We start from the raw sequence: 452,444 nt of genomic DNA, 5'->3' as shown, positions 1-452,444 counted from the left end.
TGTAGCACATCGCCGCCGCGGTGTTCTCGTCGAAGGTTTTCCACTCGAACTTGCCGTCGGATGCCGCGATCCAATCCTCATAGGCGACCGCGCTCTTCAGCGTGGTCTGCGGCATGTGCGCCTTGTCGGTCAGCACCACGTAGCGCTCGACGCTCGGCAGCTGGCCTGCGATCTTCTCCAGCACCGGAACGAAGGTGAGGTCGGTGATGACGATGCGGTCCTGGGCGTGGTTGACGATCCAGGCGATCTGTTCCGGAAACAGGCGCGGATTGACCGTATGGCAGATCGCGCCGATCCCCATGATGCCGTACCAGACCTCGAGGTGGCGCCAGGTGTTCCAGGCGATGGTGGCGACGCGGTCGCCGAGCTTGATGCCGTCACGTTCCAGGCTCTGCGAGACCTTCAGTGCGCGGGCATGGATCTGGGCGTAGGTGGTGCGATGAATCGGGCCTTCGACCGACCGCGTCACGACTTCCTGTGTGCCGTGATATTTGGCGGCGTGCTCAATAATCTTGTGACACAGCAAGGGCCAATCTTGCATCAAACCAAGCATACGCGAATCCCTCCTCGATCCTCACACATGATCCGCCGGCATCTTGGACGGCCGGCAGTAAAATCATGGAACTGACATGAACTTTAGCGCGGAGAAAGCAAGCCGAAAATGGCCTGTTGGCGCGTTTCGTCGCGGGGGCGCGGCAATGGTTACCGCCGCCGCCGTGCTGCTTTGCCTTGGCATGCAAGCAGGCCCCGCCGAGGCCGCCCGCCGCGCGCCCAGCTTTCCGTGGGACGATCTGTTCGGCACCCGGCCGCAAAGGCCGCACAAGGCAGCCCGCCGCTCAGCGGTGCCGCTGCCGAAGCCACGCCCGGCTGAGGCGCCGGCGGCAGCTCACGCGCCGGCGGCGAACGAGCCCGAGCCGCCCGCGGCCGGGACGCAGTCTCCGGCCGCACCTGCCGAAGCGGCCAGGCCCAGCGAGACGGCCAAGCCCGCTGATGCCGCCAAGCCGGCCGAGCCCGCCGCGCCGCAGCTTTCGGCCTGCCGGCAGGCGCTGACCGAGGAGATCGCGATCGCCCCGAGCATTCCGGATATCCACGGCGCCGGGGGCTGCGGCGGCGAGGATCTGGTGCGGCTCGAGGCGATCGTGCTGGCGGACAAGCGCAAGGTCGCGGTCAAGCCCGCCGCGATCCTCCGCTGCAAGATGGCTGCTGCGGTCGCCGACTGGGTCCGCACCGATATCGCGCCGCTCGCGCAGAACCTCGGGGGCGGGATCAGCAATCTCGACAATTTCGACTCGTTCGAATGCCGCGGCCGCAATCGGGTCGCCGGAGCGCAGCTCTCCGAGCATGGCCGCGCCAATGCGCTCGACGTCCGCGCGCTCGGTCTCGCCAACGGCAAGTCGATCTCGCTGACCGACCGCAGCGTGCCGCGGACCTTGCGCGAGACCGTGCGGCATTCGGTCTGCGCCCGCTTCTCCACAGTGCTCGGCCCGGGCTCGGACTGGTACCACGAGGATCACATCCATCTCGACCTGATCGAGCGTCGTAACAATTACCGGATCTGCCAGTGGAACGTGGACGACCCGCTGCCGCAGGTCGCGCCGCTGTTGCCGGCCGAGCGCCCCGAAGAGGCACCGCCGCGCGAGGTCGCCGCCAAATCCGACGCGCCGAAAGCGGACACATCCAAAGCTGACCACGGCAAGTCTGGCACCGGCAAGCCGGACGCCACAAAATCAGATGATGCGGCCGCGCCCGACCGCAGCGCCGAGACCAAACCGCAGCCAACAAAAAAGCGCCGGCAAAGCCGGCGCTTTTGATCGCGATTGCGATTGGATCAGTAGGTCGTGCCGCCGCCGCCCTGCAGCGCCATCTGCGGCTTGTAGGGCGAGTCGCCGTGCTTCGGCTCCAGCACCACGACGATGGTACCGAGCTTGACGCGGTTGTAGAGGTCGATGACGTCCTCGTTGGTCATGCGGATGCAGCCCGAGGAGATCGATGCGCCGATATATTCCGGCTGGTTGGTGCCGTGGATGCGGAACAGCGTGTCCTTGCCGCCCGAATAGAGATACATCGCGCGCGAGCCCATCGGATTGTCGGGGCCCGGGGCCACGAAGGTCGGGACGCCAAGGCGCGAGATTTCGCCGGGGGTCGGGTGCCAGGCCGGCCATTCGGTCATGCTGCCGACCTTGGCGATGCCGGACCATGCCATGGCTTCCTCGCCGACGGTGATGCCGTAGCGGATCGCCTTGCCGTCGTTCAGCACGTAATAGAGGTAATGGTTGTCGGAATCGACCACGATCGAGCCGGGGGCTTCCTTGCGGTGGTACTCGACGATGGCGCGGCGGAACGGTTCAGCGACCGGCGTCTTGACGTAGGTGGTCTTGGCCAGGAGTTCCTTGTCACGCGGCTTGAAGTTCGCGGTGTTGGTTGCCTCATAGGTTGTGGCCTGCATGCAGCCCGACAACATCAGGCCCGCGGCCAGGATCCCGAGGGTAACTTTGAGCGACGACATGATTACATTCCAATCGAAAATCCGCGCACGAAAGCGCCACTATTACGCCCCAAACGCCACGATTCCATTAGCGGCATTATTGCCGAAACGTGCCATTATTCCCAGAGTCTAGATGCCTTTCCCGCATCGCGGGACGCTGTCTGTGGCTTTTTTGCCGCAACTGTTCTGGTGCCGGGTTGGTTTTTGTGCAAACAGGCAACGGTCGACGAGTCGGCGTCACGTCGCTGCCGCCTGGCCGCCACAAGTATGGATGCCCGGTTAATACCCCGGTCATGAAGCGCCCCCCAGAATCGCGCTAAGTCGGCGGGTCCTGCCAGCCTTGTTTCGTGGAGTTCGTGATGCTGTCGGTGTTCGTTCCGTCCGAGTTTTCGCTCAAGAAGGCCACGGCGACCGACCTCGGCGCGCTGCCCGAGGGAGCGGTCTGGGTCGATCTGGTGAATCCGACCGTTGAGGAGGACCGGGCGGTCGAGAAGCTCGCGGGGATCGCGGTGCCGACCCGGGAAGACATGCAGGAGATCGAGATCTCCAGCCGCCTCTATATCGAGAACAGCGCGCGCTACATGACCGCGACGCTGATGTGCCAGTCCGACACCGACATGCCGCGCACCACGGCGGTGACCTTCATCCTCACCGGTCATCGGCTGGTGACGGTGCGCTACGACCTGCCGAAGCCGTTCGCGCTGGTCGAGAACAAGCTGGCGCGCGCCTGTTCCCCCAGCATCACCGGGGAGCAGGTGCTGATGGAACTGCTGGACGCGGTGATCGACCGTTGCGCCGACATTCTGGAGCGCTGCGGGGCCGATATCGACCAGGTGTCCCACGACATCTTCGAGCCGGAGAGCGAGCGCCACGGCCACGCCAAGCAATATTCGCAGATTCTGATCGCGATCGGCCGCAAGGGCGACCTGACCTCGAAGGTTCGCGAAAGCCTGGTCTCGATCGGCCGCCTCGTCACCTTCCTCTCCGCGGTGGTCGAGGGCGTGAAATGGTCCAAGGACATGCGCGAGCAGCTCAAGACCATGCAGCGTGACGTGGCCTCACTGACCGACCACGCCTCCTATCTCTCCAACAAGATCACCTTCGTGCTCGACGCCATGCTCGGCGTGGTCAATCTGGAACAGAACAACATCATCAAGCTGTTCTCGGTGATGGCGGTGGTCTTGATGCCGCCGACGCTGATCGCCTCGATCTACGGCATGAATTTCAAGGTGATGCCGGAACTCGAATGGGCGCACGGCTATCCGTATGCACTGGTGCTGATGCTGATCGCGGCGATCGTGCCGTACTGGATCTTCAAGTGGAAGAAGTGGCTGTAGGGTACCGAACACGTTAGGGAAAAGAGTTAACGGTGGACCATATTTCTCTTCCAAATGTGTGATTTTCCACCCACCTTTGTGGTAGTGTCGAGTGATGAAAAAGAAGGTCACTGACTTATCTGCGGCTGACTTAGGCAGCTTAGCCGAAGAAGCTTGGAAAGTGGCAGCGCAGCAAGCGCTGGCCTCGGGTTTGCCCGTAACCGGCTCCAGAGATGGTCGTCGAATCCGATACTATCCGGATGGACATATCGAGGATTTGGGACCAGTCGCCGAGCTTCCACGGGAAGATGGCATTTCAACTCCCAGCAAGTCCGGGCGGTCGGTGGCATAGAGGTTCTTGCGGGGTGGCATTTGGACGAGCCCTTTTTGCTGATGATTGCTGGGCCGAATGGCTCGGGCAAAACGACATTGATTCGGCACCTCCTCCGAAAAGGCATTGACCTAGGTGAGTACATCAACCCTGATGATATTGCGGCCGAGCTACAGGGCTCGCCTGATGAGCGCACCCGAAGCGCTCAAGCAATTGCGGATCAACGTAGAGATGAGTGCATAAAGGGACGCCTTAGCTTTAGTTTTGAGACAGTCATGTCTCACCCCTCCAAAATAGAAGTCTTGGTGAGAGCAAAAGAGGCTGGTTATCGTGTATTGCTTTACTTTATAGGCACCGACGATCCGCGGACGAATATTGATCGTGTTGCGCTCCGTGTTTCCCAGGGCGGGCACAACGTTCCTAATGAGAAAATAGTCAACCGCTGGCAGCGAACGATGCTATTGCTCCAGCAGGCGATCCGGTCCTCAGATCAATCGTATGTATTCGACAACAGCATTGCTGGGACCGTCGACGTCGTTCCGAGGTTGGTGTTTCGTCGGGACGCCTCTCGATCTGGACATCTGCCGCAAAGCGAAATGATTGGTCGTCCCCCGTTGTGGGTACAGCACTATGTTTTGGGACCTTTGGGCACGGATTTTTTTGGCAGCTAGTGGACCAAGCATTTGGTAAAGCTGAGCTAGAGATCGCGAAGCGGCGAAATGGGCCGACGGGTACAGTTGAGGTGTACTTCAACGGTGGCAATGGCTCGTTTTCGGACCTTGTGAGCATTCCAACCTAGTTAGCGTCACGAAGCGATTGAGTTCCATGCTGAGAGCTGCTGTCCGGTTCCACGCGTCGCGTTTTGGGACGCGCTTCCTGCCTTATTTCCTCTGCTAAAATTTGAGCGTTGCGCTGAACGTTTGGGCGAAACTTGTCTGCGATAACGCCCGCCTCGAAGCCGGAGGACAGCAATGGTTGAGAAGATCATAACGCCACGGCGTAACGTCATCGACTTTGCGCGCTATCAACAGGACCGCGCAGCAGGCAAGGTGCAGGCGATCTCGCCGAGACTTTGCCGTTACTGTGGCGCTGCGTTGCTGGATGGCGAGGACGAAGACGAATGCTCCAGCGCGCTGAACGACGTCGCGCTGCGGCAGCCCGAGAAGAAGTCGCGTCGGTTCTACGCAGACTAGAGGCCGAAGCCTCGGAGGCAGAAGCCTCGCTTGCGTTGTTACGCCTGCAAGTGAAGCAATCCCAATGACGGCCGCGGCGGCGGCCGGGATCGCCTCAAAACTTCCTTCCCCGAAATACGGCTCTTCCCAGCGTCAGACGTGCTGACCACCGTTGATGTGGATCTCCGCACCGTTCACGTAAGAGCTGGTCTCCGTGCAGAGAACGTAGATGATCTTGGCGACCTCGTCCGGCGTGCCGAGGCGGTGCATCGGGATCTGCTGGTCGACGATCTTCTCGGTGCCCGGCGACAGGATCGAGGTATCGATCTCGCCCGGCGCGATCGCGTTGACGCGGACGCCGACGCGGCCGAAGTCCGATGCCATCTCGCGCGTCAGCGCCGCGAGCGCGGCCTTCGACGTCGCGTAGGCCGCGCCGGCAAACGGATGCACGCGCGAGCCGGCGATCGAGGTGACGTTCACCACCGCGCCCTTGGCGTGCTTCAACTCCTCGATCAGCCCGCGCGCGATCATGATCGGTGCGAAGAAGTTGACGTGGAAAACGTGGGTCCAGGTCTCGATGTCGGTGTCCATGGTGCCGAGCCGGCCGCCGCCCGCAGCCTTCGGCGAGATCGCGGCGTTGTTGACCAGCGCGTGCAGTTCATCGTTCTCGAGCCGCCTGCGGATCTCGGAGATCGCGCGCACGGTGTCGTCATGGCTGCCGAGGTCGACCTCGATGTGGTCTTCCGGCCCGGCGCCCCAGGGGCAGACCTCGGGAAACGCATGCCGCGACAGGGTGATGACGCGCCAGCCGGCGGACGAGAACCGGATCGCGGTGGCATGGCCGATGCCGCGGCTTGCGCCGGTCAGAAGCAGCGTGCGCCGCGGCGCATTGGATGGGTGGGGCATCGACGGTTTCTTTCGTTTTCGTCATGCGCGGCGGCGTGCCGGGCATCCACGCCTTCGAACGACTTGGGATGACTTGGGATCAAGACGTCGCTGGCCGGGTCATCTTACACGAAGATGCGCTTCGCGCTTTCGCCCGGCCATGACGGTCGCAGCTTTCAGGGATAGAGCCGCACCTTCGACCAGGCGCTGCCGGCGCCGTCGCGGCGGAATTCGATGCGGTCGTGCAGGCGGTACGGGCGGTCGTGCCAGAACTCGAAGCGCTGCGGCGTGATCCGCCAGCCGCTCCAGCCCGGCGGCCGCGGCACCTCGCCGATGACGTATTTCGCACCGGTCTTGGCGATCGCCTGCTCGAATGCGAAGCGGCTCTCCAGCGGCTGCGACTGCTTGCTGGCCCAGGCGCCGATCTGCGCCTGCTTCGGCCTGGTGGCGAAATAGGCGTCGGCCTCGGCATCGGTCACCGGCGTGACCGGCCCGCGGATGCGCACCTGGCGGCGCAGCGATTTCCAGTGGAAGAGTAAAGCTGCCTTGGGATTTGCGGCCAATTCGCGGCCCTTGGCGCTCGCAATGTGGCTGTAGAACACGAAGCCGTCGGCATCGAAGCCCTTCATCAGCACCATCCGCACGTCGGGCAGGCCGTCGGGATCGACGGTCGCAAGCGCCATCGCGTTCGGATCGTTCGGCTCGGACTTGATCGCCTCCGCAAACCATTCGGCGAACAGGGCGAACGGCTCCTCCGCCGCGGTGAAATCACCCGATGTTAACGGTGTCGGGTGTTTGATGGAGGTCGTGTCGGTCATGTCAGGAGTCCCGATTTGCATCCGCCCGCGTCTGAAAGCGCGTTACTAGCCCTATATAGGGCATGGGGGCGCGTTGGCCTATCGGCGATCCACCCCGCAGGCGCGGTGGTGACATTGATCCTGATCGGCGTCGGCGCAAGCGGTTGCAGCTTGTCGCGCAGCGACGCCTTCGCCAAGCTCGACGACAAGGATGTGACGGGCTCGATCAGGCCGACCCAGATCAATGCGGTGATGCCGACCGACAGCGATCTCGCCTTCGCCCGCAATGCCGCCTCCGACGTGCTGACCAAGGGCGACAAGGATTCCAGCCAGCCCTGGGAAAATCCTGAAACCGGCGCGCGTGGCTCGGTGACGCCGCTGGCCCAGGCCTATTCGGGCGAGGACGGCAAGACGTGCCGGGATTTCCTTGCCAGCTACGTCAACGGAGCCACCGAGAGCTGGCTGCAGGGCGCCGCATGCAAGGCTGGACAAGGGCGGTGGGAAATCCATAGCCTGAAGCCCTGGAGAAAATCCTGAGAATTCCGGCGAAGCCGGACTAGTTGCAAAAATGCCACTGAGCCCCCACATCAAGGTAAAGTGGGCCCGGACGGGTTCCCGGCCAGGACTGATTTTTCCCGTGAAGGAGACGTGACGGATGCGCGACCCCTATGAGGTCTTGGGGGTGCAGCGGAGCGCCAGCGCTGCGACGATCAAGAGCGCCTATCGCAAGCTCGCCAAGAAGCATCACCCTGATAACAACAAGAACGACCCGAAGGCGGCGGCCCGCTTTGCGGAGATCAACACGGCCAACGAGATCGTCGGCGACGAGGACAAGCGCAAGCAGTTCGACCGCGGCGAGATCGATGCCGAAGGCAAGCCGCGCTTCCAGGGTTTCCCTGGCGGCAGCGGTGCCGGCGGCCGTGCCGGTCCGGGCGGCTTCGAGTACAGTTTCCGCTCCGGGCCCGGCGGCGGCATGGGCGGCGGCAGCTTCGAGGACATCCTCAACAGCATGTTTGGCAATGCGGCTCGCGGAGGCGGCGGCCGCGCGGGCCGGGCCAGTCCGTTCGAGTTTGACGGCGGCGGGGTCGGCGTCGACCTCGATCTTTCGGTCGCTATGACGGTGTCGCTGGAGGAATCGGTCAGGGGCGGCGACAAGCGCGTCCGCCTGCCGACCGGCCGCGAGCTCAACGTCAAGATTCCGCCCGGGGTTGCTGCGGGTCAGCAGATCCGGCTGAAGGGGCAGGGCGAGACCGCGCAAGGCCATCCGCCCGGCGATCTCCTGATCACGATCTCGGTCGCGCCGCACCCGTTCTTCAAGGTCGACGGCAACGACCTCAGGATCGACCTGCCCATCACCCTCTACGAGGCGGTGCTGGGCGGCAAGGTCCGCGTGCCGACGCTCGGCAGCGCGGTCGAACTGTCGATCCCGAAGAACACCTCGAGCGGCCGTACCTTCCGCCTCAAGGCCAAGGGGCTGTCGAAGGCGGGCGCGACCGGCGACCTCTATGTCACGACCCGCATCATCCTTCCCGACGGGAACGATGCCGAGCTTGAGGCATTGATGCAGACATGGCGGGATCAAAAACCCTACAATCCGCGTAGCGATCTCGGCTGACCGCCGATAATGCGCCCCAAAAGACGCGAAGACGCGAAACTGCACTACCCCGGGCTCTATCGGGGTAGACGCGGGCATCGTGAGCGCGTCACAAAGGATGACGGGCCGTCCGAGGTCTGCGGCGTGCAGATCGGATGACGGAAAGGAGTGCGGCCTCGAGAGGGGGACCAGCGCGGTACACAAAACCCCAATCGAGGCCGCGTGCGCCGATCGGCGGATCGGGCGCGGATCATCTTCGCGTGAGCATCCGGTGCGATAATGAGACGCGTCGATGACGCGAATCGAAGTTTTCGATGTCGGAATTGGGACGCTGAGTGAGGCTGGATTCACTTGCTCGAAATGACGCAATTTCGACGGCCTGATCTTCCGTAAAATTACGGAAGATCACCCGCCGCTCTTCTCCATCTGATCGTAGACGGCCTGCGCGACCTGGGTCAGGCGCGTGCGATCGGTGCCGCCGCTGACGACATAGGCGACGCCCCGATCGGCCCAGAACAGCGCGCCGTCGCTGCCCTGCACGGCGTAGCGCATCTGGGTCGCCTCGGTCTTCACCTTGGCGGTGTAGACCGTGAACCGCTCACCCGACGTGCTCTCATACATCAGGAACGACGCCGGGCCGCTCGGTCCGGGCAGCAGGCGGCCGCCGACCAGCTTCAGCCCGGTCAGCTCCGGCGCGCGGACGTCCCAGCCGCAGCGCTTGGTCAGCCATTGCTGCAGGTGGTCGCGCTCGCTGCCGGGCACCTCGACGGGATGCCGGACCTCGACCACGTAGAGCCGATGCGCATCGAGTGCATCGACCGTGAAGCTCTGGAATGCCGACGGCGTCGCCGCCGCTCCGCGCGCGATCCAGCCGGCGCCGCCACCGGCGACGAAGGCCATGACCGTCGCCGCCACCGCGCCATAGACCCAGCGGCGCGGCTGGCGCACCAGCCGCTCGAGTTCGAGCCGTTTCGGCACCGCCTCGTCCAGCACGGTGTCGTAGCGTGCATGCAGTGTCTCGGCCATCGCACGCCATGACTGCACCCGCGCCGCGTCGTCGGGATGCGCGGCAAGCCACGCCTCGACATCGCCGCGGCGTTCGGCTGGCAGCTCGTTGTCGACGTAAGCGTGCAACTCGTCTTCGGTGACGGGAATGTTCGGGTCGGTCATATCAGTCGTCTCTGCCAAATCTTGTTCGAAAATCGTTCATGCATAACGCCGGCCATCGCGCACATTATCATTTCACGCGCCGGAGCGCCGGGCGCTGGCCCTCGATCGAGGCCCGGACATGGGCGCGGGCGCGGGCGAGGCGGGACATCACCGTGCCGATCGGCACGCCCTGGATATCGGCGACCTCGCGGTAGCTCATGCCCTCCAGCATGACGAGCAGCAGCACCGAGCGTTGTTCCTCGACCAGCGTCGACAGCGCGCGTTCGATGTCGCGTCCCTCGGCCTCGGTGCCGCTGGCGTCGGCATTGTTATCGAGCAGCGGCACGAACGCCGGCCGCCGCGCCAGCGAGCGCCGGCGGTTCTTGTTCAGATTGGTCAGGATCGTGTAGAGCCAGCTCCTGACGTCGCCGCCGAGAAACAGCCGCTCCGAGCGCAGCGCCCGCACCAGCGTGTCCTGCACCAGATCGTCGGCGATATCCGTGTCACGCGCCAGCGCGCGCGCATAGCGACGCAGCGCCGGTATCATGGCTTCGACACTTTGACGAAACGCGGTCATGCATCCCAGTCTTCGATGGTCTCGGCGATAGCCGCCTTGTCCAACATAACACCCTGGCGGCGTGGCTATTCCGTCTGCGCCGATCTGCGCGCATACCGCCCAAGCTGCGGCCGATTTGGGCTTGTCGCCAGCCGAAGTGCTGGTGTACCTCCGAGCCGAAAAAATTCGAAGCGTGGAAGCCTTGAGGCGGCCGACCTCTCGCGCAGCAGGGACCAGCCGTTACGGGAATGCCGGTACCGACGATCTATTACATCCGCCACGGCGAGACCGCGTGGAACGCCGAAGGGCGGCTCCAGGGCGTGCAGGACATCGCCCTCAATGAGCGCGGTCGCGCCCAGGCCGCGCATGCCGGGCGCATCCTCGGCGATCTCCTCGCGCGCGACCGCCGTGACAAGGCGACGCTGCCGTTCGTCGCAAGCCCGCTGATCCGGGCGCGTGCCACCATGGAGCTGGTGCGCGCCGAGCTCGGCCTGCCGCCGGGCGACTACGCGCTCGACGCGCGGCTGCGCGAGATCGGCTACGGGACGTGGGAGGGCTCGACCTTGGCGCAGGCGCAGGCTGCGGACCCCGCGCTGTATGCCCGCCGCCTGGCCGAGAAGTGGACGGTGTCGCCGTCCGGCGGCGAGAGCTATGTCGACGTGCAGGTGCGGATGACCGACTGGTACCGCTCGGTGACGTCGGACACGGTCGCGGTCGCCCATGGCGGTACGGCGCGGGCGCTGATGGTGGCGCTCGGCTTCGAGACGCCGGCCTCGGCCGCCGAACTCTATATCGAGCAGGGGGCGGTCTACGTATTCGGTGAGCAGGGGCTGCGGAAGCATAGTTAACTCGCACTGTCATTCCGGGGCACGAAGCGAACCTCAGGGGCGCAATTGCGCCCCGTGGAATCTCGAGATTCCGGGTTCGATGCTCCGCATCGCCCCGGAATGACAGCTTGGCTGTTTGACCCCGCTGCCTCTGCGCGTTACGACACGCCATGTCCTTCAATACTTTCGGTCATATGTTCCGCGTCACGACCTTCGGCGAGAGCCATGGGGTCGCGATCGGCTGCGTCGTGGACGGCTGCCCGCCGCTGATCCCCCTGACCGCGGAGGAGATCCAGCACGACCTCGACCGCCGCCGCCCGGGCCAGTCGCGCTTCACTACCCAGCGCCAGGAGCCGGATGCGGTGAAGATCCTGTCCGGCGTGATGGCGCATCCGGAGAGCGGCGCGCAGGTGACGACCGGTACGCCGATCGCGCTGCTGATCGAGAACACCGATCAGCGTTCGAAGGATTATTCCGAGATCAAGGACAAGTTCCGGCCCGGCCATGCCGACTTCACCTATGAAGCGAAATATGGCCTGCGCGACTATCGCGGCGGCGGCCGCTCCTCCGCGCGCGAGACCGCGACCCGCGTCGCGGCCGGTGCGATCGCGCGCAAGGTGCTGCCCGAGGTGAAGGTGCGCGGCGCGCTGGTGCAGATGGGACCGCACAAGATCGATCGCGAGAAGTGGGACTGGGACGAGATTGCGAACAACCCGTTCTTCTGTCCCGACAAGGACAAGGCGGCGTTCTTCGAAAGCTATCTCGACGGCATCAGGAAAAGCGGCTCCTCGATCGGCGCCGTCATCGAGGTCGTCGCCGAGGGCGTGCCGGCCGGGCTCGGCGCGCCGATTTACGCCAAACTCGACAGCGACCTGGCGGCGGCGATGATGAGCATCAACGCGGTCAAGGGCGTCGAGATCGGCGCCGGCTTCGGCGCCGCCGAATTGTCGGGCGAGGAGAACGCCGACGAGATGCGGACCGGCAACAACGGAACGCGTTTCCTGTCCAACCATGCCGGCGGCGTCCTCGGCGGCATCTCGACCGGGCAGCCGGTGGTGGTGCGCTTTGCGGTCAAGCCGACGTCCTCGATCCTGACCACGCGCCGGACCGTGGACCGCAAGGGCGCGGATACCGACATCCTGACCAAGGGCCGCCACGACCCCTGCGTCGGCATCCGGGCGGTACCGGTCGGCGAGGCCATGATGGCCTGCGTGCTGGCCGATCATTTTCTGCGCGACCGCGGGCAGACCGGGCGCTGATCCCTTATATAGTGGCGGTCGCCAGACCGCCCTGGGGGAATGCCATGAACGCGTCGGAGCTTCGGGACATCATCGAATGGATGATCGGCGGCGCGCGGTCGGCGCCGACCCCGCCGCAGATGATGGCGGAATGCTGCGAGCGCCTGGTGCGGGCCGGCCTGCCGCTGTGGCGCATCGGCGTCTTCGTGCGCACGCTGCATCCGGAGATCTATGGCCGCCATTTCTTCTGGAAGCCCGGCGCCGAGGTCGAAACCGGCACCGTCGATCACAACATCCTGGACTCCCCGGAATTTGCCGTCAGCCCGCTGTCGACCGTGTTCAGGCAGGGTGTTGAAGTACGCGCGCGGCTCGACGATCCCGCAAGCGCCCGGTTTCCGATCGTCGTGGACCTGCAGGCCGAAGGCGTCACCGACTACATCGCCGTGCCGCTGGTCTATACCGACGGCTTCGTCAATGCCTCGAGCTGGACCACTAGGCAGCCGGGTGGCTTCACCGAGGAGCAGCTCGATGCGATCCGGTCGATCACCGTGCCATTGGCGCGCTATATCGAGATCATCACCCTGCGCCGCACCGCCTCGCTCTTGCTCGACACCTATGTCGGCAACCGTGCCGGCGAGCGCATCATGGGCGGCCAGATCCGGCGCGGCCATGCCGATACGATGGATGCCGCGATCTGGCTGTCGGACCTGCGCGGCTTCACCGCGCTGTCGGACCGCTTGCCGGCCGAGACGGTGGTGGAAATCCTCAACCTCTACTTCGATTGCCAGGTCACCGCGATCCGCGACCATGGCGGCGAGGTGCTCAAATTCATGGGCGACGGCCTGCTCGCGGTGTTCCCGGTCGACGAATATCTCGGCGACGAGGTGCAGGTCTGCTCACGGGTGCTGGAAGCTGCGCGCGCGTCCCGCGCCGGCGTCGAGGCGCTGCAATTCGCCAATGGCGATGCCGTCGAACGCTTCCGTTTCGGCCTCGCGCTGCATCTCGGGCGCGTGCTCTACGGCAATATTGGCGGTGGCAACCGGCTCGACTTCACCTGCATCGGTCCGGCGGTCAATCTCGCCGCGCGGCTGGAGAAGATCGCCGGCCGTCTTGGCCGCACCGTGGTGGCCTCGGAGCGCTTCGCCGGCATCAGCGACGGCGGCTGGAGCGATCTCGGTGAGTTTCCTATCGCTGGATTTGCCAAGGCCGAACGGGTCTACGGCCTGTACGACGAGGCGCCGGTCGCTGCTGCGAGCTAAAGCATGATCCGGAAAAGTGCGAAGCGGTTTTCCGAAAAGCTCATGCTCAAACAAAGAGCTAAGGCGCGATGACGATTCAACCTAATCTCATCGCGCCTTAGCCGCCGCGGGCGTAAGACTGCTTCAGGCCGAAGGTCAGGATCGACAGCGTGATCCACAGCCGCAGCATGGCGAAGCCGAAGATGAAGACGACGTAGACCAGGTTCTTGAGCGGCTGGCCCACCGTCGCGGTCTGCCAGAAGTGCCAGATCGCGGTGCGGACAAGCTCCTGACCGTAGCCCAGCGCGACGTTGATCGCACCGAGCACCAGCACCGCGGCGCCGAGCCACAGCGCATGCCGGCCCAGATCCTTGACGGCGGCAAACAGTGCGACACGGCCGCCATTGCCTTCCGCATTGACGATGATCAAGAGCACTAGCGCTGCGATCGCCGCACTCCAGAACCGGCCGAGATCGGAGTCCTGATCGAAGGCCATGCCGTCGAGGCCCCACATCAAATGCGGAGCAAACGACGTGAAGCCGACCGCGGCGGTGCCGACTGATGCCACGATCATCACGAGCATGATCCGCCACAGGATCGACGCCGACAGTCTGGTCTGCTCGGCCAGGGTCCATTCGCCGAGCGACGATTGGCCTCCGGCAGCCTGGATCGAGTCCCGCGCTGTCGCGAAGAAGGCGAGCAGCACGCAGATGTCGGCCAGCACCAGCGCGGGCAGCGTCAGGCCGGGCCTGCCGAAACCGACGATCCGCAGCGCCGCCGCCATGACGAGCCAGGGCAGAGCGGGCAGGGGGCGAAACGGCCCGAACGAGGTTTCTGGGCGGGTCTTCCGCAGTGAGAGCTGTTGGCGCAGTGCGACGGACATGCCGCGTTCATGCCATGCGATCCCTAAAGCACCGGTCGCCGCGATCGCTAAAATTCGCGGCAAGGCCTGTGGCAATCTGGCGCTGGCGCGCTATTCCTCGGGCTCGGTGGTGAACAGCAGCGGATAGCCCTTGGCGCGGCCGGCGTCGGTGGCGCGCGTCGCCTTGGTCTCGGCGACGTCCCTGGTGAAGACAGCGACGACGCAGACGCCGCGCTGGTGCGCCGTCAGCATCACCTTGTAGGCTTGGTCGTCGGTCATGCGGAATTCACCCTTCAGCACGGTGACGACGAATTCGCGCGGCGTGTAGTCGTCGTTGACCAGGATCACCTTGTGCAGGCGCGGCCGCTCGACCTTGGTCTTCGTCCTGGTTTTCGGCTTGACGACGGTATCTGGCATCGCACTCCCTCGCGATTGCCCCGTAAGAATACCGTCTTCAGGCGCGCCTTGGAACCGTTCGATTTGCACGGCGTCATTGCGGCAACGGCACGGCGCGCGTTGCCGCATTCGAGACAAACGAAGTTTGACTTGAGTGTGGACGTCTAACCTGAATGTGAAGGACAGCTGATATCTGCGCTTTTCGCCGCCTGAATTGCGTGTCACCATGACACTCATACGACGGGAGGGCCGCAATGCGCTGGTATGTCTCGATCGGAGCGGTGCTTGTCGCGGGCATGTTGGCCTGCGGCGATGTGGCCGGTGTTGCCGCGCCCGGCCCGGGAACCCAACCCGGCCATCGCCTGGCTGAAAAGGAATCCACACCGAGCGTCGACATCGAGTTGATCATCGCGGTCGACGTTTCCTATTCGATGGACATGGACGAGCTCGCGATCCAGCGCGAGGGCTATGCGCAGGCGATCGTCTCCAAGGATTTCCTGCAGGCGCTGAAGGCCGGTCCGAACGGCAAGATCTCGATCACCTATTTCGAATGGGCCGCCTCCAACGATCAGAAGATCATCATCCCCTGGCGGGTGATCGACGGCCCTGAATCCGCCGATGCGGTCGCCGCCGAGATCATGAAGACGCCGGTGCGCCGCGCCTCGCGCACCTCGATCTCCGGCGCGATCTATTTCGCGATCCCGATGTTCGACGAGAATCCGCATCGCGGGCTGCGCCGCGTGATCGATATTTCCGGCGACGGGCCCAACAACAACGGCACGCCGATCACGCCCGCGCGCGATGCGGCGCTCGACAAGGGCATCGTCATCAACGGTCTGCCGATCATGGTGAAGGAACCGTCCTACTCGACGATGGATATCGAGAATCTCGACTATTACTACGAGGACTGCGTGATCGGCGGACCGGGCTCCTTCGTGGTGACGATCAAGGATCGTGAGAAGTTCAAGGAGGCGATCCGCACCAAGCTGCTGCTCGAAGTTGCCGGCCGCACCCCCGAGCGCCCCATCATGCGGACCGCCGAGAAGGAGCCGCGGGTCAATTGCCTGATCGGCGAGAAGATCTGGCAGGACCGCTGGGGGCGGTAGCGATCATGTGGACCTCGTAGGATGGGTAGAGCGCAGCGAAACCCATCAATTCATGTCTGTGGCGCGAATGATGGGTTTCGCTGCGCTCTACCCATCCTACGGTTCTAACTCGCCCTACAGATCTTCTGGAGCTCACTCTCTATCGCGCGCAGCATCTGCAACGCGGCGGCATGCTCGGTCGCACCGATCTGCCGCCAGACCTCTGCGGCGCGGCCAGCAAGGCCGCGAACCGTCACCGGAAAATTCGCGGCCTGCGCCAGTGCGCTCTTTTCGTTGATCAGATATTGCCCGTTCAGCGCAAACAGCACCTGTGCGAGGCAGGCCAGCGCGCGATAGGCGCAGCCGGCGACATGCGTGCCGTCGCCGCGCGGCAGAGCAAGCTCTGCATTCTCGATGCTGAACAGGACTTCCCATTGAAAGCGCCGGATCAGCGCATCGCGCAGGGCCGGCGGGTAGGGCACAGTCCTCGCCTTCAGCGCCGCGACGAGGCCGTCGGGATCGTGCAGCGCACGGCACAGCGCGACCTCGCCCATCCAGATCGCCGAGCAGAAGCCGTGCGGATGGCCCGGCTGGTAGTGCATGCTGATCTCGCCGTTCCGGCAAGCATCGATGACAGCAGAGACCTGATCGGTGCTGCGGTAGAGCAGGTCGACCTTGCGGCCGCCGATCGTGAGCCAGGCACCGCCGACGATCCACGGTCCCCATTCGCCGACCGGCGTGACATGCGCAGCGGCGGGGTCGTCGACCAGACCCGTTACAGCTTCGCGCAGCCGATCGATATCCGGCGCGGCGCCATCCCGATAGTAGAGGCCGATATCGGTGTCGGAGGTGTCATGCGCCGTGCCGCGCGCCCGCGAGCCGCCGAGTACGATGGCGGCGACGCCCGATACGGCGGCGATAACGGGGATGATGCGTGCGAGCAGCGGATCGTCGGACATGGAGCGCAGACTATAGCGAGACTGCCCGCGCTCAGCGATAGCCGCTCCGTCCTGTCAGCGCGCGAACCGCGCCACCAGCTCGACATGCGCCGTGTGGCGGAACTGATCGACCGGTGTGACGGCTGCGATCTTGTAGCCGCCGTCGATCAGGATTTTCGCGTCGCGCGCAAACGTCGCGGCGTTGCAGGACACCGCGACGATCACCGGCACCTTGCTCGCCGCCAGCTGGGTGACCTGCGCCTGCGCGCCCTGGCGGGGCGGGTCGAACACGACGGCGTCATAGTCGCGCAACTCCTGCGGCATCAGGGGACGGCGGAACAGGTCGCGCGCCTCGGCCTTGAGTGGCTTCAGCCCCGGCGTCGATTGCGCGGCCTTCTGCAGCGCCGTGATGGCGCCGGCATCGCTATCGAAGGCTGCGATCCGCGCCTTCTCCGCGAGGCGCATCGCGAACGGACCGACGCCGCAAAACAGGTCGGCGATATGCTTGGCGCGTCCGCAGTGCTCGCGAACCAGCGCGGCCAGTGTCTCCTCGCCCTGGACGGTCGCCTGCAGGAACGAGCCGGGCGGCAGCACGACCTTCGCCTTTCCGATCGCGATCTCGGGAGAGGCACGCTGCAGCACCAGCTCTCCGTGGCGTGTCAGCCGCGCTAGCCGGTGCTTCTCCGCGACGCGCGACAAAGTGGTGATCAGGCTGGTCGGCAGCGCGCCGGAGCCGCGCACGTCGATGTCGAGTCCGTTGACGGTTGCGGTCACCTGGATGTCGAGCGGCTTGCCGATCGCGATCAGCGGCTCGGCGGTGGCCCAGGCCGCCTCGAGCGCGCCGTCGAGCGCAGGATCGAGGATCGGGCAGCGATCGACAGGGATGATGTCGTGCGAACCTGCCGCGGCGTAGCCGACCTTGAGGACGTCATGGGTGCCCATGCGCCCGTGCAGCGTGATGCGGCGACGGCCCGCGCCATGGGCATCGATCAGCGCTGCGACGTCCGCCGCAATCTTCGCCTGCGCCAGCGTCTCGACCACGATGTTGCGCTTCCAGGCGTGGTAGGGCGCATCGTTCCAGTGCTGGATCGCGCAGCCGCCGCAGACGCCGAAATGCGGACAGAACGGCGCGATGCGCTCGGGGCTTTCCTGCGCGACCCGCAGCAACCGCCGCCGGTCGGGATGGTTGCCCGGGACGTCGTCGACCTCGACCGTTTCGCCGGCCAGCGCATAAGGCACAAAGATCGATTGCGATCCCTCGATCGCGACGCCGTCGCCGCGGTGGCCGACATGGTCGATGGTAAGAAGCTCAGCCACGGCGCGCGCCGAGGAAGAATTCGATATTGCCGTCGCCGCCCGAGATCGATGACGGGAACACCTGAATGTCGGTGCAGCCCTGCGAGGCGGCAAAGGCGGCGATATCGTCGCAGATCTCCTGGTGCACCATCGCGTTGCGGATCACGCCGCGCTTGGAGTGTTTGCGCGCCGCCTCGAATTGCGGCTTGATCAGCGCCAAGAGATGCATCGGGGCGGCCGCCAGCGACAGCGCAACCGGCAGCACCAGCTTCAGCGAGATGAAGCTGACGTCGATCACCACGATGTCGGGCCGCGCCGGCAGGCGCTTGCCCTCGAAACTCCTGATGTCGGTCGCCTCCATGGAGACGATTTTCGGATGCCCCTGCAGCGAGGGATGCAGCTGGCCGTGGCCGACATCGATGGCGAACACGAGGCTCGCGCCATTGGCGAGCAGCACTTCGGTGAAGCCGCCGGTCGAGGCGCCGACATCGAGGCAGACATGGCCCTCGACGTCGATCGGATAGTGCTCGAGCGCGCCGGCGAGCTTGACGCCGCCGCGCGAGACATAGGGATGCGCCGGCTCGGCCGAGAGGGCCGCGCCCGGTGCGACGATCTCGGACGCCTTCGCGATCTGCCTGCCGTCGGCGGTGACGAGGCCGGCGTCGATGGCGGCGCGCGCTCGCGCCCGGCTTTCGAACAGGCCGCGTTCCACCAGCAGCACGTCGATGCGTTTGCCGGCGGATGCGTCGTTGTCGTTGTCGCCCGCTCTGGTCACTTCGCCGCCTGCCGGCGCTGCGCGGCAGCGAGCCGCACGCAGGCCTCGAAGGAGGTGAGGTCGTGCCATAGGTCGGCCGACGGCTCGCGCGGGGTCACCAGCGGGCTGCCGTGCAGGTCGAGCGCGTGCATCATCATCAGATTGTCCGGCAATCCAAACTCTTCCACCGTCAGCCCCTCCGCATCGATCAGGCGTCCGTCGGATGCCGGCACGACCTGGCTGAGCCGCGCCACGCGATTGGCGTAGGACGTGGGATCGTTGGAATAGGCGAGGCACAATTTGCCGCGTCCCGCCATGTAGCCGAGTTCGTAAACCGTGCCTGCGTCGGCACTGGGGCCGCGAAACGGCGTCAAGTTGGCGATGATGGCATCGGCAGACTCCATCATCGCCTCGTTGCTCTTGAAGATGGTGAGCGAGACGCCGGCGGCGGTGGGATCGATGCTGTTGTCGAGCGGATACAGCCCGGTCAGCCCGTGATAGGCGCAAACCTCCGCCTTGCGGCGGCCGATCTCCACGGCATCCGGCAGGAACACGTCAGGACCTGCCAGATAGATCTTCATGGACTTGCCGGGGCTGGTGCGTTTTCGAGCGACAACCTGGAGCTTCGGTTCTGATTTCAATCAGAACCGAAAATGCTCCAGTGAGCGCCGCCCGTCACGATCAGGCGAGCTTGACGGTCTCGGCCTTGTAGTCCTTGCCGAGGGTTTCGAACACCTTGGCAACGATGCTCTTGGCGTCGAGACCGGCGCGGGCATACATCGCCGCCGGCGTGTCGTGGTCGAGGAACACGTCGGGCAGGATCATCGAGCGGAACTTGAGCATGCCGCTGTCGAGCATGGCGTTGTCCGACAGGAACTGCATGACATGCGAGCCGAAGCCGCCGATCGAGCCTTCCTCGATCGTGATCAGGATCTCGTGGTCGCGGGCGAGCTTCATGATCATCTCTTCGTCGAGCGGCTTCATGAAGCGCGCGTCGGCGATCGTGGCGGAAAGGCCGTGGGCGGCGAGCTCGTCGGCCGCCTTCTCGCACTCGGCGAGACGGGTGCCGAACGACAGCAGCGCGACCTTCTTGCCCTCGCGGATGATGCGGCCCTTGCCGACTTCGAGGGCAACGCCGACTTCCGGCATCTCGATGCCGCGGCCTTCGCCGCGCGGATAGCGCAGCGCGCTCGGACGATCGTTGATCGCAACCTGCGTCGCCACCATGTGGACCAGTTCCGCCTCATCGGCGGCGGCCATGATCACCATGTTCGGCAGACAGCCGAGATAAGCATTGTCGAACGAACCCGCGTGCGTCGCGCCGTCGGCGCCGACCAGGCCGGCGCGGTCGATCGCGAAGCGGACCGGAAGGCTCTGGATCGCGACGTCATGGACCACTTGGTCATAGCCGCGCTGCAGGAAGGTCGAGTAGATCGCGCAGAACGGCTTGTAGCCTTCGGTGGCGAGGCCGGCGGCGAAGGTCACCGCGTGCTGCTCGGCAATGCCGACGTCGAAGGTGCGGTCCGGGAACGCCTTATTGAAGATGTCAACGCCGGTGCCTGACGGCATCGCCGCGGTGATGGCGACGATCTTGTCGTCCTTCTCGGCTTCCTTGACGAGGCTCTGGCCGAACACGTTCTGGTAGGCCGGCGCATTCGGCTTGGCCTTGGCCTGGGTGCCGGTCGCGACGTCGAACTTGACCACGGCGTGGTACTTGTCGGCGGAGGCTTCGGCCGGGCCGTAGCCCTTGCCCTTCTGGGTCACGACGTGAACCAGGATCGGGCCGGTCTCCATGTCGCGGACGTTCTTCAGCACCGGCAGCAGATGGTCGAGATTGTGACCGTCGATCGGGCCGACATAGTAGAAGCCGAGTTCCTCGAACAGCGTGCCGCCGTCCATCATGAAGCCGCGGGAATATTCCTCGACGCGGTTGGCGCGGTTGGCGAGGATCTTCGGCAGGCGCTTGTTGATCTGCTTGGCGGCCTCGCGCAGCGAGCGGTAGGTCTTGCCGGAGTAGAGGCGCGACAGATAGGCGCTCATCGCGCCGACGGGCGGCGCGATCGACATGTCGTTGTCGTTAAGGATCACGATCAGGCGCGAGTTCATCGCGCCGGCGTTGTTCATCGCCTCATAGGCCATGCCCGCCGACATCGCGCCGTCACCGATCACGGCGATAACGTTGTTCTTGCCGCCGGAGAGATCGCGCGCCACGGCCATGCCGAGGCCGGCCGAAATCGAGGTCGAGGAGTGCGCGGCGCCGAACGGATCGTAGTCGCTCTCGGTGCGCTTGGTGAAGCCGGAGAGGCCGCCGCCGGTGCGTAGCGTGCGGATGCGGTCGCGGCGTCCGGTCAGGATCTTGTGCGGGTAGGCCTGGTGGCCGACGTCCCAGATCAGGCGGTCGCGGGGGGTGTCGAAGATGTAGTGGATGGCGGTGGTCAGTTCGACCACGCCGAGGCCGGCGCCGAAATGGCCGCCGGTCACCGACACCGCGTCGATGGTTTCCTGGCGCAGCTCGTCGGCAACCTGCTGCACCTGCTCGACCTTCAGCTTGCGCAGGTCATCCGGCGTGTGAATAGTGTCAAGAAGCGGCGTCTTACTAAATGTGGTCACAGCGAATTTCCAATTTTTGCCTGTCGGAACGAACCGCCCGACGCGAGATGGGATGGCGCGCACACCGCGCAGCGAATGCCAGACACTGGGTGCCGCCCCGGCAGGCCGGTGCCTGGTTGTAAGCCTAGATTCACTCCGGATTGGACCACGTGATATGCATCACCTTGGTCGCTCTTCACCCGTCCCGGTTCAGTTTTGTCGAACCATTTGAGATGCATGCCGCCCGAAAAGTCGGGCTGCCCGCCACTCTCAAATGCCCATAGAACTGGAAGCATTACACCAAAGCCGCCGCCAAAGCCAACCCGATAGGGGCCGCAAGGTTCCTATGCGGCGCGCCGAAAAACCTAGTCTTTTCAATAGTCGGGTGGGAGCTGGGTTCCAATTCGCCTAATTTGGCGGCAGCCGGCCGGGCCGGCTCGGCCTGATTCGCAGCCGTACCCGACCCCGCGGGTAGCCCCGGAGGTTTACGGGTGGCTGGAAATGCACAGCAACAATTGCCCGCCGTGGCGGACATCGCGCCGCACGATCGACGTGGTCGGTAGCGCTACTGCACGTCGAGCGGCTCGGTGCCGGTCGGCTGGCCCGAGGCGTCGGTGGTGATCTTGTCGACGCGGGCTTCGGCCTGACGCAGCAATTCCTCGCAGCGCCGCTTCAGCGCCTCGCCGCGCTCGTAGATCGCGACCGATTCCTCAAGCGGGACCTTGCCGTCCTCGAGCCGCTTGACGATCGATTCGAGTTCCTCGATCGCGCGTTCAAAGGAGAGCTTCTTCACGTCGGCTTGGGTATTCTCGGCCATTCTTGCGTTCCCGATTGCGTGGATCAGATCGCAACCTGATCTTGTCGTCCAAACATGACCTGTCGCAGGCCATGCTCGCCCCGGCGCAGAATCAATCGAATTTTTGCGGGCGTATTGTGGCGGGGATTTACCCGTCCATCAATGCGGTGACGTGAGATGCCACCGACTCTTTCAGGCCCTGCAGGTCGTAGCCGCCTTCCAGGACGGAGACGACGCGGCCGCCGGCGCTCTTGTCGGCGAGATCCATCAGCTTGCGCGTGACCCAGCCGAAATCCTCGCCCGTCAGGTTGATCGAGGCCAAGGGATCGCGGTGATGCGCGTCGAAGCCCGCCGAAATGACGATAAGTTCGGGGGAGAACTTCTCCAGCTGCGGCAGGATCAGGTTCTCGAAAGCGGAGCGGAACTTGGCGCCGCCGTCGCCGGGCGCCAGCGGCGCGTTGACGACAGTGTCGTGCTCGCCACGCTCGCCGGCGGCCCCAGTGCCGGGGAACAGCGGCATCTGGTGCGTCGAGCAATACATCACGGTCGGGTCGGCCCAGAAGATATCCTGCGTGCCGTTGCCGTGATGGACGTCGAAATCGATGATTGCGGCGCGCTTGATGCCGTATTTGCGCTGCGCGTGGCGGGCAGCGATCGCGGCATTGTCGAAGAAGCAGAAGCCCATCGGCGTCGATTTCTCGGCGTGGTGACCGGGCGGGCGCACCGCGACGAACGCGTTTTGATGCTTGCCCTCCATCACCGCATCGGCGGCGGCCACCGCGCCGCCGACGCCGCGCATCACCGCTTCCCAGGTGCCCGGCGACATCGAGGTGTCGCCGTCGATATAGATCATGCCGGAGGTCGGCGCGATGTGGCGGAGTTCGCCGACATAGTGCTCACCGTGACAGAGCAGCACGGTGTCGAGGTCGCCTTCCGGCGCGGAATCGCGCACCAGCGCCTTGAAGCGATCCTCGCCGAGCACCTCGGCGACCGCCCGCAGCCGGTCGGGGCGTTCGGGATGTCCGGGAGGGGTCAGGTGGTCGAGACAGGCGGAATGCGTCAGAAGCAGTGTCATGCAGATTCCCGGCGCAATCGATGCGCGTGCGAGGACGCATGATCCGGAAAAGTGCGCGGCGGTTTTCCGACCAAGATCATGCAAGAGCAGGCCCTAATCTAGGCCGTTAGCGGCGTTCCGGAAAGGGCCGACATCATCCCTGTTCGCGTCCTTCCAAAGCCGGGGTGTTTTCCGCGTCATTGCCAGCGGAGCGAAGCAATCCATGCCGTCGCATGCTCGGAGACAATGGATTGGTTCGCTCCGTTCGTAATGACGTGAGGAGCTGCGTACGCCACCCCTAGACCTCGCTCAATTGATCCGCTCGATCCGCTTGCCTGCCGTTGGGCCTACCGGGCTGTTGGCCTTGAAGTAGGCATAGAGCGCATCGACGTCGTAGATGCCGAACTGCTGCGCGGTTCCTTGCTTGAATACCGTGAAGCCGTCGCCGCCCTCGGCGAGATAATTGTTCACGGTGACGCGGTAGCTCGCGTCCGGGTCGATCGGCTTGCCGTCCAGCGACATCCGTGCGGCAATGATGCGCGCGCCATCGGGCTTGCTCGCATCCCACGCATAGGAGAACCCCTTCGAGACCTGGAGGGCGCGCGGCCGCTTCGGATCGGCCCATTGCTGCTCCAGTGCGTCCTTGAGCTGCTTGCCGGTCAGCGTCATCGTCACCAGCTGGTTGCGGAACGGCTGGCTTGCAAAGATATCGGCATAGGTCACCGCGCCGTCCTCGCGCTTGACGATGTCGGTGCGCACGCCGCCGGGATTGGTGAAGGCGATCACCGCGCCGCCATTCGGTTCAGCGCTGGTCGCAAGCAGCTGTGCATCGGCGACGATGTCGCCGAGCGGGCTCTCGCCGGTTTCGGCAGGTGTACGCGACAGCGTTTCGGTGACCGAGCCTGCCGCGCGGCTCGCGATCGGCGCGGCCAGCCGGTCGTAGGATTCCAGCAGCGCGCTCTGCTCGGGATCTTTGGCCGTGCCGGCGATCCGCACGATGGTGTTGGCGGCCCTGGCGCTGATCACGTCATGGCTGTTCGGATCAAGCTGAAGATCGATCGCGGTGACCAGGGTGCCGTATTTGTCGCCGGAGGTGACGAGCCGTCCGTCGATCTCGCAGACATAGGCCTGGTGGGTGTGGCCGGAGACCACGACGTCGACCGCGCGATCGAACTTCTTGACGATGTCGACGATCGGCCCGGAGATCCCTGGACATTCATTATAGTCGCCGGTCGGAAAGCCGCCTTCGTGGATCAGCACCACGATCGCCTCGACGCCCTTCGCCTTCAGCTCGGGGACCAGCGCATTGACGGTCTCGGCCTCGTCGCGGAAATCGAGGCTCGCGACGCCGGCCGGCGACACCAGGTTCGGGGTGTTCTTCAGCGTCAGCCCGATGAAGGCCACTGCAATGCCGTCGAATTGCTTGATCTCGTAGGGCGGAAATACCGGCTTGCCGGTCGCCTTCTCGATCGTGGAGGCGGCGAGATAGCGGAATTTGGCTCCTGTGAACGGGTGCGGCCCCTGGCATTTGTCGATCGGATGGCAGCCGCCATTCTGCATCCGCAGCAGCTCGTCCTTGCCCTCGTCGAATTCGTGATTGCCGACCGAGGAGATCGCAAGCCCCATCAGCGAGAGCGACTCGATGGTCGGCTCGTCATGAAACATCGCCGACAGGAACGGGCTCGCGCCGATCAGGTCGCCGGCCGCGACGAAGATGTTGTTCTTGTGGCCCTCGCGCAGCTGCTTGACGACGGTGGCCATCCGCTCGGCGCCGCCGGCGGGCTCCATGATCTTTTTGGTCGCGTCAGCGGCGTCGGTGATGCGGATGCCGCCCGGCGGCGGCCGCAGATAGCCGTGGAAATCGTTGATCGCGAGAATGCGCAGGCTCACCGGCTCCGCGGCCTGCGCCGGACAGGGGCTTGCTGCGGCCAGTCCGAACGCGCAAAGCGCGGCGAGAGGGGAAAGGCGGGACTGTCTCATGACCTGTCCATGGAGCACGGGATCATGGCGCCGCGCCACTACAATTTTGCGACGCTTCGTTTCAATCCTTCGGGCGAGCCATGAATGCCTTGAACGCCTCGACTGCTTCCTCGGAGCGCATCCGTTCGCTGAACAGATGGTTCTCCTGCTCGATGCGGCGGGTGACGTCCTCCGGCGGCAGCCGGATCAGGCGCCGCGAGATCGCCACCGCCTCGGCCGGCAGCGCGCAGATCTCGCGCGCCACCTTGTGCGCCTCCACCTCGGCATGTCCCGGCGCCACCACGGTATTGACGAAGCCGGCGACGCGGGCGTCGTCGGCCGACATGGTGCGGCCCATCACCAGCATCGCGAAGGCACGCTGGTGACCCATCATGCGCGGCATCAACAGGCTCGAGGCGCCTTCCGGCACGAGGCCGAAATTCGAGAACGGCGTCGAGAACAGCGCGGTCTTGCTGGCGAGCACATAGTCGCAGTGAAACAGCATGGTGGTGCCGATGCCCATCGCGACGCCGTCGACGGCGGCGATGATCGGCTTCACATTGTGGGCCAGCGAATACAGGAATTTGACGAGGTCAGAGGCCGGCGGCGTCTCACCGGTCGAGGTGCCCTGCGCGAGCAGGTCCTCGATGTCGTTGCCCGCGGTGAACACGCCGGAGCCGCCGGTGATGATCAGGCAGCGGATCTTCGGATTGTTCTGCGCCTTGTCGATCGCGTCGCTGATCGCGCGAAACATCTCCTGGGTGATCGCGTTCTTCTTCTCGGGCCTGCGCAGCCGGATCACGCGCGTGGCGGCTTCGTCGGTCACTATGACATGCGCGGTCATCGAGCGGTCCCAGGGTCGGCCGGCATCGTCGCCGGCGGAGGTCGTACCCGTTATCCTACATGATCCGGTGCAAGCCCCAAGAGCTCCAGCGTGTTCCGGGCCGCTTTTCCCTGTGGGCGAGCATGAGAACGGCGCAATGCAGATAAATCTTGCGATTCCGGGCAGGGGACGTTGGTCGTAGGCGCGGAGGCGCACGGCGATGCTGCCTTCCGCCCGCGCCACGATGGCGCCGATGCTGCCCGCCCGCCGCGCCCGTAGCGCTCGCGACGAGTTTAACTTCCCCGCGAGAAACATTCCGCTGTTCGCAGCATTCCCCCTTTGCTGACAGGCCGAGCAGACCTCGACACGTCGTTGTCGTGGTTCCGCGTCCGGCTGACTTGAGGAGAGCAGCGGCATGCAGATCTCCGGACGTTTGGAACTATCGCGGCGCCATCTGTTGATTGTTGGAGCCGCCTCGCTTGCGGCGTCGTCGATCGCGACGCCTCCGCCTGCGGCCGCCCAATCTGCCCCGACCGGAGCGCCCGTGATGACGAGAGTATCCTTTGACGTGAACGGCGAAACCCACCAGCTCGAGCTCGACACCAGGACCACGCTGCTCGATGCCCTGCGCGAGCACCTGCATCTGACCGGCACCAAGAAGGGCTGCGACCACGGCCAATGCGGCGCCTGCACGGTGATTGTCGACGGCCGGCGGATCAATTCCTGCCTGACGCTCGCCGTGATGCATCAGGGCGACGAGATCACGACGATCGAGGGGCTCGGCACGCCGGACGGGCTGCATCCGCTGCAGGCGGCATTCGTCGAGCATGATGGCTATCAGTGCGGCTATTGCACGCCCGGCCAGATCTGCTCGGCGGTCGCCGTGCTTGCCGAGGTCAAGGCCGGCATCCCGAGCCATGTCACGGCGGATCTGAATGCGCCGCTGCGACTGACCAATGCCGAGCTCCGCGAGCGCATGAGCGGCAACATCTGCCGCTGTGGCGCCTATTCCAACATCGCCGAGGCGATCAGCGAGGTCGCCGGGAGGAGCGCATGAGATCATTCAGCTATGAGCGGGCCGCCTCGCCGGGCGCGGCGGCCGCAGCCGCCGCCGGGACCGCGAACGCCAAGTTCATCGCTGGCGGCACCAATCTGCTCGACCTGATGAAGCTCGAGATCGAGACGCCGGCGCATCTGATCGACGTCAACGATCTGGCGCTCGACCGCATCGAGGAGACCGCGGACGGCGGCTTGCGGATCGGCGCGCTGGTGCGCAACACCGATCTCGCCGCCGATATCCGCGTGCGGCGCGACTACGGCGTGTTGTCGCGCGCGCTGCTCGCCGGCGCTTCCGGCCAGTTGCGCAACAAGGCGACAACCGCCGGCAATCTGCTGCAGCGGACGCGCTGTCCCTATTTTTACGACACCAATCTGCCCTGCAATAAGCGCAAGCCCGGCAGCGGCTGCGCCGCGATCGGCGGCTTCAGCCGCCAGCATGCGGTGGTCGGTGTGAGCGACGCCTGCATCGCGACCCATCCGAGCGACATGGCGGTGGCGATGCGCGCGCTCGACGCCGTCGTCGAGACGGTGCGGCCCGACGGCACCACGCGCAGCATCCCGATCGCCGAGCTGCATCGTCTGCCCGGCGACAGCCCCGAGATCGAAACCAGCCTGGAGCCGGGCGAGCTGATCACCGCGGTGGTGCTGCCGAAACCGGTCGGCGGCGCGCAGGCCTATCGCAAGGTGCGCGACCGCGCCTCTTATGCCTTTGCGCTGGTCTCGGTTGCTGCGATCGTGCAGCGCGACGGCACCGGCCGCGTCGCGCTTGGCGGCGTGGCGCACAAGCCGTGGCGCGTCGAGGCGGCGGAGGCGGAATTGCCCGACGGCGCCAAGGCCGTCGCCGCGCGCCTGTTCGCCGATGCCAAGCCGACCAAGGACAATGCGTACAAGCTGCCGCTCGCCGAGCGAACGCTGGCGGCGGTGCTGCGCGAGGCCAGGGCTTGAGATCCAGGGCTTAAGAAGAGGGCCTGACATCATGCGATTTGAACATCCTGCTACCTTCAGTCCGATCGACCAGCTCAAGGTGATCGGCCACCCGACCAGCCGGATCGACGGGCCGCTGAAGACCACCGGCACCGCGCCTTACGCCTATGAGCGGCACGACGTCGTGGCCAACCAGGCCTATGGCTACGTGGTCGGTTCGGCGATCGGCAAGGGGCGGATCGGTTCGATCGATCTCGAGGCGGCCAAGGCTGCGCCGGGCGTGCTCGCCATCGTCACAGCGGACAATGCCGGCAAGCTTGGCAAAGGAGAGCGCAATGCGGCGCCGCTGCTCGGCGGGCCGGAGATCGCACATTATCACCAGGCCGTCGCCGTCGTCGTCGCCGGGACCTTCGAGCAGGCGCGGGCCGCGGCGCAACTGGTCCGGATCGACTACGTCAAGGGCGACGGCAAGTTCGATCTCGCCGCGGAGCGGGACAAGGGCGTCACGCCGCACCCATCATTCGGCGGCCCGGCCGATACCGCCGTCGGCGATTTCGCCGCCGCCTTCGCTGGTGCGCCCGTGCAGCTCGATGCCACCTACACCACGCCCGATCAGGGCCACGCGATGATGGAGCCGCATGCTTCGATCGCGGCCTGGGACGGCGACAAGCTCACGGTTTGGACTTCCAACCAGATGATCGCCTGGGGCGCTGAGGATATGGCGAAGACGCTTGGCATCGCCAAGGAGAATGTCCGTCTGGTGTCGCCCTATATCGGCGGCGGCTTCGGCGGCAAGCTGTTCCTGCGCGCCGAGGTGCTGCTCGCCGCGCTCGGCGCCCGCGCGGCCGGCCGGCCGGTCAAGATCGCGCTGCAACGTCCGCTGATGTTCAACAACACGACACACCGTCCGGCGACGATCCAGCGCATCCGCATCGGCGCCGAGCGCGACGGCAAGATCACGGCGATCGGCCACGAAAGCTGGTCTGGCAACGTCAAGGACGGCGAGCCCGAGATGGCGGTGAGCCAGACGCGGCTGCTTTATGCCGGCGCCAGCCGGATGACGGCGACGCGGCTTGCGGCGCTCGATCTGCCGGAGGGCAATGCGATGCGCGCGCCCGGAGAAGCCTCCGGCATGATGGCGCTCGAGATCGCGATCGACGAACTCGCCGAGAAGCTCGGCATCGACCCGGTCGTGCTGCGCATCAGCAACGACACCCAGGTCGACCCCGAGCATCCGGAGCGGCACTTTTCGCAGCGGCAACTGGTGCAGTGCCTGAGCGATGGCGCGGCGCGGTTCGGTTGGGACAAGCGCAATCCGAAACCCGGCGCCGTCCGTGACGGGCGCTGGCTGGTGGGAATGGGCGTCGCCGCGGCGTTCCGCAACAATCTCGTGACCAAGTCGGCGGCACGCGTTCGTCTCGACCAGAACGGCATCGTGACCGTCGAGACCGACATGACCGACATCGGCACCGGCTCCTACACCATCATCGCGCAGACCGCGGCCGAGATGATGGGCGTGCCGCTCGAGAAGGTCGCGGTGCGGCTCGGCGATTCCGACTTCCCGGTGTCCTGCGGCTCGGGCGGGCAGTGGGGCGGCAACAATTCCACCGCCGGCGTCTATGCCGCCTGCACCAAGCTGCGCGAGGCCATTACGCAGAAGCTCGGCTTCAATTCCGAGGAGGCGGTTTTTGCCGACGGCGTGGTCCGCTCCGGCAATCGCAGCGTGCCGCTGGCGCAGGCCGCCGGCGGCGGCGACCTCGTGGCGGAGGATGCCATCGAATACGGCGATCTCGCGAAAACCTACCAGCAGTCGACCTTCGGCGCGCATTTCGTCGAGGTCGGCGTCGACGCCGACACGGCTGAAATCCGGGTGCGGCGGATGCTTGCGGTCTGCGCGGCGGGCCGCATCCTCAATCCGAAGGCGGCGCGCAGCCAAGTGATCGGCGCGATGACCATGGGTGTCGGCGCGGCGCTGATGGAAGATCTCGTCGTCGACAGGCGTCATGGCCTGTTCATCAATCACGACCTTGCTGCCTATGAGGTGCCGGTCCATGCCGACATCCCGCATCAGGAGATGATCTTCCTCGACGAGATCGATCCGATCTCATCGCCGATGAAGGCCAAGGGCGTCGCCGAACTCGGCATCTGCGGCGTCGCCGCCGCGGTCGCCAATGCGGTCCACAATGCGACCGGCGTGCGGGTGCGCGACTATCCGATCACGCTCGACAAGTTGCTGGCAGGGATGCCGGAGCCGGCGTAGCGCGGGACGCTTCACCTCGCCCCGCAAGCGGGTGAAGAACGGGGAGAGGGAGCACAGCGGAGTCGGGGGCGCTGTTCTACCTAAACGCTCTAACCGCGACCGACGAACGAGCCGATGCCCCGGCCGATCGCGGCGCCGTGCTGAAACAGCGCGCCGAGGTGATCGCCGGGCACCGACATCGCATCGAGGCCGTTCTCCGCGGCGAAGCGCTGCATCGGCGCATGCGGCCCGTCGTCCTGTCCGTTCCAAAGCAGCACCGGCACGCGCGAGGACAGCACCGCGTCCTTGGCGCCATCGACCTGTCCGAGCGCATTGAAGCAGGCGCGCACGCCGCCTTCGAGATCCGGCGTCACCCATTCGGCGAGCTCCGGCACCGTGCGGCGGGCAAAGGTAATGAAGGCACCATAGGTCAGCGGGCCGGCGTTGCCGCGCGGCAGTCCGGTGAGAAAGTCCCAGCCGCCGATCGCCAGCGACGCCAGCCGTGCCGGGAAAAACCGGGCGACACCGACCGCGACCCAGCCGCCCATCGAATGTCCCACCACGTGGGCGCGCTCGTCGCCGAGATCGTCGATCACGGCGACGATGTCGCCGGCACGCTGCGCCTGATTATAGAGCGCCGGATCGGCGGGCTTGTCGCTCAGGCCATGTCCGAGCGAATCGACGCAGACGACGCGAAAGCGATCGGCAAGCGCGTCGACCACGCCGCATTGTTTCCAGCTCGCGGCGTCGAGCAAGAGACCGTGCTGCAGCACGATCAGCGGCCCGGATCCCTCGACGGTGTAATGGATACGCTGGCCCCGGTGATTGGCGAATGGCATCGGATAGAGTTCCCCACGTTTTACCAGAGGTGAGCGTGGAGGCGCCGGGTTTCAAGACCTCGTTCCGGATCAGGAATCGCATCGCCGATGGCGGGCGGAACCATCAGCCGCCCCACACGGTGGCTTCGCTCCAGCCGAGATCCCTGAACTCGGCTGCCCGGAGCGGGGCTTCGCCGGCGGCGAAGAATTCGTCGAGCTGCGGCGGCTTCACCGTGGTCTCCGAGAGCATCGCATGGGCCTGGCCGCGATGATGAATCTGGTGCTGGAACAGATGCATCAAGAGGCGGTCGCGCCGCTCGGTCTGCACGCTCGTGTCGCGATTGATCTTCACCACATCATCGAGCCGCTCAGCCGTCAGCGCATCGCAGTGCACGATCAGCTGCTGATCGATCGCGCGCTGGGCGTCTTTCAGCGCGGCGACTGACGGGTAGGGCACCTCGTTGGCCCACGCCTTCGGCCCGAGCCAGCCGCCCTCGAGCGCATCAATGTAGAAGAGATCGATGACATGAATGTGGTTGAGCGTCGCCTGCAGGCTCGGGAAGAACCCGGTCCGCGCGGCGGCGAACTCCGCCTGGCTGAGACCGGCGCAGGCCGTGAGCAGGCGGTGATTGGCCCAGGCATTATTGTACGCAAAAGCGCGAAAGGTCTGAACGAGGCCTGCTTGCATATCGGTCCTCACTGGATTGACTGTTTCAGGCAGGTGCACCGGCCGACCCGCGACAGTGATCGTGGTGCTTGCGTTGGTGACTTGATCCTCGCATAGCTAATCCATCGTGGTGCACTTCATCCGAAGGCGGGAGCAGATGCAACTGGCAAAGAACGTGATCGACGTCGGCCTTTCCTTCAACGATCTCGAACCGATGCTGCGGTTCTGGCAGCAGGAGGCCGGACTTCGCTTCGATCATGTGCAGCCGATCCGCCGCGGGCAGAAGCAGTACCGGCACGACGCGCAAGGTTCGGTCATCAAGCTCAACCATCATGTCGAGCCGCTGCCGGATGCGGCGCCGAGCGGCTATCGCGAACTGATCATTGCGCGCGCGGGCGTCGACGCACCGCAACGCATGGCCGACCCCGACGGCAACAGCGTTTGCCTGGTTGCGCCCGGACATGACGGCATCACCCAGATCGCCGTCACGATGGCGGTGCGCGACCTTGCCGCGCATCGCAGGTTCTACGGCGACATCCTCGGCTTCACCGAGCAGTCATGGTCTGATGGTCCGGCGTTTCGCCTCGGCGACAGTCTGATCCTGCTCAGGGAAGATCGCGCCGCAACCATCGATCCGGTTCGGGGTGCGCGCGGCTGGCGCTACATCACGCTGCAGGTCGCCGACATCGACGCCGTGCATGACGAGTTGCGCGCCAAGGGCGTGCGGGAAGGCCTTGCGCCGGTGACGCTCGGCGAGGTCGCGCGGATCTCCATGATCCTCGATCCCGATGGCAACTGGATCGAACTGTCCCGCCGCGCATCGATCGTTGGAAGCCTGTCCAACCGCTAGGCAGCAAATTTTCTGGCCGCCCGGTCGGCACCGATGATATGATTCTGCGAATGCATCCAATTTGATGATCGCTTTATGCAGTCGATTTTCGGGCCGCGGCGGGTTCATCGATCGATTTTGCCAACGGCTATCGGCTCGGCTTGCCTGCTGCTGTTCGTCCCCGTCGCAAACGCCCAACCTCCCGGCAATCCAGCGGTAACGCCCTCCGCGCAGCGCGCAGAGCTGGCGCAGGCACAAACATCGCAAACGGAAACGTCTCGTCCGGATACCAACGCCGCAGTGCGCAACGCTGAGGCCGCCGATCGATCGGCGTCCGATCAGCAATCGTCATCTGTTCCGTCGCCGGCGCCGACACCTTTGCGTCCAAAGCTCGATGGGCCGCAGCAGTACTGCAAGGCGTTGGAGGAGGCTGCTTTAGAGAACGGCTTGCCGCCGGATTTCTTCGTCCGGCTGATCTGGCAGGAAAGCAATTTCGATCCCAACTCGGTCAGTTCGGCCGGTGCCCAGGGGATCGCCCAGTTCATGCCCGGTACTGCGCGGTGGCGCGGTCTGGCCGACCCGTTCGAGCCATTGCCTGCCTTGCAGGAATCCGCGCGCTGGCTCCGCGAACTGCGCGCGCAGTTCGGCAATCTCGGCCTTGCGGCGGCCGCCTATAATGGTGGCCCGCGGCGCGTTCAGGATTGGTTGGCGGGGCGTGGAAACCTGCCGGGCGAAACGCGCGCCTATGTCAGGATCATCACCGGCAAGTCCGCCGAGGAATGGGCGCAGGGTTCGCTTGAGGATCGGGTCCACACCGACGCGCCCATGGCCTGCGGTGACATCGTGCGCGGCATGCTCGTTCGGGCGCTTCCCGCGGACCCAAGAGAGTCCGTGACAATCGCGCAGCAAGCTGCGTGGGGGCCCTGGGGACTTCAATTGGCCGGCGGCCCGTCGCAATCGCGCGTACTCGCCGACTACCAGCAACTTCAGAAACGATTTGCATCCGTGCTCGGCGATCGCGCACCGCTCGTTCTGAGATCGCGCATGGCCGGGCCAGGCTCGGCCACCTGGTATCTGCTCCGGGTCGCCGAGACGACCCGTGAGCGAGCTAACCAGCTGTGCGCCCGGTTGGAGGCAGTCGGCGGTCGCTGCCTGGTGTTTCGCAACTAGGTGGCACACGTTGCAGGTCGCAGCGATCGACGGCGTGGTCAGCGCTAATTGGCGACAGAGCCCTCAACTGCAAATGTGTGGTACCTCGCGTATTTCTCGCCGACGGCCCGAACCTGCACGTAGGCCGGATCGTGTCGCCAGGCCCAAAGCGCCTCCATGCTCGGATACATGTAGACGACGACGCGCTTGGGTGGATCTCCATCGACGGCAACGACCTGCGACCCGGTTGCCGCCGCGCCGGCAGCCGCAATCAACTTGCCGCCATGTGCCCTGATGATCTCCTTCGCCTTCGGGAGATATTCCCTGGCATAGCCATCGGGATCGGTGACCTCGATTTGGCCGATCAAATAGGCGGGCGGCCTGGCTTCGCCATGCAGCGCTTCGCTGCCAAGAGCGCCGATAGCGGTACAACTCAACATGACCAGAGCCATCTTGCCTCCAGAATTCATGGGAGCCTCCTCCGGTGCCGTGCCTGTGCGGCAAGCCGCAGCCTGACAGGACTCTTCACGAGGCTTCGAAATACGTCCAATACATATATTTTCTCGAACCTTATGCTCGAATGGTATAAGCGGGCATGAACCTTCAACAGGCCCTCACGTTCTTGACGGTGGCCGAGCTCGGCACCGTCTCAAAGGCCGCATTGCGGTTGCGTGTCGCGCAACCCGCCCTGTCCAGGCAAATCATCGGTCTCGAACGGGAGCTCGGCTTGCAGCTCTTCGACCGCGTCGGGCGCCGGCTTCTATTGACTGGCGAAGGCGAGCAGTTGATTGCGGGCTGCCGTCTGCTGCTCAACAGCGTCAATTCGCTGAAAGAGCAGGCTCAGCTGCTTCGCCAAGGAGATACCGGGGTCTTGAGGATCGCCGGCTCGCCGCAACACATCGAGAGCGTGCTGTCAGATTTTCTCCACCGGTACGCGGAGCGATATCCCGGGGTCGAGATCAGGATCAGGGAGGGGACGGGCAGCGAGATATTGGCGATGCTGGAACGCGGGGAAGTTCACCTCGGCCAAAATTTGCTGCACGCCGTCAGACTGAACGAGCAGCACTTCGGCAGCCTTCCGCTTGGATCCGTACAGTTACTGGCTGCTTGTCATCCGTCGATGCCGCTTGGTCCCCGTTGCACAATCGAGATCGCTGACCTCGCCGAACTTCCGTTGCTGCTGCTGGACAGCGGGTTCGGATTTCGGCGTGCTTTCGATGCGGCAAGCCGTATGGCGGGGCTGAAACCGAAGATCACGTTCGAGAGTCGCAGTCCGCACACCTTGCTGGCACTGGCCGAGGCGGGGCACGGCGTCGCGATCGTTCCCTCCCAGCTTCAGTGCTGGCGCTACGAATTAAGGATTGTTGGTCTCACGCACAGGCGCCGCGTGTTGCAGGAGCCTCTGACCATCTCATGGGACAAGCGGCGTCCGTTGCCTCGTTTCGCGACCGATTACTGTGCAATGCTGGCAGCGCATATGCGGGAGACGTTTCCGATCACGCGCCCGACGGAACCGGCAGCGGCAAAAGCAAGTGTTCAGACGCGCGCCAAGCGAGTTCCACGCAAGGCGAAAAGTTCGGGCGGTTGAATATCGCGATTTGCGTCCGCGTCACCGATCACCGAGTTGCGCGGCGGCGCAAGCCCTTACGTGAAACATGGTTCGGTTTATCGGAACGGCAGCTCGGTGAAGCTCCGCTCGCCCCGATCGACGGCGCTTCCGAGCTTGCCCTAGCGGATTAAGTGTGTATGCTTGCAGCGTTCGATTTGCCGTTGTGCCTTGTTGAATGGTCAAAGCGGCCCTTTTCCAAAGAACATCGTCGGTTGAAGGATGATGCGGAACCAAGCGCGAATTCACGTGCGTCCGCTTTGGAGAAGACAAATGCCTACAGGTACTGTGAAGTGGTTCAACGGCCAGAAGGGCTTCGGTTTCATTCAGCCCGATGATGGCACGAATGACGTGTTCGTTCACATCAGCGCTGTCGAGCGGGCCGGACTTGGCGGTCTCGCCGAGGGCCAGAAGCTGTCGTTCGAACTCAAGGTCGACAAGATGCGTGGCAAGACCAGCGCCGAAGATCTTCGGCTGGCTTGAATCGATCTGTTATTCCACGGATGTACTGGGATGACAGCCGCGGCCCGCTCGATCCTCTGATGGGTTGAGCGGGTCTCGCTGCTTTTCAAAGGGCTCATTCGCTCATGGCCAAGAAGCCGGAAGAACTCTCTGCCGAGCGCCTGGCCAAGGCCCAACGTCAGCGGCTTGCCGCCGAGGCCGGTGCGCAGGCAATCGCTGAAGTCGAGCGCGATGCGATCGCCGTGCGCAAGAACATGGTGCGTCTGCGGGCTCTCCGTGAAGCGCGTGACGCCGAGGCGGCCGCCGCGCAGGCTGGCTCTGCACCCGCTGGCACGGCATCTGTGGCTGCCAAGAGAACCAAACGGGTCAAGCGCATCGTGCGTTAAGCCGCGCAATCACGCATGTCGAGTCCGTCGCTGATACGTTGCTGAAGCGGACCTGTTGTTTCGCGGCCTCGGCCGCCAGTTCAGGCCGCGAAGCCAGGCCGTGGCCCGAACTATTTGGGACGATCGGCTTCCTTCCTGTTCGCCGCCTTCAGTCTGATCCTGATGTAGTCAGTGATATCGCCGGCCGCATCACGCAGATCCTGTTCCGTCAGGCCTTGCTGTCCCGCCATCTCGATGCACCGGCGCGCCAACTCGGCAACGTCCTGCGAGGCACCCGGCGTTCCATATTGCTCGGCAGCGTGGACGCTGTTTTCAATCCAGAAATCAAGGAACTCTCTCGCTTTTGCGGTCATGACTCACCCGGACGGCTCGCGCGCCACTGTCCTCACCGGCCACATTCCCCGGTCTTCGCAGGAACAATCGAGAGCCGGGGTAAATTACCATGCCGATGACGCGCTATTATTTCGATCTTCGTGACGGCGGCGGCCTGGCGATCGACGAAGAGGGCATGGAGATGTCCAACTTCGGTGCGGTTCAGGAGGAGGCTGCGCGCGCCTTGGCCGACGTCATTCGGGATTCCTTTCGCGGTCACAATTTCCATCAGATTGCCATCGAGGTCCGGGACGGCGACGGGCCCGTGCTTGAGGTGGCTATCGCTTGGCGCAGTTGCCGGCTGGATTCTTGAGTTTGGCTGCGCAGCGCGGCAGTTAGCACCTTGTGATACCCAGACTGAGACTGACCTGAAACAGCGGCCCTTCGTCCGTCCGGACCTCAAACGCCAGCAGCCTGTGTTTATCCAAAGGCAGGTTCTCCTTGGCTATGCTGAGCAATGACTGCATCGCTTCGTGCGCGGCAGTTTCCTCGTCGCGTAGCTCGATGCCCTGTTTGTCGGCATAGAGTTGCTCGCCGTTGCGGATATCGAAATAGAAGCGGGTTGCCATCTTCGGCTCCCTTTGGTGGCGGGAGCTGCCCAGGCTCTCAGGTGCCGGCGCTCAACAGTCGTCCGGCAGCGCCGTACTCTGCGCCTGTTGGAGCGAATTTGCTACTCGGCAACGATGGAGATTTTTGGGGAACCGCTTTTCGCGTTCGCGGTCAAGCCGCCATCGCCGTTCAGCCATGATCTCGCCGTGGCTGAACCGTCGGATATAATTCTCACGGTCTGCGATTGTGTCTTGCATAGCTGAGATGAGTGCATAACTGTACTAGATCGACTGGCCTTGAGCCTTGTAGATCGGTCCCAGGACCTTTTTCCAAAGACATCGTCGGATGAAAGCGAGGACGCGTGCTTGTAGCACCGCGGCTGAAGCTTCCGCGACGTTGTCGGTCGGCTGCCGTTCCACGGATGTACTGGAATGGCAGTGCGGCCCGCTCTGTCATTGATAGAGCGGGCTCTGGTCTTGTTCATTCAAAGTGCGTTGTACCGCGAGAGAGGTGATCCGTTGCAAGTTCTTGTCAGGGACAACAACATCGACCAGGCGCTTCGAGTTCTAAAGAAGAGGTTGCAGCGCGAGGGCGTCTTTAGAGAGATGAAGCGCCGCAGATCGTTCGAAAAGCCATCGGAAAAAAGGGCTCGAGAGAAATCCGAGGCCGTGCGGCGAGCCCGCAAGCTTGCCCGCAAGCAAGCGATACGGGATGGATTGATCGCGGCGCCTCCGCGGAAACCCAAATTCCCGGCGTCCAAACCTTCGGCGCCAAGGCAATCACCACAATCGCCACAGCAAGCAGGCAGCACACGGGAGACCTAGCCCGTACCGATCCTGCTGGAAGGATCGTGCAAGATGACGCAGCGATCTTATCGAGGCAACGGATGCCTCCAGGAACGTCTCTCCGATGAGATCTGTCGTCGGCGAGCCGTGGATCGGGATATTCGGTCGAGGCACGACGATCAACGGCGACGTGCGCAGAACTTGGCCGGCACGGCCATCAACGCAATGGCAGATCATTCCGCCAGCCAGTTCGATCAGGCCGCGCGCAAGCGTGACTTGCTCGACGGCCCGGAGGAATTTCGCGCGTTTCGCGCGGATCGCTGACGAAACGTATGATTCGGCGGTAGGCGCAAAACTCGATGCCGTCCCGGGCAAGCGAAGCGCGACCCGGGACCCATAACCACAAGTGCCGATTGGTTTGCAACGCTGGAGCCACAGCTCGTTTCAAAACGGAAGGCTGTGGTTATGGGTCCCTGCTTTCGCAGGGACGACAGTTGTGATGCGGCACGTCATGTGCATCAAACGAGCGAGGAGGGCCTTTGGCGAGCACAGCGCTTTGGGCCCTCTGACCTCGCAATGACGGTGGAAGGTATCTTATCCCGCCAGCACCGCATCCGCGCCGGTCACCGCCTCGGCGCTTTCGGTCACGGTCTTTTCCAGCGACGGCGCCTGCACGGCGATGTTCTCGGCGAAGAAGCGCGCCAGCGCGACATAGCGCTGCGGCTCGGCTTCGCCGTTCGCCTTGGCGGCCAGCGCTTCGCCGGCGAGCATGCAGCCGCCGAGCGTTGCGGCGAACAGCCGCAGATAGGGCGTTGCGCCGGCCAGTGCCTCGTTCGGCGCCGAGGCGAGGCGCTCGAGCAGCCATTTGCTGGTGCGCTCCAGCGCGGCGTGCGCGTCGCGCAGCTTGGCGCCCGTGGTGCCGAACGCCGGATCGTTGGAGGTCTCGACCTGCTTGATGACGGCAGCGAGCTCGTCCAGCAGCGCCCAGACCGAGGCGCCGCCATTGGCGCCGAGCTTGCGGGTGACGAGGTCGATCGACTGGATGCCGTTGGTGCCCTCGTAGATCGAGGTGATGCGGGCGTCGCGATAATGCTGCGCGGCGCCGGTCTCCTCGATGAAGCCCATGCCGCCGTGGATCTGCACGCCGAGATAGGCGACCTCGTTGCCGATGTCGGTGGAGAAGGCCTTGGCGATCGGGGTCAGCAGCGCGCCGCGGGCCGCGGCCTCGGCGCGCACCTTGGCGTCCCTGGCGCGCACCGAAACGTCGAGCGCGACCGCGGTGGCGTAGCAGATCGTGCGCGCCGCCGCCGTCATGCTGCGCATCTGCATCAGCATGCGCTTGACGTCGGGATGCACGATGATCGGATCCATCCCGTCGCCCTTGTGGCCGATCGCCTTGCCTTGCCTTCGCTCCTGCGCATAGGCCAGCGCCTGCTGATAGGCGCGGTCGGCAATGCCGACGCCTTCGAGGCCGACGCCGAGGCGGGCCTGGTTCATCATCGTGAACATGCAGCGCATGCCCTGGTTTTCCTCGCCGATCAGATAACCGATCGCGCCGCCCTTATCGCCCATCGTCATGGTGCAGGTCGGCGAGGCGTGCATGCCGAGCTTGTGCTCGACGCCGCTGGCATGGATGTCGTTGCGCTCGCCGAGCGAGCCGTCGGCATTGACCAGGAATTTCGGAACCAGGAATAGCGAGATTCCCTTGGTGCCCGAGGGGGCATCGGGCAATCGCGCAAGCACGAAATGCACGATGTTGTCGGTCATGTCGTGCTCGCCATAGGTGATGAAGATCTTGGTGCCCTTGATGCGGTAGGTGCCGTCGGGGGCGCGTTCGGCGCGGGTGCGCAGCGCGCCGACGTCGGAGCCGGCATTGGGCTCGGTGAGCTGCATCGTGCCGGTCCACTCGCCGGTGACCAGCTTCTCGAGATAGGTCTTCTTCAGCTCGGCGCTGCCATGGGCATCGAGCGCCTCGATTGCCGACAGCGTCAGCAGCGGGCAGAGGCCGAAGGCGACGTTCGACGCGCTCCAGATCTCGGTGCAGGCGGCGTTGACCGCGAGCGGCAGGCCCTGGCCGCCGAACGCCTCCGGCCCCGACACCGCGTTCCAGCCCGCGGCGGTCCAGCGCTGGTAGGCGTCGGGCCAGCCCGGCGCCGTCGTCACCTTGCCGTTGTCGAGCTTGATGCCATGCTCGTCGCCGACACGATTCAGCGGCGCCAGCACGTCGGAGGCGAACTTGCCGGCTTCTTCTAGCACCGCAGCGGTGATGTCGCCGTCGAAATCGCCGTAATGGCCGGCCTCCACGGCGGCAGCGAGCCCCGCACCGTGATTGAGGGACAGCAAGATATCGTTGATCGGCGCACGGTAGGTCATGGCGTTACTCCCGACGAGGCGTTTGCAAATTGTCATCCCATGAAACCGGCGCCCTCTCAACAGTCCGAACGGACATCGCACGGTCTGTTTCGGCCACCGCGGCGTCGCCTTATAATAAGAGTACCGTCATCATCCTGCGGCTTTCGTGCCTTTTCGATCGCCGCCCTGTTGAAATGGCGGGACTCACCCTATAGACCGACGTGGCCTTCGATCGGCGCGTTGGGGCGTAGCCAAGCGGTAAGGCAGCGGATTTTGATTCCGCCATTCGGAGGTTCGATCCCTCCCGCCCCAGCCAGAGGTAACGCGCTGATTTTGTTGCGAAAATTGCCTTGCCCAAGGCGGAATTTCTCGCGCATTTGGAAATTCCGTTTGCCTCCCATTTGGAAATTCTGTGCTGGTTTCGTTTTTGGTCGAAGGCAGATGAAGGTCGTCGCGCGTTGAACGTCGCTCAATTTATAAAAATATTGAGCGGATGAACCCTGTCTGCGGGTTGTAAAGTTCCGATCGCAGCCGTTGACATCGCGTCCGGATCGACGGTTGCACACGCCGCCGCCTTTTGCAGCTTCCAACGAAGCGCGAAGTCTATCCTTGAGATCGGACGCTGGTCTTAGAAATTGCGGAGGTCTGCGTTTCGTCTCGAGGTGATGCTGCTCCATCAGCATGCTGATCGAGTTCCTTCTGCGCCAAGAGATGTGCATGCCGCTTACGGGTCGCAGCCAACGCTCGCATCATCGTTTCCTTGGCATAACCGCGATAGGCCTGTGCGGTCTTGTGGCCCGAGAGTGCGCGACCCTGGCCCTCCGTCAGTTCGGCTTCCTCGAGTTCGGTCATGCCGCCGTGTCGACAGGCATCAAGCGTGAACAGCTTTGACACGCCGTCGATCTTCTTGCGCATCTGCTGCACCACTTTTTCCATGCCAGGGTAGGACCACACCTTGGCATCGCCTTTGCGTTCACCCTTTTGGATCCGGCGCATGATCATCGGGACGCCAAGCTTGGGCAGATGGCCCAAAATATCCTCCGCCTCGGCGTAAAACTTGACGGTCTCTCCATCGAGAGTCTCTTCGAGCGGATGCCAGACCAACGCCTTGTTCTTGTGATGCTCGATGCGCACCGCGTGTGGCCAGTTCTTGCTGCGATAGTCGGGCCAAGTCAAAAACCCGGCTACCACGTTCTCAGGCCGTTGCAGCCATTCAAAGCAAATCACCGCGACGGCCGCGGGTTCAGGCCGCCCTTCTTTGATGCAGCCCCATGCAAATTTATAGACCTCCTCTCGAGTGATCGCGTGCTTCTTGGTCTTGGTACGGCTCTTGAGGGTGAAATCGTCCCAGGGGTTCGGGTGCTTCTTATCGAACAACTCTGGGTGCAGCCGACGCATGATTCGCCACACCTTTCGGCAGAGGCCGACGACCTTTTCTCCCTGCCGCAGTCTGATGCCGTTCGGGCCGTTGATGATTTTGTCGTAGATTTTATCGGCGGCTCGTGGCGTAACTTCCATGATCTGTCGTTCGCCGATCCGCCGTCCGCTTTTACCGACCGTGTCGCAGATCATTTGCATGATCCGTTCGTAGTCTGGGCGCGACCGAGCTGAGACCTTCTCAGTATACGCCTTCTCCGTCTTGTATTGTCGGAATAGCCAATCGATCGTGCCATAGCGCGCGATCTTCCCCTGGTCGCCCGGCTGCCCTCTGCGGTGGTTGTTCCATTCATCGAACAAGGCATTGAGGGTGGCAGCGCGTCCGCCTTTGCCATCGCCGCCGCATGCGGTTTCGTAGCTTGTCCCAAGTGGCTCATTCGCCATCTCGCAGCCGAGCTTCCTGTAATGTGTGGGGATGCGGAAGTAGAATGCGGTCGATCCGCGGGCAAGCCGCCGTATCTCCACGAAGCGTGGAAGTGGGCGCTCCAACGTCACAAATCCTCGGCGAGGTCGCCCGGCACGATGTCCGGCGCAATAGCTCGGTCCAGATCGTCTCTCAACCACAGCTGACGCCTCCCTTCTTTCACACGTGGTTGAGGATACTCCTTACCGACTCGTTTGAGAAAGGCCTCGACAGTCAATTCTCCGCAGTACCCTGCTGCGATTGCAGCAGACATACGGCGCGGCCAAGAACCCGCTGGAATTATGGCAGGACGTGTCATCGGATGATGGCGTGAGCTGCTGAAATCGGTTCTTTGCTGGTGCTGCCCATCATGATGATCGCCAGTAGGATTGAAACTGCGACGGCAACCGGATCGAAGAGGAGCGTAGTGCCGCGCCTGAAAAGGACACCTCGGACCTACGTGCCTCCGATGCTAGAGCGCGCCGTGGGAAGGCCGGGGGCAGGAAGTGACCTGCCGACGTAGCAGAGAGTGAGGCGGGAGGGGGCCGACACGGAGCTCGGAGAAATTGGTAAAGAGGGCAGTGGGCCGGAGTCCTACGCGCGGAGGCAGTCCGCCCAGAAAACCTGGACGTATTCACTGGCGCAACTCGCAAACCTGCGGCGAACAAGACAGAAGGAGGCGATACACGCCACCTGTCGCTTTGCTAGTTCCTTTGGTTTATCTGCCATTTGCGCAGATATTGCCAAATCCAAGCAGAGGTGTAGAGTTCTAGCGATTTTCAACACGCTTAAATTTGACGCCGCCGCTATTGCGGTATCGTAATTTTTTTATGGGGGTTCACATGTTCGATCCCGCGACCACCGCGCTATTGCGCGCCGTCCTAGATGAGGTTTGCGAAAGCGTTTCCCGGAGCGAGACCGGCGCCCGTACCCATGTGGCCTCGAAAATCCTGGAAGCCGCGACCAAAGGGGACATCTCTCCGGATCACCTCAAGCAGATCGGGCGCCACGCTCTCTCGCAGGCGCCGACGATGTGGCGATGACCGGAGGCGGGGGGAATTTCCAGGTCACGGTGCTAAAGGTCCTGGTGAGCTATCCGGATGGATTTGCCGCGATGGCCGATCTCAAGCGCGACGTGGCGATCCTGGCGACTAGCGGCCGGGACTGGGTCGAGCGCACAAAGCGCCCGGCTGCGCGTGTACCGGACCTCGACATCTTTTGGCAAGGTCTCGTCGAGCGCGAAAACGGCGGCTGGAAGATCACCGTCAAGGGACGGACAGTGCTGGAGTTCATGGAGGCGTGCCCGCCGTCGAGCCACCAACGGGGACAGTGCTATCTGAGAACAGGGATGCGCCCATACCACCGCTTCCGCAGCCAGCCGAGCGCGCTAGGCGACGACGCGAACGTCGCGAGCGGCGTCGTGAAGCTCGAGAACGGGCGCGAGCTAATGCCTCCTAATCCTGCGGACGCGTGGCCTCCGTCGAAGGAGGGGGGCCGAATCCAGGCGTAGTCCATAGAAGCGACGAGGCAGAGCAGCAGCTCCAAGCCCCGAAGATCGCGATGGTCCTGAACTCTTAATCTGCCGGTCCCAGGTTCGAGCCCTGGTGCGCCCACCATACAAATAAGACCTTAGCGAGAGAAACCGTTTGAGAAGGCCGAACTAAAACAAACGGTGTTCTTGGCGGTCGGTCGGCGAGTCCACTCTCGGCATTGCGATCTTGTTTACTCCTCCCAGCGGACGCGAAGCCGAGTCGAAGGCGGCCAGACAGAACCGGTTCCTCAATGTGTATCCGGGTCAGAGCCGCCCAATGTCCCACTTCTGTTCGATGTCATCGACGACGCATTGGGGCAGCTGCGCCACGCTGGCATCGAAATAGTGCTTGAAGTCGACGTGCACCCTCATGTTGTCCGGCCAATAGGCCGCCATGCGGTCGTAGAGGAGAGCCGATCCTGTCGAATCGAGGAGCTAAAAGTGGCGAAGAAGGCAAAGAAGATGGCTACGAAGAAGAAACTCTGCGTCGCGAATACACAAAGGCTGACGTGAAAGAGCTGCGCGCTCATTCGAAAGCGAAGACGCCCGTTGCAAAAATCGCGAAGCTCACAAAGCGCTCCGAAGGCTCACTCCGCCAAAAGGCGCTCAAGCTTGGAATCCGGCTCGGTCACCAGCGCTAGAGGCGGCTCTATGACGCTCTTCAATAGAGTGTTCTCGACCAGGACGCTGCTGCAAATCATCTGCGTTCTTGTTGCTTAAGTTGTCGAGTGCTCATTATGGCTTCAGCTGAGCAACCGCAGTTGGCGGTTGACTAGAGGAACAGCCTGGAACGCTGAGCAGAAAAGAAGCCCATCTACTGGCGAGCTATCATGCGGCGTTCAAGCGGATCGAATTTACCCTCTCAAGGCTGAAACAGGGGTTCGATTCCCCTAGGGAGCGCCATATCATGTTCCGCCTCCAATCATTTCAATAGCTTATTCCGCGTTTGTAAGTTTCGAACGCGCGCGTTTGTAAGTGGTGCGTTCTGCATCCGTCCGCTGATCGGCAATGCGCTTAGGCGCGGCTACCTGCGCCTCCCGCATCTTCGCCGCGCCGGAGTCCGCAAGTAGCTTTTTGTTTGCCTCTTCAGTGTAGCGCTGCACTTCGGCGAGCGTCCTATGTCCACTGAACGCCATCAATTCGTGCGTGGTGTTCCGGGCCTCGGCGCGACGCCGCAAACCACTCTTCTTTAGACCGTGCAGGCGGCAGTTGTCCGGTAGTCCGGCGGCTTTCACCCATCCGGCAAAGTCGTTCCCGAGCCCTTTCTTCGAGCGGGGCCTGCCATATTCAGTGCAGAGGTAGGTCAGGGGCAGCAATCCATTGACGGCTTGCAGCCTCGGCATCGCGTCAATCGCCGCTGCTAACTCATTGGATATCGGAAATGTCCACGTCGGCGCTGCCGTGCGTACGTTCGATGCGAACGCGGCGATTGCCCTCGCGGTCTACATAGCAATGCTGCGGCCCGAGCCGCACTACCTCGCCGCGACGGCTCACCGTCTCCAGCGCGAATTCAAGGACGAGACGCTGTTGCGTACCAAGCTTCCAATGCTTCCGGTAAGTCGAAATCTGATCGTCGGTCCAAGTCCAATGGCCTTTCGACTTTGGCAGCTTCACCGGGGCGATGCTTTCGGCCGGATTCTTCCTGATCATGGTGGGACGGCATGGGCGAGCAGGTGTTTGATGGCTTTCAGCCACGACCGGCGTGACGACAGCGAGCTGATTTCGCCCATGATCTTGATCAGATGAGGCTCACCCAGCATTCGTACGCGCTTGGCACCGTGCTTCAGCCTGAATTTTTCTATGATCCGCTTTCGCGCGTCGCGCGTGTCTTCAGCCAGAGCCGTCCAGTCCGTCGATCGATAATACGAAACGACCAACGCGTCGATCGTGCCCGGCGTCGTGCGCTTTTCGCCAATCTCAACGCCCTTTCGATCGGGCAACTCCGCCAGCGCCATTTGGTACGCGGACATAAACTCTCCGAGTACAATGCCCCCGGGAGCGGTTCGCCTTCATTCCGGGCGCGCGGAAGTAGTATCGGACCTTGCTGCCCGGACGCTTCTTGTTGCGAAACCCGTTCACAAACTTCGGTAGTTTATATCTTCGATCATCGTCGAAAACTTCATCCCATTCATTGTCGGTGCGCGTCGGTGTTGCGCTGCTGTTCCGACTCTCCCCGACCGTTGTGATCGTCATCCGGTCCGGCTCGATCTCGATCTTGACGATCACACCGGCATCCTTGGCTGCGCGCAGAGCGCGGGTGAGGAGTCTGTACGTGCTCTGCGCGCGCGGCATCCTCGCATCATCTCTCCCCCCAACCCGCCGAATGATTCCTCGGGACCTACGCCCGTTCCTTCGTCTTCCTACCGGTGCGACGCGTGGCTGCGATCTGGCGGTAAGTCTCGATGTCGGTGATCCATTTTCTGTAGGCTTCCGTATCCGGCGGACCGGGCGTCAATGACTTCGGCAGGCTGACGCCCGCCTTCCTCGCGGCGGCCCTAAGCTGTCGCTCGACTAGATCGAGCGGAAATGGGAAAGGCACCATCTCGCCTCCACCCATCTCGTTGATGACATCTTCGCATGGTCCGACTGCGGCCTTGATTAAGGTTTTGTCGGGGTTGGTGGCGATCACGAAGCAAATGCCCTCGCTATAGACAGTGCGCCCTCGGGCCCGCTCCGCTCGCGCTAGACCGTCCAACCAGCCGCGCCAATGCTCGCGAACCAGTGCAGCCGAGCGCTTCATGTCGATCTTGATGTAATTCGAAATAAGAACAGTCAGCGCGACGGCGAACATGTCGAGTTCGCCGTATTGATTGTGCAACAGAGGCTTGGACAATCCAAACGCCAGCGCCACCTCGTCGCGCCATGCGCGCTGGGTCCACGCATTGCTGTCGGTATCGAACACGCTCAAGAGTCGAACGCCAGACTTTGAATTTGCATTTCGGCCTCTCCCAAGATAAATTATATTCGTATAACGCAGATATCGAGTCCGTTATGTGGGCTAGCAGGCGAAAAGGCAGCCAACATGAAAGGAAGGAGGCGGTGACTAACCTACAGCCTCTGCCAGACATCGAGGGTCTTGAAGATGCGATCAGCGAGGCCGACAGCCTGCTGGCTGACCCCAACCTGACGGATGGTCAACGCGATCACGTCGCTAAGCTTAGCGCAAAAGCGCGAATGATCCTGGAAGAGGCGACTGGCCATCGTCATCGCTGCCCCTACTGCTACGGCAAGGGAACGATTGAGCGCCCGCCGCTGAAAAACGACAAGGACGTAATCACCCCATTGTCGGATGAATTTCCGTCGATGCTGCCGTGTCCAGTTTGTCACGCGACCGGCTGAGTGGCGGACGAAGTCAGCGGCGCGACATGGCCGGGCGCGAGGTCGTGATCTCGCGCCTTGAAGGCGAGCCGCGACCGGTGGGCGCAAATGCTGCGTTGCGACCGTCGGATGAGCGTTTGCCCCCGTGTACAACCGGGCCGTCGTGCTCGGCTGAGCTTCACACCGAATGAGTTCTGGATGGACCTGTGAGGGACTAGGTCTTAAGTATGTGCCAACGCTCACGTCTGACGGTGTTCCCCCCTCTGGTAGTGTATGATAAAAGATTCTCGGAAAAGGCGCATTCCCAGCGCTGGAGGGGCAGCAGAATTGAGCGATTCTCAGGTTGCGGCCATGACGAGGCTGTTCTCTTCGGCCGTGTTCCGTGAGATGGCGAAGCGGGGCCGCTCGGCACTGTTCGCCCGCTTGTTGGGGCAGATCGAGCAATGGCCGAGTGAGGGGGAAGTCACCGTCGGCGACGCCTTTGATTCCGCATTCCGTGTCCTAAAGACGATCGGCCTGCGCGACGAGTACATCTACAGGGCAGCCCTGACTCAGAAGGTCCTCATGGGGAAGCACTCGCTGAAGACAGCGTGCATGCTCAACGAATTTCGCGCGGCGTCTTGTAAGGCTGATTTGGTGATCCTGAATGGGACCGCCACGGTGTACGAAATCAAATCCGAGCGGGACTCGCTGGATCGTCTTGCGAACCAGATCGGCAACTACAAAAAGGTCTTCGCGAAGATTTATGTGATTGCCGCCGAAGGGCACGTGCAGAAAGTCCTTCAAACCGTGCCCAAGGACGTTGGCGTATTGAGCTTGTCCCGGCGCTATCAGATATCGACCGTGCGTGAAGCGTCAGATCGTTCTCGACGGGTTGACCCGGTGGCCGTCTTCGAATCTCTTCGATCAGTCGAAGCGCGATCTGTACTCGCCGATCTTGGTGTTACAGTCCCCGATCTCCCCAACACGAAGTTGCATAGCGTAATGCGCCAATTTTTCAGCGGGCTCGACCCGCAAAAGGTTCATACCTCGATGGTTAAAGTCCTAAAGCGCTCGCGCGATTTGGCGCCTCTCAGCGATCTTGTGGAAAGACTGCCAGCGTCGCTACATGCTGCAGCGTTGTCCACCAGTGTGAGGCGTGGAGATCATGAGCGATTGGTTCAGGCCGTCCAAACGCCGCTTCGTGCTGCAATGGCGTGGGCCTAACCGCGATGTATCATCCTTACTTTCGAGGCAAGCAATTTGAGTTGATTGCCATTCGAGAGACGGCGCCTCTGCTCGCCTCTCGGAGCTTCGTTCCGATCATTGAGCCCGTGAAGGAGTCCTTGGGCAATCTTGAGCGTACCCTCAAGGCAATCTGCGATGCCGATGGGCGCGCGATCGTGATTGTGAATCCGCACCACGGCGATCACAGCGAAGATGGTATCGACATCTCAGAACTGCTTCGCAATGAGTTTCGTGGGCAACGGGATAGGATTTCTGCGGGCATATTGCTCAAGAAGGACATGCCCGTCGAGCAAGCGTTGGAAATTTATTTCGAGCATGAACATCAGAACACAACGTTCGTGCACGCGGGCTTTACGGACGCGAAGGGGCTTGCGGAGAGATTGGGCAGAAATCTCTCGCGAACTCGCAACGTTTTCTTCGAGGCGCATTGTGGGCGGCTCTATCGAAAGCACTTTCAGGGTAGTGCAGCCCGAATTCTCTTAAGAGACGGCTTTATTCGTCGTCGCAACGCAGATCAGCCTCGATTGGAGTTGTTCTCCGATCTGCACGTGACGTTCCAAGAAGAAGGCATGGACGGGTTCGGGGATTTTCAAATTGTAGGCGACGACTACACCGAGAGCGGCGGCCCCGCTTATGCCGTCGCGATCCATCTGACATTCATCGATCCTAAGCAGGACGACGTGATGTTTATTTATCATTTTGTTTCGAAGAGGAAGGACACGCCGACGGACCCGGCCGGCAAGTTTGCCGAAGCACTCGACAAATTGATCCAGATGCTCGATTCCGGTCAATCGAAGCTGCACGAGTCCAGCGCAATCGCGGAGTTTCGCGAACTCCATACCCTCGGCCACTTCCCCGGCCTCGGGTATGTGAAGAAGCTTTCGCTGAAGCATCATATCGAAACGCTCGGCGACTTCTTTGAGTGATGCTGCCATGCCGGATCGGTGCTGCGCGCATTGTTTTGACGACCGTGGACTGCGAAAGGATATCATTCCATCGCTTCGACCCTCCCGTGGGAATTGCCAGTTTTGTTACGCCATCGACGTTGACTTGGTTGAGCCACGGCAACTCGCGCCATATTTCGAACTTTTGACGAGCATCTACGAACCCGACGACGGGGGAAGGCTGCTGGTCGAGTGGATGAAGGATGACTGGCAGCTATTTCCACGCATGGACATTGCGCACTCGAAGGAATTGTTGGGGGAAATTCTCGACGACGGAGAGATCGTCAGAAAGCTCTTCTCGCCTTCCGCGACCTACCACAGTGAGGCGCTCATCGGCTGGGAAGCCCTTCGCGATGAGATGATGTACAAGAACCGATGGTTCTTGGATCAGGTGATCGATACGGATCGGCTGGAAAATCTTCTTGTTCACTTGCCAGCAGATGACTTGCCGATACAGTGGCACCGCGCGCGCATCCGCACTTCTGATACGATGTACACAATAGACCAGATGGGGGCGCCACCTAAGCGTTTGGCCACACACGGGCGCGCAAATCCGCCCGGCATTCCCTATCTTTATCTTGGTTCTCTGCCAGAGACCGCCGTGGCCGAGATACGCCCGCACACCGGAGAGGTCGCGTGCGTCGCGGATTTCATAGTTTCGGGTAAACTGAACGCGATCGATTTAAGAAATCCGCGCAAATTGGTTTCGCCGTTCTTGCTTGCAGAAGCTGGCGCGATCGGTCAACTGAGAGCCGACATTCCCTTTTTGGAGCGCTTGGGTGACGAGTTGACGCGACCGGTGCTCCCCCAGGGTGCGGCGATCGATTACATTCCCAGCCAATATCTTTGCGAGTTCATCAAGAAGAGCGGCTACGACGGCGTCATATACCGCAGTTCCGTCAGTGACGGTATTAACTTGGCTCTGTTCGATCCTAGCAAAGCTGTTCCGGGTGTCGTCGCTGCTTATGATGTCACGCGGGTAGCGGTCGAGGTTAGAGCATCCGTGTAAATCGCGATCCGGATGGAAGGCTATGGCGGCCCGGCGCAGCCCTCGCCCACGATCCGGCAATGCATCAACGGCGGGTTAAGCTGGCTGGAAGTGCGGTGCCATCGCTGCGACACCAAGGGCGAGTCTGCCGCTGGACGCCATCCGCCGCCCGCGCGACACGCCGCTATGGAAGCTCGAAGCCTCGCTAAAATGCCGCAACTGCCGCCATGGCCCATATGCCCCGCCAGTGCACATGATTAGGCTCACCGAAGAGCGGTCGATCACGGCCTATAAGTGGGTGCACCCCAACGAACAAGATCGGTGAGCGACGACCGGATCATTGGACCGGCTGCGGGTCGGGGAATTTCCAGTTGCCGTCCAGTATTTCGGCGCGAGGTCGATAGAGCCGCACCCAATAATTCCAACCGGGTGTGGTCGGAAGACAGTTCGGAACCTTGCCGTCGCAACCTCCCATCTGAACCGTGACGGCACCATCGGCGTCTTTCTTTGCCGTGGTGTTGTTCAGTGAGTAAGCGTTGTACGGATTCGGCTCCATGTATCCTTTTGCATTGTACATCGTGATGGACCAGAAGCCATCAACCGGCACGTCCTTGACCTTGAGGCGGTAGACGGCGTTGCCGTCATTCTTTGGAGGGGCAACTGTGAGGTATATGGCATCTTTCTCCGGGTTGCCGCCCCAGCCCGTTGCAGCGCCAACAAGATGGCGCACAGGATCAACCTGCTCTCGCGAACCAAACATTCGTTTGCTGTCGGGAATCGTCTGAGCGAGTTGCAGTAGGGCGTCGCGAACCCTTTTCTGACTTTCTGAGTCCCAGTTCGCAATTTCAAGCTTTCCAGAGCCCGCTTGCTTGATCTGGATAGCGTCTTGCAGCGCGTGAACCCTCTTTATGTCGTCAGGGTCATCCGGATTGACTAAACTAACTGTATACGTCGGGGTCTTTGCACGTCAACGTGCATGGATGAGAGGTGCTGGTAGTGACGTAGGTGCTGGTCCCAGCGGTTGCGGTCGCCGTGCGGGGGTAGTCAATGGGGGGCACGCCGGAGTTCGCAACACGCTGAGGTGCTGCGACAATGATCGATTCGCCGCGCGCTGTGATGTGCAGTTCGTGCCCAAGCTGCGATAGAGGATGAGATCGTGCTGGCGGTGATGAGACCACTGTATAAATGGGTGAACCCGAGCGAGGAAGATCGGTGAGCGTACAGTTGCGACCTTATTGACCAATTGGTGGCATTTGCCCGAAATACACGCGAGAGGAAGTCGGGGCAGAATTGGGCAGATGCTGAAAAGATTGATTGCGGCGACGGTGCTCGGATGGGCGCCCAGCGTTTCCTGCGCACAACCGATTTTGCTGACCTGTACGGGCACCTTGGTTCAATTCGCTCCGCAGCGAATTGAGGGCAATGTTGCACCGACATCGGTCACCATCGATCTCGAAGGAAAGACGGCTCGCGTGTTGGGCGGGACCTATGAGATCACCTCAATCAAGGAAAACGAACTGGTGCTGTCCGGCTCGTCTTCGGAGATGATGTTCTTCGGAACGGTGGACCGCACTGCGGGCACGATCAGCATCATGGCGATGCGGCCAGAGGAGCGCGCCAAGCTGAACAATGGCATGTCGGGCAAGATGTCCATAACAATCAATCTGAACTGCACCCCTGCGAAAAAGATGTTCTAAGGCCCGCAACAATATCAGATTCCTGAAGGCACAACGTGCGCCGACACTCAGACAGTTTCCCTCTCGTTCTCGCGGCGGGCGCACTCGCCATCGCTGGTCTGATCAAGAGTGTTTATGAGGATGCGGCGAAGGCATATGTGCTCGCAAAACTCACACAATGGGGCGTCGGTTCGCAAGCTGCTTCACTGCTGAGCGGCCTCACCGAGATCGCGCCAGCCGTGACCGGGGGCGGCATTATCGTTTGGAGCCTCTACCACTACATTAGAAACGACTTTGACAGGGCTGACCTTGTCATCGTGAAGCAGTTGGAGACACCTGACGGCGACTTCGGCCATTACACCGCCTATTTGAAGGTTCGGAACACCAGCCCGACCAAGAAACTGAATAACTGCCGGTGTGAGATCATCGAACTGCGACACGCTGATGGTGAGATCATTTGCAATCATGTTGGCCTCCGCACTCGCAACCAAGCCAACAAATCCACGCAGGGCCGGTTCAACCTAGATCAAGGCGCCGAGAAGTACGTTCCCCTGTTCAATATCGATCAGTCGTGTGATGATGATGGTGCATTCAAAGTGGTGAGTGCCGATGATCTGGAAATTCACCTAGAGCACGGCATCTACGTCGCTCAAGTGCGCGCGTATGGCGACTCAGGAGTCGCCGATGAAGTGACGGTGCGATTAAACACCAGCAATTGCCGTTTCGAGATCGTTCGCGATTTGCAATCCGCTTGAAGGCGAGCGTGCCGCACCTTGGCTTGTCTTATGCCGCGTCCACGCAGGGCACGCCGTCGGTGATGAGCAGATACAGCCGCGTGCCGCCCGCGCGGTGACAGAGCATGTGCGCTTTCGAGCAGCCGCACGGCGCGCTGCCGGGCGCGTACCAGAAAATCTGGCGATCCGCGTCGGTGTCGAACAGGAAATAGCCCTTGGATGTGTTGCCCGTGCAATGCGCCACGCGGTGACCGAAGAATGGTCCCTCTTGGTTTCCGTCGCCATGGCTGTGCCGCTCGCCACATTTTCGCTGCCACCGCCCGGCCATCGCATGCGCTCTCAGCGCGGCGGCGATCCAGTTCCTGATCGACGATGTCGATGCGGAAGAGTTGTTCGGCTGGGCCTACGAAGCCGATTGCGCCGCCAACGCGTATTCGCTGCCCTTGTTCCGATCGCCTTTGCGTTCCTCCTTCCACGCATGCATCGCCTCTTCAACGGCTTTCGGCGAAAGCAATTTCACTTCGATCTTGGCGGACGCATCTTCGAGCAGAACGTCCAGGTCAAAGGTACGGGTATGCTCGCAGGTGCCCGCTGATGTGCGTTCGCGCATGCAGCGCGAGGTGCACCGCTACGCGAAGACTGAGCGATTCGCATATGGCCATTACAGACCCCGCACCTGAGCACGCCGGCAAGTGGATGCTCATTATTGCGCGGGATCACGGCGCGACGCCGCGGCTTGCCAGTCGGCCCGAACATATGCATGGCTCGCGCGCTGCGAAGCTTGTGCGATCGATCCCAGAGCGCTTGCTGAATGATCCGCAGCTCGGGCTTTTTGACTAAGATATGACGTTCTTCTGGATTGCGCCGCCTCTGTTTCTTCTGCGGCTCCGGGTTGAGAACTCTCGAGCGAACGTTCCAATGTATCTCACCAATATTATAGATCGTTGCCGATAATGCCGCGACCATGCCGACCGCCTGTGATGCACTGATGATTTCAGGTCGTGCGCCCCGCCTTATTCTTGTGACGGGTTGCCCCTGGTGAGGGAATGCCTTCGCGGGTTAAAGCAGTAGCGATACTTCGGGTCGAGCGGCCCGCCGCATATTCGGTGAAGATGCGGCGCACAATCTTCGCTTCGTTCTCATCGATCGTGCGCTCGCCCGACGCGCCGGGCGGCCGATAACCATAGGCGTATGAGCCTGGAATTCTTCCGGTGGCAACAGCGTTGTCATGGCCGCGCCGAACCTTCTCGGCGAGCTGCGGCTTGTAGATCGTATTGTAGAGACTTGCGATACTGATGTCGGTGGCAGTCGCGTAGACGCCCTTCTGATCCATCAGCTCAACGCCATTGAATTTGAAAACCTGCTTGAGACGCTGGATGGTTGCGGGATCACGCGACAAGCGATCGAAATGCTCGACGACGACCACGTCGAAGTCATGGTTTCGCACACCCTTGAGCAGGAGCCTTCCCGTGTATCTTCCGTAAGGCCAGATTTTGCGGCGTCCACAAACTCCCCGATGACATCGAGGTTGTTGCGCAACGCGACCTTTCGGCACAGCAATAGCTGGCCGTCAATCGAGGTCGCCTTTTGCATGTCGCTGGAATAACGGGCGGATAGTACGGCCGTTTTCTTGGATGACGCTGTCGTCATGCGGGTCCTCTATCGGCTGTCCCGAGCCGTCATTTTCATCCCGCGCGATCTGACGTCCGATGGCGCGCGCGAGCTCATACCAGATTTCCTCATTGTCGGGATTATCCCAGCTCTGAGGGTGGAAGGCGTCAAGCGGTCGAATGATCGCCCATTGTCGTCGGGACGATCGGATGCGGGTACGCATTTGCAAACTCGCCAGCAGAGACTAACGTAAACTTCTGCACTGCGCTACGGCCCAGGCCGTAGTGATTGCTCGCAGCGCTCATGCTGACTTCGGCAGTGTCGAATGAAAATGAAACTTTTCAGGTATCCAAGCGCCCGAGAGGGCCTTCTTGGCGAAGAGGCGCGTGGCCGGGAGCACCTTTGCCAAACAAAGCGGAGTAAAAATACTTGCGCGTGACGGCGACGTAAGTCTGTTACCGGTCTCTCTCGTTCCAGAGGCGTGCGGGGTGCGCAGGCTCACACCGCGAGACGATGCGCCTTCCCCTTCCATTGGAGCGCCGCGGGCTCCCAATGGACGAATGGTCGATGCCAGGTATGGTCGCCAAATCAGCAAATTGAGCTCTTTGAGCGAAAACGGTATTATCGCGTTCTGACTCGCCATCAGAGAGCGAGGAGCAAGACGGGTAATCGGTGCCCCCAGACTTAGGCAGAAACGCGATATTTACCCCCGGCGGACCCAGCGACGGTACGCCCGTTGGGGATGCCGAGCGCGAGGCGATCGCATCTCTAGGTGGGTACACCTATCAGGTCGCGGCGGCGGCGCTTGCTTGGCTCGACCTTCCCGATGGCGCTCGCCTTTATCTGGAAGTAGCCGAAGATTACGCAACGCTTGCGGAACAAGTGCTTAGCGCAGTGCAGGTAAAAGACACCGCCGGCAGCGGGTCCGTCACCCTCAATTCAGAGAACGTGCGCGACGCGGTGAATGCGTTTGTGGGTCTGGTGGCCAGCAATCCGGGACGGCAAGTTCTGTTTCGCTATTTCACTACGTCGGCGATCGGAACGGAGCGTAAGATTGAAGACCGTCCCGGCGGCCAGCCCGGCCTGGTATATTGGCGTAAAGCCGCCGCGGGCGCCGATATCGCGCCTTTGAAAGCGATATTGCTTTCGGACAACTACTCTGAAGTTGTCCATAAGTTTGTTGGAGCGCGCGACGACACGGCGCTAAGACGAGATCTGTTGCAAAAAATTCATTGGGATTGCGGCAAGCCGGATCTCGCTGCCGTAACCATGGAGCTGCTGGAACGACTGGTCGTTCTTGGCCGAGATCGCTTTCAATTGGCGGCTCCTGAGGCACGTCGGCTGGCCGATATCGTTATGGTTCATGTGCTGAGGAAAAGCGTCCTCAAGAAAAGCGATGATCGTGTCCTGACGCGCGCAGAGCTTTACGCGGTGATCGATGAAGCAACACGCGTTTCGATGCCGCGTAGTAGCGTGGACGCGATGGCGCGACTGGCATCAAGCCTGTCGAGTGCTTTTGCCGGCACTGGTTCAGCTTTCGCCGTTGATCAGGTTGGCTGGATCGTATCAGGCCAGGATCTCGCTGCGCCGCGTGGGGTGATCGCGCGCCATGCGTTGCAGCAAAAGGCGCTTGATACGCTGACCAGCTGTGGGGCATTGGTGCTTGTTGGTGCCAGTGGTTTAGGAAAATCGCTTATTGCACGGAATGTTGCGCACGCTCGCGACGTTGACTTCACCTTGATTGATCTCCGTGATCTCGAAGCCGACGAGATGCGAAAACGCCTTGATTATTTTTTCGGGCGAATCGGGGCGTCGTTATCACAAGTCACAATCTTCGAAGATCTCAATCACCTCGAAGACCCCGGTGTTTCGCTCTCCTTCGGGCGGGTTATGGCGGCATTGGGGCGCCGTGACCGCACGGCAGTTGTCACTTGCTATCGGAAGCCGACCGTCAGCTCACTGAGCAAAGTCGGGCTCGATCCGGCTGCGATCGCAGATGTTCCTTACTTCTCGGAAGAGGAAACGAGGCAGGTGGTCCGCGAGAACGGCGGCGATCCGAACGTATGGGGTAATGTCGCTCATGCTGCCGGAGGCTTTGGGCATCCGCAGTTGGTGCATGCGTTTGCTGTCGGCATGGCGGTGCGCAACTGGCCCGCAAGCGACCTTCGGGAACTCGTTTCCCGTGGTCTTTCTTCCGACGATATCGAGGCCGCCAGGGAGGCCGCGCGGCGGCAGTTGGCTGCGCAGCTGCCGGAGCCCGCGCGCCGCCTTCTCTATCGCCTCAGCCTTGTAACCAATCGCTTCGACCGCCCACTTGCCCTCCGTATTGCCTCGCTGCCGCCTCCGGTGCCAAGCGCTGGCGATCATCTTGATATGCTGGTTGGTCCCTGGATCGAAGCGGCTGGTGATCATCGTTATCGCGTTTCGCCCTTGGCAGGTCAGTCCGGGCACAATTCGTTGACTGGCAACGAACAGCAGGAGATCCACGCGGCGATTGCATCGCACATGTTGCAACAGGGCCAATTGAATGTATCGGATGCAAATGCCGCCTTCCTTCACGCGCTAGCTGGACAATTCGAGCCGGGCCTCAGCGCATTAAGCCGAAATGTCATCACGTCGAGAGATGCGCCGCGCGCCCTCTTGGCCGAACATTTCTTCGCCTTACGTGTCATACGAACCGATCGGCCGATTTATCCCAGGAATCCCACGCTCTCGATCCTCTTGCGGATGGCGCAATTCCGGTTGGCCGCGGCGTCAGGTGATGGTGATGAGATCCGATCCACGGTCGGAGCGATGCTTGAAGAGGTGAAGGCTGCAGCGAATATTGAGGGCGGAACGCGATTCGTGTCGCTGATGTACTCGATGGTTCTCAATACGATGGGGATCGCAAACCATCTTCCAAACTGGTTCGAGTTGTTAAGGCAATTCCGTGCTGCCGTCGAAAACGATGCCGAGATGCAGCACCTGAAGAATAGGATGGAAGGCGACACGGACGGAAAGCCCGTCAACTTCTATGGCGCGCTCTTCTCCGTAGGTGCCACCGGCCTATCGAGCGTGGAAAGGCTCGAAGAGGTCGTCAATGGCCTCATGAGGGTCGATGATAACGAGCGGCGGATGTGGCTGGCGGGTTACGAACAGGAACAGCTCGGCTTTAGCACGTTCGTCAACGGTCCGTGGGCGGCTGAGCACAAGCGAGACGCGGTGAATGCCCAAGATGCGGCGGAGCGTTTCCGGCGGATGGCTGCGGCGTCAAGAGATTGGGGGCTTCGAGCTCTCACGGTGCAATTTCACGTCGCGCGCGCGGTGATGCTGGATGAGTACGGCCGTGCCAAGCAGGCAGCCTTAGCGGCTCTGGACGAAGCCGAGGCCGCGTTGGGCCCCGATATTGCTCTCGATCGGGCTCGCGCGAAAATCTATTGGCGCGACGATAAGTTCGCCGATGCGCTCGAGATCTGGCGGCGTATCGCCGATCGGCTTCCGAAGGAGAGCGCGGTTGAGCGAGCGTTTTCCCTGCGGGAGGCGGCGATCAACGCCGCGAAGGCCGGCGATTGGGAGCAATCTGAACAGTGGTTTCTGGAGGCGGAAAGCAGTGCCGCGGCAAGTGAACTGGACGGGATGGAGTCCATGTCGATTGGACTCGCCGCCGATGCGGGGGTGGCGGCCTTCCACGCGGGCTCGCCTGCGCGCGCTCTTACCAGTCTGGCAAGAGCGCTTCAGAGCTTGGGCCATCTGGACCCGAACCGGTCGCTGAAGGCAGCCTATTGTCATCGGGTGGTGCGCCACGCGGTCCTCTGGCTGCAAACGCAGATTGAAAGGCGTGAGGCCCTCATTGACGGTGAGCCGATCCAGATGATGCCGGGTACCTGCAGCAATCCAGAGCCGCCGGATGCGACGGCCTTGCCGCTCGGCCCCATCGATATGGCGTGGTACCTGTTGGCCCAGGCGGAAATCGTGTCGGACGTGGATGTTGGCATCTATGCGTCGTTGCGCAATCGGCTGAAGGACGGCCCGATACCCGTGCTTGAGGTCGGTGTTCGCAACCATCTGATGACGAGGGATGTTGAAAGACAGGATGCGGCCGGACTTGCCGATCATCTCGTGGGTTTCCTTGAGGGGTTAGCATTTACGAAGGCCGGCGGAGAGGCCTTGCGGACTAGTTGGGATGTCTTCGCGCCTCCGCGTGGCGAACTGCCCGCCTTGCCGCAGGATGAGACTACACTGGCTTGGGCGGATACTGTTGCCAGTGACTGCATTCTTGCGTTTGGAATGCTAGCCGCATTGTCCGGTCATGGAGATGCCATCACGGCCTTGGAAAAAGCACTTCTGTCCAAACTGGGCTTACGCTATGCAGGAAAAGCCACGCTAGAGAAGTGTCTCACTGACTCCGGTGCGCCAATCGAACTGGACGAAGCCGTAGCTGGTCTCTTGCGCGAAATAAAGGGGCGGGCACATATCGAGCCTCAAGATGTGTGGGGAATAGGTCTCCGGTTTTTCGAGAAGGCGAGGCAATCAAATTTCAAGAAGCACTTGGTTCCCAAGATCGCGGGATGGCTGCGCGCTGCCACACAGCGCATTATTGATGAGGAAAGCTTTCGCCTCACGCGCCCGAGGCAGGCTATTCCAGAATTAGAAGCTGTGCTGGCAAACAAACAGGATGACGAGGCATTTGTAGCCGCGCTTCTCATCACGCTGTCGGATGCCGTCGGAAGTGCGCTGGGCTCAACCTACCGGTCAGAACTCAAGCATATTGCAGACGGTAATTCGGCAGCCAAAGAATCTAACTGACAATCGTCGCTTGGTGAGTAACGCTGATGCTTGTTATTGAGAACAAGTTCATTGGTGACTTCAAGGTTGGGCGGGTGAGCCGCTCGAACATGACCGAATTGGTGAGGGCCGCCTAGTCGTTCGGATTGACGTCGTGTCGGCGCCAGGCTTCCAGAAATTGGCGGAGTGCGACGGCATCTTCATCGCTCCCGTTGCGTGCGTCGAGTTCTTCGACGCGACTGCGAAACGCCGCGAGGTCGAGCACAAGGTCGAGCGAGCGGACGCCCGCGCGCGTATGGCGCTTGGCGACGACGTCGCCTAAGCCGGCCATGCCCATACCCTGGCTCCACGAGTAGGTCGTAAATGCGCGCGCGAAAACAATGATGGCGGTATCCGACTTGAATTGCTGCGCGGTCCAGGCTTTGACTTCGGCCCCATCATCCTTTGCGACATCGCGCCAGACAAAGAGCATATGCGCTAACCGCCGGCTCTTCAGCAGTTCGCCCGACTGAGCGGCGGCTTGGATGTGCTGGAAGGTGAGCGCTTGGAGCACTTCGGCGTCGGCCTCGGTCGTGAGGCAGCGTTCCTCGGCCTCGCGCGGTTTGTTGTCGTATGGATGATAATCGCGATAGGCGGATCCCGCGAAGTCCGCAAGCCAGTTAAGGCTGGCACCCGCGCAGGCTGCGACGAACAGCGCTGACCGTGTGGCAAGGTCAAAGCGCTCCAGCGTCAGCACGCGCAGCAGCCAATGGATGCGCAGCTGATTATCGCCGATACTAAACCCACCCGCTTCATCAGTCTTAACGTCAAGTTCATCCGCGAGGGCGAACACGGCAGAAAGGAGTGGACCGACGTCTCGATCGGCGACTTCGGCCGCATGCAGCTGAAGCGCTTCCAAGAGGAGGGCGGCCTTGGTTTTTCCATCCTTCCGCTCGGTCGCAAGCGCGCTGCGAAGCCGGTTCTGAACAAATGCCTGATCGCTCGCAAGGGCGATGACGCTTCGGATTTTTTCGCGGGGTAAGACGCCATCGCCGAGGGAAAACCGGAAGTAAGCATCGAAGTGATCTTGCGCACACACGCGCCGTTCCCGCGCCCACTCAGTGGCTGAGTGCTCGCCGTAGTGAAGATTGCCCCAGACGCTCTCCAGACGCGGAAAGAGCCGCATCAAGGCACGGCGGAGCCGCTCTCGATCTCTTTCCCTGATGCTCCCCAGCAGGAGTTTTTCCATCGGAGCGGCTTCCTCCCGCCCGGAGCCGCCCATGCGGTCGCCGGTGCCGCAGAGTTCGTCCTTATGCCCGCGAAGCGCCCGGTACACATCGCCGCGAAGCAAGCGTAGAACTTCGAGCGCCACGAAATCCGCGCAATCGACTTCGGCCCCGATGGCAGGCCAGGTGACATTCAGCGCGTTCATCAATCGGACAAGGTCGCGCGGGGTCCGTATCTCGGGAGCGATCACTTCGTAGAAAATGTTCATGAAGCGCTTGAGCTTGTCTTCCGGCGGCGTGCCGCAGAGCGCGTCAACCTGGCGGAGCAATTCCTGGTTCAGATCGAAGGCCTGCGGTTGGGACAGATCGAAACCGGCTTGAATGATCTTTTCAAGATAATGCGGGCCTTCCGAGGGAAAGCGTTTGGCAACGATGGCTTCGGCGAGTCGAAGACCAGAAGGTAGACGACGTTGGGCAAGCGTCCCACGGACTTGACCAGCCGAAAGATCAGCAAAGCTTCATCGGGCGCGAGCCGGTCGATGTCATCGATCACGATCAGAAAGCGTGTCTTCTGCGCGGCAAGGGCGGCGGCGAGTTCAGCGTGCAGCTTCTCGACCGTGTCTTCAGTGTGAATGAGATCGGCCATCCAGCTGAACGACGCTTCGGCGGCTTTGCCCGCGCCCTTGTAACCGGCGAGGTCTGCGGCGGCACCGACGATCGAGCCCGCACCCAGCAGATGTGCGCCGATCTTCGGCAGCGCTTTCTTGAAACGTTCACCAAGCGATGGACCGAGACCGGCATAAAGCTCGCGGAAAAACGCCAGGGCCAGCGCTTCCTCACCTCGAAACCACCAGCAGGCAAAATTGAGAATTTTGATCTCGTCGGCCGCGACCGGCTCCTTAAGGTGGTGCTCGATGAGATTGACAGCGCTACTTTTGCCGGAGCCCCACGGCCCGTTGAGTGCGATGACCGTGCCTTCCGGTGCTTTGATCTTGCGGATGGCTGCGGCGAGCGCTTGCGCGAACGGATCCATGCCAAACCGGTCTTCATCCGGCAGCGTGATCGGCTTATCGTTCGGGGAGGAGTCTTGTGCGGTCATGGTCGATCAATTCGGCGTTCGGCGCGCAAGCGCGTGCGTGGGCAACATGAATCCCGATGTGCCTCTTCATACTTTACCCGACACGTCGATGACGATCACAGCAATGCGCTTGCGCATATCTTGCGGGATGAGATCGATCAGCATCTGCTCCATTTCCGCTGCCGTTTGGGGGCGGTTTCGGCCGCCGGGTGGCGCGGGTATCGGGCTCGGTCTCTTGTCCCCGAACCAGAAGACCCCGTAAACGCCAAAGCCCTTGGCCTCCGGATCGGGCGTATAAAACCGCTCGAGCTGCCCCTCGATCGCCGTCCAGACCTCCGCATGATAATCGCGCTTCAGCTCGCAGAGAATTTTGACCGACGGAACCGTGACGGAGATGTCCGCCCGTTTTTCGGCGACCATATGCCCTTCCGGCTCAACGGTGATCCCGAGCGGCTGCAGCGATGGGCGCATGAGATCAACGAGGTGATCCCGGCAAGCTTCCTCGGGTCGCGGGGCCGACGGGCGTGCATGCTTATCTAGATTCCAGAAGCCCTTGAAGATATCGGTGTTGGTGCGTGCGATGCGATGTTTTAGGTCATGGAGATGCGCGAACAGAAGCGCATGCAGATCGGCGGCGGTGGCCGGGCGCCCCTTCTCCAGCGCTGCGATGGTTTCGCGCCAGTCGGGCCGGTCGTATTCGGCGTCTCTGCGGCGCTGGCGCTGGTTGGCGAGCGCGTGGAGGAGATGAGGCCGATAGGAAGCAAGCGCGCTATTGGCGGTCAGGCGTTCCAGGGCCTCAGTTGCCGCGCGGCTGGGAGAAGCAGAAAGGGTGCTGCTGAGATTGCGGATCCATTGCGCGGCGTCCCAGGGATTATGATCGCCGCTCCAGCCGTCCGAAGGGAATGGGGCTTCCGGATAAAGACTTCCGGCGAGGGCCGTGAGAAATTCCAATATGGCCAATGACGTGTGCGACGATTGCGCGTCGTCGGCAAATCCTGATTTATCGCGGAGATCGAAGATGAACCCCGGTTGAACACTGGCGCGCTGCGTGACGGCGATTTCGAATTCGGAAGGAGAAAGAACATACGCGGTGGCGAGCCAAAGATCGCGCTGGCGTTCGCTCAACGCCGTGCCCGCAAGGAGGCTCCGGGCTAAGGCAAGCATGCGGGCATGGGCCGCCGGCCTTTTAGCCGCGGCGTTTAGCAATTCATCGACACGATACGGATCCGCGTTGGGAAATTCGCGCAAAAGATCGAGCACGATATCGATGCGATTGGGCTCGAAAGCGGCATCGGTCAACAACTCGTGGACGCCGTCCGCAATCTGCTCGTTGCGCGAAAGCCGGAGGCGCGCCGCGGCAAGGTAGGCTTCCTTCGCGAGATCAGGCCGGTGCTCCGTCACCGCCCTGCGCCAAGGCTGAGCGCTTGACCGGCTTGCGTCCTCCTCATTCTTGGGCACGGGACTGGTGAGGTCGAAGACCAGCATGCCCTTCAGAAAATCATCCGAAAGTCCGGCAAGCCCTTGGCCGGTGGAGCAGCGCTCGTTGAGCCCGGCGGTCAAGGCGTACCACCAATCGGAACGCTTGTGGTCCGCAGTGAGCGCCATCACATCCGCAAAACTCGGAAGGTCGTTGCGCGATAAGGATGCTATCAGGGCCTCAAGCGCCGCTTCGCGCCGCTCCTCGCCGAACCACGCTGCAAGTCGCGCGTGTGGTGTGGCGTTTCGCTCGGTATCGTTGTACAGCGCGAAATAGATCCTGCCGAGGTGTGCAAGCCAGCCCGCATGAGCGCCGCTCCGTATCAGGGCCGCATCTTGATCGAAGTCCTGCCGCTGCTTGTCCCGCGCGGCGCTTGGGTCGCGATTGCGCTTTGGGAGCCGTGAAAGATATTTGTCCGGAAGGCTTGTGACGATGGCCTTGGCGCGGGCGTCCGCCAGGCGCGCCTCGGTGTCGGCAAGCGACCAGAGGCGCGTAAATACATCCTCGGCATGCGGCTGCGTCGCGTGAATGCAAAGGGCAAGCGCGAACTCGAAAAGGAGAAGCTGGCGGTCACTGCCTGCATCAGCCGCGCCGAGTTCCTCCATCAGCAGATCGAGCAGGGCGTCGGTGCCGATCTCAAACAAGATGGCTTCACGGAATGTGTTGAACGCGTACCAGCGCTGTTCATCGACCGGCACGGTGCGGAAGAAATGGCGCGCGATCTCGGCTAGTCGCTCGGGCGTGGTTTGCATCGCGGCGCGTAATCCGCGCGCGCGGCCTTCGCCATCCTTGAACGCGGCGCGCTTTCTCAACCAGCGGAGCGCGCGTTCGGGATTGACAGTGCCGGGGGCCTCCCAAGCGCGAACAAGAAGATGGGCATAGAGCGAGGCAACTTCCCAGCGGCGGCGATCAAACCCGCCACTCTCGCGGTCGGGGAAGTCAATTCCGTCCAGGATGGTTGGCAGGTCGGTGAGCGGCAGATGATCGTGCAGAGCCCAGAGCGTTCCCGTGCCGGCTATATCGCCACTTTCAAAGCAGTCATTGACCAGGGCGATGACGTCAGTAGCACCATACGGATCGCCGTAAAGCGCAAGCAGCGCTTCGACCCGAAGACGGATATCGTTCACGCTCTTGCCAAGCTGCCCATAGGCATTGCGCAGAGCCGTCTTGCCTGCGGGCCCCAGGCGTACCAGCGCGGCGAGCGCGTGTGTCCGCTCGGCGTAAGGTGATGCTTGCCGCCCCACCACGGCTTCGAGATCGGGCAGCATCTCCGGCAGCGGCGTTCCCAGCGCGAGCGCATCCAGCACCACGGAGCGAATTCCAAAGCTCGAAGCAGGATTCTTGAGAATGGCTTGGAACTCGCCCACCATGTCTTTCCGCGCGAGTCCGCCGATGGCTTTGGCCTGCCAGTTGCCCGACCGAAACCATGGATTTTCGTTCGACAGCCGGTCGAGCGCCCGGATGAGGCACGCGCAGGCGGAAGGCGATAAGGAAGCTGCATCGCCGTACGTCAAAATACCATAGGGGTCCGTCTCGATCAGGTCGTTTGCGCGTTCGGGCAAATGAATTGCGAGCCATGCATGAAGACCGCGCAGTTCGGATGCCGGATTTCCATCGACGCCCATGAGCGCCGTGACCCGGCCGAACGGGAGCCCCTGGCGAACGCGTCCGGCGAGGAATTCGGCGGCAAGAAATTCGGCGGTGGTGCGGTGCGCGTAATCGACGGTCTCAGGTTCGGACCCGGCATCGAAGATCCGCCGGCCAAGTGCGGCCTGCACCCGTTCCGGCGGAAAAAACGTCACCGTGCGATAGCCCGGAATTTGTTCGGTGCCTTCCTGATCGGTGAGACTGACGGCATCCACATCGCTGATCAGGCGGGCGGCGCAGACACCGCCAGCCGCGGGCCGCAAATCGGCTACCGAGAACGAGCCGCTGCCGGAACGCGCGCGCTCCTTGTCGAACTCCTGCAGCATGAGCTCGGTCGACAGCTCGAAAAGTTCTTTGCGCGTTGCGGGCCAGCTTCCGGTCTGGACGGCGCGCCGCAGCATGATGAGATTTTGTGGGTTCGCCAGGAAGTCATCGAGGTTTCGCTCGGTCGCTTCGGTCAGGAATGCCTCTGCCGCGGCGGGGTCGAGACCCTCCGCCGCCAGCACGGCCAGCTGCTCATCGCGGGAAAGACTTTGGAGCAAGAGAACCGGTGGCTCGCCTTGCTGCTCGAAATACGGTTGAAATCCGGCGAGGTCGCTCTCGCCCAGCCAGTCGGCTACGCGGCACGAGATCCTGACCTTGCCGGGATTCGCCGCGAAGAGTTTCTCGACTATCTCATCGACGGTGTCGCGGTCGGCGCGCCCCGCGCGTTTTTCGTCGAGGCCATCGATGAACAGCGCCTGGCCGCGAAGGCGATCGGCGGGAAGGCTCAAAAACGCGCGTGCCTTCAAAAACCGTCCGCCTTCACGCTCGGCCGCCTGCTTAAAGACATGCGTTTTGCCTGCGCCGGGATCGCCAAGCAGAACGAGGTTCGGACTGGCCGCAAAGTCGGTGAAGGGCCGGGCGTCGGCATCCTGCGGCCGGTCGGATTTGAGGTTGAGTTGACGAACGATACGGGTCATGGCGGGATCATGCGGCTGCAAGGACGGTCGACTCGCCCAACGAGGTCTGTGAGCTTACCATTTCTGAAGATTAGATGCTTCTCTCCGGACGACCGGAGCATCCCAATCGGGAAACACCGCTGGCATACAGGGCAGATTGCCCGCCGCGTCACGCGGAAGAATGCTTTGATCGCGTCCTGATCGGCGGTGATGCTGTAGCATGCACATGCTATTGCAGGTAATCCTTCTTCAGCCGGTTCAAATCGCCGGCGGCGACTTTGAGTTGGGCCGTGGATGGCGGCGTGTCGTCATGCGGGCCGGGCGTCACGTAGCCATAGGCGGCGTTGAGTTTGCCTTTGTGGGAGGGGTCCTGCGTCAGAAGTGCGAGGGCTTTGGCGCTGAAATCGCCATAGGCTTTGCCGTCATAGTCCGTGATGGACGCCATCGCATCGCCATTGGCGTGACGCGATTTGACGATGAGCTCCTTGCAGAAGCGCTCGATAATCCGTCGTAGCCGCGTGGCGCCTTCTTTGCGTTGGTCGCTGTCTTGCGAATTGATGAAAGGGCGTGCTTGCGCAAGCATGGTCGCGAGCGCATCGCCCTGGTCGCGGATCTCGCTTCCGGCAACGGGGTTTTCGCGCACGATCTGGAACTGAGTGGCACCGCGGTGTTCCCAGCGATGGCCAATGTCCTTCCAGCTCTTATGATCCTGCGTGATGACGATGACCTGCAGGCCGGCATCCAGCAATGCCTCGATGACGGAGGAGGCAAAGTTCGGCCGGAAATCATCGTCGCTGGTGAGAACGGGGTCATCCAGCACGACGAAGCCCGCCCCGCCATCAATGGCGCGCGCGAGAAAGAGCGATAAGCCCAGACAGTGGAGCTGCGATTGGCTGAACACCGCAACGGCGTCGCGAAGCTTGATGTCGCTGCGGTCCTCCTTGGCGCTGAGCCCCACTTTGACGTCGACCGTTCGCCGCGTCTTGGCGCCCCGGCGTTGTACCCCGCTGAAGAAGGTCGGCTCGCCTGGGCGAAGTCTCTCCCACCAAGCGAGGACATTGGCGCTAAGATCGGTGAATTTCTCGTCGGCGACCTTACCGCTGGCTGCGTCGATCTCACGCAGCGCTTTTTCAAGCGTCTTGACCGTTTGTTGATGCTGCTGGAGCGCATCAAGCGCCTGCAGGGCGCCCGCGGAATCGCGCGCGAGGGCAATCAGCTCTTCCCAGCCGCTGGTGCGGCTGCTTTGGTCGACCGCCGACTTTACCCCTGCACTGATGGCATCGATGGCTGCCGTGTAAACCGACGCGGCTGTTTCAAGCTGAGGAAAATGATCTCCGGCCTCTTCCATGCCGTGCAGAAGTTCAGCGCCCTCGTCCCACGTCGCGATATTCTTGACGGCGGCCTCGATCCTGCTTCGCAGGGCTGCGATGCGATCACTATACCGCTTCGCCGTGCGCCAAAGCGCACGCGAGGCCGCGGCCCAACGGCGCGTGCCTTCGACATCATTGGATAAGGCTTCGACGCGCTTGACGGTAAAACCGCGCGTTCGCCTTTCGGCTGCAGTGATCGTTATGAACCGCGGCAACGCTGCAAAGGCGGCGCTGCTTAAGGCGGACAATGCGGCGTCCGTTGCCCGTAAGGCGGCGAGCGCCGCCTTCTCGGCGGCCTGATAGGCTTCGTTGGCGTTGAGTTGTTCGCGCAGGAAATTGACACGTTCCGGCGTCAGCGTGCTTGCGGCGCCGCACAGGGGACAGTCCATAGGTTCCGAACACGTATGGACCGCAGGGATGGAGAGCGCGCTCTCAAAAAGGGCGACGAGCCGCTGTGTTTCGCCGGAGGTTGCGGCCTTCTCGCGCGCAAACGCGGTCAAGGTATCCGCAAGGTTCGCGGTCGGATCAGTCCATGGCGCGAGCGGCTTGCGGCCGAAGAGATCTATCGGAAACGCCTGGGCGCGCCGTGCGGTGAGTTCTGATTCAAGCTGGTCGATGCGCTCGCTCAAGCTCGCCTTGGCAGAAACGCCGATCGCGGTGAGGATCGCTTGCAGTGCGCCCGCGAGAGCCCGTTCGATCGCCGGCTTTGTCTTCGCGTTGCGGATCGTCTTCAATGGCGCGGTCAGCTCGGCGATGCTCTCCAAGGCGGACAGGTTTTTGATTTCCGCGCTCGAGGGCGCCGAAAGTTCGGCAGGAAGCATCGCGACCGCGGCCCGGAAGTCTTCGAGGTCTTGCGTGTCCAGCACGGCGCGAAAATAAGCGGCGCGGTCGGTCGGTGATGCCGTGAAGACGTAACCAAGCGTGTGTTGCGCAAGGACCGGCGCCCGCAAAGGCGGAAGAAGAAGGCGTAAGCCAAGGCGCGTCTCGACATCGGCTTCCGTGCAAGGCGCGCCGTCGATCTCAAGCGTACTGACGCATGACGTGCTGCCGTCGTAATCAGCGGTGAGCGTCCGGCGGAGCCGGCGGCAGACGCCATCAGGACAAACGAGATGCGCTTCAACGAACACCGCAACCGTATCGGGTATGTGGGCGTTGCGGAGCGCACGCGAAAATTCGTCTTTGGCGCTGGCCAGCAGTTCGCGCCGCGCAATGTGGCCGGTCAGGAGAAACTCGATCGCTTCTGCGAGGCTGGTTTTGCCCTGGCTGTTGCCGCCCCACAGAGCCACCACGGAATCCGGCAGCGTGAAGGACTGTGGGCTCGCGCCGAAACCGCGGAAGCCCTGGAGATCAATCCGTTGGATGCGATGCTTCATCTTGGCTCTGTTTCTTTGAAGCATGATCTTGAACGGCCGACAGCATACGTGCCTTCGCTTGCTCACGAGGACCGTTGCGCCATGCATCAAGCAGAGCGGCGGCCAGCGTATCGGGCTGCAAGTGACTTTGCAGTCGGCCGAGATTCGTGAGATCCGGCGGCGGAGGGGTTGCTGGAGGTTCAGTCGGCCCTGACATGGCTTGCTCTTTTCGAGGCGGGAGGGAGAAAGGGAACAACCGTAGGGCGAAGGCTCGCAAGACAAAAATGACGGTCGGAACGAGATCTCCCTATATACCCAAAGATTCTACGGCCATTGAATTTAGTTAACGAAATCAAAGGCGTAAGGATCGGCTGACTCCTGTCGTCCGAAGAATGTTCGTTATTTGTTCTCACGGCTCGTTTGTCGGAACACTCGCTATGTCTCGTGCTGGTTCCCGCTCCTTATCACGCTACGACGCGACTCCCGCGCGCCGCAACTCGTCTATCGGCGCGATCGACCCAGCTATCGATCCAGATCGAAATTACTTTCAGCCGTTGGATGCGTTTCCAGCACTGCCCCAGTCAAAAGACCAAGGAAGAGCCTTAGCAGCCAGTGCCGTCCGATTGGCTAAGGCTTCAGCTCGTGGTTAGCGGCGCATCCGCAGTTCGGCGATGTCGTGCAACGGACCCAGCTCCAGATCGATGAACCCGGACGCCGCCTTGCCGAAGCCCGCGAAGAGAAAGCGATATTCTCTTCGATACCCGATGCGCGGGTGATTCGTTCTGTGAGTACCGGGGATTGAACCGGGTATTGGCGGAGGGAGGCAATCGCCGTATATTCGTCTGGCAAATCCGTCCGCCCACAGGCCCAGCGGCGGAGGATGCGTTTGGCTAAGGGGGTGCGCTACGCCCATCCTTTGGCTACCGGGAACGCTCCCGGATCACGATTGTCCTGGTACCAGCGCGTGGTACCGCGTGCAGTAGGGCCTCGGCTGCACAAGGGATGATCCCAACGAACTTTCCGTGTTTGGCACGGTACGTGGGATTATTCCTATGAAGACAATCGGCTGGGCCGCAATCATCTACACAGTTCACGACGCTTACACCTTCGGCGCGTTTTGCCTGCTTATCGCTGGCGAGATCGGTGCCGCATATCTGCGTAAGCCGGCTCGCCGGCATGCAACGAATATTAAGAATCGCGCCTTAAGCCGATGTTTACTTTGAGCGGCTAATCTCAGGGTGCCGAACCAGCTTTCTCTTTCAATTTCAGAGGCCTCGGTGAGCACATCAAACCGGAATGTCCAAAAGTTGGACGTACTGTTTCTGGACATGGAGCGTACAAATGTTGGGAATTGAACTGCCTCAGTGGCGCAAGCGTCACCGCCTCACCCAGGACGGACTGCGGATGGAGCTGGGGATCGGCTCACGCCAGACCATCATCACCTGGGAAAAATCGGACAAGCCTCTGCCCCGGATGGTGGAGCTCGCACTCCTCGCCCTAGAGCATTTGCCTGAGAACCGAAAGGTAGACGGATTCCGGTACGCCACTCCCGATTACCCCGAGCAGCGGGCACGGCCCACGTTCTGATGAAAACACTCGGTTGGGCAGCGATCATTTATAACGTCCACGACGCGCTGACGTTTTGCGCCGTGTTGCTGCTCATCGTCGGAGAATGCACCGCCACGTACATCGCCCACCGCAAGCCTAAGCGGAGGTAGCCGTTCTGGCTTTTTTGTCCGCGGCTACCTTGGCATCAGTTGCGACCACGATGTGACTTCCGCAGGAATACAGGGCGCTGGTCACCATTTGAGTATCGTTCATATCCCGGATGGATTGCTTCTGCCGTTCATTTTCTGTGAGAGCGAGGTACGCTTCCCGCGCAGCGTCACACCTGATTTGGATTTCCTTGTCGTCGAGCGAGTGCGCCAGCTCATTTCGGACCCAAGAGCAGAGCGTGAGTAGCTGCCACATCGGTTGGCCGACCTCGGCGGGATCGAGGCGCTTGCATTCCTTGATCTTGTCCGACGTGAAGAAATAGCGCTTGGGGTCTTTGCCGTAGGCTTCCAGTAGTTCGATCATAAACCGCTCGACGGTGATTTGCGCCTTCACAACCCCCAGGATCATTTCATCGGTTCGTTTTACTTTCTCTGTGAACCGCTCGTGGGCCTCTTTGAAAAGCCGGTCGCGTTCGTTCGGCTCAGGATCGTCGAGAACGACCCATTGAAACTCGTCCATCACTCCCTCCCTGGTTGAAAGGACCCATGACATAATTCGGGGGGTAGTTCACCGTCTTTGCGGTCGGCGCGTCCCATGCGCAAATCCTGACAAAGCGCGGGGTCTATACGCATAGTGTCGGGCCGGCCATGAAGAAGGTACACGTAGGATCAGAGGTAAAGCTCCCGAAAGGCGGATGTCTTTTTATAACGGACGAATTTCTCGACCTCCCGGACTGGCGCCATCCGCGCCGATTTGACCCTCTGCACGACTCCTTCAACCCTCTCGCGGATCTCGACTACGCCAAGGCGTGCTCGACCTTTGACATCTTTGATGCGCTATTTGTCGGCGGCCCGGCCACCCAAGCCATCGACTTGGCTCGGATCAGATCCGCCCGCGCGAAGTCCCGCTCGGGCAGCGCGTAAAATCCTGATGCTTCGGTGTTTCTTGCTCGACAAGTCGCTGGAGCCTGCAGCAGTCACGGACGGTTCTACCCAGAATCTAGTCGAGGCACCGTTCCGGCAGATCGCCGATCTTCACTCGATGGTTCAACCCTCCGGTGGAGACGACGTAGCCCATCACGCCGTCCTTCGATTTGACGAAGGCCAACGTAGATTGCCCACAGGCGAACGAGATCTGTCCAGATGCGATTTCCAGCGCGGTGCTTTCTCCGGCGTAGCAATGGAGCGTGATCGGGCGTTCCGTGACCTCGATCTCCAGTGCGTAAGTGAATGTGATATCCTTCACTTGGAAGCGCTGGCCGAGAGCGTCGATGACGTAGAAGCCCTCCATCGGTGCAACGATTTGACCGTTAAGGGTCTGGCGGATGTTCCGATTGCGGGCCTCCGGGGGCAATTTGTCCATGATGAGGGATTGAATACCTTCGCCGGTGTAGGGCGTGCCGTCAGGAGTATAGACCGTGGATGGATTCGCGACCTTTTGCTCGCTTTCCATCACGCGAACGCGACCCTCGATCGCGGTGAAGTTGTGGAACAAGCCGACGATTGTGACGGTGCGAATCCACTCAAAGGATTCCGCCTCAGCTAACTCCATGCACGTCAGGTTCAGTGCTTTGGCCTTGGCGCGGGCCGTGCTCGTAAAGCCGTTGGCGGCAACTACGATTCCGTGGTGAATTCCAGTCTTTTCGCACTTTTTGGCGAAGGCCTCAATCTGAGGAACTCCTACCTTTCGCCCTTGGTCCCTGCACTCAATGGCGGTCAGATTCGGCCCGTGATGGGTACGACGGATAATCACCACGTCATGTTCACGAAGCCGACCGGTGTCCTTGTCGGGCAACCTTAAAGAGGAAGCGACGGCAACTCCGTCCTGGTGCGCGAACATACGCTCCAAGATGGCGACGAGATTATGGAATCGCTGACCAGGTCGTTCAAGAGAGACGATTTCTTTCACGGCGCAGATCGTACCCCTCAAATTACAGAAGTTTCTCGAAATTACGGCCGCTTTGCCGGAAGTGGCGCAACTGGTACTGGGCTTGGCGCGACGCCTGCGGCGGGGCTCGAAGGTGGAGGCGTTGCATCGTATAAGGTGTGCACACCGGCGACAACGAGAGCGATGACCAACACCGCATACACAACAAGCAGTACGCCGCGGGTCTCACGATAGTTTTTCATCGCTTGTTCGATCGGCGTTTCCGCGATTTCTTCCCGCTCGCGAACCGAGATGTAGTTATAAAGGCTCTGCATCCAGCTCCGCCGGGAAGAAGCCTGGCTTTCGAAAAACGCCCCATTGATCCGCCACTGTAACGCGAACGACAAACCGACGAATATTGCGGCAGCAAAAATAGAATAGGGACGAGATCAGAGGACCAGGGGTCTTGGCCGCGTCACCCAGGATCTTCAATATGAAAGGCGCCGCCGAGACGATGATGGCGCTGGTTCTGCGCGGCCTCCCTGCTTTCCGCGCACGGACGATTGCATCGACGACCGGCACAAAGAAGCAGAGCGACTTACCCGAGCCAGTTCCGGTCGTGACCACATAACTCTGGCCGGCCCGAGCCTTTGCGATCGACTGCGCCTGATGGCGGTGAAACTGTAGGGGTGTCGCCCCAAACCGGAATATTTTCCCGGTCGCTTCGTCGAGATCGCCCGAGGCGACGAGAGCGTCGACGGTCGGGCCCCTAAGGTATTGAGGGTTGAGGGACAGAAGCGCGTCTGGCCAGAACCGCCCCGCATCGTACTTGCGATCGACCTCGGATTTTAGATCGTCAGATCGAATGGTGCTGAATGACCGCGAGAAACGGGCATAGGAGCCAATAAGGCGATGGTCAAATTCGAACGCCTTCATTGCCCCCCGGACAAGCTATCTTTTCCGCCAAACGCTCACCAATTCGGTGAATAAAGTCAATTAAACAACCGTCGGATCAAATCGACCGAACCGGCTTGCCGGCCTGGTCCGGGAACGGCAGAACGCTTTCCCGCCCATGGAAAATGCGGGCATTATCGTCCCTCGGCATCGACGATCCCAGTGAGCGAAGCCGTCTCGCTCTGGGCGGCACGGCAGAGAGCACCGGCAGGTGAAATTTCGTAGCACTTTCCCTGTTGCCGCCGATCCACCGCAGGACGGCCCCGTCTTGACGCTGCATTGGCCATGTATCGTTCTGTACGGCCAATTTGCCGACCACTTCAAGAATTTCGTACCCTTGCCCTCCCTCTTGCCGTGAAGATCCGGATTGTCCTGTTGCGCGACGGACGCATAGAAGGCGTCCATGTCGATGTGGATGATCTTACGCTGGCGGCTCGGGGAAGCTGCCCGGTCGTCATCGTCGTCGATGGTCACGCCGCTAGCCCGGCCGTGTCTTCCTTGACGCCGCGGGCGACGATCCGGAGCGTTCCGTCGGCAAGCGGCCGCTGCAGCTTCAGGGCCTCGTCCAGAGGGGCCGTCATCCAGGTCTCGACTTCGTCCGGCGTCGTCAGGATCACCGGCATCGCCTTGGGGTGAATGGCGCCGACCTCTGCGTTCGGCAGCGTTGTGAGGAACGCGAAGAGGTCGTTGGTCGTCTCTCCTTCCTTGACCTTCCGGACAGACGTCCAGTTGGTCCAGATGCCGGCGAAGCAGGCAAGGGGACGGCTCTCGTCGAGCGCGAACCAGATGTCGCCGCCCTTGGCCTTGTTGAACTCGCTGAACGAGTTGAATGGCACCACACAGCGATTTTCGACGCCGAGCCAGCGGACCCAATGTTTGCTCTTGACGTTGCGGATGTTGGTCATGCCGCCGTCCGGCTCCATGCGCAGCAATTCCTTGAAATCCACTGCGTTGCCCTTGGCCTGCAGCTTTTCGGCTCGTTTCTTCGTGGCGTCCATCAGCGCCTTCGACGACGACGGCATCCCCCATCGCGCCGTAGCGAGTTCGCGGCCCTCGGCCCCGTTGCGCACGATCGGCGCCTTGTAATCGGGAAAAACCCCGGCATTGGCGCCAGATTTCCAACGTATCGGTTCACGACGCGGAACAGCGCGCTGATCGCGGCTTGGTTGGTCGTGATCGAATAAAGATTGCACATCGGTCAGGATTCGGTTCGAGGGTGGCGCGGCTGCCACGTCAACTGTAGCAGAGTCGCGGATGGACGCCGGCCCGCCTTGGTGGGCGGGTGCTTCATCGCCGCGAGATCCACGTCGCTCGGCGTCTTGCAGCGCGCGCACCTGATCTCCAGCCAAGGGAAGCCTCCGTTCATGGCCTGATCGATTGTCGGCGACGGATCGATCGGTTCGCCATCACTCCACATCCGCTCGTTCCAGCTGCAGCCTGTCGGCTTGCTGGATCATCGCCTCGCCTTTGGCCCGCATCTCCGCCGATTGGGTAGCCAGGATGTTAGCCATCGCGCGTGCCTTGCCGAGCTCTTTCGCCAGAGCCTTGCGATCGCCGCCCGACAGGGGCGTCGGGTGATACTTCGGGGCCATCCAGACATCCAGGCGCAAAGCGATCCGATCGGCAAATCCAGAGCGACACCTAGGGCGTCTCGAACGCTGGCCAGCACCCGTCTTCTTCATGCCTGCCGGTGCGCTGCTGGCAGGTGTTGTCGAGCAACCGCTGCGCCACGTCCTTCCAGACTGCGTTGGCGCCATACAAGCGGACGGCATCGGCCGTCTGGATTTCCACGGTCCGCTCGCAGCGGCGGCAGGAGACGCGCAGGACGTGGGCCTTAATTTCCGAAAGGCGTCGCTGTCGGGCCTGGGCCACGGTCGCGCCGGCTCGAGGGTCTTTGAGGACCGCTTCCCAATATTCGGCCGGGAGCGGGGCATCTGGACCCGCAGCGGACGGCGCTCGTCTACGGTCGGCTTCAGCGGCCAGTTTTTCCATCTGTTTCGGGGTCGGCATGCGCCAGCTCGCGGGTCGGTCGGTCATGCCGAACTAGAACATAACAAGAACAAATGTCGAGTCCGACTAGGTAGCTGGAGGAAAAATCCTCCCCTCGGACGTGTCGCGATGTCGGAACCAAGCCGCGTCGTTCGTCTTGAATCCGGTAATAGTATCGGAGTTCCCCGGCATGGCCCCCCGCGCTAACTGGAAAGGCTTCCTGCGTCTTTCCCTCGTCACCTGTCCGGTCGCGCTCTATCCAGCCACCTCGGAATCCGAAAAGGTCTCGTTCAACCAGCTGAACCGAAAGACCGGCCATCGGATCAAGTACGCCAAGGTCGACGCCGACACCGGCGAGGAAGTCGACAACGAGGACATCGTCAAGGGCTACAAGGTTGATACCGATACCTTCATCGAGGTGACCAAGGAGGAGCTTGAGAACGTCGCGTTGGAATCGACGCGAACCATCGAGATCGACGAGTTCGTCGACCGCAGCGAAATCGATCCGCGATATCTCATTCGCCCCTACTACCTGCGTCCCGACGGTAAAGTCGGGCACGATGCTTTCGCCGTCATTCGGGAAACCATCCGCGAGATGAACAAGGTTGCAATCGGCCGCGTGGTGCTGACCAATCGCGAGCACATCATCGCGCTCGAGCCTCTCGACAAGGGGCTGATGGGCACGCTGCTGCGTTACCCCTACGAAGTCCGTTCGGCTGATGAGTATTTCGACGATATCCAGGATGTCAAAGTTACCAAGGACATGCTCGATCTCGCCAAGCACATCGTCAATCAGAAGGCGGGCCATTTCGAGCCGGACAAGTTCGAAGACCAGTACGAGACTGCGCTCATCGATCTCATCAACCAGAAGCGCGCCGGCAAACCCATCACTGCGAAAGCGCGTCCCCGAGGTGAGAACGTCGTGGACCTGATGGACGCGCTGCGTAAGAGCATCGGAAGAGACGCAGCGGCCGCGACGGAGGCACCGAAGAAGCCAGCCAAGAAGCCACGCAAGGCGGCGGCTGGGCAGAAGGAAATGCTGATGCCGATTACCGGCAGGAAAGCGGCAAAGGAGGGCGCCGCGAAAAAGCCGGCCGCAAAGCCGCAGCGAAAGTCGGCTTAGGTGTCGTGAAGCATCCGGTGACGCCGGACGGACACTAATTCGTGGTTCGCGGCAGGCTCTGGCGGATGGCAAATCCCAATCTCGACGGGGTCAAGCGAGATCATCTCGTCGGCCGTCTAATGGCGGCCGGACGGGCGGTGCGCGACGCCAGGAAGGCGGCCGACCGCGAGGCCGAAGTAACGGCGCATAGGACCGTAGACGAGGCTAAGCAGGCGCTCGGCGAGCGCGGTCCGGTATGGTGGGACGACGGCTCGCCGGCTCTCGATTGCTCTGCAAAGTAGGAGCGATATGGCTGCGGTGAAAAAGACTTCCGGGAGATCGACCTTGAGCGCGGGCATTCTCGCATACCGCAAGGGCGCTCGTGGGCTCGAGGTACTGCTGGTTCATCCTGGCGGTCCGTTCTGGCGCAACAAGGATGATGGCGCCTGGTCCATTCCTAAGGGCGAAATCGATCCCAATGATGCTCCGGAGAACGTCGCTCGACGCGAATTTGCCGAAGAACTCGGCCCAAGCGCGTCAATTGGTTCACTCCAGGCGCTGGGGCAAGTCCGGCAGCGAGGAGGCAAGCGCGTCATCGCATTCGCCGGTGAGGGCCACTTTGATCCGGCAGCGCTAACCAGCAATACCTTCGATATCGAATGGCCGCCCCGAAGCCGTCGACGGCAGAGCTTTCCCGAAGTCGACCGCGCGGAATGGTTTGATATCGAGCTCGCGCGGACCAACATGCTGTCCGCTCAGGTAGAGTTCCTCGATCGTCTTTTGGCAATCGCGATTGAGAGCGCCGGGAAATAATGTTCAGGATTGGAATCATTTCGGACACGCACGGCCTGTTGAGGCCCGAGGCGGAACGAGGCCTGACGGGCGTCGATCACATCATCCATGCCGGCGACATCGGGCGCCCCGAGATCGTCGACGCGCTTCGCCGGATCGCGCCAGTCACGGCCATTCGTGGAAACGTGGATGGTGGCCAGTGGGCTCGCGACTACCCCGACACGAACCTTGTGCGCCTGGCGGGAAAGTCGATCTACGTTCTGCACGACTTGAAGACGCTGAAGGCCGATCCCGGTGGCGGCATCGACGTCATCGTCTCCGGGCATTCCCACGTGCCGAAGATCGACACGGTCGGTCGCATTCTCTACCTGAATCCCGGCAGCGCGGGACCTCGGCGTTTCAAGCTGCCGATCACGTTTGCGACGCTCGAACTCACGCCTGACGGCATGCGACCGGAAATCCACGACCTTGGAGGCGACTGTGTGCCCACTGCGGAGGGCCGGAGGAGGCGAGTGCGTCAATCCTTCCGATTGCCGGGTTACGCCCCCGGGGGAAGCGCTATTTGCGCGGACGTTCTCGCTCGCGGACGACCTCCTTCGCCCGCTTGTCGGACCTGAGCCCACGGTAGACGGGCTGGCGCAGTTCGCCCTTACTCGTCCACTCCGCAAATTTGACCTCGGCAACCAACGAGGGTTTGACCCAGGTCGTGGCGGCCTCGTCCTTCACTTTGGCAGGGAAGGGTGATTTAGCGGTCGTCAGCTTCACGAGCTTGGCATGGAGGTCTTCCAGGACCTTGTGGCTGATGCCAGTGCCGACATGTCCGATGTAGCGCCATGCGTCGTCTTCCCGCACGGCGAGGACCAGGGCGCCGAAGTATGGCCTGGTGCGCTTGGGCGCCGTGAAGCCCGCGATCACCACTTCCTGCCGCTTTGCTGTCTTGATCTTCAGCCAATCCGCCGTCCGGCTTCCGGAGGCATAGGCGCTGTCGGCGCGCTTCGCCATGATGCCTTCCAGACCCTTCCGCTCGGCCTCGGTGAAAAATTTCGTACCGTTCGCTTTGCGGTGACGGCTGAAGGCGATCAGCCGGTGACGCGGCAAAATCGCTTTCAGCCGCTCCTTGCGCTCGAGAAGAGGCTGTTTGCGCAAGTCAATTGCGTTCTGAAACATGAGATCGAAGGCGCAATACAGGAGCTTCGCTTCATGGCGCAGCGCGTTCTGCAGCAGCTGGAAATGCGAAACGCCGTCCTTTCCGATTGCCACGAGCTCGCCATCGATCACGGCGTCGCCCTTCACGCCCTCCAGCGCTTTGGCGACCTCGATATAGCTGCGGCTGATGATCTTGCCGTTGCGGCTGTAGAGCGCAACCTTACCCCGGCGGATTTCCGCGATCATCCGGAAGCCATCGTACTTATCCTCGAAAACCCAGTCGGGGTCGTCGAACGGCGCGTCGGTGAGCGTCGCCAGCATCGGCTGTAGGCGTTTGGGGAGGGTCGACGTCCGGCTCATTTAAGGGCCAATCCTTCAGAGCGTGTTGCGTAATGCTCGGACGGCACCTTCTCGCTTGAGGTGGCCGGGGCCGGTCCGATGAAGCCGGGGAAAAGCGCCTCAACACCGATAGCCGGCTTTTTACGCTGAAACGCCACTGAAGAACTCCACGCTGCAGCCAATTCAAATTGGCACAGTTCGAATCGTTCCGGAACCTGCGAATCCCTGTCGCGTTTGCTTCGATGTCACAGCAGGGACTACCGATGGCGGTAGCGAAGAAGAGCAAGACGGCGCGCGGACGAAAACAGGACCGGGCGCGGGTGGCTGGTGGGCGAACTACGAAGTGCAGCACGAGGCAAAGAAGACTGGAAAGTCGGCGCCCGCGGTGAAAAAAGCAGTCAAGAAGGTCGCCAATTCGCGCAAGCGTGTAGAGAAACGGCTGGGCCGCTGAGTCGGAGAAGGGTCGGCGTCGGGGCTAGCGCCGGTCCTCCTCGTCAGGGAGGCATTCTGGGCAGGTATCACCAATCGAGTCCAGCACGTCGCGAACCGCGGCCTCCGCTGCTTGACGGGATACGCCATCCGGCAGGTCTCGACGGGCGATATCGAAGGCCCGCTCTCGGGCATGCGGATCAGCGCGGTCCTGTATCCAACCGTGCTCCTCGCACTCGCGGATGGCGCCGGCTTCGTTCAGCACGTTGATCGCCCAACCGCGCAGGGTGCGGATCGCCGGCCGTCTCTGCTTGGTCATCAGCATTGAAAGGTTCTCCCACGCTGAGACGAATCGTTTAGCCCCGCAGACGTTCCCCATCGCTAACACACGACTGGGATTCTGGAGTGGGATCTCGTGGTCCGTCGAAGGCCGAATTTTCCGCGCGGCCGCGGCTTCGATCCCTCGCGCCAGAGCTTTGGTGCTCCTCGCCCAGGGCACTCAGGCTCGCCTGCGGCGATCGCTATCACTGCCCCGTTCCCGGGTGCCGTTGAACCGGTCTCGTCGCTGCACTCGGACCTGCGTGCCCCTTCGGATCGCTATGCTCACGCTCTCCGGGTGCCATTTTCCGTTGAGGCGATGCGCCCATGGGCACACGTCTGATCGGGCCTGGGTCCCAGGTAGATGGCGCTAGAGGCTGAAAGTAAGAGTGCAGGCTGGGCTTTTTCGTGGCGGGTTACAAGCTGCGAGAGAGGCTCGTGGCGCCCGTCGCGGAGACCCGCGATGTCGAACCCTACTGCTTGCGCGCGCGTCGCCCAAAACCGGGCGAACCTCTATACCGAAATCACCGACAGGATTATTGCCGAGCTTGATGCCGGACGCGTTCCCTGGGTTCAGCCCTGGGTACGGCCGCCGCGAAAGCGCCGTTGGCTATGCCAAAAAATGCGTCGACCAACCGACAATACAGCGGCGTTAACATACTCTGGGGCGCCGTGATTGAACGCGGATTTGCCGGTCAAAGTTGGCTCACCTTCCGTCAGGCGCTCTCGCTTGGCGGCCACGTTCGAAAAAGGGAGCGCGGCACCACTGTTGTCTACGCGGATCGTTTCGTACCACGAAAAGCGACGCGCCGCCGAGACCGGCGAAGATGCGCAAGCAATTCCATTCCTCAAACGATTTACCGTTTCCCAAGACAACAATTAGGCTTGTTGTCACGCGGTCCGAGCCGCCGCATGGGAACTGGCGTCAACGATTCCTACGACCGTTGCCGGCATCGCCGCCGTGCTCCAGTACGCGAACGAGATGGAAGATGAGGGCGACGAGTGGCCCGACACCGACACCATTGGCCCGGATGGCTGGCATTACCAACTGAAGCAGATGATCGCCCGTGCGGCAGTCAACTTAGGAGCAGTATAAAGGTCCCAGAAAAAGACGCCGCCGGTCTCACAAATACACGCCCGGCGGCGTTTTCTTCCTGAACTGGGACACTGAAATCCCCAGCCTCAAGTGTGCTGCACGACCAATGCCACAGGGGAATGTTGACACCAGCAACAAGTGGCAGCGCCCGGGTTCAATTCAATGCTTCCGTGGTTTCAGTTGCCCAACCCCGACTGCGGGAGATTGAAATGCGGCCGCGATGCGCCAGCGTCGGGGCAATTCTCATTTGCGGGCGACGCTGCAGCCGACCTAGCGAGGCATCATAACTGCTACCGCTTTTGCTACCCAACCAAACAAAACAGGGTGGCACAGTAACGTGTCGCCCTTTCGTTTTGTCCTGATTTTTCAGTACTAAGCCGAACGCGCCGACACTGGGGGGGACGGGGGGCCAGAATTTCAAGACCGGTGCCTTAAACCACTCGGCCACCCTTCCAAACCAACAATTTCAAGCGGTTAGCGGCAGGTTCGGAGAGAACGAACCGCGAAATTGGCACCGATTGATACCCTAACGCGCCAGCGCCGCGTTGATCGCCGCCGCGTTGCCGTCGTCGTCGTTCCTAAATAAGTGGGCGTAGACACGCAAGGTGATGTCCGGCTTGGCGAAGTCGACGACCTCGCCCCAATCGAGCCTAATATCTACACTCGGCCGATCTTGCCGCAAGCGATGACTTCAGGTGCGCCGAGATGTCGTACCAACCCAATCCGGCAGGTCGGCGAGCTTCAGCCGGCCATTGTGATGGTGGCAGGCGACGTAGATGACCAGCAACCGTCTTTAAGCCGGCGTTGCGGTTAATGGGACCCGGTCCGGAAGCGGAGGAAGTGAGCGGGCTTGCGGCGCTAGGGGCATGCCTCGATCATCGCGCCGATCGCGTGCCGAGTGAATCCGCTAGGCATTGGCCGGCCGATCACCAGTGATCGGTCAATCTTCAGTTCTGTTGTTGTTGGGGCCTAAGCGCCTTAATATTTCGTCGACGGAAGAGCGAAGACCCCGAATCTCCTCGGCCAGTCCGGCGTTCGGTTTTTCCGACTCCGCTTTTGCCAACTGCAGCTGACTCGCTAGATTTCTGGCATCTTGAACAGCGGCGTCCAAAGCTGTGTGCAGCGATGATCCTTCCTGTGTTCGGGATCGTTCATCCTGACGCGCTCTTTCTAGTTGTTCATTCCCGAACACGTAGAAAACAAGCAGCGCAACACAGATCAGAATGGGTGGCGCTAGCACAAAGATAACATCGCCGGTGGGGCTGCTCATGGCTCGTACCTCAACAGCCAAAGCCTGCCGATTGCCCAGCAACCAAATCCAGACACGGCCACGACAAATACAAATAAGGAAACCAGGCCTTTATCGATCATAGTTTTCTGTGAGGTATTCAGAACGATTGCAAAAATCGGCGTAAACACACCCGTGGTGATCATGCCTATGCCAACACCGTTGCAGAATGCGGCGATCAACTTTCTCAGCTCATTCCGCACTGCTTTGTCACTAATCATTTACGCCTCCAAAATTGTGGCGATCAACGTCGTCGCGGAGGCCCTCATGCAATGTCCCCCGGCTATCATCGAGGCCACTATCCGTTCGGCGTGAATTTGCCCGAAACTATCGTCTTGCCGTCGCTTGTAGGCTCAACCGAATATTCGGACGAGAAATCAAACGTCCGGCTTTCGCCAATCATGACATAGAGCACTGCAGCACAAGTCACACCTTTGCCGATGGTACCGCGCTCGCGGAACGAATCCGCGTCAAATGTGAGCGGGGTTCGCGCCAAGAGAGAACGCCAGCCACATAGGAAAGCGCCACGATCACCTTTGTAGAGCCGTCCATAAGAATATCCCTTAAAAGTAAGGGCGTAGCGTACCGCAACCTAGGCGAGCGGGGAAGCTAGGTGAGGCCGTCTGCCGGTCCGGGTTTCTACGGTGGACAACCCTCGACGAGCGTCACCCTTGCTGCCCAAATATTTGGGGCGGCTCAGCATTTTTGCTCTCCAGCGGAATTCCGCGCCGCGCGGAGCAACGCAAATGGCTGTTTCTCGGAAGTCGCTATCGGAAGACACCGCACAACGAGTTCTTTGACGCTCTTCGGGCGGGGCGCACGCTCATTTGCGGCGGCAAGATTGGTCATCCTCGTCGATCTCATTGGTCGAGTGTCGAAGAGGCATGATCAAAACGCTCGCGATTCTACGCGTCAGGGAATGCCTGCGAGATTTGGTCGCGCTTCTCGGAAACTGGCATCGCGAAGGGGGCGGCGGAGCGATCTTGGCAAGAGTGCCAGCCAAAGTGGTGCCCCCGTTGTGCCCCATCGTTTCCAGGGCACACTCCGAGGGAATTGATACGTTAAGCCATTGAATTTAAATGAATAATGGTGGACGCACAAGGGATCGAACCTTGGACCTCTCCCGTGTGAAGGGAACGCTCTCCCGCTGAGCTATGCGTCCGGGATGTGACGTGCCAAAGGCCGCTGGTCGGCGGCCGGTCGATTAAGGCGCTTCGTCAGAGCGTGCGATTTACGAAGTGCCGGGTAGGGGTGTCAAGCCAAACCCTGCGGGAATCAGGCGCCTTGCTGGCGGGCGCGGGAGGCGTGTGACTGCAGCGCCCGGATGCGCTCGGCGAGCGTGCCGCCGCCCTCGGGTAACCCGCTGCCCGGCGAGACGCCGTTGGCGGGCTTGGCAGCCGCCTTGGCCGGCACCGTCGGCTCCGCCGCCAGCATGGCCTCGATCGCCGAATTCGGGCCCTCGAGTTGGATCGCGAGCTTGGCCACCTCGGCGGCAATGTCGTTGATGCGCTCGCGCAACAGCGCATTCTCCATCCGCTCGGTCGCCCAGGAGCTCTCGGCCTGCTGCTGGATTGCGTTGATGTCGCGCTGCAGCTTGCCGCGCTCGTCGCTGACGGTGCGCAGCTGCTCCTCGACTTGAGCCTTCTCCTGCCGCAGCTTGTCGAGCGCGGAGGATTTGCCGCCGCCCGCTGCCGCGATCTCCTCGCGCAGCTCCTGCACGGTCCGCTCGGCGGCGGCGTTGGCCTGCTTCAACTGGCCGTTCTCGAATTCGCGCTCGGCAAGCAGCTTGCCCTGGGTCGCAAGCCGCGTCTCGAGGTCGTTGACCCGGTTGCCGAGCATCTCGGCTTCCTTGACCTGGGCGACGAGCTGGCGGTCGAGATCGGTGACGCGCTGGCTCAGATTCTCGACCCGGCCGCGCGCGTCGGTGAGATCGCGCGTTGCAGTTTCCGATTGATTGCGCTCCTGGGCGAGACGGGCTTCGGTTGCCGCGAATTCCCTGGCGGCATCGCCGACCCGGTTCTTCAGCTCCTCGACCTGGGTCCGCACCGCGACCAGTTCGATCTGGCGGCTGTCGGCGGTCATCGCGCGGTCGTTGAGCTCGGCGTTGATCTTGCCGAGCTCGCCCTGCTTGTCGGTCAGCGCCTGCTGGGCGTTGCGCAACAGCTCGGTCTTGGCCGAGAACTCTTCCTCGGTGGCGCGAAGCTGATCCTTCATCGCCTTTTCGCGCGCTTCCAGCGCGAAGATCGCGGCGTTCTTCTCGCCGAGCTCGATCTTCATGCGGTTGATCGCATCGGTCTTCTTGCCGAGTTCGGCGAGCTGGCTCGTGGTCTTGCTCTTGAGCTGGTCGACGCTCATCTCGAGCCGGCGAGCCGACATGGCGAATTCGGCGCGGAGCTGGTCCTTGTCGGCCTGGATCTCGGCCATCGACAGCGGGGTGGCCGCCTCCATGCGGCGCGTGGTCAGCCGCACCGCCCGGTTGTGCACCAGCGGAACGATCATCAGGCCGCACAGCATCGAGATCAGGAAACCGATCGCCGCGTACATGATCGGCTCGATCATGAAGGGTCACTCCAAGAAAAGAAGGAATTTGTTAATCACAATGCCATGGCGGGCCGGCCAAAGGCCAGCCCGATTGCCGCGTTAACCTGAATTGCTAACCGTGCCGGAGCGCCGGCCTCATCGCCCGATCAGGGCTGCGACCTCGCGCTTCGTTCCGATTGAATCGGATCGAGGCTCCAGATTCTGTCCTGACGCGTCTTCTTGATGCGAACCGGCGTCCGCTCGGCTGGAAACGCCCTAGAACGGGTTCCAGGTCGCGCGCGGGGTGAATTTGAGATAGCCGACGCTGGCGCCGAGCCGCAAGCCGATGCCCGAGCGAATCGGGACCAGCACGATGTTATTGGCGGTCAGCGCCGTCATGCCGAAGCCGCCGACGATATAGGCCGAGCCGTCGATGCCGACGAAGCGCTGATAGATCGCCTGGGTCGAAGGCAGGTTGTAGACCAGCGTCATGGTCCTCGCGCCGTCGCCGCCCCAGTCGAAGCCGACCGAGGGACCCTGCCAGTAGACCCTGAGGTCGCCGGCGTTCTTGGTGTAGAGCGTGCCTTCGCCATAGCGCAGCCCGGCCACGAAGGCGCCGGAGCCTTCCTCGCCGAGCACATAACCATTGGGCAGGCCCCACTGGCTGACGGCGCGCTCGATGACCGAGGCGAGTCCGCGCGAGACATTGCCGAAGAACTTGTGTCCGGCATTGACCAATTCGTCGGGCCCGTAAGTATACGGGGTCGGCTCACGCTGTGGCGGCGGATATTGCGGTGGCGGGCCCTGCTGCGCGGACGCCCCTGCGCTCCAGCACATCAGCGCGGCAAACGCGACCGCGGCAAGGCGTGATGCGAAAGTCATTAAGAACCCCTGCTATCGAAATCCGGGCGCTGCCCTTTAACCTGATGCCAACAGGCACGGCTCTAGGTTGCGCCCGGTGTCCCCTCGACTCGGATGTTATCGGTATCAACTATGACGGCACAACGGCAGGAAAGATATGGATCGTGCCGGGGGATGGCGTTTTTCGGCCTGTTGGCGGGCATTTTGGCGGCCATCTGGCCGTCCTTGCCTGTTCAGGCCACCACAACCGAGCGCGTGGTGACGAACCGCTACTCCGGATTGGCGATCGAGGGATTCGATCCCGTCGCCTATTTCACCGATGCCGCCGCCACCCAGGGGCGGCCGGAATTCGAGGCCGCGGAGAACGGCGTGGTCTGGCGTTTCCGCAACGAGGGCAACCGCGCTTCGTTCGTGGCGCATCCCGAAATCTATGGCCCGCAATTCGGCGGTTACGATCCGACCGATCTGGTGCGGGGCGTCACCTGCGCGGGCAATCCGCGATTCTGGGCCGTCGTCGGGAACAGGCTTTATCTGTTCAACCGGGAACGCAGCCGTGACGCGTTCGCCGCCGATCCCGCGCGCTTTTTGAAGGAAGCCGCGGCGCGTTGGCCGGAGCTGGAAGACAATCTCGCGCAGTGATCACGGCGCCGCGGCCGGGTCGCCCCAGGCGATGAATTCCGGCACCAGGAAGTCTTCGCGGCCGAGCCCGAAATGCAATGGGCTTCCCTTCGAATCGGTGACCTTGCCGCCGGCCGCTACGACGACCGCGTGACCTGCCGCAACATCCCACTCCGATGTCGGCGACAGGCGGGGATAGATATCGACTTCGCCCTCGGCGACACGGCCGAATTTGACCGCCGAGCCCAGCACGGCGCGGACCGCGTTGCCGCGCGCGTCGATGAAGGCTTCGGTGCGCGCATCGCCATGCGAGCGGCTCACTGCCACCGTCCATGGCGCGCCGCGCGGCGGGCAGGGACGGGTCTTGATCGGCACCGCCTGCGAAACCGCGCCGCCCTGCAGCGTCAGTCGCTCCGCACCCTTGCCGACGATGCCGCGCCAGATCAGCCCGAGCGCCGGTGCGCCGACGATGCCGAGCAGCGGCACGCCTTGCGTGACCAGCGCCACATTAACGGTGAATTCATTGCGGCCGGCAACGAACTCCTTGGTGCCGTCGAGCGGATCGATCAGGAAGAAACTGTCTTTGTAGGGCGGCGTCGCCAGATGGACGCGCTCCTCGGACAGCAGCGACACCTGCGGCGCGAGCCGCGTCAGCCCTTCGACGATGATGTGGTCGGCGGCGAGATCGGCCTCGGTGACCGGCGACCCATCGTCCTTGCCGGCAACATTCATCGTCGAACGATTGACCGCAAGAATCGCGTCGCCGGCGCGGATCACCAGTTCGGTCAGTGATTCGAGCAGCGTCGCGGCGGCCTCGCAGCCGATCAGGGACGGCTTTGCCTTATTCATGTGCGGGTCTCATGTCAGCGGGTCGCATATCCTGTTTGTGTTCCCTGAGATCATGATGCGATGACGGAGCATCGCATCATGATCTCATCTCCTTGTTTGAGCATGATCTTTTCGGAAAACCGGTTTCCACTTTTCCGGATCATGCTTTATCAGTCCCGCCGCAAGCTGGCAGCATCCGTCTGCGCGGTGTATCAAGCCGACAGGCATGCGTGATTCGCACTCCTCGGTCGGCGTGCGGCTTTCCAGGAAACAATTGATGTCTGGCACTTCGTCTCCCGGTCCCGCTCCCGATGCGCTCGAACTCGCGGCGCTCTTGTGCTCGCGGGTCTGTCACGATCTCATCAGTCCGGTCGGCGCGATCGTCAATGGGCTTGAGGTCCTTGACGACAATCCCAAGCCCGAAGACCGCGACTTCGCGCTCGATCTGATTCGCAAGAGCGCCAAGACCGCTTCGGCGCGGTTGCAGTTCTGCCGGCTGGCGTTCGGCGCGGCCGGTTCCTCCGGCGCGCAGATCGATCTCGGCGATGCCCAGAACATGGCGAAGGGGCATATCGAGGACGGCAAGGTGACGCTGACCTGGAATTTGCCGCGGCTGCTCCTGCCCAAGAACCGGGTCAAGCTGCTCTTGAACATGCTGGTCATCGCGCAGCAGACGATCCCGCGTGGCGGCACGCTCACGATCGATCCGGTCGGCGAAGGCGAGGCGATGAGCTTCCGCATCACGGCTGCGGGCCTCAATGCGCGCGTGCCGCAGAACATCGTCGATCTTCTGAATGCGACCTCGCCGAACACGGTCGATGCGCATGCGGTGCAACCGCACTACACCCGCCTGCTGGCGGAAGCCTGCGGGCTGAAGGTGACGCTCGCGCTCGACGGCGACAAGGTTATCATTGCCGCGTCCTGACCGCGGCCGTGCCGATATCATTAATCAAAGGTTACGACCGGCCGCGCGATTCGATCGCGCGGCCTTATCTCTTTGTTGATCCCGTTCCTTTCCATTTGCTCAACCAAACTTAAACGCTTTGCGGAGAAGCTGACCTGAGTTCCGTCAGGCGCGTCGATGTTGCGCGCCGCTGCGTTTTCGGCGTTTTTCGAAGGTTGGTTTCATGGACGATCTGTTGCGCGAGTTCCTGACGGAGAGCAGCGAGAGCCTGGATACGGTCGACAACCAGCTGGTGCAGTTCGAGCAGGATCCGAACAACGCGAAGATCCTGGATAACATCTTCCGGCTTGTGCACACCATCAAGGGCACCTGCGGCTTCCTCGGGCTGCCGCGGCTCGAGGCGCTGGCGCATGCCGGCGAGACCTTGATGGGCAAATTCCGCGACGGCATGCCGGTGAAGGCGGAAGCCGTGACGCTGATCCTGTCCTCGATCGACCGCATCAAGGAGATCCTCGGCGGCCTCGAGGCAACCGAGGCCGAGCCCGAGGGCAACGACCGCGATCTGATCGATCAGCTGGAAGCGATGGTCGAGCACGGCATGGCGGCGATGTCCGATTCGACGCAGTCGATATCGTCAGGCTCGACGCAGTCGATGGCGGTTGCTGCTGATGAAGATGTGCCTGTCGTTGAAGCCCCGTCGGTGCAGGCGGCAATGACCGAAGGCGCGCTGGTGGTGCAGACGCTGGAGCGTCCGCTGCGTCCGGGCGAGGTCTCGCTCGACGAGCTCGAGCGCGCCTTCCGCGAGACCGAGACCGAAGTCGCCGCACCGGCGCCGGCCGCGAAGCCTGCCGCTGCGGCTCCCGCCGCCGAGCCGGCCGAGGCTGTGAAGAAGCCGGCCCGCAAGGCGGCCGCTGAGGACGTCCAGGAAGGCGACAAGATCGCCAACCAGTCGATCCGGGTCAATGTCGACACCCTCGAACACCTCATGACCATGGTCTCCGAGCTGGTGCTGACCCGCAACCAGCTGCTGGAGATCTCCCGCCGCAACGAGGACACCGAGTTCAAGGTGCCCTTGCAGCGGCTCTCCAACGTCACCGCCGAGCTGCAGGAAGGCGTCATGAAGACGCGCATGCAGCCGATCGGCAATGCCTGGCAGAAGCTGCCGCGCATCGTCCGCGATCTCTCCGGCGAGCTCGGCAAGCAGATCGAGCTCGAGATGCACGGTGCCGACACCGAGCTCGACCGCCAGGTGCTCGACCTGATCAAGGATCCGCTGACGCACATGGTGCGCAACTCCGCCGATCACGGGCTCGAGACCACCGCCGAGCGCCTCGCAGCCGGCAAGCCGGAACAGGGCACCATTCGCCTCTCCGCCTACCACGAAGGCGGCCACATCATCATCTGCATCGCCGACAATGGCCGCGGGCTCAACACCGAGCGGATCAAGGCCAAGGCGCTCCAAAACGGTCTCGTCACCGAGGCCGAGCTCGAGAAGATGACCGAGGCCCAGATCCACAAGTTCATCTTCGCGCCGGGCTTCTCGACCGCCGCGCAAGTGACTTCGGTGTCCGGCCGCGGCGTCGGCATGGACGTGGTGCGCACCAATATCGACCAGATCGGCGGCACCATCGACATCAAGAGCGTGGCCGGCGAGGGCGCCTCGGTCACCATCAAGATCCCGCTGACCTTGGCGATCGTCTCCGCTTTGATCGTGGAAGCCGGCGGCGACCGCTTTGCGATTCCTCAATTGTCTGTCGTCGAGCTGGTGCGGGCCCGCGCCAACTCCGAGCACCGCATCGAGCGGATCAAGGACACCGCAGTGCTGCGCCTGCGCAACAAGCTGCTGCCGCTGATCCACCTCAAGAAGCTCTTGAAGATCGACGACGGCGCGACGACCACGGATGCCGAGAATGGCTTCATCGTGGTCACTCAGGTGGGCAGCCAGACCTTCGGCATCGTGGTCGACGGCGTGTTCCACACCGAGGAGATCGTGGTCAAGCCGATGTCGACCAAGCTGCGGCACATCGACATGTTCTCCGGCAACACCATCCTTGGCGATGGCGCCGTCATCATGATCATCGACCCCAACGGGATTGCAAAAGCCCTCGGCGCGTCCGGCTCCTCGGCCCATGACCTCGCCGACGACAATGCGAACGCCCACGCCGCAAGCGGCGAGCAGCTGACCTCGCTGCTGGTGTTCCGCGCCGGCTCCTCGCAGCCCAAGGCGGTGCCGCTCGGCCTCGTCACCCGGCTGGAGGAGATCGCAACCGACAAGATCGAGCTCTCGAACGGCCGCTACATGGTGCAGTACCGCGAGCAGCTGATGCCGCTGGTGCAGATGGCCGGCGTCGAGGTGCAGTCGCAGGGCTCGCAGCCGATCCTGGTGTTCGCCGACGACGGCCGCTCGATGGGGCTCGTGGTCGACGAGATCATCGACATCGTCGAGGAGCGGCTCAACATCGAGGTCGCGGGTTCGCAGGACGGCATTTTGGGCTCGGCCGTGATCAAGGGCCAGGCCACCGAGGTGATCGACGTCGGCCACTTCCTGCCGATGGCGTTCGCCGACTGGTTCTCGCGCAAGGAGATGCGGCCGTCGGCCTCGGCGCAGTCGGTGCTGCTGGTCGATGACAGTGCCTTCTTCCGCAACATGCTGGCGCCGGTCTTGAAGGCCGCCGGCTACAAGGTCAGGACCGCGGGCGGCGCGCAGGAAGGGCTCGCCGCGCTGCGTTCGGGACAGAGCTTCGACGTCGTGCTGACCGACATCGAGATGCCCGAGATGAACGGCTTTGAGTTCGCCGAGAACATCCGAAGCGACCACAATCTGAACCAGCTGCCGATCATCGCGCTGTCGGCGATGGTGTCGCCGGCGGCGATCGAGCGCGGCCGGCAGGCCGGCTTCCACGACTATGTCGCCAAGTTTGATCGTCCCGGGCTGATCGCGGCGCTGAAAGAGCAGACCGCCGAACTGCGCCGCGCGGCTTGAGGGGAGAGAGCATGATCCGGAAAAGTGTGAAGCGGTTTTCCGATCGGATCATGCTCAAACAAAGGGTTCATTGATGACCAGCAAGAGCGAGACCAGTGAAGGCGCGATGGCCGAATACGTCACCGCCGTGATCGGCGGGCAGCTGTTCGGCCTGCCGATCTCGCGGGTGCAGGACGTGTTCATGCCGGAGCGGCTGACGCGGGTGCCGCTGGCCTCCAGCGAGATCGCCGGCGTGCTCAATCTGCGCGGCCGTATCGTCACCGTGGTCGACATGCGCGCCCGGCTCGGGCTGCCGAAGGCCGACGACGGTAAGCCTCCGATGGCGGTCGGCGTCGACCAGCGCGGCGAATCCTACGGCCTGTTGATCGACCAGATCGGCGAAGTGCTGCGGCTCTCCGAAAACAGCCGCGAGGACAATCCGGTCAACCTCGATCCCCGCATGGCCAAGCTCGCCGGCGGCGTCCACCGCCTCGACGGCCAGCTCATGGTCGTCCTCGATATCGATCGCGTGCTCGAACTGGTGCCCGACGCCAAAGCGGCGTGAACAGGGCCGCCCGAACTGAAGAACTGAAACATCCCACCGGGGATGAGGAAGTAGAGGTCGCAGATGAGAACCTGTCTTGTTGTCGATGACTCAAGCGTCATTCGCAAGGTCGCCCGCCGCATTCTGGAAGGGCTCGATTTCCAGATCGTCGAGGCCGAGGACGGCGCCAAGGCGCTCGAGGCCTGCAAGCGCGCGATGCCGGAAGCGGTGCTGCTCGACTGGAACATGCCGGTCATGGACGGCTACGAGTTTCTCGGCAATCTCCGCCGCATGCCCGGCGGCGATCAGCCCAAGGTCGTGTTCTGCACCACCGAGAATGACGTCGCGCATATCGCACGCGCGCTGCATGCCGGTGCCAACGAATACATCATGAAGCCGTTCGACCGGGACATCGTCACCGCGAAGTTCCAGGAAGTCGGACTCATTTAGAGCATGATCCGGAAAAATGGGAACCGGTTTTCCGAGAAGATCATGCTGACTTAGATTCTTCGTTCGATCCGGCGGCAGAAGCCTTCGGCTCAACGGTTGTTGTGCGTCGTGTTGCGTCGCTGGTGAAGTCATGAGTGTTGCGTTGACAAGTACTGCGGTCCCGACATCGACCCGTTCCGACAAGGTGCGGGTGATGGTGGTCGACGATTCCGTGGTGATCCGCGGGATGATCTCGCGCTGGATCGGCGCCGAGCCCGACATGGAAGTCGTCGCCTCGCTGCGCACCGGCCTCGACGCCGTCAACCAGCTCGAACGCATCAACCCCGATGTCGCGGTGCTCGATATCGAGATGCCCGACCTCGACGGCATCTCGGCGCTGCCGCAGCTGCTGGCGAAGAAGCGCGATCTCGTCGTCATCATGGCCTCCACGCTGACCCGCCGCAACGCGGAGATCAGCCTGAAGGCTCTCTCGCTCGGTGCGTCCGACTACATTCCGAAACCGGAAAGCACGCGCGAGGCCACCGCCGCGGAAACCTTCCGCCACGACCTGATCCAGAAGATCCGTCATCTCGGCGCCAAGGCGCGGCGCAACCCGCTGCACTCGATGGCAAGCCCGCCGCTTGCGCCCGGTCATGACAGGCCGCGTCCGCTGGCGCCCGCTGCTGCGCACACAGCGCCGGCCCAGGCCACGCGCCGTTCGTTCGGCCTGCTGCCGCCCAAGGTGCTGCTGATCGGCTCGTCGACCGGCGGCCCGCAGGCGCTGATGACGCTGGTCGCCGAGATCGGCCCGGTGATCGATCGCTTCCCGGTGCTGATCACCCAGCACATGCCGCCGACCTTCACGACCATTCTCGCCGAGCATCTGGCGCGCACCAGCAAGCGGCCGGCGCATGAGGGGATCGACGGCGAGAGCATCAAGCCGGGCCAGATCTATCTGGCGCCCGGCGGGCGCCACATGCGCGTCGCCCGCCACGGCGTCGATGCCACGATCGCGCTCGACGACGGGCCGCCGGTCAATTTCTGCAAGCCCGCGGTGGATCCGATGTTCACCTCCGCGATCGATGTCTGGCAGGGCAGCATCATGTCGGTGATCCTGACCGGCATGGGCTCCGACGGCATGCGCGGCGGCAAGGACATCGTCGCCGCCGGCGGCAGCGTGATCGCCCAGGACGAAGCGACCAGCGTGGTGTGGGGCATGCCCGGTGCTGCGGTCAATGCCGGCATCTGCGCCGCGGTGCTGCCGCTCAATCAGATCGCACCGAAGCTTGTTCGGGTATTTGCGGGAGACCGTTCGTGACGCCGCTGGACTACGAGTATCTGCGTAAGCTGCTGAAAGACCGTTCCGGCCTCGATCTCTCCGCCGACAAGCAATATCTCGTCGAGAGCCGCCTGTTGCCCTTGGCGCGCCGGTCGAACCTCGCCGGGATTCCCGAGCTGGTGCAGCGGATGAAGGGTGGCGCGGAGCTGCTGACATCCGAGGTGGTCGAAGCGATGACCACCAACGAGACCTTCTTCTTTCGCGACAAGATCCCGTTCGACCATCTGAAGGAAGCGGTGCTGCCCGCGCTCGCGCAGACGCGCGCGGCGCGCCGCAGCTTGCGCATCTGGTGCGCGGCGTCGTCGACCGGGCAGGAGCCGTATTCGATCGCGATGCTGCTGAAGGAGATGACTGCGCTGTTTGCCGGCTGGCGGATCGAGATCATCGCCACCGACCTGTCGCAGGCGGTGCTCGAAAAGGCGAAGGCCGGCTTGTTCAGCCAGTTCGAGGTGCAGCGCGGCCTGCCGATCCAGCTGCTGGTCAAGTATTTCGTGCAGAAGGGCGAGCTCTGGCAGCTCAACGCCGATATCCGCGGCATGGTGCAGCACCGCCAGCTCAATCTGTTGCAGGACCTGTCGCATCTCGGCACCTTCGACGTGATCTTCTGCCGCAATGTGCTGATCTATTTCGATCAGCAGACCAAGGCCGGTATCTTCGGCAAGGTGTCCCGGATGCTCGAGCCCGACGGCGTGCTGGCGCTTGGCGCGGCGGAATCCGTGGTCGGCATCACCAACCTGTTCAGGCCATATCCCGACCGGCGCGGGCTCTATCAGCCAAACACTGCGCCAGTCGCGCGCGCCGGCGCCGCGCTGCATGTGCTGAAGGCGGTTGCGTCCGCTGCGCGGTGAGACGAGACATCTCGCTTTAACCCCGTCACCCTGAGGAGCCGCGAAGCGGCGTCTCGAAGGGTCGACGGCCACCAGCGGGGCTTCGAGGCTCGCAAGCGCTCGCACCTCAGGATGACGGCGACAGAGCCGCGTTCTTTCAACGTTCATGAACTACAAAATCGCGTGCGGCAGGAAGCGCGAGGTGTTGCCGGTGATCGGATTCTCGTCTTCCCGAATCGAGAGTCCGCAGGGCGTGCCGTCCACCAGCCAGCTGCCGAGCACCGGATACTGCCCGGAAAAATTCGGCAGCGGCGCCAGCGCCTGGCGGATGAAACCTTCGGCGCCGTAGGGGCCTTGCTCGGCGACCAGCGTGACGCCGGCGCTGACCAGCTCGACATTGGCGCCCTCGCGTGAATAGATCGGCTTGCGCACGAACGAGGTGCCGAGCTGGGCGGCCTGCGGGTCGTCCTCGAAATAGGCCGGCAGCAGATTGGGGTGGTTCGGGAACATCTCCCAGAGCAGCGGCAGGATGCCCTTGTTGGAGAGGATCGCCTTCCACGGCGGCTCGATCCATTGCGTCGGCGCCGTCGCGAGGTTCTTGCCGAACGCGTCGTGGAACATCCACTCCCACGGATAGAGCTTGAACGCGAGCGCGATCGGGCGTTCGTCGAGGTCGACGAACTGACCGTCGTCGCGCAGTCCGATCTCCTCGATGTCGAGCAGCGTGGTCTTCAGCCCGGCCTGCGCCGCGGTGTCCTCGAGATAGGCGAGCGTGCCGGCGTCCTCGGGATTTCCGGTCAGTCCGGTGAGATGCAGCGGGTGGGTCGCGCCGATCCTCTTCCAGGCCTCGATCAGCCGGTCGTGGATCGAGTTGAACTGGTCGGCGCGCTTCGGGATGATGTTGCGTTGGATCGCCTGTTCGAGCCAGGTCCATTGAAACACCGCGGCCTCGAAGATCGAGGTCGGCGTATCGGCATTGTATTCGAGCAGCCTGGCCGGGCCGCGGCCGTCGAAGGTGAGATCGAGCCGGCCGTACAGGCTCGGATTCCTGCGGCGCCAGCTTGCCGCGATCAGATCCCAGTACGCCTCCGGTATCTTCAGCCGGCGCAGATAGCGTTCATCCCTGACCGCGCGTCCGGCGAGCTCGAGACACATCGCGTCGATCTCGCCGGTCGGCGCCTCGATCGCGCGCTCGATCTCGTCCAGCGTGAAGGCGTAATAGGCGCGCTCGTCCCAGTACCGTTCGCCGTCGATGGTGTGGAAGGTGAAGCCGGCGTTCTCGGCAGTCGTCCGCCAATCGTCGCGTTCGGGACATGCGATGCGTTGCATGAGGGGAAACCGCGTTCGCTCGTCAGCCTGGTGTCAGCTTCCGCCATGCGACGGATCGTCGTCGCCGTAGCGGGCGATGGTGCGCGGCGCGCCGCCGAAGCCGCCGGAGGGCGACCGTTCCGCCGATTTTCCCTTCCTTCCGTGTCCTGCATGGTGGTGGCTGCGGGCATGGCTTGGCGTCAGGCCGATCGACGCCGCGCCGATCGCGATACTTCCCATCAATTTCAGCCATACCCGGCGCGAGCGTTTCATGAACGCAATCCCTGCCTTGCCGTCTGCGGAGCCATGGCGAGTTTCCATCAGCTGCGTTCGCCGGGCAAGCGAAAGCGCGATGACACGGCGATGACACGGCAACATGCATCAGCTGCCGCTGAAGCCGAAAGCATGCGCGAATGAACCGAAGCCGCCGCGGCTTACCGACGAGCTAGACGACGAGCTCGAGGAAGAGGAGGTGCCGCTCGACGACGAGCTGCCGCTGTAGAAGCTGCTGCGCGACGAGCCGCTGCTGCCGCCCGATCCGGACGATGAGCTGCGCGTTGTGCAGTCGACGCCGGGTTGTGGCGGGACCGGTGTGACGACGCCCGGTGCGGTGACGCCCGGCGGCGTCGGCGGCACCGGCTGGCAATTCGGCCGCGGCATCAGCGCGTAGGCGCTGCCGCCGACCGCGAGCGTTCCCATCAAGAGCAGCGCGACGTGGTTGGTGCGCTTGGATGGCGCATCCGGCCGCGGCGGCGTCGGCACCGCCGGCACGACCGGTCGCCGTTTGCCGAAGTCCGGGTTCGGTTTGCGCGCCATGGTGGCTCAACGGCTCAGTAGATCATGCAGGCCGCGTTCAGCGCGCCTGCGGCCAGCGAGGACAGCCCGAGCCAGATCGCCGGCGCCATTTCGCCGGAGGCGATCCGCCCCGACAGGTTCGGCACCGGGATCTTCACGATGTAATAGACGATGATCTGCACGATCAGCGCGATGATGCTCCAGATCAGGCAGTCCACCACATTGGCGGAGTGGGCGATCGCGCTGACCACCGGCAGCACGAAGCCGAGCAGGCTTAAGCCCAGCGCAATCGCTGCCGCCGGATCGTTGTCGCGGATCAGCTGGAATTCGTCATGCGGCGTGACGCGTGTGTAGACGAAGAGGTAGGCGACCACGGCGATCAGCGCCGTGCAGAAATAGACCAGGAACGCCGGCAGGCCGGCGAGGGATTGCAGGATCATGTCGGGGCGGTCCGGGAGTTCGTCGGGATTCGCGCGAGGCAGGATTGCACGTTCCCTTGGTCGGCGCATGCCGAGAGCCGGTTCAATCCCAAACAAAAACCCCGCCATTTGCGGCGGGGTTCAGGTCGAAAGGAGCGAACCTTGCGGTTCTCTGCGGGCCCGGAAGGTCAGGCGGGAATGCGCTCGTCGGCCTCGTGCGGCTCGCGCAGCACGTAGCCGCGGCCCCACACGGTCTCGATGAAGTTGCGGCCTTCGGAGGCGTTGGCGAGCTTCTTGCGGAGCTTGCAGATGAAGACGTCGATGATCTTCAGCTCCGGCTCGTCCATGCCGCCGTAGAGATGGTTGAGGAACATTTCCTTGGTGAGGGTGGTGCCCTTGCGGAGCGAGAGCAGCTCCAGCATCTGGTATTCCTTGCCGGTCAGGTGCACGCGCTGGCCGCCGACCTCGACCGTCTTGGTGTCGAGATTGACCACGAGATCGCCGGTCTGGATGACCGACTGGGCGTGACCCTTGGAGCGGCGCACGATCGCGTGGATGCGGGCGACCAGCTCGTCCTTGTGGAAGGGCTTGGTCATGTAGTCGTCGGCGCCGACGCCGAGACCCTTGACCTTATCCTCGATGCCGGCGAGGCCGGAGAGGATCAGAATGGGAGTTTTGATCTTCGACACCCGCAGCTGCTTGAGCACGTCGTAGCCGGACATGTCGGGCAGGTTGAGGTCGAGAAGGATGATGTCGTAGTCGTAAAGCTTGCCGAGATCGACGCCCTCTTCGCCGAGGTCCGTCGTGTAGACGTTGAAACTCTCGGACTTGAGCATCAATTCGATCGACTGCGCGACGGCGCTGTCATCTTCAATCAGCAAAACGCGCATGCCAGTCCCCTATAGTCGCCGCTCCGGGCGTCAGGTCGGCCGCACTTGCGGCACTCACAAAACGCCTTTGAACAACTGATTCGGATCCTGACGAGATATGGTTAACAAAAACTGATTCCTCCGCGCAAGCTCTAACCGTGCAATTTTTGTCGAATCGCCCTAAGATATTGCGTAGAAGAAGCTTTTCCTAACCGCGTCCGTTCAGTTTCCACATTAAGAGACGGGCCTAACCGACTCTCGCGACTCGCCCTTCTTCTGATGGGCAAGCGACCTCAGTCACCAAAGACAGTGACGCAATGATTAATGATGCGGGTAAACACGAAGTTAAGCGGCCGGAGCAAAAAAGCGGAAACTTAAGGTTTTCGCAATGAAGGCGCTCGCGGAGCAGATCGGCGACATCGACGGCGTCAATATTTATGGCCGCGTGGTCGGCGTCCGCGGGCTGATGGTCGAGATCGCGGGCCCCATTCACGCGATGTCGGTCGGCGCCCGCATCGTGATCGACGTCGGCGCGGGCCGCTTCATCCCCGCCGAGGTGATCGGCTTCTCCGGCGAGAACGCGGTGGTGATGCCGTTCGGCGGGCTCGATGGCGTGAGGCGCGGTTGCCGCGCGGTGATCGCCAATGCGGCGAGCCAGGTGCGGCCGGCGCCGGCCTGGCTCGGCCGCGTCGTCAACGCGATGGGCGAGCCAATCGACGGCAAGGGCCCGCTGGTGCAGGGCGCCTCGCCGATGTCCTACCGCAACTCGCCGCCGCCGGCGCATTCGCGCAAGCGGGTCGGCCCGCCGCTCGATCTCGGCGTGCGCGGTCTCAATACGTTCCTGACCTGCTGCCGCGGCCAGCGGCTCGGCATCTTCGCCGGCTCCGGCGTCGGCAAGTCGGTGCTGCTGTCGATGCTGGCGCGCAACGTCGATGCCGCGATCTCGGTGATCGGGCTGATCGGCGAACGCGGCCGCGAGGTGCAGGAATTCCTCCAGGAGGATCTCGGCGAGGAGGGGCTGGCGCGCTCGGTCGTGGTGGTCGCGACCTCGGACGAGCCGGCGCTGATGCGGCGCCAGGCGGCGTATCTGACGCTCGCCATCGCGGAATATTTCCGCGACGAGGACCAGGATGTGCTGTGCCTGATGGATTCGGTGACGCGCTTTGCGATGGCGCAGCGCGAGATCGGCCTCTCGGCGGGCGAGCCGCCGACCGCCAAGGGCTACACGCCGACCGTGTTCACCGAACTGCCGAAGCTGCTCGAGCGGGCAGGGCCGGGCACCGGCGACGGCACCATCACCGCGATTTTCACCGTGCTGGTCGACGGCGACGATCACAATGAGCCGATCGCGGACGCGGTGCGCGGCATCCTCGACGGCCATATCGTGATGCAGCGGGCGATCGCCGAGCGCGGCCGCTATCCCGCGGTCAATATCCTCAAGTCGGTGTCGCGCACCATGCCGCGGTCGGCCGACCCCAACTTCCTGCCTTACATCAACAAGGCGCGGCAGGTGATGGCGACCTATGCCGACATGGAGGAATTGATCCGGCTCGGGGCCTACCGGCCGGGTTCCAGCGCGGAGGTCGACGAGGCGATCCGGCTGCATGAGCCGCTCGAGGCCTACCTGCGCCAGGCCAAGGACGAGTCCACCAGCCTTCCCGACGGCTACCGGCAACTGGCTCAAATCCTGTCGGGTTTGGAAACGGAACGCTAACTTTGTCAGGCCATCATCGCCGGCACACCATAGCTATGCCGGCGGGGCCCAGCGGGGAGCCGGCTCTGTCCCGCGTTCAGATTTGGGACTTCTGGGGAGTATGAGTCGATGAAGTCACGTGAAACGCTGATCCGCCTGAAGAAATTTCAGGTCGACGAAAAGCGCCGTCGGGTTACCCAGATCGAAGGCATGATCGCCGACTTCCAGCGCATGTCGGTCGAGCTCGAGCGCGAGATCCAGACCGAGCAGGAGCGCGCCGGGATCAACGACCCCACGCACTTCGCCTATCCGACCTATGCCAAGGCCGCGATCCAGCGCCGCGAGAACCTGACCCGTTCGGCCGACGAACTGCGCGCCCAGCTCGACGACGCCAAGGCGCTGCTGTCGGAGGCATTCGAGGAATTGAAGAAGGTCGAGCTGCTCGACGAGCGCGACCAGGCGCGCGAACGCGCGGAGGAGAGCGCTCGCGAACAAGCCGACATGGATTCGATCGGCCTGATGCGGGCTCGTCTCGGCGTCATCGCCTGAACCCTCTCTCCCTCCGCTGACCAGATTGAGAGCCCGGGCCGATCGCCCGGGCTTTTTGCTGGGCGCTGTCCACAAGCCGCCGGCCTGCCGACCACTTGTTAGCCCCTTGGCGGATCGTGGTGTCCCAAAATATGCTACCACCGGTCAGGACGGGATGATCGGCAGCACGGTGGCAATGACGCGATGGGGGATCGGGGCTTGGAGGGCGCAAGATGCTGACGCCGGCTGAGCTGGTCTGGCTGATCGCCGCCGTCGCCAAGGGGGATGAGGCAGCCTTCGAGCGGCTGTACGCCGCGACCCGCGCGAAACTCTTCGGCGTCGTGCTCCGTATCTTGCGGCGACAGGACCTCGCCGAGGAGGTCATTCAGGAGGCTTACGTCAAGATCTGGAACAGCGCCGGGCAGTTCAACCCAGCCCTGTCGTCCCCGATCACGTGGATGACGTCGATCGCGCGCAACCGCGCCATCGACGTGGTGCGCAAGCGCGGCGAGGCCTCGCTGGAGGAAGAGCCGGCGGCGATGGAGGTCGCAGCCGACCAGCCCGATCCGCTGGCGCGACGGGAGATGACGGAAGAGTTGAAGCGATTGCTGGAGTGCGTCGGTCGTCTGGAGCCGGATCGTCAGAAGCTCGTGCTGCTCGCCTATTACAACGGCTGGAGCCGCGAGCAACTCGCCGCAAAGTTCGAGACGCCGGTGAACACGGTGAAGACCTGGCTGCGCCGCAGCCTGATGGATATCCGGGAGTGTCTTGGACTCTGATTGATGGCCTATAGCGAAGACCATATCGCGCTCGCCGCGGAATATGCGCTCGGTACGCTCGATGCCGAGGAGCGCGCGCAGGTCGAGACCATGATGGCCGTCGACAGCGAGTTCGCAGCGCTGGTGCAGGCCTGGCAGTTCAGGCTCGGGCCGCTGAATCAGATGGTCGGCCTGGTCGAGCCGCGTCCGGTGGTCTGGGACAACATCAAGGCGGCGATCGGCCCCACGAGCGCGCCGCAGGCGCCGCTGGTGCTGCCCGAGACGCCGGCCACGACGATGACGCCGCCGCCTTCGCCAGTCACAGACGATCCCGAATTCGGCTCGGCGTTCGATCCGGAGCCTGCGCAGTCGCCCGAGCCCCGGAGGCTGCCCGAGGCCCGACCGCCGCGGGTCATCTTCGACGAGCGCAACGTGACCGCGCTGACGGGCCGCGTGAAGCGCTGGCGCGGTATCGCGTCGGCCGCGACCGCGATCGCGGCCGCGCTGCTGGTGACGCTCGGCCTGCAGATCTACAAGCCCGACGCTCTGCCGAATGCGATCCGGCCGAAGCCGCGCATCCAGACCGTCGAAGTGAAGACGCCGGCGCCGGCATTGACGCCGTCCGCGCAGTATGTCGCGCTGCTGCAGGGGCAGAATGGCGGGCCGGCCTTCATCATGACCATCGACGGCGCCACCAAGAATTTTACCGTCCGCAAGGTCGGCGCCCCGTCGGAGCCCGGCAAGAGTTTCGAGCTCTGGCTGATCTCCGACAAGCTGCCGCAGCCGCGCTCGCTCGGCGTGATCGGCGCCGATGATTTCACCGCGCGGCCGGTGCTGTCGGGCTACGATTCCGACGTGATCAACGGCGCCACCTATGCGGTGACCGTCGAGCAGGCCGGCGGTTCACCGAACGGCCAGCCGACCTCGGCGCCGATCTTCACCGGCAAGCTGATCGAGACCGTGCCGGGCGCGTCGGCTTCGCCGCCGCGATAGGCCAGCCGCCCATCGTCAGAGGTTGCCGATGGTGGCCGTCCGTCATTGCGAGCGCAGCGAAGCAATCCATGCTTCCGAGCGAGCGGTGACAGTGGATTGCTTCGCTTCGCTCGCAATGACGTGGATAAGACGTCGCGTCGGCCACCCGCACAAAAAAGAAAACGCCCGTGGGGAGCGGGCGTTTTCGATAGTCAACTTGGGGGTAGTTGGGGGTCTTAAATATCCACGCAGCGACTTTGGGGGGCTGTAAAGAACACTACGTGAATTCGTGAAACTCTCCTGTTAGCGGACCAGCGAGTTGCTGGAGCTGGTGATCGCGACGGGCTTGCCGGCCTTCATGACCCGCGCCGTCTGCGTGTATCCCTCATCCGACGAATTATGTGCCGCGATGCCGAAACCCGCGACCAGGATACCGGCGAACAACGCCACGACCACAATCTTCAGGTGCGTCATACGATCGGCGCTGTAGATCGAGTGGTTCATGGAAGTCTCCTGCCGCCTTCCTGCTCTCAGTAAATCTGTCGGTTCGGTCTGTTGTCCGGTTCAACGTCTCGTGCCCCGCTAACGTAGGATTTGCCGATTCCGTTCCCTAGAGGCCATCACAAGGCCGTGATGAGACGTGATCGGGCGCGATCAAAAATGACCCTTTTGGTAATCCAAAGTGCATTAAAGCTATTTAATATCAGTGTCTTGGGATTGTGCTGGGATGCTGCATCCCAGATAGGGCCGTTCCGGACCTGTCTGCATAAATCAGTTGCCTGTGGCGAGAAAGCACAGACGAAAACCCAAGTGATTTGCGGCCGCTAGCGCGTTTTCGTGCGAGCTGGACGCCCGTCCCGCGTGCAGAAAACGCTCCGGAACAACAGGCTCTAGACGCTGCCGACCGTCTTCAGCCGGGCCCTGGGATGGATCTCGGCTTGCGACAGGACGGTGGTCTGCGAGCGGAACCGTTCCACCAGTGAGCGAACGAACGGCCGGATCGCGGCCGACGTCACCAGGACCGGCGCCTCGCCCTCGCGCGCCGCCTGCTCGAAGGCGTTGCGCACGGCGGTCATGAACTCCGACAGTTTCGAGGGCTGCATCGCCAGGCTGCGGTCGTCGCCGGTGCCTACGATCGATTCCGCAAACGCCTGCTCCCAGCGCGCCGACAGCGCGATCAGCGGCAAATAGCCGTTCGGCGAGGTGTTTTGCGCGCAGATCTGGCGGGCCAGCCGGGCACGGACGTGCTCGACCATGGTGGCCGGATTGCGCGAGAACGCCAGCGCATCGGCGATGCCTTCGAGGATGGTCGAGAGATCGCGGATCGAGATGCGCTCGGCGAGCAGCAATTGCAGCACGCGCTGGATGCCCGACACCGTGACCTGGCCCGGCACGATGTCCTTGATCAGCTCGCCTTGCTCCTTCGGCAGGTCCTTCAAGAGCTTCTGCACCTCGCCGTAGGACAACAGGTCCGCCATGTTGGTCTTGAGCAGCTCGGTCAGATGCGTCGACAGCACCGTGGCGGCGTCGACCACGGTGTAGCCCTTCAGCGCGGCCTCTTCCTTCAGGCCGGCGTCGACCCAGGTCGCCGGCAGGCCGAAGGTCGGCTCGATGGTGTGGATGCCGGGCAGTTGCACCTGGTTGCCGGCCGGGTCCATGACCATGAACTGGCTCGGCCAGATCTTGCCGGTGCCGGCGTCGACTTCCTTGATCTTGATGACGTAGCTGTTGGCTTCGAGCTGGACGTTGTCGAGGATGCGCACCGCCGGCATCACGAAACCCATCTCGATGGCCAGTGAGCGGCGCAGCGCCTTGATCTGCTCGGTCAGGCGGTCGGTGCCGTCGGGGCCGTTGACCAGCGGCAGCAGCGCGTAGCCGAGCTCGATCTTGAGGTCGTCGATCTTGAGCGCGGCGGCGATCGGCTCCTCCGCGGCCGCAGCGGCGGCGGCCGCGGCTGCAGCAGGGGCGGCGGCGGCTGCCGTTTCGGCCGCCTTCGCAGCCCGCTTCTGCTTGCGTGCGTTCCAGGCTAGCACCGCGGCGCCGGAGCCCAGCGCCAGGAACGGCAGCGTCGGAATGCCCGGCAGCAGCGCCAGCACCAGCATCACGCCGGCCGACATGCCGAGCGCCTGCGGATAGCCGGAGAGCTGGCGCATCAGCGCCTTGTCGGCGGCGCCGGTGATGCCGGCCTTGGAGACCAGGAGGCCGGCGGCGGTCGACACGATCAGCGCGGGCACCTGGGTGACGAGGCCGTCGCCGACCGTCAGCACGGTGTAGGTGCGGGCGGCTTCGCTGAAGGAGAGGCCCTGCTGGGCGACGCCGATGATGATGCCGCCGACGATGTTGATGCCGACGATCAAAAGACCGGCGATGGCATCGCCGCGGACGAATTTCGAGGCACCGTCCATGGCGCCGAAGAAACCGCTCTCGTCTTCCAGCGCCTTGCGGCGCTCCTTGGCGGCCTTCTCGTCGATCAGGCCGGCGGAGAGGTCGGCGTCGATCGCCATCTGCTTGCCGGGCATCGAGTCCAGCTGGAAGCGTGCGGCGACTTCGGCGATGCGGCCCGAACCTTTGGTGATGACCACGAAGTTCACGATCACCAGGATCGCGAACACGATGATGCCGATCACGAAGTTGCCGCCCATCACGAAGTTGCCGAACGCCTCGATGACGTGGCCGGCGGCCGCCGTGCCCTCATGGCCGTGGCTCAGGATCAGCCGGGTCGAGGCCATGTTCAGCGACAGCCGCAGCATGGTCGAGATCAGCAGGATGGTCGGAAACGACGAGAATTCCAGCGGCGCCTGGATGAACAGCGAGGTCATCAGGATCAGGATCGAGACCGTGATCGAGACCGCCAGGAAAAGGTCGAGCACGATCGAGGGCAGCGGCAGGATCAGCACCACCAGGATGGTGAGGACGCCGATCGCCAGCGCGATATCGCCGCGCTTCAGGATGTCGCCGATCTCGCCGAGGCTCGGCAATCCGCTCTTGCCTGCCGTGCCCTGACCCGCCGTGACGTCGACCATGGTAGCCGCTCTCCCCCGCGACTGGCGGCTGCGGCCGCCAAGCGTCTGCGCGACGGCCGCAGGGCCGCCGTTCCGAAAGTGAGGCACCGCGCTGGCGTTCACGGGGATCTCCGCCCGTTAGACGCGTTCGACGACACTCGACTTCACTCGGCAATTCTTGCCGGGTGTATGGTTAGCAAAGGGTTAATAAGGGCTTTCGCGCGACCGCACGGGTCGTCGCAGGCGCCGGCAGGGGGATTCGCGGCCGGAAGCAGGGGTGAGAGGGCCTCGTGGTCAAGATGCGCCGCCCTCACCATGAGGGTCCAGACCAGGATTTTGCCCCGCAACAACGCGTCATCCTGATGAGGAGCCCGCCAAAGGCGGGCGTCTCGAAGGATGGCCACGGATGAGGCCGCAGGCCTTGCGGCCTCTATCTGAGCGCACCGAGCACGACGCCCGATGCGGCGATGATGCCGAGCGTGATGACACTGGCGCGCCACAAGAACTGCTGCCGGGCGGCGCGCCGGTCATGAAAGGCCAGCCAGTCGTGGACAAAGCCCGCGGGGATGTCGAACACCACCGCCGACTTGTTGCGACGGTGCGTTTCATGCTCGCAGTACATCGTCCGGACCGTCGGCACGCCCAGCCGCTCGAGCTCGCAGTGCCACTCCCAGGCATGCTTGCCGTTGGTCCAGCGATTTTCAAAGGGGATCACGTGTGATTCCATGACGAGCCTCCTGGCCCACCCTTGAACCTCACGCGACAAGTCTAGCCGATTTCATGGGCTGGCGCGAGATTGACGCCGCACCGGGGCTCGTGCCCGTGCGGCGCGATGGCGGTAACTCGTCCGGGCGCCATGGAGCTGTCCCCGGCGGCCCTGCGCCGGGTCCACCCGGCGGTGCAGAGGCCCGCTTTAGGCGGGCTCAGTCCAACTGCGCCAATGCGTCGGTTGAACATGGACGTGGTCATTTGAACCAACGACCCAGTCGGCGCCGTCCTTGTGGCAGGGGAACACGAGCGCATGGACCATTCCATCATAGTCCAGGACACAGACTTCGAGATCCCGGTCTGCTGGCGCAGTTGAAACGGGTAGCCATTCTGCGGGCAAGGTATGCATGATGTACCTCCGATGAAATGCATGCGGTTCTCTCGGTGCGACGGCCGGGGGCGTGGGGCATCTGGCTTGACGCCAGCACGCGAGCGTCTGTCGCTCGTCAGTTCCGTCACAAGCGGCGCTGCCGGCCTGCGACGCACAATCCACCGTCCGAACGATCTTGGCACGGATGACGATTGGCAAGTGTGAACCAGCTCGCACTGCTTTCAATCTTCTTCGACAGGATGATCGCCGTCGCGCGATCGATATTCCTACACGTCCGGACACCTTCTCAAGTCGTATGCACGAGCACGATCAGTCCCGCCACAATCAACGCGGCGCCGGCGGCATAGCTGAGGCGGTGGCCGACCGGGAGCAGCTTCTCGCAGGCGACGTAGACGGTGATGCCGACGATCCAGAGCAGGTTCATCACGCCGCCGACGAACAGCAATGCCATCAGGAACCAGCAGCAGCCGAGGCAATAAAGGCCGTGCCGCAGCCCCATGCGCAGCGCACCGGCCGTGCCCGGTCGCCAGTGCCGGCTCAGGAACAGCACCGGGCTCTGGCAGTAGCGCAGGCAGGCGCGCTTGAGCGGCGTGAACTGGTAGAGCCCGGCCAGCAGCAGGACGCCGCTGGCGAGCGTCGCGCTGGTAGCAGCCATCGCCATCGACAAGAGGCCGGCGAGGTCGAGTTGCCATTGCGCCAGCGTCGCGGCGAGGCTAAAGCCGGCCCAGATCGCGAGATAGCCGCACAGGAAGATCCAGGCCTCAGCGAAGGGAGAGGGCGTTGCCGATTGCTTGCGCTTCAGGGCGGCGAACAGCAGCACCATCGGCGCGACGCTCGAGATCATCATGGCGACCATCATCGTCAACCACATGACGAACACCAGCACGGCATAGGAAGGCGTCCATGGCGTCGGATCCATCGGCATATCAGCCATGCTCATGTCGATGCCGGCGCCGGCCAGGAGATAGGCCCAGGCCAGCGCCATCACCGCGGCGATGCCGCCTGCAAAGATCAGGCGGTCATGCCGCAGGACGTTTTCGAGCGCCGATGTCTCGCTCATGTTGGGATCCCAGCAGCCGAACGGCCGAACCGCGCCCGGCTGTGTCAGGCCGCGACGCCGTCCGGCGTCTGCACGACGTTGGCGAGCGAACTGTGCGAGCCCTTGGTCTCGTACTTGATCGCCCCCGTCGAGCGGATGTTGGAGGAGGCCACCTCGGCCCCCCTGTGCTCGAACCCCTCCGGCATCACGACCTGGATGCGATGCGGCGTGCCGGTGACAGGATTCTTGATCGGCTCGACCTCGGTCTCCAGCACGCCCTTAGCGACGAGCTTGGCGACGCGCCCGTTCTTGTCGAAGGAGAACTCGATCGGCACGAACACCGGATCATGGATCTTGGTCACGATCAGGCTGAAGATCTGGAACAGCGTGCCTTCGGCCGAATTCTTGCCGGACAGGATGTTGAACAGCGCTTCGCGCTGTTCCGCCGTGGCGCGCTCGTCGATGATCGGCTGCATCTGCCCGTTGCCCTCGTGAAGCGCGCCGGGAAAGTCGACGGTTGCCGCGAACACCAGGCCGTCGAGCTTGGTGCTGCCGAAATGCCCCTTGGTGATCCGCATGCCGACCATGCCTTTGCAGGAACCATGCGTCGGCAGCGCATTGAAATCGCAGGGGCAGCCAAATGCACAATTGCAGTTCTTGATCCATTCGCCTTCGAGACGCCAGTCAGAAGCCATGGCAAACCTCCATATGACTGTCGGTGATCAATGCAGGCGCTTCAGAATGCCTTCCGCTTCAAAAAAACCGGATCAGTTCAAGTAGGCCGGGATCATAGCAGCAACCGGTCCGGCGGTACAGGAAGCGCTGACGCCCGATCGCCCAAACATCGCCGCGGCGGCGCACGGAGGCGCCGATCGGGGAGGGAGGACGGACCGGGATTGAACGTCCCAGCCTCGACGTCAGACGAAATACCGAGCAAGTCGCTTCGTGTCGGGGGATTCCATGACAAGCCAAGGAGACCGTGCGGCGGCAACGACCGGCAAACCCTGGATTGGTGGTTTCGGGGCTGTCGCGGCTGTCACCCTTTCCGTCGCGACGGGTGCTGCCGCAAAGCCTCCGGGCCAGGACGCCGCCATGATGCGCATGCTGGCGTGCGACGGCGAAGGCGTCAGGATGGAGGTCTATCTACCGCTATCGGTTGCATTGGCAGGCCAAGGCCTGCGCGCCGGCCAGACGGTGATCGGCTACTACGCGCTCGACCTGACCGAGGCCAACAAGGGCAAGCCGCTTGAGCCGGTTCGCGTCACGATGAGCGCGGACAAGAAGACGGTGACCGTCGACCAGTACACAAGGGGACTGCCGCCGACACAGATTCCGGTGGGCGGGGGCACGGTCGATTTCGATCAGCGGTTTGCGAAACGCGCCGAATGCGGCCCGTTCCAGTCGCAGGACCCGAACTTCGGGAATTGATGCGACGCTAGCCGCGCGCGAATCCGCCGCGGAGCGTGCCGTTTCAAGGGGCGGCGTCCCCTTGCTGGCGCATGCCTAATCTCTCGGCAATGTGGCTTGACCCGGAGGCAAATGCCGACGAAGTTCCGCCTGCCGTGGTAATTTCTTCTGAATTTTCCCCTGAAGTCGCTACGTTCATTCCCGACTCGCGCCGGGCGTGGCTGCGCCTTGTCGTGGCCGTGGTGATCGGCTCGCTCGGCAGCGTCGGCATGTGGTCGGTCGTGGTGGCGCTGCCGGCGGTGCAGACCGACTTCGGCGCGACCCGCGGAACGGCCTCGCTCGCCTTCACCATGGTGATGCTCGGCTTCGGCCTCGGCCAGGTCGTGACCGGCAAGATCAGCGACCGCTACGGCATCGTCGCGGCGATCGGCGCCGGGATCGGCATCCTCGGCCTCGGCTATGTCGGCGCCGGCTACGCGCCGTCGATCTGGGCCTTCATCCTACTGCATTTTGCCATCGGTCTGTCGTCGGCGGCGACCTTCGGCCCGTTGATGGCGGAGGCGTCGCACTGGTTCGAGCGCTACCGCGGCCTCGCGGTCGCGATCGCTGCGAGCGGCAATTACGTCGGCGGTACGGTGTGGCCGCCGCTGGTCAATTTCGGCATGCAGAGTGTCGGCTGGCGCACCACCCATATTGCAATCGGCATCTTCACCGCGATCTCGATGCTGCTCGCACTCATGGTGCTGCGCGTGTTGATGGGCGCAGCGACCAGGCGCAGCCATGGCAACGCGGCACCACCGCGGGTCGACCTCAAGCTTTCCACCAACGCGCTGACCGCGATCCTGTCGCTGGCGTCGATTTCCTGCTGCGTGGCGATGTCGATGCCGCAGGTCCATATCGTCGCCTATTGCGGCGATCTCGGCTACGGCGTGGCGCGCGGCGCCGAGATGCTGTCGCTGATGCTCGGCTTCGGCATCATCAGCCGGATCGGCTCCGGCTTCCTCGCCGACCGGATCGGCGGCATCCGCACCCTGCTGATCGGCTCGATCGCGCAAGGCGCGGCGCTGTTGTTCTATCTGTTCTTCGACAGCCTGACCTCGCTCTACATCATCTCGGCGATGTTCGGCCTGTTCCAGGGCGGCATCGTGCCGAGCTACGCGATCATCGTGCGCGAGGCGATGCCGGCGTCGGAGGCCGCGACGCGGATCGGCATCGTGATCTTCGCCTCGGTGTTCGGTATGTCCTTTGGCGGCTGGATTTCGGGCGTGATCTTCGACGCCACCGGCTCCTATGCCGCCGCCTTCGCCAACGGCCTCGCCTGGAACCTGCTCAATGTCAGCATCATTCTGCTGCTCATGATGCGCTCGCGGCAGCGGGTGGCGCTGGCGTAATTCTCGATCACACCGCCTGGCCGGCCTTGAGTAATGAGCAGCCGGTGATCTTCAGGCTGCCGTCGGCCTGCCGCTCCAGCGTGTAGAGCGCCTCCCACGCCTCGCCATTGGCGTCGACGATATGGACGCGCTGTGCGATCCGGCCGCCGTCGCTGCGCGCCTCGCCGAACTCGAAGCTCCTGTGCCGATAGACCGGCGCGTATTGGTTCTGCACCATCGACATGAAGATGTCGGCTTGCGGAAAGATCTGCCGGATCGCCGGCGCGGCATGCGAATAGGCCGCCGCGGCGTCGTCGCGGCCGAACGCCTGCTCCTGCGCGCGGATCACGGCCTGCGCGGCGCCGACGTCGTCGGCCGCTGCGGGAGCGAGCGAGCCGAGCAGAATAGCGACGAACATCAGGATGATGCGCATGCGGTGGCACCGTCGACAGTCGACCTTCCAGCCGCCGCAAGGCTACTCCCGCACGACCACGGCGGCAACGGAGCAGGCGCATTCGGCGGCTGGCTCCGAACGGCCACGCAGCGCGATGTCAGTTGACGCGCCGATGGTGCCGCAGCGCCTCGGCAGTCGGGCATCCGGCGTGCCGCGCATGACGCGTTGCGAATGGCTGCTCGATGGTGACGATCTGGCAACCGTATTGCGCCGAAACCTCGGCGATGACGTTCGACACCGCGTCGTCGATGCGCGAGCCGGGCAGATGCGCGACGATCAGGTCGCCGATGCTGAGCCGCTTGCGGACGCGCAGGTCGTTGTCGATGCGGTAACTGAACAGGGCATGGATCACGCCGCGGCGATCGCGAATCGCGATCAGCCCGGTCTCGGGCGAGCTGCCGCGGCAGCGCCGGCGCACGAACCGCAGCCACTGATCCGTGGTAATACTGGCATCATGCATGAACACCAGCGGATAGGCCACGATCGCATGCTGATGGTCGATCGGAAGTGCCTGGAATTGCTCGTTCATCGCCGGATTCCCCGATGATGGCGAAACTGCTGGGGAAAGCGCGGCGCAGCATTGATCTGCATCAATGCCGCCGGCGGTTGATCCAGATCAAATCGGGGTTGATAGTGCCACGCACCTAACCAAGCGGACACCCGAAGCCATGAGCATTGCCGAGCCACTGCAGGATTCCTGTGCAGGCGCGACGCGTTCCGACTGCAGGCACGGCCGCGCCACGAATGGTTGCGAGGACTGCAAGGTCAGGCTGTTCAGCGTCTGCGCTGCGCTGGAGCCGTCCGAACTCGAGGAGCTCGACCGGATCAGCCAGGCAAAGCAGGTTCCGGCACGAACGACGCTGTTCGAGCAGAGTGCGCTGGCGGGCAGCGTGTTCAATGTCACCGACGGGGTCGTGCGGCTCTACAAATCATTGCCCGACGGCCGCCGCCAGATCGTGGGTTTCGCGCTGCCGGGCGACTTCCTCGGACTTGCGCTTCAGGACCGCTACGGCGTCACCGCGGAGGCGGTCAACGACGTCGCGGTTTGCCGTTTCGTGCGATCGGCGTTCCTCGCCTATGTCGACGGCAAGCCGCATCTGTTGCGCCGCCTGCATGAGTTCGCGGGGCACGAGTTGAGCCTGGCGCAGGACCAGATGTTGCTGCTCGGACGGCGCAGTGCCGAGGAAAAGATCGCTGCATTCTTGCTCCACATGCAGACGCGATACGCCCGGATCGGAAGCGTGTCCGTTACCGTGCCGCTGCCGATGAGCCGGCAGGACATCGCCGACTATCTCGGTCTCACCATCGAGACGGTGAGCCGCACGCTGACCCGCCTTGCGCGCGAGAAGGTGGTGTTGATCGTGCCCGATGGCGTGCGGCTGCTCGACCTCGAACGGCTCAAGCTGAGCGGCGCGAGCTGACGCTGCGGCGTCGGCTTTTGATCCAGCACAAGGCGATGCGCGCGCAGGCGCGCTAGGTCTCTCCATCACATGCAGGAGACGACCCATGCCTCTCGACACCATCCTCGTCATGATCGCGGTCACCGCGATGTTCGCCACCATTGCCGCCGTTATTGCGTGGGGCGACCGGCAGACGCGCGATCTGTGATACTGTCGTGTGATCAGAGCCATTCCGGTCCGATTGAATCGGAACGGGTCTCTGGATCGTTGTCTTGACGCGTTTTCGTCACGCGAACCGGTATCCACTTCGCCTGAAGACGCTCTATCTGATCGAGCCCTTGAAATTATCGATGTCCGGCGAGGGACGGGCGGGAAACAGCCGCGCGGTCGAGGAATTGTCAAGCCGGCGCTTGCACTTCGCTTCGTCGGCGTCCTTGTTCTCGGTGCCATCTTTGTTCGAGTAGCGCTTCTTCGCGAACAGATCGTCCTGCCGGTTGACGATCAGCATGGCGTGGTCGCGCTCGAGCGTGTCCGGGTTCTTGCGCTGCTCGTCGGAGCGGAACGTGCCGCCGACGATCTTGCCCGTCATCTCGTAGTCGCAGCCGGCCTTCCAGTCGCCCTGGTCCCACTTCCATCCCGTCGCCTTCAAGGTACCGTTGCTCTCGGTGGTGATCTTGATGATGGCGTTATGGGCGAGCCAGATGCCCGCAAGTCCGCTGCGCTTGTCGTCAAAGCCTTCGAGCAGCGCCAGGCGTTCGCGCTGCAATTCGTCGACGTGGTCGCGGGCATCGACGGTGAAGTGAACCTGGGAGCTCTGCTTGTTCCAGGCCGGGTGCAGGAATTCGGGATATTGCTGCGCCTGGCTCTTCACCCAGTTGCGCTGGTCGTCGATCAGCGCGCGCCGCGTCGCTTCGTCGAGGTGCGGCTGCAACGCCTTCCAGGCGCGGTTCAGCCGCCGGTCGTTGTCGGCCAGATCAGGGTCGGCGCAGATTTCCTCGTCGGTCGCCGTCTCCGGCCTGGTGCAGTCGAAGGTCGGGACGACGAAGGCGGTGTCCGCCCGGTCGGATGCCGTATCCTTGCCGGCGGCAAAATAGCTGCCGGTGACCTGCCACATCGACGAGCAGTCGACGAAGCCGTCCCACTCCTCGTCGTCGATGCTGCCGACGATCCGCAAGGTCTCGCCCTGGCGGCGGAGTTTGACTGACGGCGGCCTGGCGGGAGCGGCCGCAGCGTCGGCTTTCGGCTTGTCGGCCGCCGTGTCCGTATTGATCGCCACGGTGCCGGCGAGCCAGCCACTCCCCGCAGGCTTCAGGTCGGCGGTGAGCTTGCAGCTTCGCCTGCGGTCGCCGCCATAGTCGCCGCGCAGATCGGCGGCGAGGCGATAGGCGCCGCCGCCGGCAGGCGTCAGCGTGATGTTGCCGAAAGCGTTGACCCAGTTGCCGGCGAAGCCGGGACGGCCGGATGCCATTCCCTCAAGCGCGGCGGCGCGGCGGCGCAGGGCTTGCGCAAAGCTCTCCTTCAATTCGTCCGCGTCGCTATCGGCCAGCACCTCGGCGGCGTCGATGATCATCTCGTTGAACCAGGCCTGGTCGCGCTTCAAGAGCGGCTTGATGTTCGCAGGTATCTTGCCGAGCGCCACGTCGAACGCCCGGTCGATCTGCGTCACCAGCCTTTCGGTGCCGGCCTTCCTGCAGTCCGCGATCTTGATCGTGCCGTCGCCGCCATCGCCGCACAGCCTGATCGCGGTCGGCCCGCTGCTTGATGCCCGCAGATCATCGTCCAACGCAACGGACGGGCCGGATGCAAGGACCGCGATGGCCGCGACGGCGGCCGCAAACCGTGGAGAGCAAGGCATCGACGTCACCCGCACGGCCGCGCCATGCGGCCCCTGCGGCTTGGGTCGCCCGCCGCGCGCGCCGGGTTCAAAATGTCGGCGGCGTGCAGGCCGAAATCACCTCGCATGGCTTGGCGCCGATGCAGCGGAAGCGGTGCGGGCGGCGGCTTTCGAAGTAATAGGCGTCGCCGGCGTTGAGCACCCGCCGCTCGTCGTCGACCGTGACCTCGAGCCGGCCCGAGACCACGATGCCGCCTTCCTCGCCCTCATGCACCAGCGGCACCCGGCCGGTGTCGCTGCCGGGCTCGTAGCGCTCTTTCAGGATTTGCAACGCCCGGCCGAACAGGCTGTCGCCGATTTGCAGATAGGAGATCGGCTTCTTGCCGATCTCGGTCAGCTCGTCGGCGCGATAGAACGCCTTGCGCGGCCGCTCCGGCTCGATCGCGAAGAATTCGGCAAGCCCCATCGGGATCCCGTCGAGGATGCGCTTCAGGGCGCCGACCGACGGGTTCATCTGGTTGGATTCGATCAGCGAAATCGTCGAATTGGTCACGCCGGAGCGCTTGGCGAGTTCGCGCTGCGACAGCTTGTGCCGCGCGCGGATGAATCGAAGCCGACCGCCGATGTCGACGCTCATGGCAGTCCCCTTGGCAAATCTTTGTTGCAGGTGTTGCGGATCGAACAAATCTTGGCAGACCGCCTCAACAAGATCAATGGCTTGCGCTGCGGCAGAAAAGGACTTGTTGAGTGCCTGGAAGAGTGGTCCGACTAGCATCAGTCAGCAATGGAGCGCCGCCGTGACCGTTCATCAGATTCCGAACACCATCAAGACCGACTCGTTTTGGATGCCGTTCACGGCCAACCGGCAGTTCAAGAAGGCGCCGCGGCTGTTCTCCTCCGCCAAGGGCATGTACTACACCTCGGTCGACGGCCGGCAGGTGATCGACGGCTCAGCCGGCCTGTGGTGCGTCAACGCCGGCCACGGCCGCCCGCAGATCGCGGCCGCGGTCGAGCGGCAGTTGTCGACGCTGGATTTCGCGCCCTCGTTCAACATGGGCCACCCGCTGGCGTTCGATTTCGCCGAGCGGCTCGCCGAGATCGCCCCGAAGGGGCTGGATCGCGTCTTCTTCACCAATTCGGGCTCTGAATCGGTCGATACCGCGCTGAAGATCGCGCTGGCCTATCATCGTGCCGCCGGCCAGCCGAGCCGCACCCGCTTGATCGGCCGCGAGCGCGGCTATCACGGCGTCGGCTTTGGCGGCATGTCGGTCGGCGGCATGGTCGCCAACCGCCGCCAGTTCGCGACCCATCTGCCCGGCGTCGACCACATCCGTCATACCCACGATCTCGCCCGCAACGCCTTCGCCAAGGATCAGCCGGAGCACGGCGCCGAGCTCGCCGACGATGTCGAGCGGATGGTGGCGCTGCATGGCGCCGACACCATCGCGGCGGTGATCGTCGAGCCGGTGCCGGGTTCGACCGCGGTGCTGCCGGCGCCGAAGGGCTATCTGCAGCGCCTGCGCGAGCTCTGCACCAAGCACGGCATCCTGCTGATCTTCGACGAGGTCATCACCGGCTTCGGCCGCCTCGGCACCCCGTTCGCCGCCAACTTCTACGGCGTGACGCCCGACATGATGACGACCGCGAAGGGTATCACCAACGGCACCGTGCCGTGCGGCGCGGTGTTCACCAGCCGTCAGATCCACGACGGGCTGATGGTCGGCCCGGACAACGCCATGGAGCTGTTCCACGGCTACACCTATTCGGCGCATCCGGTGGCCTGCGCGGCGGGTCTTGCCACGCTCGACATCTACAAGGACGAAGCTCTGCTGACCCGCGGCGCCTCGCTCGCCGACTACTGGCGCGATGCCCTGCATTCGCTGAAGGGCCTACCGAACGTGGTCGACATCCGCAACCAGGGCCTGATGGGTGCGGTCGAAGTCGCGCCGCGCGATGGTGTCGTCGGCGCGCGCGGCTACGACATCATGGTCGATTGCTTCAACCGCGGCCTCTACTTCCGCATGAGCGGCGACTCGCTAGCGTTGTCGCCGCCTTTGATCGTTGAGAAGTCGCACATCGACGACATCGTCTCGATCCTCGGCGACTCCATCAAGCGCGTGGCCTGATAATTGCTAGCTAGATATTAGCTAGCTCTACAAATTGCTGTCGCCGTTGCGAAGCAGAGTGGTTTCGCAGCGGCGATTGCGTTTTCGCTGCAGGATGTGAGGAAAAGTGAAGGTCCTTGTTCTCGGCAGTGGCGTGATCGGCGTCACCTCTGCCTATTACCTTGCACGCGCAGGCCACGAGGTGACGGTGATCGACCGTCAGCCGAAGCCCGCGCTGGAAACCTCCTTTGCCAATGCCGGCGAAGTGTCGCCCGGATACTCATCGCCGTGGGCCGGCCCCGGCGTGCCGGTCAAGGCGGTGAAGTGGCTGTTGATGAAGCACGGCCCGCTGGTGATCCGCCCCAAGCTCGATCCCGTGATGTGGCTCTGGCTCTTGAAGATGCTGCGCAACTGCACGACTGCGCGCTACGCGGTGAACAAGAGCCGGATGATCCCGATCGCGGAATACAGCCGCGACTGCCTGCAGGCGCTGCGCACCGAGATCGGCATCCGCTATGACGAGCGTGCGCGCGGCACGCTGCAGCTGTTTCGCGAGCAGGCCCAGCTCGATCACACCGGCGACGACATCGCGGTGCTGAAGCAGTACGGCGTGCCGTTCGAGGTGCTCGGCCGCGAGGGCTGCATCGCCGCCGAGCCCGCGCTGGCCGGCGTGAAGGAAAAGTTCGCCGGCGGGCTGCGGCTGCCGCATGATGAGACCGGCGACTGCCACATGTTCACGCAGGCCCTGGCGCTGGAAGCCGAGAAGCTCGGCGTTCGCTTCAACTTCAATGTCGGCATCGACGGACTGAATGCGGACGCGACCCGGATCACCGGCGTCGCGACCAGCGCCGGGATGATGACGGCGGACGCCTATGTGCTGGCGCTCGGCAGCTATTCGCCGATCCTGCTGCGGCCGCTCGGCATCTCGCTGCCGGTCTATCCGGTTAAGGGCTACTCGATCACCGTGCCGATCAGGGACGCGTCCGGCGCGCCTGAATCGACCGTGATGGACGAGAGCTACAAGGTCGCGATCACCCGGCTCGGCGATCGCATCCGGGTCGGCGGCACCGCCGAGATCTCGGGCTATTCGACCAAGCTCTACGCCGCGCGGCGCGCGACGCTGGATCATTCGCTGACCGACCTGTTTCCGCGCGGCGGCGACCTTCCCAGGGCCACCTTCTGGTGCGGGCTGCGCCCGATGACGCCGGACGGCCCGCCGGTGATCGGCGCCACGCGCTTTGCCAATCTGCACCTCAACACCGGTCATGGCACGCTCGGCTGGACCATGGCCTGCGGCTCGGGCCGGGTGCTGGCGGACATGCTCTCGGGGAAGAAGCCCGAGATCGACACCAAGGAGCTGTCGATCAAGCGCTACGATGTCAGGTTCGGGTAAGCCGCATCGCTGTACGCGAGTTGCTGGCGCAAGATGAGTTTATTTTGAGTCGAGCAACGGGCTCCGCTTCACCTCGCCCCGCGCGCGGGGAGAGGTCGGAACGCATCGTTAGATGCGTTCCGGGTGAGGGGGAATCTCCGCAAACGCGGCTGTCGCCGAATACGCTGAGAAGTCCCCTCACCCCAACCCTCTCCCCGTAAGAACGGGGAGAGGGAGCGCAGCACCGTCGCGGCTGCGATTTTGCCCCAATCTCGTCACGCACTATTCGGCGGCGTTCTTCACGGGCGGTTCGACATCGTCGTCGCGCTTCGTTGCCGTCCAGCTCGACAGCGCATTCGAGAACCGGTCGAGATAGAGATACACGAGTGAACAGCGTGAGCGCCTGGCTCACGATCAGGCCGCCGACCATCGCATAGCCGAGCGGTTGGCGGATTTCCGATCCCGTTCCGGTGCCCAGCATCAGCGGGACGCCGCCGAGCAGCGCCGCCATCGTCGTCATCATGATCGGGCGGAAGCGCAGCAGGGCCGCTTTCCGGATCGATTCACGCGGCGACCGATGCTCCTCGCGTTCGGCGGCGATCGCGAAGTCGACCATCATGATGCCGTTCTTCTTCACGATCCCGATCAGGAGGATGATGCCGATCAGCGCGATCAGGCTGAAATCGAACCCGAACGCCATCAGGATCGCCAGCGCGCCGACCCCGGCCGATGGCAGCGTGGACAGGATCGTGAGCGGATGGATGTAGCTCTCATAGAGCACGCCGAGGATCAGGTAGACCACGACCAGCGCGGCCAGGATCAGCAGCGACACCGAGCTCAGTGACTGCTGGAAGGCCTGGGCGGTGCCCTGGAAACTCGAGCTGAGCGTGGCTGGAGCACCGAGATCGGCGACGGCGTTCTGGATCGCATCGGTGGCCTGGCCGAGCGCCACCCCTTGCGCGAGGTTGAAGCTGATCGTGGTCGCAGGAAACTGTCCCTGGTGCGCGATCGCGAGCGGGCGCACCGGAATAGTGGTCCACTTGCAGAACACGGAGAGCGGCACCTCGTCCCCCGTGGTCGACGACTTGATGTAGAGCTTGTTGAGCGTGTCGAGCTTGCCCTGCAATTCGGGGAGGATCTCCAGGATGACGTGATAGCTGTTGAGCTGGGTGAAGTATTGGGTCACCTGGCGCTGGCCGAACGCGTCGTACAGCGTGTCGTCGATCAATTGCGGCTGGATACCGAAGCGCGACGCGGTGTCGCGATCGATGGTCAGCGTCAGCTCGTTCCCTCGGTCTGCTGGTCGGTGGCGACGTCGCGCAGTTCCGGTAGCGTCTTCATCCTGGCCAGAATCTTCGGCGCCCATTCGTTCAGCTCGTCGAGCTTTGCATCCTGCAGCGTGTATTCGAACTGCGTCCGCGTGGCGCGGCCGCCCAGCCGGACGTCCTGGGACGCCTGCATGTAGAGACGTGCTCCCTCGACCGCCTCGAGCTTCGGCCGCAGCCGCGCGATGATCTGCTGCGCATTCGCGTCGCGCTCCTCGCGCGGCTTCAGCGTGATGTACATGCGACCCGAATTCAGCGCGGTGCCGCCGCCGCCGATGAACTCGGCCATGCTCTCCACCGCGGGATCGGCCCGAACGATCCTGCTGAGTTCTTCCTGGTGCCGCTCCATGTCGGCGAAAGAGATATCCTGGGCCATCTCCGACACCGCGTTCAGGAAGCCATTGTCCTGTTGCGGGAAGAATCCCTTCGGAATGATCAGGAACAGATAGACCGACAGTGCGACCGTCGCGAAGAAGATGCAGAGCGTGGTCCGGCTCCAGCTCAGCGCCCGATCAAGCCCTCGCTCATAGGCATGCAGCATCCTGTCGAATGCCGCCTCGCTCCATTGGTAGAGCCGGCCGTGCCTCGTCTCGCCATGCGCGCGCAGGAAGCGCGATGCCATCATCGGCGTCAGCGTCAGCGACACCACCAGGGAGACGAAGATCGCCATCGCCAGGGTCACCGCGAATTCGCGGAACAGTCGGCCGATCACGCCACCCATCAGCAGCAGCGGGATCAGCACCGCGATCAACGAGATACTGATGGACAGGATGGTAAACCCGATCTCGCCGGCGCCCTGCAATGCTGCGGCGAGCGGCCGCGCGCCCTGCTCGACGTATCGCGCTTTTCCAGCATCACGATGGCATCGTCGACCACGAAGCCGACGGCGATCGTCAGTGCCATCAGCGAAAGGTTGTCGAGCGTGTAGCCGAACACCCACATCAGCGCGCAGGCGCCGAGCAGCGCGAGCGGCACGGTCACGGCGGGAATCACCGTCGCCCAGAAGCTGCGCAGGAACAGGAAGATTACCATGACGACCAGAACGATGGTGATGAGCAGCGTGATCTGCACGTCCTCGACCGCGGCGCGGATCGTCAATGTCCGGTCGCTGATGATCTTGATCTTGATGGCGGGCGGAATCGCGGCGACGAGCCTTGGAAGCTGCTCCTTGATCCTGTCGACCGTTCCGATGACGTTGGCGCCGGGTTGCTTGAAGATGACGAGGAACGCGCCGCGTTTGCCGTCCGCCCAGGCGACCCGCTTCATGTCCTCCGACCCGGCGACGGCCTGGCCGATGTCGCGAATCCGCAACGGGCCGCCGTTGCGGTAGGCGATGATCACGTCATTCCAGTCCTTGGCATCCAGCAACTGATCGTTGGCGTAGATCGTGTAGGCACGGCTCGTGCCGTCGATGTTGCCCTTCGGACTGTCGACCGTCGTGATCGCGATCTGGCCGCGGATATCTTCCAGCGAGAGCCCCTTGGCGACCAGCTTGGCGGGATCGATCTGCACGCGGATCGAAGGCTTCTGCTGCCCGCCGATGAACACCTGGGCGACGCCCGAGATCTGACTGATCTGCTGCCCGAGCTGGGCGTCGACCGCGTCGCTCACGGTGATGAGGGGCAGGGTGTCCGAGGTCGCCGACAGCAGCAGGATCGGCGAGTCCGCCGGGTTGACCTTGCGATAGGTCGGCGGCGTCGGCAGGTTCTTGGGCAACTGGCCACCTGCGGCATTGATCGCCGCCTGGATGTCATTGGCGGCGCCGTCGATGCTGCGGTTCAGATCGAACTGAATGGTGACTGCGGTCGACCCGAGCGAACTCGTCGAGGTCATCTGGGCAAAGCCCGGAATCTGCGCGAATTGCCGCTCCAGCGGCTGCGCGACGGAGGACGCCATGGTTTCGGGCTGGCGCCGGGCAGGCTTGCGGAAATCTGGATGGTCGGAAAATCGACCTGCGGCAGCGGCGCGACCGGCAACAGGGGATAGGCGACCATTCCGACGAACAGAATGCCGGCCATCAGCAGCGAGGTGCCGATCGGGTAGCGGATAAACCGAGATGAGAAGCTCTCGTTCATTTCTGCGATCCAAATGAACGGCAGGCGCATCTTTTCCCGAAGGTCGGGAGTCGTCCTCGAAAGCTCGAGCGCGAACGCGCGTTTTCCTCGCCATGGCCAATCGGCAGATCGCGGAGCTGCCTCCGCGTCTACCTGTTTTTTGCCAGCATAATCATTCCGGGGCATGCCGCGCGAATGGAAACGTCGGATCGCACATTCGACGTTCGTTCAATGGCCGGAATTCGCGTGCCGTTATCGCCGTTTGGGAAGCGTCAAAAATGTCGCTGGCGCAGAATATATCGTGGGACGACATATTATTGCGCGCGCGGTTGGCTCGACGCCACGAGGGGGCGTTATGATTGTTCAGCCGCGGCTTGTCCAATGCAACTTGCTCGTGCAGCGGTCCTAGGCGATGTCGAACTCGTCCTGCATCCTGGTCACGATGTCGCGAAGTTCTTTTTCCTTCGCCTCGTCCAGGGCGGTCTCGCGGGTGCCGCCGAGATCCCAGCTCGGCGTATAGCCCTTGAGCCGGATCAGCTTCAGGCCAGTGACACCGGATCGTCTTTCCAGCTCGGCCGTGATCTCGTGCTGCATTTGAAGCGTCTTCATCGCGCACCTCCGGGAACGCTATTCCGCTCAACAGGACAGCCAGCATCATGTTCCTCGCGAGCCCGCGCCGGATGTGTGTCCCGCCGTGCAGGAACGTGCGCCTTGCGGTCCACGTTGCTTCCGGTCGAACCAGGAAAGGACCTCACATGAAGAAACTGGCAACGATCGGATTGGCTGCGGCCGTGATGCTGTCGACATCGCTCGCCTTCGCGCAGGGTGGCGGCGCCGGTGGCGGATCGGCCGGCGGTGCGAGTGCAGGCGCGGGGACCGGAAGCTCCGGCACAGGAACCGGCACCGGCGGCACCACCGGGATGGGAACCGGCTCGGGAATGAGCAATCCGCCCGGCAGCACGACCGGGAACATGAACAACCCAGGCACCTCGACGCCGAACTACTGGACCGACCCAAACAACAATTCCGCGACCGGGACCGGGACTTCAAACCTTCCCGGCAACAACAGCGGAACGCGGACCAATCCGCGATGATCGCGAAAGCCTCGCCTCAGCGCGGGGTTTTTCATTACGGTGGCGTTCGGCGACGAAAGAGCCCGGCGCGATGGCCGGGCTGGATCGCGAATATGAACAGATATGTATGTACCAGGCTTGGCAATGCGACGATCTAACCGAATGCCAACCTGATCGTCTGTGCACTTTAGCACACTTGCGCGGCCACCGTGCTCAGCGACCGCAGCCATCGCATCCGGCGCGGGCTTATGCGGCTCATATGCCGTAGAGCCCGCGGCGCTCTCGAATTCATATCCCGCCCTGAAGATATTGAGCCCGACGCAGACGCTCTCGCGTGCAGGCCAGACCGTTGAGGTTCGGCCGCGAGCGCGGCAGCGAACCGAAAGGTGATGTCATGTCTTCGCTTCAGATTGCTATCGGCGACCGGATCATCGAGCCGATGATCGCGCTTGCCGGCTGCACGACGCAACAGCACATCGTCGTGGCCGGCACGAGGAGCATGGAATTGATGTTCGAGCTGCAGCGGCGCGGCTACGCGCGCGCGGCGGCGTCGGGCAATTGCGGCCGCCCCGCCGGTCAGTACGACGTTGCGCTGGTCGATTGGCGGCGGCGCACGCTTCTCTCGCTCGAGCCGGCGCTGGACTGGTTGACGAATGTCCTTAGCGCCCGTGCGGTGCTGGTGGTGTGGGTCGATGCCCAGAAGCCCTCGGCCAACCAAAGCCTGCGGGCGTCGCTGGAGCGGCGCGGCTTCGTCGTCGAGCAGGGCATCGTGCATCAGTACGGCTGCGCGCTGTCGGCACGGAGGTCGCAAGCCCATCCGCTGCAGCTTGCGGCCTGACGCGCTGAACGCGGCTTATCGCGAGGGGAAATCACCATGTCCAAGGTGCGACGCGCCGTGATCCGCGAATGGATGTTGCTGGCGCGCGAGAAACGGCAATCCAGCGAGCAGGCGGCCGCCTTTGCAACGGCGTCGCTGCAGCGGCACGACCTGCCGCGCAGCAGCCGTCGAACACCGCATGAAATCATCATGCGGTGGCTGCGGCCACGCACCGGACGTCCTTGAGCGGTGGCCGCCGCCATCGTGGGGCGGGCGGCAATCAACAGCAGAGCGATCGATGCGTGCCCATGAGTTTGAGCTGCTCCCGCATGCGCCTCGCGGCGCGGAGGATCTTGTTGCCGAAATCGCGAGGTCAACGTCCGACGCTGCGGCCCGCAGCGCCGCGGCGCTCGCGCTGGTGTATTGCGACATCATCGCGGGCGAGGGACCCACGGTGGCCGGCCGGGCGCATTTCTCGCGAACGATCGACGCCGCCGACGCCGCGCTATGTGCGCGCATCCTCTGTGCCGCCGGTCGCGCCGGACATTCGGTCAGTCGCGCCGAAGCCGACGCGGGTTTTTGCGATCGATGCGGTCGGGAGCGAACGGGTCGATGACGGACGTTTCGACGACCTGCTTGCCAAGGCGGTGCTGCATCATCTGATGGGCGCCGCCGGCACAACCATTCCCGGCCGCGAGCAGGCGCTGGCCCGCGACAATCCGCTGGATGACTGGGGGGCGGCGATCGTGCTGGCTGCGGAACCGCGATCCTGGCTCGCCGGTCATCTTGACTGGATGAAGCCGTCATCCCCGGCCGCGCGCACCATCGATGCGGTGCTTCATGTCAATCCGGCAGGACCCCGGCTGCCGCTCGGCATCCTCTTCAACATGGAGGCCTGAACAAGCATAGCCCGTTGAGCCAACGGGTCGCGCGACGGCCCGCCGATGACAGGCTCCGCGACATCCGGGGCAGTCGGTCCCGCATGTCGCTGCGCGCATGCGGGCTACGATGGGTAAGGTCAGCGCGACGGCTTTGGGTTGGCTTTCTTCGCAGGCTTTGCCGTTGTGCCGACCGGCTGCACCCGCAAGCCGTCCACGAATACGTCCAACAGCCGGAGCGCAGTGGTCTGCCAGCCGGACTGGTCGTGCATGTAGCACATGCCGATCAGCGCCCGCAGCACGTCCTCGGCGCTGATGTCGCCACGGATCGCACCGGCCGCGAACGCGCGCGCGAGCAGGGTGCCGATCGCCCTGGTCAGGCGGTCGAACGAATAGGCGTGCAGCTCGGTCGAGCCGTGAGCGACCAGCGCCAGTGCTGCGACCATGCCCTTCTTGGTGGCGACGAATTCCACGTTAGCGCGTAGCCAGCGCCGCAGCGCCTCGACCGGCTCGGGCGCGCATTGCAGTTGTTCGGCCAGATCGCCGAGCTGCTCGACCTCGCGGCGGTAGACCGCCTCATAGAGCGCTTCGCGCGTTGGGAAGTGGCGATAGAGCGTGCCGATGCCGACGCCGGCATGGCGCGCCACCGCCTCGAGACTCGCCTCGCTGCCGCCGGCCGAGAACACGGCCTTGGCCGCTTCCAGCACGCGCTCGCGATTGCGCACCGCGTCGGCGCGGGGCTTGCGTGCAATTTCTGGTGATCGAGCGGCCATCGCTTTTTCTTTTCACCCTCCCTTGTAAACGGAGGATGCCTCCGTATATGGCGACCAGCACCGGGCCTGACAAGGCGCGCCGATCCTGCATCGGCGGCCACGGGCTTCCGTTGCCTCGATTCAAACCGACCATACACGGATCGGAGCCCTGCATGAATCTCCCACTCAGCCTCACTATCAACGGTGTCCGCCGGGAAATTGCCCTCGACGACCCCCGCGTAACCCTGCTCGACCTGTTGCGCGAGCGGCTCGACCTCACCGGTACCAAGAAGGGATGCGACCGCGGCCAGTGCGGCGCGTGCACCGTCCTGGTCGACGGCCGCCGCATCAATTCCTGCCTCGCGCTTGCCGTCAGCCATGACGGCGCCGAGATCACAACCATCGAAGGCGTCGCGCGCGGCGACCAGCTGCATCCGGTGCAGGCCGCTTTCATCGCCCATGACGGCTTCCAGTGCGGCTTCTGCACGCCGGGCCAGATCATGAGCGGCATCGGCCTGATCCAGGAAGGCCAGGCCGGCGACGATCCGGAGCGCGTGCGCGAATGCATGAGCGGCAATCTGTGCCGCTGCGGGGCCTATCAAGGAATCACCGAGGCCGTGCTCGAGGCGCAGGCCGACATCAACGCGACCAAGCAGAGGCGCTCCGCATGATGAACTTCGATTATGTCAGGCCGGCCAGCGTCGCGGACGCGATCGCGGCGGCATCCGAGAAGGGCGCGAGCTATCTCGCCTCCGGCACCAATCTGCTCGACCTGATGAAGGGCGGCGTCAGCCGGCCGAGCCTTCTCGTCGACGTCACGCGTCTGCCGGGGCTCGACCGCATCGAGCATCTGGCCGACGGCGGCTTGCGGATCGGCGCGCTGGTGCGCAATGCCGATCTCGCGCATGATGCGGAGTTTGCGCGCGACTATCCGGCGGTCGCCGAGGCGTTGCTGTCGGGCGCGTCCGCCCAGCTGCGCAATGCCGCGACCGTCGGCGGCAACCTGATGCAGCGAACGCGCTGCGCCTATTTCTACGACGCCGGCAGCGCCTGCAACCGGCGCTGGCCGGGCGCCGGCTGCGACGCGCTGAAGGGCGAGAACCGCCTGCACGCGGTGCTCGGCTGGAGCGAGGGCTGCATCGCAACCCATCCGTCGGATTTCTGCGTGCCGCTGGTCGCGTTCGACGCCGTCGTCGAGATCGAGGGCAAGACCGGCCGGCGCGAGCTGCCGCTCGAGGCGCTGCACCGTCTGCCGGGCGAGACGCCGGAGCGCGAGACCGCGCTGGAGCGCGGCGACCTGATCGTCGCGCTGCGGCTGCCGGCCGAAGCGCAAGGCTTCTCCGGGCATGCGCGCTACATCAAGGTGCGCGAGCGCACGTCCTATGCGTTCGCGGTGGTCTCGGCCGCGGCCGGCTTGCGCATCGAGGATGGAAAGATCCGCGAGGCGCGGCTGGCGCTCGGCGGCGTCGCGGCAAAGCCGTGGCGAGCGCGCGAGGCCGAGCAGGTGCTCGCGGGCGCCGCGCCGGATGCGGCGACCTATCGCGAGGCGGCGCGCGCCGCGCTCGCGGGCGCAATACCGTCCGGCGACAACGCCTTCAAGATCGAGCTCGCGCAGCGCATCGTCGTGCGCGCGCTCACCCTTGCTGCTGCAGGCACGCCGGATCGCATTCCCGCGCTGCCGGGCTCTCCCTTCTCATCCGTTGCAGGAGCGTAACGCATGACGGCTGAACTCAATCTGACCCGCGACCCCGCCCATCTCAGGCACGGCTCGAATATCGGCCAGCCGCTGACCCGCACCGACGGCACGCTGAAGGTGACCGGCAAGGCCCGCTATGCCGCCGACAATCATCCGCCCGGCATGGTCTATGCCGTGATCGCGACCAGCTGCATCGCGCGCGGCCGCGTCACCGCGCTCGACGTCGCCGCCGCCAAGCGCCACCCCGGCGTCATCGACGTGATGACGCCGGCGCACAAGCCGGAGCTCGCCGAAGACCCCGACGCCAAGGGCAATCCGTTCGCCTTCCGCATGGAGCTCTTGCAGAGCGACGAGGTGCGCTACGCCAACCAGGCGATCGCGGTCGTGATCGCCGAGACGCTGGAGGCCGCCACCGAAGGCGCCGCGCTGCTGTCGCCGCGCTATCAGGTCGAGATCGCGCGTGTCGGTCTCGACGCCGGCGAAGCCTACGCGCCGCCGGTGGTCGGCATCGGTAATCCCGCCGAAGTCCGGCACGGCGATATCGATGCTGGCCTTGCCGCGGCATCGAAGCGGATCGACGCAACTTACGAGACGCCGGCGCAGTATCACAACGCGATGGAGCCGCACGCGATCGTCGCGGTGTGGGACGGCGATCGCTTGTTCCTCGACACGCCGAGCCAGGGCATGGCGATGGCGCAGATGCGGATCGGCGGCCTGTTCGGCATTCCGCCCGGCAACATCCACATCAACAGCCCGTTCCTCGGCGGCGGCTTCGGCTCCAAGGGCCTGGTCTCCGGGCCGCAGGTGCTCGGCGTCATGGCGGCGAAACTGGTCGGACGTCCGGTCAAGCTGGTGCTGCGGCGGAGCCAGATGTACGGCCCGGTCGGCCATCGTCCGCAGACCCGCCAGCGCATCCGGATCGGCACCGGTGACGACGGCCTGCTGACCGCGCTCGATCACGAGGCGCGCGTCACGACGTCGAGCTTCGACGATTTCTATGAGCCGGCGGCGGACGCCTCGCACACGCTCTATGCCAGCCCGGCGATCCGCACCGCGCATGAGGCGGTGCGCGTCGACACCGGCACGCCGCTGTTCATGCGCGCGCCGGGCGAGGCCACCGGATCGATCGCGCTGGAAAGCGCGGTCGACGAGGCGGCGTTCGCCTGCGGCATCGATCCCCTGGAATTCCGGCTGAAGAACTATGCCGAGGTCGAGCCGACCACCGGCAAGCCGTTTTCCTCCAAAGCGCTGCGGCAGTGCTACGCCAAGGCGGCCGAACGTTTCGGCTGGGCGGGGCGTCCGCTGCAGCCAAGGCAGATGCGTGACGAGAACGGCTTTCTGGTCGGATGGGGCATGGGCACCGCGACATTCCCGGCGCTGATGTTCCAGGGCAATGCCCGCGCCGTAATCCGCGCCGACGGACGCGGCGTGATGGAGAGCGGCGCGCATGACATGGGGCAGGGCGCCTGGACCGCGCTCACGCAAATCTCGGCCGATGCGCTCGCGCTCGATCTCGAGCAGATCTCGTTCCTGTCGGGCACGTCGGACCTGCCGGATGCCGGCATCGCCGGCGGCTCCGCGCACACCGCAACGGTCGGTGCCGCGATCCACAATGCCGGTGCGGCGGTGATCGCAAAACTCGCCGAGCTTGCGACCTCCGATGAGCGCTCGCCGCTGTTCGGCGCCGGCAATGCCGGCGTGGTGGCGCGGGCCGGGCGGCTCCATCGCCGCGACGATGACGCGCGCAGCGAAAGCTACGCCGAGATCTTGGCGCGCGCCGGCGTTGCCGAGGTCGAGGCCTCCGGCACGGGTGCGGCCGATCCGGCGGCGCAATCGCAATATGCGATGCACGCGCATGGCGCTGTCTTTGCCGAGGTGAAGGTCGATCCGGAGCTCGGCCAGATCCGCGCCACGCGGCTGGTCGGCGCGTTCGCCGCAGGGCGCATCATCAATCCGTTGATGGTGCAGAGCCAGCTGCGCGGCGGCATGATCTGGGGCCTCTCGTTCGCGCTGCACGAGGAGGCGGTGATGGACAAGAGGTCCGGCCGCATCCTGAATGCGAACCTTGCCGAGTATCATGTGCCCGTGAATGCCGACGTGCCGCCGATGGAGGTGATCACGGTCGACGAGCACGATCCCCATGTGAACCCGCTCGGCATCAAGGGCGTCGGCGAGATCGGCATCACCGGCAGCGCCGGCGCCGTCGCCAACGCCGTCTTCCACGCCACCGGCATCCGCGTGCGGAATTTCCCGATCAAGATCGAGGAAGTGGTGATGGGGTTGAAGTGATGCGGCTTGACGTGAGGGCTCCGTAATAACAGGTGTCGTCCCGGCGAAAGCCGGGACCCATAACCACGAATGTGAGTTATGGCAGGACGCTGGGGCCGCTTCCCCTTCGACAATCAAGATTGGTGGTAATGGGTCCCGGCCCCCGTGCGCAATTGCGCACTAGGCCGCGACGACGCTGGATGGTTTTCGCCGGGACGACGGCGGAGGGAGATGGGCCGTCACCCCGCCGCCGTCACGCAATTCACCCACAGCACCACGGCCTTCGCATCGCGCGCGGGATTGGAGAACCGGTGCGGCCTCCGGCTCGCGAATCTGAAGCTGTCGCCCTGCTTTAGCGTCCAGGTCTCCGTGTCCACCGTCAGCGTCATCTCGCCCTGGAGCACGAGGCCGGCCTCTTCGCCGTCATGGGTATAGAACTCGTCGCCGGTGTTGCCGCCGGGCTCGAGATGCACCAGGAACAGGTTGAGCCGGCTCTCGCTGCCGGCCGGGCTCAGCAGCTGCTTTGAAATTCCGGTGCGCCACAGCTTCAGCTCGGCGCGCTGGACCTCGCGGGTCACGACGCCGCCGGCGCCGTCATCCCTGGGCGTCGCGCCGAACAGCGCGGCGATGCCGACGCCGAGTACGTCGGCCAATGTCGCCAGCACGCGCAGCGAGGGCGACGACAGGCCGCGCTCGATCTGGCTGATGAAGCCGATCGACAAATCGGTGCGCGCGGCGACCACCTCCAGCGACATTTCCTTGCTGCGGCGCAGGTCGCGGATGCGGCGTCCGACCGCGAGATCCATCGCCGGCTCCGCCAACTTGCCGGCCGGTTTCTTCACCGGTTTCCTGCCCGGTTTCTTGGCCGCGCGGCGTGCCGTCGCGGGCCCTGCTGCCGCGCCTTTACGCATTCTCTTGCCGCCGCTCACGTCAGTCCGCTTCCTTCATGTGCATGAAAACCGCTTGCATTGGCCGCGGTTTCGTGACCACAATTTCATATTGGTGAAAATAGGCCGGAACGGCGTCGACCGCAACCAAAAGCCCGAAACGCGCGGGCGATGCGGCGCCAAGGCCAGCTTCGGGAGGTGTTGCGATGTCGTTTCAGCGTCTCGTCCAGGCCGCGGTGGCGGCGCTTGCCCTTGCCTTGATCGCGCCGTCAGGGGCGCAGCAGGTGCTGAAGGTCGGCTCGACCCCGACCGGCATTCCCTTCACCTTCCTCGACACCAAGTCCAATTCGATCCAGGGCATCATGGTCGATCTCGCCACCGAGATCGGCAAGGACGCCGGCTTTACCGTGCAGATCGAGCCGATGCAGTTCTCGGCGCTGATTCCCTCGCTGACCGCGAACAAGATCGACATCATTGCGGCCGCGATGTTCGCCACCGCCGCGCGCAAGGAGGTGATCGACTTCTCCGAGCCGGTCTACACCTACGGTGAAGGTTTGGTGGTGCCGAAGGCCGACACCAAGGCCTATGCCTCGCAGGAGGATCTGAAGGGCACCGTGGTCGGCGCCCAGGTCGGTACTGCCTTTGTCGACGCGCTGAAGAAGACCGGGCTGTTCAGCGAGGTCAAGGTCTACGATACCATTCCCGACATCCTGCGCGACGTAAATGCCGGCCGCCTCAAGGCCGGCTTCGCCGACTATCCGATCCTCGCCTACAATTTGCAGCAGGGCAATTTCGCCGACGTCCGTTTGGTCGACGGCTACAAGCCGGTCACCGTCGGCACCGTCGCGATCGGTGTCCGCAAGAGCGACACCGAGCTGCTCGCGAAGATCAATGCCTCGCTCGCCAAGCTGAAGGCGAACGGCACGATCGCCAAGATCTTAGAAAAGTGGGGCCAGAAGGCCAACGCATCGTGAGTATTCATGTCCCGAAGTGATCCGTCACCCTGAGGTACGAGCGAAGCGAGCCTCGAAGGGTCGACGGCCACCAGCCGGGCCGTACATCCTTCGAGACGCGGCGAAGACGCCGCTCCTCAGGATGACGGAGGTAACGTTCGAATAGTGTCGGGACTGGATACGTTTGAGCCGATGCAAAAATTCTTCCATGACGCCGTCGAGTTCGTGCCGATCCTGCTGCAGGGTGTCTGGCTGACCATCGTCGTCACCGTCGGCTCACTGTTGCTGTCGACGGTGCTCGGGCTGGTGTGGGCCTTGATGCGGGTGTCCGGGATCGGCTTCCTGGTCGGCCTCAGCGCCTCGTTGATCAACGTGATCCGCGGCATCCCGATCATCGTGCTGCTGTTCTACATCTATTTCGTGATGCCGGATTTCGGCATCGCGCTGTCGGCGCTGCAGGCCGCGATCATCGGGCTCGGCATCGCCTATTCGGCCTATCAGGCGGAAAATTTCCGCGCCGGCATCGAGGCGATCGACAAGGGGCAGATCGAGGCAGCGCAGACCATCGGAATGGGCTGGTGGCTCACCATGCGCCGCGTGGTGCTGCCGCAGGCGGTCAGGATCATCCTGCCGCCCTACGGCAACATCATGATCATGATGCTGAAGGATTCCTCGCAGGCGTCCACCATCACGGTGGCCGAGCTGGCGCTGCAGGGCAAGCTGATCGCATCCTCGACCTTCAAGAACACCAGCGTGTTCACGCTGGTGGCGCTGATGTACCTCACCATGAGCATCCCGCTCATCCTGCTGGTTCGGCACTTCGAGAACAAGGCGAACCGCAAATGATCGAGCTCCGCGACGTCCACAAGAGTTTTGGCAAGGTCGAGGTGCTGAAGGGCATCACCGCCTCCGTCGCCAGGAGCGAGGTTGTCTGCATCATCGGCCCGTCCGGCTCCGGCAAGTCGACCATCCTGCGCTGCATCAACGGGCTCGAGAGCTACGATCGCGGCGAGATCAGCGTCGAGGGCGCACGCGTCGACAGCAATGACCGCTCGATCGTGGCGATCCGCACCCAGGTCTCGATGGTGTTCCAGCGCTTCAACCTGTTCCCGCATCGCACCGCGCTCGAGAACGTCATCGAGGGGCCGCTTTATGTGAAGAAGGAGCCGCGTGAGCAGGCGATCGCCCGCGGCCGCGCGCTGCTCGCGCAGGTCGGGCTCGCCGACAAGGCGGAGGTGCATCCGCCAAAACTCTCCGGCGGTCAGCAGCAGCGCGTCGCGATCGCGCGGGCGCTGGCGATGCAGCCGAAGGCGATCCTGTTCGACGAGCCGACCTCCGCGCTCGATCCGGAGCTGGTCGGCGAGGTGCTGTCGGTGATGCGCAAGCTCGCCGACGACGGCATGACCATGGTCGTCGTCACCCACGAGATGGGCTTTGCCCGCGACGTCGCCGACCGCGTGCTGTTCATCGACGGCGGCGTCATCGTCGAGCAGGGCGCCGCCAAATCCGTCCTCAACCAACCCCAGCACCCGCGCACCCAGGATTTCCTGCGCCGCGTGCTGCATCCGCTGTGATCAGGTCACTTGAAATGAACGCGCCAATCCGCCTGCCGCTGCCACCGAGCCTCTATGCCGACACCGCGGTGCAGGCGACGCCGACGCCTCAGCTCACAGCGGACAAGAGCGTACCGGTCGCGATCATCGGCGGCGGCTTCACCGGCCTGTCGACCGCGCTGCACCTCGCCGAGCAGGGCGTGCTGGCGACCGTGCTCGAAGCGCAGGAGCCGGGCTGGGGTGCCTCCGGCAACAATGGCGGGCAGACCAATCCCGGACTGAAGCACGATCCGGACCAGATCGAGCAGGATTTCGGCGCCGATCTCGGCCGCCGCATGATCGAATTCTCCTACGGCACCACCAACTTCACGCACGACTTGATCCGCCGCTACCAGATTCCCTGCGAGGCCAGGCAGAACGGCACGCTGCGCGCCGCCTACAACGAAGCCAGCGCAGGGGCGATCGCGACCACCGCAAAGCAGTGCATCCGGCGTGGCATGCCGGTGAAGCTGCTCGACGCCGCCGAGATGCGCCAGATGACCGGCAGCGACCGTTACCTCTGCGCCATGCTGGATGCGCGCGGCGGCGACCTGCATCCGCTGAGCTATGCGCGGGGTCTTGCGCGCGCCGCGATCGGGGCCGGCGTCGCCGTCCATGGCGAGACCCCGGCGCTGCGGCTGCGCCGCGACGGCGGCCGCTGGCGGATCGAGACGCCGCGCGCGGTCGTGCTCGCCGACAAGGTGCTGCTCGCGACCAACGGCTTTACCGACGATCTCTGGCCGGCGCTTCGCCGCAGCATCGTGCCGGTGTTCTCGTCGATCGCGGCGACCGCGCCGCTGTCCGAGCCGATCGCGCGCGCGATCATGCCGACCCGGCCGGTGCTCTACGAAAGCGGCCACATCACGGTCTATTACCGCATCGACCAGCACAATCGGCTCTTGATGGGCGGCCGCGGCCCGATGCGCTGGATCAGCAAGCCGACCGACGTCGCCTATCTGATCCGTTACGCCGAGCGGCTATGGCCGCAGCTCAAGGGCGTCAGCTGGACCCACGGCTGGAACAGCCGTCTTGCCATCACTGCCGATCACTACCCGCATGTCCATGAGCCCGCGGAGAATTTGCTGATCTCGCTCGGCTGCAACGGCCGCGGCGTCGCGCTCTCGACCGCGATGGGCGCACAGCTGGCGCGCCGGCTGATCGGCGGCCCCAAGGCCGAGATCGACATGCCCGTGACCGGCATCAAGCCGATCCCGATGCACGCCTTCTGGCGGGTCGGCGTCATCACGGCCGTGCTGACCGGCCGGGTGCGGGACCGCCTTGGTGTGTGAGGCATTTAACACAATTACAGAATGTGCTGGGCTAATCTCGCGCGTCGGATATATTCGCAGTCTTTACTGAAAGGCTGTTCATGCAGTGCGAGCGATGCGGTCATGCGAACCGGGCTGGCAACGATTATTGTGAAGATTGCGGTGCGCCATTAGGCCTCAAATGTGACTCCTGTCAGCATGTGAACGGGCCATCCAGCCGCTTCTGCGGCCGCTGCGGCACCGCGCTCGCCGCGGGCAGCGTCCGTCCCGACGCGCCTTCGCAGCGGCTGCTGCGTTCGCTCAGCACCAAGGGCGGCGAACGCAAGAACCTCACTCTGCTGTTTGCCGATATCCGCAACTCGACCAATCTGATCGACAGCCTCGGCGATCCCGAACTCGGCATGCGGCGCCTCGAGCCGGTGCTCGACCTGATGAAGGAAGCGGTCCACCGCTACGACGGCATCGTCAACAAGATCCAGGGTGACGGCGTCATGGCGCTGTTCGGCGCGCCGCCGCGCCCGCATGAAGATCATGCGGTCCGCGGCTGTCTCGCCGCGCTCGCCATGCAGGATTCGGTGGCCAGGCTCGCCGATCCCGGCATGCAGATCCGGGTCGGGCTGCACACCGGCGAAGTCGTCGTTCAAACGGTGGAAAACACAATCTATCAGACCTACGACGCCGCCGGCGCCAACGTCCATATCGCCAACCGGATGGAGCAGATGGCCGATGAGGGGGCGATCCTCATCACGCGGGACACCTATCTCGGCGCCAGGCAATTCGTCGAGGTCATGCCGCTCGGCATGCAGACCATTCGCGGCATCTCCATGCCGGTGGAGGTCTTTCGGCTGACCGGGCTGCTCAGCGCGCCCGCCAGCGACGTTTTCCGCAGCGGCCGCCGCCTGACCTCGATGGTCAACCGGACCGAGCAGATGGCGGCGTTGGAGCATGAGCTGTCGCGTGTAGTTGGCGGCGACGGCCGGGTCGTCGGCATGGTCGGCGACGCCGGCATCGGCAAGAGCCGGCTCTGCTTCGAGTTCGCCGAAAACTGCCGCCGCAAGGGCATTCGCGTCTACGAGGCCCGCGTGCTGGCGCATGGCCGCGCAACACCGTTCCAGCCCGTGCTCGAGCTGTTGCGCGACATCTTCGGCATCCGCGCCAAGGAGCCGATCGAGACATCCCGGCGTCGCGTCATCGACCGCTTCGCCGAGATGGCCGCATCGGAGCAGGAACTGCTGGTGCTGCTCGAATTCCTCGGATTGGCTGATCCGGCGTATCCGGCCCCGAAGCTCGATCCGCGCGCGCTGCGGCTGCAACTGCTCGATCTCGTTCGAACCTTGGTGCATGCGCGCCCCGGCGACACGCCGGCGGTCGTCATGATCGAGGACCTGCACTGGATCGACGCCGCGAGCGAAGAGTTCGTCGAGACGCTGGTCGATGCCATCGTCGGCACCGCGACGTTGCTGGTGGTCAATTTCAGGCCGGGCTTCACGGCACCTTTCATGCAGCGGTCGCACTACCGTCAGATCGCAATCCCGCCGCTGCCGTGGTCCGATTCGAACGAGCTGCTCCGCGAGCATTTCGGCAGGCATCCCTCGCTCGCCTCGCTGAGCAGCAACGTCATCGAACGCGCGCAGGGCAATCCGTTCTTCATCGAGGAGCTTGCCAACACCGTCGTGGAGCGCGGCAATGTCGAGGGCGAACGCGGCAACTACCGGCTCAAGCATGGCGTCGATGCGGTGCCGCTGCCCGCAACGGTGCAGGCCGTCGTGGCCGCCCGCATCGATCACCTCGAGGATATCGCCAAGCAGGTGCTCGAGACGGCGGCGGTGATCGGCCGGCTGGTCGCGATGTCGGTGCTGCGCCCGGTCGCGGCGCTGCCGAACGACGATTTGCAGAACGCCATCGCGCAGCTGCGCCAGGCCGAGCTGCTGTACGACCTGCCGCCCTACGACAAGGGACTGCTGGCGTTTCGCCATCCGTTGATCCAGGAGGTCGCCTACGCAACCCAGTTGCGGTCGCGGCTGACCACGCTGCATGCGACCGTCGCCAAGGCCATCGAGGGCTTCGACTGGGGCAAGCTCGACGAGTTTGCCGGGCTGCTCGCCTATCACTACGAGGCCGCGGGCCAGCCGCTGGAGGCGGTCACCCATTTGCAGCGTGCGGCGCGCTGGATCGGCAAGACCAACTCCGCCGAGGCAATGAAAAGCTGGAAAAAGGTTCGCGCCCTGCTGCAGGACCAGCCCCCGTCCGAATATGTCGACCGGCTGCGGGCGATGTCGAGCGGCCAGATCCTCAACTTCGGCTGGCGTGAGGGGATGTCCGCCGAAGAGGTCAAGCCCTACGCCGAAGAGGCGATCAAATACGCACGCGCGGCGGACCCGGTGCACGAGCCGATCCTTCTCGGCGCCTACGGCAGGATCCTGGCCGCGACCGCGGCCGCCGACGACTATGTCAATCTCGTGCAGGACGCCTTGAAGCTCACTTCCGGCACCGGGGACGTCGGACGGTTTGCGACGGTCAATGCGATGCTGAGCCAGGCGTTCTTCCTGTCGGGTCGTCTTGCCGAGGCGCTCGACGCCGGGCAGGTGGCGGTTGCCGCGATTGCCGAGCAGGGCGGTTTTCACAACAACGTCACACTCGGCCTCAACCCGAACCAGATTCTCGGCTTCGACGTCGAGCACTGGATCAGGTGTCTCGGCACCAGAATTCTGGTGCGGCTCGGCCGGTTCGACGAAGCCGAACGGCGGATCGCCGAGGTGCTGCGGGCCGAGCCGGAGCGCTTCGCCGCCGTCGTGCAGTTCATTCCGCATTTTGCGATGGTGGAGATGGGCTGGAGCCGCGGCCGGCCGGAACTCGCCAAGCCGCATGCGGCGAGGATCGCCGAATTGGCCGAGCAGTCCGGCACGCCCTATCTGCGGGTCGCGGCGCTCGCCAGCGCCGGCCTCGCCAGCGGCGCCGCGGGCGATTTCAAGGTTGCCGCCGCCCAGCTTCAGGAAGCGATCGACTTTGCGCGCTCTGCGCGAGCCGGCCTCGAATTCGAGGCGCGCATGCTGGCGGATCTGGCCGAGGCGCTCTATCGCGCCGCCGACCACCATGCGGCCCTGCAAGCTGTGGACGAGGCGCTGATGGTCGCGCGGCGAAGGACCGATCGCGTCGCCGAACTGCACGCGACCGTGCTGCGCGGCCTGATCATTTGCGCCTTGGGCAGCACGTCACATGAGGAGCTTGACGAGATTGTCGGCGGCGCTCAGAATCTGCTCGATGTCTCGGGGGCAGTCTATTTCACACCACAACTCGATCAGCTTCGATTGCATCTTGAGCGACGCTAGACGCGACGATTTTTCATTTCTGGAAACAAGGTACTGAGGGGGTTTTAATGGGACGGATGATTCAAGACGATACGACGCGCGATGTCCTTGATCTGCTGAACAAGCGGTTTGGTCCCGGCGGGATCATGGAGATGGTGGAGCTGCAAAAGGAGTTCGACATCTTCTCTCCCAATCATCCCCTCGAACAGTCGTTCCGGCTGATCGGGATCGAGCCGGCCGACCGGGTCGAGCGGAAGCGCTGGTATACTTTCCTCGGCACGCTGAAGGACTATCCTTCCGATCAGCCCAATGTGAGCGGATACAAGCGGGTGGTCCAGGCGTTCCGGCAGGCGCTCACGCAGGGTCCGTATCTGCCGGTGCTCGTTAGCGTTCACGCCATGAAGGAAAATCCGAAGGTGACGTTTGCAGCCGATGGCCATACGCCGCTGATCTACTCGACCCAGTCGTATCGGGTTCTGTCGATCCCGACCAAGCCAAGCCAGGTCGCCCGCAAGGAGCTTGCTGCGATGGCGAAGCAGCGGCGGGCCAAAGCCAAGAAATGAGCAAGACGTGAGCATCGCAGCGGAGACCGCAGGTGTCGGCGCCGAAGGCGACCGGGCGCGGTTCTCCGACCTCTATGCCGATGTCGAATCCTACTACAGCGCGCGGGTCGCCAAATACGGCGCCACCCCGCGCGGAGTGGACTGGTCCTGCCAGGCCACCCAGGACCTGCGCTTCGTCCAGTTGCTGAAGCTCTGCGACTTCTCCGCACCGTTCAGCCTGAACGACATCGGCTGCGGATACGGCGCGCTGTGCGCCTATCTCGCAAGGCGCCATCCGCAAGCGGAGATCGACTATCTCGGGATCGACCTGTCGCTCGCCATGATCAGCCGCGCGCGCCGCCGTTTCTCGGCGCCGGGGCGCCGCTTCAAGGTCGGCAAGGGCGGCCTGCGTCGCGCGACCTATTCGGTCGCGAGCGGCATCATGAATGTCGATGTCGGCGGCTGCCGCCGATCCTGGGAGGCATTTGTCGCCGGGATGCTGGCCGACCTGCGCCGCGCCAGCCTGCGCGGCTTCAGCGTCAACTTCGTTACCGGCGGGACGGAAGGCACGGCGGCCGCCGATGCGTCGCCGGTCCAGCTCTATTGCACCAACCCCGAGGCGTGGATCGATTATTGCGAACGCGAGCTTGGCTGCACCGTCGAGACCGTCGACGGCTACGGACTGAACGAAGTCACCCTGCTGGCGCGATGTAGGGATTGCTGATCGGGCTGCGGACTATCGCTTGTCCAGAATCCGCAACTCGGCCGTGGCGCTGGCGACCGTCACATCGCTGGCGTCGATCAGATCGGCTTCGACGATCATGTCGCGGTCGGTCTGCGAGATGACCTTCGCCTTGGCCGTGATCGGGCCGACGCGCGCCGGTTTGAGAAACCGCGTGGTGAGGGTCCTCGTCACGACGGTCCGCGTTGCGGGCAGCGCTGCGAGGGCGCCGAGACCGGTGGCTGAATCCAGCATCGCGGCAAGGAAACCGCCCTGGATCGTTCCATGGCGGTTGGTGAACAAGGGTTGCGCCTCGAAACGGACTGTGGCGATTTCACCGTCGAAGCCCAGCCACTCGCGCCCAAGAAGTTGCGCGCCGGGCGGCACGTCTGCGCTTGCTTCACTCAAGCCGGTCACCGCAATTGTTGTCGGTCCAAAAGTATCAGCCCGTCTGGCTCATGCAATGTCCGCGGGCGCGGGTGGCGAAAGGCGGCAAATCACTGAGTGGCCCGACCTTTTGCAGATCGTGTCGCGAGAATGCGAGCGTGTGACTCACAGGTCGTGCAACACATTCACTGTCGTCCCGGCGAAGGCCGGGACCCATAACCACCGATGGTCGTTGTTTCGCGATGCTGGAACGACGAGCGCGATCCACAATTCTCGCTGCGGCGTATGGGTCCCGGCCTGCGCCGGGACGACGGTGGAGAAGGAGTCGTGCGTATAACTCACCCCTCCGCGACCGCATCTCCCCAGGGCTGGAACGGCTCGGTGACGCCGCTGTTGGTGGCGCCGTCGCGCAGCACGACGCTGGGGCAGGCGAACTTCATCGGCAGGGTCTGGATGCGGGCTTCCTCGAAGTCGAAGCGGCCGCGCAGCGCCTCGCGCACGCTCGCGGGCAGGCGCTTGTCGCCGATCACCACGGCGCCTTCGCTGGCGTCGATCCGGGGCTGGTGGATCGCGGCGTCGAGATCCATGCCGAAATCCATCACGAAGGAGAGCAGTTGCGACACGGCCGGCAGGATGCGGCGGCCGCCCGATGCGCCGGCGGCAAGCGTGCGGCCGTCGGCGGCCTGCGCCACGACCGGCGTGTAGTTGGTCAGGCAGCGCTTGCCGGGCGCGAGCGAGTTCGGATTGCCTTGCGTCGGATCGAACCACATGATGCCGTTGTTCATTGTCAGCCCGGTGTTCGGCGTCACGAATTTGGAGCCGAAGGTCGACAGCAGCGTCTGCGTCACCGCGGCCATGTTGCCGTCGCGGTCGACCGCGGAGAAATGCGTGGTGCAGCTTGGCGCGATTGCTTCGGCGCCGAGCGCGCGCCGGCCATCGACGTCGCCCATGTCCTTCAGGCGCTCGCGATAGGCGGCTTGCAGCGCCTCGGCATAGGCTGCGTAGGCCGCCGCATCCGGACCGCCCTGCGCGGGCGCCAGCGCCTTTTGCAAAAGGCCGAGCGTGCGCGCCATGGTCGGACCCGCGGTCAGCTCCGGCGTCGCATAGACCGTGCCGCCGCGATAGGGAATTTTCAACGGCTCGCGCAGATGGGCGCGGAAGGCGGCGAGGTCGCGCACCGACAGCGCGCCGCCGGCGGCCTGGATGTCGTCGGCGATGCTGCGCGCCAGATCGCCCTCGTAGAAATCGCGCGGGCCGGCCGCGGCGAGCTGCGCCATCGTGGCCTTCAGCCTGTCCTGCGGCATGCGGACCACCGACCTGATGCCCCATTGCGCATTCGGCGGCAGGCCATCTTGCAGATACGCCGCCGCGCTGGCGGGATAGCGCCGCAGATCGGCGGCGGAGCTTGCGATCATCGCGGTGGTCCACCAATCGACCAAAAGGCCGTCGCCGGCGAGCTTGACGCTCGGCGCCAGCAGATCCTTCCACGCCATTTTGGCGTGGCGGCGATGCGCTTCCTCCATGCCGGCAACGACGCCGGGCACCGCGATCGAGCCGGGGCCGTGCAAATTGCGGTCGTCCTTGACCCGCGCCCAGGGGAACAGGTCGGAGGCCGCACCGCCGGTCAGCGGATAATCCTCGATGCGCAGGCCGTCGGGCGCGCGCATGCCGTAGTCGATCACCTCGACGCGGTTCTCCTTGGCGCGATAGAGCACCATCGCGCCGCCGCCGCCGGCGCCGCTCATCCACGGCTCCACGACGCCAAGCGCGAACGTGGTTGCGATCACGGCGTCGACACAATCGCCACCATCAGCCAATACCTCCGCGCCGACCTCGGCCGCCTGGCGCGACTGTGCGGCGACGATGCCGCCCTTGGCGCTGACGGCCGGCTTGCGGATCACTTGCGAGTTGGAGAACTGGTCGGACATGGCGTTGCTTTCGCTGTTCTTGTTGCGGGTGGGACACGTTGGCGTAGCATGCCAAGCATGGCACTGTCAGTGCAACAACAAGAACCAATTTCAGGGAGCGGAAAATGACTGGTGTGAAGCGTGAACGGGACGGCAAGGTCGGCATCCTGACGCTCAACGATCCCGCGAGCCTGAACGCCATGACGCCGGAACTGCTCGGCGATCTCGCGCGCGCCGTCGGCGAGATGAGCCTCGACCCGGACATCCGCGCGCTGGTCCTGACCGGGGAGGGACGCGGCTTCTGCTCCGGGCAGAACCTCAAGGCGTTCCAGTCGCTCGGCGACAATATCTACACCGGCGTGATGAGGCATTATTGGCCGGCGATGCAGGCCTTGCGCGAATGCCGCGTGCCGGTGGTGGTCGCGGTCAACGGCGTCGCGGCCGGCGGCGGCTTCAGCCTCGCGATGTCCGGCGACATCATCCTGGCGGCGCGCTCGGCGAGCTTCATCCAGGTGTTCAGCCGGATCGGCCTGGTGCCCGATCTCGGCTCGACCTGGCTGTTGCCGCGCCTGATCGGCCGCCAACGCGCGCTCGACCTGATGCTGCTGAACGAGCCGCTGCCGGCCGAGCGGGCCAAGGAGTGGGGGTTGGTGCGTGACGTGGTCGACGATGCCAAACTGCTCGACGAGGCGAAGGCGCTCGCCGGTCGTCTCGCGGACGGACCGACGCGCGCGCTGGTCGCGACGCGACAGCTGCTCGAGGAGAGCGAGCACGCCAGCTACGCCGATCAGTTTCGCCGCGAGATCGAGCTCCAGCAGGTGATCCGCGAGAGCGCCGACGCGAAGGAAGGCCGCCAGGCCTTCGTCGAGAAACGCAAGGCTCAGTTCACGGGACGCTAGAGCGGGATGAGCTTACCTAAATCGAGCGGCGGCTCCGCTTCACCTCGCCCCGCGTGCGGGGAGAGCCCGGAACGCATCGTTCGATGCGTTCCGGGTGAGTCTCCGCGAATACAGCTATCACCAGACATATGCGGAGGCAGCCCCTCACCCCAACCCTCTCCCCGTAAGAACGGGGCGAGGGAGCGCAGCGCCGTCGCTGTTCGGCGCAATCTCAGGATGCTCCAGGCCTTGATCGTGCGCGTGCTAGCCGATCGCAATCGCGATCTTGCCGAAATGCGCGCCGCTCGCCATGTGGGCGAACGCTGCCTTGGCCTGGTCGAACGCGAACACCTTGTCGATGACAGGCTTGACGCCGTGCAGGCTGATGCCGTCGCACAGCGCCTGCAGATCCTCGATCGAGCCGACGGTGACGCCTTGCAACCGCTGCTGCTGCATCACCATCAGCGGCAGCCGCGTGTCGGAGGAGGCGGGACCCGCGAGCACGCCGATGAAGGCGATGGTGCCGCCGATCCTGGTGGCGCGGATCGACTCGTTCAGCGTGCCGACGCCGCCGACCTCGACGACGAGATCGACACCGCGTCCGGTGAGTTCGCGCGCCTTCTTGCCCCAATCGGGCGTGGACTTGTAGTTGAGCGTGACATCGGCGCCGAGCTGCTTCAGCCGCGCGATTTTGGCGTCGCTGGAGGATGTCGCGATGACGCGGGCGCCGCACATCTTGGCGAATTGCAGCGCGAACAGCGAGACGCCGCCGGTGCCCTGGGTCAGCACCGTCTGCCCCGGCTTGAGGTCGCCGAACTTGACCACCGCGCTCCACGCCGTGAGGCCGGCGCATGGCAGTGCCGCGGCCTCGATATCGTTCAGATGATCCGGCGTGCGCACCAGCGCATGCGCGGGGAAGACCCGGTACTCGGTCAGCACACCGTCGACGCTGCCGCCGAGCGCCGCGCGCATCCGCGCCTCGCTCGGCTCGCCGGCGAGCCAGCTTTCGAAGAAGCTGCCGATCACGCGATCGCCGGGTGCGAAGGTCCTGACGCCGGCGCCGACCGCCTCGACCACGCCGGCGCCGTCGGAGACCGGCACCAGCGGAAATTTCTGGCGCGAGCCGTAACCGCCCTTGACCGTGAGCAGGTCGCGATAGTTCAGCGTCGCCGCCTTCAGCCGCACCAGGACCTCGCCCGGGCCGGCTTGCGGAACCGGCTTGTCGACCAGCGCCAGCGCGTCGACGCCGCCGGGGCCTTGCAACTCATAGCATTTCACGGAACGTCTCCTGCTCGGTGCTCTTGTCTTGGGCTGCGCTCGCGGCGCTGCCACGCATGCGCTGAGCATATGTCAGGCCTGCCGCGCGTGGCCATAGCGCGCAGTGGGGTTGATGGAATGGCGCCCATGCCCGAACGCGCTGGCGCGCGACCGGGAAATACCGCCAATCTGAGCCGTCAATGAAGTGACCGAGCGGAGGTGACCATGGCTGCCTTGCTTGAGACGAAGCGCGATCTGCTCGCCACGCTCGCACGCGGCGCGGTTCGCGTGCTGCTTGCCGCTGCATGGATCGCTTGCGGTGGTGCGATGGCCGCGGCAGACGACAGCCTCTATCGCGCGCAGACCGTCGTCACCGGCCAGGGCGAGCCGAACCGCATCGTAGGCTTCGGGGCGTGTCTGGAGGACGTCCTGATCAAGGTTTCCGGTCAGCCAATGCTGGCAGGCGACCACCGGCTTGCCGCGTACAAATCGAAGGCCAAGGCGTTCGTCAGCAGTTTCGACTATCACGATCAATATGCCGGCAAGCCGCATCATGACGAGCAGGGCACCCGCGACCGGCCCTACGACCTGACGGTGAATTTCGACGAGAAGAAGATCGACGGCATTCTCGCTAGGCTCGGTCTCAAGCCGTGGCGGTCGCAGCGACCGGTGCTCGGCGTCTTCGCCGAGATGCAGCACGGCCCGAAGGACTACGTCGTCACATCCGACGGGACGCAGTCCGACCTGCAACGCGACGCGCTTGCGGCTGCGGCCGGAAAACGCGGCATGCGCTTCGTGCTGCCCGATACAGCGGCATTGACGAGCGCCAACCTCACCGCCGCCGAACTGTTGAAGACGCCGCCGGCGAAGCTGAGTTCGATCGTCGCCGCGCAAGGCGGCGAGGCCACCCTGCTCGGTCGGCTGGTCTGGGACGACAAGGATCTCGGCTGGGCCACGCAATGGCGGATGGCCTGGCACGGCAAGGATTACAAATGGCAGTTTCGCGGCGTCACCTTCGATGAAGCCTTCCGCCGCGGCATCGGCGGCGCCGCGCAGGTGCTGTCGGGCAATGGCGATCCGGGGCGATCGAAATGAGCTTGCGCGCGCAGCGGCTGGATCGCGCTAGAGCCCTTTCCGTTCCGATTGAATCGGAACGGGGCTCTAGATTCTCATTTTGACGCGTTTTCTTCACGCGAACCGGTATCCACTTCGCTCGAAAACGCTCTACCCGGCGTAGCCAAGCGTCTGCGACGGATACTCCCCGAACATCGCGCGGTAATATTGCGAGAAGCGCCCGAGTTCGATGAAGCCCTGTTCGATCGCAACCTTGGAGACGGTGGTCTGGTCCGGGGTGCTTTCGCGCAGGATCGAACGGATCATGCAGAGCCGCTTGTAGCGCAGGAAAGTCACCGGGCCGACCCCGAACACCTCGTGGAAGGCGCGGTGCAGGCTGCGTCGCGACAGCCGAAGCTCGGTGCAGATTTCCGAGACATGGACCGGGCGCGTGCCCGCGGCGTGCAGATAGTCCTCGACATGGCGCACCAAGCGCATCGCCGACGGCAGATAGCTCGTTCCGTCGGGCGGCAGCGATGTCACGACCGTCGCGGTCACGCAGTCGACGATCGCGCGCCTCCAGAAGTCGGCCGACGCGTCCGTCAAGGCGTCCGGATAGCGCGCGAGGTGCGCGACGATCCGCGGCAGTTTGTCCGCCGCGCCCGTGCCGATCGTGGGGTCGGCGCGAAAGTGGTTCTTCGCCTGCCAGGTTTCGGCGTCGGCGAGCCGCGGCTCGCCGCCGAATATGTCGGGCAGATCGGCGAGGTCGAAGCGGATGGCCGCGTAGGACGAAGCGCTGTGAAAGACCCCGTCATGCTCGACCGACGGCGGAATCACCAGCACATCGGCCGGCTGCATGTCGAACGCCCAATGCGTGACACGGTCGGTCGCGTTCAGCAGCATCCCGATGATCAGCTTGGGATCGGTCGAGATGCGCTGGGTGCGGACCCCGACATTGAATGCGCCGATGCTGAGCGAAAAATCACCGATCCCGACGTGAGACAATGTGCCGCGCAACTTGCCGCGCTCAAGCTGCATGACATCGACATGCGAGCCTTTGACGGCATCGTAAAGACCCTCGAAGCCGTCAAGCTCGCCGGTGCTAACCGTCAGGTGTTGGCCCATATCCACGTTCACAACTGCAGCGCGATTAATCTACTAAAACCAAATGCTTGAAGTCGGTGCAAGTCGGTACAAAAAGTGTGCCCCGCGACAATGTGCCTAAATTGGTTTGATTCGCATGGCGAGATCGTGATGCGGATTTGCAAACGTGCGGATTTTCGCTTGTTTTTCCGAGAAAGCAATAAGGCCGACCGGATCGGATTGATCGAATTGGAGCATCTTTCGTTAAGCCTGCACGCCTCGGGGTTGAGATTGGCACAAAGTGCACATCACTTGTATAGTGCGTTTCGCTATCGTTTGAACTGACAGCAGAATTCGCTCGTGACAACGTCCAGTGGAACGAGGCACGATGGAGAGCACTGTGCATGCAAGTGTGCACATGGATTGGCAACGGAGGAGAAAGGGAAGAAGACCTGACGGATCAACGCTGCCGAAAAGTGCAGCACAGAAAAATGGAAGGGCGCGACAATGCACTCAGGCACGATGCAATCATGCACGACGTTCGGTCACCGAGATCATAAGGCTCCGATCTTCAACAGGATTTTCCGTCTGGCGCTCGTTGGAGCAGCCGCGATTGTCGCGCAAGCAGGCCCGGCGTCGGCGGTCAGCATCGGCTCTTCCGCTTCACTGCCGATCATCACACAGCAGGAAGGCAGCGGTAACGTTGTGCAGGTGCGCGCTGTCGCGCGCCGGGGCGGCGTTGCCGTCGGACCACGCGGCGGTGCGGTAGCTTACCGGAGCCGGACGGTGGTGGGGCCGGGCGTTCGCCCCGGCTGGCACGGCGGCGGCACGCGCTGGGTCGGACCGCGGCCGGGAGGTTGGGCGCGGCCCGGCTGGTACGGCTGGCCGGTCGGGGGCGCGGTCGCGGCCGGCGCAGCGATCGGGTTCGTCAGCGCGGCGAGCGCAGCCGCCTGGGCGGGACCGGCACCGGCAGCGGGCATGTGCTGGTACTACACCGACCCGTCTCGAACACAGGGCTTCTGGGACTACTGCTCGCGGTAATGCCCAAAGAGGTGCATCGCCATGTCCCGGGTAGAGATCGCCTCCGCTGAACGAGAGCGTGACGACCGCGTCCAGACCGACGACATGGTCTGGATTCCCGGCGGCACGTTCCGCATGGGCTCCGACCATCACTATCCCGAGGAGGCGCCGGCGCATCGCGCCTCGGTCGACGGCTTCTGGATCGACCGCACCCCGGTGACCAACGCTCAATTCCGCGAATTCGTGCGGGAGACCGGGCACATCACGGTCGCCGAGCGACCGCCGGATCCTGCGCAATATCCGGGTGCGCTGCCGCATATGCTCTACGCCGGCTCGCTGGTGTTTCAGCCGCCGCGCCGCGTCACCACCCTGCGCGACTGGAGCCAATGGTGGACCTTGATGAAGGGCGCGAACTGGCGCCGCCCCTACGGCCCGCGCAGCAACATCAACGTGCTCGGCAGCCATCCGGTGGTCCACGTCGCCTATGCCGATGCGCTCGCCTACGCCAAATGGGCCGGCAAGGAGCTTCCGACCGAAGCCGAGTGGGAGTTCGCGGCGCGCGGCGGGCTCGAGGCCGAGGAGTTCGCCTGGGGCAACGCCTTGACGCCCGGCGGCAAGCACATGGCCAATACCTGGCAGGGCAATTTCCCGATTCAGAACCTCTGCGAGGACGGCTTCGACCGGACCTCGCCGGTGACCGCGTTTCCGCCCAATGGCTACGGCGTCCACGACATGATCGGCAATGTCTGGGAGTGGACCGCCGACTGGTGGTCCGCCCGTCATGAGGCCGACGCCGCGAAGCCCTGCTGCATCCCGCAGAATCCGCGCGGCGGCCGCGAGGAGGCGAGCTACGACCCCGCCCAGCCCGCGATCAAGATCCCGCGCAAGGTTCTCAAGGGCGGCTCGCATCTGTGCGCACCGAATTACTGTCGCCGGTATCGCCCTGCCGCCCGCCATGCCGAGCCGGTCGACACCTCGACCAGCCATGTCGGCTTTCGCTGCGTGGTGCGCCGACCCGATTCTCAATCGTCACAAAAACCGTTCGACCAGCAAGGAGCGTAAGAATGAGCGATGAGAGCAATATCGTTGCCAGGCAGTCCGGTAGTCGCGGAGGGCTGCTTCGTGGCTTGTTCGCGGCGGCGTTGGTCGCGACAAGCTTGGCGCCATTTGCCGGGTCTCCCGCGTCAGCGCAGCAGCCGAACGCGGCCAAGCCGAATATTCTCGTGATCTTCGGCGACGATGTCGGCCAGTCCAACATCAGCGCCTATACCCGCGGGCTGGTCGGTTACAAAACACCGAACATTGACCGCATTGCCAATGAAGGCATGATCTTCACCGACTATTATGCCGAGAATAGCTGCACCGCCGGCCGCTCCACCTTCATCACCGGACAGGTCTGCCTGCGGACCGGCCTCTGCAAAGTCGGTATTCCGGGAGCACCGGTCGGCTTGCAGAAGGGCGACATAACTATCGCGCAGGCCCTGAAGCCTCTCGGCTACGCCACAGGTCAGTTCGGCAAGAACCATCTCGGCGATCGTGATGAATACCTGCCGACCAATCACGGCTTCGATGAGTTTTTCGGCAATCTTTATCATCTTAACGCCGAAGAAGAGCCCGAGCGGCCATACTGGCCGAAGGACGACGCAGCTTTCGTCAAAGCCTATTCGCCGCGTGGCGTCCTCAAAGCTTCCGCCGACGGCAAGATCGAGGATACCGGCCCGCTTACCAGGAAGCGGATGGAGACAGTCGATGACGAGACTACAGGTGCTGCGATCGATTTCGTCACGCGACAGGCAAAGGCCAACAGGCCGTTCTTTACCTGGATGAACTTCACTCGCATGCACATCTTTACCCACGTTCGTGCCTCGATGCGCGGGCAAAGCGGCATGCCGGGCAATGAATACGCTGACGGCATGGTCGAGATGGACATGAACGTCGGAAAGCTGCTCAAGACGCTCGATGACCTGAAGATCGCAGACAACACGATCGTCGTCTTCAGCACGGACAACGGCCCGAACGCGTTCACCTGGCCGGATGCAGCGACGACGCCCTTCCGGTCGGAGAAGGACACCAATTGGGAAGGCGCGTTCCGTGTGCCGGCGATGATCCGTTGGCCCGGCCACGTCAAGGCAGGCGAGGTTGCCAACGGAATCGTGTCAGGTCTCGACTGGTTCCCGACGCTCCTTGCCGCCGCCGGCGATCCCGGGGTGAAGGATCGCCTGCTCACCGGCTGGCAGCCGCAAGGCGGCTCGACCACCTTCCGCAATCACCTCGACGGGTTCAACCAGCTCGACTACATCACGGGCAAGGCCGACAAGAGCGCACGCAACGAGTTCTACTACTTCAACGACGACGGTGATCTCGTTGCGATGCGAAACGGCGATTGGAAACATACCTTTGAACGGCAGGATCAGCCCGGCCAGTTCGACGTCTGGGCCCACCCGTTCACGCCTTTGCGCGTGCCAAAGATATTCAATCTGCGCATGGATCCGTACGAACACGCGGAGATATCGGGCAGCATGTACGATCAATGGCGGGTAGAGAACGCGTACATGATCGCTCAGGCACAAATCAAGGCGGCAGCGTTCCTGCAGACCCTTGTTGAATATCCGCCAAGCCAGCGGATTGCGAGCTTCAGCATCGACCAGATTCGTCGTGCGGTCGACAAGAAGGTCGATGAATCGTTCAAGAAGCGTGGTCTCGAATAGTCGCGAGGCCCTGCGAGACAGGCCAGTGGTATCGGCCTGTCTCGCACTGTATCCAAGGGGACTAGCGGATGGATGCTCGATCGAGCATAGGGTCTGCATCGACCGCGACCCGAGCACACCGAAAGAATCTGGACGCCGGCGCGAGCCGGAGGCTTGTCGCAGCGGCGCTGGCGTTCGTCTCGGGTGCCGCCGGCCTGATCTACCAGGTGATCTGGATCAAGCAGCTCTCGCTCGTGGTCGGCGCTGATGTCTACGCCATCACGACCGCCGTGAGCGCCTTCTTTACCGGCCTGGCGTTGGGCGGCCTGATCTTTGGTGGAAGGGCCGACCGCGCCAGCCAGCCGGCGAAACTCTACATCGCGATCGAGATCGGCATCGGCATAACCGGCGTCGCCACCACCTTGATCCTGGCGAATATCGCGCCGGTCTTCGTGGCGATCGAGAGCGCGAGCGGCCTGCTCGCATGGGCCATGGTGTTCGTTCTGGTCGGCATCGCCCCGCTTCTGATGGGTGGAACGCTGCCGGTCCTTGTGCGCGCGGTGCTGCAGAATTCCGGCGATGCCGGCCGCGTCGGTGGCCGGCTATACGCCGCCAACACCGCCGGCGCGATTCTTGGCGCTCTGCTGCCGATGTTTGTCCTCATTCCGCTGTTCGGGGTGCAAGGGACCTCGATCGCGGCGGCGACCCTCAATGTCCTCGCGGCGGCGGGGGCAACGGTGCTCGGCCGGATTCGCCTAGTTCCGGCGAGGATCAGGTCCGCCAGAGGCGCGGCGGCGCATCAACCGCGCCGGGTCGGCTTGGCCGTTGCCCTCTATGCTGCCGCCGGCGCAATTGCCCTCGGCTATGAGGTTGTCTGGTCCCAGTCCATCGTTCAGTTCATGAGTACGCGCAGTTTCGCGTTTTCCGTGGTGCTTGCCACGTACCTCGCGGGACTTGCGGCGGGCGCCGCGATCGTTGCGCGGGCAATCGACCGGATCCGCGATCCCTGGAGTGTCTTTGGCCTTCTGATCGCCGCTGCCGGTTTGCTGGCCTTGATCGAGATCGCGGCACTTGGCCATTGGCTCGTGGTCGCGCAGACGGCGACCGAGGCGTTCGTGCTCCGCCTTACCGAAAGCCAGTTCGCCGGCATGTGCGCCCGCTTCGCGGTGGCCGCGTTCTGCATCGTATTCGTGCCGACCTTGCTGCTCGGGGCGGCCTTTCCAGTGGCGCTGCGTCTGGTGGTGCGGGATGCGCATATCGGGCAGGACGTTGGCGCGGTCGTGGCGGTCAATACGCTGGGCGGTGTGGGCGGCGCGCTTCTCACCGGCTTCGTGCTTCTCCCCTGGCTCGGGCTTGTCCACACACTTGCATTGCTCGCAATCGGTGCCGGCCTGCTGGGTGTCTTGGCCTGCTGGGGCGGTCGCTCGAGCCGCACCGGTGTTGGACTGGCATTCGCGGTCGGCGCAGCCTGCATCGTCGCTGCGGTCGCCACGCCGTCCGACCGATTTGCCCAATTGCTGCCGGCAGCGCGGTCGGGAAAAATCATGTTCTATGAAGAGAGCCCGGGTGGGACCGTTGCGGTGGTCAACACCGGCCGCTTCCGCCGGCTCTATATCCAGGGCGTATCCAATTCCGGCGACGCGATGCCGTCGCTGCGCTACATGCGGCTGCAAGCGCTCCTGCCTCTCATCATTCACAATGGCGAGCCGAAATCAGCCCTGGTGATCGGCTACGGTACGGGCATCACGGCCGGCGCTCTCTCGCAATTCCCTGCTCTCGACAGGAGGGTGGTGGGTGAGCTGCTCCCGGCGGTCCTTCGTGCGGCTCCGATATTCGACGGCACCTTCAACGCCGCGTCCGACCCGGGATTGGAGAAGCGCTTGGGCGACGGCCGTCGCCTCCTGCAGCGCGAGAGCCAGACCTACGACCTGATCACGCTGGAGCCACCGCCGCCATCGGCGGTGGGCGTCGTCAATCTCTATTCTCGCGATTTTTATCGTCTGGCTTCGTCGCGACTGAACGACGACGGGATTGTCGCGCAGTGGTTGCCGCTGCCAACGCAGAACGACGAGGACACGCGCGCACTGGTTCGCAGCTTCATCGATGTGTTTCCGTACGCGTCTCTGTGGACATCGGAGCTGCATGAAATGTTGCTTGTCGGGTCGCGTCGTCCGATTCAGTTGGATGCGGAGCGCATCAGCGCGAGATTCAATCAGCCCGAGACGTCTGCGGCGCTTTCCGCGGTCGGCGTCAACTCGGTCGCGGCGCTGATCGCAACCTGGATCACCGACCGCGACGGGCTCGTGCGCTACGCGGCGGACGCGCCGGCGGTGACGGACGACAGGCCGCGGATCGAATACGCGACATGGGTTCGTCCGGACGAGTTCAGCCGGACGATTTCGCACATCTGGCAGTACCGTAGCGAACCGCCGCTCAAGGGAGCGGACGAGCAATTCACCGCCTCGCTGCTGAGCGAAAGGCGAGATCTTGATGCGTTCTATCGTGCCGGCCTCAGCGCCTATGCGGGCAACAGGCAGGCTTACGCGCGCGAGATGGCGAGCCTGAGCCAAGCGGCGAGGCGAAACCCCTATTACCGGTGGTTTACGGGGTCCAAGGAGCCGTAGTGCAATGTCAGACCATGCCGCAACACAGTTAGCGGCCGCCCCGGCGCGGCGAACCGCCAAGGACTCCGCGGCCCGCGACGCCGTGCTCGATCTCAAGACGCGCATCGGCAGATCGGTGCTTGGGCAGGATCATCTGGTCGAGAGCATGCTGATCGGGTTGCTGGCCAACGGCAACCTCCTGATCGAAAGCCTGCCGGGTCTTGCCAAGACGCGGGCGGTGAAGACGCTGGCGAAGAATCTTGCCGCGGATCTGTCGCGCGTGCAGTTCACGCCGGACCTGCTGCCGTCGGACGTGACCGGCGCCGAAATGTACCTGCAGACCGAGAAGGGCGGCCAGTTCCAGTTCCAGAAGGGGCCGATCTTCGCCAACCTCGTGCTGGCGGACGAGATCAACCGCGCGCCGGCCAAGGTGCAGTCGGCGCTGCTGGAAGCGATGGAAGAACGTCAGGTCACCGTTGCCGGCAAGACCTACAAGATGCCAGACCTGTTCATGGTGCTCGCCACCGAGAATCCGATCGAGCAGGAGGGCACCTATCCGCTTCCCGAGGCGCAGCTCGACCGCTTCCTGATGCATGTCGTGATCACCTATCCCGACGAGGCGACCGAAGGCGAGATCATCAAGCTCAATCGCGCCGAGAATGCGCGGAAACCGGAAGCCGGAGCTGCCGAGCCGCCGCCGGTGCCGCAGCAGGCGATCCTCGATGCGCGCGGCGAGCTCGACGGCATTTTCGTCTCCGACCTCGCACAGAAATATATCGTCGACCTGATCTATGCGACGCGGTTTCCCGGCCGCTACGGCGAACCCCTGAGTAAATGGATCCAGATCGGCGCCAGCCCGCGCGGCAGCCTTGCCATCGACCGCTGCGCGCGGGCGCGCGCATGGCTCGACGGGCAGGATTTCGTCACGCCCGACCACATCCGCGCCGTCATCCACGACTGCCTGCGGCACCGGCTGATCCTGAGCTACGAGGCCGTATCGCAGGGCATCAGCCCCGACCAGGTGATCGACAAGATCACCGAGCTTGTCGCTGCAGCGTGAGGGCCATGATGACGGAGACATCAGCCAGAACGCCCGGTGTCTACGTCAGTCTCGACGACCTGATCGCGCTCGAATTCAGGGATCGCAGGGTTTCGTTCCTGCCGCGCCAGCCGGTGCATAGTCTGCTGTCGGGCCGGTTCGCCTCGCGCATGCGCGGCCGCGGGCTGAACTTCGAGGAGATCAGGGACTATCGCCCGGGTGACGATGTCCGCGAGATCGACTGGAAGGTCACGGCGCGGCTGCAGAAGCCGCATGTGCGCGTCTTCAACGAGGAGCGCGACCGTCAGGCCCTGCTCGTGGTCGATCAGCGGCTGTCGATGTTCTTCGGCAGCCGGCGCGCCATGAAGTCGGTCACCGCGGCCGAGACCGCCGCGATCGGCGCCTGGCGTGTGCTCGGCGTCGGCGACCGGATCGGCGCGATCGTGTTCAATGACAGCGATGTCGTCGAACTGGCGGCGCGGCGCAGTCGGGCGACGGTGTTGCAGATATTGTCCACCATCGTCGCGCAGAATCAGGCGCTCGGCGTCGGCCGCGGCATCGTCCCGGCGTCAGGTATGCTCAACCGGGCGCTCGAGCATGCCGAGCGGCGGACGATGCACGACGCCACGGTGATCCTGATCAGCGATTTCGATGGCGCCGATTCCGCGACGCGCCGGATGATCGGGGCGATCGCCCGGCATAACAACGTGGTCGCGGTGCTGGTCCACGATCCCTTGCAAAGCGATTTGCCGGCCTCGAGCCGGATGACCGTCACCGATGGCGAGCTGCAGATTCAGCTCGAAGTCGGCCGCGAGAGCGTCCGCAAAAGTATCGCGCAGGCGTCGCAGGAGCGGCTGCGCGGCGTATTCGCGTGGACGCGCGAGCTTGGCATTCCGGTGCTGCCGCTGAGCACAGCCGAGGAAACGGCGCCGCAAATCCGGCGTCTCCTGGGCGGGCTGCCGGCCCGGCACGGACGCGGTGGCGGTCACGCCCGAGCGGAGGCGGCTCTTGGCTGATCCCCAACCCGTCATTGTGGATCCCGTCGCGGGCCTGATCGATATCCCGCTGCCACCGTCGGTGAGCCTGCTTCCGGCGACATGGGCGTCGCGGATCGTGATCGTGCTGTTTGCCGCAGGGGTCGCCGTCGCGGCGTGGCGCCTGCTGCGGCGTTTCCGCGCCAACCGCTATCGGCGCGCGGCGCTCGCGGAGCTTGACCGGCTGCTGCAGACACAAGGCGGCGTCCCGGAGGGAATGGCCGCGAGCCTCGCGCTGCTGGTGCGGCAGACCGCGCTCGATGCCTTTCCGCGCGAAACCATCGCGCCACTTGCCGGCGCGGGCTGGCTTGCGTTCCTCGACCGCAGCTATGGCGGGGACGAATTCTCGCAAGGCGCCGGACGGCTGGTCGCGACCGCGCCGTACGGGCGGACGACGGCGGATGCCGGCGATCTGACGGCGCTGCAGGATCTGGTGCGGCGCTGGATCAGGGGGCACCATGTTTGAGTTCGCATGGCCCTGGATGCTCGCGCTCCTGCCGCTGCCGATCCTCGTGTGGTGGCTGTTGCCGCCGTATCGCGCGCGGCAGGCGTCCGTGATGGTGCCGTTCTTCGACCGCCTTGCGGCGGCAACCGGACAGACCCCGCAGCGCGGCGCCGTCGTGCTGCAACGGCGGCGCATCCAGATGGTGACGGCCGTATTGATCTGGGCGCTCGTCGTCGCGGCGCTGGCGCGGCCGCAATGGGTCGGTGATCCCGTCACGCGCGAGGTTTCGGCGCGCGATCTGATGCTCGCGATCGATATCTCCGGCTCGATGGACCAGCGCGACTTCCGCGGCAGCGATGGCGCGACGTTGACGCGGCTCGACGGCGTCAAGCGCGTGGTCGCGGATTTCATCGCGCATCGGCACGGCGACCGCGTCGCGCTGGTGCTGTTCGGCACCAGGCCCTATGTGCAAGTACCGTTCACGCAGGATCTGCAGACCGCGACCGCGCTGTTGGCGCAGACCGAGGTCGGCATGGCCGGACAGCAGACTGCGATCGGCGACACCATCGGGCTTGCGATCAAGACCTTCGAGGCCAGCAAGGCGCGCGAGAAGCTTCTCGTCCTGCTCACGGATGGCAACGACACGGCGAGCCGCGTCCCTCCGGAGCATGCCGCCGACATCGCGCACCAGAACGGCGTCGTGATCGACACGATCGGCGTCGGCGATCCGGCCGCGACCGGCGAGAACCGCGTCGATCTCGGCGTCCTGCGGTCGGTCGCCGCCACGACCGGCGGCCATTTCTACCGTGCCGAGGACGGTGCGCAGTTGCAGGCGATCTACGCGGACATCGACCGTCTCGCGCCGGCCAAGCTCGATACGCTGTCATGGCGGCCGAAGCAGCCGCTGTTCCAGTGGCCGCTCGGCGCCGCCGTGGTGCTGTCGCTGCTGCTGTGGCTCGGCCTGTCGCTGGAAAGCGGGCTGGGACGAAGGGGAGCGATCGGCCATGCATGACGCGGCCGCGATTCCCTTCCATCTGCTGCGGCCGCTGTGGCTGCTCGCGCTGATTCCCGTCGCTGCCGTCTTCGCATGGGTGCGGTGGCGGCAGAGCCCGCAGGCGCAATGGGGCGGGGTGATCGCGCCGCATCTGCTCAACCATCTCATCGTGCAGCCGGGGACGGGGCGTGGCGTCAGCCCGCTTTATCTGGTCGCCGCCGCGCTGTCGCTTGGCATCGTCGCGTTGTCGGGCCCGACCTGGCGGCGCGAGCTGCCGCCCTTCGTCGAGGACAAGGCGCCGCTGATGATCGCGCTGTCGCTCGACGCAACGATGGGGCAGAGCGACGTCGCGCCGACGCGGCTCGAACGCGCCAAGCAGAAGATCAGGGATCTGCTTGCGGCGCGCGCCGGCGCGCGCACGGGGCTGATCGCCTATGCGGGCACCGCGCATCTGGTGATGCCGCTGACCGACGATCGCGCCGTCATCGAACCCTTTCTCGCCGCGCTTGCCCCGGGCCTGATGCCGTCGCCCGGGAAGAACGCCGTCGCGGCGGTGGCGCTCGCCGCAGAAGCGCTCGCGACCGAAACCGTTCCCGGCACGATCCTGCTTGTCGCCGACGACGGTGGCGACGAGGAGGGAGCGGTTCGCCAGGCCGCCGGACGGAACGGCCTGGTCAAGCTGAGCGTCACGCCGAACAAGGGCGAAAGGTTCGGGCTCGGTTCGGACGTCGTCCAGGTCAGCATCGACGACGCCGACATCGCGGCGCTCGAGCGCCGGATCGAAACCCGCTATCAGGCCGCGCAGGGTGACGCGTTCGGTACGCAATGGCGCGATGAGGGCTTTTGGCTGCTGCTGCCGATTGCACTGCTCAGCCTGCTCTGGTTCCGGCGCGGCACCACGGTGGCCTGGGTTGTCGCCTTCGTCTGTCTGTCGCACGTGTCATCCGCGAGGGCGGAGGAGCCGCGCCGTTTTGCCGATCTGTGGCTGACGCCGGATCAGCAAGGACGCATCGCGTTCGATCGCGGTGACTATGCGACCGCGGCCAAGCGCTTCTCCGATCCGATGTGGCGCGGCATCGCCGCCTATCGTGCGTTCGACTTTCTGACGGCTGCGCAGGAATTCGCGCATGTCGAGACGCTCGAGGGACGCTTTGCGCTGGCTAACGCCCAGGCGCAGAACCACGCCTATGAGAAGGCGATCGCCGCCTATGACGAGGTTCTGAAGGTCGCGCCCGGCCATGTCGCCGCGAAGACCAACCGTGCCATCGTGGTGGCGGCGCTGAAGGCGAAAGAAGAGAAGCGGAAGAAGCAGGAGCAGGACGACAGCGCGCCGCCGGACGAGAAGGCCGACGAGATGCGGGTCGACCCGACCCAGAAGGGCGGCAAGCGGATCGAGGTGAAGCCGACGGATCTCACCACGGCCGGCGCCGCCGAAGCCTGGATGCGTCAGGTCCAGACCACGCCGGCTGACTTCCTCAAGCTGAAATTTGCGATCCAGGACGCGACGCGGCCGGCGGGGACGAAGCCATGAGGCACCCGCTCGCCGCCGTAGCCCTGATGATCGGACTGCTGATGCCCTGCGCGGCGCTCGCCCAGCAAACCGCGCCGGAGCCGATCCTGCGGGTGACGATCGATCCGCCGCGCGTCGTGGTGGGGCAGGCGGCCACGCTGCGGATCGACGTGCTGGCGCCGAACTACATGACGGCGCCACCCGAGCTGCCCGACTTCCAGGTCCGCAATGCCGTGACCCGTCAGTTGCGGAGCATCAATGAAAACGAGCAGCGGGACGACCTCACCTATGCCGGCGTCCGGTTCGAATTCGCCATCCATCCGCAGGAGCCGGGCAGCTACGCGATCGCCGGCCAGGCGATCACCATCAAATACGCCGCCGAGCCGCCGGCGACGCGCGAGGCCACGCTCGCGCTGCCGCCGATCGCATTTGAGGCCTTCATCCCGGACGCGGCCTCCGCCCTGCAGCCGTTCCTGGCCGCGCGCAATCTGTCGATCGAGCAGACCGTCAACCGTTCGTCGGATCAGCTCAAGACCGGGGACGCCGTGACGCGGACCGTCACTGTCAAGGCCGAAGGCATTCCCGCGATGCTGCTGCCGCCGGTGAAGTTCACCGCGTTCGACGGACTCAAGCTCTATCCTGCGCAGCCGTCGCTCCAGGACAAGACCGACGGGCGCACCGATGTGCTGTCCTCGGCGCGCACCGACAGCGGCGTCTACATGCCCGAGAAGGCCGGCGACTATGTGCTGCCGCCGATCGACCTGCGCTGGTGGAACACCGGCGCGCAAAGCATCGATGTGGCGCATCTCGACCCGGTGACGCTGCACGTGGAGGCGAACCCCGCAGCCGGCGCTGCGTCCTCCGTCGGCACCTCCGGCCCGCGCCGGTCATGGGGCGCGCTGCGCGATGTCGTCGCCGACCACTGGCTGTCGATCGCGCTCGTGCTCCTGGCGCTTGCCGGGCTCGGCTGGCTGATGCCGCGGATGGTGCGGGCGATCGCGGCGCGTCTTCGCCGGCGTCGCGAGGCCTATCTCCGCTCGGAAGCGTTCGCCTTCAGCGAGCTGCGGCGCGCCGCGCGCCGTGGCGATGCCAAGGCGGTCTACTTCGCGCTGCTCGACTGGCTGCAGCGGTTCGAGCCGGTCGCGCCGCAGCATACGGTCGAGGCGTTCAAGGCCGTCGCCCATGATGCCGCGCTCGATGACGAGATCGGCGCGGTCGAGCGCGAGCTGTTCGCGCCGTCTGCCGGCGCGGCGCGCTGGTCACCGCACCGGCTGCTGCGCCACATCGGCGGTGCCCGGCGCAGCATACGACACGAGACGGCGCGCGCCGCAAGGCACAGGGCGCCGGGACAACTCAATCCGGTTGACGATCGTGTGCTGTCGCTCAACCGGCAGAGGAGGCCTGCGAGATGAGCCGCGATGTTGGTGCCTTTGCCGTCTCGAAGAGATTGCTGCTGATTGCGTTGATCGCCCTGCCGCTCAGCGCGCTGGCGCCGGCGTGCGCGCTGAGCCAGGTCGATCCCTTACCGTCCTGGAAAGACGGCGCGGCGAAATCGGCGATCGTCGATTTCGTCGCGCGCGTCACGACACAGGGCGGGCGAGACTTCGTGCCGCCGGCCGAGCGGATCGCGACGTTCGACAATGACGGCACGCTGTGGACCGAGCAGCCGTTCTACTTCCAGCTCGCCTTCGCGTTCGACCGCGTCAAGGCGATGGCGCCGGAGCATCCGGACTGGAAGACGCGGCAACCCTTCAAGGCGCTTATCGAGAAGGACACCAAGGCGCTGGCCGCGAGCGGCGAGAAGGGCCTCTTGCAGATCGTGATGGCGACGCATGCCGGCATGACCACCGATGCGTTCGCAAATCTGGTGCGCGACTGGCTCGCGACCGCCAGGCATCCGCGCTTCAACCGGCCGTATGACAGCCTGGTCTACCAGCCGATGCTGGAGCTACTGGCCTATCTCAGGGCCAACGGCTTCAAGACCTTTGTCGTCTCCGGCGGCGGGGTCGAATTCATGCGGCCGTGGATGGAGCGGGTCTACGGCATCCCGCCGGAGCAGGTGGTCGGCTCGTCCGGCGTGGTGAAATTCCAGATCGGCGCCGACGGTAAGCCGGTGCTGATGAAAGAAGCCAAGGTCGAGTTCATCGATGACGGCCCGGGCAAGCCGGTCGGCATCAACCGGTTCATCGGCCGCCGTCCGATCTTCGCGTTCGGCAACTCCGATGGCGATCTGCAGATGCTGCAATGGACCGTGGCGGGATCGGGCGCGCGCTTCGCCGGTATCGTGCATCATACGGATGCGGTTCGTGAATATGCCTACGACCGGCAGTCGAAGATCGGCAAGCTCGACAAGGCGCTGGATGCCGCCAGCGCGGGCGGCTGGACCGTGGTGGACATGAAGCAGGACTGGAAGGAGATCTTTCCGCCTCTAACCGGCGCCGCGACGGAGGCGAAGCCATGAGCGGCTACGACATCTTCGCCTGGATCGTGCTCGTCATCCTGGTCGCGAGCGCGATCGGCGTGTTCTGCATCGCCGGCTGGCTGCCCGGGCATATCGCCAAGTCCCGCAACCACCCCTATGCGCAAGCGGTGATGGTCGCCGGCTGGATCACCTTGATCTGCGGCTTTGCGCTGTGGCCGCTCGCGTTCATCTGGGCCTATGTCGATGTGCCGGCGCCCCGCCGGGCGGGAGATGCGTGATGGGCGTCGCGATCTTCAACGTCTATCTGGTGCTGCTGTTCTTCTTGGTGCATTTCAAGATCGTGCGCTTCAACCTGTTCTGGAAGGCGTCTCCCTTCATCGTGCTGGTGCTGCTGCTGTTCGGCCTGCTGGTGCCGATGGGCTGGGGCGCGCCGCAGGGCTCGGCGCTGGTCGTGCGCAACGCAGTGTCGATCGTGCCTGACGTCGCGGGCGAGGTGACCGAGGTGCCCGTCGTCGCCAACGTGCCGCTGAAGGCCGGCGACGTCCTCTTCAAGATCGACCCGACGCCCTATGACGCGCAGGTCAAGGCGATCACGGCGCAGCTGAAACTGTCGAAGACGCGGCTTGCGCAGATGACGACGCTTTACGAACGCGACGCCGGGCGCGGCTTCGACGTCGAGCAGCGGCAGTCCGAGGTCGATCAGCTCAGTGGCCAGCTCGAGGCCGCGCAGTGGAACAGCGACAAGACGGTGGTCCGCGCGCCGGCCGACGGCTACGTCACCAACCTCGCGCTGCGCAAGGGCGCTCGGGTCGCGAACCTGCCGCTGTCGCCGGTGATGGCGTTCATCGACACCTCGAACACCATCATCGGCGTCGAGATCAATCAGATCGATGCGCGCTACGTTGCGCCCGGGCAGGAGGTCGAGGTCACCTTCAAGTTTGCGCCCGGGCAGATCTACACGGGCAAGGTCGAAAGCGTGCTGCAGGCGATCGCGACCGGTCAGGCCACGACCTCGGGCACCGCCGTCCTCCCGAAGGCGATCGAGGCGGTGCCGTTCGTCGTGCGCGTCAAGCTCGATGATGCCGCGTTCGCCAACCGTCTGCCGGCCGGCTCGACCGGAACGGCGGCGATCTACACCGACCATCTGAAGCCGACCCACGTCGTGCGCCGCGTGATCCTGCGGCAGCTCGCGATCGTCAATTATGTGAATCCGTTTTGAGTGATGGAGATTGTCATGAAGCCATTGATCGCCGGAGGACTTGCGCTGATGATGGCGACCGTATCGGCATATGCCCAAACGCCGTCCAGCGATGATCTGAATCGCCGCCTGATCGAACGCCGCGCTGTCGAGGCCGTGATCTGGGGCATTCCCGCGGTCAACACCGACCTGATGCGGCAGGAGATGCTGACCAGGACGCCGGGCAAGGTGGGGCAGGTGATCTATTGGGGGCGTCCGCTTGATTGGCACAACCAGACGCTGACGCCGAATCCGGACGCGCTGTACTTCATGACGTTCTTCGACACGCGGAATGGTCCGATCGTGCTCGATCTCCCGCCTAACGATACGAACGGATCGTTCAACGGCAATATCGTCACGGTCTGGCAGATGCCGCTCGAGGATGCGGGCCTGCTCGGCGTCGACAAGGGTGCCGGCGGCAAGTTCCTGATTCTGCCGCCGGGTTACAACGGCCCGAAGCCCGACGGCTACATCGCGCTGCAGTCCGACACGTTCGGCGGCTACATGCTTCTGCGCTCCAACCTCAAGAGCCACGGCGATGCCGACGTCCAGGCCGCGATCGCCTACGGCAAGCGCATGAAGGTCTATCCGCTGGCGCAGGCGGCCAGCCCGCCGGCGACGGTGTTCAGCGACGTGAAGGACATCGATTTCGATTCCACCATTCGCTACGATGCGGCTTTCTTCGAGCATCTGAACCGGATCATACAGGACGAACCGTGGATCGACCGGGATCGGGTGATGATCGATAGCCTGAAGTCAATCGGCATCGAGAAGGGGAAGCCGTTCGCTCCGTCCGAGGCGATGAAGGCGGTGCTTGCTTCGGCGGCGACGGAGGCGGGTGCGTGGCTGGCGGCGAAATACGACGCCGGCCTGCCGCCGTTCTTTTCCGAGACCAGCCGCTGGACCTTCCCGGCGCCGCCGGATGTCGTCAAGGCCTACGCCGACGGGTTCGCCGATCCGAACGCATACCCGACCGACAGCCGCGCTCTCGCTTACAGCTACGCCTATATCGGCATCAAGCGCCTGGGCGCCGGTCAGTTCTATGCGATCTCGATCCGCGACAAGGCGGGCGATGCCTTCGACGGCAGCAAGACCTATCGCCTCAACGTCCCGGCCAATGTTCCGGTCGAACAATACTGGTCGGTGACCGCCTACGATCGCGCGACCCATGCGTTGATCAAGAACGTCGCTCGGGCCAGCCGGTCCTCGCAAATCCCCGACCTGAAGAAGAACCCGGATGGATCGGTCGACATCTATATCGGGCCGGCGGCTCCGGCGGGACAGGAGACGAACTGGCTGCCGACCGATCCCGCGCGCAAGTTCGAGCTGATGGCGCGCTTCTACGCGCCGAAGAAGGAATTTTTCGACAAGGTGTGGAAGCTGCCCGACGTCGAGCGGATCGCCACCACAACAGGCGGTTCAACGAAATGAAGCGCCGGGAATCAGTTATCGGTACAACAGGGAGTTGCGTGATGAAGGTCCGTCTCTTGCTCGCCACCGCCGCCATTGGGCTCGTTTGCGTTATCCCGGCGTCGGCGCAAACCCAAGCGCCTTACGCGTTCGAGCGCGGCTATCCGACGGCGGATACGACCAGGCGCGCACGCGATGACGCCGACTTCCAGCGGGCGATCACCGCCTATCGGTTCTGGTATCCGACCGTGTCGGTCGAAGGCATCTTCAACGGCAACCGTGATGTCGGCATCAAGGACGGCGAGAAGATCGGCATCGCCGCCGCGGGCCCTCGTCAGGTCGGTTTCACGCTGAACTCTGATACGCCCTATGGCTCCGGCGTGATCGACGTGAGCAAGGGGCCGGTCGTCATCGAGATTCCGCCCGGACCTTATATTGGCCTCGTCAACGACCACAACCAGGGCTGGGTGCTTGATATGGGGTTGCCCGGGCCCGATGCCGGCAAGGGCGGCAAGCATCTTGTGCTGGCGCCGGACTACAAGGGTGCGGTGCCGGCCGACTATCACGTGGCGCGCTCGAAATCCTACAAGAACCTGCTGGCGATCCGTGCGCTGCCGGTGGGCGGCGACGTCAACAAGGCGATGGATGCGTTGCGTGCGCTAAAAGTCCATCCGCTCGGCAGCAACCGCAATCTCGCAGTCGTCGATACGACCAAGGAGAAGCTGGACAGCTCCTCGTTGCGCTGGGAAGACAACGGTCAGTTCTGGCAGGTGCTCAAGCGGATTGTCGACGAGGAGCCGATCGTTCCGTCGTTCCTGCCGATGTATGGGCTGCTGTCCGAACTTGGCATCGAGAAGGGCAAACCGTTCGCGCCCGACGCGCGCATGACCGACATCCTCGCGCATGCGGCCAAGGCTGGGCGCGACCAGATGCTGGTGTCTGCCTTCGACAGCGCACGGCCCGATCGCATCAACTGGCCGGATCGCAAATGGGAGTGGGTCGGCCTGACGCCGGGCAGCGCGCAATTCGAGACGCCGGCCGGCATGGATCTCGAGGCGCGCGACCGCTGGTTCGCGCAGGCGATCGTCACCTCACCGGCGATGTTCCGCCGCACGGCGGGCGCTGGTTCGCTCTACTGGATGAGTGTGCGTGACAACAACGGCGCCTTCCTCGATGGCGGCAAGAACTACACGCTGAGCATGCCGCAGCCGGTGCCCGGCAAACTGTTCTGGTCGGTCACCGTCTATGACACGGCGACGCGATCGCAGGTGCAGACCGATCAGGATCGTGGCGCGCTGCGCTCGATGTTCGAGCTGAAGGACATCAAGGGCAGCGCACCGGCGCAGCTCTATTTCGGCCCTGACGCGCCCACAGGCCACGAGGCGCACTGGATCAAGACACAACCCGGCAAGGGTTGGTTCGCCTATATTCGTATCTATGGGCCGGAAGCAGCGGCCTTCGACAAGAGCTGGAAGCCGGGCGACTTCACCGAGGTGAAGGCTGCCACGGTCGGGAGCATGAAATGATGCTGCGGAATTTCCTCTTTGGTGGCGTCCTTTGCCTCGTGGGCCAAAGTGCATCGCTCGCGCAATCGCCGGTACCCGTCACGGTCGACAATTTTGCCCGCGCCGAGTCCGATCTCTATCTGGGCAATCTCGCCAAGGGGGTCGGCCTCGGAAAGCTCAACCATCGCCGCGAGCCGGCCAGCATCGACAACCAGACCGTCATCCGGCTCAACCGCGATACGCTCTATACATCAGGGGTGTTCGACCTCGACGCCGGGCCGGTGACGATCACGATGCCGGACCCTGGCAAGCGCTATATGGCACTGCAGGTGATCAGCGAGGATCATTATGTGCCCGCGGTCTATTACGGTGCCGGCAAGCGCACGCTGACGCGCGACAACGTCGGCACACGCTACGCGGTGGTCGGAATTCGGACGCTCGTCAATCCAAACGATCCGAAGGATCTCGAACAGGTCCACGCGCTGCAGGATGCCATCAAGGTTAGCCAGAAAGGCACCGGCAAGCTCGAACTTCCGAACTGGGACCCCGCCAGCCAGAAAGCCATTCGCGAAGCGCTGCTTGCGCTCAATGATTACACCGGAGGCTTTGCGCATGCTTTCGGACCCAAGGGGCACGTCGATCCTGTCAGGCATCTGATCGGCACGGCCGCCGGCTGGGGCGGCAATCCCGACAAGGACGCCACCTATCTGAGCATCACGCCTACGAAGAATGATGGCACGACGGTCTACAAGCTGACCGTCCGCGACGTCCCGGTCGACGGCTTCTGGTCGATCAGCGTCTACAACGCCAAGGGATATTTCGAGAAGAATTCCTACGACGCCTACACGCTGAACAATATCACCGGCGCGAAGGGCCCCGACGGCTCCGTCGCGGTCCAATTCGGCGGCTGCGACGGCAAGATCCCGAACTGCCTGCCGATCACCAAGGGCTGGAACTACACGGTCCGGCTCTACCGGCCGCGGGCGGAAATCCTGAACGGCAAATGGAAGTTCCCGGAGGCGCAGGCGGTCAACTGAAGCGCGCGCGAATCCGCTACGATGCCTTGAACGAAGTGGGGAGATCAGGATGAGGATGGTCAAGAATCACAGGTGCGCCGCACTGGGCATAGCTGGCGCACTCGCGCTGTCGGCAGCGCCGCGCGCGGCGTTGGCCGATTCCGGCGGGGTCAGCTTCTGGCTGCCCGGCGCGTTCGCAAGCCTGACCGCCGCACCGGCCATGCCCGGCTGGGCGTATGAGACGATCTACATTCACCTCGACCAAAGCGCCAACGCGGGCAAGAATTTCGTCATCGGCAACCGCGTGCCCGGATCGGTCGTGGCCGGTCTCAACGCGCATGCCGACGTTCTCGTGGAAGGATTTACCTACACCTGGGCTCAGTCGGTGCTTGGAGGCCAGGCCGCCGTAACCTTCCTTACCGCGCCGGGAAATATCGGCGTCGGCGTGGACGCGACGCTGACGGGGCCGCGGGGCAATACGGTCTCGGGCGTCGCAACCGACAACCGCAACACGGTCTCCGATGTCTTCTACCAGGGCACGCTGAAATGGAATCAGGGTGTCAACAACGAGATGTTCTACATCTTCGGCAACATCCCGAGCGGGACCTATGACAGCAGCCGCCTCGCCAATCTCAGCTTCGGATTCACTGCGATCGATGTCGGCGGCGCCTATACCTATCTCAATCCGGAAACCGGCCAGGAGTTCTCGGTGCTGGCGGGCGTCACCTACAACGGAATGAACAAGGATCTGCAGTACCAGAACGGCATCGACTTTCACGTCGACTGGGGACTTTCGAAGTTCGTCGCCAAGAATGTGCATGTCGGTGTCGCCGGCTACTATTTCCAGCAACTCACCGGCGACAGCGGTGCCGGCGCGACGCTCGGTGATTTCAAGGGACGCGTCGCCGGCATCGGTCCGCAGGTCGGATTCATCCTTCCGGTGGCCGACGGCTATCAGGGCTATCTGAACCTTCGTGGCTACAAGGATTTCGCCGCAGAGAACCGGCCGGAAGGGTGGACGGCGTGGGTGACGTTCCAGCTCTCGCCGGCCGCGCCGGCTACTACACCGACGAAGCCGATCGTGCGCAAATATTAGCGGAGGCGAACGACGAGCTCGATGAGTGATGCGCGCGAGACCGGCCGGGGGCCGGTTCGTATCGGCTTCCGCACCTCGATCATCACGGTGGTCATCGCCGCGGTGCTGGTGGTCGGACTGACGCTGGTCTATCTCAGTTTCAGGCGGGTCTCGTCGATCACGCAGATGGCCGCGAGCACCTTCATCGACAAGGTGGGGCAAATCGGCGCCGATCGCATCGACGCGCAGTTCAAGAATGTGCGCGACAACCTCGAGATCCTGGCAGGAATTCCGGCCATCCAGGAGGCCGACGTCGCCGACAATGTCAGGCTCTACGCCCTGCTGGCCTCGATGCTGCGCAACAATCCGCAGATCTTCAACCTCTATGTCGGGTACGAAGACGGCTCCTTCCTTGAGATGGACGTCATCGATCGCGCCAAGCCGCAATTCCGCACGGCGCTGAATGTCGCCGCCGACGCCGTCTACCGCGTCGTCGTCATTGCCCGCTCCGGCGCGGCCGCCGCGGCGCCGGTGACGCTGTTCCTGTCCGAAAACCTGACCAAGGTCGCCGAGGTGGCGGGGCCGCACAGCTACGACCCGCGGCGGCGTCCCTGGTATGTCGATGCCTTAAAGGATCGCAAGACGCTGCTCACCGGGCCTTATGTGTTCTACGCGACCGGGGAGCCCGGCTACACGCTGCGCACGCCGCTGAGGGAGGGCCGCCGCGGGGTGGTGGCCGCTGACCTGCTGCTCAATCGCCTCGAGGAGATGCTGAGCCGGCAAAAGCTCGGAAAATCGGGACTGGCCTTCCTGTTCAACGACGCCGACCGCATCGTCGGCCATCCCGAGATGCGCGAGCTGATGACGGAACGCAGCGACGCACTGCCCCGGATCGACGTCCTCAAGCTTCCCGGCCTGTCCGCGGCGATCCAGGCCTGGCGCACCGACGGGCTCGCCCAGCAGTTCTTCACCGACGCCGACGGACGGACCCTTGTCGCGGCCTTTCACCGCATCGAGACGGCCGGTGCGGCCAACATCCACCTCGCGGTGGTCGCCCCGCTCGACGAGTTTTTCGCCAAGATCATCTCGGAGCGGCGCGCGCTGTTCGCCATCGCGCTCGGCTTTGTGATCGCGATGCTCCCTTTCGCGTTCTGGCTCGGCTCGCTGCTCGCCCGGTCGCTGCGTGAGCTGGCGCGGCAGACCGACGAGATCCAGCGCTTTCAACTCGCCGACCGGCCGCGGATGCAATCGGCCATCGACGAGATCGATGAACTGGGCCGCTCGGTGTTTACGATGCGCACCGTCGTACGCAACTTCTCGAGCTTCATTCCGCAGCCGATCGTCCGTCAGCTGATGCAGTCCGGAGCCTCGCTGCAGCTCGGCGGCATCAGGCGCGAGGTCACGGTTCTCTTCACTGACGTCGCCGACTTCACCGCGAAGACCGAGAAGGCGGACCCCTCGCAAGTCATGATCTTCACCTCGCGTTATTTCGCCGCGATGTCGGAGGCGATCATGAAACACCATGGCACCATCGACAAGTTCATCGGCGACGCCGTGATGGCACTGTGGAACGCGCCGGACGAGGATCCCGATCACGTCGTTCATGCCTGCGAGGCCGTGCTGGACTGCGTTCACCGCAATGCCGAGCTCAACCGGGCTTTCCGCAGCGAAGGCTGGCCGGCCTATGGCACGCGGTTCGGCCTGCATCTCGGCGATGCCGTGGTCGGCAATGTCGGCTCCGCCGCCCGCATGAGCTACACCGCGCTCGGCGCCACCATCAATCTGGCCTCGCGTCTCGAAGGCCTCAACAAGAACTACGGCACGCAGGTCCTGGTGAGTCAGCCGTGAAGGCGCGTGCCGAACACAGATTCGCGTTCCGCAGCGTCGACCAGATCCGGCCGAAGGGCTTTGCCGACGCGATCACGGTCTACGAGCTGTGCGGCGAACGCGGCGATTCGGAGCTGACGTTCTGCACGCGCTGGGAAGCCGTCTACAGTTCGATCCGGTACGCGGAGCCCGCCGCGGCGGCGCTGCGCATTGCCGATTTCCTGGTCGAGTACCCCTGGGATTGTGTCGCGCAGTACCATGCCGAACGGCTGCGCAACGCGGTTCAGCAACCGTTGCTTGATCTACCGGTGCCCTGAGATGCAGGGAGAGGAATTAGATCCGACCCTCGATCTTCCAGGGCCGCTTCGGTCGTCGATCGAGATTGCGCGATCGCCGATGCGATCGTTTCGGCCGCCCCCGCAACAGGGGCGCGTAACGCCGGTGGCTAGGCGGCCATCAGTTGCTGAAGCGCAACAGCCTGCTCACGGGTCTGGAATGCGATGGCGGTGTGGGTAAAGCCCGACGAGGCCTGGGTCTGCGCGATATGATTGAGGACCTCGTTGCCCTTGACCACGTGAAGATCCATTCCCTGGCCGGCCGGGAAAATCCCCAGAACGACGTCGTAGGCCTCGATGATGGCCTTCAAGGCGCCACCCTTGTCTTCCGACGCGTCGATAAAGATACGAACATCCGCGGCGATACTACGAAGTTCGTCAAAGTCGATCACTGGAAGTCTCCCATACGCAACTCACTGATCGATCCTAGCTACAACTTGCTTACTGAAACATAAATTACGCGGGTTCCTCACCGGACAAGTGTTGCTAGGCGCCGGTCGGCGGCCTCCGCTTCGCAATGCGTTTGACCGGCGCATGGGCCGGCACGGCGTTCGAGGTCTGGTCGGCCATGTGGGGAATGCGGTGCTCGATATGCGCCACGACCCGGAAGAAGCTCTCCAGCGCCTTGGCGTCGAGGCCGGCCGTGAGGTTGCTGTGCCGGCGCAGGATTTCATCCAGACTGCGATCGAGCAGCGCCACGCCTTGCGCTGTCAGCCGAATCTCGGTCCGGTTCCGGGCGTTGCCTCGCACCGGCGTCAGCTCGATCAGGCCCTTTTTCTTCAGCGAGGCCGTCTCGCGGCTGACGACGGCCTTGTCCAGTTGCGCATTGGTCCAGATGTCGTAGGCGCTTGCCGGTTCATGCTCCCTGAGAAAGGACAGCACCCGCCATTCCGCGAGCGATACGCCGTAGGCTTGCGGGAAGAAGGCATTGGCATTGGCGCGCAACTTCGCGACCAGGCTGGACAGCACCGTGGGCACGTAACGTTCGAAATCGATCACCAGCTCCGAGCCCGTGTTCCCTTGCGCGGCGCGGCGCGGGTCAGGGGCTCTGTTGCGGTTTGCGCCAGTCCGGCTCTTCATTCTTTCACGAGTTGAGTGCGCGCGATCAGGACCAACGCCGCCGCGACCAGGAGAACGCCTGTTACCACGAGGAATCCGGTGGTGAAACTGCCCGAGGCGTCCTTGGCGCGTCCGATCACGATCGGGATGGTGGCGCCTCCGATGCTGCCGATGGTGCTGACCAGGCCGATCGCGCCCGGCGCGCTCTGCCGCGACATGTAGGACTGGGGAATAGTCCAGAACACGGCCTGCGTACCATAGACACCGACATTGGCAACCATGAATCCGATGATGATCCAAACCGGCGATGTTGAAAAGGCCGCCATCGCGAAGCCGGCCGCTGCGATCACGAAGGTCATGGCCGCATAATAGAAGCGCTCACCGACATGGTCGGAGTGCCGCGACAACGCGATCATGCCGATCAGGCCGGCGACGGGCGGGATCGCGGTCACGAAACCGACCTGTGAATTCGGCAGCCCGAACGACTTGATGATTTGCGGCAGCCAGGGAAACAGCGAAGCCAGGCCGCAGAACAGGCCGAAATTGCACAGGCCGAACAGCAGCACCATCGGCTTGGTGATGGTCCTGAGCACGCCTTCGGCATGCACCACCCCGGTCGCCTTGGCGTCGCGCTCCAGCGCGCTGGTCAGCCAGTTGCGCTGCGCCGTCGACAGCCAGCTCGCCTGCTGCGGGCGGTCGGTCAGATAGAAGATGCCGACGATCCCGAGAATGACGGGCGGCAGGCCTTCGAGGATGAACAGCCATTTCCAACCCGAGATGCCGAACACCCCGTTCAGCTCGAGGATCGCGCCGGAGATCAGCGAGGCGAAGATATAGGAGATCGGCACCGCATAGTTGAACATCGCGTTGTAGCGGGCGCGGTAGCTGAACGGAAACCAGAGGCTCAGCAGCAGCATCACCCCGGGAAACAGGCCGGACTCGGCAAATCCGAGGAAGCCGCGGAATGCATAGAGGCTGAGCGGGCCCTGCGTGAATGCCATCAGCATCGTAGCGATGCCCCACAGGATCGCGATCCGCGTCAGCGTGACGCGCGCGCCGTATTTGCTGAGGATGAGATTGCTCGGGATCTCGAAGATGGAATAGGTGAAGTACATGATGCCGACCGCGATGCCGAACTTCTCGGCATTGAGCCCGAGCTCCTTGTTCATCTGCAGCGCGGCAAAGGAGATGTTTCCGCGGTCGAGAATGGCGAGGAAGTACATCGCCATGACGAACCACATCAGGCGCAGCGCGACTTTGCGGATTGTGGTGCGTTCGATCTGCGGATCGGCGGTCGTCATCGCCGCCTTGTCCATCACGACTTCGGTCATCCCTGTTTCCCCCGATTCTTGATTTTTGATGGTCGTCTTATGCGGGCAGGCAAACTTCGAGCCTGTCGCCTGTCACACGTACCGGATAGGTCCGGATGTCGATCTCGACGGGGCTGGTCAACGCCTCGCCGGTCCTGATGTCGAAGCGGCCCATATGCAGCGGGCATTCGATCTCGCAGCCCTCCAGAATGCCGTCGGACAGCAGCGCCTCCGCATGCGTGCAGATGTTGCTCGTGGCGTAGTACTCATTGCCGACGCGATAGAGCGCGATGTGGTGGCGGCCGATTTCGATGCCGTACGGCTCGCCTTCGTTCAGCGCGCTGAGTGCGGCCGCTTCGTGCCAGGTTCCCTGATCGTCCGTCATGTGCCTCTCAAATGCTGTAGAAATCGAGCGCGGTCGGGACGCGGTCGTTGACCAGCGTGATGACCTTGCGCGCGATCTTCCAGGTCTCGCCGTCACGCCGCAGCGTGTGCTCATAGCGCCCGTGCCGCAGATGCTCCTTGGCCATGCGCGGGTCGTAGACGTGGACCGAGAACACCGAATGGCAGGTGATCTGATCAGCGCCGGCTTCCGACGCTTCCAGGTTCGAGATCTGGTGCACGGTGCGCGGCAGCGGCAGCGCGGTGATCGATTTGCGCGACTCGATGCGCGCGATCCGCTCTTCCAGTCCGCGCCGCGCATCGTGGTAGAGCAACGAGACCTGCGTGTCGGGATCATTGGTGGTGGTGTATTCGTCGAGCCAGGCCGGCACCCAATAGACGGCGTTCTCGCTGTACATCGCGACCCAGTCGGCCCATTCGCCGGTGTCGAGCAGGCGAGCCTCGCGAAAGATGACCGCGGCTGCGACCGCGCGGGCATCGGTTTGCTTGATTGCGTCGGCCGCCATCACGCGGTCTCCCCGGCAGCGTGCTGCAGCAGCCTGCGCCACTCGCGATACCCGGGATGGAAATTCGTCTCGCCGCCGAAGCTGGTGGGGCCGAACGACCATTCGGAAGGGGTGATGCCGAGCTCGCGCGTGTGCGCGCTCTCGCCGTGGCCGACCTCCGCGATGCCGCGCAGATAACCCTGCGTGGGCGCGGCGGTCGTCGCGTCATAGCCGGTCTGGCAGAACTCGTACATGACGTTGTCGTCCGAGCTTGCCAGCCCGGAGGCATTGAAGAAATCTTCGTAGTTGCGGATACGAAGCGTGCGCGCCGCGGCACTTTCGCCGACCGGAGCAAGGCAATGCGACACCATCTCGGTCTTGTCGGGTGCCAGCGGCCGCCAGGTTCGCACCTGCGCCGACAGGATGTCGATGACCTGCAGGTTCGGAAAAATCGTGAGGTTGCGCTGGCGCAGCATCCATTTGGCGCGGGTGCTGCCGACGCGCTGCCGCACGGCGTCGAGACCCGCCGGATCCATGCCGAGCGGCCGGCCATAGAGCTGCGTGCGCTTGATCGACCAGTTGACGGCGTGACCGTAATCGAAGCTGAAGCTGCCTTGCCCTTCCTGCTCGCCTTCCGGCTCCGCGGTGAATCCGGCATCCGGTTCGGCGCTTGCATTGCGCTTCTTCAGGATATCGACGTAGGAGCTGTGTGTGGTCGCGAAGTGATAGTAGTCGAGACCGTTCTCGAACTGCAGCTTCCAGTTTCCATCGAACGTGTAGGTGCTGGCGCCCGGCACGAATTCGACCTCACCGCTGTCGCTCTGATCGATGATGAGGTCGAGGAACGCGCGGGTGTCGCCGAGAAATTCCTCCAGCGGCGGAACGTCGGCGGAGAGGCTCGCGAACAGGAATCCGCGATACGAGCCCAGCCGCGCGACCGGAAGAAGGTCGTGATTGCTGTTCGAGAACGACGGCGGATACTGCCCGCTCGCTTCCTCCGTCACGGAGATGTTGCGTCCGCCCGAGTCGTAGGCCCAGCCGTGATAGCGGCAGACGTGAAACTTCTGCCGGCCCTGCTTGAACGGGCAGACGATCGTTCCGCGATGCCGGCAGGTATTGAGGAAGGCACCGACTTTGCCCTCAGCGCTCCGCATCACCAGAATGGGATGCCGGCCGATATGGGTGGTGACGAAATCGTTGGGCCGAGCGACCTGGGATTCCAGGCCGATGAAATTCCACGTGGCCTCGAAGACATATCGCAGCTCGGCGTCGAACACGTCCGGATCGGTGAAGATCCGGCGATCGACTTCAAAGATGCGTTCGCCGGGGCGGTCGTCGATGAGCCGGGAAATCTCGCTCAGCCTTGCCGCATGGGTCTGCGAAGCAGCGTTCATAACGTCCTCCCTTCGACTAACCGCCGGCCGCGAAAAGTCGCCCGCAGAGCCGCTCACGGCTCGCGTCTTTTCACGGCGGGAACAGCCGGCTTGATCGCCAATCTTGGAATGACTCTATAGTTGTCATGACAACTATGGTCAAGACGGATTGGCGGGCCGGGAAGTCGGAGCCGGACGCGGTGGACGGGCCGACCGTCTGGAACGGGCGGCCGGATGCAGCGAATGAGGCCCGCGCGTACAGCGCGGAATCAGCCGATCGTTTGGAGTGGCGTACTCAGGTCTTGCGCGCCGGTGCAGTCAGGATAATTCCCTCATCGATCAGGGCGCGACAGATCTTCTTCAAGGCGGCAATCGCTTCACGCGTGGCCCGGCTCACGGGCCGTCCGCGCGGCAGCGCCAGCACGCGCTCGGCGCGCATCCACGGCAACAGCGCCGCCGACAGCACCCCGGCAGCCACCTCCTGGTGAATGCCGGAGAAGGGTAGCAGCGCGTAGCCGAGGCCAGATGCCACCATGCGTTTCATCGGTGTGCTGTTGTCGACCCGCACTGCGCACAGCATGGTCGACGGGAATGGGTTGCGGCTGAGCGGGGCCACCGCGGACGGCAGGGCGTCGAACTCCTTGCGGGTCAGCCGGCCGCGCTTCAGCAGCGGGTCGCGCGACGCTCCGATCAGGAACACCTGTTCGACGACCAGCGTCTCATAGTCGAGATGGTCGTTGGGGGATGGCGTCGTCACGATCGCCAGATCGAGTTCACCGCGCAGCAGGCGTTCGGACGCGTTCTCAGTCAGGCCCTCGCTCAGTTCGAGCCTCACGCGTGGAAACTGCCTTACGAAGGTCTGGGCCAGCGGCGGGTAGAGGATATCGCCGAGGCTCGGCGGCGCGCCGATCCGCACCGTACCGCTCGGCTCGCGGTTTTCCGTGCGCACCTCGGCCTTGATGTCGTCGATGGTACCGAGCAGCCAGCGCCCGCGCGCGAGCAGCACCTTGCCGGATTCCGTGACCGAGACACCGCGCGCGCCGCGTTCGAGCAAGGCGCCGCCCAATTCCTCCTCGAGTTCCTTGACGTGGCGGCTGAGTGCCGACTGGGCGACGTTCAGCGTGCTCGCTGCGGCGGCAAAGCCGCCACGCTCGGCGACGGCGACGAAATAGCGGATCTGCCGCAGGTCCATGACTGGCACTCCATCTCAAATCGAGATGGATACCATATCAAACATATTCTTGTGAGATACCAAAAAAGGCGCAGTCTCCTCGCAACGATCAAACGGAGGAGAGACGAGGATGGGCATCGCCACCGATGAGGCACGCCAGACGTCCGTATTCATTGCCGGCGGCGGGCCGGTCGGCCTTGCGATGTCGCTGCTGCTCGATCGCTTCGGCATCGACTGCGTGGTGGTCGAGAAGAGCCCGACGACGACGGATCATCCCAAGTCGCGCGGCTGCTGGGTCCGTACCATGGAGATCTTCCGGCAATGGGGAATCGAGCAGGCGATCCGCGACCGCGGCCTGCAGGACAACTCCGACATGTTCGTGTTCCTCGACAGCATCGCGGGACACGAGTTCGGCCGCACCCGGCCCGAACCGAATGTCGGCCATACGCCCGCCTGGAAGAGCCTGGTCGCCCAGGACGCCGTCGAGGAGGAAATCCTGCGGGTGGTCGAAAAGTCCAAACACGCCACGGTGCTGTTCAACACGTCCTGTGAATCGTTCGAGGAGACCAACAGCGGCGTCAACGTCACGACACGGTGCGAAAAAACCGGCGAGGTGACCCATTGGACGGCGACTTACCTGATCGCCGCCGATGGCGCGGGCAGCCAGACCCGGCGCAGCGCCGGGATCGAGATGGTCGGGCCCTCGACGCTGGCGGTGATGTCGAACGAGTATTGGCGTGCCGATCTGTCGCGGCTGCCGATCGCGCGCGAGGCCGCAGGCTTCATCATCGTCCCGGACAAGCCCGACCTGCCGCGCGCCGGCATCCTGAACACCAATGGCCGCGATCGCTGGCTGACGGTGACGCAAATCGGCCTGACCAAGGACGATCGCGAGCGGCCGTGGACCGACCAGGAGTTCATCGAGATCGCGCGCGGCCATGTCGGCATTCCCGATCTCGATGTCACGCTTTTGAACCGCTCGATCTGGCGGGTCAGCATGCAGGTGGCCGAGACCTTTCGAAAGGGCCGGGTGTTTCTGGTCGGCGACTGCGCACACCGCTTTCCGCCGACCGGCGGTTTCGGCCTGAACTCCGGCGTTCAGGACGCGCATAACCTCGCGTGGAAACTGGCCTTCGTGCTGAAGGGCTTTGCGAACGAAAAGCTGCTCGACAGCTATTCCAGCGAGCGACGTCCGATCGCGCAATCCAATGCCAATTTCAGCTACGGCAATCGGCTGAGATTCGGGCTGACCGATGACGCCGTGCGATCGCGCGATCCGGACCGGATCAGGTTCTGGATCAACGACATGGACAATCACCTGCACAGCATCGGGCAGAACCTCGGCCACAATTACGAGGAGGGCGCGGTGATCCCCGATGGCACCGTCGCGAAGGCCTTGAACTCCCGCTACTACACGCCGACGGATCGTCCCGGCGCGCGATTTCCGCATATGTGGCTCGAACCTTCACGCAAGAAATCGACGCTCGACTGGTTCGACAAGCAGTTCACCGTCGTCACGGGGCCGGTCGGCGGCGAGTGGCTGGAGGCGGGGAAGCAGGTGTCGGAGAAGACCGCCTTGCCGCTGTCGCTGAAACAGTTGCCGTCGGCCGATCCGGCGGACGGATTCCAACTGGGCATGCGCGGCGCCGTGCTGGTGCGCCCCGATGGACACGTGGCCTGGCGAATGCCGTGGCTGCCGTCGGATCCGGCGAAGGAATTGGCCGGCGCGCTTTCAACGCTGCTGCATTAGCGGGGACCCCGATGCAATCGTTCGAGTCCAACGGCGTCGTCACGGCGTTTGAGAAAACCGGGCGCGGCGAGCCGATCGTGCTGCTGCATGGCGGCGAGGCCGATCATGCGATGTTCGACGGCCTTGCGCCTGTCCTTGCGGCGAACTTCACGGTGATCGCCTATGACCAGCGCGACTCCGGTGCCACCCGAAACCCTCCGTCGTCCTATTCGCTGGCCGATTTGGCCGACGACGCCGCGGCCTTGGTCGGAGCGCTCGGTTACGATCGTGCCCATGTCTTCGGAACCTCGCTGGGTGGGCAGATCGCGCAGGTGCTGGCGGCCCGTCATCCCGATCGCATCGACCGCCTGATCCTGAGCAGCACCTGGAAGGTCAACAGAAGTCCACTCGACGTCAATGCGGATGTGTTCCGCAAGCTCGCTTCCTGGCGCGCGGATACCATCGCCAATGCGTCGAGGATTGCCGAGTTCTTCTTCCCGCCAGCATACCTGCGGGCGCGACCCGAACTGATCGAGATCTTCCGCGGCTCCAGCCGCGACGAGGGACAGAAGGCGCGCCGCGGCGCCTTGCTTGCGCAGCCTGTCGCCGCCGATCTGACCGGCTTCGATCGCCCGACGCTCTTGCTGGCGGGCGGTGATGACCGGCTGATCCCGAATGCGGAAACATTTGCGCTCGCCCGCGATCTTGCGCGCGTCGAGACGAAGATCATCGCAGGCGTCGGTCATGTCGCGTCGATCCAGGCCCCCGAACGGGTGGCGCAGGCGGTGACGGCATTTCTGAATTCAAACGAGAAGGCGGCTTGACAACAACAGGGGGAGACCATGGCGGAGCAAACGAGCGCAGTGCCGTTCGACGAAGCGCCGGTAACGACGCGCTATTGGCTATCGATCATCATCTTCGCCGTCACCGGCGTGGTCGATTTCTTCGATTTCTTTGTGGTCGGCTTCCTGGTCTCGGTGCTGGCGCCGAAATGGCACCTGACGTTCGGGCAGACCTCGATCATGCTGATGAGCGCCGGCATCGGGGCGATGCTGGGGGCGTTCGTCGCGGGCGTCCTCGCGGATCGTTTCGGGCGCAAGCCGCTGGCGATATCCGGCGTTCTGCTCTGCGGCCTGACCTCGGGTGCGATCGCGTTCATTCCGGAAGACGGCTGGGTTGCGTTTGCGATCCTGCGCTTCTTCGTCGGCTTCGGCCTTGCCGCCGGCGCGGCGGCGGCGGTTCCTGCTATCGTCGAATTCGCGCCGACCCGCCATCGCACGCTGGTCACGAGTCTCGTGGTCGTCCCGGTCGCTTTTGGCGTGCTGTCGGCGTCGGTGACGGCGAGCTTCCTGCTGCCACTGGTCGGCTGGCGCGGATTGGCGGCGGTCGGCTTCCTGCCGATCCTCCTCGGAATTCTGACCATGATCATCATGCCGGAATCGCCGCGCTGGCTCATCAGCAAGGGCCGCGTGCGCGAGGCGCAGGCGAGCATCCGGAAACTCTACCGGGTCGGTGGCGAGTCCTTCGTGCTGCCTGCGCTGCCGCCGGCGAGCCCGGCGACATTTGCCGATCTCTTTGCCGAGCAGCGGCGCTTCTGGCTGACGGTCCTGATCTGGTTCGGCGCCAGCACGGCGAATTACGGCGTGTTCCTGTGGGGGCCGACGATCGTGGCGCTTCTGCTCGGCGTCGCGCCCCAGGATGCGGCAAAGATGTTCATCTATGTCAGCCTCGCCGGCGTGCTCGGCCGGACCGGCTTCGCCTTCCTCGCCCATCGGATCGGCCGCAAGCCCTGTGGTCAGTTGATGGGCTACGGCACCGCGGTTTCGCTGGCGCTCGCCGCCTATTTTCACAACGACTTTGCCGGCTCGGTACCGTTGTTCCTGGTCTTCCTGATCGTCGGCGCCGTGTTCTTCGATGGCGGATTTTCGAACATCGGACCCTATCCGGCGGAAATCTTCCCGGTTCAGCTCTCGGGACGCGCAGTCGGCCTTGCCCAGCTCTCGAATGGGATCGGCAAGATCGTAGGTCCCCTGTGTCTCGCATTGATCGCCGGCGCGGATAATCTCGTGCATCCAAGTGCGACCGCCGCGGCGGTGACGCCGGCGTTCTGCTTTCTTGCCGGCGCGGGCCTCCTGATCGGCCTTGCCTTTACGTTCCTCGGCGTCGAGCCGCACGGGCGCCCGGTGGTTCTGTTTGGCGAAAACGCGAGCGCGAGCGCCGCACCGAAATCGCTGGCCGCAAAACCGGCCGCGGGACAGTGAAAGACGAAAGGTCATACCATGGACAACGCTTTCGACACGATCGCAACGGCGGCGCCGTTCGATACTGCAAAGCTCGATCGGCTGATGGATGAAGCGGGGCTCGACGTCCTGATCGTCACCTCGCGTCACAATGTGCAGTATCTGCTCGGTGGATATCGCTTCTTCTTCTTCGACGTCATGGAGGCAATCGGCACCAGCCGCTATCTGCCGGTGTTCGTCTATCAGAAGGGACACCCAGAAAATTCCGCCTACATCGGCAACCGCATGGAAAAGTTCGAGCACGCGCTCGGACGGATATGGACGCCGATTGTCAAGGCGGAGGCGTGGGGAACGATCGATGCGATCGGCCTCGTCATCGATCATGTGAGGAAGCTCGCTGGCTCCGCCAGGCGCATCGGCATCGAGGCAGGCTTCCTGCCGGCCGATGCCAGGGATCATCTGCATGCCGGCCTTGGCGACGTCGAGTTCCGCGAGGCCCATTTCTCGCTGGAACGTCTTCGTGCCGTAAAGTCTCCGGCCGAACTGGACCGCATCAGAGAGGCTTCCGAACGGGTCGTCGACGCGATGATGGCCACGTTCAAGTGCTGTGCACCGGGCATGACCAAGAACGACGTCGTGGCCCATCTGCGCCGCGAGGAGCAGGAGCGCGATCTGGTCTTCGAATATTGCCTGATTGCCGCGGGCAAGAGCCATAACCGCGCGCCTTCCAGCCAGCGTCTCGTGCAAGGCGACGTGATCTCGATCGATTCCGGCGGAAACTACCGGGGCTATATCGGCGATCTCAGCCGCATGGGCATCCTGGGTGAACCCGACAGCGAGCTGCGCGAGTTGCTGCAGGAAATCGAGGACATCCAGCAGGTGGCCCGCCGCGCGATCCGGCCGGGCGCCATGGGTGGCGACATCATCGCGGCGGGCGAGGCGGCCGTCAAAGCCTCGCCGCATCGCGCCGTGCTCGACTTCACCGCACACGGCATCGGGCTCGTCAGCCACGAAGCGCCGCGCCTGACTGCGACAGGTCCGGTGCCTTATTCGCCGTATGACGCCGACCGGCCGCTCGAACGCGGGATGGTGATCTCGATCGAGACCGCGCTGCTGCATCCAACGCGCGGCTACATCAAGCTCGAGGACACGCTGATCGTCTCCGAATCGGGCTGGGAAGCGCCCGGCGACCATGGCAGGGGGTGGAATTCGGCCCGTCCCATGGCCTGAAGCGGTCAGTGCAGGGCGGCATTTTGGCTAAGCCACGGATTCAGCCGCAGCGCTGGAGGCGTTTGGCAATATTCGGAATACTAGAAATGTACCCCTGAGTTGCCCGACGTGTCAAGTGGCTCGGTCGAGTCTGGCCGCCGCCGGCTACTGTGCATGGGGTTGTTTTCGATATTTTGGCAGCGGCGGTCTTTGCTTCACGCCAGCCTCCCCTCATGCGATGCTTCGAACTGGATGCAGCGGCGGCTCCGTGCCGTCCGCTCGCCGGGTCGGCGCCGACGATGGTAAGGTGCAACCGATATCGATTGCCTCCCCATCGACAGAAGCGACCCGATGACCGCTGCCGCCGACGCACTCCGTGACTACGCCCAAAGCATCCTGACCGCCCGTGTCTACGACGTGGCGGTCGAGACGCCGCTCGATCCGATGCCGCGGCTTTCGGAGCGATTGTCGCGTAACGTGTTGCTGAAGCGGGAAGACTTCCAGCCGATCTTCTCGTTCAAGCTTCGCGGCGCCTACAACAAGATCGTCAGGTTGCCGGACGCGCAGCGAAGACAGGGCGTGATCTGCGCGTCGGCCGGCAATCATGCGCAGGGCGTGGCGCTGTCGGCGCGCAAGCTCGGCATTCCAGCGACGATCGTGATGCCGAGGACGACGCCCGCCATCAAGGTCGAGGCCGTCCGGCGCTTGGGCGGTGACGTTGTCCTGCATGGCGATACGTTCGACGACGCGCAAGCCAAGGCCAGGGAGATCGAGGCTGCGCGTGGCTTGACCTTTGTGCATCCGTTCGACGATCCCGATGTGATCGCCGGCCAGGGAACGGTCGGGATGGAGATCCTGCGCCAGCATCCCGATCCGATCGAGGCGATCTTCGTGCCGATCGGCGGCGGCGGGCTGGCGGCCGGCGTGGCCGCTTTCGTGAAATTCCTCAACCCCTCGATCAAGGTCGTCGGCGTCGAGCCGGCGGACGCTGCGTCGATGGCGGCCGCGCTCGCCAAGGGCAACGTCGTCGCGCTGGATCAGGTCGGACTGTTCGCCGACGGCGTCGCCGTCCGCAAGGTGGGAACCGAGACCTTCCGGCTCTGCCGCGACCTGCTCGACGAGGTCGTCACGGTGGACACCGATGCCATGTGCGCCGCCATCAAGGATATCTTCGACGACGTGCGATCGGTTGCCGAACCGTCCGGCGCATTGGCGCTCGCCGGCCTCAAGGCCTACGCCGAGCGCGGCGCGCTCAGTGACGGAAGTCTGATTGCCGTCAACAGCGGGGCCAATCTGAATTTCGACCGGCTGCGTACCATTGCCGACCGCGCCGAGGTCGGCGAACATCGCGAGGCGCTGCTTGCCGTGACCGTGCCGGAGAAGCCGGGCAGCTATCGGCACTTCATCCGCATCCTCGGCTCGCGCGCGATCACGGAATTCAACTACCGCTTTGCCGAGACCACCGCGCCGGCGCAACTGTTCGTCGGCATCGCGCTGAGCCGCGGCGAGGCCGAGAAGCGGGAGGTCATGGAGCTGCTTCGGCGCGAAGGCTATCCGATCCTCGATTTGAGCGAGAACGAGATGGCCAAGGACCATGTGCGCTACATGGTGGGCGGTCGCGCTCCGCTGCTCAAGGACGAGGTCATCTACCGCTTCGAGTTTCCGGAGCGTCCGGGCGCGCTGCTGAAATTCCTCGAGAGCCTGGCGCCCGACTGGAATATTTCGCTGTTCCACTATCGCAATCACGGCGCCGACTATGGGCGCATCCTGGCGGGGATCGAGGTCAAGCCTCACGAGCGCGCTCGGTTCGTTCAGGCGCTGGATGCGCTCGGCTATCCCTACTGGAACGAGAGCGAAAATCCGGCCTATCGCCTGTTTCTTTCCGCCGAGAAGGGATGAAGCACCGAGTGGCTCTGTCGACCAGCGGTCAGCGATCGGCCGTCAATTGCTGGCGATAGCGCTCGGCGTCCCAATTCAGCAGCGCATGCTCGTTCTCTGCCGTCAGATAATTGACCCGTGCGGTCAGGGGCAGGCGGCAGGTGACCAGTGCGAGGCAGCTCAGCATGGCCTCCGCGCCGTCGCTCGCATCGTCGCGGATAAGGCTGCCGAGGTCGGGGACGAGGAGGGCAACCGGCGGCGGCAGTCCGTTCGCAGTGGTCTGTGCGATCATGGCGCTCAGCTTCTCGCGATGCTCCAGGACCGGCAGGCCCGGGCCAAGGAAGACGACATGATCGGGATACAACGAGCCGCTGGTCGCGATCGCGCGGCTGTAACGGTCGGTGGCAATGTCGTGGCCGCGAGGATCCCGCGGCAGGCGATAGTTGCTGCCGGCGCAGATCGTGCGGAGCGCGTCATGATCTGCCGAGGGCGCGCTGCGCTGCTCGAGGGCGAGACGTAGCTCGACATCGGCGACCAAAGCCTCCGCCGCGTCGCAGCTGGCTGCACCGACCACCAGGCCGTGATTGCCGAGGATCAGGACGTCCACCGTATCATCGGCGATCGCGTCGCTGACGGCGCGTGCGAGCGGCAGCCCCGGGTGATGATAGTCGAGGTAACGCCAGGCCAGTCCGTCCAGGCGCCGGGCAAATTCGTCGCGGGCGTCGGTGCGCACCGCCCATCCGATGGTGTTGACGGAATGGACGTGCAGCACGATCCGCTGCGGCATCAGCGCATGCAGCGAAGCCTCGATCGAGGCGCGCAGCGTCGTCCCGGCGTTCGGCGCCAGCGGCACGCGTTCGTCGCCATGCAGCAGCGCCGCGCGCGCGGCCGACAAGGCGACCGGCACGAAAATCTCCTTGTCCTCGGCATCGGCGAGCCAGGTCCCCGACGCCTTCACCCACAGCACGTCGCCATCCTTGACCGACGAATTGCCGCCGGCGCCTTGCACCAGCAGGATATTCCTGCCGACGCGTGCCGACATGCGGCGCAGTTCATCCAGCATTTGAGGCGGTCGCATCGGGGCTGTTCTCACCAGGTCAGATGGTCCATCGTCCAGTGCGGCATCCGCGCCGCTGTGCCGGCCACGGTCTGGATCGCCCGCGGCAGATCGCTTGCCTGCGCAAGCGTCGCGCGGTGGGCGCCGGAGCCGATCAGCAGGGTCAGCATGCCGGCGGTGCGTCCGCCGGCGATATCGTGATCGAGGGAGTCGCCGATGACGAGGATCCGGTCCGGCGGCGGCCGTCCCAATTGGTCGAGCGCGGCGGCAAACATCGGCGGATGCGGCTTGCCGACGAACAGCACGGTGCCGCCGAGCGAATGGTAGAATGCGGCGAGCGCGCCGGGCGCGGGGATCAGGCCCGCGACCCCGAACATCACGAGATCGGGATTGGCGCACAGCATCGGCAGTCGGCGTGCGGCAGCGGTTGCCAGCGGCTCACGCCATCGCTCGGGCTCGGCCGCATCATCGTCGAGACCGCCGAGCAGGATGAAATCGGCCTCGCGCATGTTCGAGACCACCACAAGGTCGGTGCCGTCGACGATCGAGCGGTCACCGTCGCGCGAGATCAGGAAGCAGGCCCGTCCGAGCTCGGCAAAGGGAGCCTGCTCGCGCGCATGCAGGCCGCGCCAGGTGACCTCGCCCGAGGACAACACGCCGTCATAGGCATCGGGCGGCAGGCCGAGCGTCGCGAGCCGCCGCTGGTTGCTGCCGGCGCGCTTGCCGGAATTGGACAGGATCAGGATCCGTTTGCCGGCTTCGCGCAGCCGCGCCACGCACTCCAGCGCCGCGGGGAACACCGCCAGCCCCTCATGCAGCGTGCCCCACTGGTCGAGCAGCACATGATCGAAGCGGTCGGCGATGGCGTGAAGGCCGGCGATCGCGGTCGCGTCGGCCTTCATGACGGGCCTCCGTTCAGCGCGAGCAGCGCGGCGCCGTAGCTTGCTTCGGTCTGCTCGGCGACCGAGACGGGAACGCCGAGAACGCGGTGCCGGATGCTGGTCCAGGCGTCGTTCTTCGCGCCGCCGCCGATGGCGATGACGCGGCGCAGGCGCGGCGCACCGAGCCGCGCCAGCTGGCGGTAGGCGAGGGCTTCCACCGAGGCGATGCCCTCGAGCAGACCCTGGAAGAAGCGGCAATCTTCCGCAGGACGCGGCGTGACCCGCGCGGCCAACGCTGGATCGGCGATCGGAAAGCGTTCGCCGGGTTTTGGCAGCGGATAGTAGTCGAGCCCGGTCGGCTGGTCCGGCGTCAGCTGCGGTGTCAGCCGCTCCATCTCGGCGGCGGTGAAATGCACCAGCAAAGCGGCGCCGCCGGAGTTCGAGGCGCCGCCGGCAAGCCAGCGCTCGCCGAGCCGGTGCGAATAGACGCCTTGGTCGGCCGCGAAGATCGGCTGGGTCGCAAGCTGCTTCACCACCAGCGTGGTGCCGAGCGAGGTGACGGCATCGCCCGGCTGGTCGGCGCGCGTCGCGATGAAGGCCGCAACGCCATCGGTGGTGCCGGCGGAGACCTGCGCCGTGAGCGGCAGTCCTAGCGACCGCGCGATCTGCGGATCCATCTCGGAAAATGGCGTGCCCGGCACCAGCACTTCGGGGAGCAGATCGTCGCGCACGCCGAGCTGTTCGAGCCAGGATGGCCAGGCGCGCGCGACCGGGTCGTAGCCGAGCTTCAGCGCGTTGTTCTCGTCGCTGATGCCATGATGGTTCGCGAGCCGGCCGGCGATCCAGTCCGCCTGGTGAACGGCGTGGCGCGCATCGCCGACATAGCCGTCATTCTGCAGATAGAGCAGCTTGGCGAGCGCGCTGCTCGCGCCATGCGCGCCGCTCTCGCGCGGAGCGACCGCCGCGACGCGCGTCGCCTCACGCGTGGCGCGGGCATCATTGTACATCAGCCCCGGCGAGCAGGGGCGGCCGGCGGCGTCGACCAGCAGCAGCGTGCCCGACGTACCGTCGACGACGATGCGCGTGACGTCGCCGAGAGCGACGGTCTCGCCGAGCTTGCGGATGGCCGCCGTCGCGGCTTGCCACCACAGCTCCGGTGTCTGGTCGATGGCGTTGCCGTCGACGCGCGGGGCAGCCAGCGCGACGGACGCAAAGCCGCGGATGGCGGCCTGCGCATCGATTGCACAAGCGCGCACGCCGCCGGTTCCGACGTCGATGCCGAGATACAGACCTCCCATGCGACCTCATCAGCTCTCTGGTGCGCGCGCGACGACATTGGTTGCGCTGCAGCACGTTTGGGGGATTGACGCCCCGTTCGGCCTCTGCAATTTTTTGCAGGACGTGAAGAAATTTGCAAGCGGACTTTTCCTGATATGGCACCCCCGCCCGACAGGCTGCCGGTGATCGACGGCGAGGCGTCGCTCGCGACGCGCGCAGCGTGGCTGTATTTCGCGGCGGGGCTCACCCAGTCCGAGGTCGCCGACCGCCTCAACATCCAGAGCACCAAGGCGCATCGCCTGATCGCCCGCGCCAGCCGCGAGGGCATGATTCGTGTGTTCGTCGAGGGACCGGTCGCCGAATGCGTCGCGCTGGAGAACGATCTCGCGCAGCGCTTCGGCCTCTCGTTCTGCCGCGTCGCGCCTGATCTCGGCGAGGGCGATCTGCCGCTGAAGGCGCTGGCGCTGGAAGGCGCGAGCTTCCTGCGCCAGATCCTGGAGCGCGGCCAGGACAAGGTGATCGGCTTCGGCCATGGCCGCACGCTCGCGGCGGTCGTGGAGCAGATGCCGCAGACGCCGGCGCGCGACGCGCGGTTCGTGTCGCTGCTCGGCGGACTGACGCGGAAATTTGCCGCCAATCCGTTCGATGTGATTCACAAGCTCGCCGAGCGCACCGGCGCGGAAGCCTATCTGCTGCCGGTGCCGGTGTTCGCCAATTCGGTCGCCGACCGCGCCGTGCTGATGCAGCAATTCGGCATCGCCGACGTTTTCGCGCTGGCGCGCAAGGCCTCGCTGCTGTTCGTCGGCATCGGCCAGGTCAGCCGTGACGGCTTCCTGGTGTCGAGCGGCATGATCAAGCCCGACGAGGTCGTCGAACTGAAGCGTGTCGGCGCCTGCGCCGACCTGCTCGGGCATTTCTTCAGCGCCGACGGAACGGTGCTGGACACCGATCTGTCGGCCCGCGCTACCTCCATGAGCATGCCCGACCTCAGGAAGCACCGGATCGTCGCCATCGCCGGCGGGCCGGCCAAGGTGACCGCGCTGCGCGGCGTGCTGCGCAGCGGCGTTCTGCACGGCCTCATCATCGACGAAGCGACCGCAAAGGCGCTCGCCACCGACAAGCCGGAGACCACATCCGGCAAGACAAGAAGCAAGACCCGGAAGGACACATAAAACAAAGCGTCAACAAGGAGAGGAAATACATGTTCGATCGCGAGAAGAATCTGTTCGACTCCTACGCTGCCAAACGCATCAGCCGCCGCGATCTCCTGGACGGCGCCGCCAAGCTCGGCATCGCGGGGATCGCCGCCAACGCCGCTTTCGCCTCCTCGATGTCGAAGGCGATGGCCGCCGACTTCAACTGGAAGGCCCAGAGCGGCAAGAGCGTCAAGCTGCTGCTCAACAAGCACCCCTATGTCGACGCGATGATCGGCGACATCGAGGCGTTCAAGACGCTCACCGGCATGAACGTCACCTACGACATCTTCCCGGAGGACGTCTATTTCGACAAGGTGACGGCGGCGCTGTCGTCGAAGTCGGACCAGTACGATGCCTTCATGACCGGCGCCTACATGACCTGGACCTATGGTCCGGCGGGCTGGATCGAAGACCTCAACACCTACATCAAGGATCCCGCCAAGACCAATCCGGCCTTCGCCTGGGACGACGTGCTGCCGGGCCTGCGCGCCTCGACCGCGTGGGACGGCGTCGCCGGCTCCGAGCTCGGCTCGGGCAAGGCCAAGCAGTGGTGCATCCCCTGGGGCTATGAGCTGAACAACATCACCTACAACCGCAACGTCTTCGACAAGGTGGGCGTCAAACCGCCGAAGAATCTCGACGAGATGCTGGAGGTCGCGGCCAAGATCACCAAGGACGCCGGCGGTCCCTACGGCGTCGGCGTGCGCGGCTCGCGCTCCTGGGCGACCATCCATCCCGGTTTCCTGTCGGCCTATTCGAACTTCGGCCAGAAGGATTTCGTGATGGAGGGCGGCAAGCTGAAGGCCGCGATGAACACCAAGGCCTCGAAGGATTTCCACGACAAATGGGTCAAGATGATCCAGACCTCGGGCCCGAAAAACTGGTCGACCTACACTTGGTACCAGGTCGGCACCGATCTCGGCGCCGGCGCCTCGGGCATGATCTTCGACGCCGACATCCTCGGCTACTTCATGAACGGCGGCGACAACAAGGAGAAGGGGCATCTTGGCTATGCGCCGTTCGCGGCCAATCCGGCCGCCAAGGCGCCGACCCCGAACGTCTGGATCTGGTCGCTCGCGATGTCGAGCTTCTCCAAGCAGAAGGAGGCGGCCTGGCTGTTCATGCAGTGGGCGGCGTCCGTCGAGCACGATCTGTTCGGGGCGCGCAAGATGGACTTCGTCAATCCGGTGCGTGCATCGGTGTGGAAGGACAGCGAATTCCGCGACCGCATCGCGAAATCCTATCCCGGCTATCTCGAGCAGCACGACATGTCGTCGCCCGGCGCCAAGATCTACTTCACGGCGCAGCCGCTGTTCTTCGACCTGACGACGGAATGGGCCGCTTCGCTGCAGAAGATGGTGGCCAAGGAGGTCAGCGTCGACGAAGGGCTCGACAAGCTCGCCGACAGCATCAACCGCCAGCTCAGGCAGGCCGGTCTCGGCTGACGGATCAACTGTGCGGTGCCTGATCCCCCGCACCGCACCCATCCGCCGGCTCGGACCCTTGTCCCATCCGAGCCGGCGGCGTTTGCCAGCCGAACGCGATCTCTTATCATCATGAGCATGGTCCAACTCCTCCAGACGAACGCGCAGGCAGCGCCGGCCAAACCAAGGCCGCGCGTGCGCCTCTTGCCCTATCTGCTCAGCCTGCCGGCGCTGCTCGTCTGCGTGGCGATCCTGGTTCCGTTCGTGACCGCGGCGGTCTACTCGCTGCAGCGCTACCGGCTGAACCTGCCTCATCTGCGCGGCTTCATCGGCGTCGGAAACTACATCGACTTCCTGTCCGACCCGGCGTTCTGGAATACGTTCCGCGTCTCGATCACCTATACTGTGGTCACGGTCGTGCTCGAGCTGCTGCTCGGTCTTGGCATCGCGCTGCTGCTGCGCCGGCCGACCCGCTTCCACAACGCGGTGTCGATCATGCTGCTGCTGCCGCTGATGACGGCGCCGGCGATCGCCGCGCTGATGTGGAAGCTGATGACCAATCCGAGCTTCGGCATCCTGTCCTATCTGGTCGGCCTGTTCGGCGTCACCGATTTCAAATGGGCCTCCGATCCATCGAGTGCGCTGTTCACGGTCGTGCTGGTCGATGTCTGGGTCTACACGCCCTTCATCATGATCCTGCTGCTGGCGGGGCTGCGCTCGCTGCCGCGGCAGCCGTTCGAAGCCGCTGCACTCGACGGCGTGCCGGCGAGCTTCGTGTTCTTCCGCATCACGCTGCCGATGCTGGCGCCCTACATCATCACGGCGTCGCTGTTCCGGCTGCTCGATTCGATCCAGCAGTTCGACATCATCTATGCGATGACGCAGGGCGGGCCGGGTGACCGGCTGATGGTATTCCAGGTGCAGGCCTATCTGGAATTCTTCCAGTACACCAATGTCGGCAGATCGGCGGCGCTGTTGATGATCCTCTGGCTGATCACCAACATCCTGTCGAATATCTTCATCAAGAACTGGCTGCGGTTGCGCGAGCGTGCGCACGGCCACGCGTGACGGGGAGGGGCGCGATGGAACATTCCAGCCTTGCCGGTCGCATCTTCCGCGGCGTGGCGCTCGCGCTGATCCTGATTTTCTTCATGTTTCCGATCGTCTGGATCTTCCTGATGTCGTTCCAGACCAACGAGCAGATCCTGCGGATCCCGCCGCGGATCCTGTTCGAGCCGACGCTTGCCAATTACGAGGCGCTGATCTCCGGCCAGCTGCGCACCGCGGCCGGCAATCTGCAGATCTCCTTCATGCGCAACCTCTTCAACAGCGTCGTGCTGTCGAGCGCGGCGGTGCTGCTGGCGCTGCTGCTCGGCGTGCCGGCGGCCTACGCCTTTGCGCGCTTCAAATTCCGCCTCGGCGAGAGCATCGCCTTCACGCTGCTGTCGTTCCGCTTTGCGCCGCCGCTGCTCGTGCTGCTGCCGCTGTCGCTGTACTACCAGGAGCTCGGACTGAACGACACCTATTTCGGGATCGTCTGGGTCTATCAGTTGATCGCGCTGCCGCTGATCCTGTGGATCGTGCGCGGCTATTTCGAGGATATCAGCCCTGATATCGAGCATGCCTACCGACTGGCCGGGCATTCCTGGCGCGAGGCCTTCACCAGGATCGCGGTGCCGCTGGCGGGGCCGGGGATCGCCGCGGCGGGGCTGCTGTCGTTCATCTTCTGCTGGAACAATTTCGTCTTCGCGCTGATCCTGGCCTCCGCCGACAAGCAGCCGGTGACGGTCGGCGCGCTCGCCTTCGTCACCGCGTCAGGTATTCAGTACGGCCAGATCGCGGCGGCGATCGTGCTGTCGGTGACGCCGACCCTGTTGCTCGCGCTCTATGCACAGCGCTACCTGGTCGAGGGTCTCTCGCTCGGCGCGGTGAAAGGCTGATCCAATGGCGCGTCTCGAGATCAACTCGGTGAGCAAGGCATTCGGTGCGGCACGGCCCGCCGACGGATTGTCGCTGGCGGTCGAGCCAGGCGAGATCGTGGCGGTGTTCGGACCGTCCGGCAGCGGCAAGACCGTGCTGCTGCGCATGATCGCGGGCATGTTCGAGCCCGACGACGGCGACATCCTGGTCGGCGGCCGCTCGGTCGTCGGTGCTCCGCCCGAGCGGCGCGGGATCGGCATGGCATTCCAGAACTTTGCCTTGTTCCCGCACATGACCGCCCGCGACAATATCGCAAGCGGCCTGCGCGCCAGGGCCGGCGGCGGCGATGTCGCCGGCCGCGTTGCCGCGATCAGCAGGCTGCTCAAGATCGAGCACGTGCTCGGTCACGCGCCGCGCGAATTGTCGAACGGACAGAAGCAGCGCACGGCGCTGGCGCGGGCGCTGATCGGCAATCCGGATGTGCTGCTGCTGGATGATCCGCTGCGCAATGTCGACGCCAAGCTGCGCTACGAGATGCGGCTCGAGCTGCCGAACCTGCTGCGGCGTGGCACCGCCGCCGTGCTCTACGTCACCCAGGACTATCGCGAGGCGATGGCGATCGCCGACCGCATCGCGGTCTTGATCGACGGCCGGCTCGCGCAGGTCGCGACGCCTGCCGATATCTATGCCCAGCCCGCATCGGTCGCGGTCGCGCGATTGTTCGGCGATCCGACCATCAACCTCGCCGAGGTATCTCCAGTGGCGGAGCACGGCATGCTGTCGGCCGCGGTTGCCGGCGCCAGGATGCGGCTCGGCGCGGCCGATGGCGCAGCACCTGCCGGTGCATGTTGGCTGGGAGTCCGGCCCGAGGATCTCGTGGTTTCGTCTGCATCCACCGACGACGCTGTCCCGGCGCGCATTCTCGCGATCACGCCGATGCACGAGAAGGCGGTGCTGCTGCTCCGTCTTGCCGACGGAACGGAATGGCTGGCGGCGCTGCCGCCGGATGCCCCGCGAGGCGCGGCTGACGATGCCGTTTTCGTCCGCTTCGCGCCCGACGCCGCGATGCTGTTCGATCGCGCCACCGGGCTGCGGATCGGGGCGTCGCACCGGCTCAAGGCGGCATAGGAGCGGATGGTCATGGACATGCTCGAGCTTCGGGGCATCGACAAGGTCTATCGCAGCCGCGGCAAAGAGCCGGTGCATGCGGTGCGCGCGCTCGACATGGCGGTCGAGAAGGGCGAGATCGTCGCACTGCTGGGATCGTCGGGCTGCGGTAAGACCTCGACCTTGCGCATGATCGCAGGCTTCGAGGACGTCTCCGCCGGATCGATCGCGCTCGGCGGGCGGCGGATCCACGAGCTGCCGCCGGCGCGGCGCAAGGTCGCGATGGCCTTCGAGGGCTACTCGCTCTATCCGCCGCTCACGGTCCGCGAGAACATCGCCTTTGCATTGAAATCCGCCCAGCTGCCGCGCGCGGAGGTAACGCGCCGCGTCGACGAGATCGCCCGCCTGGTCGAGATCGAGGACATCCTCGACAGCTATCCGCGCGCGATCTCAGGCGGCCAGCAGCAGCGCGTGTCGCTGGCGCGGGCGCTGGTGCGCGACGCCGATCTCTATCTGCTCGATGAGCCGATGGGGCAGCTCGAACCGCAGCTGCGCGCGGTGCTGCGCGGCCGGATCAAGAGCCTGCTTGCCGAGCGCGGCATGACCGCGATCTTCGTCACCCACGACCAGACCGAAGCGAGTGCGCTGGCCGACCGCATCGCTGTCATGGAAGGCGGCCTGCTGCAGCAGTTCGCCAGCGAGAAGGAGCTGAAGGGCCGACCGGCCAATCTGTTCGTTGCAAGCTTCATCGGCGAGCCGCCGATGAACCTGCTCGACGCCGAGGTGACGCGGTCCGATGGCGGCTTCCGTCTGTCGGTCGGAACCGACATGGGTTTCGATATCGCCGGCGCCGGACTCGACGTTGAGGCGGCGAAGACGCTCGCGGCCACGCCGCAGGTGCGGATCGGCATTCGTCCGCAGAAGATCGTGGTCGGGACCGGTGACGTCAGGGTCAAGGTCGTCTCCAACCAGTGGCTGGGCGATCAATCGCATGTCGCCGGCGATTGCGGTGGCCGCATGCTGATCGCGGTCATACCGGGCCGTGTCGCCGCGCGGCCGGGAGAGATCATCTCGTTTGCGCTGGAGCCGCGTCACCTGCACATCTTTGGCAGCGACGGAACCTACATTCGCCATGCGGAGGGAGCGTGACGATGACCGCTTCGGCCAGCCGCGACGTTATCATCGGCATTGACGCCGGCACTTCCCTGATCAAGGCGGTGGCGTTCACGCTGACCGGCGAGCAACTCGCAGATGTCTCGCGGCCGAATGCGTACAGCAGCCTGGCCGGCGGCCATGTCGAGCAGGACATGGCGCAGACCTGGCGCGATACGGTCGCGGTCATTCGTGCGCTGGCGAAGTCCGTGCCTGACCTGTCGGCGCGGATCGCGGCCGTCGCGGTGACCGGGCAGGGCGACGGCACCTGGCTGATCGATGACGACGGCCGGCCGGTCGCGTCGGCGCTGCTGTGGCTCGACTCGCGCGCCGGGCGGCTGGTCGAGGCGATTCGCGGCAGCGAGCACAACGCGATCCTTTACCGTCGAACCGGCTCCGGGCTCAATGCCTGCCAGCAAGGGCCGCAACTGGCGTGGCTGCAGGCCCACATGCCCGACACGATCGCCGGCGCGACCACGGCCTTCCACTGCAAGGACTGGCTTTATTTCCTGCTCACCGGTGAACGCGCAACCGATCCGTCGGAAGCCACGTTCTCCTGCGGCGATTTCCGCAAGCGAGCATTCGACGCAGAGACCGCGCGGTTGATCGGTATCGCCGACCTGACGCGCCTGTTCCCGCCGGTCGTTGACGGCGCGGTCATGACGCATCCGCTGACCGCGGCCGCCGCCATCGAGATCGGCCTGCCGGAAGGTGTGCCGGTCTGCCTCGGCTATGTGGACGTGATCTGCAATGCGCTCGGCGCCGGGCTCTACGATCCGTCACCCGATGTCGGCTGCACCATCATCGGCTCGACCGGCATGCATATGCGGCTGGTGCCGAGCGCCGACGCGGTGACGCTGAACCGGGAGGCAACCGGCTACACCATGCCGTTCCCGGTGCCGGGTCATTATGCCCAGATGCAGTCCAACATGGCGGCGACGCTGAATATCGATTGGATGCTCGATCTCGCCTGCGACATGCTGGCGGCGGAAGGCGTGACGCGCACGCGCGCCGAGCTGATCCGCCGCCTCGACGATCAGGTGCTGCGGGCGAGGCCCGGCGAGGTGCTGTTCCATCCGTTCATTTCCGATGCCGGCGAGCGCGGTCCGTTCGTCGCGCATGAGGCCAGCGCGCAATTCTTCGGCTTGCGGTCGCGCCACCGCTATGGCGACTTGATGCGCGGCGTGATGGAGGGCCTGGCCTTCGCCGCACGGGATTGTTACGCGGCGATGGGGTCGCTGCCGCGCGACGTCAGGATCACGGGCGGCGCGGCGAAGAGCCGTGCGCTTGCCGCCATCCTCGGGGCCGCATTGGATTGCGACGTCCGCATCTGCAGCCGCGCCGAAGCCGGCGCCGCAGGCGCTGCGATGATCGCGGCGGTCGCGGTCGATGCCTATCCCGACATGCGCGCCTGTGCCGAGCAGTGGGTCGCGCCGCATCTAAGTGCGCCGCAATCGCCGGACGCTGCGCTGGCGAAGCGCTATGCCAGCATCTTCCCGACCTATCTCGAGGCAAGGCTGGCGTCGCGGCCGGTCTGGAAGCAACTCGCCGCGCTGCGCGCCGGAGGCGATCATGTCTAAGTCCATCGCCATCGTCGGTGACCGCTTCATGCTGCCCTCGGTGTTCGCCGAGCACATCCGGTCAGCCTGCGGCGATGGCGTCGACATTCGCACCCTGGAGCAGCCCTGGCCGGACGAGCCGATGGAGCACGGTTACGCTGGCTCGAAGCTCGACGGTCTGAAGGAATTCATGGGGCAGCCCGACGAGATCATCGGCTTCATCGGCGATGCCGAGCTGCTCGTCACCCATCTGGCGCCGATCTCGCGGTCGATGCTGGAGCGGTTGCCGAAGCTGAAGTTCATCGCGGTGTCGCGCGGCGGCCCGGTCAACATCGACATGCAGGCGGCGCGCGACCACAACGTGCTGGTGGTCAATACGCCCGGCCGCAATGCGGGTGCGGTCGCGGAGTTCACCATCGGCGCCATTCTGGCCGAGACGCGCCTGATCCGCAGCGGTCACGAGGCGCTGCGAGGCGGGGAATGGCGCGGCGATCTCTATCGCGCCGACCGTACCGGGCGCGAGCTCGGCGAGATGACGGTCGGCATTGTCGGCTACGGCGCGATCGGCAGCCGCGTGGTCAAGCTGCTGAAGGCCTTCGGCTGCAAGATCCTGGTCGCCGACCCCTATGTCCAGCTCAGCGCCCAGGACCGCAATGACGGCGTCGAGCATGTCGCGCTCGGCGAATTGCTCGGCCGCGCCGACGTCGTCACGCTGCACGCCCGGGTGACGCCGGAGACCACCCGTTTCATCGGGCGCGAGGCTCTGGCGCGGATCAAGCCGGGCGCGTTCCTGATCAACACCGCGCGCGGTCCGCTGGTCGACTACGAAGCGCTGCATGATGCGCTGGCATCGGGGCATCTCGGCGGCGCCATGCTCGACACCTTCGCGGTCGAGCCGGTTCCGGCGGACTGGCCGCTGCTGCGACTTCCCAACGTCACGCTGACGCCGCACATCGCCGGCGCCTCCGTGCGTACCGTCACCGTGGCCGCCGGACAGGCGGCCGAAGAGGTTCGTCGCTTCCTGGCCGGCGAGCCGCCACGCAATCCGTGCTGAAGAGAAAGGCAGTTCGTATGACCCGTGAGGAACGACAGTTGCGCGAGGCGATCATCGCCAAGTGCCGGTGGATGAATGCGTCGGGTCTCAACCAGGGGACATCGGGCAACATCTCCGCCCGCTACAAGGACCGGATGCTGATCACGCCGTCGGCGACCCCCTACGATTCGATGAAGCCGGACATGATCGCCTCGATGCCGCTCGAGGGCGACTATGGTGCGTGGGAGGGGCCGCTGCAGCCGTCCACCGAATGGCGCTTCCATCTCGACATCACGCGCGCCCGGCCCGATGTCGGCGCCATCGTCCATACTCACTCGACTTACGCGACCGTGCTCGCGATCGCGCGCAAGCCGATCCCGGCCTGCCATTACATGATGGCGGCGTTCGGCGGCACCGAAATCCGCTGCGCCGGCTATGCGCGCTACGGCACCAAGGAATTGTCCGATCATGCGATTGCGGCGCTCGAAGGCCGCAATGGCTGCCTGCTCGCCAATCACGGCATGATCGCGCTCGGCGCCAATCTCGACAAGGCGATGTGGCTCGCGGTCGAGCTCGAGACCATCGCGCGTCAGTACTACCTCTCGCTGGCGCTCGATTCGCGCGTCATCCTGACCGACGAGGAGATTGCCGACACCGCGAAGGGGTTCTCCACTTACGGTCTGCAGGCGCCGAAGCCGAACAAGGCCCGCGCGACCGCAAAGGCGGCGCCGCGCCGCGCCGAGAAACGGCGCAGCAGCAAGCGATGACGGGCACTGCGCCGGTCGCAGGTACGGATCACGGGCTGGTCGATATCGCCATCATCGGTGGCGGCATCAACGGTGCCGGCATCGCCCGCGACGCCGCCGGCCGCGGCTTGAAGGTGCTGCTCTGCGAGAAGAATGATTTCGCCGAGGGCACCTCGTCGCGCTCGGGCAAGCTGATCCATGGCGGACTGCGCTATCTCGAATATTACGAGTTCCGCCTGGTGCGCGAGGCGCTGATCGAGCGCGAGGTGCTGCTCGCGTCGGCGCCGCATATCATCTGGCCGATGCGCTTCGTGCTGCCGCATTCGCCGGAGCAACGGCCGGCGTGGCTGGTCCGCACCGGCCTGTTGCTCTACGACCATCTCGGTGGCCGCAAGCAACTGCCGGCGAGCCGCAGCCTGGATCTGTCGTGCGCTCCGGAGGGCGCGCCGCTGCGTCGGGAGTTCCGGCGAGGCTTCGAATATTCGGACTGCTGGGTCGATGACAGCAGGCTGGTGATCCTCAATTTGATCGATGCCGCGCAGAACGGCGCCTGCATCCTGCCGCGCACGCGGGCGGTGCGCGCACGCCGCGACGGCGGGACCTGGCTGCTCGAAATGCACGGCGACGACGGCACAACGCAGGTCGTGCGGTCGCGCGCGCTGGTCAACGCCGCCGGGCCGTGGGTTCAGGATGTCATCCAGGGCGTGGCGGGCCTGAACTCGGCCCAGAGCGTACGGCTGGTCAAGGGCAGCCATATCGTGGTGCCGAAATTCTGGAGCGGGCCGCAGGCCTATCTGCTGCAGAACAGCGATCGCCGGGTGATCTTCGTCAATCCCTATGAGGGCGATCTCGCCTTGATCGGCACCACGGACATTCCCTATCACGGCCGCGCCGAGGACGTCGCGATCGGCGAGGACGAGACCGATTACCTGTTGCAGATCTTGCGCCGCTATTTCCGAACGCCGCCGCAGGCCGGCGAGATCGTGCATGCGTTCTCCGGGGTCCGGCCGCTCTACGACGACAACGCCGACAATCCGTCGGCCGTGACGCGCGACTATGTGTTCGAGGTTCATGGCGCGCAGGATGTGCCGCCGCTGCTGTCGATCTTCGGCGGCAAGATCACGACCTACCGCCGGCTGGCGGAGCAGGCGCTGCAGCGCCTCGCGCCGTGGTTTCCGAAGCTGTCGTCGGCCTGGACCGCGGATCGGCCGCTGCCGGGCGGCGACATCGGCGGCAGCTTCGATGAGTTCGCAAATCGGCTGGCACGCGACTATCCCGATTTGCCGCGAACGCTCATCCATCACTATGCCCGTCTCTATGGGACGCGCGCGCGCCAACTGCTGGGTCCGGTCCGCCGCGCCGTAGACCTCGGCCGTCATTTCGGCGGTGAGTTCTATGAATGCGAAGCGGTGTATCTCCGCAAGAATGAGTGGGCGAGGCGGCCTGCCGACTTCCTGGACCGGCGCACCAAGCACGGCTTGCACTTGACGCCCGCGCAGCGGGTCGCGTTCGAGAGCTACCTCTAGGACGCGATTTGCGTCCAGGTGCGTCACGCAATCGTTTTCAAATACAGGCTCGGATCGAAATATTTGCTTGCCGGGGTAAAGTCCTTGATGCCGGCATTGGCCATGAAGAAGTCGGTCGATTGCTGCAGCCAGTTGGTGACCGTGCCGTCGGAATACATCCGCTTCCAGTCCCGCGACGAGAACATCTTCTGCGCCTTGAACGATTCGTCGATGTCGGCCATCGGCGTCTGGCTGTAATGGCCCTTCTGCAGCTTTTCCATCGCTTCGGTACTGTTCGCGATGATGTAGTCATTGGCATCGGCCCAGCCACGGATCAGCTTCGCCAGCGTTTCCTTGTTGGGCTCGTAATAGTCGTTGGCCGCGGCCCAGCCGCCGATGATCGCGGCCTTTGGATAATAGGCTGAGGCGTCGGCGAGCTTGACCGCGCCCGGCACCTTGTCGCGAACCGTCACGTTGAAAGGCACCCAGAGCGCGACGGCAGGCACCGCCCCTGAAATGAAGGCGGTTACGGCGGCCGGCATGGTCTGGTTGACGAGCTCGACCTGTTTGGGATCGACCTTGTTCGCGCGCAGCGCGGTGTCCAGGAACACATGCGCGGTGGTGCCGGTCGCAGTTGCGATCCGCTTGCCCTTCAGGTCCTCGAATGACTTGATGCCCTGATCGCCGCGCACCCAGAGCTGTGCGGTCGCGACCTCGATGTCGTTGATGAGGAAGACCTTGCCCTGGCCGCGGGCGGGGAAGTTCGAGAGCACGGCGCCCGTCGCCAGCACGTCGAGGCTGCCGCCGATCAGCGCCTGGAAGATTTCGAGGCCGGTATTGAACTGCCGCAGCTCGAGATCCAGTCCCTGCTTTTCGAAGGAACCGCGGTCCATGCCGGTCCAGATCTGGCCGTCGACGGCAACGGTGTGCAGATAGCCGACACGAACTTTTGTTTTTGCCTGAGCAATCGCAGGGGCTGCGGCGGTGAAGGACCCCAGGGCAAGCCCGGCCGTCGTGGTCAGAAATTGTCGCCGATCCATAGGTCGTCCTCCGCTGTGTTGTTATTCCGAGAATGAGACCGGACGCATCTGCGCCTGCTGGGCGCGATACTCGTCCATCACCAGATGCTTGATATAGCTTCGCAGCTCGCCGAATTCGGGCCGTTCCTGGATCGATTCATCGCGTGGATAGGCGAACGGCACCTCGATGATCTGCCTGATCCGCGCCGGCCGCGCGGTCACCACCACGATACGGGACGCGAGATAGATCGCCTCCTCCACGGAGTGGGTGATCAGCATGACCGTCTTGCCTTCGGTCTGGAGCACCTTGAGCAGCAGGTTCTGCATGTTGGAACGGGTCTGGGCGTCGAGCGCACCGAACGGCTCGTCCATCAGCAGGAACTGCGGCTTGACCGCGTAAGCCCGCGCGATCGCGAGCCGCTGACGCATGCCGCCGGACAAATGCTTCGGATAGGAGTTGGCGAAGTCGGACAGCCCCATCAGGCCGAGATAGTGATCGCAGATCGAATCGCGCTCACCGGCCGCGACGTGATTGGCTCGGAGCGTCAGGCCGAAAGCGATGTTCTGTTTCACCGTCAGCCACGGGAAGACGCCATATTCCTGGAAGATGACGCCGCGCTCGGGACCGGGACCCGTGACGGGCTGCCCGTCGAACAGCACGCTTCCGGTCGTCGGCTTCTGGAAGCCCGCGAGCATGCTCATCATCGTGGTCTTGCCGCAGCCTGAAGGGCCGATCACCGCGATGAAATCGCCATCGTTGATATCGTAGCTGACATCCTCGACGACGTTGAGGCGTCCCTTCGGGGTCTCGAAGGCAAGCGAAACCTTGTCGAACTGTGCACGCGTGGTCATGCGATGGCCCGATCCTGCCAGACCAGCAACCGGGCGGTGATCTTGCGCAGGATCATGTCCATGATCAGCGCGATCAGGCCGATGCAGATGATGCCGACATAGATGACGTCGAGCAGGAAGTAGGTCGATGCATTCTGGATCATGGCGCCAAGCCCACGCTGGGCCGCGATCAGTTCGGATGCCACCAGCGTCGCCCAGGCCACGCCAAGCGCGACCCGCAGCGCGGTGAGGATGTGCGGAACGGTGAGGGGAATGATCACCTTGCGGAAGATTTCCGCCTGATTGGCGCCGAGCGTCTGCGCCACGCGGATATAGAGCGGGGTGATCTGCGAGACCCCCTCATACATGACGATCACGCCGGAGAAGAACGAGGCGTAGAACAGGATGACGAGCTTTGCGAGCTCGTCGACGCCGAAATAGACGATGACGAGCGGGATCAGCGCGATCGGCGGCAGCGCGCGGAAGAAGTTGATCATAGGGTCGGCGAAGGTGCGGGCCGGGCGATACCATCCGAGCAGAAAGCCGACCGGCACCGCGACCAGAATTCCAAGCGAGACGCCGAAAAAGACGCGCCTGGTCGAGGCGAAGATGTCGATCAGGAGGCCTTCCTTGGTGAGAAGCTCGACGAACTTCGCGGCGACCTGGTGCGGGGCGGGGATCAGCGATGCGTTGACGAAGCCGCTCCAGCGCACGGCATACCAGAGCAGGATCGCACCGACCCACGGTATCAACCCGAGACCAAAGCGTCTCACGCCAGCTCCGTCCATTCGACGCGTCCACCCAGATTGCAGTTGATGTTTGCCCAAGTCATATTATAAATAGGATGACCATACAAGCGCCGCTTTGGTCGTAGGCGCCGCAGGTTTCCGCGCATGACACCGCCGCCTTTCACCATCCGGAGCGTCCAGGCCTTTGGCTTTCGCTATCCTCTGACGACACCGGTCATCACCTCGTTCGGGCGGATGGGGGACCGGCCTGCCGTGTTCGTTCGGGTCGAGGACACGGACGGTTACGTGGGCTGGGGCGAGGTCTGGTGCAACTTTCCGGCGCCGGGCGCCGAGCATCGTATTCGGCTGGTCAATGAGGTCCTGGCACCGGCGCTTGTCGGATTGAGGGCAAGCGAACCTGGTGCCGCATTCGAGCGACTGACGCAGGGAACTTCGGTGCTCGCGTTGCAATCCGGCGAAGCGGGCCCATTCGCGCAATCGATCGCCGGCATCGATCTCGCCGTCTGGGATCTCCATGCGCGCCGCCGGAACGTTGCGTTGTGGAAATTGCTCGGCGGATCGCGGAGCCGGATCAAGGTCTATGCCAGCGGTATCAATCCGGTCGGATCGGAGCGAGCGGCGGAAGCGGCGCTCGGCCGCGGCTATCGCGCCTTGAAGCTGAAGATCGGCTTCGATCCGGCAGACGACCGGGCCAACCTCGCCGCGCTGCGCGACCTCGTCGGCAATGGCATGCTTGCGGCCGATGTCAACCAGGGTTGGACCATCGCGCAGGCGCTCGAGCGTGCGCCGCAGCTCGAGCCGTTCGGCCTTGCCTGGCTCGAGGAGCCGATCCGCGCGGACCGTCCGCGGCAGGAATGGAAGCAGCTGCACGAGACGATCCGTTTTCCGCTCGCGGCCGGTGAGAACATCGCGAGCTACGCCGGCTTTGCCGAGGTGCTGAGCGAGCCGGTTCTCGGTGTCGTCCAGCCTGACATCGCCAAGTGGGGCGGGCTTTCGGCTTGCGCCGGCATCGCCCGCGACATCCTGACGTCAGGCAAGATGTTCTGTCCGCACTATCTCGGCGCCGGCATCGGCCTGTTGGCGTCGGCGCATCTGCTGGCGGGCGTCGGCGGCGAGGGATTGCTGGAGGTCGACAGCAACGAGAACCCGCTGCGGGATCAATTCTGCGGCCCCGTGCTTCACGTCAGCGATGGAATGATCGAGCTCGGCGACGAGGCGGGTCTCGGCATTGCGCCCGATCTTGCCTCGATCGAACAATACCGGACCGCGTGATGTCGGGGCTTGGCTACGATTACATCATCGTCGGTGCGGGGTCGGCCGGCTGTGTGGTCGCAAACAGACTGTCGGCCGATCCTGCCTGCCGCGTGTTGTTGCTCGAAGCCGGCGGATCGGACCGGAATTTCTGGCTCAAGCTGCCGGTCGGGTATTACCGGACCATCTACGACGAGCGCTTCTCGCGCCTGTTCAAGACCGAGCCGTCGGAAGGAAGCGGCGGCCGCGCCATCGTCTGGCCGCGTGGCCGCGTGCTCGGCGGATCGTCGTCGATCAACGGCCTGATCTTCATCCGCGGCCAGCACGAGGATTTTGACGACTGGGAACGTCTCGGCGCCGACGGCTGGAACTATCGCGACGTCCTGTCCTATTTCCGGCGCTACGAGCGCTATCGCGGCGGCGAGAGCCAGTTTCACGGCGGCCTCGGTGAGTTCGAGGTCTCCGACCTCCGGAACGACAACCCGGCGTCGAGGGCCTGGGTAGAGGCGGGCGTGCAGTTCGGCCTGCCGCGCAATCCCGACTTCAACGGCGCGACGACGCTTGGCGTCGGTGCCTATCAGCTTGGCATCGGGCGGCATTGGCGGACCAGCTCGGCATCCGCCTTTCTTCGACCGATTGCCGACCGGCGCAACCTGACCATCATCACGCATGCGCAGGTGAGCAAAGTCACTTTCAACGGCCGCGTCGCGACCGGCGTCGAGTGGATCAGCAAAGGGCAGGTTCATCGCGCGACAGCCGATCGCGAGGTGATCCTGTCGGGCGGCGCGCTGCAATCGCCGCAGATCCTCCAGCTTTCCGGGATCGGTCCGGCCGACCTGCTTCGCAAGCACGGCATTGCCGTCGTCACCGACTCGCCCGAAGTCGGCTCCAATCTGCAGGACCACTACCAGGCGCGGCTGATCGTGCGCCTGAAGGAGCGGATCTCGCTCAATGACCAGGTCCGCCATCCTGTCGAACTCGCGAAGATGGGGTTGCAATGGATGCTGGCCGGGCGAGGGCCGTTGACGGTGGGGGCGGGACAGGTGGGCGGAGCGGCCTGTACCGAATATGCGGTCGGCGGCCGTCCCGACGTGCAGTTCAACGTGATGCCGCTCTCCGTCGACAAGCCCGGCGAACCCCTCCACAGCTATTCCGGCTTCACGGCCTCGGTCTGGCAATGCCACGGCCGGTCGCGCGGACAGCTCGCGATCCGCTCGGCCGATCCGTTCGAGCAGCCGCTGATCGCGCCCAATTATTTCGCCGAGGAGATCGACCGCAAGACCATTGTTGCCGGCCTGAAGATCTTGCGCGAGATCTATCAGCAAAAGGCGTTCCGCCCGCTCTGGGACGTCGAAATGGTGCCGGGCGAGGCCGCAAGTAACGATGCCGGGCTGTGGGAGTTTGCGCGCAACACCGGCGGCACGGTGTTTCACTGCGTGGGCACCTGCCGCATGGGCAGCGACGAGCGGGCAGTACTCGATCCGCAGCTGCGGGTGCGCGGCGTCGAGCGGCTGCGCGTGATCGACGCCTCGGTGATGCCGCAGATCACCTCGGCCAACACCAATGCGACCAGCCTGATGATCGGGGAACGCGGTGCAGCCCTTGTCATGCCGTGATTGGGCCGCTTGATTTCCGGAGGGCGAGATGGAATTGAGTTCCGACAGTCACGTCCCCAAATACGCGCAGATTGCCGATATCTTTCGCCAGCGGATTGCGCGCGGCGTCTGGAGTCAAGGTTTTCGCCTGCCGGCCAACGAGGATCTGGCGGCCGAGTTCGGCGTCTCGCGCGTTACCATCAGGCAGGCCGTCGAACTGCTCGCCCGCGACGGTGTCATCGAGGCGCAGCAGGGCCGCGGCACCTTCGTCACCGGGACTGTGCGACAGGACCGCTGGCTCAAGGTCGAGACCACACTGTCCGATCTCGCGGACATGTACCGCGACACCTCGCCGGAGATCATCAACATCTCGGAAAGCCGGAGCGATGCGCCGTTGCTTCCCGAAGACGGCAAGCCGGCCGAGAAATATGTCTTCATGCGCCGTCTGCACTCGCGCCAGAAGCAGCCTTATTGCGTCATTTCCATCTATCTCGATGAGAAGATCTTTCGCAGGTCTCCCAAGCGCTTTCGCAACGAGACGGTGATCCCGATCCTCAACGATCTCAGGGATCCGGCGATCGCCAGCGCCCGCCAGACATTGACCATCGGAACCGCGGACATCGAGGCGGCGCGGCTGCTGCGCGTGCCTTTGAATTCGCCGGTCGCCGAAGTCCGCCGTGTCTTCACGGCGAGCGATCGCACCGTGATCTATCTCGGTGAAGTCACCTATCGCGGCGATTTTGTGCGGATCGATATGGATCTAAGGCCATAGCGCGCAAGTATCACCGCGAAAACAGCTCCTGGTTCCGGCGTTCGAGCTCTTCCCCATAGGTGCGCAGCACATGGGATTCGCTTAAGGTGCCAATCGTGACGCGGTGGTCGGCACGGTCAACGACCGCGAGGACGTCGGCTTCGCTCCGTTCAAAGGCCTTCAGGATCTCGCGAACCGACGTGGTCGGAAGCAGGTACTCATCCTGCTGCTGGGCCAGCGACCCGAGCGGATCGTCGTCCCGATTGGTGACGGAATGCAGCGTCGCCGCCGCAACGATGCCGGCATAGCTGCCGTTCGGATCGCGCAGCACGACCTGTCGGACCTGGGCCGGCGAGAACAGCTTCTGCGCCTCGCCGATCGGCATTGTCGTCAGTGCATTCTCGAAGTCGGCGCGCATCAGGGAGGCCGCGCTCATCTGACGGACCCAGCCGATGTCCTGCGGACCGCGGATCACCTCGCCGCGCAGATGGAAGCGCCATGTCGCAAAACTGTAGCCGAACAACTCGCGGACGATGAGCGCGCAGACCGATGATGCGACCACCGCCCCGACGGTCACGGAGAAATCGCCGGTGATTTCGAGCGCGAGACAAACCATGCTGAACGGTGCGCCCAGTACGCCGGTTCCGAGTGCGGCGAGAGCCGCGATAGCAGCGGTGCCGGGCTGAAGCGCGAGCGTGGGGAAGGGGCCGGTCAGCACGACGCTGTAGAGCTGCCCGATCAGCGCGCCGAGCAGCAGCGAGGCGAAGAACAGTCCGCCGCGAAAGCCGGAGCCGAGCGAGACGGCCGATGCCAGGATCTTGAGCACGATTGTTGTCGTGAGCAGGAGCCAGCTCGGATTGCTGACCAGCAGGATTTGCATTGCGCCGTGGCCGGCGCCGAGCACGGTCGGCGTCAGCAGGGCGAGGCCGCCGAGCAGCAGACCGCCGAGGATCGGGCGCACGAAGCCGCTGAAAAGCGTGACCCGCTGAAAGCAACGTTCGGAAAATGCGACCGCGAGCATGACGAGGATGCTGACGAATGCGCAAATGATGCCGATCAGCACGGTCTGTCCGATCATCTCGACGGACACGGGCGATGGGAAGCCCGGCACCATCAGAAAGGACTGATGCGTCAACCCCCGCGCCACCAGCCAGGCCGTGACGGCGCTGGCGATGACGGGCACGAGGGCGGCCGACGTGTAGGCTCCCAGCACGACCTCGAAGGCATAGAAGGCGCCGGCCAGTGGAGCCGAAAAGGCTGCGCTGATCGCCCCCGCCGCGCCGCAGGCCACCAACAGCCGCATGTCGTTGCGGCGGGCGGCGAGGCGCTGGCCGACATGGGAGCCAAACATCGAGCAGATCTGCGTGTATCCCGCTTCCAGTCCGACCGATCCGCCGAACCCGTTGGACAGCAGAGTCTGGATCGAGATCAGCAGGCTGCCGCGGAACGACACCCGGCCGCCATAGAGCGCGTTGGCTTCGATGGCGTCAGCGAGCTGCTGTCCCTTGACGCGCCGCGCGAAGTACAGCCCGATCAGCGCCAGGACCAGGCCGCCAACTGCCGGGATCAGCAGCGTGCGCTGCCAGGAAATCACGCCGGTAGCGCTGAGATGTGCGTCGAGGGGAATGTCGAACAGCAGCGCGTGCGAAGCCTGGCTGAGGCCCGAGATCGTGGCAACGAGGACGCCGCTCAGCAACCCGACGACAATGCCGACCAGCACGAGGCCAGTCTCGCGATTGCGCACGAAATTACGCAAGAACTGCGGCAACAGACGGGTGCCGGGAGCAGGGGCCGGCTTCGCGGCATTTGTCGCCAGCGTCATCCTATGCCGGATCCCGCAGCTGCCCGGTGCGCACGACAGAAAAGCCGATCTTGCTCGACGAGCCGACCGACGCGTTCGGGTCTCGCTGCGAAGCGGTGGCGGCCGCCGTAGGGCTCGAGACAGGATTTACCGCGCGTCGAGCGGTTCGGTGCAGGCTCGCGATTCAAGGGGACTCCCGACGGTGCGAGGCGGTCCTCGTACCATTCCCAAACATTTCCGGCGACATTATGCAGGCCGTATCCGTTGGTTTCCTGGCTCATCCGGCAAGAAACCCGCCATCCACCGCGACGACGGTGCCGGTCGCATATTGTGATGCCGGCATGCAGAGGAATGCGACAGCTCCCGCAATGTCCTCCGGCTGACCCCAGCGCTTGAACGCGGTGCGGTCGGCGATGCGCTGATAGTGCGCGCGATCGGTGCGGCCGGCCGCATTGATCGCCGTTTCGATATAGCCGGGGGCAACCGCATTGACCCGGATGCCTTGCTCGGCCCATGCCAACGCGAGCGCTTTGGTCAGCATCACGACACCGCCCTTGCTGGCGCAATAAGCCGGGATTCGCGGCAGCGCCAAGGTCGCATTCATCGAGGCAAGATTGACGATCGCGCCCTTGCTCTCGGCGAGAAGCGGGCGGAACGCCATGCAGGTTCGAAATGTGCCCGTGAGATTGACGTCGAGCACCCTCATGAAGGTCTCGATCTCGTATTCCTTGTCGCGGGCGAGGATTCCCGCGCAGTTGACCAGCGCATCGACGCGCCTTTGCTGTTGGGCAAAAGAAGCGACAGCGTCGTCGTTCGTGACGTCGAGCGTCGCGAGTGTGAGGCCGGCGCGCGATTTCAGCAAAGTGCGCGCCAGATCGGTCTCGTTGGCCGCCGTTGCGGTCACTGTCGCGCCGAGGTCGCAAAACTGATTGCTGATTGCGGCGCCAATGTCGCCGGCGCCGCCGATCACCACGGCATGGAAGTCGGACGCAAGAGAGAAGTTTGAGCGCATTGGAGGGGTCTCGCTTCAGGATTTGAGAGGGGGAGCCGTCGATTCACGGACCACCAGGGAGAAGTCGATCTCGCGATGCATGATGGTCTGCTCGCCGGCGAGGCTGCGCACCAGATATTCCCCGGCGCGCTGCCAGGTTTCTCCGGTCGGTACGTGGATCGTGGTCAGGCTCGGCCGCAAGTGGCGGCTCCAGTCGAGATCGTCGAAGCCGACCACCGACAGGTCACGCGGCACCGAAAATCCATCGCGCTCCGCCTCGAGCAACACGCCGTAGGCGATCACATCGTTGCCGCAGACGACGGCGGTCGGACGATCCTTCAGGTTGAGGAGATAGCGGGCCGCTTCGCGCGCGTCATCCAGCGTGTAGGGCACCTCGACATGCCATTGCGGCGGAAGCTCCAGGCCGTTCTCGGTGAGCGCGCGGCGAAAGCCGGCGACGCGAGCGCTGGCGCGGTCGTTGTTGCGCTGGAGCGCCGAGACGATCCCGATGCGGCGGTGGCCAAGCTCGATGACATGCGCAGCGGCGCGATGGGCGGCCGCTTCGTTGTTGGTTCCGACGCACGGGTGGGGTCGATCAGGCTGGTAGATGCCGACATTGATGAAGGGAACCGCGTTGTCCGCAAGCAACTTGCGCAGTCCCTCGTGATGGCAATCACCGCGCAGCACAAGTCCATCGACGCCGCGGCTGATCAAATTGCGCGCTTGCTGCAATTCGACGTCGAGATCGTAGCCGCTCGTGGTGAGAAACAGCATGTATCCGACCGAGGAGAGATACTGCTGCAGCGAGGCGATGCCGCGCGCGAACATCGTATTGTCGATGGTCGGAACGATCGCGCCAAGCGTGCGCGAGCGCCGTGACGACAGGATGCGCGCCGGCGCATGCGGAATGTAGCCGAGCGCGTCGATGGCCTGTTCGATGCGCGCCCGCAGGGAAGGGCTCACCGCATCGGGATTGTTGAGCGCGCGCGACACCGAGGCCGTTGAGACGCCGGCACGGGCTGCGACGGCGCGGATGCCCTGTTTCACGGATTTGGCGTTGGTCAATCGTATCAATGTAACGTTACATTCGATGAGGCAAACCGCGTGGTAGCGGTAATCTCGTAAATTTGCCGCAGAATATCCGGTTTGTCCATTGCTTGACACAACCGATGTGAGGTCTAGATTGTAACCGTTTTCAAGCCGCGTTCAAAATGGCCCGCCAGCTTAAGGCGGCCAGCCGGGAGGAGAGTTCGATGAAGGTCAGGATGCTCGCGACGCACGTCGCGTTGCCCGTTCTCGCGCTTGTCGCCGTCAGCGCGCAGGCTCATGCGGCCGATTTCGACTGGATGAAGTTCAAGGGCAGGACCGTCACCTTTCTCGCCAATAACAATCCGGTCGCGCAGGCACTGCTGACCTACAAGGCCGATTTCGAGAAGCTGACCGGCATGACCCTGAAGGTCGACGGCTATCAGGAACAACAGATGCGCCAGCGTCTGGTCACCGTCATGAATGCGAACAGCGACGAGGTCGACGTGTTCATGACGCTGCCTTCGCGCGAGGGCGAGCAGTTCGCCGCGGCCGGCTGGTACGGCGATCTCACTGCGATGGCCAAGAACGAGGTGGCCAAGGAATACGACCCGGCCGGGTTGAGCCAGGCCCTGCTCAAGGCCGCGACCTTCGGCGGCAAGCTGACCAGCATGCCGATGAACATCGAAGGTCCGATCTTCTATTACCGCACCGACATCTTCAAGAAGTGCGGGATTGAGGCGCCGAAGACCATCAAGGATGTCGAGGCGGCGGCCGAGAAGATCAAGACCTGCGACAGCGCTGTCACGCCCTTTGTCTCGCGTGGCCTCAAGCCCGCGGTCGCCTACACCTTCAGCAACATGCTGCACAACATCGGAGGCAGCTACATCGCAGGCGGCAAGTCGAACCTCTGCTCGGCCGAGGGCAAGGAAGCACTCGACACCTATAGCCGGCTGCTGCGCGACTTCGGTCCGCCGGGTGTGGTCAACTACAGCTTCCAGCAGATTTCGGCGCTCTACCGCAGCGGCCGCGCCGCGATGGCATTCGAATCCTCGAATGAGTTGCGCACGGTGATGGAGGGCGGCGCGCGCCTGAAGGACACCGGCCTGTTGCCGTTCCCGGCAGGCGAGGCCGGCCAGGTGCCGACCACGATCGGCTGGGGCATGGCGGTGTCTTCGCACAGCAAGCAGCCGGACGCGGCCTGGTACTTCGTGCAGTGGGCAACCAGCCCCGAGGTGCAGAAGAAAATGGCGCTCCAGGGCATTGCCCCGCCGCGGCCGTCGGTTGCCAAGGATCCTGAGTACCGCAAATGGATCGACGAGGAGCCCGTCCGCAAGGAATGGCAGGCTGCGCTCGACGTGCTTGCGACCAAGGGCTCCTCCGAGGTCGGCTACCCCATCATCGCCAACCCGGAATCACGCGAATTCATCGGCCAGGCCGTGCAGGACCTGATCTTGAAGCAGAAGCCCATCGACCAGGCCTGTGCTGATGCCGACAAGGCGCTCGATGCGCTGATCGCACAGAAGTAACCGCCTGATACTGGCAGGCTTATGCCTGCCGGCTCCTCACTCTCAAGGAAACGGACGCATGTCGGACGCGGCTGCGACACTCACGCAGGACCGGCAGAAGCTGGAAATGGCGACGCTCTCGGCGCCGGCCGTGATCTTCACGGTCGCGATGATCGCGTTTCCGGTCGTCTATACGATCTGGCTCGGCTTCCAGACATTCTCCTCGACCGGCAAGCAGTCCTTTGCGGGCCTCGCCAATTATTCAAAGCTGATCTCCGACTACGAGTTTTGGCACGGACTCTGGATCACCATAGCGCTCTATGTGCTATCGTTGGTGCTCCAGCTCGTCTTTGGCGTGTGGCTGGCTCTGGTGTTGTTTCACGCCAGGCGCCTGCCGGGAATCGTGCGCTCGCTGTTCATCTCCCCATTCATGATGCCGCCGGTGGTGGCGGGCATGATGTGGCTGGTGATCCTCGATCCCTCGCTGGGCGCGGCCAACTACATCCTCCAGTCGCTCGGCCTGCCGCCGTCGGACTGGCTGGCGTCGCCGACGTGGGTTATCCCGACCGTCGCTCTGATCGACAGCTGGCAGTGGACGCCATATGTCGCCTTGATCGTGCTGGGCGGCCTGCAATCGCTGCCGCCGAGTGTCTACGAGGCCGCGCAGATCGACGGGGCATCGCCGTTCAAGACCTTCCAGCGCATCACGCTGCCGCTGCTGCTGCCGACCATCGTCACCGCGGCCATCCTGCGCAGCGTCGATCTCCTGCGCTTCTTCGACATCATCTACATCACCACCCAGGGCGGCCCCGGCAACGCTTCGAACACGCTCAACATCTACGGCTTCCGGGTGGGTTTCGAGTTCTTCAACATCGGTTACGCCAGCGCCCTGATGCTGACGCTGACGGCGATCGTGTTCGGCGCCGTGCTCGCCTTCAACCGCCTGCGCGGCGCCGTGGCGTGGTGATGTCATGACGGATGCCGCCAACACCGACCGCTGGATCCGCTGGCTCAACACCGTGCAGCTCGTGCTCGCCGGCGTGCTCATCATGGCGCCGACGGTCTGGATGGTGTTGTCCTCGTTCAAGCCGTCGTTCGAGGTCACGGCCTATCCGCCGACGCTGATCTTCACGCCGACGCTCGACAATTATGTCGAGCTGACCAAGACCACGCCGTTCCTCAGCTATGCGCTCAACAGCCTCATCGTCACCGTCGGCTCGACGGCGCTCGGCTTACTGTTCGGCATCCCCGCCGCTTTCGCCGTCTCCTGGACACGGATCTCGTGGCCGGCGATCCTGACGCTCGCGGCGCGCATGGCGCCGGGCACGCTGTTCCTGCTGCCGTGGTACGTCATGTTCCGGCAGGTCGGGATGATCGGCTCCTACACCGCGTTGATCCTGAGCCACGCGGTCATCACGCTGCCGATCGTGATCTGGGTGCTGCTGCCGTCCTTCGACGGCATCCCGCGCAGCGTCTTCGAGGCGGCGCAGGTCGACGGATGCAGCGTCACGCGCATCCTCTGGCGTATCGCGCTGCCGTTGGTGGCGTCCGGCGTCGCCGTCTCGGCGATCCTCGCCTTCGTCTTCTCATGGAACTACTTCCTGTTTGCGCTGGTGCTCTCCAACGGCGACACCAAGACGCTGATCGCGGCGGCCTTCAACTTCATCGGCGAAGGCTCGACGCAATGGGGCGCTCTCATGGCCGCGGCGACGCTGATCGCACTGCCGCCGCTGGTGCTGGCTGCCCTGGTTCAGCGCTGGCTGGTGTCCGGACTGACGCTCGGTGCGGTGAAAGGCTAGGTATCTGATGAACGTGTCACCCCGTCCGAATTCGATCATGCAGGCCGCGGTCTTCCACGGCGGCGACCGCATCACCATCGAGCGCGTGGCAATGCCTGACGTCGGCACAGGTGAAGTGCTCGTGCGCGTTTCGCGCACCGCGCTGTGCGGTTCGGACTTCAAGCTCTGGCACAAGGGCGCAGAGTTCACCGCCGGCCATGAGATTTTCGGCGTGGTCGAGCAGCCCGGTCACCGGCTGCATGGTCGCCGCTGTGCCGTCTATATTCCACTCCACTGCGACCATTGCGCGGCCTGCAAACGCGGCGATACCCAGATGTGCCTGGAGGTCTCTAGCCTGATCGGCTGGAACCGGCCGGGCGGCTACGCCGAATACGTGCCGGTGCCGGAAAACTGTTTGCTGCCGGTGCCTGACGATATCGAGGACAGCCTCGCGCCGCTGCTGCTCGACACCATCGGCACGTCGGGCCACGCCGTGCGCTTCGTCAGCCGCGTGGTGCCGCCGGGTGAGGCTGGACCTGTTCTCGTCATGGGCGCCGGGCCGGTCGGTCTCGGCGTCGTGTTGGCGCTCCGTGCGCTCGGCTACAACGACATCTACGTTGCCGACCCCAATGCGACGCGGTTGAAGATCGCGCAATCCTTCGGCGCGAAGGCGCATCCCGTGGGCGACACCTCGAAGCGCTTTGCTCTCATCATGGAATGCTCCGGCGCGCATGCGGCGCGCAACCTCGGCATCGAGCTTGTCCTGCCGCGCGGCGCGCTGGTGCTGGTCGGCGAGAACGCCGCGCCCTGGACCATCGAGGAGGGCAAGGTGTTCCGCCGCAAGGACTTCTACATGATCCGGACCTTCTACTTTCCGGTCTCGGATTTCGAGCCGAACATCGAGCTGCTGCGCAAGTTCAAGGACGAATACCGCGTCCTCGTCGACGGCGAGTTCGGCCTGTCGGCCCTGCCTGAGAATTTCGCCCGCTTTGCCAGGGGCGAGCTGATCAAGCCGGTGCTGGCGCTGGATTAAGCGATCATGGCCTCGATCTCGATCCGCAACCTCGTCAAGCGCTACGGCAGTTTCACTGTGATCCCCGATCTCAATCTGGAGATCGCGGACCATGAATTCGTCGTCTTCGTCGGGCCGTCCGGCTGTGGCAAGTCGACCCTGCTGCGAATCATTGCGGGTCTCGAGCCGATCACGTCGGGTGACCTCTACATCGGCGACAAGCGCGTCAACGGCGTGCAAGCTGCACACCGCGACATCGCGATGGTGTTCCAGGACTACGCGCTCTATCCGCACATGCGCGTCTACGACAATATGTCGTTCGCATTGGAGCTGCGGGGAACGCCGAGGGCGGAGATCGATGCGCGCGTGAAGCGTGCCGCCGCGCTCCTGCACATCGAGCCCTATCTCGACCGCAAGCCGAAGGAGCTCTCCGGCGGGCAGCGCCAGCGCGTCGCCATGGGCCGTGCGATTGTGCGCAATCCCAAGGCGTTCCTGTTCGACGAGCCGTTGTCCAACCTCGACGCAAAACTGCGCGGGCAGGTGCGGGCCGAGATCAAGGCGCTATCGCAGGAGCTCAAGACCACCATGGTCTTCGTGACCCATGACCAGATCGAGGCCATGACGATGGCCGACCGGATCGTGGTGCTCCAGAACGGGACGATCCAGCAATACGACACGCCGGAGACGGTCTACGAGCGGCCGGCCAACCAGTTCGTCGCCGGCTTCATCGGCTCGCCGGCCATGAACTTCTTCCCGGTCGAATGGCGTGAGGAGCGCGCGATCCTTTCGCAAGGCGCAACGGCGGTGCCGCTGGACGGTGAGGCCGCAAGCCGTCTGCAGCAGGCGGGAAATGCCGTGCTCGGCATCCGTCCTGAACATTTTGCCGTCACGACCGATGCGGCGGACGGCATCGCCATCAACGTCAAGCTGGTCGAGCCGCTCGGCTCGGATACGCTGATCCATTTCGATCTCGCCGGCGTCTCCGCGATCGCAAGGGTCGATCCGTCGTTGCGACCAAAGCCCGGCGATCGCCTCAGCTTGCGGCCGCAGCCGGGCAAGACGCATTTGTTCGATGCAGCGAACGGGCAGGTCTTGCGGTGAGCGCATCGGCGAACATAGCAGCTCTTTCGGCGCTCGCGGATGTGGCGTCGGGAGCCAGGGGCGTCCAGGTGATCTGCCTTGGGCTGTCCGCGCTCGATCAGGTCTGGCGTGTCGATCAGCTCTTTGCGGGCAACAGCGAGAAGATAAAGGCCATCGACTACGGTACCCTTGGCGGCGGAATGGCCGCCAATGCCGCGGTCGCGGTCGCGCGGCTCGGTGCCTCCGTCGCGTTCTGGGGGCGGGCAGGGGACGATGCCGCCGGGCACGAGATGCGTTCGGCTTTTGCCACCGAAGGTGTCGACGTCGAGAATTTCCGGCTGTTTCCCGATGGCCGCTCATCGGTCTCGGGGATCATTGTCGACAGTTCGGGCGAGCGGCAGATCGTGAACTTCCGCGGTCTGTTTCCGGAAGCGGCCGATTGGCTTCCGCTTGAAGCCGTCGCTCGCGCATCCTCGGTGCTGGCCGATCCGCGCTGGGTGGAGGGCGCCGCGACGCTGTTTCGCGAGGCGCGTGCGCGCGGCATTCCGACGGTGCTCGACGGCGACATGGCTGATGCCGAGGTATTCGAGCGACTGCTGCCCCTGACCGACCACGCGATCTTCTCCGAGCCTGCGCTCGCTTCTTTCGCCGGATCTGCCAAAGACGAATCTCTCGCAGCACTGGCGCGCTTCGGCTGCAGTGTCATCGCGGTCACGCGCGGCGAGGGCGGCGTCAGTTGGTACGAGAATGGCCAGCTGCACCGGCACGCCGCCTATGCCGTCGATGTCGTCGATACCACCGGCGCCGGCGACGTCTTCCATGGCGCCTATGCCATTGCGATCGGCGTCGGCCTCGATGTGCGCAACGCCATGGCGTTTTCTGCAGCCACGGCCGCGATGAAATGTCGCCACGCCGGTGGCCGCAACGGAATCCCCACCATCAACGACTGTCTTGCATTCATGAGGACGAAGCCATGAGAACGATTGGAAAGAACCGCGGGCTGGGCCGCCTTGCTGACGCGGAAGGCCACTTTCGCATGGTCGCGCTGGATCAGCGGCCGCCGCTGTTCGATGCCATTGCGAAGGCGAAGGGAATCACGCGGGATCAGGTCGAATATTCCGACGTCACGGCGGCCAAGCGGCTCCTCGTGGAGAACCTCGCACCGCATTGCAGCTCGATGTTGTTCGACCCGAATTTTGCCGTGCCCGCAGCGATCGATCTGTTGCCGCCGCGCTGCGGCCTGATCATGACGCTGGAGGAGCATCGCGTCGAGGAGACCGCGGGCGGTCGCAAGTCGCGCGCGATCGCCAACTGGAGTGTGGAGAAAATTCGCGCCATGGGCGGCGACGCCGTCAAGGTGCTGGCCTGGTATCGGCCGGATGCGGACGCCGCGGTCAACGAGCATCAGAAGCGCTTCGTGCGCGAGATTGGCGAGGAGTGCGCCCGCCACGACGTTCCCTATGTTCTTGAACTGCTGGTCTATCCGTTCCTTGGCAGCGCCAATCACACCGCCGATTATGTGGAATCGCCCGGCAAGCTGCCGAGCCTCGTCATCGATAGCGTGCGCGAGTTTGCCAAGCCCGAATACGGCGTCGATCTCCTGAAGCTTGAGAGTCCCCTCGCGGCCAACAGCCTGCCGGCCCGTGACGGCAGCGCCGAAGCCAAGGCCGCGCAGAAGGAATTCGATGCAATCGGCGATATCTGCCGCGAGCGGAGCATTCCCTGGGTCCTGCTGTCGGGCGGCGCCGCGCCGGAAAAATTCGAACGCGTCCTCGACTTCGCCTATGCCGCGGGCGCGGGCGGTTTCCTGGCCGGTCGCACCATCTGGCTCGATGCCGTCCTGAAGAATTTCCCGGACCTTGGGGCGGTTTCGGCGAGCCTGCGCAAGGACGGCCTCGGCGTGCTTGAGCGGCTCAACAAGCTGACGACGGCCAAGAGCACGCCGTGGAAGGCGCGCTTTCCGGTATTCACTGACATCAAGCGGGAGGGTGACTTCGCGCGCGCCTATTGAAACGGTGACGGCTCCACGTGTCTTGGTGGGCCCGGCAGGACTCGAACCTGCAACCAGACCGTTGTGAGCGGCGGAGCAAGATCAGCTTCGTTGATCTAGCTGCACCATGCTTGAGTTCGATGGCGTTCGTCGCGCTTTGGTGAGGTCGTTTTCTGGCGCGAAACCGGTGCGGTTCGCGGCAATGGCGGATTTCGGCCGAAGCTGAGGCTGCTCGCGCGCCCAATCGCTTTGTTGAACGTTCAGTAAAGTCGCATACTAAACATGCTGGCTGCGGCTGACCTTCCGGCTTCCCTGTTATCGGGACGGACCGAATTGCGTCCTCCGGACCAGGTCGGCAATCGTTGTTCGCCGCATTCGCTGCAATTATGGGGAAATTTGCTGCATTGCAAACGTCGACGCTTGCGCGTGCGAGCGTCGGGAATATTTTCGCCAAGGTCGCGAGAACCGGCTTGACGGGCCAAAAAATTTAGTACTACGTTTAGTAATACAAAAAACTAAACATCGCGCATCGAGCGCCGATGTGCAGGAGGAGCCCAAGCCATGCCGGAGCCGTCTCCGGCAGCGGTCCGTCTCGTCCTTCACTCATCGCTCCTCAAACTCGGTTTCAGGGTCTTGGCGTCGCTCCGGCAGGGCGCGCTGAGCGGGTTGGACGCTTCAACGAGAGAGGAAACGGATATGCGGACATTCAATTGGCTGAGAAGCTCAGCGGCCACCACGGTTCTCGGGGCGGCGCTGCTGGGGATATTTGGCGGAGGCGAAGCCGCGGCCCAGGGTAAGCAGCTCACGCTGTGCTGGGCGGCATGGGATCCGGCCAACGCGCTGGTCGAACTCGGCAAGGATTTCACCAAGCAATCCGGCATCGAGATGAAGTACGAGTTTGTCCCCTGGACGAGCTACGCGGATCGCTTCCTCAACGAGCTCAACTCCCACGGCAAGCTCTGCGACCTGATCATCGGCGACAGCCAGTGGATCGGCGGCGCCGCCGAGAACAAGTGGTACGTCAAGCTCAACGATTTCTTCGACAAAGAGCACATCTCGATGGACGACTTCGTCCCGGCGACCGTTGTCGGTTATTCGCAGTGGCCGAAGAATTCGGCGAACTACTGGGCGCTGCCGGCGATGGCCGACGCCGTGGGCTGGACCTATCGCAAGGACTGGTTCTCGCGGCCCGACATTCAGTCGGCTTTCAAGGCCAAGTACGGTCGTGATCTGGCGCCGCCGAAAACCTATGACGAGTTGAAGCAGATCGCGGAGTTCTTCCAGGGCCGCGAGATCGACGGCAAGAAGGTCTACGGCGCCTACATCTTCACCGAGCGCGGCTCCGAAGGCATCACGATGGGCGTGACCAACGTCCTCTACAATTACGGCTTCAGCTACGACAATCCGAAGAAGCCGTACCAGATGCAGGGCATCGTCAATTCCGCCGAGGCGGCCAAGGGGCTCGAATTCTACAAGGAGCTCTACAAGTGCTGCACCGCGCCGGGCATGACCAACGCCTACATGCAGGAAGGGCTCGATGCCTTCAAGTCGGGCCAGGTGGCGATGCAGATGAACTGGTTCGCCTTCTTCCCCGGCCTCTACAAGGATCCGAATGTGGGCGGCGACAAGATCGGCTTCTTCGTCAATCCGGCTGGCCCGAACGGGCACTTCACCCAGCTCGGCGGACAAGGCATCTCGGTGGTTGCGACCTCCGACCGCAAGGACGACGCGCTCGCCTATATCAAGTGGTTCGCGCAGCCCGCCGTGCAGCAGAAATGGTGGCAGATCGGCGGCTACTCGGCGCTCAAGGCGGTGGTCGACGCGCCGGACTTCCCGAAGAGCGCGGCGTTCGCGCCGCAATTCCTGGAGTCGATGGGTATCGTCAAGGACTTCTGGGCCGAGCCGTCCTACGCCCAGCTGCTGCTTGATATGCAGAAGCGGGTGCACGACTACGTCGTCGCCGACAAGGGCACGGCGCAGCAGGCGCTCGATCTCCTGGTCAAGGACTGGACCAAGGTGTTCAAGGAACAGGGCAAGCAAGTCGCCTCGCAATAGCCCGAACGCCGCGTCCCAACTGAACTGGCTTCCCCGAGGTCAGCCTCGGGGAAGACGAACCAGCCGATGGACAAGATGACGACGATCCTGCAACCCGACCATGCTACGATCCCGGGCGTGAGCGAGCCCGCCAAATCCCGCGCCGTGCGCCGCGGCCATGGTCTGTCCGACCGGACCATCTCGTGGCTGTTCGTCGCGCCGACGATTGCGCTGCTGCTCGCGATCAACATCTTTCCGCTGGTCTGGATGATCCGGCTGTCCTTCACCAGCCTCAACCTCAGCATGTCCTATCTGCCGCTGCGGTTTGTCGGGCTCGACAATTTCAGCGACATACTCAACGACGAGGACGTCTGGTTCCGGCTCCAGACCACGGCGCAATTCGTGATCTGCTCGGTCGCCTTGCAGGTCGTGGTCGGCTTTGGGCTCGCGCTTCTGATCAACCGTCAGTTCCGCGGCCACAGCTTCTGGACCACGATCATCCTGCTGCCGATGATGCTGTCGCCGGCGGTCGTCGGTAATTTCTGGACGCTGCTGCTGCAGCCGCAGATCGGCCCGTTCAACTATCTGATCAGCTTGTTCACCGGTGTGCCGCCGAGCTCTTTCAGCATGACAGGGCAAGTCGCGCTCGCGCCATGGACCATCGTGCTCGTCGACACCTGGATGTGGGCGCCGTACGTGATGCTGATCTGTCTCGCCGGGCTGCGCTCGATCCCGGATTACATCTACGAGGCGGCCGAAGTCGATCGTGCCTCGGCCTGGCGGCAGTTCTGGTCGATCACGCTGCCGATGACGGTGCCGTTCCTGATGCTGGCGGTGCTGTTTCGCGCGATCGAGAACTTCAAGATGTTCGACATGGTCAACCTGCTGACCTCGGGAGGGCCGGGGTCGACCACCGAGCTCGTATCGATCACGCTGAAGCGTGCGGCATTCGAGAAGTGGCGCACCGGCTATTCGTCCGCGCTCGCCATCATCCTGTTCGTGACCGTGTTCGGGGCCGCCAACATCTACGTCAAAGCGCTCAACAAGGTGAAGCAACGATGACCGCTGCCGTAGCCAAATCGGTCCTGGCCAGATCCAGCGCACACTCGATCGTCGAGGCCTCGCCGCGCACCAAGGCATTCGCTGGTGCTCTCGTCATCCTCTATGCGTTGATCACGATCCTGCCGCTAGTCTGGATCGTCGCCACCGCCTTCAAGTCGCAAAGCGATGCCATCGCCTATCCGCCCAAGGTGATCTTCGAGCCGACGCTCGAAGGTTATGTCAACCTGTTCACGGTGCGCACCCGCCAGACACCTGATTTCATCGCCAAGTTGCCGCCCCCGGAGACCTGGTATGACAAGCTGGTCCGCAAGCATGACATGGTCATTGCCGGACCGTCCAAAGTCGTCCCGCGCTTCGTCAACTCGCTCATCATAGGGTTCGGTTCGACCTTCCTCGCCGTCTTCCTCGGTACGCTCGCGGCCTACGCCTTCTCGCGCTTCCGCATTCCGCTGGCGGACGATCTCCTGTTCTTCATTCTGTCGACGCGGATGATGCCGCCGGTCGCGGTCGCGATCCCGATCTATCTGATGTACCGGCAGCTCAACCTGACCGACACCAGGCTCGGAATGATCCTGCTCTATACCGCCGTGAACGTCTCGCTCGCGGTCTGGCTGCTCAAGGGGTTCATCGACGAGATCCCACGCGAGTACGAGGAGGCGGCCCTCGTCGACGGCTACACGCGACTGCAGGCGCTGCGCAAGGTGGTGCTGCCGCAGGCCGTCACCGGAATTGCGGCGACCGCGATCTTCTGCCTGATCTTCTCCTGGAATGAATACGCCTTCGCGGTTCTGCTGACCAGCGGCGAGGCGCAGACCATGCCGCCCTTCATCCCTTTCATCATCGGTGAGGGCGGGCAGGACTGGCCGGCGGTTGCCGCCGCGACCACGCTGTTCGTCGTCCCGATCGTCATGTTCACCGTGCTGCTCCGCAAGCATCTGTTGCGCGGCATCACCTTCGGAGCGGTACGCAAATGAGCGGTTCTGCTGTTGTTAAGGAGGCCAAGGGAACCAATGGGACATTGCACCGCTTCTTCAGCCGCGGGCGCTGGGAGGCCGTTGCGATGACCCTGATCGGGGGCGGCATCTTCATGCTGGTGCAGCCCTTCTCGATCGATCTCTACAGCTATTCATTCGTGACGATTCTGGCCGGCACGGTAGGCTTCGTCGTCGTCAGCCACTTTCCGGAATAGGGCCATGGCTCAGATCCGCATCGAAAATCTTCGCAAGTCGTTCGATCAGTTCACCGCGGTGGAAGGGTCGACCTTCACCATCGACGACGGCACTTTCTTTGCGTTGCTCGGCCCTTCCGGCTGCGGCAAGACCACCACCTTACGCATGATTGCCGGCCTCGAGCTGCCGACCGAGGGCAAGATCCTGCTCGACGGGGAGGACGTCACGTTCCACCGCGCCGCCGCCCGCGATATTGCGTTCGTGTTCCAGCTGTTCGCGCTCTATCCGCATATGAATGTCGGGCAGAATATCGGCTTCCCGCTGAAGTGCCAGGGCATGGCGCGGCACGAGATTCGCGAGCGGGTGCAGGAGACCGCGCGGATGCTGCGGATCGGGCATCTGCTGTCGAGCAAGACATCAAAGCTCTCGGGCGGCGACCGCCAGCGTGTCGCGCTCGGGCGAGCCATGGTGCGGCGCCCGAAGGCCTTCCTGATGGACGAGCCGCTGGGCGCGCTCGACGCCGAGTTTCGTCATCTGATGTGCGGCGAGCTGCGCGATTTGCACGATCGCATCAAGGCGACCACGGTCTATGTCACCCACGACCAGCTCGAAGCGATGTCGATGGCCGACCAGATTGCGATCATGAACAAGGGGCGCGTGGAACAGATCGGCACGCCGCAGGAGGTCTACGACCGGCCCGCCAGCATGTTCGTCGCCGACTTCATCGGCTCGCCTCCGATGAACTTCCTGCGCTTCGAGGGCGGCCTGCGATCTGGTGACCGGGCGATCAATTTTCACGACACCAGGCTCGTGGTGCCCGAGATCCGCGAGGACCGCCCCAGCGCTGCGCTGGCCCTCGGGATTCGTCCAGAACATATTCGATTCACCGACGCCGGATCCGTTCGCGGCGAGGTGTTCGGCGCGGAATATCTCGGCACGACGCAGATCGTCACGATCGACACGGCCTATGGACGGGTCGCGGCGCGGCTGCCGTCGAGCGCCTCGGTGCAGATCGGAGAGACCGTCGGCCTCGAATTCAACTCCGGTCGGCTCTCATTGTTCGATGCCGGCAGCGGCCTTGCAATCAGGACCGCCGGCGAGGAGGGGGGGCGCCATGGTTGACGTCAGCTTACGCAACATCAGCAAGCGCTTCGGCGCGGTGGAGGCAGTGCGCGACCTCTCGCTGACCGTGAACGACGGTGAGTTCCTCGTCCTGCTCGGGCCGAGCGGTGCCGGCAAGACCACGACGCTGCGGCTGATCACCGGGCTCGAGAGCCCCGACGCCGGTTCGGTCATGATCGGCGGGCGCGATGTGACGCATGATCCGCCGGGTTCACGGGACATCGCATTCGTGTTCCAGCAATATTCGCTGTATCCGCATCTGTCGGTCTATGACAACCTCGCGTTCCCGCTGCGCTCTCCTGCGCGGCGCGTGCCGGAGCCACAGATCCGCAAGCGTGTCGAGCAGACCGCGGAGCTCCTGCACATCGCGAGCAAGCTGAATAATCGTGCCACCCGCCTGTCGGGAGGTGAGATGCAGCGGGTCGCGATCGGCCGTGCGCTGGTGCGCGATCCCTCGATCTATCTGATGGACGAGCCGCTGTCGTCGCTGGATGCAAAGCTCCGCGCCGAGCTTCGCCTCGAGCTGAAGCGGATCCAGCTCGAGCTCGGCGCGACCATCCTGTATGTGACCCACGATCAGGTCGAAGCCATGACGATGGCATCGAGGATCGGCGTGATCAAGGACGGCCGGCTGCTTCAGCTCGGCACGCCGAGGGAGATCTACGAAAATCCATCCAGCAGCTATGTCGCGTCGCGGCTCGGGACGCCGCAGATCAATTTCCTGCCCGCACGGCTGCTGTCCGATGTGGCGATACCGCCGGAAACGGAGACGGTCGGCATCCGCACCGAGCACCTTCAGATCGCCGCGCGCAACGGCGGGCAGATGGTCGGTCGGGTGCATCGCGTCGAGCATCTCGGCGAGCAGAATCACGTTCACCTCGACTATAAGGGCGAAACGCTGGTGACGCTGGCGGATCCGCACCAACCGCTGCGGGCCGGCCAGGAGGTTGAATTGCAACTGGTGCGTCCGCTGTGTTTCGACCGGGCGGGGCAACGCATCGGCGCGATGGTCCAATAGGGGAGCGAGAGGTTCAGATAGATGTCTGTGCAACCGGAGACATTCAAGTCGCTGCTCAAGGCGGCCGCCGAGCAGGTCATCGCCAGCGCGCCGGAGCTCACGAGCCTGGACCAGGCGATCGGCGACGGCGACCACGGGACCAACATGAAGCGCGGCTTCGAAGCCGTGCTCGGCAAGCTCGATGCCATCTCGGCGCAGCCGCTCAACGAGGCATTCAAGGCGATTGGCAAGACCCTTGTCATGACGGTCGGCGGCGCCTCCGGCCCGCTTTATGGCAGTTTCTTTCTCGCCGCGGGCGAGGCGCTGTCGCAAGACAAACACCTGCCCGACGATCTCGCCGACGTGTTCGGTAGCGGAGTGGACGCGGTGAGCGCGCGCGGCCGCTCGCAGGCCGGCGAGAAGACGATGCTCGATGTGCTCGTTCCGGTGCTGGAGACACTGAAAGCGGGCGCCGGCCAGCCCGATCTGATCGAGCGGGTGCGCATCACCGCGGCTGAAGCGGTTGAGCGCACAGTGCCGATGCAAGCCACCAAGGGCCGGGCGTCGTTCCTCGGTGCGCGCAGCGTCGGTCATGTCGATCCGGGGGCACGATCGAGCTGCGTTCTGCTGCACGCTGTGTGCGCTGGCCTGGAGGCGCGGCAATGACCGATACCGTAGGGATCGTGATCGTCTCGCATTCCCGGGATATCGCCAAGGGAACCGCGGACATGGTGCGGCAGATGGTCGGCAGCGAGGTCAAGGTCGCCTTCTGCGGCGGCAATCCCGATGGTGGTCTCGGCACCAGCGTGCCGCTGATCATCGACGCCATCAACGATGCCTGGTCGTCAAAAGGCGTTGCTGTGCTTGTCGACCTCGGCGGCGCCGAGACGAACAGCGAAATGGCGGTCGAAATGCTGGAGCCGGCGCGGCGTGATCTCGTTGTCGTCTGCAACGCCCCGATCGTCGAGGGCGCCGTCATGGCGGCGACCGAAGCTGCGGGCGGCAGCTCGCTGGCCCAGGTCAGGGCCGTGGCCGAGGAACTCTCTGCCGACTGAGCCGGCGGGGAAGCGATGATGGATGATGAGCATGCTTGATAAAGCGGACGAACAGATCTTCACCGGCAGTGTGCGGTTGGTGCATGCGGTTGGCATGCACGCGCGCCCCGCGGTCAAGCTGACCAAGCTCGCCAAGAAGTTCCAGGCTCAGATCTCGGTGCGGGTCGCGGGCGCGCCTGAATGGATCAATGCCAAGAGCGTGGCCAAGATCATGGCAATGCGCGCGGCACATGGCAGCACGATCGAGATCAAGGCCTCCGGTAGCGATGCCGAGCCCGCGGTCGCGGCGCTGGTCGATCTGATCGCAAGCGATTTCCCGGATGGAGCACCGTAGCATGCAGGGCGGCGCTGCAGGTCTGGCCTACCGCGGCAGGACCGCTTCGATCGGCTTTGCCCACGGCCCGTTTGTCCGTGTCGATGCGGGCGCGGCCGGCGAGCGTGCGGCCGGCACGTTGGTCGAGGAGGCGCTCGCCTTGCGCAAGGCGATCGATCTCGCAAGCGGGCAGATCGCCGATCTTGCCGCCAGCGCCGGCGGTGAAGCCGCGCAGATCCTCGAGTTCCAGGTCGCATTGCTGGAGGATGAGGACCTGATCGAGGCGATCTTCGCGTCGATCGGCGAGGGGCATCCGGCCGACGTCGCATGGCGTTCGACGCTCGACGAACAGATCGCGGAGTATAATTCGGCGGCGGATGAGTATCTGCAGGCCCGCTCGTCGGATCTTGCGGATTTGCGCGACCGCGTGGTCCACATTCTGCGTGGCGACCAGGGGCAGCCGCTGAAGATCCCGAACGGGGGCGTGGTCTGCGCCGACGATCTGCCGCCATCGCGATTCCTCGAGATCGACTGGTCCGGCGGCGGCGGCCTGGCGCTGTTGCGCGGCAGCCCGACCAGCCATGTCGCGATGCTGGCGCGCGCGCGCGGCATCCCGATGGTGGTGCAGCTCGGTTCAATTCCAGACATCGGCACCAGGGCGTTGCTCGACGGCGAAGGCGCGACGCTGGAGCTCGATCCCAATGCCGAACAGGTCCGTACTTTCGAGAAGCGGCGCGACAACCATCTCAAGAGCAGGGCATCCGCGCGAGCGATCCTGCGGCGGCCGACAGCCTCCTGGCGCGGCGAGCGGATCAAGCTCTTCATCAACATCCAGCGCGTCGAGGATCTCGAGCATGCCGACGCGCAATATGCCGACGGCATCGGCCTGATGCGGACTGAATTCCTGCTCGCCGGCCGGAGCGTGCCGGACGAGGAGACCCAATTCCAGGCCTATGACGCGATATTGCGCTGGGCTGGCCAGCGGCCCGTCACCATCCGCACGTTCGATGCGGGCGGCGACAAGCCGGTGCCCGGGTTCACGCTGGATGGCGAGGCCAATCCGTTTCTCGGCGTGCGCGGCTTGCGGCTTTGCCTGGCCCGGCCCGAGATCTTTGCGGTCCAGCTCCGCGCGCTGGCGCGGGCCGCGGTGCGCGGCAATCTCAAGGTCATGTTCCCGATGGTCACCTCGGCGGACGAGCTCGAGGCGGGACGGAAGCTGTTCGCCGATGCCGTGCAGCGCTTGCAGGCGGACGGCATTGCCGCAATGCTTCCCGATCTGGGAATCATGGTTGAAGTCCCGGCGGCGGCCCTTGCGGTATCTAGCTTCAAGGCCGCCTTCTTCTCGATCGGCTCGAACGATCTCGCGCAATATGTCCTGGCCTGCGATCGTTCCAACGGAGCTCTCGCCCCCTTGATGGACCCTCTGCATCCCGCAGTGCTCGAACTGATCGCGCGGACCGCGGAGCACGGCCGCCGCGCCGGCATCAGTGTCAGCCTCTGCGGCGACATGGCCGGTGATCAGCGCTGCCTGCCCGCTCTGCTGAATTGCGGACTGCGCGAATTGTCCGTGAACGCCTCGGCGCTGGCGCAGATCAAGCACACCATTGACCGGCTGAGCAGCGGAGGCAGCGTTGGCTGACACGGCGGCCGATGAAGCGCCCGAAGCGGGCGCGGTTGCGGTCTACAAGCGCATCTTCAAGGAAGTCCTTGAGAGCCGCCCGTCCGGCATGCGGCTTCGACTGGCCCATGCCATGGGCAAGAACCGCAGCTTCGTCAGCCAGATCAGCAATCCCGCATATCCGGTGCCGATCCCGGTGCAGCATCTCAACACGATCTTCGATGTCTGCCACTTCCCGCCACAGGCGAAGGCAGCCTTCCTTCGCGCCTATGCGCGCGCACATCCGCGCCGCGTCGGCCGGTTGAGCGAAGGCTCGCACGAGCGGACGCTGACGCTGCATCTGCCGGACCTCGGCAGCACCAAGCGCAACGCCGAGCTTGACACGCTGCTCCAGGAGTTCACGCGGCGACTGATTGACATCATGCGGGAAAAATAGGCGAGAAACGCCAAACGGACCAAGCGGGGAGGACACCATGAAGAAGTTCATCAATTCGGTCGACAACGTGCTCGGCGAAAGCCTCGACGGTTTCGCAGCCGCGCACGCCGATCTGGTTGTGCTGGGCGCCGAGCGCAAATTCGTCCGCCGCCGCGAGCTGAACTCGAAGAAAGTTGCGCTGGTCTCGGGCGGCGGCAGCGGGCACGAGCCGCTGCATGCGGGCTTCGTCGGTTACGGCATGCTGGATGCCGCCTGTCCCGGCCAGGTGTTCACTTCGCCGACGCCGGACCAGATCGTCGAGGCCGCACAGGTGGTCGCGGGCGATGCCGGCGTCCTGTTCATCGTCAAGAACTATGCCGGCGACCGCATGAACTTCGAGATGGCAGCCGAGATCGCCGAGGGTCGCATCGCCACCATCGTGACCGATGACGATGTCGCGGTCGAGAAGTCGACCTACAGCGCCGGGCGGCGCGGCGTCGCCGGCACCCTGATCGTCGAGAAGATCGTCGGCGCCGCGGCCGAGAAGGGCGCCGATCTCAAGACCTGCGTGGCGCTCGGCGAGCGCATCAACGCACAGACGCGCTCGATGGGCGTTGCGCTGACCAGCTGCACCGTCCCGGCTGCGGGCACGCCGACCTTTGCACTTGCCGAAGACGAGATGGAGATGGGGGTCGGCATTCACGGCGAGCCGGGCCGCCGCCGCGTCAAGCTTGCGGAGGCCGATGCGATCGCATCGGAGATGACGGCAGCGATCGCCGGCGATCTCGCGGCGCCCGCGGGCTCCGAGGCCCTGCTGCTCGTCAACGGCTTCGGCGGCACGCCGACGATCGAGCTCTACCTGATGTACAACGCGACGCGCCGGATGCTCAAGGAGCGGGGCCTGCGCATCGCCCGTTCGCTGGTCGGCAGCTATGTCACATCGCTGGACATGGCGGGTTGCTCGCTCACCGTAAGCCTGCTCGACAGCGAGACCACCGGGCTCTGGGATCATCCCGTGCGTACGGCCGCATTGAAATGGTGACTGCCGTGGTGGGCGGCCGCTGATTTTCAGATTGCGCCCCGATCGACGATGGGCCGGGGTCTCAGGCATGCACCGGAAGTCTGCCGGTTCACCCTCCCTGAAACTTGCCGTGTCCTTCGGGCGCGGCATCTTTTTTGCGTGGAGGAGACAAGGGCTTCGGCGATCGTGAGTGCCAAGCCATTGATTTATTGCTGGGCCCGGCAGGACTCGAACCTGCAACCATGAACGGGCATAGCGGTTCGGTTGTGAATTCGCTCTTGGATGCTTGCTCCACAATTCGCCTGACGCGGAGCATTTGGACTGTTCGGACGGCGTTAAGAGGCAGCAGAACCGAGTGAAGGATGAGGATTGGATACAAGCCGTCGAAGAACGCGTATGCGATGAACGCGACATTGCTCAAGATGGCCGTGATCCTGAGCTGGAGCATCGTCCTCATGCAAAACGTGGCGAAGACGAGAAGAGATGCGAGATAGCCGGCGGCTTCAACCCAGGATTTCGAGCCGCAAAGCAAAACGTCCGAGCAGCGCATTTCCGCGTCCTTCTATGAACTTGACCCTGAAGAGCGCGACGAGCCCTGCACATGTGGCTCAACGGGCTTGGATACCGAAGCAAGCGCAAAATCAGATGCTGATCGGCTAGAAGAATCCGGCACTAAGATCCAGCCCATAAGTCATCGACAGCAGCCACACCAAGAGGGCGGCTCCACAGAACAACGCGGTCTGCTTGAGGACGTTTGCCTGCAATGACGATGCGGGGAATACCCGGACAAAAGCGTTTGCAATCGCAGCAGTTGCAGCGGCGCGCATGATGATCTCCAGGAGTTGGCTAATGACTGGGCGTCAGCGAGCGTCGTGCTTCACGCACGAGCCCGCGATTCGGCTCTCGGCGACGGGGGCTTCTTCGATCTTCCAGAATGCCCAGACAAAGCAGGGCCCAAGGCAAACCGAAATCAGCATGAGCAAAGATGCCCGATCGTGAACGGTCTGGATCCACAATTTCCAATGCAAATGAAATCTCGGCTCCAGGCAAATGGTGCGCCAACAGCGCCTGGATCAGGGAATGTTGATCGCCGGCAGCGGGCCAGTGGGGCGGATCAACGCTTTAGCAGGTTGCTCCTGCCTGAAGGCCGCGAGTGCAATCAAAACGGCGCATAATACGGCGATGAAAAAGCCGAGACGCCACCGCCGCTCCGTCCGGTCGTCGTCGGGCGTGTCAAGCCGGCGCGCGCCCGTTGCTGTGCGCATCGTTAATCTCCGAATATCGTGACGGTGAGAAGGCCAGTCTTCCCAACACCCGCACTGAATATCTCGCCAGTTGATGCGTCTGGGAACTACCTAGAAAGGTGGTCCGGTGTCTCCTATGCTCGAAGGTCGGTGATCTGCGCACTCGTTTCGGGGGGGACATGTATCTATCCACGGATTCCACCAATCCGCAGAATCAAGATGTCTATGCACTCTGGGATCGGCTGGCCGAGTTTTCCGTCGGCGACGGCGACGCCGCACTGACACATCTGCTAGCCGCACTGCGTACCATGTTGTCGGCACGCAATGTGCTATGGGGTGTGGTCGTGCGATTGCCGTCGCCGAAGCGGGCCGATCCCTTGCTCGGTTGGCGTCCGCGCCTCGTCCGGGTGCTGGACCCGATACCGGCGGTGGCAGCATCCGTGCAGAAGCAGTTCGATACGCTCTGGTCCCGCGACGTCGACCTGTCTCAGATCCTTTCCATGTCGGGAGATGAGCCGTTCCGCGTCCGCCTGCTGTTCGAAGCGCTGCCGGCGGAATGGTTCGAGGGCGAGCACTATCGGCGGCACTATTTGGACGTCGGCTTCGCCGACAGCATTTCCGTGCGCATAGCGCTCAATGACGACGTGAGGATTCGCCTGTTCGTATTTCGCGATGCGGAGGCCCCTCGCTTCTCGGCACAGGACGGCCAGCGTCTGGGCTTCGTGATGCGCGGGTTGAGATGGTTTCACCGTCAGCAACTGCTCAGCCACGGCCTGCTCATCGCCAATGCACCCCTGACACCTGCTGAACGCAGGGTGTTGCTCGCACTGCTCGACGGGCACACGGAAAAGCAGATCGCGCAGAGGCTTGACCAAAGTCCGAACACCACGCATTTCCACGTCAAGTCGATCTACGCCAAGTTCGGCGTGCGTAATCGCTCGGCGCTCACCGCGCTGTGGCTCGGCAAGCTGCGATAACGAACTTACAGTTAATTTGCTGGTGGGCCCGGCAGGACTCGAACCTGCAACCAGACCGTTATGAGCGGCAGGACAAGGGATGCGGTCGTTGATTTTTCAGCATTTTTCGTGACGTTTGACCGCGTTTATCACTCTTGGAGGGATCGTTTCTGGTGCGAAACTGGTGCGGTCGGCCTAGCTTTCGCTCCCGACCGCTGAACGGCCTGGCTCGTAGGTTCGACTGCCACTCTCTCCCCCACGCTACGCTACAACTCTCCCCTGCATCCGATTGTTCGAATCTACCGTAAAAGCCACCGAAGAATTCCGCGATTTTGCGCTGACGCTTCGCGCAAGCTGTAGTTCTTCGCCGTGGGTTCGGAGGATGGTTTTCCGCCACCGCGCTGTCTTCAGTATCTCGCGTTCGCCATCTTAGAACGACGAGTAGCCGATAAAGGCAATTGCGACCAGTCTGCGATTTCAGCCCTAGTCACGCGCAACCGTAGCCCTGGGTGGGGCTCCGGAGGATGCGTTTCGCGATAGAAAACGCTGCAGAGAGGCCGCTTACCGAACAGGTTAGATTTGTATTGTGGATTATCTGGGGTACATTATCCATGACGTCAATGATGGTGTGTCATGAACCTGAGATCCGTCGACCTCAATCTTTTGGTCGCTCTAAACGCTCTCCTCACGGACCTTCACGTAACTCGCGCAGCTGAAAGGATTGGCCTTAGTCAGCCCGCGATGAGCAACGCGCTTTCGAGACTGCGCCACATCTTTAAAGACGAGCTTCTGGTGCGCACGGCCAATGGGATGCAGGCCACTCCGCGAGCAATCGAACTCGCGGAGCCTGTTAAGCGGCTCTTGCGGCAGTTGGAGCGTCTTCTCGACAGTGAGTCCACTTTCGATCCAGCCGTCACCACCCGGAGCTTTTCGGTAAGGTTGTCCGATCTGCTCAGCCGACTCCTCCTTCCGGCCGTCAGCAAAACCATAGAAGCGACGGCGCCCTTCGCGCAGCTCGATGTCGTGCATTACTCGCCGACACAGACGGTCGAGACTCTCGAAAAAGACGAAATCGATCTTGCGATTAGCATGGGCCTTGCGCATTCGAATTCGATCAAATCGGTCGTCCTGATGAGGGACCGAATGGTCTGCGTCATGCGCGAGGGCCATCCGGCGGCCCAACGATCCTTGACGATGGAGACCTTTCTTCAGTCGTCGCACCTCAAAGTCTCGATGTCGCCGACCGATCTTCGCTTCGTCGACGACGTACTCGCTCGCCAAGGTCTGACACGCCGGGTCGCGGTAAACGTCCCGCATTGGCTTCTAGTGCCGCATGTACTGCGTAACTCAAGCCTGCTTTCGGTCATGCCACGCCGTCTAGCGTTCGCGATGGTTGCGGAGGATCTGGCAATCCGAGACCTTCCGTTCGCTTCCGACCCATTCGAATGGTCAATGTATTGGCACCGCAGGCACGACGCCAGTCAGGACCTGAACTGGCTGCGTTCGATCTTCGTCGATGCCGCGCGGGGCCTTGCGGCCAGCGACTGACAGACGGCCTCTCCGCGAGCTATCGCCCCGATAATCAGGTGCGGTGACAGGATTATTGGTCTGCCAAATAATGGAATAGCGGATTCCGATTAGACGCCGCCGTCCCCATCGCCATCCTGCTTCCAAACAATTTCGGTCGATCTCTGTCGACCCCTGGGAGGGATAGATGCAAGCGATTTCGGGCGTACAGGTGGCATCGGTCAACGCGGGCGCTCGCCTCGATCGGCTGCCGATTTGCGGCTTTCATTGGCGAATCCTTGCGCTGATCGGCGCGGGCATGTTTCTCGACGCCTTCGACATCTACCTCGCCGGCGGCGTTCTCGGAGCCGTGCTGAAGGAGGGTTGGTCGACACTTGAACTCAATGCGGCATTCGTCACCGCGACCTTCATCGGCATGACCTTGGGAGCATGGTTTTCGGGCATTCTAGGCGATCGCTACGGTCGCCGTTTCTCCTATCAGGTCAATCTGGCCATTTTCGGTCTCGCCTCTCTCGCCGCGGCGCTTGCCCCATCCATGCAAGCGCTGATCGCAGCGCGCTTCGTCATCGGGATAGGGCTGGGCGCCGAGATCGTCGTCGGCTACGCAACGCTGACCGAGTTCGTTCCAGCATCGTCCCGCGGCCGATGGATCGGTATCCTGGCCGTCATCACCAACTTTTCCCTGTTCGTCTCGTCGATGATCGGGCTGTGGGTCATTCCGAGCCTCGGATGGCGCTACATGTTCGGCCTCGTCGGCGTGCTGGCGATGATCGTTTGGTTCCTCCGGAAGTCGATGCCCGAATCCCCTCGGTGGCTGGCTGCCAACGGCCGCGCCGACGAGGCCGAGGCGATCCTCGCCCGCATCGAAGCGGAGGCGGCGAAGAAGGGGCCTCTGCCGCCAGTGTCGACTGCGCAGCGTGTGGAGAACGAGGGCGGTTCGGTCTGGCGTCTGTTCGCGCCGCCCTACCTCGGCCGGACCCTGCTCGGCAGTCTTCTGCACATCGTCGTCGGTTTCAGCCTGTACGGCTTCATTGGCTGGTTGCCGACGTTCATGGTCAAGGGCGGTCACAGCGTCGTGTCGTCGCTCGGCTACACGACGCTGATGTCGCTGGGCGGCCCGGTCGGCTCGCTGATCGGTTTGGCTCTGGCGGATGCGATCGGCCGCAAGCCGTCGATCATCGGATCGTCGATCGCTGCGGCGACCTTCGGTATTGCGTATCCGTTCATGCCAGACGGCGCTCCGCTTGTTGCGGTCGGCTTCCTTCTCGTCACCGCGATCTACGTAATGTTGGCCACTGGCTTCGCCATGCACGTGCCGGAGCTCTTCCCGACCCGCTACAGGCTCCGTGGCACTGCCATCTGCGCGACCGCCGGGCGCGTGACGACGGCGTTGGTACAATTCGCCGTCATTGCGATCTTCGCGTGGAAGGGGCTCGTCGGCGTGCTGGTGACCCTCGCTGGCATTCTTCTCTTCCAGGCGGTGGTCTTCATGATCTTCGGCTTCGAGACCAAGGGTCGCGCACTTGAGGAAGTCTCGGGCGCGCCGACCGGGAAGGAAGCGTCGGCCTCAAGAGAGAAGGTCGTCGGCATCGGAGCCTAGCGGTCACCGGCCACAAGTAGCAGTGGGCCCGGAGATTCCCCTCGGGCTCACTGCCGTCGAGCCGTCTGCAGAAGCTGTGACCTGTGGAGCCGCGACGATAGTCACGACATTCACGTCACGAATGTGCGCAGAAGAACAATCCATTTCAGAAATGGCGCTGGATGCGATCATATCCGGATCGTCCATTCAGCCAAAGAGCAAAGGGAAGAAGCTATGACCGACATTCAGAAACTGAAGGACACCGTAAAGGTGTGCATGTTCGACCAGTACGGCACCGTCGTCGACATGCAGGGCGGCCTTGTCAAGATCGCGACGCCGTTCCTCAAGGAGAAGGGCTGGACCGGCAATCCGAACTCCTTCGTTACCTGGTGGCGTCGCACCCACTTCGAAAACTCGATGATCGACGCGCTGCTCCATCGCGAGCACACGCCGTACCGCGAGATCGGTCACCGCGCCGTCTCGCAGGTCATGGACCGGTCGGGCATCAAGTACACGAAGGACGAGGTGAAGTATCTGGTCGGCGAAATCGAAAAGCTCGAATGCTTCCCGGAGGTGCCGGCGGCTCTCGCCAAGCTGCAGACCAAGTACAAGCTGGTCGTGCTCTCGAACGGCGACCGCGACATGCTCGAGACCGCCAAGAAATATCACAAGATCCCGTTCGACAGCGTCATCTCCGTCGCCGAGGCGAATTCCTTCAAGCCGCACAAGGCGACCTACACGAAAGCCGCCGAGATTCTCGGCCTCAAGATGGATCAGATCCTCTTCGTAGCCAACCACGCCTTCGACGTCATCGGCGCCAAGTCGGCCGGTATGCGCACGGCGATGATCAACCGCCGCAACCGGCCGTTCGAAGAGACGCCGCACAAGCCCGACATCACGGTCGAGACGATGAAGGATCTGGCGGATGCGATCGTCTAGTACGGAAGCTCTCTCCGGCATCAAGGTCCTGGACCTCTGTCGCGTCGTCTCAGGCCCCTTCGCCACGATGCATCTCGGCGATCTCGGAGCGGACGTCGTGAAGATCGAAGATCCTCGTGTCGGCGACGAGAGTCGCCGATACGGTCCTCCGTTCGTCAACGGGGAGAGTTCGTACTTTCTCTCGGTCAACCGCAACAAGCAAAGCTGCACGATCGATCTGAAGTCGCCCGCGGGAAGGGACGCGGTGATCGCGCTCGCCAAGGCCGCGGACGTCGTCATCGACAACTTCAGGCCAGGGACCCTCGACAAATGGGGCCTGTCCTACGAAGCGATGAGCGCCAACAATCCCAGGCTTATCCAGTGCAGCATCTCCGGGTTCGGCCGGACCGGTCCGGATGCGAGCCGGCCCGGTTACGACCTTATCCTGCAGGGCGAGTCCGGCGTCATGGACATCACCGGAGATCCGGACGGCCCGCCCATGAAGGTCGGCACTTCGATCGCCGACCTGGTCACCGGCCTCTACGCGTCGCAGGCGGTGCTCGCCGCGCTCATGAAGCGCGAGAGGAGCGGCGTCGGCGGTCGGGTCGACGTCTCCATGCTGGATGCCATGGCCTCGCTGCTGACGTTCAACGCCGGCATGTACTTCGCATCCGGAGAAAGCCCGAAGCGTCGCGGCAACGTGCACCCCACGATCAGCCCGTACGAAACCTTCGAGGCGAGCGACGGCTGGTTCAATCTCGGCGTCGCCAACGACAAGTTCTGGTCACTGTTCTGCGCCGCCGTCGACCGCAAGGACCTCGAAGCCGATCCCCGCTTCGACAAGGCACCGAGGCGGGCGGCGAACCGCGCCGAGCTGGGCGCGATTCTGCGTCCGATCTTCAAGTCCGAGCCGCGCGACCGTTGGCTCGAGATCTTCGGCGGCGCCGGCATTCCGTGCGGAGCGATCAGGACGGTGGGCGAAGTCTGCGAAGCGCCGCAGCTTGTTCAGCGCGACATGGTCCAGACCGTGACGCACAGGGTCGCCGGCGAAGTCAAGTTCGTCGCCCGGCCGCTGCGTTTCAACGACGAGCCGCCCGCGCCGTCCACGCCGCCCCCGACCCTCGGCGAGCACACCGTCGAGGTGTTCGAGCACTGGCTCGGCTGGACGCGGAAGGAGGTGTTAGACTTCGCCTCCAAGGGCGCCTTCGGAGATGCGGCGCTGAAGCAGTCGGCCGAATAGGGAGCATGACGGATGGACGAGGCGCAGGTTCGGGAACTGATCGTGGCCGCCATGGGCGACGGTCGCCATGAATTCGGATCGTTCTTCCTGTCGCGCCTCTTCGGGATGTCGGTCTCTTATGAGGCTGACGCCTGCATTGTTTCCCTCGATGTGAGGCCCTACATGTTCAACCCGCAGGGATCGCTCCATGGCGGCGTGCTGGCGACGGCTCTCGACATCTCGATGGGGCACCTACTCAAGCATCAGTTCGGCGCCGGTGCCACGCTCGAGATGAAGGTCCAGTATTTCGCTCCGGTCCGCAGCGGCCTGGTCACCTGCCGCGCGAGATCTCTCAAGAGGGGTCGTAAGATCTTCTTCCTGCAGTCGTCCGCCCACAATGGCGCCGGGGCAACGATCGCGCACGCCACATCCACTTGGAAACAGTTATGAACGACGTTGTCGCCAAGCTCCGGGAGCTGCTCGGCTCCGGTTGCATTACTGATCCGGCGCTGGCGGACGGATATCTGTCAGACTGGCGTGGTCTACTTCGCGGCAACGCAGTCTGCGTGCTGCGGCCCAGATCGGCAAGCTTGCTTTCGCATAGCGTCCGCATCTGTCGGGGTGCCGGCATCAGCGTCGTGCCTCAAGGAGGCAACACAGGGCTCGTCGGCGGCGCGACGCCGGACGAAACCGGCCTGCAAGTCGTGATCAGCACCGGCGCCATGAAGAACATCCGGACGGTCGACCCGGTGGACATGTCCATCGTTGCGGAAGCGGGCGCAACGATCGCGGAGCTTCAGATCGCGGCAGCAGACGCGGGCGCACTCTTTCCCTTGTCATTCGCCTCGGAGGGCACCGCCACCCTCGGTGGAGCGCTGGCGACGAACGCAGGCGGCATCTCTGCCGTAAGGTACGGGAGCGCGAGAGACCTCCTGCTGGGAATGGAGGTCGTGTTGCCGGACGGCCGCATCTGGAACGGCCTGCGCACGCTACGGAAGGACAACACCGGCTACGCCCTCAAGCACCTCTTTGCGGGTTCGGAAGGAACGCTCGGCATCATCACCGCGGCGGCGATGAAGCTCGCGCCGCTGCCGGTCGGCCGCGAAGTCGCCTTTTGCGCCGTCGAGACCGAGGACCAAGTTCTGGACTTCTGGATGAAGCTGCGCACGGCTGCCGAAGGCAACGTGCGGGCCATCGAGTACCTATCGGGATCATGCGTGGAGCTGGCGAAGCGCGAAGGGTTGCGCCCTCCGGTCGGGAAAGCGGATCACTATGTGCTCGTCGAACTGACGTCGAGCCGTCCGGATGCGGGGCTTAGGGACATGCTCGAGGCGTTTCTCGCCGACAGGCTCGACGAGAGCACCATTGTCGACGCCGCGCTCGCCCAGAGCGGCGAGCAACAGAAGCAGATCTGGCGCCTGCGGGAAGACCAGACCGAGTTTCAGAAGAAGGCGGGCCGCGACTTGAAGCACGACGTCGCCGTGCCAGTGGCTCAGGTGCCCGAACTGCTGCGCCGAAGTCGCGCCGACATTGAGGCCGGATCCCCGGGTGTCGCTGTCGTTACGTTCGGTCATCTCGGAGACGGTAACATTCACCTGAACGTCGTCCTTCCGGCTTCGCTCACCGCCGAACGGGCCGCGGAGCAGGGCAAGCAGATCAGCCAAGCGGTCTACGATATCGTGCTCTCGCTCGGTGGGACGTTTTCGGCCGAACACGGCATTGGTCGGGCCAAGGTCGACCTGCTCGAAAGCAAGAGAGACTCGATCGAGCTCGATCTGATGCGCCGGATCAAGGCCGCGCTCGACGAGGACGGCTCATTCAATCCCGGCAAGATCTTCAGACCATCGCAGAGCGAGCCAGCCAAGGTGCGACGATGAAAGCAGTCTATTTCTCGGCGAGAGGAAACTCGAAGTCCGCGTCACCTCCGATCCGACTCCAGGACGGAGCGAGATCATTGTCGAGATCAAGGCTTCCGGCGCGTGATGAAGCGCCATTAGCGAGGGCGCTAGCGAATGCTTTAATTGAAGTCACGCGCTTCCGCCGGTCGTCGCGCGCCGATCCACGCCGTTGGAGACCGAGCGCCAGTTTTCAGTCGTAACTGGTGGTTTTTGGCCTAAGAAGGTCAAAAATGCTTGATCTTTCAATGGGGATTGACTGACACTCGCTCCGCCGCGACCAGGGACGTCAGACGAACTTGATAGTCCTCGTCCCGCCCGCTCTACCGATCCAAGTCACGTGAAATCACATCTCTATCCGCGCAGTGGCAGCACGGAACCTATTAGACCGCCGCGGCTTGCTTCGACCTTTCTCTCTCGTTTGGCGATCTTCTCGACGGCGTCTGCGAGATAATCGGGGTGATGATGGCCGTAAGTATTGAGCAGAACGTCAAGCGACATACCCAGATAGCCCGCTGCTTGCCACGGATCGGCGCCACGTTGCATCAACCAGGTCGCTGCCGTATGCCGGAGCGTGTGAGGCGAAATGCCCGCGCCGAGACCGGCCAGTCGGACGGCGGTCTTGAAAGCCGTCTTCACCGAGCTGACGGGTTTTCCGTTGAATTCCACGAAGTGCTTTGCGTGATGGTCGATCTGATGCCACCGCCTGAGATGGGCAAGCAGGCGAGACGGGATCGGCACCGGCGGTTGCCGCTTGTTGGTCTTTGCGTCGCCCTGGCGGCGGCGGTAATAAATACCGCGCTCCAAATCGACGAACGCGCGGCCGACCGCCGGAATCGGTGAGGCCGCTGCAATCGCGCCGGCCCGGGAGCCGCTATAAACGCCGATCAAAATGAATCGGGCCAGGTGCCGTAAGGGCCGTTTTCCAGTCGCGACTTTCTGGCCTCTCAGGGGTCCCCGCGCCATTTTCTGCATCTCGCGGTACCGCCAACACGTCCAGATCAGTTTCGCGGCGTCGGATCTCGCGAGCCACTTGTCGCGGGGCTCGCCCTTGGCCGGCAGTGTGATCTTGACGATCCCTCGATGGTAGCCTTCAGCCGCATGATGGTTGATGGCTGCGCGCAGGTCTTCAAGATCGCGCCTGGCACCTCCCTTGTTGCCGCGCTCCCTTGCGAATTGACGGCACCGCTCGCCGTCGACGCCGGCCAGCATTTTGGCACCCCACCAATCGTTCAGCCGTCCGATACGCTTCTTGAACTTGCGTATGCCGGGAATTGTCTCTTCTTCATCTCGGGCGACCTTGAATCGATCGCGCAGCTTGGCGAGCTCGGCGTCTAGGTAGATCGACAGCACGTCGCCGATCGGGATCGATTCAATGTCCTGGGCCTTGCGCTTGGGGATATATTTCGAGGCAATGTAATCCTTCAGCGCCTGCTCGGCGGCCGCAATTTCATCTGAAGCGCAGCCTGTGCCGATATCCCGGCCATTGTCTCGGATGATCCACGTTGCCCTGTGGGTGATCCTGCCGGCCTTGTCTCGTCGGGCGGCTTTGAGCTGGAGCCTGGCCCCTTTGCTTCGACGCGGCATAATTCCCTCATTCGCTCAATATGGAAAAGTGTCGTGTAGTCCTTACCCGCGATGCGCTCGATGACGAGCCGCCCGCGAGCGTTTTCTCGGCGCAATCCGGAAGCGGTCATCGAACCATCCGGGAACGCCATGGCTGCTGCCACAGAAAGCCGGAGAGGGTCGTGCGGGCCAATGTTCTCCCGGCGTTTTGAGAACTCGACCATGCTAGCGAGAGCGCAGTCTGCGAATGACTAACGATGATCGGATTTCAGGCGATCGCCATTGCCCCTTTTCTGGTTGGCTGAAGCTTGTGCTTGCCTTGAATTGCCGGACGAGGATTGGACCCGCTGGTGCCCGCCCGCAATCAGGAACGCCGCGCCGCTCAGCGCAACCGCCAGGAGGCATTCTTCCACACGAGCCAGACGTCTCGAGGTCATCGGTGCCCATCGGCACATAAAAGCGGCTCGTGGACGGCAGCTCAATTGCGACAAGCGGCAGCTTGGGCAGGCTAGGGCGGCTACGAAGAAAGCTTGGGGCAGGCGCGCCAACATTGTCCTAGATGCGGATATCGATCACTTTCGCGATATGCTCCATCCGCTCTCGGGGGCCAACACTGTTCTGACCGGGTGATGCTTGCTCCTTATTCACGCGCGCGAAGTCGGCTCTCTTAAGCGAGGCGACCGGCTCACGCACTGACCCGCTGGCTGCACACCGACAGTCCTCGCCGCTGGATAACGTTCGTCGGCTGCTCGGTATGCCTCGCACGAATTTATCGGGCTGAGTGTCTCGCCGATACTGGTAGATTTGACAGGTTGTGCATTGGCCTGACGGGCCGCCTGGGACGCTCGGTTCGATGTCTCCGATTGCGAATGTCGGCCCTGTGGCGCCTCATTGGGCGATTTCCCTGCTTATGGACGTGACGACCTATGGGAAGCGTCCCGCCATCCGAAACCCTCGCCAGCTTCTTTTTTCCCCGCCGGCAAGCCGGCTCCTCGCGATCGCTTCGCTGCAAAAAAGTCGCTCTCTCGGGTGCGCCGCTGCGCTTCGCCCCGACGGGTTCAGTGCCGTTTCGCTTCCCATGACGGTCTCGCCATCGCAAGGGGATCGGCCCTGCCGCAGCGAAGGAGACAGACCATGACTGCAATCGGATTCGTCACCCGTAACGACAACGGCGGCTTCAGGGCGAGCTCAAGACCTTGTCCATCCGAGCCCACATCGACATCGTTCCCAATAGCGGCAAGTCGACTGAGGCTCAGCCGGATTTCCGCATCCTCGCCCAGGGTATCGAGATCGGAGCTGGCTGGATCCGGCGCGGCGAAAGCAGCGGCAAGGACTACGTCAGCCTGTCACTTGCGGCACCCGAACTCGGGTCGCGCAAGCTCTACGCCAACCTTGGCCGAGCCGTCGGCCTGGGCGATGACAATGGCTTTTTCCTGATCTGGAATCGCGGTGACTAGTCGTCGATCCTGGGCTCCCGCGGTTTGCGCGGGAGCCTTTCTCTAGGCGGCCGGTTTTGACCGTCGCGTTCCGCGCGCGCGATCGAACGCCGAACGGCACTCGATCTTTGTGCGTTGAGCAAAAAAGCACGAACAACGAGCGCAAGGTCGAGACTGTTCTCCTGGGCGCCCTTGCCTAAGGAAGGCTTGAGGGGTACTGCCCGTCACCCCGCGAAATCCGCGAAGTCTCGAGATTCATGCCGCCATCGATCCGCGCCTGGGGCGAGGCGTCGTACTGCGGTTTGGCGGGCCTGTCGAGGCGCCTGGAGGAGCTGCACGGCTTGACCTGAACTGGCCGGTTCGTGTCGATAGGGAGCACCGTCTTGTGGGATATCCGCTTCAGGGCCAGGTTCGAGCGGATGCTCGAAACACCGGTTATGCGGGAGAGCTTGTTTACGATGAGATCCTCAAGAGCCTCGATATCAGACACCATAACACGGAGAAGATAGTCGTTGTCCCCGGTCATCAGGTAGCATTCCATCACCTCGCCAAGGCGATCGATTGAACGCGTAAAGCTCTCGAGTGATGGCTGGGCCTGCCTTTCAAGTTTTACTTGTATGAATGCCGTAACGCCGATGCCGAGAACTGCGGGATCCAGCACCGCAATTCGCCGGTCAATGACCCCGAGTTTTTCGAGCGTTCGAACTCGAGCGAGACACGGAGACGGTGAGAGATTGACACGGGAAGCGAGTTCAACGTTGGTCAAACTCGCGTTCTGCTGCAGTTCATTCAGGATCTTTATGTCGATCCTGTCCAAAGCCGTCGTCGTCATTTCGTTCTCCCATGGGCAAGCATTCGTCGTCCCATCGAGGCCCCGCCCCTCGCGTTATTCCGCGTGGTGACATCTCGATGAAATAAATGCTATCTCTCGCCCGGGCATGTAGAATTTCGATAAAATGACGACTTGTATCGAAAAACGGTCAATCTGATCTTGCCGCTCGAACACGTGGCCTGCGCGCCGTTGACGGCTGCCGTCGTGATGAGCAACGCGATTGCAATCTGTGCACCGATCGGGTCGCGGGAACTGAACCAGGTCCCAGCCCAAGCCCGCGATCATTGGAGATCTCGGCTTTGTCGTCGACGATTCTAGCCGGGTAATTGGTAGGGCAGTATGTCCCTGCGATCGCGGTCTATTCTCAATCTGCTCTTGAGCGGCGGGATCGCGCGTTGAGGACAGTTGGTCCGCTCGCAGATTCGACAAGAAATTCCGATGGGATCGAAAGTTCCTTTGCTTGTGAGGTCGAGCCCGTCTGCATATACGAAATCTTTTGCATAGGAGACTTCGCATCCCAGCGCGATGGCATAGCGGGGACGAGGAGAGCCGAAGCCGCCTCGGCCTTTCGAAAGTTCGGTTGCGATGCAAAGAAATCGAATGCCGTCCGGTGTCTCGGCGAGTTGCCGAATAATTTGGCTTGGGGCCTCGAATGCCTGGTGCGCATTCCAGAGCGGGCAGGCGGCTCCGTAGCGTGCAAATTGCAGTTTTGCCGCGCTGTGGCGTTTGGTGATGTTCCCGGCGCGGTCCAATCGGGCGAAGAAGACGGGCACACCCTTCGAGCCCTGCCGTTGAAGCGTCGACAGGCGATGAGCAACCTGCTCCAGGCTTGCGCCGAACCGGGTCGCGAGCAATTCGAGATCGTGCCGCAGCTCTCGAGCGGATTGCAGGAATCGTTGGTACGGTAGAACGAGGGCGCCCGCAAAATAGTTTCGCAATCCGGCGGCGCACACGTTTCGGGCATCGACTGATCGAAATGTCGCTTTATCTGCAATCTGACCAATCCGGTCTTCTTGTTCGAGAGCCGCGATTTGCAGAGCGATCTGGAAGGTCCGGGTTGGTGTCTGCAGATATTGGCTCAGAAACAGCGTGCGCGATGCGCGATCGAATTGTCGCAATGAAGTCTCGTTCGGACCGCTCTGGCGAATCCGTACGCCATGTTTCGCTTCCAGGTAGCTGATCAACGCGGTCGTCGGGTTGCTGTCGGGAATATTCAGCCGGTCGGCAAGAGCCTCGGCAGCGGTATCCAACTCATCGACGTAATTGTCGACCAGGTGAAAGAAATCGCGAACTTCCTCATAAGCGGTCGGTTCTCCCGCCAGATTGGCGATCTGGCTATCCAGGCTGGCGAGCTGCTCGCTGTTGCGCCGATATGCCTGATGCGCGTTCAGGAGCGCTTGAGCAAAACCGGGAGCGTTCTGAACCACCAGCTTCAACTCTTGTATGCTGGGCGTGTAAGAGGCGAAGATCGGATCAGCCAATGACTCAGCCAGCATCGAAATGACTTTGTCGCTGTCGTTGAGCGACAAGGAGCTCAGGTCGACCTGAAATTTTTCGGCAAGCAGCACCAGCACGGAGGCCGAGACCGGCCGCTGATTGTTCTCGATCTGGTTCAGGTAACTGAGCGAGATTCCCAGCCGCTCCGCGAATGCCGCCTGGGTGAGCATTTTGCTCTCCCTTACCTCGCGGAACCTGCGGCCGATATAAAGCTTTCCTGCCATTTGCAACTTCGCAATTTGCTGTTTGCTGGATTGTAACATGTGCAAATGTGCGTCTTCAAGCCTTCTCAGGCCTCGGATCGCTTGTGTATGGCGGGTAAGACCTGCTCGCGGACCACCGGGGTGTTGTGTGATCTCCACAATTGAAGCTCTTGAAGAACGTCGCGTCGGCGCAAGGCTTGGCGGCGGCGAAAAGCGCATCGAGGCGCAGCACGCCCGCGGCAAGCTGACCGCCCGCGAGCGGATCGAGCTGTTGCTCGACAAGGGCTCGTTCGAGGAATTCGACATGTTCGTCGAGCACCGCTCGATCGAGTTCGGCATGGAGAAGAGCAAGATCCCGGGCGACGGCGTCGTCACCGGCTGGGGCACCGTCAACGGCCGCAAGACCTTCGTGTTCGCCAAGGACTTCACCGTGTTCGGCGGCTCGCTCTCCGAAACCCATGCGCTGAAGATCACAAAACTGCAGGACATGGCGATGAAGGCGAGGGCGCCGATCATCGGCCTCTATGACGCCGGCGGCGCCCGCATCCAGGAGGGCGTCGCGGCGCTCGCAGGCTATTCCTACGTGTTCCGCCGCAACGTCATTGCGTCAGGCGTGATCCCGCAGATCTCCGTCATCATGGGCCCCTGCGCCGGCGGCGACGTCTATTCGCCTGCGATGACCGACTTCATCTTCATGGTGAAGAACACCAGCTACATGTTCGTCACCGGCCCCGACGTGGTGAAGACCGTCACCAACGAGGTGGTGACCGCGGAGGAGCTCGGCGGCGCCTCGGTGCACGCGACGCGCTCCTCGATCGCCGACGGCGCGTTCGAGAACGACGTCGACGCGCTGTTGCAGATGCGCCGGCTGATCGACTTCCTGCCGTCGAACAATTCGGATGGCGTGCCGGAATGGCCGAGCTTCGATTCCATCGAGCGGGTCGACAATTCCTTGGATACGCTGATCCCCGACAATCCGAACAAGCCCTACGACATGAAGGAGCTGATCCTGAAGGTCGTCGACGAGGGCGACTTCTTCGAGATCTCGGAGACCTTCGCCAAGAACATCGTCACCGGCTTCGGCCGCATCGCCGGCCGCACCGTGGGCTTCGTCGCCAACCAGCCGATGGTGCTGGCGGGCGTGCTCGACTCGGACGCCTCGCGCAAGGCCGCGCGCTTCGTGCGGTTCTGCGATGCCTTCAACATCCCGATCGTCACCTTCGTCGACGTGCCGGGCTTCCTGCCCGGCACCGCACAGGAATATGGCGGCCTGATCAAGCACGGCGCCAAGCTGCTGTTCGCCTATTCGCAGTGCACCGTGCCGCTCGTCACCATCATCACCCGCAAGGCCTATGGCGGCGCCTTCGACGTGATGGCGTCGAAGGAGATCGGCGCCGACATGAACTACGCCTGGCCGACCGCCCAGATCGCGGTGATGGGCGCCAAGGGCGCGGTCGAGATCATCTTCCGCTCCGACATCGGCGACCCCGACAAGATCGCGGCGCGCACCAAGGAATACGAAGACCGCTTCCTGTCCCCCTTCATCGCCGCCGAGCGCGGCTACATCGACGACGTCATCATGCCGCATTCGACGAGGAAGCGGATCGCGCGGGCGCTGGCGATGCTGAAGGACAAGAAGGTCGAAATCCCCGCGAAAAAACACGACAACCTGCCTCTGTAACCATGTTCAAGAAAATCCTGATCGCCAACCGCGGCGAGATCGCCTGTCGGGTCATCAAGACTGCGCGCCGTATGGGGATTGAGACGGTCGCCGTCTACTCGGAGGCCGACCGCGACGCGCTGCATGTCGAGATGGCCGACGACGCCGTGCTGATCGGGCCGCCCGCCGCGGCCGAGAGCTATCTTCTGATCGACAAGATCGTCGAGGCCTGCCGGAAGACCGGCGCGCAGGCCGTTCATCCCGGCTACGGCTTCCTGTCCGAGCGCGAGGCGTTTCCGCGCGCGCTGGAGGCGGCCGGCATCGTCTTCATCGGCCCGAACCCCGGCGCGATCGCGGCGATGGGCGACAAGATCGAATCCAAGAAGGCGGCCGCGAAAGCCAAAGTCTCGACCGTGCCCGGCCATCTCGGCGTCATCGAGGACGACAAGCACGCGGTCCAGATCGCCGACGAGATCGGTTACCCCGTGATGATCAAGGCCTCGGCCGGCGGCGGCGGCAAGGGCATGCGCATCGCGCATTCCAAGGCCGAGGTCGCCGAGGGCTTCAACCTCGCCAAGGCCGAAGCGAAGTCGTCGTTCGGCGACGACCGCGTGTTCATCGAGAAATTCATCGTCGATCCCCGGCATATCGAGATCCAGGTGCTCGGCGACAAGCATGGCAATGTGATCTATCTCGGCGAGCGCGAGTGCTCGATCCAGCGCCGCAACCAGAAGGTCATCGAGGAGGCGCCGTCGCCGCTGCTCGACGAGACCACCCGCCGCAAGATGGGCGAGCAGGCGGTCGCGCTGGCCAAGGCGGTGAACTACGATTCGGCCGGCACCGTGGAATTCGTCGCCGCCCAGGACAAGAGCTTCTACTTCCTGGAGATGAACACCCGCCTGCAGGTCGAGCATCCCGTCACCGAGTTGATCACCGGCACCGACCTCGTTGAGCAGATGATCCGTGTCGCGGCCGGCGAGAAGCTCGCGATTGCGCAGAAGGACGTGACCTTGACCGGCTGGGCGGTGGAATCCCGCGTCTATGCCGAGGATCCGTTCCGCAACTTCCTGCCGTCGATCGGCCGCCTGGTGAAGTATCGTCCGCCGGCCGAAGCCAGCCATGACGGCATCACCCTCCGCAATGACACCGGCGTGCAGGAAGGCGGCGAGATCTCGATCCATTACGATCCGATGATCGCCAAGCTCGTTACCCACGCCCCGTCGCGCGCGGCGGCGATCGAGGCTCAGGCGACCGCGCTAGATGCGTTCTATGTCGACGGTATCAGGCACAACATTCCGTTCCTGTCGGCGCTGATGAACCATCCGCGCTGGCGCGAGGGCCAGCTCTCGACCGGTTTCATCGCTGAGGAATTCCCAAAAGGGTTTTCCGCGCGCGCGCCCGAGGGCGAGATCGCGCGGCGTGTCGCGGCGGTCGGTGCCGCCATCGATCACGTGCTGGGCGAGCGCAAGCGGCAGATTTCCGGCCAGATGGGTGGCCGCGTCGTGCTGCGCGAGCGCCGCCGCGCGGTGTGGCTCGATCGCGCCGAGATCGCGCTCGACGTCGCGCGCGAGGCCGACGCCATCGCGGTGCGTTTCATCGGCGACGACGGGCTGCCGGGCAATCCGCACAATCTGGTGTCGAGCTGGGTGCCGGGCGAGCCGGTCTGGCAGGGCACCATCGACGGCAATTGCGTCGCGGTGCAGGTGCGGGCGATCAACAACGGCTTCCGCCTCGCGCATCAGGGCTTTGAGGTGCCGGTCTATGTCTTCACCGAGACCGAGGCGACCTCGGCGCGGCTGATGCCGGTGGTGTCGGCGGCCGACACCGGCAAGAAGCTGCTGTGCCCGATGCCGGGTCTCGTGGTGTCGATCGCGGTGACCGAGGGTCAGGAGGTCAAGGCCGGCGAAACCCTCGCGGTCGTGGAAGCCATGAAGATGCAGAACGTGCTGCGCGCCGAGCGTGACGGCACGGTCAAGAAGATCCACGCCGCCGCCGGCGCCACGCTTGCGGTCGACGCGTTGATCCTGGAGTTCGCCTGACAATAGGGATCGCGATCTTCGCATTCTACCGTAAGGATATGTCAGCTAACCCAAGGCGGAAAAAGGACGACCGCCCTCATATGCAACGGGCTGCGGGCGATCAAGATTGACCGATCTTGTGCCTGCATCTGGCTTTCAGCGGCGCCACATCAACGCGAAGCGCAGTTCCACGACACGAGAAAGCGAGCATTCTGAAAGCCTTGTTCATGCGACATGCGGCGGCTCAAGAATCGAGCTTGTTCGCAGATGCGCGAATGCGCCGGCAGGGTCCAATAAAGGAAAAATCGGTTATCGGATAACTCGCGAGCTGCGCAAGCGCTCAGCGGCGGCGGTTCACACACGTATTCAACGGGTCAGCGTCAGGCAAATCGCAATCGGCGCAAGCGATGCTACGCGCCCGAACGCTCTGCCGAAAAAACGGCAGGGTTGCGAATGACGCCATGAATCGTCTGTCGTCGTCGCATGCGCTGGAAATTAAACAAGCCGGCCCCGATAGCCTGCAGCATAATATGCTGATGGGCGATGCGCGCGGTGAAAACTTCGAACATTAATGCCGACCGGGCGGCGCAAGTATCATCAGACAAGCGTGGCCGGAAGTCACGGATTGATGGTGCGCTCGGAATCGAAAGCAAGAGATGAAGCTCAAGCACATCTATCTTACCGCCCCGGAACCTGAGGCTTTAGCCGGCTTCTATGAAGCGCTTGGACTGGCGATCCGCTTTGCCGACGGCGCCAAATGGATTCAATTCGCCGGAGAGAAGGCCGCCTTCTGCATCGCAGGTCCCGGAGAGTCGGCCTCCGATGGGGCTCGGAACGCGGTCGTCGTATTTGAAGTGGATGATCTGGAGCTGACACTCGATCAGGCTCGCGCCCTGGGAGCCGAGATTTTCGGCGAAGTACGGGACATGGGGGCGCATGGCCGTGTGGCTTGCTTGAAGGATCCGCAAAACAACACGATCCAGCTCTTTCAAGCGTCGAACAAGCAGGGCGGCTAGTCGGCTCCGGACAACTCGGTTCGAGCATTTGCGGGAAACTATCATCATGAACTTCCGAGTGTCACCGATGCCAGACCAACCATCCCCGGCATTCAGCAGCGCGGAATTCCGGAGCGCAATGCGCCACGTGCCCGGTGCGGTATCTATCGTGACGACGGGTGTGCGGCCGGGCAGGCACGGCTTGACGTTGACGGCCGGGTGCTCATTGTCAACCGACCCATCGAGCGTGCTCGTTTGCGTCAACAAGTCCGCCGGTGGCCACGACACAATAAAGCAGAGCGGATCATTCTGCTGGAACATTCTCACGGCGGATCACGCTGAGCTCGCAAAGAAGTTTGCCGGGCAGGACGGAAGCAAGGGCGACATACGCTTTGCTGACGGTTTGTGGCGTCAACTCACGACAGGTGCGCCGAGCCTCATCGAGGCAATTTGCAGCTTCGACTGTCGCGTCTCCGGTTCGTACGATGCCGGCAGCCATACGATCTTCGTCGGCGAAGTTGTTGCCCAAACAACCAACCTCGATTGCGAGCCGCTTGTCTACGTAAACGGCGAGTTCACCGTACCGAAGCGTTAGAAAGTCCGGCGCATGGGCTGCCGGATAGCGTCGCACTCAGTGAAAATAGCGCCCGGACACCGACCGAGAATGCGAAGCAAAGGCTCAGGTCATAGCGTCCGGCGCCCAAGAGGATATCTGTCGCAAACGAAGGAGAAATACCAATGCGGGGGACCATGTTCGCTGACCAGATCAGGTGGCAATTTTACGCCGGCGTGGTCTCGATCGCGCCCGAGCGCGGCCAGCCGCGGCTAGCAGCCTATCTGAGTGTTGCGGTGTCCAATAGCCGGCATTCGCTCGCGCCAGTCAGTGCTTGCTGATGCTCTCGCTCTGGCTCAATGTTCTTGCGAGCGGCATTCTGCTCGGTCTCGTTTACGGCCTCGTCGCGTTGGGCCTGACCATCATCTTCGGCGTCATGCGCGTCGTAAATTTTGCGCACGGCGAGATGGTCGTGTTCGGTGTCTACATCGGCTACTGGACGGTTCGGCTGTGGAACGTGCCAATCATCGTGGCGGCAGCAATCGCTGCGGTCGTGATGTTCGTCTTCGGATATCTGTTGGAAGCGCTGATCGTGAAGCGGTTCGTGAACCGGCCGCATCACTATCAGTTCATTGTTTTCATCGGCCTGTCGTTGCTCTTTAGCGGAACCCTGTTGGTCGCGTTCGGGCCGGATCCGCGTCCAACTGCCTCGCAGCTGTCGTTTCAGACCGTGTCTCTCGGCCCTGTGACGCTCGACCTGGCGAGAGTGCAGGCGGCAGCGACCGCCGGGCTGCTTATAGCTCTGCTTGGAGCGTATCTGAAGTTCTCCCCGTTCGGCCGCTCGCTGCGGGCGGCGGCGGACAATCGTTTGGGCGGCCTCATCGTTGGACTGAACATTCCACGAGTCTATGCGGTTACCTTTGGCATCGGGGCAGCTTGCGCAGGGGTCGCCGGCGCCCTGATATCTCCCCTGTTCGACGCTCAACCATATCTCGCCGTCGATTTCACTCTCCTTGCTTTCGTGACGGTCATCGTGGGCGGGCTCGGCAGCTTTGGCGGAGCACTCCTCGGAGGTCTGGTGATCGGCGTCGCCGAGGCAATCGCGGCGTTGATGTTCACGCCTTCGATGAAGACGGCGCTTCCTTACGCGCTCCTGATCATCATCCTGGTTTTCCGTCCGAGGGGGTTTTTTGGTGCAAAAGAAATTTGACCGTGGGCTGGAAAGGACACGGTGGCTTGCCGGAATAACGGTCTTCGCTGTCCTGGGATTGGTCGGGATGCTGGCAAACCCGTACGTCATCTCGCTGATGACGATCGTATTGTTGTTCACCTTCCTCGGACAGTCCTGGAACCTGATGCTTGGGATCGGCGGGCAGCTATCGATCGGTCACGCCCTCTTTGTCGGTCTGGGAGCCTATTCCGTCGGTGTCCTCTACGTAAAGTACGGCATTTCGCCTTGGTTCGGGCTTTTGACCGGAATGATCCTCGCCGGATCCGTTGGCGCGTCGATCGCCTGGTTGAGCTTTCGGTTCGAGGTTCGCGGTATCTATTTCGCGCTGCTCACGATTGCCGCCGCCGAGTTCGCCAGGATCATGTTCAGTGGCTGGGAGTTTGTGGGCGCAATGCAGGGATTGTTCTTTCCTGCGCCAACAGGCGGGATTGAGATCTCCATGCTTCGCGGCGATGCCCGCTTCTACTACTTCGTCGCGCTTGCACTGGCGGCGTTGGGAATAATCGGAACCGAGTTCATTTCACGATCCTACCTCGGATACGTATGGCGGGCGATGCGCGACGACGAATCGGCCGCACGCGCGCTCGGCGTCCGGACGTTCCAGCACAAGATTCTCGTGATCTCGCTATCGGCCGCAACGGCCGCCGCGGGCGGTGGCGTTCTGGCGCTCGTGCAAGGGTCGATATTCCCGGACTCGATCATGGGGATGGGGCTATCGGTAGACGTCCTGATAGGGCCCGTGGTCGGGGGGCTCGGGACCACGTTCGGTCCGCTGGTCGGGTCGCTCGCCGCGATTCCGCTCAATCACTTGATGAGCGCGCTCGGCGACAGTCTCCGGATCCCGGGACTGAACAATATTACCTACGGTGTTGTCCTGATCTCGGTCGTCTGGTTCCTGCCAGACGGCATCTGGCCGGCGATTGTGCGCTTTTGCAAAGCTATCCAGGCGCCACCCACGGCATGGCTGTGGCAGTCCCGAAAGGTCGAAGAATGACAGCCCTGCTTGAGGTCGAGAACCTGTCCCGATCGTTCGGAGGCCTGGTCGCGGTGAAGGATGTAAGCTTCTCACTTCGAGCGGGGCGGATCACAGCGCTGATTGGACCGAATGGAGCTGGAAAGACGACATGCTTCAACCTGGTCGCTGGTGCCCTGAAGCCGACCAGCGGCCGGGTGCTGTTCGACGGCCGCCAGATCGACAATTTGCCACCCGAGGCTGTTTGCAGGATCGGTATCGCGCGAACATTTCAGATCGTCCGGCCGATGCGTGAGATGTCGGTGCTTGAGAATGCCATGATCGGAGCCTTCAGCTGGACCAGAAACGTAAGCGAGGCCAGATCGAAGGCGTACGAGTCTCTTGAAAGCGTTGGTCTGGCCGCCAAGGCCCATGCGAGGACGGATCAATTAACGCTGCCGGACCGGAAGATGCTGGAAACGGCCAAGGCGCTGTCGACCCGGCCCAAATTGCTGTTGCTGGACGAGGTTATGGCGGGTCTGCGACCGACTGAAGCTGCGAGTATTGTAGGCGTACTGCAGAAGCTTGCCGAAGGTGGATTGACGATCCTCCTTGTCGAGCACGTGATGCGCATCGTGATGGAAGTGGCCTCGCGTGTGGTGGTGCTGCATCACGGCGCCAAGATCGCAGAGGGACCTCCCGAAGAGGTGGTTGCAGATCCGAAAGTCCTCGATAGCTACCTGGGGGCAGGCTTCCATGCTTAGTGGTGCGCTTCTGTCGATCGATGGACTTTGTGTGGCGTACGATGGATCCTGCGCTTTGAACGGCGTCTCCCTGCAGATCCACAAAGGCGAATTGATCTGCGTCGTTGGCGCGAACGGCGCAGGGAAGACCTCACTCATCAGATCAATCTCGGGCATTGTTCGATCCTCGAGCGGTGTCATCAAGATGAACGGTGTTGATATCACCGGGATGTCGCCATGGGATATCTGCGAGCGCGGCATTGCCCAGGTCGCGGAAGGTCGGCAGATTTTCGGAAGTCTTTCTGTGGAAGAAAACCTGCTCCTCGGAGGGGCGCTGAAGCGCGCGAAAGGCGGGCAGTCCGAAACGCTCGACTTCGTTTATCAATTGTTTGAAAAGCTTCGTGAGCGCCGCGGGCAATTGGCCGGTACCCTATCGGGCGGCGAGCAGCAGATGCTGGCTATCGGCCGTGCAATCATGTCAAAGCCCGAGGTCGTCATGTTCGACGAGCCTTCCATCGGGCTGTCGCCCGCTTTGACGGACGTCATGTTTCGTGTGGTGAAGTCCCTGCACGAGCAGGGAGCCACGGTCCTGCTGGTAGAGCAGAATGTGGCGAAATCGCTTGCGTTGGCCAGTCGCGGCTACGTTCTGGAGAACGGCTCAATCGTGCTTCACGGGTCCAGCGACGAGTTGCTGAACAATCCCGAGATTCAGCGCGCTTATCTTGGACTGTAACGGTCCTGAATGGCGGGACCAGCCCGTCATCCGAAAAGGCGGCCGAACGGTCGCGGCAGAAGATGCCGCGAAATAGCCCGGGCGCGACCATTTGTGTCGAGCAGCGGCGTCGGGGAAAGGGTGTCCCGCAACCAATTCCACAAGGCCTCGCCTAGGCTATTTCCATGGAAGCCGATGACGCCATTCTGATCGAACGCGACCGCGATGTGGTCACCATGACCATGAACAGGCCGCCGGCGAACGCACTGAACAACGCGCTTGTTGGCCGGCTGCTGGACACGTTTCGCGCATTGTCTCGCGAGGTGTCGCCGCCGGGCATTGTCCTGACCGGCCAGGGCGAGCGCTTCTTCAGCGCGGGCGGAGACATAAAGGAGGTCGCCGGCATCGAAATATCACGGCCTCGGATGAGGAGCTTCCACGCGCTTCTTTGCGAGATGGAGAGATACCCCGGGCCCTTCGTGTGTGCCGTGCGTGGATACGCTGTCGGCGGGGCCTTGGAGTTCCTTCTTCACGCCGACTACGTCGTAGCGAACCATGAATGCAAAGTCGGGTTCCCGGAAATCAACCACGGCCTGTTGCCTGCAGCCAAAGGAATCCGGAAGGCAGTGCAGAAGCTTGGGCTTCGTGAGGCGCAGGCATTGCTCTACTGGGGCGACTTGACCGACGCCAAAAGCGCACTCCAAATTGGGGCGATCAACGAGATCGCAAGCACCGCGGAAGTGATGGTGAGAGCCGGAGAGGTATGCAGGTATCTTCGTGGAAAGGAGGGCAAGCTGTTTACGGCGATCAAGCGTTCGCTGAACCTGACGGGCCAAATGGACGATGCTGCGCTCGAGGCGGTGACGATCGAGGATCTCTCGGCGTATCTGGTAGACGATAGTTCGGCACAGGCGCGTTCGCGCTTCCTGTCGAAACAGCCAAGGAAAGCGTGAATGACTGCACCGGCATTGCCTGACGAGCTCCGTCTTGAACTGCTGAGCTTCGAACAGGTATCGGCTGCCCTTGCTGCGGGGGCATCGACCGTCCTGATACCCTGCGGAGCTGTGGAGCAACATGGACCGCACCTTCCGCTCTGCATGGATGCGGATCATGCAGACGCCATTGCGGCAAGACTGGCGCGGCAGCTGGGAGGCACCCTGATCGCGCCCACCATCAAGGTCGGTTGTTCAGCCCACCATCTGGTCTTCCCGGGGACGATCTCCATTCGTCCGGAGACGTTCGGATCGATCTGCCTGGATTATTGCACAAGTCTTGCGAGGCACGGCTTCAGGCGCATTCTGCTGTTCTCAGGCCACATCGGGAATTTTCCCGCGCTCCAGGAGATGCTTCCCCGGCTGAGGAGCGCCGTTCCGGTAGACGTCGAGATCGACGCGTACTGCGATGCCGTTGCCTGGATCGAGAGATGGCGAAGCGCCGTCGAGCAAGCGGGTGGTGACCCGAATGCTGTTGGAGGACATGCCGATATCGCGGAGACCTCGCTCATGATGTTGCTCCGCCCCGACAGCGTTCGGCTCGATCGGTTCGACGTCGGGCATCTCGGTGCGCTATCCGAAGAGCAGCTTCAGGCAATGTGGAGAAACGGGATCAAGTCCGTCACCGCCAATGGAATCATCGGAAACCCATTCGGCTCGACGGCCAGGATCGGCGAACGATGTCTCGCGGCGATAACAGATCTTCTGGCTGTCTCGTTTGGAAGCCAAAGCAACGCCGTCTGAATCTCTCGTGCTTCTCCTCGGATGGACGCCGAGAATGATTGTCGCGCCATGTTCAGCGGCGTTGGCTGCGAAAGGGGCAGGCGTTGACTGCTCACAGCACAAAATTTGGAAAGTCATCTAACTGCGTGGCGCATTCGAACAAAAATGTTGCCGCGCCCATGAAATGCTTCGCCATCTTGACACTCCATGAGGATCCAGAAGATGGCACTTACGTTCGGGTTTTGGTCGGAGCAAGAAACCCAGGTCGGGCAGAGCTATGCCCGACGACTCCATGAACTCGTGGACGAGGTGCGTCTGGCGGAAAAGGTCGGATTCGACTGCGTCGCGCTTTCCGAGCAGCACGTTGCGCTCGGCGGCATCTCGAGCTCCGCGCCTGAGGTCGTCTACGGGTACCTTGCAGCCGTTACGTCGCGCGTGAAGTTGAGGTCAGCGGTGACGCTGATGCCGCAGAAGATCAATCATGCCTTGCGATCGGCGGAGCGATTGGCAGTAACCGACATCCTGTCGCATGGCCGCATGGAATTCTACGCCGGCCGGGCCAACACGACCATCGCCATGCGCGCCTTCAACGTTGATCCGAGCGAAACTCTTGCCCAGATGGAGGAAGGTATCGCGCTCCTGAAGAAATCGATGCGCGAAGATATCTTCACCTTCGAGGGCAAGTACTATCAGATCCCACCGCGGATGCTGGTGCCGAAGCCGATACAGAAGCCACATCCGGTGATCGGCATCGCTGCGACCAGCGAGCGGAGCCACAGCTGGGCCGGATCCGAAGGCCTCGCCGTCATGAGTAACTGCATCTACCAGGGATGGGAGGTCCAGGAAAAGCTTCTAAACACTTACCGTCGCGGCTGGAAGCGTGACGAGCAAGGCCCGCTCGATCGGCCGCGCATCGGCATTCCGCTTTTCTTCGGCATCGGGTCAACCGATCAGAAGGCGAAGGACGATTACGCCGAGCCCCTCATGCACTATGCGAGGATTTCAACGGACGCCTATCCCCGTCTCGCAAAGCTCGCCGACGACTATGCGTATATGAGCGAGAGCGTGCCAGCCATGGAGCGCGCGGGAAAGGACTGGGACTACTTGCTCAACCACTCCGCGACAACTGTCTGCGGAAGCCCGGACACCGTCATTCGTCAGATCGAGAAGTTCCAGGCGATGGGCGTCGACGAGGTGCTTCTCCATCTCGACTCCGTCAATCACGAGAAGATCATGGAAGCGATCGACATGTGTGGCCGCTATGTGATTCCCCACTTCAACGACAGGAACAATGTCGTCCGGCCTACGGAAGATATTCTCGGACAGATCCGCGCCATGCGACCGCAAAAGTAAGGCCAACAGAGACAAACGGAAGATAGCCATGTCGAAGCAAACCTACAAATATCTGATCGTCGAGAAGCGGCCGAGCGGTGTGGCCATCGTCACGATGAACCGGCCGGAGATCCTCAATGCGATCAATTGGGATATGCACAGCGAGCTCGAACGGGTCTTCGTCGAGCTGGACGAGGACAAGGCGGTCCGCGCGATCGTTCTGACGGGGGCGGGACGGGGGTTCTGTTCGGGCGGCGATCAGAAAACGCTCGACAAGAGTCCGATCCCGTCGCCGACCCGGGGCGGACGCCATCTGATCCGGAACATGCTGGAAGTCGAGGCGCCGATCATCGCCGCGGTCAACGGCGTCGCGGTCGGTCTCGGGGCAACCCTCGCCTTGTTCTGCGATGTCATATTCGCCAGTCCGGCCGCGAGGTTTGCCGACACGCATGTTACTGCAGGCGTGGTCGCGGGCGACGGCGGCGCGGTGATGTGGCCACTTTTGATGGGGCCCGTCCGTGCGAAGCATTACCTGATGACCGGTGACTTCATCTCCGCGGAAAAGGCCGCGTCCATCGGCATGATCAACGAGGTGATTTCGAACAGGGACGTCAAGGATGCTGCAATCGAGTACGCAGAGATGCTCGCGAGCGGCCCAAGAGAATCAATCATCTGGACCAAGTATTGCGTGAACAAGATCATCAAGCAGTACGCGCATCTGCTCCTGGACACCTCGACCGCGCTCGAGACGATCACCTTTGCCGCGCCCGACCGGCGCGATGCCGTGGCCGCCTTCGCTGAAAAGCGCAAGCGCTTCGCGGAGCGTTGAGGTGAGCGCCGAGGGTTTTGCGTCAGGCGCCCAACTCGCCGACGTGACCATTCCGCGGCTCCTGTGCCAGCGGAGGGTGGAGCTTTCTGACGAGATCGCGTTCAAGCAAAAACGTCGCGGTGAGTGGATCGCCACGACCTGGAAGCGGTATTCGGACGAGGTGGCCAAGTTGGCGGCCACTCTGCAAAAGGCTGGCTTCGAACGCGGCGATCGCGCGGCGATCATGGGGGATGTGTCCCAGGAATGGCTTCTTGCAGACATGGCGATCATTTGTGCCGGCGGCATCATGGTCGGCGTCTACTTCACCTCATCGGCGGAGGAGGTCGGCTATTATCTCACCGACTCCGGAACGTCGTTCATGTTCGTTGGCAGTGAACATCAGCTCGGTACCGTCCTTGCGTCGGGCCATGCTGACCAGCTGAAAAGAATTATCGTGCTCGATCCCGCGTGGAAGAAGACAGGCGGGCCGGCGAACATCGTCTCTCTTCATGACTTCTGGAGCGAAACATCGATTGACGCCGACATCTTTCTGCGGGAGCAGGTCGCGAAAGCCAAGGCGAGCGATCTGACCAGCATCGGATACACGTCCGGCACGACGGGATTTCCGAAGGGAGCGATGCTGACCCATCTGTCGCTGCTCGCCGGCGCGCACAGCGTAACCCTGTTCACGTCGAAGTTGCGCTCCGATGTCCACCGTGTCGTCGTGCACCTGCCGATGTCACACACGGTGGCACGCGCACAGGCAACGACACTGCCTCTGCTCATCCGCCTGGTGCCGCATTTCGGCGAGAACAGCGCAGAGTTCGCTCAAACCGTCAAGGAAGTGAAGCCGACCTACTTCATGGCTCCGCCGCGGTTCTTCCAGCGGTATGCCACCCAGATCCTCAGCAAGGTTCACGCCGGGTCCGAGAAGCAGAAGCAGGACTATCAGCTCGCGATGACTATCGCCCGCAAGGCCCTTGATGATCGTCAGGCCGGAGGCGTGCCGGACCCGTTCATTTCCAGCCTCTTTGCCGTGTGCCAGCAACAGGTCTTCCGTCCGCTGCTTTGTGAGGTCGGGTTCGAGGAACTCACGGTCGCATACACCTCGTCCGCGGCGATGCCTCCCGAGCTGATGTCGCTGTGGCAGCTATGGGGATTGCAGCTGAAGGAATGTTACGGACAGACGGAACTGGTCGGCGCCAATCTGGTGCAGATGGCGGAATGGCCGGAAGCTGGCACCGTGGGCGTACCGCTGCGGGATCCGGCTTGGGAGACCGCTGTTCTTGAAGACGGGGAAATGATTGTCAGGGGACCCGGACTCTTTGTCGGTTACTGGAATAAGCCGGAAGAGACCAAATCCGCTCTGCGCGATGGCTGGCTCTACACCGGAGACATCGTGGATGTCGATTCGACGGGCCTCTTCAGGCTGGTCGATCGAAAAAAGGAGATCATCAACACTTCCAATGGAAAATCCATCAGCCCGACGCAGATCGAAAACGAGCTCAGGCGCAGCCCGTTTATCTCTGAGGCGGCTGTGCTTGGAGAAGGAAAGAAGTACCTCACCGCGCTGATCGAGGTGAACGCGACCGCGACGATGGATTGGGCCAGATCGCACGGTCTTCGCGTCGACCGGTACTCGGAACTGGCGAGCTCCGAAATCGTGGTGCGGATGATCGAAGCAGAGATCGGCAAGGCGAATGGCAGGCTTGCCAGGGCCGAGCAGATCAAGGCGTTCCGGATATTGCCGGAAGAGCTTTCTCCCGAGAACGGCATGATGACGCCGACTCGAAAGAAGCGTCGGAAGCAGATCATGGAGAGGTATCGGTCGTTGATCGATACGCTTTATGACGAGAGCGAAGACAACCTCGTCAAGGCGGAAGTCAAACCCTGAGCCAAACTACGCAGTCGGCGCTTCTCGTGAAGCGCCGAGCGCGAGTGCTTGTCCTGGCCCGATAGCGCCTCATTGTTCGTCGAGCGCGGCTGTCGGACCGCATCCGGTATTCTTGCAGCCAACCAAAGGGGAAACTACATGAGAAAGCATATCGAAAGCGGTTTGACCCGTCGGTCCTTGATCGGTAGCGGAATTGGCGCCGCAGTCGGACTCGCATCGTGGCAGTCAAGAGCGGCCAGCCCGGCCAAGGTCCGCGTCGGCGCAATCAATCCGAGCAGTGGCGTCCTGGCGTTTCCGGGGCAGGCTTGCGTACGCGGCATCGATGTCGGTGCGAAGTTCGCAAAGGAGAAGTTCGGTATAGAGCTGGAAATCATCCATGCGGACACGCAAAGCCGGCCGGAAAACGGACGGATTGCCGCCGAGAACCTGATCAGGCAGGGGTGCACGGTACTTATCGGCGCGTGGGATTCCGGAGCAACCATCTCCGCGCTTCAGGCCGCCGAGGCCGCAAAAGTGCCTATGGTAGTTCACATCGCGAGCGCGACCCAGGTGACCTCTCAAGGATTCACCGAGGTGTTCAGGTACTACCCGACGTCGCTGACAATTGTCAGGAAGTCGCTCATGGAGCTGAAGTCCATCCTGTCCTCGATCAAGGACGCTCCAACAAGCGCCGCCGTCATGCACCTCAACAATACGATGGGACAGTCGACCGCGGCGAGCATCGATCAGGCCTGGAAGGAGGTCGAAGTGCCCCTCAGGATTGCCGAGTATATTCCATACGATGAAAGAGCCAAGGATCTCTCGGTCGAGGTTGCAAAAGCCAAAGCGTCGGGCGCAGACGCGTTGGTCTCCGTGACGCGCGTCAACGACGCCATCATGATCATTCGGGAATGCACCAAGCAGGGGTGGAATCCCAAAATGATCTTCTCCCCCAACTCGAATGGCGCGCAGGACAAGGCGTACTATGACGCGTTGGGCAAGTACGGCGACGGCGCGATACTGTCGACCCTGTGGTACAATCCGAAGGCGCCTGACGCCACGGCGATCTTGAAGAGATTTGCGTCCGATTATCCAAATGACTGGGTCGACGGGAATTCAGGCTGTGCCTTCGAAGCTGTTCAGATTGTTGCGGACGCCGTAAGCCGCGCCGGTTCTTCCGAACCCGCTGCGATCCACGCTGCGCTAAAAGCAACGGACATGACGCCTATCCTGATGTCCAGCGGCAAGATCAAGTTCGACGCCAATGGCCAGAATATGGGCAGCGACGTGACCATCCTTCAAGGGCAGAACGGGAAGCCTCGCGTGGTGGCGCCGCAGTCGGTCGCCGAAGCTTCGCTCCAATACCCTCTCGTACCTTTCAGCGCGCGATAGGAGAAGCCGCGAGCTGCGGCCCCAGCTTGCGATGTTGGGAGCCAGGGCTGCCGGGCGAGTGTCTTCAAGCCGAGGGCTCACGGCCGACGAAGCTGGATCGCTCGGCAAGGAAGCGGCGCGGACTCTTGCCCATCGCCTTCTTGAACATGGTTATGAAGGCGCTGGGAGTTTCATAGCCCAGATCGAGCGAGACGGTCTGAACGGAAGATCCCGCAGACAGCCTCTGCAGCGCGACGAGGATGTGAAGGCGCTGTCGCCAGCGTCCAAACGTCATCCCGGTTTCCTTCAAGACCAGGCGAGCGAAGGTCCGGACACTCATCGCATATCTGGTCGCCAATTCGTCGATCGTGCTGCGATCGCCGGGGTCATTGAGCAGCGATGCCGCGAGATGCTGAAGCCGGCTGTCGGTGGAGATGGGCAAGTACATCTGTTCGGTGGACATCTGCACCAATTCGTCGAGCAGCACGCGTCCGAGCCGGCTGGTAGGCCCCTCGACCGGATACAGGGGAGGAAAAACGGAGAGCCGATGGATCAGTTCACGGACGAGCGATGATATCGTGAATGTGCAGCACGTGCTCGGAAGCGTACTCGCCTGCGGATCGATGAAGACGACGTAGACCTTTCCATTGTCCGAGACGCAATTGCTGTGCATGACGCCTGCCGGTATCCACACGGCACCCTGCGGCGGAACGATCCATAGTCCGCCGGGGGCGCGACACATCACCGATCCATGTGAAGCGACAACGAGTTGCCCTTTCTTGTGTGAGTGGAGCGGAAGCTCGTCATTGTCTTCACCGGTTTCGATGCAGAATGAGGTGATCGGCCGATCGAACTGATCCGGATCAATCGGATCGTAGTTGATCCGAAGCTCGGGCAAATTCATTCTGGCAAAACCGGGATCCATTTCGGACGTGGACAACATGCTCATCGAATTTGCTCGTTATTGGCTACGCCTCCCGCAATTCAGGAGGCGGAGATAAGGGGCGCGCCTGGAGTCCGGGCGACGATAGCGCTCCGGGAAATGCTCGTCACTGAAAAGTAACGCGAGGATGCAAGAATCTGATCCTGCGGGTTAGCCTCGTTCCTTCCCGGATGGTGACTGTCACGGCCGCTCATCGACTGGCTCCGCGATGGGGAAAACAGCCGGAAGGCTCAATGCAGGGAGCTGCTGCGACAAGACACGTCTCACGGCGCCAGACCGCGCACCGCCCCGACGGTGGAAAATGCCGCGTTCCCGCGCCAATTGGGTCCACCGATCGCGCTTTTACGGTTGTCCGCAGGGGTATTCGCCAGAAAATGCCGCGACCCCCGATGCTACCAAGGAACATTTCGCAGAAAGCCGGCACGGGCGTGTTGCCGATTGGAAGGCGAGAGCCAGGCCGCGCAGGCCGTGACGTCGAAAGACGAAGGCTGCGCAGTGCGATCTTTGGGGAGCAATTGTATGGCGGAGGAAGATCGAACCGCCTTCAGCATATCCTTGAGCGCTCAGGAGCTGGAGTTTGCGGCAGCATGCCGTGACTTTGTTCTGCAGAAGAAACCCGAGCTCAGATCTTCCATCGTTGTAGCGGACAATATGCTTTCGATCGCCGACCAGCCACATGTCCGGCAGGCATTCATGGAATTGGGCCTGGCTAGGTTGGTCCGCGTTCTGCGGCTCGCGATCGTGGGTAGAGCGATTGCGGTCAGGAGAGCACCCAGATTGCTGTTTGATCTCGCGCGCTTCAGGACAAAAATCGTCCGCGCCCTGCGCAGCCGCGCGGGATAGCCGCTCGGGGAACGGCGTCGATCGATCGTGCGATGAAGCTGGCATTCGAAAGATGGCCGGTGATGGGCTCAATCAATTGTTGTGATCGGTTCGTCATCGGCTATCGACCGACTGGCCTCCGGTTCATGCAGCATGGCGCGCGCCGATGTGGCTCATCCCGGCCTTGTCACGCGAAAATGCCGGAAACTGGCGCAATTCCGTCTTCTTCAGCACAAAATGCCGGGCGGCATACCGGATAGTTCTGTCGCTGAGATCGTTCGTTGGGCTGTCTTCGATCGAGATCCGCGTCGGCGTTTGCGAAGGATCTACATCCTTCGCTTCCTCCCTGGACTTGGCCCGGCTCGTGCCGGGCCATTTTTTTGCTTGGCGGCGGCTGAAGCGTTTACGGGATCAGCTTGTCGGCCGGCTCAGCGCTGTGGAGCTCAGCGGCGTATGATTTTCTTCAAGATCTCGGTCAGGGTCCGAAATTCTTCCCTCGTCAAGGGGGCAAATGTCTCACCGGAGATCTCAGCAATGGTCTCGATCGCAGCGTCCGCCGTCCGCCTCCCTTTGTCCGTTAATTCGATCTGCCGTCGTCGTGGATCCAAAGGATCCTTGGAGCTCTTGATCAGCCCGCGCGATTTGAGGCGATTGATGACGCCAGTGATCGTTGCTGAATCATAGTGGATCAGTCGCCCCAGGTGATTTTGAGAACATGATCCGACTTCCCTCAGTTTCGCCAGCGTCGAGAATTGGGGTGGGGTCAGTTCTTCGATCATTTTCGCGACAAAGATCGATGTGTGGGTACGGAGCGCGACGCGCAACAGGAATCCTGGCGCATCGTCCAACCTGTAAGATTGTGCGGCCTCTTTCGGCTTCTCCGTCGGAGCCGTCCTGGTTTTCGGTTGCACGATTTTCGTCCTCTTGCGGCACTTGCCCGTGGCTCGGCTGAACAAAGCTGGATGGCTCGGCCTCGGAAGTTCCGAGTTGATCATTTGTGTACATTCGTTGCCCCCAAGAATCCATGCCGTCTGACCGCGAGCCCTATCCGTCCGGCGGGTAGGGATATCACTCGTATACGAGTGTAGCGCTTGCATACGAGTGATAATTGGGGTAGAGGTTGAGGATTGCCCCCTAGGAGGAGCCGCGCAGGCTTCCTGACCATCGGCTGTGACCTCGCACCCCGGATCCGAGCATGTCGTTGACTGACAGTATGAGTGCCGTACGACCCGACCTCATCGAGAAGGTTACGGGGCGGGCAGAATACGTTACCGACCTCGTGATCCCGGGGATGCTGCACGGCTTTGTGGTTCGTTCGCCGGCTCCTCACGCGCGCATCTCGTCGATTGACGTGAGCGTCGCCAGGTCCGTACCCGGCGTCGTCGACGTGCTCGTCGGAGCGGATGTCGTCTCGTTCGGTTGCTGGGGTGTCGTGCTCAAGGACCGGCCGATCATGGCAATCGACCGGGTCCGGTATGTGGGCGAGCCGGTCGCCGTGGTGATCGCTGAGACCATCGAGATCGCCGAAGTCGCCGCGGAGCTTGTCGACATCGCGTACGACGAACTCCCTCATGCGACGACCATCCATGAAGCGATGATGGCGGATGCGCCGCTCATCCATGAGCATCACGAAAACGTCGAAGACTTCTACTTCAAGGGCGGCGCCAGGCCGACACCGGGCAGCAACATCTTTCATACTTACAGGAACAACGTCGGAGATGTTGAAGCTGCGGAGGCGGTCGCGGCGTACGTTCACGAGGACCACTTCACTTTTCCGGCAATCTCGCATTTCGCGATGGAGCCGCATGCGGTCCTCGCCGACTTCCGGGGAGACTCCCTGACGGTCTGGGCAGGTGCGCAGACGCCGACCGCGGTTCAGAAGGTCCTGTCCAGGCTGTTCGGCCTGGCGCTGGCCAAGGTCCGCGTGATCGTCCCGTTCGTTGGCGGCGGATTCGGCGGCAAGGCATCCGTCAAGATCGAGCCGTTGGTCGCCGCCGCGTCCTGGAAGGTGCGGCGCCCGGTTCGTGTCGCTCAATCCATGGTCGAATCGATGCTCACCTGCCGAAGGCTCGGCGCTGACATCACGATTCGAACCGCGGTCGATGCCAATGGACGGATCCTCGCGAAGAGCGCCAGGCTTCTGCTCGACGGCGGAGCGTATTCAGATACGGGCTCAGCAGTCGCCACGAAATCGGCGAATCGGATCATGGGACCATACGTGGTGCCGAACATGCGGCTCGAAGCATGTGCGGTTTACACGAACACCGTCCCTGGCGCGGCATTCCGCTCAATCGGTGGTCCGCAGGCGGTTTGGGCCAAGGAATCGCACATGGACAATGTGGCTGCGGCAATCGGCATGGACCCGATCGAGTTCCGCATGCTGAACCTGGCCTCCCGTGGCGAGCGCATCCGCCCCGACCTGCGCGCGCTCGACATGGACATGAGCGAGTTGATCGGCCGGGTGAGGCGGTCGTTCGCGCCGGACGCGCAACCCTCCAACCGCAAGGCGCATGGATTGGCGGTTGCCGCAACCGATCCGGCGAATACGCCGATCAGCAACGCGATCGTGCGTCTCAAGATCGATGGGTCGATTCTGGTTTCGGTCTCCAGCATCGAGGTTGGTCAGGGTGCGCACGCGACGATGGCCAAAATCGCGGCGCAGACATTGAAGCAGAAGGTGTCTGCGGTCACCGTCCTGCGCTCGGATACAGCGGTCGCTCCTTACGACTGGGGTACCGGTGCGAGCCGCTCCACCGTCGTCGTCGGCCTCTCTGTCGAGAGCGCCGCTCTCGACGCAGCCGATCAGATTCTCGATCTGGTTGCGGAGGTCTGGGAGCTTCCCCGCGACGGCCTGTCACTCGTCGAGGGAGGCGTCTCGACCGGTCCAGATGTTCTCACTTTCCATCAAATATTTCACCGCAGCCTGGGTGTCGATTCGGGAGAAGTGGTCGGCCGCGGCGCCATCACGCCGCGTTCGAAGAAAGGTTCCCTGGCGGAGTCACCTCTGTTCTGGGAGACATCCGCGGCTCTCGCAGAGATCGTGGTCGATGAGGAAACCGGCGAGATCCGTGTGCCTCGGTACGCCAGCGCCGCCGACGTCGGCCGTGTGATCAATCGCCTCGCCGCGGAAGGTCAGGATGAGGGCGCTGCTGTCATGGGGCTCGGTCACGCGCTTCACGAGGCGCTCGAGTTCGAGGACGGGCAACCCGTCAACGCGACGCCGATCGATTATTCGATCCCGCGGATCACCGACGTGCCGCCCTCGTTCGACACGATACTTGTCGAAAACGGCGACGGCCCCGGGCCTGGCGGAGCCAAAGGAATGGGCGAGGGAGCAATCCTGCCGGTCGCACCGGCGATCGCCAACGCGCTGTTCGCCGCCTACGGCGTCCGAATAACCGATCTGCCGATGACACCCGAAAAAGTGTGGCGCGCACTCCGGAAGAGGAACTGAACATGGAATTCAACATGTCAATGGCGGTGCCGGCGACCCCGGCACAGCTTTGGAGCACGCTGCTCGACGTTCCACGCATATCGAGCTGCATTCCCGGGTGCGAAAGCGTTGAGGAAATCCAGCGGCTTGCAGCCTACAAAGCAACCGTCAAGCAGAAGATCGGTCCTTTCAAGCTCGAAGTGCCGGCCGACATCATCGTTGAATCGATCACCGAGCCGTCTCACGTGCGCACCCGCGCTACGGGCCGCGACAAGATCACAGGAACGCGGCTGGCCGTTGTCCTCGACGTAACCGTCACGCAGGCCGGTTCTGGGTCCACATTTGCCGTGGACGCGAAAGTCGACGTGCAGGGCCGGCTCGCGAGCATGGGGTTCGGCATCATCAAACGCCGGGTCGATCAGAACTTCGAAGAGTTCGAGAAGCGACTCAAAGAAATGCTGGGCGCGGCCTGATCATGCTGCCGTCACCCTTCCAATTCGAGCGGCCTTCCACGATTGCCGATGCCGTGCGTGCCGTCGGCGATTCCGGGGACGGTATGTTCTACGCCGGCGGGACCGAATTGCTGCTCGCGCTGAAAATGCGCGTCATCCGTGCAGACCGCCTCATCGACATCAAGGGTATTCCTGGGCTCGATTGCATCGCCGTCAACGACATGAACGAGATCGAGATCGGCGCGCGCTGCACGCACAGGAAGATCAGCGGCGATTCCGTCATCCGCGAGCACGTGCCGGCGCTGGCATCGCTCTGCGCGGAGGTGGCGAACATCAGGGTCCGCAATGTTGGAACAATCGGCGGCAATCTCTGCTTCGGAGAGCCCCACGCCGATCCGCCGACGATGCTCGCGGCCTTGAACGCACGACTGGTGCTCGAGGGATCCAAGGGCACGCGTGAAATTCACGCCGATGATTTCATCCGAAGCGAAATGGAAACTGTGCGCGAGCCTGACGAGCTGTTGAGAGTCATCGTGTTCCCGCGGCTCGCGGGACCGGTAACTTATCGCCGGTTCAAGCATGGTGAGAGGCCCTCAGTGAACGTTGCGATGGCCTGGTCACTGAACGCCGGCGGGAGCACGATCAGGAGCGCCCGTGTACGGGTCGGCGCGCTTGGTTCGCGGCCACAGACTTTGACGGCCGTCGAAGGTGCCCTCCGAAACGTAGCGGTGGCAGAGGCTCGTCGGGTGATTGAGACAGCTCTTCCCGAGGCGCTGGATCAGCTTGAAGTCAACGCGGATCGGCATGGCGGGGCCGATTACAAGCGTCACCTTGCAGGCGTGCTTCTTCTGCGTAACGCCGATGAGGCGATCATCGCCGGCGGGAGCTGGCTGAAATGACAAAGGTATTGGCGATCTCCTTCTCGTTGAACGGCAAGACGATCGCCGTCGACGTCCCGGCCCATATGCTCTTGATCGACCTCATCCGAGATCGTTTGGGCCTGAAGGGAACGAAACGTTCCTGCGACATGGAAGTGTGCGGCGCTTGCACGGTCCTTCTCGACGGTGAGCCGATCTCGAGCTGCACAACGCTCGCGGTCGATGTGGACCGGCGCGAGGTCACCACAATCGAGGGCGTCACGCCGCCGGACGGACTATCCCCAATCCAGCAGGCGTTCGTGCTTCATGGCGGCCTGCAGTGCGGCTTCTGCACGCCCGGGTTCATCATGGCGGTCACGGCGCTCTTGAAGACCATGCCACACCCGACAGACGCGGACATCCGGCACTATCTCGACGGCAATCTTTGCCGTTGCACCGGTTACACCAAGATTTTCGAAGCCGTGAAGAGCCTTGCGGTCCGGCGGGATGCCGCTTGAAACCGCGCGAGACGGCGCAGCTACTTTCTGGAGGTATCATGAGTATTGATCAGGTCAAGAGAACGAGCGTCTTGATTGCGGGTGCCGGCATCGGCGGTTTGGCGATGGCGTTATCGCTGCTTCGACGCGGCATCGATTGCGACGTTTTCGAGCAGGCGGCCGAGCTGCGTGAAGTCGGAGCCGGCCTTTGGGTCTCCATGAACGGCGTGCGCGTACTTCGCGATCTCGGCCTCGCCGAGCAAGTCGAACAGAATTGCATCGCGGCCGAGCGACGTTCCATCCGGCTCTGGAACACCGGTGAAACGTGGTCGCTGTATGACCGGACCACCGACGCAGCCCGTAACCAACCCTACCTTCTGCTGCGCGCGCACCTGTTAAAGATCCTTGTCGACGGCGTACGGCGATTGAAGCCGGACGCCATCCATCTGAACGCTCATGTTGTCGGATTCAGCCAGAGCCGGGACGGAATTTTGGCCCGGTTCGCGGACGGCCGCGAGATCGAAGGTCGGGCGCTGATCGGCGCCGACGGTTCGCATTCGAAGGTCCGAACCGGGATGATCGGCCAAATCGAAAGCCAGTACACCAACGCAATCGCCTGGCGTGGTCTTGTGCCGGTCGACCGCCTCGAGCCGCATCAGCGCGAGCCCGTGGTGTCGACATGGATCGGGCCGACCGCGCATGTCACGGCATATCCGGTCCGCTGGCAGAACACGGAATTGATGACGTTCTCGGGTCAGGTCGATCGCAACGACTGGCTTCTGGAATCCTGGTCGGAGAAGGGGTCTGTCGAGGAGTGCCTGAAGGACTTCATGGGCTGGCATCCCGACATCATCGCGCTCGTCAGCAATGTCGAAAGCCTTCACAAGTGGGGCCTGTTCGTGCGGCCCACGCTGGCTGGTTGGTCGCAAGGACGGGTCACGCTTCTTGGAGATGCGTGCCATTCCATGCTGCCATATCTCGGTCAGGGAGTGAACATGGCGTTGGAGGACGCCTCCGTCCTCGCCCGATGCCTCGAGCAGCACCCAGGCGATCCAGCGAGAGCTTTCCAGACATATCAAAGCCTGCGCCTGGATCGCACAACCAGGGTTGTGAACTCCGCGGCCGGGATGCTGCCGATCTTCCACAACCCGGCGCTCTCCAGGGCCGAAACGGCGGGAGACTACATCAGGACGCAGTGGGCGCCGGAAGCGACCGCCGCTCGTTACGACTGGATCTACCAGTACGACGCGACCGCCATTCCTCTTCATTGACATCTCTCCCCACGAGCACCGGTGCACAAGGATGATCGGCAAAGAGCAGCCCTGGGACAGGGTGATACCGCTCGAGGAGCGCGAGACCTACGCGATCGCAGGATTGGGTGGCGCGGCTGGATTCGGCAAGCGGCCCGCGCTGCTGGTGATTGACGTGCAGTACCGCTCGGTCGGTAACCGGCCGATGCCGATCCGCGAGGCGATCAAGCAATATTCAACCAGCTGCGGTGAGGCTGGTTGGTACGCCATAGCGCAGATTTCCGAACTGATGCGGTTGTTTCGCGGCAGAGGATGGCCGGTGATATTTCCGCATGTCGCCTGCAAGGTCAGCCATGACCAGGGGGCATTCGCGGCAAAAATTCCGGGCATCATGCAGATTCCGCCCGAGGGCTACGACTTTGTTCGCGAGGTGGCTCCAGAGCCGGGGGAGCTGCTGCTGCCAAAGACGCAGGCAAGCGCATTCTTCGGCACCCCGCTGACGACGTATCTCGTCGGAGCCGGGATCGATTCACTGGTGGTGACCGGCTGCACGACCAGCGGCTGCGTCCGGGCATCGGTCGTCGATGCGTGCGCGCTGAATTTCAAATCGATCGTGCCGAGCGACGCCGTCTACGATCGTTCGCCGACTTCGCACGCGGTCAACCTGTTCGATATAGCCAGCAAGTACGCAGATGTGATGCCGACCTCGGAAGCCATCGAGCGGCTTCGCGCGCTGGCGGATGATCGTACCAAGGATCGGCCGACATGAAGGTCGCCCCGGTATCCGGTCTGCTTTACGGCGCTCATGTGCGTGCGAACGGCATCCGCCAGCATTACCTGCGGTTCGGCGGAGCCGGGCCCGCCATCGTCATCGTCCCGGGCATCTCGACGACGGCGGCACAATGGGGGTTCATCGCGGAACGTTTGTGCGTTGGACACGACGTCTATGTGCTCGATGTCCGGGGGCGCGGCCTTTCCGAAAGCGGACCGCATCTCAATTATTCGCTGGATGCCTGCGCCTCCGATCTGGTTTCGCTCGCCGAGGCGCTGGAAATAGGCGCATATACCTTGCTCGGCCATTCCATGGGGGCCCGCATCGGAATTCGTGCCGCACGCTGGCGACCATCGTCCATAAGACAGTTGATCCTGGTCGATCCACCGGTCTCCGGCCCCGGACGTCGCGCCTACCCAAGTCCGATCGGACCTCTTCTCAAGCTGCTTCATAGCGCAAGCCTCGGAGAAGCGGACGCGGCGCTGCGAAGCCCGTCCGCGCCGCGCTGGCCTGAAAAGCACATTCGTGCTCGGGCCGAGTGGATGCACACCTGCGACGAGCGCGCCCTGGTCGAAAGCCACAAGGGCTTTCATCACGACGACATTCACAATGACCTCGCCAACCTCAACGTTCGCACTTCGCTGCTCGTTGCGGGCAAAGGCGATGTCATCCGTCCCGAAGATGAAAGAGAAATTCAAAGACTGCTGCCGTCCATCGTGATCAGGCGACTGGAGAGTGCAGGTCACCAAATGCACATCGACGACACGGAAGGCTTCCTTTCGATCGTCAATGACGTTCTCGCCTGACCCCTCGAAAGACCGGTCGGAGCGCTGCGAATACATGCCTGGCAAAGGAGATGACTGAAGATGACCCGGCAACGCATCGATGTTGAAATGCTCGAACTGTTCAAGGCCGAACTTGCACTCTGCAAGGTAAGGGAAGGCGAGGTCGTAGCTGTCCTGAGCGGCGGCGAGGATCAGTCGGAGTATGCCCAGACATTCATGTTGGCTGCCCAGGGTCTTGGTGCGACAACCTTCCACCTCAATGTTCCAAAGTACGGCCAGAGCAAGGTTGCGGGCCAGCAGGGCAGACACGCGCTGAGCGGTAACCAGCCGGCGATCGACACGCTCAAGCGCGTGGATATGGTGATTGATCTTCTGGGCCTGCTGTTCTCGCGCGAGCAGCTCGAAATTCAGGAAGCGGGCACGCGCATTCTGCGCGTAATGGAGCCGTTCCACATTCTCAAGAAGATGTTCCCGACCGAGGATCTCCGCCGGCGAACGGAGCTCTCACGAACGCTCCTGCAGTCAGCCAGAACCATGCGCATCACGTCGCCGGGCGGAACAGATGTGACCTACGGATTAAACCAGTATCCGGTCATTTCCGAGTACGGATACACCGATGAACCGGGCCGCTGGGATCATTTCCCGTCAGGCTTCGCTTTCACCCAAGCCACGGATGGCGACGTCAACGGAACTGTCGTTCTGATGCCAGGCGACATTCTCTGCGCATTCAAGCGCTATATTCAGTCTCCGGTCACGCTGACCATCAAGGACGGCTTCATTGTCGACCTCAAGGGCGAGGGCACCGACGCGACGCTCATCAAGAACTATATCGACAGTTTCGGTGATCCACGTGGATGGGCGATCTCGCATATCGGCTGGGGATCGAATGAGCGCGCCGACTGGCACCACATAGCTGCATCTCAGCAGCTCGCGTCGGAGCATATCATGAACGCGCTTTCCTTTTATGGAAACGTTCTGTTCTCGACGGGGCCGAATACCGAGCTTGGCGGCACGAACGACACGCCGTGTCATCTCGACATCCCGCTCCGCGGCTGCAGCCTTTGGCTCGACGATGTCCATATCCTCGACAAGGGTGAGTTTGCCTATTCCGAGTTGAGGGCACCGGGCCGCTAGGCCTCGCCCGCCTGATCAAGACCTGGAGCCGCATCCGCGGTTCCCAATAACGCGGAAAGCGTTTCGGCAACGACCATCCACTGTCCAGCTCTTTCAACGGGAAACGCATTGCATGTCCAAAACCCTCTCAGGCGCGGAAGATTACACGGCCAGGCAACGGTATTCGATCATGATCTCGGCGATGCTGGGATACATTCTCGACTTCTATGATGTCCTGATCTTTCCGTTTCTCTTGCCCGCGATCCAGCGGTCGATGTCGCTATCGTTGACAGAGATCGGCTCCCTGCAGGCCCTGACACTATTCGGATCGGCGATCGGCGGGGCCCTGTTCGGCGTCATCGGTGATCGCCTTGGCCGGAAAACCTCGCTTCAGCTCACCATCGCGCTGTTCTCGGTCGCCGCGATCATTTCCGCCTTCGCATGGAATTACTGGTCGCTTGCGGTGCTGCGGTTCATCACCGGCATTGGTCTTGGCGGCGAGTACGGCGTTGGCATGGTGCTTTTCAATGAGGCCTGGAAAAAAGGCAGCCGAGGCTTGGGAGCAGCTGCGCTTCAGGGCTGCGCCGTGATCGCATCGTCCACGGCTTCGATCGTCGGAATCTGGCTTATCGCGACGTTCAGCGACGAGTGGAGCTGGCGCATCGGCTTGCTGAGCGGCGGAGTGCCGATCCTGCTGATCATCTTCATTCGCTTCTTCATGCCTGAGTCGAAGATCTGGCTGGAGTACGAGGCGCAACGCAAGGCCGGTCCGGTCGCGGCCGCGGCCCGCACTCTTCCCCTTGCAGACTTGTTCCGCAATGGTCTGGCGCGGCAGACCGTCACTGCCTTCGTGTGGCTGATGAGCTACATGCTTTGCTACTACAGCGTCGTCTCCTTCATTCCGACGCTGTTGCTCCGGGACATGCACACGCCGGGCGATGTCGTTCGCACCACGGCCGTTCTTCTTTCGGTGGTCAGCGGCATCTGCTACCTCGCCAATGGCTTTTTCAACGACAGGGCTGGCCGCCGGTTCGGTGCTCTCGTGCCGGCGTTGTTTTGGGTCGGATCCCTGGTTGGCATGGCGGTGTGGGGAAGTCAGCTCTACGCCGGCTCGAAGACCGAGTGGCCGATGTTCTGGCTCTATATCGGTTTCGGTATTGGCAATGTTGCGCTCGGCGTGACGGGCGTCTGGATCTCGGAGCTCTATCCGGTCAACCTGCGCGCAACGGCGGTGTCTACATTCTATATGGGCGGACGCGGCCTTGGCAGCATCGCGCCAGTGATCGTGCCCCTTGCGGCTGCTCGTTTCGGCGGAAGCCTGCTGAACGGCATGGTCGCCGTGGCCCTTCCTGCCGCAGCTACTTTCATTCTGGCTTCTCTTCTGCTTCCTGAAACGCTCGGTCGCGATCTGTCCGCGAAGGGCTTCGAGGCCGACGCGGAATCGGAGCCTGCGATGAAGGCTGCGCCGGCCTCGAGCGTATGATGCACTTGTGAAATGACGCGCAGCCGGCGAGATGAGAGCTCATCGCGCTCATCTCGCCGGTCCGGCGCGGAAGGTAGCATCCGGTACTGGGCCGTCGATACGGACAAATGACGTCTGATCGAGACCAGCACTGCATCGGATCAAATGTTGGCCCGCACCGTCTTCATCATGCCTGCCGGTGCGCTGGTGGCAGGTGTTGTCGACCGACCGATGCGCGGCGTCCTTGCCGACCTTGTTGCGGCCATGCAATAGAACCGCATCGGCAATCTGGATTTCCACAGCATGGAGATAAAGACGTATCGTCCGGATTGGCGACGTCCGTGTCAGCCGCGACCTTCAGATCGGTAGGTCAAGTTGCGGCGCCGCATCGTCGCCTTGTAAGGACGAAAGCGAAACCCCCAACAGGCGGACTGACCTGGAAAAGGGTATCTCGTTCTGAAGCAGCGCGATCGACAGTCGTTCGAGTTCCGCGCGGCTCGAAACCGCGGCAGGTACCGACCTGCTGCGCGTAATGATTTCGAAGTCGTTGAACTTTACCTTGAGGGTCACCGTTCGGCCACGCGCTGCCTTGTCTTCACAGTGCCGCCAGACCTTGTCGATAAGTGGCTGCAGTTCGGCGGCCAACGTTTGGAATTCGGTCAAATCGCTTGAGAAAGTGGTCTCTGCGCCGACCGACTTCCGGATTCGATCCGCGCGGACCTCACGATGATCGACGCCCCTCGAGATCCAATAGTAGTACGCACCGGCCTTGCCGAAATTGGCCTGCATGAATGCGAGCGACTGATTGCGCATATCGAGCCCCGTGTAGAGGCCCAGGGCATTCATCCTGGCACCGGTCGCAGGACCAATGCCGTGGAATTTGCCGACGGGCAGGATTTCCACAAATGCCGGGCCCATTTCAGGCGTGATGACGTACTGGCCATTCGGCTTGCGGTGATCCGAGGCGAGCTTCGCCAGAAACTTGTTGTATGAGATGCCGGCCGAAGCATTGAGACCTGTCTCGGCCTTGATCTTGGCCCGGATAGCGAGCGCGACGTCGCGCGCCCATGGAATGCGTTGCAGGTTGTCGGTCACGTCGAGATAGGCCTCGTCGAGTGACAGGGGCTCGATGATCGGTGTATGCTCCGCGAAGATTTCGCGGATTTGCTGCGAGATTGTCTTGTAGACCTCAAAGCGCGGCTTGACGAAGATCAGATCGGGGCATTGTCGTTTTGCCGTGACGGACGGCATGGCCGAACGAACTCCGAACTTTCTGGCTTCATAGCTGGCCGCCGCTACGACGCCGCGTTCACGGGATCCTCCGACGGCGACCGGCTTGCCGCGGAGGTCTGGATTGTCCCGCTGCTCGACGGACGCATAGAAGGCGTCCATGTCGATGTGGATGATCTTGCGCTGCCGGACCGGCACAATTGCCCGGTCGTCATCGATCTCGATGGTCACGTCCCGAGCCCGGCTGTATCTTCCTTGACGCCGCGGGCGACGATTTGGAGGGTTCCGTCGGCAAGCGGCCGCTGCAAACTCAGTGCCTCGTCCGGAGGTGCCGTCATCCAGGCCTCTACCTCGTCCGGCGATGTGAGGATCACCGGCATCGCCTTCGGGTGAATGGCGCCGACCTCTGCATTGGGCTCAATCGTCAGGAACGCGTAGAGGTCGTTGGTCGTCTCGCCCTCCTTGACTTTCCGGACCGACGTCCAGTTGGTCCAGATGCCGGCAAAGCAGGCGAGGGGACGGGTCTCATCGAGCGCGAACCAGATATCACCGCCCTCGGCCTTGTTGAATTCGCTGAACGAGTTGAACGGCACCACGCAGCGGTTTTCGACGCCGAGCCAGCGAGTCCAGTGCTTGCTCGTCACGTTGCGAATATTGGTCGTTCCGCTGTCCGGCTCCATTCTGAGCAATTCCTTGAAATCGACCGCCTTGCCTTTCGCCTCGAGCTTTGCCGCGCGCTTTTTGGTTGCTTCCATCATGGCGTGCTGCGACGGCATTCCCCATCGCGCCGTCGTGAGTTCGCGGCCCTCGGCCCCATTGCGCACGATCGGCGCCTTGTAATCGGGAAAAACCCCCGGCATCGGCGCCAGATTGCCGACGTACCGGTTCACGACGCGGAACAACTCGGCGATGGCGGCTTGATTGGTCGTGATCGAGTAGAGATTGCACATCGGTCAGGCTTTGGTCCGAGAGTGGCGCGGCTGCCCCGCCAGTTGTAACAGAGTCGCAGAGGGACGCCGGCCGGCCGTGCTGCATTTTCGGCAGCGCAGCCGGCTGGCGAGATCATGTACGAAGGTGGCCCGCGGATTCTTCATGGCCGCGAGGTCAACGTCACTTGGCGTCTTGCAAGCTTCGCATCTGATTTCGAGCCAGGCGAAGCCTCCATTTAAGGCCTGGTCGATCGTCGGGGAGGGATCGATCGGCTCTCCGTCGGACCACATGCGTTCGTTCCAGCTCTCGCACAGCAGCTTGTCCGCCTGCTGGATGAGTGCTTCCCCCTTTGCCCGCATTTCTGCCGATCGGGTGGCCAGGATGTTGGCCATTGCGCGCGCCTTACCAAGCTCCTTTTTCAGCGCCTTGCGGCCGCTGCCCGACAAGGGCGTAGGGTGATATTTCGGGGTCATCCGGACACCGGCGCAAAGAGATCCGATCGGCGACCTGGTGCTCGCTACGGCGTCTCGAACGCCGGCCAGCACCCGTCTTCCTCATGCCTGCCGGTTCGTTGCCGGCAGGTGTTGTCGAGCAGCCGCTGCGCGACGTCCTTCCAGATCGCGTCGCGGCCGTACAAGCGGAGTGCATCGGCTGTCTGGATTTCGACGATCCGCTCGCAGCGGCGGCACGCCACGCGAAGGACGTGACGCCGAATCTCAGACAGACGCCGTTGCCGCATCTGGGCATCGGCCACATCGGCGCGAGGATCCTTGAGCACCGATTCCCAGTATTCGGCGGGAAGCGGTGCGTCCGGCGCCGGAGCGGGCGGAGCCGGTCTGCGGGCGGCCTCGGCGGCCAGCTTTTCCATCTGCTTCGGGGTCGGCATGCGCCAGCTCGCGGGTCGATCGGCCATGCCGAATTAGAACATAACGAGAACAAATGTCGAGTCCACTCGGGTCGTGGCGGAGAAAAATTGTCCTGTTGGCGACGCTGTGCTGTCGGAACCAAGGCCTGCGGATCGTCTTGAATCCGGCATCAGTATCGGAGTTCCCATGGCCCCCCGCGCTAACTGGAAAGGCTTCCTGCGGCTCTCGCTCGTTACCTGTCCGGTCGCGCTGTATCCGGCCACGTCCGAATCCGAGAAGGTTTCGTTCAATCAGCTCAACCGGAAGACAGGCCACCGGATCAAATATGCCAAGGTCGATGCCGACACCGGCGAGGAGGTGGCCAATGAGGACATCGTCAAGGGCTACAAGGTCGACGACGACACCTTCGTCGAGGTGACCAGGGAGGAGCTCGAGAACGTCGCGCTGGAATCGACGCGAACAATCGAGATCGACGAGTTCGTCGACCGCAGCGAGATCGATCCGCGATATCTGATCCGGCCCTACTATCTTTGTCCTGACGGCAAGGTGGGGCACGATGCGTTCGCCGTCATCCGCGAAACCATCCGCGAGATGAACAAGGTCGCGATCGGACGCGTGGTGCTGACCAATCGCGAGCACATCATCGCGCTGGAGGCCATGGACAAGGGCCTGATCGGAACGCTGCTGCGCTACCCTTATGAGGTGCGATCCGCGGCCGAGTATTTCGATGACATCCAGGATGTCAAAGTCACCAAGGACATGCTCGATCTCGCCAAGCATATCGTCAATCAAAAATCGGGTCACTTCGAGCCGGACAAGTTCGAAGACCAGTATGAAACCGCCCTCATAGATCTCATCGACCAGAAGCGAGCGGGTAAACCCATCACAGCAAAGGCGCGTCCTCGCGGCGAGAACGTGGTGGACCTGATGGACGCGCTACGCAAGAGCATTGGAAGAGAGGGGGCCGCGACGGAGGCACCCAAGAAATCAGGCAAAAAGCCGCGTAAGGCCGCCGCTGGGCAGAAGGAAATGCTGATGCCGATCGCAGGCAAGAAGCCGGCGAAAGAGGCGCCGGCGAAGAAGCCGGCGGCCAAGCCGCAGCGCAAGTCGGCTTGAGCATATCGTGAAGCATCCGGATTTTTCTCCGAAGTGGGGATGTAACATTCTAGTGTCGAAATACGATCGAGAGTTAACCACGGACGATAGGTTCTGAATAAACCATTCGGTGGTTATTCATCGCTCTCAGCTCGGCTACGCGGCCTCAGCGACGGCCACTCAGCGGCCTCCCGTCGCCCTCAGTCCGCGCCGTGTGGTCGAGCGGACGAAGCGCATTGTTCGGTACCGAATCTGAGTCCAGCGATTTCTCAAGCTTCTGTGCCGCTCGAAAATCGTCCATGTGATGCAGGTTCGGGCCGAGCGCGGCCTCCTTCATCAGGAGGTGATATACTCTGCCTACCACGGCCTGGAGATGCTTCATTCTTCCGAGCGGCATCGCCCGAGCCTTGCAGAGGGCTCGGATGGCGTGGGCCCGAAAATAGTGGAAAGCATCCGACATATCGATCTAACGTTTGTCCTGATTTTTTGTTCTTATCGGAGCCCCGTGCGGGTTTGGCTCCAATTTGAGGATCGCACCTTGAGGGTCGGTCATTAGGAGAGGAAGGAGAACGAGACCTTGTCGGAACCGACCCGTGTCGTCCGTCTTGATTCCAGGCCTACCCCGAGACGGAGTTTTGAGTACCGATGGCTCCCCGCGGGAATTCGACGAGATCGACAGTGAGCGCGGGCATTCTGGCTTACCGTGAAGGAGGTCGCGGGCTCGAAGTGCTGCTCGTACATCCTGGCGGTCCGTTCTGGCGCAACAAGGATAGTGGCGCCTGGTCCATCCCAAAGGGCGAAATCGATGCACTGGACGATCCAGAGCAGGTCGCGCGACGCGAGTTTGCCGAGGAACTCGGTCAGACTGCCTCGGTTGGTCGGCTGCAAGAACTAGGGCAGGTCCGACAGCAAGGCGGCAAGCGCGTCATGGCATTCGCCGGAGAGGGCCATTTTGACCCGGCGGAGCTGACCAGCAATACCTTCGATATCGAATGGCCGCCCCGAAGCGGACGGCGGCAGAGCTTTCCCGAAGTCGACCGTGCGGAATGGTTCGATATCGAGTCTGCACGCACGAAGATACTATCCGGGCAGGTCGAGCTTCTCGATAGACTTTTGGCGATCGTGGGTGAGAGCGCTGGGTAATGAGCTTCAGGATTGGAATCATTTCGGATACGCATGGCCTGTTGAGGCCCGAGGCGGAGCGACGCCTGGCGGGTGTCGACTACATCGTTCATGCAGGTGACATCGGCCGGCCCGAAATCGTCGACGCGCTTCGCCTGATTGCGCCCGTTACCGCCATCCGTGGAAACGTGGACAGCGGCGCATGGGCCCGCGAGTATCCCGACACGGAAATCGTCCGTCTGGCGGGCAAGGCGATCTATGTTCTGCACGACCTGAAGACGCTGCAGGCTGATCCCGGCGCGGCGATTGATGTGATCGTCTCCGGGCATTCCCACGTACCGAAGATCGAGACGGTCGGCGGCGTTCTCTACCTCAATCCCGGTAGCGCAGGACCGCGGCGATTCAACCTGCCAATTACGCTTGCGACGCTCGAAGTCACACCCGAGGGCTTACGACCGGAAATACACGATCTTGGAGGCAGCTGAACGCGCCGCGGCGAAGGCAGTTCACAGCGGGGGAAGAGGCCGATGAGGGCAATCCGGAAGGACGGCACGGATGGGATCGCCTGGTGATATTTCGCCGCCTTCGGACACAACCGCCATGACGCCAGCCCGGAATGGCGGATTCGGCGTTTCGGCTAGCAATCGGCTTTTCAATCCGGATTTGAAGCGATCGATGAGAATGCAGGGCGTGCGGAGGCCAGTGAGCCGAATGTTCACCGAGGCGCCGATGCGGAATTGTGTATTGAGAGGCAACCTCTCGAGATCGAGCCCGGTCGTCGTGATGTTTTCGCCAAGGTCTCCGGGGCTAACGTCAAAGCCCAAGTTTCGCAGTGCCTTGTACAGTTCGCTCGGGATGAGGTGAACCTGCCGCAGGTTTGGCGCCCGGGGGTTTCGGCGCGCCAGATATCGATGCCGGACAAACTGGCCGTAGTGGGCGTCGCCTTCGACGCCTTTTCCCGTCGTCAGAACGATGGAGAGGCAGGGAGTCTTGCTGAACCGATGCTTGGGGTCGATCGCGACGGCGACGACTGATCCTTGTAGAGCAGGGAATTCCAGGAGGTGGTTCATTAATCCGTTGAGCTGGAGGGGGCATTGTCGCCGCGACGATGCCGCGCGGCATGGAGCTCGCTTTGTTGCTCGCGCGATGGAGCGATCAGGGACGTTATCCCACCGACTCCAAGACCTCGTCGGACGCTGCTTCGGTCATGATTCATCTTTGCTTCGTCGGAGCAGGATTCCTCATCCAGGCGCCGGCCGAAATCCACCCTCGTACATAATGGGCAAATGCCCAGATTCGTTCCGCTTGCCGGTTCAAGCGAAGAGATCGCTATTTGCGTGAACGTTCTCGCTCGCGCACGACATCCTTCGCCCGCTTGTCGGATCTGAGCCCGAGATAGACGGGCTGGCGGAGCTCGCCTTTGCTGGTCCACTCCGCGAATTTGACCTCGGCGACCAGCGAAGGCCTGACCCATGTCGTGGCGGCCTCGCCCTTCACTTTGGCAGGAAAGGGTGACCTCGGGGTCGTCTGTTTCACGAGCCTGGCATGGAGGTCTTCCAGGACCTGGTGGCTGAAGCCGGTGCCGACATGTCCGATGTAGCGCCATGCGTCGCCTTCCCGCACGGCGAGGACAAGGGCGCCGAAGAACGGCCTGGTGCGTCTGGGCGCTGTGAAGCCGGCGATCACCACTTCCTGCCGCTTTGCCGTCTTGATTTTCAGCCAATCGGGGGTCCGGCTGCCGGACGCATACGCGCTGTCGGCGCGCTTTGCCATAATGCCTTCAAGGCCCTTCCGCTCGGCCTCGGCGAAGAATTTTGTGCCGTTGCCTTTACGGTGAGCGCTAAAGGCGATCAGCTTGTTGCGCGGCAGAATTGCCTTCAACCGCTTCTTGCGCTCGAGGAGCGGGTGGTTGCGCAAGTCCGCTCCGTTCTCAAACATGAGATCGAAGGCGCAGTACAGCAGCTTCGCCTCATGCCGCAGCGCGTTTTGAAGCAGCTGGAAATGCGAAACGCCGTCCTTTCCGATCGCGACAAGCTCGCCATCGATGACGGCGTCGCCCTTCACGCCTTCCAGCGCTTTGGCGACCTCAATATAGCTGCGGCTGATGATCTTGCCGTTGCGGCTGTAGAGCGCAACCTTGCCTTTCCGGATTTCCGCGATCATCCGGAAGCCGTCATACTTGTCCTCGAATACCCAGCCGGGGTCATCGAACGGCCTGTCGGTGAGCGTGGCGAGCATCGGCTGCAGGCGCTTGGGCAGGGTCGACGTCCGGCTCATTCGAGGCCAATCCTTAAGAGCAGGTTGCGAAAGGCATGGACGTCCTTCAAGGACTAGGGAACGCTTCGAGGCCGCGTCGTGTTCCGCAGGCATCGTGGCTTGCGAGACGTGGGGAATCGACGGGCGAGGGCGGATCAGACCGATGGCCAGAAAACTGAAAACCTACCAGACTTCGCTCGGCTTCTTCGACCTGGCGATCGCCGCTCCCTCCATGAAAGCGGCCCTCGAAGCCTGGGGCGCCGACAGCAATCTCTTCCATCAGGGCGCGGCGAAGGAAAGCGACGATCCGGACGTCATCGAGGCTGCCATGGCTGCGCCGGGCGTCGTTCTGAAGAGACCCGTCGGTTCCAACGGGCCATTCAGGGAGCATGCCAAGTTACCTACTGACCTCGCCAGTGGCAGTTTAAAGAAGACGGGCCGCCGTCAACCGCGGAGGCCTTCTAAGCGGGCCCACGACGACGCGGCCGATCGGAAGGCTGCACTTGCTTTCGAGAGGGAGCAGCAGCGGTGGGAGCGCGAACGTGCCAAGGAAGAGGCCGCCCGGCAGAAGGAGCGCGAGCGACGGCAGCACGCCGTCGACAAGGCGCAAGATGTCTTCGACGCGGCCCGTCGCAAGCACGAAGAAAAGGCCGCTGATATTCAACGACAGATCGGGGTTCTTGAGGAAAGTGCGAGGGACGAGGAAGCGCGTTGGGAAAGGGAGAAGGCCCGCTTGGAAGCCGCGTTACGACGGTCGCGAGGTTGAATCTCGAAGCGACCATCTCTAGACCACGCCTGATTGGCCGCCCAGATCGGAAATCGCCAATCTGAACTGCCCGATCTCCAGCTTAACCGTTGCGCTCTTCTCGCAAGATGCGCTCAAGATCATCCTCGAAGATATTCTGCGTCATTTCGAAGAAAGCCAGGAGCTTCAGGCTTCCTCGGTGTTTGTACCACGCTTGCTGACCACCATTTTTCTGCCTTTCGACAATCGGACGTCCTCCGGCAACATGGTGGCGGGAAGGATGAAACGTTCGGACTCATGAGACATTGGTGGCTCAAGGCGGGAGCGCGATCGGTCTCTCAGCCACCGGTGGCCGCGGCAAGTGCCTTTGCCGTGATGACTGGATCATATGCCGCGTCACGAGTTCGGATACTGGCCAATTCAAGCTAGATCACTGAGATTGGCATCGCCCGGGGTGCTCGGACTCAGCGATCGCTTGTAAACTATTGGTGGGAAACCGCCCGTGCTGCGGCCTGATTGACCTTTGCGCGGTCCCGCCTGTCGATGGAGCTCCGCGGGATCGTCAGAGGACTATCAAGCGGCTTCTCCGCCCACTGCCAGAAGTGGTCAAAGGCGTCCATTACAGATCCTCCCGGAGCCCCCTGAAGAAGGGGTGGCGGACTTTCCCCTGCGCTGATTTCGCACGGTACTCTATCTCGGCCAGCAGCTTGGGCTCGACCCAGATTCCTTTGTGGGCAATCCGCTTTGCATAAGGCTGCGTCTTGCGGATCAGCGGCTTCAGACGCTTCTGAAGGTCGGTGGCTGACGCCTTGTTGAACCCATGGTCCACCTTCCCGGCATAGACCAGATCGTCGCCCTTGCGCCGGCCGACATAAAGCCCGTCCCACTTCGTCCCATCGAGTGCGAAGCCGGCAATGGTCAGCGTCTCACGCTGCACGCAGGTTTTTTTGACCCAGTCATTTGTGCGTCCCTTCGGGTAGGCGCTGTCCCGGACCTTCGAGACGACACCTTCGAGGCCGAGCTTGCAGGCATGTGCAAACATCTCGCGACCCTCTATCTCGAAGCTTTCGCTGAACTGGATGTCGGTGCCACTTAGGATATTCCTAAGTTCGGCCTTTCGCTGAAAGAGCGGTAGCTTCCGGATGTCGCGGCCGTTCAGATAGAGCAGATCGAATGCTACAAGCACGATGGTCTTCGATTTGCCCTTGAGCTCGTTCTGCAGGACCGAGAAGTCAGTCGTGCCGTCGGCAGCCGGTACCACGATCTCGCCGTCGACCACCGCCGAATTCGCCTTGATGCGCCAGGCGTCGTGAGCGACCTTCTTGAAGCGATGCGTCCAATCGTGGCCGCGCCGGGTAAAGATCTTCGCCGTTTCGTTGGCCAGATGGATCTGAACACGGTAGCCATCGAACTTGATTTCGTGAATCCAGCGCTCTCCGGACGGCACCTTCTCGACCATGGTGGCCAGGGCCGGTTCGATGAAGCCGGGCAGAGGCGCCTTGGCGCCGATAGCTGCTGGCTTTTTACGCTGAAACGCCACTGAAGAACTCCACGCTACAGCCGATTCAAATTGGCACAGTTTGAATCGTTCCGAAACCTGGGAATCCTTGCCGCGTTGCTTCGATGTCACGACAGGAGGCAGTCCATGGCGGTAGCGAAGAAGACTAAGACGGCGCGCGGACGAAAGCAGGACCGAGCGCGGGTGGCCGGCGGGCAGGACTATGAAGTGCGGTACGAGGCGAAGAAGACTGGAAAGTCGGCGCCGGCGGTGAAAAAGGCCGTCAAGAAGGTCGGCAACGCGCGCAAGCGCGTGGAGAAACGGCTAGGCCGCTGAGCAGGAGACGGGTCGGCGTGGTTGCTTAGCGTTGGTCCTCCTCGCCAGAAGGGCATTCCGGGCAGGTATCACCGATCCCGTCCAGCACGTCGCGAACCGCGGCTTCCGCTGCATCAGAGGAGACGGCTGTTGGCGGGTCTCGACGTGCGATATCGAGGGCCCGCTCTCGCGCATGCGGGTCGGCGAGGTCCTGCATCCAACCGTGCTCCTCGCACTCGCGGACAGCGCCCGCTTCCTGGAGCACATGGATTGCCCATCCGCGCAGCGTCCGTATCGGCGGCCTTCGTTCACTTGTCGTCAGCATCGAAATGGCTCCCGATACGACGAATCGTTGTGTCCGCCATTCGTTCCCCACCTACCACAATGGGATTCTCAACGGCGGAGCTCAAACTGCAGAGTTCCATGATCGGCCGTGGCGAACTGTTCTCTCTCGGTGGGGAGCCGAAGGCCCGACATTTGCGAAGGGACGACGCCAGGCGGGTAAGAAGAGTTGAAGAAGTGATCTCCCGGGATTCCGGATTTTGAATCTATAATGCGCAGACAATAGCGCGCGGCGGAGCCCAGATTTTCAGAACTACGTCTTCGTGATTTTCCGCTTAGGCGCGTGCGGCAATGACCGCACCGGGCTCTTGTGCACCGAGCCGCGTAGCGTCTCGCCATCCCGGCTGCGATCACTCGCGCAAGTATAGATATATCAAGCATAGATATATAATGTGTCGCTCGCCGGAGGCACTCGCCCGCGGGCCCCGCCGTCATTGCATGCCGGCGTCGTTATCACTGTCCCGCGCTCGGGTGCCTTGTTGACCGGTCTCGCGACCGCAGTCGCCTTGGTGCCCGCGGGCATTGAATGCCCGCGTCGCTATCACTGCCCTGTCGTCGGCTGCCCTTTGATCTTGTCACTCTTGGCTTGATTGCACTTCTTCCGGGTTGCCCAGCGTTCTCATCATCGACGCTATGGGGCGCTGCCCCTCGCGCGCGCCAGGGTGAAGCGCCGGCTTATGCCGGCGCCGACCCGAGCGGTCTCCCCGGTCTTCCGTGCTGTTCTCGCTCTGACAACGTTGGACGACATGGCATGCGCTTGTGCAGACCCGCTTCTTGCGAAGCGGCCCTTCGGGCGGGCGATCCCCCTCCGCCCGGGTCGCCCTGGCACTTGCTACCCCCGGTCTCGCCGACGGGCAGGGGCGCAGGCGCGGAGTGCGCCCTGCACCCATGGAAGCAAAAGGAAGAATGATCATGTCGGCCAAAACATTTGGAATACCTGATGGAACAGAGGTGCGCATTCCGCTCGGCAAGCTCAAGAAGTCGCCGAAGAATGCGCGCAGGACGCCGCACAGTGAGGCGGCGATCGAGGCCTTGGCGGCGAGCATCGCCGTCAAAGGCATCCTGCAGAATCTGGTCGTCGAGCCGGAGGTCGACGGCGATGGGGCCGCGACGGGGTTCTTCTGTGTGACCATCGGGGAGGGCCGTCGGCTGGCCCAGTTGCTGCGGGTGGCGCGCAAGGAAATCAAGAAAAACGAACCGATCCGCTGCGTCATCGATACCGCGAACGACCCCCACGAAATCAGCCTGGACGAGAATGTCACCCGGGAGAAGATGCATCCGGCCGACGAGTTCGAGGCGTTCCGGAAGCTCGCGGATGAGCGTGGCCTCGGTGTGGAGGAGATCGCGGCTCGCTTCGGCGTCACCGCGCATGTGGTGCGGCAACGCCTGCGGCTCGGTGCGGTTTCGCCAAAATTGGTGCAGCTCTATCGCGACGGCGATCTGACCCTTGAGCAGCTGATGGCGTTTGCCATCACGGATGATCATGCCCGGCAGGAGGCCGTTTATGAGCGCCTCCCCTTCGATCCGGATGCCAGCACCATCCGCCGTCTGCTCACTGAAACCCACGTTCCTGCCACGGATCGGCGCGCGCGCTTCGTCGGGCTCGAGGCTTATACGGAGGCGGGCGGCACGGTGTTGCGCGACCTCTTTACCGAGGATCGCGGCGGCTATCTGGAAGACGTTTCGCTGCTCGATCTCTTGGTGACGGCAAGACTCGGCCGCGAGGCGGATAACCTACGAGCGGCCGAGGGATGGAAGTGGACGGAAGCCCATCTCGACTTCCCGCATGCCCACGGTATGCGCCGGGTCTACCCGCATCCGATCGAACTGTCGGCGGAAGATCGGGCCGCCCTTCAGGCGGTTCAGACCGAATTCGACCGGCTGACCGAGCAGCATCAGACGGCAGAGGAACTGACCGATGACGTGGACGCACGGTTCGGCGAGCTGGAGGCAGAGATCGAGCGGCTGGAGGCGAAACGGCAGGCCTACGATCTCGCCGACGTCGCGCGCGGTGGCGCCTTCGTGGCTCTCAATCACGACGGCACGGTGCGGGTCGAGCGGGGTTTCATCCGCCCGGAGGACGAGAAACCCCGGGCCGAAACCGGCCCGGAAAGCGGCGCCGAGGCGCGGGATGACGAGGACGGGGACGGCGAGGACGGCGCGCAGGATGGCGAGGACGACGAAGGTGCGGCCGACGAGGAGGACGAGAACCAACGGCTATCCGACGCCCTTGTTCGCGACCTGACCGCGCACCGGACCTTAGGACTGCGCCTCAATTTGAGTGAGCAGCCTGATGTTGCCATCGTGGCGGTTACCCATGCGCTCGCCGCGCAAATCTTCTATCTCGGAGCGAACGCGCATGTGGTCGGCATCCAGCCGGTGCGGACCGATCTGGCTGCGCATGCGGACGGGATCGAGGACACGCCGGCCGGCAAAACTTGGTCGGATCGCCATGGCAATTGGGCGCGGCAGGTGCCCAGAGACGTCGCCGGACTATGGGGGTTCGTGGCCGAGCTCGACCACGACAGCCGCATGGCGCTGTTCGCGCATTGCGTCGCTCTGACGGTCAATGCGGTCAAATTGCCGTTCGACCGGAGGCCGCGCGCGCTGGCGGCTGGCCGTCGTTTGGCCGAGGCCGTGGCCCTCGACATGACCGCCTACTGGCACCCGACGGTGCGCAGTTATCTCGGCCGGGTCACCAAGGCGGGCATCCTGGCGGCGGTCCGCGAAGGCCTCAGTGAGGAGGCGGCCGAGCGCCTGACCGACATGAAGAAGGCCGACATGGCGCAGGCTGCGGAGCAACTATTGGCGGCGACCGGCTGGCTGCCGACGCTGCTGCGGGCGGCCGCGCCGCAGGGGCAAGGCGGTCTCCAAGGCGAGGCGCAAGGCAACGAACTCGGAGCGGAAGCTGCGGAGTGAAATCAGCGCCGGGGCCGCTTAGGCGGCCCCGGCGGGCTCAAAAATTTTGGCCGCGCACCTGACGGTACGCGGCCGATTCCATGGATGCAAAGCGGCGACTCCCCACGCAAGAGCTCCCTCCGATTGGGGGCGGATGACCCGTCTGATCTACGCCGATTGCTGCAGCCAGGGTGGCTGTACCGTGTACCCGTCGACCTTCACCAGCGATGCGCAGATTGGGGCCGGAAAACACGGATCGTGCCTCGATTGCGCCTATCGGGGACGCAGTCGGGCGGACCATTCCGGCGGTGCGACCGGTGTCCTGCGCGAACATGTGGCTCGGTTCTTCGCGTTGATCCCGATGCGCCCTCCTTGCAATTGATGGGCGGACATCGGCTTATCATCGACCGATTCAGCCGTTGTCTAATGCTGTGACGTGGGGCGATCGCCATGAAAATCTCCGTCATTTCCGATGGGGCTCGCGTCCAACGCAGTCACGATTGGGCTGATCAGGCCCGGGGGGTCGGCAAGCGCCTCGATCGTCTTCCCGCAACAGCTCACGCCTGCTTTTTTCCCCTGCCGCGAAGGGGGCGGCATTCCTCGCGGGAAGACAAAAAAGCAGGCTTTCGCCGTCCTCCGCTGGCGCTGCGGGCCTAAAGGCTGCGGGCCGATCGCTCCCCGGGCAAGGGATCGCCATCGAGGCTGCGATGGACGCGGCCCGAGCAAAACAGACGGAGATTATCATGGCGACCATCGGCACTTTCACCGCTTCCGACAACGGCTACACCGGCTCGATCAAGACGCTGACGCTCAACATCAAGGCCAAGGTCGTCGCATCCGAAAAGGACAACGACAAGGCTCCCGACTACCGGATCTTCGCGGGCGCGACCGAGTTCGGCGCCGCCTGGAAGAAGACCGTCCGCGACAGCGAGCGCGAATATCTCTCGGTCAAGCTCGACGATCCGAGCTTCCCAGCCCCGATCTACGCCTCGCTGGTCAGGATCGAAGGCGAGGAGGGTTTCAGCCTGATCTGGTCCCGTCGCAGCGGCGACTGATCCTCAGGGATCATCGGCCCCGCCTCCTCGGAGGCGGGGCTTTTTTGCGTTTGTTGCGCCGCCTTGAGAAGGAAGCGGGAGGGCATTTTGTGCTCCGACAAGGGTCTTCGCATGGGGAAAAATGCGATTGATGGAAGGGATTTTGTCGGAGCATTTTGGATCGATCGCTTGGAATTTGCGGCAGATCTGGCTCTGATTTTCGATCTAGCGGCGTGGTATTTCGTTCGTCTCGCAGGCAGGAATGACGTCTATGCGCGTGCTCTCAGAGCTCGATTTGCCGTCCGTTTGTTGAGCGAAAGGGCTGTATTTCAAGCCGTTCCTAGAAACGCGCTACGGCAGAGAGAGGAAGCGAGAAGGGGTAAGGTGAAGCGCAGATAGCAAGCGATTGGGAGGGCAAGATAAAAGCACTGGCGCTACGGAGCGCCTAAGCCGTTGTCTGCACATCCAAGCTTTAGCGCTGCTCAGGTCCCCGCTGTCACCATGTTCGACCCGACGCAATGGCGAACTTGCGCAATTGCGTCTGCGTCTTGGCGCACGCTCCTCGGCTTCACATATCGGCGGCTCATTCAAACGCCGGATGCTGGCCATGCGAGAGATCGACGACGAATTCAATGTGAACTCGACCTGATCGGCAATCGGCGATCTATGAGGGCTGGGCAGCTATCCGAGGCGCGTGCGCCAAGAGGCTTAGAAGGCCGGCGCGAGCCGCGGCGGAACTCGTCATTTCAGGCGGGGGATTGACCGCGGTGACACTCATGAAACGACGCTTGCCGTACGACAGACCAACGGTGCGTCGTAATCAAGGCGCATATCGTTCTCATCAAGCCGCGCGAGATAGCCGCCGTTCGTGCCACCTCCGGTACGTCAACGCGACGGCATCATGCGCGGGGGGCGGCAGATGAGCTGTACGACGCCACGCCTGGCCGTCCGAGCCCAAGGTCTTCACTGGGCGAAGCGATGACGACCGCGGTCAGTTCCGCTTCATCGTGGCGCCCGACGGCACCGCGAGCCCTCCGCGCCCCAGGGAAATTCATCTACGCGGTGACGCGGCAAGCGGAGCAGGACCTCGGCACCGCTGTCGACTGGACTGTAGCGGATCACTTCAACATCTGTCCTCTACAAAGCCACGTCGAGTTTCCCGAGGGGTGATTGCCTGGGACCGCATCGCCCATGATTTTCGGGCATGGTCGGGCGCGCAAATCTCCTATCTTTTGATCTGCCCCTAAAATCAGAATCGAAGCCATGCGTGGCGCAGAGGATCACCACCTGAACGGTTGGCGTTCCTCGACGAGCTATGCATCGCAAAACCGTGTTTTGCGGTATACGCGCAGAGATAATCTACCCCAATGGGTACCGGCGAATTCACATTGCAAACTTTTGAGATGAGATCGCCCTATCCCGATCTCGACGTTAGCGCCGAGAGCCCTTGATCCTGCATAGCGGCGAGGGCAGTCTTCACTCGTTTGATGGAAACCTCGAGCTCTTGGAGCAGATGTTTTAGTTCGCGCGGGCCAGCCTCCTCCATGCGGAGGTTATCGACATGCAGGGTTTCTTCAATCAATTGGACCAGGGAGACTGCTTCAGAACTGCGGCCAAGCGCGCCATCGTTAAGTATATCATACTCGGCGGCGACTTTTCCATCGGTCGTCACTCGAACTGAAGTCTTCAATCGGATGGACTGGGCGACGGTTGAGGCCGGGATCTCGACCGTCGCGACGGGCATGCCAGTCTGCTTGCATCGATATCCGAACCGAAATGCATTGCTCGCTCGGCCGAGGCATTGGTGTCCAGAGAGCTCAACGAAAGGTTCAAGATCAACCAGCATAGGCGGCGATGGTTCGGCGGTGAGGGCAACAGAAATGCGTTCGCTGTGTTTTGGCACCTGAGTGCTCCCTGGAAATGCTGGTCGGCACTGACGGGATTGATACCGTCACCCTTCCTTGCTGTTCTTCCTGCCGGGTTAGAAGAGCCGGAGAGCTTCTTTGTTCGCGGCGGCCCGTGTTCGCATGCCGTGCCGACCGCGCAATCGCTTCGTCATTCTGAGGTGCTGCTCGGACTAAATTGCATCTCCTGAAAGTCAGCCCAAACGGTTCATATAATAGTAGCACCATTGTCCGTGGTTTAATAGACCTATGAATGGTCGCTTGCGCGCATGAGGGCGCAAGCTTTGGTGGCCAGAAATATCCGGCGACTGCGCGTTGAGCAGGGACTTTCGCAGGAGGCTCTTGCCGTCGACGCGGGGATCGACAGGACCTATGTCAGTCGTCTCGAGCGGGGGCTCGAAAATCCATCAGTGGCGGTCCTTGAGAAGTTGGCGATTGCGCTGAAGGCGTCCATCCCCGATCTCTTTGTAGTCCCGGCGAAGGGAGATCTGCCCCCGCGTCCGCTTAGGGCGGGGCGGCGGCCTAAGAATTGAGCTTGCCGGCGGGGTCGGCGGTTGGAGCGTGCTGCGTCCCCGGGCACCTGAGACCCAGCTAGTCCACACCTCGTCCATAGGTCTGCCGTGCTGGTGCCAATCCCGACGATTGACGGCTGTTGGGCGCACCACCCGAGGCCGCCTGGCGCCGCGTGGTCGACACGTCGGTTGATTGCAGGGCTGGCCGAAGCTGACAATCGTCGACCGACCTCCTGCACGCTGAGTCCGGGGCGAAGAAAGACCTCTCACCATTCGACGGCGCTGAACGAGGTGCGGCACAGGCCGACCCGCGAGGGGTTGTGCTATGCCCATGTCCAAGCAATCATCGTGTCGATGATCAGTGCGCCGAAACGGCGACGGGCAACCGAGATTACTTTCTCAACAAGCCGGCTTCAATCGGTGGTAGTAGTAGGGGGGCGCTGTCGCATGTTCGGCGAGCTACGATATCGATGGGAGCTGAGGAAGTACCTGAAAACGCAGCACAAGCTATACCGCGCTTATGACCAACTTCCTGTGGATGATGAGGATGCCGACGAAAGCCCCAGGCGCGGGAAGAAGTGGGAGCTTATCTATCAGACGCAGGCGACGGATTACTTTCGCTCGAAGTACCTCATCGAAAAAGCTTACAAATTGCATATACCCATTCCTCAAGATGAGGAAAGCTGGATACAGCCTAGAGGTGCGCCTGAGCGTTTTCTCACCACAGCGGCAGCTAATAAGCTCCACAGCGAAATTCGGGCGATGCAGAAGGTGGAATACGAATATTGGCAGAGTAGGGTGACGCTCTTCATTTCAGTAATCGCGCTAGCCGTCGCGATTCTCGCTTACTTCAAGAAGTAGATTTGTTTTGATGGGCGGCACGCCTACGCCAGAGGTGTATGATGAAGAAGAAAGTGAGTCCTGACGCGCCGTGGGTGCCTGACCTTCCCCAGGGATACACACCTCTCCCTGAGAGGCCGGTGATCGACATCATGCGTCACGAATCCGGTCATCTGGTCATTGGTCGGGTGCTTGGCTTCAACTACACCGGAATGAAGTATCAGAAGACTCTCGCTGGGGCCGAGTCAGATCAGAAACCCACGTTCTCTGATCTGGGGCAGGTGAGTGCATACCTCAAATTGAGAATGATGGTTCTTTACGCGGGTGTTATGGCGGAATCTCTCAAGGAAGGGAAAGTACAGAACGAAGTCGCCATCAAGCTCGCGAATGAGCACGACAACCTCACTCGTCTCTCTCTCAACGTTTCCAATTGAGCGAGGATGGGTCAGGTAGCGTCATTTTGGTCCCCTCGCCAGGCTTCGTCATAATTCTCCGAGCAATCTCCGGATGCTCGGGCAAAAGGGGTTCATGCAGTGACATTCTAAAGAAAGCTTCGTCGTATACCCAATGAGTTCGTTTGATGTAGCGTTTTGCGATCCATGGCAAAGAAAGTTGCTTCACTCCATCTTCGTTTCCCTCCTCGTGCCATTTCCGTACCCACCAAGCCCACAGATCTGCGGCTTGCAGCGGCATACACTTTTCATCGTCACGACAAATTGGATCGCTGCCCATTAGCCCCCTGATCTCTGGCTTCAATGATGCACGGAACAAATCCCAATGCGGCGACAGTCGTTTCTGCTCTGATTTATCGTCGAATATGAAATCGACAGGTTCGCTCAGGCCCATTTTCTCCTGCGCTAGGGCCAGGTTCTCAATAATTTGCCTGGCTGCGTAGAGATATGGATTTTTCATAGCTCCCATATCTAACGACGGCGATTTCCCGACAAACTCGTTCACAAACCGTACCAATCCCGCCGTATCAAAGACGCAAGAAATCGCGACCTCGATGTTGTACTCCTCGATTGTTCTGTAGAAGTAAGCGGCGATTTCGGGCCGCTTCGCCATCTCGGTCATTTTGAACCGAGCTAAGCCTGCTTCAAGGAGCTTTCCCTGCCAAGCTTGTGAGAACCTCGCCCATTCGCTTGCTCGTGCGACATATCCGGCAATGACTAACGCATTCGGGTTTCCGGTACCGCTTTCATCTACAAAGGCCTGCAGGGGGTCAGTGGAGATCATATCTTCCTCTCCAATGGAGGGCTCGATGATGCTGGGGCTAGCAAACGCGCGTCAACCGAGTGAATACGTATATCTGAAAATCTGGTTCGACCGAGGCGTTAGATGATCACGCCCACAGATGAGCTCTGCGCGGCTTTCAGATGCTGTTATCCCATATCCACCAGGAGGCTGGTTGAATCGATAAACTTCAATCCGGTTATATCTTCCGCCACCGCGTTATCCGTGACATCGAGCTGGACGACGTTTTCACCATTACAAACTAAAATAGCAGCCTGTTGCAATCTAATGGCGACCTATAATTGTAAAAAAATTCATCGTATTCTTTGGTTGAGAGTTCGCCAGGATAAAAATGGTGCCAATTACCCCAATCGCAGAGCAAAATATTGAGCTTCGTAGGTGTAGTCCTTGTCAGCGCGCACAAGGTATCGGGTGATCGGTGTTGATCCGGCAACAGAGGAATTCGTCATCCTGTATTTTGGGCGGCAACGCTATCCAGCCAAGGCTACCTAGCCCGTGAACATCGCTTCTAGATTGCGATGGCAGCACTTGCAATTCAAGCAAAAGCGGATGCCCAATACCTGTGCTCGCGGCCACACTGCGGCGCCAGCCCATAGACTTTGAAGAGGAACCGAACCCGTGCCTGCAGCGAATATTAAGTATGCTCCTCTGGGCGACTACTTAAAGACGCAAGCAACCGAACGTGTTTGGCTCTCGTTAGAGCAGATTTCAGAGATGGTCGGCGGCTTGCCGGCCGAAGCATCAAAGCCCCAGTTCTGGGCGAATACGAAAGACCACCATCGATCGCGTCGCGACCAGTGGCGACAAGCCGGCTTTAACGCTTTCCTGCGATCGAGCGACGGCAGGCAGGGAGTTGCGTTTGAGCGGTTAAAAAGCGCCTCGCATGGGCTGCCGTGGTCGAACGAGGAATTGAAAGTCTGCGTTCTCGCCTATTGGAAGCTTATTACTGCCGAGGCGCGGGGGGAGAGGGTCAGCAAGACCGAGCTAAGGAATGAGGCTTTGAAGCAAGGGCTCGCGTCACGGTCCGAAAGTGCCTACGAGTTTAGAATGCAGAATATTTCCGCCGTTCTCGACGAGTTAGGGCTAAAGCGGGCCACGGGTTATGCGCCGATGAGGAATGTCGGAGGTGTCAAGGCCACCCTGATTGAGTTGATCAATGAGCAATGGGTCCGGTCAAACGACCTCGAAACGCCCACGGAAAACGAGGAAGCGCTTGCCACGCGCATCATCTCCGCGCGCCAGAAATTGATCGGCGCCAAGCACGAGATGCCGCCGGGCTCACGTAGCGTCAAGAGGTCGGCGTCGACGATCGAGAGGTTCGTAAGAGATCCCAATGTTATCGCATGGGTGTTGAATCGAGCCGCCGGCAAATGCGAAGTGTGCGAGGCCCGGGCACCGTTCATCGCCGTGGATGGTCAACCGTTCTTGGAGGTTCACCATGTTCGGCCGCTCGCCGAGGGTGGGCCGGACACAACAGATAATGCCTGTGCCTGCTGTCCAAATTGCCATCGGCAGCTCCACTTGGGAATGAATGCCGGTACGCTTCGACGGCGTTTACTGTCTCGTGCCGCCCCTTACCTCGTTGACTATCCCGCGAAGAAGAAGGGAACGAGGTCGTCCTCTGCCGAGGAAGGAGACGCCTCGGTAGGAGAGGAGGCATCTTAGGCGGATTGCTCCCACGCGCGCTTTACTGCGCGAGCATTTGCCGCTCTTGCGGCCGAACCCCGGCGCGGGGACATCGCAACCCAATCGAGCGAAAGCCAGCTTGTGCATCGTGGAATTTCCGCGATGGTGTCCTATAGTGGGGGCATTGCCATCACGAAAAAGAATGCTCATGCCTTCCTGCATATTCTGCGACGGGGAACTCGGCCCGGAGACCAAGCCCGAACATATCCTGCTCAACGCGGTGGGCGGTCGGATGACCACCACCCAGGTCGGCTGCTCCGACTGCAATAACGTGTTTGGTAGCGGAATCGACAAGGCCTTCGCTGACCAGGTGACCGAAATACGTAATCTGCTGCAGCTTAAATCGGGCACCGGCCGGGCGGCTCCCTCGCTCAGGAACGTCAAGGCGGGTGATCAGGTGCTCAATCTCGGGGGCGACGGCCGGATAGACCTAGTTCGAAAGCCGTTTACGACCTCAAAGAATGCCGACGGATCTGTCGCTATCTCCGTCAACGCGCGGTCGGCCGAGGAGCTAGAGAAGCTTATTCCGCACATCGCGGCGTCGATTCAGATGCCTGAGGAAAGGCTCCGCGAGCAAATCGGGGCCTCCATCGGCTCAATCATCGAGCAACGCCCCAACACGATTCACTTTCCCCTGTCGTTCGGTGGTGTCGACGCCTTTCGGTCCGCAGCCAAGTCGTGCCTGGTCCTCTGGGCGGTCTGCGCCGGAAACAAAGAGGTCCACGGTGAGCCGTACCGGGCCGCGCGAGATTTTGTGATGCGCGGCGGCCAAGCTTCCTATCTGTCCAGCATGAAGCTCGACACGCGTCTGTTGCCCATTCTCGATCAGGTCAAAACGGCATACGGCCCCATGTTCAATCTGATCCATGTGCAAAGTGATGCGACGGGCCGCGTCATCGGCCACTTTACCCTTTACAACCTGATCGCGTTCCAGGTCGTGCTGGCCGTGGCCGGCGGCACGCCAGACCGCAAGATCACGCTTGTGTCGAATCCCGAGAAGCCGGAAATCTGGTCGAGCACCATTGATCTCGATCTACCTTTCGCCTGGCTGGCTACGCCGGAATACGAGGTTAGCGACGCCAGGCAACGCATTGCCAGCTTCATGTCGTATTACGCCGAGTCCGGGAGGTCCGATGAGTTTGAGCGGATCATCAGGGATGTCCTAGGAAGGAATGGCCTCCGAGAGGGAGACAAGATTCCTCAAGAGCTGGCGTATAAGATCAGTGGTGAAATAGCGCATCGGGCTGCAATGCACCAATTCGGGCTGCCATTCGAGGAAAAGCTGATGGTGTCTGACCTGCTGGCTCGGCGGCAGAAGAAGGATGCCGAAGAGGCGGAGTAACCCTCGGAGGAAGAAACAGGCCGATCAGCGCAACCTATGGTAAACTACGTGACACGGGGCTGCTAAGCAGCCCTCGCTGCAAGTATGGGGCGAGAGGAAACGGCGGATGCGCTTCAAGCGTTCTGAAGGATTGACGCCATCCGAGAAGCTGCTGGCAGAGCTCTGCGATAAGTCCTTTCTGAAGCTGTGGACCTATCCCAACCTGTTCAAGAAGCCGGGGAAAGAGCTGACCGATCTTCTGGTGGTGTTCGGCAACGACGTCATCATCTTCTCAGATAAGTCCTGCAGCTATCCCGACACCGGTAATGTCGATCTCGACTGGAAGCGCTGGTACCGCAAGTCAATCGCTGACTCGGCGCACCAGATCGCCCAGGCTGAGCGTTGGATTCGGACCTGTCCGGACAGGGTGTTTCTGGACGTAAAATGTACTGAGAAGCTCCCGATAGGGCACATCGCGATGAGGTTTTCGTAAGCCTGTCGCTCCTTGTCTGTCTGCTCGGGGTCGTATCGAGCAGCGCCCGGATTGTCGCCCTTGATGTGGCAAACCTCTCCGATCAGCCGGCCGTTGTAGGTCAGCGTTGACCGGCAATTTGGAAAGGGGCAGTTGTTTCCCGATAAGGCGAACAATCGCTTGAGGGTGCTTTCAGTCGGTCGCATCGTGCTCACATCTTGGTATGAAAACTCAGCCATTCGCGCCGAGCGCCCACGGTGCTGTAGGCTGTAATTTGTCGCGCGATCCGTCGTGTCATTGAATTAGTCCTCGAAGGATTCTTTCGTGCGCCATGACTCAGCAATGCCTCCTTCAGCGTGCTTTCGTAGCCAGTCGTAGAGCTCATAGGCCGGCGAGAACCGGGGCAGCGATTGCAGTATCTTCTCGCTTTCGTCCTTCATGTAGATGTCTCGCGGCATCGGTTCTCCCGGCGTTCCGGAGCGAACGCCGCTAATGGCCGAGCTGTAGAGCGCACCGATGGCATGCTCCAAGACCTTTGGACCTACTTGCTTCGCCTTTTCGAGGTAACGCTCGACGAACGGACGATTGGCGAACACAAAGCTATGGTGCGCCTCGCCGAGGATGTCGGCAATGAGACGCAGGTCCTGCTCGTCGGAGGTGGCAATCCACTGTTCGAGAAATTTGACCGTCTCTCCATCAAAAGGCCCGAAGCACGTCTCGAACAGCTCTTTGGCGCGATAGCCAAATAGAAACGGCTTGCTCTTTCCAGCCCGCATCCATTCCGCGACTTCCCTCAGGAGATCGCCGTAGATGGCGGACTTACGGAAGCGCAACGGGACGTGGCCGTACGGCCCGTTGTTGATCGGGCGATATTTCCAACCCTCGCTTTCACCGGCGCGCTCGACGCGGCGCATGAAGAACGCCATGGTTTCTCTGGGGAACGCCTGCGAGGCTTCTGCAAGAAACTCTTCGACCCAATGGCCGTCCAGTTGGGGCACCGCCATGAGCTTTTCCAGGATGGCCTTCACGTCTTCGACCGACAGGTGCTTAAACAACTCGTGGAACGTGAATACCGTCAGCAACTCGTCCGCCAAGTGGTGGGAATCACCGATGTTCGCGGCGCGGGCAAGCTCGATGACAAGGCTCACCTTGTCTTCCGGTAGGCTGTTCAACGTCATCATTGCACTTCGCGCCACCCACGGGCTCGGGTCGGCGAGCAATGTGCGCAGAATAGCGATATCGGCGTCGTTGTAGAGGCCGGTGCCAAGTATGCGGGAATAGGACTGCGCAACCGAAGCACGGAGTTGCTCGCGGTCAGTCGCGAGCAATTTCGCAATCACAGCCCGTGTTTCATCTCGGCTGTGGTCCCACAAGACTATCAATGCGCCAGGTGTGAATTGGCGCGTCTCGGACGCGGGGGTGGCCAATGCATCGTCGAGCGTTGCTCTACAGAAGTCTACCGACGCCCGCATCAAGGCCTCATACAGCTGATACGACGTCGCTGCCCGCTTGTAGCTCTTGGCGATGTGCCCGAGGAGGCTTCCGATAAAGGCCCGCCGCGCTTCGGCATCTGGATATGCTGTGGACAGGTCGCTAACCAAAGTCGCGATGTGAGCGGCCCACCTTTTTTCGTGATTATGCCTATCAGCGCGCCGAAACTCAACGCCGTGGCCATCGATCAGCACGGTCAAGGCTCGAAAGGCCAGAGTACCGGGCAGAAGCGCCCTAAGCTCGCGTGCCGCAGCGGCTGCGGCGTCTTGGCCATAGTGCACATGCCACGCCACGGCCTTCCAGGCCGACAGCAGGACCAGGTCATCAACTGCGCGGGCCTTGAGGGCGGCCTCTACTGCTTGGAGCCCTTCAACAAAGACGCTCGTCCATTCGCTGCGCGTCTCTTTGGAGGCAGTGCTATTGAACATGCCCATGGGATATCTGAACGCGTTCTCCAACGACTCGGCCGCAAGCACGCCGATCCGGGCATCCGGGTTGAAGAGAAGGTCAATGATTGCGCGCAAGACCTTGTTGCGCAGCGGCGCGATGGCTTTAACGTTTACGAAGTGCGGCTTGAAGGTGAGCGAGAAATTTTGCGACTCCGTGATATGCCCCTCAGTTTGAAAGATCCGGGTCAGCACGTCCAGCGGAGTATAGGGATATTGCCAAGAGGCCGGGTGCTGAAGCAGCTTCAAGCCGAAGTCCACAATCGCCTCGTTGTAAATGAGCGGCTTGTTCGGCTGGACCTCGCACAATTCGGACAAGATGCGAATGGGGTGCTCTGGGGTCTGCGCAAGCGGGCGATCGTCGTGCTTGCCGAGTTCCCAGAGAGCCGCGCAGGCACGTTCGACATATGAAAAATTAAACGCTGCGTTCTGAAGAATTTCAGGGAGCTGCCTGAGGAACTTTCCTTCACGGATCAAGCGCTCAGCGAACTCGATGGCTTTGGCAGGCTGGTAGTACGCGACTTCCGCAACGGCCTTGATGTGTGGATCACTATAGTCGTGCTCGGGCTTAAGCCTGCTCCAGACCCCGTCGACTAATTTGCTGTTGCTGGGATCGCCATTCGAGCGCCGCCAGTCGAGGCGGCTGAGATTGACGAGGAGATGCTCGACCTGCTTCTCGTTGGCGGCGTCGAAAACGGTCTCGGCATATCCCGATGAGGCGCCCAGCGGGCCGACGCAATGCTCCTCGATGATGTAATCGGCCAGCACGTCGGGCGAGAGCCTGTACTGTAGGCCACGCTTGAACAGGACGCCGGCTTCGGTGAGTGATCGCATGATGCGGCTAGCATCGTGCGGCTTGAGGCCTTCGACCTCCTCGATAACGTGGAGCAGCGCTTGGTCCTCGGGGTGGATAGGCTGTAGCAGCGCCAATATCTTCAGGAGCTTCTTGGTTGATTCAGCTTCGCCCTTGTTTCCGATTTGACCAGCGATGATGTCTTGGAAACGGGAGAAGAGCAGGGTGCGGAATGTGTCCTCGTGCTGCGCCAAGTCAAAGTGGCGCTGCTCCTTGGCCACGACCTGAGCGCCAACAACGGTGGCCAGCGGGCAGTCGCGGGTCAGGCGGGCGATGCTTCTTGCGGCCGAGAGCGGCCCGCCGTGCTTCGTCAGCACCTGGGCGGCGAGTTGCTCGCTTTCCTCAGATGTCAACCGCTCAAGGGCAATCTCTCTGAGTGCCTTCCCGACTAACGAGAAATTGCTGGCTTGAGCCTTGATGTGGTCGAGACCGTAGGGGCGAAAGGAGAGAACGAGCTTGGCCTTGTTGGAGGGGTCCGCGGCATACTGAAAGAGGATTTGCAGGTCGGTCTGGTCGTGAGCGTCGTCAACGATGAGGAGCTTTTCCTTGGCGCCTAAGTCCTCCAGGCTCTTCTTGGTGATCTCGGCGTTGCGCGACAGGTAGCGAACGGCAATGCCCTTGTTGTTGGCCTCGAAGGCTTCGACGGCCTGTTTGAGAATGCGTGATTTTCCAGAGCCGCCGGTGCCCATCAGCAAGACGGCGGAAACAGCCGGGTCACTTAAGGCCTTCATCAACGCGTCAAGGTCGGCTTTACGGCCGACGAGGCTCCAAACATGGTTGAACACGCCATCGGCGTTATTGAAGGCGACGAAGAATTCTTCGCTGGTCTCCCAAGGGCCCGCCTCGTTGACACCGAGGAGGGCGAAACGCTGACCGCGAAAGAAGATGTCCACGAGCCGCACTTGGTCGGCGAGAGAGAGCTGGCGGATCTTGTAGGAGATGTCCTCTCGGTCCCAGATCTCCCAGCCTGGAGATTCTTTGACGGCCGCGCGGGCTTGTGGGCTCGCGATATTGGTCAACAACAGGACCTTCTTGGCGGCGACCACGGTGTGCTTAGCGACCGCATCCCTTACCTTTTGAGGCCCGAATTCATCGACGCGTTTGCATTGGAAACTGAAGGTCGAGCCCTCGGGAAAGGTAGCGGTGACGTCGAGCCCGTCTTGTGTGTGACCACGTCCGCCAGCATGCTCGACGCGGGCGGTCGGGTAGAGAGCTTGCAAGAGATGGCGGCAGAAGCGCTCAAAGCTATCGGGAGTCAGCCCGTCAATCGGAAACGGCTGATCAAAGCTCACCACGGCCGTCTTTTGCGTGAAGCCGGCGGCAGCGAGAAGATCGGCGACGTCTGCCTTAAGCACCGCGGCAATCAGCGGCATCTGCTTGTCACGGGGGCGCGACTGCCCGGCCTCCCATCTGCTGACGGTCTGCTGGGTGCTTTTGACGAGCGTCGCGAACTCGGTCTGACTGGCAATGCCCGCCTTTTGGCGGAGGTCGACGAGCAATTTGCCGAAGGTTTCATAGGGACGGCTAGTCATGTCGTTACTCACTTTATGGATAATACACATAAAGTGTGTAACGATTTCGTCAAGGGGCAACCGAGCTCCTTAGCGCGATCCAGCGCTTGATGGGGCTCGGGTAGGGCAAGGCCGACGTGAAATGCACCTAAACTCGTCATTCTCCTGCATAACTCATTGGAATCGCGGGGAAATGCGAACGCCCTCCGAGCGCACCGCAAACCCATGCCTCTTGTCGGGCATAGAGCGCTGCCTGCGGTCGGCCAAATTGGGACGTGACCGAAAAGCCTTGGCCAGCAGCCTACTAGTCGGCAAATTTTCGTAGCATCTGGTACGCTACCTCGATAGCTGGTTCGATGGTGGGTAAAGTAGCAGCACACTCGGCGTGCACGCGTCCACAAGTCGCAGCAGCTGCATCCCAAGTCCAGAGAGCCCGGTCATAAGTCCGAAATCGAGAACGCGTGGACCGCTCGCTAGCTTGTGCGCCACGCCCGCGTGTAGCCGAGCAGTACCTGTCAGGATGCGCCGCCGCGCTCCTCGAGCTTGGCTAAAGAGCTCTACGTCCAGCAATCCAGCCAGCCCGTGACATAAGCTGAGGTCCTTCGGGAGCCGTACGTGTCGGCTAGCTTGGAGAGCGGTCAATGCACTTTCACGTAGTTCCTCGGATTCGAGCGCCCGCGCTGACGCCAGCCGACAAAGGGCGATACCAAGTGGGCCATGGCACCAACTCACCTGATTGCGATGCAGATCATCGTTAGGATCGAACCATTGCCCGCCGGTGGTGGATCGTAGCTCTCGGGTCACGATCTCAGAGGAAAGAAGACCGGGTTCTTTTAAGAACGCGGCCACTGCCGAGAGGGCCCAGACGGCACCCGAGTGACCATGCGAGGCTCCCCGATGGTAAGGCAATGCTGGAGCTGGCGTACTCAGTGCACAACTGAGACGTTCCGCTGCGCGCCGGATGGCCTCTCCAGCGCAACCTGGAATAAGAGACTCCAATGTTAGTTGGACGAGAAGCGCTCCGGAAAGGCCAGAAATGAGGTCGAGGTTGGGGCTTCTTTCCACTAGCGCCGAAGCACTCCCGCCCAACTCGATGGCTCGCCGAGTCCACATGGAATCGCCCACGTTCGATCCAAGGTGAGCCAGAGCATAGGCCGCGCCTGCAAGCCCATCGAATGCGCCGCCAGCACATACCATTTCGTTGTTATCAATCCGTCGACAGAGATTTCGCGCAGCTGCCTCAGAAAGCAGACGGAAGCGCGGGTCTCTGCTCAAGCGATACAAATGCCCCAGGAAGAATATGATGCCAGCCAGCCCCGAATAGAGGTCCGATCCCACGAGGCGGATCGGAATTTCTCCTAGCAATGGGCAGGGCGGATCGGCCGCTGCTCTTGGTCCGAGCCATGTCGCCTCGCCATCTATCAGGATAGCGTCTTCGCAGAGGCGGTCCCCGATGAGGCGCGCCAAATCCAGTGATGCTTGAGGCAGCACGCACCCTTCAATTCTTAGGAAGGCATTATGATCATTGTTCAAAGCAGAAATCGAGGACGCTATGAGCGCGAGTTGGCGCTTAAGATCTCGATCATCCATGCTAGCGAGACGTGAACGAGCAGCATCCAGGCCCGACCGCGCTCCGATCAGTTTCGAGGACGCGGATCGCTCGGTGTAGATTCGATTCCCATCAGCCGTTGCACGGAAAAATGGAATGTCGCCTCTACGTAGCTGGCGAAACTCATCGCCTACGACGTTTCGCAACCAAGGCCGGGCTTGAGTGCCGTGCCAAAGCTGCGTCAGCACGCGGTCACGTTCGACGCCGTCGTACATTGCGTTTGGATGGTAACTATCTCGCAATATCTCGACGTAGGAAGCGGTCGGTCGCAAAACGACACGAACCTCCCTACCGTGAAAGCTGTCGAGAAGCTCAGCTATTTCTGCTGGACGCTTCTGCAGAATCTGGTAGGCGGCGCTAAAACCTCGCTCGATGCTAGCCGCGAAGCGCCTTGGATCGCTCTGGCGGCCGGCTAGGCTCGGTCTATTGTGCGTGCGGCCGAGACGCCACGCACTGTGCTTGACGCGGAGGCGGCCGACCAAGTCCGCTTCGACTTGAAATGCTTCCAACGGCGTCTTCTGATAAGAGCGAGCGCCCAAGCCGCTTAAATCCACCACCTTGCCGTCCACGACGACGGGACTTGGCAAAAGACCCGTTTGAAGGACGGATTCGGCAACTAGTTCGACAGCCTTCGCGTCCGCTCCACTGCCGCTAGGCTGGCGTAACACCGGTGTGAGCAGGGTCTCAAGGTCGATCAACTGCGGCTGGTCTCCCGCCGCCACGAGATTTTCGTAGTGACAATCGGTCGCGTCAAGCAGATGCAGTAATGCGAGCTGCCCGCCCAAGCGACGGTAGAATTTGTCTAATCCTTGGGCATTGCTACAGGCCTCTGCAGCCACGAATGCGACCCATCCCCATCGTCCGCGATCGAGAACGGTCTGTGGCGCAAATTCAGGTGTGAAGCCGAATTCGTTCAGCGAACGAAGGATATCTTGATAGGCTGCAAAAGCGCCTAGTTCGCGAGGTTTGTACACGAATCGTCGTCCGCTGCTCAGCCGCGCGACGATCACACGGCGGCCGTTGTCGTGCGGGTCGCTGTCAGCGAACGATGCGGCGGCCACGAATTCGTCTGTGCCAAAATTGAAGCGGTCGACGAGCACCTGCCAATCTGTAACCAAACGGTATAGGAACTCTTGGCTGGCTGCGAGCCAACGGTCGCGCACCTTTACGAGTGCCAAGGCAAGCCCTGGGTAAAGACTGAGAAGTTCCAGCCTTCCATTGCGCTCAGCAAGCTGACGAAGCGCCTCTTCGTAGTCTGCGCGCCGCCCGCTACCGCGTTCGGCAATTGCCGCTTCCAATAGCGCCGGTCTGACCACGAGCTCAAGAAGTTCGTGCTCGAGTTTCTCTGCCAAGCTTCGCGCAATGGATGTACTTAGCTTTGGAGTACCGGACGCGGCGCTCAAGTGGCGGATTTGTGCGGCCAGCTGGCGCTCCGCATCCACGATCCATGGTTCAACAAAGGCGCTCGCGCCTTCGGTACGGAGCGCGCGCCCTGATGCGAGCCGGACGGCCTCCTGAACCCAAAACGGTATCCCGTCAGCTCCTTCGGAGATTGGCGGCGTACCGACCGCTTGAGATATATCTTGCTCAGAGAGACCGGTGGTCTGCAAGAAATGCTGCCAACTCGCTTGATCCCTCAGTGCGGGAGTATCCCTCCATCGGAGTAGCGCTGACGGATTCGGTAACTCGACTCGTCCACGCTCCGCGCGCTCAAGAACACCAAGTCCAGCGGCCCAATGGGTTAGGAGAACACCTTCCGTAGCTTCCACAGAGTTAGCTCAGCGACGCCGCCGGCGACCGCCGCAATTGGCCGCGATCGTGCTGCAACTCGATGCGACAGTGCTACACGTGCTGGCGATTGTGCTGCACTTGGCTGCAATCGTACTGCAGCTAGAAGCGACAGTGCTGCACTTCGCGGAGACGGTGCTGCAGGTGGCGGCGATGGTACTGCAATTGCCCGAGATCGTACTGCAGCTAGCTGCGATCGTGCTGCAGGTCGCAGCGATTGTGCTGCAGGTGGCAGCTATCGTGCTGCAGCTGGCTGCGATTGTTCCTGCGAACTTTTCCGGCTTACGTTCCTCAACCCCGCTCAGTCGGAGTTCGCCGATCGGATTTTCCGGCAGGTTTACGCCGATTTCGAGTTCTAGCACCTCGCGGAACGCCGCATCCCTCCAAGCTCGTGCCAAAAGACGGCTTGGTATGAGTGGCTCGGCATCGCCAGAAACGTGTCCTTCGTTCAAAACGCGTTCTCCCCCCAAGGTACAGCGTGTGAAGTTACGTTCTCCTATAAATTGTGGAACGTCAAGGTTGCCTTATAACGCGAGTGCCCTATGTGATCTTGCTACTTCGTCGAATGGTGTCCCAGTGATAGCAAGCCTGTAATGCCTGCAACTCAGCTAGGCCAGCATCCAGACGATGGTGGCTCTCCGCATCGACGTGCCGCTCTAGAACTGCCTTTGCATTAGTGACCTCGTGCACCCGCTTCCAGCGCGAGATGCCGAGCTACAGAAGAATGTTGAACTTCTCATTCGAACGGGAGACGTCGCTCAACATGCTGAGCGGGAGCGTTGGCCGCCGCGCAGGTGGGAGCATTGGATGGGTCTCGCAACCCGTGGGGAGGTGGTCACCGAGAGCGGGAGAAGCTGGGCTGAGAAGGCGAGCATGTGGGCGTTCGACGCCTGGTTGAGCTGGCTGGGAGCCGTCGATCTTGGATGCATCATCGTACCCACTCATCGTCCTCCAGTTTGTCGGACGCCTTCATCAACGAACGAAAAGTGGACGTATCTGGTGCGGTTTCTGGTGCGGTCGTCGTTCTGCGGGCAACGAGAACCCGGTAAGATATTGATCTCATTGGTGGGCCCGGCAGGACTCGAACCTGCAACCAGACCGTTATGAGCGGCCGGCTCTAACCATTGAGCTACAGGCCCCGCCGCCTTGCGGGCCGTGGGGCGCGGCCGGCAACGGTGCGGGCTCCGTTTACAGGCTGGCTGCGGTTTCGGCAATGCCGCCCCCGCGTCCCTGCCATCGCCGCCGGGCAGCCACGTCTCGCGGCTGGCATGCTGGAACAGCGGCCGGCAGCCATCCTGCCTGGCCCTCCGTCTTTCTGGCGACCGGCGCCCTAATCCACTGAGACGCCTGCAAACTCGACGACTTTGCGCCATTTCTCGGTCTCGTCGGCCACCAGCTTGCCGAATTCGGCCGGGGCCATCGGCTTCGGGATGCCGCCGACCTCGGCGAGGCGCGCCACGAGCTTGGGGTCCTTCAGCGCTTCGCCGACCGCCTTGTTGAGCGCATCGACGATATCGGGCGGGGTGCCCTTCGGCGCCGAGATGCCGTAGAAGCCGACCGCCTCGAATCCCGGCACGGTCTCGGCGATCGCCGGCACGTCGGGCACGCTCGCCCAGCGTTTCGGCGAGGTGACGCCGAGCGCGCGGACGTTGCCGCCGCGGGCCTGCTCCAGCGCCGACGGCAGATTGTCGAAGATCAGCTGCACCTTGTTGGAGATGATGTCGGGGAAGGCGATCGCGGATCCCCGATACGGCACATGCAGCATGTCGCACTTGGTCATCGCCTTGAACAACTCGGCCGACATGTGCACCGAGGTGCCGTTGCCCGAAGAGGCATAGGAGATCTTGCCCGGATTGGCCTTGCAGTAGTCGATGAACTCCTGGACGGTCTTCACCGGCATCGCGTTCGAGACCACCAGCATGTTGGTGAGCTGCATGATGCTCGCGACCGGGGTGGTATCGCGCAGGAAGTCGAACGGCAGCTTCTTGTAGAGCGAGGTCGAGATCGCATTGTTGGGCGCGACGAACAACAGCGTATAGCCGTCAGCCGGCGAGTTGATAGCGGCCGCGGCGGCGATGTTGCCGCCCGATCCGGTGCGATTCTCGACGATGAATTGCTGGCCGAAATGATCCGACAGCCACTGGCTCATGATGCGGGCGACGATGTCGACCGGACCGCCGGCGGCAAACCCGATCACCCAGCGCACCGGGCGGTTCGGATAGTCGGATGCGGATGAGGGGGCAATCGAGGCGAGGCAGCAAATCAAACCAAGCAAGGCGACACGCGCGAACTGGATCATCGTCTCTCCCGTCATTTTCTTGTGACTGTTGCCGGCATGGTTTCACAAAACGCTGGCTTTGCCTACGACGTCGCCCGTGCGACGATAGTCGGGTTCGTGTGGAATGCTTGAGGCTCGGGATGAAATTCGCTGTTATGATGTGCGCCGGCGCGCTGCTGCTCGCGGACGGGGCGGCGGCGCAAGAGGGGAGCAAGACCATTTCCAAGACCACGATCAGTTTCGCCACGGCGACGCCGGGTGGCGGCTTTCCGCTCTATGGCAATGCCTTCGCCGAGGTGATGAATGCGGCCGACCCGACGCTGTCGATCGAGCCGCGCAACACCAAGGGCTCCAATGAGAACATCCCGCTGCTCGAGGCCGGCAACGTCGATATCGCGACCGTGGCGGGCGAGCCGTCCTATGAAGCCTTCATGGGCATCGGCCGGCCGAAGGCCACGAAGCTGAAGATCCTCACCGCGATGTATTCGAGCCCGGGCATGTTCGTGGTGCGCGCGGACAGTCCCTACAAGACTATCCAGGACCTGGTCGGCCAGTCCGTCGCGTTCGGCGCCAAGGGCTCCGGCCTGCCGATCCTGTCGCGCTACATCCTCGACGGCATCGGACTGAAGCAGGACGAGGACTTCAAGTCGATCTATCTCGATCGCGCCGGCGACGGGCCCGCGATGGTTGAGGATGGCCGCGCCGCCGCACTGTGGGGCGCCGGCATCGGCTGGCCCGGCTTCACCAAGATGGCCGAGAGCGCCACCGGCGCGCGCTTCATCGCGCCGACGGCGGACGAGATCGCCCGCATCCGCGCCAAGCACACGTTCCTCAAGCCGCTGACGATCCCCGCCGGCAGCTATCCGAAGCAGACCGCGGCAATCTCTTCGGTCGGCTCCTGGAGCTACATCCTGGTGCGCGAGACCTTGCCCGACGACGTCGCCTACCGGCTGGCGAAAACGCTGCACGGCATCGAAGCGACCTTCTGCACGAAGCTCGCCCAGGCGTGCGAGACCACGGCGGCGAACACGCTCGCCGCCGCGCCTGATATCAACCTGATCCACCCCGGCGTGCTCAGATATTTCCGCGAGATCGGGGCGGCGAAATGACTTCTGCATGGACGCGCTATCGCGTCTATGCAGAGGTCATTCCGGGGCGCGCGAAGCGCGAACCCGGAATCTCGAGATTCCGGGTTCGATGCTGACGCATCGCCCCGGAATGACGACCTTCGGTCGTCATTTCTTCGCCATCGCGCAGGCCGGGTCCGGCGGGCCGAACGCGTCCTCGCCGGAGATCTTGGCCAGGATCTTGTAGTAGTCCCACGGATATTTCGACTCGGCCGGGGTCTTGACCTGTACCAGCCAGAGATCGTGCACCATCAGATTGTCCTCGCGCAGCTTGCCGTTGCGGGCGAAGAAGTCCTCGACCGGCTTCTCGCGCATCTTGGCCGCGACCTTGAGCGGATCGTCGGTGCCGGCATCCTTGATCGCGTTCAGATAGGCGGTCACGGAGGAGTAGACGCCGGCCTGCCACATCGTCGGCATCCGGTTCATCTTGGCGAAATAGCGCTTCGACCACTCGCGGGTCTTGTCGTCCATGTCCCAGTAGAACGAGGTGGTCAGCAGCAGGCCCTGCGCGGCCGACAGCCCGATCGAGTGGATGTCGGTGATCAGCGCCAGCAGCGCCGCCATCTGCTGCCCGCCGGCGAAGACGCCGAACTCGGCGGCGGTCTTGATCTCGTTGGTGTTGTTGGGCGGTCCGCCGGCAATGCCGATGATCTTGGCCTTCGAGGCCTGCGCCTGCAGGATGAAGGACGACAGATCGGGCGTCGCAAACGGCGGCCGCACCGCGCCGAGCACCTTGCCGCCGTTCTTGGTCACGATCGCTGAGGCGTCCTTCTCCAGAGAGTGGCCGAACGCATAATCGTCGGTGATGAAGAACCAGCTGTCGCCGCCGCGCTTCACCACCTCCTGCGCGGTGCCGACCGCGAGCGCCCTTGTGTCGAATACCCACTGTATCGCGTAGGGCGAGCAGAACTTGCCGTGGAAATCGGTCGCGCCGGTCGAATGCGTGATGAAAAGCTTCTTCTTCTCGTTGGCCATGTTCTGCACCGCGAGCCCGACCGCCGAGACCGGCACGTCGACGATGAGGTCGACCTGATCGACGTCATACCAGCGTCGCGCGATGGTCGCGCCGATATCCGGCTTGAGCTGGTGATCGCCGACGATCACCGAGATTGGCTTGCCGAGCACCTTGCCGCCGAAATCGTCGACGGCCATCTGCGCGGCGGTGACCGAGCCCTGGCCGGTCGGCGTCGAGGCGGGGCCGTTCATGTCGGTCAGCACGCCGATCTTGACGATGTCGTCGGATACCTGCGCCGATACGCTCGGGGAGGCCAGCAGCGCGGCTGCGAGCGTCCCGAACATGGCTAGTCTGGTGGCCTTCATTCTGTCTCCCTCCTGAATTGGCGCATTGGCCATTATTGGTTGTGCCGGGCCTTCGGGGACCCGGTCATATTGGTTTCTTTTGCAACTATATTGGGGACCGCGTCAACGCGCCATCGGTCTAATGACGCAGCCCCGGTGCGGCGAGAGACAGTTTCTTTCGGGGCCGATTCAGTCCATAGCGGGCCATGGTCACCGCCCAGCGCCTTCCGCCTTCGCTCACCCCGCTCGATGCGGCACTGGCTGCCGTGCTGCGCGACGTCGGGCCGGTCCAGCCGATCGCGTTGCCGCCGGCCGACGCCTTGCGCTGCATTGCGGCCGAGATGCCGGCCTTGCGCGCCTATCCGCCGCGCGATGTCGCGGTCAGCGACGGGTGGGCGATGCGCGCCAATGACCTGGTCGGCGCGTCGTCCTATGCGCCCTTGCCGCTGGCCGAACCTCCGGTCTGGGTGGCGGCAGGCGCTGCGATGCCTGATGGCACCGACTGCGTGGTCGATGCCGATGCCGTCGATACCTCCGGTCCGCTTGCGCAGGTGCTCGCCGAAGCAATCCCGGGGCAGGGCGTCAGGCGTGCCGGCAGCGACATCGCCGTTGGGCGCACCGTGATCGCAGCAGGGGAGCCGCTGCTGCCGCGCGGCCTGCTGCTCGCGCGCGCGGCCGGACTGCAGATGTTGCGCGTGCGACGGCCGCGGCTTCGCATCGTCAACGTCGCCAATGGTGAGCTGACCGCACAACTGATCGCTGACACCGCGCGCCTCGCGGGCGCTGAGGTCGTCGGCATCGAGGCCGCACCCGATGTGGCGGCGATTGCAAACGCACTCGATACGGACGGTTGCGATCTCATCATCACGATCGGGGGCACTGGCGTTGGTCACACCGATGCGACAGTGAATGCGCTGGCATCGCGCGGCACGCTGATAGCGCACGGCATTGCCCTGCAACCGGGGCGCACCGCAGCGGTCGGCCGTATCCACACAACGCCGGTCGTCGCCTTGCCGGGCGCGCCGGATCAGGCTTTCGCGGCCTGGTGGGCGATTGCGCTTCCGGTGTTCGACCGCCTGTCGGGCCGGCGCCCGCGCAAGACGCTGGCGCTGCCGCTGGAACGCAAGATCGCCTCCGGCGTCGGCGTTGCCGAGGTCGTGCTGCTGATACGCGAGCAAGGTACTCAACAGGATTCCTGGGCGGCACTTGCCATCGGCGACCTGTCGCTCGATGCCGTCGCGCGCGCCGAAGCCCTGCTGATCGTGCCTGGCGATGCCGAGGGCTTTGGTGCGGGCACGGTGGTCGATGCCTATATGTTGCGGGAGTGAGTTCCCGAGATGAGCAACACGTTCACGCCGAAACCCAACCCGTCCGTCGAGCAGGACCAGTTCCTGACCATCCTGTCGCGCGAGGAGGCGCTCGCGCGCTTCGAGGCGGCGCTGTTCCCGCGCCAATTGCCGTCCGAGAAACGGCTGCTCGCCGATGCGCTCGGCCGTGCGCTGGCGGAGGACGTGGTGGCGCCGATCGACGTGCCGCCATTCGATCGCTCCAATGTCGACGGCTTTGCGGTGCGCTCGGCCGATCTGGCACGCGCCGGCGAGGCCGCGCCGGTGCAGCTCGCGCTGAACGACGAGACGATTTCGTGCGGGACCGCGCCCACCCTGCCGGTGCTCCCGGGTACTGCGACTGCGATCGCGACCGGCGGTCCGGTACCGCGCGGCGCTGATGCCATCGTGATGGTCGAGCACACCCAGCCCGCCGGCCATGGCACCATCGAGGTGCGGCGTGCGGCATCGCCCGGCCAGTTCGTGTCCTATGCCGGCTCCGACATCGCGCGCGGCGAGGCCCTGCTGCGCGCGGGAACGATGATCGGGTCGCGCGAGATCGGCATGCTCGCGGCCTGCGGCATCGCCGAGGTTGCGCTGACGCGCCGTCCGCGCGTCGCGATCCTCTCGACCGGCGACGAACTGGTGCAACCGGGTGAGAAGCTGCGGCCGGCCGCGATCTACGATACCAATGGTGCGATCGTCACCGCGGCGATTGCCGAGAACGGCGGTGACGCGGCGTTCCTTGGCGCGATCGCCGACAACGAGGCGATGCTCGAGGCCGCGATGCGCAAGGCGCTGGCGGACAGCGACATGCTGGTGCTGTCAGGCGGCACCTCCAAGGGCGCGGGTGACGTCTCGCACCGGATCATCGCTCGCCTCGGCAAGCCCGGCATCATCGCGCATGGCGTGGCGCTGAAGCCAGGCAAGCCGCTGTGCCTTGCGGTGTGCGACGGCAAGCCGGTGGTCATCCTGCCGGGCTTTCCGACCTCGGCGATGTTCACCTTCCACGACATGATCGTGCCGGTGCTGCGGCGGATGGCCGGGCTGCCGCCGCGATCGGATGCCAAGGTGGCGGCGAAGGTGCCGGTGCGCATCGCCTCCGAGCTCGGGCGTACCGAGTTCGTGATGGTGTCGCTGGTCGAGGGCGCCGACGGCCTGATCGCCTATCCCGGCGGCAAGGGTTCGGGCGCGATCACGTCGTTTGCGCAGGCCGACGGCTTCCTGAAGATCGAGGCGCTGGCCGACCAGTTGCCGGCCGGCAGCGAGGCCGAGGTGACGCTGTTCACGCCGCATGTGCGGGTGCCCGATCTCGTCATCGTCGGCAGCCATTGCACCGGGCTCGATCTTGTCACGGCGCCGCTGGCGCATGCCGGTCTCGTGGTGCGCTCGATCGCGGTCGGTAGTCTCGGCGGGCTCGCTGCCGCCAAGCGCGGCGAATGCGATCTCGCCCCGATCCATTTGTTCGACGACAAGACCGAGACCTACAACACGCCGTATCTGGCCGACGGGCTCGAGCTGGTGCCGGGCTGGCGGCGCATGCAGGGCATCGTGTTTCGCAAGGACGACACGCGCTTTGCCGGCTTGAGCGCAGAGCAGGCGGTGCGCGCCGCGCTCGCCGATCCCGCCTGCATCATGGTCAACCGCAACCAGGGTGCCGGCACCCGCATCCTGATCGATCGCTTGCTGGCGGGCAGCCGGCCCGACGGTTACTGGAATCAGCCCCGCTCGCACAATGCGGTTGCGGCCGCGGTGGCGCAGCACCGCGCCGACTGGGGCATGACCATCGCGCCCGTCGCCGATGCGTCGGGACTCGGCTTCATACCGTTCGCCGAAGAGCATTATGACTTCGCATTGGTGACGGCGCGCAAGCACCGGCCCGCGGTGCAGGCCTTTCTCGATGCGCTGGCGTCGGATGAAGGCCGGGCTGCATTGACGAAGGCGGGGTTCAGGCCGGCGTAGCCGGTGTGCGCTCTGCCGCACCATCACAGCTGTCGTCCCTGCGAAAGCAGGAACCCATACGCCGCGGCGGGCGTTACAGGCGGGCCTCGCCGTTCCAGCATCGCGTAACAATTTGCGCTTGTGGTTATGGGTCCCTGCTTTCGCAGGGACGACACTGAGCTTGTTGCGCTAGCTGTGAGTCAAAACATCCGCATTCTCGCGACATTCGGGGACTTCCTGATGCGGTGTGCCGAAGGCACCCTGATCACTCGCTCAGCTTGCGGTCCAGGAAGTCGACGTAGGAATTGTCCGGGTCCAGTTTGACGGCCAGGCGAAGCGCGGCCCGGGCGGCGGACTTGTCGCCGTCGGCCGTGGCCTTGTGCTCGTCCAGGATCGCAGTGGCCACCGTGCGCGCGGTGTCGAGACGGGCCTCGTCGATGGAACGGTCGGCAAGATAGGCTTCCACCGGCTCGCGGAGGCGCTTCAGTTCGTCCACGCTGACCGAACCCAGCGGATACCAGTTGTAATATTCGAGACGCGGCCGATCATCCGTGAGGGTCGGCACATCCCCGACAAAGGCCGCGAGTTTTTCATCGGCGGCGATGAATGTCGCCAGGAAATCCTCGGGCGAGCCGAGGCCGTTCGCCGTCAGGTCTTCAGCCACCGCGGGCTTCGACATGCGCATGGCGAGCTCGTGCGGATCGATGTTCAACGGTTCATCGGAGGCGATCGCCACGCCTTCCATTCTGGACGGCAGCCACAGCGAGACATGCTTGAACTGGCCCATCATGGCCTTGAGTATCATCTTCGGAAGAATGCCGCGGTTGAAATCCAGCGGCACCCATTGCGCGAGAACGGCGCCGGGACGCATCTTCTGCTTTGCCAGTGCATAGAATTCCTCCGTGTAGAGGTTGATGACGCCGGCATCATGGGGCGGTGGCGGCTCGAGCGTGATGACGTCAAATGTCTCCTTGGTCCCCAGCAGGAAGTGGCGCCCGTCCGCGACGATCTGATGGACCTTGGGATTTTGATAGAATTGCTTGTTGATCGGCACGAAGCGGGGCGCGAATTCGAACACCGTCGATGCCAGATCGACCGCGTCGATGGATTGCAATTCTTCATGGGTGCTCACCGCTCCCACCGTGGTTCCGGTCCCGATGCAAATGACGACAGCCGTTTCAACCGGGCCCTGGTGCAGCAGAACGGGATAATGCCCCATCGCGGCCATGTAGCGTCTGCCCTCGGGACGGTTGTTGGCGTAGCTCTTCGAATTCACCACCAACTGCTGATAGGTGCCAGCCGCCTTCTCGCGATACTCGACCACCGCAAAGGTCGCTTGCCGGGTTTCCCGCAACTCGAGCACATTGGCGCCTTCGATCGCGGTCAGGACCAGCTCCAGATAGTGCGGGGTGAAGATCAGCAGTGCTACGGCGATGACGCTCGCGGCGATCGTCCCCTGCCGCCACAGGCTCCTTTCTCTCACAAGATCCGGCTGCGACACGGTGGTCGCGACGAACAGCAGGACGTTCACGACAATCAGCGCGGTGAGCGCGCCCTGGCTGCCCAGACAGGGGATCAGCAGAAACCCCGCCGCCAGCGAGCCCACGACGCCGCCAATCGTGTTCAGGGCGTAGAGCGTGCCGATCCTGCGGCCGAGCGCGCTCATCTGCATCACGGTCAGCTCGCTGGCCAGGGGAAAGCTGATGCCGATCAGCGTCGTCGGCAGCAACAGCGCAACAGCGCAAACCAGGAAGAATGAAACGTCACCCCCCAACAGCTCCTGCACCGGGACAGGAAGCAGGCCCGATACGATGGGAGACAGCGCTACTCCCATGGTCCGCGCCTTGCCGAGTATTCCGACGGTCAGCGTGGCCGCAACCGCGATCAGCAGCTGCGTCACGGCGAAGTATCGCAGCAATTGATCCTTGCGGGGGGCGAGTAGCCTGGCGCAGATCAGGGCGCCGATCACGAGCCCCAGCAGGTAAACGCCGAGCATGCCCGAGAACGCGTAGACGCTCGAGGTGCTGACATTGGTCAGGAATCGGAACCAGACCACCTCATAGGCGATCGACACAAAACCGGAGCACGCGAAAATCCAGATCAGGACCGACGTCCTGCCACTTGCGGTCGCGGCGGTTTGCACCGGTGTCTGTGCGGCGACCGGCAAGAGTGGGCTTGCGCCGCGCGCAACGAACAGGGCCACGACGCCGACGCAGACATACAGCGCTGCCGCAACCAGGCTCGATCCCGCGATGCCCCAAAGGCCCATCAGCACAAAGCCGACAACCAGGGTGCCGATGGCGGCGCCGAGGGTATTGAACCCGTAAAGCAGACCGATGCGATTGGCGAGGTCGGTTTGTGTGCGGGTCAGGAATCTCACCAGGAAGGGCAGGGTCGCGCCCATCAACATCGTTGGCAGCGACAGGATGGCGAGCGACACGGCGACCATGAGAGGCAGCCGGAATGGCGACTCCAGGTCCAGCATCGGTGACAGCCAGCCCACCCATGTCGGCCAATGCGACAGGAATGCGGTGACCGCGAGAGAAACGAGGGCGAGGGCAAGTTCGAGCAACCCGTAGATTTTCAGGGGGCGGCTGACGGTGTCGGCGATCCGGCCTCCCAGGGCGCTGCCCAGCGAGAGGCCGAAAAAGAAGCTTGCCACCGTGACGCTGACGGAGACGGTCGCGCTTCCCAGCACGAATTGCAGTTGCTTGAACCAGAGAACCTGCAGGATCAGCGATGCCGCGCCCGATGCCAGAAAGATCGCCGTGACCAGAACCCGGTTTTTCAGGCTCACGGCGTCTCGAACGTCACCACGATTGCGCACTGGACCGCTCTCCCGTTGAACGGAGAACAGGTAAGGCGAATGCTCTTAATATTGCCTTATGGCGGAGCAGCGCTGCGCGGCAGCCGAATCCCGTTGAAATTGCTCGTAAAATTGCCGTTTGGCGGATGCTTGCAGGGGGCCGAACGATCGCGCTGTGAGAGGGCCTTTTGCGTTGCGGATCCAGCTCAATGCCGCATCGCCGTCTCCACGAACTCCAGCACGGAGCGCGGGACCTCTTCGTATTCGACGAAACGGCGCCGAAGCTCGTCGGCAATGTCGGTCGTGACGTCGCGCGACCATCCTTCGTTGGTATTGAAGGCCACGATGCGGACCGGACGGCTGTACTGGTCATCCAGCAGGCGGCGGATCAGCGTTTTCCGGTCAGTGCCTTCTTCGTCGGTTTCGCTCCAGGCACGGCCCAGTCGGCCAAAATCGTTCAGCACCAGATAGGTGTCGTGATCGATTGAATGCGGCACAATCGAAGGCGAGCGAGGCATACATAGTCCTCCATGCTGCACATTATCGTGTTCCGATCGCCCTGCGTATCGGAAATTTCGAGGTAAATCCGCTGGATAGCGGGATCGCGCGTGACGTGAGCGGGGGCTGCAACATGCATTGGAGCAAACCGTCCCGTCGCTGGTTATCTCTTGTCACCGACATGGGCCCTGTTGTGGATGTCGGTGGTTGAGCGACCGATGGGGCTCCCACCCGCTCGAGGAGCGGAGCGATGTTAAGAAGGCTTCGTTTTAGGAATACAACGCTGGAAGAAGTGCTGGCAGTCGATACGCAGCGGCCGCGGAAGAGGCTACGGATGCGTGACCAGCCCCCCTTGAGAGAGCCGATCGGCAAGGCTGGCCAAGCCGGGGCGGCCTGTCAGTCAACGAAACGACTGACCCTGCGGGATAGCGCGCCGAGCCCAACTTGCGCGGCGGCCCGTGAACGGGTTCGCCGATTGCGGCGACCAATCGATCATGGCATTCGACACCGCCAACTTCCGTAAGATTGCCGCGCTCGTCGCGGCGGCCGGCACCTTGTTCTGGCTCTACACCTTCTACGCCATCGCCCATGTGCCGCCTGGCGACGGTACCGGCTTCCAGTGGCTGGCGGTCTTTCCGCTCGGCATGGTGTTCGGCCTGTTCTTCCTGCCGGCCTGGCTGCTCGTCGCCATCGGCCGATTGCCGAGATTCACCGCGGCGCTTGGGGTCTGTGGCCTGATCGCGTTCGCGGTGCTGTGGGCGCAGCTGCTGCAGGAGTTTCCGAGGGCGGTCCTCTAGCGCGCCAGCCCATCCTCATCTGCCGGCGAGCCTGGCATGACATTGCTCCAAGGCTGATATAAGCAGCGTTGGGCGCAAGTCGCGGCTTTCCGCCGTCACGGCTGGTCCCGGCCATCCATGTCGGGCGGAACCGCGGGCGTGGATACCCTAACGATTGGCATGTCTTCGGAGACGCGTATGAAAGTGATTGGCCTCGCGGGCTGGAGCGGTGCCGGCAAGACCACCCTGCTGTCGCGGGTGATCCCCTGCCTGCTGGGCCGCGGCCTGCGCGTCTCCGTAATCAAGCACGCCCACCATGAATTCGATGTCGACGTGCCCGGCAAGGACTCCTGGGTGCACCGGCAGTCCGGTGCGACCGAGGTGCTGGTGTCCTCGACGCGGCGCTGGGCGCTGATGCACGAGCTGCGCGGCGCCGATGAGCCGCGGCTGCCGGAGCTGCTCGCCAAGATGGCGCAGGTCGATCTGGTCGTGGTCGAAGGCTTCAAGCGCGAGCCGGTCAACAAGATCGAGGTGTACCGCGCCGCCAACGGCAAGCCGCTGCTGTTTCCCGACGACCCGCGCGTGGTCGGGATTGCCAGCGACGTCGCCGTTGCAACCACGCTGCCGGTCGCGCATCTCGACGACATCGAGGACGTTGCCGAATTGATGCTGCGCGCCGCGATCCCCGTCGACGACGTGCTCGCGTCGGCTCCGGCCGAAGGCTGACGTGGATGAGGGGCGGCGTTGACGATGCAGGACGGCTTCGCCATGGTCGAACCATGACAACGACGAAGCTCGATCTCACCGGCCTGAAATGCCCGCTGCCGGCGCTGAAGACGCGCAAGGCCCTCCGGAGCGTGACGGCGGGAGATTTCCTCGAGGTGCACTGCACCGATCCGCTTTCGGTGATCGATATCCCGGCCCTGATCCAGGAGACCGGCGACAAGGTCGAGATCACCGAACGAAGCAACGCCCGGATCGTTTTCTTGATCGAGAAGATCAATGGAGCGATAGGCAATTCGAATGCTGCGTTGCCGCGTACGCGCTAGATGCAGCTTGATATCTACCTTTTGCCTATCGACACCTATTTTCCATTCTGCGCGAATTGATAATGTCCGCCGGGTTGTGGTGATGGAGTTGTGCTCGAGTGTTGGCGCATCGACGGACAACGACTGGGCCTGTGTCCAGATCACGGGCTGCACGGCCGGGCATATCCGGCCGTATTGGGGGTTAGCATTTCCGGAATGTGCGTGGTTGGTCCCGACGCATTGAGGAAATGTGCGGAGCTGCCGGCTGACGCTGGCCGCAATGGGCTGAGACGGGATCGAAGATGCAGATGCGCCTGTTCGTAATGGCGGCTGCAGGGGAGGTGTCAATGACCACAGTGAGCAGCGCCGGACGCGTATCCGCGACAGGCGCAGGTTTCCTCGACAAGGAACATACAATCGCGACCGCCGGCTTCAACCGCTGGCTGGTGCCGCCGGCCGCGCTCTGCATCCATCTGTGCATCGGCATGGCCTACGGCTTCTCGGTGTTCTGGCTGCCGCTGTCGCGCGCGATCGGCCTGACCGCGCCGAAGGCGTGCCCCGACATCTCGCTGGTGCAGGAGCTGTTCACCACCACCTGCGACTGGAAGGTCGCGAGCCTCGGGTGGATGTACACGCTGTTCTTCGTGCTGCTCGGCGTCTCCGCCGCGATCTGGGGCGGCTGGCTCGAGAAGGTCGGTCCGCGCAAGGCCGGCTTCGTCGCGGCGCTGTGCTGGGCCGGCGGTCTCGTGATCGGCGCGCTCGGCGTCTACACGCACCAGCTCTGGCTGATGTGGCTCGGCTCCGGCGTGATCGGCGGCGTCGGCCTCGGCCTCGGCTACATCTCGCCGGTGTCGACGCTGGTGAAATGGTTCCCCGACCGGCGCGGCATGGCGACCGGCATGGCGATCATGGGCTTCGGCGGCGGCGCGATGATCGGCGCCCCGCTCGCCGACAGGCTGATGAACTACTTCAAGACCCCGACCTCGGTCGGCGTCTGGGAGACCTTCCTCGCCATGGGCGCGATCTACTTCGTGTTCATGATGATCGGCGCGTTCCGCTATCGCATTCCGCCGGCCGGCTGGCAGCCCGAGGGCTGGGCGCCGCCGACGAAGGCCAACGCGATGATCTCGAGCAAGCACGTCCATCTCGACAACGCGCACAAGACGCCGCAATTCTGGCTGATCTGGTGGGTGCTCTGCCTGAACGTGTCGGCGGGCATCGGCGTGATCGGCATGGCCTCGCCGATGCTGCAGGAGATCTTCGCGGGCAAGCTGATCGGCCTGCCCAATGTCGGCTTCAACCAGCTCGATGCCGGACAGAAGGCGCAGATCGCGGCGATCGCGGCCGGCTTTGCCGGATTGCTGTCGCTGTTCAACATCGGCGGCCGCTTCTTCTGGGCGTCGCTGTCGGACAAGATCGGCCGCAAGAACACCTACTACACGTTCTTCATCCTCGGCATCGCGCTCTACGCGCTGGCGCCGACCTTCGCCGCGATGGGATCGAAGCTGTTGTTCGTGCTCGGCTTCGGCATCATCCTGTCGATGTATGGCGGCGGCTTCGCCACCGTGCCGGCCTATCTCGCCGACATGTTCGGCACCCAGTTCGTCGGCGCCATCCACGGCCGTCTGCTGACGGCATGGTCGACCGCCGGCATCATCGGTCCTGTCGTGGTGAACTACATCCGTGAGTTCCAGCTGGCCGCAGGCGTGCCGCGCGACCAGCTCTACAACACCACGATGTACATCCTGTGCGCCATGTTGATCGCGGGCCTGATCTGCAACTACCTGATCAAGCCGGTCGATGCGAAATGGCATATGAGCGACGCCGAGGTTGCCAAACTGCAGGATGCGAGCGCCAGCGCCGCGGCGGCCGGACCGCATGGTTCCTACGGGATCGGGTTCGGCGGGCTCGACGCCAAGGCGGCGCTGTTCTGGCTGTTCGTCGGCATTCCGCTGGCGTGGGGCGTCTACATGACGCTGCTCAGCGCGGTCAAAATCCTCTGATCGCAGTTCAGGCCGCGCGCGGGCCATCTGGTATCCCGCGCGGCTTGAAAGCGTTTTCGAGCGAAGTGGATGCCGGTTCGCGTGAAGAAGACGCGTCAAGCAAGAAGCTCTACGCCGTTCAATTCAACAGATAATCAAGGGACATTTCAGTCATGTTTCGTACCGCAAGCTGTCTTGTGGCCGCCCTGCTTCTCGCCGGCTCGCTGCACACCGCGTCAGCCCAGACCACCGAGGCCAAGCCGTCCAAGGTCAAGCTCACCATGCAGAAGCTGAAGGACATGAAGGCGAAGTGGAAGGCCAACAAGCCAAAGCTGAAGGCTTGCCGCGCCGAGGTGAAGTCGAAGGGCCTGACCGGCGACGACCGCTGGTTCTACATCGAAGAATGCATGGGCAAGAGCTGAGCGGCACCGCTCCGCTATCTGCAACGCAAGAGGGCGTGACGGCGATCGCTGTCACGCCCTCTTGTTGCGTTCGAGACGCGGTCACTCCGCGGCGGCGGGCGTCGTCTTGGCGGCCTCCAGCGCGGCTGCGATCGCCTCGTCGACCCGTTCGAGCCAGATGAACTCCAGCTTGGCGCGGGCGCCGGCGGGGATGTCGTCGAAGTCGCGCTTGTTGCGCGCCGGCAGCATCACCCGGGTCAGGCCGGCGGCCGCGGCCGCGACCACCTTCTCCTTGATGCCGCCGACCGGCAGCACCAGGCCGCGCAGCGAGATCTCGCCGGTCATCGCGGTATCGCTGCGCACCGTGCGATCGGTCAGGAGCGAGGTGAGGGCGGTGAACATCGCAACGCCCGCGCTCGGACCGTCCTTCGGCGTCGCGCCGGCCGGAACGTGGACGTGGATGTCGCTCTTCTCGAACACGCCGGGGTCGATGCCGAGCTGCGAGGCCCGGCTCTTCACCAGGGTTAGCGCGGCCTGCACGCTCTCGCGCATCACCTCGCCGAGCTGGCCGGTGAGGATCAACGCGCCGCGGCCCGGCGTGCGCGACGCCTCGATGAACAGGATGTCGCCGCCGACCGGGGTCCAGGCCAGCCCGGTGGCAACGCCCGGGATGCTGGTGCGCATCGCGATCTCGTTCTCGAACCTCGGCTGGCCGAGCAGCGAGACGATGTCCTTCGGCGCGATCGTGACGTGGCTGGTGCTGCCTTCGGCGATCTGCACCGCGACGTTGCGCAGCACCTTGCCGATCTCGCGCTCCAGGTTGCGCACGCCGGCTTCGCGGGTGTAGCTGCGGATGATCAGCCGCAGCGCATCCGGATCGATCTCGACCTGCTCGGCCTTGATCCCGTTCGCCTCGAGCTGGCGGCGCACCAGATAGCGCTTGGCGATCTCGAGCTTCTCGTCCTCGGTGTAGCCGGCGAGGCTGATCAGCTCCATGCGGTCGAGCAGCGGCCCGGGCACGCCGTCGAGCATGTTGGCGGTGGCGATGAACACGACACGCGAGAGGTCGAACGGCACGCCGAGATAATTGTCGCGGAAGGTGTTGTTCTGCTCGGGGTCGAGCACTTCGAGCATCGCGGCCGACGGATCGCCCTGGATGCCGCGGCCCATCTTGTCGATCTCGTCCAGCATCATCACGCAATTGCGCGCACCGGCCTTCTTGATCGCCTGGATGATGTTGCCAGGCAGCGCCCCGATGTAGGTGCGGCGATGGCCGCGGATCTCGGCCTCGTCATGCACGCCGCCGAGCGAGACGCGGACGAACGGCCGCGCCATCGCGCGCGCGATCGATTGGCCGAGCGAGGTCTTGCCGACCCCGGGCGGCCCGAGGAAGCACAGGATCGGCGCCTTGCCGCCGGGCGCGAGCTTGCGCACCGCGAGATATTCGATGATGCGGCTCTTGATCTTCTCGAGGCCATAATGGTCCTGGTCGAGGATCTTGCGCGCCTCCGCGATGTCGATCGGCTTCTCCTCCGGAATGCTCCAGGGCAGATCGATCAGCCAGTCGAGATAGCTGCGCACCATGCCGGATTCGGCCGCTGCCTCCGGCATCCGCTCGTAGCGGCGCAGTTCCTTCTGCGCCTGGCTTTCGGCCTCCGGCGGCATCTTGGCCTCGACGATCGCCTTGGTCAGCTCGGCGACTTCCGCGGCCTTGCCGTCACCTTCGCCGAGCTGGCGCTGGATCGTCGCCATCTGCTCGCGCAGGATCGCCTCGCGCTGCCGCTCGTCGAACACGGCCTTGGTCTTCTGCCCGATCTCCTGGCTCAGCCGCAGCACCTCGATACGTTCGGCGAGGTGACGCGACACCTTGTCCATCCGTGCCACGAGATCGATGGTTTCCAGGATGTCCTGTTTCTCCGACGGCTTGATGTCCATGTAGGACGTCGCAAGGTCGGCAAGGGTTGCCGGCGAGGTGGTGCCCTGCAGTGCTGCGATCAGCTCCTGCGGCACTTGCGGCAGCAATTGCGCGGCCTCCAGCGCCTGGCGCTGCAGATTGAGGAAGCGCGCCTCGATCTCGGCCGAGGTGGTGGTCGGCTCCGGGATTTGCAGCACGCGGGCCGCGAGGAACGGCGTGCCCGGCAGATAGTCGAGCACGCGCATGCGCTGCACGCCCTGGCAGACCAGATGGTGGCTGTCGTCCGCACCGGTGATGTAGCGCACGATGTTGGCTGTGGTGCCGACGCGGTAAAGCCCGTCGGGGCCGGGATCGTTGGTCTCGGGATCGCGCTGCAGCAGGATGCCGATCGGCCGCTGCTCGCGCACCGCCTGCTGGGCCGCGGCAATCGAGGTCGCCCGGGCGATCGTGATCGGAATGATGACATCCGGAAACAGCACGGTGTTGCGCACCGGGACGATGATCAGCGCGTCGCTCGGGATCGGCGTCGAAGTTGAAGCTGGGCTTGAAACGTCTGAGGCAGCCATGTCGAAATCCTTTAGCTCGACTTTCCGAGCCGCAGGCCGACGCAACCATGCGCGGCAAAGCGGCTGATCGTGTAGCGGCCGGTCGGCAGCGCGATGCGGCGCTCGAACCGGCCCTGCGGCAGTTCGAGGCGCAGGATACGGGCGTTGCGGAGTTCAGGGGGCAGGGTGCGGCGGCCGGAGATCACCAGCGTGCCGCCGTCGAGCGCGGCCTCGACCTCGTCGGGATCGACCCCCGGCAACGCGACCAGGATCAGGATTTCATCCTCGGTCTCGATCACGTCGGTCGGCGGTTCCCAGCTCGGCTCGGTGCTTCCCGCGCGCGGGTGCAAATTGAGGAAGCTCTGGTGCAGCCGTTCGGCGCGGGCGAGCGCCTCGATCGCATCCGACAGCATCCAGTTGATCTGATCCTTGGGCCGCATGGGCACTCTCCACGTCGCACTGGGAGGCAAGGTTACCGGTCTTGCCGCCGACCGTAAACCTGCCCCTCGCGCCGCTGATCGAGGGTAAAATTGTCCGAAATGTCGCGATTTGCGGCATGACGGCGGTGCACGGACCGCGGCCGGACGCTTATGCCGCGGCTATGTGACAGGGCTGCGGCTGCTCTCGAATTCCTACGGCCTTCCCCGCATCTTTTGCCGTGATGCGGCGCGCTCGCGCGCGCCGCCAAACGGGAAGGTGGCACATGACCTTGCTCCATTACCACGATGCCCGGCCGCACGGTTCGGCCGGCGCCATGCCCTTGATGCTGCGGCGGACGTTCCGGCGGATCGGCCTCGTCTTCAGGACTGTTCACCGCGCGATCGCTGCCGCCAAGATTCATCGGCTGCGCAATGAGCTGCTGCTGCATCGCGGCCACGAGGATTGGGCGCGAACCAACCTCAACGTCGGCATGCTCGGCGACGACGCCGAGAGATATCCACGGGCGCCGGTTGTGCTCGGCGAGAAGTGGGACTACTGAGATGCGCACAGTTTTGTTCATCGCTGCCCTGCCGCGCCGCGCCGCAGAAGGGCTGCTCGCATTCCTCGCCTGGATCGGCGAGGAGCCGATCAACGGCTACCGGCCCGAGGCGCATTACATGCGCGGTCCGGGACCTGCGTGGCGGGCCAAGCATCGCGGGCGTTAAGCCCCCGAACCCATCCGCGTCATTGCGAGGAGCATGGCGACGAAGCAATCCATATCTCCGCATGTGGCGCGATGGATTGCTTCGCGGAGCCTGTCATCGGGCGCGCGTTCGCGCGACCCGTTGGCTCGCAGTGACGTGCAGAGGCCGCGGCGCCTACGAGACCCACGATCCCGAGCGCGCCGACCTTGAGCGACCGTCGTTTCTGCTCCCAAACCAGTTCACGTCGCTTCACGTCGCGGCGCCAGGTGATCGAGAAGGTTCATCGGCAGCGGGAATACCACGGTCGAGGAGCGCTCGCCGGCAATGTCGTGCAGCGCCGCGAAGTAGCGCAGCTGCATCGCTTGCGGCTCCTGGGCGAGGATCCGGCCGGCCTCGACCAGCTTCTCGGCGGCCTGCTGCTCGCCCATCGCGTTGATCACCTTGGCGCGCCGCAGCCGCTCCGCCTCGGCCTGCTTGGCGATCGCCCGCACCATCGTCTCATTGAGATCGATATCCTTGATCTCGACCCCGGTGACCTTGATGCCCCAGACGTCGGTCTGCCTGTCGAGGGTCTCCTGGATATCGGCGTTCAGCTTGTCGCGTTCCGCCAGCATCTCGTCGAGCTCGTGCTTGCCGAGCACCGAACGCAGCGTGGTCTGCGCAAGCTGGCTGGTCGCAGCCATGTAGTCGCTGACCTTGATGATGGCGCGCTCGGGATCGACGATGCGGAAGTAGAGCACGGCGTTGACCTTGACCGAGACGTTGTCGCGCGAAATCACGTCCTGTGGCGGCACCACCTGCACCACCACCCTGAGATCGACCTTCACCAGCTGCTGCACCACCGGAATCAGGATGATGAGCCCCGGGCCCTTCACCCCGGTGAAACGGCCGAGCGTGAAGATGACGCCGCGCTCGTATTCGCGCAGCACGCGCACGGCCTGGGTCAGGAATACGATGATCAGCAGCGCGATCGCCGCATAGGTGAAATAATCAAGCATCATGCCTTACCTCCCTCGCCGGGAGAGGCCGGCGTGCGCCGTACCACCAGCGTCAAATCGATGATGTTGGCGACCTCGACCGTGTCTCCCGCCGTGAATGTCTCGGTGCTGCGCGCTTGCCAGCGTTCGCCGTTGGTGAAGACGTGACCCGTGGTCTCGGACCAGTCGAGCACCTCGGCCGATAGCCCGCGCATGGCTTGCGCACCGATCCGCACCGGGCCCTTGCGCGCCCGGCGGAGCGCGCCGAGCACGACGAGAATGAGCCCGGTGAACATCGCGGCGACGATGCCGATGACCGGCCATGACAGCCGGTAACCGGGCGCCTCGATCCGAAACAGCATGGCTGCTCCAAGCACGAAGGCGACTATTCCTCCGAGGCCGATCATGACGGTCGGGTTGAAGGCTTCGATTGCGAGCAGCGCGATCCCGACCAGCATCAGGGCGAAGCCCGCGTAGTTGATCGGCAGCATGTTGAGTGCGTACAGACCGAGCAGCAGGCAGATCGTCCCGACAACCCCGGGCGCCACGGCACCGGGCGACATGAACTCGAAGATCAGGCCGTAGATGCCGACCATCAGGAGAATGAATGCGATGTTGGGGTCGGTGATGACCGCAAGCGCGCGCGCGATCCAGGTGGGATCGATGGCCTCGATCGCGGTGTCCGTGGTCGCCAGGCGTTGCGTCTTGCCGCCGGGAAGCTCGATGGTCCGGCCATCGACCTGCCTGAGCAGGTCGGCCGGATCGCGCGCGGTGAGATCGATGACGTTGGCCTGCAGCGCTGCGTTGGCGGAGAGGGTGGCGGCATCGCGCACCGCCTTCTCGGCCCAGTCGGCATTGCGGCCACGCAATTCGGCGAGGCTGCGGATGAAGGCAACGGCATCATTCGTCACCTTCGCCGTCATGGCATCCTTGGTTTCGGACGGATGGCCGCCGTCCTTCTGGTCCTTGCCGCCCTTGTCCGGAGTGCTGCCCGGCGGCCCCGGTATCGGGCCGCCGATCTGCACCGGCGTCGCGGCGCCGATATTGGTGCCGGGCGCCATGGCCGCGAGATGGGTCGCATAGAGGATATAGGTCCCGGCGCTCGCGGCATGGGCGCCGGATGGCGCAACGTAGCCGACCACGGGAACGGGCGAGGCCAGCACGTCGGCGATGATCTCACGCATGCTGGTGCTGAGGCCGCCCGGCGTATTCAAACGCAGGATAACAATTTCGGCGTGGCGCTCGGCGGCCTTGGCCAGGCCGTCCTTGACGTAGCTGGCCGCTGCCGGCCCGATTGCCCCGTCGATTGAAATGGTCAGGGCAAGATGGCTGTTGTCCGCGGCCGGACCGGGACGGATGGAGATAACCAGAGCGACCAGGACGGTCGCAACGACGAGGGCCGCCTTGAAGGTGGTGTGCACGGCAAGCACTCCCTTGCCGTGGATATGGGGCGTCGTTTCGGAACCTCAAGTTGGCGCCGTGTCACGGGCACCGTGTGCTGATCGCATTGTGCATTGCGATGGGTTATGTCGGGTCAGCAAACCTCAATGCGCGGCTGCGAGGTACTCGTCGGCAAGCTCAGCCATCGCCTGCGAGACCTCGGCCTTTGCCGACCCGTTCAATTGCACGATCGGCAGCCGCGTCGCCGGCTGCATGAATCCCAGAAGCGCCAGCGCGAACTTCAATGCGGCGGGATGCTCGCGCTCCAGCAAGGTCGCAAGCGGCACCAGCCGCTGGTGCAACTCCCGCGCCTGATACAACCGTCCCTCGCGGAAATGCCTGTGAACGGCCACGTACAGATCGGGCGCGACGTTTGTCACGACCGAGATGCAGCCATCGCCACCGGCGGCGAGCCAGGCCAGCGAGGAGGCGTCGTCGCCGGTCAGCATCCGGAACGTCGCCGGCAGGCGTGAGCGCAGGCGCGCCAGCCGGGCAACGTCACCGCTGCCGTCGCGCAAACCCACGAAGCGTGGCGATGCGGCGAGCTCGAGCAGGGTCTCGTCGGCAAGGCCCTTCACCGTGCGCGACGGAATGTCGTGCAGGATGACAGGCAGCGTGGTGGCCGCGGCGACCGCGTGGAAATGCGCCGCAGTGCCCCGTGGCATCGGCTTGTTGTAATAGGGGACGACCGACATGACGGCATCGGCGCCGGCCGCTTCCGCTGCCCGGGTGAATGTGACGGCGCGATCGGTCGCGTTCGATCCGGCGCCGGCGATGATGCGAACCCGCTTGCGCGCGACGCCGGCCGCGATCCGGACCAGCTGCGCACGTTCCGCGGGCTCCAGCGTCGCGCTTTCACCTGCGGTCTCGCCGACCACCAGCGCGGTGGCGCCGGCCGCGATCTGGCGCTCGCACAGCCGGCCGAACGCGTCCACGTCGATCTCGCCCCGATGGTTGAAGGGGGTCGGAAGATCGGGGATGAAGCCCGACAGCCATCCGGCCGTGTCGGCTTTCGCAGCCGTTTGCCAGGTCATGTTTGTCAAGTCATGGGTGGCTCACGCCACGCGGATTGCGGGGAAGCTCGCGGTCTCGCCGCGCATATCGAGCTCGATCTCACGCGAAAGCTCGACGATCATTTCAGGATGCTGGCCGTTTTCGAACAGCGCGTATTTGACGGCCTGGGCGCGGTTGACGAACAGGCCGCCATAGAGGCCGTTCTGTTGCTGGGCGACCCACTGGCCGCGATGGTTGCGGCCGATGAAGACGACGGTGGACGCGGCGCTACACGAGGGAGGTTCGACGAGTTTCACGGTGGTGGTCCTTCTTTTTGTTTCTGACGCGTTTTCCTCGCGCGAACCGGTATCCGGCTCGCTCGAAAACGCTTCAGTCACGGTCACGCGATCAATGTCTGATTTGCGGGATATGAAATCGAGCGCGTGCGAGCAGCGACTTCATAGGAGCGGCATAGGATTTGTGAGGATGGTCTAGAGGCGCTGGACGATGCCGCTGCCGAGCGCGCACAGCGCGACATAGGCGGTCATCTCGTCCCAGTGATTGAGGTTTGCGGCAAACGGCATTTCGCGCTTGGCGATCCCGGCGAAGGCGCAGATCACGGCCGACATCCACAACAGCGTGACGAGGCCCTTGCCGAAGCCAGCGCCGGCGAACACGGCAAAGCCGATCATGATGGCGAGCCGGAAGCCGAACCGGACCATGACCTGGACCGACTGCAGCTGCCGCGGCAGTTGTTTGGTGTCCACGGCCGCGCCGCCGTCAGCCGATATTGTCGACGAACAGCGGCTCGTACAGCGCGCGCGTGTCGCGACGGACGGTCGGCACGCTGGTTCGGCTATCGGGCGTCGAGATGCGCTGCGCCTCCACGAAGGCGCTGAGGATCGCGAGTGCAAGATCGGTGTGGTGGGTCTCGATCGACTGGTCGAGCCAGTCCGGCAGCTCGCGTTCGCGTGACAATGCGCAGTGCCACTCGCCCTCGTCATAGACCAGGCGGCGGATCTGCCATTGCGGCAGTTCCAGATCGAGCAGCGCGATCGCGGCGTCGGTCCAGGCGCCCGACTGGATCAGCCGCTCGACCTGGCGGGTCTTGCCGCTCTGTCCGACCGAGGGAAAGCGCCGGCAGGTCTGGCTGATGATGTCGGCCATGAATTCGGCTGTCACCGCATAGGCGTCGCGCAGCCGGTCGCCGAGATCGATGGAGGTGTTCTGGGAAAGTACGGACATGGCGTCATCTCGTCTTGCGCGGCCCAAGAAATCCAAGCTCAAGGCATTGGCCGCACGCTCAAAATGGCCGGAGTGCCATTTGAAAACGAGATGAGGCGGGGGACGGAGATATAGGCATTCCATAAAGACACGTCGTCCCGGCGAAGGCCGGGACCCATAACCACCGATTTCAGTTTTCGTGTCGCGCTGGCCCCAGCCATCACAAAACTCGGCCCTGTGGTTATGGGTCCCGGCCTTCGCCGGGACGACGGCTGCGCAGCTCGTGGCACTTATAGGATTCCTATAACGTCCTTACTCGCCACCTCTCGAAAACCTATGTCCCGGATGGCACCTCACGGCCATCCGGCGCGGGACGCCTATGCAATGGCCCGCGCCCTGTGACGCATAGGAGTCTCACATGATGGACATTCTCATGGCGGCGCTTGCGATCGGCTTCTTCGCGGCCGGCATCGGCTACGCCTACGCCTGCGAACGGCTGTAACGGAGGCGGCGATGATCTTCGATTACTCGCTCGCCGGCCTCGTCTCGCTCGGCCTGCTGTTCTACCTCACTTACGCATTGCTGCGGCCCGAACGCTTCTAGGCGGCCCGCGATGTCAGCGCTTTGCACAATTCTGTTAGCCGACGCGATGCTGACCGGGCTGTTGCTCGGCTTGTTCGCGTCGATGCTGCGCTTCGCTCCCATTCGAAAGGTTTGACGCAATGACCGTCATCGGCTGGATTCAAATTATTCTGTTTTGCGCGATCGTCGCCGCGCTGGTCAAACCGCTCGGCTGGTACATGACCCGCGTGTTCAGCGGCGAGCGCACCTTCCTGTCGCCCGTGCTGCGCCCGGTCGAGCGCGGCCTCTACTGGGTCGGCGGCGTCGACGAGCGGCGCGAGCAGCACTGGCTGACCTATACGGTCGCCATGCTGCTGTTCCATGTCGGCGGCTTCGCCATCATCTACGGCCTGATGCGGCTGCAGGCGGTGCTGCCGTTCAACCCGGCCGGACAGTCGGCGGTCGCGGAGGACCTCTCCTTCAACACCGCGATCTCCTTCATCACCAACACCAACTGGCAGAACTACGGCGGCGAGAGCACGCTGTCCTATCTGGTCCAGATGGTCGGCCTCACCCACCAGAATTTCCTGTCGGCGGCGACCGGCATCGCGCTGGCGATGGCGCTGATCCGCGGCTTCACCCGCTCGTCGATGCGCACCGTCGGCAATTTCTGGGTTGATGTCACGCGCTGCACGCTCTACGTGCTGCTGCCGATCTGCGTCGTCTACGCGCTGTTCCTGGTCTGGCAGGGCATGCCGCAGACGCTCGGCGCTTATGTCGACGCCACCACGCTGGAGGGCGGCAAGCAGACCATCGCGCTCGGGCCCGTGGCCTCGCAGGTCGCGATCAAGATGCTCGGCACCAATGGCGGCGGCTTCTTCAACGCCAACGCCGCGCATCCGTTCGAGAATCCGACCGCGCTGTCGAACCTCGTGCAGATGGTCTCGATCTTCGCGCTCGGCGCCGCCATGACCAACGTGTTCGGCCGCATGGTCGGCAACGAGCGCCAGGGCTGGGCGATCTTCGCCGTGATGGGCATCCTGTTCGTCGCCGGCGTCACCGTCACCTACTGGGCGGAAGCCAACGGCACCTCGGCGCTGCACGCGCTCGGTCTCACCGGCGGCAACATGGAGGGCAAGGAGGTCCGCTTCGGCATCGTCGCGTCCTCGCTGTTCGCCGTCGTCACGACTGCCGCCTCCTGCGGCGCGGTCAATGCCATGCATGACAGCTTCACCGCGCTCGGCGGCATGATCCCGCTGATCAACATGCAGCTCGGCGAGGTCATCATCGGCGGCGTCGGCGCCGGCTTCTACGGCATGCTGCTGTTCGTCGTGCTGGCGATCTTCGTCGCCGGCCTGATGGTCGGCCGCACTCCGGAATATGTCGGCAAGAAGATCGAGGCGCGCGAGGTCAAGATGGCGATGCTCGCGATCCTGGTGCTGCCGCTGATGTATCTCGGCTGGACCGCGGTCGGCGTGGTACTGCCGTCGGCGGTGGCCTCGATGGCGAACTCCGGCCCGCACGGCTTCACCGAGGTGCTGTACGCGTTCACCTCGGCGACCGGCAACAACGGCTCGGCCTTCGCGGGCCTCACCGGCAACACCCTGTTCTACAATCTGACGCTCGCCTCCGCGATGTTCGTCGGCCGCTTCTTCATGATCGTGCCGGCGATGGCCATTGCAGGTTCGCTGGTCGAGAAGAAGTCGATCCCGGCCTCGGCGGGCACCTTCCCGACCACCGGCGGGTTGTTCGTCGGCCTCGTCATCGGCGTGATCCTGATCATCGGCGGTCTCACCTTCTTCCCGGCGCTGGCGCTCGGGCCGATCGTCGAGCACCTCGCCATGAACGCCAACACCCTGTTCTGATCGAATTGTCCGGAGTGACAACCATGGAAACCACAAGACTGCAAAAGCAGGTGACGGCGTCGACCATGTTCGACCCGAAGATCCTGGTGCCGGCGATCCGCTCGGCCTTCGTCAAGCTCGATCCCCGCCTGATGGCGAAGAACCCCGTGATGTTCGTGGTCGAGGTCGTGGCCGCGTTGACCACGGTGATCTTCGTCCGCGACCTCGTCACCGGCAGCGCCAATCTCGGCTTCACCTTCCAGATTATCCTCTGGCTCTGGTTCACGGTGCTGTTCGCCAACTTCGCCGAGGCCGTTGCCGAAGGCCGCGGCAAGGCGCAGGCGGAATCGCTGAAAAAGACCCGTACCGAGAGCCAGGCCAAGCTGCTCACCGGCACCGACCGGACCTATCGCATGGTGCCCGGCACCTCGCTGAAGGTCGGCGACGTCGTGCTGGTCGAGGCCGGCGACAACATCCCGTCCGACGGCGAGGTGATCGAAGGCGTGGCCTCGGTCAATGAAGCCGCGATCACGGGTGAATCCGCACCTGTGATCCGCGAGTCCGGCGGCGACCGTTCCGCGGTCACCGGCGGCACCCAGGTGCTGTCGGACTGGATCCGTGTCCGCATCACCGCAGCCCAGGGCTCGACCTTCATCGACCGCATGATCAAGCTGGTGGAGGGCGCCGAGCGGCAGAAGACGCCGAACGAGATCGCGCTCAACATCCTGCTGGCCGGCCTCACCATCATCTTCGTGTTCGCGACGGTGACGATCCCGAGCTATGCGGCCTATGCCGGCGGCTCGATTTCGGTCGTGGTGCTGGTGGCGCTGTTCGTGACGCTGATCCCGACCACGATCGGCGCGCTTCTGTCGGCGATCGGCATCGCCGGCATGGACCGCCTGGTGCGCTTCAACGTGCTGGCGATGTCTGGCCGCGCGGTGGAGGCTGCCGGCGACGTCGATACGCTGCTGCTGGACAAGACCGGCACCATCACGCTCGGCAACCGCCAGGCGACCGCGTTCCGTCCGATCCGCGGCGTCGCCGAGCAGGACCTCGCCGATGCGGCGCAGCTCGCCTCGCTGGCCGACGAGACGCCGGAAGGCCGCTCGATCGTGGTGCTCGCCAAGGAGAAATACGGCATCCGCGGCCGCGACATGCATGAGCTTGCCGCGACCTTCGTGCCGTTCACCGCGCAGACCCGCATGAGCGGCATCGATGCCGGCACGTCGTCGGTCCGCAAGGGCGCGGTGGACGCGATCCTTGCCTATGTCGACGGCGGCTCGCCCCGCACCGTCGCCTCGGGCAACACCGTCCGCGCGGTCGCGGCGACGATGAGCGCCGAAGCGCGCGAGATCCAGTCGATCGCCGACGAGATCGCAAAGGCCGGCGGCACGCCGCTGGCCGTCGCCAAGGACGGCAAGCTGCTCGGCGTCGTGCACCTGAAGGACATCGTCAAGGGCGGTATCCGCGAGCGCTTTGCCGAACTGCGCCGCATGGGCATCCGCACCGTGATGATCACCGGCGACAACCCGATGACCGCGGCCGCGATCGCGGCCGAGGCCGGCGTCGACGACTTCCTGGCGCAGGCAACCCCCGAGGACAAGCTCAAGCTGATCCGCGACGAGCAATCCAAGGGCAAGCTGGTCGCGATGTGCGGCGACGGCACCAACGACGCGCCGGCGCTGGCGCAGGCCGATGTCGGCGTCGCCATGAACACCGGCACGCAGGCCGCCCGCGAGGCCGGCAACATGGTCGACCTCGATTCCAACCCGACCAAGCTGATCGAGGTGGTCGAGATCGGCAAGCAGCTGCTGATGACCCGCGGCGCGCTGACCACGTTCTCGATCGCCAACGACGTCGCGAAGTACTTTGCGATCATCCCGGCGATGTTCCTCGCGTTCTATCCGCAGCTTCAGGTGCTGAACGTGATGCACCTGGCGAGTCCGCAAAGCGCGATCCTGTCGGCGATCATCTTCAACGCGCTGATCATCATCGCGCTGATTCCCTTGGCGCTGAAGGGCGTCAAGTATCGCGCGGTCGGTGCCGGCGCGCTGCTCGGCCGCAACCTGATGATCTATGGCTTGGGGGGCATCATCATCCCGTTCATCGGCATCAAGGCGATCGACCTCGTCGTCGCCGCTTTGGGCCTGGCTTAACCACAGCGTCATTGCGAGGAGCGAAGCGACGAAGCAACCCATCCATCCGTTATGCCGATCCATGGATTGCTTCGCTTCGCTCGCAATGACGAAGGAGATTTAGGAGACCTGTCATGTTGAAAGAAATCCGCCCCGCCATCCTCGTGCTGGTCCTGCTGACCGCGATCACGGGCCTTGCCTATCCGCTCGCCATCACCGGCATCGCCGGCGTCATCTTCCCGCGCCAGGCGCAAGGCAGCCTGATCGAGCAGGACGGCAAGGTGATCGGCTCCGCCCTGATCGGGCAGGAGTTCAAGGAAGATAAATACTTCCATGGCCGGCCGTCGGCGACGGTCGCGCCCGATCCGAACGACTCCACGAAGACAGTGCCGGCGCCCTACAACGCGGCCAATTCCGGCGGCTCCAACCTCGGCCCGACCAGCAAGGCGCTGAACGACCGGGTCAAGGAGGATGTCGAGAAGCTGAAGGCGGAGAACCCGTCCGCCAGCGTGCCGGTCGATCTTGTGACCACGTCGGGCAGCGGGCTCGATCCGGATATCTCGCCGGACGCCGCGCTGTTCCAGGTGCCGCGGGTCGCCAAAGCGCGCAGCATGTCCGAGGACGCAGTGCGTGAGCTGGTGACGCAGAACACGCAGGGCCGCTTCGCCGGCGTGATCGGCGAGCCCCGTGTTAACGTTCTTGCGCTCAACCTGGCGCTCGACGCGGCAAAGCCAAAATAGGAGAGTAGGCTGCCCCTCGCAGGATGACTATATTGCGGTATGGCCAATCAGCGCGACCCTGACAAACGACCCTCGCCGGATGCGCTGCTGGAGGCGGCGCGCCGGGAGACCGATCGATCGGGACGGCTGAAGATCTTCATCGGCGCCGCCCCCGGCGTCGGCAAGACCTACGAGATGCTCTCGAGCGCCCACGCCCGCCTGAAGGCGGGCGTCGACGTCGTGGTCGGCGTCGTCGAAACCCACGGTCGGGTCGAGACCGAGACGCTGCTCAGGGGTCTCGAGGTGCTGCCGCGGAAGCGGCTGACCTATCGCGACCAGACGCTAGAGGAGATGGACCTCGATGCATTGATCGCGCGGCGGCCGCAGCTCGCGCTGGTCGACGAGCTCGCCCATACCAACGCGCCGGGCAGCCGGCATCCCAAGCGCTATCTCGACGTCGAGGAATTGCTGTCGCACGGCATCGACGTCTATACCGCGATCAACATCCAGCACATCGAGAGCCTCAACGACGTCGTCGCGCAGATCACCCATGTACGGGTGCGCGAGACGGTGCCCGACTCGGTGGTCGATCGCGCCGATGCCATCGAGCTGATCGACCTGACGCCCGACGACCTGATCCAGCGGCTGAAGGAGGGCAAGGTCTATGTGCCCAAGCAGGCCGAGCGGGCGCTGGAACACTATTTCTCGCCCGGCAATCTCACCGCTCTGCGCGAGCTGGCGCTGCGCCGCACGGCCGAGCGGGTCGACGAGCAGCTGCTCAACCACATGCAGGCCAATGCGATTGCCGGACCCTGGGCCGCCGGCGAGCGCATCCTGGTCTGCCTGAGCGAGGATCCGCGCGCGGCCGGCCTCGTGCGCTACACCAAGCGCCTCGCCGACCGGCTGCATGCGCAATGGACCGCGGTCAGCATCGAGACGCGGCGCAGCCTGCAACTTTCCGACGAGCAGCGCGACCGGCTGGCCGACACCATGCGGCTCGCGGAATCGCTCGGCGGCGAGGCGCTGACGCTGCCCGGCGTCGGCCGCCGTATCGCCGACGACGTCATCAATTTCGCCCAGGCCAACAACGTCACCCAGATCATCATCGGCAAGTCCACGCGCTCGCGCTGGTTCGAGCTGACGCATGGGTCCGTGGTGCACGATCTGGTGCGCCGCGCCGGCAATATCAGCGTCAACGTGATCGCCGGCGACGAGCTGCCGGTCGGCAAGGCGGCGGTGCAGACCGCGCAGCGGCAGGAGCCGTTCAATCCGCGGCCCTATCTGATGGCGCTGCTGCTGGCGGCGCTCGGGCTCGGCGCGGCCAAGCTGATCCAGCCGTTCTTCGGCATCGAGAATGTCGACCTGGTCTTCCTCACCGCCGTGGTCGGCGCCGCGGCGCGCTATGGCCTCGGGCCGTCGCTGCTGGCGAGCGTCGCGGCCTCGCTGTGCTACAATTTCTTCTTCCTGCCGCCGGTCTATACCTTCACCATCACTGACCCGACCAATGTCGCGGCGTTCTTCTTCTTCATGCTGATCGCGCTGCTGGTCTCCAACGTCGCGGCGCGGGTGCGCACCCAGGCTGACACCGCGATCAGCCGCGTCCGCACCACCGAATCGCTCTACGCCTTCAGCCGCAAGCTTGCCGGCACCGCGACACTGGACGACGTGCTGTGGGCGACCGCCTACCAGATCGCGCTGATGCTCAAGGTGCGCGTGGTGCTGCTGCTGCCGGAGGACGGCATGCTGACCGTCAAGAGCGGCTATCCGCCGGAGGATCAGCTCGACCAGGCCGATCTTGCCGCCGCCAACTGGGCCTGGGGCAACGACCGCCCGGCCGGCCGCGGCTCGGACACGCTGCCGGGGGGAAAACGGCTGTTCCTGCCGATGCGCACCGGCCGCGGCCCGATCGGGGTGATCGGCATCGACGACGACCGCACCGGGCCCTTGCTGACGCCGGACCAGCGCCGGCTGCTCGATGCGCTGGTCGATCAGGGCGCGCTGGCGATCGAGCGCGTGCTGCTGGTCGAGGACATGGACCGCGTCAAGCGCACGGTGGAATCCGACCGGCTGCGCGGCGCGCTCCTGACCTCGATCTCGCACGATCTCAAGACGCCGCTGGCCTCGGTGCTCGGCTCGGCCTCGGCGCTGCGCGACCTCGGCGCCAACCTGAGCGATGCGCAGAAGCACGATCTGCTCGCCACCGTGATCGACGAGTCCGAGCGGCTGAATCGGTTCATCGCCAATCTGCTCGACATGACCAAGCTGGAATCCGGCGCGATCGTGCCGAACACGGCGCGCCATGATGTCGGCGAGATCGTCGGCAGCGCGCTGCGGCGGGCGAGCAAGATCCTGGTGCATCACCGGGTGTCGCTGGAGCTCGCGGCCGATCTGCCGATGCTGGAGCTCGACGCCGTGCTGTTCGAGCAGGTGCTGTTCAACCTGCTCGACAACGCTGCCAAATACGCCCCGTCGGACACCACGATCTCGATCCGCGGCGCCCGCGATCGCGACACCATCGCGCTGCAGATCCTCGACGAAGGCAACGGCATTCCCGCAGCCGAGCTCGAAAGCGTGTTCGACAAATTCTATCGCGCCGAGAAGGGCGACCATGTTCGCCCCGGAACCGGCCTCGGGCTTGCAATCTCGCGCGGCTTCGTCGAGGCGATGCGCGGCACGATCGCGGCGGCCAACCGCGCCGACCGCAGCGGCGCCGTCATCACCATCCGCCTGCCGATCCCCGCCGACACCAACGCGCTGGACACTGCTGCATGAACGCGACGCCGATCAAGGTCCTGGTCATCGACGACGAGCCGCCGATCCGCAAGCTGCTGCGGATGGGGTTGAGCACGCAGGGCTATGACATCCTCGAGGCATCCAACGGCAAGCTGGCGCTGGAGATGCTGGCCGAGGGGCCGGCGCTGATCATCCTCGACCTCGGTCTGCCCGACATCCAGGGCCACGACCTCCTGCGCATGATCCGCGGCCGCAACGAGAGCGTCCCGATCGTGGTGCTGTCGAGCCGCGGCGACGAGGCCGGCAAGGTGCAGGCGCTCGATCTCGGCGCCGACGATTATCTGACCAAACCGTTCGGCATGGACGAATTGCTGGCGCGGCTGCGCGCGGCGCTACGGCACCAGTTGCAGGTGCAGGGCGAGCGGCCGGTGTTCCGCTCCGGCGATCTCTCGGTCGACCTAGTGCGCCGGATCGTCAAGGTCGGCGACAAAGAGATCAAGCTGTCGCCGAAGGAATATGACCTGTTGCGCGTGCTGGTGCAGCATGCCGGCAAGGTGCTGACCCACCGTTTCCTCTTGAAGGAATTGTGGGACGAACTGACCGACGCGCAATATCTGCGCGTCTATGTGCGCCAGCTCCGCCAGAAGATCGAGGCCGACCCGGAGCGTCCGCAATTCGTGCTGACCGAGACCGGCATCGGCTATCGGCTGCGCGCGGCGGACTAACATGTAGCCCGGATGAGCGAAGCGATATCCGGGGCATCTCCCGCATGTCGCTGCGCTCATGCGGGCTACGTTGGTGCCGTCGCCCGACGACACCAAACGGAACTTTCGCTGCCATCGAGGCTTGTTTTCCGTTAGCGGGAGACAAGCCATGGCAAGGAAATATTCGCGGAAGGCATCGGGCGATGTAGAGCGCGCGATGAAGAAACGCAAGGCCGGCACGCTGCGCAGCGGCCGCTCCAAGAAGAAGGTGAAGAGCCGCAAGCAGGCGATCGCGATCGGCTTGTCCGAGGCACGCGCCAAGGGCAGGAAAGTGCCGAAGAAGTCGTCAAAGAAGAAGACGGCGAAGAAGCGCAAGACTGCCAAGAAGCGGAAGAGCTCGAAGAAGAAGTAGCGGACGAGTTGCATCCATCCGTCATTGCGAGGAGCGTAGCGACGAAGCAATCCATCCCTCCGCGTATGTGGAGAGATGGATTGCTTCGCTGCGCTCGCAAGGACGAGAGATCTCACCCCGCCTTGCGTCGCCGCGCGCTTGACCGGTGCGCCTTCTTGGCGGCGCGGCGATGCGGGGTCGGGCGGCGCGCGGTGGAGCGCGAGCGCCTTGCGCCGCTCTTGCCGCCTTTCAGGCTCTGCTGCAGCGCGTCCATCAGGCTCACGACGTTGCTTGGCTTCTCCTCGCGCTCGGCGGCCTTGATCGGCTTGCCGGCCGCCTTGCGGCGGACCAGGGCCTTCAGCGCGGTCTCGTACTCGTCCTTGAATTTCGACGGATCGAAATGCGCGGCCTTGCTGTCGAGGATATGGCCGGCGAGCTCGATCATGTCCTTCGTGACCTTCGGGCTCCTGATGTCGTCGAAATAATCGTCGGCGTCGCGCAGCTCGTAGGGGTAACGCAAGGTGGTGCCGAGCATGCCCTTGTCGAGCGGCTCGATCGCGATCACATGCTCGCGGTTGGTCAGCACGATCCGCGCCAGCGCGACGCGGTCCTGATCCTTCATGGCGTCGCGGATCACCGCGAACGCGTCGACGCCGGCCTTGCCGTCGGGCCTGATGTAGTAGGGGTGGTCGAGATAGCGCTTGTCGATCTCGCCCTCGGGCACGAAGCTGTCGATGTCGATGGTATGGTTGCTCTCGATCTGGACCGCTTCGAGCTCGTCCTTCTCGATTTCGACATATTTGCCCTTGCTGACCTCGTAGCCGCGGCCCTTCTGGTCGCCCTCGACAACGTCGCCGGTCTCGGTATCGACCATCTGCTGCTTCAACCGGTTGCCGGTCTCCCGGTTGATCATGTGGAAGCGGGTCTTCTCGACCGCGGTCGAGGCCGGGTAGAGCGCCACCGGGCATGACACTAGCGAGAGCTTGAGCGTGCCTTTCCAGTAGGCGCGGGGAGCGGCCATGATCGCCTCCAAACAGCTTGAGTTTGGAACTTGAACGGATACCGTGGGTTTTGGTTCCTGATGGCCGCACGGAGGCGGCGGCCGTCGTTTGCGCCGAGGGTTTGCCGAGGTTTGTTGTGTCGCTGAGAAACCTGTCCACCTATCGCAAGAAGCGCGACTTCGAGAAGACCAACGAGCCGTCGGGCGACGTCAAGGTCGCACCGAGCAAGCAGCGGCGCTTCGTCATCCAGAAGCACGACGCGACGCGGTTGCATTACGATTTGCGGCTCGAATTCGATGGCGTCTTCAAGTCCTGGGCGGTGACGCGCGGGCCCTCGCTCGATCCGCATGACAAGCGGCTGGCGGTGGAGGTCGAGGATCATCCGCTCGACTATGGCGATTTCGAAGGCACCATTCCCGAAGGCCAGTACGGCGGCGGCACGGTGCAGCTGTGGGATCGCGGCACTTGGGAATCGGACGATCCCGAGCGCGGCTTCAAGAAGGGCGACCTGAAGTTCACGCTTGAGGGCGACAAGCTGCACGGCAGCTGGGTGCTGGTGCGGATGAAGGGCGACCGCTTTGGCGGCAAGCGCACCAACTGGCTCCTGATCAAGCACCGCGACGAATATGCCGTTGACGGCAACGGCGAGGAGATCCTCGACGAAGACCGTTCGGTCGCCTCCGGACGCTCGATGGCGCAGATCGCGGCCGGCAAGGGCCGGGCGCCGAAGCCGTTCATGCTGGCCAAGGGCAACGGGAAGGCCAAAGCGGACGCGGTCTGGCAGTCCAACCACGGCATGGCTGCGGACGCGCGCGCCAGGACCAAGGCGCCGGCGCCCAAGGAGCGGCTGAAAGTGACGCGGCAGGCGAAACCGAAGCAGGTATCGGAGATGCCCGATTTCGTCGCGCCGCAGCTCTGCGCCGCGGTGGAGTCTCCACCCAATGGCACGGGCTGGTGCCACGAGATCAAGTTCGACGGTTACCGCGTGCAGCTCCGCGTCGAAGACGGCGAGGCCGTGCTGAAGACGCGCAAGGGGCTCGACTGGACCGCCAAGTTCGGCGCGATCGTGAAGGAGGCGGAGAAGCTGCCCGACGCGCTGATCGATGGCGAGATCGTCGCGCTCGACAAGAACGGCACGCCGCATTTTTCGACGCTGCAGGCCGCGCTCTCCGACGGCAAGACGGATCGGCTGATCTTCTACGCGTTCGACCTGCTGTTCGCCGGCACCGAGGACCTGCGCCCGCTGCCGCTCGCCGAGCGCAAGACGCGGCTGAAGCAATTGCTCGCGGCGCGCAAGGGCAAGAACCCTCTGATCCGCTATGTCGAACATTTCGAGCAGCGCGGCGAGGCGGTGCTGGAATCCGCGCGCAAGCTCGGCCTCGAAGGCATCGTCTCCAAACGGCTCGACGGCGCCTACCGTTCCAGCCGCTCCGACGACTGGACCAAGGCAAAAATCCGCGCCGGCCATGAGGTGGTGCTCGGCGGCTGGAAGACCACCAATGGCAAATTTCGCTCGCTGATGGCGGGCGTCTATCGCGGCGATCATCTGGCGTTTGTCGGCATCGTCGGCACCGGCTTCGGCCAGGACACGGTCCGCCGCATCATGCCGGCACTGAAGGCGGCGGAGGCGGACGAGAACCCGTTCGGCGGCAAGGGCGCGCCGAAGAAGACCCGCGACGTGCACTGGCTCAAGCCGGAGCTGGTCGCCGAGATCGAGTTCGCCGGCTGGACCGACGCCGGCAATATCCGCCAGGCCGCCTTCAAGGGCCTGCGCCAGGACAAGCCGGCGCACGAGGTCGAGGCCGTGCGGCCGGTTGTAACCAAAGTGGTGAAGCCGATGGCCAATGGCGCGGCGAAGAAGGGCACCGGGAAGGCGTCCAGCGAGGTGATGGGTGTCGTCATCTCGCACCCGGACAAGGCGCTGTGGCCCGATGCGGGCGATGGCGAGCCGGTGACCAAGCTCGACCTCGCGAACTATTTCGAGGCGGTCGGCGAATGGATGATCTCCTATCTCAAGGGCCGGCCGTGCTCGATCGTGCGTGCGCCCGACGGCATCAAGGGCGAGACCTTCTTCCAGCGTCATGCGATGGCCGGCACATCAAAACTGCTCAAGCTTGCGAAGGTCTCGGGCGACCGTAAACCCTATTTGCAGATCGACCAGATCGAGGGCCTGGCAGCAGTCGCGCAGCTCGGCGGTCTCGAGCTGCATCCCTGGAATTGCGCGCCCGATGCCTATGACACGCCGGGCCGGCTGGTGTTCGATCTCGATCCCGCGCCCGATGTTGCATTCACCGACGTGATCGACGCCGCCAAGGACATGCGGCAACGGCTGACCGCGGTCGGCCTCGAAAGCTTCTGCAAGACCACCGGCGGCAAAGGTCTGCACGTCGTCACACCGCTGCTCGCAGGCAGCAGGGACAAGGTGACGTGGAAGGAGGCCAAGGGGTTCGCGCAGGCGGTCTGCCAGTGGATGGCGCAGGACGATCCCGAGCGCTATCTGATCAACATGTCCAAGGCCAAGCGCACGGGAAAGATCTTCCTCGACTATTTGCGCAACGACAGGATGTCGACGGCGGTCGCGGTGTTGTCGCCGCGGGCGCGTCCGGGGGCGACAGTGTCGATGCCGCTGACCTGGCCGCAGCTGCGCGGTGATCTCGATCCGAAGAAATTCACGCTGCGCACCGTGCCGGCCTTGCTCGCGAAGACGAAGGCCTGGGATGGCTACGAGGATGCGGCGTCGTCGATCAAGTCGGCGATGAAGAAGCTCGCGGCCAAGTAAGCGCCGTCCAACGAAGCACCACCCGCTTTCGCGGGTGATGCTGGTCGTCGATATCGGCAGGACGCAACGCTACCAAGGGCTACAGTCGTCCCATCAGGAGCAGGATCAGCAGAATCACGACGACCAGGCCGAGCCCGCCGCCGCCGTAATAGCCGGTGCCGTAAAACGGTCCGCCGCCGATGCCGCTGAAGCCGCCAAGCAGCGCAATGACCAGAATGATGAGAATGATCGTTCCAATTGACATCTAGCGTCTCCTCAGCCCCGCGGGCTCGTCTCGTTTCTGCCCTTCGGGAAGGAAAACAACCCGTAACTGTGAAGGTTCCGGAGTTGGCGCTGTGATAAACCTGTGTGGTTCTTCCGTTTGCCTTGGAACAGAACTACATCAACCAAACCCACGGAGGAGTGCATCGCAATGTCGGCGCCGCTGATCGTTTCGATACCCCATAGCCTCGGCCGCGACGAGGCGATGCGCCGCTTGAAAACGGGCCTGTCGCGCGCGACGGCGAACCTGCCGGTCATAAGCGTCGACGAGGAGCGCTGGGACGACAACCGGATGAGCTTTCGTGTCCGGGCGCTGGGGCAGGTCGCGGCCGGGCATGTCGATGTCGAGGATGCCCATGTGCGCGTCGAGGTGACGCTGCCGTGGCTGCTGCAACGGTTCGCCGAGGTCGCGCAGGTGGCGATCCAGAAGCGCGGGAAATTGCTGCTGACCAAGCGCTGACGCAGGACGTCAGGCGTGCGAGCGGGCCGGCCTTGCGGTGCGTTTCGTCCCCGCGACCTTTGTCTTGAGCACGGCAACCGGCAGATTGCCGAACAGTTCCGGGAGCTGAATCCGGGTTGCGCCATCCCTGAGCGCATATCCAGCCGCGTCGATTTCACCCTCAAAAGCTTCGGGGCGCGGCCAGCTGCGGCCGCCCTGCGTGAACGGGGCGAACGATCTTGCCACCGCAACGATCGCCGCCTCGCGGCCATGGCGCCGCGCGAAGGCAATGACGTGATCGCGGTGCGGGCCGCTGACGGCGAGCGGCACGTAGTCGCCGCTGGTGAACACATCGGCCATCTCGTTGCGGAGCCGGAGCAGATGCCGCGTCCATGCGAATTTGAGGCGGCCGTCGCGCCAGTCTTGCGCCAGCGCATCCCAATCCGGCGTCTCCAGTGCTGCGAGCATTCCTGTCCGTTCGGCAAAGTCGACCGGGCGGCGGTTGTCCGGGTCGACCAGCGAAAGATCCCAGCTTTCGGTGCCCTGGTAGAAATCCGGCACGCCCGGCATGGTTGCCTTCAGCGTGATCTGGCTGAGCGAATTCAGCGCGCCGATCAACGCGGTCCGTTGCGCCAGCGTCCCCAGCGCATCGAGGAATTCCGGCGAGGTCTTGCGATCGAGGATTCGCTCGATAAAGGCTTTCACGCCGGCCTCGTAAGGCTGGTGCGGATTGAGCCAGCTGGTTTCCTGCTTGCCCTCGCGCGCCGCCTTCAGCGCGTAGGCCTGGATGCGGGCGGCGAGCGACGCATCATCGGGATCCCAGGCGCCGAGCAGGGCCTGATACAGCATGTATTCGAACGTCGCCGATGGCGCGCGCATCTCGCCGTCGAGCACCAGATGCGGCGCATTCAGCACCTTCCAGCGCGCCACCGCGCTGGTCCATTCGCCGGGGATTTCCGCAAGCGCCATTATGCGGGCGCGGGCGTCCTCGCCGCGCTTGGTGTCGTGGGTCGCGGTCGCCGTCATGCCGTGCGGCCATTCGCGGGCGCGGGCCTGCATCATGGCGTGGAAGGTCTCGGGCGCGATCGCGCTCGCCGCCGGATCGCCGCCAACCTCGTTGAGCGCCAGCAGTCGGTGATAGCGATAGAAGGCGGTATCCTCCAGCGACTTCGCCATCATCGGCCCGGTGAATTGCTGCACTTTCAGCGCGAAGCGCCGGACCCGCGGCGCGCCATGCGGCGGCCGGCCGGGCTGCAAAAGGTCCATGGTCAAGGCATCGCGCAGGAAATCGAAGATACCCTCGTCGGCGGCGAACCAGTCGGCGCGAGCGCGCTCGATGGTCTCGCTGATCAGCGTGCGGTCATGCGCGGCGGGGCCGGAGGCGGTCAGATAGGTGCGATAGACCGGAAAGTGCAGCACATAGAGCTCGAGCGCCTGCCGCAGACTGTCGCCGGAGAAGTCGCGGGTCGAGTAGTGTCCGCTGGCAATGCGCGCAAGCAGCCGCGCCAGCACGGTGAATTCGCTGGTGAGTAGCGTCTCCAGCACGCGTTGCTTGGCCTCGCGCAACACCGGCGTCAGGTTCGGCGACTGGTTGCTGATCTGGCGCCAGATCTCGTTCAGTGGATCGAGGCCGCGACCGTCGACCAGTGCCTGGCTGATCGTGTTCATCCATTCATAGCCGGTGGTGCCGTGAACGCCGCTGAATTTCGGCAGCTTCTCGTCCTCGCCGAGGATCTTCTCGATCACCATGTAGAACGGCCTGGCCTTCGCGCCCTGCGCGGAGCGGATCAGGCGGCGCAGCCGCTGGAAGTACTGCGCGGGATCGCGCAGGCCGTCGATATGGTCGAGCCGCAGGCCCTGCAGCCGGTCTTCGGCGATCAGCCGCTTCACGAGGCTGTGGCTCGCCTCGAAGGTCGCGGCGTCCTCGACCCTGAGGCCGGCCAGCGTGTTGACGTCGAAGAAGCGGCGATAGTTGATGTCGCTGGACGCCAGCCGCCAGTGGCCGAGCTTGTAGTGCTGGCGTTCCAGCAAATGATGCAGGGCCAGCGTCTGGGTCGGGCGGTCCTCGCCGGCGCGATAGGCATCGAGGCCGCGTGCGATGATGTCGGCGCCGCCCTCGATCGCCTTGATCGCCGCCTTCAGCGCCGGCGCTTCGACGCGGTTGGGGCGACGCAGCGCCCGGTATTGCGCGGCGAGCTCGAGCATCGCGCGTCCGGTCGGGCTGTCTTCGGCCGCGGCCTCGCGGACGATGGTGCGCAGCACCTCGCCATAGCGCTCCGGCGCGATCGGCAGGCGGTGCTCGAAATACCAGGCCGAGAAGCTGCCCTCGTTCGCGTCATAGCGCAGCTCGATGTCGCCGCGCTCCAGCGCCTGGCCATAGGACGAGCCGAGGATCGGCAACAGCACGCCGCCGCGCGCGCGATAGGGCAGCTGGTCCCAGTCGATGTCGAAGGAGACCGCGTGCGGCGACGCCGGTCCCCATTCCAGCACATCGAGCCACCACGGATTGTCGGCGAAGTGAACGCCGACATGGTTCGGCACGAAATCCAGGATCAGGCCGAGATCATGGCGCTTCAATGCGTCGCTCAGCCGCGCAAAGCCCTCCTCGCCGCCGAGCTCCGGATTGAATTTGGTGTGGTCGACGACGTCATAGCCGTGGGTCGAGCCCTTGCGCGCCTTCATGAAGGGCGACGCATAGACATGGCTGATGCCGAGCGCCTTCAGATACGGCGCCACGCCGGCGGCGGCATCGAAGTCGAAATCGGCAGTGAGTTGCAGACGGTAGGTTGCGATCGGGATCGCCGGAGGCATTGTGCTATCCGATGTGCCAGCGCACCGCCCAGCCGGGGAGGTCGCTCGACAACGCGCCGCCCCAGATCGCAGTTCCCTTCGGCTCCGGTCCATCGGGGATGTCGCGAGCGGACAAATTGGCGGTCAGCCGCAGCGTGCTGCCGTCGCCCATCTGCCAATGCGCCGTCAACAGGTCGCCAGCCACGATGGCATCGCCGAAACGGCACCCTTTGAGCCGGGGCATGATCTCCTGCCGGCGAACGGCGAGCAGGTCGCGCACCAGCGCAAGCCGCGCGCGCGCCGGATCATGGCCGAGCGCCGCCCAGTCGAGCACGGCCGATCGCACCGTTTCGTCGGCAAGCGGGTCGGGAATGTCGTTGCCATATTTGGCATAGGCCCAGGCGAACTCCTTGCGCCGTCCGGCGCGGACGGCATTGGCGAGGTCGCCCTTGAAATCGCAGAAGAACGGGAAGGGCGTCGTCGCGCCCCATTCCTCGCCCATGAACAGCATCGGCGTGGTCGGCGCGATCAGCGTCACCGCCAGCGCCGCCGCGACCGCCGCCGGCCGGGCAATGCTGACGAGACGATCGCCGAGCGGCCGGTTGCCGATCTGGTCGTGGTTCTGCAGGAAGTTGATGAAGCAGGTCGGCGACAGCATGCCGCTCGGCTCGCCGCGGGCCTTGCCGCCCCAGAACTCCGAGACTTCGCCCTGGTAGATGTAGCCGGACGACAGCGCGCGTGCGAGGTCCTGCTTCGGCGCCCGGTAGTCGCCATAATAGCCCTGCGTCTCGCCGGTCAGCAGCACGTGCCAGGCGTGATGATAGTCGTCGTTCCATTGGCCGCGGAATTTGCCGTGCGGCGGATTCTCGGCGGCATCGAGCAGGCTTGCAATGTTGTCGCCGTTTTCGAGCACGAGGTTGATATAGCGGCCGGTCTCGGTGGCGAGCTTGCCGGCGGCATTGCTGAAGTCATGGAGCACCGAGACTTCGCCGGCTTCGACGATGGTGTTGACCGCATCGAACCGCAGCCCGTCGAAGCGATAGTCGCGCAGCCAGCTCACCACGCTGCCGATCGCAAACGCACGCACCTCGGGCACGCGATAGTCGATCGCGCTGCCCCACGGCGTGTGCGCGTCACTGAAGAAGGACGGCGCATAGCGGCCGAGATAATTCCCCTCGGGGCCGAAATGGTTATAGACCACGTCGAGCATCACCATCAGCCCGCGCAGATGCGCTTCGTCGATCAGGGTCTTCAGGTCCTCGGGCCGGCCGTAGGCGCTGTCGGGCGCGTACCACAGCACGCCGTCATAGCCCCAGTTGCGCTTCCCGGCGAAATCCGCCAGCGGCATCAGCTCGAGCGCGGTGATGCCGGTCGCCACGAGATGATCGAGCTTGTCGATCATGGCGCGATAGGTGCCCTCTCGGGTGAAGGTGCCGACATGGGCCTCGAGGACGACGGCCTCATGCCAGGGGCGTCCGCGCCAGTCCGTCGCGCGCCACTTGAAGGCGGCGTGGTCGACCACATCGCTCGGGCCGAACACGTCGTCCGGCTGGAATGCGGAGGCGGGATCCGGCACATCGACTTCGTCATCGATGCGGAATTTGTAACGCGTGCCGGCGCGCGCGCCCGGGACCTCGGCGACGTACCAGCCGGCTGCATCGCGCGTGAGCGGATGCGGGTTGTCGAGCAGGAGGTCGACGCGCTTGGCCGCCGGCGCCCAGAGCCGGAAGCGCGTGCCGTCAGGTGTCAGCTCGGCGCCGAAATGTTGTCTGTTCATGTGGAGCCTGCAAATGCCAGCACCGAGCGCGGCGGTGCCCTGGTATCGGCGCCGGATGCGAATTGCTCAGCCGTTTGCTCGGCCTTGGTCGTGTTCAAGACCTGCCGCCAGCTCCTGTATTCCGCCATCCTCGGCATCCTGAACACGATCTCCTGCGGTGCGGCATTGAGCACGATAAAGATCGGCGCCTGTCCTGGTTCCATCGGCCCCAGCACATAGGCGAGGAATCGGCTCTCGGGGAATTTCCAGTCGGATTCCTTCATCTCTTCGGCCGCGGGCGTCAGCCAGAGCACGCCGTAGCTGCCGTCGGTGCGGCGGCCGTCGAGCCAGCGCTGGCAGCGGATTTGGCCGAAGCGCTGGCGCAGTGCGGTGAGGTGGCTGATGAAATCGATGGCGTCGTCGTCCGTGCCGAGGTTCTCCCAGCCGATCCAGCCGGTCTCGTTGTCCTGGCAATAGGCGTTGTTGTTGCCACCTTGCGTGTTCGCGACCTCGTCGCCGGCGAGGATCAGCGGCGTGCCCTGTGCGAGCAGCAGGCAGGCCAGCGCATTCTTCCGCAGCTGGCGGCGCAGCGCGATGATGGCAGGATCGTCGGTCGGGCCCTCATGGCCGCAATTGTTGCTGTGATTGTCGTTGGAGCCGTCGCGATTGTCCTCGCCGTTGGCCTCGTTGTGCTTCTCGTTGTAGCTGAAGAGATCGGCGAGCGTGAAACCGTCATGCACCGTGATGTGGTTGACGCTGGCGCGGGTCGCGCGGTTGTCGTGGTGAAACAAATCCGACGACGCGGTCATGCGGCCCGAGATGTCGCCGATCAGGCTGCCTTCGCCGCTCCAGTAGCGCCGCATCGCGCTGCGATAGCGGTCATTCCATTCCGACCATTGCGATGGAAACGCACCGACCTGGTAGCCGCCGAGACCGAGGTCCCAGGGCTCGGCGACCATCTTGGCGGTTGCCAGCACCGGGTCCTGGCGGATCGCGGTGAGGAAGGGGTGGTTGCGATCGAACCCGTTCGGCCCGCGCGCCAGCGTGGTGGCGAGATCGAAGCGGAAGCCGTCGACATGGCAGACCTCGACCCAGTAGCGCAGCGAATCCATTACCATCTGCAGCACGCGCGGATGGGTGAGGTTGACCGAGCTGCCGCAGCCGGTGAAGTCGTCGTAGAAGCGCGGGTTCTCGCGGTTCAGCCAGTAATAGGAGGCATTGTCGATGCCGCGGAAGCACAGCGTCGGGCCCATATGGTTGCCCTCGGCGGTGTGGTTATAGACGACGTCGAGCAACACCTCGATGCCGGCATCGTGCAGCCGCGCCACCGTGGTGCGGAAGGAATCGAGCGCATTGTCCTGGGCGTAGCGCGCCTCCGGCGCGAAGAAGGCGATGGTGTTGTAGCCCCAGTAGTTCGCCAGCTTCTTCTCGACCAGGATACGGTCGTCGATCAGGCCGTGGATCGGCAACAGCTCGATGGTGGTGACGCCGAGCCGCTTGAGGTGGGCGATCATCGCCGGTGACGACAGGCCGCCATAGGTGCCGCGCAGGTTCGGCGGCACGTCCTCGCGCTTCTGCGTCAGGCCCTTGACGTGGGCCTCGTAGATGATGGTGTCTTCCCAGGGGATATGCGGCCGGATCTCGCGGCGGCCCCAGTTGAAGGTCTCGTCGACCACGACCGCCTTCGGCATGCCGCGGGCATTGTCGCGCCGGTCGAACGAAAGGTCCTCGCGCGCGCTGCCGGTGCGGTAGGCGAAATGCGCATCGCTCCATACCAGCCGGCCGGCGAGCCGCTTGGCGTAGGGGTCGAGCAGCAGCTTGTTGGCGTTGAAGCGATGGCCGCGCTCCGGCGCGTAGGGCCCGTAGACGCGATAGCCGTAGAGCTGGCCCGGCGAGACGTCGTTGAGATAGCAGTGCCAGACGTCTTCGGTGCGCTCCGGCATCTCGATCCGCTCGAGCTCGCGGCGACCCTGGCCGTCGAACAGGCACAGCTCCACCTTCTCCGCGTTCGCCGAGAACAGCGCAAAATTGGTGCCTCTGCCGTCCCAGCTTGCACCGAGCCGTGCGGACGTACCCCCGGTCAGTCGCATCAATCAGCTTTCCGGTACGAGGAAGATCGCAGCCAGCGGCGGAATGGTCAGGCTCAGCTCGGGCGTGGCGTCCTCCGATGCGCGCACCTCGCCGACATTGCCGACATTGGTGCCGCCGTAATGCGCGGAATCCGAGTTGAACACCTCGTGCCACTTGCCCGCGAACGGCACCGGGACGCGATAGTTGCGGTAGACGTTGGGTGAGAAGTTCGCGATCACGAGGCAGCGTGCGCGCTCGGCATTGCCCTTGCGGATCCAGGCAAACACGTTGTTGTTGGCATCGTCGGTGATGACCCATTCGAAGCCGGCCTGGTCGCAGTCGAGCTCGTGCAGCGCCGGCAGCGCGCGATAGAGCCGATTGAGGTCGCGGACCAGGTTCTGGATGCCGCTGTGCCTCGGCTGTTGCAGCAGATGCCAATCGATCGAGTAGTCGTGATTCCACTCGCGTTCCTGGCCGAACTCGCAGCCCATGAACATCAGCTTCTTGCCGGGGTGGCCGAACATGAAGCTGTAATAGGCGCGCAAATTGGCAAAGCGCTGCCAGTCGTCGCCGGGCATGCGGCCGAGGATCGAGCGCTTGCCGTGCACCACCTCGTCGTGGGACAGCGGCAGGATGAAATTCTCCGAGAAGGCGTAGTGCAGGCCGAACAGGATGTCGCCGTGATGGTATTTGCGGTGGATGGGATCCTTGCCGATATATTTCAGCGTGTCGTGCATCCAGCCCATGTTCCACTTGTAGCCGAAGCCGAGCCCGCCATACTCGACGGGACGCGACACCTGCGGCCATGCGGTGGATTCTTCCGCCGCCGTCGTCGCCTGCGGAAAATGCGCGAACAATTCGGTGTTGAAGCGGCGCAGGAAGTCGATCGCCTCGATGTTCTCCCGGCCGCCATATTTGTTCGGAATCCAGCCACCGGCGGGACGGCTGTAGTCGAGATAGAGCATGGAGGCGACGGCATCGACGCGCAGCCCGTCGATGCCGTAGCGATCGAGCCAGAACAGTGCGTTCGACACCAGGAAGTTGGTGATCTCGGTGCGCCCGTAATTGTAGATCAGCGTGCCCCAGTCGAGGTGACGGCCCTGCAGCGGATTGGCGTGCTCGTAGAGCGCGGTGCCGTCGAAATTGCCGAGCCCGTGCGGATCATCGGGGAAATGCCCGGGCACCCAGTCGAGCAGCACGGCGAGCCCTGCGCCGTGGCAGGCGTCGATCAGCGCGGCGAAATCGTCCGGCGAGCCGAAGCGGCTGGTCGGTGCGAACATGCCCGTCGGCTGGTAGCCCCAGGAGCCGTCGAACGGATGCTCTGATATCGGCAGGAATTCGACGTGGGTAAAGCCCATGTCGCTGGCATAGGCCGGCAGCTGCTCCGCCATCTCGCGATAGGTCAGCCACTCGTTGCGCCCCTTGCGCCGCCACGATCCGAGATGGACCTCGTAGATCGACATCGGCGAGCTCAGCGCGTTGACGCGATCCGGCGCCGGGCGCGGATGCGGGATCTTGCGCTCGTCGATCACGATCGAGGCGGTCTTCGGGCGCACCTCGGCGGCGAACGCCAGGGGATCGGACTTCAGCGGCAGATGCTGGCCGTTGCGCCCGATGATCTCGAACTTGTAGTGGTCGCCGACCCTTGCACGCGGGATGAACAGTTCCCAGTAGCCCGGGCCGCGCACGCGCATCGGATGCCGCCGTCCGTCCCAGAAATTGAAGTCGCCGACCACGCTGACCCGGCGCGCATTCGGCGCCAGCACCACGAAGCCGATGCCGTCGACGCCGTCGAGCGTCATCGGATGCGCGCCGAGCGTGTCGTAGACGCGCTGATGCGTGCCTTCGCCGAGCAGATAGAGATCGAAATCGCTCAGGATCGGCGGAAAGCGGTAGGCATCCTCCAGCTCGACGACGTTGTCGCCGAAACGGGCGCGGAGCTGGTAGCGCGTCGAGCCGTTCGGCAGGGGGCCTGCGAACAGGCCGGCGTCATGGATCCGCGCCAGCTGTGCGGTCTCGCCATGCTCGCCGATCGCCTCGACATTGCTGGCATCGGGCAGGAAGGCGCGCACGACGTTGCGGTCCCCCTCGGGGTGAAGCCCGAGATAGTGGAAGGGGTCGGAGTGGCGGCCCTCGATGATGGCATAGGCCTCGGCGGGCAGTTTGCTCATGCAACCTCATGCGGCTGTTGCGCCAGGATCCTCAGCAGGCCGGTGAGCGGCACCCGCAGCCAATCCGGCCGGTTGGCCAGCTCATACTCGATCTCATAGAAGGCTTTCTCAAGCAGGAAAAAACTGAGCAGGCGGTCGGCCGTCTTGGCGTCGGCGGGCCACAGCCGCTGGCCGGCCACCGTCTCGCGATAGGCCGCCAGCAGGGTATCCGCGGCCTGGTCGCGCCATTCGGCCAAGGCGAGGCTCAGCCGGCCGCTCTCGTCGGGGGAGACCTTGAGCGTGCGTTCCAGCGCGGCGGTCGCCGCATAGTCGATCGAACGGATCAGGCCGGCGACGTCGCGCGCCGGCGGTGCCTTGCGCCGCCGCTCGGCGATGGTGCGGCCCGGTCCGCCGTCGAAATCGATGATGAAGACGTCGTCCTTGACCACCAGCAACTGACCGAGATGCAGGTCGCCGTGATGGCGGATATTGAACCCGTCGGTTTCGCGCGGCAGCAGCGCCTTGAGCCGCTCCGGCAGCGTGTCGTGCTGGGCCTGCAACTGATCGGCCAGCAGCCGGTCGGCCTCCCTCAGTGAGCCGCGCCGCTGCTTCAGCGTATCGAACACGCGCTCGGCCCGCGCCATGATCTCGTCGGCCCAGCGCTGCAGGTCGTCGGGCTTGGTCGGCTCGGGCGCGAAGTCCGGCAGGTCGCGGTTGCTGGCGAGCGCCAGATGCAGCTCGGCCAGCCGCTTTCCGCTATGCGACATGTGGCGCAGATAGGTGGCCTGGTCGCCGTTCTCCACGGGGTGCTCGCTCACTGTCAGCAGGCGCTGCCGTTCGACCAGGCGGTCGAGGTGTGCGCCTGCGATGGTCCAGAGGTCGCCCTGGTTGACGACCATCGCATGCAGGACGGCGATGGCGCTGCGCTTGTCGCCCTCGATCAGCTCGGCGGTGCCGAGCAAGGCAGGGGTGTTCGGAAAGTTGACCACCTCGGTGAGGAAGCGGCCCATCTCGATCTCCGGATTGATGCCGACCTCGAGCTTGCGATAGATCTTGGTGACATATTCGTTGTCGACCAGCGCGGTCGAATGCGGCTGGTCGTTCTCGAACACCCGGATACGCTCGGGCTGCCGCACCGGCCGGTCGGAGAAGCGGCTGGTCGGCCGGAATTCGAGCTTGAGGCCTTGCTCGCCTTCGTCGACCGTGAGGTTTTCCCGCAGGTTGCGCAGGAACAAGCCGGTGAAGATCTGGTCGGTGGCAACGTCGAGCAGCGTGCCCTCGCGCGCGCCCTGGCGTATCGCGGCGAAGGCGCGCGGGTTGTAGCGCTCGCGGTCGAAGCGCACCCACTCGATCTGCATCGGCAGCACGTAGCGGCTGGTGGTGCCGCGCTGCGTGGTCTCGAAGAAGGCGAGCCACGGCCGGTTGTCGCCGATGTCGCAGAACGGGATCGCGGAGACCAGCACCGGCTGGATCGCGCTCGCCGATCGTTCCGGATACCAGCGCGTGCGGGCGAGATGACCGGGCAGCACGTCGTGCTCGAACACGCCGCGGGTGCGCGCCAGTGACATCCAGGTCGAATTCAGCGGCACCACCAGCGTCTCGAATTCCGGCACCGCGCGCGGCGTCACCGGCTCGGATTTGTCGCGCTCCTGCAGCTGGAACCAGTAGAAGCCGTACGGCGCGAGCGTGATCATGTAGGGCAGCTCGCCGATAGCCGGGAAGCGCGTGCGGCCGAGCATCTCGAGCGGAATGCGGTCCTTGAAGGCGGAGAGGTCGAGCTCGGTGGCCTGCGCCGACCGCGACAGATTGGCGATGCACAGGATCGCCTCACCCTGGTACTGGCGCACATAGGCCAGCACCGAGCGGTTCTCCGGGCGGATGAAGGTCATGGTGCCGCGCCCGAAGGCAAGCGTCGACTTGCGTACCGCGATCAGCCGCTTGGTCGCCGACAGCAGCGACGACAGGCTGCGTGACTGCGCCTCGACATTGACGGATTCATAGCCGTAGACCGGGTCCATGATCATCGGCGCGTAGAGCCGCGCCGGGTCGGCGCGCGAGAAGCCGCCGTTGCGGTCCGGCGACCACTGCATTGGCGTCCGCACGCCGTTGCGATCGCCGAGATAGATGTTGTCGCCCATGCCGATCTCGTCGCCGTAATAGATGATCGGCGTGCCCGGGAACGACAGCAGCAGTGAGTTCATCAGCTCGATCTTGCGCCGGTCGTTGTCCATCAGCGGCGCAAGGCGGCGGCGGATGCCGACATTGATGCGGGCGCGCGGATCGTTGGCGTACGTCGACCACAGATAGTCGCGCTCGACGTCGGTGACCATTTCCAGCGTCAGCTCGTCGTGATTGCGCAGGAACAGCGCCCACTGCGCAGCGGCGGGAATGTCGGGCGTCTGCCGCAGGATGTCGGTGATCGGAAAGCGGTCTTCCTGGGCGATCGCCATGTAGATGCGCGGCATCAGCGGGAAGTGATAGGCCATGTGGCATTCGTCGCCATGGCCGAAATATTCCTGCACGTCCTCCGGCCATTGATTGGCTTCGGCCAGCAGGATCTTGCCCTTGGCATAGGCGTCGAGCTCCTGGCGCAGCCGCTTGATGATGGCATGCGTCTCCGGCAGGTTCTCGTTGTTGGTGCCGTCGCGCTCGCACAGATAGGGAATGGCGTCGAGCCGGAAACCGTCGACGCCGGTGTCGAGCCAGCGCTTCATCACCTGCACGATGGCGCGCACCACGCGCGGATTGTCGAAATTCAGGTCCGGCTGGTGCGAGAAGAAGCGGTGCCAGTAGAACTGGCCGGCCTCCGGATCCCAGGTCCAGTTCGACTTCTCCGTATCGGTAAAAATAATCCTTGTATCGAGGTATTTCTGGTCGGTGTCGCTCCAGACGTACCAGCTGCGCGCGCTCGAATTCGGCGGGCTGCGGCGCGCGCGCTTGAACCACGCATGCTGGTCCGAGGTGTGGTTGACGACCAGCTCGGTGATGACGCGCAGGCCGCGCTTCTTGGCCTCCTGGATGAAGCGCTTGAAGTCCTTCATCGTCCCGAAATCGGGATTGATGTCGCCGTAGTCGCCGATGTCGTAGCCGTCGTCGCGGCCGGGCGAGGGATAGAACGGCAACAGCCACAGCGCGGTGACGCCGAGCTCCTGCAGATAGCCGAGTTTCTCCGTCAGCCCCGCGAAGTCGCCGATGCCGTCATTGTTGCTGTCGGCAAATGCCTTGACATGCAGCTGGTAAATGATCGCGTCCTTGTACCACAGCTGGTCCGCAGTCTCGGTTGCGACCTTCTCCTGGGTATTGACGGAGGAGAATACGTTCATGACGGCTCCTTCAGGCGACACAGCGCAGCAGCAACGCGGGATCGCGCGCAGGATCTATACGTAGACGGATGCCTCCCCATTCGAGCGCGTGGCGCTCTCCGGTGACAAGGTCTTCCACTGCCGAGACGGGGCGGCGGGCATCGCCACGGCCGACCATGACGTCGCCGAGCGGCAGCCAGACCTCACGCAACTCGGCTGATAATGCAATCGCGGCCGCGATCACATTGCCCTGATCGACGGCCTCCTTGATGAAGCCGATCACGCCACCGTCATCGACACTGATAAAGCGCAAATTGGCGAATTGTTGCAGGGCCGGATTGCCGCGTCTGATCCGGTTGAGAGCTGCGATATAGGGCTTGATGTTCCCCGGCTGCTCCCAGTTGCGAACCCTGATCTCGTACTTCTCGGAGTTGAGATATTCCTCGCGGCCGGGGACCGGCGTGTGCTCGAGCAATTCGAAGCCGCTGTAGATGCCATAGCTGCTTGAAAGCGTCGCGGCCAGCGCGAGACGCGACTTGAACATCCAGGATTCGCCGCTTTGCAGGTGGAAGGGCAGGATGTCCGGTGTGTTGACGAAGAAATTCGGCCGAAAGAAGTCACGCTCGGGATAGGAGGTCAACTCGCCGAGATATTGTTCGAGCTCGAAGCGCTGCGTCCGCCAGGTGAAATAGCTGTAGGACTGTGTGAAGCCGAGCTTGGCGAGGCCCTTCATCAGTTTCGGGCGCGCGAAGGCTTCCGCAAGGAACAGCACGTCCGCGTCGCGGTCCCGCACCTCGCGGATCAGCCACTCCCAGAACGCCAGCGGCTTGGTGTGCGGATTGTCGACAAGGAAGATCCTGACGCCCTGTTCGACCCAGAACAGCACGACGTCGCGCAGTGCGCGCCACAGGGCGCCGGCGTCTTCGGACCCGAAATCCGGGTTCACGATATCATCCCAGCGCTGCGGGGGATGCTCGGCGGTGCGCATCGATCCGTCCGGGCGCCGCTTGAACCACTCTGGATGTTCGTTCAGCCAGGGATGATCGGGGGAGCACTGCACGGCGAAATCGAGCGCGACCTCGAGGCCATGCGCCTGGCTTGCCGCCACGAAGGCGCGGACGTCGTCGAGCGTGCCGAGTTCCGGATGCACGGCGTCGTGGCCGCCCTCGGCTGCGCCGATCGCATAGGGGCTGCCGGGATCGCCCGTCTGTGCGATCGCGGCATTGTTGCGGCCCTTGCGGTGCTGCCGGCCGATCGGGTGGATCGGCGCGAGCAGGACGACGTCAAAGCCCATCGCGGCGATGTCGGGAAGCCGCGCGATGCAGTCGTTGAAGGTTGCATGCATGCCCGGTGTCTTGCCCTGGCTGCGCGGAAACATCTGGTACCATGCGCCGCTGCGCGCCTGCGGGCGGTCCGCGGTCAGCGGGTAGAGCTGCGATCGCATCAGATCGCGCCGAAACTGGCTGCCGGCCATCGCCTCCCGCAATTCGGGCGCGAGCAGCGCACCTGGTTCGCCGGTCTGCAGAAAGATTTCGCACTGCCTGATGATGACGGCCGCCGCCGCCGGGCTGCCGGCCTGCGCCTGGGTCAGCATGCCCGCGCCTTCGAGCGCGTCCAGCGTGTGATCGCCGCCGTCGCGCGGCGTCTGCTCGAAACGATGCCGCCAGCTGGCGAATTCATCGGTCCAGGCCTCGATCGCGAAGGCGTAGCGGCCGGGCCGGTCGGGCACGAAAGCGCCGCCCCAGCGGTCGTCGCTGTGCGCCGTCATCGGCGCGACCTGCCATTCGCTGTCGCCCTCGCGCCGCCACACCAATGCCGCCGATATCACGTCATGTCCGGCACGGTAGATGTCGGCCCACACTTCGACAGGTTCGCCCACAATGCGCTTGACCGGAAAGCGGCCTCCATCAACCGACGGATAGACATCGGTGATATGAAAAGTGCCATGGGCACTCTCGACAGGCCGGAGGGTTTTGTTCACGGTGATGCCGCCATTAAAAATGCAAATGACGTCCCGGCGCCGGGAAGGAGGCGCGCCAGACCCATATAGAAAGCCGCTCGCCGGGCAATGGTTCCCGGTGGGAACGCCGGATAGGGTAGAGCGTTGAACATCAACTATCCCTTTCCCGTATCTGTACAATTTAGCAACGATCCACCTACCGTTGCGAGCAGGCAGCGTGCCGAATGGACCTTTACGCCAAAGCCCAGACCCTGGGAATCCAGACCGAGTATATCGATGGCAGCGGTCACCGCCGTGTGACAACCCCCGAGGCGCTCACGGTGATCCTCGATGCGCTGCCGCCGCAGGCGCCCCGTCGGATCATCGCCGATCCCGTGGTGGTCAGAGGCGGCCAGGCTGCGCAAACGCAGCTCTCGGAAGCTGCCCGGCTTCCGGTGCAATGGAAGCTTGCGAATGGCACCGGGGTGCTCGCGCAGGGCGAGGCGCGTGAGCGCAGTGTGACGTGGCCGTCAGGTCTGCCCGAAGGCGTGCACCGGTTGCAGCTATCGGACGCATCTGGCAGCGAGGAGCTGCCGCTGCTGGTGGCGCCGCACGGCGCCTTCGGCGGCGAGTTCGACCGCTGCTGGGTGATCGCGGTGCAACTCTACGGCGTGCGGTCCGCGCGCAACTGGGGCATCGGTGACTTCACCGACCTGCAGCACCTGCTCGAATTCGCCCACCGGCTCGGCGCCGACGGCGTCGGGCTCAATCCGCTGCATGCGCTGTTCGACGATCGGCCCGGCGATTGCAGCCCGTACTCGCCGAACAGCCGGCTGTTCCTCAATGCGCTTTACATCGACGTCGAGCAGATTCCCGAATTCCGCGTCGATGCCGAGACTAAGGCCGCGCTGGCACCGCTCCGCAGCCACGACATGGTCGACTATGTCGGCGTCGCGGCGCAGAAATGGCCCGCGTTGCGCGCGGCGTTCGCGGCCTTCAAGGCCAACCCGGGCCTCGGCCGCTGGCAGGATTTCGAGGCCTATCGCAACGAGCAGGGCACGCTGCTGTCGCGCTTCGCCTGCTTCGAGGTGATGCGGCACAAATTCAACACGCCGTGGTGGGAATGGCCGGACGAATGGCGGCAGCCGAGCGACGCAGCTTGTGCAAAATTGCGCCGCTCGCGCGACTCTGCCGCCGAGGTCGAGTTCTTCGAATTCGTGCAATGGACCGCGGACCGTCAACTCGGCGCCTGCCAGGCGCTGGCGCACAAGCGCGGCATGCGGGTCGGGCTTTATCTCGACGTCGCCGTCGGCGTGCAGTCGGACGGGTTCGACGCCTGGAATGAGCAGATCGCGATCTCGCGCCATCTCGGCGTCGGCGCGCCGCCTGACCCGCTCAACACGGCGGGCCAGGACTGGGGGCTTGCCGGCTTCAACGCCGCGGGCCTTGAACAGCGCTCGTTCGAGCCGTTCAGGCAGATGCTGCGCGCCTCGATGCACCACGCCGGCGCAATCAGGCTCGACCACGCGTTCGGGCTGAAGCGGCTCTATCTGGTACCGCGCGGCTTCGGCCCGGCCAATGGCGCCTATGTGCTGATGCCGTTCGAGGCGCTGCTGGCGGCGACCGCGCAGGAGAGCGTGGCGAGCCGCTGCGTCGTGATCGGCGAGGACCTCGGCACCGTACCTCCCGGGTTCCGCGAGCAGATGAACGGCTGGGGCATCTGGTCCTATCTCGTGATGATGTTCGAGACCGACGACCAGGGCGTCTTCCGCAACGCCGACTACTATTTGCCGAATGCGCTGGTGACATTCAACACCCACGACCTCTCGACCTATGCGGGCTGGCGCTCGTTCAGCGACCTCAGGACCAAGCGTGCGCTCGGGATCGATCCCGGCGAGACCGACGAGGGGCGCTGGCACGCGCTCGGCCAGCTCGACGACGTGCTGCGCCGGCACGACATCCACGCGAACGATTTCTATTCGGTGGCGAGCTTCCTGGCACGGACGCGGTCGCGGATGATGGCGGTGTCGATGGAGGACCTGCTCGGCATTGTCGAGCAGCCGAACATCCCCGGCACCGTCTACGAGCATCCGAACTGGAAGCGGCGGCTCCCGGTCTCGATCGAGCATCTCGCGTCGGCGATCGACGTCGACGCCCTCAAGCGCGCGACCCGCGAGCGCTCGCACACCGGGTAACGCGGAGCGCGGCGCGTGGCCTCTCGTATCGAAGACTATGGGCTGATCGGAGATTGCGAGACCGCCGCGCTGGTCGGCCGCGACGGCTCGATCGACTGGCTGTGTTGGCCGGCGTTCGATTCCGACCCCTGCTTCGCGGCGCTGCTTGGCACGTCGAGGAACGGTCGCTGGCTGCTGGCGCCCACAGGCGAGATCAAGCAGACCTCGCGGCGCTACTGGGACGATACGCTGATCCTGGAGACCCGGTTCGAGGTGGAAGGCGGCGCGGTCGCGCTGATCGACTTCATGCCGCCGCGCGGCAACGCCTCCGATGTGGTCCGCCTCGTTCGCGGCATCAGCGGCCGCGTCAAGATGCGCATGGAGCTGGTGATCCGCTTCGGCTTCGGGGTCGATGTCCCATGGGTGCGGAAGAATCCGGATGGCGACGGGCTTCTGGCGATCAGCGGGCAGGACATGACCGTGCTGCGCACACCGGTCGAAACCCGCGGCAAGGATCTGACCACGATCGCCGATTTCGAGGTCGGCGAAGGCGACACCGTGCCGTTCGTCCTGACCTATGGACCGTCTTATCACCCGGTGCCGGAGGCGATCGACCCTGAGGCTGCGCTGAAGGACACCGAGGAATACTGGCGGGAATGGTGCAGCCGTTCGACCTATGACGGCAGCTATCAACGCGCCCTCGTGATGCGCTCGCTGATCACGCTGAAGGCGCTGACCTTCAGGCCGACCGGCGGCATCGTCGCGGCACCCACCACGTCGTTGCCGGAAAAGCTCGGTGGCGCGCGCAATTGGGACTACCGGTTCTGCTGGCTGCGCGACGCCACCTTTACGCTGCTGGCCCTGATGAATTCGGGCTACACCGAGGAAGCGGCGGCCTGGCACAACTGGCTGCTGCGGGCCGCAGCCGGCGCGCCGGCCAACATGCAGATCATGTACGGCATCCTGGGCCAGCGACGCCTCCTGGAATGGGAGGCAGGGTGGCTGTCCGGCTATGAAGGGGCGCAGCCGGTACGCGCCGGCAACGCCGCGCACGCGCAACTTCAGCTCGACGTCTATGGCGAGCTGATCGACGCCTTCCATCAGTCCCGCATGGCCAAGCTGAAGCTCGACGAAGAGAACTGGTCGCTCGAGTGCACCGTCGTCACCCATCTCGCCGATGTCTGGGATCAGCCGGATCACGGCATCTGGGAACGCCGCGGCACTCCCAGACACTATGTGTTCTCCAAGGTGATGTGCTGGGTCGCCTTCGACCGCGCCATCAAGAGCGCGGAGCGGTTCGGCTTCAAGGGGCCGCTCGTCAAATGGCGGGTGCTGCGCGAGGCCATTCATCGCGACGTCTGCCAACGCGGCTTCGATCCCGGCCTCAACAGTTTCGTCGAGAGCTATGGCTCAAAGTTGCTCGACGCCAGCCTGCTGCTGCTGCCGTCGGTCGGCTTCCTGCCGTCGGGCGATCCGCGCATCCGCGGCACGATCGACGCGGTCGAACGGCACATGATGCGCGACGGCTTCGTGCTGCGGCACGATCCGCGCGAGGTGTCCGATGAGGTCCAGCCGATCGAGGGCGCGTTCCTGGCCTGCAGCCTGTGGCTTGCCGACGCTCATGTGCTGGCGGGAGATGTCGACAAGGCGCAAACCATGTTCGACCGCGTCGTCGCGGTCGCCAACGATCTCGGATTGCTGGCGGAGGAGTTCGATTCCGGTGCCGGCCGGCAGACCGGCAATTTCCCGCAGGCGCTGACCCATATCGCGTTGATCAACACCGCGCACAATCTCAGCGCCGCCAGGGCCGACGCCGAGAAGCCTGCGGTGCAGCGTTCGACTTAAACCACCGCGGCGATGCCGCCCTCCATCTTCCGCTTGCGGGACCGCCGCAGGTCCGCGCTGCCAAAATATCGAAAACAACCCCATGCAAAGGAGCCGGCAGCTGCCGGCACTCGACCGGGCAACTTGACACGTCGGGCAAATCACGAATATACTTCCAATATTCCGAAATCGTGCGAGTGCGATCGGCCGCCTCAGGAACCGCGGATTCGTCGGGTGACAGGTCTCGCCGTGGCAAATGGCCGCGTGATCAGCGTGACGCGATCACATAATCGATTTGACTCGATTGCGATGTAGCGGACTGTAACGGCGATCACGCTGCGGCCCGCGCTCGATCACGCGTGGGGCGATCGTCCGAATGCTTCAGCGAAGCTGCAACACCGTGTCCATCGCGCGTGCGAAACCGTCCTGCTCGTTGGTCTCGGTGACATGGGTGGCGCGCGCCTTCACGTCATCGCTGGCATTGCCCATCGCGAAGGAGACGCCGCTTCGCGCGAACATCGGCAGATCGTTCTGCATGTCGCCGATCGTGGCGACGTTCTCCAGCGGCACGCCAAGGCGCTTCGCGATGCCCTCGACGAAGGTGCCCTTGTCGTGGCCCGGCGGGGTGACGTCGAGATAGTAGGTCTGCGAGCGGACCGCGGTGGCATCACGGCCGACCATCTGCTGCATCTCCGCCTCGCAGCGTTGCAGCAGGGCCGCATCCGAACTCGCGCCGACGATCTTGCAGGCCTGATCGAGATAGGGCGTGAAATCGCCGACGATGGTCGGATCATGCTTGATCGTGTGCTGCTCGTGGGCGGTGTACTCGCCGTCAGGGTTGCGCGTCAGCCAGCGGTCGTTGGTGAACAGCCAGATGTCGACGTCGCGCTCGCGCAGCATGTCGATGCAGCGTTTTGCGACCGCGGCCGGGATCAAATGCTGCTCGAGGGGCTTGAGCTGCGGATCGACGATCGAAGAGCCGTTGAAGGCGCCGATCGGCTGTGTGATCGCAAGCGGCGCAACCAGAAAGCCCATCCCGATCGTCGGCCGGCTGGAGACGATGGTGAAGCCGATGCCGGCCTCGTGCAGCCTGCGCACCGCCGCCCTGGCGCCGTCGGTCAAGGTCTTGTCCTTGGTGAGCAGCGTGCCGTCGACATCGGATACGACAAGGGCGATGCGGGTCATGTGCGGTCCAACTTCAGTTGATTGACGATGTCTTCGACGATGGTTTCGACCGGACGGTCGATCGCAACCGTGATCGGGCGTTCCTCCGGGGTCGGCGGCTCCAGCGTCTTGAACTGGCTGGCGAGCAGCCCCGGCGGCATGAAATGGCCCTTGCGCGCGCCGAGCCGCGTGGCGATCAGCTCCTGCGAGCCGTCGAGGAAGACGATGCGGATATCGTTGCGGCCATGCACCAGGATGTCGCGATAGGCGCGCTTCAGCGCGGAGCAGGCGATGACGGCGCGTTCGCGGACGCCGCAGGTGCGGTCGATCTCGTCGGCGATCGCGCGGAGCCAGGGCCAGCGATCCTCGTCGGTGAGCGGCTGGCCGGAATGCATTTTGGCGACATTGCTTGGTGGATGAAAACTGTCGCCGTCCTCGAAGCGCCAGCCGATCCTGATCGCCAGGCGGTCGGCGATGGTGCTCTTGCCCGAACCCGACACGCCCATCACGACCACTGCGCAGGGGTTTTGTCCGTCACCCACGAAAGTCCTCCGGCAGCGCGGCCTGATCGATCAGCCAGACGGTCTCGCCCAGCGATCGCGCGCGGTTTGCCGGCAGGTTCTCGCCTGCGAAGAGGCGCGTCAAGATCGCGCGCTTGTTCTCGCCCGCCACCTCGAACAGCATCTCGCGACAGGAGGCGAGGGCGGGCAGGGTCAGCGACACGCGCGGCACGAACGGCTCGACATTGGCCTTCGGCACGCCGACCACCCAGCGCTGGGTTTCCTCGACCGCGGGATAACCCGGAAACAGCGAGGCGGTATGGCCGTCGGGGCCGATGCCCATCAGCACCAGGTCGAACAGTGGCCGCTTCGGATCGAGCTGTTCGGCGCCGTAGAACGCCATCAGCTCGTTCTCGTACAGCGCCGCGCTGACGTCGGGATCCCTGAGATCGGCGGTATCGGTCGCGATCGGATGGACATTTGCAGCCGGTGCACAGCGGTCGAGGAAGGCCTGGCGCGCCATGCTCATGTTGTGCAGCTTGTCCTTGCGCGGCACCAGGCGCTCGTCGCCGATGAACCAGTCGATGCGGTCCCATGGAATCCTTTGGCGATAGTCCGGCGTCGCCAGCAGCTGATAGAGCGCCTTCGGGCTGGAGCCGCCGGTGAGGCACACCGCGATCCGGCCGCTGTTCTGGTCGATCCTGGCGATCACCCGCTCGGCGGCCGCCTGCGCCAGTGCCGCCGGATCGGCGACCGTGATGATCTGGCGCTCGCCGGTCGCGGTCATGTCAGCCCAGCTTCCGCCAGCTACGGCCGTCACGCGTCAGCAGCGCATTGGCGGCCTCCGGGCCTTCGCTGCCGGCCTTGTAGGGTTGCAGGCCACGGCCGCCGGCGCTCTTCCAGGCGTCGATGAAGGGCTGCACCGCCTGCCATCCGGCCTCGACGCTGTCGGCGCGCTGGAACAGCAGATTGTCGCCGATCATGCAGTCATAGATCAGCGTCTCGTAGCCGGTCGACGGCTCGGCCTTGAAGTAGTCCTTGTAGCGGAACTTCATCTCGACGCCGTCGATGTTGATGGTCGGGCCGGGTACCTTGGTGTTGAACTGCAGCTCGATGCCTTCGGTCGGCTCGGTGGAGATGACGAGGTAGTTCTGCGACAGGCGATCGACCGACGTGTCGCGGAACATCGCAAACGGCGCCTGCTTGAACTTGATCGCGATCTCCGTGCGCTTGGTGGTCAGCGCCTTGCCGGTGCGCAGGTAGAACGGCACGCCGGCCCAGCGCCAATTGTCGATGGTCAGCTTCAGCGCGGCATAGGTCTCGGTCGAGCTGTCGGGCCTGACGTCGGGCGTCTTGAGAAAGTCCTCGATCTCGGTGTCGCCGATCCGGCCGGCGCGATACTGGCCGCGCACCGAATTGTGCAGCGCCTCCTGTTCGCTCTGGGTCTGGATCGCGCTCAGCACCTCGGCCTTTTCGGAGCGCACCGCATGGGCGTCGAACCGCGCCGGCGGCTCCATCGTCACCAGCGACAGCAGCTGGAACAGATGGTTCGGCACCATGTCGCGCAGCGCGCCGGTGGCGTCGTAGAAGCTGCCGCGATGACCGACGCCGAGCTTCTCGTCCACGGTGATCTGGATGTGGTCGATGTGGTTGCGATTCCAGATCGGCTCGAACATGCCGTTGGCGAAGCGCAGCACCAGGATGTTCTGGACGGTTTCCTTGCCGAGATAGTGATCGATCCGGTAGATCTGGTGCTCGTCCATCAGCTTCAGCAGCGCTGAATTCAGCGCCTTGGCCGATGCGAGATCGGTGCCGAACGGCTTTTCGATGATCAGCCGCCGCCAGGCGCCGTTCTCCTCCAGCATGCCGGTGCGCCCGAGCTGCTGGCTGATCGGCAGGAACGCTCGCGGCGGGGTCGCGAGATAGAACAGCCGGTTGCCGCCGGTGCCGCGCGCCGTCTCGAGCTTGTCGAGCCGTTCGTTCATGGCATCGAAGGAGGGCGGATCGCTCGGATCTGCCTCGATCGAGGTGACGCATTCGAACAGCCGCGTGACGACCGCCTCATCGAGCGGCCGGGTCGCGAATTTGCGCAGCCCTTGCATCAGGCTGTCCTTCATCTGGTCGCTCGACATGCCCTTGCGGGCGATGCCGACGACGCAGAATTTGTTCGGCAGCAAGTCGCCGGCAGCGAGATTGTAGAGCGCCGGGATGACCAACCGGTGCGTCAGATCACCGGTGGCGCCGAAGATGATGAAGGAGCAAGGATCGGGTTTCTTCTGCACGTGACCTTCCGCGGTTCGCTTCAAGCTTTTTATGCCTTTTTCGGCGGCTCCTTGTGGCCGCCGAAACCTGCGCGCATCGCCGAGAGGATCTTCTCCGCGAAGGTATGGTCCTTGCGCGAGCGGAAGCGCGTGTAGAGCGCGGCCGTCAGCACCTCGGCCGGCACGGCCTCGTCGACCGCGGCATTGACTGTCCAGCGGCCTTCGCCGGAATCCTCGACAAAGCCGGAATAATTGTCGAGCGTGTGGTTCTGCGCCAGCGCCGATGCCGTGAGGTCGAGCAGCCAGGACGGGATCACGCTGCCGCGCCGCCAGACTTCGGCGATGTCGGCGATGTCGAGGTCGAAGCGATGCTCGGCCGGCAGCGCCTCGATATTGGCGTTCTTCAGGATGTCGAAGCCTTCGGCATAGGCCTGCATCAGGCCGTATTCGATGCCGTTGTGGATCATCTTGACGAAATGCCCGGCGCCGATCGGGCCGGCGTGAATGTAGCCCTGTTCGATGCGCGGATCGCGGCCCTCGCGGCCGGAGGTGCGAGGAATGTCGCCGATCCCGGGCGCCAGCGTCTTGAAGATCGGGTCGAGCCGGTCGACCACTTTCTTGTCGCCGCCGATCATCATGCAGTAGCCGCGCTCGATGCCCCAGATGCCGCCGCTGGTGCCGACATCGACGTAATGCAGCCCGCGCTCCCTGAGCGCCTTGCCGCGGCGGACGTCATCCTGCCAGAAGGTGTTGCCGCCATCGATGATGACGTCGCCTGGCTGCATCAGCTTCGACAGCGCCTCGATGGTGGCTTCGGTGATCTTGCCGGCCGGCAGCATCACCCAGGCGGTGCGCGGCGCCTCCAGCTTGAGGACGAAATCCTCCAGCGATGAGGACCCGATCGCATTGTCGGCGACGAGCGCCGCGACGGCCTTCGGATCCTTGTCGTAGACCACGGTGGTGTGGCCCTGGGTCATCAGGCGGCGGACGATGTTGCCGCCCATCCGCCCGAGGCCGATCATGCCGAGTTGCATCCCTCGCCTCCGTCAGTTCAGTGCAGCCGAGATCGCGGCATCGAGCGCCGCGAGCCCGGAGCTGAGATCGCCCTTGAGATGCACGCGCAGCGCCCGCCGGCCGCGCTCGGTGAGCACGTCGAAATCGCCGCGCGCCTGTGCCGCCTTGATCACGCCGAAGCTCGCCTTCTGGCCGGGCACCGGCAGGTCCGCCGTATCGTCGGTCGTGACCTGCAGGAACACACCGCTGTCGGGCCCGCCCTTGTAGGCCTGCCCGGTCGAATGCAGGAAGCGGGGACCGAACTCGGCGCAGGTCGCAAGGTGCCTTGCGTCGCGCACCTTCAGGCGCATCGCCTGCATGGCGTCGATGGTGTCGCCATCGCGCTCGATATAGGCGAGCAGGGCGACATAGTCGCCGCGGCCGGAGCGCGCGAGGTGCGCCTTGATCCAGGAGTCGAGATCGCCGTTCGCACCGGCCTTGCGCAGCTCCTCGGCGTTCTGCGCGTCGGTGTAGAGATCGACCCCGTCCGCCGACACCACCGGCTGTTCGGCCGGCAGCGACCCGGTCTTCTCGAACGCTGCCGTCAGTTCGCGGGTCTTGATCTTGGCGGCTTCGACGTCGGGCTGGTTGAACGGGTTGATGCCGAGGATCGACCCGGCGACCGCGGTCGCGATCTCGAAGCGGAAGAACTCCTGACCGATATGGTCGATCGACTTCATCACGATCCGAACCACGGGATGGCCGGCGGCCTCGAGCGCCGCGAGCTTGGCCTCATGCGCTGCATCGTTCTCGCCATCGGTGCGCAGATCGATGAAGAACCGGTCGTTGCCGTAGACCGCGGCGTCGCCAATCGTCTCGCCCTCGATCGGGATCAGGCCCTTGCCGTCCTTGCCGGTCGATTCCGCGATCAGCTGCTCGGCCCAGGCGCCGAAATCGGCAACGTCCGGCGAGGCGAAGATCGTCACCTTGTCGCGGCCTTCGAGCCCCGCGATGCCCATCGCGAGCCCGAGCTGCACGCCCGGGTTCTCCTGCGGCGGCACGTCGGCACCGCAAGAGCGCACCATCGCGAGCGTATGGCCGAGCAGGCTGCGGACGTCGATGCCGGCAGCGGCCGCCGGCACCAGACCGAACGGCGACAGCACGGAATAGCGGCCGCCGATCGCGGGGTCGCCGTAAAAGATGCGGGCAAAGCCCTGCTTGATCGCGACCTTCTGCAGCGATGAGCCCGGATCGGTCACCGCGATGAAGCGGTGGCCGGCCTTGTCCTTGCCGATCGCCTTCGCTACCCGATCGAAGAAATAGTCCTTCATCACGTTCGGCTCGGTGGTGCCGCCGGATTTGGAGGAGACGATGAACAGCGTCCTTGCGATGTCGACATACTCCTCCATCGCGCGCACCTGCGCCGGATCGGTGGAATCGAGCACGTGCAGCCGCGGGAAACCGGACCGGTGCGGGAAGGTCTGGGCCAGGACCTCCGGCCCGAGGCTCGACCCGCCCATGCCGAGCACGACGGCATCGGTGAAGTTCTGCCCCTTCACGCGCTGGGCGAAGTCCTCGTAGTCGGCGACATCAGCGGTGGCCGCGCTGGTGAGCCAGCCCAGCCATTTGTCCTCGTCGTCGCCGGTCCAGACCGATTTGTCCTTGTGCCAGAGCCTTCGGATCCGGGCGGAGGCGCGCCATTCCTCGGTGCTCTTCTCGACCGCCTTCTCGATGGTGGCGCCGAGCGCGAGCTTCTGGCGGTCGATGCCGCCGCCGAGCGAGGTGGCGCGCTTGTGGGCGACCGCGCCGTAGAGCTTGTCGGCCGCGTCGGCGAACAGCTTGACGCCGTCCTTGACCAGTTCCTCGGTAATCGCATCAAGCGAGATGCCGGACTTCTCCAGCTCCTCCAGCACGTGGCGGGCGTCCTCGACATTCTCCTCGAGGCTGTCGCGGACCTTGCCGTGGTCGCGGAAGGCATCGAGCGTCGCCGGCGGCACGGTGTTGACGGTGTCGGGGCCGATCAGCTCCTCGACATAGAGCACGTCGCTATAGTCCTTGTTCTTGGTGCCGGTCGACGCCCACAGCAGCCGCTGCGGCTTGGCGCCCTTGGCCGCCAGCTTGTCCCAGCGGCTGCCTGCGAACAGGTGCTTGTAGTCCTGGTAGGCGAGCTTGGCATTGGCGATCGCGACCTTGCCCTTCAAGGCCGCGAGCCGCTCCTTTTCGTGCGGATCGTTGGCCTTGGCGATCTTCTCGTCGAGCTGCTTGTCGACGGCGGTGTCGATGCGGCTGACGAAGAAGCTCGCGACGCTCGCGACATGGGAGGGATCGCCGCCCTTGCCGACGTATTTCTCCAGGCCCTTGAGATAGGCCTCGGCGACCTGGCGATAGACCTTCTGCGAGAACAGCAGCGTGATGTTGATGCTGATGCCTTCGCCGATCAGGTACTCGATCGCCGGCAGGCCCTCGGGCGTCGCCGGTACCTTGACCATCAGGTTCTTGCGGTGGACGTCCTTCCAGAGCCGTTCGGCTTCCGCGATCGTGCCCTTGGTGTCCATCGCGAGATAGGGCGACACCTCGAGGCTGACGAAGCCGTCGCCGCCGTGGCTCTGGTCGTAGACCGGGCGCAGCACGTCGGCGGCGTGCTGGATGTCCTCGACCGCGAGGTGCTCGAACAGGTCGGCGACCGAGCGGTCGCCGTTCTTGAGGGCCTTGCCGATCGCCCCGTCATATTCGTCCGAGCTGCCGATCGCCTTCTCGAAGATCGAGGGGTTGGACGTCACGCCTTTGACGCCGTCGGTCTCGATCAGCCGCTTCAGGTCGCCGTCGGCGACGAAGCCGCGGGCGAGGAAGTCCAGCCAGACGGCCTGACGGTGATTTTCGAGTGCTTTGACGGGGTTCATGGGTGCCTGTTCTCGTTCGATCGAGGGTCGATTTTTGGGTTCCCGGGCAGCTTTCGGGGGCGGGAGGGGGATTGTCAACATGGCGGGAGCCCCGGGCGGAATATCAGCATTTCCAAGGGATAACGCCATTCACAACAGTTCGATCCGCTCGGACGCAGGTGCGAGCAGACCCCCATCTCAGCACATTTTTATGACGCGTTGCGGCGCAGGACCGCGCGTCAGGGGCGCAGGTAGAGGTAACCTTGGGATTGCAGCTCGGCGAGGCGGACCCACCCCGCCGCGCTCGGCGGCAACGAAGCCGGGGAGCAAGTCGGCGAGGCCGATGTTCTGCGATTTCATGGTGTTGCCGCAGGCGGCGAACTCGATCCCATCCTTGGTGAACCGCGCGACATGTTTTGACAGCTCGGGATTGGCGGCTGCTGAATGAAACGCCTTCAGCGCCCGGCCGTGCACCACCAGCGCAATCGTCACATTGCCGGGGCCGCCGACGCCGTCGAGATGGTTCTGGATGTTGCCGATCACGAAATTGACCTTGTCGAGGTCATCGAGGTGATAGACCACCTTCAGCTTTTGCGGCGGTGCTTCGGTGGCGGCGCCGGCCTGGGACGCTGCCAAGACGGCGCCGATCGCTGAAAGCGTGCCCCAGAGGATGCTGCGTCGGCGCATGGCGTCTCTCGCGCAATTATTGTTGATCCAGTGTTGTCCCTTTGGGCAAACCTATCATTTGTGGCGGAGCGCAGCGAGTTCCTTGCGGTCGGTCACAAGTTCGGCGCATTCGCCCAAGTCCGCGCGATCGACGCGAAAGATCTTGTCGTCGGCGCCGGCGAACAGCGCTTCGCCCGCATCGTCGTCGGGCTTGTTGCGATTCCACACCATGATGCGGCCAAGGGGCGCAATCGCGGATTTATTGTCCTTGGACAACGCCACGGTGATACCGCCGCCCTCGCAATCCACGCCGCATTCGAAGCGTATTTCGTGGCCGGATTCGGCCGCGATGGCATGATTGCAGTAGCCGCTGGAGTCGAAATTGCCAGGGCGGTGGCGATACGCGACGCCGAGCCGGAATGAATAGTTGGTGGCCTTGTCCTCCGGAGCGTCTTCCGCTGACACCAGAAGCTTCATCGCGCTGACCTTCTGCTTCGGATGCTGCGCCAGATGATTTGCATCGTAGCGCCGCACGAAGCAGGCATAGGCTTTCGCGCCGGGCGGGCCCGCGAACATCCTGTTGTCGAAGGCGGCCGCCGCGGCCTTGTCGACGCCTTCCTGCGCCTGAACGGCTAACGGCGCGCCGGTCCAGGCGGCGGCTGCGAGTGCGACAACAAGGAGCGCCTGCTTCATGACCGGTTCGGGAATAGCCAGCGCCTCCAAGGTGTCATCTTTAAAGCGCGGCAATGGTGCCGCGCGGAACTGCGCGGGCTCGTTGCCTTAGTCGCGGCGACAAGGAGGCACGTTCAACGGTGGCTGAACGTTTGTTCATGAGAGTCTATGACGCGTGCATCTTGACGCCACGGCTGAACGGTCACACTTTTTCAGGGAAGCCCAACGTCCATCGCCGGACGGGAAGTTGCCCGCTCGGATGTCCGCTTCGGAGGCCTGGCCCCGGTAAACCACGGATGTGGCGAGGGGGTTACAGCCACCAAAAACAAGGGGATATTGATGAACCATTAAGCTTCCTGCCTGTTGATAAGGCAGAGGCTGCACGCGCCGTGCATTGCCGAACTGAGTCGGTCGAGTGTCCAATGGACCCAGCGTGCCGACGCTGATTCGATCCTAGGACGCTCTTGTTACGACTCGTGTCAGTCGTGCGGCGATACATATCGTGGAGAGAGGGATCATGTACAACGATTCTTTGTTCAACGCCTTCGCAAGGTCGTTTGAAGCGCGAAGCCAGACCGACATGTCGATGGCCGAGTATTTGGAGTCGTGTCGAAGTGATCCGATGCGATATGCAAATGCGGCCGAGCGGTTATTGGCGGCAATCGGTGAGCCCCAGATGATCGACACGGCCAAGGACCCACGCCTTGGCCGTATCTTTTTGAACCGTACGATCAGGTCGTATCCGGCCTTCGCCGGCTTCTACGGCATGGAGGATACGATCGAGCGCCTCGTCGGCTTCTTCCGTCACGCCGCGCAGGGCCTCGAAGAGCGCAAGCAGATTCTCTATCTGCTCGGGCCGGTCGGCGGCGGCAAGTCATCGCTCGCCGAGCGCATCAAGGCGCTGATGGAGATTCATCCGATCTACGTGCTGAAGGCGGGCGACGAGCTGTCGCCGGTGTTCGAGAGCCCGCTTGGGCTGTTTGATCCCGAGACGCTTGGCCCGATGATCGAGGAGAAGTACGGCATTCCGCGCCGCCGGCTGAGCGGGCTGATGTCGCCCTGGGCCTACAAGCGGCTCGAAGCCTTCGGTGGCGACATCTCGCAATTCCGCGTCGCGCGCATCCAGCCTTCAAGGCTGCGCCAGATCGCGGTTGCCAAGACCGAGCCCGGTGACGAGAACAACCAGGACATCTCCTCGCTGGTCGGCAAGGTCGACATCCGCAAGCTCGAGACCTACGCCCAGAACGATCCCGACGCCTACAGCTATTCCGGCGGCCTCAACCGCGCCAACCAGGGCGTGCTCGAGTTCGTCGAAATGTTCAAGGCACCGATCAAGATGCTGCACCCGCTGCTGACCGCGACGCAGGAGGGTAACTACATCGGCACCGAGAACATCGGCGCGATTCCGTTCACCGGCATCATCCTCGCGCACTCCAACGAGGCGGAGTGGCAGAGCTTCAAGACCAACAAGAACAACGAGGCCTTCATCGACCGCATCTGCGTCATCAAGGTCCCGTACGTCCTGCGGGTCACCGAGGAGCAGAAGATCTACGAGAAGCTGATCCAGGGCTCCGAGCTTGCCGCAGCACCTTGCGCTCCGGCGACGCTGGAGACGATGGCGCGCTTCTCGGTGATGTCGCGGCTGCGCAAGCACGAGAACTCGACGCTGTTTGGCAAGATGCGGGTCTATGACGGCGAGAGCCTCAAGGAATCCGATCCGAAGGCGCGCAGCGTTCAGGAGTACAAGGACGCGGCCGGCGTCGACGAGGGCATGGACGGCGTCTCCACCCGCTTTGCCTTCAAGGTGCTCGCCTCGACCTTCAACCATGACACCACCGAAGTCGGCGCCGATGCGGTGCACCTGATGTATGTGCTGGAGCAGGCGATCCGCCGCGAGCAGCTGCCTGACGAGACCGAGAAGCGCTATCTCGAATTCATCAAGGCCGACCTCGCGCCGCGTTATGCCGAGTTCATCGGCAACGAGATCCAGAAGGCCTATCTGGAATCCTACGCCGACTACGGTCAGAACCTGTTCGACCGCTATGTCGACTACGCCGACGCCTGGATCGAGGATCAGGACTTCAAGGATCCCGACACCGGCCAGCTGATGAACCGCGAGCTCCTGAACCAGGAGCTGACCAAGATCGAGAAGCCGGCCGGCATCGCCAACCCGAAGGACTTCCGCAACGAGGTCGTCAAGTTCTCGCTGCGCTCGCGGGCGCACAATGGCGGCAAGAACCCGAGCTGGACCTCCTACGAAAAGGTTCGCGACGTGATCGAGAAGCGGATATTCTCACAGGTCGAGGATCTGCTTCCGGTCATTTCGTTCGGCTCCAAGAAGGACGGCGAGACCGAGAAGAAGCACGGCGAGTTCGTCGAGCGGATGGTGGAGCGCGGCTATACCGAGCGCCAGGTCCGCCGGCTCGTCGAGTGGTACATGCGGGTGAAGCAGGCCGGCTAATACGCGATCCGGAAAGCCGGCACCGGCTTTCCGTTTCGTCTCGTCCTGTCCAATAAAATGCGATGCGACTGTCATGATCGCATCCGGTGAGGCAGATGCAACGTGGTCATGCATATCGTCGATCGGCGGTTGAATCCGGGTAGCAAGAGCCTGGAGAACCGCCAGCGCTTCCTGCGGCGCGCCAAGGCGCTGGTGCAGGGGGCCGTCAAGAAGTCGTCACAGGACCGGGACATCAAGGATGTCCTGGAAGGTGGCGAAGTGACAATCCCGCTGGACGGCATGGATGAGCCGCGGTTCCGGCGCGAGGGCGGCACGCGTGACATGGTGCTGCCCGGCAACAAGAAGTTCGTCGAGGGCGACTGGCTGCAGCGCCCGAACCAAAGCGGCGCCAAGGGCTCCGGCGCAGGCGAAGGCGACAGCGAGGACGCCTTCCGCTTCGTGCTCAGCCGCGACGAATTCGTCGATCTCTTCCTCGACGACCTCGAACTGCCCGATCTTGCCAAACGCAAACTTGCGGAAACCGAAAGCGAAGGCATCCAGCGCGCCGGCTATGCGACGTCGGGCTCGCCCGCCAACATCTCGATCAGCCGCACGGTGAGCCGGGCGCTGGCGCGGCGCGTGGCACTGCGCCGGCCGCGCAAGGACGACATCGAGGCGCTCGAGGCGGAGCTTGCCGAATGCGATGACGATGCGCGGCGCCGCGAGCTGCTGGCGCTGCTCGAAGCGTTGAAGGCCAAGGCCAAACGGATCCCGTTCATCGATCCGATCGACATCCGCTACCGCCGCTTCGAGACGGTGCCGAAGCCGGTGGCGCAGGCCGTGATGTTCTGCCTGATGGACGTATCGGGCTCGATGTCCGAGCACATGAAGGATCTGGCGAAGCGGTTCTATATGCTGCTCTACGTGTTCCTGAAGCGGCGCTACAAGCACGTCGAGATCGTGTTCATCCGCCACACCGACCGCGCCGAGGAGGTCGACGAGGACACCTTCTTCCATGGCCCGGCTTCCGGCGGCACGCTGGTGTCGAGCGCGCTGGTCGCGATGAACGATATCGTCCGCACCCGCTTCCGTCCGGCCGACTGGAACATCTACGCCGCCCAGGCCTCGGACGGCGACAACATGACCTCGGACAGCGCGCTGACCGGTCACCTCCTGACCGACAAGATCCTGCCGGTCTGCCAGTTCTTCGCCTATCTCGAGGTCGGCGAAGCCGCCAACTACACTTTCGACATGCCGGACTCTTCGCTCTGGACGCTCTATGAGCGTCTGCGCAACGAGGGCGCGCCGCTGTCGATGCGCAAGGTGAGCGAGCGCGGCGAGATCTTCCCGGTGTTCCAGGACCTGTTCAAGCGCCGCAGCAAGCAGGAAAGGGTGTAGCGTGATGGGTTCTTCCGGGGAACGGCTGTTCGAGGGCGCCGATTGGGATTTCCAGACCTTGCAGCGGGTCCACGACGCCTGCGAGAAAATCGCGCGCACCGAGCTCGGGCTCGACGTCTATCCCAACCAGATCGAGGTGATCACCGCCGAGCAGATGCTCGACGCCTATTCCTCGGTCGGCATGCCGCTGTTCTACAAGCACTGGTCATTCGGCAAGCAATTCGCGTTCCAGGAAGCGTCCTATCGCAAGGGCCTGATGGGCCTCGCCTATGAGATCGTGATCAATTCCTCGCCGTGCATCTCCTATCTCATGGAGGAGAACACGGCGACGATGCAGACGCTGGTGATCGCGCACGCGGCGTTCGGGCACAATCACTTCTTCAAGAACAACTATCTGTTCAAGCAGTGGACCGATGCCGACGGCATTCTCGACTATCTGGAATTCGCCAAAGGCTACATCGCGGTCTGCGAGGACCGCCATGGCCGCGAGACGGTGGAGCGGACGCTCGATGCCGCGCATGCGCTGATGTCGCATGGCGTCGACCGCTATCCCGGGAAGAAGACGCTCGATTTGCGTGCCGAGGAGAAGCGGGCCGGCGAGCGCCGGCAGCACGAGGAAAGCGTGTTCAACGATTTGTGGCGGACGGTGCCGAACACCAAGGCCAAGAGCAAGGCTACGCTCACGGCCGAGCGCCGCCGCGCGCTGCTCGGCTTGCCGCAGGAGAACATCCTCTATTTCCTCGAGAAGACCGCGCCGCGCCTTGCACCCTGGCAGCGCGAGCTGATCCGCATCGTCCGCCACATCGCGCAGTATTTCTACCCGCAGGGCCAGACCAAGGTGATGAACGAGGGCACCGCGACCTACGTCCACTACCGCATCATGAGCCGGCTGCATCAGCAGGGCCGGCTCACCGACGGCAATTTCCTCGAGTTCCTGCAGTCGCACACCAATGTGGTGTTCCAGCCCGAATTCGACGACCGCCGCTATTCCGGCTTCAATCCCTACGCGCTCGGCTTCGCCATGATGCAGGACATCGAGCGGATCGTGAAAAATCCGGAGGACGAGGACCGCGAGTGGTTCCCCGACATCGCCGGCAAGGGCGACGTCGAGGGCGTGCTGCGCGAGATCTGGAGCAACTACCGCGACGAGAGCTTCATCAACCAGTTCCTCAGCCCGGCGCTGATCCGGCGCTTCCGCATGTTCCATTTGCACGACGACCCCGCGGAAAGCCAGGGGATCAAGGTCGACGCGATCCACGACGAGCGCGGCTACCGCCGGGTCCGCCGCGAGCTGGCGCGGCAATACGACGTCGGCTTCGTCGACGCCAATATCGAGGTTGTGGATGTCGATCTCGACGGCGATCGCCGCCTGATGCTGCGTCACACCACCGTGAAGGGCGCGCAGCTCAACGAGACCGACGCGCGGCGCGTGCTGCAACACCTCGCCGATCTGTGGTCCTACGACGTCGCGCTGACCGAAATCGACGGCACCGACAAGGTGCTGAAGGAATACGTCGTCAGCCCGCGCGCGGCCGCGGTCGCGGCGTGAGGATCACGCTCTCGCTGACATGAGCGCGGCGCGCACCGCCGCGCGGAATGCGAGTCTTGCTCGGTGAACCTTCATGTCTATCGAAGGCTCACATCATGAACATGCCGGCAACATTCCGACTTTGAAAGCGCATGGCGTTCTATGCGCGAACGCGATTGCCGGCATGCGGAAATCTCGCGAGACGTTCTTGGTGATTGCCTGCGCGGACGCGATGGATAATGTGCGCCGCGTCAAGAAAACCAAGAAAAGGATATGCTCTTGTCAACTCGCTCCCGCCTGGCGGGCTTTCTCGCCTTCACCGCGCTCACGGCCTCCTTGATCTCGCCGTCCGTGGCAGCCGATACCGCGATCAAAATAGGAAACACCGCGCCCTATAGCGGCCCGGCGTCGGCCTACGGCACGATCGCGCGTGCCGAAGCCGCATATTTCCAGATGCTCAACGATCAGGGCGGCATCAACGGCCGCAAGATCGACTTCGAGAGTCTCGACGACGCCTATTCACCGTCGAAGACCGTCGAGCAGACCCGCAAGCTCGTCGAGCAGGACGAGGTGCTCGCGATCTTCAGCGCGGTCGGCACCGCGCCGAACATCTCGGTGCAGAAGTACCTCAACATCAAGCGCGTGCCGCAGCTGTTCGTGTCCTCCGGCGCGACGCGCTGGAACGATCCAAAACAGTTCCCGTGGACGGTCGGTTTCAATCCGACCTACGAGCTCGAAGGCCGGCTCTACGCAAAATACATCCTGAAGACCAAGCCGGATGCGAAGATCGCCGTCATCACGCCCAACGAGGACGCCGGAAAGGACTATCTGAGGGGTTTCAAGGACGGGCTCGGCGAGCATGTCGGCCAGATCGTCGCCGAGACCACGTATCTCACGACCGATCCCACCATCGATTCCCAGATGGTGACGATGCGCGAGTCCGGCGCGGACGTCTTCTTCGCGGAGGCGACGCCGAAATTCGCGGCCCAGGCGCTGCGCAAGGCGGCGAGCATGGGCTGGAAGCCGCTGACCATCCTTCCGACCGTCTCGAACTCGGTCTCCGCGGTGCTTGAACCGGCCGGTCTCGAGAACGTCATCGGCGTCGTGACCGGGCTCTATCTGAAGGATCCGACCGATCCGCGCTGGGCCGACGATCCCGCGCAGAAGGAGTTTGCGGACTGGATGAAGAAGTACCAGCCGAATGCGAGCCCGGTCGACCTCTTCAACGTGCAGGGCTACACGGTGGCGCAGGTCATGACGGCGGTGCTGAGGAACTGCAACGGCGATTACAGCCGCGCCAACATCATCAAGCAGGCGACCAATCTGAAGGCGCTCGAGCTGCCGATGCTGTTGCCCGGCATCAAGGTGCAGACCGAGCCCGACAATGTGACGCCGATCCGGCAAATCCAGATGGCGCGGTTCGACGGCAAGTCCTGGGCGCTGTTCGGCGACGTCTTGAGCGACAAGTAGCCGTCACCAACTCCGCTGTCGTCCCTGCCTAGTGCGCAATTGCGCACGGGAGCAGGGACGACACGGAGTGTGCTGCCACTGCTCAGCGCAGGCTGGCGTTGATCTTGTCCAGCACGGCTGAACCCGGGCACAGCGCTTGTTCGTCGAGCGTGTTGAGCGGCGTCTCGACGGTGTCGAGATGGGTGTGCAGATCCTCGGCATCCGGATCGACATAGAGCAGGCCAGTGACGATCTGGCCCTTGGCCGCGTGCTTCTGCAGGAAGGTCATCGCGCCCAGACGATCATGCGGATCGTAGTCGGCGTCGAGCTTGCGCAGCGCCAGTCTGGAGCCGTCATGCTGCTCGACCACCTGAACGGTGCCGGGCGCATAGTCGACGCTGATCGGATCGCGGCCGACCAGCACGTCGAGGCGATTCACCGCGTCATTGTGCTCGCGGACATAGTCAAAACTCTTGGTCGAGCCGGCGTGGTTGTTGAAGGCGATGCAGGGGCTGATCACGTCGATGAAGGACGCGCCCTGGTGGCGGATCGCAGCCGCGATCAGCGGCACCAGCTGGGTCTTGTCGCCGGAGAAAGAGCGCGCCACGAATGTGGCCCCGAGCTGCAGCGCGATCGCGACCAGGTCGATCGCGTTGTCGGTATTGACGACACCCTTCTTGGACTTCGAGCCGCGGTCGGCGGTGGCCGAGAACTGGCCCTTGGTCAGGCCGTACACGCCGTTGTTCTCGACGATGTAGGTCATGTTGACGGCGCGCCGGATCGAATGCGCGAACTGACCGAAGCCGATCGAGGCGGAATCGCCGTCGCCGGAGACGCCGAGATAGATCAGGTCGCGGTTGGCCAGGTTGGCGCCGGTCAGCACCGACGGCATGCGGCCGTGCACCGAGTTGAAGCCGTGCGAATTGCCGAGGAAATAGTCCGGCGTCTTCGACGAGCAGCCGATGCCGGAAATCTTCGCCACCCGGTGCGGCTCGATCGAGAGCTCGTAGCAGGCCTCGATGATCGAGGCGGTGATCGAATCGTGGCCGCAGCCGGCGCACAGCGTCGAGATCTTCCCCTCATAGTCGCGGTGGGTATAGCCCAGCTCGTTCTTCTTCAGGCCGGGATGATGAAACTTCGGCTTTGCAATGTAGGTCATGTCACGGCCTTGCGGAGAGGGGTCACCTTGAGATGATCCTGGTGGTCGCCGATCGCGCCCGCGATGAAGCGCGCGGTGATCGGCGTGCCGTCATAGTGCAGGATCGGCACCAGCCTGACGGGGTCGATGCCGTTCTCGTTGACGATCAGCTGGCGAAGCTGGGCGTCGCGGTTCTGCTCGACCACGTAGACGAAGTCGTGGTCGGCGATGAAGCTCGCGACGCTGGAGTGGAACGGGAAGGCGCGGATGCGCATGCGGTCGAGCTGGTGGCCGCGCGCCTCCAGGATCCCGATCGCCTCGTCCATCGCGGGCGAGGTCGAGCCGAAATAGATCACGCCGTATTTGGTGGGCTTTGCCGCATTGGCCTGCAGCGGCCGCGGCACCATGTCCTGCGCGGTCTCGAACTTGCGCACCAGGCGTTGCATGTTGTCGGCATAGACCGCGCCTTCCTCGGAATAGCGCGCGTAGCGGTCGCGCGAGGTACCGCGAGTGAAGTAGGAACCCTTGGTCGGATGCGTGCCGGGATAGGTGCGATAGGGGATGCCGTCGCCGTCGACGTCGAGATAGCGGCCGAAGTCGCGGCCTTCCTCGAGCATCTCCGCCGTCATCACCTTGCCGCGGTCGTATTGCTTGGCGTCGTCCCACTTCAGCGGGCGGCACAGCCGGTGGTTCATGCCGATGTCGAGATCGAGCATCAGGAAGATCGTGGTCTGCAGCCGCTCGGCGAGGTCGAAGGCGGCCGCGGCGAACTCGAACGCCTCCGCCGGATCTTCCGGGAACAGCAGCACGTGCTTGGTATCGCCGTGCGAGGCATAGGCGCAGGCGATCACGTCGCATTGCTGGGTGCGGGTCGGCATGCCCGTCGAGGGGCCGGCGCGCTGGATGTTCATGATCACGGCCGGGATCTCGGCGAAATAGGACAGGCCGATGAACTCGGTCATCAGCGAGATGCCGGGACCCGAGGTCGCGGTGAAGGCCCGTGCGCCGTTCCAGGAGGCGCCGATCACGATGCCGATCGAGGCGAGTTCGTCCTCGCCCTGCACGATGGCGTACTTCGCCTTGCCGGTCTCGGGATCGTGGCGGTACTTCTTGCAGTGGCTGGTGAAGGCTTCCGCCACCGACGATGACGGCGTGATCGGATACCAGGCGCACACGGTGGCGCCGCCATAGACGGCGCCGAGCGCGGCCGCACTGTTGCCTTCGACGAAGATGCGGTCGCCGACCTTGTCGGACTTCTTCACCCGCAGCCCGACCGGGCATTTCAGGTTCTGCAGCGCCCAGTCGCGGCCGAGATGCAGCGCATGGACGTTGGAGGACAGCAGCTTCTCCTTGCCCTTGTACTGCTCGCCGATCAGCTGCTCGACCAGCTTGGGATCGAGGTCGAGCAGGGCGCAGAGCGCGCCGAGATAGATGATGTTCTTGAACAGCTGGCGCTGCCTGGGATCGGTGTAGGTCGAGTTGGTGATCGCGGTCAGCGGCACGCCGATGACGGTGATGTCCTCGCGGAATTTCGACGACGGCATCGGCTTGGTCGAATCGTAGAACAGATAGCCGCCGGGCTCGATCGAGGCGACGTCCTTGTCCCAGGTCTGCGGGTTCATCGCCACCATCAAGTCGACGCCGCCGCGGGCGCCGAGATGGCCGTCCTCGGTGACGCGCACCTCATACCAGGTCGGCAAGCCCTGGATGTTGGACGGGAAGATGTTGCGTGGCGAGACCGGCACGCCGTGGCGCAGAATCGAGCGCGCGAACAGTTCGTTGGCGGAAGCCGAGCCCGAACCGTTGACGTTGGCGAAGCGGACGACGAAGTCGTTTACGCTGCTGATCGGGCTTTGGACTGACATGTTGATCCCGCTTGAACCATATCGATGAGGTACTTCTGCATGTCCCAGGCGCCGGTCGGGCAGCGCTCGGCACACAGCCCGCAATGCAGGCAGACGTCTTCGTCCTTCACCATGACGCGGCCGGTCTTGAGGTCGCCGGAGACGTAGAGCGCCTGGTCGTGATGCGGCGAGGGCGCTTTCAGCCGCTGCCGCAAATCATCCTCCTCACCGTTCTCGGTGAAGCTGATGCAGTCCATCGGACAGATGTCGACGCAGGCGTCGCATTCGATGCAGAGCGGCGCGGAAAACACCGTCTGCACGTCGCAATTCAGGCAGCGCTGCGCCTCGCCGAGCGCGAGCTTGAGGTCGTAGCCGAGCTCGACCTCGGCGCGGATGTCCTTCAGCGCGACCACCTTGTCGCGATGCGGCACCTTGAAGCGCTTGTCGGCGGAGATGTCGTTGTCGTAGCTCCACTCGTGGATGCCCATCTTCTGCGAGGAGACGTGCACCTCGGGCAGCGGGCGCTCGTTGATGTCCTCGCCGGACAGCATGCGGTGGATGGAGAGCGCGGCGTCGTGGCCATGCGCCACCGCCCAGATGATGTTCTTCGGCCCGAACGCCGCATCGCCGCCGAAGAACACCTTCGGATTGGTCGAGACGAACGTCTTGGGATCGACCTTCGGCATGTGCCACTTGTCGAATTCGATGCCGCAATCGGCTTCGATCCAGGGGAACGCGTTCTCCTGGCCGACCGCAACGAGCACATCGTCGCAGGGCACGGTCTCGTCCGGCTCGCCCGAGGGCACCAGATTGCGGCGGCCCTTGGCGTCGTACTCCGCCTTCACCTTCTGGAAGGTGACGCCGATCAGCTTGCCGGCCACATGCTTGAACGCCACCGGCACCATGTAGTTCAGGATCGGGATGTCCTCGTGAAGCGCGTCTTCCTTCTCCCACGGCGAAGCCTTCATTTCCTCGAAGCCGGAGCGGACAATCACCTTGACGCTTTCGCCGCCGAGGCGGCGCGCGGTGCGGCAGCAATCCATCGCCGTGTTGCCCCCGCCGAGCACGATGACGCGGCGGCCGATCTTGTCGACGTGGCCGAACGACACGTTGGCCAGCCACTCGATGCCGATATGGATGTTGGCGGCGCCCTCCTTGCGGCCGGGGATGTCGAGCTCGCGGCCGCGCGGTGCGCCAGAGCCGACAAAGATCGCGTCATAGTTCTCGGCGAGCAGCTGCTTCAGGCTGTCGACGCGCTGACCACCCTTGAACTCGACACCGAGGTTCAGGATGTAGTCGGTCTCCTCGTCGATCACGCTGTCGGGCAGGCGGAATTTCGGAATCTGGCTGCGCATCATGCCGCCGGCCTTGGGATCGCCGTCGAACACGGTGCAGTGATAGCCGAGCGGCGCGAGATCGCGCGCCACGGCGAGCGAGGCAGGGCCGCCGCCGACCAGCGCGATGCGCTTGCCGTTCTTCGGCCCGGGCTTCGGCAGCCGATGCTTGATGTCGTCCTTGAAGTCGGCTGCGACGCGCTTCAGGCGGCAGATCGCGACCGGGTTGTCCTCGACCCGGCCGCGGCGGCATGCTGGCTCGCATGGACGGTCGCAGGTGCGCCCGAGAATGCCGGGGAACACGTTGGACTTCCAATTGATCATGTAGGCGTCGCTGTAACGCCCCTCAGCAATCAACCGGATGTACTCGGGAACGGGGGTGTGTGCGGGACAGGCCCATTGGCAATCGACTACTTTGTGGAAGTAGTCAGGCGCCGAGATATCAGTCGGTTTCATTCCTACCTTTGACCCGCGCGAAAATGCCAGACCCGCGCGGCCTTATCGTTGACGACGAACGCTCACGTGGCGTTGTTCTGGTTTTTGAATTGGATCATAGGCTTATCTTATTAGAGCCGTTCCAGAGAAGGCAAAGGCTAAATTGTCCGATCATCAGCTTTCGCGCGGCTGATGCGCGTGTAGCGTTAATCTCGATTGCGTTATGTGGCGGTGCAGCATGATCTGCACCGCCACATTTGCTTAAGAAGATGTTTTTCGAGAAAGCGCTTCGCACGCTTCCGGATCAGGCTTACTCGCGCGGAAGGTCGCTCTTCGCGATATCCCACAACAGCCTGTAGGCGCCGCTGGTGACCACGAGCGGCTTCAAGGCTGCATTGCCGGTGATGCCTGCGGCCGCTGCGGGGATCGCGCCGACGTCGGTGGCGTCGATCAGCACGAACCAGTCGCCGGCCCCGGGATCGGGTTTCGCCGCATCCGGCGTGAGCGGTTTCGACAGATCAGGGTCGTTCTCCAGAAGGTGCATCGAGATGATGCCGTCGCGCGAAGCTGGATCGAGTTGCTCCCGCAATGCAGCGCGAAGTTTGTCCGCGCCTTCGGCGGGCGGGCGCAGGCGGATGATGCCGAGGGCTGCGCCCCTGCCGACGCCGCGGCTGATCGTGATGCGCGCGACCCCGCGGATCATGTTCTGAAAGCGCGCGATATTGGCCTTCGACCAGTCGGTCTGGTTGGCGAGCGCCTTGCGATAGGCCGGGCTCTCGAGCACATCGAAGGTCGCGGTCGAGTAGAGGCTGAGATATTTCGGCTTGCCGTCATGGGCGACGTAGCGGCGGGCTTCCAGGAAGCCGTCGATGGCGACCCGTTCCTCGAGATGCTCGCGGTCGTACCAGCGATTGAATTCAGCTTCGTGCAAGCTGTCGATATCCATCGAAGTCAGCAGCATGCCTTGTCCGGCGATTGGCATCGAGTGCTCCTTTTTTGCCTGTTTTATCCGCGCAATATCGCCTGATCGCGCAAACCAGGGAAGCCGGTTCCCGTCACCACAGACCAAGGATTGCCACAATTGCTGCAATGCTGTTCAGCACCGGTTCACAGAGGTAGCATTTCATTCGTTACGCCAACTCTCGAGAAGAAAAGGGACGACCACCATGGCACGCATTCTGTGGGCATTGATCGTCGGTCTGGTGTCGCTCGCCTCGCTTCCCGTGCATGCGCAGGATCAGGAAAAGCGTCTCGCACTTGTCGTCGGCAACGGCGCCTATGAGGCCGGCGCGTTGCAGACCGCCGCGAACGACGCCGGTCTGATCGCGCAGACCTTGCAGGCCGCCGGCTTCGACGTGATCGGCGCACGCGATCTCGACGGCGAGACGCTGCGCAAATCGTTCCGCGATTTCATCCAGAAGGTGCAGGAGGCGGGGCCCAATGCCGTCGCCTTCGTCTATCTCGCCGGTTACGGCGTGCAGCTCACCGGCGAGAACTATTTCGTGCCGGTCGATGCCAAGATTGCCCGCGACACCGACGTGCCGGTCGAGGCGATCCGCATCTCCGACTACAGCCACCAACTCTCGGCGCTGCCGATCAAGGCCGGCGTGATCGTGCTCGATGCGGCGCGCAGCAATCCCTTCGCCAAGGAAGGCCAACCGCTGGCCGGCGGTCTTGCGCTGGTCGATCCCGATCCGAAGATGCTGATCGCCTTCAACTCGGCGCCCGGCACCGTTGCTCCTGACGGTGCGCCGCCGTACGGGCCTTATGCGCAAGCGTTGGCGGAAATGATCCGCACCGGCGGCCTGACTCTGCCCGAGGTGTTCGACCGCGTCCGCCTGCGGGTCAACGAGATGACCAAGGGCGCCGAGATCCCGTGGGATGCGCACAAGGTCGACGCGCCCTTCATGTTCTTCGAGCGCAAGCCGGACGCGCCGCCGCAGCAGGTCGATGCCGGGCTGCGCACCAAGCCGATCCGCGATTTCTCGGCGCAGGATGCCTACGCCGCGGCGCTGGAGCGCGACACGCTGCAGGGCTACGAGGATTACCTGCAGGCCTATCCGAACGATCCGCTGGCCAAGCGCGTGCGCGCGATCGTGGCGGCGCGGCGCGAGGCGATCACCTGGCGGCGCACCTACAACGCCGACTCGACTGATGCGTATTGGTCGTATCTGCGGCGCTATCCGCGCGGGCCGCATGCCTACGACTGCCGGCGCCGGCTCGCCTATCTGTCGGCCGCGCTGGAGCCGCCGGCGCAGTTCACGGTGCTCGACTACGACGTGCCGCCGCCGCCGCCCGACGAGATCGACTATGTCGACCGCCCGGTGCTGTATTACAGCGATCCGGTGTTCGCCTTCGCGCCGCCACCGCCGCCGCCGGTGTTCTTCCTGCCGCCGCCGCCGCCGGACTTCGTCGTGCTGCCGCCACCGCCGCCGCCGATCGGCCTGTACGTGCTGCCGACGCCGATGTTCGTGGCGATGCCGGCCTATGTCGCCGCACCGGCCTATGTCGTGCCGCCGCAGAACAACATCGTGTTCAACAACATCCACAACACCACGGTCATCAACACGGTCATCAACAATCCCAACCCGACGCCGGCGCAGCTCCATGCGGCCGGGGTGACGGCGGCGATGGGCGGCGCGCCGGTGACGGCGGCACCGCGACTGCCGGCCGCGGCGATGCAGCGCGCCAATCTGCCGGGCGCTCCGCAAGGCGCGACGCCCGCGCAGGGCGCGGCGATGGGAGCTCCGCGCGCCGCACCGAACGCTGCCGCGGCGCCGAACGCTGCTGCCACTCCGAATGCTGCCGCCGCTCCGAATGCGATGGGCGCGCCGGGCACGCCGGGTGCGCATACCCTGCCGGGCGCGAAAAATGGACCGCCGCTGCCGCAGTCGGCGACCGCACCGGCCAATGCCATGCAGCATGGCGCTGTGCCGCCGGGAGCCGCACAACCCGGCGCCGCGCAACCTGGCGCAAAGCCGAATGCGGTGGTGCCGGGCAAGCCGGCGACTGCCATGGCGCCTGCCAATGCGCAGCCTGCTCCTCCGGCCAAGCCCGGTGCCGCGCCGGCGACAAACGCGCCCGCCTCACCCGCGGCCGCCGGCAAGCCAGGTGCGCAACCGCTTCCGCATGCGGCGACCGCGCCGACCGCAAACGTGAAGCCCTCGGCGGCGCCGTCGCCGGCGAACAGCGCGATGTCGACACGGCCGACGCCGGCGGCGCACCCGGCACCCGCGCGCGCCGCAGTGTCGCCGGCGCCGGTCTCCCGGCCCGCGCCGGCGCATGCGGCAGCTCCGCCGGTCCATGCCGCAGCTCCGCCCGTGCGGGCTGCGGCTCCCCCGCCGCGGCCGGTTGCCCCGCCACCTCGTGCTGCGGCTTTGCCGCCGCGTCCGGCGCCGGCACCGGCTCCGCGCGCCGCGCCGCCGCCTCGGCCGGCGATGCAGGTGCAACATGCAGCGCCGCCACCGCGGATGGCGGCGCCGCCAAGGCCCGCGGCCGCGCCACGGGCAGCGCCGGCATGTCCTCCCGGCAAGTGCAAACATTGAGGGAAGCAAGGGAGCCGGTCGAGTTCTTCACCGGCTCCTTGACGTCGGGTGCGTTCCGGCGGCGGTCTAGCGCTTGGCCGCGAGGTCGGCGATCGCCTTCATCACGGCGTTGCGGATGCCGGGATCGTAGAGGATGTGGCCGGCGCCATCGATGATGCGGACCTCGCTGCCCGGCCAGCGCGCGGCGAGCGCGTGCGATGTTGCGGGCGGGCACAACAGATCGTAGCGGCCCTGCACCAGGATGCCGGGAATGCCGGCGAGCTTGCCGGCCTCACTCATCAATTGATGCGGCCGCATGAAGCAATCGTTGGCGAAGTAGTGCGCCTCCATGAACGGCGTCGAGGGCAGGGCGCCTGAGGCCTTGAGATCGAGCCGCGTCTGCTTCGGCGTGTGCTCCGACAACGCGCGTTCGGTGTCGTGCCAGGCGCGCGCGGCCGGCGCATGCACGGCGGCGTCGGGATCGAGGATGCGGCGATAATAGGCCGCAAGCGGTGCTGCGCGCTCGCTCTCGGGCAGGAAGTTGAGGAAGTCCTCGTGGAGGGCGGGATAGAAGCGCGGCAGGGCGCGCAGGAAAACGTCGTCCAGTTCCTCGGCTGTGCCGAGAAACGTCGCGCGCAGTGCGAGCCCGCTGACCCGCTCGGGATGGGCCTGCGCATAAGCCAGCGCCAGCGTCGCGCCCCAGGAGCCGCCGACCACCATCCAGCGCGCGAAGCCGAACCGCTCGCGGATCTTCTCCATGTCCGCGATCAGGTGCTGCGTCGTGTTGTTGTCGCGGCTGCCCTTCGGCCGGCTGCGGCCGCAGCCGCGCTGGTCGAACAGCACGGCGTGAAAGCGCTCGGGATCGAACAGCCGGCGATGATCGGGCTGGCAGCCGCTACCGGGGCCGCCATGCAGATAGACCGCGGGAATGCCACCCTCGCGCCCGACGCTCTCGACATGGAGATCGTGGCCATCGCCGACGTCGAGCCATTCCGACGTCAGCGGCGCAAAGGGATCGGCACGCCTCGCGGCCTTGCCGACGTCGGCGTCAGGCGCCATTGCGCTTGTCCTGGGATTCGTTCCGGGGGGCGTCCGTCTCCAACGTGCCGCCGGCGAAGTTACGATACAGGAAGCGGTTCTGCGTGCCGGCGGATTCCTGCTCGGCCTGCTTGAAGATCTCCTCGTGTCGCGGCGACAGCGCGCAGGCCGGGTCCGTGTTGCCGGCATCGCCGGTCAGCGCAAAGGCCTGGCAGCGGCAGCCGCCGTAATCGATCTCGCGGAATTCGCAACTCTTGCACGGCTCCGGCATCCAGCCGGTGCCGCGATAGCGGTTGAAGGCCTCCGAGTTCTGCCAGATCCAGGCGATCGAATGATTCGAGCGCACCGATTCGAATTCAAGCCCGGTGATGCTTTCGGCGGCGTGGCACGGCAGCACCTTGCCGGCCGGCGAGATGTTGAAGAACTGGCGGCCCCAGCCGCCCATGCATTTCTTCGGCCGCAGCGCGTAGTAATCCGGCACCACATAGTCGATGGCAAGCGTGCCCTTCAGGCGCATTTGGGCTTCCTCGACGATGCGGCTGGTCTCCTCGATCTGCTCGATCGTCGGCATCAGCGCGGCACGGTTCTTCAGCGCCCAGCCGTAATACTGCACGTTGGCGACCTCGAGCCGGTCGGCGTCGAGGTCGACCGCCATCTGGATGATGTCGGTCAGCTGATGCAGGTTCTGCCGGTGCATCACCGCATTCACCGTGAGCGGCAATTCCAGCTCGCGCGTCCATTTGGCGACCTCGAGCTTCTTCTTGTGCGCGTCCTTCAGCCCGGCCACGCGGTCGGCGACGTTGGGCTCGTTGCCCTGAAAACTGATCTGCACATGGCTGAGGCCGGCGTCGGCCAGCGCCGAAAGCTTGTCCCTGGTCAACAGCACGGCCGAGGTGATCAGGTTGGAATAGAGCCCGACATCGGTCGCGTGCTGCACCAGCTCGACGATGTCCTTGCGCGCGGTCGGCTCGCCGCCGGAGAAATGGATCTGCAGCACGCCGAGCTCGGCAAGCTCGCTCAGCACCTTCTTCCATTCGTCGGTGGTGAGCTCGGTCGAGCCGCGGTCGAGCTCGACCGGGTTCGAGCAGTAGGGGCATTGCAGCGGGCAGCGGTGGGTGATCTCGAGCAGCACCGCAAGGGGAATGCCGTAGGTCTCGGCCGCCGAGCGGCGGCTCTCCAGCACGGCGAGCCCATCGCTTGGGGCTGCGCTCGGGCCCGGCGCTGTCGTCTTGGTGTCGGCCAGCGTGTCGCTCATGCTGTGCTCTCGCGCGCTTCGGTGAGAAAACCCTTGTCGGCCAGATCCTGCAGCATCGCGATCACGTCGGTCGCGATCGCCTCGCGTGGGGCGGCGTATTTTTCGGCGAGCTGGTCCACCATCTCGGCGACACTGCGCATGCCGTCACACAGCTGCAGCACCTCGACCGCGATCTCATCCGGCGCCAGCACGCGCTCCGGCGCCAGGATCACCCAGACCTGCCGCGTTTCGTCGAATTTCAGCTTGGTATGGCGCGGCAGTTTCGGCCGGCTGGTCTCGCTGACGCTGATGTTGCGGCTGGCCATGATCTAAGTCTCTTTGTCTGAGCATGATCTTTCGGAAAACCGGCTCCCACTTTTCCGGATCATGCTCTAACCTGTCTTCGGCACGAACGCGCCGGGCGGAATCTGGCCGTCGACATACGCATGATACAGCGCGTCGAGCTGCACCCACAGCACGTTGGTCTTGAAGATCAGCGCGTTGCAGACCGCTTCGCGCTCCGCCGGCGTCTTGGCGTGCTGCTTGACATAATCAAGCGCAAAGCCGGCGTCGCGCGGCGCCTGGGTCAGGCGGCGGCTGAAATAGCTCATGATGTCGGGGTTGACGAAGTCGTAATGCTTCAGCATCCCCGAGATGCGCTCCTCGTGCAGGTTCGGCGCGAACAGTTCGGTGAGCGAGGAGGCGATCGCCTCCAGCGGCGTGCGATCGCGGCAGAAATGCACATAGGCTTCGACGGCGAAGCGCGTCGCCGGCAGAATGCCTTCGGTGGACTCCACGTAAGCCGTGTCGAGGCCGAGGCCTTCGGTCAGCTTCAGCCAGCGCTCGATGCCGCCTTCATTGCCGAGATCGCCGTCGTGATCCTCGATGCGGTGGCGCCATTCGATCCTTGTGTTGCGGTCGCGGAAGCGCGAGATCACCATCGCGTCCTTCAGCGGGATCGTGCTCTGGTAGTAATAGCGGTTCAGCGCCCAGGCCTGGACCTGGCCCTTGTTGAGCTTGCCGCCGTGCAGCAGGCGGTGGAACGGGTGCAGGCTGTGATACCGCGTGGCACCGATCGTGCGCAGCGTCGCCTCCATCTCCTCGGCAGTGTCGAGCGTGATGCCCTTGCCGATCGAGAGCGCGGTCATTCCTGAGGTCAGCACGACATTCACAGCACGATCTCCGTTCCGTCGGAGGGAATCTGCCAGCCCGCCTGTTCGGCCGCCTTGCGTTCGGCCGAGGTCCCAAGCAGCGCCGGGTTGGAGTTGTTGATATGCAAAAACACTTTTCGTCCGATGTCGAGCCCGGCGAGGCTTTCGATCGCACCCTGATCGCCCGACATCGCGATGTGGCCCATGCCCTGGCCGGTCTTGTTGCCAAGGCCCGCCGCGATCAGTTCGTCGTCGCGCCACACCGTGCCATCGAAAAACACCAGCGGGGCGCCCTTGAGCCGTGATTTCAGGTCGTCAGTCACCCGTGCGCAGGCGGCCAGGAAATAGAAATATTTGCCGCTGCGCCGGTCCGCAATACGCAGGCCGAGCGTATCGCCGACGCCGTCGGCGCCCGCCGGATGCGCCTTGCCCTCAAGATACCACGCGCCCTTGCCGGGAACCTCAAACGGCAGCACCTCAAGCCCGGACGGCGATCCGTCGGGCAGGGCCGGTTCGAAGGCCTGGTCGACCGTGATCGGCCGGCGGTCGACGTTCTCGTCGCTGAGCACGTTGAAGATGCTGTTCGCGCGCAGGATCGCGAGCACCCGCTCATGCGCGTAGATCGTGAACGGCGAGCCCTCGCGCATCGACAACAGCCCGGCGACCGCGTCGATCTCGCCATTGGTGAGGATGACGCCCGCGATCGGACTATGGCGCAGTGCGCCGTGCTTCGGATGCAGCTGCGGCGTGGCAATCAACTGCTGGCGCAGATCCGGGGACGCATTGACCAGGAACCAGTGCACACCATCGCCGCTGACGGCGATCGAGGCTTGCGTGCTCTGCAGTTCGGGGTGGTCGCTTCGCGCCGTCCTGCAGACGGCACAGCCGCAGTTCCACTGCGGAACGCCGCCACCCGCCGCGGCACCCAGGACGACGACACGAAGCATGATCCGTCCCCTGGAGAAGCTTGGCCCTGGAGAAGTTTGTTAGACCCAGAAACGTTACGAGGTGGACCCCGGATTTGAAACACACTCCCTCGCTCGGGAGCGCGTTACGCCCGGATGTCCACCTGCGCTAAAACGCTAAACGTGTAGAGGGCGCTGCCGCTTACTTGCGGGTTGCGCACATATACATGTTGATTTCCATGCCGACCGACACTTCAACGATCTTCGGTGCTTTCCAGGCCATTTGGCTCTCCTTGTTGCAACCGGACGAACTTTCCGCCCTGCAGGCTAAACTACTGTGGTTGGAAAAGTTCGCCAGTTAAATTTTCTGTAAGGTGCCGCCTCGAAGGGCATGCTGCACTGCGGCAAGCAAATCTTACCCACTCACAAATTTGTGCGCGCGTTTCCCGTCAAAAGCCCGTGGCATCAGACCTTTTTCCTGTTGTTAGCCACACGGTGAATGGTGATGTTGGAATAGGTAAACAGCAGCCCCGCGGTCCTCCGAAGGTCCCGGTGACGATCCTGTGCTTCCCCGCGACGGGAGGCGACTAACCGAGCCGAGTTCAGCCGATGCCACGCTATTTCTTCAACACCCGTATCGGCGACGAGCTGATCTCCGATCCCGACGGCGAAATCCTGCGGGACCCGGATCGTGCGTGGGAAATGGCGCGCGCGATGATTCGCGAACTGCTCAAGACCGAGGGCGCCGACGGCGCGCTGCTCAGCGCCGTGATCGAGGTGACCGACGACGAGGGCGAGGTCGTGCTGGAGTTTCCATTCACGGAGGCGATCCTCGATCGCCCGGACCGCTCGATGACAAGGCACTGACGCTGGCCCCGCGCGGCCACAACCATGCGTTGGCCGATGTCCGGCATGCTTCCGATTGCAATTGTCCGGACAAATTCGCAAGACTATGAACGGAAAGCCGAACGGCGCCGGGCGACGTCAATGGCGCAATCAACAACGGCTTCCACCCAGGGGAGATCTTCATGAAAAAACACTCGTTCGCACCGCGCAGCTTGCTGCTCGCGGGGGCCATGCTCGGGGCGTTCACGCTCTCTGCTGCGGCGCAACAGCCGGCCGCGCCGGCGGCAGGTGCCGCCCCTGCCGCCCAGCCGCTGCCGCCGGGCTCGCCCTTGATCGGGCGTCCGGACAACGAGGCCGCCGCCAAGCTCGCGCCGGTGGCGCCGCCGCCGCTGCCGTCCGCACCCGACAAGCTGCCGCTCGCCAAGCTCAAGGTGCCGGCCGGCTTCAATGTCGAGGTCTATGCGGCCGGCATGGCCAATGCGCGCTCGCTGGCGCTCGGCGACAAGGGCACGGTGTTCGTCGGCAGCCGCCTCGTCGACAAGGTCTATGCGATCGTCAACAAGGACGGCAAGCGCTCGGTCAAGGTGATCGCCTCCGGCCTCTATCGTCCGAACGGCGTCGCCTTCAAGGACGGCACGCTCTACATCGCCGAGCTCTCGAAGGTCTCCAAGATCGACAAGATCGAGGACAATCTGGACAACCCGCCGAAGCCCACCGTCGTCTACGACAAGCTGCCGAAGGACGAGGCGCATGGCTGGAAGTTCATCGCCGTCGGTCCCGACAACAAGCTTTATGTTCCGGTCGGACAGCCCGGCAACAACGTGCTGCATGATGCCGACCACGGCCAGATCCGCCGCATGAATCTCGATGGCTCCGGCGCCGAGGTCTACGCGCTCGGCGTGCGCAACACGGTCGGCTTCGACTGGAATCCCGAGAACAAGCAGATGTACTTCACCGACAACGGCCGCGATTGGCTGTCGGAGACGGTGCCGGAAGACGAGCTCAACCGCATCACCAAGGCGGGCGAGGATTTCGGCGCGCCGTACTGCTACCAGGGCAACATCATCGACCAGGAGCTCGGCTGGGGCAAGACCTGCAAGGACTACACCGCGCCGGTCGGCCTGATGGGCCCGCATACCGCGTCGCTCGGCATGCGCTTCTACACCGGCAGCATGTTCCCGAAGACCTACAAGAACGTGATCTTCGTCGCGCGTCACGGCTCCTGGAACAAGTCGCAGAAGCAGGGTGGTGACGTGGTCGCCGTCAGGCTGAACAAGGACGGCACCGTGAAGTCGATGGAGCCGTTCCTGACCGGCTTCCTCGAAGACAACAAGTATGTCGGCCGCCCGGTCGACGTGATGCTGCTGAAGGACGGCTCGCTGCTGGTCTCCGACGACTGGAACGGCGCGGTCTATCGCGTCAGCTACGGCAAGCCGAAGGTCGCCAATCAGTAACAACCACCAACGTCATTCCGGGCTGGTGCGACAGCACCAGACCCGGAATCTCGAGATTCCGGGTTCGCCCTTCGGGCGCCCCGGAATGACACTGAAAGTCAGGAGCAGCCGATGCGTAAGTTCATGATCCCTGTGCTCCTGTTTGCATCCGCTCTTTCCGCAAATGCCGAGACCATCCAGGAGCGCGCCGCGGCGTGCTTTGCCTGCCATGGCGAGCATGGCACGTCGGAGACCGAGAACACGCCGTCGCTTGGCGGCCAGACGGCGCCCTATGCGCTGATCCAGCTCTTCATGTTCCGCGAGAAGCTGCGGGTGTTCGACCCGATGAACGAGATGGCGAAGCCGCTGACCGACGACGATTTGCGCAGCTTCTCGGATTTCATCGCGACCCTGCCGAAGCCCACGCCGCCCGCTGACGCCGGCGATCCGGCGCGGATGGCGCGGGGCCAGGCGCTGGCGCAGCAGAACCGCTGCAACAGCTGCCACAACACCGATTTCTCCGGCAAGGAGAATGTCCCGCGCATCGCCAACCAGCGCGAGGACTACCTCGCCAAGACGCTGGCCGAATACAAGGACAACAGCCGCCATGGCTATGACGCCACCATGGCCGACGTGATGCAAACGGTCACCAAGGAGCAGATCGGCGACCTTGCCTATTACATCGCGCATGTCCGCTGAAACATCAGGCGGCGGACCGCTGGCCATGTTCTCCGCGCGGCGCTAAAACGCAGCGTCACACGGAGTTGCACATGCAGGATATTTGGCGTCTGTCGGCGGCCGAGCTCGCCAGCCTCATCAGATCGAAGAAGGTGTCGGCGAAGGAGGCGGCGGAGGCCGGGCTCGCCCGGCTCGACGCGGTCAACCCGAAGCTCAACGCGGTGGTCGATCACCGGCCGGACGACGTGCTGGCGCAGGCGGCCAAGATCGATGCGGCCATTGCGCGCGGCGAGGCGGTCGGGCCGCTCGCCGGCGTGCCCGTCACCATCAAGGTCAATGTCGACCAGGAGGGCTACGCCACCACCAACGGGCTGAAGGCACAGCGCGACGTCATCGCCAGGGTCGACAATCCGGTGGTCGCCAATCTGCGCAAGGCCGGCGCGGTGCTGCTCGGCCGCACCAATTGTCCGGCGGTCTCCTATCGCTGGTTCACCACCAACCTCATTCACGGCGACACCAAGAACCCGCGCGATCCCGGCATCACCCCGGGCGGCTCGTCCGGCGGCGCGGGTTCGGCGGTCGCGGCCGGCATCGGCCACATCGCTCACGGCACCGATATCGCCGGCTCGGTGCGCTATCCGGCCTATGCCTGCGGCGTGCACGGCCTGCGGCCAAGCATGGGCCGCATCCCGGCCTTCAATTCGGCTTTGCCGGAGCGGCCGATCGGCCCGCAGATCAGCGCGGTGTCGGGCCCGCTGGCGCGCACCGTCAACGATCTGCGCATCTCGCTCGCGGCGATGTCGGCGCCGGACTATCGCGACCCCTGGTATGCGCCGGTGCCGCTCGAAGGCCCGCCGCGCGAGAAGCGCGTTGCGATGTGCCTCAATCCGGATGGTCTCGATCCGGTGCCGGAAGTGGTCGCCGCGGTGGCCGATGCCGGCAAGCGCTTGCAGAAGGCCGGCTGGATCGTCGAGGAAATTGCAAACACGCCGTCCTTGCGCGAGGCGGCCGAAATCCAGACCCGGCTTTGGCTCGGCGACGGCTACGAGGCCCAGCTCGCCTTCGCCGAGCGCGAGGGCGATCCCGGCGCACTGGCCTGCCTGCGCGGCGTCCGCGCCCGGGTGCATCCGTTCGACCTGTCGCAGGCGCTGACCCGCCGCGCGACCCTGACGCGCGAATGGTTCGCCTTCTTCGAGAAATATCCGGTGCTGCTGATGCCGGTGTCCGGCGAGCTACCGTTCCCCGACCATCTCGACCGCAAGGACGAGGCGTCGTTCGCGCGGGTGTGGCACGCGCAGCTGCCGCAGATTGCGATCCCGTTCATGGGGCTTCCCGGGCTCGTGGTCTCCACCGGTCTCGTCGGACGGATCCCGGTCGGCGTGCAACTGGTGGCCGGACGCTACCGCGAGGATCTCTGCCTTGCCGCTGGTGAGGCGGTCGAGGCCGGCGGCACGCCGTCGTCGCCGATCGATCCGGTCAGCTGAGATGGCGACCGTTTACGATTTCACCGCCAAGTCGCTCGCCGGCGACGACGTGCCGCTGCAGCGGTTCGAGGGCCAGGTGCTGCTGATCGTGAACACGGCGAGCGCCTGCGGGTTCACGCCGCAATACAAGGGCCTGCAGGAGCTGCACGCCGGCCTGTCGCCGCGCGGCTTCGCCGTGCTCGGCTTCCCCTGCAACCAGTTCGGCGCGCAGGAGCCGGGCGATGCGAAGCAGATCGCCGCGTTCTGCGAGACCAACTACGCCGTCACGTTTCCGATGTTCGCCAAGATCGACGTCAATGGCTCAGGTGCGCATCCATTGTACGAACACTTGAAACGTGAGAAGTCGGGCCTGCTCGGGCCCGCGATCAAATGGAACTTCACCAAGTTCCTGGTCGATCGCGCCGGCAAGGTCGTGGCGCGGCATGCGCCGACCGCCCGGCCCGAAGGATTGAGGAAGGACATCGAGGCGCTGCTATGAGCGACGACAACGACACCAACGACCAATTCCCCGACCGCCTCTCGGTCGATCCGAACAGCCCGTACTACAATGCGGATATTCTCGCCCGCGATGTCGGCATCCGCTTCAAAGGCGCCGAGAAGACCAATGTCGAGGAGTACTGCATCAGCGAAGGCTGGGTCCGCGTCACCGCCGGCAATGCCAAGGACCGTTACGGCAATCCGCTGACCATCAAGGTGCACGGGCCGGTCGAGCCGTATTTCCGGGACAAGACGTAGCAACCGTCATTCCGGAATGGTCCGAAGGACCAGACCCGGAATCTCGAGATTCTCGGTGCGCAACTGCGCACCTGAGGGTTCGATGCTTCGCATCGCCCCGGAATGACGTGCCTAACAAATTGCGAAAGCAGCGCCATGTCCGTCCGCATCGTCGACGTCCGCGAAATCACAAAACCGATCTCCTCGTCGATCCGCAACGCCTATATCGACTTCACAAAGATGACCTCGAGCCTGGTGGCCGTGGTCACTGACGTGGTGCGCGACGGCAGGCGGGTGGTCGGTTACGGCTTCAATTCCAACGGCCGTTACGGGCAGGGCGGTCTGATCCGCGAGCGCTTCGCGCCGCGCCTCAAGGAAGCCGATCCGAAATCGCTGCTCGATGCCGATGGCGGCAATCTCGATCCGGACAAGGTCTGGTCGACGCTGATGTCGAACGAGAAGCCGGGCGGCCATGGCGAGCGCTCGGTCGCGGTCGGCACCATCGACATGGCGGTGTGGGACGCGGTGGCGAAGATCGCGGGCAAGCCGCTGTTCCGGCTGCTCGCCGAGCGCCACGGCCGCGCCGCCAATCCGCGCGTCTTCGTCTACGCCGCCGGCGGCTACTATTATCCCGGCAAGGACCTCGGCGCATTGGGCAAGGAGATGCGCGGCTATCTCGACCGCGGCTACAACGTCGTGAAGATGAAGATCGGCGGTGCGCCGCTTGCCGAGGACCGCGAGCGCATCGAGGCGGTGCTGAAGGAGATCGGCAGCGCGGCGCAGCTTGCGGTCGACGCCAACGGCCGCTTCGATCTGGAGACCGCGATCGCCTACGCCAAGATGCTGCGCGAGTATCCGCTGTTCTGGTACGAGGAGGCCGGCGACCCGCTCGACTACGCGTTGCAGGCCGCGCTGGCCGAGTTCTATCCGGGGGCGATGGCGACCGGCGAGAACCTGTTCAGCCACCAGGATGCGCGGAACCTGATCCGCTACGGCGGCATGCGGCCGGACCGCGACTGGCTGCAATTCGATTGCGCGCTGTCCTACGGGCTCTGCGAGTATCAGCGCACACTCGAGGTGCTGAAGACCCACGGCTGGTCGCCGAGCCGCTGCATCCCGCATGGCGGCCACCAGATGTCGCTGAACATCGCGGCCGGCCTCGGCCTCGGCGGCAACGAGAGCTACCCCGACCTGTTCCAGCCCTATGGCGGGTTCCCGGACGGCGTGCGCGTCGAGGGTGGCCACATCGTGATGCCCGACCTTCCCGGCATCGGCTTCGAGGGCAAATCCGATCTCTACAAGGAGATGAAGGCGCTGGCGGACTAAGTCCGGCCAGCGATTGCCAATCCGCCGGGGGCGCGGGGTGGGCCCGAGCTTGCTTGCAAAATTTCGTGAGCGACGCTCAAAAATTATTGAACATTGCTCATTTCCGGATATACTCATGAGAACAGGGCGTCTTTGTCCCGGATGATCGGGAGCAGGCGCAAAAACCGGCCGTGAGGATAGCCGCATGCCATATTCAGCCAAGGATCTCCGGGACGCCGCAAATGCCGGGGTGATCAGCCCGGCCGATCTGGAACGGTTGCTCGCTTTCCTGGCGAGCAGCGCCGGGCAGGGTTCGGCGGGCGATGCAAGTCCCGCCGCCAAATTCGATGCCGCGCATGTGCTCTGGTACGCCGGCGCGCTCATTGTGATCGGTGCCATGGGCCTGTTCTCGACCCTGGCCTTCACCCAGATGGGCGGCCGCGCGCTCACGGCCTGCGCGATCGCCTATGCGGTCGGGTTCAGCGTGGCGGGTCACCACCTCTGGCACGCCAAGAATCTGCGGGTTCCCGGCGGCCTGCTGATCGCGATCGCGGTCTCGATGGCGCCGCTCGCGGTCTACGGCATCCAGGACGAGCTTGGCTGGTGGGGCAAGTTCGGCAAGCCGGGAACCGTGCAGGACTTCTACGTCTGGGTGAAGGGCAGCTGGATCTTCATGGAGATCGCGACCGTCGCCGCCGGCATCGTCGCGCTGCGCTACTACCGCTTCGCCTTCATCGTCGCGATCATCTCGGTCGCGCTGTGGTTCATGTCGATGGACCTGGCGCCGTGGTTCAGCGGCATGGCTCACGCCGATTTCGAGATGCGCCGCAGGGTATCGATCTGGTTCGGGCTTGCCGTGCTCGCGGTCGCGTGGATCGTGGACTATCGCAGCCGCAACGGCGACTTTGCGTTCTGGCTGCATCTGTTCGGCTTGATGGCGTTCTGGGGCGGAATTAGCGCGTCCGAAGGCTCAACCGAATTGAGCAAGGCGGTGTATTGCCTGCTCAATGTCGGCCTGATCGTGATTGCCGTGATTTTGATGCGGCGCGCCTATGCGGTGTTCGGCGCGTTCGGCATCTGCCTCTATCTCGGCCATCTCGCCGACGTCGTCTTCAAGGACTCGCTGTGGTTTCCGTTCTCGCTGTCGCTGATCGGCATTGCCGTGATCGCCGCAGGCCTGCTCTACCATCGCAACGAGCGTGCGATCACCGGCTGGATCGATGCGCATCTGCCGGCGGGGTTGCGGCCGCGATCCGCAACCGCATGACCGCGACGTGATCGTTTTAGAATCGCTACAATCTGGAATTGCTACAAGAAGAGCGGTGCGCGAGCGCCGCTCTTCGTTTCCGGGCGCAAATCCGGAAGCCGACAGAAACCATTCGCATCCTTGACTTTTCCAACCCTGCGCTCGCCGCGAGGTGTATCCGCGTCCATTCGTCGCGATTTTATTCCGTCGTCACGCAAAAATTTTCTCGCGCCCGTCGTCTGGACGCACAGCGCCTCACCTCTCTAGAGGACGGCGCATCGCCTTCAACGAAGGCGAGAGTTGCTTGGGGACGACGTCATGACATCAAGAACACAAGCCCATCGTCGCACTGTCTTGCTTGCGCTGCTCACGGCGAGCTATCTCGCGCTGAGCGTTCCGCTCGCAACGTCTGCCGCACAGGCGCAATCGGCGCCGTCGCAGGCCGGCGCCTCGTCGCTGCCGCCCGTGACCGTCACCTCGCCGGCCACGCAACGTCGCCGCAACGCACCATCGACATCGCGTAACACCGCCGCAGCACGAGGCCGCCGCACCCAGACGGCACGGCGGATCGCGCCCGCGGCGGCGGCAAAACCGTTCGCGGAATCGCAGGACGCCCGCACCGGCACATCGGGCTATTTCGCCAACAGCACGTCGGTTGCGACCAGGACCAACACCGCCATCGTCAACATCCCGCAATCGCTCAACGTGATCACGCGGGAGCAGATCCGCGACCAGAACTATCAGGGCCTCACCGACGTCACCCGCTACGTCCCCGGCGTTGCCGTGCATCAGGGCGAGGGCAATCGCGACGAACTCGTGATCCGCGGCGTCGATTCCAGCGCCAACTTCTTCGTCAACGGCTTTCGTGACGACGTGCAGTATTTCCGCGACATGTACAACGCCCAGAGCATCGAGGTGCTGAAGGGGCCGAGCGCGCTGACCTTCGGCCGCGGCGCCGGCGGCGGCCTGCTCAACCGCACCCTCAAGGAAGCCGACGGCAACCGCGTCTACGAGGCGACGGCGCAGACCGGCTCGTGGGGCGATCGCCGCGTCAGCCTCGATACCGGACAGGCGATCAACGACAACGTCGCAGCAAGGCTCAACGTGTTCTACGAGGGTGCCGACGCCTTCCGCGATTTCAATCATCTGGAGCGCTACGGCATCAATCCGACGGTGACGCTGAAGCCCGACGACAACACCAAAATCAAACTGAGCTACGAGTACTTTCACGACGAGCGCACCGCCGATCGCGGCAATCCCTCGCAGGGTCTGCCGGGCGGCGCGACCCGCTTCAACCCGACCACGCCGTTCGCGCCGAACGGCGACTTCTCGACCTTCTTCGGCAGCCCAAGCCTGAACACCGCGCAGGCGACGGTGCAGACCGGCATGGCGATCATTGAGCACGATTTCGAGAACGGGCTGACGGTGCGCAACGGCACCATCGCCGCCGACTACCAGAAATTCTATCAGAACGTCTATCCAACGGGCGGTCCGCTCGCCGGCGCGGTCAATCCTGCCGACACCGCGGTCAATCTCGGCGCCTATCAGCACACGACGAATCGCGACAATGTCTTCAACCAGACCGATTTCACCTACAAGGCCTGGACCGGGCCGCTGTTCCACACCGTCGGCTTCGGCACCGAGTTCGGCCGGCAGACCGGCGTCGATATCCGCAACACCGGCGTGTTCCCGAACGGCACCAACACCATCGTGCAGAACCCGTTCGCGCCGACCTATTTCGGCCCGGTGACGTTTCTTCACCACTTCACCGGCACCAACAGCGACGGAGTCACCACGCCCGATTCGAACAGCCGCTATGCGCTGAACATTCAGTCCGGCTATCTAAGGGACACCATCGAGATTTCGCGCGCGGTGCAGATCATCGCCGGCGCCCGGTTCGATCGCTACGACATGTCGGCCACCGACATGAACACCAACATCAATCGCAATCGCGTCGATAATCTGGTGTCGCCGCAGGGCGCCCTGATCATCAAACCGATCGATTCGATGTCGGTCTATACCGCCTACAGCGTCTCCTTCCTGCCGGCCTCGGGCGACCAGTTCAGCGCGCTGAACGACGGCACCCTGATCCTGCAGCCGCAGCGCTTCGAGAATGTCGAGCTCGGCATGAAGTGGAACATCAATCCGAAGCTGCTGTTCTCGACCGCGGTCTACAATCTGAACCGCACCAACCAGCCGATCGCCGACGGCAACAATCCCGGCTTCTTCTTCCCCTCCGGCAGCACGCTCACGCGAGGCGTCGAGGCGAGCCTGACCGGCTATGTCACCGCGCAATGGCAGTCGTCGCTGGCCTATGCCTACACTGACGCGAAGATCACCGGCGCCACCTCGGCGACCGTCGTGCCCGGCAACCGCGTCCAGCTGGTGCCGTACAATCAGTTTGCCTGGTGGAACAAGTATCAGTTCACGCCGATGTGGGCGGCTGCGCTCGGCGTGATCTATTTCGGCGATTCCTTCGCCTCGTCCGACGATACGGTGCGGCTGCCGGGCTTCGTGCGCTTCGATGCGGCGATCTACGCCAAGATCGACGAGACCTGGAGCGCCCAGCTCAACGTCGAGAACATCTTCGACAAGGGCTATTGGGCGTCGGCTGACGGCAACAACAATATCTCGCCGGGACAGGGCCGCACGGTAAGGCTGATGGCGCGGGCGAGGTTTTAGCTTTCACCGTCATGCCCGGGCTTGTCCCGGGCATCCACGTCTTTGCCGCGGTCTACAAGAAAGACGTGGATGGCCGGGACAAGCCCGGCCATGACAACGGTAGAGAGGTGGGCTCGCAATGACGTGGAGAGGGGTTGGCCTGTCACCCCAACCGCATGTCCAGCAGCCGCCGGCCTTCGCCCTTCAACAGCTTCTTCACCGCGCTCGAGGCGATCACCTCGCCATTGTTGGCGTAGGCTTCGTGGTTCTTCTCGATGTCGTCGAGGCGGTAGAGGTAGTTGACCATGATGCCGGCGGATTCGCGCAGGCCCTTGGGCGAGAGATCGCCGAGCCAGTTGATCCGCTCCAGGCGTGCGCCGTTGCCGAGATGGAAGCGCGCGACCGAATCGATCAGTCGTCCCTTCGGCGTGCGCGCCTTCAGGAAATAGTAGGCGGCAAGCGGCTCCAGCACGGCGCGCAGCTGGGTCGCGAGCTCGGCGTTCTCGAACCAGTCGGGCTTGCCGAGGCTTTCCAGCAGCTGGCGGTCCTCCTCGGTGAGCGGCACGTCGTCGGCCTGCTTGACCCACTGCATGAAGCCCGGCACCGGCGATAGCGTCACGAAGTTGTCGAGCTTCGGCAATTCGCGGCGCAGCTCCTCGACCACCTGCTTGATCAGGAAGCTGCCGAAGGAGATGCCGCCAAGGCCGCGCTGGGTGTTGGAGATTGAATAGAACACCGCGGTGCGGGCGCGCTCGACCGGCACCGGCTCGCGCTCTTCGGCCAGCAGCGGCGCGATTGCGCACGGGATGGCTTCGGTGAGCGCGACCTCGACGAAGATCAGCGGCTCGTCGGCCAGCGCCGGATGGAAGAAGGCGTAACAGCGGCGATCGATCGGATCGATGCGGCGGCGCAGATCGTCCCAATCGCGGATCTCGTGCACGGCCTCATAACGGATGATCTTCTCCAGAATATTGGCCGGCGACGACCAGTCTATCCTGCGCAGCACGAGGAATCCCCTGTTGAACCAGGACGAGAGCAGATGCACCACGTCGCGATCGAGCGCGGCGAGGTCCTTGTTGCCCTTCATCAATGAAAGCAGATCCGAGCGGATCGACACCAGCTCGCCGGTGCCGCCAGGCGCGCGATTGAGGCGGCGGATCAATTCCTGGCGGCGCGGCTCGGACGCGAAATGCAGGTCGCTGGCATCGTCGCCATTGGCCTTGGCGCGCCAGCTTTCGATCGCCTGCGCCAGTTTGGCGTGATCGGGGCCAAAATCGCGGGCCAGCGTCTGGAAGAACGACAGCCGCCCGGCGGCATCGAGATGATGGTAGCGGTCGAGCACTTCGCGCGCCATCGCGGTGCCGGAGGCTTCGCCGCGGCCGGATAACAGCGCCTCGCACAATTCCAGCAGTTCGGAAGCATCCTGCTTGTCGTTGGCCGGGCTGGCGCGGCCGAGCAGGACGCGGCCGCGTTCGGAAATCGTCGAGAGCAGATCGGAGAAGAAGGCATTGGCCATGAGCAGGTCGTATCCAGCAGGTCGTATCCAATGAAGCCGGACCTTACACGGGATTTAAGGTCGGGAGCACAGCAATCAAGCGCATGGATCGTACGGAAATATGTCGCAGCGCGACAGCGGTATAATTCGTCGTCGCTGCGCCCGGTGACAAACCCGGTTCACGTTTTCTCGCACGTTTTCTCCGCGAACGCGGTCGGTGTCTTGCCGGTAACCTGGCGGAACGCGTGGGAAAATGCCGGTACGCTGGCATAGCCGAGGTCGGAGGCGACCTGCTTGACCGAAACATTCGCGCTGCTCGACAGGCGCTCGATCGCGGCCGCGATGCGGGCGCGCTGGCACCAGCTCTTGAACGAGAGCTGCGTTTCCGCCGAGAACAGCCGCGACAGCGTCCGCGCCGAGGTGCCGACCGTGCGCGCCAGCGCGTCGATGTCGTGGTCCTGCGTCGGATCGGCCAGCACGAGGTCGGCGGCGCGGCGGCAGCGCGGCTCCTGCGGCAGCGGGATGAAGGTCGCGGAATCCTCGGCCTGGTGCAACTCCAGCATCACGAGGCGAATCAACAGATCGGTGCGCTCGCGTCCGCATGAGGCGTCGAACAGCGCGAGGATCGCCTGGTGCACCAGCGGCGACACCCGCACCACGAATTCGTGGTCGAGGCTGTCGCTGCGCTTTTCGCGCGCGAGCCAGGCCTGGTCGAAATACAGCGTGCGCATCTCGATGTGGGCGAGCACGTCAATCGCGTGCGGGAGCAGTGCAGGGACCCACACCGCGCGGTCCGGCGGCACCAGCCAGCGCCCCTTGGGCGTCGTCACCTGCATGGTGCCGCTGGCGGCATAGACCAGCTGTGCCTCGCGGTGCATGTGCGGCTCGAGCCGGACGCCCTTGCGGTAGCTGCGCGCCACCAGATGCACGCCGTCCCCGGTGACGCGCCGGTCCTGGTGGAGGGCTCTTATTGGCGGCTCAGCGATAGTCATTGGCGACATCCCGTCAGGACAAGCACCTATAACCTATTTTCGAGCAATTGAAGAATCGCGTGAGAGACGTGCCGATGAACGGTCCAAGCAACAGTCCCAGCCGGGTGATCACCTTCGTCAATGCGGCCCATTTCATCGATCACTACGCGATGCTGATCTTCGCGGCCGCCGTCATCATCATGGGTCCGGCGCTCGGCATGGCCTATTCGGAACTCCTGCCTTATGCGACCCCGGGCTTCATCGCCTTCGGCGCCGGCTCGCTGGTCACGGGCTGGCTCGGCGACCGCTGGAGCCGCCGCCACATGATGGTGATCTTCTTCGTCGGCATCGGCCTGTCGATGATCTCGGTCGGCTTCGTGCAGACACCGCTGCAGCTCGGCGCCGCACTGCTGGCGATCGGCGTCTTCGCCTCGATCTATCATCCGGTCGGCACCGCGATGATCGTGTCCTATGCCGAGAAGCTCGGCGCCCAGATGGGGATCAACGGCGTCTGGGGCAATCTCGGCGTTGCCTCGTCGGCGCTGGTCACCGGCGTGATCGGCCAGTATCTCGGCTGGCGCTGGGCCTTCATCGTCCCCGGCATGGTCACCGTGCTGATCGGCATCGCCTTTGCGATGACGGTGGTGCATGAGGACCGCAAGGGCTCCAGGCAGGCGGCAGCGCAGGTGCGGGTCGCCAAGGAGGACATGTGGCGCGTGGTGCTGTCGCTCCTGATCGTGGTGATCGCGATCTCCACCACCTTCAACGCGGTGACGGTGGCGCTGCCGAAGCTGTTCGCCGAACGGCTCGCCGACCTGACCAAGAGCCCGGCGCTGCTCGGCGTGATCGCGGCCGGGGTCTATGTGTTCGGCGCGATGACGCAGTACACCATCGGCAAGCTGCTCGACAGATATTCGCTGAAGACGGTGGCGCTGCCGCTGTCGTTCCTGCTGGCGCCGTTCCTTTATCTGGCGGCGAGCCTAAACAACCTGCCGCTGATCGTGGTCTCGATCGGCATCGTGATGGGCGCGTTCGGCCAGGTCACGGTGAACGATGCCATGGTCGGCAAGTACACCACCGAGGAATGGCGCTCGCGCGCCTATGCGGTGCGCTATTTCGTCGGCTTCACCGCAGCCGGCGCTTCCGTCGGCCTGGTCGCCTGGCTATACGACCAGGGCGGCTTCTCGATGATGCTGCGCGCGTTCGCGGCACTCTGCCTGCTGGCGATCGCCGCCGCGATCATCCTGCCGCGCGAGATCCGCACCCCGGCCGCGCAGGCGGGCTGACGCAGGCGTTTTGCCGCCCATTTAACGTTGCGACGAGGCGTGCCCGACCGGCGGGCCTCGACCGACGGCGGATAACCGTGACATGGTCACGCTTCGCGAACTTTGTTCCGACCCGCAGGTGTGGTAGGTTCAAGCGGGCCTCGGGGACGAAGGCGCCGGTTGCGCCTTGAACACGTCTTTACGGAGCAGCCGGAGCGCTATGGGAGAAATTCGCGACTTCAAGTCAGGCCGGTCACAGCCCGACAATACACAGCCTCCCGGCGATTCAATGCCGCGGCGCCTCGCCGCGATCGTAGCGGGCGATATCGCCGGCTACAGCCGGTTGATGCAGCTCGATGAGGAAGGCACGCATACGCGCGTCAAGCGGACCCTGCGCGATCTGATCGAGCCCACGATTGCCGAGCACCACGGCAAGCTGGTCAAGACCACCGGCGACGGCTTTATCGCGATGTTCGACAGTCCGGTCGAGGCCGTCCGTTGCAGCATCGTGATCCAGCAGAACATGATCGGCCGCAACGCGGCGATCGCGAGAGATCACTGGATCGAGTACCGGATCGGCGTCAACCTCGGCGACGTCATCATCGAGCCCGACGATATCTATGGCGACGGCGTCAACGTGGCCTCGCGCCTGGAAGGGATCGCGGCGCCGGGTGACGTCTTTATTTCCGGCGGCATCTACGAGCAGATCAAGCACAAGATGGTCTGCGGATACGAATCGCTCGGCGACCGCAAGGTCAAGAACATCACCGATCCGGTCCGGGTTTATCGTGTGCTGCCGGATGCCGCCGCGTACCAACGGACGCGCAGGCGCCGCGAGTCCGTCCTGCTCACGCTGCTCGGACTGGCGGTCGCGATCATCGCCGGCGGCGTGCTGTGGTATCTGCTCGCCCAACCGCGCGGCAAGCCGGCCGATGTGGCGCAGGCGCCTCCGGCACCGACGGCATCGCCTGCCGTTCAGCCGCCGGCACCAAGCCCGGCTCCGACCCAAACCGCAAGTCCGACCCCGGCGGCGCCGACGCAGCAAGCGTCGCCTCAACCCGCGCCCTCCGCGAGCCCCACCCCAGACCTGCCGGAACCCGAACTGGTCTCGCTTCAAGCCGGCAGCTTCTCGATGGGAAGCAATGACGACCCGTCGGAGCGGCCGATCCGCCGGGTGACGGTCAAGCGCTTTGCCATGGGCAAGTATCCGGTCACGGTCCGCGAATGGAACGCCTGCGCGGCGGCCAAGGCCTGTGGCTTCACGGCCAGCGGCAAGGACGACGTTCCGGTCACCAATGTGAGCTGGAGCGATGCGAAGCAATATGTGACGTGGCTCGCCGAGCGCACCAAGAAGGCCTACCGGCTTCCGAGCGAGGCCGAGTGGGAATATGCGGCGCGCGGCGGAACGCAATCGAAGTACTGGTGGGGCGACCAGGTGCAATCGGGCCACGCCGGATGCAAGGATTGCGGCGGCGACAGTTCGGCCGAGCAGCCGGTCAAGGTCGGCAGCTACAAGCCGAATCCGTTCGGCCTCTACGACATGGGCGGCGGGGTCGATCAATGGGTCGAGGATTGCTGGCACAGGAATTACCAGGGCGCGCCGACCGACGGTGCGGTCTGGTCCGGCGGCGACTGCGCCTCCCATGTCATCCGCTCCGGCTCGTGGAAGAATGACGCACGCTATGTGCGTCCGGCCAATCGCGATAATTACGACACCAATGTCCGTTATCCGACCCACGGTTTGCGGGTCGCGCTGTCTCCCTGAGCGATCATCCCTGATCGCCAGGCTTCATGGAGGGGCTATGAAAAGTGCAGGCTTGATCATGCTCGCCGCGGCACTGACGCTGTTCGCGGCTCCGGCCGACGCCCAGAACAAGCCGGCCGGCAAGGACACCAAGCTGTATTTCATCTGGCCGCGCGACGGCGCCAAGCTCAAGAGCCCGTTCTGGTGCCGCTTTGGGCTGCGCAACATGGGCGTCACCCATGCCGGCGACGACTACCCGAACAGCGGCCATCACCATCTTCTGATCGACGTGAATGAGCCGTTGAATGCGAATGAGCCGATCCCGTCGGACAAGTCTCATCTGCATTTCGGTGCCGGCCAGACCGAGACGCAGCTCGACCTGGCGCCCGGCAAGCACACCCTGCAGTTGGTGCTGGGCGACGCCAAGCACTATCCATTCAGCCCGCCGGTCGTCTCCGAAAAAATCACCGTCCGGGTCAGATAGGCCGATACGGATAGCTCCCTTGCGGGAACCGGCGCTTGCACAAGGCCGCGCCGTGCGGTTTGTTGCGCGCCTGCCGGACAGCAAGATTCGGCGTGGAGGACGTCCGATGTCGTCTCGACTGCTGCGTCTGGCCGGCCTCGTTCTGGGAGTGATTGTCATGGCCACATCAGCGGATGCCGACGCCTTGAAGGATCAGATCGCGCCGACCGGAAAGCTCCGGGTCGCGATCGCGATCAGCCCGGCCGGCGGCGCGTTCTGGTCGACCAAGACCGAGAGCGGCTATGCGGGCGTTCCCGTCGATCTCGGCCGCGAGATGGCGGCGCAACTCGGCATCCCCGTCGAATATGTCGTGCACCAGAATTCCGGCCAGATCACCGACGCGGCGGCCAAGAACACCTGGGACATCACCTTCCTGCCCAAGGATCCCGAGCGTGAGACCAAGATGACGTTCGGGCCGATCTACGAGGTTGCCGACGCTACCTATATCGTCAAGCCCGGCTCGACGATCACGAATTTCGCCACGCTCGACCAGGACGGCGTCAAGGTCGCCGCCGTCAATGCCACCACGACGATGCGCGGCGCGATCGCCCATCTCAAGCACGCCAAGGTGACGGGCTATCAGACCTACGACGAGATCTTCAATCTGCTGAAGAGCGGCGAGATCGACGCCTTCGCATTGTCGCGCGATCAGCTCAACGCGATGGCGAAGAAGATTCCGGGCACGCGCGTGCTGGACGAGACCTTCAAGCAGACCGTCACCGCGGTCGCGGTACCGCTCAACCATCCGCTCGCCGCGGCCTTCGCCACCAGGTTCATGACGGAGGCGATCGCCAACGGCACGCTGCGCAAGGCCTATGACAACAACGGGCTGAAGGGCGCGCCGGTCCGCACCGAGGCGAAGTGAAGTAGCGCGCGTATCGACTCTTTCCCCGTTACCCCGCGCAAAGGCGAAGCCTTTGCGCGGGGATGACGGTGATGGAGGGGCGCGCATCCTCTGGGCGACATCTGGGCATGCTGCATAATTCCGCGCCATCGCGCCGTGCGGTTCCTGCGCCACCAGCCTAACTCATTGTATTGACGGGGATTTAAAGCCAACCGCCAGCGTCGCCGCTTGGCACATCCATTGCTTTTGATTGCACCAGTCAATGACGACTGCCGTCCTCCGGATTGCCGAGGCCAATGCTGGCCGAGGCGAGGGGATCAAGGTGCCCGGCCCGGGCGTCTCGAGCAATCGTCGCAGCCCCATCTCCCCGGACGGACGAGCATTTCAACCAACCCGCGTCGCTTCCGGCAGGCAACCGGCGCGGCCGAATTGCGCAAGGGGATTTTACGAATGGCCTATCTCGCTCCGTCCGAATTCGTCACCAAGATGGTGGATGCCGGCGAATCCAAGATCTTCATGTCGACCCGCGACACCGTGATCCGCGCCTATATGGCCGGCGCGATCCTCGCGCTGGCAGCCTGGTTCGCCGTGACGATCAACGTCAATACGGGTCAGCCGCTTGTCGGAGCATTGCTGTTTCCGGTCGGCTTCGTCATGCTCTATCTGCTGGGCTTCGATCTGTTGACCGGCGTGTTCGTGCTCTCGCCGCTGGCGCTGCTCGACAAGCGCCCCGGCGTTACGCTCGGCGGCGTGCTGCGCAACTGGGCTCTCGTGTTCATCGGCAATTTCGGAGGCGCGCTCACGGTGGCGTTCATGATGGCGTTCGTGACGACCTTCGGCTTCACGCAGGAGCCGGACAAGGTCGGCATGACCATCGGCAACGTCGGCGAGGCGCGAACGCTGGGCTACGCGGCGCATGGTGCGGCCGGCATGGCCACGCTGTTCATCCGCGGCATGCTCTGCAACTGGATGGTCTCGACCGGCGTGGTCGGCGCCATGATCTCGACCACCGTGCCCGGCAAGGTGATCGCGATGTGGATGCCGATCCTGGTGTTCTTCTACATGGTGTTCGAGCATTCGGTGGTGAACATGTTCCTGTTCCCGTCGGGACTGATGCTGCATGCGAAGTTCTCGATCATGGACTACCTGATCTGGAACGAGATTCCGACCGTGCTCGGCAATCTCGCCGGCGGCCTCGCCTTCACCGGGCTCACGCTCTACACCACGCATGTGAAGACGGCGCCGAAGCGCCAGCGCCTCGCGGCTTGATCCTCGACGACTTATGGGGCTCTCCTGTCACGGAGGGCCCCATTGGCTTTGGGACGGTCGATGCCGCGCGCGCTGACAATATCGGTCGGGCAATTCTCTGATCAGGGCCGCAAGGACGCCAATCAGGACTTCCACGGCGCCTTGATCCCCGGCGAGCCGCTGCTCGGCCTGAAGGGCATCGCGGTGGTGCTCGCCGACGGCATCTCCTCGAGCAGCGTCGGCCGCATCGCCGCCGAATCCGCGGTCAAGAGCTTCCTGACCGACTACTACTGCACCTCGGAATCCTGGTCGGTAAAGTCTTCGGCGCAGCGCGTGCTGGAGGCGACCAATTCCTGGCTGCACGCGCAGACAAGGCGCAGCCAGAATCCCTACGACAAGGACAAGGGTTACGTCTGCACGCTGAGCGCCCTGGTCATCCGGTCGACCACGGCGCACCTGTTCCATGTCGGCGACTCCAGGATCTACCGCGTCGCCGGCAACAGCCTCGAACAACTGACCATCGACCACCGCGTCGTGATCTCCTCGCAGCAGAGCTATCTTGGCCGCGCGCTCGGCGTGAACCCGCAGCTCGAGATCGACTACCAGGCGCTCCCGCTGGAGCGCGGCGACATCTTCCTGCTGGTAACCGACGGGATCTACGAGCATGTCCCGGCGCGGCAGCTCGCGAAGACGATCAAGGACTGTGCCGCCGATCTCGATGTCACGGCGAAATCGATCGTCGAGCAGGCCTATGAGAACGGCAGCCCGGACAATCTCACCGTGCAGATCGTCCGAATCGACGAATTGCCCGACGGCGATGCCGGCGAGGTGTTCGGCCAGCCGACCGAACTGCCGCTGCCGCCGCTGCTCGACGCACGGATGCTGTTCGACGGCTATCGCATCGTGCGCGAGCTCCACGCATCGCACCGCAGCCACATCTATCTCGCGGTCGATGAGGACAGCGCCACCACGGTCTCGATCAAGATCCCCTCGATCGACCTGCGCGACGATCCGGCCTATCTGAAGCGTTTCATGATGGAAGAATGGGTCGCCCGGCGGATCGACAGCCCGCATGTGCTGAAGCCGTTTTTGCCGCAGCGCAAGCGCAATTTCCTTTACGTCACGATGGAATATATCGACGGTCAGACCCTGACGCAGTGGATCACGGACAATCCAGCGCCGTCGCTGGAGACGGTACGCGGCATCACCGAGCAAATTGCAAAAGGGCTGCGCGCCTTCCACCGCAAGGAGATGCTGCACCAGGACGTCAGGCCCGACAACATCATGATCGACAGGACTGGCACGGTGAAGATCATCGATTTCGGCTCGACGCGGATCGCTGGTGTCGCCGAGGCAGTGCCGGCGGGCGTCGAGGACATCCTGGGCACCCAGCAATACACCGCGCCGGAATATTTCCTCGGTGAGGGCGGCACCGCGCGCTCCGACCTGTTCTCGCTCGGCGTCGTCACTTACCAGATGCTGACGGGACGCTTGCCCTATGGCGCGCAGATCGCGCGGGCCCGGACACGATCCGACTTCAACCGGCTGGTCTACCGACCGGCCGCGCATCGCGGGCGCGAGATCCCGGGCTGGGTCGACGGCGCGCTGGAGCGCGCGGTGCATGCCAACCCGCTCAAGCGCTACGAGAGCTTTTCGGAGTTCCTGTTCGACCTGCGCAATCCCAACGCAAAATATCTGACGACGTCATCGACCCCGCTGATCGAGCGCAACCCGGTGCTGTTCTGGAAGTCGACCACGCTGCTGCTGGCGCTGGTCGTGGTGCTGCTGCTCGCCTACGGCGCGCATCATTGGCGGTAGTGTATCTAGTCGCCATCTAGTCCCGTCACCCTGAGGAGCGCGCACTTGCGCGCGTCTCGAAGGGTCGACGGCCACCAGCCGGGCCGTGCATCCTTCGAGACGCCCGCAAGTGCGGGCTCCTCAGGATGACGGGGAGGGAGTAGAACGGGGAGAGAGTCGGACGCCGCTAATGCGTCCCACCCGCCGTAATCGGATCGAGGCCGCTCTTCACCAGCGCGTCGCGCGCGTCCGGCGAGGCGAGGAAGCTGATCAGCGCCTTGCCGGCCTCACGCTCCTTTGCAGCCGTCGCGATCCCGGCGGAAAATACCGTGATCTTCTGCAACGGCTCCGGCAATGGGCCGACGATGTCGATGCCGGCGACCGGCTTCAGCTCGGAGATCTGCTGCAGGCCGATCTCGGCCTCGCCTTTGGCCACGATCTCGCCGACCGGCGTCGCCGGGATCATCCGCGCCTTGTCCTTCATCTGATCGGCGATGCCGAGCTTTGCGAACATCTCGGTCGAGACATAGACGCCGCTGGCGCTGTCGGAATAGGCGACAGACTTCGCCGCCAGCAGCGCCTGCTTGACGGTGTCGGCCGAGCCGATGTCCGGTTTTGGCGCGCCGGCCTTCACCGCGATGCCGATCGGCGACTTCACGAGATCGACGCGGCTGTCGGCCAGCACTTTGCCCTGCTTGATGAGATCGCCGAGCGCATAGCCGACCATGATCAGCACGTCGGCCGGCTCGCCGCGCTCCAGCCGCACCGGGATGGCGTTCGTGGTGGTGCCCATCGACGGCCCGAAGGCGGTCACCACCTTGTGCCCGGTCTTGCGCTCGAACTCCGGCACCAGCGCCTTGTAGGCCGCCGTCAGTCCGCCCGAGATCATGACATGGACTTCGGCGGCGGATACGGCTGAGGTGAAGGCGAGGGCGCCGATCACGGCAAGCGTGAGGGCACGGAAGGCGGTGGCCGATCGCATGGAGTTTCTCCCTGGACGATTCTTGGGAAGCGGGTCGTCGTGGCCGGGAGACTATAGCGCGAGTCGATGCGTGGCTAGCCGCCACCCGTCATTGCGAGGAGCGTAGCGACGAAGCAATCCACTTTTCCGCCCATGTGGAACGATGGATTGCTTCGCTTCGCTCGCAATGACGGGGAAAGATCGTTGCCGATCCGTCACGAATTCACGTGCACGAAATCGCGCAGCAGCGGGTAGATCTCGTTGTTCCAGCGCTTGCCGGAAAACACGCCATAATGGCCGACGCCGGCCTGCATGTGATGCACCTTGCGATAGGTGCGGACTCCGGTGCAGAGGTCCTGCGCGGCGAGCGTCTGGCCGATCGAGCAGATGTCGTCCTTCTCGCCTTCCACCGTCATCAACCCCATGCGCCGGATCGCCGCCGGATTCACCGGGCGGCCGCGATGCATCAGCATGCCCTGCGGCAACAGATGCTCCTGAAACACATCGCGCACCGTCTCGATGTAGAACTCCGCCGGGAGGTCCATGACCGCGAAATATTCGTCGTAGAAGGTCTTGATCACCTCGGCCTTGGCGGTCTCGCCCTTGGCGAGATGGTGGGCCAGATCGATATGCTGCTTGATGTGCCGTTCCAGGTTCATCGACACGAACGCAGTGAGCTGCACGAAGCCGGGATAGACCTGGCGCAACGCGCCCTTGCACTGCATCGGCACGTAGTTGATCAGATTGTCCTCGAACCATTTGATCGGCTTGCTCTTGGCGAATTCGTTCACCTTGGTCGGCTGGATCCTTGTGTCGATCGGCCCGGCCATCAGGGTCAGCGAGGCCGGCCGCGACGGATGATTGTCTTCCGACATGATCGCGGCGGCGGCGAGCGCCGACACCGAGGGCTGGCAGATCGCCACCATATGCGCGCGCGGGCCGAGCTGGCCGAGGAAGTCGATCAGATGGTCGGTGTAGTCCTCGAGGCCGAAGCGGCCCTCGTTGCGCGGGATGTCGCGCGGATTGTGCCAGTCGGTGATGTAGACGTCGTGGTCCTGCAGCAGCGTCTTCACGGTGCCGCGCAGCAGCGTGGCGAAATGCCCGGACATCGGCGCCACCAAGAGCAGCCGCGGCTGCTCCGGGCCGTCCACCTTCCTGAAATGCAGCAGCGAGCCGAACGGCGTCGCATAGGCAACCTCCTCGGTCACCTGCAATTCCCTGTTGCCGACGGTCACGCTGCCGATGCCATAAGGGGGCCGCGCGTAGGTCAGGCTGGAGCGCGAGATCAGCTCGAGCGCGGCGGCGAGCCGGCCATACATCCGGTCAGCGGCGCCCTGCGGCACCAGATTGAGGTATTTCAGCGCCGCTGCAGCCCCGGTCCGCCATGGCGCCGTGAGGTCCATGTGGTTCTGATAGGCCTGGTACATCATTGACATCATACGCATCCACCCGTGGCCTGGCTTGCCATGCAATATCGACGCCAGAGGCGGGCCGACCGCCCGGCAAATTGGCACGTGGCTTGCTGCAAAAGCTGATGGCTCCGGGTGCGCGGCGGCTGAACCGGCGCGATATCCGGGAGCTGAGGACGCGTTCAGGCGTGAGGGACCGATATGGCGAAAGCGACACTGACCATCAGCAGCAAGAATTACTCCTCCTGGTCGCTGCGCGGCTGGCTGCTGGCGAAATTCGCCGGGCTCGACTTCGAGGAGGTGGTCACCGCGCCCGACGACCCGTCGGCCCGCGCCGAGCTGCTGCTGCTGTCGTCCTCGATCCTGGTGCCCTGCCTGCGCCACGACGGTGCGACGGTCTGGGATACGCTCGCGATCGGCGAGTATCTCAACGAGATCATGCCGCATGCCGGGCTGTTGCCGGAAGATCGGATTCAGCGCGCGCATTGCCGCTCGATCTCGGGCGAAATCCATTCCGGCTTCACCACGCTGCGCTCGTCGCTGCCGGTCAATCTCAAGGGCCATTTCCCCGGCTTCAAGATCTGGTCGCGGGCGCAGGCCGACATCGATCGCGTCTGCACCATCTGGCGCGACTGCCTCGGCGCATCGGGCGGGCCGTTCCTGTTCGGCGAACGCCGCACCATGGCGGACGCGATGTATGCGCCGGTCGTGACCCGCTTCATGACCTATGACGTCAAGCTCGAGCCTGCGCTTGCGGTGTATGCCAGCACCATCATGACGATGCCCGAGATGCAGGAATGGATCGAGGCCGCGAAGGCGGAGCCGGCCGACGTCGAGGAGCTCGAGGTCGAATATTAGGCAGCGCCCGGCCCGGCCTGCCTGCATCGGCGGCTCAAGCACGAGGCAAGCCTTGCTCAATGGACGTGCCGCCGGCGTCGGGCACCGGCATGCGCGCCGGACCCGCGCGACAGCCACTGAGGCGCAAATTCGTGCCTCGCTCCAAATGCTTCTGCGGCGATATCAGCGCATGGCGAGACGGTTCGCCGCAGCCTAACCCGGCTGGCAAGGATTTCGCATGGCAATGACCGAGCTGTGACCGCGACGATGCGACGCTGCCGAAAATTTGGACGCCGAGCCGCGCCGCGATCTCGCGAACACGAGAACCGTGGAGGCTTGAAATGAACCAGCACGCCGTCGTCAGCAAATTCTCCCACGTCAAACCCGGTGACACCGAGTTCAAGGGCGGAGGTCTGCGCGACTTCTTCCTGTATCGCGATCTCGGCATCGCCGATGCCACCAGCGGGCAGGTGATCTGCCACCTGGTCAAGGCCAATCCCGACATGCCGCCGGAGCAGGGCACCGGCTGGCACAAGCATCTGTGCGATTTTCAGATCGTCATCATGACCAAGGGCTGGGCGCGCTTCATGTACGAGGACAAGGAGACGCTGGTCGAGGCCGGCGACGTCATCCATCAGCGTCCCGGCATCACCCACTATTTGTTCGATTACTCGAAGGACATGGAATACCTCGAGATCGTCAGCCCCGCCGATTTCAAGACCGTGGATGTGCCGCCGGCGACCGAAGCGGTGCCGCCGATCACGCCGTGGAAATGATCACCAGGGAGCACAGAGAGGAGGGATCGCAATGTCGTCTGCGGAGGAGTTAACCTTTGTTATCGGCCGCTGGCTGCGGCCGATCGTCATGCTTCTGTATGTGGTGCGCAGCCTCGGGCTGATGGCCACATCTAGCCGTGAACAACGCAGTACGTTGCTCGATCAGTGATTCGGACGCGGTTCGTTCCACCCGCGTTCCAAAATCTTAAGACACGGTGCGCGCGCGTCGCGTTTTGAAACAGCGCGCACCGATGCCGGCCTCAGGCCACGCCTGCCTGCTTCTCGCGCGGCATCCGCCATGCGATGACGTTGGCTTCCAGCGCGCCGCCGGTGTTGTCATTGCGCCACTGGCCGTTGACGAAGCGGCAGGCGAACGGCAGCTGATACGTTCCGCTATGATCCTCACAAAGTACTTCCACGCGCTGTTCCGGCGCCGGTTCGCCATTGCCATCGAATTGCGCCATCCGTTTTTCGCGCGTTGCCATGCGATCTGTCTCCACTGCCCAAGGTCGAGCCAAAAGGGATCGAACCAAACAAGTTCCGAAGGCCCCCGTCCCCACGAGTAGTCCCGTAATGGGTGAAGCACACCGCTTGAATGCGGTTTCAGTGTGGTATGTCTGCCTCGCTTTCAGCGTCGCGAGCACAAAACTGTGAATGACGCATTTGCCTGGAGACGCCGATGACCGCTCGTTTTGTTCTCGCCTTGCTGGCGCCGCTCGCACTCGGCGTCGCCGGAACCGCGCATGCGCAGGACGTTCCCGGCATCGAGATCTGCACCGTCGAGAAAACCATGGAGCGGCGCACGAGCTGTTTGCAGAGCAATGTCGATTTCCTGCAGAAGACGATCAACAAGCTCACATCGGATCATCAACAGAAGCTCGATGCCGCCAACCGGCAGATCGTGAGCTTGCAGAGTTCGGTCGCGAACCTGCAGAAGCTCGTCACCGATCTGCAAACAGCGCAGGTCAAGCTGACCGAGGACCTGAAGAAGAAGGCCGACGCGCCGCCGGCGAAGGACGCCGCGCCCGCCGCGAAGGATGGGACGAAGTAGGAAATCGTCATTGCGCGCCACCCGGTCGGCGCGAAGCGCCGCCGGATGACAGGCTGCGCGAAGCAATCCATCCCACCGCGCGTGCGGAACGATGGATTGATTCGTCGCTTCAGCGCAAAATTGCTTTGCAATTTTGTCGCGAGCTCCTCGCAATGACGATGGAACGAGCCGGGCTCCTCACGCCACCCGATACTGCTCCATCACGTCGCGATCCGGCTCGTAGCCGAGGCCGGGGCCCTGCGGCACGGCGACATGGCCGTTGGCGTCGACGTCGATGCGATCGCCCCACAGGCAGGCCGGACGCTTCATGAAGAACACCTCGATCAGCCCCGCGTCGCGGATCGCCATCAGATGCAGCGTGGCGAGGAAGCCCGGCCCGAAATAGGGCGAGTGCGGAATCACCTGGACGCCGAACTCGTCGGCGAGGACGGCCACCCTCAGAAATTCGGTGATGCCGCCGACCTTGATCACGGAGGGCTGCGCGTGACTGACCGCGCCCGCGGTCATCATCTGGCGGAATTGATGCACGGTGCAGGCGTTCTCGCCGGCCGCGATATCGAGCCGGCCTTCTCTGCGCACCTCGGCGAGCGTCGCAAAATCCTCCGGCGGCCAGACCGGCTCCTCCAGGAACAGCGGCGCGGCCTGCTTGCAGTCGCGCGCGAACTGGATCGCCGCGGGTCCGTCCAGCGGGCAGTTCATGTCGACCATCAGCGGCACGTCAGGGCCGATCGCCTCGCGCGCGGCGGCGACCGCGGGCACGGTGGTCTCGTGCAGCTTGATCGCGGAATAGCCCAGCTTGATCGCCTTCTTGCATTCGGCGGCGATGTGCGCCGGATTGCCGATTCGCATCAGGCTCGCATAGGCCGGGATCGTGCTCCGCTTCGCGCCGCCGATCAGTTGATACAGCGGCACCCCCTTCACCTTGCCGGCGAGATCCCACAGCGCGATGTCGAGCGCCGAGATCGCAAACATCGTGATGCCGTAGCGGCCGAACAGATGGAGGTTGCGCTGGATCTGCTCCATCGCGGCGGGGATGCTGGCGGCGTCGGGCACCTCGAGGCCGCGGGCCTGCGGCGCGATCATCTCGGCCACCGCCGTGCAGCTCGTCTTCGGGCAGACATAGGCGAAGGCATCGCCCCAGCCGGTGAGGCCGGCATCGGTCGAAACCTCGACCAGCACCATGTCGAGCGCCGAGATCGCGGAAGCTCCCTGGCGGAAGCTCGCGGGCCCGGCGTCGTAGGGAATGCGGATATGGTGGGCGCGGACGTCGGTGATTTTCATTGTTGTTGTCCTTCCGATCGCAGGATGTGCCTGGAATTCGTGGTGGCCGGACACTTGAGCCTGAAGAACGGCGTCGCTTCGGCTGGTCTGGGTTCCGGCCATCGCAAATCTTGCTCGTAACGAGTCTTGCTTGCGACAAGTCTTGCTCGTGAATCATGTCGAAGACGTGGATGCCCGGCGCACGGCCGGGCATCACGAACCGCAAAGTTGTGGAGGAAAGCCCTCAACTGCTCTTCTCGCCGCTCATGATGGGGCCGAACCGCTCCCAGCTCTCGCCCTTGAAGCGCATCATCTGCAGCTGCTCGATCGGCGCATAGTCGTCCGGCCCGGTCTTGATCTTGGTGCCGGGCAGATAGATGCCGATCTCGAAGTTGAGGCTGGCCGCCTGCTTCATCAGGTTCTCGCGGGTGAGATTGTCGCCGCATTGCCGCAGCACCTGCTCGAGCCCCTTGGCGACACCATAGCCGAATACGGTGGCGGCGTCGTCGAGGTCGCCTTCGGGATACCACTTGGTCATGAAGGCGCGCCACTCGGTCATCGCCGGATCGTTCTTCCACTCGGTATCCTTGGGGTCCTTGAGATACGCCGTGGACAGCACGCCCTGGCTCGCTTCATAGCCGGCCGGCTTCATCACGCCGCCGATCGAGCCGGAGACGTTGGTCAGGAACTGCACCGGATGCCAGTCGAGCTCGGCGGCTTTCTTGATCGCCTGCGCCGCGAATTTCGGCGTTGCAATGTTGACGAAGATGTCAGGGTTGGCGCCCTTGATCTGCACGATCTGCGAATCCACCGTCGGTGACGAAGTCTCGTAGGAGGATTCGACGACGATCAGCTTCTTGGCCTGGTCGCCGAGCCCGTCGTGCAGGCCGATCAGATAGTCCTTGCCGAAATCGTCGTTCTGATAGAGCACGCCGATGGTCTTGCCCGGATAGTTCTGCAGAATGTACTTGGCATAGATGCGCGCTTCGACCTGGTAGCTCGGCTGCCAGCCCATGGTCCACGGGAAGTTCTTCGGATCATTCCACTTGGCCGCGCCGGTGGACACGAACAACTGCGGCACCTTCTTGGCGTTCATGTATTTCTGGATCGCGGTATTGCCCGGCGTGCCCAGCGGATTGAAGATCAGGAGCACCTCGTCGCTCTCGACCAGCTTGCGGGCCTGCTCGACCATCTTCGGCGGCGAGTAGGCGTCATCGTAGGAGATGAAGTTGACCTTGCGGCCGTTGATGCCGCCTTCGCTGTTGAGCTTGTTGAAATAGGCGGCTTCGGTCTTTCCGATCGTGGCGTAGGCGGACGCCGGACCGGAATAGGGCATGATGTTGCCGACCTTGATCTCGGTGTCGGTCGCGCCCGGATCGTATTTCTTCTGCGCGTTGGCGGCGCTGGCGACGGCGATCGTCAAAAGCCCCGCAAGCGCCGCTGATTTGACGCAGTTGGCATAGCTCAAGCGTTGGTGGTGCATCATTGTCCTCCCTGACATGCTGGCCGCGGCTCTTGCAGTCTTGATTATCGGGCAGCTTGATGAGCCGTCGGATCGGTGCGTCGGCGAGTATGCACGATTGCAACATTGTTGCCAGCGACGGCTTTGCGGGTAAATTTCCGTGGAGCGGAACCGCGGTTTCGCCGCCCGGGCAGCAAGGACTGTCAAATGCCGCGCGCGGCAGCCGTGCATGATGCCCGAGCTTTGCAGGAAAGCCGTCATCCATGAATCCAGCCCAGAAGGCGCTCTGGTACATCGAAAGCCATCTCGGCGCGCCGCTGACGCTCGACGAGATTGCCGCCGTGGCGGGGGTCTCGCGCTTCCATCTGGTGCGGGCGTTCGCGGAAGCAACCGGGTTCTCGGTGATGCGTTATGTGCGGGCCCGGCGGCTCAGCGAAGCCGCGCGCGAGCTCGCGGCCGGTGCGCCCGATATTCTCAGCCTCGCGCTGGATGCGGATTACGGCTCCCACGAAGCATTCACCCGCGCGTTTCGCGACCATTTCGGCGTCACGCCCGAGACGGTGCGCGCGACAACGTGTCTGACGACACTCAATCTCCAGGAGCCGATCACCATGATCTCGACAGCTCTCGACCACATCGATCCGCCGCGCATCGCCACCGGGAAGGCGTTCCTCGTCGCCGGCATCGGCGAGCGTTACAACCACGGCAATGGCAGCGATGCCGGCATTCCGAACCAGTGGCAGGGCTTCCACCAGCAATGCGCGCATATCCCCCGCCAGGTCGGCAACGTCGCCTATGGCGTCTGCTGCAACGGCGACGATGCCGGCAATTTCGATTACATCGCCGGCGTCGAGGTCGCCGATTTCTCCGACCTGCCGCGCGAGTTCGCGCGCGTCCGCATTCCCGAGCAGAAATACGTCGTGTTCACCCACGCCGACCACATCTCGACCATCCGCCGCACCGTCAACACGATCTGGAATCGCTGGCTGCCGCAATCCGGCATGAAGGTCGCGGACGCGCCGAACTTCGAGCGCTACGACGAGAAGTTCGATGCGAGTACCGGCAATGGCGGGCTGGAGATCTGGGTGCCGGTGAAGGAGTAGCGGGCGCCGGTGCAGCAAACCCTGGTGTCGCCCCCGCGAAAGCTGGGACCCATGACCACCGATGCTTGTTATTTGCGTGACGCTGGAATGACGAGTCCCGCCTACAACTCTCGCCGCAGAGTATGGATCCCTGCTTTCGCAGGGACGACACCGCCTCTGTTGTTCGCGAGCGCCTAGATCAATGAGAGCGCGCCAGGCAGAACGCGACGACCTCTTCCAGCGCGGTCTTCATCGGCGAGGGCGGGAACAGCGCCAGCGCGTCGACCGCCATCGCGCCGTAGTGCTGGGCGCGGCTGATGGTGTCTTCGAGGGCGCGGTGCTTGGTCATCAGTCCGATCGCGTGATCGAGGTCGGCCGATCCGATCTCGCCGCGCTCCAGCGCGCGGATCCAGAACTTGCGTTCGGTATCATTGCCGCGGCGGAAGGCGAGCACCACCGGGAGCGTGATCTTGCCCTCGCGGAAATCGTCGCCGACATTCTTGCCGAGTTTTGCGGATTTGCCGCCATAGTCGAGCACGTCGTCGACGAGCTGGAAGGCGATGCCGAGATTCATGCCGACCGAACGGCAGGCGGTCTGCTCGGCCTTCGGACGGTTGGCGATCACGGGGCCGACCTCGCAGGCGGCGGCGAACAGCTCCGCGGTCTTGCCGCGGATCACGGCGAGATATTCGTCCTCGGTGGTCGCGGTGTTCTTGGCGGCCGCAAGCTGCATCACCTCGCCCTCGGCGATGGTGGCGGCGGCGGCGGAGAGGATGTCGAGCGCGCGGAGCGAGCCGACCTCGACCATCATCCGGAACGCCTGGCCGAGCAGGAAGTCGCCGACCAGCACGCTGGCCTCGTTGCCCCACAGCATCCGCGCGGACAATTTGCCGCGGCGCAGCTCGCTCTCGTCGACCACGTCGTCATGCAGCAGGGTCGCGGTGTGCATGAACTCGACCGCGGCGGCGAGCTTGATATGGCCGTCGCCGGAATAGTCCGCGAGCTGGGCCATCGCCAGCGTCAGCATCGGGCGCAACCGCTTGCCCCCGGAGGAGATCAGGTGATTGGCGACCTCGGGGATCATGGTGACCTCGGAGCCGGTCCGCGAAAGGATCGTCGCGTTGACGCGCTCCATGTCGGCGGCGAGAAGTCCCACCAGCCCGTCGATCGAAGCATTGGACGGGCTTTCGAAGGGTACAATAACCGCCACGCTGGTCTCCAATTTTGCCGAATACGCACTATGCTCAGCTATAACAATAGAAACTGCGCGGTGCAGCGGCAAGGCCATCAAGTTATTGACATGTGGCGCAAGTGCCGCACTGCCGGGGCGACAGGAGAGCGTATTTTGCGGGAATTGGTACGGACCAATGACATGGTGCTGGTCTCCGCCATCGGCGCGCTGCTCGACAGCGCTAACATCCATCATCTGGTGCTGGACCAGAACATGAGCATCATCGAGGGCTCGCTCGGCGTCTTGCCGCGCCGGATCCTGGTGCATGAGGACGACAACCACGAGGCCCGCCAGCTCCTGACCGATGCCGGCCTCGGCCACGAATTGCGGGCCGATGACTAGAGCGTTTTCGAGCGAAATGGGCCCCGGTTCGCGTGAAGAAAACGCGTCAAAAAGCGAGTCTGCGGCCGCCGGGATCACCGAAGACGGATTTCTCGGTGGCCAATTGCGCCTGCGGCAACCCCGCAGCGGCCACCGCGCCGGCCATGACGCGATCCTGCTCGCCGCAGCGACGCCGGCTCGATCAGGCGACCGCGTCGTCGATCTCGGCTCCGGCGTCGGCGCGGCCGGACTGGCGGTGGCGCGGCGGGTGAGGGGGATCAATCTCGTCCTGGTCGAAATCGACCCGGCCCTGGCCGAGCTTGCGCGGAATAATGCCGCCACCAACGCGATCATGGCGGAGGTGATCGTGCTTGATGTCGAAGCCGGCGCCGCAGCCTTCGATGATGCCGGCCTCGGGCCGGATAGCGCCGACGTCGTGCTGATGAACCCGCCGTTCAACGATCCGTCGCGGCACCGCGCCTCGCCGGACGGTGTGCGCGAGCGCGCCCATGTCGCGAGCGCGACCACGCTGGCCGGTTGGGTTCACGCGGCGCGGCGGATTCTCAAGTCGAACGGGCAGCTTGCGCTGATCTGGCGGGCCGACGGCATTGCCGAGGTGCTGGCTGCGCTGGACCGTGGTTTTGGCAGCCTCGAGATCCTGCCCGTTCACGGCGACGGGACGTCGCCGGCGATCCGAATCCTGGTGCGGGCGACCAAGGGCGGCCGGGCGCCGACGCGGCTCCATGCCGCACTGCTGCTCAATGAAGAGTCAGGCGTGCCCAATAAATGGGTGCAGGAGGTGTTGGCTGGGAAGGGGGAATTGCCGCTGGCGCGGCGCTAAAACGATCATGCTCGAACAAGAAGCCAAGGCGCGATGGCATTGCGCTTTAGCGGGCAGGCATGCTGCCCACGTCGTCAGAGGCACTAAATCACTGCGAAGCCGTTTCCGACTGGCGGTCCGGCGTGGACGTGAAGTGGATCGCCGCCAGGAGTGTACCGATCAGCAAAATCAGCAGATAGATTTTCATGAGTCCCTCTCCGCCCGCGCATTGCAGCCCCAATGACAAAATGCAAAACGCGTTCCACGGATTCCAATGACAGTGGCGTGATAAAAAGTGGTTAATTCGAGGTAACGGCATGAGTGAACAAATAAGTGATCACGCTGGACGTTCGGGACTGCTCGAACGCGTGCAGGCAGTGTTGCCGGCGCGCTTCAGGCGCGGCGCGGCCGTCGTGCCGGTGGTGCGGCTGGCAGGCGTGATCGGCGCGGTGACGCCGCTGCGGCCCGGCATGACACTCTCCGGCGTCGCCAAGATGCTGGAGCGCGCCTTTGGCACGCGGAATGCCAAGGCGGTGGCGCTGGTGATCAATTCGCCGGGCGGCTCGCCGGTGCAGTCGCGGCAGATCTATCTGCGCATCCGGCAACTCGCCGCCGAGAAGAAGCTGCCGGTATTGGTGTTCGTCGAGGACGTCGCGGCCTCCGGCGGCTACATGATCGCCTGCGCGGGCGACGAGATCTATTGCGACCCGTCCTCGATCCTCGGCTCGATCGGCGTGGTCGGCGGCAGCTTTGGCCTGGAGGGGCTGATCAAGAAGATCGGGGTCGAGCGCCGGCTGTATACGGCGGGCAGCCACAAGGCGATGCTCGATCCGTTCCTTCCCGAGAACCCCGACGACGTCGCCCGGCTGAAGGCGATCCAGCGCGAGATCCATGCGATCTTCATCGCGCTGGTGAAGCAGAGCCGCGGAAGCCGCCTCAAGGGTGCCGACGACATGCTGTTCACCGGTGAATACTGGGCCGGCGATACCGCGATCGGTCTCGGGCTCGCCGACGGCATCGGCGACATCCGCTCCACTTTGCGGGCCCGCTATGGCGACAAGGTGCTGACCCCGGTGATTGCGCCGGCCAGCGGCTTGCTGTCCGGCCTGCTCGGCCGGCGGGCGCCGGGGGCGGGATCGCTGGCGGCGCTGGATGGACTGGCCGCGCTGCCGGACGAGGTGATCTCGGCGCTGGAAACCCGGGCGATTTGGGCCAGATTCGGGCTGTGAACACAGGGATGTGAGCGCGCCATTTAGCCCCAAAACCGCGATTGCGGCGCAGGCCGCCTTGCGCGAGAATGCCTGTCATTGGGGGCCTGACAGACGTGAACGACAAGGATCGACCGATGCCGCCGCTGATTGCATTCGCAGGCGTCTTAGGAAGCCTGGCCGTGGTCCGCTGGGCGTACAAGACGGCCGTCCGGATCAACCAGGAACTCGAAGAGGCGCGATTGTCCCGCGTGGCCGAGGCCACCCGCGCGGGCGAAATTAAGACCCTGCGCCGCGACCCCGTGACCGGGGCCTATCGCCCGGGCTAGGGGGCTTGGATCTCCCTCGCCCCGCGCTTGCGGGGAGAGGGCCGGGGTGAGGGGCTGTTTCCGCAGATTCGAAAGACCTAAGTTCGCGGAGAGTCCCCCTCACCCGAAATGCGCGCTGCGCGCGAATTTCGACCTCTCCCCGCAAGCGGGGCGAGGTGCAGAAACATCCTCCATCGCCTTGATTCCATTGGCTGCCGCCGATACGGTCCCGCGCGCCTCACACCCCCTCGCGAGATCGATTCCAACGATGGACGCCCTGCCTGACCACATGCGCCCGGAACGTTCGTTCCAGGGCTTCATCCTGGCCCTCCAGCGGTTCTGGGCCGAGCAGGGGTGCGTCATCCTGCAGCCCTACGACATGGAAATGGGCGCCGGCACCTTCCATCCCGCGACCACGCTGCGCGCGCTGGGGCCCAAGCCCTGGAACGCGGCCTATGTGCAGCCCTCGCGCCGGCCCAAGGACGGCCGCTACGGCGAAAATCCCAACCGCCTGCAGCACTACTACCAGTTCCAGGTGATCATGAAGCCGTCGCCGCCGAACCTTCAGGACCTGTACCTGAAGTCGCTGGCCGCGATCGGGATCGACGCCGCCGTCCACGACATCCGCTTCGTCGAGGACGACTGGGAAAGCCCGACCCTCGGCGCCTGGGGCCTCGGCTGGGAGTGCTGGTGCGACGGCATGGAAGTGTCGCAGTTCACCTACTTCCAGCAGGTCGCCGGCGTCGAATGCGCGCCAGTCGCGGGCGAGCTTACCTACGGACTCGAGCGGCTCGCGATGTATGTGCAGGGCGTCGACCGCGTCTACGACCTCAACTTCAACGGCCGCGAGGGCGCCGAGAAGGTGACCTATGGCGACGTCTTCCTGCAGGCCGAGCAGGAATACTCACGACACAATTTCGAGCACGCCGACACCGCGATGCTGTTCGAGCAGTTCAGGATGGCCGAGGAGGCCTGCCGCAAATATCTCGCCGCCGGCTGGCGTGAGGGTGGGAATCAAAAGGAACATCTGATGGCCTTGCCGGCCTACGACCAGTGCATCAAGGCGAGCCACGTGTTCAACCTGCTCGACGCCCGCGGGGTCATTTCGGTGACGGAGCGGCAGAGCTACATCGCCCGCGTGCGCGACCTGGCGAAGGCCTGCGGCGAGGCATGGATCCACACTGAAACGGGCAGGGCGGTCTGATGCCCGATCTTCTCCTCGAACTGTTCTCCGAAGAAATTCCCGCGCGCATGCAGGCGAAAGCGGCCGACGATCTGCGCCGCATGGTGACCGACAAGCTGGTCGCCGAAGGCCTGGTGTATGAGGGCGCCAAGGCGTTCGCGACCCCGCGCCGTCTTGCGCTCACCGTGCACGGCATTCCCGCGCGCCAGCCCGATTTGAAGACCGAACGTCGCGGCCCGAAGATCGGCGCCCCTGATGCGGCGGTGCAGGGCTTTCTGAAAGCGACCGGTCTCACGTCGCTGGATGAAGCAAAGGTCCAGAAAGATGCGAAGGGCGACTTCTACATCGCGCTGATCGAAAAGCCCGGCCGCACCGCGATCGACGTGATCGCGGAAATGCTGCCGGTGATCATCCGGACCTTCCCCTGGCCGAAATCGATGCGCTGGGGTGCACGCTCGGCGAAATCAGGCTCGCTCACCTGGGTGCGCCCGCTGCACGCCATCACCGCGACCTTCGGTCTGGAGACCGAGGAGCCCGACATCGTCAAGTTCTCCGTCGACGGCATCGAGGCCGGGCAGACCACCTATGGCCATCGCTTCATGGCGCCGGGTGCGATCTCCGTGCGCCGCTTCGAGGATTACGAGGCCAAGCTGAAGGCCGCGAAGGTGATCCTCGATCCGCAGGCGCGCAAGGACATCATCCTCGAGGACGCCAAGGAGCTGGCGTTCGCGCAGGGCCTCGAACTGGTCGAGGATCAGGTACTGGTCGACGAGGTTTCGGGCCTCGTCGAATGGCCGGTCGTGATGATGGGATCGTTCGAGGAGCAATACCTGTCGATCCCCGACGAAGTGATCCGCGCCACCATCCGCAACAACCAGAAGTGCTTCGTGGTCAGGGATCCCAAGACGGGCAAGCTGACCAACAAGTTCGTGCTGACCGCCAATATCGAGGCGCCCGACGGCGGCAAGACCATCGTCGCCGGCAATGAGCGCGTGATCCGTCCGCGGCTGTCCGACGCAAAATTCTTCTACGAGACCGATCTGAAGACCAAGCTGGAAGACCGGCTGCCGAAGTTCGAGCAGATCGTGTTCCACGAGAAGCTCGGCACCCAGGCGGAGCGCATCAAGCGGATCGAGCGGCTCGCCGCCGAGATCGCGCCGCTGGTCGGCGCCGACGTCGCGAAGACCAGGCGCGCCGCGCGCCTCGCGAAGGCCGATTTGCTGACCGAAGTGGTCGGCGAATTCCCGGAGTTGCAGGGCCTGATGGGCAAGTACTACGCGCTGGCGCAGGGCGAGGATGCGTCCGTCGCCGCCGCGAGCGAGGACCACTGGAAGCCGCAGGGGCCGACCGATCGCGTGCCGACCGATCCGGTCAGCGTCGCGGTCGCGCTGGCGGACAAGCTGGACACGCTCGCCGGATTCTGGGCGATCGATGAGAAGCCGACGGGTTCGAAGGACCCGTTCGCGCTGCGCCGGGCAGCGCTCGGCGCGATCAGGCTGATCGTCGAGAATACGCTGCGCCTGCCGATCCTGAAGACGGCCAAATCCGCGTTGCTCGGATTGTCGCTCAAGGCCGATGCCGAAACGCTGCCGAACGATCTGCTAGCCTTCTTTGCCGACCGTCTGAAGGTCCAGCTGCGCGATCAGGGCGCGCGTCACGATCTCGTCGATGCCGTGTTCTCGCTTGGTGGCCAGGACGATCTGCTGCTCGTCGTGCGGCGCGTCGAGGCGCTCGGCAAATTCCTCGACAGCGACGACGGCAAAAACCTGCTCGCTGGCACGAAACGCGCCAGCAACATTCTCGCGATCGAGGAGAAGAGGGACAAGCGGACCTTCGACGGCGCGCCTGACGCCGCGCTCTACACGCTCGACGAAGAGAAGACGCTGGCCAAGGCGATCGACCAGGTGAAGGCCGAGGCCTCCGCCGCCGTCGCCAAGGAAGACTTCGCCGGCGCGATGAGCGCGATGGCCAAGCTGCGTCCGGCGGTCGATGCGTTCTTCGACAAGGTCAAGGTCAACGACGACGATCCGAAGGTGCGCGAAAACCGCCTGAAGCTGCTCAACGAGATCCGCGCCGCGACGCGTGCGGTGGCGGATTTCTCCAGGATCGAGGGCTGATCGATGGACCGCGCGACGCTCGCCGCTTACGACAAGGATGCGGCGGCGTTTGCGCAGGACTGGCACGAACAGCCGGCCCCGGTCGATCTGCACGACATCGTCACGCGGTTCTTCATCAAGGGCGGCGCGACCGCCGATATCGGCTGCGGCAGCGGCCGCGAGGTGGCCTGGCTCAATGCCCACGGCTTTCCGGCCGAAGGCTTCGACGCCTCCGGGGGCCTGCTCGCGGAAGCCTGCGCCCGCTATCCGGCGCTGCGCTTTGCCCGCGCCGAGCTGCCCGATCTGTCGGGCATCGCGGCCGGCAGCTTCGACAATGTGCTCTGCGAGACCGTGATCATGCATCTCGATCACGCGCTGATCGCGCCGTCGGTCCGTCGCATGTTCGATATCGTGAAGCCCGGCGGCATCTTCTATCTGAGCTGGCGCGTGACCAGAGGTGACGATGCGCGCGATGCGCATGGCCGGCTTTACGCGGCGTTCGATTCCGCGCTGGTGCGGGCCGAGCTGGCGGCGGCCGAGTTGCTGCTCGACGCGGAGGTCGTCAGCGCATCGTCCGGCAAGGTCATTCACCGGCTGGTCGCCAGCAAGGGCGGGCGATGATGGCGCGGCTCGCGACATGCGCCTGCGGACAGCTCCGCGTCACCTGCCAGGGCGAGCCCACCACAGTAGCGCTGTGTCATTGCCTGGAGTGTCAGAAGCGAACCGGCAGCACCTATGGCGTCGCGGCGTTCTTTCCGCGCGCTGACGTCGAGCCGCAGGGCGAGGCGCGCGAATACAGCCGCATCGGCGGCAGTGGATCTGCCGTGGTGTTTCATTTCTGCCCGAATTGCGGATCGTCGGTCTATTGGGAGCCCGGTCGCGCGCCGGACCTGATCGGCGTTGCGGTCGGCGCCTTCGCGGACCCCGATTTTCCCGCACCGTCGCAATCGGTCTTCACGCAGCGCCGCCACGCCTGGGTCGTCGACAAATAGACCACCGCCGCAGCGATTTGCGTCGCGCTGGAAATATTTCGACACAATTTGCAATTTGTTAACCATGCCCTGCGAAGGTCCTGACAAAGCAACGATTTCTTAAGACATCGCCCCTCGCGCCAATGCAGGGACCGCCCGATGACCTCGATCGGCACCACGCCCAATCCCTACGCCCAATATGGTTCGGCCTATGCGCGGGCAGCAGCGACGCCGTCACTGGCGGCGACCTTGTCGGGCGGCGGCACCGCCGGCGATCTGTCGGCGTCCTCGACGGCCAACGCGGCAACCAACCTCACGCTGTCGGACGCCGCCCGCGCGCAGCTCGCCAAGGCGCCGCTGCCGGATTTTGCCACCGTCACCAGCGATGCGCGGATCACGCTCGACCGGCTCTACACGGTCGCCGGCGTCAAGGCGCCGATCGTCGACGGCAAGACCACCATCGATCTCTCGACGCTGGACCGTCGCTCGCTGTTTGCGATCTCGACCAACAATGGCGGCAAGTTCACCCCGGACGAGCAGACTGTTGCGGCCACCGAGCTGAAGCAGCGCTTCGACAAGGCGTTGGAGCCGTCGCTGGCGACCACGCGCCTGACCGGCGACTACAGCATCAGCTACAAGACCGCGCTCGATTATCTCGATGGTGCGAGCGATGAGGAGAAGGCCACCGCAACCTGGGCCAGCCAGCGCGCCGCGGTGCTGAAGGGCTATCAGGCGACGCAGCAGGATCCGAACACGGCACCATCGGGAATTTCCGGCGATCCGATCGCGGCCTCGCTGGCGGGGACGGCGCCTCCCACAAAGAGCGCCACGCGCGACTTCAGCAGCATTGCCAGCGACGTGCGCGCCTTCCTCGATCGGCAGAAGAGCGAGGCGGCGAAAAGCGGCAAGGAGCTGGTCTACGATCCCCGCCGCAAGACCGGACAGCTCGCCGACCTTTCCTCGCTCGACAACCGCTCGCTCTCGGCGATCTCGCTGAACCAGGACAAGAAGTTCTCCACCGAGGAGATCTTCGCGGCCAAGCAGGAACTCAATACGCGGACGCGTCTCGCTGTGCTCGACGCGCTGAAGCAGAGCCAGACCGCCGGCGATCCGCGCCAGTTCAGCCTCGGCATCCTCAAGCAATATTCCTCGATGAGCGCGGAGGAGCGCCAGGCTGCCAACTGGACGCAGGATTTCCAGGACGCCGCGATCAAGAGCTACAAGTCGACCTCGACGCTACTCTCGATCCTCAAGTCGTAACCCGGCACGGCATCAGAACGGAAGAGCCCCGCCCGGAGGGGAGGCCGGACGGGGCTTTCTGGTCCGGTCGATCCTCGCGCACATCCGCTTGCGCGGCGCCCGGACTGTCGTTCAGGCGATCGTGCTGACGTTGATCTAGTCGACCACCTGAACGATCCGTCGCGAACGCGGCTCGACCAGAACGGTCTCGCCGTTCACGACGGTGTAACGATAGGGCGTCGCGCCGAACCGCTGCGGCACGTCGTAATAGGTCACGCCGGCGTCAGGCAGCACGGTGCCGACCACGACGCGATCCGGAACCGTGTAGTTCGGTACACGCTCGCGCACGATGTATTCGCGGAATGCCGGACGCTGTTCGACCGCGATGCCTCCGTCATCATCGACGGCGACAGCCGGACCACCGCGGACGATGCCAACGGTCTGGGCCTGTGCGGCAACAGCCGGCACCGTGATCGCGGCAGCAACCGCTGCAACGGCAAGTAATCTGTTTCGCATGGCTCGCTCCATTCTTTTTCGGTGCGCGCCAGCCTTCGCCGATGCGCACGGCGAGCCAATGCATCGGCTGCGGTGATGTTCCGGAAAGCCGCCGCCATATACGCGGCAATTTGGAGCAATTTTCGTGAGTTGCGGGAACTCGTCGGCGGGACGGGCGTCTTGATGTGGGAACTTCCCTCAGCGGATAAACTGCCGCTCGATTCGCTCCTCCAAAAACCCCCGGAGAAAACTTCAATGACCATCACCGCTGGGCATCTGCCTGCTATCGTGGCTCTGATCGCAGGCATCCTAATCCTGATCATGCCGCGGCTCCTCAACTACATCGTCGCGATCTATCTGATCTTCGTCGGGCTCGTGGGGATGGGTCTGCTGCGCTGGTTGCACCTCTAGCGGGAAAGCGGGGTTTCGCGGCTTGCGCGGAACCCCTCAAAATGGTGTAAGGCGCGCATCTTCGACCCCTCCTTCCGGATTGTTGTCTGACATGGCCAAAGCCGTCGCGAAGTCCAAGAAAACTGCTGCGAAAACTGCCGAGAAAACAGCAGCGAAATCAAAGCCCTCCGCCGCAGCCCGCAAGGCCGCCCCGGCGCGCAAGGCGCTGAAGAAGAGCGCCCCGAAGGCGGCGCCGAAAGCCGCTCCCAAATCGGCTGCAAAGCCGGCCGCAAAGCCCGCTGGCAAGGCGCCGGCGAAGGCCGTTGCGAAGAAGGCGGCCCCGGCTGCGATCAAGGCCGGCAAGTGGGTCTATACGTTCGGCGACGGCAAGGCCGAGGGCCAGGCGACCTTGCGCAATCTGCTCGGCGGCAAGGGCGCCAACCTCGCGGAAATGGCCAATCTCGGCCTGCCGGTGCCTCCCGGCTTCACCATTCCGACCTCGGTCTGCACCTATTTCTACGAGCACGACAAGACGTATCCGAAGGAATTGAAAGCACAGGTTGAGAAGGCGCTCGACTATGTCGGCAAGCTGACCGGCAAGACGTTCGGCGACGCCAAGAACCCGCTGCTGGTCTCGGTCCGCTCGGGCGCGCGCGCCTCGATGCCGGGCATGATGGACACCGTGCTCAACCTCGGCCTCAACGACCGCACCGTCGAGGCGCTCGCCGAACTCTCCGGCGACCGTCGCTTCGCCTATGACAGCTATCGCCGCTTCATCACGATGTATTCGGACGTCGTGCTCGGCTTCGAGCATCATCACTTCGAGGACATCCTCGACACCTTCAAGGACGGCCAGGGCTATTCGCTCGACACCGACCTCACCGGCGACGACTGGGTCGAGCTGGTCGGCAAGTACAAGGAGGCGGTCGCCAAGGAGACCGGCCACGACTTCCCGCAGGATCCGCACGATCAGCTGTGGGGCGCGATCGGCGCGGTGTTCTCATCCTGGATGAACGCGCGCGCGGTGACCTATCGCAAGCTGCACGACATTCCGGAATCCTGGGGCACCGCCGTCAATGTGCAGGCGATGGTGTTCGGCAACATGGGCGAGACCTCGGCCACCGGCGTCGCGTTCACCCGCAATCCCTCGACCGGCGAGAGCAAGCTTTACGGCGAGTTCCTCATCAACGCGCAGGGCGAGGACGTTGTCGCCGGCATCCGCACGCCGCAGGACATCACCGAGGAGGCGCGCCAGGAATCCGGCTCCGACAAGCTGTCGATGGAAGCGGCGATGCCGGCCGCGTTCAAGGAGCTGACGCGGATCTACACGCTGCTCGAGAAGCACTACCGCGACATGCAGGACATGGAGTTCACGGTCGAGCAGGGCAAGCTGTGGATGCTGCAGACCCGCGGCGGCAAGCGCACCGCGAAGGCGGCGCTGCGCATCGCGGTCGAGCTCGCCAATGAAGGCCTGATCTCGCGCAAGGACGCGGTGACGCGGATCGATCCGGCCTCGCTCGACCAGCTGCTGCACCCGACCATCGATCCGGCCGCCAAGCGCGACGTGATCGCGACCGGCCTGCCGGCGTCGCCTGGCGCTGCCTCGGGCGAGATCGTGTTCTCGTCGGACGAAGCGGCCAAGCTGCAGGCCGACGGACGCAAGGTCATCCTGGTCCGTATCGAGACCAGCCCGGAAGACATCCACGGCATGCACGCCGCGGAAGGCATCCTCACCACCCGCGGCGGCATGACCTCGCACGCGGCGGTGGTTGCGCGCGGCATGGGCAAGCCCTGCGTCTCCGGCTGCGGCACCATCCGCGTCGATTACGGCCGCGGCACCATGAGCGTGGGCTCGCGCACCTTCAAGACCGGCGACGTCATCACCATCGATGGCTCGGTCGGCCAGGTGCTGGCCGGCCGCATGCCGATGATCGAGCCGGAACTGTCCGGCGAGTTCGGCACGCTGATGGGCTGGGCCGACGAGGTCCGCAAGCTCGGCGTTCGCGTCAACGGCGATACGCCGGACGACGCGCGCACCGCGGTGAAGTTCGGCGCCGAAGGCATCGGCCTCTGCCGCACCGAGCACATGTTCTTCGAGGAGACCCGCATCCGCACCGTGCGCGAGATGATCCTCTCCGAGGACGAGCAGTCGCGCCGCGCCGCGCTGTCGAAGCTGCTGCCGATGCAGCGCGCCGACTTCGTCGAGCTGTTCGAGATCATGCAGGGCCTGCCCGTCACGATCCGCTTGCTCGATCCGCCGCTGCACGAGTTCCTGCCGCACACCCAGGCCGAGATCGAGGAAGTGGCGCGCGCCATGAACACCGATCCGCGCAAGCTCGCCGACCGCGCCCGCGAACTCTCCGAGTTCAACCCGATGCTCGGTTTCCGCGGCTGCCGTCTTGCGATCGCCTACCCGGAGATCGCCGAGATGCAGGCGCGTGCGATCTTCGAGGCTGCCGTCGAAGCCGGCAAGCGCACCGGCAAGCCGGTCGGTCTTGAGGTGATGGTGCCGCTGATCGCGACCAAGGCCGAGTTCGATCTGGTCAAGGCGCGGATCGATGCGACAGCCAACGCGGTGATGAAGGAAACCGACGTCAAGCTGAGCTACCAGGTCGGCACCATGATCGAGCTGCCGCGCGCCTGCCTGATGGCGGGCGAGGTGGCCGAGACCGCGGAGTTCTTCTCCTTCGGCACCAACGACCTGACGCAGACCACCTACGGCATCAGCCGCGACGACGCCGCGAGCTTCCTCGGCACCTATGTCGCCAAGGGCATCCTCGAGATCGATCCGTTCATCTCGGTCGATCGCGACGGCGTCGGCGAGCTCGTCAGGATCGGCGTCACCCGCGGCCGCAAGACGCGTCCGAACCTCAAGGTCGGCATCTGCGGCGAGCACGGCGGCGATCCCGCGTCGGTCGCGTTCTGCCACGAGGTCGGGCTCGATTACGTCTCGTGCTCGCCCTATCGCGTGCCGATCGCGCGTCTCGCCGCGGCGCAGGCCGCGCTCGGCAAGGAGATCGCCAGCCAGGCGTGAGCGATCTTACAGTTCAGAGAGTGCGATGGCCGGGACCAAGTCCCGGCCATTTTTGTTTGTTGAGGCAGCCTGAAAATATAGCGTCATTGCGAGCCGACGGGTCGCGCGAACGCGCGCCCGATGACAGGCTCCGCGAAGCAATCCATGTTTCCACTTGCCGAGCCATGGATTGCTTCAGCCTTCGCCAAGGCTTCGGCGGACAAGTCGTCGCTGTCGCTCCTCGCAATGACGGCGGGTGGCTACCGTGCCTGCAACACTTTGTTCACCATCTCCGTTGACTTGTTGTTTACGACTTTCATGCGCCGCGCGTTTACCAAGGCGCGCAATGCAACGTGCGAAACATGCGCGATCGCTTGAGTGTAGCGCGCGAGCAACGCCGATTAACTCCGCGGCAACCTAAACGGTTTAGCAACGAGAAAGGTCGAATTGCGCGGATGTACCGCGTTCGATTGCACTCAGTAAGCGTTGCGTGAGCGTACGATGTTTGTGTCGCGTAACCAGCCGAGGGGCGCACGTCTTGCGCTCTTCGGTCTCGGTCTTGGCATCTTCGCACTGATGCCGACCGAGATCGGATATCAGGATATCGCCTCGCTCCTGGCCCGGCAGCCCGGCGTCGCCGAGCGCTGGCAGAAGCGCGTCTTCGCCTCCGCCGTCGGCTCCATCCAGGTCGCGACCTACAGTTTCGGCCGTCCGATCGGCACGTCCGCGCCGCAAGCGCCGCAAATCCTGCTCGCGAGACTGGACAGTTCGAACCTCGATATCATCGGAACGGTGACGCGCAATCCGATCACGGCCCCGCCGCCGCGCTATCAAGCATCCGATTTTCCCAAGGTCGATCGCACCATGAAGGGCGATCGCCTCGTCGTCCGGCGGCCCGATCAGGTCGAACCTGCGGAGCCTGCAAATACGGCGCCGGCGAACGAAGATCCCGCGACATCGAATTCGTCGGTCAAGGGCATGAAGACCGCGACCGCACCGGCCGATGGCGCGCCGCTCGATCCTGAATTGCAGGAGGCGCTGCGCGCGCCGCCCTTGCCGCAATATGCCAAGCCGTCACCGCAGCAGAACGACGTGTCGATCTCGCTCGAGGCCAGCCCGCTGGACGATCTGAAGCCCGCGCCCGCGAAGCCCGCGGCTGCGGCGCGCGAGCGCGACCCGTTCGCATTCCAGACCGCCAGCCTGTTCTTCGGCTCGTCGCTCGGCACGCCGGAGAACCTCGAGCGCTGGCAGCCCGGCGAGGCGCCGGTTGTCGTGACGCCGGCAGCAACGCCCGATCCCGACATGAAGGTGATGGCGTCACTGCCGGTCGATGCCGACGGTCCGGTCAAGGCCGGCGAGATGGGCGAGAGCATCGCGCCGAAGGGCGAGGTCAATGCGGACGACCAGCACACCAAGACGCCGGCGGAGCGGCTCGGCCTGTTCGACGAGAAGTCGCGCGCCAAGTCGGAGAAGTGCCTCGCCGAGGCGGTCTATTTCGAAGCCCGCGGTGAAGCGGTGCGCGGCCAGATCGCGGTCGCCCAGGTGGTGCTGAACCGCGCCTTCTCCGGCAAATATCCGGAGACGGTGTGCGGCGTGGTCTACCAGAACAAGAATCGCCATTACGCCTGTCAGTTCACCTTCGCCTGCGACAACGTCGCTGACGTCGTCCGCGAGCCCGACATGTGGGACCGCGCCAGGAAGATCGCGAGGGCGATGCTCGACGGCGAATTGTGGCTGCCGGAAGTCGACCGCTCGACCCACTACCACGCCTATTGGGTGCGACCGTCCTGGGTCAGCGAGATGAAGAAGATGTACAAGTTCGGCGTCCACACCTTCTATCGCCCGCGCGCCTGGGGCGACGGCAGCGACGCGCCGAGCTGGGGCAACCCGGCCGAGACCGCCAAGATCTCGGCGCAGCTCGCCGAGGCCGCCCAGAGCTCGGCCGAGCAGGCCAGCGCCCGGCGATAGGGCCTTCTCCCTCTCGTTCCGCGGCCGGCGTGCCCCGGAATGACGGTCATCATCCTCTCCGATTCTGCAGAGCAGCCCTGCAGGCGAATATTTTTCTCCGGCCCCTCTTGGGGTTTTCATGCACCTGCATTAACTCCCCGTAACGTTCGGCGGGGTGGCTCCCCGCGCAGCAGTTGCGGGGGAAGACAAGATGGCCGTTACCACCGGGGATCTTCGACCGACGTCGGGCACGTGGCGCACGCCGCTTGTCATCATCGTCTGTGGCTGCGCGATTGCGCTGCTGAGTTTCGGGCCGCGCTCCAGCCTCGGCTTCTTCGTGCAGCCGATGAGCCATGAATTCACCTGGGGCCGCGACGTGTTCGGCCTCGCGCTGGCGCTGCAGAACCTGTTGTGGGGGCTCGGCCAGCCGATCGCCGGCGCGATTGCCGACCGCTTCGGGCTGCTGCGTGTGATGGTCGTCGGCGCACTGCTTTACGCCGCGGGCCTGCTCCTGATGCGTTACTCGGCGACGCCGCTCTCGCTCAACCTTGGCGCCGGCGTCTTGATCGGCTTCGGCCTGTCGGGCTCATCGTTCAACCTGGTGCTGTCGGCGTTCAGCAAGCTGCTGCCGCCCGCGCAGCGCGGCATCGCGCTCGGCGCCGGCACCGCCGCGGGCTCGTTCGGCCAATTCCTGTTCGCGCCGTTCGGCGTCGCGATGATCGACAATTTCGGCTGGCAGACCGCGCTCCTCGTATTCGGCGCGCTGATGCTGCTGATCCTGCCGCTGTCGCTGGCACTCTCGACACCGCCGGCGGAGACGAGTGACGCCGCGCCGGCCGATCAGCAGTCGTTCAAGACCGCGCTGGCGGAGGCGTTCGGCCATCGCTCCTACGTGCTGCTGGTGCTCGGCTTCTTCACCTGCGGCTTCCAGCTCGCCTTCATCACCGTGCATCTGCCGGCCTATCTCGCTGACCGCGGCATTCCGGCATCGACCGGCGGCTGGGTGATCGCGGCGATCGGCCTGTTCAACATCGTGGGCTCGCTCAGCGTCGGCTGGCTGCAGAACGTCTTCCCGAAGCGCTACATCCTGTCGGTGATCTACTTCACCCGCGCGCTGTCGATCGTCGCCTTCATCTCGTTCCCGATCACGACCTTCTCGGCGATCGCGTTCGGGGCGATCTCCGGCCTGACCTGGCTCTCCACAGTGCCGCCGACTTCGGCGCTGGTGGCGCTGATGTTCGGCACGCGCTGGTTTGCGACGCTGTACGGCTTCGCCTTCGTCAGCCATCAGGTCGGCGGCTTCCTCGGCGTCTGGCTCGGCGGCATCGTGTTCGAGCAGTACGGTTCCTACACTCCGATCTGGTGGCTGTCGGTGCTGTTTGGCGTGCTGTCCGCGCTGATCAACCTGCCGATCGTCGAAAAGCCCGTCGCCCGCCCGGTTGCGCAGCCTGCCTGATGGGGTAAACCATTTCCCCGAAACCAAGATTACGGGGAGTGCACATCGTGGCAACGTTCAAGGCAATCAGGATCGACAAGGCGGACAAGGGTACCACCGCCGCACTCACCCAATTCGACGAAGCCGAGCTGATGGACGGCGACGTCACCGTCCGCGTCGAGTGGTCGACACTGAACTACAAGGACGGCCTCGCACTGACTGGCAAGGCACCGGTGGTGCGCCGGTTCCCGATGATCGCCGGCATCGATTTCGCCGGCACGGTCGAGCAATCCAGCCATCCGGACTGGAAGGCGGGCGACAAGGTCGTCTGCAACGGCTGGGGCATGGGCGAGACCCATCTCGGCGCCTATGCCGAAAAGGCCCGGGTCAAGGGCGACTGGCTGGTGCGGCTGCCCGACGGCATCTCGGCCCGCGATGCGATGGCGGTCGGTACCGCCGGCTATACGGCGATGCTCTCGGTGCTGGCGCTGGAGAAACACGGTCTCACCCCGAAGAGCGGCCCTGTGGTGGTCACGGGTGCCGCCGGCGGCGTCGGCTCGGTGGCGATCGCCGTGCTCTCGAAGCTTGGCTACCACGTCATCGCGTCGACCGGGCGGATGTCGGAGACCGACTATCTCAAGGGTCTCGGCGCCACCGAGGTGATCGACCGCGCAGAACTGTCAGGTGCGCCCAAGGCGCTGGCGAAGGAGCGCTGGGCCGGCGGCGTCGACAGCGTCGGGTCGACCACGCTCGCCAACCTGCTGTCGATGACGAAGTATGGCGGAGCCATCGCGGCCTGCGGTCTGGCGGCCGGTATGGATCTGCCGTCGTCGGTCGCGCCCTTCATTTTGCGGGGCGTGTGCCTTCTCGGTATCGATTCGGTGATGTGTCCGATCGAGCTGCGGAGGACCGCCTGGCGCCGCCTTGCCAGCGATCTGGATAAGGCAAAACTGGCTGATATCACTCACGAAATCGCCCTGGACGAAGTCATGGGCTTTGGCGCGAAAATCCTCGGTGGCCATGTCCGCGGCCGCATCGTGGTAAAAATAGTCTGAGGACGTTCAGACTTTACCAACCAAGCTGCTCCAATGTTGCCACTGTTGGTATGGTAAGCAGCGGGTAAAGAGACTTGCAGCATGATCCCGGGGGGCCGGGTTTCCTCGCGCAGACGTCGAAAAGCGTTGGTGCGGGGGTCATGCGCAACAAGGAGCGAGTGCCCGCGCTCGTAAGTGGAGTAGCTCATGCTTGCGCGTTTGGTGTTGGGGGCCGTCACGGCCGGAGCAATGGTCGTGCCGGCATTCGCGGGCATGATGAACGCCGATGAGGCCCGCAGGTTCGTCGCCGGCAAGGTGTTCGCGTTCACCTGTTTCGATGGCACCCGCGGCGCCGGTCGCATCCTCGACGATCTGGGTGCGGCAGGCTCGGTCCAGTTCTCCGGCTCGGGGCCGATCCGTCACCTGCGCCTGCCCGGCAACACGCTGCAGATCCGCGGTCAGAGCGTTTGCGCGTCGCTGAAGGGCATTCCGTTCGAACCGTGCTTTAATCTCGACAAGCAGGACGACCGCTCGTTCCGCGGCTCGGTCTCCGGCATGGGCTTTGCCTATTGCGATTTCCATCACCAGGGCGGCCAGCAGATGCTGATGGCGCGCGCGGCGGCGCGTCCGCGCTCGCTGCATCCGCGCACCCGATCCGCGGATGCCTCGCAGACCGAAGTGTCGCGCGTTGAGACGCCGCAGGTCGGAAGCGCGAAGCTCGAGCCGGTCAAGGCCGAGCCCGCCAAGGTCGAGAGCGCGCCGGAATTGCGCCGCTCCACCGACTAACCTTCATCTGCGCGCTAGCGGGAATAGCGCCGCCAAGCCGTAGTCATACGGATGGCGGTCGCCACGCCTTGCTCGCTACTCAATACCTGGCGTTCGCCGTGAGGCGGGACATTGGGGACTCTGATTTTGAGTAGTCATATGGCGCAATATTTTTTTCGAATTAGTGATGGCGATTACGCTGGTGCATCCGACCACGCGACGGAGTTTGAAAGCCGCGACGTGGCCTGGGCCGAGATGACCAAGGTCTGCGGAAATTTCCTCGGCAGCATTTCGCGCAATCTGAAGCAGAACAGCGAATGGCACATGGAGCTGCTCGACGAGGGCAGAAAACCCGTGTTCAGGATTCGACTGGTCGCCGAGTCCGTCGACTGAAGCTGTCTTTCAGGACGGCAAGTCCTAACCCTCAGCCTGCGCGAGCGGCTGAGCGGTTCGCCTGCGAAACAGGATCCGCTGATACAGCCAGCCGATCGCGACCAGCACGATGCCAAGGCACATGAACGACAGCGCCCGGTAGACACCCGTGAGCGTCGACATGTCGATCAGGAACGCCTTCAGGATCGTCAGCCCGATCACCGCAGCAGACGCGAGCCGCGCCCGCTGCGAGTTGACGACGATGCCGATGCCGAGCAGCGCGACGCCGAACATCAGCCAGGCGATCGAATAGGTGTATTGCTCCGCGCCCGTGGTCTCGCCGCGCGTCAGCACCGGTCCATGGTAGAGCCTGCGAATCTCGAACGTGACGTAAGCGAGCGCAAGGACCAGCGCGCCGGCGGCGATTGTGTTGGCATAGCCGGCAGGACGATGGCCCGCCACCGCATAGGACAGCAGCAGCGCCAGCACCGCCGGCAGCGCGTAGCCGAGCAGCAGCAGGTTGATGAAGCTGCCGCCGACGCTTTGCGGCCACAACATCGGATTCTCCAGCGCCAGCAGCCCGAACAGGCTGGCGAGCCCGGCGAACGCGGTCAGCAGGATCGCGCCGATATTGTGCACGATGCTGCCGCTGCGCAGGCGCAGCCGCTCCAGTCCGATCGCCATCGCAAGCGTCGCGCCGACCTGCAGCGCGACCTCGGTCAGCCCGGCGCTGGCATAATAGACATCGCCGCTGTTGACCGCGTGGCGGATCTCCATGAAGGCAAGCAGCACCGTGAACAGGACCGCGGCGGATTCGACGATGCGCAGCGGGACGTCGTCGCCGTTGCGACGCAGGAAATGGCTTGCCGCCCAGAATGACAGCGCCGGCACGCCATAGCCCCACAGCAGCCAGTTGAAGATCGGCGTGGTGCCGACGGCGTCGCCCGCGATCCGCGGCTCATAGCCGATGCGCAGCACGACGATGCCGGCCAGGATCGCGGCAAGCCAGCGCAGGAACGGAATCGGCCGCTGCACCGACAGCCACGCCGTGCCCATCGACACCAGCGCGAGCGCGATGGTGAGCCAGCCCTTGTCGAGCGCGAAGGTCAGCGCCAGCGCCAGCGAGGCGAGGGCGCCGGTGGCGGACAACGCAATCGAAGGCGACAGCTCCGGCCGCTCGTCGCGCCGGGTCAGCGCCTCGGTCGCGGCTGCGTAGGCCGCCGCCAGCAGCACGGCGAGGACCGCGAACGGGATCGAGCGGTCGAGATGCGCGATGCGTGCATAGAGTGCGACCAGCAGCGCGACCGGCGTGAACACCGCCGCCGCGGCCCAGGTCACCGTGACCTTCGTGGTGGTAAAACGGAATTGCGCGAGGAAGCCGGCGATGCCGAAGGCGGCCGCGAACAGCGCGGCGGTGACGAGATGCAGCGAGACCGAGCCATCGGTCACGGACCGGCCGATGCCGGGGATCGCGCCGCCCGGCAGCACCAGCATGTCGACGTTGCGGCGGACGGCCCATTCGCCGAACACAATGAACACGAAGATCGACGCGGCGCCGATCGCACGGGTAGCAGCAGGCGCGCGCCAGGCGACAAGCAGGCTCGCGGCTGTCAGCAGCGCAAAGCCGATCATCGCGGTGTCGGCGTGGGCGCTGTTGAGCGCGATCAGCATCGCGCCAGACAGATAGGCGGCGAGCGAGCTAGATGAAATCGGCTCGATCTCCTCGCCGTCGCCGTCGGGACCGAACATGAAGCCGCAGACCACGAGCAGCGCCGCCAGCACGAAGCCCGCGATGACATGGAAGACATGGGGCGCGATCATCTCGGGCCCGCATTGCAGGCAAGGGAAGGTCCACAGCAGCGCGAAGGCGATCGTCGTGACCGCGAGCCAGCGCCACAGCCGGATCCGGGCGAGGCCGAACGCCGCCGCCGTGACGATGGCGAGGTAGACGTAGAGCGACCAGAAGTCGGGTTTGTCTGACGACACCAGGAGCGGCGTGACGAAGGCGCCGACGATGCCGAGCCCGGCCAGCGCGGGTCCGTGCAGCAGCGCGGCCGCCAGCGTGCCGAGCGCGACCATACCGAGCAGGATGAAGGCGCTCGCCGGGGCGAGGAAGTCATACAGCGCGTAGGCGGCGTAGACGGTAGCGAATGCCACCGCGGTGCCGGCGGCGATGAGGATCGCCGGGATGTTGGCGATCGGCAGCGCCGCGATGTTGGAGATGCTTTCCTGGCGCCTGGTCCATTCACCGGCGCCGAGCAGCGCCAGCGCAAACAATCCGCCGAGCATCGTGCGAACGCCGGGGCCGAGCAAGCCGGCCTCGATCGAATAGCGCACCATGAAGAAGCCGCCGAGCGCGAGCGTCAGGCCGCCGATCCACACCACCCAGCGCGTGCCGAGCGTCTCCTCGAAGCCGGGTGCAGGCTGCGGAGGGGCTGGCGGCTCCGGCAGGGGCGGCGGTACGGCACCTGGCGCGTCCGCGGCTGGCTCAGTCTGCGCCGCCGGTTCGCCGGGAGCCGCCTCCGGGAGCGGTGGCGGCGCGACGGAAGGCGCCGTCGGCGGCGTCTGCTCGAACTCCTGCAGCGGAGTCAGCGGCGGCGGCATGGCCGTCCGCGCGGCGGCGCCGCCCGCGGCCTCGATCGCATCCAGGCGGCGCTGCAGCAGGTCGATCCGGCCCAGCGCCTTGCGCGCGAAAATGATCGCGACGATGGCGAGGACGAGCGTCAGGAAGTCGAACGGCGAATCGAACATCGGGCCTCCGGCAGGACGCGCCGGACTTGGCCAGCCCGGCGGCCCGTCGCAACCTAGTAGTGCAGTGAGGAGGACCGGAAGTTCAAGCGATCGGGCGTGACCGGCCGCGCTTAGTCCAGATCGATGCGGAAGGGCCGGCCTTCGACGCTCATGCTGCCGGGACCCATCGCGTCGAGTGCACGCAGCATCCGGCCCTCGCGTCCCAGCGCCTTGTCGGCGAGGCTGACGATCAGCCGGTTGGGAGCCGCGATCGGCGAGGCCTCGCGGATCATCCGGGCGATGGACATTTCGTCGCGGTGCGGGTTGAGGGCGCAGACCGTGGCGAATGCGCTCGCGGTCGAGCGGCTGATGCCGGCGTAGCAATGCACCACCATCGGTGCTTGGCGATCCCAGCCGCGCACGAAGCTCAGCACCTTCTCGATATGCGACTCGTTGGGCGCAACGAATCCGTCCATCTGTTCGATGATGTCGTCCATCGACACTTTCAGGTGGTTGGCCGGCAGCACGGAAGGCGGCCGCTGCACTTGGTCGACATTGGCCATCACAGTCAGCACATGGCTGGCGCCGGTGGCGCGAACCGTGTCGGAGAGTGCGGCAAGCGAGCAGACGTGAAGCATGATGGTCCTTCTATCGGGGGTGCCGGATTATAACGGCTGCTCCCGAACGGGCAAAGGCGGGGGTGCCATGCCGATTCATCGTTTTGCGGCGCAACCGGCGGCACGTTTTCGCTGCCGCCCTACGAGGCGTGCAATGCCTCGAAGCGCTCGAGGAACTGCTTTTCGGCCCGCGCGGCGGTCCATGGCGTCAGATAGTCGCGCTCGGTCGCTTCGGGCAGTTCCGGATCGCGGCCGAACAGCCGCTTGGCCTCGGCTCGCGAAAATCCCGCCAGATGCGTCGCCTCGAGATACGCGGCGCCGCGATCGGCGGCCTTGATCTGCTGGGTGATCTCGTCCGCCAGCACGGCGGGCAGGCCGAAGCGGATATGGATCGCGCCGAGCAGCCGCTTCTCCACCGCCTTGTATTCGCCTGACAGCACCGCCTTGAACGGTGAGATCATGTCGCCGATGACATATTCCGGTGCGTCGTGCAGCAGCGCCGCAAGACGATGGCGGATGTCGACGCGCGGCATCTGCTGGTGCATCACGGCTTCGACCAGCAGCGTGTGCTGGGCCACCGAGAAGATGTGCGCCCCGCTGGTCTGGCCGTTCCAGCGCGCGACCCGCGCCAGTCCATGCGCGATGTCGACGATTTCGATATCGAGCGGCGACGGATCGAGCAGGTCCAGCCGGCGTCCCGACAACATCCGCTGCCAGGCGCGGGTTGTCTCCGTCGATTTGCGCGCCGTCATTTCTTCTTGAGTCGCGGTGTGCGGAGCTTGCCGCTGCAGCTCTCGTGGCAGAAGCAGGTCACGAGGTGATCGTTGACCATGCCGGTCGCCTGCATGAAGGCGTAGACGATGGTGGGACCGACGAACTTGAAGCCGCGCGCGCCGAGCTCCTTGGAGACCTTGATCGAGACCGGCGTCGAGGCCGGCACGCTCGCGGTGGTCTTGAACTGATTGACCTTCGGCTTGCCGTCGACGAAGTCCCACAGGAAATTCGAGAAGCCGGGGCCTTTCTCCATGATTTCCAGATAGCCCTTCGCACTCGCCACCGCGCCTTCGATCTTGGCGCGATTGCGCACGATGCCGGCGTCGTTCATCAGCGCGTGCACCTTCTTGGCGTTGTAGCGCGCGATCTTCTCGGGCTGGAAATCGTCGAAGGCTTTGCGGAAGTTCTCGCGCTTGCGCAGGATCGTGATCCAGGACAGACCGGCCTGGAAGCCGTCGAGGATCAGCTTTTCGTAGAGCGCGCGGTCGTCATATTCCGGCACGCCCCATTCATTGTCGTGATAGGCGACGTAGAACGCATCCTCGCCCGGCCAGGGGCAACGCGTCTTGCCGTCAGGGTGCAGTTGCGCGGTACGGCTCATGCGGTCTGCTTGGGTGTGATGCGGACGGCGTCGGGTTCGGCGAGGTGAAGCGACAGCCCGCCCGCGGTCAGCGCCAGGCCGGCGTCGAGCGCATCGGCGACGCGGTCGATGCGGACCAGCGCGAGACCCTTCTCGCCGGCGGTCGAGCCGATGGTGCCGACCTGCTTGTCGCCGGCCAGGATGGTAGCGCCGGCTTCGGGGGCGGGGCCGTCGAGGACGATCTTCACCGTGCGGGTGCGCGCCGTGCCGCGATGCTGCATGCGCGACACCACCTCCTGGCCGACATAGCAGCCCTTGTCGAAATCGACGCCGTTGAGGCGATCCATATTGGTCTCGTGCGGGAAGGCGTCGCCATACATGAAGTCGAGCCCGCCGCGCGGCACGCCGGTGGCGATCCGATGCGCCTCGTAGGCGTTGGAGTCGACGAGATCGGCACCGATCAGCTCAGCGAGCTTCTGCTTCAAATCTTCCGGAATCAGGATGCGCCAGCCGAGCGCTGGGTTGCGCGGATCGGCGAACGCGAGATCCGGCGTCGCCGCCGGCTCGCCATCCCAAGCTGCCAGCACACCGAGGCTGTCGGACAGGTTCTCGACCACGACCTTGGCGCGCAGCTTGTAGAAGCCGAGCTTGTCGGCAAGACCCTTGGCGAGCGCGCGCGGCGCGTCGATCAGGAAGCCGCCGCCATGACCTGAGGGTATCTCGGTGATCAGGAAATCGACGATGATCTTGCCTTGCGGCGTCAGCAGCGCGCCAAACCGGGCCTGTCCCGCGCGCAACTCGGCGATGTCGGCGGTGATGAGGCCGTTGAGGAAGTTGCGGGCGTCCTCGCCAGAGACCTTGACCACGCCCCGATCTGGAAGAAACGCTGCTTTCATTCGCAAAATTGGCTCTTTTCCAAGTTCCTTGGGAAACGCGCAGGCCGCGATATCCCCTGCCAAGCTAAGGCGCTAGAGTGCGCCGAACAAGGCCCGCGCGACAGCCGAAAGCGGGCGTCGAGGACCGATGAATCAGCATTTTGACACCATTCTAAAATCCGGCACCGTGGTCAATCAGGACGGCGAGGGCGTGCGCGATATCGGTATCGCGGGCGGCCGCATCGCCGCGATCGGCTCGCTCAGTCAGGCCTCGGCCGGCGAGGTGATCGACTGCAAGGGCCTGCACATCCTGCCCGGCGTGATGGACACCCAGGTGCATTTCCGCGAGCCCGGGTTGACCCAGAAGGAAGACCTCGAGACCGGCTCGCGCAGCGCGGTGATGGGCGGGGTCACCGCCGTGTTCGAGATGCCGAACACCAATCCGCTGACGGTCACCGAAGCGGCCTTCACCGACAAGATCAAGCGCGGCCGCCATCGCATGCATTGCGATTTCGCGTTCTTCATCGGCGGCACCCGCGAGAACGTGCAGGATCTGCCGGAGTTCGAGCGCGCCCCGGGCTGCGCCGGCGTCAAGGTGTTCATCGGCTCCTCCACCGGCGCGCTGCTGGTCGAGGACGACGAGAGCCTGCGGCGGATCTTCCAGGTGATCCGGCGCCGCGCCGCGTTCCACGCCGAGGACGAGTATCGCCTCAACGAGCGCAAGCCGCTGCGGATCGAGGGCGATGCTCGCTCGCATCCGGTGTGGCGCGACGAGACCGCCGCGCTGATGGCGACCGAGCGCCTGGTCAATCTCGCGCGCGAGACCGGCAAGCGCATCCACGTGCTGCACATCTCGACCAAGGACGAGATTCTGTACCTGCGCGACCACAAGGATGTCGCCTCCTGCGAGGCGACGCCGCACCACCTCACCATGGCCGCGCCGGAGTGCTACGAGCGGCTCGGCACACTGGCCCAGATGAACCCGCCGGTGCGCTCGGCCGATCACCGCGCCGGCATCTGGTACGGCATCGAGCAGGGCATCATCGACGTGCTCGGCTCGGATCACGCGCCGCATACGCTGGAGGAGAAGGCCAAGACCTATCCGGCCTCGCCGTCGGGCATGACCGGTGTGCAGACGCTGGTGCCGCTGATGCTCGATCACGTCAATGCCGGGCGGCTGTCGCTGGCTCGCTTCGTCGATCTCACCAGCGCGGGGCCTGCGCGCCTGTTCAACATCGCCTGCAAGGGCCGCATCGCGGCCGGTTACGATGCCGACTTCACAATCGTCGACCTGAAGCGCAGCGAGACCATCACCAACAAATGGATCGCCTCGCGCGCCGCCTGGACGCCTTATGACGGCGTGCGGGTGCAGGGCTGGCCGGTCGGCACCTTCGTGCGCGGCCGGCGGGTGATGTGGCAGGGCGAAGTCACGACGCCATCGACCGGCGAGCCGGTTCGGTTCCTCGAGACGCTGAAGCAGTAGGTTCGCGTTTGACGCGTTTTCTTGACGCGAACCGGCGGCCCACTTCGCTCGAAAACGCTATCGTTTTTACTGTCGGGCCAATGCCAGCGAGAACTCGCCGTTGCGCACGCGCGCGGCGAGGCCCTCGGCAAATTTCGCCACCGCGTCCTCGCCATAGGTGCCGACGAGTTCGGCGAGCGCCGCAAACAGGCTCGCCTGCGCGAGGCAGTCGCCATCGACGCCGTCGTGACGCGCTTCAGCCCAGGCCTCGTTCAGGTAGCCCAGCGCGGCCTGCTTCTGCTCGTGGTCGGGTCGCGGGTCTTGGTGATGGGGGAAGGACGCTGGATGGCGCATGAAACTCTGCAAATTGACAGCGCGCGGTCCGAGGAGCGAACCACTGCGACGCGCGAGATGTATCACGCATGCAGGTACCGCCTAGCCCACATCTTTCGAAAAGGTTAACGGCGGCCCCGGCATTTAAAGGGGAATTCCGGATATCCGGGCCGCGATCAGCCGAATGAGCTGTGGATATGGTCCAGCACCGCGCGCGGCGTGGCGCACAGATGGCTGGCGCCGGCCTCGGTCAGCTCCTCGGGCGTGCCGTAGCCATAGGTGACGCCGACCGCCCGGATGCCGTTTCGATTCGCCCCGATCACGTCGTGGCTGCGATCGCCGATCATCAGGGATTTGGCCGGATCGGCCCCGGTCTGCGCCAGCGCATAGGTGAGCAGGTCGACCTTGTTGACCCGGGTTCCGTCGAACTCCGAGCCGAACACGTGGTCGAAATAGCCGCCGAGGCCGAAATGCGCGATGATCCGCGTCGCGAACACATGCGGCTTCGAGGTCGCGACGAACATCCGGCCCGGTGCCCGGCGCAGCTCGGCCAGAACCTCCGCGATGTCGGGATAGACCGCGTTCTCGAACAGCCCGACATCGCCGAATCTTTCGCGGTAGAGCGCGACCGCGCGGTCCGCGAGCTCCTCGCCGCCGAGCAGCATCGCAAAGCTCGCCCTGAGCGGCGGCCCGATGCACCAGGTCAGTTCATCCTGCGAGGGAACCGGCCGGCCGAGCTTTTCCAGCGCGTACTGGATCGAGCCGGTGATGCCGGGCTTCGGGTCGGTCAGGGTGCCGTCGAGGTCGAAGAAGATCGCCCGTTCAGTTGGCATAGCGGGCCGTCAGGTCGCGCGAGATTTTCGAGCCCTCCTCGATGTAGCGCCGGATCGCCACGGTGGCCGCGGGCGTGCAGGTCCGGTAGGTCTGCTGGAAGCCGTTATAGCCGCGGTTGAAGCCTGCGATCATGCGGGCGCGGCGGTCGCCGGAGGGGGTCTCGGCATCGATCAGCGCCTGCATTTCGTTGCGCCATTTGGCGCCCTCGTTGGAGCCGCAGATGCCGCGCAGATAGTGCAGGGCGCCGAGGATCTCGGCCAGCCGCTGCAAATCGCCGTCGAACGGCGCAGCCGCGTCCTGCGCCCGGGCGGGCGTCGCAAGGCATGCCGACAACAGGATCACAACGGCGAGAAAGGCTCTGATCATCAGGGGTTCCGGAATGGCGGTGGTATGCCCCCTCAATGCGCCCGAGGCAAGGCGGCCGAGCCCCCAAAGCCGCTAAAACGGGCCTCAAACCAGCCGCCGGGCGGCCGCAATCACCTCATGCAGGCCGCCGGTGACCTTGAGGTCGCCGATCTCCTCCGGCGCCAGCCATTTGAAATCGTCGTGCTCGTCGTTCAGGTGAGGCTCGCGGGACGCCCAGCGCGCCGCGAAGGTCATGATCAGATAGTGTCCGGTGCCGGGGCCGGTCGGCAGCACCTCGCGCCAGCCGGCGAGGCCGACGATCTCGACCTTGAGGCCGGTCTCCTCGTCGATCTCCCGGTGCAGGGCGGTATGCAGCGATTCGCCGAACTCGACCCGGCCGCCGGGCAGCGAATAGAAGCCCTTGCCGGGCGAGCGGGCGCGGCGCACCAGCAGCACCTTGTCGTCGCGGAAAATCACGCCTGACACGGCGAGCTGCGGGCGGATCGGAGGTTCGGGAGAGGTCAAGGTGATTGGCAGCCGGTTGTGAAGACCATCATGCCCGATATCTCAGGCGCCCGCCATGATGCTGTCGACATCGGCCTCTGCGGCGCCGTTGATGATGCCGGCGGTCTGCATCACCAGCGGCTTGACCCAGACGATCGCCTGCTCGGCGAGCGCGACCCGGCTCTTGTCCTGCTGCAATTGCCGCATCGCCGCCCCGACCTCGGTCAGGATCTTCGTCATGCTGTCGGTGAGCTGGTCGAATTCGGCCCGGATTGCGGCGTCCGCGGTCTCATAGGCCTCGATCGCGAGATCGCGTGCCCGGAAATTCGACGCGGTGAAATGCTCGGCATAGGACAGCGGCTGCCATTCGAGGAAATCGCTGGCGCATTCCGGCAGGTCTGGGACCATCTCCAGCAGCATGATGGCTTCGTTGAAGTGATTGAGGTAGTCGGTGGCAAGCCCGGTGCGGGGATTGATGTTGGCGGCGCGCAACAGCGCCGCCCGCGCCTCATCGGGGTACGTCGGTCGCGGGGAAGAGCCCGCTATGGCGGCCGTTGAGGTCATTGATCGCAGTCTTTAACGGTCCAAGTTAAGGCAGAATAAACGGATACCACTCTGGACGGCAAATGTGCGGACGCTTTGTCATAACCTCGCCGCCGGCGGCCTTGCGCGAGATGTTCGGCTATATCGAGCAGCCGAATTTTCCGCCACGGTATAATGTTGCGCCGACCCAGCCGATCCCGGTGGTGCTGCTGCAGAATGGCGGCCGGCATTTTCATTTGATGCGCTGGGGCCTGATCCCGTCGTGGGTCAAGGACCCCAGGACCTTCTCGCTCCTGATCAACGCGCGCTCCGAGACGGTGCGCGAGAAGCCGGCCTTCAAGAACGCGATCAAGCGGCGCCGGGCGCTGATCCCCGCCGACGGCTATTACGAATGGCAGGATGCCGGCGGCCGCAAGCGGCCGTTCTTCATCCATCGCCGCGACGGCCATCCGCTCGCCTTCGCCGCGCTTGCCGAGACCTGGATGGGGCCGAACGGCGAGGAGCAGGATACGGTCGCGATCGTCACTGCGCCGGCCAGTCCCGACCTCGCGCAATTGCATCACCGCGTGCCGGTCACGATCAGGCCCGAGCAATTCGCGCGCTGGCTCGACTGCCTGCCGAACGATGTCGACGACGTGATGCCGATGCTGAAGGGCCCCGAGGTCGGCGAGTTCGCCTGGCACCAGGTCACGATGCGCGTCAACGCGGTCGCCAATGACGATGCGCAATTGCTGCTGCCGATGACCGCGGATGAAATCGCCGCGGAGGACGCGCCGCAGCCGAAGAAGGCCGCGCCGCGCAAGGCGCCGGTGCGGGAGGATGACGGGCAGGGGTCGCTGTTTTGAGGGCTCACTGAACCGGCGTGATGCAGCGCGGATTTGCGTCAGCTCTCCACATCGTCGTCCTGGCCTTCGCCAGGACGACGATGAAGATGGACCTCGATTCAACCGGTGCGCAATTGCGCACCTGAGGGCTCGCGCCAAATGGCGCGCTCCGGCATGACAGAGCCAGAGATCACCCCTTCACGTGTGCCACGCCCTCGATCTCGATCAGCATCTTTGGATTGGGCAGCGCCACCACCACGCAGGTGGTGCGCGCGGGGTAGGGGGCGGGGCCGAACGCGCCGGCATACAGCGCGTTCATCGTCGCGACGTCGCTCGCGCGCGTCAGCAGCACGTTGACCTTGACGAGATCGCGCATCGTCGCGCCCGCCTCGCTCAGCACGCGCTTGATATTGGTCACGACATTGGCGAACTGCGCCTCGAAGCCGTCGGGCAGCTCGCGATTGGCGTCAAAGCCGGGAATGCCGGAGATGAACAACAAATCGCCGACGCGGGCGCCGAACGAGAGTGGCGGCGCCTGGACGCCGGGCGGAGGAGGGAAGTGCTTGATTGTGGTCTTTTCAGTCATTGGGTCACCCGTCTGCGTGAGATGGAAGGGGAGAAGTTTCGATGGCGCGCGGTGCCGCTGCACGCCGGCGCCAAAGATTCCTGCCGAAGAGATTCTGGCCGATCATGCCTGCGAGCATCGCGAGAACGAAGACCACGATCGGTAGCGAGAGGCCGGCGATATTGACCAGTGCCGGCCCGGGGCAGATGCCGACGAGGCCCCAGCCGATGCCGAACAGCACCGCGCCGGCAACCAGCGGCGCATCGATGTCGGTGCGGTCGGGCCAGAGGAAGCGCGCCGAGAAGGCGGGGGCCGTGCGCCGCCGGGCGATCGCGAAGCCGGTTGCTGCGACCGCAACCGCGCCCGCCATCACGAAGGCGAGCGTCGCGTCCCACGCGCCGAACAGATCGAGGAAGCCGAGCACCTTCTGCGGATCGGTCATGCCGGAGATCAGAAGCCCCGCGCCGAAGATCAGGCCGCAGGCAAAACTGGCAAGCACCGGCATCGCTAAACCGCTCCTTGTTTGAGCATGATCCTTTCGGAAAACCGCTTCGCACTTTTCCGGATCATGCTTAGCCTCCGATCCCGTGCCTGACGATTGCGACCGTTGCAATCGCCGTCAGCATGAAGATGCATGTTGCCACGATCGAGCGGCCGGACAGCCGCGCGAAGCCGCAGACGCCGTGGCCCGAGGTGCAGCCATTGCCCATCCTTGTACCGAATCCGACCAGCAGTCCCGCGATCGCGACCACTACAAGGCTCGCGTTCATCGCCGGCCGTGGCAGCGGCGCGCCGAACAGCGCCGCAATCAGGGGCGCTCCGATCAGTCCCGCGATGAACGCGATGCGCCAGGAACGATCGGCGCTACGGTCGGCGCCGCGGTCGGCGGTATCGGCCCGCAGCGCGCCGCCGACGATGCCGGTGACCCCGGCGATTCGCCCGGTCAGCAGCATCAAGAGCGCCGCGGCAAGCCCGATCAGCGCGCCGCCGGCTAGGCCGGAAAGTGGGGTGAAATCGTGCATCGATGCAGATCCCTGTTGCGCAAACTCCTCAGCGATCCGGCAAAGCGGTGGGCGCGCATGCGCCAGTGGTCGCGCGGCTGCAGAGGCGATGATAGACTCCGCACCATCAGGAACAAGCGCAATCCCGCATGTTTCGCGGCATTTCAGCGATGCCGCCGGTCGGCTGGATTGCCGCGATTCGCTCTCACTTCGTCCGGAGAATCCCCCATGAAGTTGCCATCCGTCGCCCGCGCCGCGCTGCTCGCGCTGGCGATGCTCACCGGAACGTCCGCTGCCCTGGCTGACGAGGGCGCGGTGACGCTCGTGATCTTCAAGGGCGGCTGGGTGTTCGGCGGCTCCGCCGGCAAGGGCGTCATGACCTTCCACGGCCAGACCTATGGGCTCACGGCCGGCGGGCTGGACTATGGGCTCGTGTTCGGCGGCTCGCAGACCACGTTGCAGGGGCGGGTGCGCAATATCCGCCGTCCGCAGGATATCAACGGCGTCTATGCCGCGGCGGGCATGGGCGTTGCGCTCGGCGCCGGCGTGCGCGGCATCCTCTTGACCAACCAGAACGGCGCGGTGCTCGAATTGAGCGGCAAGCAGGTCGGGCTGATGGCCAATGTCGACCTCAGCGGGCTTGCGATCACGTTGAAGGAGTAGGGAGCGGTCTCGTAGCGATCTCGTAGGATGGGTAGAGCCAACGGGGCCGCGCTTTGCGCGGACCCGTTGGCTCTACCGATCCTACGATCCTACGATTCCGTGATCCACTCGGCGAGTTCGCGCCACGGCTGTAAGGTCCAATGACCCGAGGCCGCGCCGGATGGCGACGGCAGCACGAACACTTCGGGAAAGCCATTCACCGATGGCTGCCGACCGAGCACGAGCGCGTTGGTCGGCCTGTTGTAGAACAGGCTCGCCGCCTTCCTGCTGGTGAAGGCGACGGTGTTCGGCCGATAGGTCTCGATCTTCGTCCGGAAGCCCACCACGTCGAACGACTGCCTGTTGATTTCGTGATCCATCCCGGCGCCGGTCTTGGAGAGATCGGTGAAGCCGATGCCGAGCGCGAGCAGTGCCGCGAACTCGTCCGGCCGATAGCGCCGCGGCGTGATGCCGGCCTCATGCAGCGCACGCCAGAACCGGTTGCCGGGATGCGCGTAATAATGCCCGACGGCGGCCGAGCGCGTGCTCGCTGCGGTGCCGACGAACACCAGGCGCAGATTGGCGCGGAGCTGGTCGGGGAGGCGGTGGGAATTGTTCGCGGGCATCTGGGGGCTGAATAAAGTAATCACGCGTTGGCACATGACTTCACCTGGAATCGAGCGGCGAACTGCGCCTCACCTCTCCCGATTGCGGGCAGGGCAATCCGCTGTTTCCGCGCCGTCATGGCCGGCACAAGGCCGGGCATGACGAGTTTGTGGCGCTATCGAGCCCATATGCGATTGCCAGCACTCGCAGGGGAGGCGCGTTCCCAAAATATCGAAAACAACCCCATGCAAAGTACAAAGTAGCCGGCGGTGGCCGGCGTTCGACCAGGCTACTTGACACGTCGGGCAACTCACGGATATTTTCCAATATTCCGAAATCACGCAGGCGCACGCTCGCCTCCCGGGGCATATGGCATTCGTGCGCTTCTGTAAGCGACGTTTCCATGTCGTCGTGGCCGCCAGCCATATGCATAGCCCTGCGGCTTGCGGGGGGCAGTGCCGTCGCTGTCGTCATTCAAGCTAGTCCCGTCACGCGCTAGCGCACCGGCTCCTTGACCTCTTCTTCCGTCGTGACCGCTTGCGACGGTCCGGTTGCGCGCACCATCAGGAACGTCCCCGAGAACCTTGTGCCGCGGATGCTCCAGCGGCCGTCGATCTCGGTCGCGTCGGCATTGACCGCGCCTTCATAGTGCACGGTGTTGTAGCCGTAGCCAGGCGGCTCGTAACGTTTGACGAACGTAACAGCGCTGCCGGAGCGCTGGCCCGCAAGCGATGCATTGTGCGTGCTGATCGGACAGCCCGGCATCACGCAGGGTTCGGTCACGCTGCCGCCGAGCGCGCCGCCGGCGTCGATCAGCGTCGCCAGGAACGTGACCATGCCGCTCGGCTGAACATAGCTGCCGTCCCAGACGCCGGTGAGATTGTCGGTCATGTCGCTTGCCCGGATTGCGCTTGGCGAAATTGCAGTGATCGATGTGGTGCACGCAGCGCCTCAACGCAAGTCGTGCCCGATCGCGCGGTTGCTTGCAGGTGCAAAAGGGTCTGTAATCCGCTCAAACAGATCAAGAAGAATTCGGGAGCGGACATGACAGGAGAGGCGAAAACCCACTTTGAGGTGATCGTGGTCGGCGCCGGCGTCGCGGGCATCTACCAGATCAAGCGGCTGGCCGATCTCAGCATCGACGCCACCGTGCTCGAAGCCGCGCCCGATCTCGGCGGCACCTGGTACTGGAACCGCTATCCGGGCTGCCGCTTCGATTCCGAGAGCTACACCTATGGCTTCTCATTCTCGCGCGAGCTGCTCGACGAGTGGCACTGGAAGGAGCGCTTCTCCGGCCAGCCCGAGAATCTGCGTTACCTCAACTACGTCGCCGACAAGTTCGACCTGCGCAAGTACATGCAGTTCAATTGCAAGGTCGATATCATGCAGTTCGACGAGACGCGCGACCTCTGGCAATTGAGGATCAGTGACGGCCGCGAACTGACCTGCCGCTTCGTGGTGCTCGCAATCGGGCTGTTGTCGGCGCCGACCATGCCGCGCGTGCCTGGCATCGATGACTTCAAGGGCCGCTCGTTCCACACCTATTACTGGCCGCACGAGCCGGTCGATCTTGCCGGCAAGAAAGTCGCGGTGATCGGCACCGGCGCCACCGGCATCCAGCTGATCGGCGAGATCGCAGACAAGGTCGGCGAGCTCACGGTGTTTCAGCGCCGGCCGAACTGGAGCGCGCCGCTCAACAACTCAGCGATCTCCGACGAGGAGATGGCCGACATCCGCGCCCGCTATGACGAGATCTTCGCTGCCTGCGCGCTGACGCCGGGCAGTTTTGTCCATGGCCCCGACAAGCGCGGCTTCTACGAGGTGAGCCGCGCGGAGCGGCTCAAGCTGTGGGACAGGCTCTACGACGAGCCCGGCTTCGGCATCTGGCTCGCGAACTTCCGCGAGATTTTCATGGATGAAGCCGCCAATGCGGAGCTCTCGCAATACATCGCGGGCCGCATCCGCCAGCGCGTGAACGATCCTGATGTCGCCGAGAAGCTGATCCCGCGGGATCACGGTTTTGGCGTGCAGCGGCTGCCGCTGGAGACCCGATATATCGAGGCGTACAATCGCGACAATGTGCAGCTCGTCGACCTCAGCGAGACGCCGCTGGTGCGCGTCACCGAGAGCGGCCTGCGCACCACGGCGCGCGACTACGACTTCGACATCATCGTCTACGCCACCGGCTTCGACGCCATCACCGGCGCCTACGACCTGATAGATATCCGCGGCATTGGCGGGGAGCGCCTCGCCGACAAGTGGAAGCACGCGCCATCGACCTTCCTCGGCATGCTCGTCCACGGCTTCCCGAACCTGTTGATGCCGACCGGCCCGCAAAGCGCCTCCGCGTCGACCAACTTCCCGCGCGGCATCGAGAACGGCGTCAACTGGTGCACCAACCTGCTGCAATACATGTGGGACCGCGGCCTGACCCGCGCCGACGCGACCCTGGAAGCGCAGCAGCGCTGGACCGCGCATGTCGTCAAGATGTACGAGATCATGCTGATGCGCAAAGCCAAGTCGTGGTTCACCGGCTACAACTCCAACGTCGCCGGCCACGAGGAGGGGACGGTCCGCTACTTCGTCTACAACGGCGGCACGCCGAAGTTTTCGGGGATCATCAACGGCGTGGCGGCGGAGGGGTATCGGGAGATCGAGTTTGGTGCGAGCGCCGGTGGCGCCGTGCGGGAGGCGGCCACTGGCGCGTCGGCATAGCGTAGCCCGCATGAGCGCAGCGATATGCGGGTCAGATAGAAGCCCCGGATATCGCGTCGCTCATCCGGGCTACTAGCTTTGTTTTCAGGCCACCGCCGCCGAATATCACATCGAGCAGCGAACATACGGCGTCTCCACCGGCACCGGTGCCTTGGAGCTGAGTATGATCTTGTTCTCTCCGGAGAGTGTTATGTCGAATGACACGTCCGAAACCGCGACGCCGTCCGAGCACGCCGCAATCACGCGAACATTCTGCCCGTCATCATGCAGCGATTTGACGGTGCATTTTTGAAACGTGCCGGTGATTTGCTTGCCCTGGACGATCAAGCCTCCCGCGTTGAGATCGGCATCTTTCTTGAACGCGAGCTTGTTGTTCTCCTTGGTGAAGACCTGGTTGCAAGCCGAGGCGTCGATCGTCCAGGCTCCGCTCAAATCCGCAGCCTGTGTCGAGGCCGCTTGCGCAACGAGAAGTACGAATAGCACAGCGTTGAAGGTTCTCATGAAACTCTCCAATCAAATGGTCACAGGGGTAATATCCCTGACCCGACCTTCATCGCTTTCGAGCGTCATAGCAAGCGATGAGATAGCGGATTTTTCGTTGATCCAAGTCAAGGGTTCTGCGGAGCGCCTGGTGTGGACCTGGGCCGGTTGCTGTCGTGACCGGCCTCCACAAGCCGAACACACGCACCAAATCATAAGTGAATGATCCAGACGCAAAAAGGCCGGGCTTTCACCCGGCCTTTCGTTTTTGGATGGATGCCCGGGGCGTCCCGCGCGAAGACGCGCTCCGCGCTGTTGCCCGGGCATGACGAGCGGTGAGGGTCAGAACACCCTGTTGCTCTCCTTCACCTTCTCCGCGTCCAGATACACGTCGCTTCCCATCTCCTTGAACTTGGCGCTCATCTGCGCCATGCCCTGCTCCTTGTCGTTGAGCGTCGCGGCGTAGTCGCGGACGTCCTGGGTGATCTTCATCGAGCAGAATTTCGGGCCGCACATCGAGCAGAAATGCGCGACCTTGTGGGCTTCCTTCGGCAGGGTCTCGTCGTGGAAGTTCTTCGCGGTGTCGGGATCGAGGCCGAGGTTGAACTGGTCCTCCCAGCGGAAGTCGAACCGGGCACGGCTGAGCGCATCGTCGCGGAGCTGCGCGGCCGGATGGCCCTTGGCCAGATCAGCGGCGTGGGCCGCGATCTTGTAGGTGATGACGCCGGTCTTGACGTCGTTGCGATCCGGGAGACCCAGATGCTCCTTCGGCGTGACGTAGCACAGCATCGCGCAGCCGAACCAGCCGATCATCGCAGCGCCAATGCCCGAGGTGATGTGGTCGTAGCCCGGCGCGATGTCGGTCGTCAGCGGCCCGAGGGTGTAGAACGGCGCCTCGCCGCACTCCTTGAGCTGCTTGTCCATGTTGATCTTGATCTTGTGCATCGGCACGTGGCCGGGGCCCTCGATCATGACCTGGCAGCCCTTGTCCCACGCGATCTTCGTCAGTTCGCCGAGCGTCTCGAGCTCGGCAAACTGCGCGCGGTCGTTGGCGTCCGCAATCGAGCCGGGGCGCAGACCGTCGCCGAGCGAGAACGAGACGTCATACTTGCGCATGAGGTCGCAGATCTCGTCGAAATGGGTGTAGAGGAAGCTCTCCTTGTGATGCGCAAGGCACCACTTCGCCATGATCGAGCCGCCGCGCGACACGATGCCGGTGACGCGGTTGGCGGTGAGATGGATGTAGGGCAGCCGCACGCCGGCGTGGATCGTGAAATAGTCGACGCCCTGTTCGCACTGTTCGATCAGGGTGTCCTTGTAGAGCTCCCAAGTCAGCTTGACCGGATCACCGTCGCACTTCTCCAGCGCCTGGTAGATCGGCACGGTGCCGATCGGCACCGGCGAGTTGCGCAAAATCCATTCGCGGGTGGTGTGGATGTTGCGCCCCGTCGAGAGGTCCATCACGGTGTCGGCGCCCCAGCGGATCGCCCACACCATCTTGTCGACCTCTTCCTCGACCGACGAGGTCACCGCCGAGTTGCCGATATTGGCGTTGATCTTGGTCAGGAAGTTGCGGCCGATGATCATCGGCTCGAGCTCGGCATGGTTGATGTTAGAGGGAATGATGGCGCGGCCGCGCGCGATCTCGTCGCGGACGAACTCCGGCGTGATGAAGGCCGGCACCGCAGCGCCGAAGCTCTCGCCGTCGGCGAGCGCGGCTTCGGCGCGCTCGAGCTGTTGCTTGCGGCCGAGATTCTCGCGCTCGGCGACGTAGATCATCTCCTTGGTGATGATGCCGGCGCGGGCGAATTCGAGCTGCGTGATCTTGTGGCCGTCGAGGCCGCGCAGCGGCGTGTGGTGCGCGGTGAACGCCTTGGCGGCGTGGGCGGCGCCGACATTGCCGTTGTCCTCCGGCTTGATGGTGCGACCCTCATATTCCTCGACGCCGCCGCGCTCCTTGACCCAGGCGAGCCGATTGCGCGGCAGGCCGGCGTTGACGTCGATCGTCACGTTCGGGTCGGTGTAAGGGCCCGAGGTGTCGTAGACCGGCAGGTTCGGCTCGCCGGCGCCCTCCGACAGCATGATCTCGCGCAGCGGCACGCGCAGATCGGACGCGGCCTCCGGCGTCGCAAAGATCTTGCGTGAGGCGGGCAGCGCGCCGGTGGTGACGGCGGGACGGGTGCTGTCGGGATTGGAGCGGATGTTCATGAGGGATCCTCCTTAATCTTGTCGTCATTCCGGACGGTCCGTTAGGACCGATCCGGAATCTCGAGGTGGTGGCGCGAGATTCCGGGTTCACGCTTCGCGTGCCCCGGAATGACGCTGGTGAGAGTTACGTGCATCACGCGGCCTCCGCGCTGAGGCCGAGCCATTGTCTGACCCGCGCGTCGGGGTCGGGGTTCTGGGTGACGTCACTGACGACGGCGATCGAATCGGCGCCGGCGGCGAAGATCTCGGCGGCGTGCTCGAACTTGATGCCGCCGATCGCGACAAGGGGGATCGAGCCGATCCGCTTCTTCCACTCGGTGATCTTCGGAATGCCCTGCGGCTCGAACCGCATCGATTTGAGCGTGGTGAAGAAGATCGGGCCGAGCGCGACATAGTCGGGCTTGGCGGCAAGCGCGGTGGCGAGCTCGGCGTCGTCATGGGTGGAGATGCCGAGCGTCAAGTTCGCTTTGCGGATCTCGCCGAGGTCGGCCTCGGCGAGGTCTTCCTGCCCGAGATGCAGATGCTCGGCGCCGGCGACGATCGCCGCGCGCCAATAGTCGTTGACCACGAGCTTGGTCGGCGTGCCCTTGGTCACTGCGAGCGCATCGCTGACGATCTGCAGCGCCCCGGCATCGTCGAGCTCCTTGGCGCGCAGCTGGATGGTGCCGACGCCGAGTTTTGTCAGTCGCTCGACCCATTTGATGCTGTCGACGACGGGATAGAACGGATCAGGATACGGCATGCCAGAACGGGGTCCCAACGACAGGGGTGGAGGGGGAGGCGAAGTCGCGGGCTTCCATCAGTCCGGCTTCGTAAGCGGTGCGGCCGGCCTCGACGCCGAGGCGGAAGGCATTGGCCATCGCAACGGGATCGGCGGCTTTGGCGACCGCCGTGTTGAGCAGCACGGCGTCATAGCCGAGCTCGAGCGCCTCGGCGGCATGCGAAGGCGCCCCTAAGCCGGCGTCGACCACCAGCGTGATGCCGGGCAGGCGGTCGCGCAACAGCTTCAGCGCGTCGCGGTTGGTGATGCCCTTGGCGCTGCCGATCGGTGCTGCCCACGGCATCACCACCTTGCAGCCGGCGTCGACCAGCCGCGAGGCGACCGAGAAATCCTCGGTGCAATAGGGGAAGACTTCAAAACCGTCCTTGATCAGGATGCCGGCCGCCTCGACCAGGCCGACCACATCGGGCTGCAGCGTGTCGTTGTCGGCGATCACCTCGAGCTTGATCCACGGCGTGCCGAACAATTCGCGCGCGAGCTTTGCGGTGGTCACCGCTTCCTTGACGCTGCGGCAGCCCGCGGTGTTCGGCAGCACGGTGACGCCGAGCTCGCGGATCAGCGACCAGAACGCATCGCCGGTCTTGCCACCCGCCGCCTCGCGCCGCAGCGACACCGTGACGATGCTGGCGCCCGAGGCGCGGATCGCATTCTGCATGATCGCAGGCGAGGGATACAGCGCCGTGCCGATCAGCAGGCGGGACGGGAAGGATTTGCCGTAGAAGGTGACCATGTGTCTCCTCAAACTATGCCGTCGTCCCGGCGAAGGCCGGGACCCATAACCACGACCGGAAGTTGTCGGATGGGACGTCTCCCCGCGTGCTTCACTGAAGGGCCGCGGCGTATGGGTCCCGGCCTTCGCCGGGACGACGTGGGGAGGGAGCTTGCGAATAAGCTCACATCACCCTCCCTGCCGCGGCGTGATGATCTCGATCTCGTCGCCGGCTTTCAACGCGGTGTCGGCCCAGCGGCTCTTCGGCACCACGTCGTAGTTCAGCGCGATCGCGAAATGCGTGCCCTCGTAGTCGAGCTCGGCCAGCAGCGCATCGACACTGGAGGCCACGATCTCCCGCTGCTCGCCGTTGACGATCACGCGCATTGCATCACCTCATTGTCGATTTCGCCGCGCGCGAGATAGGCGAGCGTCAGCTCCGCCAGCGCCGGCGCGAGCAGGAAGCCATGACGGTAGAGTCCGTTCACCGTGATGCGTTCCTGCTCGATCCTGATTTTCGGCAGATTGTCGGGAAATGCAGGGCGCAGGCCGGCGCCGAATTCGACGATGCGCGCCTCGGCGAATGCCGGATGCACGACATAGGCGGCCCCTAACAGCTCCAGCGCCGAGCGCACGCTGACGCCGTTGTCCTCGGCCTCGATCGAGGTCGCGCCCAGCATGAAGCGGCCGTCGCCGCGCGGGATCACGTAAAGCGGCCAGCGCGGATGGATCAGCCGCACCGGGCGCGCCAATTCGACCTCGGAGGTCTCGATGATGATCATCTCGCCCTTGACGCCGCGCAAGCTCGCCTCGCGGTCGCGCGCGGCAAGGCCGCGGCAGTCGATCACCACGCCGTCGAGATCGGCTGCCTCGGCGTCGCTGCCGAACTTGATGGCGCCGCCGGCCTTGCCGATCGCGGCATGCAGCCGCGGCAGCACGCTGCGCGGCTCGACATGGCCCTCGTCGGGATAGAACAGGGCGTCACGGAAACGGCCCTCGAGCGACGGCTCGAGCGCGCGAACGCCCTCGGCGTCGATCCGGCGATGGCCGGTGGTGAGGCGGGCAAAGCGCTCGAAATCGGCGCGGTCGCGCGGATGTGCCACCACCAGCGAGCCGTTGAACGGGGTTTCCGGAACATGCTGCCGCCACAGCGCGAGCGAGCGGATGCCGAGCCGGGAGATCACCGGCTCGGAGGCCTCCGCCTCGCACCACGGCGCCAGCATCCCGCCGGCCCAGTGGCTTGTGGATTCCGTCATCGCGGCGTCACTGCGCTCATGCAGGGTGACGGCACGTCCGGCCTCTGCGAGCAAGAGCGCATGCCAGGCGCCGGCTATGCCCGCGCCGATGATGGAGACGGGGGAATCCCCCCGCGGTCTTGACGTCTGATACATCCCTGTCCCTTCGCCGGCATGACCCGGATCAGGTTCAAAGGGTCACCGCGGTCCCGGACTATTCGCCTACTGGCTAGCCCAAGCTTGCGGTATCTCAGCTCCTCCTTCGGAGCACCCCTCGGAACGCCCCTAATGTAGGCGGATGGGCTCGTGTGTCAACTTGTATGCCAGACACGTTTGACAGGCGGTGTCGAGGATGGCCGGCACGCGCCGTGGGGCTGCGCGGACACGATCGGTGCTATTTTTCGGCCTGTTCCGGCTTCGGCTCGGCGGTATCGGCCGTCATTTGCTCCGACTTGGCGAATTCCTTCGGCGGTGCACCCGCGCCGCCATGCTTCGCTTCCTTCAGGTGATCCCCGCGCTGGCGCTTTGCGACGTAGTAATACCCGCCCGCGAAATAACGCACGGCTCGATCGTGATTGCCATCGGCGGCGCGATAGGCGCCGGCGAGGTACTTGATGCCGTATTTGAGGTTGGTCTGGGGATCGCGCAGACCCTCGGCGGTACCGGTGTAGCCGAGGCCGCGTGCAGTGCCGAGCTTGATTTGCATCAGCCCGATCGTGCCGCCGCGTCCGATCAGCTGCGGATGGTACTTGCTCTCGCGCACGATGACGCGATGCACCAGCTCTTCCGGTACGAGGTTGGCCTGGGCCTCGGCCGCCACCATCGCCTCATATTGCGCGCGCGATTGCGCCTGCGCGCTCGCGCAGGACGCCAGCACCGCGATTGCGGCAAGGCAGCCAAGGGCTTGTACGGTCTTCATCTCAATCGCTCGGGCTTTCAGATGCGCGTCGGTTCTGCGGTCTCATTGGTACGGCTAGCGGGCAGGAATGTGGCAAAACCTTCGCATCAGCGAACGTTAATGCATCCGTGATTGTCCGGTCATGGGGTGAAGGGACGACGCGATTGCAAGACGGATGCTTCAAATTGTTTGCTTCAATCGTCTCAGCCAAAAATTGTCTTGGCCTGCAATTTCCTTCTAATTTTTCTGACTAATTTTGCCGCACGCTATCCACAGCAGTTTGTCGTGCAAACGAATCAATGAAGGTCTAGACTTCGTCCACGGCAGAGTGCGCGATCGTTCAGTCAGCAGCTCTGTCCAAGCACGCAAGAAACAACATTCGGGAGATGCGCCATGGTCCGTCAGGACACCGGCTATATGCCTCGCGAAAATCCCTGCGCGCAATGCGGTAAGCCGATCGCCCGCCCTGATTGGGTGGAGCACAGCGAAGGCCGCTCGTCGTTCTTGTGGAATTGCCGCGCCTGCAATTACCGCTTCGAGGCCATCGCGATCTACGAGGAAGCGGAGCTCATTACGCCGCTCGCCGCCTGACGTCTCCTCATCGCATCAGCTTCGCCTGATCAGGCCGCGGATTTCTGCCGCTGCAATTGCTGTTGCCGCGCCGGCAATTCGATCCGGACCACGAGCCCGTGCGGCTTGCGATCGTGCAGCGACAGCGTGCCGGCATGCGCGAGCACGATGGCGTTGGCGATCGACAGTCCAAGGCCGAAGCCTTCGGCCTCATCCATGTTGCGTGCCTGGTCGCCGCGCACGAACGGCTCCAGCACGCTCGCCTTGTGCGCATCCGAGATGCCGGGCCCGTCATCCTCGATGTCGACGACGAGGCGGTCGGGCTTGACGTCGAGGCGGACGGCAACTTCGCCGCCGAACCGCACGGCATTCTCCACCAGATTGGTGATGCAGCGATGCAGGTCGGCCGGCCGCGCGGTCGCCATCGCGTGCTGCGGGCCCGTGTAACTGACCTTGTGTCCCATGTCGGCGAACTGATCGGTGACGAGGTGCAGCGTGCTCGCGATGTCGACCAGCGTCATCTCCTCGAGCTTGCGGTCGTTGCGCAGGAACGACAGCACCGATTCCAGCATCGAGCGCATCTGGTCGAGGTCGCGCAGCATGCGGTGGCGGTGGGTCTCGTCCTCGATGAATTCGGCGCGCAGCCGCATCCGCGTGATCGGCGTGCGCAGGTCATGGCTGATCGCGGCCAGCATCTTGGTGCGATCGTCGATCAATGCGGTGATGCGCTCGCGCATCCGGTTCAGCGCCCGGGCCAGCGAACGAATCTCCTCCGGACCGCGCTCGGGCAGCGGCGCGGCGGCGCCGTTCAGGCTGAAGGTCTCGGCGGCCTTGACGAAGGACGACAGCGGCGCGGTCAGCGCCCATGCCGCCCACAGGCCGAGCAAGGTGACGCTGATGACGGCGAACAGCACCGTCATCAACCACGGCCCACCCCAGAACGGCCGCATGTGCTGATCCGGCGTCAGGTTGGCGGCGAACATGGCGCCGTCGGGCAGGCGGATCGCGACGCGGCGAATTTCGCCGTCATGCGGCGTGCCGCCAGCCTCGCGCGGGAGCAGGAAGATGCGATAGCCGGCGCCGAGCCGGCGCAACGCGTGCAGGCTCGGCGTGTCGGTTTCGGTAAGCGCGCCGGCATCGGCCGGCAGGTCGCCGATCGCAAGTTGCGGGAAGGCACGGGCGACGTCGGCCACGAGCCGCGGCCGCTCCGACGCCGGGGCATGCCCGAGCAGTTGCGCGGCGGCGGCGAGCTGGGTGTGCCAGCGGTCCGACGGCTCCACCCGATCAGGGCGATGGATCAGGAAGGTGGCGGTGATGATCAAGTGCAGCGCGACGATCGAAACGACGACCAGCGCCGCCATCTGGGCGCCGATCCCCCGCAGACTCAGCACGCGCAGCAGCTTCATGGTCAATTGTTCGTGGCGGCAACCGCCTCCACCCTCGGCGTGAACACATAGCCGCCGGAACGCACCGTCTTGATCATGGTGGCTTCCTGCGGATCGGGCTCGATCTTGCGGCGGATGCGGCTGACCAGCACGTCGATCGAACGTTCGAACGAGCCGGCGCTGCGGCCCTGGGTCAGGTCGAGCAGGCTGTCGCGCGACAGCACGCGGCCGGGCCGCTCGCAGAAGGTGCGCAGCAGGTCGAACTCGGCGCTGGTCATGGCGACGCGCGCGCCTTCGGGGTTGCGCAGCTCGCGCAGGCGGATGTCGATACGCCAGCCGAGGAAGGTCAGCGTGGTCGCGCCCTCGATCGCGCTGGCGTTGCGCGCGGCGGCCTGCCGGCGCAGCACCGCGTTGATCCGCGCCAGCAGCTCGCGCGGGTTGAACGGCTTTGCCAGGTAATCGTCGGCGCCCATCTCGAGGCCGAGGATGCGGTCGACGTCCTCGCCGCGCGCGGTCAGCATGATGATCGGCGTCTGCGATTCCGCCCGCACCTTGCGGCACAGGCTGAGGCCGTCCTCGCCGGGCAGCATGACGTCGAGCACCAGGAGATCCACCCGATGATCGGTCATCGCCTTGGCCATCTCGCGGCCGTCGGAGGCGGTCGTGACATGACAAGAATTGGTACGGAGATATTTTGCGATAAGCGACCGCGTCTCGCGGTCGTCCTCGACGACAAGGATATTGGGCGCAGCCTGGGTCATACCGATCTTTTGTCCGTGATTCGGGGAAAGCGGCTCAGGAATTTTGTTTCAGTATGTGTCTGAAATCTTGCCCGGCTATTCGGGTTAACAGGTCGGCCGCAGGCAGAAAAGTTATCGTTCTGTCATCAATCCTGATGCCCTGAAATGCGGGCAGAACCCTCTCGGGATAACGAATCGGCCCCTGGTCGTTATGGCGGCCGGAGAAGGGGAAGGGCGGCTGTCATATCCGGGGGCGGAACCCGTTACCCCGGCGACGCGTTATTTCTCTTTCGGGTCAAGGAGGGTGAGATGGCTGTCGAGGTCGAGACCAGGCCGCATCAGCTCATTGCAAGCGACCGGGTCGAGGGGACGGCGGTGCGCCGGGCCAATGGCGATATGATCGGCCATATCGAGCGGCTGATGATCGACAAGATCTCGGGCAAGGTATCGTACGCGGTGTTGAGCTTCGGCGGCTTCCTGGGCATTGGAACCAATTTGATCCCGCTGCCCTGGGGCCGGCTGCACTACAACCCGAAGTTCGAGGCCTATGAGCTCGACATCGAGGACGAGGAGCTGAAGCGCGCGCCGTCGTTCCGTGCCGACAAGGATTTCGATTGGGGCGATCGCTCGCAGGAAGTCGAGCTGCATCGCTTCTACGGCGTGCCGCCCTATTGGGGCGGCTTCTGATCGCGCGGCAACATGCGCGCATGACGACGCTCGCCGATCGATGATGCGGTCGCCGGGGCGAGCGCGCGGCTTGTGCAGCGCGGTTCGCCGGGACGACTTAGTGAGCCAAACATCGTCACATCATGGACTGCGCGTCCGGCGCAGTCGTGAGGCTCAACCGCAAGCTTGGTTGAGAGATCACGATACCTTTCGTCAAGCGGCGCAGCGTTTCCGTGCGCTGAAAGGTCCTCACCCCCGTTCCTCGGCATTTAAGCGGCTTTTGAGCGCAGGTCCGTTAGGAACGGTTGCGAAGATGACGGGTTTTCCCAGCATCGATTTTGCGAGAGGAGAGCCATCAATGTTGGTCAAATCCATCATCGCCGGCCTCGCCGGCACCGCGCTGCTTGCAACCGTCGCCGTTGCGCAGACGCCAACCGATAAGGGCGACAAGATGTCTCCTGCGGCGTCGACGTCATCCACGTCAGCCACGTCGCCGGATTCGTTCAAGGGCAACTGGCGCGCGTCGAAGGTCGTCGGCCTCAGCGTGTACAACGATGCCAATGAAAGCGTCGGCTCGATCAATGATCTGCTGATGGAGAAGGGCGGTACAATCAAGGCGGTCGTGATCGGCGTCGGCGGCTTCCTTGGCGTCGGCGAGCACTTGGTCGCGGTCCCGATCGACAAGGTGAAGTTCGTGAACGAGCCGATCGCCTATACCGGCGCCTCGAACACCGGCGCCGGCAGCACCAGCAAGACGACCACCACGGGCGCGGCCCCTGCGGCGGCGACGTCGAAGCCGAATCCCTGGTATCCGGATCACGCCGTGTTCAATGCGAGCAAGGATGAGCTGAAGGCGATGCCGGAATTCAAGTATTCGACCGACTAACGCATCGCGTCACCTGCAAGAGAAGAGCGCGTCCGGTTGCTGCCGGGCGCGCTTTTTTGCTGGCCGGATGAATAAAATTTGGGAAGAGTGTAGGGAGTAGGTCAGGCGATCCAATTCGGACAGCGCGTTGCAATCATCATCAACCCTTACGTGATCATTCGTCAAATGGCTGAACAATCCGATGAATGACACGGACCGCGATGGCGGCGATCCCGCGGTAGCCCGGATTCGCGGCCGTTACCCGCAATACACGCGGCGCCGGTTGGCAGGCTTTGCGGAGCGGCTGCAACAGAAGGTTCATGCCGGCCGCGTGCCGGTCACTTCGCTCGCGCTTGCCGGTCCCACCGAGCGGATCAGCCTCGAGGACGCGCTCAAGCTCGATTATCGGCCGGTCCCGTTGGGCGAGACGCTGGCACCGCTATGGGCGACTTATTGGGTGCAGGTCGTGGCCGAGGTGCCGCGGGCCTGGGCCGGCACGCGCGTGGATCTGTATTGGGACAGCCGCTCGGAAGCGCTGCTTTGGCTCAACGGACGTTCCTCGCAGGGTCTCAATCCCGGCCGCCACACCGCGCCGCTCGTTCAGTCGGCGAGCGGCGGGGAGACGATCAGCTTCCATGTGGAGGTGGCCTGCAACGGCCTGTTCGGTGCGTTCTGGAGCGATCCGCAGGCCTACGCGCTGGTCGCCTGCGAGCTGCGCTGCTTCGATTCCGAGGCCACGGCATTCTATTTCGACTACGAGGTGCTGCGCCAGCTCGAGGCTGACCGCGATCCCACGACAAAGTCGAGGTCATACGGCGCTGTCGGCGAGACGGCGCAGCCGGCGCTGGATCGGACCTGGGCGGGGCGCCTGCTGCACGATCTCAACCGCATCTGCAACATCAC

Annotated in this window: 420 protein-coding genes, 3 tRNA genes, 12 pseudogenes and 1 riboswitch (2 of these 436 running past the window's edge); of the genes and pseudogenes, 249 read left to right on the top strand and 186 right to left on the bottom strand. The window is 63.8% G+C overall.

From position 1 onward, the window contains the following. Positions 1-553, bottom strand: partial view of a fatty-acid--CoA ligase gene (locus tag ACVI1L_RS03745; protein WP_456782319.1) — the 5' portion only. The gene continues 1,076 nt to the left of window position 1, outside the view; the window shows 553 of its 1,629 coding nt (coding positions 1-553); it begins with the start codon at positions 551-553; the stop codon falls past the left edge of the window. Positions 554-629: 76 nt separating this feature from the next. Between ACVI1L_RS03745 and ACVI1L_RS03740 the strand changes: the two genes are divergently transcribed. Then, positions 630-1,811: an extensin family protein gene (locus ACVI1L_RS03740; protein WP_456782318.1), complete on the top strand. Its 1,182-nt coding sequence runs from the start codon at positions 630-632 to the stop codon at positions 1,809-1,811. 17 nt (positions 1,812-1,828) lie between these two features. Here ACVI1L_RS03740 and ACVI1L_RS03735 read toward each other — a convergent pair whose 3' ends face one another. Beyond that, positions 1,829-2,506, bottom strand: coding sequence for a L,D-transpeptidase (locus ACVI1L_RS03735; RefSeq protein ID WP_057015206.1), 678 nt, complete (start codon positions 2,504-2,506; stop codon positions 1,829-1,831). Between the two features lie 338 nt (positions 2,507-2,844). Between ACVI1L_RS03735 and ACVI1L_RS03730 the strand changes: the two genes are divergently transcribed. From ACVI1L_RS03730 to ACVI1L_RS03720, 3 genes are all read left to right on the top strand, one after another. Further along, the gene (locus ACVI1L_RS03730) at positions 2,845-3,822 is read left to right on the top strand and encodes a magnesium transporter CorA family protein (RefSeq protein ID WP_057015269.1); all 978 of its coding nucleotides are present in this window, start codon (positions 2,845-2,847) and stop codon (positions 3,820-3,822) included. 351 nt (positions 3,823-4,173) lie between these two features. Further along, positions 4,174-4,803 carry a zeta toxin family protein gene (locus tag ACVI1L_RS03725; RefSeq protein WP_456782317.1) on the top strand — a complete coding sequence of 210 codons (630 nt, stop codon included), beginning with the start codon at positions 4,174-4,176 and terminating at the stop codon, positions 4,801-4,803. A 300-nt stretch (positions 4,804-5,103) separates the two neighbouring features. Continuing rightward, the gene (locus ACVI1L_RS03720) at positions 5,104-5,325 is read left to right on the top strand and encodes a hypothetical protein (protein ID WP_063709281.1); all 222 of its coding nucleotides are present in this window, start codon (positions 5,104-5,106) and stop codon (positions 5,323-5,325) included. Positions 5,326-5,457: 132 nt separating this feature from the next. Here ACVI1L_RS03720 and ACVI1L_RS03715 read toward each other — a convergent pair whose 3' ends face one another. Both ACVI1L_RS03715 and pdxH read right to left on the bottom strand, forming a co-directional pair. Next, complete coding sequence (locus tag ACVI1L_RS03715) at positions 5,458-6,210, bottom strand: SDR family NAD(P)-dependent oxidoreductase (protein WP_018270354.1); 753 nt, start codon at positions 6,208-6,210, stop codon at positions 5,458-5,460. Between the two features lie 155 nt (positions 6,211-6,365). Further along, positions 6,366-7,007 carry a pyridoxamine 5'-phosphate oxidase gene (gene pdxH, locus ACVI1L_RS03710; protein WP_057015208.1) on the bottom strand — a complete coding sequence of 214 codons (642 nt, stop codon included), beginning with the start codon at positions 7,005-7,007 and terminating at the stop codon, positions 6,366-6,368. Positions 7,008-7,115: 108 nt separating this feature from the next. Here pdxH and ACVI1L_RS03705 point away from each other — a divergent pair, with 108 nt between their 5' ends. Both ACVI1L_RS03705 and ACVI1L_RS03700 read left to right on the top strand, forming a co-directional pair. Then, entirely contained in the window at positions 7,116-7,523 is a 408-nt protein-coding gene (locus ACVI1L_RS03705; protein ID WP_057015270.1) for an RT0821/Lpp0805 family surface protein, read from the top strand. Between the two features lie 118 nt (positions 7,524-7,641). Next, on the top strand, positions 7,642-8,601 hold the full coding sequence (locus ACVI1L_RS03700) for a DnaJ C-terminal domain-containing protein (RefSeq protein ID WP_456782316.1): 960 nt from the start codon (positions 7,642-7,644) through the stop codon (positions 8,599-8,601). Between the two features lie 384 nt (positions 8,602-8,985). Here the strand turns inward: ACVI1L_RS03700 and ACVI1L_RS03695 are convergent, their stop codons facing one another. Together ACVI1L_RS03695 and ACVI1L_RS03690 are read right to left on the bottom strand one after the other, a co-directional pair. Continuing rightward, the gene (locus ACVI1L_RS03695) at positions 8,986-9,750 is read right to left on the bottom strand and encodes an anti-sigma factor family protein (protein WP_057015209.1); all 765 of its coding nucleotides are present in this window, start codon (positions 9,748-9,750) and stop codon (positions 8,986-8,988) included. A gap of 67 nt (positions 9,751-9,817) precedes the next feature. Then, a complete protein-coding gene (locus tag ACVI1L_RS03690; RefSeq protein WP_016844579.1) occupies positions 9,818-10,306 on the bottom strand; it encodes a sigma-70 family RNA polymerase sigma factor in 489 nt (162 codons plus the stop codon). 227 nt (positions 10,307-10,533) lie between these two features. Here ACVI1L_RS03690 and ACVI1L_RS03685 point away from each other — a divergent pair, with 227 nt between their 5' ends. From ACVI1L_RS03685 to ACVI1L_RS03675, 3 genes are all read left to right on the top strand, one after another. Next, a complete protein-coding gene (locus ACVI1L_RS03685; protein WP_168857197.1) occupies positions 10,534-11,133 on the top strand; it encodes a histidine phosphatase family protein in 600 nt (199 codons plus the stop codon). A 149-nt stretch (positions 11,134-11,282) separates the two neighbouring features. Further along, complete coding sequence (gene aroC, locus ACVI1L_RS03680) at positions 11,283-12,371, top strand: chorismate synthase (protein ID WP_456782315.1); 1,089 nt, start codon at positions 11,283-11,285, stop codon at positions 12,369-12,371. A gap of 44 nt (positions 12,372-12,415) precedes the next feature. Then, a complete protein-coding gene (locus tag ACVI1L_RS03675) occupies positions 12,416-13,609 on the top strand; it encodes an adenylate/guanylate cyclase domain-containing protein (RefSeq protein ID WP_057015212.1) in 1,194 nt (397 codons plus the stop codon). A 97-nt stretch (positions 13,610-13,706) separates the two neighbouring features. Here the strand turns inward: ACVI1L_RS03675 and ACVI1L_RS03670 are convergent, their stop codons facing one another. Both ACVI1L_RS03670 and clpS read right to left on the bottom strand, forming a co-directional pair. After that, positions 13,707-14,471, bottom strand: coding sequence for a hypothetical protein (locus tag ACVI1L_RS03670; protein ID WP_233475576.1), 765 nt, complete (start codon positions 14,469-14,471; stop codon positions 13,707-13,709). 90 nt (positions 14,472-14,561) lie between these two features. Continuing rightward, complete coding sequence (clpS, locus tag ACVI1L_RS03665) at positions 14,562-14,867, bottom strand: ATP-dependent Clp protease adapter ClpS (RefSeq protein ID WP_021076758.1); 306 nt, start codon at positions 14,865-14,867, stop codon at positions 14,562-14,564. 233 nt (positions 14,868-15,100) lie between these two features. Here clpS and ACVI1L_RS03660 point away from each other — a divergent pair, with 233 nt between their 5' ends. Continuing rightward, a complete protein-coding gene (locus tag ACVI1L_RS03660; protein ID WP_057015213.1) occupies positions 15,101-15,952 on the top strand; it encodes a DUF1194 domain-containing protein in 852 nt (283 codons plus the stop codon). 104 nt (positions 15,953-16,056) lie between these two features. On the opposite strand, the gene ACVI1L_RS03655 is transcribed toward ACVI1L_RS03660, so the two are convergent. The 9 genes from ACVI1L_RS03655 to ACVI1L_RS03615 all read right to left on the bottom strand — a co-directional run bounded on the left by ACVI1L_RS03655 (position 16,057) and on the right by ACVI1L_RS03615 (position 26,161). Beyond that, a complete protein-coding gene (locus ACVI1L_RS03655) occupies positions 16,057-16,890 on the bottom strand; it encodes a nucleotidyltransferase domain-containing protein (RefSeq protein WP_456782314.1) in 834 nt (277 codons plus the stop codon). A gap of 54 nt (positions 16,891-16,944) precedes the next feature. After that, positions 16,945-18,186, bottom strand: a complete 1,242-nt coding sequence (locus ACVI1L_RS03650) for a class I SAM-dependent RNA methyltransferase (RefSeq protein ID WP_456782313.1) — start codon at positions 18,184-18,186, stop codon at positions 16,945-16,947. Beyond that, positions 18,179-18,940 carry a TlyA family RNA methyltransferase gene (locus tag ACVI1L_RS03645; RefSeq protein ID WP_253587659.1) on the bottom strand — a complete coding sequence of 254 codons (762 nt, stop codon included), beginning with the start codon at positions 18,938-18,940 and terminating at the stop codon, positions 18,179-18,181. Before ACVI1L_RS03645 ends, ACVI1L_RS03650 begins: the two co-directional genes overlap by 8 nt. Beyond that, on the bottom strand, positions 18,937-19,500 hold the full coding sequence (locus tag ACVI1L_RS03640; protein ID WP_057015217.1) for a nucleoside 2-deoxyribosyltransferase: 564 nt from the start codon (positions 19,498-19,500) through the stop codon (positions 18,937-18,939). Before ACVI1L_RS03640 ends, ACVI1L_RS03645 begins: the two co-directional genes overlap by 4 nt. A 100-nt stretch (positions 19,501-19,600) precedes the next feature. After that, the gene (dxs, locus tag ACVI1L_RS03635; protein ID WP_050387827.1) at positions 19,601-21,529 is read right to left on the bottom strand and encodes a 1-deoxy-D-xylulose-5-phosphate synthase; all 1,929 of its coding nucleotides are present in this window, start codon (positions 21,527-21,529) and stop codon (positions 19,601-19,603) included. Between the two features lie 544 nt (positions 21,530-22,073). Then, positions 22,074-22,325, bottom strand: coding sequence for an exodeoxyribonuclease VII small subunit (locus ACVI1L_RS03630; RefSeq protein WP_028334494.1), 252 nt, complete (start codon positions 22,323-22,325; stop codon positions 22,074-22,076). Between the two features lie 127 nt (positions 22,326-22,452). After that, positions 22,453-23,379: a histone deacetylase family protein gene (locus ACVI1L_RS03625; RefSeq protein ID WP_057015218.1), complete on the bottom strand. Its 927-nt coding sequence runs from the start codon at positions 23,377-23,379 to the stop codon at positions 22,453-22,455. A 288-nt stretch (positions 23,380-23,667) separates the two neighbouring features. Beyond that, positions 23,668-25,338 (bottom strand): bifunctional metallophosphatase/5'-nucleotidase, encoded by a 1,671-nt coding sequence (locus ACVI1L_RS03620; protein WP_456782312.1) that lies wholly within the window; start codon positions 25,336-25,338, stop codon positions 23,668-23,670. A 61-nt stretch (positions 25,339-25,399) separates the two neighbouring features. Beyond that, on the bottom strand, positions 25,400-26,161 hold the full coding sequence (locus ACVI1L_RS03615) for a crotonase/enoyl-CoA hydratase family protein (protein WP_050387826.1): 762 nt from the start codon (positions 26,159-26,161) through the stop codon (positions 25,400-25,402). Between the two features lie 394 nt (positions 26,162-26,555). On the opposite strand from ACVI1L_RS03615, the gene paoA reads away from it, so the two are divergent. From paoA to paoC, 3 genes are read left to right on the top strand one after another with little or no spacing between them, the layout of a single operon-like run. Then, a complete protein-coding gene (gene paoA, locus ACVI1L_RS03610) occupies positions 26,556-27,197 on the top strand; it encodes an aldehyde dehydrogenase iron-sulfur subunit PaoA (RefSeq protein ID WP_057015220.1) in 642 nt (213 codons plus the stop codon). After that, positions 27,194-28,144: an FAD binding domain-containing protein gene (locus ACVI1L_RS03605; RefSeq protein WP_253587657.1), complete on the top strand. Its 951-nt coding sequence runs from the start codon at positions 27,194-27,196 to the stop codon at positions 28,142-28,144. The genes paoA and ACVI1L_RS03605 overlap by 4 nt, the downstream gene beginning before the upstream one ends. A gap of 31 nt (positions 28,145-28,175) precedes the next feature. Further along, positions 28,176-30,383, top strand: a complete 2,208-nt coding sequence (gene paoC / locus ACVI1L_RS03600; RefSeq protein WP_456782311.1) for an aldehyde oxidoreductase molybdenum-binding subunit PaoC — start codon at positions 28,176-28,178, stop codon at positions 30,381-30,383. 89 nt (positions 30,384-30,472) lie between these two features. On the opposite strand, the gene ACVI1L_RS03595 is transcribed toward paoC, so the two are convergent. Both ACVI1L_RS03595 and ACVI1L_RS03590 read right to left on the bottom strand, forming a co-directional pair. Further along, on the bottom strand, positions 30,473-31,201 hold the full coding sequence (locus ACVI1L_RS03595; RefSeq protein ID WP_028334486.1) for an alpha/beta fold hydrolase: 729 nt from the start codon (positions 31,199-31,201) through the stop codon (positions 30,473-30,475). Between the two features lie 103 nt (positions 31,202-31,304). After that, positions 31,305-31,868 (bottom strand): DinB family protein, encoded by a 564-nt coding sequence (locus ACVI1L_RS03590; RefSeq protein ID WP_253624174.1) that lies wholly within the window; start codon positions 31,866-31,868, stop codon positions 31,305-31,307. Between the two features lie 136 nt (positions 31,869-32,004). Between ACVI1L_RS03590 and ACVI1L_RS03585 the strand changes: the two genes are divergently transcribed. Together ACVI1L_RS03585 and ACVI1L_RS03580 are read left to right on the top strand one after the other, a co-directional pair. Continuing rightward, positions 32,005-32,697, top strand: coding sequence for a VOC family protein (locus tag ACVI1L_RS03585; protein WP_057015224.1), 693 nt, complete (start codon positions 32,005-32,007; stop codon positions 32,695-32,697). A gap of 75 nt (positions 32,698-32,772) precedes the next feature. After that, entirely contained in the window at positions 32,773-33,846 is a 1,074-nt protein-coding gene (locus ACVI1L_RS03580) for a lytic transglycosylase domain-containing protein (protein ID WP_456782310.1), read from the top strand. Between the two features lie 44 nt (positions 33,847-33,890). Here ACVI1L_RS03580 and ACVI1L_RS03575 read toward each other — a convergent pair whose 3' ends face one another. Further along, positions 33,891-34,295 (bottom strand): DUF1330 domain-containing protein, encoded by a 405-nt coding sequence (locus ACVI1L_RS03575; protein ID WP_229191173.1) that lies wholly within the window; start codon positions 34,293-34,295, stop codon positions 33,891-33,893. 125 nt (positions 34,296-34,420) lie between these two features. Here ACVI1L_RS03575 and ACVI1L_RS03570 point away from each other — a divergent pair, with 125 nt between their 5' ends. The 3 genes from ACVI1L_RS03570 (at position 34,421) to ACVI1L_RS03560 (ending at position 36,279) form a co-directional block, all read left to right on the top strand. Then, positions 34,421-35,413 carry a LysR family transcriptional regulator gene (locus tag ACVI1L_RS03570; RefSeq protein WP_456782309.1) on the top strand — a complete coding sequence of 331 codons (993 nt, stop codon included), beginning with the start codon at positions 34,421-34,423 and terminating at the stop codon, positions 35,411-35,413. A gap of 291 nt (positions 35,414-35,704) precedes the next feature. Beyond that, positions 35,705-35,914, top strand: a complete 210-nt coding sequence (locus tag ACVI1L_RS03565; RefSeq protein ID WP_028339489.1) for a cold-shock protein — start codon at positions 35,705-35,707, stop codon at positions 35,912-35,914. A gap of 104 nt (positions 35,915-36,018) precedes the next feature. Beyond that, on the top strand, positions 36,019-36,279 hold the full coding sequence (locus ACVI1L_RS03560; RefSeq protein WP_057015228.1) for a hypothetical protein: 261 nt from the start codon (positions 36,019-36,021) through the stop codon (positions 36,277-36,279). 110 nt (positions 36,280-36,389) lie between these two features. Here the strand turns inward: ACVI1L_RS03560 and ACVI1L_RS03555 are convergent, their stop codons facing one another. After that, a complete protein-coding gene (locus ACVI1L_RS03555) occupies positions 36,390-36,632 on the bottom strand; it encodes a hypothetical protein (RefSeq protein WP_057015229.1) in 243 nt (80 codons plus the stop codon). Between the two features lie 89 nt (positions 36,633-36,721). On the opposite strand from ACVI1L_RS03555, the gene ACVI1L_RS03550 reads away from it, so the two are divergent. Then, positions 36,722-36,964 (top strand): DUF6894 family protein, encoded by a 243-nt coding sequence (locus ACVI1L_RS03550; RefSeq protein WP_082653668.1) that lies wholly within the window; start codon positions 36,722-36,724, stop codon positions 36,962-36,964. Positions 36,965-36,986: 22 nt separating this feature from the next. On the opposite strand, the gene ACVI1L_RS03545 is transcribed toward ACVI1L_RS03550, so the two are convergent. Then, positions 36,987-37,220 carry a DUF6894 family protein gene (locus ACVI1L_RS03545; RefSeq protein ID WP_057015230.1) on the bottom strand — a complete coding sequence of 78 codons (234 nt, stop codon included), beginning with the start codon at positions 37,218-37,220 and terminating at the stop codon, positions 36,987-36,989. Between the two features lie 498 nt (positions 37,221-37,718). On the opposite strand from ACVI1L_RS03545, the gene rpsU reads away from it, so the two are divergent. Both rpsU and ACVI1L_RS03535 read left to right on the top strand, forming a co-directional pair. Continuing rightward, complete coding sequence (rpsU, locus tag ACVI1L_RS03540) at positions 37,719-38,024, top strand: 30S ribosomal protein S21 (protein ID WP_076829105.1); 306 nt, start codon at positions 37,719-37,721, stop codon at positions 38,022-38,024. Positions 38,025-38,186: 162 nt separating this feature from the next. Beyond that, a complete protein-coding gene (locus ACVI1L_RS03535) occupies positions 38,187-38,309 on the top strand; it encodes a hypothetical protein (protein ID WP_256520744.1) in 123 nt (40 codons plus the stop codon). Between the two features lie 270 nt (positions 38,310-38,579). On the opposite strand, the gene ACVI1L_RS03530 is transcribed toward ACVI1L_RS03535, so the two are convergent. Continuing rightward, positions 38,580-40,358 (bottom strand): acyl-CoA dehydrogenase, encoded by a 1,779-nt coding sequence (locus ACVI1L_RS03530; RefSeq protein WP_316398701.1) that lies wholly within the window; start codon positions 40,356-40,358, stop codon positions 38,580-38,582. 220 nt (positions 40,359-40,578) lie between these two features. On the opposite strand from ACVI1L_RS03530, the gene ACVI1L_RS03525 reads away from it, so the two are divergent. Then, positions 40,579-40,653, top strand: a tRNA-Gln gene (locus tag ACVI1L_RS03525). A gap of 287 nt (positions 40,654-40,940) precedes the next feature. Here ACVI1L_RS03525 and ACVI1L_RS03520 read toward each other — a convergent pair. Further along, positions 40,941-42,263 carry a hypothetical protein gene (locus ACVI1L_RS03520; RefSeq protein WP_456782308.1) on the bottom strand — a complete coding sequence of 441 codons (1,323 nt, stop codon included), beginning with the start codon at positions 42,261-42,263 and terminating at the stop codon, positions 40,941-40,943. A 756-nt stretch (positions 42,264-43,019) separates the two neighbouring features. Between ACVI1L_RS03520 and ACVI1L_RS03515 the strand changes: the two genes are divergently transcribed. Further along, on the top strand, positions 43,020-43,220 hold the full coding sequence (locus tag ACVI1L_RS03515; RefSeq protein WP_141340072.1) for a hypothetical protein: 201 nt from the start codon (positions 43,020-43,022) through the stop codon (positions 43,218-43,220). After that, positions 43,217-43,635: pseudogene (locus tag ACVI1L_RS03510) on the top strand (hypothetical protein). Before ACVI1L_RS03515 ends, ACVI1L_RS03510 begins: the two are co-directional and overlap by 4 nt. Before the next feature lie 337 nt (positions 43,636-43,972). Here ACVI1L_RS03510 and ACVI1L_RS03505 read toward each other — a convergent pair. From ACVI1L_RS03505 to ACVI1L_RS03485, 5 genes are all read right to left on the bottom strand, one after another. Further along, the gene (locus ACVI1L_RS03505; protein ID WP_456782307.1) at positions 43,973-44,104 is read right to left on the bottom strand and encodes a hypothetical protein; all 132 of its coding nucleotides are present in this window, start codon (positions 44,102-44,104) and stop codon (positions 43,973-43,975) included. Between the two features lie 539 nt (positions 44,105-44,643). Beyond that, on the bottom strand, positions 44,644-45,051 hold the full coding sequence (locus ACVI1L_RS03500) for a hypothetical protein (protein WP_456782306.1): 408 nt from the start codon (positions 45,049-45,051) through the stop codon (positions 44,644-44,646). A 22-nt stretch (positions 45,052-45,073) separates the two neighbouring features. Continuing rightward, positions 45,074-45,358: a hypothetical protein gene (locus ACVI1L_RS03495; protein ID WP_456782305.1), complete on the bottom strand. Its 285-nt coding sequence runs from the start codon at positions 45,356-45,358 to the stop codon at positions 45,074-45,076. Beyond that, the gene (locus tag ACVI1L_RS03490) at positions 45,355-45,678 is read right to left on the bottom strand and encodes a hypothetical protein (RefSeq protein ID WP_456782304.1); all 324 of its coding nucleotides are present in this window, start codon (positions 45,676-45,678) and stop codon (positions 45,355-45,357) included. The genes ACVI1L_RS03495 and ACVI1L_RS03490 overlap by 4 nt, the downstream gene beginning before the upstream one ends. A 368-nt stretch (positions 45,679-46,046) precedes the next feature. Beyond that, entirely contained in the window at positions 46,047-46,616 is a 570-nt protein-coding gene (locus ACVI1L_RS03485; protein WP_456782303.1) for a hypothetical protein, read from the bottom strand. Positions 46,617-46,747: 131 nt separating this feature from the next. On the opposite strand from ACVI1L_RS03485, the gene ACVI1L_RS03480 reads away from it, so the two are divergent. From ACVI1L_RS03480 to ACVI1L_RS03460, 5 genes and pseudogenes are all read left to right on the top strand, one after another. After that, positions 46,748-47,047 carry a hypothetical protein gene (locus ACVI1L_RS03480; RefSeq protein ID WP_456782302.1) on the top strand — a complete coding sequence of 100 codons (300 nt, stop codon included), beginning with the start codon at positions 46,748-46,750 and terminating at the stop codon, positions 47,045-47,047. Positions 47,048-47,377: 330 nt separating this feature from the next. Next, positions 47,378-48,232: a sce7726 family protein gene (locus tag ACVI1L_RS03475; RefSeq protein ID WP_456782301.1), complete on the top strand. Its 855-nt coding sequence runs from the start codon at positions 47,378-47,380 to the stop codon at positions 48,230-48,232. 5 nt (positions 48,233-48,237) lie between these two features. Next, complete coding sequence (locus ACVI1L_RS03470) at positions 48,238-49,179, top strand: sce7725 family protein (protein WP_456782300.1); 942 nt, start codon at positions 48,238-48,240, stop codon at positions 49,177-49,179. After that, entirely contained in the window at positions 49,172-50,206 is a 1,035-nt protein-coding gene (locus ACVI1L_RS03465; RefSeq protein ID WP_456782299.1) for an RES family NAD+ phosphorylase, read from the top strand. Before ACVI1L_RS03470 ends, ACVI1L_RS03465 begins: the two co-directional genes overlap by 8 nt. A 3-nt stretch (positions 50,207-50,209) precedes the next feature. After that, positions 50,210-50,510: pseudogene (locus ACVI1L_RS03460) on the top strand (hypothetical protein); the annotation flags it as partial. Positions 50,511-50,522: 12 nt separating this feature from the next. On the opposite strand, the gene ACVI1L_RS03455 reads toward ACVI1L_RS03460, so the two are convergent. Beyond that, on the bottom strand, positions 50,523-50,945 hold the full coding sequence (locus ACVI1L_RS03455) for a DUF1214 domain-containing protein (protein ID WP_456782298.1): 423 nt from the start codon (positions 50,943-50,945) through the stop codon (positions 50,523-50,525). A 538-nt stretch (positions 50,946-51,483) separates the two neighbouring features. On the opposite strand from ACVI1L_RS03455, the gene ACVI1L_RS03450 reads away from it, so the two are divergent. Next, entirely contained in the window at positions 51,484-51,882 is a 399-nt protein-coding gene (locus ACVI1L_RS03450) for a hypothetical protein (protein WP_456782297.1), read from the top strand. A 35-nt stretch (positions 51,883-51,917) separates the two neighbouring features. Next, positions 51,918-52,616, top strand: a complete 699-nt coding sequence (locus ACVI1L_RS03445) for a hypothetical protein (protein WP_456782296.1) — start codon at positions 51,918-51,920, stop codon at positions 52,614-52,616. Positions 52,617-52,644: 28 nt separating this feature from the next. Here the strand turns inward: ACVI1L_RS03445 and ACVI1L_RS03440 are convergent, their stop codons facing one another. Together ACVI1L_RS03440 and ACVI1L_RS03435 are read right to left on the bottom strand one after the other, a co-directional pair. Further along, a complete protein-coding gene (locus ACVI1L_RS03440; RefSeq protein ID WP_456782295.1) occupies positions 52,645-52,923 on the bottom strand; it encodes a hypothetical protein in 279 nt (92 codons plus the stop codon). A 75-nt stretch (positions 52,924-52,998) separates the two neighbouring features. After that, positions 52,999-53,205 (bottom strand): hypothetical protein, encoded by a 207-nt coding sequence (locus ACVI1L_RS03435; RefSeq protein ID WP_456782294.1) that lies wholly within the window; start codon positions 53,203-53,205, stop codon positions 52,999-53,001. Positions 53,206-53,249: 44 nt separating this feature from the next. On the opposite strand from ACVI1L_RS03435, the gene ACVI1L_RS03430 reads away from it, so the two are divergent. Further along, on the top strand, positions 53,250-53,435 hold the full coding sequence (locus tag ACVI1L_RS03430; protein ID WP_456782293.1) for a hypothetical protein: 186 nt from the start codon (positions 53,250-53,252) through the stop codon (positions 53,433-53,435). A 154-nt stretch (positions 53,436-53,589) separates the two neighbouring features. Here the strand turns inward: ACVI1L_RS03430 and ACVI1L_RS03425 are convergent, their stop codons facing one another. From ACVI1L_RS03425 to ACVI1L_RS03415, 3 genes and pseudogenes are all read right to left on the bottom strand, one after another. After that, positions 53,590-53,718: a recombinase family protein gene (locus ACVI1L_RS03425; protein ID WP_456785504.1), complete on the bottom strand. Its 129-nt coding sequence runs from the start codon at positions 53,716-53,718 to the stop codon at positions 53,590-53,592. A 141-nt stretch (positions 53,719-53,859) separates the two neighbouring features. Next, positions 53,860-54,188 (bottom strand): annotated as a pseudogene (locus tag ACVI1L_RS03420) (recombinase family protein); the annotation flags it as partial. Continuing rightward, on the bottom strand, positions 54,166-54,429 hold the full coding sequence (locus ACVI1L_RS03415) for a hypothetical protein (protein ID WP_456782292.1): 264 nt from the start codon (positions 54,427-54,429) through the stop codon (positions 54,166-54,168). The pseudogene ACVI1L_RS03420 and the gene ACVI1L_RS03415, both read right to left, overlap by 23 nt. A gap of 449 nt (positions 54,430-54,878) precedes the next feature. On the opposite strand from ACVI1L_RS03415, the gene ACVI1L_RS03410 reads away from it, so the two are divergent. Next, a complete protein-coding gene (locus ACVI1L_RS03410) occupies positions 54,879-58,991 on the top strand; it encodes a hypothetical protein (protein ID WP_456782291.1) in 4,113 nt (1,370 codons plus the stop codon). 112 nt (positions 58,992-59,103) lie between these two features. Here ACVI1L_RS03410 and ACVI1L_RS03405 read toward each other — a convergent pair whose 3' ends face one another. The 4 genes from ACVI1L_RS03405 to ACVI1L_RS03390 form a co-directional block, all read right to left on the bottom strand. Beyond that, on the bottom strand, positions 59,104-60,540 hold the full coding sequence (locus ACVI1L_RS03405) for a hypothetical protein (protein WP_456785503.1): 1,437 nt from the start codon (positions 60,538-60,540) through the stop codon (positions 59,104-59,106). Next, complete coding sequence (locus tag ACVI1L_RS03400; protein ID WP_456782290.1) at positions 60,513-61,274, bottom strand: KAP family P-loop NTPase fold protein; 762 nt, start codon at positions 61,272-61,274, stop codon at positions 60,513-60,515. Before ACVI1L_RS03400 ends, ACVI1L_RS03405 begins: the two co-directional genes overlap by 28 nt. Before the next feature lie 66 nt (positions 61,275-61,340). After that, positions 61,341-65,339, bottom strand: coding sequence for an NACHT domain-containing protein (locus ACVI1L_RS03395; RefSeq protein ID WP_456782289.1), 3,999 nt, complete (start codon positions 65,337-65,339; stop codon positions 61,341-61,343). A 208-nt stretch (positions 65,340-65,547) separates the two neighbouring features. Next, a complete protein-coding gene (locus ACVI1L_RS03390) occupies positions 65,548-68,061 on the bottom strand; it encodes an AAA family ATPase (protein ID WP_456782288.1) in 2,514 nt (837 codons plus the stop codon). Between the two features lie 1,320 nt (positions 68,062-69,381). Between ACVI1L_RS03390 and ACVI1L_RS03385 the strand changes: the two genes are divergently transcribed. After that, positions 69,382-69,627, top strand: coding sequence for a hypothetical protein (locus ACVI1L_RS03385; protein WP_370154210.1), 246 nt, complete (start codon positions 69,382-69,384; stop codon positions 69,625-69,627). A gap of 117 nt (positions 69,628-69,744) precedes the next feature. Here the strand turns inward: ACVI1L_RS03385 and ACVI1L_RS03380 are convergent, their stop codons facing one another. Beyond that, positions 69,745-70,275 (bottom strand): hypothetical protein, encoded by a 531-nt coding sequence (locus ACVI1L_RS03380; protein ID WP_456782287.1) that lies wholly within the window; start codon positions 70,273-70,275, stop codon positions 69,745-69,747. A 128-nt stretch (positions 70,276-70,403) separates the two neighbouring features. Between ACVI1L_RS03380 and ACVI1L_RS03375 the strand changes: the two genes are divergently transcribed. Then, the gene (locus tag ACVI1L_RS03375; protein WP_456782286.1) at positions 70,404-70,679 is read left to right on the top strand and encodes a hypothetical protein; all 276 of its coding nucleotides are present in this window, start codon (positions 70,404-70,406) and stop codon (positions 70,677-70,679) included. 76 nt (positions 70,680-70,755) lie between these two features. On the opposite strand, the gene ACVI1L_RS03370 is transcribed toward ACVI1L_RS03375, so the two are convergent. The 7 genes and pseudogenes from ACVI1L_RS03370 to ACVI1L_RS03340 all read right to left on the bottom strand — a co-directional run bounded on the left by ACVI1L_RS03370 (position 70,756) and on the right by ACVI1L_RS03340 (position 74,613). Next, the gene (locus ACVI1L_RS03370; protein WP_456782285.1) at positions 70,756-71,664 is read right to left on the bottom strand and encodes a restriction endonuclease; all 909 of its coding nucleotides are present in this window, start codon (positions 71,662-71,664) and stop codon (positions 70,756-70,758) included. A 41-nt stretch (positions 71,665-71,705) separates the two neighbouring features. After that, positions 71,706-71,957, bottom strand: a complete 252-nt coding sequence (locus ACVI1L_RS03365) for a hypothetical protein (RefSeq protein WP_456782284.1) — start codon at positions 71,955-71,957, stop codon at positions 71,706-71,708. Next, on the bottom strand, positions 71,941-72,558 hold the full coding sequence (locus ACVI1L_RS03360) for a DEAD/DEAH box helicase (protein WP_456782283.1): 618 nt from the start codon (positions 72,556-72,558) through the stop codon (positions 71,941-71,943). The genes ACVI1L_RS03365 and ACVI1L_RS03360 overlap by 17 nt, the downstream gene beginning before the upstream one ends. A 366-nt stretch (positions 72,559-72,924) precedes the next feature. Beyond that, positions 72,925-73,044, bottom strand: a pseudogene (locus tag ACVI1L_RS03355) (DNA polymerase IV); the annotation flags it as partial. A 2-nt stretch (positions 73,045-73,046) separates the two neighbouring features. Then, positions 73,047-73,771, bottom strand: a pseudogene (locus tag ACVI1L_RS03350) (SOS response-associated peptidase). A 3-nt stretch (positions 73,772-73,774) separates the two neighbouring features. Continuing rightward, positions 73,775-74,168, bottom strand: a pseudogene (locus ACVI1L_RS03345) (hypothetical protein). A 49-nt stretch (positions 74,169-74,217) separates the two neighbouring features. Further along, positions 74,218-74,613 carry a hypothetical protein gene (locus tag ACVI1L_RS03340; RefSeq protein WP_456782282.1) on the bottom strand — a complete coding sequence of 132 codons (396 nt, stop codon included), beginning with the start codon at positions 74,611-74,613 and terminating at the stop codon, positions 74,218-74,220. 142 nt (positions 74,614-74,755) lie between these two features. Here ACVI1L_RS03340 and ku (ACVI1L_RS03335) point away from each other — a divergent pair, with 142 nt between their 5' ends. The 4 genes and pseudogenes from ku (ACVI1L_RS03335) to ACVI1L_RS03320 form a co-directional block, all read left to right on the top strand. Then, positions 74,756-75,688 carry a non-homologous end joining protein Ku gene (gene ku / locus ACVI1L_RS03335; protein ID WP_456782281.1) on the top strand — a complete coding sequence of 311 codons (933 nt, stop codon included), beginning with the start codon at positions 74,756-74,758 and terminating at the stop codon, positions 75,686-75,688. A 65-nt stretch (positions 75,689-75,753) separates the two neighbouring features. Beyond that, on the top strand, positions 75,754-75,969 hold the full coding sequence (locus ACVI1L_RS03330) for a hypothetical protein (protein WP_456782280.1): 216 nt from the start codon (positions 75,754-75,756) through the stop codon (positions 75,967-75,969). 7 nt (positions 75,970-75,976) lie between these two features. Continuing rightward, the gene (locus ACVI1L_RS03325) at positions 75,977-76,480 is read left to right on the top strand and encodes an NUDIX domain-containing protein (protein WP_456782279.1); all 504 of its coding nucleotides are present in this window, start codon (positions 75,977-75,979) and stop codon (positions 76,478-76,480) included. Continuing rightward, positions 76,477-76,938: pseudogene (locus tag ACVI1L_RS03320) on the top strand (metallophosphoesterase family protein); the annotation flags it as partial. The gene ACVI1L_RS03325 and the pseudogene ACVI1L_RS03320, both read left to right, overlap by 4 nt. 79 nt (positions 76,939-77,017) lie before the next feature. Here the strand turns inward: ACVI1L_RS03320 and ligD (ACVI1L_RS03315) are convergent. Beyond that, positions 77,018-77,965 carry a non-homologous end-joining DNA ligase gene (gene ligD, locus ACVI1L_RS03315; RefSeq protein WP_456782278.1) on the bottom strand — a complete coding sequence of 316 codons (948 nt, stop codon included), beginning with the start codon at positions 77,963-77,965 and terminating at the stop codon, positions 77,018-77,020. Between the two features lie 242 nt (positions 77,966-78,207). On the opposite strand from ligD (ACVI1L_RS03315), the pseudogene ACVI1L_RS03310 reads away from it, so the two are divergent. Then, positions 78,208-78,395, top strand: a pseudogene (locus tag ACVI1L_RS03310) (DUF3606 domain-containing protein). A 24-nt stretch (positions 78,396-78,419) separates the two neighbouring features. Here the strand turns inward: ACVI1L_RS03310 and ACVI1L_RS03305 are convergent. Then, positions 78,420-78,698, bottom strand: coding sequence for a hypothetical protein (locus tag ACVI1L_RS03305; RefSeq protein ID WP_456782277.1), 279 nt, complete (start codon positions 78,696-78,698; stop codon positions 78,420-78,422). 456 nt (positions 78,699-79,154) lie between these two features. Between ACVI1L_RS03305 and ACVI1L_RS03300 the strand changes: the two are divergent. Further along, positions 79,155-79,556: pseudogene (locus ACVI1L_RS03300) on the top strand (ArdC-like ssDNA-binding domain-containing protein); the annotation flags it as partial. A gap of 757 nt (positions 79,557-80,313) precedes the next feature. Here ACVI1L_RS03300 and ACVI1L_RS03295 read toward each other — a convergent pair. From ACVI1L_RS03295 to ACVI1L_RS03270, 6 genes are all read right to left on the bottom strand, one after another. Further along, a complete protein-coding gene (locus ACVI1L_RS03295) occupies positions 80,314-80,469 on the bottom strand; it encodes a hypothetical protein (RefSeq protein ID WP_456782276.1) in 156 nt (51 codons plus the stop codon). Between the two features lie 258 nt (positions 80,470-80,727). After that, complete coding sequence (locus tag ACVI1L_RS03290) at positions 80,728-81,057, bottom strand: hypothetical protein (protein ID WP_456782275.1); 330 nt, start codon at positions 81,055-81,057, stop codon at positions 80,728-80,730. Then, a complete protein-coding gene (locus tag ACVI1L_RS03285) occupies positions 81,054-81,296 on the bottom strand; it encodes a hypothetical protein (protein ID WP_456782274.1) in 243 nt (80 codons plus the stop codon). The genes ACVI1L_RS03290 and ACVI1L_RS03285 overlap by 4 nt, the downstream gene beginning before the upstream one ends. 866 nt (positions 81,297-82,162) lie before the next feature. After that, positions 82,163-82,237 (bottom strand) — tRNA-Val (locus ACVI1L_RS03280). Between the two features lie 113 nt (positions 82,238-82,350). After that, on the bottom strand, positions 82,351-83,634 hold the full coding sequence (locus tag ACVI1L_RS03275) for a hypothetical protein (protein ID WP_456782273.1): 1,284 nt from the start codon (positions 83,632-83,634) through the stop codon (positions 82,351-82,353). Between the two features lie 237 nt (positions 83,635-83,871). Beyond that, complete coding sequence (locus ACVI1L_RS03270) at positions 83,872-84,477, bottom strand: DUF1134 domain-containing protein (protein ID WP_016843676.1); 606 nt, start codon at positions 84,475-84,477, stop codon at positions 83,872-83,874. A 153-nt stretch (positions 84,478-84,630) separates the two neighbouring features. On the opposite strand from ACVI1L_RS03270, the gene ACVI1L_RS03265 reads away from it, so the two are divergent. Next, on the top strand, positions 84,631-85,095 hold the full coding sequence (locus ACVI1L_RS03265; protein WP_076830784.1) for a YHS domain-containing (seleno)protein: 465 nt from the start codon (positions 84,631-84,633) through the stop codon (positions 85,093-85,095). Here ACVI1L_RS03265 and cysQ read toward each other — a convergent pair whose 3' ends face one another. Beyond that, positions 85,096-85,923: a 3'(2'),5'-bisphosphate nucleotidase CysQ gene (gene cysQ / locus ACVI1L_RS03260; protein ID WP_076830787.1), complete on the bottom strand. Its 828-nt coding sequence runs from the start codon at positions 85,921-85,923 to the stop codon at positions 85,096-85,098. A 256-nt stretch (positions 85,924-86,179) separates the two neighbouring features. On the opposite strand from cysQ, the gene chpT reads away from it, so the two are divergent. From chpT to ACVI1L_RS03230, 6 genes are all read left to right on the top strand, one after another. After that, a complete protein-coding gene (gene chpT / locus ACVI1L_RS03255) occupies positions 86,180-86,827 on the top strand; it encodes a histidine phosphotransferase ChpT (RefSeq protein WP_253591253.1) in 648 nt (215 codons plus the stop codon). A 202-nt stretch (positions 86,828-87,029) separates the two neighbouring features. Continuing rightward, a complete protein-coding gene (locus ACVI1L_RS03250) occupies positions 87,030-89,789 on the top strand; it encodes a hybrid sensor histidine kinase/response regulator (RefSeq protein WP_456782272.1) in 2,760 nt (919 codons plus the stop codon). 73 nt (positions 89,790-89,862) lie between these two features. Next, the gene (locus ACVI1L_RS03245) at positions 89,863-90,333 is read left to right on the top strand and encodes a chemotaxis protein CheW (RefSeq protein WP_456782271.1); all 471 of its coding nucleotides are present in this window, start codon (positions 89,863-89,865) and stop codon (positions 90,331-90,333) included. A gap of 63 nt (positions 90,334-90,396) precedes the next feature. Continuing rightward, positions 90,397-90,762 (top strand): response regulator, encoded by a 366-nt coding sequence (locus ACVI1L_RS03240; RefSeq protein WP_018273268.1) that lies wholly within the window; start codon positions 90,397-90,399, stop codon positions 90,760-90,762. Positions 90,763-90,892: 130 nt separating this feature from the next. Continuing rightward, positions 90,893-92,059, top strand: coding sequence for a protein-glutamate methylesterase/protein-glutamine glutaminase (locus ACVI1L_RS03235; RefSeq protein WP_057015193.1), 1,167 nt, complete (start codon positions 90,893-90,895; stop codon positions 92,057-92,059). After that, complete coding sequence (locus ACVI1L_RS03230; protein WP_076824386.1) at positions 92,056-92,928, top strand: CheR family methyltransferase; 873 nt, start codon at positions 92,056-92,058, stop codon at positions 92,926-92,928. Before ACVI1L_RS03235 ends, ACVI1L_RS03230 begins: the two co-directional genes overlap by 4 nt. Before the next feature lie 150 nt (positions 92,929-93,078). Here ACVI1L_RS03230 and ACVI1L_RS03225 read toward each other — a convergent pair whose 3' ends face one another. The 5 genes from ACVI1L_RS03225 to ctrA form a co-directional block, all read right to left on the bottom strand. Beyond that, positions 93,079-94,236, bottom strand: coding sequence for a glutathionylspermidine synthase family protein (locus ACVI1L_RS03225; RefSeq protein ID WP_456782270.1), 1,158 nt, complete (start codon positions 94,234-94,236; stop codon positions 93,079-93,081). A gap of 33 nt (positions 94,237-94,269) precedes the next feature. Continuing rightward, positions 94,270-94,488 carry a hypothetical protein gene (locus ACVI1L_RS03220; protein WP_168856231.1) on the bottom strand — a complete coding sequence of 73 codons (219 nt, stop codon included), beginning with the start codon at positions 94,486-94,488 and terminating at the stop codon, positions 94,270-94,272. A gap of 108 nt (positions 94,489-94,596) precedes the next feature. Continuing rightward, positions 94,597-95,031 carry a hypothetical protein gene (locus tag ACVI1L_RS03215; RefSeq protein ID WP_168856232.1) on the bottom strand — a complete coding sequence of 145 codons (435 nt, stop codon included), beginning with the start codon at positions 95,029-95,031 and terminating at the stop codon, positions 94,597-94,599. Positions 95,032-95,045: 14 nt separating this feature from the next. Beyond that, complete coding sequence (locus ACVI1L_RS03210) at positions 95,046-95,450, bottom strand: DUF350 domain-containing protein (protein WP_057015189.1); 405 nt, start codon at positions 95,448-95,450, stop codon at positions 95,046-95,048. Positions 95,451-95,617: 167 nt separating this feature from the next. Further along, positions 95,618-96,319, bottom strand: coding sequence for a response regulator transcription factor CtrA (gene ctrA / locus ACVI1L_RS03205; protein ID WP_016848562.1), 702 nt, complete (start codon positions 96,317-96,319; stop codon positions 95,618-95,620). A gap of 367 nt (positions 96,320-96,686) precedes the next feature. Between ctrA and fliI the strand changes: the two genes are divergently transcribed. From fliI to ACVI1L_RS03185, 4 genes are all read left to right on the top strand, one after another. Continuing rightward, positions 96,687-98,012 (top strand): flagellar protein export ATPase FliI, encoded by a 1,326-nt coding sequence (fliI, locus tag ACVI1L_RS03200; RefSeq protein WP_168856233.1) that lies wholly within the window; start codon positions 96,687-96,689, stop codon positions 98,010-98,012. Positions 98,013-98,120: 108 nt separating this feature from the next. Beyond that, the gene (fliJ, locus tag ACVI1L_RS03195) at positions 98,121-98,540 is read left to right on the top strand and encodes a flagellar export protein FliJ (RefSeq protein ID WP_016848565.1); all 420 of its coding nucleotides are present in this window, start codon (positions 98,121-98,123) and stop codon (positions 98,538-98,540) included. Positions 98,541-98,752: 212 nt separating this feature from the next. Next, a complete protein-coding gene (locus ACVI1L_RS03190; protein WP_028335734.1) occupies positions 98,753-99,298 on the top strand; it encodes a sigma-70 family RNA polymerase sigma factor in 546 nt (181 codons plus the stop codon). Positions 99,299-99,301: 3 nt separating this feature from the next. Further along, positions 99,302-100,270, top strand: a complete 969-nt coding sequence (locus ACVI1L_RS03185; RefSeq protein ID WP_456782269.1) for an anti-sigma factor — start codon at positions 99,302-99,304, stop codon at positions 100,268-100,270. 282 nt (positions 100,271-100,552) lie between these two features. On the opposite strand, the gene ACVI1L_RS03180 is transcribed toward ACVI1L_RS03185, so the two are convergent. The 5 genes from ACVI1L_RS03180 to ACVI1L_RS03160 all read right to left on the bottom strand — a co-directional run bounded on the left by ACVI1L_RS03180 (position 100,553) and on the right by ACVI1L_RS03160 (position 106,084). Further along, positions 100,553-100,753: a hypothetical protein gene (locus ACVI1L_RS03180; RefSeq protein ID WP_016848568.1), complete on the bottom strand. Its 201-nt coding sequence runs from the start codon at positions 100,751-100,753 to the stop codon at positions 100,553-100,555. Between the two features lie 386 nt (positions 100,754-101,139). Beyond that, positions 101,140-103,272, bottom strand: coding sequence for a flagellar biosynthesis protein FlhA (gene flhA / locus ACVI1L_RS03175; RefSeq protein ID WP_050383751.1), 2,133 nt, complete (start codon positions 103,270-103,272; stop codon positions 101,140-101,142). 409 nt (positions 103,273-103,681) lie between these two features. Beyond that, on the bottom strand, positions 103,682-103,978 hold the full coding sequence (locus ACVI1L_RS03170; protein ID WP_028341258.1) for a hypothetical protein: 297 nt from the start codon (positions 103,976-103,978) through the stop codon (positions 103,682-103,684). A 658-nt stretch (positions 103,979-104,636) separates the two neighbouring features. Further along, positions 104,637-105,410 carry a DUF2182 domain-containing protein gene (locus tag ACVI1L_RS03165; protein WP_076824374.1) on the bottom strand — a complete coding sequence of 258 codons (774 nt, stop codon included), beginning with the start codon at positions 105,408-105,410 and terminating at the stop codon, positions 104,637-104,639. A gap of 44 nt (positions 105,411-105,454) precedes the next feature. Next, a complete protein-coding gene (locus ACVI1L_RS03160; protein ID WP_057015186.1) occupies positions 105,455-106,084 on the bottom strand; it encodes a DUF1326 domain-containing protein in 630 nt (209 codons plus the stop codon). A 265-nt stretch (positions 106,085-106,349) separates the two neighbouring features. Here ACVI1L_RS03160 and ACVI1L_RS03155 point away from each other — a divergent pair, with 265 nt between their 5' ends. Further along, positions 106,350-106,817 carry a hypothetical protein gene (locus tag ACVI1L_RS03155; RefSeq protein ID WP_456782268.1) on the top strand — a complete coding sequence of 156 codons (468 nt, stop codon included), beginning with the start codon at positions 106,350-106,352 and terminating at the stop codon, positions 106,815-106,817. A 134-nt stretch (positions 106,818-106,951) separates the two neighbouring features. Then, complete coding sequence (locus ACVI1L_RS03150; protein ID WP_076824390.1) at positions 106,952-108,187, top strand: MFS transporter; 1,236 nt, start codon at positions 106,952-106,954, stop codon at positions 108,185-108,187. A 7-nt stretch (positions 108,188-108,194) separates the two neighbouring features. Here the strand turns inward: ACVI1L_RS03150 and ACVI1L_RS03145 are convergent, their stop codons facing one another. Beyond that, positions 108,195-108,599, bottom strand: coding sequence for a DUF4864 domain-containing protein (locus ACVI1L_RS03145; protein ID WP_057015185.1), 405 nt, complete (start codon positions 108,597-108,599; stop codon positions 108,195-108,197). Between the two features lie 118 nt (positions 108,600-108,717). Then, entirely contained in the window at positions 108,718-109,101 is a 384-nt protein-coding gene (locus ACVI1L_RS03140; RefSeq protein ID WP_141342804.1) for a hypothetical protein, read from the bottom strand. Between the two features lie 187 nt (positions 109,102-109,288). Here ACVI1L_RS03140 and ACVI1L_RS03135 point away from each other — a divergent pair, with 187 nt between their 5' ends. Beyond that, positions 109,289-110,041: a Crp/Fnr family transcriptional regulator gene (locus ACVI1L_RS03135; RefSeq protein WP_057015183.1), complete on the top strand. Its 753-nt coding sequence runs from the start codon at positions 109,289-109,291 to the stop codon at positions 110,039-110,041. A 301-nt stretch (positions 110,042-110,342) separates the two neighbouring features. Here the strand turns inward: ACVI1L_RS03135 and ACVI1L_RS03130 are convergent, their stop codons facing one another. After that, the gene (locus ACVI1L_RS03130) at positions 110,343-111,875 is read right to left on the bottom strand and encodes a lysozyme inhibitor LprI family protein (protein ID WP_083714866.1); all 1,533 of its coding nucleotides are present in this window, start codon (positions 111,873-111,875) and stop codon (positions 110,343-110,345) included. 67 nt (positions 111,876-111,942) lie between these two features. After that, positions 111,943-112,491: a cupin domain-containing protein gene (locus tag ACVI1L_RS03125; RefSeq protein WP_018273259.1), complete on the bottom strand. Its 549-nt coding sequence runs from the start codon at positions 112,489-112,491 to the stop codon at positions 111,943-111,945. Between the two features lie 160 nt (positions 112,492-112,651). Between ACVI1L_RS03125 and ACVI1L_RS03120 the strand changes: the two genes are divergently transcribed. After that, positions 112,652-113,980 carry an aspartate aminotransferase family protein gene (locus tag ACVI1L_RS03120; RefSeq protein ID WP_035631725.1) on the top strand — a complete coding sequence of 443 codons (1,329 nt, stop codon included), beginning with the start codon at positions 112,652-112,654 and terminating at the stop codon, positions 113,978-113,980. 106 nt (positions 113,981-114,086) lie between these two features. Further along, positions 114,087-115,352 carry a D-amino acid dehydrogenase gene (locus ACVI1L_RS03115; protein WP_253625705.1) on the top strand — a complete coding sequence of 422 codons (1,266 nt, stop codon included), beginning with the start codon at positions 114,087-114,089 and terminating at the stop codon, positions 115,350-115,352. Here ACVI1L_RS03115 and ACVI1L_RS03110 read toward each other — a convergent pair. Then, positions 115,339-118,674, bottom strand: a pseudogene (locus tag ACVI1L_RS03110) (efflux RND transporter permease subunit). The gene ACVI1L_RS03115 and the pseudogene ACVI1L_RS03110 sit on opposite strands and share 14 nt — an antisense overlap. 441 nt (positions 118,675-119,115) lie before the next feature. After that, entirely contained in the window at positions 119,116-119,319 is a 204-nt protein-coding gene (locus tag ACVI1L_RS03105; protein WP_016844551.1) for a hypothetical protein, read from the bottom strand. Positions 119,320-119,465: 146 nt separating this feature from the next. On the opposite strand from ACVI1L_RS03105, the gene ACVI1L_RS03100 reads away from it, so the two are divergent. From ACVI1L_RS03100 to ACVI1L_RS03085, 4 genes are all read left to right on the top strand, one after another. Then, positions 119,466-119,804, top strand: coding sequence for a hypothetical protein (locus ACVI1L_RS03100; RefSeq protein ID WP_076824366.1), 339 nt, complete (start codon positions 119,466-119,468; stop codon positions 119,802-119,804). 373 nt (positions 119,805-120,177) lie between these two features. Beyond that, complete coding sequence (locus ACVI1L_RS03095; RefSeq protein WP_229191762.1) at positions 120,178-120,621, top strand: hypothetical protein; 444 nt, start codon at positions 120,178-120,180, stop codon at positions 120,619-120,621. 36 nt (positions 120,622-120,657) lie between these two features. Further along, positions 120,658-120,846 (top strand): hypothetical protein, encoded by a 189-nt coding sequence (locus ACVI1L_RS03090; protein ID WP_057015177.1) that lies wholly within the window; start codon positions 120,658-120,660, stop codon positions 120,844-120,846. A gap of 263 nt (positions 120,847-121,109) precedes the next feature. Then, on the top strand, positions 121,110-121,499 hold the full coding sequence (locus ACVI1L_RS03085) for a hypothetical protein (RefSeq protein WP_057015176.1): 390 nt from the start codon (positions 121,110-121,112) through the stop codon (positions 121,497-121,499). A gap of 119 nt (positions 121,500-121,618) precedes the next feature. Here the strand turns inward: ACVI1L_RS03085 and ACVI1L_RS03080 are convergent, their stop codons facing one another. After that, positions 121,619-122,251: a TetR/AcrR family transcriptional regulator gene (locus tag ACVI1L_RS03080; RefSeq protein ID WP_456782267.1), complete on the bottom strand. Its 633-nt coding sequence runs from the start codon at positions 122,249-122,251 to the stop codon at positions 121,619-121,621. A gap of 152 nt (positions 122,252-122,403) precedes the next feature. Between ACVI1L_RS03080 and ACVI1L_RS03075 the strand changes: the two genes are divergently transcribed. Genes ACVI1L_RS03075 through ACVI1L_RS03065 form a run of 3 tightly spaced genes read left to right on the top strand, consistent with a single transcriptional unit; the run spans position 122,404 to position 126,215 of the window. Continuing rightward, on the top strand, positions 122,404-122,901 hold the full coding sequence (locus ACVI1L_RS03075; RefSeq protein ID WP_057015174.1) for a (2Fe-2S)-binding protein: 498 nt from the start codon (positions 122,404-122,406) through the stop codon (positions 122,899-122,901). Next, positions 122,898-123,944: an FAD binding domain-containing protein gene (locus ACVI1L_RS03070; protein ID WP_456782266.1), complete on the top strand. Its 1,047-nt coding sequence runs from the start codon at positions 122,898-122,900 to the stop codon at positions 123,942-123,944. The genes ACVI1L_RS03075 and ACVI1L_RS03070 overlap by 4 nt, the downstream gene beginning before the upstream one ends. Before the next feature lie 3 nt (positions 123,945-123,947). Further along, complete coding sequence (locus ACVI1L_RS03065; RefSeq protein WP_456782265.1) at positions 123,948-126,215, top strand: xanthine dehydrogenase family protein molybdopterin-binding subunit; 2,268 nt, start codon at positions 123,948-123,950, stop codon at positions 126,213-126,215. Positions 126,216-126,433: 218 nt separating this feature from the next. Here ACVI1L_RS03065 and ACVI1L_RS03060 read toward each other — a convergent pair whose 3' ends face one another. Further along, positions 126,434-127,105 (bottom strand): cupin domain-containing protein, encoded by a 672-nt coding sequence (locus ACVI1L_RS03060; RefSeq protein ID WP_456782264.1) that lies wholly within the window; start codon positions 127,103-127,105, stop codon positions 126,434-126,436. A 182-nt stretch (positions 127,106-127,287) separates the two neighbouring features. On the opposite strand from ACVI1L_RS03060, the gene ACVI1L_RS03055 reads away from it, so the two are divergent. The 7 genes from ACVI1L_RS03055 to ACVI1L_RS03025 all read left to right on the top strand — a co-directional run bounded on the left by ACVI1L_RS03055 (position 127,288) and on the right by ACVI1L_RS03025 (position 135,468). Next, positions 127,288-128,055, top strand: coding sequence for an ABC transporter substrate-binding protein (locus ACVI1L_RS03055; protein ID WP_057015171.1), 768 nt, complete (start codon positions 127,288-127,290; stop codon positions 128,053-128,055). A 171-nt stretch (positions 128,056-128,226) separates the two neighbouring features. Further along, positions 128,227-128,880 (top strand): amino acid ABC transporter permease, encoded by a 654-nt coding sequence (locus ACVI1L_RS03050; protein ID WP_229191948.1) that lies wholly within the window; start codon positions 128,227-128,229, stop codon positions 128,878-128,880. Further along, positions 128,877-129,608 carry an amino acid ABC transporter ATP-binding protein gene (locus tag ACVI1L_RS03045; RefSeq protein ID WP_038378946.1) on the top strand — a complete coding sequence of 244 codons (732 nt, stop codon included), beginning with the start codon at positions 128,877-128,879 and terminating at the stop codon, positions 129,606-129,608. Before ACVI1L_RS03050 ends, ACVI1L_RS03045 begins: the two co-directional genes overlap by 4 nt. Positions 129,609-129,622: 14 nt before the next feature. Further along, a complete protein-coding gene (locus ACVI1L_RS03040) occupies positions 129,623-130,915 on the top strand; it encodes an FAD-dependent oxidoreductase (protein ID WP_456782263.1) in 1,293 nt (430 codons plus the stop codon). Between the two features lie 80 nt (positions 130,916-130,995). Further along, positions 130,996-134,223 carry an AAA family ATPase gene (locus ACVI1L_RS03035; protein WP_456782262.1) on the top strand — a complete coding sequence of 1,076 codons (3,228 nt, stop codon included), beginning with the start codon at positions 130,996-130,998 and terminating at the stop codon, positions 134,221-134,223. 47 nt (positions 134,224-134,270) lie between these two features. Next, complete coding sequence (locus ACVI1L_RS03030) at positions 134,271-134,765, top strand: hypothetical protein (protein ID WP_057015167.1); 495 nt, start codon at positions 134,271-134,273, stop codon at positions 134,763-134,765. A gap of 7 nt (positions 134,766-134,772) precedes the next feature. After that, the gene (locus ACVI1L_RS03025; RefSeq protein WP_456782261.1) at positions 134,773-135,468 is read left to right on the top strand and encodes a class I SAM-dependent methyltransferase; all 696 of its coding nucleotides are present in this window, start codon (positions 134,773-134,775) and stop codon (positions 135,466-135,468) included. Between the two features lie 12 nt (positions 135,469-135,480). Here ACVI1L_RS03025 and ACVI1L_RS03020 read toward each other — a convergent pair whose 3' ends face one another. Together ACVI1L_RS03020 and ACVI1L_RS03015 are read right to left on the bottom strand one after the other, a co-directional pair. After that, positions 135,481-135,882 carry a PaaI family thioesterase gene (locus ACVI1L_RS03020; protein ID WP_244558637.1) on the bottom strand — a complete coding sequence of 134 codons (402 nt, stop codon included), beginning with the start codon at positions 135,880-135,882 and terminating at the stop codon, positions 135,481-135,483. Between the two features lie 308 nt (positions 135,883-136,190). Beyond that, a complete protein-coding gene (locus tag ACVI1L_RS03015; RefSeq protein WP_456782260.1) occupies positions 136,191-137,780 on the bottom strand; it encodes a gamma-glutamyltransferase in 1,590 nt (529 codons plus the stop codon). A gap of 104 nt (positions 137,781-137,884) precedes the next feature. Between ACVI1L_RS03015 and ACVI1L_RS03010 the strand changes: the two genes are divergently transcribed. Next, positions 137,885-138,658, top strand: coding sequence for an enoyl-CoA hydratase-related protein (locus tag ACVI1L_RS03010; protein ID WP_026193208.1), 774 nt, complete (start codon positions 137,885-137,887; stop codon positions 138,656-138,658). A gap of 243 nt (positions 138,659-138,901) precedes the next feature. On the opposite strand, the gene ACVI1L_RS03005 is transcribed toward ACVI1L_RS03010, so the two are convergent. Beyond that, on the bottom strand, positions 138,902-139,915 hold the full coding sequence (locus tag ACVI1L_RS03005; RefSeq protein ID WP_456782259.1) for a zinc-dependent alcohol dehydrogenase family protein: 1,014 nt from the start codon (positions 139,913-139,915) through the stop codon (positions 138,902-138,904). A 204-nt stretch (positions 139,916-140,119) separates the two neighbouring features. Here ACVI1L_RS03005 and ACVI1L_RS03000 point away from each other — a divergent pair, with 204 nt between their 5' ends. Beyond that, positions 140,120-140,989 carry a DUF2066 domain-containing protein gene (locus tag ACVI1L_RS03000; protein WP_456782258.1) on the top strand — a complete coding sequence of 290 codons (870 nt, stop codon included), beginning with the start codon at positions 140,120-140,122 and terminating at the stop codon, positions 140,987-140,989. A gap of 129 nt (positions 140,990-141,118) precedes the next feature. Here the strand turns inward: ACVI1L_RS03000 and ACVI1L_RS02995 are convergent, their stop codons facing one another. Continuing rightward, complete coding sequence (locus ACVI1L_RS02995) at positions 141,119-142,072, bottom strand: AraC family transcriptional regulator (RefSeq protein ID WP_168856254.1); 954 nt, start codon at positions 142,070-142,072, stop codon at positions 141,119-141,121. A gap of 747 nt (positions 142,073-142,819) precedes the next feature. Between ACVI1L_RS02995 and ACVI1L_RS02990 the strand changes: the two genes are divergently transcribed. From ACVI1L_RS02990 to ACVI1L_RS02900, 19 genes are all read left to right on the top strand, one after another. Continuing rightward, positions 142,820-143,071, top strand: coding sequence for a hypothetical protein (locus tag ACVI1L_RS02990; RefSeq protein ID WP_244558638.1), 252 nt, complete (start codon positions 142,820-142,822; stop codon positions 143,069-143,071). 21 nt (positions 143,072-143,092) lie between these two features. After that, positions 143,093-144,112: a formylglycine-generating enzyme family protein gene (locus ACVI1L_RS02985; protein ID WP_057021061.1), complete on the top strand. Its 1,020-nt coding sequence runs from the start codon at positions 143,093-143,095 to the stop codon at positions 144,110-144,112. A 2-nt stretch (positions 144,113-144,114) separates the two neighbouring features. Next, positions 144,115-145,758 (top strand): arylsulfatase, encoded by a 1,644-nt coding sequence (locus ACVI1L_RS02980; RefSeq protein WP_141339640.1) that lies wholly within the window; start codon positions 144,115-144,117, stop codon positions 145,756-145,758. Positions 145,759-145,826: 68 nt separating this feature from the next. Further along, a complete protein-coding gene (locus ACVI1L_RS02975; protein ID WP_456782257.1) occupies positions 145,827-148,361 on the top strand; it encodes a fused MFS/spermidine synthase in 2,535 nt (844 codons plus the stop codon). Between the two features lie 4 nt (positions 148,362-148,365). Then, the gene (locus ACVI1L_RS02970) at positions 148,366-149,400 is read left to right on the top strand and encodes an AAA family ATPase (protein WP_456782256.1); all 1,035 of its coding nucleotides are present in this window, start codon (positions 148,366-148,368) and stop codon (positions 149,398-149,400) included. 8 nt (positions 149,401-149,408) lie between these two features. Then, a complete protein-coding gene (locus ACVI1L_RS02965; protein WP_310881887.1) occupies positions 149,409-150,395 on the top strand; it encodes a DUF58 domain-containing protein in 987 nt (328 codons plus the stop codon). Next, entirely contained in the window at positions 150,388-150,879 is a 492-nt protein-coding gene (locus ACVI1L_RS02960; protein WP_456782255.1) for a DUF4381 domain-containing protein, read from the top strand. Before ACVI1L_RS02965 ends, ACVI1L_RS02960 begins: the two co-directional genes overlap by 8 nt. After that, positions 150,872-151,870 carry a vWA domain-containing protein gene (locus ACVI1L_RS02955; protein WP_456782254.1) on the top strand — a complete coding sequence of 333 codons (999 nt, stop codon included), beginning with the start codon at positions 150,872-150,874 and terminating at the stop codon, positions 151,868-151,870. Before ACVI1L_RS02960 ends, ACVI1L_RS02955 begins: the two co-directional genes overlap by 8 nt. Then, complete coding sequence (locus tag ACVI1L_RS02950) at positions 151,863-153,383, top strand: VWA domain-containing protein (protein ID WP_456782253.1); 1,521 nt, start codon at positions 151,863-151,865, stop codon at positions 153,381-153,383. The genes ACVI1L_RS02955 and ACVI1L_RS02950 overlap by 8 nt, the downstream gene beginning before the upstream one ends. Continuing rightward, on the top strand, positions 153,380-154,774 hold the full coding sequence (locus ACVI1L_RS02945) for a BatD family protein (protein ID WP_456782252.1): 1,395 nt from the start codon (positions 153,380-153,382) through the stop codon (positions 154,772-154,774). Before ACVI1L_RS02950 ends, ACVI1L_RS02945 begins: the two co-directional genes overlap by 4 nt. Further along, the gene (locus ACVI1L_RS02940) at positions 154,771-155,823 is read left to right on the top strand and encodes an HAD family hydrolase (protein WP_456782251.1); all 1,053 of its coding nucleotides are present in this window, start codon (positions 154,771-154,773) and stop codon (positions 155,821-155,823) included. Before ACVI1L_RS02945 ends, ACVI1L_RS02940 begins: the two co-directional genes overlap by 4 nt. Next, entirely contained in the window at positions 155,820-156,062 is a 243-nt protein-coding gene (locus tag ACVI1L_RS02935) for a DUF3302 domain-containing protein (RefSeq protein ID WP_229190491.1), read from the top strand. The genes ACVI1L_RS02940 and ACVI1L_RS02935 overlap by 4 nt, the downstream gene beginning before the upstream one ends. Next, a complete protein-coding gene (locus tag ACVI1L_RS02930; protein ID WP_456782250.1) occupies positions 156,062-157,003 on the top strand; it encodes an HlyD family secretion protein in 942 nt (313 codons plus the stop codon). Before ACVI1L_RS02935 ends, ACVI1L_RS02930 begins: the two co-directional genes overlap by 1 nt. A gap of 15 nt (positions 157,004-157,018) precedes the next feature. Then, positions 157,019-158,452, top strand: a complete 1,434-nt coding sequence (locus ACVI1L_RS02925) for a DUF1254 domain-containing protein (protein WP_456782249.1) — start codon at positions 157,019-157,021, stop codon at positions 158,450-158,452. A gap of 41 nt (positions 158,453-158,493) precedes the next feature. Further along, the gene (locus ACVI1L_RS02920) at positions 158,494-159,957 is read left to right on the top strand and encodes a DUF1254 domain-containing protein (protein WP_456782248.1); all 1,464 of its coding nucleotides are present in this window, start codon (positions 158,494-158,496) and stop codon (positions 159,955-159,957) included. Continuing rightward, complete coding sequence (locus tag ACVI1L_RS02915; protein WP_456782247.1) at positions 159,954-160,973, top strand: DUF1254 domain-containing protein; 1,020 nt, start codon at positions 159,954-159,956, stop codon at positions 160,971-160,973. The genes ACVI1L_RS02920 and ACVI1L_RS02915 overlap by 4 nt, the downstream gene beginning before the upstream one ends. A gap of 49 nt (positions 160,974-161,022) precedes the next feature. Then, complete coding sequence (locus ACVI1L_RS02910; protein ID WP_456782246.1) at positions 161,023-162,048, top strand: SphA family protein; 1,026 nt, start codon at positions 161,023-161,025, stop codon at positions 162,046-162,048. A 21-nt stretch (positions 162,049-162,069) separates the two neighbouring features. After that, positions 162,070-163,875 carry a cache domain-containing protein gene (locus tag ACVI1L_RS02905; protein ID WP_456782245.1) on the top strand — a complete coding sequence of 602 codons (1,806 nt, stop codon included), beginning with the start codon at positions 162,070-162,072 and terminating at the stop codon, positions 163,873-163,875. Then, positions 163,872-164,171 carry a hypothetical protein gene (locus tag ACVI1L_RS02900; protein ID WP_456782244.1) on the top strand — a complete coding sequence of 100 codons (300 nt, stop codon included), beginning with the start codon at positions 163,872-163,874 and terminating at the stop codon, positions 164,169-164,171. The genes ACVI1L_RS02905 and ACVI1L_RS02900 overlap by 4 nt, the downstream gene beginning before the upstream one ends. A 128-nt stretch (positions 164,172-164,299) precedes the next feature. Here ACVI1L_RS02900 and ACVI1L_RS02895 read toward each other — a convergent pair whose 3' ends face one another. The 7 genes from ACVI1L_RS02895 to ACVI1L_RS02865 all read right to left on the bottom strand — a co-directional run bounded on the left by ACVI1L_RS02895 (position 164,300) and on the right by ACVI1L_RS02865 (position 170,010). Then, positions 164,300-164,581, bottom strand: a complete 282-nt coding sequence (locus tag ACVI1L_RS02895) for a hypothetical protein (protein ID WP_057021052.1) — start codon at positions 164,579-164,581, stop codon at positions 164,300-164,302. Between the two features lie 94 nt (positions 164,582-164,675). Further along, entirely contained in the window at positions 164,676-165,188 is a 513-nt protein-coding gene (locus ACVI1L_RS02890; protein WP_316396294.1) for a MarR family winged helix-turn-helix transcriptional regulator, read from the bottom strand. Positions 165,189-165,265: 77 nt separating this feature from the next. Next, complete coding sequence (locus ACVI1L_RS02885) at positions 165,266-166,579, bottom strand: MFS transporter (RefSeq protein ID WP_057021050.1); 1,314 nt, start codon at positions 166,577-166,579, stop codon at positions 165,266-165,268. Between the two features lie 37 nt (positions 166,580-166,616). Next, entirely contained in the window at positions 166,617-166,943 is a 327-nt protein-coding gene (locus ACVI1L_RS02880) for a non-heme iron oxygenase ferredoxin subunit (protein WP_229190483.1), read from the bottom strand. 7 nt (positions 166,944-166,950) lie between these two features. After that, positions 166,951-167,466 (bottom strand): aromatic-ring-hydroxylating dioxygenase subunit beta, encoded by a 516-nt coding sequence (locus tag ACVI1L_RS02875; RefSeq protein WP_229190482.1) that lies wholly within the window; start codon positions 167,464-167,466, stop codon positions 166,951-166,953. Continuing rightward, positions 167,466-168,839, bottom strand: a complete 1,374-nt coding sequence (locus ACVI1L_RS02870; RefSeq protein ID WP_456782243.1) for an aromatic ring-hydroxylating oxygenase subunit alpha — start codon at positions 168,837-168,839, stop codon at positions 167,466-167,468. Before ACVI1L_RS02870 ends, ACVI1L_RS02875 begins: the two co-directional genes overlap by 1 nt. Before the next feature lie 274 nt (positions 168,840-169,113). Continuing rightward, positions 169,114-170,010: a LysR family transcriptional regulator gene (locus ACVI1L_RS02865; protein ID WP_456782242.1), complete on the bottom strand. Its 897-nt coding sequence runs from the start codon at positions 170,008-170,010 to the stop codon at positions 169,114-169,116. Positions 170,011-170,119: 109 nt separating this feature from the next. Between ACVI1L_RS02865 and ACVI1L_RS02860 the strand changes: the two genes are divergently transcribed. The 5 genes from ACVI1L_RS02860 (at position 170,120) to ilvA (ending at position 177,066) form a co-directional block, all read left to right on the top strand. After that, on the top strand, positions 170,120-171,739 hold the full coding sequence (locus ACVI1L_RS02860; RefSeq protein WP_456782241.1) for an FAD-dependent monooxygenase: 1,620 nt from the start codon (positions 170,120-170,122) through the stop codon (positions 171,737-171,739). A gap of 11 nt (positions 171,740-171,750) precedes the next feature. Continuing rightward, the gene (locus ACVI1L_RS02855; protein ID WP_456782240.1) at positions 171,751-172,542 is read left to right on the top strand and encodes an alpha/beta fold hydrolase; all 792 of its coding nucleotides are present in this window, start codon (positions 171,751-171,753) and stop codon (positions 172,540-172,542) included. A gap of 18 nt (positions 172,543-172,560) precedes the next feature. After that, complete coding sequence (locus ACVI1L_RS02850; RefSeq protein ID WP_456782239.1) at positions 172,561-173,979, top strand: MFS transporter; 1,419 nt, start codon at positions 172,561-172,563, stop codon at positions 173,977-173,979. 18 nt (positions 173,980-173,997) lie between these two features. Beyond that, positions 173,998-175,188, top strand: a complete 1,191-nt coding sequence (locus ACVI1L_RS02845; protein ID WP_456782238.1) for a M24 family metallopeptidase — start codon at positions 173,998-174,000, stop codon at positions 175,186-175,188. Between the two features lie 330 nt (positions 175,189-175,518). Further along, positions 175,519-177,066 carry a threonine ammonia-lyase, biosynthetic gene (gene ilvA, locus ACVI1L_RS02840; RefSeq protein WP_456782237.1) on the top strand — a complete coding sequence of 516 codons (1,548 nt, stop codon included), beginning with the start codon at positions 175,519-175,521 and terminating at the stop codon, positions 177,064-177,066. 28 nt (positions 177,067-177,094) lie between these two features. Here ilvA and ACVI1L_RS02835 read toward each other — a convergent pair whose 3' ends face one another. The 3 genes from ACVI1L_RS02835 to ACVI1L_RS02825 are packed head-to-tail and all read right to left on the bottom strand — an operon-like array spanning position 177,095 to position 180,281. After that, positions 177,095-178,123, bottom strand: coding sequence for a class II aldolase/adducin family protein (locus ACVI1L_RS02835; RefSeq protein WP_057021041.1), 1,029 nt, complete (start codon positions 178,121-178,123; stop codon positions 177,095-177,097). Positions 178,124-178,134: 11 nt separating this feature from the next. Then, positions 178,135-179,004 carry a TIGR01459 family HAD-type hydrolase gene (locus ACVI1L_RS02830; RefSeq protein WP_456782236.1) on the bottom strand — a complete coding sequence of 290 codons (870 nt, stop codon included), beginning with the start codon at positions 179,002-179,004 and terminating at the stop codon, positions 178,135-178,137. Then, a complete protein-coding gene (locus ACVI1L_RS02825; protein ID WP_456782235.1) occupies positions 179,001-180,281 on the bottom strand; it encodes an FGGY-family carbohydrate kinase in 1,281 nt (426 codons plus the stop codon). Before ACVI1L_RS02825 ends, ACVI1L_RS02830 begins: the two co-directional genes overlap by 4 nt. Positions 180,282-180,416: 135 nt before the next feature. Between ACVI1L_RS02825 and ACVI1L_RS02820 the strand changes: the two genes are divergently transcribed. The 10 genes from ACVI1L_RS02820 (at position 180,417) to ACVI1L_RS02775 (ending at position 191,924) form a co-directional block, all read left to right on the top strand. Beyond that, a complete protein-coding gene (locus ACVI1L_RS02820; protein ID WP_456782234.1) occupies positions 180,417-181,433 on the top strand; it encodes a sugar-binding transcriptional regulator in 1,017 nt (338 codons plus the stop codon). 29 nt (positions 181,434-181,462) lie between these two features. After that, positions 181,463-182,902, top strand: a complete 1,440-nt coding sequence (locus ACVI1L_RS02815) for an extracellular solute-binding protein (protein ID WP_456782233.1) — start codon at positions 181,463-181,465, stop codon at positions 182,900-182,902. 117 nt (positions 182,903-183,019) lie between these two features. Further along, on the top strand, positions 183,020-183,949 hold the full coding sequence (locus ACVI1L_RS02810) for a carbohydrate ABC transporter permease (protein ID WP_194295301.1): 930 nt from the start codon (positions 183,020-183,022) through the stop codon (positions 183,947-183,949). A gap of 14 nt (positions 183,950-183,963) precedes the next feature. Further along, complete coding sequence (locus ACVI1L_RS02805) at positions 183,964-184,821, top strand: carbohydrate ABC transporter permease (protein WP_057021036.1); 858 nt, start codon at positions 183,964-183,966, stop codon at positions 184,819-184,821. A 4-nt stretch (positions 184,822-184,825) separates the two neighbouring features. Further along, positions 184,826-185,929 (top strand): ABC transporter ATP-binding protein, encoded by a 1,104-nt coding sequence (locus ACVI1L_RS02800; protein ID WP_456782232.1) that lies wholly within the window; start codon positions 184,826-184,828, stop codon positions 185,927-185,929. Between the two features lie 12 nt (positions 185,930-185,941). Beyond that, positions 185,942-187,057: an ABC transporter ATP-binding protein gene (locus tag ACVI1L_RS02795; RefSeq protein ID WP_456782231.1), complete on the top strand. Its 1,116-nt coding sequence runs from the start codon at positions 185,942-185,944 to the stop codon at positions 187,055-187,057. A 2-nt stretch (positions 187,058-187,059) separates the two neighbouring features. After that, positions 187,060-188,640: an FGGY family carbohydrate kinase gene (locus ACVI1L_RS02790; protein WP_456782230.1), complete on the top strand. Its 1,581-nt coding sequence runs from the start codon at positions 187,060-187,062 to the stop codon at positions 188,638-188,640. Further along, positions 188,633-189,673, top strand: a complete 1,041-nt coding sequence (locus ACVI1L_RS02785) for a 2-hydroxyacid dehydrogenase (RefSeq protein ID WP_229190537.1) — start codon at positions 188,633-188,635, stop codon at positions 189,671-189,673. Before ACVI1L_RS02790 ends, ACVI1L_RS02785 begins: the two co-directional genes overlap by 8 nt. Before the next feature lie 17 nt (positions 189,674-189,690). Beyond that, complete coding sequence (locus tag ACVI1L_RS02780) at positions 189,691-190,419, top strand: class II aldolase/adducin family protein (protein WP_057021032.1); 729 nt, start codon at positions 189,691-189,693, stop codon at positions 190,417-190,419. Next, complete coding sequence (locus ACVI1L_RS02775) at positions 190,416-191,924, top strand: glycerol-3-phosphate dehydrogenase (RefSeq protein WP_316396308.1); 1,509 nt, start codon at positions 190,416-190,418, stop codon at positions 191,922-191,924. Before ACVI1L_RS02780 ends, ACVI1L_RS02775 begins: the two co-directional genes overlap by 4 nt. Positions 191,925-191,947: 23 nt before the next feature. Here ACVI1L_RS02775 and ACVI1L_RS02770 read toward each other — a convergent pair whose 3' ends face one another. Genes ACVI1L_RS02770 through ACVI1L_RS02760 form a run of 3 tightly spaced genes read right to left on the bottom strand, consistent with a single transcriptional unit; the run spans position 191,948 to position 194,526 of the window. Further along, positions 191,948-192,943 (bottom strand): ABC transporter substrate-binding protein, encoded by a 996-nt coding sequence (locus ACVI1L_RS02770; protein ID WP_028335663.1) that lies wholly within the window; start codon positions 192,941-192,943, stop codon positions 191,948-191,950. Positions 192,944-192,964: 21 nt separating this feature from the next. Then, the gene (locus ACVI1L_RS02765) at positions 192,965-193,774 is read right to left on the bottom strand and encodes an ABC transporter ATP-binding protein (RefSeq protein ID WP_456782229.1); all 810 of its coding nucleotides are present in this window, start codon (positions 193,772-193,774) and stop codon (positions 192,965-192,967) included. Then, positions 193,771-194,526 (bottom strand): ABC transporter permease, encoded by a 756-nt coding sequence (locus ACVI1L_RS02760; protein ID WP_225163506.1) that lies wholly within the window; start codon positions 194,524-194,526, stop codon positions 193,771-193,773. The genes ACVI1L_RS02765 and ACVI1L_RS02760 overlap by 4 nt, the downstream gene beginning before the upstream one ends. Before the next feature lie 120 nt (positions 194,527-194,646). Between ACVI1L_RS02760 and ACVI1L_RS02755 the strand changes: the two genes are divergently transcribed. From ACVI1L_RS02755 to ACVI1L_RS02745, 3 genes are read left to right on the top strand one after another with little or no spacing between them, the layout of a single operon-like run. Continuing rightward, complete coding sequence (locus tag ACVI1L_RS02755) at positions 194,647-195,774, top strand: mandelate racemase/muconate lactonizing enzyme family protein (protein ID WP_456782228.1); 1,128 nt, start codon at positions 194,647-194,649, stop codon at positions 195,772-195,774. Continuing rightward, positions 195,774-197,369 (top strand): GMC family oxidoreductase, encoded by a 1,596-nt coding sequence (locus ACVI1L_RS02750; RefSeq protein WP_456782227.1) that lies wholly within the window; start codon positions 195,774-195,776, stop codon positions 197,367-197,369. The genes ACVI1L_RS02755 and ACVI1L_RS02750 overlap by 1 nt, the downstream gene beginning before the upstream one ends. Positions 197,370-197,397: 28 nt before the next feature. Continuing rightward, on the top strand, positions 197,398-198,120 hold the full coding sequence (locus ACVI1L_RS02745; RefSeq protein ID WP_028335658.1) for a GntR family transcriptional regulator: 723 nt from the start codon (positions 197,398-197,400) through the stop codon (positions 198,118-198,120). Between the two features lie 10 nt (positions 198,121-198,130). On the opposite strand, the gene ACVI1L_RS02740 is transcribed toward ACVI1L_RS02745, so the two are convergent. The 4 genes from ACVI1L_RS02740 to ACVI1L_RS02725 are packed head-to-tail and all read right to left on the bottom strand — an operon-like array spanning position 198,131 to position 201,962. Continuing rightward, positions 198,131-199,921 carry a chloride channel protein gene (locus ACVI1L_RS02740; protein WP_456782226.1) on the bottom strand — a complete coding sequence of 597 codons (1,791 nt, stop codon included), beginning with the start codon at positions 199,919-199,921 and terminating at the stop codon, positions 198,131-198,133. Then, positions 199,918-200,181, bottom strand: a complete 264-nt coding sequence (locus tag ACVI1L_RS02735; RefSeq protein ID WP_456782225.1) for an SUMF1/EgtB/PvdO family nonheme iron enzyme — start codon at positions 200,179-200,181, stop codon at positions 199,918-199,920. Before ACVI1L_RS02735 ends, ACVI1L_RS02740 begins: the two co-directional genes overlap by 4 nt. Then, positions 200,178-200,912, bottom strand: coding sequence for an SDR family NAD(P)-dependent oxidoreductase (locus ACVI1L_RS02730; RefSeq protein WP_456782224.1), 735 nt, complete (start codon positions 200,910-200,912; stop codon positions 200,178-200,180). Before ACVI1L_RS02730 ends, ACVI1L_RS02735 begins: the two co-directional genes overlap by 4 nt. A 15-nt stretch (positions 200,913-200,927) precedes the next feature. Next, on the bottom strand, positions 200,928-201,962 hold the full coding sequence (locus ACVI1L_RS02725) for a LacI family DNA-binding transcriptional regulator (RefSeq protein WP_057021071.1): 1,035 nt from the start codon (positions 201,960-201,962) through the stop codon (positions 200,928-200,930). A gap of 182 nt (positions 201,963-202,144) precedes the next feature. Between ACVI1L_RS02725 and ACVI1L_RS02720 the strand changes: the two genes are divergently transcribed. The 20 genes from ACVI1L_RS02720 (at position 202,145) to ACVI1L_RS02625 (ending at position 220,659) form a co-directional block, all read left to right on the top strand. Beyond that, complete coding sequence (locus ACVI1L_RS02720) at positions 202,145-203,446, top strand: ABC transporter substrate-binding protein (protein ID WP_253625747.1); 1,302 nt, start codon at positions 202,145-202,147, stop codon at positions 203,444-203,446. A 58-nt stretch (positions 203,447-203,504) separates the two neighbouring features. After that, positions 203,505-204,392 (top strand): carbohydrate ABC transporter permease, encoded by an 888-nt coding sequence (locus tag ACVI1L_RS02715; protein ID WP_253625748.1) that lies wholly within the window; start codon positions 203,505-203,507, stop codon positions 204,390-204,392. Positions 204,393-204,396: 4 nt separating this feature from the next. Continuing rightward, on the top strand, positions 204,397-205,224 hold the full coding sequence (locus ACVI1L_RS02710) for a carbohydrate ABC transporter permease (RefSeq protein WP_028335651.1): 828 nt from the start codon (positions 204,397-204,399) through the stop codon (positions 205,222-205,224). Between the two features lie 7 nt (positions 205,225-205,231). Beyond that, positions 205,232-206,236, top strand: coding sequence for a zinc-dependent alcohol dehydrogenase family protein (locus tag ACVI1L_RS02705; RefSeq protein ID WP_225159977.1), 1,005 nt, complete (start codon positions 205,232-205,234; stop codon positions 206,234-206,236). Between the two features lie 6 nt (positions 206,237-206,242). Beyond that, positions 206,243-207,316 (top strand): ABC transporter ATP-binding protein, encoded by a 1,074-nt coding sequence (locus ACVI1L_RS02700; protein WP_456782223.1) that lies wholly within the window; start codon positions 206,243-206,245, stop codon positions 207,314-207,316. Continuing rightward, entirely contained in the window at positions 207,313-208,272 is a 960-nt protein-coding gene (locus ACVI1L_RS02695; protein ID WP_456782222.1) for a sugar kinase, read from the top strand. Before ACVI1L_RS02700 ends, ACVI1L_RS02695 begins: the two co-directional genes overlap by 4 nt. Next, complete coding sequence (locus tag ACVI1L_RS02690) at positions 208,269-209,306, top strand: tagatose 1,6-diphosphate aldolase (protein ID WP_456782221.1); 1,038 nt, start codon at positions 208,269-208,271, stop codon at positions 209,304-209,306. The genes ACVI1L_RS02695 and ACVI1L_RS02690 overlap by 4 nt, the downstream gene beginning before the upstream one ends. Before the next feature lie 675 nt (positions 209,307-209,981). Then, positions 209,982-211,340 carry an ABC transporter substrate-binding protein gene (locus ACVI1L_RS02685; RefSeq protein WP_028335636.1) on the top strand — a complete coding sequence of 453 codons (1,359 nt, stop codon included), beginning with the start codon at positions 209,982-209,984 and terminating at the stop codon, positions 211,338-211,340. 66 nt (positions 211,341-211,406) lie between these two features. Next, the gene (locus tag ACVI1L_RS02680; protein ID WP_456782220.1) at positions 211,407-212,381 is read left to right on the top strand and encodes a carbohydrate ABC transporter permease; all 975 of its coding nucleotides are present in this window, start codon (positions 211,407-211,409) and stop codon (positions 212,379-212,381) included. Then, on the top strand, positions 212,378-213,355 hold the full coding sequence (locus ACVI1L_RS02675) for a carbohydrate ABC transporter permease (RefSeq protein ID WP_016843403.1): 978 nt from the start codon (positions 212,378-212,380) through the stop codon (positions 213,353-213,355). The genes ACVI1L_RS02680 and ACVI1L_RS02675 overlap by 4 nt, the downstream gene beginning before the upstream one ends. Next, entirely contained in the window at positions 213,352-213,570 is a 219-nt protein-coding gene (locus ACVI1L_RS02670) for a hypothetical protein (RefSeq protein WP_456782219.1), read from the top strand. The genes ACVI1L_RS02675 and ACVI1L_RS02670 overlap by 4 nt, the downstream gene beginning before the upstream one ends. Before the next feature lie 4 nt (positions 213,571-213,574). Continuing rightward, positions 213,575-214,672, top strand: coding sequence for an ABC transporter ATP-binding protein (locus ACVI1L_RS02665; protein ID WP_456782218.1), 1,098 nt, complete (start codon positions 213,575-213,577; stop codon positions 214,670-214,672). Then, on the top strand, positions 214,665-215,690 hold the full coding sequence (locus ACVI1L_RS02660; protein WP_229190523.1) for an ABC transporter ATP-binding protein: 1,026 nt from the start codon (positions 214,665-214,667) through the stop codon (positions 215,688-215,690). The genes ACVI1L_RS02665 and ACVI1L_RS02660 overlap by 8 nt, the downstream gene beginning before the upstream one ends. A 21-nt stretch (positions 215,691-215,711) precedes the next feature. Further along, positions 215,712-216,335: a dihydroxyacetone kinase subunit DhaL gene (gene dhaL, locus ACVI1L_RS02655; RefSeq protein WP_057021013.1), complete on the top strand. Its 624-nt coding sequence runs from the start codon at positions 215,712-215,714 to the stop codon at positions 216,333-216,335. Then, on the top strand, positions 216,332-216,724 hold the full coding sequence (dhaM, locus tag ACVI1L_RS02650) for a dihydroxyacetone kinase phosphoryl donor subunit DhaM (protein WP_028163196.1): 393 nt from the start codon (positions 216,332-216,334) through the stop codon (positions 216,722-216,724). Before dhaL ends, dhaM begins: the two co-directional genes overlap by 4 nt. Positions 216,725-216,755: 31 nt before the next feature. Continuing rightward, positions 216,756-217,058 (top strand): HPr family phosphocarrier protein, encoded by a 303-nt coding sequence (locus ACVI1L_RS02645; protein WP_253638988.1) that lies wholly within the window; start codon positions 216,756-216,758, stop codon positions 217,056-217,058. 1 nt (position 217,059) lies between these two features. Then, positions 217,060-218,676: a phosphoenolpyruvate--protein phosphotransferase gene (ptsP, locus tag ACVI1L_RS02640; protein ID WP_456785502.1), complete on the top strand. Its 1,617-nt coding sequence runs from the start codon at positions 217,060-217,062 to the stop codon at positions 218,674-218,676. Continuing rightward, the gene (locus ACVI1L_RS02635) at positions 218,669-219,091 is read left to right on the top strand and encodes a hypothetical protein (RefSeq protein ID WP_057021010.1); all 423 of its coding nucleotides are present in this window, start codon (positions 218,669-218,671) and stop codon (positions 219,089-219,091) included. The genes ptsP and ACVI1L_RS02635 overlap by 8 nt, the downstream gene beginning before the upstream one ends. A gap of 37 nt (positions 219,092-219,128) precedes the next feature. Then, on the top strand, positions 219,129-220,112 hold the full coding sequence (gene dhaK, locus ACVI1L_RS02630; RefSeq protein WP_057021009.1) for a dihydroxyacetone kinase subunit DhaK: 984 nt from the start codon (positions 219,129-219,131) through the stop codon (positions 220,110-220,112). Between the two features lie 334 nt (positions 220,113-220,446). Further along, positions 220,447-220,659 carry a hypothetical protein gene (locus ACVI1L_RS02625; protein ID WP_156436580.1) on the top strand — a complete coding sequence of 71 codons (213 nt, stop codon included), beginning with the start codon at positions 220,447-220,449 and terminating at the stop codon, positions 220,657-220,659. Positions 220,660-220,747: 88 nt separating this feature from the next. On the opposite strand, the gene ACVI1L_RS02620 is transcribed toward ACVI1L_RS02625, so the two are convergent. Then, the gene (locus ACVI1L_RS02620; RefSeq protein WP_156436579.1) at positions 220,748-220,918 is read right to left on the bottom strand and encodes a hypothetical protein; all 171 of its coding nucleotides are present in this window, start codon (positions 220,916-220,918) and stop codon (positions 220,748-220,750) included. Between the two features lie 246 nt (positions 220,919-221,164). Beyond that, on the bottom strand, positions 221,165-221,356 hold the full coding sequence (locus ACVI1L_RS02615) for a hypothetical protein (RefSeq protein ID WP_057021008.1): 192 nt from the start codon (positions 221,354-221,356) through the stop codon (positions 221,165-221,167). Positions 221,357-221,514: 158 nt separating this feature from the next. Here ACVI1L_RS02615 and ACVI1L_RS02610 point away from each other — a divergent pair, with 158 nt between their 5' ends. The 7 genes from ACVI1L_RS02610 to ACVI1L_RS02580 all read left to right on the top strand — a co-directional run bounded on the left by ACVI1L_RS02610 (position 221,515) and on the right by ACVI1L_RS02580 (position 229,411). Further along, on the top strand, positions 221,515-222,312 hold the full coding sequence (locus ACVI1L_RS02610; protein ID WP_253638991.1) for a helix-turn-helix transcriptional regulator: 798 nt from the start codon (positions 221,515-221,517) through the stop codon (positions 222,310-222,312). 612 nt (positions 222,313-222,924) lie between these two features. Continuing rightward, complete coding sequence (locus tag ACVI1L_RS02605) at positions 222,925-223,839, top strand: LysR family transcriptional regulator (protein WP_456782217.1); 915 nt, start codon at positions 222,925-222,927, stop codon at positions 223,837-223,839. 190 nt (positions 223,840-224,029) lie between these two features. Further along, a complete protein-coding gene (locus ACVI1L_RS02600; protein WP_456782216.1) occupies positions 224,030-225,418 on the top strand; it encodes an MFS transporter in 1,389 nt (462 codons plus the stop codon). A gap of 213 nt (positions 225,419-225,631) precedes the next feature. After that, complete coding sequence (locus ACVI1L_RS02595) at positions 225,632-226,336, top strand: haloacid dehalogenase type II (RefSeq protein ID WP_456782215.1); 705 nt, start codon at positions 225,632-225,634, stop codon at positions 226,334-226,336. Beyond that, entirely contained in the window at positions 226,323-227,555 is a 1,233-nt protein-coding gene (locus ACVI1L_RS02590; RefSeq protein WP_456782214.1) for a CaiB/BaiF CoA transferase family protein, read from the top strand. Before ACVI1L_RS02595 ends, ACVI1L_RS02590 begins: the two co-directional genes overlap by 14 nt. 12 nt (positions 227,556-227,567) lie before the next feature. Continuing rightward, positions 227,568-227,984 carry a PaaI family thioesterase gene (locus ACVI1L_RS02585; protein ID WP_456782213.1) on the top strand — a complete coding sequence of 139 codons (417 nt, stop codon included), beginning with the start codon at positions 227,568-227,570 and terminating at the stop codon, positions 227,982-227,984. Then, positions 227,981-229,411 carry an FAD-binding oxidoreductase gene (locus ACVI1L_RS02580; protein ID WP_456782212.1) on the top strand — a complete coding sequence of 477 codons (1,431 nt, stop codon included), beginning with the start codon at positions 227,981-227,983 and terminating at the stop codon, positions 229,409-229,411. Before ACVI1L_RS02585 ends, ACVI1L_RS02580 begins: the two co-directional genes overlap by 4 nt. Before the next feature lie 372 nt (positions 229,412-229,783). On the opposite strand, the gene ACVI1L_RS02575 is transcribed toward ACVI1L_RS02580, so the two are convergent. Continuing rightward, on the bottom strand, positions 229,784-231,016 hold the full coding sequence (locus tag ACVI1L_RS02575; RefSeq protein WP_456782211.1) for a tyrosine-type recombinase/integrase: 1,233 nt from the start codon (positions 231,014-231,016) through the stop codon (positions 229,784-229,786). A 1,113-nt stretch (positions 231,017-232,129) separates the two neighbouring features. Between ACVI1L_RS02575 and ACVI1L_RS02570 the strand changes: the two are divergent. Beyond that, positions 232,130-232,452: pseudogene (locus tag ACVI1L_RS02570) on the top strand (DUF736 domain-containing protein). A gap of 175 nt (positions 232,453-232,627) precedes the next feature. Here the strand turns inward: ACVI1L_RS02570 and ACVI1L_RS02565 are convergent. Beyond that, positions 232,628-233,263 carry an Lrp/AsnC family transcriptional regulator gene (locus tag ACVI1L_RS02565; RefSeq protein ID WP_456782210.1) on the bottom strand — a complete coding sequence of 212 codons (636 nt, stop codon included), beginning with the start codon at positions 233,261-233,263 and terminating at the stop codon, positions 232,628-232,630. Positions 233,264-233,577: 314 nt separating this feature from the next. Continuing rightward, positions 233,578-235,023, bottom strand: a complete 1,446-nt coding sequence (locus ACVI1L_RS02560; RefSeq protein ID WP_456782209.1) for a helix-turn-helix domain-containing protein — start codon at positions 235,021-235,023, stop codon at positions 233,578-233,580. A 91-nt stretch (positions 235,024-235,114) separates the two neighbouring features. Here ACVI1L_RS02560 and ACVI1L_RS02555 point away from each other — a divergent pair, with 91 nt between their 5' ends. From ACVI1L_RS02555 to ACVI1L_RS02485, 15 genes are all read left to right on the top strand, one after another. Then, on the top strand, positions 235,115-236,644 hold the full coding sequence (locus tag ACVI1L_RS02555; RefSeq protein WP_456785501.1) for an acyl-CoA carboxylase subunit beta: 1,530 nt from the start codon (positions 235,115-235,117) through the stop codon (positions 236,642-236,644). Positions 236,645-236,646: 2 nt separating this feature from the next. Further along, positions 236,647-238,662 carry an acetyl-CoA carboxylase biotin carboxylase subunit gene (locus tag ACVI1L_RS02550; RefSeq protein WP_456782208.1) on the top strand — a complete coding sequence of 672 codons (2,016 nt, stop codon included), beginning with the start codon at positions 236,647-236,649 and terminating at the stop codon, positions 238,660-238,662. Between the two features lie 106 nt (positions 238,663-238,768). Further along, positions 238,769-239,098, top strand: a complete 330-nt coding sequence (locus ACVI1L_RS02545) for a hypothetical protein (RefSeq protein ID WP_456782207.1) — start codon at positions 238,769-238,771, stop codon at positions 239,096-239,098. A 199-nt stretch (positions 239,099-239,297) separates the two neighbouring features. Then, positions 239,298-239,657 carry a VOC family protein gene (locus tag ACVI1L_RS02540; RefSeq protein ID WP_456782206.1) on the top strand — a complete coding sequence of 120 codons (360 nt, stop codon included), beginning with the start codon at positions 239,298-239,300 and terminating at the stop codon, positions 239,655-239,657. Between the two features lie 118 nt (positions 239,658-239,775). Beyond that, positions 239,776-240,231, top strand: a complete 456-nt coding sequence (locus ACVI1L_RS02535) for a flavin reductase family protein (protein WP_456782205.1) — start codon at positions 239,776-239,778, stop codon at positions 240,229-240,231. 298 nt (positions 240,232-240,529) lie between these two features. Next, positions 240,530-241,399 (top strand): branched-chain amino acid ABC transporter permease, encoded by an 870-nt coding sequence (locus ACVI1L_RS02530; protein ID WP_456782204.1) that lies wholly within the window; start codon positions 240,530-240,532, stop codon positions 241,397-241,399. Positions 241,400-241,466: 67 nt separating this feature from the next. Further along, positions 241,467-242,414 carry a branched-chain amino acid ABC transporter permease gene (locus tag ACVI1L_RS02525; protein ID WP_456782203.1) on the top strand — a complete coding sequence of 316 codons (948 nt, stop codon included), beginning with the start codon at positions 241,467-241,469 and terminating at the stop codon, positions 242,412-242,414. After that, positions 242,411-243,136, top strand: coding sequence for an ABC transporter ATP-binding protein (locus ACVI1L_RS02520; RefSeq protein WP_456782202.1), 726 nt, complete (start codon positions 242,411-242,413; stop codon positions 243,134-243,136). The genes ACVI1L_RS02525 and ACVI1L_RS02520 overlap by 4 nt, the downstream gene beginning before the upstream one ends. A 55-nt stretch (positions 243,137-243,191) precedes the next feature. Then, positions 243,192-243,848, top strand: a complete 657-nt coding sequence (locus tag ACVI1L_RS02515; protein WP_456782201.1) for an ABC transporter ATP-binding protein — start codon at positions 243,192-243,194, stop codon at positions 243,846-243,848. 164 nt (positions 243,849-244,012) lie between these two features. Further along, on the top strand, positions 244,013-244,780 hold the full coding sequence (locus ACVI1L_RS02510) for an enoyl-CoA hydratase/isomerase family protein (protein ID WP_456782200.1): 768 nt from the start codon (positions 244,013-244,015) through the stop codon (positions 244,778-244,780). Beyond that, the gene (locus tag ACVI1L_RS02505) at positions 244,781-245,563 is read left to right on the top strand and encodes a creatininase family protein (protein ID WP_456782199.1); all 783 of its coding nucleotides are present in this window, start codon (positions 244,781-244,783) and stop codon (positions 245,561-245,563) included. 201 nt (positions 245,564-245,764) lie between these two features. Beyond that, entirely contained in the window at positions 245,765-246,895 is a 1,131-nt protein-coding gene (locus ACVI1L_RS02500) for an LLM class flavin-dependent oxidoreductase (RefSeq protein WP_212022778.1), read from the top strand. 28 nt (positions 246,896-246,923) lie between these two features. Beyond that, positions 246,924-247,703, top strand: a complete 780-nt coding sequence (locus tag ACVI1L_RS02495; RefSeq protein ID WP_456782198.1) for an enoyl-CoA hydratase/isomerase family protein — start codon at positions 246,924-246,926, stop codon at positions 247,701-247,703. A gap of 1 nt (position 247,704) precedes the next feature. Beyond that, complete coding sequence (locus tag ACVI1L_RS02490) at positions 247,705-249,576, top strand: AMP-dependent synthetase/ligase (RefSeq protein WP_456782197.1); 1,872 nt, start codon at positions 247,705-247,707, stop codon at positions 249,574-249,576. 138 nt (positions 249,577-249,714) lie between these two features. Further along, complete coding sequence (locus ACVI1L_RS02485; RefSeq protein WP_456782196.1) at positions 249,715-250,947, top strand: ABC transporter substrate-binding protein; 1,233 nt, start codon at positions 249,715-249,717, stop codon at positions 250,945-250,947. 64 nt (positions 250,948-251,011) lie between these two features. On the opposite strand, the gene ACVI1L_RS02480 is transcribed toward ACVI1L_RS02485, so the two are convergent. Beyond that, the gene (locus ACVI1L_RS02480) at positions 251,012-251,875 is read right to left on the bottom strand and encodes an AraC family transcriptional regulator (protein WP_456782195.1); all 864 of its coding nucleotides are present in this window, start codon (positions 251,873-251,875) and stop codon (positions 251,012-251,014) included. Between the two features lie 513 nt (positions 251,876-252,388). Between ACVI1L_RS02480 and ACVI1L_RS02475 the strand changes: the two genes are divergently transcribed. Then, on the top strand, positions 252,389-252,712 hold the full coding sequence (locus ACVI1L_RS02475; protein WP_456782194.1) for a hypothetical protein: 324 nt from the start codon (positions 252,389-252,391) through the stop codon (positions 252,710-252,712). A gap of 145 nt (positions 252,713-252,857) precedes the next feature. Then, on the top strand, positions 252,858-253,148 hold the full coding sequence (locus tag ACVI1L_RS02470) for a hypothetical protein (RefSeq protein WP_456782193.1): 291 nt from the start codon (positions 252,858-252,860) through the stop codon (positions 253,146-253,148). On the opposite strand, the gene ACVI1L_RS02465 is transcribed toward ACVI1L_RS02470, so the two are convergent. Continuing rightward, positions 253,135-253,602 (bottom strand): MarR family winged helix-turn-helix transcriptional regulator, encoded by a 468-nt coding sequence (locus ACVI1L_RS02465; protein ID WP_050401629.1) that lies wholly within the window; start codon positions 253,600-253,602, stop codon positions 253,135-253,137. The genes ACVI1L_RS02470 and ACVI1L_RS02465 overlap by 14 nt on opposite strands. Positions 253,603-253,886: 284 nt before the next feature. On the opposite strand from ACVI1L_RS02465, the gene ACVI1L_RS02460 reads away from it, so the two are divergent. From ACVI1L_RS02460 to ACVI1L_RS02420, 9 genes are all read left to right on the top strand, one after another. Then, positions 253,887-256,145 carry a xanthine dehydrogenase family protein molybdopterin-binding subunit gene (locus ACVI1L_RS02460; protein ID WP_456782192.1) on the top strand — a complete coding sequence of 753 codons (2,259 nt, stop codon included), beginning with the start codon at positions 253,887-253,889 and terminating at the stop codon, positions 256,143-256,145. Between the two features lie 2 nt (positions 256,146-256,147). Then, the gene (locus ACVI1L_RS02455) at positions 256,148-256,597 is read left to right on the top strand and encodes a CoxG family protein (RefSeq protein ID WP_456782191.1); all 450 of its coding nucleotides are present in this window, start codon (positions 256,148-256,150) and stop codon (positions 256,595-256,597) included. A 2-nt stretch (positions 256,598-256,599) separates the two neighbouring features. Further along, positions 256,600-257,475, top strand: a complete 876-nt coding sequence (locus ACVI1L_RS02450; protein ID WP_456782190.1) for an FAD binding domain-containing protein — start codon at positions 256,600-256,602, stop codon at positions 257,473-257,475. After that, a complete protein-coding gene (locus ACVI1L_RS02445) occupies positions 257,472-257,951 on the top strand; it encodes a (2Fe-2S)-binding protein (RefSeq protein WP_456782189.1) in 480 nt (159 codons plus the stop codon). Before ACVI1L_RS02450 ends, ACVI1L_RS02445 begins: the two co-directional genes overlap by 4 nt. A 38-nt stretch (positions 257,952-257,989) precedes the next feature. Beyond that, entirely contained in the window at positions 257,990-259,201 is a 1,212-nt protein-coding gene (locus ACVI1L_RS02440; RefSeq protein ID WP_456782188.1) for an FAD-dependent monooxygenase, read from the top strand. 31 nt (positions 259,202-259,232) lie between these two features. Then, positions 259,233-259,949: an isochorismatase family protein gene (locus tag ACVI1L_RS02435; RefSeq protein ID WP_456782187.1), complete on the top strand. Its 717-nt coding sequence runs from the start codon at positions 259,233-259,235 to the stop codon at positions 259,947-259,949. Continuing rightward, entirely contained in the window at positions 259,946-260,758 is an 813-nt protein-coding gene (locus ACVI1L_RS02430; RefSeq protein ID WP_057017965.1) for an alpha/beta fold hydrolase, read from the top strand. Before ACVI1L_RS02435 ends, ACVI1L_RS02430 begins: the two co-directional genes overlap by 4 nt. 60 nt (positions 260,759-260,818) lie before the next feature. Then, positions 260,819-261,871, top strand: a complete 1,053-nt coding sequence (locus ACVI1L_RS02425; RefSeq protein ID WP_456782186.1) for a leucyl aminopeptidase — start codon at positions 260,819-260,821, stop codon at positions 261,869-261,871. Positions 261,872-261,983: 112 nt separating this feature from the next. After that, complete coding sequence (locus ACVI1L_RS02420; protein WP_456782185.1) at positions 261,984-263,333, top strand: MFS transporter; 1,350 nt, start codon at positions 261,984-261,986, stop codon at positions 263,331-263,333. 336 nt (positions 263,334-263,669) lie between these two features. Here the strand turns inward: ACVI1L_RS02420 and dinB are convergent, their stop codons facing one another. From dinB to ACVI1L_RS02400, 4 genes are read right to left on the bottom strand one after another with little or no spacing between them, the layout of a single operon-like run. Further along, positions 263,670-264,773, bottom strand: a complete 1,104-nt coding sequence (gene dinB / locus ACVI1L_RS02415; RefSeq protein ID WP_456782184.1) for a DNA polymerase IV — start codon at positions 264,771-264,773, stop codon at positions 263,670-263,672. Further along, positions 264,770-265,492: an SOS response-associated peptidase gene (locus ACVI1L_RS02410; protein WP_456782183.1), complete on the bottom strand. Its 723-nt coding sequence runs from the start codon at positions 265,490-265,492 to the stop codon at positions 264,770-264,772. Before ACVI1L_RS02410 ends, dinB begins: the two co-directional genes overlap by 4 nt. Positions 265,493-265,495: 3 nt before the next feature. Further along, positions 265,496-265,945, bottom strand: coding sequence for a hypothetical protein (locus ACVI1L_RS02405; protein WP_456782182.1), 450 nt, complete (start codon positions 265,943-265,945; stop codon positions 265,496-265,498). A gap of 44 nt (positions 265,946-265,989) precedes the next feature. Beyond that, a complete protein-coding gene (locus tag ACVI1L_RS02400; RefSeq protein WP_456782181.1) occupies positions 265,990-266,385 on the bottom strand; it encodes a hypothetical protein in 396 nt (131 codons plus the stop codon). Positions 266,386-266,524: 139 nt separating this feature from the next. On the opposite strand from ACVI1L_RS02400, the gene ku (ACVI1L_RS02395) reads away from it, so the two are divergent. The 3 genes from ku (ACVI1L_RS02395) (at position 266,525) to ACVI1L_RS02385 (ending at position 269,040) form a co-directional block, all read left to right on the top strand. Continuing rightward, on the top strand, positions 266,525-267,454 hold the full coding sequence (ku, locus tag ACVI1L_RS02395) for a non-homologous end joining protein Ku (RefSeq protein ID WP_456782180.1): 930 nt from the start codon (positions 266,525-266,527) through the stop codon (positions 267,452-267,454). Positions 267,455-268,078: 624 nt separating this feature from the next. Continuing rightward, a complete protein-coding gene (locus ACVI1L_RS02390) occupies positions 268,079-268,576 on the top strand; it encodes an NUDIX domain-containing protein (protein ID WP_168856904.1) in 498 nt (165 codons plus the stop codon). Then, entirely contained in the window at positions 268,576-269,040 is a 465-nt protein-coding gene (locus tag ACVI1L_RS02385; protein WP_456782179.1) for a metallophosphoesterase family protein, read from the top strand. Before ACVI1L_RS02390 ends, ACVI1L_RS02385 begins: the two co-directional genes overlap by 1 nt. Before the next feature lie 21 nt (positions 269,041-269,061). Here the strand turns inward: ACVI1L_RS02385 and ACVI1L_RS02380 are convergent, their stop codons facing one another. Further along, on the bottom strand, positions 269,062-269,625 hold the full coding sequence (locus ACVI1L_RS02380) for an MOSC domain-containing protein (RefSeq protein ID WP_456782178.1): 564 nt from the start codon (positions 269,623-269,625) through the stop codon (positions 269,062-269,064). A 259-nt stretch (positions 269,626-269,884) separates the two neighbouring features. Further along, positions 269,885-270,832, bottom strand: a complete 948-nt coding sequence (gene ligD, locus ACVI1L_RS02375) for a non-homologous end-joining DNA ligase (RefSeq protein ID WP_456785500.1) — start codon at positions 270,830-270,832, stop codon at positions 269,885-269,887. 142 nt (positions 270,833-270,974) lie between these two features. On the opposite strand from ligD (ACVI1L_RS02375), the gene ACVI1L_RS02370 reads away from it, so the two are divergent. Further along, positions 270,975-271,577 (top strand): cell envelope biogenesis protein TolA, encoded by a 603-nt coding sequence (locus ACVI1L_RS02370; protein WP_456782177.1) that lies wholly within the window; start codon positions 270,975-270,977, stop codon positions 271,575-271,577. A 598-nt stretch (positions 271,578-272,175) separates the two neighbouring features. Here the strand turns inward: ACVI1L_RS02370 and ligD (ACVI1L_RS02365) are convergent. Further along, the gene (ligD, locus tag ACVI1L_RS02365) at positions 272,176-273,096 is read right to left on the bottom strand and encodes a non-homologous end-joining DNA ligase (protein WP_456782176.1); all 921 of its coding nucleotides are present in this window, start codon (positions 273,094-273,096) and stop codon (positions 272,176-272,178) included. Between the two features lie 105 nt (positions 273,097-273,201). On the opposite strand from ligD (ACVI1L_RS02365), the gene ACVI1L_RS02360 reads away from it, so the two are divergent. Next, complete coding sequence (locus tag ACVI1L_RS02360; RefSeq protein ID WP_354053263.1) at positions 273,202-273,390, top strand: DUF3606 domain-containing protein; 189 nt, start codon at positions 273,202-273,204, stop codon at positions 273,388-273,390. A gap of 25 nt (positions 273,391-273,415) precedes the next feature. Here ACVI1L_RS02360 and ACVI1L_RS02355 read toward each other — a convergent pair whose 3' ends face one another. Then, positions 273,416-273,694 carry a hypothetical protein gene (locus ACVI1L_RS02355; protein ID WP_456782175.1) on the bottom strand — a complete coding sequence of 93 codons (279 nt, stop codon included), beginning with the start codon at positions 273,692-273,694 and terminating at the stop codon, positions 273,416-273,418. 923 nt (positions 273,695-274,617) lie between these two features. Here ACVI1L_RS02355 and ACVI1L_RS02350 point away from each other — a divergent pair. After that, positions 274,618-276,630, top strand: a complete 2,013-nt coding sequence (locus tag ACVI1L_RS02350) for a ParB/RepB/Spo0J family partition protein (protein WP_456782174.1) — start codon at positions 274,618-274,620, stop codon at positions 276,628-276,630. Between the two features lie 722 nt (positions 276,631-277,352). Beyond that, on the top strand, positions 277,353-277,664 hold the full coding sequence (locus tag ACVI1L_RS02345) for a DUF736 domain-containing protein (RefSeq protein WP_456782173.1): 312 nt from the start codon (positions 277,353-277,355) through the stop codon (positions 277,662-277,664). Between the two features lie 1,393 nt (positions 277,665-279,057). On the opposite strand, the gene ACVI1L_RS02340 is transcribed toward ACVI1L_RS02345, so the two are convergent. Beyond that, positions 279,058-279,546, bottom strand: coding sequence for a hypothetical protein (locus ACVI1L_RS02340; RefSeq protein ID WP_456782172.1), 489 nt, complete (start codon positions 279,544-279,546; stop codon positions 279,058-279,060). A 270-nt stretch (positions 279,547-279,816) separates the two neighbouring features. On the opposite strand from ACVI1L_RS02340, the gene ACVI1L_RS02335 reads away from it, so the two are divergent. The 3 genes from ACVI1L_RS02335 (at position 279,817) to ACVI1L_RS02325 (ending at position 281,333) form a co-directional block, all read left to right on the top strand. After that, complete coding sequence (locus ACVI1L_RS02335; RefSeq protein ID WP_456782171.1) at positions 279,817-280,080, top strand: helix-turn-helix domain-containing protein; 264 nt, start codon at positions 279,817-279,819, stop codon at positions 280,078-280,080. A gap of 426 nt (positions 280,081-280,506) precedes the next feature. Further along, positions 280,507-280,920 carry a hypothetical protein gene (locus ACVI1L_RS02330; protein ID WP_456782170.1) on the top strand — a complete coding sequence of 138 codons (414 nt, stop codon included), beginning with the start codon at positions 280,507-280,509 and terminating at the stop codon, positions 280,918-280,920. 41 nt (positions 280,921-280,961) lie between these two features. Continuing rightward, entirely contained in the window at positions 280,962-281,333 is a 372-nt protein-coding gene (locus ACVI1L_RS02325; protein WP_456782169.1) for a hypothetical protein, read from the top strand. On the opposite strand, the gene ACVI1L_RS02320 is transcribed toward ACVI1L_RS02325, so the two are convergent. Further along, positions 281,317-282,135 carry a DUF3800 domain-containing protein gene (locus ACVI1L_RS02320; RefSeq protein WP_456782168.1) on the bottom strand — a complete coding sequence of 273 codons (819 nt, stop codon included), beginning with the start codon at positions 282,133-282,135 and terminating at the stop codon, positions 281,317-281,319. The genes ACVI1L_RS02325 and ACVI1L_RS02320 overlap by 17 nt on opposite strands. A gap of 636 nt (positions 282,136-282,771) precedes the next feature. On the opposite strand from ACVI1L_RS02320, the gene ACVI1L_RS02315 reads away from it, so the two are divergent. The 3 genes from ACVI1L_RS02315 (at position 282,772) to ACVI1L_RS02305 (ending at position 285,653) form a co-directional block, all read left to right on the top strand. Beyond that, a complete protein-coding gene (locus tag ACVI1L_RS02315; RefSeq protein WP_456782167.1) occupies positions 282,772-283,818 on the top strand; it encodes an HNH endonuclease in 1,047 nt (348 codons plus the stop codon). Between the two features lie 163 nt (positions 283,819-283,981). Further along, positions 283,982-285,181 (top strand): HNH endonuclease, encoded by a 1,200-nt coding sequence (locus ACVI1L_RS02310; RefSeq protein WP_456782166.1) that lies wholly within the window; start codon positions 283,982-283,984, stop codon positions 285,179-285,181. A 106-nt stretch (positions 285,182-285,287) separates the two neighbouring features. After that, a complete protein-coding gene (locus tag ACVI1L_RS02305) occupies positions 285,288-285,653 on the top strand; it encodes a hypothetical protein (protein ID WP_456782165.1) in 366 nt (121 codons plus the stop codon). A gap of 281 nt (positions 285,654-285,934) precedes the next feature. Here ACVI1L_RS02305 and ACVI1L_RS02300 read toward each other — a convergent pair whose 3' ends face one another. Together ACVI1L_RS02300 and lanM are read right to left on the bottom strand one after the other, a co-directional pair. Next, complete coding sequence (locus tag ACVI1L_RS02300; RefSeq protein ID WP_456782164.1) at positions 285,935-289,954, bottom strand: P-loop NTPase; 4,020 nt, start codon at positions 289,952-289,954, stop codon at positions 285,935-285,937. A gap of 315 nt (positions 289,955-290,269) precedes the next feature. Next, the gene (lanM, locus tag ACVI1L_RS02295) at positions 290,270-293,152 is read right to left on the bottom strand and encodes a type 2 lanthipeptide synthetase LanM (RefSeq protein ID WP_456782163.1); all 2,883 of its coding nucleotides are present in this window, start codon (positions 293,150-293,152) and stop codon (positions 290,270-290,272) included. 196 nt (positions 293,153-293,348) lie between these two features. Here lanM and ACVI1L_RS02290 point away from each other — a divergent pair, with 196 nt between their 5' ends. Further along, on the top strand, positions 293,349-293,924 hold the full coding sequence (locus tag ACVI1L_RS02290; RefSeq protein WP_456782162.1) for a hypothetical protein: 576 nt from the start codon (positions 293,349-293,351) through the stop codon (positions 293,922-293,924). A 469-nt stretch (positions 293,925-294,393) separates the two neighbouring features. Here the strand turns inward: ACVI1L_RS02290 and ACVI1L_RS02285 are convergent. Further along, a tRNA-Ile gene (locus ACVI1L_RS02285) sits at positions 294,394-294,469 on the bottom strand. Between the two features lie 191 nt (positions 294,470-294,660). Then, on the bottom strand, positions 294,661-295,629 hold the full coding sequence (locus ACVI1L_RS02280) for a Bug family tripartite tricarboxylate transporter substrate binding protein (RefSeq protein WP_456782161.1): 969 nt from the start codon (positions 295,627-295,629) through the stop codon (positions 294,661-294,663). A gap of 119 nt (positions 295,630-295,748) precedes the next feature. Here ACVI1L_RS02280 and ACVI1L_RS02275 point away from each other — a divergent pair, with 119 nt between their 5' ends. Then, positions 295,749-296,717 (top strand): TAXI family TRAP transporter solute-binding subunit, encoded by a 969-nt coding sequence (locus tag ACVI1L_RS02275; RefSeq protein ID WP_456782160.1) that lies wholly within the window; start codon positions 295,749-295,751, stop codon positions 296,715-296,717. Between the two features lie 126 nt (positions 296,718-296,843). Here ACVI1L_RS02275 and ACVI1L_RS02270 read toward each other — a convergent pair whose 3' ends face one another. Then, a complete protein-coding gene (locus tag ACVI1L_RS02270) occupies positions 296,844-298,055 on the bottom strand; it encodes an ABC transporter substrate-binding protein (protein ID WP_057014858.1) in 1,212 nt (403 codons plus the stop codon). A gap of 185 nt (positions 298,056-298,240) precedes the next feature. On the opposite strand from ACVI1L_RS02270, the gene ACVI1L_RS02265 reads away from it, so the two are divergent. Both ACVI1L_RS02265 and ACVI1L_RS02260 read left to right on the top strand, forming a co-directional pair. After that, positions 298,241-299,362, top strand: a complete 1,122-nt coding sequence (locus ACVI1L_RS02265) for a molybdopterin-binding protein (RefSeq protein ID WP_456782159.1) — start codon at positions 298,241-298,243, stop codon at positions 299,360-299,362. A 9-nt stretch (positions 299,363-299,371) separates the two neighbouring features. Further along, positions 299,372-301,321 (top strand): molybdopterin biosynthesis protein, encoded by a 1,950-nt coding sequence (locus ACVI1L_RS02260; protein WP_456782158.1) that lies wholly within the window; start codon positions 299,372-299,374, stop codon positions 301,319-301,321. Between the two features lie 244 nt (positions 301,322-301,565). Here ACVI1L_RS02260 and ACVI1L_RS02255 read toward each other — a convergent pair whose 3' ends face one another. After that, positions 301,566-304,097 carry a fused MFS/spermidine synthase gene (locus tag ACVI1L_RS02255; RefSeq protein WP_456782157.1) on the bottom strand — a complete coding sequence of 844 codons (2,532 nt, stop codon included), beginning with the start codon at positions 304,095-304,097 and terminating at the stop codon, positions 301,566-301,568. Positions 304,098-304,312: 215 nt separating this feature from the next. Continuing rightward, positions 304,313-304,624, bottom strand: a complete 312-nt coding sequence (locus tag ACVI1L_RS02250) for a hypothetical protein (protein WP_016847487.1) — start codon at positions 304,622-304,624, stop codon at positions 304,313-304,315. Between the two features lie 474 nt (positions 304,625-305,098). Between ACVI1L_RS02250 and ACVI1L_RS02245 the strand changes: the two genes are divergently transcribed. The 5 genes from ACVI1L_RS02245 (at position 305,099) to ACVI1L_RS02225 (ending at position 308,812) form a co-directional block, all read left to right on the top strand. Further along, positions 305,099-305,401: a hypothetical protein gene (locus ACVI1L_RS02245; RefSeq protein ID WP_456782156.1), complete on the top strand. Its 303-nt coding sequence runs from the start codon at positions 305,099-305,101 to the stop codon at positions 305,399-305,401. A 159-nt stretch (positions 305,402-305,560) separates the two neighbouring features. Continuing rightward, a complete protein-coding gene (mobB, locus tag ACVI1L_RS02240) occupies positions 305,561-306,106 on the top strand; it encodes a molybdopterin-guanine dinucleotide biosynthesis protein B (protein ID WP_141339621.1) in 546 nt (181 codons plus the stop codon). 53 nt (positions 306,107-306,159) lie between these two features. Further along, positions 306,160-306,429: a sulfurtransferase TusA family protein gene (locus tag ACVI1L_RS02235; protein WP_456782155.1), complete on the top strand. Its 270-nt coding sequence runs from the start codon at positions 306,160-306,162 to the stop codon at positions 306,427-306,429. Positions 306,430-306,755: 326 nt separating this feature from the next. Next, entirely contained in the window at positions 306,756-308,411 is a 1,656-nt protein-coding gene (locus tag ACVI1L_RS02230; RefSeq protein ID WP_057014864.1) for an OFA family MFS transporter, read from the top strand. 152 nt (positions 308,412-308,563) lie between these two features. Further along, positions 308,564-308,812, top strand: a complete 249-nt coding sequence (locus ACVI1L_RS02225) for a hypothetical protein (protein WP_028342462.1) — start codon at positions 308,564-308,566, stop codon at positions 308,810-308,812. 81 nt (positions 308,813-308,893) lie between these two features. Here ACVI1L_RS02225 and lon read toward each other — a convergent pair whose 3' ends face one another. Together lon and ACVI1L_RS02215 are read right to left on the bottom strand one after the other, a co-directional pair. Next, the gene (gene lon, locus ACVI1L_RS02220) at positions 308,894-311,272 is read right to left on the bottom strand and encodes an endopeptidase La (RefSeq protein WP_456782154.1); all 2,379 of its coding nucleotides are present in this window, start codon (positions 311,270-311,272) and stop codon (positions 308,894-308,896) included. Positions 311,273-311,283: 11 nt separating this feature from the next. After that, entirely contained in the window at positions 311,284-311,691 is a 408-nt protein-coding gene (locus ACVI1L_RS02215) for an Hsp20/alpha crystallin family protein (protein ID WP_028332710.1), read from the bottom strand. A gap of 263 nt (positions 311,692-311,954) precedes the next feature. On the opposite strand from ACVI1L_RS02215, the gene ACVI1L_RS02210 reads away from it, so the two are divergent. After that, positions 311,955-312,230: a hypothetical protein gene (locus tag ACVI1L_RS02210; RefSeq protein ID WP_456782153.1), complete on the top strand. Its 276-nt coding sequence runs from the start codon at positions 311,955-311,957 to the stop codon at positions 312,228-312,230. Position 312,231: 1 nt separating this feature from the next. Beyond that, positions 312,232-312,396, top strand: coding sequence for a hypothetical protein (locus tag ACVI1L_RS02205; protein ID WP_253639001.1), 165 nt, complete (start codon positions 312,232-312,234; stop codon positions 312,394-312,396). Between the two features lie 218 nt (positions 312,397-312,614). Here the strand turns inward: ACVI1L_RS02205 and ACVI1L_RS02200 are convergent, their stop codons facing one another. From ACVI1L_RS02200 to ACVI1L_RS02175, 6 genes are all read right to left on the bottom strand, one after another. Then, entirely contained in the window at positions 312,615-313,376 is a 762-nt protein-coding gene (locus tag ACVI1L_RS02200) for a slipin family protein (RefSeq protein ID WP_028332707.1), read from the bottom strand. Further along, on the bottom strand, positions 313,373-314,782 hold the full coding sequence (locus ACVI1L_RS02195) for an NfeD family protein (RefSeq protein ID WP_456782152.1): 1,410 nt from the start codon (positions 314,780-314,782) through the stop codon (positions 313,373-313,375). Before ACVI1L_RS02195 ends, ACVI1L_RS02200 begins: the two co-directional genes overlap by 4 nt. Positions 314,783-314,896: 114 nt before the next feature. Next, positions 314,897-315,826 (bottom strand): 4-hydroxy-tetrahydrodipicolinate synthase, encoded by a 930-nt coding sequence (dapA, locus tag ACVI1L_RS02190; protein ID WP_456782151.1) that lies wholly within the window; start codon positions 315,824-315,826, stop codon positions 314,897-314,899. 21 nt (positions 315,827-315,847) lie between these two features. Then, positions 315,848-316,102 (bottom strand): hypothetical protein, encoded by a 255-nt coding sequence (locus tag ACVI1L_RS02185; protein WP_057015086.1) that lies wholly within the window; start codon positions 316,100-316,102, stop codon positions 315,848-315,850. Between the two features lie 174 nt (positions 316,103-316,276). Continuing rightward, positions 316,277-316,552 (bottom strand): hypothetical protein, encoded by a 276-nt coding sequence (locus ACVI1L_RS02180; protein ID WP_456782150.1) that lies wholly within the window; start codon positions 316,550-316,552, stop codon positions 316,277-316,279. A gap of 13 nt (positions 316,553-316,565) precedes the next feature. Further along, entirely contained in the window at positions 316,566-317,030 is a 465-nt protein-coding gene (locus ACVI1L_RS02175) for a hypothetical protein (protein ID WP_057014870.1), read from the bottom strand. A 492-nt stretch (positions 317,031-317,522) separates the two neighbouring features. On the opposite strand from ACVI1L_RS02175, the gene ACVI1L_RS02170 reads away from it, so the two are divergent. The 7 genes from ACVI1L_RS02170 (at position 317,523) to ACVI1L_RS02140 (ending at position 326,117) form a co-directional block, all read left to right on the top strand. After that, positions 317,523-317,612, top strand: a complete 90-nt coding sequence (locus ACVI1L_RS02170; RefSeq protein ID WP_016846764.1) for a K(+)-transporting ATPase subunit F — start codon at positions 317,523-317,525, stop codon at positions 317,610-317,612. A gap of 119 nt (positions 317,613-317,731) precedes the next feature. Next, a complete protein-coding gene (gene kdpA / locus ACVI1L_RS02165) occupies positions 317,732-319,435 on the top strand; it encodes a potassium-transporting ATPase subunit KdpA (RefSeq protein ID WP_456782149.1) in 1,704 nt (567 codons plus the stop codon). A 23-nt stretch (positions 319,436-319,458) separates the two neighbouring features. Beyond that, on the top strand, positions 319,459-321,570 hold the full coding sequence (gene kdpB, locus ACVI1L_RS02160) for a potassium-transporting ATPase subunit KdpB (RefSeq protein WP_456782148.1): 2,112 nt from the start codon (positions 319,459-319,461) through the stop codon (positions 321,568-321,570). Positions 321,571-321,683: 113 nt separating this feature from the next. After that, complete coding sequence (locus tag ACVI1L_RS02155; RefSeq protein ID WP_057014873.1) at positions 321,684-322,289, top strand: K(+)-transporting ATPase subunit C; 606 nt, start codon at positions 321,684-321,686, stop codon at positions 322,287-322,289. Positions 322,290-322,328: 39 nt separating this feature from the next. Beyond that, positions 322,329-325,040 carry a sensor histidine kinase gene (locus ACVI1L_RS02150; protein ID WP_076823914.1) on the top strand — a complete coding sequence of 904 codons (2,712 nt, stop codon included), beginning with the start codon at positions 322,329-322,331 and terminating at the stop codon, positions 325,038-325,040. Continuing rightward, positions 325,037-325,726 carry a response regulator gene (locus ACVI1L_RS02145; protein ID WP_456782147.1) on the top strand — a complete coding sequence of 230 codons (690 nt, stop codon included), beginning with the start codon at positions 325,037-325,039 and terminating at the stop codon, positions 325,724-325,726. Before ACVI1L_RS02150 ends, ACVI1L_RS02145 begins: the two co-directional genes overlap by 4 nt. Positions 325,727-325,874: 148 nt before the next feature. Next, positions 325,875-326,117 carry a DUF6496 domain-containing protein gene (locus ACVI1L_RS02140; RefSeq protein WP_225161094.1) on the top strand — a complete coding sequence of 81 codons (243 nt, stop codon included), beginning with the start codon at positions 325,875-325,877 and terminating at the stop codon, positions 326,115-326,117. Between the two features lie 112 nt (positions 326,118-326,229). On the opposite strand, the gene ku (ACVI1L_RS02135) is transcribed toward ACVI1L_RS02140, so the two are convergent. Next, positions 326,230-327,117 (bottom strand): non-homologous end joining protein Ku, encoded by an 888-nt coding sequence (ku, locus tag ACVI1L_RS02135; protein WP_057015087.1) that lies wholly within the window; start codon positions 327,115-327,117, stop codon positions 326,230-326,232. A 116-nt stretch (positions 327,118-327,233) separates the two neighbouring features. On the opposite strand from ku (ACVI1L_RS02135), the gene ligD (ACVI1L_RS02130) reads away from it, so the two are divergent. After that, positions 327,234-329,876 carry a DNA ligase D gene (gene ligD, locus ACVI1L_RS02130; RefSeq protein WP_456782146.1) on the top strand — a complete coding sequence of 881 codons (2,643 nt, stop codon included), beginning with the start codon at positions 327,234-327,236 and terminating at the stop codon, positions 329,874-329,876. A gap of 79 nt (positions 329,877-329,955) precedes the next feature. On the opposite strand, the gene ACVI1L_RS02125 is transcribed toward ligD (ACVI1L_RS02130), so the two are convergent. Further along, a complete protein-coding gene (locus tag ACVI1L_RS02125) occupies positions 329,956-330,120 on the bottom strand; it encodes a DUF3309 family protein (protein ID WP_076823921.1) in 165 nt (54 codons plus the stop codon). A 168-nt stretch (positions 330,121-330,288) separates the two neighbouring features. Between ACVI1L_RS02125 and ACVI1L_RS02120 the strand changes: the two genes are divergently transcribed. Further along, on the top strand, positions 330,289-330,597 hold the full coding sequence (locus ACVI1L_RS02120) for a polyhydroxyalkanoic acid system family protein (protein ID WP_038382949.1): 309 nt from the start codon (positions 330,289-330,291) through the stop codon (positions 330,595-330,597). A 9-nt stretch (positions 330,598-330,606) separates the two neighbouring features. Here ACVI1L_RS02120 and treY read toward each other — a convergent pair whose 3' ends face one another. The 6 genes from treY to ACVI1L_RS02090 are packed head-to-tail and all read right to left on the bottom strand — an operon-like array spanning position 330,607 to position 344,625. Next, positions 330,607-333,387, bottom strand: a complete 2,781-nt coding sequence (treY, locus tag ACVI1L_RS02115) for a malto-oligosyltrehalose synthase (protein WP_456782145.1) — start codon at positions 333,385-333,387, stop codon at positions 330,607-330,609. Between the two features lie 4 nt (positions 333,388-333,391). Then, on the bottom strand, positions 333,392-335,143 hold the full coding sequence (treZ, locus tag ACVI1L_RS02110) for a malto-oligosyltrehalose trehalohydrolase (RefSeq protein WP_456782144.1): 1,752 nt from the start codon (positions 335,141-335,143) through the stop codon (positions 333,392-333,394). Continuing rightward, entirely contained in the window at positions 335,140-337,212 is a 2,073-nt protein-coding gene (gene glgX / locus ACVI1L_RS02105; RefSeq protein WP_456782143.1) for a glycogen debranching protein GlgX, read from the bottom strand. Before glgX ends, treZ begins: the two co-directional genes overlap by 4 nt. Positions 337,213-337,215: 3 nt before the next feature. Continuing rightward, positions 337,216-339,363, bottom strand: coding sequence for a 1,4-alpha-glucan branching protein GlgB (gene glgB / locus ACVI1L_RS02100; protein ID WP_168856921.1), 2,148 nt, complete (start codon positions 339,361-339,363; stop codon positions 337,216-337,218). Next, entirely contained in the window at positions 339,360-342,665 is a 3,306-nt protein-coding gene (treS, locus tag ACVI1L_RS02095; protein WP_229189653.1) for a maltose alpha-D-glucosyltransferase, read from the bottom strand. The genes glgB and treS overlap by 4 nt, the downstream gene beginning before the upstream one ends. Positions 342,666-342,675: 10 nt before the next feature. Continuing rightward, a complete protein-coding gene (locus tag ACVI1L_RS02090; protein WP_456782142.1) occupies positions 342,676-344,625 on the bottom strand; it encodes an alpha-1,4-glucan--maltose-1-phosphate maltosyltransferase in 1,950 nt (649 codons plus the stop codon). 203 nt (positions 344,626-344,828) lie between these two features. On the opposite strand from ACVI1L_RS02090, the gene malQ reads away from it, so the two are divergent. Both malQ and ACVI1L_RS02080 read left to right on the top strand, forming a co-directional pair. Continuing rightward, positions 344,829-346,778, top strand: coding sequence for a 4-alpha-glucanotransferase (malQ, locus tag ACVI1L_RS02085; protein WP_057014883.1), 1,950 nt, complete (start codon positions 344,829-344,831; stop codon positions 346,776-346,778). Positions 346,779-346,793: 15 nt separating this feature from the next. After that, the gene (locus tag ACVI1L_RS02080) at positions 346,794-348,602 is read left to right on the top strand and encodes a glycoside hydrolase family 15 protein (RefSeq protein WP_076823940.1); all 1,809 of its coding nucleotides are present in this window, start codon (positions 346,794-346,796) and stop codon (positions 348,600-348,602) included. A gap of 360 nt (positions 348,603-348,962) precedes the next feature. On the opposite strand, the gene ACVI1L_RS02075 is transcribed toward ACVI1L_RS02080, so the two are convergent. The 8 genes and pseudogenes from ACVI1L_RS02075 to ACVI1L_RS02040 all read right to left on the bottom strand — a co-directional run bounded on the left by ACVI1L_RS02075 (position 348,963) and on the right by ACVI1L_RS02040 (position 357,737). Beyond that, a complete protein-coding gene (locus ACVI1L_RS02075) occupies positions 348,963-349,766 on the bottom strand; it encodes an HAD family hydrolase (protein WP_456782141.1) in 804 nt (267 codons plus the stop codon). Further along, a complete protein-coding gene (locus ACVI1L_RS02070) occupies positions 349,763-350,251 on the bottom strand; it encodes a gluconokinase (RefSeq protein ID WP_233285885.1) in 489 nt (162 codons plus the stop codon). Before ACVI1L_RS02070 ends, ACVI1L_RS02075 begins: the two co-directional genes overlap by 4 nt. Positions 350,252-350,279: 28 nt before the next feature. Further along, positions 350,280-351,032, bottom strand: a complete 753-nt coding sequence (gene pgl, locus ACVI1L_RS02065) for a 6-phosphogluconolactonase (protein WP_076823948.1) — start codon at positions 351,030-351,032, stop codon at positions 350,280-350,282. A 1-nt stretch (position 351,033) separates the two neighbouring features. Further along, positions 351,034-352,527 carry a glucose-6-phosphate dehydrogenase gene (gene zwf, locus ACVI1L_RS02060; RefSeq protein ID WP_456782140.1) on the bottom strand — a complete coding sequence of 498 codons (1,494 nt, stop codon included), beginning with the start codon at positions 352,525-352,527 and terminating at the stop codon, positions 351,034-351,036. 29 nt (positions 352,528-352,556) lie between these two features. Further along, positions 352,557-353,540: a phosphogluconate dehydrogenase (NAD(+)-dependent, decarboxylating) gene (gnd, locus tag ACVI1L_RS02055; protein WP_168856930.1), complete on the bottom strand. Its 984-nt coding sequence runs from the start codon at positions 353,538-353,540 to the stop codon at positions 352,557-352,559. Positions 353,541-353,552: 12 nt separating this feature from the next. Further along, positions 353,553-356,399, bottom strand: a complete 2,847-nt coding sequence (locus tag ACVI1L_RS02050; RefSeq protein WP_456782139.1) for a bifunctional transaldolase/phosoglucose isomerase — start codon at positions 356,397-356,399, stop codon at positions 353,553-353,555. A gap of 218 nt (positions 356,400-356,617) precedes the next feature. Further along, positions 356,618-357,065 (bottom strand): annotated as a pseudogene (locus ACVI1L_RS02045) (DsrE family protein). A gap of 54 nt (positions 357,066-357,119) precedes the next feature. Next, the gene (locus ACVI1L_RS02040; RefSeq protein ID WP_057015089.1) at positions 357,120-357,737 is read right to left on the bottom strand and encodes a hypothetical protein; all 618 of its coding nucleotides are present in this window, start codon (positions 357,735-357,737) and stop codon (positions 357,120-357,122) included. A gap of 496 nt (positions 357,738-358,233) precedes the next feature. Between ACVI1L_RS02040 and ACVI1L_RS02035 the strand changes: the two genes are divergently transcribed. The 4 genes from ACVI1L_RS02035 to ACVI1L_RS02020 all read left to right on the top strand — a co-directional run bounded on the left by ACVI1L_RS02035 (position 358,234) and on the right by ACVI1L_RS02020 (position 364,552). Then, positions 358,234-360,177 carry a PrkA family serine protein kinase gene (locus tag ACVI1L_RS02035; protein ID WP_038382967.1) on the top strand — a complete coding sequence of 648 codons (1,944 nt, stop codon included), beginning with the start codon at positions 358,234-358,236 and terminating at the stop codon, positions 360,175-360,177. 108 nt (positions 360,178-360,285) lie between these two features. Further along, positions 360,286-361,554, top strand: a complete 1,269-nt coding sequence (locus ACVI1L_RS02030) for a YeaH/YhbH family protein (RefSeq protein ID WP_076823957.1) — start codon at positions 360,286-360,288, stop codon at positions 361,552-361,554. Positions 361,555-361,558: 4 nt separating this feature from the next. Then, positions 361,559-363,103 carry a SpoVR family protein gene (locus tag ACVI1L_RS02025; protein ID WP_057014891.1) on the top strand — a complete coding sequence of 515 codons (1,545 nt, stop codon included), beginning with the start codon at positions 361,559-361,561 and terminating at the stop codon, positions 363,101-363,103. A gap of 252 nt (positions 363,104-363,355) precedes the next feature. Further along, a complete protein-coding gene (locus ACVI1L_RS02020) occupies positions 363,356-364,552 on the top strand; it encodes an ABC transporter substrate-binding protein (protein WP_456782138.1) in 1,197 nt (398 codons plus the stop codon). Between the two features lie 82 nt (positions 364,553-364,634). Here the strand turns inward: ACVI1L_RS02020 and ACVI1L_RS02015 are convergent, their stop codons facing one another. From ACVI1L_RS02015 to ACVI1L_RS02000, 4 genes are all read right to left on the bottom strand, one after another. Further along, positions 364,635-365,690 (bottom strand): 2-oxoacid:ferredoxin oxidoreductase subunit beta, encoded by a 1,056-nt coding sequence (locus ACVI1L_RS02015; protein WP_057014892.1) that lies wholly within the window; start codon positions 365,688-365,690, stop codon positions 364,635-364,637. Next, the gene (locus ACVI1L_RS02010; protein WP_176937027.1) at positions 365,687-367,534 is read right to left on the bottom strand and encodes a 2-oxoacid:acceptor oxidoreductase subunit alpha; all 1,848 of its coding nucleotides are present in this window, start codon (positions 367,532-367,534) and stop codon (positions 365,687-365,689) included. Before ACVI1L_RS02010 ends, ACVI1L_RS02015 begins: the two co-directional genes overlap by 4 nt. Then, positions 367,504-369,303: an FAD-dependent oxidoreductase gene (locus tag ACVI1L_RS02005; protein WP_057014894.1), complete on the bottom strand. Its 1,800-nt coding sequence runs from the start codon at positions 369,301-369,303 to the stop codon at positions 367,504-367,506. The genes ACVI1L_RS02010 and ACVI1L_RS02005 overlap by 31 nt, the downstream gene beginning before the upstream one ends. A gap of 289 nt (positions 369,304-369,592) precedes the next feature. Continuing rightward, on the bottom strand, positions 369,593-370,264 hold the full coding sequence (locus ACVI1L_RS02000; RefSeq protein ID WP_456782137.1) for a hypothetical protein: 672 nt from the start codon (positions 370,262-370,264) through the stop codon (positions 369,593-369,595). 184 nt (positions 370,265-370,448) lie between these two features. On the opposite strand from ACVI1L_RS02000, the gene ACVI1L_RS01995 reads away from it, so the two are divergent. After that, positions 370,449-372,827: a caspase family protein gene (locus ACVI1L_RS01995; protein ID WP_456782136.1), complete on the top strand. Its 2,379-nt coding sequence runs from the start codon at positions 370,449-370,451 to the stop codon at positions 372,825-372,827. 66 nt (positions 372,828-372,893) lie between these two features. On the opposite strand, the gene pip is transcribed toward ACVI1L_RS01995, so the two are convergent. From pip to pqqA, 6 genes are all read right to left on the bottom strand, one after another. Next, positions 372,894-373,865 (bottom strand): prolyl aminopeptidase, encoded by a 972-nt coding sequence (gene pip / locus ACVI1L_RS01990; protein ID WP_168856938.1) that lies wholly within the window; start codon positions 373,863-373,865, stop codon positions 372,894-372,896. Then, a complete protein-coding gene (gene pqqE / locus ACVI1L_RS01985; protein WP_456782135.1) occupies positions 373,855-375,099 on the bottom strand; it encodes a pyrroloquinoline quinone biosynthesis protein PqqE in 1,245 nt (414 codons plus the stop codon). Before pqqE ends, pip begins: the two co-directional genes overlap by 11 nt. After that, positions 375,096-375,404 carry a pyrroloquinoline quinone biosynthesis peptide chaperone PqqD gene (gene pqqD, locus ACVI1L_RS01980; RefSeq protein ID WP_057014898.1) on the bottom strand — a complete coding sequence of 103 codons (309 nt, stop codon included), beginning with the start codon at positions 375,402-375,404 and terminating at the stop codon, positions 375,096-375,098. The genes pqqE and pqqD overlap by 4 nt, the downstream gene beginning before the upstream one ends. Before the next feature lie 66 nt (positions 375,405-375,470). Further along, positions 375,471-376,226 carry a pyrroloquinoline-quinone synthase PqqC gene (gene pqqC, locus ACVI1L_RS01975; RefSeq protein ID WP_057015091.1) on the bottom strand — a complete coding sequence of 252 codons (756 nt, stop codon included), beginning with the start codon at positions 376,224-376,226 and terminating at the stop codon, positions 375,471-375,473. A 20-nt stretch (positions 376,227-376,246) separates the two neighbouring features. Beyond that, on the bottom strand, positions 376,247-377,176 hold the full coding sequence (gene pqqB, locus ACVI1L_RS01970; RefSeq protein WP_229193128.1) for a pyrroloquinoline quinone biosynthesis protein PqqB: 930 nt from the start codon (positions 377,174-377,176) through the stop codon (positions 376,247-376,249). A gap of 160 nt (positions 377,177-377,336) precedes the next feature. Further along, positions 377,337-377,417, bottom strand: a complete 81-nt coding sequence (gene pqqA, locus ACVI1L_RS01965; RefSeq protein ID WP_035635412.1) for a pyrroloquinoline quinone precursor peptide PqqA — start codon at positions 377,415-377,417, stop codon at positions 377,337-377,339. Between the two features lie 326 nt (positions 377,418-377,743). Here pqqA and ACVI1L_RS01960 point away from each other — a divergent pair, with 326 nt between their 5' ends. The 9 genes from ACVI1L_RS01960 (at position 377,744) to ACVI1L_RS01920 (ending at position 387,522) form a co-directional block, all read left to right on the top strand. Further along, positions 377,744-378,001 (top strand): DUF6894 family protein, encoded by a 258-nt coding sequence (locus ACVI1L_RS01960; RefSeq protein ID WP_028332662.1) that lies wholly within the window; start codon positions 377,744-377,746, stop codon positions 377,999-378,001. A 161-nt stretch (positions 378,002-378,162) separates the two neighbouring features. Beyond that, positions 378,163-379,434, top strand: coding sequence for a PQQ-dependent sugar dehydrogenase (locus ACVI1L_RS01955; RefSeq protein WP_456782134.1), 1,272 nt, complete (start codon positions 378,163-378,165; stop codon positions 379,432-379,434). 111 nt (positions 379,435-379,545) lie between these two features. Continuing rightward, positions 379,546-380,112 (top strand): c-type cytochrome, encoded by a 567-nt coding sequence (locus ACVI1L_RS01950; protein WP_253625784.1) that lies wholly within the window; start codon positions 379,546-379,548, stop codon positions 380,110-380,112. Positions 380,113-380,183: 71 nt separating this feature from the next. Beyond that, positions 380,184-381,575 (top strand): amidase family protein, encoded by a 1,392-nt coding sequence (locus ACVI1L_RS01945; protein ID WP_456782133.1) that lies wholly within the window; start codon positions 380,184-380,186, stop codon positions 381,573-381,575. A 1-nt stretch (position 381,576) separates the two neighbouring features. Then, the gene (locus ACVI1L_RS01940) at positions 381,577-382,053 is read left to right on the top strand and encodes a glutathione peroxidase (protein ID WP_028332658.1); all 477 of its coding nucleotides are present in this window, start codon (positions 381,577-381,579) and stop codon (positions 382,051-382,053) included. Further along, on the top strand, positions 382,050-382,310 hold the full coding sequence (locus ACVI1L_RS01935; RefSeq protein ID WP_253589602.1) for a DUF3297 family protein: 261 nt from the start codon (positions 382,050-382,052) through the stop codon (positions 382,308-382,310). The genes ACVI1L_RS01940 and ACVI1L_RS01935 overlap by 4 nt, the downstream gene beginning before the upstream one ends. A gap of 135 nt (positions 382,311-382,445) precedes the next feature. Next, the gene (locus ACVI1L_RS01930; protein ID WP_456782132.1) at positions 382,446-383,615 is read left to right on the top strand and encodes a mandelate racemase/muconate lactonizing enzyme family protein; all 1,170 of its coding nucleotides are present in this window, start codon (positions 382,446-382,448) and stop codon (positions 383,613-383,615) included. 184 nt (positions 383,616-383,799) lie between these two features. After that, entirely contained in the window at positions 383,800-384,861 is a 1,062-nt protein-coding gene (locus tag ACVI1L_RS01925; RefSeq protein WP_456782131.1) for a hypothetical protein, read from the top strand. A 297-nt stretch (positions 384,862-385,158) separates the two neighbouring features. Then, complete coding sequence (locus ACVI1L_RS01920) at positions 385,159-387,522, top strand: TonB-dependent receptor (RefSeq protein ID WP_456782130.1); 2,364 nt, start codon at positions 385,159-385,161, stop codon at positions 387,520-387,522. Positions 387,523-387,664: 142 nt separating this feature from the next. On the opposite strand, the gene ACVI1L_RS01915 is transcribed toward ACVI1L_RS01920, so the two are convergent. Then, positions 387,665-389,017, bottom strand: coding sequence for a malonyl-CoA decarboxylase (locus tag ACVI1L_RS01915; protein WP_456782129.1), 1,353 nt, complete (start codon positions 389,015-389,017; stop codon positions 387,665-387,667). A gap of 158 nt (positions 389,018-389,175) precedes the next feature. Continuing rightward, on the bottom strand, positions 389,176-389,988 hold the full coding sequence (locus ACVI1L_RS01910; protein ID WP_456782128.1) for a helix-turn-helix domain-containing protein: 813 nt from the start codon (positions 389,986-389,988) through the stop codon (positions 389,176-389,178). Positions 389,989-390,062: 74 nt separating this feature from the next. On the opposite strand from ACVI1L_RS01910, the gene ACVI1L_RS01905 reads away from it, so the two are divergent. The 6 genes from ACVI1L_RS01905 (at position 390,063) to ACVI1L_RS01880 (ending at position 397,409) form a co-directional block, all read left to right on the top strand. After that, entirely contained in the window at positions 390,063-391,253 is a 1,191-nt protein-coding gene (locus ACVI1L_RS01905; protein ID WP_253625790.1) for an MFS transporter, read from the top strand. Between the two features lie 199 nt (positions 391,254-391,452). Further along, complete coding sequence (locus tag ACVI1L_RS01900; protein ID WP_456782127.1) at positions 391,453-392,997, top strand: SUMF1/EgtB/PvdO family nonheme iron enzyme; 1,545 nt, start codon at positions 391,453-391,455, stop codon at positions 392,995-392,997. 37 nt (positions 392,998-393,034) lie between these two features. Then, positions 393,035-393,460, top strand: a complete 426-nt coding sequence (locus ACVI1L_RS01895) for a DUF4399 domain-containing protein (protein ID WP_168856950.1) — start codon at positions 393,035-393,037, stop codon at positions 393,458-393,460. A gap of 157 nt (positions 393,461-393,617) precedes the next feature. Next, positions 393,618-394,364, top strand: a complete 747-nt coding sequence (locus tag ACVI1L_RS01890; protein ID WP_456782126.1) for a transporter substrate-binding domain-containing protein — start codon at positions 393,618-393,620, stop codon at positions 394,362-394,364. 429 nt (positions 394,365-394,793) lie between these two features. Continuing rightward, positions 394,794-395,612 (top strand): formate/nitrite transporter family protein, encoded by an 819-nt coding sequence (locus tag ACVI1L_RS01885; RefSeq protein WP_057014910.1) that lies wholly within the window; start codon positions 394,794-394,796, stop codon positions 395,610-395,612. Positions 395,613-395,672: 60 nt separating this feature from the next. Beyond that, a complete protein-coding gene (locus ACVI1L_RS01880; RefSeq protein ID WP_456785499.1) occupies positions 395,673-397,409 on the top strand; it encodes a protein kinase domain-containing protein in 1,737 nt (578 codons plus the stop codon). A 166-nt stretch (positions 397,410-397,575) separates the two neighbouring features. On the opposite strand, the gene ACVI1L_RS01875 is transcribed toward ACVI1L_RS01880, so the two are convergent. After that, on the bottom strand, positions 397,576-398,370 hold the full coding sequence (locus ACVI1L_RS01875) for a substrate-binding domain-containing protein (RefSeq protein ID WP_456782125.1): 795 nt from the start codon (positions 398,368-398,370) through the stop codon (positions 397,576-397,578). 194 nt (positions 398,371-398,564) lie between these two features. Beyond that, positions 398,565-399,788 carry a polyhydroxyalkanoate depolymerase gene (locus tag ACVI1L_RS01870; RefSeq protein WP_210262822.1) on the bottom strand — a complete coding sequence of 408 codons (1,224 nt, stop codon included), beginning with the start codon at positions 399,786-399,788 and terminating at the stop codon, positions 398,565-398,567. Between the two features lie 171 nt (positions 399,789-399,959). Between ACVI1L_RS01870 and ACVI1L_RS01865 the strand changes: the two genes are divergently transcribed. The 3 genes from ACVI1L_RS01865 (at position 399,960) to ACVI1L_RS01855 (ending at position 401,540) form a co-directional block, all read left to right on the top strand. Beyond that, a complete protein-coding gene (locus ACVI1L_RS01865) occupies positions 399,960-400,616 on the top strand; it encodes a glutathione S-transferase family protein (RefSeq protein WP_168857485.1) in 657 nt (218 codons plus the stop codon). Positions 400,617-400,936: 320 nt separating this feature from the next. Further along, positions 400,937-401,371 (top strand): cupin domain-containing protein, encoded by a 435-nt coding sequence (locus ACVI1L_RS01860; RefSeq protein WP_057014914.1) that lies wholly within the window; start codon positions 400,937-400,939, stop codon positions 401,369-401,371. Positions 401,372-401,402: 31 nt separating this feature from the next. Next, a complete protein-coding gene (locus ACVI1L_RS01855) occupies positions 401,403-401,540 on the top strand; it encodes a hypothetical protein (RefSeq protein WP_168857487.1) in 138 nt (45 codons plus the stop codon). A 91-nt stretch (positions 401,541-401,631) separates the two neighbouring features. Here ACVI1L_RS01855 and ACVI1L_RS01850 read toward each other — a convergent pair whose 3' ends face one another. Continuing rightward, the gene (locus ACVI1L_RS01850) at positions 401,632-401,856 is read right to left on the bottom strand and encodes a hypothetical protein (protein ID WP_057014915.1); all 225 of its coding nucleotides are present in this window, start codon (positions 401,854-401,856) and stop codon (positions 401,632-401,634) included. A 194-nt stretch (positions 401,857-402,050) separates the two neighbouring features. Between ACVI1L_RS01850 and ACVI1L_RS01845 the strand changes: the two genes are divergently transcribed. Further along, entirely contained in the window at positions 402,051-402,422 is a 372-nt protein-coding gene (locus ACVI1L_RS01845; protein ID WP_057014916.1) for a hypothetical protein, read from the top strand. 177 nt (positions 402,423-402,599) lie between these two features. Here the strand turns inward: ACVI1L_RS01845 and ACVI1L_RS01840 are convergent, their stop codons facing one another. Then, positions 402,600-403,703 (bottom strand): mandelate racemase/muconate lactonizing enzyme family protein, encoded by a 1,104-nt coding sequence (locus ACVI1L_RS01840; RefSeq protein WP_456782124.1) that lies wholly within the window; start codon positions 403,701-403,703, stop codon positions 402,600-402,602. Between the two features lie 223 nt (positions 403,704-403,926). Further along, positions 403,927-405,168 (bottom strand): ABC transporter substrate-binding protein, encoded by a 1,242-nt coding sequence (locus ACVI1L_RS01835; protein WP_229193007.1) that lies wholly within the window; start codon positions 405,166-405,168, stop codon positions 403,927-403,929. 239 nt (positions 405,169-405,407) lie between these two features. On the opposite strand from ACVI1L_RS01835, the gene ACVI1L_RS01830 reads away from it, so the two are divergent. Further along, positions 405,408-406,247, top strand: a complete 840-nt coding sequence (locus ACVI1L_RS01830) for an AraC family transcriptional regulator (protein ID WP_229193006.1) — start codon at positions 405,408-405,410, stop codon at positions 406,245-406,247. 178 nt (positions 406,248-406,425) lie between these two features. Here the strand turns inward: ACVI1L_RS01830 and ACVI1L_RS01825 are convergent, their stop codons facing one another. Then, positions 406,426-407,436, bottom strand: a complete 1,011-nt coding sequence (locus tag ACVI1L_RS01825) for a polyprenyl synthetase family protein (RefSeq protein ID WP_057015096.1) — start codon at positions 407,434-407,436, stop codon at positions 406,426-406,428. 135 nt (positions 407,437-407,571) lie between these two features. Between ACVI1L_RS01825 and ACVI1L_RS01820 the strand changes: the two genes are divergently transcribed. From ACVI1L_RS01820 to ACVI1L_RS01780, 9 genes are all read left to right on the top strand, one after another. Next, positions 407,572-407,799, top strand: a complete 228-nt coding sequence (locus tag ACVI1L_RS01820) for a putative signal transducing protein (RefSeq protein ID WP_026193157.1) — start codon at positions 407,572-407,574, stop codon at positions 407,797-407,799. A 16-nt stretch (positions 407,800-407,815) separates the two neighbouring features. Continuing rightward, positions 407,816-408,619: a tRNA1(Val) (adenine(37)-N6)-methyltransferase gene (locus tag ACVI1L_RS01815; protein WP_456785498.1), complete on the top strand. Its 804-nt coding sequence runs from the start codon at positions 407,816-407,818 to the stop codon at positions 408,617-408,619. A 296-nt stretch (positions 408,620-408,915) separates the two neighbouring features. Beyond that, entirely contained in the window at positions 408,916-409,827 is a 912-nt protein-coding gene (locus tag ACVI1L_RS01810) for a S49 family peptidase (protein WP_057014921.1), read from the top strand. Positions 409,828-409,943: 116 nt separating this feature from the next. Further along, on the top strand, positions 409,944-410,135 hold the full coding sequence (locus tag ACVI1L_RS01805; RefSeq protein ID WP_026193154.1) for a hypothetical protein: 192 nt from the start codon (positions 409,944-409,946) through the stop codon (positions 410,133-410,135). 247 nt (positions 410,136-410,382) lie between these two features. Next, complete coding sequence (locus tag ACVI1L_RS01800) at positions 410,383-411,318, top strand: glycine--tRNA ligase subunit alpha (RefSeq protein WP_057014922.1); 936 nt, start codon at positions 410,383-410,385, stop codon at positions 411,316-411,318. Continuing rightward, a complete protein-coding gene (gene glyS, locus ACVI1L_RS01795) occupies positions 411,318-413,414 on the top strand; it encodes a glycine--tRNA ligase subunit beta (protein WP_456782123.1) in 2,097 nt (698 codons plus the stop codon). The genes ACVI1L_RS01800 and glyS overlap by 1 nt, the downstream gene beginning before the upstream one ends. Positions 413,415-413,417: 3 nt before the next feature. Continuing rightward, positions 413,418-414,014 (top strand): class I SAM-dependent methyltransferase, encoded by a 597-nt coding sequence (locus tag ACVI1L_RS01790; protein ID WP_456782122.1) that lies wholly within the window; start codon positions 413,418-413,420, stop codon positions 414,012-414,014. Next, positions 414,014-414,385 carry a GFA family protein gene (locus ACVI1L_RS01785; protein WP_082653649.1) on the top strand — a complete coding sequence of 124 codons (372 nt, stop codon included), beginning with the start codon at positions 414,014-414,016 and terminating at the stop codon, positions 414,383-414,385. Before ACVI1L_RS01790 ends, ACVI1L_RS01785 begins: the two co-directional genes overlap by 1 nt. A gap of 138 nt (positions 414,386-414,523) precedes the next feature. Continuing rightward, positions 414,524-415,624, top strand: coding sequence for a hypothetical protein (locus ACVI1L_RS01780; protein WP_253625797.1), 1,101 nt, complete (start codon positions 414,524-414,526; stop codon positions 415,622-415,624). A gap of 135 nt (positions 415,625-415,759) precedes the next feature. Here ACVI1L_RS01780 and ACVI1L_RS01775 read toward each other — a convergent pair whose 3' ends face one another. Next, on the bottom strand, positions 415,760-416,119 hold the full coding sequence (locus ACVI1L_RS01775; RefSeq protein WP_076824009.1) for a DUF1236 domain-containing protein: 360 nt from the start codon (positions 416,117-416,119) through the stop codon (positions 415,760-415,762). A gap of 234 nt (positions 416,120-416,353) precedes the next feature. On the opposite strand from ACVI1L_RS01775, the gene ACVI1L_RS01770 reads away from it, so the two are divergent. The 8 genes from ACVI1L_RS01770 (at position 416,354) to ACVI1L_RS01735 (ending at position 425,075) form a co-directional block, all read left to right on the top strand. After that, positions 416,354-416,509: a DUF3096 domain-containing protein gene (locus ACVI1L_RS01770; protein ID WP_456785497.1), complete on the top strand. Its 156-nt coding sequence runs from the start codon at positions 416,354-416,356 to the stop codon at positions 416,507-416,509. 91 nt (positions 416,510-416,600) lie between these two features. Next, positions 416,601-419,522: a pyruvate, phosphate dikinase gene (ppdK, locus tag ACVI1L_RS01765; protein WP_456782121.1), complete on the top strand. Its 2,922-nt coding sequence runs from the start codon at positions 416,601-416,603 to the stop codon at positions 419,520-419,522. 144 nt (positions 419,523-419,666) lie between these two features. Further along, positions 419,667-419,879, top strand: a complete 213-nt coding sequence (locus ACVI1L_RS01760) for a hypothetical protein (protein ID WP_168857493.1) — start codon at positions 419,667-419,669, stop codon at positions 419,877-419,879. Between the two features lie 123 nt (positions 419,880-420,002). Beyond that, positions 420,003-421,469 carry a cell wall hydrolase gene (locus ACVI1L_RS01755; RefSeq protein ID WP_456782120.1) on the top strand — a complete coding sequence of 489 codons (1,467 nt, stop codon included), beginning with the start codon at positions 420,003-420,005 and terminating at the stop codon, positions 421,467-421,469. Positions 421,470-421,659: 190 nt separating this feature from the next. Then, complete coding sequence (locus ACVI1L_RS01750; protein WP_456782119.1) at positions 421,660-422,904, top strand: MFS transporter; 1,245 nt, start codon at positions 421,660-421,662, stop codon at positions 422,902-422,904. A gap of 47 nt (positions 422,905-422,951) precedes the next feature. After that, on the top strand, positions 422,952-423,938 hold the full coding sequence (gene acuI, locus ACVI1L_RS01745) for an acrylyl-CoA reductase (NADPH) (protein ID WP_076824227.1): 987 nt from the start codon (positions 422,952-422,954) through the stop codon (positions 423,936-423,938). 186 nt (positions 423,939-424,124) lie between these two features. Further along, a complete protein-coding gene (locus tag ACVI1L_RS01740) occupies positions 424,125-424,703 on the top strand; it encodes a hypothetical protein (protein ID WP_028332627.1) in 579 nt (192 codons plus the stop codon). A gap of 138 nt (positions 424,704-424,841) precedes the next feature. Continuing rightward, positions 424,842-425,075 carry a DUF6894 family protein gene (locus ACVI1L_RS01735; protein ID WP_016844381.1) on the top strand — a complete coding sequence of 78 codons (234 nt, stop codon included), beginning with the start codon at positions 424,842-424,844 and terminating at the stop codon, positions 425,073-425,075. A gap of 24 nt (positions 425,076-425,099) precedes the next feature. On the opposite strand, the gene ACVI1L_RS01730 is transcribed toward ACVI1L_RS01735, so the two are convergent. The 5 genes from ACVI1L_RS01730 to ygfZ form a co-directional block, all read right to left on the bottom strand. Continuing rightward, positions 425,100-427,805, bottom strand: a complete 2,706-nt coding sequence (locus ACVI1L_RS01730) for a DUF2339 domain-containing protein (protein WP_456782118.1) — start codon at positions 427,803-427,805, stop codon at positions 425,100-425,102. Positions 427,806-427,915: 110 nt separating this feature from the next. Then, on the bottom strand, positions 427,916-428,422 hold the full coding sequence (locus tag ACVI1L_RS01725; RefSeq protein ID WP_028332625.1) for a tyrosine phosphatase family protein: 507 nt from the start codon (positions 428,420-428,422) through the stop codon (positions 427,916-427,918). Between the two features lie 119 nt (positions 428,423-428,541). After that, on the bottom strand, positions 428,542-429,153 hold the full coding sequence (locus ACVI1L_RS01720) for a YfbR-like 5'-deoxynucleotidase (protein WP_456782117.1): 612 nt from the start codon (positions 429,151-429,153) through the stop codon (positions 428,542-428,544). After that, complete coding sequence (locus ACVI1L_RS01715; protein ID WP_057014934.1) at positions 429,150-429,776, bottom strand: DNA-3-methyladenine glycosylase I; 627 nt, start codon at positions 429,774-429,776, stop codon at positions 429,150-429,152. Before ACVI1L_RS01715 ends, ACVI1L_RS01720 begins: the two co-directional genes overlap by 4 nt. Next, the gene (ygfZ, locus tag ACVI1L_RS01710) at positions 429,773-430,651 is read right to left on the bottom strand and encodes a CAF17-like 4Fe-4S cluster assembly/insertion protein YgfZ (protein WP_057014935.1); all 879 of its coding nucleotides are present in this window, start codon (positions 430,649-430,651) and stop codon (positions 429,773-429,775) included. The genes ACVI1L_RS01715 and ygfZ overlap by 4 nt, the downstream gene beginning before the upstream one ends. A gap of 127 nt (positions 430,652-430,778) precedes the next feature. Here ygfZ and ACVI1L_RS01705 point away from each other — a divergent pair, with 127 nt between their 5' ends. Continuing rightward, the gene (locus tag ACVI1L_RS01705) at positions 430,779-432,113 is read left to right on the top strand and encodes a dihydroorotase (RefSeq protein WP_057014936.1); all 1,335 of its coding nucleotides are present in this window, start codon (positions 430,779-430,781) and stop codon (positions 432,111-432,113) included. A gap of 66 nt (positions 432,114-432,179) precedes the next feature. On the opposite strand, the gene ACVI1L_RS01700 is transcribed toward ACVI1L_RS01705, so the two are convergent. The 5 genes from ACVI1L_RS01700 to ACVI1L_RS01680 form a co-directional block, all read right to left on the bottom strand. Further along, on the bottom strand, positions 432,180-432,446 hold the full coding sequence (locus ACVI1L_RS01700) for a hypothetical protein (protein WP_028332620.1): 267 nt from the start codon (positions 432,444-432,446) through the stop codon (positions 432,180-432,182). Between the two features lie 155 nt (positions 432,447-432,601). Beyond that, positions 432,602-433,258, bottom strand: a complete 657-nt coding sequence (locus ACVI1L_RS01695; protein ID WP_057014937.1) for an HAD family hydrolase — start codon at positions 433,256-433,258, stop codon at positions 432,602-432,604. Beyond that, positions 433,248-433,625 carry a TIGR02301 family protein gene (locus tag ACVI1L_RS01690; protein ID WP_057014938.1) on the bottom strand — a complete coding sequence of 126 codons (378 nt, stop codon included), beginning with the start codon at positions 433,623-433,625 and terminating at the stop codon, positions 433,248-433,250. The genes ACVI1L_RS01695 and ACVI1L_RS01690 overlap by 11 nt, the downstream gene beginning before the upstream one ends. An 84-nt stretch (positions 433,626-433,709) precedes the next feature. Next, positions 433,710-434,129, bottom strand: a complete 420-nt coding sequence (locus ACVI1L_RS01685) for an NUDIX hydrolase (protein WP_057014939.1) — start codon at positions 434,127-434,129, stop codon at positions 433,710-433,712. 42 nt (positions 434,130-434,171) lie between these two features. Then, positions 434,172-434,672: a hypothetical protein gene (locus ACVI1L_RS01680; protein ID WP_092087731.1), complete on the bottom strand. Its 501-nt coding sequence runs from the start codon at positions 434,670-434,672 to the stop codon at positions 434,172-434,174. A 62-nt stretch (positions 434,673-434,734) separates the two neighbouring features. Between ACVI1L_RS01680 and ACVI1L_RS01675 the strand changes: the two genes are divergently transcribed. Then, positions 434,735-435,496 (top strand): SOS response-associated peptidase, encoded by a 762-nt coding sequence (locus ACVI1L_RS01675; RefSeq protein ID WP_456782116.1) that lies wholly within the window; start codon positions 434,735-434,737, stop codon positions 435,494-435,496. 169 nt (positions 435,497-435,665) lie between these two features. Here the strand turns inward: ACVI1L_RS01675 and ACVI1L_RS01670 are convergent, their stop codons facing one another. The 3 genes from ACVI1L_RS01670 to ACVI1L_RS01660 form a co-directional block, all read right to left on the bottom strand. After that, a complete protein-coding gene (locus tag ACVI1L_RS01670) occupies positions 435,666-436,061 on the bottom strand; it encodes a RidA family protein (protein ID WP_076824036.1) in 396 nt (131 codons plus the stop codon). 4 nt (positions 436,062-436,065) lie between these two features. Continuing rightward, positions 436,066-436,545, bottom strand: coding sequence for a DUF6691 family protein (locus ACVI1L_RS01665; protein WP_076824039.1), 480 nt, complete (start codon positions 436,543-436,545; stop codon positions 436,066-436,068). 67 nt (positions 436,546-436,612) lie between these two features. Continuing rightward, on the bottom strand, positions 436,613-437,062 hold the full coding sequence (locus ACVI1L_RS01660) for a YeeE/YedE family protein (RefSeq protein ID WP_057014944.1): 450 nt from the start codon (positions 437,060-437,062) through the stop codon (positions 436,613-436,615). Positions 437,063-437,269: 207 nt separating this feature from the next. On the opposite strand from ACVI1L_RS01660, the gene ACVI1L_RS01655 reads away from it, so the two are divergent. Further along, the gene (locus tag ACVI1L_RS01655) at positions 437,270-437,704 is read left to right on the top strand and encodes a hypothetical protein (protein WP_028332611.1); all 435 of its coding nucleotides are present in this window, start codon (positions 437,270-437,272) and stop codon (positions 437,702-437,704) included. A gap of 89 nt (positions 437,705-437,793) precedes the next feature. Here ACVI1L_RS01655 and ACVI1L_RS01650 read toward each other — a convergent pair whose 3' ends face one another. Both ACVI1L_RS01650 and ACVI1L_RS01645 read right to left on the bottom strand, forming a co-directional pair. Beyond that, a complete protein-coding gene (locus tag ACVI1L_RS01650) occupies positions 437,794-438,309 on the bottom strand; it encodes a mismatch-specific DNA-glycosylase (protein ID WP_057014945.1) in 516 nt (171 codons plus the stop codon). A gap of 475 nt (positions 438,310-438,784) precedes the next feature. Further along, a complete protein-coding gene (locus tag ACVI1L_RS01645; protein WP_057014946.1) occupies positions 438,785-439,180 on the bottom strand; it encodes a hypothetical protein in 396 nt (131 codons plus the stop codon). A 153-nt stretch (positions 439,181-439,333) separates the two neighbouring features. Between ACVI1L_RS01645 and ACVI1L_RS01640 the strand changes: the two genes are divergently transcribed. After that, entirely contained in the window at positions 439,334-441,004 is a 1,671-nt protein-coding gene (locus ACVI1L_RS01640; RefSeq protein WP_456782115.1) for a flavin-containing monooxygenase, read from the top strand. A 105-nt stretch (positions 441,005-441,109) separates the two neighbouring features. Here the strand turns inward: ACVI1L_RS01640 and ACVI1L_RS01635 are convergent, their stop codons facing one another. The 7 genes from ACVI1L_RS01635 to ACVI1L_RS01605 form a co-directional block, all read right to left on the bottom strand. Beyond that, positions 441,110-441,505 carry a hypothetical protein gene (locus ACVI1L_RS01635; RefSeq protein WP_168857503.1) on the bottom strand — a complete coding sequence of 132 codons (396 nt, stop codon included), beginning with the start codon at positions 441,503-441,505 and terminating at the stop codon, positions 441,110-441,112. Between the two features lie 321 nt (positions 441,506-441,826). Next, positions 441,827-443,692 (bottom strand): phosphomethylpyrimidine synthase ThiC, encoded by a 1,866-nt coding sequence (gene thiC / locus ACVI1L_RS01630; RefSeq protein WP_168857504.1) that lies wholly within the window; start codon positions 443,690-443,692, stop codon positions 441,827-441,829. A gap of 133 nt (positions 443,693-443,825) precedes the next feature. Continuing rightward, positions 443,826-444,434 carry a thiamine phosphate synthase gene (locus ACVI1L_RS01625; protein WP_168857505.1) on the bottom strand — a complete coding sequence of 203 codons (609 nt, stop codon included), beginning with the start codon at positions 444,432-444,434 and terminating at the stop codon, positions 443,826-443,828. Continuing rightward, positions 444,421-445,203 carry a thiazole synthase gene (locus ACVI1L_RS01620; RefSeq protein ID WP_076824053.1) on the bottom strand — a complete coding sequence of 261 codons (783 nt, stop codon included), beginning with the start codon at positions 445,201-445,203 and terminating at the stop codon, positions 444,421-444,423. The genes ACVI1L_RS01625 and ACVI1L_RS01620 overlap by 14 nt, the downstream gene beginning before the upstream one ends. 168 nt (positions 445,204-445,371) lie before the next feature. Beyond that, positions 445,372-445,569, bottom strand: a complete 198-nt coding sequence (thiS, locus tag ACVI1L_RS01615; RefSeq protein ID WP_076824056.1) for a sulfur carrier protein ThiS — start codon at positions 445,567-445,569, stop codon at positions 445,372-445,374. Continuing rightward, positions 445,560-446,573, bottom strand: coding sequence for an FAD-dependent oxidoreductase (locus ACVI1L_RS01610; RefSeq protein ID WP_456782114.1), 1,014 nt, complete (start codon positions 446,571-446,573; stop codon positions 445,560-445,562). The genes thiS and ACVI1L_RS01610 overlap by 10 nt, the downstream gene beginning before the upstream one ends. Then, positions 446,561-446,702, bottom strand: a riboswitch (TPP riboswitch). Its footprint overlaps the gene before it by 13 nt. Positions 446,703-446,811: 109 nt before the next feature. After that, the gene (locus ACVI1L_RS01605) at positions 446,812-447,336 is read right to left on the bottom strand and encodes a lytic transglycosylase domain-containing protein (protein WP_057014952.1); all 525 of its coding nucleotides are present in this window, start codon (positions 447,334-447,336) and stop codon (positions 446,812-446,814) included. Between the two features lie 372 nt (positions 447,337-447,708). Between ACVI1L_RS01605 and ACVI1L_RS01600 the strand changes: the two genes are divergently transcribed. Next, positions 447,709-447,906, top strand: a complete 198-nt coding sequence (locus ACVI1L_RS01600) for a hypothetical protein (protein WP_028332600.1) — start codon at positions 447,709-447,711, stop codon at positions 447,904-447,906. A 29-nt stretch (positions 447,907-447,935) separates the two neighbouring features. Here ACVI1L_RS01600 and ACVI1L_RS01595 read toward each other — a convergent pair whose 3' ends face one another. Continuing rightward, positions 447,936-449,291 (bottom strand): ATP-binding protein, encoded by a 1,356-nt coding sequence (locus ACVI1L_RS01595; protein WP_456782113.1) that lies wholly within the window; start codon positions 449,289-449,291, stop codon positions 447,936-447,938. 2 nt (positions 449,292-449,293) lie between these two features. Continuing rightward, positions 449,294-450,031: a response regulator gene (locus ACVI1L_RS01590; RefSeq protein WP_018273044.1), complete on the bottom strand. Its 738-nt coding sequence runs from the start codon at positions 450,029-450,031 to the stop codon at positions 449,294-449,296. Between the two features lie 288 nt (positions 450,032-450,319). On the opposite strand from ACVI1L_RS01590, the gene ACVI1L_RS01585 reads away from it, so the two are divergent. From ACVI1L_RS01585 to ACVI1L_RS01575, 3 genes are all read left to right on the top strand, one after another. Further along, a complete protein-coding gene (locus ACVI1L_RS01585) occupies positions 450,320-450,697 on the top strand; it encodes a PRC-barrel domain-containing protein (RefSeq protein WP_028344225.1) in 378 nt (125 codons plus the stop codon). A gap of 337 nt (positions 450,698-451,034) precedes the next feature. Continuing rightward, complete coding sequence (locus ACVI1L_RS01580; protein ID WP_456782112.1) at positions 451,035-451,562, top strand: PRC-barrel domain-containing protein; 528 nt, start codon at positions 451,035-451,037, stop codon at positions 451,560-451,562. A 181-nt stretch (positions 451,563-451,743) separates the two neighbouring features. Further along, positions 451,744-452,444, top strand: partial view of an alpha-mannosidase gene (locus ACVI1L_RS01575; RefSeq protein WP_456782111.1) — the 5' portion only. It continues 2,368 nt past the right edge of the window; the window shows 701 of its 3,069 coding nt (coding positions 1-701); it begins with the start codon at positions 451,744-451,746; the stop codon falls past the right edge of the window.

It is taken from the genome of Bradyrhizobium sp. USDA 4516, assembly GCF_054055915.1.
Note: the sequence above shows the minus strand (reverse complement) of the source record. Positions and strands in the feature narration are given on the sequence as shown.

Excerpts from the sequence above, each read along its gene's own strand:
- ACVI1L_RS03740 (WP_456782318.1), top strand. The coding sequence starts at position 630 with ATGAACTTTAGCGCGGAGAAAGCAAGCCGAAAATGGCCTGTTGGCGCG.
- ACVI1L_RS03735 (WP_057015206.1), bottom strand. The coding sequence starts at position 2,506 with ATGTCGTCGCTCAAAGTTACCCTCGGGATCCTGGCCGCGGGCCTGATG.
- ACVI1L_RS03730 (WP_057015269.1), top strand. The coding sequence starts at position 2,845 with ATGCTGTCGGTGTTCGTTCCGTCCGAGTTTTCGCTCAAGAAGGCCACG.
- ACVI1L_RS03720 (WP_063709281.1), top strand. The coding sequence starts at position 5,104 with ATGGTTGAGAAGATCATAACGCCACGGCGTAACGTCATCGACTTTGCG.
- ACVI1L_RS03715 (WP_018270354.1), bottom strand. The coding sequence starts at position 6,210 with ATGCCCCACCCATCCAATGCGCCGCGGCGCACGCTGCTTCTGACCGGC.
- pdxH (WP_057015208.1), bottom strand. The coding sequence starts at position 7,007 with ATGACCGACACGACCTCCATCAAACACCCGACACCGTTAACATCGGGT.
- ACVI1L_RS03700 (WP_456782316.1), top strand. The coding sequence starts at position 7,642 with ATGCGCGACCCCTATGAGGTCTTGGGGGTGCAGCGGAGCGCCAGCGCT.
- ACVI1L_RS03695 (WP_057015209.1), bottom strand. The coding sequence starts at position 9,750 with ATGACCGACCCGAACATTCCCGTCACCGAAGACGAGTTGCACGCTTAC.
- ACVI1L_RS03690 (WP_016844579.1), bottom strand. The coding sequence starts at position 10,306 with ATGACCGCGTTTCGTCAAAGTGTCGAAGCCATGATACCGGCGCTGCGT.
- ACVI1L_RS03685 (WP_168857197.1), top strand. The coding sequence starts at position 10,534 with ATGCCGGTACCGACGATCTATTACATCCGCCACGGCGAGACCGCGTGG.
- aroC (WP_456782315.1), top strand. The coding sequence starts at position 11,283 with ATGTCCTTCAATACTTTCGGTCATATGTTCCGCGTCACGACCTTCGGC.
- ACVI1L_RS03675 (WP_057015212.1), top strand. The coding sequence starts at position 12,416 with ATGAACGCGTCGGAGCTTCGGGACATCATCGAATGGATGATCGGCGGC.
- ACVI1L_RS03670 (WP_233475576.1), bottom strand. The coding sequence starts at position 14,471 with ATGTCCGTCGCACTGCGCCAACAGCTCTCACTGCGGAAGACCCGCCCA.
- clpS (WP_021076758.1), bottom strand. The coding sequence starts at position 14,867 with ATGCCAGATACCGTCGTCAAGCCGAAAACCAGGACGAAGACCAAGGTC.
- ACVI1L_RS03660 (WP_057015213.1), top strand. The coding sequence starts at position 15,101 with ATGCGCTGGTATGTCTCGATCGGAGCGGTGCTTGTCGCGGGCATGTTG.
- ACVI1L_RS03655 (WP_456782314.1), bottom strand. The coding sequence starts at position 16,890 with ATGTCCGACGATCCGCTGCTCGCACGCATCATCCCCGTTATCGCCGCC.
- ACVI1L_RS03640 (WP_057015217.1), bottom strand. The coding sequence starts at position 19,500 with ATGAAGATCTATCTGGCAGGTCCTGACGTGTTCCTGCCGGATGCCGTG.
- ACVI1L_RS03630 (WP_028334494.1), bottom strand. The coding sequence starts at position 22,325 with ATGGCCGAGAATACCCAAGCCGACGTGAAGAAGCTCTCCTTTGAACGC.
- ACVI1L_RS03625 (WP_057015218.1), bottom strand. The coding sequence starts at position 23,379 with ATGACACTGCTTCTGACGCATTCCGCCTGTCTCGACCACCTGACCCCT.
- ACVI1L_RS03620 (WP_456782312.1), bottom strand. The coding sequence starts at position 25,338 with ATGAGACAGTCCCGCCTTTCCCCTCTCGCCGCGCTTTGCGCGTTCGGA.
- ACVI1L_RS03615 (WP_050387826.1), bottom strand. The coding sequence starts at position 26,161 with ATGACCGCGCATGTCATAGTGACCGACGAAGCCGCCACGCGCGTGATC.
- paoA (WP_057015220.1), top strand. The coding sequence starts at position 26,556 with ATGCAGATCTCCGGACGTTTGGAACTATCGCGGCGCCATCTGTTGATT.
- ACVI1L_RS03605 (WP_253587657.1), top strand. The coding sequence starts at position 27,194 with ATGAGATCATTCAGCTATGAGCGGGCCGCCTCGCCGGGCGCGGCGGCC.
- paoC (WP_456782311.1), top strand. The coding sequence starts at position 28,176 with ATGCGATTTGAACATCCTGCTACCTTCAGTCCGATCGACCAGCTCAAG.
- ACVI1L_RS03595 (WP_028334486.1), bottom strand. The coding sequence starts at position 31,201 with ATGCCATTCGCCAATCACCGGGGCCAGCGTATCCATTACACCGTCGAG.
- ACVI1L_RS03590 (WP_253624174.1), bottom strand. The coding sequence starts at position 31,868 with ATGCAAGCAGGCCTCGTTCAGACCTTTCGCGCTTTTGCGTACAATAAT.
- ACVI1L_RS03585 (WP_057015224.1), top strand. The coding sequence starts at position 32,005 with ATGCAACTGGCAAAGAACGTGATCGACGTCGGCCTTTCCTTCAACGAT.
- ACVI1L_RS03580 (WP_456782310.1), top strand. The coding sequence starts at position 32,773 with ATGCAGTCGATTTTCGGGCCGCGGCGGGTTCATCGATCGATTTTGCCA.
- ACVI1L_RS03575 (WP_229191173.1), bottom strand. The coding sequence starts at position 34,295 with ATGAATTCTGGAGGCAAGATGGCTCTGGTCATGTTGAGTTGTACCGCT.
- ACVI1L_RS03570 (WP_456782309.1), top strand. The coding sequence starts at position 34,421 with ATGAACCTTCAACAGGCCCTCACGTTCTTGACGGTGGCCGAGCTCGGC.
- ACVI1L_RS03565 (WP_028339489.1), top strand. The coding sequence starts at position 35,705 with ATGCCTACAGGTACTGTGAAGTGGTTCAACGGCCAGAAGGGCTTCGGT.
- ACVI1L_RS03560 (WP_057015228.1), top strand. The coding sequence starts at position 36,019 with ATGGCCAAGAAGCCGGAAGAACTCTCTGCCGAGCGCCTGGCCAAGGCC.
- ACVI1L_RS03555 (WP_057015229.1), bottom strand. The coding sequence starts at position 36,632 with ATGACCGCAAAAGCGAGAGAGTTCCTTGATTTCTGGATTGAAAACAGC.
- ACVI1L_RS03550 (WP_082653668.1), top strand. The coding sequence starts at position 36,722 with ATGCCGATGACGCGCTATTATTTCGATCTTCGTGACGGCGGCGGCCTG.
- ACVI1L_RS03545 (WP_057015230.1), bottom strand. The coding sequence starts at position 37,220 with ATGGCAACCCGCTTCTATTTCGATATCCGCAACGGCGAGCAACTCTAT.
- ACVI1L_RS03530 (WP_316398701.1), bottom strand. The coding sequence starts at position 40,358 with ATGACCTACCGTGCGCCGATCAACGATATCTTGCTGTCCCTCAATCAC.
- ACVI1L_RS03515 (WP_141340072.1), top strand. The coding sequence starts at position 43,020 with ATGTTCGATCCCGCGACCACCGCGCTATTGCGCGCCGTCCTAGATGAG.
- ACVI1L_RS03505 (WP_456782307.1), bottom strand. The coding sequence starts at position 44,104 with ATGGCGGCCTATTGGCCGGACAACATGAGGGTGCACGTCGACTTCAAG.
- ACVI1L_RS03500 (WP_456782306.1), bottom strand. The coding sequence starts at position 45,051 with ATGCCGAGGCTGCAAGCCGTCAATGGATTGCTGCCCCTGACCTACCTC.
- ACVI1L_RS03495 (WP_456782305.1), bottom strand. The coding sequence starts at position 45,358 with ATGATCAGGAAGAATCCGGCCGAAAGCATCGCCCCGGTGAAGCTGCCA.
- ACVI1L_RS03490 (WP_456782304.1), bottom strand. The coding sequence starts at position 45,678 with ATGTCCGCGTACCAAATGGCGCTGGCGGAGTTGCCCGATCGAAAGGGC.
- ACVI1L_RS03475 (WP_456782301.1), top strand. The coding sequence starts at position 47,378 with ATGACGAGGCTGTTCTCTTCGGCCGTGTTCCGTGAGATGGCGAAGCGG.
- ACVI1L_RS03470 (WP_456782300.1), top strand. The coding sequence starts at position 48,238 with ATGTATCATCCTTACTTTCGAGGCAAGCAATTTGAGTTGATTGCCATT.
- ACVI1L_RS03455 (WP_456782298.1), bottom strand. The coding sequence starts at position 50,945 with ATGTTTGGTTCGCGAGAGCAGGTTGATCCTGTGCGCCATCTTGTTGGC.
- ACVI1L_RS03450 (WP_456782297.1), top strand. The coding sequence starts at position 51,484 with ATGCTGAAAAGATTGATTGCGGCGACGGTGCTCGGATGGGCGCCCAGC.
- ACVI1L_RS03440 (WP_456782295.1), bottom strand. The coding sequence starts at position 52,923 with ATGGCCGGGCGGTGGCAGCGAAAATGTGGCGAGCGGCACAGCCATGGC.
- ACVI1L_RS03435 (WP_456782294.1), bottom strand. The coding sequence starts at position 53,205 with ATGCGCGAACGCACATCAGCGGGCACCTGCGAGCATACCCGTACCTTT.
- ACVI1L_RS03430 (WP_456782293.1), top strand. The coding sequence starts at position 53,250 with ATGGCCATTACAGACCCCGCACCTGAGCACGCCGGCAAGTGGATGCTC.
- ACVI1L_RS03415 (WP_456782292.1), bottom strand. The coding sequence starts at position 54,429 with ATGCGTACCCGCATCCGATCGTCCCGACGACAATGGGCGATCATTCGA.
- ACVI1L_RS03400 (WP_456782290.1), bottom strand. The coding sequence starts at position 61,274 with ATGACCGCACAAGACTCCTCCCCGAACGATAAGCCGATCACGCTGCCG.
- ACVI1L_RS03395 (WP_456782289.1), bottom strand. The coding sequence starts at position 65,339 with ATGACCCGTATCGTTCGTCAACTCAACCTCAAATCCGACCGGCCGCAG.
- ACVI1L_RS03390 (WP_456782288.1), bottom strand. The coding sequence starts at position 68,061 with ATGAAGCATCGCATCCAACGGATTGATCTCCAGGGCTTCCGCGGTTTC.
- ACVI1L_RS03385 (WP_370154210.1), top strand. The coding sequence starts at position 69,382 with ATGTTGGGAATTGAACTGCCTCAGTGGCGCAAGCGTCACCGCCTCACC.
- ACVI1L_RS03380 (WP_456782287.1), bottom strand. The coding sequence starts at position 70,275 with ATGGACGAGTTTCAATGGGTCGTTCTCGACGATCCTGAGCCGAACGAA.
- ACVI1L_RS03375 (WP_456782286.1), top strand. The coding sequence starts at position 70,404 with ATGAAGAAGGTACACGTAGGATCAGAGGTAAAGCTCCCGAAAGGCGGA.
- ACVI1L_RS03365 (WP_456782284.1), bottom strand. The coding sequence starts at position 71,957 with ATGCAGAGCCTTTATAACTACATCTCGGTTCGCGAGCGGGAAGAAATC.
- ACVI1L_RS03360 (WP_456782283.1), bottom strand. The coding sequence starts at position 72,558 with ATGAAGGCGTTCGAATTTGACCATCGCCTTATTGGCTCCTATGCCCGT.
- ACVI1L_RS03340 (WP_456782282.1), bottom strand. The coding sequence starts at position 74,613 with ATGACCGACCGACCCGCGAGCTGGCGCATGCCGACCCCGAAACAGATG.
- ku (WP_456782281.1), top strand. The coding sequence starts at position 74,756 with ATGGCCCCCCGCGCTAACTGGAAAGGCTTCCTGCGTCTTTCCCTCGTC.
- ACVI1L_RS03330 (WP_456782280.1), top strand. The coding sequence starts at position 75,754 with ATGGCAAATCCCAATCTCGACGGGGTCAAGCGAGATCATCTCGTCGGC.
- ACVI1L_RS03325 (WP_456782279.1), top strand. The coding sequence starts at position 75,977 with ATGGCTGCGGTGAAAAAGACTTCCGGGAGATCGACCTTGAGCGCGGGC.
- ligD (WP_456782278.1), bottom strand. The coding sequence starts at position 77,965 with ATGAGCCGGACGTCGACCCTCCCCAAACGCCTACAGCCGATGCTGGCG.
- ACVI1L_RS03305 (WP_456782277.1), bottom strand. The coding sequence starts at position 78,698 with ATGCTGATGACCAAGCAGAGACGGCCGGCGATCCGCACCCTGCGCGGT.
- ACVI1L_RS03290 (WP_456782275.1), bottom strand. The coding sequence starts at position 81,057 with ATGAGCAGCCCCACCGGCGATGTTATCTTTGTGCTAGCGCCACCCATT.
- ACVI1L_RS03285 (WP_456782274.1), bottom strand. The coding sequence starts at position 81,296 with ATGATTAGTGACAAAGCAGTGCGGAATGAGCTGAGAAAGTTGATCGCC.
- ACVI1L_RS03275 (WP_456782273.1), bottom strand. The coding sequence starts at position 83,634 with ATGATCGAGCCGATCATGTACGCGGCGATCGGTTTCCTGATCTCGATG.
- ACVI1L_RS03270 (WP_016843676.1), bottom strand. The coding sequence starts at position 84,477 with ATGACTTTCGCATCACGCCTTGCCGCGGTCGCGTTTGCCGCGCTGATG.
- ACVI1L_RS03265 (WP_076830784.1), top strand. The coding sequence starts at position 84,631 with ATGGCGTTTTTCGGCCTGTTGGCGGGCATTTTGGCGGCCATCTGGCCG.
- cysQ (WP_076830787.1), bottom strand. The coding sequence starts at position 85,923 with ATGAATAAGGCAAAGCCGTCCCTGATCGGCTGCGAGGCCGCCGCGACG.
- chpT (WP_253591253.1), top strand. The coding sequence starts at position 86,180 with ATGTCTGGCACTTCGTCTCCCGGTCCCGCTCCCGATGCGCTCGAACTC.
- ACVI1L_RS03250 (WP_456782272.1), top strand. The coding sequence starts at position 87,030 with ATGGACGATCTGTTGCGCGAGTTCCTGACGGAGAGCAGCGAGAGCCTG.
- ACVI1L_RS03245 (WP_456782271.1), top strand. The coding sequence starts at position 89,863 with ATGACCAGCAAGAGCGAGACCAGTGAAGGCGCGATGGCCGAATACGTC.
- ACVI1L_RS03240 (WP_018273268.1), top strand. The coding sequence starts at position 90,397 with ATGAGAACCTGTCTTGTTGTCGATGACTCAAGCGTCATTCGCAAGGTC.
- ACVI1L_RS03235 (WP_057015193.1), top strand. The coding sequence starts at position 90,893 with ATGAGTGTTGCGTTGACAAGTACTGCGGTCCCGACATCGACCCGTTCC.
- ACVI1L_RS03225 (WP_456782270.1), bottom strand. The coding sequence starts at position 94,236 with ATGCAACGCATCGCATGTCCCGAACGCGACGATTGGCGGACGACTGCC.
- ACVI1L_RS03220 (WP_168856231.1), bottom strand. The coding sequence starts at position 94,488 with ATGAAACGCTCGCGCCGGGTATGGCTGAAATTGATGGGAAGTATCGCG.
- ACVI1L_RS03215 (WP_168856232.1), bottom strand. The coding sequence starts at position 95,031 with ATGGCGCGCAAACCGAACCCGGACTTCGGCAAACGGCGACCGGTCGTG.
- ACVI1L_RS03210 (WP_057015189.1), bottom strand. The coding sequence starts at position 95,450 with ATGATCCTGCAATCCCTCGCCGGCCTGCCGGCGTTCCTGGTCTATTTC.
- ctrA (WP_016848562.1), bottom strand. The coding sequence starts at position 96,319 with ATGCGCGTTTTGCTGATTGAAGATGACAGCGCCGTCGCGCAGTCGATC.
- fliI (WP_168856233.1), top strand. The coding sequence starts at position 96,687 with ATGAAGGCGCTCGCGGAGCAGATCGGCGACATCGACGGCGTCAATATT.
- fliJ (WP_016848565.1), top strand. The coding sequence starts at position 98,121 with ATGAAGTCACGTGAAACGCTGATCCGCCTGAAGAAATTTCAGGTCGAC.
- ACVI1L_RS03190 (WP_028335734.1), top strand. The coding sequence starts at position 98,753 with ATGCTGACGCCGGCTGAGCTGGTCTGGCTGATCGCCGCCGTCGCCAAG.
- ACVI1L_RS03185 (WP_456782269.1), top strand. The coding sequence starts at position 99,302 with ATGGCCTATAGCGAAGACCATATCGCGCTCGCCGCGGAATATGCGCTC.
- ACVI1L_RS03180 (WP_016848568.1), bottom strand. The coding sequence starts at position 100,753 with ATGAACCACTCGATCTACAGCGCCGATCGTATGACGCACCTGAAGATT.
- flhA (WP_050383751.1), bottom strand. The coding sequence starts at position 103,272 with ATGGTCGACGTCACGGCGGGTCAGGGCACGGCAGGCAAGAGCGGATTG.
- ACVI1L_RS03170 (WP_028341258.1), bottom strand. The coding sequence starts at position 103,978 with ATGGAATCACACGTGATCCCCTTTGAAAATCGCTGGACCAACGGCAAG.
- ACVI1L_RS03165 (WP_076824374.1), bottom strand. The coding sequence starts at position 105,410 with ATGAGCGAGACATCGGCGCTCGAAAACGTCCTGCGGCATGACCGCCTG.
- ACVI1L_RS03160 (WP_057015186.1), bottom strand. The coding sequence starts at position 106,084 with ATGGCTTCTGACTGGCGTCTCGAAGGCGAATGGATCAAGAACTGCAAT.
- ACVI1L_RS03155 (WP_456782268.1), top strand. The coding sequence starts at position 106,350 with ATGACAAGCCAAGGAGACCGTGCGGCGGCAACGACCGGCAAACCCTGG.
- ACVI1L_RS03145 (WP_057015185.1), bottom strand. The coding sequence starts at position 108,599 with ATGCGCATCATCCTGATGTTCGTCGCTATTCTGCTCGGCTCGCTCGCT.
- ACVI1L_RS03135 (WP_057015183.1), top strand. The coding sequence starts at position 109,289 with ATGAGCATTGCCGAGCCACTGCAGGATTCCTGTGCAGGCGCGACGCGT.
- ACVI1L_RS03130 (WP_083714866.1), bottom strand. The coding sequence starts at position 111,875 with ATGCCTTGCTCTCCACGGTTTGCGGCCGCCGTCGCGGCCATCGCGGTC.
- ACVI1L_RS03125 (WP_018273259.1), bottom strand. The coding sequence starts at position 112,491 with ATGAGCGTCGACATCGGCGGTCGGCTTCGATTCATCCGCGCGCGGCAC.
- ACVI1L_RS03105 (WP_016844551.1), bottom strand. The coding sequence starts at position 119,319 with ATGAAGACGCTTCAAATGCAGCACGAGATCACGGCCGAGCTGGAAAGA.
- ACVI1L_RS03100 (WP_076824366.1), top strand. The coding sequence starts at position 119,466 with ATGAAGAAACTGGCAACGATCGGATTGGCTGCGGCCGTGATGCTGTCG.
- ACVI1L_RS03095 (WP_229191762.1), top strand. The coding sequence starts at position 120,178 with ATGTCTTCGCTTCAGATTGCTATCGGCGACCGGATCATCGAGCCGATG.
- ACVI1L_RS03090 (WP_057015177.1), top strand. The coding sequence starts at position 120,658 with ATGTCCAAGGTGCGACGCGCCGTGATCCGCGAATGGATGTTGCTGGCG.
- ACVI1L_RS03080 (WP_456782267.1), bottom strand. The coding sequence starts at position 122,251 with ATGGCCGCTCGATCACCAGAAATTGCACGCAAGCCCCGCGCCGACGCG.
- ACVI1L_RS03075 (WP_057015174.1), top strand. The coding sequence starts at position 122,404 with ATGAATCTCCCACTCAGCCTCACTATCAACGGTGTCCGCCGGGAAATT.
- ACVI1L_RS03070 (WP_456782266.1), top strand. The coding sequence starts at position 122,898 with ATGATGAACTTCGATTATGTCAGGCCGGCCAGCGTCGCGGACGCGATC.
- ACVI1L_RS03065 (WP_456782265.1), top strand. The coding sequence starts at position 123,948 with ATGACGGCTGAACTCAATCTGACCCGCGACCCCGCCCATCTCAGGCAC.
- ACVI1L_RS03060 (WP_456782264.1), bottom strand. The coding sequence starts at position 127,105 with ATGCGTAAAGGCGCGGCAGCAGGGCCCGCGACGGCACGCCGCGCGGCC.
- ACVI1L_RS03055 (WP_057015171.1), top strand. The coding sequence starts at position 127,288 with ATGTCGTTTCAGCGTCTCGTCCAGGCCGCGGTGGCGGCGCTTGCCCTT.
- ACVI1L_RS03050 (WP_229191948.1), top strand. The coding sequence starts at position 128,227 with ATGCAAAAATTCTTCCATGACGCCGTCGAGTTCGTGCCGATCCTGCTG.
- ACVI1L_RS03045 (WP_038378946.1), top strand. The coding sequence starts at position 128,877 with ATGATCGAGCTCCGCGACGTCCACAAGAGTTTTGGCAAGGTCGAGGTG.
- ACVI1L_RS03040 (WP_456782263.1), top strand. The coding sequence starts at position 129,623 with ATGAACGCGCCAATCCGCCTGCCGCTGCCACCGAGCCTCTATGCCGAC.
- ACVI1L_RS03035 (WP_456782262.1), top strand. The coding sequence starts at position 130,996 with ATGCAGTGCGAGCGATGCGGTCATGCGAACCGGGCTGGCAACGATTAT.
- ACVI1L_RS03030 (WP_057015167.1), top strand. The coding sequence starts at position 134,271 with ATGGGACGGATGATTCAAGACGATACGACGCGCGATGTCCTTGATCTG.
- ACVI1L_RS03015 (WP_456782260.1), bottom strand. The coding sequence starts at position 137,780 with ATGTCCGACCAGTTCTCCAACTCGCAAGTGATCCGCAAGCCGGCCGTC.
- ACVI1L_RS03010 (WP_026193208.1), top strand. The coding sequence starts at position 137,885 with ATGACTGGTGTGAAGCGTGAACGGGACGGCAAGGTCGGCATCCTGACG.
- ACVI1L_RS03000 (WP_456782258.1), top strand. The coding sequence starts at position 140,120 with ATGGCTGCCTTGCTTGAGACGAAGCGCGATCTGCTCGCCACGCTCGCA.
- ACVI1L_RS02995 (WP_168856254.1), bottom strand. The coding sequence starts at position 142,072 with ATGGGCCAACACCTGACGGTTAGCACCGGCGAGCTTGACGGCTTCGAG.
- ACVI1L_RS02985 (WP_057021061.1), top strand. The coding sequence starts at position 143,093 with ATGTCCCGGGTAGAGATCGCCTCCGCTGAACGAGAGCGTGACGACCGC.
- ACVI1L_RS02980 (WP_141339640.1), top strand. The coding sequence starts at position 144,115 with ATGAGCGATGAGAGCAATATCGTTGCCAGGCAGTCCGGTAGTCGCGGA.
- ACVI1L_RS02975 (WP_456782257.1), top strand. The coding sequence starts at position 145,827 with ATGGATGCTCGATCGAGCATAGGGTCTGCATCGACCGCGACCCGAGCA.
- ACVI1L_RS02970 (WP_456782256.1), top strand. The coding sequence starts at position 148,366 with ATGTCAGACCATGCCGCAACACAGTTAGCGGCCGCCCCGGCGCGGCGA.
- ACVI1L_RS02965 (WP_310881887.1), top strand. The coding sequence starts at position 149,409 with ATGACGGAGACATCAGCCAGAACGCCCGGTGTCTACGTCAGTCTCGAC.
- ACVI1L_RS02955 (WP_456782254.1), top strand. The coding sequence starts at position 150,872 with ATGTTTGAGTTCGCATGGCCCTGGATGCTCGCGCTCCTGCCGCTGCCG.
- ACVI1L_RS02950 (WP_456782253.1), top strand. The coding sequence starts at position 151,863 with ATGCATGACGCGGCCGCGATTCCCTTCCATCTGCTGCGGCCGCTGTGG.
- ACVI1L_RS02945 (WP_456782252.1), top strand. The coding sequence starts at position 153,380 with ATGAGGCACCCGCTCGCCGCCGTAGCCCTGATGATCGGACTGCTGATG.
- ACVI1L_RS02940 (WP_456782251.1), top strand. The coding sequence starts at position 154,771 with ATGAGCCGCGATGTTGGTGCCTTTGCCGTCTCGAAGAGATTGCTGCTG.
- ACVI1L_RS02935 (WP_229190491.1), top strand. The coding sequence starts at position 155,820 with ATGAGCGGCTACGACATCTTCGCCTGGATCGTGCTCGTCATCCTGGTC.
- ACVI1L_RS02930 (WP_456782250.1), top strand. The coding sequence starts at position 156,062 with ATGGGCGTCGCGATCTTCAACGTCTATCTGGTGCTGCTGTTCTTCTTG.
- ACVI1L_RS02925 (WP_456782249.1), top strand. The coding sequence starts at position 157,019 with ATGAAGCCATTGATCGCCGGAGGACTTGCGCTGATGATGGCGACCGTA.
- ACVI1L_RS02920 (WP_456782248.1), top strand. The coding sequence starts at position 158,494 with ATGAAGGTCCGTCTCTTGCTCGCCACCGCCGCCATTGGGCTCGTTTGC.
- ACVI1L_RS02915 (WP_456782247.1), top strand. The coding sequence starts at position 159,954 with ATGATGCTGCGGAATTTCCTCTTTGGTGGCGTCCTTTGCCTCGTGGGC.
- ACVI1L_RS02910 (WP_456782246.1), top strand. The coding sequence starts at position 161,023 with ATGAGGATGGTCAAGAATCACAGGTGCGCCGCACTGGGCATAGCTGGC.
- ACVI1L_RS02905 (WP_456782245.1), top strand. The coding sequence starts at position 162,070 with ATGAGTGATGCGCGCGAGACCGGCCGGGGGCCGGTTCGTATCGGCTTC.
- ACVI1L_RS02885 (WP_057021050.1), bottom strand. The coding sequence starts at position 166,579 with ATGACCGAAGTCGTGATGGACAAGGCGGCGATGACGACCGCCGATCCG.
- ACVI1L_RS02880 (WP_229190483.1), bottom strand. The coding sequence starts at position 166,943 with ATGACGGACGATCAGGGAACCTGGCACGAAGCGGCCGCACTCAGCGCG.
- ACVI1L_RS02875 (WP_229190482.1), bottom strand. The coding sequence starts at position 167,466 with ATGGCGGCCGACGCAATCAAGCAAACCGATGCCCGCGCGGTCGCAGCC.
- ACVI1L_RS02870 (WP_456782243.1), bottom strand. The coding sequence starts at position 168,839 with ATGAACGCTGCTTCGCAGACCCATGCGGCAAGGCTGAGCGAGATTTCC.
- ACVI1L_RS02865 (WP_456782242.1), bottom strand. The coding sequence starts at position 170,010 with ATGGACCTGCGGCAGATCCGCTATTTCGTCGCCGTCGCCGAGCGTGGC.
- ACVI1L_RS02860 (WP_456782241.1), top strand. The coding sequence starts at position 170,120 with ATGGGCATCGCCACCGATGAGGCACGCCAGACGTCCGTATTCATTGCC.
- ACVI1L_RS02855 (WP_456782240.1), top strand. The coding sequence starts at position 171,751 with ATGCAATCGTTCGAGTCCAACGGCGTCGTCACGGCGTTTGAGAAAACC.
- ACVI1L_RS02850 (WP_456782239.1), top strand. The coding sequence starts at position 172,561 with ATGGCGGAGCAAACGAGCGCAGTGCCGTTCGACGAAGCGCCGGTAACG.
- ACVI1L_RS02845 (WP_456782238.1), top strand. The coding sequence starts at position 173,998 with ATGGACAACGCTTTCGACACGATCGCAACGGCGGCGCCGTTCGATACT.
- ilvA (WP_456782237.1), top strand. The coding sequence starts at position 175,519 with ATGACCGCTGCCGCCGACGCACTCCGTGACTACGCCCAAAGCATCCTG.
- ACVI1L_RS02835 (WP_057021041.1), bottom strand. The coding sequence starts at position 178,123 with ATGCGACCGCCTCAAATGCTGGATGAACTGCGCCGCATGTCGGCACGC.
- ACVI1L_RS02830 (WP_456782236.1), bottom strand. The coding sequence starts at position 179,004 with ATGAAGGCCGACGCGACCGCGATCGCCGGCCTTCACGCCATCGCCGAC.
- ACVI1L_RS02825 (WP_456782235.1), bottom strand. The coding sequence starts at position 180,281 with ATGGGAGGTCTGTATCTCGGCATCGACGTCGGAACCGGCGGCGTGCGC.
- ACVI1L_RS02820 (WP_456782234.1), top strand. The coding sequence starts at position 180,417 with ATGGCACCCCCGCCCGACAGGCTGCCGGTGATCGACGGCGAGGCGTCG.
- ACVI1L_RS02815 (WP_456782233.1), top strand. The coding sequence starts at position 181,463 with ATGTTCGATCGCGAGAAGAATCTGTTCGACTCCTACGCTGCCAAACGC.
- ACVI1L_RS02810 (WP_194295301.1), top strand. The coding sequence starts at position 183,020 with ATGGTCCAACTCCTCCAGACGAACGCGCAGGCAGCGCCGGCCAAACCA.
- ACVI1L_RS02805 (WP_057021036.1), top strand. The coding sequence starts at position 183,964 with ATGGAACATTCCAGCCTTGCCGGTCGCATCTTCCGCGGCGTGGCGCTC.
- ACVI1L_RS02800 (WP_456782232.1), top strand. The coding sequence starts at position 184,826 with ATGGCGCGTCTCGAGATCAACTCGGTGAGCAAGGCATTCGGTGCGGCA.
- ACVI1L_RS02795 (WP_456782231.1), top strand. The coding sequence starts at position 185,942 with ATGGACATGCTCGAGCTTCGGGGCATCGACAAGGTCTATCGCAGCCGC.
- ACVI1L_RS02790 (WP_456782230.1), top strand. The coding sequence starts at position 187,060 with ATGACCGCTTCGGCCAGCCGCGACGTTATCATCGGCATTGACGCCGGC.
- ACVI1L_RS02785 (WP_229190537.1), top strand. The coding sequence starts at position 188,633 with ATGTCTAAGTCCATCGCCATCGTCGGTGACCGCTTCATGCTGCCCTCG.
- ACVI1L_RS02780 (WP_057021032.1), top strand. The coding sequence starts at position 189,691 with ATGACCCGTGAGGAACGACAGTTGCGCGAGGCGATCATCGCCAAGTGC.
- ACVI1L_RS02775 (WP_316396308.1), top strand. The coding sequence starts at position 190,416 with ATGACGGGCACTGCGCCGGTCGCAGGTACGGATCACGGGCTGGTCGAT.
- ACVI1L_RS02770 (WP_028335663.1), bottom strand. The coding sequence starts at position 192,943 with ATGGATCGGCGACAATTTCTGACCACGACGGCCGGGCTTGCCCTGGGG.
- ACVI1L_RS02765 (WP_456782229.1), bottom strand. The coding sequence starts at position 193,774 with ATGACCACGCGTGCACAGTTCGACAAGGTTTCGCTTGCCTTCGAGACC.
- ACVI1L_RS02755 (WP_456782228.1), top strand. The coding sequence starts at position 194,647 with ATGACACCGCCGCCTTTCACCATCCGGAGCGTCCAGGCCTTTGGCTTT.
- ACVI1L_RS02750 (WP_456782227.1), top strand. The coding sequence starts at position 195,774 with ATGTCGGGGCTTGGCTACGATTACATCATCGTCGGTGCGGGGTCGGCC.
- ACVI1L_RS02745 (WP_028335658.1), top strand. The coding sequence starts at position 197,398 with ATGGAATTGAGTTCCGACAGTCACGTCCCCAAATACGCGCAGATTGCC.
- ACVI1L_RS02740 (WP_456782226.1), bottom strand. The coding sequence starts at position 199,921 with ATGACGCTGGCGACAAATGCCGCGAAGCCGGCCCCTGCTCCCGGCACC.
- ACVI1L_RS02735 (WP_456782225.1), bottom strand. The coding sequence starts at position 200,181 with ATGAGCCAGGAAACCAACGGATACGGCCTGCATAATGTCGCCGGAAAT.
- ACVI1L_RS02730 (WP_456782224.1), bottom strand. The coding sequence starts at position 200,912 with ATGCGCTCAAACTTCTCTCTTGCGTCCGACTTCCATGCCGTGGTGATC.
- ACVI1L_RS02720 (WP_253625747.1), top strand. The coding sequence starts at position 202,145 with ATGAAGGTCAGGATGCTCGCGACGCACGTCGCGTTGCCCGTTCTCGCG.
- ACVI1L_RS02715 (WP_253625748.1), top strand. The coding sequence starts at position 203,505 with ATGTCGGACGCGGCTGCGACACTCACGCAGGACCGGCAGAAGCTGGAA.
- ACVI1L_RS02710 (WP_028335651.1), top strand. The coding sequence starts at position 204,397 with ATGACGGATGCCGCCAACACCGACCGCTGGATCCGCTGGCTCAACACC.
- ACVI1L_RS02705 (WP_225159977.1), top strand. The coding sequence starts at position 205,232 with ATGAACGTGTCACCCCGTCCGAATTCGATCATGCAGGCCGCGGTCTTC.
- ACVI1L_RS02700 (WP_456782223.1), top strand. The coding sequence starts at position 206,243 with ATGGCCTCGATCTCGATCCGCAACCTCGTCAAGCGCTACGGCAGTTTC.
- ACVI1L_RS02690 (WP_456782221.1), top strand. The coding sequence starts at position 208,269 with ATGAGAACGATTGGAAAGAACCGCGGGCTGGGCCGCCTTGCTGACGCG.
- ACVI1L_RS02685 (WP_028335636.1), top strand. The coding sequence starts at position 209,982 with ATGCGGACATTCAATTGGCTGAGAAGCTCAGCGGCCACCACGGTTCTC.
- ACVI1L_RS02680 (WP_456782220.1), top strand. The coding sequence starts at position 211,407 with ATGGACAAGATGACGACGATCCTGCAACCCGACCATGCTACGATCCCG.
- ACVI1L_RS02675 (WP_016843403.1), top strand. The coding sequence starts at position 212,378 with ATGACCGCTGCCGTAGCCAAATCGGTCCTGGCCAGATCCAGCGCACAC.
- ACVI1L_RS02670 (WP_456782219.1), top strand. The coding sequence starts at position 213,352 with ATGAGCGGTTCTGCTGTTGTTAAGGAGGCCAAGGGAACCAATGGGACA.
- ACVI1L_RS02665 (WP_456782218.1), top strand. The coding sequence starts at position 213,575 with ATGGCTCAGATCCGCATCGAAAATCTTCGCAAGTCGTTCGATCAGTTC.
- ACVI1L_RS02660 (WP_229190523.1), top strand. The coding sequence starts at position 214,665 with ATGGTTGACGTCAGCTTACGCAACATCAGCAAGCGCTTCGGCGCGGTG.
- dhaL (WP_057021013.1), top strand. The coding sequence starts at position 215,712 with ATGTCTGTGCAACCGGAGACATTCAAGTCGCTGCTCAAGGCGGCCGCC.
- dhaM (WP_028163196.1), top strand. The coding sequence starts at position 216,332 with ATGACCGATACCGTAGGGATCGTGATCGTCTCGCATTCCCGGGATATC.
- ACVI1L_RS02645 (WP_253638988.1), top strand. The coding sequence starts at position 216,756 with ATGCTTGATAAAGCGGACGAACAGATCTTCACCGGCAGTGTGCGGTTG.
- ptsP (WP_456785502.1), top strand. The coding sequence starts at position 217,060 with ATGCAGGGCGGCGCTGCAGGTCTGGCCTACCGCGGCAGGACCGCTTCG.
- dhaK (WP_057021009.1), top strand. The coding sequence starts at position 219,129 with ATGAAGAAGTTCATCAATTCGGTCGACAACGTGCTCGGCGAAAGCCTC.
- ACVI1L_RS02620 (WP_156436579.1), bottom strand. The coding sequence starts at position 220,918 with ATGCGCGCCGCTGCAACTGCTGCGATTGCAAACGCTTTTGTCCGGGTA.
- ACVI1L_RS02615 (WP_057021008.1), bottom strand. The coding sequence starts at position 221,356 with ATGCGCACAGCAACGGGCGCGCGCCGGCTTGACACGCCCGACGACGAC.
- ACVI1L_RS02610 (WP_253638991.1), top strand. The coding sequence starts at position 221,515 with ATGTATCTATCCACGGATTCCACCAATCCGCAGAATCAAGATGTCTAT.
- ACVI1L_RS02605 (WP_456782217.1), top strand. The coding sequence starts at position 222,925 with ATGAACCTGAGATCCGTCGACCTCAATCTTTTGGTCGCTCTAAACGCT.
- ACVI1L_RS02595 (WP_456782215.1), top strand. The coding sequence starts at position 225,632 with ATGACCGACATTCAGAAACTGAAGGACACCGTAAAGGTGTGCATGTTC.
- ACVI1L_RS02590 (WP_456782214.1), top strand. The coding sequence starts at position 226,323 with ATGCGATCGTCTAGTACGGAAGCTCTCTCCGGCATCAAGGTCCTGGAC.
- ACVI1L_RS02585 (WP_456782213.1), top strand. The coding sequence starts at position 227,568 with ATGGACGAGGCGCAGGTTCGGGAACTGATCGTGGCCGCCATGGGCGAC.
- ACVI1L_RS02580 (WP_456782212.1), top strand. The coding sequence starts at position 227,981 with ATGAACGACGTTGTCGCCAAGCTCCGGGAGCTGCTCGGCTCCGGTTGC.
- ACVI1L_RS02575 (WP_456782211.1), bottom strand. The coding sequence starts at position 231,016 with ATGCCGCGTCGAAGCAAAGGGGCCAGGCTCCAGCTCAAAGCCGCCCGA.
- ACVI1L_RS02565 (WP_456782210.1), bottom strand. The coding sequence starts at position 233,263 with ATGACGACGACGGCTTTGGACAGGATCGACATAAAGATCCTGAATGAA.
- ACVI1L_RS02560 (WP_456782209.1), bottom strand. The coding sequence starts at position 235,023 with ATGTTACAATCCAGCAAACAGCAAATTGCGAAGTTGCAAATGGCAGGA.
- ACVI1L_RS02550 (WP_456782208.1), top strand. The coding sequence starts at position 236,647 with ATGTTCAAGAAAATCCTGATCGCCAACCGCGGCGAGATCGCCTGTCGG.
- ACVI1L_RS02540 (WP_456782206.1), top strand. The coding sequence starts at position 239,298 with ATGAAGCTCAAGCACATCTATCTTACCGCCCCGGAACCTGAGGCTTTA.
- ACVI1L_RS02535 (WP_456782205.1), top strand. The coding sequence starts at position 239,776 with ATGCGCCACGTGCCCGGTGCGGTATCTATCGTGACGACGGGTGTGCGG.
- ACVI1L_RS02530 (WP_456782204.1), top strand. The coding sequence starts at position 240,530 with ATGCTCTCGCTCTGGCTCAATGTTCTTGCGAGCGGCATTCTGCTCGGT.
- ACVI1L_RS02525 (WP_456782203.1), top strand. The coding sequence starts at position 241,467 with ATGCTGGCAAACCCGTACGTCATCTCGCTGATGACGATCGTATTGTTG.
- ACVI1L_RS02520 (WP_456782202.1), top strand. The coding sequence starts at position 242,411 with ATGACAGCCCTGCTTGAGGTCGAGAACCTGTCCCGATCGTTCGGAGGC.
- ACVI1L_RS02510 (WP_456782200.1), top strand. The coding sequence starts at position 244,013 with ATGGAAGCCGATGACGCCATTCTGATCGAACGCGACCGCGATGTGGTC.
- ACVI1L_RS02505 (WP_456782199.1), top strand. The coding sequence starts at position 244,781 with ATGACTGCACCGGCATTGCCTGACGAGCTCCGTCTTGAACTGCTGAGC.
- ACVI1L_RS02500 (WP_212022778.1), top strand. The coding sequence starts at position 245,765 with ATGGCACTTACGTTCGGGTTTTGGTCGGAGCAAGAAACCCAGGTCGGG.
- ACVI1L_RS02495 (WP_456782198.1), top strand. The coding sequence starts at position 246,924 with ATGTCGAAGCAAACCTACAAATATCTGATCGTCGAGAAGCGGCCGAGC.
- ACVI1L_RS02485 (WP_456782196.1), top strand. The coding sequence starts at position 249,715 with ATGAGAAAGCATATCGAAAGCGGTTTGACCCGTCGGTCCTTGATCGGT.
- ACVI1L_RS02480 (WP_456782195.1), bottom strand. The coding sequence starts at position 251,875 with ATGAGCATGTTGTCCACGTCCGAAATGGATCCCGGTTTTGCCAGAATG.
- ACVI1L_RS02475 (WP_456782194.1), top strand. The coding sequence starts at position 252,389 with ATGGCGGAGGAAGATCGAACCGCCTTCAGCATATCCTTGAGCGCTCAG.
- ACVI1L_RS02470 (WP_456782193.1), top strand. The coding sequence starts at position 252,858 with ATGTGGCTCATCCCGGCCTTGTCACGCGAAAATGCCGGAAACTGGCGC.
- ACVI1L_RS02460 (WP_456782192.1), top strand. The coding sequence starts at position 253,887 with ATGTCGTTGACTGACAGTATGAGTGCCGTACGACCCGACCTCATCGAG.
- ACVI1L_RS02455 (WP_456782191.1), top strand. The coding sequence starts at position 256,148 with ATGGAATTCAACATGTCAATGGCGGTGCCGGCGACCCCGGCACAGCTT.
- ACVI1L_RS02450 (WP_456782190.1), top strand. The coding sequence starts at position 256,600 with ATGCTGCCGTCACCCTTCCAATTCGAGCGGCCTTCCACGATTGCCGAT.
- ACVI1L_RS02445 (WP_456782189.1), top strand. The coding sequence starts at position 257,472 with ATGACAAAGGTATTGGCGATCTCCTTCTCGTTGAACGGCAAGACGATC.
- ACVI1L_RS02440 (WP_456782188.1), top strand. The coding sequence starts at position 257,990 with ATGAGTATTGATCAGGTCAAGAGAACGAGCGTCTTGATTGCGGGTGCC.
- ACVI1L_RS02435 (WP_456782187.1), top strand. The coding sequence starts at position 259,233 with ATGATCGGCAAAGAGCAGCCCTGGGACAGGGTGATACCGCTCGAGGAG.
- ACVI1L_RS02430 (WP_057017965.1), top strand. The coding sequence starts at position 259,946 with ATGAAGGTCGCCCCGGTATCCGGTCTGCTTTACGGCGCTCATGTGCGT.
- ACVI1L_RS02425 (WP_456782186.1), top strand. The coding sequence starts at position 260,819 with ATGACCCGGCAACGCATCGATGTTGAAATGCTCGAACTGTTCAAGGCC.
- ACVI1L_RS02420 (WP_456782185.1), top strand. The coding sequence starts at position 261,984 with ATGTCCAAAACCCTCTCAGGCGCGGAAGATTACACGGCCAGGCAACGG.
- ACVI1L_RS02410 (WP_456782183.1), bottom strand. The coding sequence starts at position 265,492 with ATGTGCAATCTCTACTCGATCACGACCAATCAAGCCGCCATCGCCGAG.
- ACVI1L_RS02405 (WP_456782182.1), bottom strand. The coding sequence starts at position 265,945 with ATGACCCCGAAATATCACCCTACGCCCTTGTCGGGCAGCGGCCGCAAG.
- ACVI1L_RS02400 (WP_456782181.1), bottom strand. The coding sequence starts at position 266,385 with ATGGCCGATCGACCCGCGAGCTGGCGCATGCCGACCCCGAAGCAGATG.
- ku (WP_456782180.1), top strand. The coding sequence starts at position 266,525 with ATGGCCCCCCGCGCTAACTGGAAAGGCTTCCTGCGGCTCTCGCTCGTT.
- ACVI1L_RS02390 (WP_168856904.1), top strand. The coding sequence starts at position 268,079 with ATGGCTCCCCGCGGGAATTCGACGAGATCGACAGTGAGCGCGGGCATT.
- ACVI1L_RS02385 (WP_456782179.1), top strand. The coding sequence starts at position 268,576 with ATGAGCTTCAGGATTGGAATCATTTCGGATACGCATGGCCTGTTGAGG.
- ACVI1L_RS02380 (WP_456782178.1), bottom strand. The coding sequence starts at position 269,625 with ATGAACCACCTCCTGGAATTCCCTGCTCTACAAGGATCAGTCGTCGCC.
- ligD (WP_456785500.1), bottom strand. The coding sequence starts at position 270,832 with ATGAGCCGGACGTCGACCCTGCCCAAGCGCCTGCAGCCGATGCTCGCC.
- ACVI1L_RS02370 (WP_456782177.1), top strand. The coding sequence starts at position 270,975 with ATGGCCAGAAAACTGAAAACCTACCAGACTTCGCTCGGCTTCTTCGAC.
- ACVI1L_RS02360 (WP_354053263.1), top strand. The coding sequence starts at position 273,202 with ATGGCGGTAGCGAAGAAGACTAAGACGGCGCGCGGACGAAAGCAGGAC.
- ACVI1L_RS02355 (WP_456782175.1), bottom strand. The coding sequence starts at position 273,694 with ATGCTGACGACAAGTGAACGAAGGCCGCCGATACGGACGCTGCGCGGA.
- ACVI1L_RS02350 (WP_456782174.1), top strand. The coding sequence starts at position 274,618 with ATGATCATGTCGGCCAAAACATTTGGAATACCTGATGGAACAGAGGTG.
- ACVI1L_RS02345 (WP_456782173.1), top strand. The coding sequence starts at position 277,353 with ATGGCGACCATCGGCACTTTCACCGCTTCCGACAACGGCTACACCGGC.
- ACVI1L_RS02335 (WP_456782171.1), top strand. The coding sequence starts at position 279,817 with ATGAGGGCGCAAGCTTTGGTGGCCAGAAATATCCGGCGACTGCGCGTT.
- ACVI1L_RS02330 (WP_456782170.1), top strand. The coding sequence starts at position 280,507 with ATGTTCGGCGAGCTACGATATCGATGGGAGCTGAGGAAGTACCTGAAA.
- ACVI1L_RS02325 (WP_456782169.1), top strand. The coding sequence starts at position 280,962 with ATGAAGAAGAAAGTGAGTCCTGACGCGCCGTGGGTGCCTGACCTTCCC.
- ACVI1L_RS02320 (WP_456782168.1), bottom strand. The coding sequence starts at position 282,135 with ATGATCTCCACTGACCCCCTGCAGGCCTTTGTAGATGAAAGCGGTACC.
- ACVI1L_RS02310 (WP_456782166.1), top strand. The coding sequence starts at position 283,982 with ATGCTCATGCCTTCCTGCATATTCTGCGACGGGGAACTCGGCCCGGAG.
- ACVI1L_RS02305 (WP_456782165.1), top strand. The coding sequence starts at position 285,288 with ATGCGCTTCAAGCGTTCTGAAGGATTGACGCCATCCGAGAAGCTGCTG.
- ACVI1L_RS02300 (WP_456782164.1), bottom strand. The coding sequence starts at position 289,954 with ATGACTAGCCGTCCCTATGAAACCTTCGGCAAATTGCTCGTCGACCTC.
- ACVI1L_RS02280 (WP_456782161.1), bottom strand. The coding sequence starts at position 295,629 with ATGATCCAGTTCGCGCGTGTCGCCTTGCTTGGTTTGATTTGCTGCCTC.
- ACVI1L_RS02275 (WP_456782160.1), top strand. The coding sequence starts at position 295,749 with ATGAAATTCGCTGTTATGATGTGCGCCGGCGCGCTGCTGCTCGCGGAC.
- ACVI1L_RS02270 (WP_057014858.1), bottom strand. The coding sequence starts at position 298,055 with ATGAAGGCCACCAGACTAGCCATGTTCGGGACGCTCGCAGCCGCGCTG.
- ACVI1L_RS02265 (WP_456782159.1), top strand. The coding sequence starts at position 298,241 with ATGGTCACCGCCCAGCGCCTTCCGCCTTCGCTCACCCCGCTCGATGCG.
- ACVI1L_RS02260 (WP_456782158.1), top strand. The coding sequence starts at position 299,372 with ATGAGCAACACGTTCACGCCGAAACCCAACCCGTCCGTCGAGCAGGAC.
- ACVI1L_RS02250 (WP_016847487.1), bottom strand. The coding sequence starts at position 304,624 with ATGCCTCGCTCGCCTTCGATTGTGCCGCATTCAATCGATCACGACACC.
- ACVI1L_RS02245 (WP_456782156.1), top strand. The coding sequence starts at position 305,099 with ATGGCATTCGACACCGCCAACTTCCGTAAGATTGCCGCGCTCGTCGCG.
- mobB (WP_141339621.1), top strand. The coding sequence starts at position 305,561 with ATGTCTTCGGAGACGCGTATGAAAGTGATTGGCCTCGCGGGCTGGAGC.
- ACVI1L_RS02235 (WP_456782155.1), top strand. The coding sequence starts at position 306,160 with ATGACAACGACGAAGCTCGATCTCACCGGCCTGAAATGCCCGCTGCCG.
- ACVI1L_RS02230 (WP_057014864.1), top strand. The coding sequence starts at position 306,756 with ATGACCACAGTGAGCAGCGCCGGACGCGTATCCGCGACAGGCGCAGGT.
- ACVI1L_RS02225 (WP_028342462.1), top strand. The coding sequence starts at position 308,564 with ATGTTTCGTACCGCAAGCTGTCTTGTGGCCGCCCTGCTTCTCGCCGGC.
- lon (WP_456782154.1), bottom strand. The coding sequence starts at position 311,272 with ATGGCTGCCTCAGACGTTTCAAGCCCAGCTTCAACTTCGACGCCGATC.
- ACVI1L_RS02215 (WP_028332710.1), bottom strand. The coding sequence starts at position 311,691 with ATGCGGCCCAAGGATCAGATCAACTGGATGCTGTCGGATGCGATCGAG.
- ACVI1L_RS02210 (WP_456782153.1), top strand. The coding sequence starts at position 311,955 with ATGACCTTGCTCCATTACCACGATGCCCGGCCGCACGGTTCGGCCGGC.
- ACVI1L_RS02205 (WP_253639001.1), top strand. The coding sequence starts at position 312,232 with ATGCGCACAGTTTTGTTCATCGCTGCCCTGCCGCGCCGCGCCGCAGAA.
- ACVI1L_RS02200 (WP_028332707.1), bottom strand. The coding sequence starts at position 313,376 with ATGATGCTTGATTATTTCACCTATGCGGCGATCGCGCTGCTGATCATC.
- dapA (WP_456782151.1), bottom strand. The coding sequence starts at position 315,826 with ATGACCTGGCAAACGGCTGCGAAAGCCGACACGGCCGGATGGCTGTCG.
- ACVI1L_RS02175 (WP_057014870.1), bottom strand. The coding sequence starts at position 317,030 with ATGTCCGTACTTTCCCAGAACACCTCCATCGATCTCGGCGACCGGCTG.
- ACVI1L_RS02170 (WP_016846764.1), top strand. The coding sequence starts at position 317,523 with ATGATCTTCGATTACTCGCTCGCCGGCCTCGTCTCGCTCGGCCTGCTG.
- kdpA (WP_456782149.1), top strand. The coding sequence starts at position 317,732 with ATGACCGTCATCGGCTGGATTCAAATTATTCTGTTTTGCGCGATCGTC.
- kdpB (WP_456782148.1), top strand. The coding sequence starts at position 319,459 with ATGGAAACCACAAGACTGCAAAAGCAGGTGACGGCGTCGACCATGTTC.
- ACVI1L_RS02155 (WP_057014873.1), top strand. The coding sequence starts at position 321,684 with ATGTTGAAAGAAATCCGCCCCGCCATCCTCGTGCTGGTCCTGCTGACC.
- ACVI1L_RS02150 (WP_076823914.1), top strand. The coding sequence starts at position 322,329 with ATGGCCAATCAGCGCGACCCTGACAAACGACCCTCGCCGGATGCGCTG.
- ACVI1L_RS02145 (WP_456782147.1), top strand. The coding sequence starts at position 325,037 with ATGAACGCGACGCCGATCAAGGTCCTGGTCATCGACGACGAGCCGCCG.
- ACVI1L_RS02140 (WP_225161094.1), top strand. The coding sequence starts at position 325,875 with ATGGCAAGGAAATATTCGCGGAAGGCATCGGGCGATGTAGAGCGCGCG.
- ku (WP_057015087.1), bottom strand. The coding sequence starts at position 327,117 with ATGGCCGCTCCCCGCGCCTACTGGAAAGGCACGCTCAAGCTCTCGCTA.
- ACVI1L_RS02125 (WP_076823921.1), bottom strand. The coding sequence starts at position 330,120 with ATGTCAATTGGAACGATCATTCTCATCATTCTGGTCATTGCGCTGCTT.
- ACVI1L_RS02120 (WP_038382949.1), top strand. The coding sequence starts at position 330,289 with ATGTCGGCGCCGCTGATCGTTTCGATACCCCATAGCCTCGGCCGCGAC.
- treY (WP_456782145.1), bottom strand. The coding sequence starts at position 333,387 with ATGCCTCCGGCGATCCCGATCGCAACCTACCGTCTGCAACTCACTGCC.
- treZ (WP_456782144.1), bottom strand. The coding sequence starts at position 335,143 with ATGAACAGACAACATTTCGGCGCCGAGCTGACACCTGACGGCACGCGC.
- glgX (WP_456782143.1), bottom strand. The coding sequence starts at position 337,212 with ATGCGACTGACCGGGGGTACGTCCGCACGGCTCGGTGCAAGCTGGGAC.
- glgB (WP_168856921.1), bottom strand. The coding sequence starts at position 339,363 with ATGAGCAAACTGCCCGCCGAGGCCTATGCCATCATCGAGGGCCGCCAC.
- treS (WP_229189653.1), bottom strand. The coding sequence starts at position 342,665 with ATGAACGTATTCTCCTCCGTCAATACCCAGGAGAAGGTCGCAACCGAG.
- malQ (WP_057014883.1), top strand. The coding sequence starts at position 344,829 with ATGGACCTTTACGCCAAAGCCCAGACCCTGGGAATCCAGACCGAGTAT.
- ACVI1L_RS02075 (WP_456782141.1), bottom strand. The coding sequence starts at position 349,766 with ATGACCCGCATCGCCCTTGTCGTATCCGATGTCGACGGCACGCTGCTC.
- ACVI1L_RS02070 (WP_233285885.1), bottom strand. The coding sequence starts at position 350,251 with ATGGGCGTGTCGGGTTCGGGCAAGAGCACCATCGCCGACCGCCTGGCG.
- pgl (WP_076823948.1), bottom strand. The coding sequence starts at position 351,032 with ATGACCGCGACCGGCGAGCGCCAGATCATCACGGTCGCCGATCCGGCG.
- gnd (WP_168856930.1), bottom strand. The coding sequence starts at position 353,540 with ATGCAACTCGGCATGATCGGCCTCGGGCGGATGGGCGGCAACATCGTC.
- ACVI1L_RS02050 (WP_456782139.1), bottom strand. The coding sequence starts at position 356,399 with ATGAACCCCGTCAAAGCACTCGAAAATCACCGTCAGGCCGTCTGGCTG.
- ACVI1L_RS02040 (WP_057015089.1), bottom strand. The coding sequence starts at position 357,737 with ATGAAGCAGGCGCTCCTTGTTGTCGCACTCGCAGCCGCCGCCTGGACC.
- ACVI1L_RS02035 (WP_038382967.1), top strand. The coding sequence starts at position 358,234 with ATGTACAACGATTCTTTGTTCAACGCCTTCGCAAGGTCGTTTGAAGCG.
- ACVI1L_RS02030 (WP_076823957.1), top strand. The coding sequence starts at position 360,286 with ATGCATATCGTCGATCGGCGGTTGAATCCGGGTAGCAAGAGCCTGGAG.
- ACVI1L_RS02025 (WP_057014891.1), top strand. The coding sequence starts at position 361,559 with ATGGGTTCTTCCGGGGAACGGCTGTTCGAGGGCGCCGATTGGGATTTC.
- ACVI1L_RS02020 (WP_456782138.1), top strand. The coding sequence starts at position 363,356 with ATGCTCTTGTCAACTCGCTCCCGCCTGGCGGGCTTTCTCGCCTTCACC.
- ACVI1L_RS02015 (WP_057014892.1), bottom strand. The coding sequence starts at position 365,690 with ATGACCTACATTGCAAAGCCGAAGTTTCATCATCCCGGCCTGAAGAAG.
- ACVI1L_RS02010 (WP_176937027.1), bottom strand. The coding sequence starts at position 367,534 with ATGTCAGTCCAAAGCCCGATCAGCAGCGTAAACGACTTCGTCGTCCGC.
- ACVI1L_RS02005 (WP_057014894.1), bottom strand. The coding sequence starts at position 369,303 with ATGAAACCGACTGATATCTCGGCGCCTGACTACTTCCACAAAGTAGTC.
- ACVI1L_RS02000 (WP_456782137.1), bottom strand. The coding sequence starts at position 370,264 with ATGCCAATCGCCGGACAAGGCATGCTGCTGACTTCGATGGATATCGAC.
- ACVI1L_RS01995 (WP_456782136.1), top strand. The coding sequence starts at position 370,449 with ATGGCACGCATTCTGTGGGCATTGATCGTCGGTCTGGTGTCGCTCGCC.
- pip (WP_168856938.1), bottom strand. The coding sequence starts at position 373,865 with ATGGCGCCTGACGCCGACGTCGGCAAGGCCGCGAGGCGTGCCGATCCC.
- pqqE (WP_456782135.1), bottom strand. The coding sequence starts at position 375,099 with ATGAGCGACACGCTGGCCGACACCAAGACGACAGCGCCGGGCCCGAGC.
- pqqD (WP_057014898.1), bottom strand. The coding sequence starts at position 375,404 with ATGGCCAGCCGCAACATCAGCGTCAGCGAGACCAGCCGGCCGAAACTG.
- pqqC (WP_057015091.1), bottom strand. The coding sequence starts at position 376,226 with ATGACCGCGCTCTCGATCGGCAAGGGCATCACGCTCGACACTGCCGAG.
- pqqB (WP_229193128.1), bottom strand. The coding sequence starts at position 377,176 with ATGCTTCGTGTCGTCGTCCTGGGTGCCGCGGCGGGTGGCGGCGTTCCG.
- pqqA (WP_035635412.1), bottom strand. The coding sequence starts at position 377,417 with ATGGCCTGGAAAGCACCGAAGATCGTTGAAGTGTCGGTCGGCATGGAA.
- ACVI1L_RS01960 (WP_028332662.1), top strand. The coding sequence starts at position 377,744 with ATGCCACGCTATTTCTTCAACACCCGTATCGGCGACGAGCTGATCTCC.
- ACVI1L_RS01955 (WP_456782134.1), top strand. The coding sequence starts at position 378,163 with ATGAAAAAACACTCGTTCGCACCGCGCAGCTTGCTGCTCGCGGGGGCC.
- ACVI1L_RS01950 (WP_253625784.1), top strand. The coding sequence starts at position 379,546 with ATGCGTAAGTTCATGATCCCTGTGCTCCTGTTTGCATCCGCTCTTTCC.
- ACVI1L_RS01945 (WP_456782133.1), top strand. The coding sequence starts at position 380,184 with ATGCAGGATATTTGGCGTCTGTCGGCGGCCGAGCTCGCCAGCCTCATC.
- ACVI1L_RS01940 (WP_028332658.1), top strand. The coding sequence starts at position 381,577 with ATGGCGACCGTTTACGATTTCACCGCCAAGTCGCTCGCCGGCGACGAC.
- ACVI1L_RS01935 (WP_253589602.1), top strand. The coding sequence starts at position 382,050 with ATGAGCGACGACAACGACACCAACGACCAATTCCCCGACCGCCTCTCG.
- ACVI1L_RS01930 (WP_456782132.1), top strand. The coding sequence starts at position 382,446 with ATGTCCGTCCGCATCGTCGACGTCCGCGAAATCACAAAACCGATCTCC.
- ACVI1L_RS01925 (WP_456782131.1), top strand. The coding sequence starts at position 383,800 with ATGCCATATTCAGCCAAGGATCTCCGGGACGCCGCAAATGCCGGGGTG.
- ACVI1L_RS01920 (WP_456782130.1), top strand. The coding sequence starts at position 385,159 with ATGACATCAAGAACACAAGCCCATCGTCGCACTGTCTTGCTTGCGCTG.
- ACVI1L_RS01915 (WP_456782129.1), bottom strand. The coding sequence starts at position 389,017 with ATGGCCAATGCCTTCTTCTCCGATCTGCTCTCGACGATTTCCGAACGC.
- ACVI1L_RS01910 (WP_456782128.1), bottom strand. The coding sequence starts at position 389,988 with ATGACTATCGCTGAGCCGCCAATAAGAGCCCTCCACCAGGACCGGCGC.
- ACVI1L_RS01905 (WP_253625790.1), top strand. The coding sequence starts at position 390,063 with ATGAACGGTCCAAGCAACAGTCCCAGCCGGGTGATCACCTTCGTCAAT.
- ACVI1L_RS01900 (WP_456782127.1), top strand. The coding sequence starts at position 391,453 with ATGGGAGAAATTCGCGACTTCAAGTCAGGCCGGTCACAGCCCGACAAT.
- ACVI1L_RS01895 (WP_168856950.1), top strand. The coding sequence starts at position 393,035 with ATGAAAAGTGCAGGCTTGATCATGCTCGCCGCGGCACTGACGCTGTTC.
- ACVI1L_RS01890 (WP_456782126.1), top strand. The coding sequence starts at position 393,618 with ATGGCCACATCAGCGGATGCCGACGCCTTGAAGGATCAGATCGCGCCG.
- ACVI1L_RS01885 (WP_057014910.1), top strand. The coding sequence starts at position 394,794 with ATGGCCTATCTCGCTCCGTCCGAATTCGTCACCAAGATGGTGGATGCC.
- ACVI1L_RS01880 (WP_456785499.1), top strand. The coding sequence starts at position 395,673 with ATGCCGCGCGCGCTGACAATATCGGTCGGGCAATTCTCTGATCAGGGC.
- ACVI1L_RS01875 (WP_456782125.1), bottom strand. The coding sequence starts at position 398,370 with ATGCGATCGGCCACCGCCTTCCGTGCCCTCACGCTTGCCGTGATCGGC.
- ACVI1L_RS01870 (WP_210262822.1), bottom strand. The coding sequence starts at position 399,788 with ATGATGTCAATGATGTACCAGGCCTATCAGAACCACATGGACCTCACG.
- ACVI1L_RS01865 (WP_168857485.1), top strand. The coding sequence starts at position 399,960 with ATGGCGAAAGCGACACTGACCATCAGCAGCAAGAATTACTCCTCCTGG.
- ACVI1L_RS01860 (WP_057014914.1), top strand. The coding sequence starts at position 400,937 with ATGAACCAGCACGCCGTCGTCAGCAAATTCTCCCACGTCAAACCCGGT.
- ACVI1L_RS01855 (WP_168857487.1), top strand. The coding sequence starts at position 401,403 with ATGTCGTCTGCGGAGGAGTTAACCTTTGTTATCGGCCGCTGGCTGCGG.
- ACVI1L_RS01850 (WP_057014915.1), bottom strand. The coding sequence starts at position 401,856 with ATGGCAACGCGCGAAAAACGGATGGCGCAATTCGATGGCAATGGCGAA.
- ACVI1L_RS01845 (WP_057014916.1), top strand. The coding sequence starts at position 402,051 with ATGACCGCTCGTTTTGTTCTCGCCTTGCTGGCGCCGCTCGCACTCGGC.
- ACVI1L_RS01840 (WP_456782124.1), bottom strand. The coding sequence starts at position 403,703 with ATGAAAATCACCGACGTCCGCGCCCACCATATCCGCATTCCCTACGAC.
- ACVI1L_RS01835 (WP_229193007.1), bottom strand. The coding sequence starts at position 405,168 with ATGATGCACCACCAACGCTTGAGCTATGCCAACTGCGTCAAATCAGCG.
- ACVI1L_RS01830 (WP_229193006.1), top strand. The coding sequence starts at position 405,408 with ATGAATCCAGCCCAGAAGGCGCTCTGGTACATCGAAAGCCATCTCGGC.
- ACVI1L_RS01815 (WP_456785498.1), top strand. The coding sequence starts at position 407,816 with ATGGGCCCCGGTTCGCGTGAAGAAAACGCGTCAAAAAGCGAGTCTGCG.
- ACVI1L_RS01810 (WP_057014921.1), top strand. The coding sequence starts at position 408,916 with ATGAGTGAACAAATAAGTGATCACGCTGGACGTTCGGGACTGCTCGAA.
- ACVI1L_RS01805 (WP_026193154.1), top strand. The coding sequence starts at position 409,944 with ATGCCGCCGCTGATTGCATTCGCAGGCGTCTTAGGAAGCCTGGCCGTG.
- ACVI1L_RS01800 (WP_057014922.1), top strand. The coding sequence starts at position 410,383 with ATGGACGCCCTGCCTGACCACATGCGCCCGGAACGTTCGTTCCAGGGC.
- glyS (WP_456782123.1), top strand. The coding sequence starts at position 411,318 with ATGCCCGATCTTCTCCTCGAACTGTTCTCCGAAGAAATTCCCGCGCGC.
- ACVI1L_RS01790 (WP_456782122.1), top strand. The coding sequence starts at position 413,418 with ATGGACCGCGCGACGCTCGCCGCTTACGACAAGGATGCGGCGGCGTTT.
- ACVI1L_RS01785 (WP_082653649.1), top strand. The coding sequence starts at position 414,014 with ATGGCGCGGCTCGCGACATGCGCCTGCGGACAGCTCCGCGTCACCTGC.
- ACVI1L_RS01780 (WP_253625797.1), top strand. The coding sequence starts at position 414,524 with ATGACCTCGATCGGCACCACGCCCAATCCCTACGCCCAATATGGTTCG.
- ACVI1L_RS01775 (WP_076824009.1), bottom strand. The coding sequence starts at position 416,119 with ATGCGAAACAGATTACTTGCCGTTGCAGCGGTTGCTGCCGCGATCACG.
- ACVI1L_RS01770 (WP_456785497.1), top strand. The coding sequence starts at position 416,354 with ATGACCATCACCGCTGGGCATCTGCCTGCTATCGTGGCTCTGATCGCA.
- ppdK (WP_456782121.1), top strand. The coding sequence starts at position 416,601 with ATGGCCAAAGCCGTCGCGAAGTCCAAGAAAACTGCTGCGAAAACTGCC.
- ACVI1L_RS01760 (WP_168857493.1), top strand. The coding sequence starts at position 419,667 with ATGTTTCCACTTGCCGAGCCATGGATTGCTTCAGCCTTCGCCAAGGCT.
- ACVI1L_RS01755 (WP_456782120.1), top strand. The coding sequence starts at position 420,003 with ATGTTTGTGTCGCGTAACCAGCCGAGGGGCGCACGTCTTGCGCTCTTC.
- ACVI1L_RS01750 (WP_456782119.1), top strand. The coding sequence starts at position 421,660 with ATGGCCGTTACCACCGGGGATCTTCGACCGACGTCGGGCACGTGGCGC.
- ACVI1L_RS01740 (WP_028332627.1), top strand. The coding sequence starts at position 424,125 with ATGCTTGCGCGTTTGGTGTTGGGGGCCGTCACGGCCGGAGCAATGGTC.
- ACVI1L_RS01735 (WP_016844381.1), top strand. The coding sequence starts at position 424,842 with ATGGCGCAATATTTTTTTCGAATTAGTGATGGCGATTACGCTGGTGCA.
- ACVI1L_RS01730 (WP_456782118.1), bottom strand. The coding sequence starts at position 427,805 with ATGTTCGATTCGCCGTTCGACTTCCTGACGCTCGTCCTCGCCATCGTC.
- ACVI1L_RS01725 (WP_028332625.1), bottom strand. The coding sequence starts at position 428,422 with ATGCTTCACGTCTGCTCGCTTGCCGCACTCTCCGACACGGTTCGCGCC.
- ACVI1L_RS01720 (WP_456782117.1), bottom strand. The coding sequence starts at position 429,153 with ATGACGGCGCGCAAATCGACGGAGACAACCCGCGCCTGGCAGCGGATG.
- ACVI1L_RS01715 (WP_057014934.1), bottom strand. The coding sequence starts at position 429,776 with ATGAGCCGTACCGCGCAACTGCACCCTGACGGCAAGACGCGTTGCCCC.
- ygfZ (WP_057014935.1), bottom strand. The coding sequence starts at position 430,651 with ATGAAAGCAGCGTTTCTTCCAGATCGGGGCGTGGTCAAGGTCTCTGGC.
- ACVI1L_RS01705 (WP_057014936.1), top strand. The coding sequence starts at position 430,779 with ATGAATCAGCATTTTGACACCATTCTAAAATCCGGCACCGTGGTCAAT.
- ACVI1L_RS01700 (WP_028332620.1), bottom strand. The coding sequence starts at position 432,446 with ATGCGCCATCCAGCGTCCTTCCCCCATCACCAAGACCCGCGACCCGAC.
- ACVI1L_RS01695 (WP_057014937.1), bottom strand. The coding sequence starts at position 433,258 with ATGCCAACTGAACGGGCGATCTTCTTCGACCTCGACGGCACCCTGACC.
- ACVI1L_RS01690 (WP_057014938.1), bottom strand. The coding sequence starts at position 433,625 with ATGATCAGAGCCTTTCTCGCCGTTGTGATCCTGTTGTCGGCATGCCTT.
- ACVI1L_RS01680 (WP_092087731.1), bottom strand. The coding sequence starts at position 434,672 with ATGACCTCAACGGCCGCCATAGCGGGCTCTTCCCCGCGACCGACGTAC.
- ACVI1L_RS01675 (WP_456782116.1), top strand. The coding sequence starts at position 434,735 with ATGTGCGGACGCTTTGTCATAACCTCGCCGCCGGCGGCCTTGCGCGAG.
- ACVI1L_RS01670 (WP_076824036.1), bottom strand. The coding sequence starts at position 436,061 with ATGACTGAAAAGACCACAATCAAGCACTTCCCTCCTCCGCCCGGCGTC.
- ACVI1L_RS01665 (WP_076824039.1), bottom strand. The coding sequence starts at position 436,545 with ATGCCGGTGCTTGCCAGTTTTGCCTGCGGCCTGATCTTCGGCGCGGGG.
- ACVI1L_RS01660 (WP_057014944.1), bottom strand. The coding sequence starts at position 437,062 with ATGCACGATTTCACCCCACTTTCCGGCCTAGCCGGCGGCGCGCTGATC.
- ACVI1L_RS01655 (WP_028332611.1), top strand. The coding sequence starts at position 437,270 with ATGAAGTTGCCATCCGTCGCCCGCGCCGCGCTGCTCGCGCTGGCGATG.
- ACVI1L_RS01650 (WP_057014945.1), bottom strand. The coding sequence starts at position 438,309 with ATGCCCGCGAACAATTCCCACCGCCTCCCCGACCAGCTCCGCGCCAAT.
- ACVI1L_RS01645 (WP_057014946.1), bottom strand. The coding sequence starts at position 439,180 with ATGACCGACAATCTCACCGGCGTCTGGGACGGCAGCTATGTTCAGCCG.
- ACVI1L_RS01640 (WP_456782115.1), top strand. The coding sequence starts at position 439,334 with ATGACAGGAGAGGCGAAAACCCACTTTGAGGTGATCGTGGTCGGCGCC.
- ACVI1L_RS01635 (WP_168857503.1), bottom strand. The coding sequence starts at position 441,505 with ATGAGAACCTTCAACGCTGTGCTATTCGTACTTCTCGTTGCGCAAGCG.
- thiC (WP_168857504.1), bottom strand. The coding sequence starts at position 443,692 with ATGAACATCCGCTCCAATCCCGACAGCACCCGTCCCGCCGTCACCACC.
- ACVI1L_RS01625 (WP_168857505.1), bottom strand. The coding sequence starts at position 444,434 with ATGCCGTATCCTGATCCGTTCTATCCCGTCGTCGACAGCATCAAATGG.
- ACVI1L_RS01620 (WP_076824053.1), bottom strand. The coding sequence starts at position 445,203 with ATGGTCACCTTCTACGGCAAATCCTTCCCGTCCCGCCTGCTGATCGGC.
- thiS (WP_076824056.1), bottom strand. The coding sequence starts at position 445,569 with ATGCGCGTGATCGTCAACGGCGAGCAGCGGGAGATCGTGGCCTCCAGT.
- ACVI1L_RS01610 (WP_456782114.1), bottom strand. The coding sequence starts at position 446,573 with ATGTATCAGACGTCAAGACCGCGGGGGGATTCCCCCGTCTCCATCATC.
- ACVI1L_RS01605 (WP_057014952.1), bottom strand. The coding sequence starts at position 447,336 with ATGAAGACCGTACAAGCCCTTGGCTGCCTTGCCGCAATCGCGGTGCTG.
- ACVI1L_RS01600 (WP_028332600.1), top strand. The coding sequence starts at position 447,709 with ATGGTCCGTCAGGACACCGGCTATATGCCTCGCGAAAATCCCTGCGCG.
- ACVI1L_RS01595 (WP_456782113.1), bottom strand. The coding sequence starts at position 449,291 with ATGAAGCTGCTGCGCGTGCTGAGTCTGCGGGGGATCGGCGCCCAGATG.
- ACVI1L_RS01590 (WP_018273044.1), bottom strand. The coding sequence starts at position 450,031 with ATGACCCAGGCTGCGCCCAATATCCTTGTCGTCGAGGACGACCGCGAG.
- ACVI1L_RS01585 (WP_028344225.1), top strand. The coding sequence starts at position 450,320 with ATGGCTGTCGAGGTCGAGACCAGGCCGCATCAGCTCATTGCAAGCGAC.
- ACVI1L_RS01580 (WP_456782112.1), top strand. The coding sequence starts at position 451,035 with ATGTTGGTCAAATCCATCATCGCCGGCCTCGCCGGCACCGCGCTGCTT.